General features: G+C 41.6%; 476 protein-coding genes, 20 tRNA genes, 3 rRNA genes, 2 other RNA genes, 7 pseudogenes and 1 other annotated feature (1 of these 509 only partly in view). Of the genes and pseudogenes, 301 read left to right on the top strand and 207 right to left on the bottom strand.

Going from position 1 to position 461,373, the window contains the following annotated elements:
• Positions 1 to 615, top strand: the end of a protein-coding gene (gene sbcB / locus Q4A21_02540; GenBank protein MDO4902412.1) for an exodeoxyribonuclease I. 840 nt of this gene lie to the left of the window's left edge; the window shows 615 of its 1,455 coding nt (coding positions 841–1,455); its start codon lies off the left edge, out of view; its stop codon occupies positions 613 to 615.
• 43 nt (positions 616 to 658) lie between these two features.
• Here the strand turns inward: sbcB and Q4A21_02535 are convergent, their stop codons facing one another.
• Positions 659 to 1,918 carry a replication-associated recombination protein A gene (locus Q4A21_02535; GenBank protein MDO4902411.1) on the bottom strand — a complete coding sequence of 420 codons (1,260 nt, stop codon included), beginning with the start codon at positions 1,916 to 1,918 and terminating at the stop codon, positions 659 to 661.
• Between the two features lie 63 nt (positions 1,919 to 1,981).
• On the opposite strand from Q4A21_02535, the gene hisS reads away from it, so the two are divergent.
• From hisS to leuS, 9 genes are all read left to right on the top strand, one after another.
• Positions 1,982 to 3,289 carry a histidine--tRNA ligase gene (hisS, locus tag Q4A21_02530; GenBank protein ID MDO4902410.1) on the top strand — a complete coding sequence of 436 codons (1,308 nt, stop codon included), beginning with the start codon at positions 1,982 to 1,984 and terminating at the stop codon, positions 3,287 to 3,289.
• 39 nt (positions 3,290 to 3,328) lie between these two features.
• Positions 3,329 to 3,402, top strand: a tRNA-Cys gene (locus Q4A21_02525).
• Positions 3,403 to 3,426: 24 nt separating this feature from the next.
• Positions 3,427 to 3,750: a hypothetical protein gene (locus Q4A21_02520; protein ID MDO4902409.1), complete on the top strand. Its 324-nt coding sequence runs from the start codon at positions 3,427 to 3,429 to the stop codon at positions 3,748 to 3,750.
• Between the two features lie 55 nt (positions 3,751 to 3,805).
• A tRNA-Leu gene (locus Q4A21_02515) sits at positions 3,806 to 3,893 on the top strand.
• Between the two features lie 25 nt (positions 3,894 to 3,918).
• Positions 3,919 to 4,482, top strand: a complete 564-nt coding sequence (locus Q4A21_02510; protein ID MDO4902408.1) for a LemA family protein — start codon at positions 3,919 to 3,921, stop codon at positions 4,480 to 4,482.
• Positions 4,483 to 4,509: 27 nt separating this feature from the next.
• A complete protein-coding gene (locus tag Q4A21_02505; protein ID MDO4902407.1) occupies positions 4,510 to 5,379 on the top strand; it encodes a M48 family metalloprotease in 870 nt (289 codons plus the stop codon).
• On the top strand, positions 5,379 to 6,455 hold the full coding sequence (locus tag Q4A21_02500; GenBank protein ID MDO4902406.1) for a hypothetical protein: 1,077 nt from the start codon (positions 5,379 to 5,381) through the stop codon (positions 6,453 to 6,455). The genes Q4A21_02505 and Q4A21_02500 overlap by 1 nt, the downstream gene beginning before the upstream one ends.
• Positions 6,439 to 8,919: an NAD-dependent DNA ligase LigA gene (ligA, locus tag Q4A21_02495; protein ID MDO4902405.1), complete on the top strand. Its 2,481-nt coding sequence runs from the start codon at positions 6,439 to 6,441 to the stop codon at positions 8,917 to 8,919. The genes Q4A21_02500 and ligA overlap by 17 nt, the downstream gene beginning before the upstream one ends.
• A gap of 52 nt (positions 8,920 to 8,971) precedes the next feature.
• A complete protein-coding gene (gene leuS / locus Q4A21_02490) occupies positions 8,972 to 11,407 on the top strand; it encodes a leucine--tRNA ligase (GenBank protein ID MDO4902404.1) in 2,436 nt (811 codons plus the stop codon).
• 47 nt (positions 11,408 to 11,454) lie between these two features.
• Here leuS and Q4A21_02485 read toward each other — a convergent pair whose 3' ends face one another.
• Positions 11,455 to 12,129: a hypothetical protein gene (locus Q4A21_02485; protein MDO4902403.1), complete on the bottom strand. Its 675-nt coding sequence runs from the start codon at positions 12,127 to 12,129 to the stop codon at positions 11,455 to 11,457.
• Between the two features lie 155 nt (positions 12,130 to 12,284).
• Between Q4A21_02485 and Q4A21_02480 the strand changes: the two genes are divergently transcribed.
• The 4 genes from Q4A21_02480 (at position 12,285) to rnc (ending at position 14,180) form a co-directional block, all read left to right on the top strand.
• Positions 12,285 to 12,464 carry a hypothetical protein gene (locus Q4A21_02480; protein MDO4902402.1) on the top strand — a complete coding sequence of 60 codons (180 nt, stop codon included), beginning with the start codon at positions 12,285 to 12,287 and terminating at the stop codon, positions 12,462 to 12,464.
• 69 nt (positions 12,465 to 12,533) lie between these two features.
• Positions 12,534 to 12,998, top strand: a complete 465-nt coding sequence (gene nusB / locus Q4A21_02475) for a transcription antitermination factor NusB (protein MDO4902401.1) — start codon at positions 12,534 to 12,536, stop codon at positions 12,996 to 12,998.
• The gene (locus Q4A21_02470; protein ID MDO4902400.1) at positions 12,970 to 13,467 is read left to right on the top strand and encodes an NUDIX domain-containing protein; all 498 of its coding nucleotides are present in this window, start codon (positions 12,970 to 12,972) and stop codon (positions 13,465 to 13,467) included. Before nusB ends, Q4A21_02470 begins: the two co-directional genes overlap by 29 nt.
• Positions 13,467 to 14,180 (top strand): ribonuclease III, encoded by a 714-nt coding sequence (rnc, locus tag Q4A21_02465; GenBank protein ID MDO4902399.1) that lies wholly within the window; start codon positions 13,467 to 13,469, stop codon positions 14,178 to 14,180. The genes Q4A21_02470 and rnc overlap by 1 nt, the downstream gene beginning before the upstream one ends.
• A 93-nt stretch (positions 14,181 to 14,273) precedes the next feature.
• Here the strand turns inward: rnc and Q4A21_02460 are convergent, their stop codons facing one another.
• Positions 14,274 to 14,537, bottom strand: coding sequence for a hypothetical protein (locus Q4A21_02460; GenBank protein MDO4902398.1), 264 nt, complete (start codon positions 14,535 to 14,537; stop codon positions 14,274 to 14,276).
• 132 nt (positions 14,538 to 14,669) lie between these two features.
• Here Q4A21_02460 and rpsP point away from each other — a divergent pair, with 132 nt between their 5' ends.
• A complete protein-coding gene (rpsP, locus tag Q4A21_02455) occupies positions 14,670 to 15,017 on the top strand; it encodes a 30S ribosomal protein S16 (protein ID MDO4902397.1) in 348 nt (115 codons plus the stop codon).
• Positions 15,018 to 15,088: 71 nt separating this feature from the next.
• The gene (locus tag Q4A21_02450) at positions 15,089 to 15,277 is read left to right on the top strand and encodes a hypothetical protein (protein MDO4902396.1); all 189 of its coding nucleotides are present in this window, start codon (positions 15,089 to 15,091) and stop codon (positions 15,275 to 15,277) included.
• 39 nt (positions 15,278 to 15,316) lie between these two features.
• Here Q4A21_02450 and Q4A21_02445 read toward each other — a convergent pair whose 3' ends face one another.
• Positions 15,317 to 17,266, bottom strand: coding sequence for an LTA synthase family protein (locus Q4A21_02445; protein MDO4902395.1), 1,950 nt, complete (start codon positions 17,264 to 17,266; stop codon positions 15,317 to 15,319).
• 109 nt (positions 17,267 to 17,375) lie between these two features.
• On the opposite strand from Q4A21_02445, the gene Q4A21_02440 reads away from it, so the two are divergent.
• On the top strand, positions 17,376 to 17,825 hold the full coding sequence (locus Q4A21_02440) for a GreA/GreB family elongation factor (protein ID MDO4902394.1): 450 nt from the start codon (positions 17,376 to 17,378) through the stop codon (positions 17,823 to 17,825).
• Between the two features lie 109 nt (positions 17,826 to 17,934).
• Complete coding sequence (locus Q4A21_02435; protein MDO4902393.1) at positions 17,935 to 19,062, top strand: DNA recombination protein RmuC; 1,128 nt, start codon at positions 17,935 to 17,937, stop codon at positions 19,060 to 19,062.
• 307 nt (positions 19,063 to 19,369) lie between these two features.
• Here the strand turns inward: Q4A21_02435 and Q4A21_02430 are convergent, their stop codons facing one another.
• A complete protein-coding gene (locus Q4A21_02430) occupies positions 19,370 to 20,215 on the bottom strand; it encodes an aquaporin (GenBank protein ID MDO4902392.1) in 846 nt (281 codons plus the stop codon).
• Positions 20,216 to 20,290: 75 nt separating this feature from the next.
• Here Q4A21_02430 and Q4A21_02425 point away from each other — a divergent pair, with 75 nt between their 5' ends.
• The 11 genes from Q4A21_02425 to Q4A21_02375 all read left to right on the top strand — a co-directional run bounded on the left by Q4A21_02425 (position 20,291) and on the right by Q4A21_02375 (position 30,843).
• Positions 20,291 to 20,527 (top strand): hypothetical protein, encoded by a 237-nt coding sequence (locus Q4A21_02425; protein ID MDO4902391.1) that lies wholly within the window; start codon positions 20,291 to 20,293, stop codon positions 20,525 to 20,527.
• 30 nt (positions 20,528 to 20,557) lie between these two features.
• Complete coding sequence (locus Q4A21_02420; GenBank protein MDO4902390.1) at positions 20,558 to 21,577, top strand: phenylalanine--tRNA ligase subunit alpha; 1,020 nt, start codon at positions 20,558 to 20,560, stop codon at positions 21,575 to 21,577.
• A gap of 1 nt (position 21,578) precedes the next feature.
• Positions 21,579 to 24,068, top strand: a complete 2,490-nt coding sequence (gene pheT, locus Q4A21_02415; GenBank protein MDO4902389.1) for a phenylalanine--tRNA ligase subunit beta — start codon at positions 21,579 to 21,581, stop codon at positions 24,066 to 24,068.
• A 19-nt stretch (positions 24,069 to 24,087) separates the two neighbouring features.
• Positions 24,088 to 24,792: an FKBP-type peptidyl-prolyl cis-trans isomerase gene (locus tag Q4A21_02410; GenBank protein MDO4902388.1), complete on the top strand. Its 705-nt coding sequence runs from the start codon at positions 24,088 to 24,090 to the stop codon at positions 24,790 to 24,792.
• Entirely contained in the window at positions 24,792 to 25,742 is a 951-nt protein-coding gene (locus Q4A21_02405; protein MDO4902387.1) for an FAD-dependent oxidoreductase, read from the top strand. The genes Q4A21_02410 and Q4A21_02405 overlap by 1 nt, the downstream gene beginning before the upstream one ends.
• A gap of 29 nt (positions 25,743 to 25,771) precedes the next feature.
• Positions 25,772 to 26,323, top strand: coding sequence for a ribosome recycling factor (gene frr, locus Q4A21_02400; GenBank protein ID MDO4902386.1), 552 nt, complete (start codon positions 25,772 to 25,774; stop codon positions 26,321 to 26,323).
• A gap of 9 nt (positions 26,324 to 26,332) precedes the next feature.
• Positions 26,333 to 27,043 carry a polyprenyl diphosphate synthase gene (gene uppS, locus Q4A21_02395; protein ID MDO4902385.1) on the top strand — a complete coding sequence of 237 codons (711 nt, stop codon included), beginning with the start codon at positions 26,333 to 26,335 and terminating at the stop codon, positions 27,041 to 27,043.
• Positions 27,040 to 28,209 carry a M50 family metallopeptidase gene (locus Q4A21_02390; protein MDO4902384.1) on the top strand — a complete coding sequence of 390 codons (1,170 nt, stop codon included), beginning with the start codon at positions 27,040 to 27,042 and terminating at the stop codon, positions 28,207 to 28,209. Before uppS ends, Q4A21_02390 begins: the two co-directional genes overlap by 4 nt.
• A 1-nt stretch (position 28,210) precedes the next feature.
• Positions 28,211 to 28,993, top strand: coding sequence for a type II CAAX endopeptidase family protein (locus Q4A21_02385; protein ID MDO4902383.1), 783 nt, complete (start codon positions 28,211 to 28,213; stop codon positions 28,991 to 28,993).
• A gap of 56 nt (positions 28,994 to 29,049) precedes the next feature.
• The gene (greA, locus tag Q4A21_02380; GenBank protein MDO4902382.1) at positions 29,050 to 29,511 is read left to right on the top strand and encodes a transcription elongation factor GreA; all 462 of its coding nucleotides are present in this window, start codon (positions 29,050 to 29,052) and stop codon (positions 29,509 to 29,511) included.
• 81 nt (positions 29,512 to 29,592) lie between these two features.
• Entirely contained in the window at positions 29,593 to 30,843 is a 1,251-nt protein-coding gene (locus tag Q4A21_02375) for a His/Gly/Thr/Pro-type tRNA ligase C-terminal domain-containing protein (protein MDO4902381.1), read from the top strand.
• Positions 30,844 to 30,888: 45 nt separating this feature from the next.
• Here Q4A21_02375 and Q4A21_02370 read toward each other — a convergent pair whose 3' ends face one another.
• A complete protein-coding gene (locus Q4A21_02370; protein MDO4902380.1) occupies positions 30,889 to 31,041 on the bottom strand; it encodes a hypothetical protein in 153 nt (50 codons plus the stop codon).
• A gap of 11 nt (positions 31,042 to 31,052) precedes the next feature.
• Positions 31,053 to 31,346 carry a hypothetical protein gene (locus Q4A21_02365; protein MDO4902379.1) on the bottom strand — a complete coding sequence of 98 codons (294 nt, stop codon included), beginning with the start codon at positions 31,344 to 31,346 and terminating at the stop codon, positions 31,053 to 31,055.
• Between the two features lie 121 nt (positions 31,347 to 31,467).
• Here Q4A21_02365 and Q4A21_02360 point away from each other — a divergent pair, with 121 nt between their 5' ends.
• The 5 genes from Q4A21_02360 to gltX all read left to right on the top strand — a co-directional run bounded on the left by Q4A21_02360 (position 31,468) and on the right by gltX (position 37,746).
• Positions 31,468 to 32,979 carry an amino acid--tRNA ligase-related protein gene (locus tag Q4A21_02360; protein MDO4902378.1) on the top strand — a complete coding sequence of 504 codons (1,512 nt, stop codon included), beginning with the start codon at positions 31,468 to 31,470 and terminating at the stop codon, positions 32,977 to 32,979.
• Positions 32,980 to 32,988: 9 nt separating this feature from the next.
• Entirely contained in the window at positions 32,989 to 33,333 is a 345-nt protein-coding gene (locus Q4A21_02355; GenBank protein ID MDO4902377.1) for a hypothetical protein, read from the top strand.
• 95 nt (positions 33,334 to 33,428) lie between these two features.
• Positions 33,429 to 34,418 carry an NAD(P)-dependent oxidoreductase gene (locus Q4A21_02350; protein ID MDO4902376.1) on the top strand — a complete coding sequence of 330 codons (990 nt, stop codon included), beginning with the start codon at positions 33,429 to 33,431 and terminating at the stop codon, positions 34,416 to 34,418.
• Positions 34,402 to 36,228 carry a DUF2207 domain-containing protein gene (locus Q4A21_02345; protein ID MDO4902375.1) on the top strand — a complete coding sequence of 609 codons (1,827 nt, stop codon included), beginning with the start codon at positions 34,402 to 34,404 and terminating at the stop codon, positions 36,226 to 36,228. The genes Q4A21_02350 and Q4A21_02345 overlap by 17 nt, the downstream gene beginning before the upstream one ends.
• Before the next feature lie 51 nt (positions 36,229 to 36,279).
• On the top strand, positions 36,280 to 37,746 hold the full coding sequence (gltX, locus tag Q4A21_02340) for a glutamate--tRNA ligase (protein ID MDO4902374.1): 1,467 nt from the start codon (positions 36,280 to 36,282) through the stop codon (positions 37,744 to 37,746).
• Positions 37,747 to 37,796: 50 nt separating this feature from the next.
• Here gltX and Q4A21_02335 read toward each other — a convergent pair whose 3' ends face one another.
• Positions 37,797 to 38,615, bottom strand: a complete 819-nt coding sequence (locus Q4A21_02335) for an alpha/beta hydrolase (GenBank protein ID MDO4902373.1) — start codon at positions 38,613 to 38,615, stop codon at positions 37,797 to 37,799.
• A gap of 107 nt (positions 38,616 to 38,722) precedes the next feature.
• On the opposite strand from Q4A21_02335, the gene Q4A21_02330 reads away from it, so the two are divergent.
• The 4 genes from Q4A21_02330 (at position 38,723) to Q4A21_02315 (ending at position 41,733) form a co-directional block, all read left to right on the top strand.
• Positions 38,723 to 39,541, top strand: coding sequence for a histidine phosphatase family protein (locus Q4A21_02330; GenBank protein MDO4902372.1), 819 nt, complete (start codon positions 38,723 to 38,725; stop codon positions 39,539 to 39,541).
• A gap of 331 nt (positions 39,542 to 39,872) precedes the next feature.
• Positions 39,873 to 41,180, top strand: a complete 1,308-nt coding sequence (gene murF / locus Q4A21_02325; protein MDO4902371.1) for a UDP-N-acetylmuramoyl-tripeptide--D-alanyl-D-alanine ligase — start codon at positions 39,873 to 39,875, stop codon at positions 41,178 to 41,180.
• A gap of 3 nt (positions 41,181 to 41,183) precedes the next feature.
• Positions 41,184 to 41,396, top strand: coding sequence for a hypothetical protein (locus tag Q4A21_02320; protein MDO4902370.1), 213 nt, complete (start codon positions 41,184 to 41,186; stop codon positions 41,394 to 41,396).
• Complete coding sequence (locus Q4A21_02315; protein ID MDO4902369.1) at positions 41,371 to 41,733, top strand: NUDIX hydrolase; 363 nt, start codon at positions 41,371 to 41,373, stop codon at positions 41,731 to 41,733. Before Q4A21_02320 ends, Q4A21_02315 begins: the two co-directional genes overlap by 26 nt.
• 26 nt (positions 41,734 to 41,759) lie before the next feature.
• Here the strand turns inward: Q4A21_02315 and Q4A21_02310 are convergent, their stop codons facing one another.
• Entirely contained in the window at positions 41,760 to 42,293 is a 534-nt protein-coding gene (locus tag Q4A21_02310) for a TrmH family RNA methyltransferase (protein MDO4902368.1), read from the bottom strand.
• Between the two features lie 97 nt (positions 42,294 to 42,390).
• On the opposite strand from Q4A21_02310, the gene Q4A21_02305 reads away from it, so the two are divergent.
• The 3 genes and pseudogenes from Q4A21_02305 (at position 42,391) to Q4A21_02295 (ending at position 44,985) form a co-directional block, all read left to right on the top strand.
• The gene (locus Q4A21_02305) at positions 42,391 to 44,019 is read left to right on the top strand and encodes a GspE/PulE family protein (GenBank protein ID MDO4902367.1); all 1,629 of its coding nucleotides are present in this window, start codon (positions 42,391 to 42,393) and stop codon (positions 44,017 to 44,019) included.
• 73 nt (positions 44,020 to 44,092) lie between these two features.
• A pseudogene (gene rplS, locus Q4A21_02300) lies at positions 44,093 to 44,431 on the top strand (50S ribosomal protein L19).
• Between the two features lie 131 nt (positions 44,432 to 44,562).
• Positions 44,563 to 44,985: a hypothetical protein gene (locus Q4A21_02295; GenBank protein ID MDO4902366.1), complete on the top strand. Its 423-nt coding sequence runs from the start codon at positions 44,563 to 44,565 to the stop codon at positions 44,983 to 44,985.
• Here Q4A21_02295 and Q4A21_02290 read toward each other — a convergent pair.
• The gene (locus Q4A21_02290; protein MDO4902365.1) at positions 44,933 to 45,907 is read right to left on the bottom strand and encodes a ribonuclease HII; all 975 of its coding nucleotides are present in this window, start codon (positions 45,905 to 45,907) and stop codon (positions 44,933 to 44,935) included. The genes Q4A21_02295 and Q4A21_02290 overlap by 53 nt on opposite strands.
• A 2-nt stretch (positions 45,908 to 45,909) precedes the next feature.
• Positions 45,910 to 46,524 (bottom strand): annotated as a pseudogene (locus tag Q4A21_02285) (HNH endonuclease family protein).
• Between the two features lie 155 nt (positions 46,525 to 46,679).
• Here Q4A21_02285 and Q4A21_02280 point away from each other — a divergent pair.
• From Q4A21_02280 to Q4A21_02150, 27 genes are all read left to right on the top strand, one after another.
• A tRNA-Gly gene (locus Q4A21_02280) sits at positions 46,680 to 46,755 on the top strand.
• A gap of 340 nt (positions 46,756 to 47,095) precedes the next feature.
• Positions 47,096 to 47,395: a hypothetical protein gene (locus Q4A21_02275; GenBank protein ID MDO4902364.1), complete on the top strand. Its 300-nt coding sequence runs from the start codon at positions 47,096 to 47,098 to the stop codon at positions 47,393 to 47,395.
• Between the two features lie 107 nt (positions 47,396 to 47,502).
• Positions 47,503 to 47,820 (top strand): transglycosylase SLT domain-containing protein, encoded by a 318-nt coding sequence (locus Q4A21_02270; GenBank protein MDO4902363.1) that lies wholly within the window; start codon positions 47,503 to 47,505, stop codon positions 47,818 to 47,820.
• A 14-nt stretch (positions 47,821 to 47,834) separates the two neighbouring features.
• Positions 47,835 to 48,047, top strand: coding sequence for a hypothetical protein (locus Q4A21_02265; protein MDO4902362.1), 213 nt, complete (start codon positions 47,835 to 47,837; stop codon positions 48,045 to 48,047).
• A gap of 111 nt (positions 48,048 to 48,158) precedes the next feature.
• Complete coding sequence (locus tag Q4A21_02260; protein ID MDO4902361.1) at positions 48,159 to 48,803, top strand: ERF family protein; 645 nt, start codon at positions 48,159 to 48,161, stop codon at positions 48,801 to 48,803.
• A complete protein-coding gene (locus Q4A21_02255) occupies positions 48,803 to 49,630 on the top strand; it encodes a hypothetical protein (GenBank protein ID MDO4902360.1) in 828 nt (275 codons plus the stop codon). The genes Q4A21_02260 and Q4A21_02255 overlap by 1 nt, the downstream gene beginning before the upstream one ends.
• Positions 49,631 to 49,639: 9 nt before the next feature.
• Entirely contained in the window at positions 49,640 to 50,044 is a 405-nt protein-coding gene (gene ssb / locus Q4A21_02250; protein ID MDO4902359.1) for a single-stranded DNA-binding protein, read from the top strand.
• Between the two features lie 56 nt (positions 50,045 to 50,100).
• On the top strand, positions 50,101 to 50,298 hold the full coding sequence (locus Q4A21_02245; protein MDO4902358.1) for a hypothetical protein: 198 nt from the start codon (positions 50,101 to 50,103) through the stop codon (positions 50,296 to 50,298).
• The gene (locus tag Q4A21_02240) at positions 50,285 to 50,530 is read left to right on the top strand and encodes a hypothetical protein (GenBank protein MDO4902357.1); all 246 of its coding nucleotides are present in this window, start codon (positions 50,285 to 50,287) and stop codon (positions 50,528 to 50,530) included. Before Q4A21_02245 ends, Q4A21_02240 begins: the two co-directional genes overlap by 14 nt.
• A gap of 1 nt (position 50,531) precedes the next feature.
• Positions 50,532 to 50,936 carry a hypothetical protein gene (locus Q4A21_02235; GenBank protein ID MDO4902356.1) on the top strand — a complete coding sequence of 135 codons (405 nt, stop codon included), beginning with the start codon at positions 50,532 to 50,534 and terminating at the stop codon, positions 50,934 to 50,936.
• 160 nt (positions 50,937 to 51,096) lie between these two features.
• A complete protein-coding gene (locus tag Q4A21_02230; protein ID MDO4902355.1) occupies positions 51,097 to 51,426 on the top strand; it encodes a hypothetical protein in 330 nt (109 codons plus the stop codon).
• A gap of 2 nt (positions 51,427 to 51,428) precedes the next feature.
• Entirely contained in the window at positions 51,429 to 51,623 is a 195-nt protein-coding gene (locus Q4A21_02225) for a hypothetical protein (protein MDO4902354.1), read from the top strand.
• Entirely contained in the window at positions 51,620 to 51,784 is a 165-nt protein-coding gene (locus Q4A21_02220) for a hypothetical protein (protein MDO4902353.1), read from the top strand. Before Q4A21_02225 ends, Q4A21_02220 begins: the two co-directional genes overlap by 4 nt.
• Positions 51,781 to 52,236, top strand: a complete 456-nt coding sequence (locus Q4A21_02215) for a hypothetical protein (GenBank protein MDO4902352.1) — start codon at positions 51,781 to 51,783, stop codon at positions 52,234 to 52,236. Before Q4A21_02220 ends, Q4A21_02215 begins: the two co-directional genes overlap by 4 nt.
• Positions 52,237 to 52,275: 39 nt before the next feature.
• Complete coding sequence (locus Q4A21_02210; protein MDO4902351.1) at positions 52,276 to 52,530, top strand: hypothetical protein; 255 nt, start codon at positions 52,276 to 52,278, stop codon at positions 52,528 to 52,530.
• The gene (locus tag Q4A21_02205; protein MDO4902350.1) at positions 52,530 to 52,901 is read left to right on the top strand and encodes a hypothetical protein; all 372 of its coding nucleotides are present in this window, start codon (positions 52,530 to 52,532) and stop codon (positions 52,899 to 52,901) included. The genes Q4A21_02210 and Q4A21_02205 overlap by 1 nt, the downstream gene beginning before the upstream one ends.
• 158 nt (positions 52,902 to 53,059) lie before the next feature.
• Positions 53,060 to 53,530: a terminase small subunit gene (locus Q4A21_02200; GenBank protein ID MDO4902349.1), complete on the top strand. Its 471-nt coding sequence runs from the start codon at positions 53,060 to 53,062 to the stop codon at positions 53,528 to 53,530.
• Positions 53,523 to 54,818 carry a PBSX family phage terminase large subunit gene (locus Q4A21_02195; GenBank protein MDO4902348.1) on the top strand — a complete coding sequence of 432 codons (1,296 nt, stop codon included), beginning with the start codon at positions 53,523 to 53,525 and terminating at the stop codon, positions 54,816 to 54,818. The genes Q4A21_02200 and Q4A21_02195 overlap by 8 nt, the downstream gene beginning before the upstream one ends.
• 13 nt (positions 54,819 to 54,831) lie before the next feature.
• The gene (locus Q4A21_02190; protein ID MDO4902347.1) at positions 54,832 to 55,140 is read left to right on the top strand and encodes a hypothetical protein; all 309 of its coding nucleotides are present in this window, start codon (positions 54,832 to 54,834) and stop codon (positions 55,138 to 55,140) included.
• Positions 55,141 to 55,406: 266 nt separating this feature from the next.
• Positions 55,407 to 55,865 carry a DUF3761 domain-containing protein gene (locus Q4A21_02185; GenBank protein MDO4902346.1) on the top strand — a complete coding sequence of 153 codons (459 nt, stop codon included), beginning with the start codon at positions 55,407 to 55,409 and terminating at the stop codon, positions 55,863 to 55,865.
• 41 nt (positions 55,866 to 55,906) lie between these two features.
• The gene (locus Q4A21_02180; protein ID MDO4902345.1) at positions 55,907 to 56,491 is read left to right on the top strand and encodes a CAP domain-containing protein; all 585 of its coding nucleotides are present in this window, start codon (positions 55,907 to 55,909) and stop codon (positions 56,489 to 56,491) included.
• A gap of 52 nt (positions 56,492 to 56,543) precedes the next feature.
• On the top strand, positions 56,544 to 57,575 hold the full coding sequence (locus tag Q4A21_02175; protein MDO4902344.1) for a hypothetical protein: 1,032 nt from the start codon (positions 56,544 to 56,546) through the stop codon (positions 57,573 to 57,575).
• 123 nt (positions 57,576 to 57,698) lie between these two features.
• A complete protein-coding gene (locus tag Q4A21_02170; protein ID MDO4902343.1) occupies positions 57,699 to 58,688 on the top strand; it encodes a hypothetical protein in 990 nt (329 codons plus the stop codon).
• A gap of 30 nt (positions 58,689 to 58,718) precedes the next feature.
• Positions 58,719 to 60,071: a DNA repair protein RadA gene (radA, locus tag Q4A21_02165; protein MDO4902342.1), complete on the top strand. Its 1,353-nt coding sequence runs from the start codon at positions 58,719 to 58,721 to the stop codon at positions 60,069 to 60,071.
• A gap of 28 nt (positions 60,072 to 60,099) precedes the next feature.
• Positions 60,100 to 61,023 carry a hypothetical protein gene (locus Q4A21_02160; GenBank protein MDO4902341.1) on the top strand — a complete coding sequence of 308 codons (924 nt, stop codon included), beginning with the start codon at positions 60,100 to 60,102 and terminating at the stop codon, positions 61,021 to 61,023.
• Positions 61,024 to 61,029: 6 nt separating this feature from the next.
• Positions 61,030 to 62,745: an ABC transporter ATP-binding protein gene (locus Q4A21_02155; protein ID MDO4902340.1), complete on the top strand. Its 1,716-nt coding sequence runs from the start codon at positions 61,030 to 61,032 to the stop codon at positions 62,743 to 62,745.
• A 74-nt stretch (positions 62,746 to 62,819) separates the two neighbouring features.
• Positions 62,820 to 63,350, top strand: coding sequence for an inorganic diphosphatase (locus Q4A21_02150; GenBank protein ID MDO4902339.1), 531 nt, complete (start codon positions 62,820 to 62,822; stop codon positions 63,348 to 63,350).
• Between the two features lie 177 nt (positions 63,351 to 63,527).
• On the opposite strand, the gene Q4A21_02145 is transcribed toward Q4A21_02150, so the two are convergent.
• On the bottom strand, positions 63,528 to 64,205 hold the full coding sequence (locus Q4A21_02145; protein ID MDO4902338.1) for a hypothetical protein: 678 nt from the start codon (positions 64,203 to 64,205) through the stop codon (positions 63,528 to 63,530).
• Between the two features lie 123 nt (positions 64,206 to 64,328).
• Positions 64,329 to 65,903 carry a hypothetical protein gene (locus Q4A21_02140; GenBank protein ID MDO4902337.1) on the bottom strand — a complete coding sequence of 525 codons (1,575 nt, stop codon included), beginning with the start codon at positions 65,901 to 65,903 and terminating at the stop codon, positions 64,329 to 64,331.
• A 151-nt stretch (positions 65,904 to 66,054) separates the two neighbouring features.
• On the opposite strand from Q4A21_02140, the gene Q4A21_02135 reads away from it, so the two are divergent.
• The 22 genes from Q4A21_02135 to Q4A21_02030 all read left to right on the top strand — a co-directional run bounded on the left by Q4A21_02135 (position 66,055) and on the right by Q4A21_02030 (position 84,048).
• The gene (locus tag Q4A21_02135) at positions 66,055 to 67,638 is read left to right on the top strand and encodes a RelA/SpoT family protein (GenBank protein ID MDO4902336.1); all 1,584 of its coding nucleotides are present in this window, start codon (positions 66,055 to 66,057) and stop codon (positions 67,636 to 67,638) included.
• A 97-nt stretch (positions 67,639 to 67,735) separates the two neighbouring features.
• Positions 67,736 to 68,743 carry a type I glyceraldehyde-3-phosphate dehydrogenase gene (gene gap / locus Q4A21_02130; GenBank protein ID MDO4902335.1) on the top strand — a complete coding sequence of 336 codons (1,008 nt, stop codon included), beginning with the start codon at positions 67,736 to 67,738 and terminating at the stop codon, positions 68,741 to 68,743.
• 11 nt (positions 68,744 to 68,754) lie between these two features.
• Entirely contained in the window at positions 68,755 to 69,210 is a 456-nt protein-coding gene (locus Q4A21_02125) for an RpiB/LacA/LacB family sugar-phosphate isomerase (protein ID MDO4902334.1), read from the top strand.
• Entirely contained in the window at positions 69,211 to 69,858 is a 648-nt protein-coding gene (locus tag Q4A21_02120; GenBank protein MDO4902333.1) for a hypothetical protein, read from the top strand.
• A complete protein-coding gene (locus Q4A21_02115; protein MDO4902332.1) occupies positions 69,858 to 70,844 on the top strand; it encodes a carbohydrate kinase family protein in 987 nt (328 codons plus the stop codon). The genes Q4A21_02120 and Q4A21_02115 overlap by 1 nt, the downstream gene beginning before the upstream one ends.
• Positions 70,837 to 71,307 (top strand): hypothetical protein, encoded by a 471-nt coding sequence (locus tag Q4A21_02110; GenBank protein MDO4902331.1) that lies wholly within the window; start codon positions 70,837 to 70,839, stop codon positions 71,305 to 71,307. Before Q4A21_02115 ends, Q4A21_02110 begins: the two co-directional genes overlap by 8 nt.
• Positions 71,304 to 71,912 carry a hypothetical protein gene (locus Q4A21_02105; protein ID MDO4902330.1) on the top strand — a complete coding sequence of 203 codons (609 nt, stop codon included), beginning with the start codon at positions 71,304 to 71,306 and terminating at the stop codon, positions 71,910 to 71,912. Before Q4A21_02110 ends, Q4A21_02105 begins: the two co-directional genes overlap by 4 nt.
• 63 nt (positions 71,913 to 71,975) lie before the next feature.
• On the top strand, positions 71,976 to 72,428 hold the full coding sequence (locus tag Q4A21_02100; protein ID MDO4902329.1) for a hypothetical protein: 453 nt from the start codon (positions 71,976 to 71,978) through the stop codon (positions 72,426 to 72,428).
• Positions 72,429 to 72,466: 38 nt separating this feature from the next.
• The gene (locus Q4A21_02095) at positions 72,467 to 73,912 is read left to right on the top strand and encodes a ComEC/Rec2 family competence protein (protein ID MDO4902328.1); all 1,446 of its coding nucleotides are present in this window, start codon (positions 72,467 to 72,469) and stop codon (positions 73,910 to 73,912) included.
• A 37-nt stretch (positions 73,913 to 73,949) separates the two neighbouring features.
• Positions 73,950 to 74,375, top strand: a complete 426-nt coding sequence (gene tsaE / locus Q4A21_02090) for a tRNA (adenosine(37)-N6)-threonylcarbamoyltransferase complex ATPase subunit type 1 TsaE (GenBank protein ID MDO4902327.1) — start codon at positions 73,950 to 73,952, stop codon at positions 74,373 to 74,375.
• A complete protein-coding gene (gene tsaB / locus Q4A21_02085) occupies positions 74,372 to 74,797 on the top strand; it encodes a tRNA (adenosine(37)-N6)-threonylcarbamoyltransferase complex dimerization subunit type 1 TsaB (GenBank protein MDO4902326.1) in 426 nt (141 codons plus the stop codon). The genes tsaE and tsaB overlap by 4 nt, the downstream gene beginning before the upstream one ends.
• Positions 74,798 to 74,809: 12 nt before the next feature.
• Complete coding sequence (locus Q4A21_02080; protein MDO4902325.1) at positions 74,810 to 76,096, top strand: DUF1727 domain-containing protein; 1,287 nt, start codon at positions 74,810 to 74,812, stop codon at positions 76,094 to 76,096.
• Positions 76,093 to 76,833, top strand: coding sequence for a glutamine amidotransferase (locus tag Q4A21_02075; GenBank protein ID MDO4902324.1), 741 nt, complete (start codon positions 76,093 to 76,095; stop codon positions 76,831 to 76,833). The genes Q4A21_02080 and Q4A21_02075 overlap by 4 nt, the downstream gene beginning before the upstream one ends.
• A 67-nt stretch (positions 76,834 to 76,900) precedes the next feature.
• Positions 76,901 to 78,880: an excinuclease ABC subunit UvrB gene (gene uvrB / locus Q4A21_02070; protein MDO4902323.1), complete on the top strand. Its 1,980-nt coding sequence runs from the start codon at positions 76,901 to 76,903 to the stop codon at positions 78,878 to 78,880.
• 27 nt (positions 78,881 to 78,907) lie between these two features.
• On the top strand, positions 78,908 to 79,474 hold the full coding sequence (locus tag Q4A21_02065) for a YdcF family protein (protein MDO4902322.1): 567 nt from the start codon (positions 78,908 to 78,910) through the stop codon (positions 79,472 to 79,474).
• Between the two features lie 54 nt (positions 79,475 to 79,528).
• Positions 79,529 to 79,613 (top strand) — tRNA-Leu (locus Q4A21_02060).
• Positions 79,614 to 79,683: 70 nt separating this feature from the next.
• The gene (gene gatC, locus Q4A21_02055; protein MDO4902321.1) at positions 79,684 to 79,974 is read left to right on the top strand and encodes an Asp-tRNA(Asn)/Glu-tRNA(Gln) amidotransferase subunit GatC; all 291 of its coding nucleotides are present in this window, start codon (positions 79,684 to 79,686) and stop codon (positions 79,972 to 79,974) included.
• Between the two features lie 7 nt (positions 79,975 to 79,981).
• Positions 79,982 to 81,382: an Asp-tRNA(Asn)/Glu-tRNA(Gln) amidotransferase subunit GatA gene (gene gatA, locus Q4A21_02050; GenBank protein MDO4902320.1), complete on the top strand. Its 1,401-nt coding sequence runs from the start codon at positions 79,982 to 79,984 to the stop codon at positions 81,380 to 81,382.
• Complete coding sequence (locus tag Q4A21_02045) at positions 81,382 to 81,795, top strand: hypothetical protein (GenBank protein ID MDO4902319.1); 414 nt, start codon at positions 81,382 to 81,384, stop codon at positions 81,793 to 81,795. Before gatA ends, Q4A21_02045 begins: the two co-directional genes overlap by 1 nt.
• Complete coding sequence (gene gatB / locus Q4A21_02040) at positions 81,795 to 83,309, top strand: Asp-tRNA(Asn)/Glu-tRNA(Gln) amidotransferase subunit GatB (GenBank protein ID MDO4902318.1); 1,515 nt, start codon at positions 81,795 to 81,797, stop codon at positions 83,307 to 83,309. The genes Q4A21_02045 and gatB overlap by 1 nt, the downstream gene beginning before the upstream one ends.
• Positions 83,310 to 83,450: 141 nt before the next feature.
• Positions 83,451 to 83,711, top strand: coding sequence for a hypothetical protein (locus Q4A21_02035; protein MDO4902317.1), 261 nt, complete (start codon positions 83,451 to 83,453; stop codon positions 83,709 to 83,711).
• Positions 83,704 to 84,048, top strand: coding sequence for a YtxH domain-containing protein (locus Q4A21_02030; GenBank protein ID MDO4902316.1), 345 nt, complete (start codon positions 83,704 to 83,706; stop codon positions 84,046 to 84,048). The genes Q4A21_02035 and Q4A21_02030 overlap by 8 nt, the downstream gene beginning before the upstream one ends.
• 42 nt (positions 84,049 to 84,090) lie before the next feature.
• Here Q4A21_02030 and Q4A21_02025 read toward each other — a convergent pair whose 3' ends face one another.
• On the bottom strand, positions 84,091 to 84,312 hold the full coding sequence (locus tag Q4A21_02025; protein ID MDO4902315.1) for a hypothetical protein: 222 nt from the start codon (positions 84,310 to 84,312) through the stop codon (positions 84,091 to 84,093).
• Positions 84,313 to 84,321: 9 nt separating this feature from the next.
• The gene (gene tyrS, locus Q4A21_02020; protein ID MDO4902314.1) at positions 84,322 to 85,533 is read right to left on the bottom strand and encodes a tyrosine--tRNA ligase; all 1,212 of its coding nucleotides are present in this window, start codon (positions 85,531 to 85,533) and stop codon (positions 84,322 to 84,324) included.
• A 110-nt stretch (positions 85,534 to 85,643) separates the two neighbouring features.
• On the opposite strand from tyrS, the gene Q4A21_02015 reads away from it, so the two are divergent.
• Positions 85,644 to 88,361 carry a transglycosylase domain-containing protein gene (locus Q4A21_02015; protein ID MDO4902313.1) on the top strand — a complete coding sequence of 906 codons (2,718 nt, stop codon included), beginning with the start codon at positions 85,644 to 85,646 and terminating at the stop codon, positions 88,359 to 88,361.
• A 26-nt stretch (positions 88,362 to 88,387) separates the two neighbouring features.
• Here Q4A21_02015 and Q4A21_02010 read toward each other — a convergent pair whose 3' ends face one another.
• Positions 88,388 to 88,675: a DUF5665 domain-containing protein gene (locus Q4A21_02010; GenBank protein MDO4902312.1), complete on the bottom strand. Its 288-nt coding sequence runs from the start codon at positions 88,673 to 88,675 to the stop codon at positions 88,388 to 88,390.
• Between the two features lie 86 nt (positions 88,676 to 88,761).
• Here Q4A21_02010 and Q4A21_02005 point away from each other — a divergent pair, with 86 nt between their 5' ends.
• On the top strand, positions 88,762 to 91,284 hold the full coding sequence (locus tag Q4A21_02005) for a M1 family metallopeptidase (protein MDO4902311.1): 2,523 nt from the start codon (positions 88,762 to 88,764) through the stop codon (positions 91,282 to 91,284).
• 29 nt (positions 91,285 to 91,313) lie between these two features.
• On the opposite strand, the gene Q4A21_02000 is transcribed toward Q4A21_02005, so the two are convergent.
• On the bottom strand, positions 91,314 to 92,423 hold the full coding sequence (locus Q4A21_02000) for a GTP-binding protein (GenBank protein ID MDO4902310.1): 1,110 nt from the start codon (positions 92,421 to 92,423) through the stop codon (positions 91,314 to 91,316).
• Positions 92,424 to 92,519: 96 nt separating this feature from the next.
• Here Q4A21_02000 and Q4A21_01995 point away from each other — a divergent pair, with 96 nt between their 5' ends.
• From Q4A21_01995 to Q4A21_01980, 4 genes are all read left to right on the top strand, one after another.
• Entirely contained in the window at positions 92,520 to 93,407 is an 888-nt protein-coding gene (locus Q4A21_01995; GenBank protein ID MDO4902309.1) for a hypothetical protein, read from the top strand.
• A 37-nt stretch (positions 93,408 to 93,444) separates the two neighbouring features.
• Positions 93,445 to 95,526 (top strand): ribonuclease J, encoded by a 2,082-nt coding sequence (locus Q4A21_01990; GenBank protein ID MDO4902308.1) that lies wholly within the window; start codon positions 93,445 to 93,447, stop codon positions 95,524 to 95,526.
• A 137-nt stretch (positions 95,527 to 95,663) separates the two neighbouring features.
• Positions 95,664 to 96,881: a transcription termination factor NusA gene (nusA, locus tag Q4A21_01985; protein MDO4902307.1), complete on the top strand. Its 1,218-nt coding sequence runs from the start codon at positions 95,664 to 95,666 to the stop codon at positions 96,879 to 96,881.
• Positions 96,882 to 96,991: 110 nt separating this feature from the next.
• Entirely contained in the window at positions 96,992 to 97,909 is a 918-nt protein-coding gene (locus Q4A21_01980) for a sugar phosphate nucleotidyltransferase (protein MDO4902306.1), read from the top strand.
• A gap of 52 nt (positions 97,910 to 97,961) precedes the next feature.
• Here the strand turns inward: Q4A21_01980 and Q4A21_01975 are convergent, their stop codons facing one another.
• Positions 97,962 to 98,465 (bottom strand): methylated-DNA--[protein]-cysteine S-methyltransferase, encoded by a 504-nt coding sequence (locus tag Q4A21_01975; GenBank protein MDO4902305.1) that lies wholly within the window; start codon positions 98,463 to 98,465, stop codon positions 97,962 to 97,964.
• A 151-nt stretch (positions 98,466 to 98,616) separates the two neighbouring features.
• Here Q4A21_01975 and recG point away from each other — a divergent pair, with 151 nt between their 5' ends.
• The gene (gene recG, locus Q4A21_01970) at positions 98,617 to 100,668 is read left to right on the top strand and encodes an ATP-dependent DNA helicase RecG (GenBank protein MDO4902304.1); all 2,052 of its coding nucleotides are present in this window, start codon (positions 98,617 to 98,619) and stop codon (positions 100,666 to 100,668) included.
• 33 nt (positions 100,669 to 100,701) lie between these two features.
• Here the strand turns inward: recG and Q4A21_01965 are convergent, their stop codons facing one another.
• Positions 100,702 to 101,388, bottom strand: coding sequence for a hypothetical protein (locus Q4A21_01965; protein MDO4902303.1), 687 nt, complete (start codon positions 101,386 to 101,388; stop codon positions 100,702 to 100,704).
• 110 nt (positions 101,389 to 101,498) lie between these two features.
• Between Q4A21_01965 and Q4A21_01960 the strand changes: the two genes are divergently transcribed.
• Genes Q4A21_01960 through cysS form a run of 5 tightly spaced genes read left to right on the top strand, consistent with a single transcriptional unit; the run spans position 101,499 to position 106,183 of the window.
• Entirely contained in the window at positions 101,499 to 102,221 is a 723-nt protein-coding gene (locus Q4A21_01960; protein ID MDO4902302.1) for a HAMP domain-containing sensor histidine kinase, read from the top strand.
• On the top strand, positions 102,218 to 102,628 hold the full coding sequence (locus Q4A21_01955; GenBank protein MDO4902301.1) for a response regulator: 411 nt from the start codon (positions 102,218 to 102,220) through the stop codon (positions 102,626 to 102,628). The genes Q4A21_01960 and Q4A21_01955 overlap by 4 nt, the downstream gene beginning before the upstream one ends.
• Positions 102,615 to 103,286: a DNA repair protein RecO gene (gene recO / locus Q4A21_01950; protein ID MDO4902300.1), complete on the top strand. Its 672-nt coding sequence runs from the start codon at positions 102,615 to 102,617 to the stop codon at positions 103,284 to 103,286. Before Q4A21_01955 ends, recO begins: the two co-directional genes overlap by 14 nt.
• Before the next feature lie 27 nt (positions 103,287 to 103,313).
• On the top strand, positions 103,314 to 104,783 hold the full coding sequence (locus tag Q4A21_01945) for a hypothetical protein (GenBank protein MDO4902299.1): 1,470 nt from the start codon (positions 103,314 to 103,316) through the stop codon (positions 104,781 to 104,783).
• A 2-nt stretch (positions 104,784 to 104,785) separates the two neighbouring features.
• Positions 104,786 to 106,183 carry a cysteine--tRNA ligase gene (gene cysS / locus Q4A21_01940; GenBank protein ID MDO4902298.1) on the top strand — a complete coding sequence of 466 codons (1,398 nt, stop codon included), beginning with the start codon at positions 104,786 to 104,788 and terminating at the stop codon, positions 106,181 to 106,183.
• A gap of 70 nt (positions 106,184 to 106,253) precedes the next feature.
• Here the strand turns inward: cysS and Q4A21_01935 are convergent, their stop codons facing one another.
• Positions 106,254 to 106,973, bottom strand: coding sequence for a hypothetical protein (locus Q4A21_01935; GenBank protein MDO4902297.1), 720 nt, complete (start codon positions 106,971 to 106,973; stop codon positions 106,254 to 106,256).
• Between the two features lie 75 nt (positions 106,974 to 107,048).
• Between Q4A21_01935 and Q4A21_01930 the strand changes: the two genes are divergently transcribed.
• Positions 107,049 to 107,282, top strand: a complete 234-nt coding sequence (locus tag Q4A21_01930) for a DUF167 domain-containing protein (protein ID MDO4902296.1) — start codon at positions 107,049 to 107,051, stop codon at positions 107,280 to 107,282.
• A 2-nt stretch (positions 107,283 to 107,284) separates the two neighbouring features.
• Here the strand turns inward: Q4A21_01930 and Q4A21_01925 are convergent, their stop codons facing one another.
• The gene (locus Q4A21_01925) at positions 107,285 to 107,581 is read right to left on the bottom strand and encodes a DUF4298 domain-containing protein (protein MDO4902295.1); all 297 of its coding nucleotides are present in this window, start codon (positions 107,579 to 107,581) and stop codon (positions 107,285 to 107,287) included.
• 63 nt (positions 107,582 to 107,644) lie between these two features.
• On the opposite strand from Q4A21_01925, the gene Q4A21_01920 reads away from it, so the two are divergent.
• From Q4A21_01920 to Q4A21_01900, 5 genes are all read left to right on the top strand, one after another.
• The gene (locus Q4A21_01920; protein ID MDO4902294.1) at positions 107,645 to 108,544 is read left to right on the top strand and encodes a hypothetical protein; all 900 of its coding nucleotides are present in this window, start codon (positions 107,645 to 107,647) and stop codon (positions 108,542 to 108,544) included.
• 207 nt (positions 108,545 to 108,751) lie between these two features.
• A complete protein-coding gene (gene rpsL / locus Q4A21_01915; protein MDO4902293.1) occupies positions 108,752 to 109,162 on the top strand; it encodes a 30S ribosomal protein S12 in 411 nt (136 codons plus the stop codon).
• A gap of 3 nt (positions 109,163 to 109,165) precedes the next feature.
• Positions 109,166 to 109,645 carry a 30S ribosomal protein S7 gene (rpsG, locus tag Q4A21_01910; GenBank protein MDO4902292.1) on the top strand — a complete coding sequence of 160 codons (480 nt, stop codon included), beginning with the start codon at positions 109,166 to 109,168 and terminating at the stop codon, positions 109,643 to 109,645.
• Between the two features lie 120 nt (positions 109,646 to 109,765).
• On the top strand, positions 109,766 to 110,404 hold the full coding sequence (locus Q4A21_01905) for a TMEM175 family protein (protein ID MDO4902291.1): 639 nt from the start codon (positions 109,766 to 109,768) through the stop codon (positions 110,402 to 110,404).
• 100 nt (positions 110,405 to 110,504) lie between these two features.
• Positions 110,505 to 110,801 (top strand): hypothetical protein, encoded by a 297-nt coding sequence (locus Q4A21_01900; protein ID MDO4902290.1) that lies wholly within the window; start codon positions 110,505 to 110,507, stop codon positions 110,799 to 110,801.
• Positions 110,802 to 110,822: 21 nt separating this feature from the next.
• On the opposite strand, the gene rsmD is transcribed toward Q4A21_01900, so the two are convergent.
• Entirely contained in the window at positions 110,823 to 111,401 is a 579-nt protein-coding gene (gene rsmD / locus Q4A21_01895) for a 16S rRNA (guanine(966)-N(2))-methyltransferase RsmD (protein MDO4902289.1), read from the bottom strand.
• Positions 111,398 to 112,249 (bottom strand): zinc dependent phospholipase C family protein, encoded by an 852-nt coding sequence (locus tag Q4A21_01890; GenBank protein MDO4902288.1) that lies wholly within the window; start codon positions 112,247 to 112,249, stop codon positions 111,398 to 111,400. Before Q4A21_01890 ends, rsmD begins: the two co-directional genes overlap by 4 nt.
• Positions 112,250 to 112,331: 82 nt before the next feature.
• Between Q4A21_01890 and Q4A21_01885 the strand changes: the two genes are divergently transcribed.
• The 7 genes from Q4A21_01885 to Q4A21_01855 all read left to right on the top strand — a co-directional run bounded on the left by Q4A21_01885 (position 112,332) and on the right by Q4A21_01855 (position 118,610).
• Positions 112,332 to 113,930: an FAD-binding oxidoreductase gene (locus Q4A21_01885; protein ID MDO4902287.1), complete on the top strand. Its 1,599-nt coding sequence runs from the start codon at positions 112,332 to 112,334 to the stop codon at positions 113,928 to 113,930.
• Entirely contained in the window at positions 113,911 to 114,471 is a 561-nt protein-coding gene (locus Q4A21_01880; protein MDO4902286.1) for a TrmH family RNA methyltransferase, read from the top strand. Before Q4A21_01885 ends, Q4A21_01880 begins: the two co-directional genes overlap by 20 nt.
• Before the next feature lie 92 nt (positions 114,472 to 114,563).
• Positions 114,564 to 114,845 (top strand): hypothetical protein, encoded by a 282-nt coding sequence (locus Q4A21_01875; protein ID MDO4902285.1) that lies wholly within the window; start codon positions 114,564 to 114,566, stop codon positions 114,843 to 114,845.
• A gap of 91 nt (positions 114,846 to 114,936) precedes the next feature.
• Positions 114,937 to 116,220, top strand: a complete 1,284-nt coding sequence (gene tig / locus Q4A21_01870; protein ID MDO4902284.1) for a trigger factor — start codon at positions 114,937 to 114,939, stop codon at positions 116,218 to 116,220.
• Between the two features lie 142 nt (positions 116,221 to 116,362).
• Positions 116,363 to 116,845, top strand: a complete 483-nt coding sequence (locus tag Q4A21_01865) for a hypothetical protein (GenBank protein MDO4902283.1) — start codon at positions 116,363 to 116,365, stop codon at positions 116,843 to 116,845.
• A 4-nt stretch (positions 116,846 to 116,849) separates the two neighbouring features.
• On the top strand, positions 116,850 to 117,740 hold the full coding sequence (locus Q4A21_01860) for a hypothetical protein (protein ID MDO4902282.1): 891 nt from the start codon (positions 116,850 to 116,852) through the stop codon (positions 117,738 to 117,740).
• A gap of 117 nt (positions 117,741 to 117,857) precedes the next feature.
• On the top strand, positions 117,858 to 118,610 hold the full coding sequence (locus tag Q4A21_01855; GenBank protein MDO4902281.1) for a hypothetical protein: 753 nt from the start codon (positions 117,858 to 117,860) through the stop codon (positions 118,608 to 118,610).
• Positions 118,611 to 118,689: 79 nt separating this feature from the next.
• Here the strand turns inward: Q4A21_01855 and Q4A21_01850 are convergent, their stop codons facing one another.
• Positions 118,690 to 119,379, bottom strand: coding sequence for a hypothetical protein (locus Q4A21_01850; GenBank protein ID MDO4902280.1), 690 nt, complete (start codon positions 119,377 to 119,379; stop codon positions 118,690 to 118,692).
• Between the two features lie 359 nt (positions 119,380 to 119,738).
• Between Q4A21_01850 and Q4A21_01845 the strand changes: the two genes are divergently transcribed.
• The 13 genes and pseudogenes from Q4A21_01845 to Q4A21_01785 all read left to right on the top strand — a co-directional run bounded on the left by Q4A21_01845 (position 119,739) and on the right by Q4A21_01785 (position 137,210).
• Positions 119,739 to 123,083 (top strand): DNA-directed RNA polymerase subunit beta, encoded by a 3,345-nt coding sequence (locus Q4A21_01845; protein MDO4902279.1) that lies wholly within the window; start codon positions 119,739 to 119,741, stop codon positions 123,081 to 123,083.
• A complete protein-coding gene (gene rpoC, locus Q4A21_01840) occupies positions 123,084 to 126,941 on the top strand; it encodes a DNA-directed RNA polymerase subunit beta' (protein ID MDO4902278.1) in 3,858 nt (1,285 codons plus the stop codon).
• Between the two features lie 119 nt (positions 126,942 to 127,060).
• Entirely contained in the window at positions 127,061 to 127,870 is an 810-nt protein-coding gene (locus Q4A21_01835; GenBank protein MDO4902277.1) for a DUF3592 domain-containing protein, read from the top strand.
• A complete protein-coding gene (locus Q4A21_01830; protein ID MDO4902276.1) occupies positions 127,857 to 128,597 on the top strand; it encodes a DUF3592 domain-containing protein in 741 nt (246 codons plus the stop codon). The genes Q4A21_01835 and Q4A21_01830 overlap by 14 nt, the downstream gene beginning before the upstream one ends.
• Positions 128,590 to 129,225 (top strand): annotated as a pseudogene (locus tag Q4A21_01825) (superoxide dismutase). The gene Q4A21_01830 and the pseudogene Q4A21_01825 overlap by 8 nt, the downstream one beginning before the upstream one ends.
• Positions 129,226 to 129,249: 24 nt before the next feature.
• Entirely contained in the window at positions 129,250 to 129,822 is a 573-nt protein-coding gene (locus Q4A21_01820) for a ribonuclease H (protein ID MDO4902275.1), read from the top strand.
• Between the two features lie 147 nt (positions 129,823 to 129,969).
• Positions 129,970 to 132,060, top strand: coding sequence for an elongation factor G (fusA, locus tag Q4A21_01815; GenBank protein ID MDO4902274.1), 2,091 nt, complete (start codon positions 129,970 to 129,972; stop codon positions 132,058 to 132,060).
• Between the two features lie 130 nt (positions 132,061 to 132,190).
• Complete coding sequence (locus Q4A21_01810; GenBank protein MDO4902273.1) at positions 132,191 to 132,724, top strand: hypothetical protein; 534 nt, start codon at positions 132,191 to 132,193, stop codon at positions 132,722 to 132,724.
• Positions 132,725 to 132,845: 121 nt separating this feature from the next.
• Positions 132,846 to 133,061: a hypothetical protein gene (locus tag Q4A21_01805; GenBank protein MDO4902272.1), complete on the top strand. Its 216-nt coding sequence runs from the start codon at positions 132,846 to 132,848 to the stop codon at positions 133,059 to 133,061.
• Between the two features lie 81 nt (positions 133,062 to 133,142).
• Positions 133,143 to 134,288, top strand: a complete 1,146-nt coding sequence (locus tag Q4A21_01800; GenBank protein MDO4902271.1) for an aminotransferase class V-fold PLP-dependent enzyme — start codon at positions 133,143 to 133,145, stop codon at positions 134,286 to 134,288.
• A complete protein-coding gene (locus Q4A21_01795; GenBank protein MDO4902270.1) occupies positions 134,285 to 135,376 on the top strand; it encodes a hypothetical protein in 1,092 nt (363 codons plus the stop codon). The genes Q4A21_01800 and Q4A21_01795 overlap by 4 nt, the downstream gene beginning before the upstream one ends.
• A gap of 127 nt (positions 135,377 to 135,503) precedes the next feature.
• Complete coding sequence (tuf, locus tag Q4A21_01790) at positions 135,504 to 136,688, top strand: elongation factor Tu (GenBank protein ID MDO4902269.1); 1,185 nt, start codon at positions 135,504 to 135,506, stop codon at positions 136,686 to 136,688.
• A gap of 129 nt (positions 136,689 to 136,817) precedes the next feature.
• On the top strand, positions 136,818 to 137,210 hold the full coding sequence (locus tag Q4A21_01785; protein MDO4902268.1) for a hypothetical protein: 393 nt from the start codon (positions 136,818 to 136,820) through the stop codon (positions 137,208 to 137,210).
• Positions 137,211 to 137,263: 53 nt separating this feature from the next.
• Here Q4A21_01785 and Q4A21_01780 read toward each other — a convergent pair whose 3' ends face one another.
• Positions 137,264 to 137,956, bottom strand: a complete 693-nt coding sequence (locus Q4A21_01780) for a phosphoglycerate mutase (GenBank protein ID MDO4902267.1) — start codon at positions 137,954 to 137,956, stop codon at positions 137,264 to 137,266.
• Between the two features lie 195 nt (positions 137,957 to 138,151).
• Between Q4A21_01780 and rpsJ the strand changes: the two genes are divergently transcribed.
• The 19 genes and pseudogenes from rpsJ (at position 138,152) to Q4A21_01685 (ending at position 150,065) form a co-directional block, all read left to right on the top strand.
• Entirely contained in the window at positions 138,152 to 138,463 is a 312-nt protein-coding gene (gene rpsJ, locus Q4A21_01775; protein MDO4902266.1) for a 30S ribosomal protein S10, read from the top strand.
• 62 nt (positions 138,464 to 138,525) lie between these two features.
• Entirely contained in the window at positions 138,526 to 139,071 is a 546-nt protein-coding gene (locus Q4A21_01770; protein MDO4902265.1) for a hypothetical protein, read from the top strand.
• 215 nt (positions 139,072 to 139,286) lie between these two features.
• A pseudogene (gene nrdD / locus Q4A21_01765) lies at positions 139,287 to 141,059 on the top strand (anaerobic ribonucleoside-triphosphate reductase).
• A gap of 278 nt (positions 141,060 to 141,337) precedes the next feature.
• On the top strand, positions 141,338 to 141,727 hold the full coding sequence (locus Q4A21_01760; protein MDO4902264.1) for an HU family DNA-binding protein: 390 nt from the start codon (positions 141,338 to 141,340) through the stop codon (positions 141,725 to 141,727).
• Positions 141,728 to 141,943: 216 nt separating this feature from the next.
• A complete protein-coding gene (gene rplC / locus Q4A21_01755) occupies positions 141,944 to 142,558 on the top strand; it encodes a 50S ribosomal protein L3 (protein ID MDO4902263.1) in 615 nt (204 codons plus the stop codon).
• Positions 142,558 to 143,145, top strand: coding sequence for a 50S ribosomal protein L4 (rplD, locus tag Q4A21_01750; protein MDO4902262.1), 588 nt, complete (start codon positions 142,558 to 142,560; stop codon positions 143,143 to 143,145). Before rplC ends, rplD begins: the two co-directional genes overlap by 1 nt.
• Complete coding sequence (locus Q4A21_01745; GenBank protein MDO4902261.1) at positions 143,145 to 143,477, top strand: 50S ribosomal protein L23; 333 nt, start codon at positions 143,145 to 143,147, stop codon at positions 143,475 to 143,477. Before rplD ends, Q4A21_01745 begins: the two co-directional genes overlap by 1 nt.
• Positions 143,477 to 144,319 (top strand): 50S ribosomal protein L2, encoded by an 843-nt coding sequence (gene rplB, locus Q4A21_01740; GenBank protein ID MDO4902260.1) that lies wholly within the window; start codon positions 143,477 to 143,479, stop codon positions 144,317 to 144,319. Before Q4A21_01745 ends, rplB begins: the two co-directional genes overlap by 1 nt.
• A complete protein-coding gene (rpsS, locus tag Q4A21_01735) occupies positions 144,320 to 144,586 on the top strand; it encodes a 30S ribosomal protein S19 (GenBank protein ID MDO4902259.1) in 267 nt (88 codons plus the stop codon).
• Positions 144,586 to 145,005, top strand: coding sequence for a 50S ribosomal protein L22 (gene rplV, locus Q4A21_01730; GenBank protein ID MDO4902258.1), 420 nt, complete (start codon positions 144,586 to 144,588; stop codon positions 145,003 to 145,005). Before rpsS ends, rplV begins: the two co-directional genes overlap by 1 nt.
• Positions 145,005 to 145,640: a 30S ribosomal protein S3 gene (gene rpsC, locus Q4A21_01725; GenBank protein MDO4902257.1), complete on the top strand. Its 636-nt coding sequence runs from the start codon at positions 145,005 to 145,007 to the stop codon at positions 145,638 to 145,640. The genes rplV and rpsC overlap by 1 nt, the downstream gene beginning before the upstream one ends.
• Before the next feature lie 5 nt (positions 145,641 to 145,645).
• Positions 145,646 to 146,059: a 50S ribosomal protein L16 gene (rplP, locus tag Q4A21_01720; GenBank protein MDO4902256.1), complete on the top strand. Its 414-nt coding sequence runs from the start codon at positions 145,646 to 145,648 to the stop codon at positions 146,057 to 146,059.
• 1 nt (position 146,060) lies between these two features.
• A complete protein-coding gene (gene rpsQ, locus Q4A21_01715) occupies positions 146,061 to 146,333 on the top strand; it encodes a 30S ribosomal protein S17 (protein MDO4902255.1) in 273 nt (90 codons plus the stop codon).
• Positions 146,333 to 146,701 (top strand): 50S ribosomal protein L14, encoded by a 369-nt coding sequence (rplN, locus tag Q4A21_01710; GenBank protein ID MDO4902254.1) that lies wholly within the window; start codon positions 146,333 to 146,335, stop codon positions 146,699 to 146,701. The genes rpsQ and rplN overlap by 1 nt, the downstream gene beginning before the upstream one ends.
• Before the next feature lies 1 nt (position 146,702).
• A complete protein-coding gene (rplX, locus tag Q4A21_01705) occupies positions 146,703 to 146,966 on the top strand; it encodes a 50S ribosomal protein L24 (GenBank protein MDO4902253.1) in 264 nt (87 codons plus the stop codon).
• A complete protein-coding gene (gene rplE / locus Q4A21_01700) occupies positions 146,966 to 147,544 on the top strand; it encodes a 50S ribosomal protein L5 (protein ID MDO4902252.1) in 579 nt (192 codons plus the stop codon). The genes rplX and rplE overlap by 1 nt, the downstream gene beginning before the upstream one ends.
• Positions 147,544 to 147,813, top strand: coding sequence for a 30S ribosomal protein S14 (rpsN, locus tag Q4A21_01695; protein ID MDO4902251.1), 270 nt, complete (start codon positions 147,544 to 147,546; stop codon positions 147,811 to 147,813). Before rplE ends, rpsN begins: the two co-directional genes overlap by 1 nt.
• A gap of 17 nt (positions 147,814 to 147,830) precedes the next feature.
• A complete protein-coding gene (rpsH, locus tag Q4A21_01690; GenBank protein ID MDO4902250.1) occupies positions 147,831 to 148,232 on the top strand; it encodes a 30S ribosomal protein S8 in 402 nt (133 codons plus the stop codon).
• 84 nt (positions 148,233 to 148,316) lie between these two features.
• Entirely contained in the window at positions 148,317 to 150,065 is a 1,749-nt protein-coding gene (locus tag Q4A21_01685; GenBank protein MDO4902249.1) for a glycerophosphodiester phosphodiesterase, read from the top strand.
• A 29-nt stretch (positions 150,066 to 150,094) separates the two neighbouring features.
• Here Q4A21_01685 and Q4A21_01680 read toward each other — a convergent pair whose 3' ends face one another.
• A complete protein-coding gene (locus Q4A21_01680; protein MDO4902248.1) occupies positions 150,095 to 151,345 on the bottom strand; it encodes a hypothetical protein in 1,251 nt (416 codons plus the stop codon).
• Between the two features lie 291 nt (positions 151,346 to 151,636).
• On the opposite strand from Q4A21_01680, the gene rplF reads away from it, so the two are divergent.
• From rplF to Q4A21_01575, 21 genes are all read left to right on the top strand, one after another.
• Positions 151,637 to 152,173 carry a 50S ribosomal protein L6 gene (gene rplF, locus Q4A21_01675; protein MDO4902247.1) on the top strand — a complete coding sequence of 179 codons (537 nt, stop codon included), beginning with the start codon at positions 151,637 to 151,639 and terminating at the stop codon, positions 152,171 to 152,173.
• Complete coding sequence (gene rplR, locus Q4A21_01670) at positions 152,173 to 152,529, top strand: 50S ribosomal protein L18 (protein MDO4902246.1); 357 nt, start codon at positions 152,173 to 152,175, stop codon at positions 152,527 to 152,529. Before rplF ends, rplR begins: the two co-directional genes overlap by 1 nt.
• Before the next feature lie 3 nt (positions 152,530 to 152,532).
• Positions 152,533 to 153,105, top strand: a complete 573-nt coding sequence (gene rpsE / locus Q4A21_01665) for a 30S ribosomal protein S5 (GenBank protein MDO4902245.1) — start codon at positions 152,533 to 152,535, stop codon at positions 153,103 to 153,105.
• Positions 153,105 to 153,569 (top strand): 50S ribosomal protein L15, encoded by a 465-nt coding sequence (rplO, locus tag Q4A21_01660; GenBank protein MDO4902244.1) that lies wholly within the window; start codon positions 153,105 to 153,107, stop codon positions 153,567 to 153,569. Before rpsE ends, rplO begins: the two co-directional genes overlap by 1 nt.
• A 65-nt stretch (positions 153,570 to 153,634) precedes the next feature.
• Positions 153,635 to 154,462 carry an undecaprenyl-diphosphate phosphatase gene (locus Q4A21_01655; GenBank protein ID MDO4902243.1) on the top strand — a complete coding sequence of 276 codons (828 nt, stop codon included), beginning with the start codon at positions 153,635 to 153,637 and terminating at the stop codon, positions 154,460 to 154,462.
• Positions 154,463 to 154,508: 46 nt separating this feature from the next.
• A complete protein-coding gene (secY, locus tag Q4A21_01650) occupies positions 154,509 to 155,918 on the top strand; it encodes a preprotein translocase subunit SecY (protein ID MDO4902242.1) in 1,410 nt (469 codons plus the stop codon).
• 3 nt (positions 155,919 to 155,921) lie between these two features.
• Positions 155,922 to 156,626, top strand: a complete 705-nt coding sequence (locus Q4A21_01645) for a class F sortase (GenBank protein ID MDO4902241.1) — start codon at positions 155,922 to 155,924, stop codon at positions 156,624 to 156,626.
• Between the two features lie 117 nt (positions 156,627 to 156,743).
• The gene (locus tag Q4A21_01640; GenBank protein ID MDO4902240.1) at positions 156,744 to 157,688 is read left to right on the top strand and encodes an HAD-IB family phosphatase; all 945 of its coding nucleotides are present in this window, start codon (positions 156,744 to 156,746) and stop codon (positions 157,686 to 157,688) included.
• A gap of 161 nt (positions 157,689 to 157,849) precedes the next feature.
• Positions 157,850 to 158,110 (top strand): translation initiation factor IF-1, encoded by a 261-nt coding sequence (infA, locus tag Q4A21_01635; GenBank protein ID MDO4902239.1) that lies wholly within the window; start codon positions 157,850 to 157,852, stop codon positions 158,108 to 158,110.
• A 97-nt stretch (positions 158,111 to 158,207) separates the two neighbouring features.
• A complete protein-coding gene (gene rpmJ, locus Q4A21_01630) occupies positions 158,208 to 158,324 on the top strand; it encodes a 50S ribosomal protein L36 (GenBank protein ID MDO4902238.1) in 117 nt (38 codons plus the stop codon).
• Between the two features lie 2 nt (positions 158,325 to 158,326).
• On the top strand, positions 158,327 to 158,713 hold the full coding sequence (gene rpsM, locus Q4A21_01625; protein MDO4902237.1) for a 30S ribosomal protein S13: 387 nt from the start codon (positions 158,327 to 158,329) through the stop codon (positions 158,711 to 158,713).
• A 21-nt stretch (positions 158,714 to 158,734) separates the two neighbouring features.
• On the top strand, positions 158,735 to 159,121 hold the full coding sequence (gene rpsK / locus Q4A21_01620; GenBank protein ID MDO4902236.1) for a 30S ribosomal protein S11: 387 nt from the start codon (positions 158,735 to 158,737) through the stop codon (positions 159,119 to 159,121).
• A 3-nt stretch (positions 159,122 to 159,124) separates the two neighbouring features.
• On the top strand, positions 159,125 to 159,742 hold the full coding sequence (rpsD, locus tag Q4A21_01615; GenBank protein ID MDO4902235.1) for a 30S ribosomal protein S4: 618 nt from the start codon (positions 159,125 to 159,127) through the stop codon (positions 159,740 to 159,742).
• A 26-nt stretch (positions 159,743 to 159,768) separates the two neighbouring features.
• Complete coding sequence (locus tag Q4A21_01610) at positions 159,769 to 160,692, top strand: DNA-directed RNA polymerase subunit alpha (protein ID MDO4902234.1); 924 nt, start codon at positions 159,769 to 159,771, stop codon at positions 160,690 to 160,692.
• A gap of 1 nt (position 160,693) precedes the next feature.
• Positions 160,694 to 161,077, top strand: a complete 384-nt coding sequence (gene rplQ, locus Q4A21_01605) for a 50S ribosomal protein L17 (GenBank protein ID MDO4902233.1) — start codon at positions 160,694 to 160,696, stop codon at positions 161,075 to 161,077.
• Entirely contained in the window at positions 161,077 to 161,523 is a 447-nt protein-coding gene (gene rplM / locus Q4A21_01600) for a 50S ribosomal protein L13 (protein ID MDO4902232.1), read from the top strand. Before rplQ ends, rplM begins: the two co-directional genes overlap by 1 nt.
• Before the next feature lie 2 nt (positions 161,524 to 161,525).
• Positions 161,526 to 161,924: a 30S ribosomal protein S9 gene (gene rpsI / locus Q4A21_01595; GenBank protein ID MDO4902231.1), complete on the top strand. Its 399-nt coding sequence runs from the start codon at positions 161,526 to 161,528 to the stop codon at positions 161,922 to 161,924.
• A gap of 74 nt (positions 161,925 to 161,998) precedes the next feature.
• Entirely contained in the window at positions 161,999 to 162,814 is an 816-nt protein-coding gene (locus Q4A21_01590; GenBank protein MDO4902230.1) for an alpha/beta hydrolase, read from the top strand.
• The gene (gene trpS / locus Q4A21_01585; GenBank protein ID MDO4902229.1) at positions 162,807 to 163,850 is read left to right on the top strand and encodes a tryptophan--tRNA ligase; all 1,044 of its coding nucleotides are present in this window, start codon (positions 162,807 to 162,809) and stop codon (positions 163,848 to 163,850) included. Before Q4A21_01590 ends, trpS begins: the two co-directional genes overlap by 8 nt.
• The gene (locus Q4A21_01580) at positions 163,851 to 165,047 is read left to right on the top strand and encodes an RluA family pseudouridine synthase (GenBank protein MDO4902228.1); all 1,197 of its coding nucleotides are present in this window, start codon (positions 163,851 to 163,853) and stop codon (positions 165,045 to 165,047) included. It abuts the gene before it with no gap.
• A 14-nt stretch (positions 165,048 to 165,061) separates the two neighbouring features.
• Positions 165,062 to 165,865 (top strand): hypothetical protein, encoded by an 804-nt coding sequence (locus Q4A21_01575; protein MDO4902227.1) that lies wholly within the window; start codon positions 165,062 to 165,064, stop codon positions 165,863 to 165,865.
• 87 nt (positions 165,866 to 165,952) lie between these two features.
• On the opposite strand, the gene rpmG is transcribed toward Q4A21_01575, so the two are convergent.
• A complete protein-coding gene (gene rpmG, locus Q4A21_01570) occupies positions 165,953 to 166,159 on the bottom strand; it encodes a 50S ribosomal protein L33 (protein MDO4902226.1) in 207 nt (68 codons plus the stop codon).
• Between the two features lie 433 nt (positions 166,160 to 166,592).
• Here rpmG and Q4A21_01565 point away from each other — a divergent pair, with 433 nt between their 5' ends.
• A complete protein-coding gene (locus tag Q4A21_01565; protein ID MDO4902225.1) occupies positions 166,593 to 167,255 on the top strand; it encodes a tetratricopeptide repeat protein in 663 nt (220 codons plus the stop codon).
• Positions 167,256 to 167,714: 459 nt separating this feature from the next.
• Positions 167,715 to 167,789, top strand: a tRNA-Glu gene (locus Q4A21_01560).
• 135 nt (positions 167,790 to 167,924) lie between these two features.
• Here the strand turns inward: Q4A21_01560 and Q4A21_01555 are convergent.
• Positions 167,925 to 168,011 (bottom strand) — tRNA-Leu (locus tag Q4A21_01555).
• Between the two features lie 75 nt (positions 168,012 to 168,086).
• Here Q4A21_01555 and Q4A21_01550 point away from each other — a divergent pair.
• Both Q4A21_01550 and Q4A21_01545 read left to right on the top strand, forming a co-directional pair.
• Positions 168,087 to 169,382 carry a sortase gene (locus tag Q4A21_01550; GenBank protein ID MDO4902224.1) on the top strand — a complete coding sequence of 432 codons (1,296 nt, stop codon included), beginning with the start codon at positions 168,087 to 168,089 and terminating at the stop codon, positions 169,380 to 169,382.
• Between the two features lie 3 nt (positions 169,383 to 169,385).
• On the top strand, positions 169,386 to 170,081 hold the full coding sequence (locus Q4A21_01545) for a SprT family zinc-dependent metalloprotease (GenBank protein MDO4902223.1): 696 nt from the start codon (positions 169,386 to 169,388) through the stop codon (positions 170,079 to 170,081).
• A gap of 46 nt (positions 170,082 to 170,127) precedes the next feature.
• On the opposite strand, the gene Q4A21_01540 is transcribed toward Q4A21_01545, so the two are convergent.
• Positions 170,128 to 170,203 (bottom strand) — tRNA-Thr (locus Q4A21_01540).
• Between the two features lie 106 nt (positions 170,204 to 170,309).
• Between Q4A21_01540 and Q4A21_01535 the strand changes: the two genes are divergently transcribed.
• From Q4A21_01535 to Q4A21_01510, 6 genes are all read left to right on the top strand, one after another.
• Positions 170,310 to 170,567 (top strand): hypothetical protein, encoded by a 258-nt coding sequence (locus Q4A21_01535; protein MDO4902222.1) that lies wholly within the window; start codon positions 170,310 to 170,312, stop codon positions 170,565 to 170,567.
• Positions 170,568 to 170,724: 157 nt separating this feature from the next.
• Positions 170,725 to 171,648 (top strand): tRNA-dihydrouridine synthase, encoded by a 924-nt coding sequence (locus Q4A21_01530; GenBank protein MDO4902221.1) that lies wholly within the window; start codon positions 170,725 to 170,727, stop codon positions 171,646 to 171,648.
• Positions 171,632 to 171,835 (top strand): hypothetical protein, encoded by a 204-nt coding sequence (locus Q4A21_01525; protein MDO4902220.1) that lies wholly within the window; start codon positions 171,632 to 171,634, stop codon positions 171,833 to 171,835. The genes Q4A21_01530 and Q4A21_01525 overlap by 17 nt, the downstream gene beginning before the upstream one ends.
• Positions 171,836 to 171,873: 38 nt before the next feature.
• Entirely contained in the window at positions 171,874 to 172,125 is a 252-nt protein-coding gene (locus tag Q4A21_01520) for a glutaredoxin family protein (protein MDO4902219.1), read from the top strand.
• Positions 172,126 to 172,134: 9 nt separating this feature from the next.
• Complete coding sequence (locus tag Q4A21_01515; protein MDO4902218.1) at positions 172,135 to 172,638, top strand: DUF2798 domain-containing protein; 504 nt, start codon at positions 172,135 to 172,137, stop codon at positions 172,636 to 172,638.
• Positions 172,639 to 172,777: 139 nt separating this feature from the next.
• Entirely contained in the window at positions 172,778 to 172,936 is a 159-nt protein-coding gene (locus Q4A21_01510) for a hypothetical protein (protein ID MDO4902217.1), read from the top strand.
• A gap of 39 nt (positions 172,937 to 172,975) precedes the next feature.
• Here Q4A21_01510 and Q4A21_01505 read toward each other — a convergent pair whose 3' ends face one another.
• Entirely contained in the window at positions 172,976 to 174,658 is a 1,683-nt protein-coding gene (locus tag Q4A21_01505) for an ABC-F family ATP-binding cassette domain-containing protein (GenBank protein MDO4902216.1), read from the bottom strand.
• On the bottom strand, positions 174,655 to 175,968 hold the full coding sequence (locus Q4A21_01500) for a glycosyltransferase (GenBank protein ID MDO4902215.1): 1,314 nt from the start codon (positions 175,966 to 175,968) through the stop codon (positions 174,655 to 174,657). The genes Q4A21_01505 and Q4A21_01500 overlap by 4 nt, the downstream gene beginning before the upstream one ends.
• A gap of 125 nt (positions 175,969 to 176,093) precedes the next feature.
• On the opposite strand from Q4A21_01500, the gene Q4A21_01495 reads away from it, so the two are divergent.
• The 10 genes from Q4A21_01495 (at position 176,094) to Q4A21_01450 (ending at position 189,178) form a co-directional block, all read left to right on the top strand.
• Positions 176,094 to 176,342 (top strand): hypothetical protein, encoded by a 249-nt coding sequence (locus Q4A21_01495; protein ID MDO4902214.1) that lies wholly within the window; start codon positions 176,094 to 176,096, stop codon positions 176,340 to 176,342.
• Between the two features lie 112 nt (positions 176,343 to 176,454).
• Positions 176,455 to 178,824, top strand: a complete 2,370-nt coding sequence (gene topA / locus Q4A21_01490) for a type I DNA topoisomerase (protein MDO4902213.1) — start codon at positions 176,455 to 176,457, stop codon at positions 178,822 to 178,824.
• Between the two features lie 253 nt (positions 178,825 to 179,077).
• On the top strand, positions 179,078 to 180,103 hold the full coding sequence (locus Q4A21_01485) for a sigma factor-like helix-turn-helix DNA-binding protein (protein MDO4902212.1): 1,026 nt from the start codon (positions 179,078 to 179,080) through the stop codon (positions 180,101 to 180,103).
• Positions 180,104 to 180,187: 84 nt separating this feature from the next.
• Positions 180,188 to 182,947 carry a type IV secretion system DNA-binding domain-containing protein gene (locus Q4A21_01480; GenBank protein MDO4902211.1) on the top strand — a complete coding sequence of 920 codons (2,760 nt, stop codon included), beginning with the start codon at positions 180,188 to 180,190 and terminating at the stop codon, positions 182,945 to 182,947.
• Between the two features lie 21 nt (positions 182,948 to 182,968).
• Positions 182,969 to 183,652 carry an ABC transporter ATP-binding protein gene (locus Q4A21_01475; GenBank protein MDO4902210.1) on the top strand — a complete coding sequence of 228 codons (684 nt, stop codon included), beginning with the start codon at positions 182,969 to 182,971 and terminating at the stop codon, positions 183,650 to 183,652.
• Positions 183,652 to 184,935 (top strand): FtsX-like permease family protein, encoded by a 1,284-nt coding sequence (locus tag Q4A21_01470; GenBank protein ID MDO4902209.1) that lies wholly within the window; start codon positions 183,652 to 183,654, stop codon positions 184,933 to 184,935. The genes Q4A21_01475 and Q4A21_01470 overlap by 1 nt, the downstream gene beginning before the upstream one ends.
• Positions 184,936 to 185,673, top strand: a complete 738-nt coding sequence (locus tag Q4A21_01465; protein MDO4902208.1) for an rRNA adenine N(6)-methyltransferase family protein — start codon at positions 184,936 to 184,938, stop codon at positions 185,671 to 185,673.
• A 5-nt stretch (positions 185,674 to 185,678) separates the two neighbouring features.
• Positions 185,679 to 186,995 carry a hypothetical protein gene (locus Q4A21_01460; protein MDO4902207.1) on the top strand — a complete coding sequence of 439 codons (1,317 nt, stop codon included), beginning with the start codon at positions 185,679 to 185,681 and terminating at the stop codon, positions 186,993 to 186,995.
• A gap of 32 nt (positions 186,996 to 187,027) precedes the next feature.
• On the top strand, positions 187,028 to 188,464 hold the full coding sequence (locus tag Q4A21_01455) for a PEGA domain-containing protein (GenBank protein MDO4902206.1): 1,437 nt from the start codon (positions 187,028 to 187,030) through the stop codon (positions 188,462 to 188,464).
• 39 nt (positions 188,465 to 188,503) lie between these two features.
• Positions 188,504 to 189,178 carry a hypothetical protein gene (locus Q4A21_01450; protein ID MDO4902205.1) on the top strand — a complete coding sequence of 225 codons (675 nt, stop codon included), beginning with the start codon at positions 188,504 to 188,506 and terminating at the stop codon, positions 189,176 to 189,178.
• Between the two features lie 21 nt (positions 189,179 to 189,199).
• On the opposite strand, the gene Q4A21_01445 is transcribed toward Q4A21_01450, so the two are convergent.
• Positions 189,200 to 189,397: an exodeoxyribonuclease VII small subunit gene (locus tag Q4A21_01445; GenBank protein MDO4902204.1), complete on the bottom strand. Its 198-nt coding sequence runs from the start codon at positions 189,395 to 189,397 to the stop codon at positions 189,200 to 189,202.
• Entirely contained in the window at positions 189,381 to 190,532 is a 1,152-nt protein-coding gene (xseA, locus tag Q4A21_01440) for an exodeoxyribonuclease VII large subunit (protein MDO4902203.1), read from the bottom strand. The genes Q4A21_01445 and xseA overlap by 17 nt, the downstream gene beginning before the upstream one ends.
• Before the next feature lie 56 nt (positions 190,533 to 190,588).
• On the opposite strand from xseA, the gene Q4A21_01435 reads away from it, so the two are divergent.
• Genes Q4A21_01435 through Q4A21_01420 form a run of 4 tightly spaced genes read left to right on the top strand, consistent with a single transcriptional unit; the run spans position 190,589 to position 194,494 of the window.
• Positions 190,589 to 191,068, top strand: coding sequence for a hypothetical protein (locus Q4A21_01435; GenBank protein MDO4902202.1), 480 nt, complete (start codon positions 190,589 to 190,591; stop codon positions 191,066 to 191,068).
• Positions 191,069 to 191,075: 7 nt separating this feature from the next.
• Entirely contained in the window at positions 191,076 to 192,320 is a 1,245-nt protein-coding gene (gene tgt, locus Q4A21_01430) for a tRNA guanosine(34) transglycosylase Tgt (protein ID MDO4902201.1), read from the top strand.
• A 49-nt stretch (positions 192,321 to 192,369) separates the two neighbouring features.
• Positions 192,370 to 193,290 carry an ATP-binding cassette domain-containing protein gene (locus Q4A21_01425; protein ID MDO4902200.1) on the top strand — a complete coding sequence of 307 codons (921 nt, stop codon included), beginning with the start codon at positions 192,370 to 192,372 and terminating at the stop codon, positions 193,288 to 193,290.
• Positions 193,283 to 194,494 carry an ABC transporter permease gene (locus tag Q4A21_01420; protein ID MDO4902199.1) on the top strand — a complete coding sequence of 404 codons (1,212 nt, stop codon included), beginning with the start codon at positions 193,283 to 193,285 and terminating at the stop codon, positions 194,492 to 194,494. Before Q4A21_01425 ends, Q4A21_01420 begins: the two co-directional genes overlap by 8 nt.
• Positions 194,495 to 194,609: 115 nt before the next feature.
• On the opposite strand, the gene Q4A21_01415 is transcribed toward Q4A21_01420, so the two are convergent.
• A complete protein-coding gene (locus tag Q4A21_01415) occupies positions 194,610 to 194,738 on the bottom strand; it encodes a hypothetical protein (protein MDO4902198.1) in 129 nt (42 codons plus the stop codon).
• Between the two features lie 229 nt (positions 194,739 to 194,967).
• Between Q4A21_01415 and Q4A21_01410 the strand changes: the two genes are divergently transcribed.
• The 3 genes from Q4A21_01410 to Q4A21_01400 all read left to right on the top strand — a co-directional run bounded on the left by Q4A21_01410 (position 194,968) and on the right by Q4A21_01400 (position 198,474).
• Positions 194,968 to 195,387, top strand: a complete 420-nt coding sequence (locus tag Q4A21_01410) for a hypothetical protein (GenBank protein MDO4902197.1) — start codon at positions 194,968 to 194,970, stop codon at positions 195,385 to 195,387.
• A gap of 65 nt (positions 195,388 to 195,452) precedes the next feature.
• A complete protein-coding gene (locus Q4A21_01405; GenBank protein MDO4902196.1) occupies positions 195,453 to 197,975 on the top strand; it encodes a cation-transporting P-type ATPase in 2,523 nt (840 codons plus the stop codon).
• A gap of 103 nt (positions 197,976 to 198,078) precedes the next feature.
• The gene (locus Q4A21_01400) at positions 198,079 to 198,474 is read left to right on the top strand and encodes a hypothetical protein (protein MDO4902195.1); all 396 of its coding nucleotides are present in this window, start codon (positions 198,079 to 198,081) and stop codon (positions 198,472 to 198,474) included.
• A gap of 40 nt (positions 198,475 to 198,514) precedes the next feature.
• Here the strand turns inward: Q4A21_01400 and Q4A21_01395 are convergent, their stop codons facing one another.
• On the bottom strand, positions 198,515 to 200,932 hold the full coding sequence (locus Q4A21_01395) for an HAD-IC family P-type ATPase (protein MDO4902194.1): 2,418 nt from the start codon (positions 200,930 to 200,932) through the stop codon (positions 198,515 to 198,517).
• An 85-nt stretch (positions 200,933 to 201,017) separates the two neighbouring features.
• Between Q4A21_01395 and Q4A21_01390 the strand changes: the two genes are divergently transcribed.
• Positions 201,018 to 202,148 carry a M20/M25/M40 family metallo-hydrolase gene (locus Q4A21_01390; protein ID MDO4902193.1) on the top strand — a complete coding sequence of 377 codons (1,131 nt, stop codon included), beginning with the start codon at positions 201,018 to 201,020 and terminating at the stop codon, positions 202,146 to 202,148.
• Positions 202,149 to 202,205: 57 nt separating this feature from the next.
• Here the strand turns inward: Q4A21_01390 and Q4A21_01385 are convergent, their stop codons facing one another.
• Together Q4A21_01385 and Q4A21_01380 are read right to left on the bottom strand one after the other, a co-directional pair.
• Entirely contained in the window at positions 202,206 to 203,039 is an 834-nt protein-coding gene (locus Q4A21_01385) for a GNAT family N-acetyltransferase (GenBank protein MDO4902192.1), read from the bottom strand.
• A 141-nt stretch (positions 203,040 to 203,180) separates the two neighbouring features.
• Positions 203,181 to 203,306, bottom strand: a complete 126-nt coding sequence (locus Q4A21_01380) for a hypothetical protein (GenBank protein ID MDO4902191.1) — start codon at positions 203,304 to 203,306, stop codon at positions 203,181 to 203,183.
• A 118-nt stretch (positions 203,307 to 203,424) separates the two neighbouring features.
• Here Q4A21_01380 and Q4A21_01375 point away from each other — a divergent pair.
• The 4 genes from Q4A21_01375 (at position 203,425) to Q4A21_01360 (ending at position 207,082) form a co-directional block, all read left to right on the top strand.
• Positions 203,425 to 203,498: transfer RNA gene (locus Q4A21_01375), tRNA-Gln, on the top strand.
• 93 nt (positions 203,499 to 203,591) lie between these two features.
• Entirely contained in the window at positions 203,592 to 205,208 is a 1,617-nt protein-coding gene (locus tag Q4A21_01370; GenBank protein MDO4902190.1) for an ATP-binding protein, read from the top strand.
• 50 nt (positions 205,209 to 205,258) lie between these two features.
• A complete protein-coding gene (locus tag Q4A21_01365; GenBank protein ID MDO4902189.1) occupies positions 205,259 to 206,401 on the top strand; it encodes a response regulator in 1,143 nt (380 codons plus the stop codon).
• On the top strand, positions 206,402 to 207,082 hold the full coding sequence (locus Q4A21_01360; GenBank protein MDO4902188.1) for a pseudouridine synthase: 681 nt from the start codon (positions 206,402 to 206,404) through the stop codon (positions 207,080 to 207,082).
• 34 nt (positions 207,083 to 207,116) lie between these two features.
• Here the strand turns inward: Q4A21_01360 and Q4A21_01355 are convergent, their stop codons facing one another.
• On the bottom strand, positions 207,117 to 207,668 hold the full coding sequence (locus tag Q4A21_01355) for a hypothetical protein (protein MDO4902187.1): 552 nt from the start codon (positions 207,666 to 207,668) through the stop codon (positions 207,117 to 207,119).
• 102 nt (positions 207,669 to 207,770) lie between these two features.
• On the opposite strand from Q4A21_01355, the gene der reads away from it, so the two are divergent.
• Both der and pth read left to right on the top strand, forming a co-directional pair.
• Positions 207,771 to 209,249, top strand: a complete 1,479-nt coding sequence (gene der / locus Q4A21_01350; protein ID MDO4902186.1) for a ribosome biogenesis GTPase Der — start codon at positions 207,771 to 207,773, stop codon at positions 209,247 to 209,249.
• A 243-nt stretch (positions 209,250 to 209,492) separates the two neighbouring features.
• On the top strand, positions 209,493 to 210,059 hold the full coding sequence (gene pth / locus Q4A21_01345) for an aminoacyl-tRNA hydrolase (protein ID MDO4902185.1): 567 nt from the start codon (positions 209,493 to 209,495) through the stop codon (positions 210,057 to 210,059).
• Positions 210,060 to 210,097: 38 nt separating this feature from the next.
• Here the strand turns inward: pth and dprA are convergent, their stop codons facing one another.
• Positions 210,098 to 210,958, bottom strand: a complete 861-nt coding sequence (gene dprA, locus Q4A21_01340; protein ID MDO4902184.1) for a DNA-processing protein DprA — start codon at positions 210,956 to 210,958, stop codon at positions 210,098 to 210,100.
• A 456-nt stretch (positions 210,959 to 211,414) separates the two neighbouring features.
• Here dprA and Q4A21_01335 point away from each other — a divergent pair, with 456 nt between their 5' ends.
• The 4 genes from Q4A21_01335 to Q4A21_01320 all read left to right on the top strand — a co-directional run bounded on the left by Q4A21_01335 (position 211,415) and on the right by Q4A21_01320 (position 215,952).
• Positions 211,415 to 212,533 (top strand): AI-2E family transporter, encoded by a 1,119-nt coding sequence (locus Q4A21_01335; GenBank protein ID MDO4902183.1) that lies wholly within the window; start codon positions 211,415 to 211,417, stop codon positions 212,531 to 212,533.
• A gap of 235 nt (positions 212,534 to 212,768) precedes the next feature.
• Positions 212,769 to 213,134, top strand: coding sequence for a hypothetical protein (locus Q4A21_01330; GenBank protein ID MDO4902182.1), 366 nt, complete (start codon positions 212,769 to 212,771; stop codon positions 213,132 to 213,134).
• 153 nt (positions 213,135 to 213,287) lie between these two features.
• The gene (locus tag Q4A21_01325) at positions 213,288 to 215,474 is read left to right on the top strand and encodes a UvrD-helicase domain-containing protein (protein ID MDO4902181.1); all 2,187 of its coding nucleotides are present in this window, start codon (positions 213,288 to 213,290) and stop codon (positions 215,472 to 215,474) included.
• Positions 215,467 to 215,952: a hypothetical protein gene (locus Q4A21_01320; GenBank protein ID MDO4902180.1), complete on the top strand. Its 486-nt coding sequence runs from the start codon at positions 215,467 to 215,469 to the stop codon at positions 215,950 to 215,952. The genes Q4A21_01325 and Q4A21_01320 overlap by 8 nt, the downstream gene beginning before the upstream one ends.
• Positions 215,953 to 216,054: 102 nt before the next feature.
• Here the strand turns inward: Q4A21_01320 and Q4A21_01315 are convergent, their stop codons facing one another.
• Positions 216,055 to 216,549, bottom strand: coding sequence for a hypothetical protein (locus Q4A21_01315; protein ID MDO4902179.1), 495 nt, complete (start codon positions 216,547 to 216,549; stop codon positions 216,055 to 216,057).
• 112 nt (positions 216,550 to 216,661) lie between these two features.
• Here Q4A21_01315 and Q4A21_01310 point away from each other — a divergent pair, with 112 nt between their 5' ends.
• The 16 genes from Q4A21_01310 (at position 216,662) to Q4A21_01235 (ending at position 233,212) form a co-directional block, all read left to right on the top strand.
• Positions 216,662 to 217,867 (top strand): G5 domain-containing protein, encoded by a 1,206-nt coding sequence (locus tag Q4A21_01310; protein MDO4902178.1) that lies wholly within the window; start codon positions 216,662 to 216,664, stop codon positions 217,865 to 217,867.
• A complete protein-coding gene (gene rsmA, locus Q4A21_01305; protein MDO4902177.1) occupies positions 217,867 to 218,826 on the top strand; it encodes a 16S rRNA (adenine(1518)-N(6)/adenine(1519)-N(6))-dimethyltransferase RsmA in 960 nt (319 codons plus the stop codon). The genes Q4A21_01310 and rsmA overlap by 1 nt, the downstream gene beginning before the upstream one ends.
• Positions 218,827 to 218,886: 60 nt before the next feature.
• Positions 218,887 to 220,371, top strand: a complete 1,485-nt coding sequence (gene metG, locus Q4A21_01300) for a methionine--tRNA ligase (protein MDO4902176.1) — start codon at positions 218,887 to 218,889, stop codon at positions 220,369 to 220,371.
• 3 nt (positions 220,372 to 220,374) lie between these two features.
• Entirely contained in the window at positions 220,375 to 221,178 is an 804-nt protein-coding gene (locus Q4A21_01295; GenBank protein ID MDO4902175.1) for a TatD family hydrolase, read from the top strand.
• Between the two features lie 53 nt (positions 221,179 to 221,231).
• On the top strand, positions 221,232 to 221,714 hold the full coding sequence (locus Q4A21_01290) for a hypothetical protein (GenBank protein ID MDO4902174.1): 483 nt from the start codon (positions 221,232 to 221,234) through the stop codon (positions 221,712 to 221,714).
• A 109-nt stretch (positions 221,715 to 221,823) separates the two neighbouring features.
• A complete protein-coding gene (locus tag Q4A21_01285; protein ID MDO4902173.1) occupies positions 221,824 to 222,051 on the top strand; it encodes a hypothetical protein in 228 nt (75 codons plus the stop codon).
• The gene (locus Q4A21_01280) at positions 222,051 to 222,449 is read left to right on the top strand and encodes a hypothetical protein (GenBank protein MDO4902172.1); all 399 of its coding nucleotides are present in this window, start codon (positions 222,051 to 222,053) and stop codon (positions 222,447 to 222,449) included. The genes Q4A21_01285 and Q4A21_01280 overlap by 1 nt, the downstream gene beginning before the upstream one ends.
• A 38-nt stretch (positions 222,450 to 222,487) precedes the next feature.
• Positions 222,488 to 223,663, top strand: coding sequence for a cysteine desulfurase family protein (locus tag Q4A21_01275; protein MDO4902171.1), 1,176 nt, complete (start codon positions 222,488 to 222,490; stop codon positions 223,661 to 223,663).
• 3 nt (positions 223,664 to 223,666) lie between these two features.
• Positions 223,667 to 224,263, top strand: coding sequence for a YdcF family protein (locus Q4A21_01270; GenBank protein MDO4902170.1), 597 nt, complete (start codon positions 223,667 to 223,669; stop codon positions 224,261 to 224,263).
• 2 nt (positions 224,264 to 224,265) lie between these two features.
• Positions 224,266 to 225,366 carry a tRNA 2-thiouridine(34) synthase MnmA gene (gene mnmA / locus Q4A21_01265; protein ID MDO4902169.1) on the top strand — a complete coding sequence of 367 codons (1,101 nt, stop codon included), beginning with the start codon at positions 224,266 to 224,268 and terminating at the stop codon, positions 225,364 to 225,366.
• A 3-nt stretch (positions 225,367 to 225,369) separates the two neighbouring features.
• A complete protein-coding gene (locus tag Q4A21_01260) occupies positions 225,370 to 226,287 on the top strand; it encodes a PIN domain-containing protein (GenBank protein ID MDO4902168.1) in 918 nt (305 codons plus the stop codon).
• A 12-nt stretch (positions 226,288 to 226,299) separates the two neighbouring features.
• Positions 226,300 to 229,764, top strand: coding sequence for an ATP-dependent DNA helicase (locus tag Q4A21_01255; GenBank protein MDO4902167.1), 3,465 nt, complete (start codon positions 226,300 to 226,302; stop codon positions 229,762 to 229,764).
• A 58-nt stretch (positions 229,765 to 229,822) separates the two neighbouring features.
• Complete coding sequence (locus Q4A21_01250) at positions 229,823 to 231,256, top strand: glycosyltransferase family 39 protein (protein MDO4902166.1); 1,434 nt, start codon at positions 229,823 to 229,825, stop codon at positions 231,254 to 231,256.
• A gap of 46 nt (positions 231,257 to 231,302) precedes the next feature.
• Positions 231,303 to 231,599 (top strand): YbaB/EbfC family nucleoid-associated protein, encoded by a 297-nt coding sequence (locus tag Q4A21_01245; protein MDO4902165.1) that lies wholly within the window; start codon positions 231,303 to 231,305, stop codon positions 231,597 to 231,599.
• 21 nt (positions 231,600 to 231,620) lie between these two features.
• The gene (gene recR / locus Q4A21_01240; protein ID MDO4902164.1) at positions 231,621 to 232,238 is read left to right on the top strand and encodes a recombination mediator RecR; all 618 of its coding nucleotides are present in this window, start codon (positions 231,621 to 231,623) and stop codon (positions 232,236 to 232,238) included.
• A complete protein-coding gene (locus Q4A21_01235) occupies positions 232,238 to 233,212 on the top strand; it encodes a DHH family phosphoesterase (GenBank protein ID MDO4902163.1) in 975 nt (324 codons plus the stop codon). Before recR ends, Q4A21_01235 begins: the two co-directional genes overlap by 1 nt.
• A 65-nt stretch (positions 233,213 to 233,277) precedes the next feature.
• Here Q4A21_01235 and Q4A21_01230 read toward each other — a convergent pair.
• A tRNA-Leu gene (locus Q4A21_01230) sits at positions 233,278 to 233,362 on the bottom strand.
• A gap of 107 nt (positions 233,363 to 233,469) precedes the next feature.
• On the opposite strand from Q4A21_01230, the gene Q4A21_01225 reads away from it, so the two are divergent.
• The 6 genes from Q4A21_01225 (at position 233,470) to nusG (ending at position 238,977) form a co-directional block, all read left to right on the top strand.
• Positions 233,470 to 234,402, top strand: coding sequence for a DUF2797 domain-containing protein (locus Q4A21_01225; protein MDO4902162.1), 933 nt, complete (start codon positions 233,470 to 233,472; stop codon positions 234,400 to 234,402).
• Positions 234,403 to 234,528: 126 nt separating this feature from the next.
• Positions 234,529 to 234,840, top strand: coding sequence for a hypothetical protein (locus Q4A21_01220; protein ID MDO4902161.1), 312 nt, complete (start codon positions 234,529 to 234,531; stop codon positions 234,838 to 234,840).
• Positions 234,841 to 234,900: 60 nt separating this feature from the next.
• Positions 234,901 to 236,415 carry a DNA polymerase III subunit gamma/tau gene (gene dnaX / locus Q4A21_01215; protein ID MDO4902160.1) on the top strand — a complete coding sequence of 505 codons (1,515 nt, stop codon included), beginning with the start codon at positions 234,901 to 234,903 and terminating at the stop codon, positions 236,413 to 236,415.
• A complete protein-coding gene (gene dnaB / locus Q4A21_01210; protein MDO4902159.1) occupies positions 236,408 to 237,745 on the top strand; it encodes a replicative DNA helicase in 1,338 nt (445 codons plus the stop codon). Before dnaX ends, dnaB begins: the two co-directional genes overlap by 8 nt.
• A gap of 237 nt (positions 237,746 to 237,982) precedes the next feature.
• Positions 237,983 to 238,420 (top strand): preprotein translocase subunit SecE, encoded by a 438-nt coding sequence (gene secE, locus Q4A21_01205; GenBank protein ID MDO4902158.1) that lies wholly within the window; start codon positions 237,983 to 237,985, stop codon positions 238,418 to 238,420.
• A gap of 8 nt (positions 238,421 to 238,428) precedes the next feature.
• The gene (nusG, locus tag Q4A21_01200; GenBank protein MDO4902157.1) at positions 238,429 to 238,977 is read left to right on the top strand and encodes a transcription termination/antitermination protein NusG; all 549 of its coding nucleotides are present in this window, start codon (positions 238,429 to 238,431) and stop codon (positions 238,975 to 238,977) included.
• A gap of 77 nt (positions 238,978 to 239,054) precedes the next feature.
• On the opposite strand, the gene Q4A21_01195 is transcribed toward nusG, so the two are convergent.
• Positions 239,055 to 239,279, bottom strand: a complete 225-nt coding sequence (locus Q4A21_01195) for a hypothetical protein (protein MDO4902156.1) — start codon at positions 239,277 to 239,279, stop codon at positions 239,055 to 239,057.
• A 126-nt stretch (positions 239,280 to 239,405) separates the two neighbouring features.
• On the opposite strand from Q4A21_01195, the gene rplK reads away from it, so the two are divergent.
• Entirely contained in the window at positions 239,406 to 239,831 is a 426-nt protein-coding gene (gene rplK / locus Q4A21_01190) for a 50S ribosomal protein L11 (protein ID MDO4902155.1), read from the top strand.
• Between the two features lie 150 nt (positions 239,832 to 239,981).
• On the opposite strand, the gene Q4A21_01185 is transcribed toward rplK, so the two are convergent.
• Positions 239,982 to 240,215 (bottom strand): hypothetical protein, encoded by a 234-nt coding sequence (locus Q4A21_01185; protein MDO4902154.1) that lies wholly within the window; start codon positions 240,213 to 240,215, stop codon positions 239,982 to 239,984.
• A gap of 102 nt (positions 240,216 to 240,317) precedes the next feature.
• On the opposite strand from Q4A21_01185, the gene Q4A21_01180 reads away from it, so the two are divergent.
• Positions 240,318 to 241,277 carry a diacylglycerol kinase family protein gene (locus tag Q4A21_01180; protein MDO4902153.1) on the top strand — a complete coding sequence of 320 codons (960 nt, stop codon included), beginning with the start codon at positions 240,318 to 240,320 and terminating at the stop codon, positions 241,275 to 241,277.
• Positions 241,278 to 241,313: 36 nt separating this feature from the next.
• Here the strand turns inward: Q4A21_01180 and Q4A21_01175 are convergent, their stop codons facing one another.
• Complete coding sequence (locus tag Q4A21_01175; protein ID MDO4902152.1) at positions 241,314 to 241,712, bottom strand: hypothetical protein; 399 nt, start codon at positions 241,710 to 241,712, stop codon at positions 241,314 to 241,316.
• 536 nt (positions 241,713 to 242,248) lie between these two features.
• Between Q4A21_01175 and rplA the strand changes: the two are divergent.
• From rplA to rplL, 7 genes and pseudogenes are all read left to right on the top strand, one after another.
• Positions 242,249 to 242,938, top strand: a pseudogene (gene rplA / locus Q4A21_01170) (50S ribosomal protein L1).
• Positions 242,939 to 243,176: 238 nt separating this feature from the next.
• Entirely contained in the window at positions 243,177 to 243,509 is a 333-nt protein-coding gene (locus Q4A21_01165) for a hypothetical protein (protein ID MDO4902151.1), read from the top strand.
• 70 nt (positions 243,510 to 243,579) lie between these two features.
• Positions 243,580 to 243,978: a hypothetical protein gene (locus Q4A21_01160; GenBank protein MDO4902150.1), complete on the top strand. Its 399-nt coding sequence runs from the start codon at positions 243,580 to 243,582 to the stop codon at positions 243,976 to 243,978.
• 153 nt (positions 243,979 to 244,131) lie between these two features.
• Positions 244,132 to 244,362, top strand: coding sequence for a hypothetical protein (locus tag Q4A21_01155; protein ID MDO4902149.1), 231 nt, complete (start codon positions 244,132 to 244,134; stop codon positions 244,360 to 244,362).
• A gap of 246 nt (positions 244,363 to 244,608) precedes the next feature.
• A complete protein-coding gene (locus tag Q4A21_01150) occupies positions 244,609 to 244,764 on the top strand; it encodes a hypothetical protein (GenBank protein MDO4902148.1) in 156 nt (51 codons plus the stop codon).
• 82 nt (positions 244,765 to 244,846) lie between these two features.
• Positions 244,847 to 245,016 (top strand) — a sequence feature (ribosomal protein L10 leader region).
• On the top strand, positions 245,007 to 245,513 hold the full coding sequence (rplJ, locus tag Q4A21_01145; protein MDO4902147.1) for a 50S ribosomal protein L10: 507 nt from the start codon (positions 245,007 to 245,009) through the stop codon (positions 245,511 to 245,513). (Overlaps the previous feature by 10 nt.)
• Before the next feature lie 45 nt (positions 245,514 to 245,558).
• Complete coding sequence (gene rplL, locus Q4A21_01140) at positions 245,559 to 245,924, top strand: 50S ribosomal protein L7/L12 (protein MDO4902146.1); 366 nt, start codon at positions 245,559 to 245,561, stop codon at positions 245,922 to 245,924.
• Positions 245,925 to 246,102: 178 nt separating this feature from the next.
• Here rplL and Q4A21_01135 read toward each other — a convergent pair whose 3' ends face one another.
• Entirely contained in the window at positions 246,103 to 246,360 is a 258-nt protein-coding gene (locus Q4A21_01135; GenBank protein MDO4902145.1) for a hypothetical protein, read from the bottom strand.
• Between the two features lie 292 nt (positions 246,361 to 246,652).
• On the opposite strand from Q4A21_01135, the gene Q4A21_01130 reads away from it, so the two are divergent.
• The 13 genes from Q4A21_01130 to Q4A21_01070 all read left to right on the top strand — a co-directional run bounded on the left by Q4A21_01130 (position 246,653) and on the right by Q4A21_01070 (position 261,307).
• Positions 246,653 to 247,171, top strand: coding sequence for a hypothetical protein (locus Q4A21_01130; protein MDO4902144.1), 519 nt, complete (start codon positions 246,653 to 246,655; stop codon positions 247,169 to 247,171).
• A 117-nt stretch (positions 247,172 to 247,288) separates the two neighbouring features.
• A complete protein-coding gene (locus tag Q4A21_01125) occupies positions 247,289 to 248,854 on the top strand; it encodes a type I restriction-modification system subunit M (GenBank protein ID MDO4902143.1) in 1,566 nt (521 codons plus the stop codon).
• Positions 248,847 to 249,692, top strand: a complete 846-nt coding sequence (locus tag Q4A21_01120; protein MDO4902142.1) for a BRO family protein — start codon at positions 248,847 to 248,849, stop codon at positions 249,690 to 249,692. Before Q4A21_01125 ends, Q4A21_01120 begins: the two co-directional genes overlap by 8 nt.
• Positions 249,689 to 250,858 (top strand): restriction endonuclease subunit S, encoded by a 1,170-nt coding sequence (locus tag Q4A21_01115; protein MDO4902141.1) that lies wholly within the window; start codon positions 249,689 to 249,691, stop codon positions 250,856 to 250,858. The genes Q4A21_01120 and Q4A21_01115 overlap by 4 nt, the downstream gene beginning before the upstream one ends.
• Before the next feature lie 30 nt (positions 250,859 to 250,888).
• Positions 250,889 to 253,954, top strand: a complete 3,066-nt coding sequence (locus tag Q4A21_01110) for a type I restriction endonuclease subunit R (protein MDO4902140.1) — start codon at positions 250,889 to 250,891, stop codon at positions 253,952 to 253,954.
• Positions 253,955 to 253,982: 28 nt separating this feature from the next.
• Complete coding sequence (locus Q4A21_01105) at positions 253,983 to 256,148, top strand: hypothetical protein (protein ID MDO4902139.1); 2,166 nt, start codon at positions 253,983 to 253,985, stop codon at positions 256,146 to 256,148.
• Positions 256,149 to 256,155: 7 nt separating this feature from the next.
• Positions 256,156 to 257,250 (top strand): tRNA preQ1(34) S-adenosylmethionine ribosyltransferase-isomerase QueA, encoded by a 1,095-nt coding sequence (gene queA / locus Q4A21_01100; GenBank protein ID MDO4902138.1) that lies wholly within the window; start codon positions 256,156 to 256,158, stop codon positions 257,248 to 257,250.
• Between the two features lie 343 nt (positions 257,251 to 257,593).
• Positions 257,594 to 257,905 carry a hypothetical protein gene (locus Q4A21_01095; GenBank protein ID MDO4902137.1) on the top strand — a complete coding sequence of 104 codons (312 nt, stop codon included), beginning with the start codon at positions 257,594 to 257,596 and terminating at the stop codon, positions 257,903 to 257,905.
• Positions 257,902 to 258,492: a hypothetical protein gene (locus tag Q4A21_01090; GenBank protein ID MDO4902136.1), complete on the top strand. Its 591-nt coding sequence runs from the start codon at positions 257,902 to 257,904 to the stop codon at positions 258,490 to 258,492. The genes Q4A21_01095 and Q4A21_01090 overlap by 4 nt, the downstream gene beginning before the upstream one ends.
• A 39-nt stretch (positions 258,493 to 258,531) precedes the next feature.
• Positions 258,532 to 259,008, top strand: coding sequence for an SsrA-binding protein (smpB, locus tag Q4A21_01085; GenBank protein MDO4902135.1), 477 nt, complete (start codon positions 258,532 to 258,534; stop codon positions 259,006 to 259,008).
• Position 259,009: 1 nt separating this feature from the next.
• On the top strand, positions 259,010 to 259,918 hold the full coding sequence (locus Q4A21_01080) for an exodeoxyribonuclease III (protein ID MDO4902134.1): 909 nt from the start codon (positions 259,010 to 259,012) through the stop codon (positions 259,916 to 259,918).
• Positions 259,911 to 260,720, top strand: coding sequence for a hypothetical protein (locus tag Q4A21_01075; protein ID MDO4902133.1), 810 nt, complete (start codon positions 259,911 to 259,913; stop codon positions 260,718 to 260,720). Before Q4A21_01080 ends, Q4A21_01075 begins: the two co-directional genes overlap by 8 nt.
• Before the next feature lie 77 nt (positions 260,721 to 260,797).
• Complete coding sequence (locus Q4A21_01070) at positions 260,798 to 261,307, top strand: GNAT family N-acetyltransferase (GenBank protein ID MDO4902132.1); 510 nt, start codon at positions 260,798 to 260,800, stop codon at positions 261,305 to 261,307.
• A gap of 93 nt (positions 261,308 to 261,400) precedes the next feature.
• Here Q4A21_01070 and Q4A21_01065 read toward each other — a convergent pair whose 3' ends face one another.
• Both Q4A21_01065 and Q4A21_01060 read right to left on the bottom strand, forming a co-directional pair.
• Positions 261,401 to 261,586 (bottom strand): hypothetical protein, encoded by a 186-nt coding sequence (locus Q4A21_01065; GenBank protein MDO4902131.1) that lies wholly within the window; start codon positions 261,584 to 261,586, stop codon positions 261,401 to 261,403.
• 79 nt (positions 261,587 to 261,665) lie between these two features.
• Complete coding sequence (locus Q4A21_01060) at positions 261,666 to 261,905, bottom strand: hypothetical protein (GenBank protein MDO4902130.1); 240 nt, start codon at positions 261,903 to 261,905, stop codon at positions 261,666 to 261,668.
• 177 nt (positions 261,906 to 262,082) lie between these two features.
• Here Q4A21_01060 and Q4A21_01055 point away from each other — a divergent pair, with 177 nt between their 5' ends.
• The 8 genes from Q4A21_01055 to Q4A21_01020 all read left to right on the top strand — a co-directional run bounded on the left by Q4A21_01055 (position 262,083) and on the right by Q4A21_01020 (position 266,955).
• On the top strand, positions 262,083 to 262,310 hold the full coding sequence (locus tag Q4A21_01055) for a hypothetical protein (GenBank protein MDO4902129.1): 228 nt from the start codon (positions 262,083 to 262,085) through the stop codon (positions 262,308 to 262,310).
• A gap of 85 nt (positions 262,311 to 262,395) precedes the next feature.
• Entirely contained in the window at positions 262,396 to 262,560 is a 165-nt protein-coding gene (locus tag Q4A21_01050) for a hypothetical protein (GenBank protein ID MDO4902128.1), read from the top strand.
• Between the two features lie 363 nt (positions 262,561 to 262,923).
• Positions 262,924 to 264,123 carry a hypothetical protein gene (locus Q4A21_01045; GenBank protein ID MDO4902127.1) on the top strand — a complete coding sequence of 400 codons (1,200 nt, stop codon included), beginning with the start codon at positions 262,924 to 262,926 and terminating at the stop codon, positions 264,121 to 264,123.
• Positions 264,123 to 264,419, top strand: coding sequence for a hypothetical protein (locus Q4A21_01040; protein MDO4902126.1), 297 nt, complete (start codon positions 264,123 to 264,125; stop codon positions 264,417 to 264,419). Before Q4A21_01045 ends, Q4A21_01040 begins: the two co-directional genes overlap by 1 nt.
• Positions 264,420 to 264,427: 8 nt before the next feature.
• Positions 264,428 to 265,171 (top strand): ATP-binding protein, encoded by a 744-nt coding sequence (locus Q4A21_01035; protein MDO4902125.1) that lies wholly within the window; start codon positions 264,428 to 264,430, stop codon positions 265,169 to 265,171.
• 46 nt (positions 265,172 to 265,217) lie between these two features.
• Entirely contained in the window at positions 265,218 to 265,508 is a 291-nt protein-coding gene (locus tag Q4A21_01030; GenBank protein MDO4902124.1) for a hypothetical protein, read from the top strand.
• Between the two features lie 73 nt (positions 265,509 to 265,581).
• Positions 265,582 to 266,532, top strand: coding sequence for a hypothetical protein (locus tag Q4A21_01025; GenBank protein MDO4902123.1), 951 nt, complete (start codon positions 265,582 to 265,584; stop codon positions 266,530 to 266,532).
• A gap of 99 nt (positions 266,533 to 266,631) precedes the next feature.
• On the top strand, positions 266,632 to 266,955 hold the full coding sequence (locus tag Q4A21_01020; protein MDO4902122.1) for a hypothetical protein: 324 nt from the start codon (positions 266,632 to 266,634) through the stop codon (positions 266,953 to 266,955).
• Between the two features lie 443 nt (positions 266,956 to 267,398).
• Here Q4A21_01020 and Q4A21_01015 read toward each other — a convergent pair whose 3' ends face one another.
• From Q4A21_01015 to Q4A21_00895, 25 genes are all read right to left on the bottom strand, one after another.
• A complete protein-coding gene (locus Q4A21_01015; protein ID MDO4902121.1) occupies positions 267,399 to 268,271 on the bottom strand; it encodes a hypothetical protein in 873 nt (290 codons plus the stop codon).
• Positions 268,272 to 268,279: 8 nt separating this feature from the next.
• Positions 268,280 to 269,461: a UDP-N-acetylglucosamine--N-acetylmuramyl-(pentapeptide) pyrophosphoryl-undecaprenol N-acetylglucosamine transferase gene (locus Q4A21_01010; GenBank protein ID MDO4902120.1), complete on the bottom strand. Its 1,182-nt coding sequence runs from the start codon at positions 269,459 to 269,461 to the stop codon at positions 268,280 to 268,282.
• The gene (locus Q4A21_01005; GenBank protein MDO4902119.1) at positions 269,397 to 270,962 is read right to left on the bottom strand and encodes an FtsW/RodA/SpoVE family cell cycle protein; all 1,566 of its coding nucleotides are present in this window, start codon (positions 270,960 to 270,962) and stop codon (positions 269,397 to 269,399) included. Before Q4A21_01005 ends, Q4A21_01010 begins: the two co-directional genes overlap by 65 nt.
• The gene (gene mraY / locus Q4A21_01000; GenBank protein MDO4902118.1) at positions 270,962 to 271,993 is read right to left on the bottom strand and encodes a phospho-N-acetylmuramoyl-pentapeptide-transferase; all 1,032 of its coding nucleotides are present in this window, start codon (positions 271,991 to 271,993) and stop codon (positions 270,962 to 270,964) included. The genes Q4A21_01005 and mraY overlap by 1 nt, the downstream gene beginning before the upstream one ends.
• Before the next feature lie 6 nt (positions 271,994 to 271,999).
• A complete protein-coding gene (locus Q4A21_00995; protein MDO4902117.1) occupies positions 272,000 to 273,724 on the bottom strand; it encodes a penicillin-binding protein 2 in 1,725 nt (574 codons plus the stop codon).
• Positions 273,725 to 273,763: 39 nt separating this feature from the next.
• A complete protein-coding gene (locus Q4A21_00990) occupies positions 273,764 to 274,129 on the bottom strand; it encodes a hypothetical protein (protein ID MDO4902116.1) in 366 nt (121 codons plus the stop codon).
• 285 nt (positions 274,130 to 274,414) lie between these two features.
• Positions 274,415 to 275,302 (bottom strand): 16S rRNA (cytosine(1402)-N(4))-methyltransferase RsmH, encoded by an 888-nt coding sequence (gene rsmH / locus Q4A21_00985; GenBank protein ID MDO4902115.1) that lies wholly within the window; start codon positions 275,300 to 275,302, stop codon positions 274,415 to 274,417.
• Between the two features lie 485 nt (positions 275,303 to 275,787).
• The gene (locus Q4A21_00980) at positions 275,788 to 276,048 is read right to left on the bottom strand and encodes a hypothetical protein (protein MDO4902114.1); all 261 of its coding nucleotides are present in this window, start codon (positions 276,046 to 276,048) and stop codon (positions 275,788 to 275,790) included.
• Positions 276,049 to 276,524: 476 nt separating this feature from the next.
• On the bottom strand, positions 276,525 to 278,069 hold the full coding sequence (locus Q4A21_00975; GenBank protein MDO4902113.1) for an AAA family ATPase: 1,545 nt from the start codon (positions 278,067 to 278,069) through the stop codon (positions 276,525 to 276,527).
• A 10-nt stretch (positions 278,070 to 278,079) separates the two neighbouring features.
• Positions 278,080 to 279,162 carry a DUF4868 domain-containing protein gene (locus tag Q4A21_00970; GenBank protein MDO4902112.1) on the bottom strand — a complete coding sequence of 361 codons (1,083 nt, stop codon included), beginning with the start codon at positions 279,160 to 279,162 and terminating at the stop codon, positions 278,080 to 278,082.
• The gene (locus Q4A21_00965; GenBank protein ID MDO4902111.1) at positions 279,137 to 280,408 is read right to left on the bottom strand and encodes a GDSL-type esterase/lipase family protein; all 1,272 of its coding nucleotides are present in this window, start codon (positions 280,406 to 280,408) and stop codon (positions 279,137 to 279,139) included. Before Q4A21_00965 ends, Q4A21_00970 begins: the two co-directional genes overlap by 26 nt.
• Entirely contained in the window at positions 280,401 to 281,327 is a 927-nt protein-coding gene (locus Q4A21_00960) for a glycosyltransferase family 52 (GenBank protein ID MDO4902110.1), read from the bottom strand. The genes Q4A21_00965 and Q4A21_00960 overlap by 8 nt, the downstream gene beginning before the upstream one ends.
• Positions 281,324 to 282,496: a S41 family peptidase gene (locus Q4A21_00955; protein ID MDO4902109.1), complete on the bottom strand. Its 1,173-nt coding sequence runs from the start codon at positions 282,494 to 282,496 to the stop codon at positions 281,324 to 281,326. Before Q4A21_00955 ends, Q4A21_00960 begins: the two co-directional genes overlap by 4 nt.
• Before the next feature lie 81 nt (positions 282,497 to 282,577).
• Positions 282,578 to 283,756 carry a CHAP domain-containing protein gene (locus Q4A21_00950; GenBank protein ID MDO4902108.1) on the bottom strand — a complete coding sequence of 393 codons (1,179 nt, stop codon included), beginning with the start codon at positions 283,754 to 283,756 and terminating at the stop codon, positions 282,578 to 282,580.
• Between the two features lie 63 nt (positions 283,757 to 283,819).
• Positions 283,820 to 284,800, bottom strand: a complete 981-nt coding sequence (locus Q4A21_00945) for a permease-like cell division protein FtsX (protein ID MDO4902107.1) — start codon at positions 284,798 to 284,800, stop codon at positions 283,820 to 283,822.
• A complete protein-coding gene (gene ftsE / locus Q4A21_00940; GenBank protein MDO4902106.1) occupies positions 284,800 to 285,483 on the bottom strand; it encodes a cell division ATP-binding protein FtsE in 684 nt (227 codons plus the stop codon). The genes Q4A21_00945 and ftsE overlap by 1 nt, the downstream gene beginning before the upstream one ends.
• 52 nt (positions 285,484 to 285,535) lie before the next feature.
• Positions 285,536 to 286,612 carry a peptide chain release factor 2 gene (gene prfB / locus Q4A21_00935; protein ID MDO4902105.1) on the bottom strand — a complete coding sequence of 359 codons (1,077 nt, stop codon included), beginning with the start codon at positions 286,610 to 286,612 and terminating at the stop codon, positions 285,536 to 285,538.
• A gap of 3 nt (positions 286,613 to 286,615) precedes the next feature.
• Complete coding sequence (locus Q4A21_00930; protein ID MDO4902104.1) at positions 286,616 to 286,975, bottom strand: MscL family protein; 360 nt, start codon at positions 286,973 to 286,975, stop codon at positions 286,616 to 286,618.
• Between the two features lie 40 nt (positions 286,976 to 287,015).
• Positions 287,016 to 288,371 carry a UDP-N-acetylmuramoyl-L-alanine--D-glutamate ligase gene (murD, locus tag Q4A21_00925; protein MDO4902103.1) on the bottom strand — a complete coding sequence of 452 codons (1,356 nt, stop codon included), beginning with the start codon at positions 288,369 to 288,371 and terminating at the stop codon, positions 287,016 to 287,018.
• 86 nt (positions 288,372 to 288,457) lie between these two features.
• Positions 288,458 to 291,463, bottom strand: coding sequence for a SpaA isopeptide-forming pilin-related protein (locus Q4A21_00920; GenBank protein ID MDO4902102.1), 3,006 nt, complete (start codon positions 291,461 to 291,463; stop codon positions 288,458 to 288,460).
• A gap of 236 nt (positions 291,464 to 291,699) precedes the next feature.
• Entirely contained in the window at positions 291,700 to 292,254 is a 555-nt protein-coding gene (locus tag Q4A21_00915) for a CYTH domain-containing protein (GenBank protein ID MDO4902101.1), read from the bottom strand.
• Positions 292,255 to 292,304: 50 nt separating this feature from the next.
• Entirely contained in the window at positions 292,305 to 293,090 is a 786-nt protein-coding gene (locus tag Q4A21_00910; GenBank protein MDO4902100.1) for an RNA methyltransferase, read from the bottom strand.
• Positions 293,091 to 294,440, bottom strand: coding sequence for a glycine--tRNA ligase (locus tag Q4A21_00905; protein ID MDO4902099.1), 1,350 nt, complete (start codon positions 294,438 to 294,440; stop codon positions 293,091 to 293,093).
• 97 nt (positions 294,441 to 294,537) lie between these two features.
• Positions 294,538 to 294,771, bottom strand: a complete 234-nt coding sequence (locus Q4A21_00900; protein MDO4902098.1) for a hypothetical protein — start codon at positions 294,769 to 294,771, stop codon at positions 294,538 to 294,540.
• 8 nt (positions 294,772 to 294,779) lie between these two features.
• Entirely contained in the window at positions 294,780 to 295,187 is a 408-nt protein-coding gene (locus Q4A21_00895; GenBank protein ID MDO4902097.1) for a hypothetical protein, read from the bottom strand.
• 121 nt (positions 295,188 to 295,308) lie between these two features.
• Between Q4A21_00895 and Q4A21_00890 the strand changes: the two genes are divergently transcribed.
• Together Q4A21_00890 and Q4A21_00885 are read left to right on the top strand one after the other, a co-directional pair.
• On the top strand, positions 295,309 to 296,538 hold the full coding sequence (locus tag Q4A21_00890) for a hypothetical protein (protein MDO4902096.1): 1,230 nt from the start codon (positions 295,309 to 295,311) through the stop codon (positions 296,536 to 296,538).
• Entirely contained in the window at positions 296,525 to 296,803 is a 279-nt protein-coding gene (locus Q4A21_00885) for a 50S ribosomal protein L27 (GenBank protein MDO4902095.1), read from the top strand. The genes Q4A21_00890 and Q4A21_00885 overlap by 14 nt, the downstream gene beginning before the upstream one ends.
• A gap of 42 nt (positions 296,804 to 296,845) precedes the next feature.
• Here Q4A21_00885 and Q4A21_00880 read toward each other — a convergent pair whose 3' ends face one another.
• The 11 genes from Q4A21_00880 to Q4A21_00830 form a co-directional block, all read right to left on the bottom strand.
• Positions 296,846 to 298,141 (bottom strand): pitrilysin family protein, encoded by a 1,296-nt coding sequence (locus Q4A21_00880; GenBank protein MDO4902094.1) that lies wholly within the window; start codon positions 298,139 to 298,141, stop codon positions 296,846 to 296,848.
• Positions 298,141 to 300,816: a preprotein translocase subunit SecA gene (gene secA, locus Q4A21_00875; GenBank protein MDO4902093.1), complete on the bottom strand. Its 2,676-nt coding sequence runs from the start codon at positions 300,814 to 300,816 to the stop codon at positions 298,141 to 298,143. The genes Q4A21_00880 and secA overlap by 1 nt, the downstream gene beginning before the upstream one ends.
• A gap of 81 nt (positions 300,817 to 300,897) precedes the next feature.
• A complete protein-coding gene (locus Q4A21_00870) occupies positions 300,898 to 301,305 on the bottom strand; it encodes a hypothetical protein (protein MDO4902092.1) in 408 nt (135 codons plus the stop codon).
• 99 nt (positions 301,306 to 301,404) lie between these two features.
• Positions 301,405 to 301,773, bottom strand: coding sequence for a ribosome-associated translation inhibitor RaiA (gene raiA / locus Q4A21_00865; GenBank protein MDO4902091.1), 369 nt, complete (start codon positions 301,771 to 301,773; stop codon positions 301,405 to 301,407).
• Between the two features lie 94 nt (positions 301,774 to 301,867).
• On the bottom strand, positions 301,868 to 302,167 hold the full coding sequence (locus tag Q4A21_00860) for a glutaredoxin family protein (GenBank protein ID MDO4902090.1): 300 nt from the start codon (positions 302,165 to 302,167) through the stop codon (positions 301,868 to 301,870).
• Between the two features lie 164 nt (positions 302,168 to 302,331).
• Positions 302,332 to 303,609 carry a serine--tRNA ligase gene (gene serS, locus Q4A21_00855; protein MDO4902089.1) on the bottom strand — a complete coding sequence of 426 codons (1,278 nt, stop codon included), beginning with the start codon at positions 303,607 to 303,609 and terminating at the stop codon, positions 302,332 to 302,334.
• Positions 303,610 to 303,638: 29 nt separating this feature from the next.
• On the bottom strand, positions 303,639 to 306,362 hold the full coding sequence (locus Q4A21_00850) for a hypothetical protein (GenBank protein ID MDO4902088.1): 2,724 nt from the start codon (positions 306,360 to 306,362) through the stop codon (positions 303,639 to 303,641).
• 88 nt (positions 306,363 to 306,450) lie between these two features.
• The gene (locus Q4A21_00845) at positions 306,451 to 307,734 is read right to left on the bottom strand and encodes an ABC transporter permease (GenBank protein ID MDO4902087.1); all 1,284 of its coding nucleotides are present in this window, start codon (positions 307,732 to 307,734) and stop codon (positions 306,451 to 306,453) included.
• Positions 307,727 to 308,410, bottom strand: coding sequence for an ABC transporter ATP-binding protein (locus Q4A21_00840; GenBank protein MDO4902086.1), 684 nt, complete (start codon positions 308,408 to 308,410; stop codon positions 307,727 to 307,729). The genes Q4A21_00845 and Q4A21_00840 overlap by 8 nt, the downstream gene beginning before the upstream one ends.
• Positions 308,407 to 309,408: a PspC domain-containing protein gene (locus Q4A21_00835; GenBank protein ID MDO4902085.1), complete on the bottom strand. Its 1,002-nt coding sequence runs from the start codon at positions 309,406 to 309,408 to the stop codon at positions 308,407 to 308,409. The genes Q4A21_00840 and Q4A21_00835 overlap by 4 nt, the downstream gene beginning before the upstream one ends.
• An 8-nt stretch (positions 309,409 to 309,416) precedes the next feature.
• Positions 309,417 to 309,758 carry a PadR family transcriptional regulator gene (locus tag Q4A21_00830; GenBank protein MDO4902084.1) on the bottom strand — a complete coding sequence of 114 codons (342 nt, stop codon included), beginning with the start codon at positions 309,756 to 309,758 and terminating at the stop codon, positions 309,417 to 309,419.
• 140 nt (positions 309,759 to 309,898) lie between these two features.
• Between Q4A21_00830 and Q4A21_00825 the strand changes: the two genes are divergently transcribed.
• The gene (locus Q4A21_00825; protein MDO4902083.1) at positions 309,899 to 310,219 is read left to right on the top strand and encodes a hypothetical protein; all 321 of its coding nucleotides are present in this window, start codon (positions 309,899 to 309,901) and stop codon (positions 310,217 to 310,219) included.
• Between the two features lie 50 nt (positions 310,220 to 310,269).
• Here the strand turns inward: Q4A21_00825 and Q4A21_00820 are convergent, their stop codons facing one another.
• From Q4A21_00820 to rpsB, 3 genes are all read right to left on the bottom strand, one after another.
• A complete protein-coding gene (locus Q4A21_00820) occupies positions 310,270 to 313,968 on the bottom strand; it encodes a hypothetical protein (GenBank protein MDO4902082.1) in 3,699 nt (1,232 codons plus the stop codon).
• A gap of 233 nt (positions 313,969 to 314,201) precedes the next feature.
• Positions 314,202 to 314,798 carry a translation elongation factor Ts gene (gene tsf, locus Q4A21_00815; GenBank protein ID MDO4902081.1) on the bottom strand — a complete coding sequence of 199 codons (597 nt, stop codon included), beginning with the start codon at positions 314,796 to 314,798 and terminating at the stop codon, positions 314,202 to 314,204.
• A 22-nt stretch (positions 314,799 to 314,820) separates the two neighbouring features.
• Complete coding sequence (rpsB, locus tag Q4A21_00810) at positions 314,821 to 315,513, bottom strand: 30S ribosomal protein S2 (GenBank protein ID MDO4902080.1); 693 nt, start codon at positions 315,511 to 315,513, stop codon at positions 314,821 to 314,823.
• A gap of 183 nt (positions 315,514 to 315,696) precedes the next feature.
• On the opposite strand from rpsB, the gene Q4A21_00805 reads away from it, so the two are divergent.
• Entirely contained in the window at positions 315,697 to 316,017 is a 321-nt protein-coding gene (locus tag Q4A21_00805; GenBank protein MDO4902079.1) for a type B 50S ribosomal protein L31, read from the top strand.
• Between the two features lie 55 nt (positions 316,018 to 316,072).
• On the opposite strand, the gene Q4A21_00800 is transcribed toward Q4A21_00805, so the two are convergent.
• A complete protein-coding gene (locus tag Q4A21_00800) occupies positions 316,073 to 316,732 on the bottom strand; it encodes a uracil-DNA glycosylase (protein MDO4902078.1) in 660 nt (219 codons plus the stop codon).
• 75 nt (positions 316,733 to 316,807) lie between these two features.
• Here Q4A21_00800 and prfA point away from each other — a divergent pair, with 75 nt between their 5' ends.
• A complete protein-coding gene (gene prfA / locus Q4A21_00795) occupies positions 316,808 to 317,881 on the top strand; it encodes a peptide chain release factor 1 (protein ID MDO4902077.1) in 1,074 nt (357 codons plus the stop codon).
• A gap of 3 nt (positions 317,882 to 317,884) precedes the next feature.
• Complete coding sequence (locus Q4A21_00790) at positions 317,885 to 318,739, top strand: HemK/PrmC family methyltransferase (protein MDO4902076.1); 855 nt, start codon at positions 317,885 to 317,887, stop codon at positions 318,737 to 318,739.
• 20 nt (positions 318,740 to 318,759) lie between these two features.
• Here the strand turns inward: Q4A21_00790 and Q4A21_00785 are convergent, their stop codons facing one another.
• Together Q4A21_00785 and Q4A21_00780 are read right to left on the bottom strand one after the other, a co-directional pair.
• Positions 318,760 to 319,887 (bottom strand): trypsin-like peptidase domain-containing protein, encoded by a 1,128-nt coding sequence (locus Q4A21_00785; GenBank protein ID MDO4902075.1) that lies wholly within the window; start codon positions 319,885 to 319,887, stop codon positions 318,760 to 318,762.
• Positions 319,888 to 319,905: 18 nt separating this feature from the next.
• On the bottom strand, positions 319,906 to 320,682 hold the full coding sequence (locus Q4A21_00780) for a hypothetical protein (protein MDO4902074.1): 777 nt from the start codon (positions 320,680 to 320,682) through the stop codon (positions 319,906 to 319,908).
• A 75-nt stretch (positions 320,683 to 320,757) separates the two neighbouring features.
• Here Q4A21_00780 and lepB point away from each other — a divergent pair, with 75 nt between their 5' ends.
• A complete protein-coding gene (lepB, locus tag Q4A21_00775) occupies positions 320,758 to 321,375 on the top strand; it encodes a signal peptidase I (protein ID MDO4902073.1) in 618 nt (205 codons plus the stop codon).
• 32 nt (positions 321,376 to 321,407) lie between these two features.
• On the opposite strand, the gene Q4A21_00770 is transcribed toward lepB, so the two are convergent.
• A complete protein-coding gene (locus Q4A21_00770; protein ID MDO4902072.1) occupies positions 321,408 to 322,295 on the bottom strand; it encodes a ParB/RepB/Spo0J family partition protein in 888 nt (295 codons plus the stop codon).
• A complete protein-coding gene (locus tag Q4A21_00765) occupies positions 322,295 to 323,065 on the bottom strand; it encodes a ParA family protein (GenBank protein ID MDO4902071.1) in 771 nt (256 codons plus the stop codon). The genes Q4A21_00770 and Q4A21_00765 overlap by 1 nt, the downstream gene beginning before the upstream one ends.
• A 106-nt stretch (positions 323,066 to 323,171) precedes the next feature.
• Between Q4A21_00765 and rplU the strand changes: the two genes are divergently transcribed.
• A complete protein-coding gene (gene rplU / locus Q4A21_00760; protein MDO4902070.1) occupies positions 323,172 to 323,480 on the top strand; it encodes a 50S ribosomal protein L21 in 309 nt (102 codons plus the stop codon).
• A 144-nt stretch (positions 323,481 to 323,624) separates the two neighbouring features.
• Here the strand turns inward: rplU and Q4A21_00755 are convergent, their stop codons facing one another.
• The 24 genes from Q4A21_00755 to Q4A21_00640 all read right to left on the bottom strand — a co-directional run bounded on the left by Q4A21_00755 (position 323,625) and on the right by Q4A21_00640 (position 344,330).
• Positions 323,625 to 325,238 (bottom strand): hypothetical protein, encoded by a 1,614-nt coding sequence (locus Q4A21_00755; GenBank protein MDO4902069.1) that lies wholly within the window; start codon positions 325,236 to 325,238, stop codon positions 323,625 to 323,627.
• 16 nt (positions 325,239 to 325,254) lie between these two features.
• Positions 325,255 to 327,723 carry a hypothetical protein gene (locus Q4A21_00750; GenBank protein ID MDO4902068.1) on the bottom strand — a complete coding sequence of 823 codons (2,469 nt, stop codon included), beginning with the start codon at positions 327,721 to 327,723 and terminating at the stop codon, positions 325,255 to 325,257.
• 100 nt (positions 327,724 to 327,823) lie between these two features.
• Positions 327,824 to 328,312 carry a hypothetical protein gene (locus Q4A21_00745; protein MDO4902067.1) on the bottom strand — a complete coding sequence of 163 codons (489 nt, stop codon included), beginning with the start codon at positions 328,310 to 328,312 and terminating at the stop codon, positions 327,824 to 327,826.
• A gap of 129 nt (positions 328,313 to 328,441) precedes the next feature.
• Positions 328,442 to 331,381, bottom strand: coding sequence for an isoleucine--tRNA ligase (gene ileS, locus Q4A21_00740; protein ID MDO4902066.1), 2,940 nt, complete (start codon positions 331,379 to 331,381; stop codon positions 328,442 to 328,444).
• Positions 331,382 to 331,396: 15 nt separating this feature from the next.
• Positions 331,397 to 331,681 carry a hypothetical protein gene (locus Q4A21_00735; protein MDO4902065.1) on the bottom strand — a complete coding sequence of 95 codons (285 nt, stop codon included), beginning with the start codon at positions 331,679 to 331,681 and terminating at the stop codon, positions 331,397 to 331,399.
• 243 nt (positions 331,682 to 331,924) lie between these two features.
• The gene (locus Q4A21_00730) at positions 331,925 to 332,185 is read right to left on the bottom strand and encodes a hypothetical protein (GenBank protein MDO4902064.1); all 261 of its coding nucleotides are present in this window, start codon (positions 332,183 to 332,185) and stop codon (positions 331,925 to 331,927) included.
• On the bottom strand, positions 332,182 to 332,616 hold the full coding sequence (locus Q4A21_00725) for an ATP cone domain-containing protein (GenBank protein MDO4902063.1): 435 nt from the start codon (positions 332,614 to 332,616) through the stop codon (positions 332,182 to 332,184). Before Q4A21_00725 ends, Q4A21_00730 begins: the two co-directional genes overlap by 4 nt.
• A gap of 20 nt (positions 332,617 to 332,636) precedes the next feature.
• A complete protein-coding gene (ftsZ, locus tag Q4A21_00720; GenBank protein MDO4902062.1) occupies positions 332,637 to 333,848 on the bottom strand; it encodes a cell division protein FtsZ in 1,212 nt (403 codons plus the stop codon).
• 33 nt (positions 333,849 to 333,881) lie between these two features.
• Positions 333,882 to 335,099, bottom strand: a complete 1,218-nt coding sequence (gene ftsA, locus Q4A21_00715; protein MDO4902061.1) for a cell division protein FtsA — start codon at positions 335,097 to 335,099, stop codon at positions 333,882 to 333,884.
• An 84-nt stretch (positions 335,100 to 335,183) separates the two neighbouring features.
• Positions 335,184 to 335,268: transfer RNA gene (locus Q4A21_00710), tRNA-Tyr, on the bottom strand.
• An 18-nt stretch (positions 335,269 to 335,286) separates the two neighbouring features.
• Positions 335,287 to 335,363 (bottom strand) — tRNA-Thr (locus tag Q4A21_00705).
• Between the two features lie 126 nt (positions 335,364 to 335,489).
• Positions 335,490 to 335,565, bottom strand: a tRNA-Phe gene (locus tag Q4A21_00700).
• 42 nt (positions 335,566 to 335,607) lie between these two features.
• A complete protein-coding gene (locus tag Q4A21_00695; GenBank protein ID MDO4902060.1) occupies positions 335,608 to 336,462 on the bottom strand; it encodes a cation diffusion facilitator family transporter in 855 nt (284 codons plus the stop codon).
• Between the two features lie 67 nt (positions 336,463 to 336,529).
• Positions 336,530 to 337,408 (bottom strand): hypothetical protein, encoded by an 879-nt coding sequence (locus Q4A21_00690; protein MDO4902059.1) that lies wholly within the window; start codon positions 337,406 to 337,408, stop codon positions 336,530 to 336,532.
• Between the two features lie 127 nt (positions 337,409 to 337,535).
• A complete protein-coding gene (gene map, locus Q4A21_00685) occupies positions 337,536 to 338,306 on the bottom strand; it encodes a type I methionyl aminopeptidase (protein MDO4902058.1) in 771 nt (256 codons plus the stop codon).
• The gene (locus tag Q4A21_00680; protein ID MDO4902057.1) at positions 338,294 to 338,839 is read right to left on the bottom strand and encodes a nucleoside monophosphate kinase; all 546 of its coding nucleotides are present in this window, start codon (positions 338,837 to 338,839) and stop codon (positions 338,294 to 338,296) included. The genes map and Q4A21_00680 overlap by 13 nt, the downstream gene beginning before the upstream one ends.
• An 87-nt stretch (positions 338,840 to 338,926) precedes the next feature.
• Positions 338,927 to 339,418, bottom strand: a complete 492-nt coding sequence (locus Q4A21_00675; GenBank protein ID MDO4902056.1) for a hypothetical protein — start codon at positions 339,416 to 339,418, stop codon at positions 338,927 to 338,929.
• A 2-nt stretch (positions 339,419 to 339,420) separates the two neighbouring features.
• Positions 339,421 to 339,861, bottom strand: a complete 441-nt coding sequence (locus tag Q4A21_00670) for a hypothetical protein (GenBank protein ID MDO4902055.1) — start codon at positions 339,859 to 339,861, stop codon at positions 339,421 to 339,423.
• Between the two features lie 93 nt (positions 339,862 to 339,954).
• Positions 339,955 to 340,503: a type II secretion system protein gene (locus Q4A21_00665; GenBank protein MDO4902054.1), complete on the bottom strand. Its 549-nt coding sequence runs from the start codon at positions 340,501 to 340,503 to the stop codon at positions 339,955 to 339,957.
• 77 nt (positions 340,504 to 340,580) lie between these two features.
• Entirely contained in the window at positions 340,581 to 341,018 is a 438-nt protein-coding gene (locus Q4A21_00660) for a GatB/YqeY domain-containing protein (GenBank protein MDO4902053.1), read from the bottom strand.
• Positions 341,019 to 341,096: 78 nt separating this feature from the next.
• Positions 341,097 to 341,315, bottom strand: coding sequence for a 30S ribosomal protein S21 (locus Q4A21_00655; GenBank protein MDO4902052.1), 219 nt, complete (start codon positions 341,313 to 341,315; stop codon positions 341,097 to 341,099).
• 43 nt (positions 341,316 to 341,358) lie between these two features.
• Positions 341,359 to 342,360: a glycosyltransferase family 4 protein gene (locus tag Q4A21_00650; protein ID MDO4902051.1), complete on the bottom strand. Its 1,002-nt coding sequence runs from the start codon at positions 342,358 to 342,360 to the stop codon at positions 341,359 to 341,361.
• Entirely contained in the window at positions 342,357 to 344,009 is a 1,653-nt protein-coding gene (gene recJ, locus Q4A21_00645) for a single-stranded-DNA-specific exonuclease RecJ (GenBank protein ID MDO4902050.1), read from the bottom strand. Before recJ ends, Q4A21_00650 begins: the two co-directional genes overlap by 4 nt.
• 9 nt (positions 344,010 to 344,018) lie before the next feature.
• The gene (locus Q4A21_00640; protein ID MDO4902049.1) at positions 344,019 to 344,330 is read right to left on the bottom strand and encodes an ArsR family transcriptional regulator; all 312 of its coding nucleotides are present in this window, start codon (positions 344,328 to 344,330) and stop codon (positions 344,019 to 344,021) included.
• 92 nt (positions 344,331 to 344,422) lie between these two features.
• On the opposite strand from Q4A21_00640, the gene priA reads away from it, so the two are divergent.
• Genes priA through fmt form a run of 3 tightly spaced genes read left to right on the top strand, consistent with a single transcriptional unit; the run spans position 344,423 to position 347,893 of the window.
• On the top strand, positions 344,423 to 346,384 hold the full coding sequence (priA, locus tag Q4A21_00635) for a primosomal protein N' (protein MDO4902048.1): 1,962 nt from the start codon (positions 344,423 to 344,425) through the stop codon (positions 346,382 to 346,384).
• A gap of 38 nt (positions 346,385 to 346,422) precedes the next feature.
• Positions 346,423 to 347,013, top strand: a complete 591-nt coding sequence (def, locus tag Q4A21_00630; protein ID MDO4902047.1) for a peptide deformylase — start codon at positions 346,423 to 346,425, stop codon at positions 347,011 to 347,013.
• Complete coding sequence (gene fmt / locus Q4A21_00625; protein ID MDO4902046.1) at positions 347,003 to 347,893, top strand: methionyl-tRNA formyltransferase; 891 nt, start codon at positions 347,003 to 347,005, stop codon at positions 347,891 to 347,893. Before def ends, fmt begins: the two co-directional genes overlap by 11 nt.
• Positions 347,894 to 347,928: 35 nt before the next feature.
• On the opposite strand, the gene Q4A21_00620 is transcribed toward fmt, so the two are convergent.
• From Q4A21_00620 to Q4A21_00605, 4 genes are all read right to left on the bottom strand, one after another.
• Complete coding sequence (locus tag Q4A21_00620) at positions 347,929 to 348,342, bottom strand: DUF5663 domain-containing protein (protein ID MDO4902045.1); 414 nt, start codon at positions 348,340 to 348,342, stop codon at positions 347,929 to 347,931.
• 81 nt (positions 348,343 to 348,423) lie between these two features.
• On the bottom strand, positions 348,424 to 349,137 hold the full coding sequence (locus Q4A21_00615) for a hypothetical protein (protein MDO4902044.1): 714 nt from the start codon (positions 349,135 to 349,137) through the stop codon (positions 348,424 to 348,426).
• Positions 349,138 to 349,290: 153 nt separating this feature from the next.
• Entirely contained in the window at positions 349,291 to 351,078 is a 1,788-nt protein-coding gene (gene infB / locus Q4A21_00610) for a translation initiation factor IF-2 (protein MDO4902043.1), read from the bottom strand.
• Positions 351,079 to 351,183: 105 nt separating this feature from the next.
• Complete coding sequence (locus Q4A21_00605; GenBank protein ID MDO4902042.1) at positions 351,184 to 352,245, bottom strand: S1 RNA-binding domain-containing protein; 1,062 nt, start codon at positions 352,243 to 352,245, stop codon at positions 351,184 to 351,186.
• Between the two features lie 141 nt (positions 352,246 to 352,386).
• On the opposite strand from Q4A21_00605, the gene Q4A21_00600 reads away from it, so the two are divergent.
• Positions 352,387 to 352,833, top strand: coding sequence for a hypothetical protein (locus Q4A21_00600; protein ID MDO4902041.1), 447 nt, complete (start codon positions 352,387 to 352,389; stop codon positions 352,831 to 352,833).
• A 38-nt stretch (positions 352,834 to 352,871) separates the two neighbouring features.
• Here Q4A21_00600 and Q4A21_00595 read toward each other — a convergent pair whose 3' ends face one another.
• Positions 352,872 to 353,126 (bottom strand): KGG domain-containing protein, encoded by a 255-nt coding sequence (locus Q4A21_00595; protein ID MDO4902040.1) that lies wholly within the window; start codon positions 353,124 to 353,126, stop codon positions 352,872 to 352,874.
• A 152-nt stretch (positions 353,127 to 353,278) separates the two neighbouring features.
• On the opposite strand from Q4A21_00595, the gene Q4A21_00590 reads away from it, so the two are divergent.
• On the top strand, positions 353,279 to 354,133 hold the full coding sequence (locus Q4A21_00590; GenBank protein ID MDO4902039.1) for a hypothetical protein: 855 nt from the start codon (positions 353,279 to 353,281) through the stop codon (positions 354,131 to 354,133).
• A 43-nt stretch (positions 354,134 to 354,176) separates the two neighbouring features.
• On the opposite strand, the gene rrf is transcribed toward Q4A21_00590, so the two are convergent.
• The 14 genes from rrf to ssrA form a co-directional block, all read right to left on the bottom strand.
• Positions 354,177 to 354,285, bottom strand: a 5S ribosomal RNA gene (gene rrf, locus Q4A21_00585).
• A 185-nt stretch (positions 354,286 to 354,470) separates the two neighbouring features.
• A 23S ribosomal RNA gene (locus Q4A21_00580) occupies positions 354,471 to 357,618 on the bottom strand.
• Positions 357,619 to 357,960: 342 nt separating this feature from the next.
• Positions 357,961 to 358,935: a hypothetical protein gene (locus Q4A21_00575; protein ID MDO4902038.1), complete on the bottom strand. Its 975-nt coding sequence runs from the start codon at positions 358,933 to 358,935 to the stop codon at positions 357,961 to 357,963.
• 16 nt (positions 358,936 to 358,951) lie between these two features.
• Positions 358,952 to 360,226, bottom strand: coding sequence for a hypothetical protein (locus tag Q4A21_00570; protein ID MDO4902037.1), 1,275 nt, complete (start codon positions 360,224 to 360,226; stop codon positions 358,952 to 358,954).
• 81 nt (positions 360,227 to 360,307) lie between these two features.
• A tRNA-Ile gene (locus Q4A21_00565) sits at positions 360,308 to 360,384 on the bottom strand.
• An 88-nt stretch (positions 360,385 to 360,472) separates the two neighbouring features.
• Positions 360,473 to 360,549 (bottom strand) — tRNA-Ala (locus Q4A21_00560).
• 275 nt (positions 360,550 to 360,824) lie between these two features.
• Positions 360,825 to 362,353 (bottom strand): 16S ribosomal RNA (locus Q4A21_00555).
• A gap of 267 nt (positions 362,354 to 362,620) precedes the next feature.
• On the bottom strand, positions 362,621 to 363,043 hold the full coding sequence (locus Q4A21_00550) for a divergent PAP2 family protein (GenBank protein MDO4902036.1): 423 nt from the start codon (positions 363,041 to 363,043) through the stop codon (positions 362,621 to 362,623).
• Positions 363,043 to 365,544, bottom strand: a complete 2,502-nt coding sequence (gyrA, locus tag Q4A21_00545; GenBank protein ID MDO4902035.1) for a DNA gyrase subunit A — start codon at positions 365,542 to 365,544, stop codon at positions 363,043 to 363,045. The genes Q4A21_00550 and gyrA overlap by 1 nt, the downstream gene beginning before the upstream one ends.
• Positions 365,545 to 365,546: 2 nt before the next feature.
• Positions 365,547 to 367,526 (bottom strand): DNA topoisomerase (ATP-hydrolyzing) subunit B, encoded by a 1,980-nt coding sequence (gyrB, locus tag Q4A21_00540; protein ID MDO4902034.1) that lies wholly within the window; start codon positions 367,524 to 367,526, stop codon positions 365,547 to 365,549.
• Between the two features lie 109 nt (positions 367,527 to 367,635).
• Entirely contained in the window at positions 367,636 to 370,551 is a 2,916-nt protein-coding gene (locus tag Q4A21_00535) for an ATP-binding protein (GenBank protein MDO4902033.1), read from the bottom strand.
• Positions 370,551 to 370,985 carry a hypothetical protein gene (locus tag Q4A21_00530; GenBank protein ID MDO4902032.1) on the bottom strand — a complete coding sequence of 145 codons (435 nt, stop codon included), beginning with the start codon at positions 370,983 to 370,985 and terminating at the stop codon, positions 370,551 to 370,553. Before Q4A21_00530 ends, Q4A21_00535 begins: the two co-directional genes overlap by 1 nt.
• A gap of 22 nt (positions 370,986 to 371,007) precedes the next feature.
• Positions 371,008 to 371,388: a hypothetical protein gene (locus Q4A21_00525; protein ID MDO4902031.1), complete on the bottom strand. Its 381-nt coding sequence runs from the start codon at positions 371,386 to 371,388 to the stop codon at positions 371,008 to 371,010.
• Positions 371,389 to 372,140: 752 nt separating this feature from the next.
• Positions 372,141 to 372,522, bottom strand: a transfer-messenger RNA (tmRNA) gene (ssrA, locus tag Q4A21_00520).
• 62 nt (positions 372,523 to 372,584) lie between these two features.
• Between ssrA and Q4A21_00515 the strand changes: the two genes are divergently transcribed.
• From Q4A21_00515 to rplT, 4 genes are all read left to right on the top strand, one after another.
• Positions 372,585 to 374,084, top strand: coding sequence for a YifB family Mg chelatase-like AAA ATPase (locus tag Q4A21_00515; protein ID MDO4902030.1), 1,500 nt, complete (start codon positions 372,585 to 372,587; stop codon positions 374,082 to 374,084).
• Positions 374,085 to 374,192: 108 nt separating this feature from the next.
• Positions 374,193 to 374,681 (top strand): translation initiation factor IF-3, encoded by a 489-nt coding sequence (gene infC, locus Q4A21_00510; GenBank protein MDO4902029.1) that lies wholly within the window; start codon positions 374,193 to 374,195, stop codon positions 374,679 to 374,681.
• The gene (gene rpmI / locus Q4A21_00505; GenBank protein ID MDO4902028.1) at positions 374,681 to 374,878 is read left to right on the top strand and encodes a 50S ribosomal protein L35; all 198 of its coding nucleotides are present in this window, start codon (positions 374,681 to 374,683) and stop codon (positions 374,876 to 374,878) included. The genes infC and rpmI overlap by 1 nt, the downstream gene beginning before the upstream one ends.
• Positions 374,875 to 375,219, top strand: a complete 345-nt coding sequence (gene rplT / locus Q4A21_00500; protein ID MDO4902027.1) for a 50S ribosomal protein L20 — start codon at positions 374,875 to 374,877, stop codon at positions 375,217 to 375,219. The genes rpmI and rplT overlap by 4 nt, the downstream gene beginning before the upstream one ends.
• 98 nt (positions 375,220 to 375,317) lie before the next feature.
• On the opposite strand, the gene rnpB is transcribed toward rplT, so the two are convergent.
• From rnpB to Q4A21_00485, 3 genes are all read right to left on the bottom strand, one after another.
• An RNA gene (gene rnpB, locus Q4A21_00495) (RNase P RNA component class A) lies at positions 375,318 to 375,648 on the bottom strand.
• A gap of 14 nt (positions 375,649 to 375,662) precedes the next feature.
• Positions 375,663 to 379,445 (bottom strand): DNA polymerase III subunit alpha, encoded by a 3,783-nt coding sequence (locus Q4A21_00490; GenBank protein ID MDO4902026.1) that lies wholly within the window; start codon positions 379,443 to 379,445, stop codon positions 375,663 to 375,665.
• 222 nt (positions 379,446 to 379,667) lie between these two features.
• On the bottom strand, positions 379,668 to 380,288 hold the full coding sequence (locus Q4A21_00485) for a site-2 protease family protein (GenBank protein MDO4902025.1): 621 nt from the start codon (positions 380,286 to 380,288) through the stop codon (positions 379,668 to 379,670).
• Between the two features lie 84 nt (positions 380,289 to 380,372).
• Here Q4A21_00485 and rpmB point away from each other — a divergent pair, with 84 nt between their 5' ends.
• Positions 380,373 to 380,561, top strand: coding sequence for a 50S ribosomal protein L28 (gene rpmB, locus Q4A21_00480; GenBank protein MDO4902024.1), 189 nt, complete (start codon positions 380,373 to 380,375; stop codon positions 380,559 to 380,561).
• Positions 380,562 to 380,622: 61 nt separating this feature from the next.
• Here the strand turns inward: rpmB and Q4A21_00475 are convergent, their stop codons facing one another.
• The 4 genes from Q4A21_00475 to thrS are packed head-to-tail and all read right to left on the bottom strand — an operon-like array spanning position 380,623 to position 384,603.
• Positions 380,623 to 381,255, bottom strand: coding sequence for an MBL fold metallo-hydrolase (locus tag Q4A21_00475; GenBank protein ID MDO4902023.1), 633 nt, complete (start codon positions 381,253 to 381,255; stop codon positions 380,623 to 380,625).
• An 8-nt stretch (positions 381,256 to 381,263) separates the two neighbouring features.
• Positions 381,264 to 381,869 carry a transcriptional regulator gene (locus Q4A21_00470; protein ID MDO4902022.1) on the bottom strand — a complete coding sequence of 202 codons (606 nt, stop codon included), beginning with the start codon at positions 381,867 to 381,869 and terminating at the stop codon, positions 381,264 to 381,266.
• 38 nt (positions 381,870 to 381,907) lie between these two features.
• Positions 381,908 to 382,783, bottom strand: coding sequence for a tRNA (adenosine(37)-N6)-dimethylallyltransferase MiaA (gene miaA / locus Q4A21_00465; GenBank protein MDO4902021.1), 876 nt, complete (start codon positions 382,781 to 382,783; stop codon positions 381,908 to 381,910).
• On the bottom strand, positions 382,783 to 384,603 hold the full coding sequence (thrS, locus tag Q4A21_00460) for a threonine--tRNA ligase (GenBank protein ID MDO4902020.1): 1,821 nt from the start codon (positions 384,601 to 384,603) through the stop codon (positions 382,783 to 382,785). The genes miaA and thrS overlap by 1 nt, the downstream gene beginning before the upstream one ends.
• 90 nt (positions 384,604 to 384,693) lie before the next feature.
• On the opposite strand from thrS, the gene Q4A21_00455 reads away from it, so the two are divergent.
• Positions 384,694 to 384,770 (top strand) — tRNA-Val (locus Q4A21_00455).
• 41 nt (positions 384,771 to 384,811) lie between these two features.
• Here Q4A21_00455 and Q4A21_00450 read toward each other — a convergent pair.
• The 11 genes and pseudogenes from Q4A21_00450 to Q4A21_00400 all read right to left on the bottom strand — a co-directional run bounded on the left by Q4A21_00450 (position 384,812) and on the right by Q4A21_00400 (position 391,973).
• Positions 384,812 to 385,870, bottom strand: a pseudogene (locus tag Q4A21_00450) (DUF262 domain-containing protein).
• On the bottom strand, positions 385,870 to 386,172 hold the full coding sequence (locus tag Q4A21_00445) for an adenine-specific methyltransferase EcoRI family protein (protein ID MDO4902019.1): 303 nt from the start codon (positions 386,170 to 386,172) through the stop codon (positions 385,870 to 385,872). Before Q4A21_00445 ends, Q4A21_00450 begins: the two are co-directional and overlap by 1 nt.
• Positions 386,067 to 386,894: an adenine-specific methyltransferase EcoRI family protein gene (locus Q4A21_00440; protein MDO4902018.1), complete on the bottom strand. Its 828-nt coding sequence runs from the start codon at positions 386,892 to 386,894 to the stop codon at positions 386,067 to 386,069. The genes Q4A21_00445 and Q4A21_00440 overlap by 106 nt, the downstream gene beginning before the upstream one ends.
• 481 nt (positions 386,895 to 387,375) lie before the next feature.
• Positions 387,376 to 389,055 (bottom strand): glycosyltransferase family 2 protein, encoded by a 1,680-nt coding sequence (locus Q4A21_00435; protein MDO4902017.1) that lies wholly within the window; start codon positions 389,053 to 389,055, stop codon positions 387,376 to 387,378.
• Positions 389,055 to 389,435, bottom strand: coding sequence for a hypothetical protein (locus tag Q4A21_00430; GenBank protein ID MDO4902016.1), 381 nt, complete (start codon positions 389,433 to 389,435; stop codon positions 389,055 to 389,057). Before Q4A21_00430 ends, Q4A21_00435 begins: the two co-directional genes overlap by 1 nt.
• Before the next feature lie 11 nt (positions 389,436 to 389,446).
• Positions 389,447 to 389,522: transfer RNA gene (locus Q4A21_00425), tRNA-Thr, on the bottom strand.
• Positions 389,523 to 389,610: 88 nt separating this feature from the next.
• Positions 389,611 to 389,688, bottom strand: a tRNA-Asp gene (locus Q4A21_00420).
• Between the two features lie 72 nt (positions 389,689 to 389,760).
• Positions 389,761 to 390,804 carry a peptidylprolyl isomerase gene (locus Q4A21_00415; GenBank protein MDO4902015.1) on the bottom strand — a complete coding sequence of 348 codons (1,044 nt, stop codon included), beginning with the start codon at positions 390,802 to 390,804 and terminating at the stop codon, positions 389,761 to 389,763.
• Positions 390,794 to 391,303: a PH domain-containing protein gene (locus Q4A21_00410; GenBank protein ID MDO4902014.1), complete on the bottom strand. Its 510-nt coding sequence runs from the start codon at positions 391,301 to 391,303 to the stop codon at positions 390,794 to 390,796. The genes Q4A21_00415 and Q4A21_00410 overlap by 11 nt, the downstream gene beginning before the upstream one ends.
• A gap of 6 nt (positions 391,304 to 391,309) precedes the next feature.
• Positions 391,310 to 391,386: transfer RNA gene (locus Q4A21_00405), tRNA-Arg, on the bottom strand.
• A gap of 77 nt (positions 391,387 to 391,463) precedes the next feature.
• On the bottom strand, positions 391,464 to 391,973 hold the full coding sequence (locus Q4A21_00400; GenBank protein ID MDO4902013.1) for a nucleoside-diphosphate kinase: 510 nt from the start codon (positions 391,971 to 391,973) through the stop codon (positions 391,464 to 391,466).
• A 64-nt stretch (positions 391,974 to 392,037) separates the two neighbouring features.
• Here Q4A21_00400 and Q4A21_00395 point away from each other — a divergent pair, with 64 nt between their 5' ends.
• Both Q4A21_00395 and Q4A21_00390 read left to right on the top strand, forming a co-directional pair.
• Positions 392,038 to 392,331 (top strand): hypothetical protein, encoded by a 294-nt coding sequence (locus Q4A21_00395; protein ID MDO4902012.1) that lies wholly within the window; start codon positions 392,038 to 392,040, stop codon positions 392,329 to 392,331.
• On the top strand, positions 392,331 to 393,248 hold the full coding sequence (locus Q4A21_00390; protein ID MDO4902011.1) for a tyrosine-type recombinase/integrase: 918 nt from the start codon (positions 392,331 to 392,333) through the stop codon (positions 393,246 to 393,248). Before Q4A21_00395 ends, Q4A21_00390 begins: the two co-directional genes overlap by 1 nt.
• Before the next feature lie 29 nt (positions 393,249 to 393,277).
• On the opposite strand, the gene Q4A21_00385 is transcribed toward Q4A21_00390, so the two are convergent.
• Genes Q4A21_00385 through pilM form a run of 11 tightly spaced genes read right to left on the bottom strand, consistent with a single transcriptional unit; the run spans position 393,278 to position 403,442 of the window.
• Positions 393,278 to 393,964, bottom strand: a complete 687-nt coding sequence (locus Q4A21_00385; protein MDO4902010.1) for a prepilin-type N-terminal cleavage/methylation domain-containing protein — start codon at positions 393,962 to 393,964, stop codon at positions 393,278 to 393,280.
• The gene (locus tag Q4A21_00380) at positions 393,954 to 394,535 is read right to left on the bottom strand and encodes a hypothetical protein (protein ID MDO4902009.1); all 582 of its coding nucleotides are present in this window, start codon (positions 394,533 to 394,535) and stop codon (positions 393,954 to 393,956) included. The genes Q4A21_00385 and Q4A21_00380 overlap by 11 nt, the downstream gene beginning before the upstream one ends.
• Before the next feature lie 7 nt (positions 394,536 to 394,542).
• Positions 394,543 to 395,529 (bottom strand): type II secretion system protein, encoded by a 987-nt coding sequence (locus Q4A21_00375; protein MDO4902008.1) that lies wholly within the window; start codon positions 395,527 to 395,529, stop codon positions 394,543 to 394,545.
• 29 nt (positions 395,530 to 395,558) lie between these two features.
• On the bottom strand, positions 395,559 to 396,431 hold the full coding sequence (locus Q4A21_00370) for a prepilin peptidase (GenBank protein ID MDO4902007.1): 873 nt from the start codon (positions 396,429 to 396,431) through the stop codon (positions 395,559 to 395,561).
• Positions 396,432 to 396,439: 8 nt separating this feature from the next.
• Positions 396,440 to 397,645 (bottom strand): type II secretion system F family protein, encoded by a 1,206-nt coding sequence (locus Q4A21_00365; GenBank protein ID MDO4902006.1) that lies wholly within the window; start codon positions 397,643 to 397,645, stop codon positions 396,440 to 396,442.
• A 1-nt stretch (position 397,646) separates the two neighbouring features.
• Entirely contained in the window at positions 397,647 to 398,714 is a 1,068-nt protein-coding gene (locus Q4A21_00360) for a type IV pilus twitching motility protein PilT (GenBank protein ID MDO4902005.1), read from the bottom strand.
• A gap of 14 nt (positions 398,715 to 398,728) precedes the next feature.
• Positions 398,729 to 400,498: an ATPase, T2SS/T4P/T4SS family gene (locus Q4A21_00355; protein MDO4902004.1), complete on the bottom strand. Its 1,770-nt coding sequence runs from the start codon at positions 400,496 to 400,498 to the stop codon at positions 398,729 to 398,731.
• 23 nt (positions 400,499 to 400,521) lie between these two features.
• The gene (locus tag Q4A21_00350) at positions 400,522 to 400,773 is read right to left on the bottom strand and encodes a hypothetical protein (protein ID MDO4902003.1); all 252 of its coding nucleotides are present in this window, start codon (positions 400,771 to 400,773) and stop codon (positions 400,522 to 400,524) included.
• Positions 400,773 to 401,624, bottom strand: a complete 852-nt coding sequence (locus Q4A21_00345) for a hypothetical protein (GenBank protein MDO4902002.1) — start codon at positions 401,622 to 401,624, stop codon at positions 400,773 to 400,775. The genes Q4A21_00350 and Q4A21_00345 overlap by 1 nt, the downstream gene beginning before the upstream one ends.
• A complete protein-coding gene (locus Q4A21_00340) occupies positions 401,614 to 402,399 on the bottom strand; it encodes a hypothetical protein (protein ID MDO4902001.1) in 786 nt (261 codons plus the stop codon). Before Q4A21_00340 ends, Q4A21_00345 begins: the two co-directional genes overlap by 11 nt.
• Positions 402,399 to 403,442: a type IV pilus assembly protein PilM gene (pilM, locus tag Q4A21_00335; protein MDO4902000.1), complete on the bottom strand. Its 1,044-nt coding sequence runs from the start codon at positions 403,440 to 403,442 to the stop codon at positions 402,399 to 402,401. The genes Q4A21_00340 and pilM overlap by 1 nt, the downstream gene beginning before the upstream one ends.
• Positions 403,443 to 403,535: 93 nt before the next feature.
• Here pilM and ychF point away from each other — a divergent pair, with 93 nt between their 5' ends.
• Positions 403,536 to 404,615: a redox-regulated ATPase YchF gene (gene ychF / locus Q4A21_00330; GenBank protein ID MDO4901999.1), complete on the top strand. Its 1,080-nt coding sequence runs from the start codon at positions 403,536 to 403,538 to the stop codon at positions 404,613 to 404,615.
• Positions 404,616 to 404,662: 47 nt separating this feature from the next.
• On the opposite strand, the gene Q4A21_00325 is transcribed toward ychF, so the two are convergent.
• From Q4A21_00325 to Q4A21_00210, 24 genes are all read right to left on the bottom strand, one after another.
• Entirely contained in the window at positions 404,663 to 405,580 is a 918-nt protein-coding gene (locus Q4A21_00325) for a hypothetical protein (protein MDO4901998.1), read from the bottom strand.
• 39 nt (positions 405,581 to 405,619) lie between these two features.
• Positions 405,620 to 406,342, bottom strand: coding sequence for a TlyA family RNA methyltransferase (locus Q4A21_00320; protein MDO4901997.1), 723 nt, complete (start codon positions 406,340 to 406,342; stop codon positions 405,620 to 405,622).
• Between the two features lie 13 nt (positions 406,343 to 406,355).
• Positions 406,356 to 408,077: a serine hydrolase gene (locus Q4A21_00315; GenBank protein MDO4901996.1), complete on the bottom strand. Its 1,722-nt coding sequence runs from the start codon at positions 408,075 to 408,077 to the stop codon at positions 406,356 to 406,358.
• 69 nt (positions 408,078 to 408,146) lie between these two features.
• Positions 408,147 to 408,707 carry an elongation factor P gene (gene efp / locus Q4A21_00310; GenBank protein MDO4901995.1) on the bottom strand — a complete coding sequence of 187 codons (561 nt, stop codon included), beginning with the start codon at positions 408,705 to 408,707 and terminating at the stop codon, positions 408,147 to 408,149.
• Between the two features lie 80 nt (positions 408,708 to 408,787).
• Positions 408,788 to 408,988: a 30S ribosomal protein S18 gene (rpsR, locus tag Q4A21_00305; protein ID MDO4901994.1), complete on the bottom strand. Its 201-nt coding sequence runs from the start codon at positions 408,986 to 408,988 to the stop codon at positions 408,788 to 408,790.
• A 12-nt stretch (positions 408,989 to 409,000) separates the two neighbouring features.
• Entirely contained in the window at positions 409,001 to 409,429 is a 429-nt protein-coding gene (ssb, locus tag Q4A21_00300; GenBank protein ID MDO4901993.1) for a single-stranded DNA-binding protein, read from the bottom strand.
• Between the two features lie 27 nt (positions 409,430 to 409,456).
• Positions 409,457 to 409,771 carry a 30S ribosomal protein S6 gene (gene rpsF, locus Q4A21_00295; protein MDO4901992.1) on the bottom strand — a complete coding sequence of 105 codons (315 nt, stop codon included), beginning with the start codon at positions 409,769 to 409,771 and terminating at the stop codon, positions 409,457 to 409,459.
• Positions 409,772 to 409,875: 104 nt separating this feature from the next.
• Positions 409,876 to 410,259, bottom strand: coding sequence for a DNA-binding protein (locus Q4A21_00290; protein ID MDO4901991.1), 384 nt, complete (start codon positions 410,257 to 410,259; stop codon positions 409,876 to 409,878).
• A 105-nt stretch (positions 410,260 to 410,364) separates the two neighbouring features.
• Positions 410,365 to 410,889, bottom strand: coding sequence for a hypothetical protein (locus tag Q4A21_00285; GenBank protein MDO4901990.1), 525 nt, complete (start codon positions 410,887 to 410,889; stop codon positions 410,365 to 410,367).
• An 87-nt stretch (positions 410,890 to 410,976) separates the two neighbouring features.
• The gene (locus tag Q4A21_00280) at positions 410,977 to 413,202 is read right to left on the bottom strand and encodes a DNA translocase FtsK 4TM domain-containing protein (GenBank protein MDO4901989.1); all 2,226 of its coding nucleotides are present in this window, start codon (positions 413,200 to 413,202) and stop codon (positions 410,977 to 410,979) included.
• A gap of 42 nt (positions 413,203 to 413,244) precedes the next feature.
• Positions 413,245 to 414,201, bottom strand: a complete 957-nt coding sequence (holA, locus tag Q4A21_00275) for a DNA polymerase III subunit delta (protein MDO4901988.1) — start codon at positions 414,199 to 414,201, stop codon at positions 413,245 to 413,247.
• The gene (gene mutM, locus Q4A21_00270; GenBank protein ID MDO4901987.1) at positions 414,201 to 415,079 is read right to left on the bottom strand and encodes a DNA-formamidopyrimidine glycosylase; all 879 of its coding nucleotides are present in this window, start codon (positions 415,077 to 415,079) and stop codon (positions 414,201 to 414,203) included. The genes holA and mutM overlap by 1 nt, the downstream gene beginning before the upstream one ends.
• Positions 415,058 to 415,564 carry an HAD-IA family hydrolase gene (locus Q4A21_00265; protein ID MDO4901986.1) on the bottom strand — a complete coding sequence of 169 codons (507 nt, stop codon included), beginning with the start codon at positions 415,562 to 415,564 and terminating at the stop codon, positions 415,058 to 415,060. Before Q4A21_00265 ends, mutM begins: the two co-directional genes overlap by 22 nt.
• Positions 415,565 to 415,579: 15 nt before the next feature.
• Positions 415,580 to 416,227: a hypothetical protein gene (locus Q4A21_00260; protein ID MDO4901985.1), complete on the bottom strand. Its 648-nt coding sequence runs from the start codon at positions 416,225 to 416,227 to the stop codon at positions 415,580 to 415,582.
• A gap of 24 nt (positions 416,228 to 416,251) precedes the next feature.
• Positions 416,252 to 417,226, bottom strand: coding sequence for an RNA polymerase sigma factor RpoD (gene rpoD, locus Q4A21_00255; protein MDO4901984.1), 975 nt, complete (start codon positions 417,224 to 417,226; stop codon positions 416,252 to 416,254).
• A gap of 13 nt (positions 417,227 to 417,239) precedes the next feature.
• A complete protein-coding gene (gene dnaG, locus Q4A21_00250; GenBank protein MDO4901983.1) occupies positions 417,240 to 418,982 on the bottom strand; it encodes a DNA primase in 1,743 nt (580 codons plus the stop codon).
• 80 nt (positions 418,983 to 419,062) lie between these two features.
• Positions 419,063 to 420,034 carry a hypothetical protein gene (locus Q4A21_00245; GenBank protein ID MDO4901982.1) on the bottom strand — a complete coding sequence of 324 codons (972 nt, stop codon included), beginning with the start codon at positions 420,032 to 420,034 and terminating at the stop codon, positions 419,063 to 419,065.
• Positions 420,035 to 420,343: 309 nt separating this feature from the next.
• Positions 420,344 to 420,835: a hypothetical protein gene (locus Q4A21_00240; protein MDO4901981.1), complete on the bottom strand. Its 492-nt coding sequence runs from the start codon at positions 420,833 to 420,835 to the stop codon at positions 420,344 to 420,346.
• Between the two features lie 90 nt (positions 420,836 to 420,925).
• Positions 420,926 to 421,366, bottom strand: a complete 441-nt coding sequence (locus Q4A21_00235; protein MDO4901980.1) for a hypothetical protein — start codon at positions 421,364 to 421,366, stop codon at positions 420,926 to 420,928.
• The gene (orn, locus tag Q4A21_00230) at positions 421,363 to 421,911 is read right to left on the bottom strand and encodes an oligoribonuclease (protein MDO4901979.1); all 549 of its coding nucleotides are present in this window, start codon (positions 421,909 to 421,911) and stop codon (positions 421,363 to 421,365) included. The genes Q4A21_00235 and orn overlap by 4 nt, the downstream gene beginning before the upstream one ends.
• A gap of 62 nt (positions 421,912 to 421,973) precedes the next feature.
• Complete coding sequence (locus Q4A21_00225; GenBank protein ID MDO4901978.1) at positions 421,974 to 422,276, bottom strand: hypothetical protein; 303 nt, start codon at positions 422,274 to 422,276, stop codon at positions 421,974 to 421,976.
• 84 nt (positions 422,277 to 422,360) lie between these two features.
• Positions 422,361 to 422,795: a dUTP diphosphatase gene (dut, locus tag Q4A21_00220; protein MDO4901977.1), complete on the bottom strand. Its 435-nt coding sequence runs from the start codon at positions 422,793 to 422,795 to the stop codon at positions 422,361 to 422,363.
• Positions 422,796 to 423,980, bottom strand: a complete 1,185-nt coding sequence (locus Q4A21_00215; GenBank protein ID MDO4901976.1) for a hypothetical protein — start codon at positions 423,978 to 423,980, stop codon at positions 422,796 to 422,798. It lies immediately after the preceding gene.
• Positions 423,980 to 426,487, bottom strand: coding sequence for a DNA polymerase I (locus tag Q4A21_00210; GenBank protein MDO4901975.1), 2,508 nt, complete (start codon positions 426,485 to 426,487; stop codon positions 423,980 to 423,982). The genes Q4A21_00215 and Q4A21_00210 overlap by 1 nt, the downstream gene beginning before the upstream one ends.
• A 96-nt stretch (positions 426,488 to 426,583) precedes the next feature.
• Between Q4A21_00210 and Q4A21_00205 the strand changes: the two genes are divergently transcribed.
• Together Q4A21_00205 and Q4A21_00200 are read left to right on the top strand one after the other, a co-directional pair.
• Positions 426,584 to 427,072, top strand: a complete 489-nt coding sequence (locus Q4A21_00205; GenBank protein ID MDO4901974.1) for a hypothetical protein — start codon at positions 426,584 to 426,586, stop codon at positions 427,070 to 427,072.
• Positions 427,073 to 427,128: 56 nt separating this feature from the next.
• Positions 427,129 to 427,728, top strand: a complete 600-nt coding sequence (locus tag Q4A21_00200) for an AAA family ATPase (GenBank protein ID MDO4901973.1) — start codon at positions 427,129 to 427,131, stop codon at positions 427,726 to 427,728.
• Between the two features lie 61 nt (positions 427,729 to 427,789).
• On the opposite strand, the gene Q4A21_00195 is transcribed toward Q4A21_00200, so the two are convergent.
• The 6 genes from Q4A21_00195 to Q4A21_00170 form a co-directional block, all read right to left on the bottom strand.
• Positions 427,790 to 428,236 (bottom strand): hypothetical protein, encoded by a 447-nt coding sequence (locus tag Q4A21_00195; GenBank protein ID MDO4901972.1) that lies wholly within the window; start codon positions 428,234 to 428,236, stop codon positions 427,790 to 427,792.
• Positions 428,237 to 428,350: 114 nt separating this feature from the next.
• A complete protein-coding gene (argS, locus tag Q4A21_00190) occupies positions 428,351 to 430,024 on the bottom strand; it encodes an arginine--tRNA ligase (protein MDO4901971.1) in 1,674 nt (557 codons plus the stop codon).
• Between the two features lie 97 nt (positions 430,025 to 430,121).
• Positions 430,122 to 430,388, bottom strand: a complete 267-nt coding sequence (gene rpsO / locus Q4A21_00185) for a 30S ribosomal protein S15 (GenBank protein MDO4901970.1) — start codon at positions 430,386 to 430,388, stop codon at positions 430,122 to 430,124.
• Between the two features lie 89 nt (positions 430,389 to 430,477).
• Positions 430,478 to 431,284: an LPXTG cell wall anchor domain-containing protein gene (locus tag Q4A21_00180; protein ID MDO4901969.1), complete on the bottom strand. Its 807-nt coding sequence runs from the start codon at positions 431,282 to 431,284 to the stop codon at positions 430,478 to 430,480.
• A 130-nt stretch (positions 431,285 to 431,414) separates the two neighbouring features.
• Entirely contained in the window at positions 431,415 to 432,104 is a 690-nt protein-coding gene (truB, locus tag Q4A21_00175; GenBank protein ID MDO4901968.1) for a tRNA pseudouridine(55) synthase TruB, read from the bottom strand.
• Position 432,105: 1 nt separating this feature from the next.
• On the bottom strand, positions 432,106 to 433,950 hold the full coding sequence (locus Q4A21_00170; GenBank protein MDO4901967.1) for a hypothetical protein: 1,845 nt from the start codon (positions 433,948 to 433,950) through the stop codon (positions 432,106 to 432,108).
• Between the two features lie 163 nt (positions 433,951 to 434,113).
• Between Q4A21_00170 and rpsT the strand changes: the two genes are divergently transcribed.
• Entirely contained in the window at positions 434,114 to 434,368 is a 255-nt protein-coding gene (rpsT, locus tag Q4A21_00165) for a 30S ribosomal protein S20 (protein MDO4901966.1), read from the top strand.
• A 60-nt stretch (positions 434,369 to 434,428) separates the two neighbouring features.
• Here the strand turns inward: rpsT and Q4A21_00160 are convergent, their stop codons facing one another.
• Both Q4A21_00160 and Q4A21_00155 read right to left on the bottom strand, forming a co-directional pair.
• A complete protein-coding gene (locus tag Q4A21_00160; GenBank protein ID MDO4901965.1) occupies positions 434,429 to 434,869 on the bottom strand; it encodes a hypothetical protein in 441 nt (146 codons plus the stop codon).
• A 57-nt stretch (positions 434,870 to 434,926) separates the two neighbouring features.
• Entirely contained in the window at positions 434,927 to 435,259 is a 333-nt protein-coding gene (locus tag Q4A21_00155) for a hypothetical protein (GenBank protein MDO4901964.1), read from the bottom strand.
• A 274-nt stretch (positions 435,260 to 435,533) separates the two neighbouring features.
• On the opposite strand from Q4A21_00155, the gene tsaD reads away from it, so the two are divergent.
• A complete protein-coding gene (tsaD, locus tag Q4A21_00150) occupies positions 435,534 to 436,634 on the top strand; it encodes a tRNA (adenosine(37)-N6)-threonylcarbamoyltransferase complex transferase subunit TsaD (protein ID MDO4901963.1) in 1,101 nt (366 codons plus the stop codon).
• Between the two features lie 67 nt (positions 436,635 to 436,701).
• Here tsaD and Q4A21_00145 read toward each other — a convergent pair whose 3' ends face one another.
• Positions 436,702 to 436,836, bottom strand: coding sequence for a hypothetical protein (locus Q4A21_00145; protein MDO4901962.1), 135 nt, complete (start codon positions 436,834 to 436,836; stop codon positions 436,702 to 436,704).
• 41 nt (positions 436,837 to 436,877) lie between these two features.
• On the opposite strand from Q4A21_00145, the gene Q4A21_00140 reads away from it, so the two are divergent.
• Positions 436,878 to 437,390, top strand: coding sequence for a hypothetical protein (locus tag Q4A21_00140; GenBank protein ID MDO4901961.1), 513 nt, complete (start codon positions 436,878 to 436,880; stop codon positions 437,388 to 437,390).
• A gap of 48 nt (positions 437,391 to 437,438) precedes the next feature.
• Here Q4A21_00140 and Q4A21_00135 read toward each other — a convergent pair whose 3' ends face one another.
• The gene (locus Q4A21_00135) at positions 437,439 to 438,461 is read right to left on the bottom strand and encodes a peptidoglycan bridge formation glycyltransferase FemA/FemB family protein (protein MDO4901960.1); all 1,023 of its coding nucleotides are present in this window, start codon (positions 438,459 to 438,461) and stop codon (positions 437,439 to 437,441) included.
• 465 nt (positions 438,462 to 438,926) lie between these two features.
• Between Q4A21_00135 and Q4A21_00130 the strand changes: the two genes are divergently transcribed.
• The 6 genes from Q4A21_00130 to Q4A21_00105 all read left to right on the top strand — a co-directional run bounded on the left by Q4A21_00130 (position 438,927) and on the right by Q4A21_00105 (position 445,290).
• Positions 438,927 to 441,491: a valine--tRNA ligase gene (locus Q4A21_00130; GenBank protein MDO4901959.1), complete on the top strand. Its 2,565-nt coding sequence runs from the start codon at positions 438,927 to 438,929 to the stop codon at positions 441,489 to 441,491.
• Between the two features lie 123 nt (positions 441,492 to 441,614).
• Complete coding sequence (locus tag Q4A21_00125) at positions 441,615 to 442,178, top strand: hypothetical protein (GenBank protein ID MDO4901958.1); 564 nt, start codon at positions 441,615 to 441,617, stop codon at positions 442,176 to 442,178.
• 94 nt (positions 442,179 to 442,272) lie between these two features.
• Positions 442,273 to 442,362: transfer RNA gene (locus Q4A21_00120), tRNA-Ser, on the top strand.
• Between the two features lie 193 nt (positions 442,363 to 442,555).
• Positions 442,556 to 443,272, top strand: a complete 717-nt coding sequence (locus Q4A21_00115; GenBank protein MDO4901957.1) for a B3/4 domain-containing protein — start codon at positions 442,556 to 442,558, stop codon at positions 443,270 to 443,272.
• Positions 443,273 to 443,395: 123 nt separating this feature from the next.
• Positions 443,396 to 443,872 (top strand): hypothetical protein, encoded by a 477-nt coding sequence (locus Q4A21_00110; GenBank protein ID MDO4901956.1) that lies wholly within the window; start codon positions 443,396 to 443,398, stop codon positions 443,870 to 443,872.
• Between the two features lie 119 nt (positions 443,873 to 443,991).
• The gene (locus tag Q4A21_00105; GenBank protein MDO4901955.1) at positions 443,992 to 445,290 is read left to right on the top strand and encodes a UDP-N-acetylmuramoyl-L-alanyl-D-glutamate--2,6-diaminopimelate ligase; all 1,299 of its coding nucleotides are present in this window, start codon (positions 443,992 to 443,994) and stop codon (positions 445,288 to 445,290) included.
• 35 nt (positions 445,291 to 445,325) lie between these two features.
• Here the strand turns inward: Q4A21_00105 and Q4A21_00100 are convergent.
• The 4 genes from Q4A21_00100 to Q4A21_00085 form a co-directional block, all read right to left on the bottom strand.
• Positions 445,326 to 445,418, bottom strand: a tRNA-Ser gene (locus Q4A21_00100).
• 95 nt (positions 445,419 to 445,513) lie between these two features.
• Positions 445,514 to 445,978, bottom strand: coding sequence for a hypothetical protein (locus tag Q4A21_00095; protein ID MDO4901954.1), 465 nt, complete (start codon positions 445,976 to 445,978; stop codon positions 445,514 to 445,516).
• 72 nt (positions 445,979 to 446,050) lie between these two features.
• Positions 446,051 to 447,274 carry an ABC transporter permease gene (locus tag Q4A21_00090; protein MDO4901953.1) on the bottom strand — a complete coding sequence of 408 codons (1,224 nt, stop codon included), beginning with the start codon at positions 447,272 to 447,274 and terminating at the stop codon, positions 446,051 to 446,053.
• A gap of 2 nt (positions 447,275 to 447,276) precedes the next feature.
• The gene (locus tag Q4A21_00085) at positions 447,277 to 448,089 is read right to left on the bottom strand and encodes an ABC transporter ATP-binding protein (GenBank protein ID MDO4901952.1); all 813 of its coding nucleotides are present in this window, start codon (positions 448,087 to 448,089) and stop codon (positions 447,277 to 447,279) included.
• A gap of 354 nt (positions 448,090 to 448,443) precedes the next feature.
• Here Q4A21_00085 and Q4A21_00080 point away from each other — a divergent pair, with 354 nt between their 5' ends.
• Positions 448,444 to 448,725: a hypothetical protein gene (locus Q4A21_00080; protein ID MDO4901951.1), complete on the top strand. Its 282-nt coding sequence runs from the start codon at positions 448,444 to 448,446 to the stop codon at positions 448,723 to 448,725.
• Between the two features lie 72 nt (positions 448,726 to 448,797).
• Here Q4A21_00080 and Q4A21_00075 read toward each other — a convergent pair whose 3' ends face one another.
• Entirely contained in the window at positions 448,798 to 450,339 is a 1,542-nt protein-coding gene (locus Q4A21_00075) for a MucBP domain-containing protein (protein MDO4901950.1), read from the bottom strand.
• 181 nt (positions 450,340 to 450,520) lie between these two features.
• Complete coding sequence (locus Q4A21_00070; protein ID MDO4901949.1) at positions 450,521 to 450,976, bottom strand: 23S rRNA (pseudouridine(1915)-N(3))-methyltransferase RlmH; 456 nt, start codon at positions 450,974 to 450,976, stop codon at positions 450,521 to 450,523.
• 55 nt (positions 450,977 to 451,031) lie between these two features.
• Here Q4A21_00070 and Q4A21_00065 point away from each other — a divergent pair, with 55 nt between their 5' ends.
• Both Q4A21_00065 and Q4A21_00060 read left to right on the top strand, forming a co-directional pair.
• Positions 451,032 to 451,511: a hypothetical protein gene (locus tag Q4A21_00065; protein MDO4901948.1), complete on the top strand. Its 480-nt coding sequence runs from the start codon at positions 451,032 to 451,034 to the stop codon at positions 451,509 to 451,511.
• A gap of 95 nt (positions 451,512 to 451,606) precedes the next feature.
• The gene (locus Q4A21_00060; GenBank protein MDO4901947.1) at positions 451,607 to 451,897 is read left to right on the top strand and encodes a hypothetical protein; all 291 of its coding nucleotides are present in this window, start codon (positions 451,607 to 451,609) and stop codon (positions 451,895 to 451,897) included.
• Positions 451,898 to 452,011: 114 nt separating this feature from the next.
• On the opposite strand, the gene Q4A21_00055 is transcribed toward Q4A21_00060, so the two are convergent.
• On the bottom strand, positions 452,012 to 452,416 hold the full coding sequence (locus tag Q4A21_00055; GenBank protein ID MDO4901946.1) for an HIT family protein: 405 nt from the start codon (positions 452,414 to 452,416) through the stop codon (positions 452,012 to 452,014).
• A 213-nt stretch (positions 452,417 to 452,629) separates the two neighbouring features.
• Between Q4A21_00055 and Q4A21_00050 the strand changes: the two genes are divergently transcribed.
• From Q4A21_00050 to Q4A21_00025, 6 genes and pseudogenes are all read left to right on the top strand, one after another.
• Positions 452,630 to 452,989, top strand: a complete 360-nt coding sequence (locus Q4A21_00050) for a hypothetical protein (protein MDO4901945.1) — start codon at positions 452,630 to 452,632, stop codon at positions 452,987 to 452,989.
• 532 nt (positions 452,990 to 453,521) lie between these two features.
• On the top strand, positions 453,522 to 453,890 hold the full coding sequence (locus Q4A21_00045; GenBank protein MDO4901944.1) for a hypothetical protein: 369 nt from the start codon (positions 453,522 to 453,524) through the stop codon (positions 453,888 to 453,890).
• Between the two features lie 315 nt (positions 453,891 to 454,205).
• A pseudogene (locus tag Q4A21_00040) lies at positions 454,206 to 454,817 on the top strand (recombinase family protein).
• A 209-nt stretch (positions 454,818 to 455,026) separates the two neighbouring features.
• Positions 455,027 to 455,413: a hypothetical protein gene (locus Q4A21_00035; protein ID MDO4901943.1), complete on the top strand. Its 387-nt coding sequence runs from the start codon at positions 455,027 to 455,029 to the stop codon at positions 455,411 to 455,413.
• A 543-nt stretch (positions 455,414 to 455,956) separates the two neighbouring features.
• Positions 455,957 to 457,657: a CFI-box-CTERM domain-containing protein gene (locus tag Q4A21_00030; protein MDO4901942.1), complete on the top strand. Its 1,701-nt coding sequence runs from the start codon at positions 455,957 to 455,959 to the stop codon at positions 457,655 to 457,657.
• A gap of 19 nt (positions 457,658 to 457,676) precedes the next feature.
• Entirely contained in the window at positions 457,677 to 457,814 is a 138-nt protein-coding gene (locus Q4A21_00025) for a hypothetical protein (GenBank protein MDO4901941.1), read from the top strand.
• 106 nt (positions 457,815 to 457,920) lie between these two features.
• Here the strand turns inward: Q4A21_00025 and Q4A21_00020 are convergent, their stop codons facing one another.
• Complete coding sequence (locus tag Q4A21_00020; GenBank protein MDO4901940.1) at positions 457,921 to 458,238, bottom strand: hypothetical protein; 318 nt, start codon at positions 458,236 to 458,238, stop codon at positions 457,921 to 457,923.
• 381 nt (positions 458,239 to 458,619) lie between these two features.
• Here Q4A21_00020 and Q4A21_00015 point away from each other — a divergent pair, with 381 nt between their 5' ends.
• Complete coding sequence (locus Q4A21_00015) at positions 458,620 to 459,510, top strand: Rpn family recombination-promoting nuclease/putative transposase (protein ID MDO4901939.1); 891 nt, start codon at positions 458,620 to 458,622, stop codon at positions 459,508 to 459,510.
• Positions 459,511 to 459,735: 225 nt separating this feature from the next.
• Here Q4A21_00015 and Q4A21_00010 read toward each other — a convergent pair whose 3' ends face one another.
• Together Q4A21_00010 and Q4A21_00005 are read right to left on the bottom strand one after the other, a co-directional pair.
• A complete protein-coding gene (locus tag Q4A21_00010) occupies positions 459,736 to 460,113 on the bottom strand; it encodes a hypothetical protein (protein MDO4901938.1) in 378 nt (125 codons plus the stop codon).
• A gap of 415 nt (positions 460,114 to 460,528) precedes the next feature.
• Positions 460,529 to 461,373: hypothetical protein (locus Q4A21_00005; GenBank protein ID MDO4901937.1), on the bottom strand; the 845-nt coding region annotated here is incomplete at its 5' end.

Genomic DNA, 461,373 nt, shown 5'->3' with positions numbered 1-461,373 from the left:
AGTTCTTGGTCCGAGCGAGATAATACGGATTTTTTGCCAATTCCTGCTAAAATTCTCCAATATAATCGCTGTCCGGCGGTCGCGCCATTTGGTGTTTTAACGGAAGAAAATTTCGAAAGGCTTAAAATCGACAAGGCTGAAATCTTGAAGAACTCTGAAATTTTGAAGCAGAATCCAGTTTTTTGCGAAAATCTTCGTTCTGCTTTCGAGAAACGCAGTCAAAATTACAGCGATTCTGAAGAAAATATTGAAAAACAGCCAGAGGAAATGCTATATGACGGATTTTTGCCGGACATCGATAAGAAAAAAGTTGAGGCTGTCCGCAATGCTAATGCGCGTCAACTTGCCGATTTTAACCCTGATTTTACAGATGAGCGACTTCCAAAATTGCTACTTCATTACAAGGCTCGAATTTTTCCTAAATCACTGACCTTGGATGAAAAATCCGCGTGGGAAAAATATCGCGCTGAAAATATCCAAAAAATGCTGCCGCAATTCTTGAAAGAAATGGAAGAGGTTTCCGCGCAATCAGATCTCTCCAAAGCGCAAGAAAATGTTTTGGAGGACTTGAAACTTTGGCTAGAAAATGTTCTCCCAGAAAATAATTCTGAATAAAATTAAGTTCAAAACAACCTTTCCAAATCACTGCAAGGCTGTTTTATGTTTTTGAATTTTGGATTAAATCCTCGGTTTGATGAGTCCATACGCCGTGGCCGAGATCTTTGTTGTGCGCGGAGTTATTCTTGTAGGCGCGGACTTCTGGTGGAAGATAGTCCTTTTCATGCTTAAAGCCGGCGGTCCACTCGTATCCTTCAGTATAGCCGAGTTCTTCTGTGATTTTAGAGGTAGAATTTCGAAGGTGGAGCGGGACTCTTGCGTGCGGGAATTTTTCTGCTAGATCGTAGGACTGGTACATCACTCCAGTTGTCTCGCGTGATTTCTTACTTTTAGCCAGTGCTACTGCGCAGTGAAACAGATTGTAGCCCGCCTGTGGCATACCGATGCGTTCCACTGCGTCAAACGCCGAAACAGCCAGACTTAGCGCACCATTGCCGGCAAGTCCGATGTCCTCGCTGGCAAAAATCACCATTCTGCGCGCAATATATCTGGGATCCTCGCCTGCTTTTAGCATCTTTGCGAGATAAAATCCTGTAGCGTCCACATCGCCCGCCCGCATTGACTTGATAAATGCTGAAATTGTGTTATAATGCTCTTCGCCGGATTTATCGTAAGTTATTGAAGAATCCTGTGCGAATTTTTCGACAGATTTGCGCGTGATTTTCTTTTTTTCGAAAGTGAGAATTATTTCCAGATGACCGAGTGTACTTCGAGCATCGCCTCCAGATATCCGCGCAAGAAGTTGAAGCGCATCGCCGTCAATTTGAGTTTTGGGCGAAACTTTAGAGATCGCTCGCGAGATAATTTCGATAATGTTGAACTCGCTGAGCGGATTGAGGGTAAGGACGCGGCTGCGCGAGATAAGCGGCGCAATAATTTCGAAGGCGGGATTCTCTGTTGTGGCGCCGATAAGAGAGATCAAGCCACTTTCGATGTGGGGCAAAAACGCGTCTTGCTGAGACTTGTTGAAGCGATGAATTTCGTCGACAAACAACACGGTTCTAATCTGTAAATTCCAATTCTGTCGGGCTCTCTCGATAACTTTTTCAATATCTTTTTTACCAGAAATAACGGCTGAAATTTCAATAAAATCTGCATTCATCTCTCGCGCGATAATCCTTGAAAGTGTAGTTTTGCCCGTTCCGGCCGGCCCCCAAAAAATCAGGCTAACGGGCTCCTTTTTTTCTACAATTTGGCGCAAAATTCCGTCTCCACCCAAAAGATGCTCTTGGCCGATGACTTCGTCAAGAGTTTGGGGGCGGAGTTTTTCTGCTAAGGGGATTTTGAGGGCGGTTTTCATTCTTCAATTATAGCATAAAAATTTGAAAATTTCTTGTAAAAATGGTATGATAAGATTATGAAAATGAACACAAAACCATTGCCCGGAATGATGGAACTTTTGCCCGAGTGGCAGATTGAATTTGATCGGATTTTAGAGATTATCAAGAAAAATCACGCGCGTTTTGGTTATTCGCCAATTGACACGCCGGTGATTGAGCGCACGGAGACGCTCCTAGCCAAGGCTGGCGGCGAAACTGAGAAGCAGATCTATCGCTTTAATAAGGGCGATAATGATTTGAGTTTGCGGTTTGATTTGACCGTGCCAACGGCGCGATATGTGGCAGAGAATTTTGGTCAACTTCAATTTCCGTTTAAGCGGAGTCAAATTGGCAAAGTTTATCGTGGAGAAAGGTCTCAACGCGGGCGATTTCGAGAGTTTTATCAGTGTGACATCGATGTTGTGGGTCGCGACAAACTTAGTGTTAATTATGATGCTGAAGTGATTGCGGTGATTTATTCAATCTTTCGAGAACTTGATTTCGGCAAGTTTACGCTTCGAATTTCTAACAGAAAATTGTCCAGTGGATTGATTTCTGCGCTTAATTTGAAGGAAAGATCAGCGGAAATTCTGGCGCTAATCGATCGCGCGGAGAAGATTTCGCAAAAAGAATTTTCAGCCAAATTAACAGAACTTGATTTGGGCGAAGGAGAAGATTTGATCAAAAAGTTTATCCAAATTTCTGGTGATAATTCTCGAGTTTTGACAGAACTTCGAGCGATTTCTGGTTTACTTGTTGATAAAAATAATGAGTTCGAAGAAGGAATTGCAGAACTCGAAAATGTCGCAAATCTGCTTCAAAAAATGGGCGTCGGCGAAGAATTCTTCAAACTTGATATGTCGATTGTACGAGGTCTTGACTACTACACTGGGACGGTTTTTGAGACCAACTTGAACGAATTCCGCGAGATTGGGTCGATAGCGAGTGGTGGTCGCTACGATAATTTGAGCGAGTATTATTCTAAAGAAAAACTTCCTGGTGTTGGCGCCTCAATCGGGCTAACTCGATTGTTTTGGACGCTTCAGAATCTCGAAATTGTGCGTGAACAGAAGCGCACCACGGCTGAAGTTCTTATAATACCAATGAGCCAAAACGAAATGGAAAAATCGCTCGAAATCGCGCAAAAACTTCGAGAAAATGGCAAAAATGTTGAAACTCTTCTCGAAATTTCTTCTATTAAAAAGGCATTCAAGTTTGCCGATAAGCGCGGTGTTGAATTTGTGCTGGTTGTAGGTGAAAAAGAAGTCGCGGAAAATTCCTTCTCGCTAAAAAATATGAAAACCGGCGAAGTTTTGCCTTTCGAAAATTTCATAAATAATCTGAAAAACTAATGTTTATTTTTCTGTCAAAGTGTGCTATAATCGGGTTATGGCGCCTTGGCGGAGGGGTTACGCAGCGGTCTGCAAAACCGCGTACACGAGTTCGATTCTCGTAGGTGCCTCCAAAATTATTTAATATAAGGAATAGTATGGAAGAAAATACACAAAAAGTAGTAGAAATCCGAAAGGGTGAAAACGATCGGGTAATTGGCGGACAGGGTGTTTCTCAGCCGGTTTTCGCAACGGTTGAGCGCAAGAAATATAGCCAAACAGTTAAGACTATTCGCCAAACGGTAATTTGGTTTAATATTTTTACGGCAACTATTTGTGCAATAGTGAGTCTTGTGAATATTTGGCTAGATAACTCACTTGAGAGTATTATGGGCAAGTCTTGGGCAACCTTCCTTGTGCTTGGTGCTTTTTCTGTTGTGATTATGCTTATTGCGCCGCTTCTTGATAAAGATTCCAACTAATTTTATACGGTCACGCCTTGATTTTTGCGGTCAGGGCGTGATAAAATATCTATATGCGCGGATGGCGGAATTGGTAGACGCGAGGGACTTAAAATCCCTTGACCTAAAAAGTCGTGCGGGTTCGATTCCCGCTCTGCGCACCATCATTTTAAGATAAGAAAGGATAGTATGGAAATTGTATTAATTGTAATTGCTGTTTTGGCGGTAGTTGTAGGTCTCTACATCTGGGCACAATATAATGGTCTCGTAAAATTGAATGAGCGGGTCGAAGAAGCATGGAGTGATATTGCTGTTCAGTTGAAGTACCGTGCGGATTTGATTCCGAATGTAGTTTCAACTGTAAAAGGCTATGCTGCTCACGAAAGTAAAGTTTTTGAAGATGTATCTGACGCGCGAAGTCGCCTAATGGGCGCAGGCAACAATGTCGCTGAGGCTTCTAAAGCGGAAAGTGAATTATCTGGCGCGCTCTCTCGCTTGATGATGATCTCTGAGAGTTATCCAGAATTGAAGGCTAACTCAAATTTCCTTCAACTTCAAAGCCAACTTCAAGAAATTGAAGACAAAATTCAAGGCGCTCGCCGATTTTATAATGCTGGCGTTCGAGATTTGAATATCAAAATCAAAGTTTTTCCAACTAATATTTTTGCTAAAAAACTTGGCTTTGAAAAGCGAGAATTTTTCGAAGTTGCTGATCGCTCTACTGTCGAAAATGCGCCCGAAGTTCAATTTTAGTCTATAAATTGAAAGGATTTTTGCAAAATGTATAGTTCGATCTCTAAAAATAAACGAATGACTGTTGTGATTTTTACAATGTTTATTGCGATTATTTCAGGAATCGGACTATTTTTTGCGCTTGCTTCAAAAAACATGTCCGTATTTTGGTGGGCATTGATCGGGTCGCTTATTTATGCCGGCGTGGAATATGCTTTTTCAAGCAAAATTGCGCTTGCTATGACGGGAGCGCAAGAGGTTACACACAGCCAAGCCCCCCAACTTTACGCTGCAGTTGAAACTATTTCTATCACCGCTGGGCTTCCTATGCCTAAGGTCTATATTATCGATGATCCTGCGCCCAATGCTTTTGCTGCTGGAACTAAGCCAGAAAATTCTTTAGTTTGTGTAACGACTGGTCTTCTTGATATTATGGATAAAAGTGAACTCGAGGCGGTCATCGCCCACGAGATTGGCCATATTAAAAATTATGATGTTCGTCTATCTATGGCGGCTGTGGCTTTGACTGCATCGATTGGATTCTTGGCTGATATTGCGATCAGGATTGTCTTTAGGGACGATAAAGATTCTAAGAACGCTGTAATGATGATTGTTGGTCTTATTTTTGCGATTATTTCACCAATTTTGGCGGCGATTGTAAGGATGGCGATTTCGCGAGAGCGTGAGTATTTGGCGGATGCTACGGCTGTTATGTTGACTCGTTATCCAGAAGGGATGATTGGGGCACTCGAAAAGTTGCGAGATTATTCTCGCCCAATGGCGCGTCAATCAAGCACTGTTTCTGGCCTGTTTATTTCTAATACGCTTGAAAAAGGCTTTTTTTCTAACTTGTTCTCAACTCACCCACCCCTTGAAAAACGCATTATGCGACTTAAACAAAATGCAGGAAGATTTTAATGAAGAAGAAAAATTTGAGTTCTGGAGAAGAGCAAATTTCGATTATTTATTTTTGGTGGGTAAGTCTTAGGATTTGGCTTCGAAAAAATATTGTTGAGCGCTTTAGGAAATATCGTGCGCGTAGGCCACATCGCAGTTTTAGGCTGACTCGGCGGCGAGATTATATTCGACCACTCGAAATTGGCGGATATTGGAAAAACACTGGTGACACGTTGCGCTTTATCAGAGAAAATAAGCGTGTTTTTAGAAATCTTGTCTTGACGATTATGGGATTTTCTTTCCTTTTAATTGGCTTACTGGACGGGAATTTTTTGTCGAGCCTACAGTCGATTTTGGACGAGTCTAATAAGAATCATGGCAATCTTTTTGGTGAAGTTGGTAAGGCTGGTCTCCTTGTTTTGACCACATTTACCACTGGTGGATTGGTGCGTAGCCCAAATGATACTCAGAGGGTAGCAATTGCATTTATTGTGATTTTTGTGTGGCTGGCGGTAGTTCAGATTTGTAGAAATATTTTGGCCGGCAATAAAAAAAATAGCCTGCGTGATGCGCTTTATTCTTGTGGTGGACCAATAATTCCGATGATTGTTATTGTTGGTGTGATTTTTGTGCAGTTGATTCCGGCATTTATTGCGACAATTCTATTCTCGGCTTCTCGCTTAACTAACTTTATGACCGAAGGTATTGAAAATGCGTTATTCATGTCAGGGGCATTATTGCTGATTTCGATATCTGTTTATTGGGTGATGGGGTCGCTATTTGCGATGATCTTAACGACTATTCCTGGAACATACCCGTTTCAGGCATTGAAAATTTCTGGAGATATTATGTCGCAAAGGCGCCTAAAAATCTTTAAGCGAATCGTATGGCTAGTACTTTTAATTGTTGCTTTTTGGATGATAGTATTGGTTCCGTTGATTTTGCTTGTCAATCTTTTAGCAGGAAGCCTCGAGATTGTTAAAAATATACCTTTTATACAGATTGCAATGCTCGGCGTGACGAGTGTTTCGCTAGTTTTTGCGGCTGTTTATATTTATTTGCTTTACAGGAAGATTGTTGATGCATACCGCCGATAAAACTCGATATGCGGATTTGGTAAGATTGCTCAATCAATATTCTTTCGAGTATCATACTTTGGATGCGCCGAGTGTTTCTGACGCAGTTTATGATTCTCTTTTTTCTGAATTGAAAAAGATTGAAGCGGAAAGTCCGGAGTTAATTTCGCCAAATTCGCCTTCGCAAAGAGTTGGAAATGCGGTGAAGGGCGGTTTCGAAAAAGTTACCCATTCTACTCGAATGCTCAGTCTTAACGATGTTTTTTCGAAAGAAGAAGTCTCGGCGTGGTTTGAGCGCATTAAAAAACTCGATCCTTCGCTCGAAGAAGATTTTTTTGCTGATATCAAGATGGACGGTCTCGCCTGTTCGCTGATTTACGAAAATGGCGAATTTTCCCGCGCCGTGACTCGTGGCGATAGTTTTGTTGGCGAGGACGTTTCCGGTAATGTTAGAACTATTAAGAACGTGCCGATGTTTTTGCCAGAAGTCGAGAGTTTTAATGTTGGCAGGACGGAAATCCGTGGCGAGATTGTTATTTTGAAGGATGATTTTGAGAATCTCAATCAGTTCAGGCGGCGCAGTGGCGAGCCGGAATTTGCCAATCCGCGCAACTTGGCGGCTGGGACGATTCGTCAACTTGACCCAAAGATTGCGTCTCTCCGTCCGCTAAAATTTATCGCATACGATATTTTGCGAGAAAGTCAAGATGATATTTTGACCAATTCACAGGCGTATGAGATTTTAACTAAACTCGGCTTTTCTCGAAATTCACAAGCAGAAAAGATCTTTGGCGTTAAAAATTTATTCGAATTTATCTCGAAATGGGAAAATGAAAGAGAAACTTTGCCATTCAACACTGATGGCTTGGTGATTAAAATCAACGACCGCCAGAAATTCGCTTCTCTTGGAATTGTTGGAAAGCAGCCTCGTGGTGCGGTGGCATTCAAATATGCCGCGGAAGAGGCCGTGGCTGTGGTTGAAGACATTGTGATTTCAGTTGGTCGGACTGGTGCGGCTACACCTGTTGCGGTTTTTGAGCCGGTTCAACTCGCTGGGACGACTGTTAAGCATGCCAGCCTCCATAATGCGGATGAAATTGCGCGCCTTGATGTTCGTATCGGCGATACGGTTGTGGTTTTTAAGGCAGGGGATATTATTCCCAAAGTTTCTCGTGTATTGACAGAACTTCGAAAAGATGGTGCCGTTAAGTTTAATTTCGAAAATGCTCTCGCAGAACAATTTCCTGACGCGGAGTTTTATCGACCTGAAGGTGAGGTTGTTTACAGATTAAAGGGCGCCAATTCTGATCTAATTTTGAAGAAAAACTTGGCTTTTTACGCATCTAAGCAGGGGCTTGACATTGAAAATCTAGGTGAGAAAAATGTGAATCTCCTTGTTGAAAATGGTCTAATTTCCAGCCTTGCCGATATTTACGCGCTACAAAAAGCACAACTTCTCGCGCTTGATCGATTTGCTGAGGTCTCGGCGGGCAAATTGATTGAGGCAATTTCGAAGAGCAAAAATCCGCCGCTTGAAAAATTCATCGCCGCGCTCGGAATTCGCCATATTGGCGGCGAAACTGCCAAACTCCTCGCGGAAAAATTCCAGAATTTTGAAGCACTCAAAGAGGCGAGTTTCGATAATTTTATTAGCGTTGATGGAATCGGGGCTAAGGCGGCTGAGAGTATTTTGGCGTGGTTTTTGAACGAAGAAAATTTGACAATGCTCGAAAAAATGTTTTCGCTGGGTGTTAAAGTTCAAGAATTTTCGACCAAAAAGGGAGGAGTTTTAAGCGGTAAAAACTTTGTGATTACGGGAACTTTGGATGGAATTTCTCGCGAAGAAATGGCAAAAAAGATTGAAGATTTGGGCGGAAGATTCCAAAAATCCATTACACGCGATACGGATTTCTTGCTGGTGGGCGCAAAAGTTGGCGCCTCAAAACTTGCAAAGGCAGAAAAACTAGGAGTGGAGATTTTGGCGCAAGAGCTATTTAATAAAATGATTGATAAGGAGAATAGTAGTATGTCTATAACTAGAAATGCGAATAAGCTTGCTGTAATTTTTTATAATTTTTATTATAGGAAGGGATTTATCTCGGAAGAAGCATTTATCATAAGTTCTGAAGGTAGGGTAGAACAGTCTGACGAAGGGTTGAAAGTTGTCATTGATGAAGTATTTGGTATGAATCATGTGGGATTTCAAACAGCCTTTAGATATTTAATGAATAAGGGTTTGATATTGTTCGCGAATAGTCAAAAGACTCTGGACGGAAGTATGGCATTTGTGGGCCTTGAGCTGTCTCCAAGGGCTATTGATATTATAGAGAATGCCATAGAAAAGAACGGCGATCCTAATTTTAGAGAGGAATATGGAAGAGTTTTTGGTGTGAATATTGAAAGCTTGCTTAAAATTGATAATATAGAATCCGTCTTTAAGGGGGAGTTCGACATATCTTTGTTTAAATCTATGTTTGGTATATAGAAGGAATGTCTGTTTTTGATTTTTTTCCCAAAATCTGCTATAATTTTAAGATATGAAACGATACAATCCAAGCCAAATCGAGCCAAAATGGCAAAAAATCTGGGATGACGCCAAGATCTACCAAGTTGAGGCTGACCCATCAAAAGAAAAAATGTATATTTCTGGAATGTTTCCGTATCCGAGTGGTGCGGGACTTCATACAGGGCATGCACGTAGTTACACTATCGTTGATTCTATCGCGCGATTCTATCGTCAGAATGGTAAAAATGTCTTAAATCCTATCGGTTGGGATACTTTTGGTTTACCAGCAGAAAATTATGCGATTAAAACTGGAATTTCGCCTCAGCAAGCAACTAAAGAGAATATCGCTAATTTCAAAAAACAATTCAAGCGCTTGGGGATTTCTATCGATTGGAATCGCGAGATCAACACTTCTGACCCAGAATATTACCGTTGGACGCAGTGGATTTTTAGAGAAATGTACAAAAAAGGCTTGGCGTATCGAAAAAACTCCTATCAATGGTGGTGCGAAACGGATAAGACTGTGCTCGCTAATGAGCAGGTTGAAAGTGGAAAGTGCTGGCGTTGCGGTAATGAAGTTTCAAAAAAGGAAATGACACAATGGTTTTTCAAAATTACTGAATATGCGGACGAACTTCTTGCAGACATCGACAATCTCGATTGGCCAGAAAAAATTAAAACTATGCAGCGCAACTGGATTGGTAAGTCTGAAGGTGCCGAGATTGAGTTTGAGATTGCTGGTGGCAACAAAAAGGGTGAAAAAATCAAGGTTTTCACCACGCGTCCAGATACGGTTTTTGGTGCAACTTTTTTGACATTGGCTCCAGAACATGGTCTTTTAGAAGTTATTTCTGCGCCAGATAATTTATCGGAAGTCAAAAAATACAAGGACGCTGCTCTTAAAAAATCAGAGATTGAGCGCCAAGAAAACAAGCAAAAGACAGGTTTATTTACCGGAAATTATGCCATAAATCCAGCAAATGGCAAGCATATACCGATCTGGACTAGTGATTATGTTCTTGGCGGCTACGGCGAAGGCGCAGTTATGGGCGTTCCTGCTCACGATGAGCGAGATTTTGAATTTGCTGAAAAATTCAACTTGGAACTTGTTGAAGTTATCGAAAAGTCTTCCGATTTTACTGAAAAATGCTACGGTGGTGAGGGAAAGTTGATAAATTCTGGGCAATTCAACGGGCAAGATTCTGTTGAGGCTTCTTCGAAAATAATTTCTTGGCTCGAAGAAAAGGGCGTTGCCCGCGCTAAAACAACCTACAAAATGCGAGACTGGCTGATTTCTCGTCAGCGATATTGGGGATGCCCAATTCCGATTGCTTATGATGAGGATGGCAACGAGTATCTGATTCCAGAAGAAGATTTGCCAGTTGTCTTGCCGAATTTAACAGATTTCAAACCAGATGACTCTGGAAAATCTGCCCTCGCCAAGTCGCCAGAATTTATGAATGTTGAAGTTAACGGCAAAAAACTTCGTCGCGAAACTGACACTATGGACGGCTATGCTTGCTCGAGTTGGTATCTTTTACGCTACGCCGACCCAGCCAATTATGGCAAGGCTTGGGATCCGGAAAAAGTCAATTATTGGGCCCCAGTCGATTATTATGTTGGCGGTGACCACGCAGTTGCTCACCTCTTGTATGTGCGATTCTGGACGCATGTTTTCCGCGATTTAGGCTTGACAGATTTTGCGGAACCGGTTAAAAAATTGCTCTACCATGGCTATATTAACGCTGAAGACGGCTCCAAGATGTCCAAGAGTAAGGGTAATACTATCGACCCACTCGAAATCATCGACCAAGGCTACGGCGCTGACGCACTTAGAACTTACGAGATGTTTATCGCACCTTATGAACTCGATGCCGCTTGGGATCCGCGAGGTATCGCAGGCGTCTATCGATTCTTGAATCGTGTTTGGGTGTTAAATCAAGAATTTTTGAATGAAGAAGATTTGCCGGAAACTTCATCCAATTTCGATCAAGTTCAAAAAATTCAGCACAAATTCATTAAGAAAATCACGGAAGATTTTCGTCGAGAGAGTCTCAACACGGCGGTTGCTGGCTTGATGGAGTTGACTAATGAACTCTATAAGTTGAAGTTGGCTGGATTTTCCAAGGAGTGGAAAGAGGTTCTCGAAAGCCTTCTCAAGATGCTTGCGCCATTTGCGCCGCATATTTCGAGCGAACTCTGGGAGCAACTTGGCAACCCTGACTTTATCGAGCATTCTGGCTGGCCAACTTGGAATGAAGATTTGTTGAAGGCTGATAAGATCCAGATTATTGTTCAAGTTAACGGAAAACTTCGTGGGAAGATTGAAGTTTCTCCACAAATTTCAAAAGAAGAAATTCTAACGCTCGCAAAAGCAGAAGAAAATGTAGCCAAACATTTGGCGGAAAAGACAATCGTTAAAGAAATTTTTGTTCCTAACAAACTTATAAACTTGGTTGTAAAATAAATACCCTAAGCAAAATCTCGCCCTTCGAGATATAGGCGAGATTTTAGTTATTCTTCATCTTCTGGCAGGTCTACGAATACCCATCCGTCTTTATCGGCGTCCATCTTCAACCCCGTATATTTACCGTCTGCTGTTTTCTCGAAGTTTTCTATTCGAAGGCCGATCCTGTTTCTTGAGTCGGTCTTGAGTGCGTGTCCCTGAGTGATGTTGAAATTTAGGTCTTCTTCGGCAATAAGCATACTTGTGTGTGTTGGTGAATCGGGGCGGGCTTCAAAATAGCTCTGGTTGGCTTTGGCGTAAGTCCAGTCGTTTGAGCGGATAACACCCTCCTTTTTGAGGGTGATTGTTGAAGGGGCTTCAGTGGCTCGGTTGTCGATATCTTCTTGACTGAGCATCTCGTTATCAAGGCGCTTGAGACCAGAATCATCAGCTTTTATTTGTGATATTCTATCGTTGATGGTTGTTCCGGGGTCAATGATGTGTTCGTTGAATTTATCCATACCAAAAGCCAGCGCGGAAGACACAACCGCTAATTTCGCTAAGCCCTTAAGTGTTTTATTATTCGGCTTTTTTGACTTTTCCTGCTTAGATTGTTTGTGCTCTAAGGTCTCTGCCGACGACATACGCTCTATCTCTTGCCGTCGGACCCTCTCAGCGTAAAGCATCTGAGATTCCCAGTTTGCGTTATTGTTTGTTTGATATCCATTAAAATTGTTTGACATACTTTTCTTTTTGTTTTAATTTAGTATTATGTCAAGCATTATATCATAAAATAATTCTTATGTCAATAGTTTGAAGAAAATTTGTCTTGATTTATCTTGAAAAGTGGTGTATAATTGTGGGTGAATCTAAATAATAACCTAAGGAGAAACTTAAAATGGCACAGCCAAAGAAACAGAGTAGCCCACGAAAGACCGGCCTTCGACGAAGCCACCTTCGCTTGGACTTGGCTCGACGAGTGAATAAAAAATCCCCAGTGAAAGTTTTTACAACCAAAAAACAATCTGGAAAAGCTTTGAATAAGCAACTCGAAGATAATAAAACGCTAGCGGCTTAGTTTGCTGGCGTTTTATTTGTATTTGACAATTTTAATAAATATTTAATAATAAAGGAACCTTACTCAAAAATGGCATCAAATAGACATTTAGGACGAATTGTTGTTCTTCAAACACTTTACGAATATGAATTTCGAACAGGGTCCGAGGATAAAAATGTAAATCTCGGCGAGATCGCGCTTCGAAATCTGTCTCGCTATGAGGATACTATTGGAGATAAACAATTTGTTCAAGATTTATTGAACGGGATTATTGAAAAGCAGGTAGAACTTGACTCCAAGTTGCAGCCAATGGCACCAGAATGGCCGATTTCTCAGATTGCGCGGATTGATCGCAATGTGCTTAGGATTGGTCTTTTTGAACTACTCTACATGAGACAGAGTGTTCCGCCAAAGGTGGCGATTAACGAGGCGGTTGAACTTGCAAAGGCGTTTGGTTCTGATAATTCAAGTAAGTTTATTAACGGCGTTTTGGGAACCGCGTATAAACTTTTTGTGGAGGAACAAAATGGCGAAGAAGCAGGTCGAACACTTTAAAAAGTATTTTAACCGCGCCAAACGCGTTTCGATAAATGAAATTGTCCGCGAGCCAACTGCTGGCGGGGTGATTTTTCGTCGAAATGAAAAAAATGAGGTTGAGATTCTTCTGATTCAAGATGCCAAAGATCGCTGGACGATCCCTAAAGGCCACATAGAAGAGGGCGAAACCGCGCAAGAGACCGCCAAGCGGGAAATCGCCGAAGAAGCCGGCCTTAAAGAAACAGAAGTTCTTGGCTGGCTTGGTAAAATTAACTTTCGATATCGTCGCGTTGATAAACTTGTCCTAATGACGACGCAGGTGTTTTTGGTGCGAGCGCTTGGCGATACTAATGCGATCCAGAAAGAAGATTGGATGAACGGCATCAAATGGTTTTCTTTTGTCGAAGCGTTGGACGCGATTGAGTATGAAGATATCGGCAAACTTATTTTGCTTGCAATGAAAAAAATTAGACAGGAAAAATTATAATGAGTGGAATTTTACTAACACCTTATCACGATTGGGCTAAAGAAAAACTTGGCTATGATTTTAACGATATTCAGTTGTTGGTGACGGCCCTAACGCACCGCAGTTATCTCAATGAACACAAGAAATCTGCCAGCGAGCACAATGAGCGTCTTGAGTTCTTAGGTGACGCCGTGCTTGAACTCGTGGTAACGGATTATCTTTTTTCTAATTATAAAGAGCCAGAAGGAATCTTGACCGCTTGGCGGAGTGCTTTAGTGAGGACGGAGAGCATTTCTGCGGCCGGTGAGCGCTTGGGCTATGAAAAACTTATAAGAATGTCGCGCGGTGAAAAGCAAGGCTCCGTAAGGGCTCGTGCGGCGATTCTCGCCAACGCTTTTGAGGCTACAACTGGCGCAATCTACCTTGATCAAGGCTACACAGCAGCCAAAAAATACATTGAAGACAACATTCTTTCAACATTGCCGCAGATCTTGGAAGAAGAATCTTGGCGCGATCCTAAATCTTATCTCCAGGAGATCTCCCAAGGTAGGGATGGTTTTACGCCCGTCTATCGAGTTTTGGGTGAAGTTGGCCCAGACCACGAGAAGATTTTTACAGTCGGTGCGTTTGTTGGGGATAAGAAAATGGGCGAGGGTGAGGGTCCAAGCAAGCAGATTGCTCAGCAAGAAGCGGCTCGCGCAGCAATAAAATCTTATAAAAACCGCTCAAAATAATTTCAAGAATAAAATTCCGCCAGATTATTGCTTCTGGCGGTTTTTGAATGTGACCACGACTTCGATAGTGTTTTGCGATTTCTCTATCGAAACCTAGTCGATGTTAGGGAGATTTAGTCCACGGATTTTTCGCTGCAAACTCTTGGCATCGCCTTCTCGTGAGTCCCAATCAAACGGCATCCAGTCCTTAATTTCAATCCTTGAAACACCGTCACTGCGGAGATTTTCGAGAATGAGCGACTTGGTCTGTGCTTGGCTTGCTTTGTTGGCAGAAATTATCGGCGGTATGATAAACGCCAGCATAACAGCCAAAAGTAGAACTACGAGTATAAAATCAACAAAAGAAAATCGTCTCATCTCTCCATCTCCTTTCTAATGTGCTAATATTATTTTATCACAAAACTCGGTAATGTCAAATATTTTGTTCTTGATTTTTTGCCCAAAATTTGTTAAAATTAAAAAGATAATAATTTTAAGAGGAAATCAAGAATGCTAGCAATCAGATTACAGCGACTTGGTCGCAAAGGTTATCCTGTTTATCGCATCGCGGTTCAGGAAGCGCATCGGCATCCGTCGAGTGGGCGCGTAGTTAGTTACGTTGGTTCTTACAATCCGCACACTAAAGAAGCGCGAATTGAAAAAGAATTGGCTGAAAAATATCTTTACAACGGCGCTCAGCCAACCCCACGAGTTGTAAAATTGCTCGAAGAGGCTGGTATCGAAATGCCAAAATGGGTTAAAAAACCTGCTGCAGACAAGAAAAAGTCAATTCGAAATCCAGAAAAACTTCGCCGCAATCAACCAAAAGAAGAAGCGGTCGAAGAAGCAGAAGCCTAAGGCTTCACACAAAATCACCTCTAATCGTCAAAGGGGTGATTTTTTTATATAATATCAAGGAAAGGAATTTTATGAATAAAGAAAAGATCAGTACAACCTTTAATATTTTTTCAATTACTTTTGTGTCGATTTTTATAATGTCGCTGGTGGCACAATCGTTTTCAATCATTGGGATTTTGCTTAGAGCGCTTGCGATTGCTTTACCGTCAGCGATTTTTGTTTCGATCGGATTTCATTTTTGGGGTGGCAAGAAGAAGTAGTCTGAAAAATAAAATAAGCCCTTTTACGAGGGGCTTATTTTACTCTATCTCAAAGAATTTCCCTGCGCTCCACTTTGATCCTGCTAAGATATCGTATTGAATAAGTTCATACTCTTGAAGTGCTGGATTATTTTCTGCCACCTCTTTGGTGGTGAGTTTGGGGTTGGATTTTTTAAGTTCTTCGAGCAGATAGTGAAATGGCGATTTTTTGGCGCCAGCCAGATTGAGAACCTCGTTTTGGAGATAATTTAGACTCATCTGACTTAAAGGCTTTTGTTCTGCCTTAAAATTGGAGTAGATAAACAGCGGAGTATGCTTGGTTGTTTCGCTGTCAATTTTACTGGCGATTCCTGGCCAGTGATCTCCCCAGAACGCAACAATAGTTTTTTCTTCAAAGTTATTCAACTTTTCGATGAAATTTTTGAGTGCTTCATCAGATCGTTTAACACCTTGGAGATAGTTGGTCCATTCCTTGGCATCTGGGTCGGAAGCGTCAGTTTTGTTTTTAACTTCAAAATCAAGAGAGTTGTAGATATTCCCGCCGTAGGGCATATGGTTTTGCATTGTGACAAGATGTATAAAATCGGCGGAACTGCTATTTTTTAGCGTCTCAAAAACCTCGTTAAAGGCACTCTCGTCAGAAATATATTGAGAATTGTCAAGTTTGGCTGTGTGCTTCATCTTGCTTTCATCAATGAAATTCTTGATGTCGAGATTTGGATAAACGGTATTTCGGCGATACATTGTGCCTTTATAGGGGTGAATGGCGGTTGTTTGGTAGTTTTGCTCATTTAGAATTTTAGCCAAAGATGGAGATGATTTTTCTTTGTTCAAGATTGAACTATAGGGAATGGCGTTGATGAACTTTTTCGAAAGTCCAGTCAGCGCTTCGAACTCAACATTGGCTGTGCCACCGCCATATTCTGCCGTGGTGGTTTCACCAGAAGTGTGAGAATTTATAAGCGATCGGGTAAATGGCATCGGGTCGCCTTCGAAGTGATAAACATCGCGGATTCTTTCAGGGTCGACAAAACTCTCACTCATAATGTAGATGATATTGATTTTTTCATCCTTGAGTGACTTTTTGAGCGGATTTTGTTGCTCTGCTTGGAGAGAGTATTTTTTAACGATTCTATTGATTGTCTCTTTGTTGTAGTTGGCGGGCTTGTTGATTGTATTGGCTTGGAGCGTCGAAATCGTCCCCACAACAAAGCCGTTAGAATGAAAATTGAATGCAGAATTAGTGAAGTCAATCATAGATTTGAGCCAATCAACATCAACTGTTGTCTTGCCGAGTCGAGCGACCTCTGTGCGTAGGAATTGCGTATGTTTGAGGAGAAGATGTCCACTGACGAGCAAAATTATCGCGCGGAACACTATCTTTTGTTTCCAGTTGAACTTATATCGAGGGAGTTTTTTGCTGAATTTCCTAATTAAAGCCACCGCCAAGAGAACTATCGCTACCTCAAAAACTGCTCGCCAAAGATTTTCCCAATTAACCATATCAAGAAGCGAGCCGGCTTCACTCGACATCGCCAAATCTTCAATCAAAAACGGCGTATTGCGTGAGCGCATTTTTTCTGTATTGACAAACATAATAATTATAGCAAATATATAATAAAGTCCAACCGCCCAAGTGGCACTTCCGACGATCGCCCAGATAAAAAACCCAAGTATTGTCAGGATTAGAGTGCTGTATCCCGTTATTTCTGGGTGGGACTTCATAAATTCAGCTGCTTCGTTCACGCCAAATTGCCTTTCGAAGATAAATTGCGCCATCATCTGTCCAGCGATCAGCACCACCAAGGGCTTCAAGAGCAGAATGAGATTTTTAAGATTGAAAACCTTTCGAAAAACCATCCAAGCGCGCGGAAATTTGCGAGAAATTGGACTCGATAATTTTGAAGCCCGCCCCTGTAAATTCTTCTTGAAATCTTGTATCAAGCGTGAAGATTTTTGCTTGAAATTACTAATAAGTTTATGTTTCATAATCTATATTATACCAAACTCTGCCCGAAAAATAAATTTTAAGCAAAATTAAAGAAACTTATGGCATAATCATAATGTAGTCAGGAAAATCTGACTCAAAAGGAGGAAAATGACACTTTATTTAAGCAAACAAGGAATGAAAAACTTGAAAAAGAAAATTTCGAAGTTGGAGCGAGAAGAGAAGAAATTGGAAATGGAACTTCGAAATAGCGATGTTAAAGAGGATGAAATTAGGCAGGCGGAAGTTCTTGCGAGAATGGACGCGGTGCGGGATGAAATTTGGGAGAAGAAATCTCAGCTGGCAAGCGCCAAGATTCTCCATAGAGAAAAACACAGTGTTAAGGTTATGATTGGCTCGGTTGTGGAACTTTTTGATCGGGCGAGCGGAAAAGTCTTCAAGTTTCAACTGGTAGATAGTCTTGAGACCAACCCTACTCGTGGTAAAATCTCCAGTCAAAGTCCGCTGGGCAAAAGTCTGATCGGCCGCAAAGTTGATGAGATTATTGAGTTCACCGCAGGGCTAGCCAATCGTCAGATGGTTTTGGTGTCAATCGGCTAAGATTTTAATTTGAAATTCCCACCACTTCAAAATAAAAAGGCAATTCTTGGACGAGTTGCCTTTTTTCTTGTGCTTAAATGCGGTATAATTTAATAAAAGAAAGGAAAATATGGAACAATTTATTTTAATTTTAATCTTGATAGCGGTGATTGCTCTTGGGCTACTCGCAATTTTGGCGTTTCGAAGTATCCAAAATTCTGTCAAGAGTAGCCGTGAGCGCGAGAATTTGGAGCAGATTTCGACAATAAATATGCTCAAAACTGACCTTATCGAAATGAATAACGCTCTCAATAATATGCGTGAAAAGTTGGGCGAAAATCTCAATTCTTTGAGTGAAAAGATGAATGATAAATTGGAGAGAAATAATTTTCAACTTCAGAATTCGGTTCAAAAGCAATTGAGTGAGAGCACCAAGATTGTGGATGAAGTCTCCAAGCGCCTGACCAAGTTAGACGAAACCAACAATCGCGTCATCACTGTCGCTGATGAACTTAAAACACTTCAAAATGTGCTTCAAAATCCAAAACAAAGAGGAGTTTTTGGAGAGTTTTATTTGGCGCAAGTGCTTGAAAACATCTTGCCGCCCAACGCATTTTCTCTACAATACAAGTTCAAAAATGGAGAAATCGTCGATGCTGCTATCTTTTTGGACAAGCAAAAGATCCTGCCGGTTGACTCTAAGTTTAGTCTTGAGAATTACAACCGTATGATTGCGAGTGAGGGTGAAGAGCGCAGGCGCTTCGAAAAGTTGGTTCGTGATGATCTTAAAAAGCGAATTGACGAGACCGCCAAGTATATTCGCCCAACGGAAGGGACGATGGACTTTGCTTTTATGTTCATCCCGAGCGAAAGCCTTTATTATGATATGCTGGTTGGGCAAGTCGGGTCGGGCAGTAGTCAGCGCGATCTGATTGAATACGCCTTTGGTGAGAAGCGAGTCATTGTAGTGAGCCCGACGAGTTTTATGGCGTATCTTCAAACTGTCCTTCAGGGATTAAAATCGCTCCAAATAGAAGAGCAGAGCAAGGAGATACAGAAGCGAGTTGGTCAATTAAGTCAACATATCAATAAGTATGAAGAACTTATGAACAGGCTCGGTAAGTCTCTCGGTACTACTGTTAATCACTACAACTCAGCGCATAAAGAACTTGGTAAAATCGACAAGGATGTTGTGCGAATTGCTGGTGAGAGTGCGGGTGTCGAGCCTCAGCTAATTGATAAACCGCAAATTGATTAAATCCGACAGAAAAAGGCGCTCTGGCAAGGTCGCCTTTTTGTTTTGGATAGGTTATTTACAGGGGTCAGAAAAATCGACGGTTTGATTTTCCCTAATCAAAGGTTTGATTTATTCCGATCGACGGTTTGATTTTAACAAATCGCCAGCACGAATTGCTCAAATCATCAAGGCGATTTTATAAAATCGTGAAGACGAATTGGCGCAATCAACAAGGCGATATAAACGGGGCGTTATGAGCGCTGGTGTTCTTTAATAAAAAAATCCCAGATCTGATCAAGGGAATCTGGGATTTTGGTGAGTGTGTGGGCTATTTTTTGTTGTATCGAGATAACACAGTCTCAAGCCCGAAGCCGAACACGCCACCAAGTAGGGCTGCGCCAACATAAGTAGCAATTGCCCAAGCTGTATTGGTGCCTTCAATAGTAAATGCTTGAAGTGCTACGGCAATCGCTGGGTTGAAGATTGAACTCGCGCCAAGGATTGCAGAAGTTGAACCAGCAATCAAGAGCGCTACAAAAAGCGATCCGCCCACACCGAAGGCAACAGCTGAGTCAGCCTTCTTTTTGGCTACGGCAGAAACACCAAATGCGAAGATGCTCATACCAATGAATTCTGCCCACATCACAAGCATCTCTTTACCTTCTGGAATTGGGCTTGCGGTGAATAGCTTAGGTGCTTGCTGACCAAACTGCGCAGCTTGCTCGCTAACTGAAGGGGCAGCATTTATAAACGCAGAGATCAACACGAATGAAAGCATCGCACCAAGAACTTGCGCCACAATATAACCGACAGCTGGGATAGTTTTGATTTTCTTAGTTGCCCAAGCGCCGAGTGTAATTGCTGGGTTGATATGCGCGCCACTCAAAGCGCCAACCATCAATACTACCGCGGTGATACCAAAGAATACTCCGATTGGCTGACCTTGTGTTGCGATAACAACTGACGCAAGCAAGAATGTACCGATGAGTTCTGCTACGAGGCGCACAATGTATTGTGGCTGAGCAACTTCTTTAATAACTTTGTCGAAAAGGTCGCTTGAAACTGATTTGTTTGAAGCGACAACTTTTGCCTTTTTAACCTCAGGCGTGGTAACTTTTTCTTCAGTCGCTTTTTTAACTGAAGTTTTGGCTTTTGTAGATTTTTTCTTAGCCATTTTTCCTCCTTAAATTTTATATATTTTATTTTATCACAAAGTGCTTATTTTTTCAAAGTGTGATATACTTGTTTTATGAGTTTACATATTAAGCAAGAGAATAATCAAACTGAGTTACAGAAGCGGATTGCGGCAGATTTAAGAGAGAAGTCCATCAGGAAGTCGCTCGATACCGACTTCGAAAAGCCTCAACTTGATAATTCTAAGTATTTTGAAGGCACTAAACAGACGACAAGTCTTGCTGGTGTTTGGCTTTTGCTTCTTATTGCGGTGGGGATAGCGATTTATTTCTTTATAATTTTTGCTAAATAGTTATTGAATGTGGTAAAATAAGATATAATTATGGAACAAATTGAGCAAATTAGAATTGAGCTTTTGGAAGAGCTTGAGTCGTTGGTTAATCCAGCGGAAATCTTGAAGTCGCCCAAGATAAAAGAACTTTATAAAATCATACCTACCCTGATTGCAGAAGAAAAGGCTGCTTTTGGTGCGCAAGTCAATGAATTGAAGAAAGAAATTGAAGCACGAGTTGAGCAAATTTTGGCGGAAAAAGAGCAGGCGGAGATTGAACCTCTTGATATAACTGCGCCTTTTGCGCCTTCAACTCTGGAGAAGATTTCGAAAAAGCCAACGCTTTTGCTAGTGGAAAATGGCTCGATTCATCCACTCCAAAAAGAGTTGGAGCGAGTTGTGGAGATTTATACGCGCATGGGCTTTGAGGCGCTAGAGTCTCGCCAGATTGATAATGATTGGAATATGTTTGGCGCGCTTAATTTCCCTGAGAATCACCCAGCGCGTGACGGCTACGACACTTTTAGGACGGAGGAGAGTTTTATCCCGCCAGCCCACACTTCAACGATGCAAAATCGCGTTTTGAAGCACGGTCGTAAAGATTTGGAAGAGAAGGGTCAGATCGCGCATGTGTCTTATGGTCGGGTTTTCCGAAACGAGGACCTCGATGCCACGCACGAGCATACTTTTTATCAGTGCGAAGGTGTTTTTGTGAGCGAAACAGCAAATTTGTCGCAAATGCTCGGCACACTCCACGCCTTTTTTGAAGAATATTATGGTCAAAAGTTGGAAATTCGAACTCAGCCGGGATATTTTCCATTTACTGAGCCAAGCCTCGAATTTTTGATCGAAAAACCAGCCAGACTTGGTGGCAAAAAGGGCGAATGGCTTGAAATGCTCGGTTGCGGGATGATTCACCCAAATGTTCTTGAGGCGGCCGGCATCGACTCGAAAAAATATCGCGGATTTGCTTGGGGCGGCGGAATCGAGCGACTTGTGATGTTAAAATATGGAATTTCGGATATTCGTTATTTTGAAAGTGGAAAATTGGAATTTTTGAGGGAGTTTTAGGATGATAATTTCAGTAAATTGGCTTAAAAAATTTGTACCAAATTTGCCAGAGATTGGTGAACTTTCGCGCTTGATTGGCGCGCGCCTTGTCGAAATTGAAGGCGTAGAAAATTTGGGCGAAAAATACAAAGATGTAATTATCGCGCGTGTAGTTTCGGCGGAAAAAGTCGAAGGTAGCGACCATCTCAATCTCTGTAAAATTGACGACGGCGGCGTTCGAAGCGGCGTCAATCGTGATCAAGATGGCCTGATTCAAGTTGTTTGCGGCGCACCAAATGTTCGCGCGGGGATTTTTGTGGCGTGGCTTCCGCCAGAGTCGATCGTGCCGGAAACTTTTGGTAATGACAACTTCAAACTTGGCGCTCGTAAACTGATGGGCAATATGAGCAATGGTATGATTGCGAGTCTGCGCGAGTTGGCGCTTGGCGACGAGCACGACGGAATTCTCGAGATTTTGCCAGAAGTTTTTGGTGGCGATTTGAGTGCCGGTGATAGTTTTGCGGAGAAGTTTGAACTTAATGATTTTTTGCTCGAAGTTGAAAATAAATCCTTGACACATCGCCCAGATTGTTTTGGAATTATTGGTTTTGCGCGTGAAGTTGCAGGAATTTTGGGTCGAGAATTTCAAAATCCGGATTTCTTTAAATCCTCAAGTTTTGAGGCGGATAATTCACAAAATATATCTATTGAAATCCAAAATCCAGAACTTTGCAAGCGCTACACTGCCACTACTTTTGATGTTTCTGAGATTGTCGAAAATCCAGATTTTACGCTCGAGAAAACTTATCTTCTGCGTTCTGGAATGCGGCCAATTGATACGATAACAGATTTAGCCAATTTATCAATGTTAGAGACTGGCCAGCCGCTTCATACTTTTGACTTCGAAAAACTCCAAAAGTTGAATGGCGGTGAAAGCGTTAAAATGGTAGTTCGAGGCGCCTTCGAAAATGAAAAACTTGAACTCCTCGATGGCAAAATTATCGAAATGGCGCCAAGCGATATCGTGATTGCTACTGGTAAAAATGGTGAAATTGCTGTGGCTTTGGCTGGCGCGATGGGCGGTGCTTCTACTAAAATTGATGAAAATACTCGTCAGATTTTACTGGAGAGCGCGACTTTTAACCTCTATAATTTGCGTAATACCCAGATGCGCCACGGGATTTTTTCTGAAGCGATTACACGCTTTACCAAAGGTGTTCCAGAGATGATGACGAGAAAGTCGCTCGATTTCTTCGGTGAGAATTTGATTGCGCTTGGAGGAAGATCTATCGGCTGGGTGGCGGATTCTGGCGTAAATTCTGAAAATTCGAAAGGCGAAATTTCTGTTTCTGACGACAAGATTAACGCCGTTCTTGGTGCGGAATTTTCGAGCGAAGAGATTCGAAAAACTCTTGCTAATGTTGGGATTGTGGCAAAATCTGATAGTGAAAATATCTTCGAAATTCCATTTTGGCGCAACGATCTTAAGATTGAAGAAGACTTGATCGAAGAGGTTGGGCGACTTAACGGATATGATAATATTGGGCTGACTTTGCCAAAGCGTGATTTTCGTGCGGTTGAGAGTGAAGATTTTGATAAATTACAGACAAAAATTCGACAAATTTTGAGTTCGGCGGGCGCAAACGAGGTATTGACATATTCATTTATTCATGGTGATTTATTGGAAAAATTCGGCCAAAATAAGTCTGAAAGTTATAGGATTATCAATTCAATTTCGCCAGATCTTCAGTACTATCGCCAGACCTTAACTCCATCGTTGCTTTCCAAAATTTCTCAAAACATCAGGGGTGGATATGACGAATTTGCTATTTTCGAGATAAATAAATTGACGCTCAAGCCGCTCGGATTGGACGCGGAAGGAGTGCCAAATGAGATTAAGAACCTTGCGTTTGCCTACACCGCCAAAAAGGGAGAGCATGCGTTTTATCAGGCAAAATATTTCTTGAATTTCTTGCTTGAGAAATTAGGCCTAAAGTTGGCAGTAAAACAATTTGATAGCCCGCTGGCGCTTCATGGCGGCTGGGAGCCTAAGCGCTCGGCGTTTGTTGGCATAAAACAAAATGGTCAATTTGTCAATCTTGGAGTTCTGGGTGAATTTAAAAAATCCGTCCAAAAAGGCTTCAAATTGCCAGAAGCGACGGCTGGTTTTGAGGTTAACCTCGAGAAATTGCTCGAAGTCACTCTTGGCAGCGAGAAAAAACTTAAAAACTTCTCTAAATTTCAGAGCGTTGAGCGTGATTTAAGTGTAAGATTTACTGAAAAAATTGATTTTGCGCAAGTTCAGAGTGCTTTCGAATCAAAAAAATCGGCTTTCGAAAATACAGAAATTGAAATTTCTCCGCTGGATATTTTTGAAAAGAGCGGTGAAATAACTTTTTCTTTCAGATTTAAGATTACGCCATTCGAAAAAACTTTGACGAGTGAAGAAATTAACAATATTATGGAAGTTCTGTCAAATCAAGGTAAAAAACTTGGTGGCGAGATAGTTTAACGGAATTTAAGGAGGGAAAATGGCTAATAAAAAACTTCAAACAGGAACGACTAAAGGTCAAAGGGTTGCTATTTGGGCGATTTTGATATTGACAATTGGATCAACCATTGCGTTGTATTTTTCAATGTTTTTGGGGCAGAAAAATCAGATTGCCGAGCATAAAGCATATCAAGAGAATCAAAAAAAGTATCAGGATGACTACAAAAAATATCAAGACAAACTTGACCAGCAGGCTAAAAAGTTGTCTGATATATATTATGCGGAATTCTCTCAGTATAAAAATCGAGTCGCCGCCTTTAACTCAACCGATGCTGAAAAGGCCGGCGTAAAAACAGAAGATTTGAAGGTTGGTAGTGGCGCTGAGATCAACTATTCTTCAATTAAATACACTGCTTATTATATCGGCTGGAAGCCGGATGGTACAGTTTTTGATGGCAGTATTGATGGTGAAAAATTAAAGAACCCGCTTTTTGTCGAAAAGCAGGGCGACAAATGGCAAATGATTGAAGGTTGGACTGAAGGTGTCAAAGGTATGAAAGTCGGCGGAATTCGAGAGATTTCTATTCCGTCTGCCAAGGCCTACGGGCAAGCCGGCTCACCCAACCAAACTGACCCGGCCAAGTCTATCGCCCCTAGTGAGTCGATCAGGTTTGTTGTGATGATAATTCCTGACACAGAAGCAATTACGCCGCCAAATCCTGCCGATTACGGATTGGGGGCTTAATGCTTGATCTTGCGATTATCGGCTCGGGACCGGCGGGACTCTCGGCTGCAATTTACGCTGCGCGCGACGGTCATAAAGTCCAAGTTTTTGAAAAAACTGCCTTTGGCGGCCTCGTTGCGAGCAGTGAATTTATAGAAAATTATCCAGGCTTCGAAGATGGAATCTCTGGTCTGGAGTTATCCAAGAAAATGCGCGCTCAGGCGGAAAAATTCGGCGCCAAGATTGTTTATGGCGAAGTTTCCAACATCGAAGAGTCTGAAAATGCTGTAAAATTCACAGCAGATGGTCAAAATTTTGAAGCCAAAACGATGCTTCTTGCTGTCGGAAACTCTTATCGCAAACTCGACCTACCTCGAGAAGACGAGTTCTATGGCCGCGGGATTCACTCCTGTGCCACTTGCGATGGCCCCATCTATGCCGGCCAAACTATCATTGCGGTTGGCGGTGGTAATTCTGCCGTGACAGAAGCGCTATTTTTGAGCAAATTCTCAAAGGTAAAATTATTAGTTCGAAGTGAAATTCGCGCAGAAAAAGTTCTTCAAGAACGGCTGAAAAAGGCTATCCAAGAAGGTAAAATCGAGATTTTTCTTGGTGCGGAGGTTGAAGAATTTTTATTCGAAGAACAAGGAAATTTTGAGAAAATTCGCGGTGCGCGCATCAATCAAAAGCGTGAAAATGGCCAAATCGAAACTTTTGATATCGAGGCGGCTGCCATCTTCGAATTTATCGGACTAACACCAAACACCGATTTTTTGAAGGATTCTCCAGTAAAACTCAATGATTTTGGTGAGATAGCGGTAGACTCTCATCTTAAAACTTCCGGCTCTAGAATTTGGGCTGCTGGAGATGCGATCGAGAACGCCACCAAACAGATCGCTGTTGCGAGTGGAAATGGCGTTCGGGCGGCGCTGGAAATTTCAAAATTTATAGAAAATCTGGCCGAAATTTGATACAATGGTAAAAAGTAAACGAGGATTTTATGGATACTAAGAAATTTGAAGAAAAGATAAATCTAGCAATTGCGCATTACGAAGCAGAACTTAAGAAAGTTAGGACCGGTCGCGCTCATCCAAGTATGCTTGAGGGCGTTCAGGTTGAGGCTTACGGTGCTAAAATGCCGCTCAATCAGGTGGCAAATATCACGGCCCCTGAAGCGTCGATGATTCTGGTGACACCTTTTGATATCAATAATATTGCGGCGATTTCTAATGCGATTCGGGCTGACCAAACTCTTGGCTTTAATCCGAGCGATGATGGTCGAGTTGTGCGTGTGCCGGTGCCTCCTTTGACTGAAGAACGACGCAAGCAGATTGTTAAGCAGACCTCTGAAAAGGTTGAAGATGCTAAAATTGCGCTTCGAAACATTCGTCAAGATGCGTTCAAAGAGGCCAAGCATTTGAAGGACGACAAAGAAATCACCGAAGACGAGCAAAAGCGCTTCGAAAAAGATTTTGATGAAAACATGAAGAAAATGAACGCTAAAATTGACGAGATTTTCAAAAATAAAGAAAAGGAAATTCTCACGATTTAAGGTGTGAAAATGGAAATCCCATCGCATATAGGCTACATCGTTGACGGGAATCGTCGCTGGGCGCGGGCGAGAAATTTGCCCACGCTTCAAGGCCATAAGCAAGGTTTTGAGGTGCTGAAAAGTATTGTTGAAGTTACATTCTCTCGCGGGGTGAAATTTGTTAGCGCCTATATTTTTTCTACAGAGAACTGGAATCGCTCTGCGGAAGAGGTTAAATATTTGATGAATTTGTTTGAAAATTATTTTTCGAAAGAGATAAAAACGCTACACGAAAAGAACATTAAAGTTGTATTTTCAGGCAGTCGGGTAGAGAAAGTTTCGAAGAAATTGGTTAAAATTATCGAGCGAGCCGAAGAATTGACTCGTGCCAACACTGGCGGAACGCTGTGTCTTTGTTTTAATTATGGCGGACAGATGGAGATTTTGGATGCGGTGAAATCTTTGGCCGAGAAGATTGAAAAGGGTGAAATTACGGCTGGGGAAATTTCTAAGGAAAATTTCGAGCAGAATCTATACAATCCAGAAATTCCGCCCATCGATTTGATGGTTCGCACTTCTGGCGAGCAACGAATTTCTAATTTTCAGTTGTGGCGAATGGCTTACGCGGAAATGATTTTTCTTGATAAGTCTTGGCCCGAAATGACTGAGCAAGATGTGGATTTTTGCATTGAGAATTATAATAAACGAGATAGAAGAATGGGAGGGGATAGTAAGAAATGAATTTGATTTTGGGGATTTTAGTTGGACTTTTGGTTCTGACAATTTTGGTAGCACTACATGAACTTGGCCACGCTTATGCTGCGATCAAAAATGGCGTTGTTGTTGAAGAATATGGAATAGGATTTCCGCCAGCCGCAATTAAATTTAAGAAAAAGACAGATTGGATTTTACCAAAAGGTACACTTGTGTCAATCAACTGGTTACCTTTGGGTGGGTTTGTGAAACTTCAAGGCGAGCACGATTCGGACTCTGGTAAGGGCGATTATGGTGCGGCGAGTTTTTGGGGCAAAACGCAGATTTTGTTGGCTGGCGTGGCGGTCAACTGGGCGGTTGCGGCTATTTTATTCTCTATTTTGGCTATTTTTGGCTTACCAAAGATTCTACCTAACCAGTTTATGATTGCATCTGATGCACGAGTTACGGGTGGCGAAGTTGAGATTACGGAAATCGTTAAAGATATGCCTGCTGAAGTTGCCGGCTTGAAAACAGGCGATGTTATTCAAAGAATTGCTGGCGAAAAAATTTCTTCAACCGAAGATGTCGCGAGATTATCCAAGTCTAACACCGGTAAAACAACAGCCTTCGAGATTACTCGAAATGGCCGCGTAGAAGTAAAAAATGTTCAACTTCGCGCAGAAAATAAAGATAAGAAAGGTTTTGCTGGGGTCGGGACTTTCAAGAAGGATGAGCAAATTCACGCAACTTGGAGCGCGCCAATTGTTGGCGTTGGGACAACTGTACAGTTAACGGCTGAAACCTTTTCTGGCGTGGGCAAGATGGCTGGTAACTTTTTCTCTGGGCTTTTCGAAAAGATAATTCCAAGTGAATCTGCGCAAAAATCCGCCAATGCTAAATTGGATGAGGCTGGCAAGGGCGTGGCGGGCCCGATCTCAATTATGGGTGTGCTGTTTCCTAACGCTACGGCAATGGGTATTAAAATGGTCTTGTTTTTGGCGGCGGTGATCTCTCTCAGCCTCGCGGTGATGAATACTTTGCCGATACCAGCACTGGACGGCGGTCGTTGGCTTTCAACATTTATTTTTCGAAAGGTTCTTAAAAAGCCTCTCTCTGCTGAAACGGAAGAGAAGATCAACCTTGCCGGCTTTGCTTTTGTGATGGGACTTTCTCTTTTGGTGATAATTTCTGATTTTTTCAAGGTGTTTTAAGATGAAAAAGTTGGTCAAAAACGAATGGTTACGGCTTTTGTTTTGGATAATTTTTCCGCTTCTGGCTTATCAGATCGCTAAAATTTCAATATCGGCAATTTTTGGATTTCTAGCAAAGGATATTCTCAAAAATCCAGAAATTATTAAAGAAACTTTATTCTTAGGAATTTTTAATCTGGCATTTTTTTGTGTTATGCTAGGGCTTATTTTGTGGGTTCCAGCCAAAATCTTTGGTCAAAAAATCTCCAAAAAAACTCTCGGAACAGACAAACCTTTTGATTGGGCGGATTACGGCTGGGGTATTTTGGGCTTTGTCGTTTCGATTTTGCTGGCGGGAATCTTGAATCAACTTGCACAGAATTATTTGCCTGGATTCAGTGTGGGCGAAAAACAAGATGTTGGCTTTTCGCAAGTGGCACGACCGCTGGATATGCTGATTGCGTTCTTCTGCTTGACAATTTTGCCGGCTTTTGTAGAAGAGATTATATTTCGTGGGGCGATTTATGGGTCGCTTCGAGAGATTAAAATTTCAAAAAACCTCGGCAAAGTTAAAATCAAAATTGGTGGCTGGATCCTGGCGATGATTATTGCGAGCGTGCTGTTTGGCTATGCTCACGGTCAACTCAATGTGGCGTTGACGACCTTTGCTATGAGTGTGGTGATGTGCGTGATCCGCGAGAAGTTGACCGACTCGATTTGGGCCGGCGTAGTGCTTCATTTTTTGAAAAATTCAATCGCGTTTTTCTTGCTCTATGGATTGCCGATTTTACAATTGATGCGTTGACATTACGGGGTGGATTTGATATAATTTCGTGAACGAAACAAGGAGGATTTTATTTTATGAAACAGGTTTTTAATATTACAAAAATTGGAAAAGCAGAGTTGGAGGCTGAACTCGCAGAGTTGATTTCGCAAAGGAAGCAGATTTCGGAAGAGGTTGCGACTGCGCGTGAATTTGGTGATTTGCGTGAAAATAGTGAGTATGATGCCGCGCGCAAGAAGCAAGGCTGGGCAGAGTCTCGCATTCAAGAGATTGAGAATATTCTGCAGAACGCTGAGATTATTGGTGGCGGAGAAAAGGGTAAAATTGGCCTTGGTAACACTGTAAGTCTCAAAAATCTTGAGAACGGTAAGACTGTCAAATATTCGATCGTCGGTGCGGTTGAAGCCAACCCGCTTGAGGGTAAGATCTCCAACGAGTCGCCAATCGGTATTCAATTAATGGGCAAAAAACTCAGTGAAGAAGTTGAGATCTCCACACCAAAAGGCGCAATTAAATATCAAATTGAAGGTATTGCTTAATTTATGTAAATCTCTTTGAATTTTCGAAGAGATTTTGTTTTAAAAATTGAATTTCTCCCTAAAATCTGTTAAAATAAAGCAATGAGACTATCCAAACTTTTTACCAAAACTAGCAAAACTTCACCATCTGACGAGGTGGCAAAAAACGCCCAACTTTTAATCAAGGCTGGATTTATCCACAAGGAGATGGCGGGTGTTTATGCCTACACTCCGCTTGGGCTTAGTGTTTTGGAAAAAATAAAAAACATCATTCGTGAAGAAATGCTCAAAATCGGCAGTCAAGAGGTGATGATGACGACGCTTCAGCCTCGCGAAATCTGGGAAAAAACTGATCGCTGGGACGATCAAAAAGTCGATAACTGGTTCAAAACTCGCCTAAATGGTGGTGCAGAACTCGGTGTTGGTCTCACTCATGAGGAGCCAATTGTGGATATGGTTGGGCAATACATTAATTCTTACAAAGATTTGCCAATTTCGGTTTTTCAGATCGGAAATAAATTTCGAAATGAACTTCGCGCCAAGTCGGGTCTAATGCGTGGTCGAGAATTTTTAATGAAAGACATGTATACTTTTGCTCGAAACGAGGAGGAGCATCTCGCACTTTACGAGCAGGCGGTTGAGGCTTACCATCGGGTTTATATTCGGCTTGGCTTGGGTGACACGACTTTCCGCACCTATGCTGACGGTGGAATTTTCACCTCCAAGTTTTCGGACGAATTTCAAACTTTGAGCCCAGTTGGCGAGGATAAAATCTTTGTGGATTTTGACAAAAAAATCGCAATCAACGAAGAAATTATGACGGACGAAAATCTTCAAAAACTCGGCTTGAAGCGCGAAGATTTGGTTGAGCAAACTTCGATCGAAGTCGGCAATACTTTCCATCTCGAAAGCAAATATACCGACGCTTTAGATGTTTATTTTACAGATGAAAATGGCGAGAGAAAGTCTGTGATTATGGGTTGTTACGGGATTGGCGTGTCTCGATTGATGGGCGCGATTGCGGAGAATTTTGCGGATGATAAAGGTCTTGTCTGGCCAGAAAATATCGCTCCGGCGCAAGTTTATCTTGTTCAAATTGGTGAAAAATCTCGCGATTTGGCGGAAGAGGTTTACTCCGAACTTTTACAAAGTGACGCCGAAGTTATCTTCGATGATCGTGATGCTCGTCCTGGGCAAAAATTCGCCGATGCGGAACTTATGGGTATTCCATACCGCGTGACGATTTCTGATCGTTTGCTTGATGATGGCAGGTTCGAAGTTGTTTCTCGCGCGAATGGTAATCTTGAAATGCTCTCAAAAGCAGAAATTTTAGAAAAATTCTCCAAGAAATAAAAACCACCCGCTCGAATTGAGCGGGTTTTTGTTTGATTTGCGCCACTATTCCGCTGGTTTGTGAATTAGTGGAAGCCTGTTTTCTGGTATGGTGAAATTACCCTTCCAGAAATCTGGGTGCGTTCCTGCCGGCGAAGTGTCGGCGGGTTTTTTCTGGTGGAGTGTGGCGTAGCCTACGCCTTTTTGGATGTTTGCCATAAGCTTTCCCCCTATGTGCCGTAGCGACTCTTGCGAATCTCTCGCAACGCGCTAAAGTAAAGTTCGTGAATTGGCTTTTCAGCCCCAGAGATTAGCAAGATCTCTGAAATTGGTTTCGAAATCTGTTGATCCCAGTTTGCAAATTTTGGCCCAAACAAGCCAAGGTCGCTATTCCAGACCATAATTTTCGAAATCAGCACCGTGCCGTTTTCGAAGTGCTTTTCAACTTCGCCAACGGTGAATTTTTCGTTGTCGATTTCAATAATTTGGACGATGTCGCCAGATCTGAACCTTTTTTTCTTCACTCAAAGAACCTCCAATTTAAAGTCTCTCGACTGTGGAATAAAATTTATTTTAACATATTTTGAATTAAAAAGCAAGTTTTTCTGGAAATTTTCTCCAAAATGTGCTAAAATTGAAATAATTATGGCTACAATGAAAGAATTACGCGATGAGCGACTCAGAAAATTAGAAGAAATCCAAGCGCTGGGGCTTAATCCATTCCCAGCCGAAACTCACCGCACGGCGATGGCGGGCGAGATTATTGATAATTTCGAAAAAATGGAAGGGCAAACCGTATCTGTTGCGGGGCGAATTGCTGGTATCCGCAAGTTTGGTAAATTGGCTTTTATCGTGCTTCGAGATTTTTCGGGCAAGATTCAGCTTTTCATCACGGCGCAAAGTTTGGCGGAAACTTCTGTTGAGGGGAATCTTCTCGGCATTAAAAATTTGAATTTGCTGGACGCGGGCGATTTTGTTCAGGCGACGGGCGAAGTGATTCGTTCAAAAACTGGCGAAATTTCCGTGGCGACGAGTGAACTCAAACTTCTTTCGAAGTCGCTTCGACCAATGCCAACAGAGCAGGATGGATTTACTAATAAAGATGAGCGCTTCCGCCGTCGATATGTTGATATGAATGCCAATCTGGAAGTTCGCGACCGTTTTGTTCGTCGCTCCAAGTTTTGGCAGGCGACGCGTGATTTTTTGAATCAGCGTGGATTTTTCGAAATTAACATTCCCGTGCTCGAGCATACCACTGGTGGCGCCGATGCCAATCCGTTTGTAACGCATATGGATGCGCTTGACGATGCGCAATTTTACCTTCGAATTTCGCACGAATTGCCGCTCAAACGGCTCCTCGGTGCTGGCTTCGAAAAAGTTTATGACCTCGGTCCACGTTTTCGAAATGAGAATTACTCGGACGAGCATTTGCCAGAGCATATCGCGATGGAATGGTACGCTGCTTACTGGGACTGGCGCGACGGGATGGCTTTTCAAGAAGAAATGTTCAAGTATGTTTTGAGCGAAACTTTTGGTACTCTTCAGTTCCGCTTGGGAGAGTTTGATGTTGACCTTTCCAAAAAGTGGGAAGAATGGGACTACGCCGAGACGATCGAAAAGCGCTACGGCTTGAATCCTTACACTTGCTCGCTCGAAGAAGTTCAGGCGGCGCTTAAAGCCAACAATCTCGAAGTTGAAAAATCCGACAATAAATCTCGCGGAATCGACAAATTGTGGAAGAATATTCGAAAAGATGTGGCAGGGCCGATTTGGCTTATCAACACGCCGACGTTTATTTCGCCACTAGCTAAAACTCACACCGACCGCCCAGAAATGACGCAGCGTGCGCAAGTTGTGATCGCGGGATCTGAGCTCTGTAATTTGTTTAGTGAGTTGAATGACCCGATCGACCAATTGAATCGCTTTGTCGAGCAGCAAAATATGCGCGACGCAGGTGATGATGAGGCGATGATGCTCGATATTGATTTTGTCGAAATGCTCGAATACGGCATGCCACCAGCCTGCGGAATGGGCTATAGTGAGCGTGTTTTCTGGATTTTTGAAGGTGTGACTGCGCGCGAGGGCGTGCCTTTCCCGCAACTCAAGCATGAGGTTTCCGCCACGACCCGTGAGATTTATCCAGATTTGAAGTTTTAGGTATTTTGTATGATTCTTACAAAGAAATTAGTTAGAAATTTACTCACCGCTGTGGCGATTTTAACCATTTCTGCCACTGCTTTGATGATTTTTAGCGAGAAAAATCTTCATAACACAATTATTGATATAGTTGTGCTTCTGACTGGCTCGATTGCTCTGGTGATGGCGGTATTAACTGAGGCGGAACTTGAAAGAAATGCACGCCGGACGCAAAAACTTCACTCAGAGATTTCAGAGATGCTGATAGAAATCTGTGACATCAACCACGATAATGAAATTTTGAAGAAAAAACTTCAGCAGGAACTCAAAATCGACCAAGAAATTTCGAAGAAGATCGACCAACTTTCGAAATAAAAAATACTGCTCGAACTAACTTTCGGGCGGTGTTGTTTTTATAGAATAAACATAATCGCCTTGAATTTTCGGCTAAAATCAGTTAAAATATAATTATGAAAATTATTGCTTTTAGTGTTCGAAAAGATGAATTGCCATATTTTGAAAAATTTGCGGCGGATTTTGATATAACTTACGCCACAACAGAAAAAGAACTAACGGCTGAGACGGCGCATCTGGCAGAGGGCTTTGATGCGGTTAGCGTTTACACTTCTTCGCCCGAAGTTAATGACGCTTGGCCAATATTAAAAGAGTTGGGCATTGGATTTTTAACCGTGAGGACTTGTGGCTACGACGGATTAGATTTGGAATTGGCCAAAGAACACGGCGTAAAGGTTGCTAATGTGCCACGATATTCTCCGTCTGCGATTGCGGAATTTGCCGTGGCGCTGACACTATCTGTTGTGCGCAAATTGCCTCTTGCTCTCAGGCGCTCACGCGTTCAGGACTTCTCTGTTGGGGGACTGTTGGGACGCGAAATCAACACGATGACAATCGGAATCGTCGGCACTGGCAATATTGGTCGGGCGGCGGCACGAGTTTTTAAGGCTTTTGGTGCACGAGTGATTGCGTATGATCTATTCGAGAATGATGAAGCAAGGGAGATTGTTGAGTATGTTTCTCTCGAAGAACTCTTCTCCAGAAGTGATGTAATTTCGATTCACGCGCCCTTGACTGACGATAATTATCACTTCATCAACGACCAAACCATCGCCCAAATGAAAGACGGCGTAGTGATTATTAACACTGGTCGCGGTGGTCATATCGACTCGAGTGCGCTCCGAGATGGGCTTGTTTCTGGCAAAATTGCGGCGGCTGGACTTGATGTCTACGAATTTGAGAAGCAGTGGCTCAAAAAAGATATGAGCGGTCAGGTGATTCAGGATGCGATATTTCGAGATCTCAAGAATTTGCCCAATGTGATTATGACGCCGCATATTGCATTCAATACTGATGTAGCGGTTAAGAATATGGTGAAAATTTCGACGGAAAATTTGATAAGCTTCAAGAATGCGGGAGTGTGCGACAATGAAATTACTAAATAAAATATTTTCGAAGAAGAGTTGGGCGAATGCTTTCGCTCTTTTCTTGATCTTGTCGGTTGTTTTTCTGCCGCTTTCGGCTCATGCGCGTCGCTCGAAGGAGCAAGCCGATCCTCGCGTGAATGATTTTATTTTTTCTAAGTTTGATGGCGATTATGTGCTTAAGCGTGACGATAAGGGTAACTCTTATCTGGAGGTTACAGAGAATTTAACGGCGATTTTTCAATATGAAAATGTCAATCGAGGTATCGAGCGGGCTATTCCGCGTAAATTTGATGGTCGGATAATCTTTGATAATCAAGTTGAAGCGTTTCGAAATGGTAAGCCCGAGCGGATTGAGTTGAATCGTCGAGAGGGTGATTATAGTGTTTTCAGAATTGGAAATCCAGATATTTATGTTGCTCCTGGACCACAGGAATATACTTTAAAATATAAACTATACAATGTTTTTGCAAAAAATTCAAATAAATTGATCTTGAATACTAATGGTGCTCAGTGGAAACAGCCATTCGTGTCGGTTCAGGCTAAACTTACGGTTGATGATTCTGCTAAAAGTTTTTTGGCTGATGGGTTTGATTGTTATCAAGGTCGCGAAGGGTCGACTGAAAAGTGCTTAACCTCAAACAAGATATCTGATAATCAGTTTGTTTTTAATCAATTTAATCTTTTGGCTGGTCAGAATTTAACTTTTTCTGTCAATTTCAAAGACGGGGCATTCCCTCAACCAACACTGTCTACATGGGATTTTATTGAATCGATGATTGTAGTTTTAGCGGTTGCTTTGGTTGTAGGTCTATTGGCCGTATTGATTGCATCAATTATCTGGCGAATAAAAAAGAGCCGTGAAAATAGAATAAATAAATCTGTCGCGCCTCAATATCTGCCGCCAAAAATTGAAGAAATTGACATTCTCGATGCGGGTAATTTGATGAAATCTTCCAAAAAGCTCACCGCAGCGATCCTTTTCTTGGCTGTTAATGGCAATCTTAAAATTGTTGAAAATGAGAAGAAAGGTGTTTTTGGCCGTAGGGTTTTGACTTTTGAGAAGTTGAATGAAGATAATCTCAATAGAGATATACTTTCTCTTTTGAACAAGATTTTCATTGGCGGAAGCGAGACGGCCGACATTTCAAAATTGTCGCAAGGTAGGGCTCTGCAAATTCAGAGCGCTGTCGAGAATGCTGGATTTTACAGCACCAAATATTATGCCAAGATAGCCAAAGAAAAGCCATTTAAGATTTTTATGGGAGCGTTCTCAGGATTTATGGTGCTGAGTTTTGTGGCGTTTTTTACTGGCCTAATGTTCGAACACATCATTAATGCTTCCGTTTTTATACTTTTCGCAATTGTTTGTTTTACGATGTCGACTCTCGGCCAAATAGTTATAAATTCTAAGCAGAAGTCAAAACTCGGTTTTGAGATGGAAAACTATCTCAAGGGACTTAAAATGTATATAAGATTGAGCGAGGTGGAGCGACTAAAATTTAATCAGAGTTTTGAGAATTCTGAGAGATTTAAGGAAGAATTTGGCGGCTCTCGTGTTAAACTGTATGAAAAATTATTACCTTGGGCTGCGCTCTTCGGGCTTGAAAAATCTTGGTCTAAATTTCTTGAGAAAGAGTTTGCCACTGAGAACTACTCTCCAGTTTGGATTGGCGCGATGAATGGATTTTATATCGGAAATATAGCCAGTTCAATCAACTCAATTTCTTCGACTGTTAATAGTTACTCTTCTTCGATTTCGAGTTCAAGCGGTGGCGGCGGAGGATTTTCTGGCGGCGGCGCTGGCGGTGGTGGAGGTGGAGGTTGGTAAAACCTTTGTCCCAAGATTGAAATTTTCTTCGAAATTTGCTAAAATTAAGAAATGAAAGCAAGAACTCGATTTGCGCCAAGCCCAACGGGCTACATCCATGTTGGGAATGTTAGGAGCGCACTTTACCCATATCTTATCGCCAAGCAGACTGGTGGTGATTTTATCCTTAGAATTGAAGACACAGATCAAGCGAGATTTGTTGAAGGCGCCGAGGATTTGGTTCTAGAAACTCTAAAATGGCTCAGGCTTGACTGGGATGAGGGTCCGATTTTGGGTGAAAATTCTCTTGAGAACGGAGAATTTGGTCCTTATCATCAGACTGAGCGTCGTGAAATTTATCTTAAATGGGCTCAAAAATTGATAGAAAAAGGTTTGGCCTACGCTGATCCATATTCTCCAGAGGAAGTTGAAGAATTTCGCAATCAGGCTAAGGCGGATAAGCGCGCCTTTCTGTTTCGTGATCATCGCCCAGAAAATCCACCTCAGTGGCAACTCGGAATGCCTCTTAGGTTTAAAACGCCAGAAATTAAGCGCTACACTTGGCGTGACGCCGTTATGGGCGAACTTTCTGCTGGTCCGGAGGCTTTGGATGACTTTATCTTGATTAAGGCGGATGGTCTGCCAACTTATAACTTCGCTCATATTATTGATGACTTCGAGATGAGGGTTACGCACGTTATCCGCGGGTCGGAGTATGTTGCATCTACGCCTAAGTATCTCTCTCTTTATGAAGCGCTTGAGATCACTCCACCGGTTCTTGCGCATGTTCCGCATATTCTTGCGCCTGCAGGCAACAAAAAACTTGGCAAAAGAGACGGAGCTAAAAGTGTGAGTGAGTATCGTGATGAAGGAATCTTGCCCGAAGCAATGCTTAATTTCTTGGCGCAACTTGGTTGGAATGATGGAACTGAAGAGGAGATTTTCTCGCTTGACGACTTGGTAGAAAAATTCTCGCTCGATCGTGTGCAGAAATCTGGAGCAAGATTTGACGAACAGCGACTTTTATGGCTTAATGGGCAGTGGATTCGAAAGATCTCATTGGATGATTTGTTTGAGCGAGTTAGAGAATTTTGGGGTCAAGAAGCCATGAAGTCGACAGAAGATTTCAGGAAGAAAGTTCTCAGTCTTGTGTTTGACAGGCTTAAAACTCTTCGTGACTTGCCGGCTGCGAGTGAGTATTTTTTCACCGAGCAGAAGCCAAATCTTGAGATGATCTCAGGTAATAAGCAACTTAAAAAAATTGAAAAATCGCAGATTGTGGATATTCTGTCATCTGTTATTGAAAATTTCCAAGCGATTTCAGCCGATGATTGGACGGCAGAAAATCTCCAAAAATCCCTCAATCATCTGCTTGAAGAATTGAGTCAAAAGCCAGGGATTTTATTCCAGATTGTGCGGATTTGTTTGACTTGGGCGCCATTCTCGCCAGCGCTTAATGATACTTTGGCGGTTATTGGCCGAGATGAGAGTATCAAGCGTCTCGAAAATTCTCTTCAAGAAATAGAGAAAAATTTATAAAATAAAATCGCCTTTTGTCAAATATAAGACAAGGGCGATTTTAATTGATTCTATTGATGAGTTTTGAGATTGTCTCGGATTTCTCGTGCGATAATTTCTGGTATCTCTATTGGGGCTAAATGTCCTGTGTCGAGGCTGATAATTTTGGTTTGCGGGAAGTATTTTGCTTTATTCTGCTTGGAGAGAGGCAATGTTAATTTGTCGCGGCTCCCGTGGAAAATCATTGAGACGGCAGAATATTCGCCAGAAAAGAACGGCTCGCTCAGCGGAATCTGAGCCATTTTGGCTTGTCGGGCAAATTTTAATGGTGAAGCAAAACTAAAAATCATGTTTTCGAACACATTTTTAACAGATTGAGCGCGCCAAATTTTAATCAAGAATAGCGCTTTAATTGGTGAAAATATCGGTAGATTGGTTAAGGCCCCGATTGCTGATATAGAATTTATTTTCACGCCCAGAATTGCCTTTGATGGGGTCTGAAAAACTGGATTGATGAGTGCGGTTGGGATTCTTTCGGAAAAGTCTTTTGAAGGAGAAAAGCATCCCATTGAATGGCACACGATCAGAGAGATTGCCCCAAATCGTTGCTCTATCTTCTCCATTATTTCTCTGTTCCAGTTTCTTAAATCTTCCGCTTTTTTTATTGATAGAAAATCGCTTTTACCGTGATTGGGCATTTCGAGAAGCAGAATCCTGAAATCTCGCGCCAATTCTCGCCCCAAAAAACTCATTCCGTAAGCATTTCCGCCAAAACCGTGTATCAAAACGGCGAGCGGCTTATTGTCTTTTTTGGAAATATAAAAAGAAGTCTTCAATCCATTCTTATCTGTCAAAAATCCGTGCTTTAAGGAAGTGGAAAATTCATTCATAAAACTATTTTACACTCTTTGGATAAAAAATCAAGTTGTTGAAAATATGGCAGGATTATGATATAATGCGGTTATGTTTACAGGTGGGCAAAACCAAGGAGATACGCGTGGCTAATCCGTTGAGGCTTGTTTTGGTGCGTCATGGCGAGAGTGAGGCCAACACAGTGCAGAATGCACAAAAGCGGGGTGAAGTATCGCCGATTGAAGACGCTCTCTCCACGCGCGCAGATTGGAAGCAGCGCCTAAGTCCTAAAGGTCGAGAGCAGGCTCGAATTGCTGGCAAGAAGTTGCGAGAGATTTATGGCGATTTGGAATTTTTTGATGCGCATTATGTTTCTCCATTCATTAGGACGCGTGAAACTGCTGTTTTGATTTCTGGTCAAAAACAAGTTAAGTGGCGGATTGACGATAGACTGTCTGAGAGAATTTGGGGTATCTATGGCGCTGTTTCTCGTGCGGAGCAGAGGTCGCATTTTCCGCTGACCGCTAAACTTGCCAATGACGATCCGTGGTATATCAGATACGATGGCGGTGAGAGTCTTTTTGATGTTTACAATCGGTTCAAAGCCTTTCAGTCTAAATTATGGCGTGAAAATTCTCGTCAAAATGTCTTGATTGTTGCGCATAAACAGTTAATCCAGACGGCTTGCTACGATATTGAAAAATTATTGCCTGAAGATTGGGATAAGATTTGGGAAAATAAAAAATACGACATTCCTAATTGTGGCGCGGTGGAATTTTCTCGAGTGAATCCGCTCGATTCGCGTGATATTAGAGAAAACTTCTCTTGGCGAAGGTTTCTTGATTTGGGCGGTGGCAAAATTCCTTCAGAATTTCAAAACTGGGAAGAAATCGGCGGGGATAAGGCATTTTTGACGGATGAATTATCCTCGCAAATCATAAATTATCGTCCATTTATGGATTAAAATTAGATTTTTGAACTTTTTTCAGAAAAAGTGTTGACACTGTGAAATGCTTATGCTATACTCTTAAATATAAGTTGATGTGCTAATCAAGGGCGATTGTTATATTTTCATCTCCTAAATAGCACTTATACAAAACAAAATTAAAAAAATAAAAACAAACGCCCCTGGGTGGGCGCACATCAGCAAAAAGAAAATCTCGCGGTTTGTTGTTAGGTCGTGAGATTTTCATTTTTTTTTTTTTTTTTTTTTTTTGTGACAGATTTTGAATTTCGAAATTAAAATCTCTTTATATTTTGAAACGCAAGCGTTTTGTGCTATAATATCGGAGATTATGTTTAAGCAAAGAATCACAAAAAGACTCGAAAAATATGTTAAAAAATACCTCATCAAGCACCCTGACATTAAGTTGATTGTGGTGGCTGGATCTGTTGGTAAGACAAGCTCTAAGTTGGCTATTGCTACGCTTTTGAGTGAAAAATATCGCGTGCGACTTCACGAGGGCAATCACAATACGCATCTGAGTGCCCCTTTGGCGATTTTGGGGATTGATTTTCCGGGAAATCCAAGGAATTTTTGGCAGTGGCACAAAGTTTTTAAGGCGGCGAGACAAAGAATCAGGGCGCAAAGCGCGACTGAGCCAGAAATTATTATACAAGAACTTGGTACGGATAGACCTGGAGACATTGAGAAGTTTGGGCAATATTTGAGTCCTGATTTGGCTGTGATTACTGCGGTAAGCCCTGAGCATATGGAGTTTTTTGGGTCGCTGGATGCGGTGGCACAGGAAGAACTTTTTGCTGCTAATTTTTCTAAAATTGCTCTAATAAATCGTGATAGCGTGGCGGCGGAATTTTCTAAATATTTGACGAATTCCAATTTTAGCACTTATGGTGCGTTGGTGTCAGCGGAGTACAACTTCGAAATTGATGATTTTAATCTGGTTGATGGCTATGTCGGAAAGGTAAACTCGCCAGAATTTGGGCAATTTCCAGCCAAGGTTAAGGTCTTTGGCGATCATTCGCTTTTGCCGGTGACTTCTGCTGTGGCTGTGGCGGTAAAGATGGGGCTTTCTCCGGATGAGATCGTATCGGGACTTGGTAAAATTCAACCTGTTCCTGGTCGGATGAATTTCTTGCGCGGGGTGGAAAATTCTCTGTTGATAGATGACACATATAATTCTAGTCCAGCGGCTGCTGAAGCGGCGCTTCGAGCACTTTACAGTCTAAATGTTCCATCCAGGATTGCGATTTTAGGCAGCATGAATGAACTCGGCGTTTCCAGTGCGCAGGAGCATCAAAAACTCGGCGCTCTGTGTAACGGTGCGATGCTTTCTTGGGTTTTGACTGTTGGAGATGAAGCGGAGAAGTTTTTGGCACCGGCGGCTCGGGCCAACGGTTGTCAGGTTAGAAGTTTCCGCACGGCGATTGAAGCGGCGACTTTTGCACATAAAGTCCTTGAAAAGGGATCGGCGGTACTTCTAAAAGGCTCGCAGGGTGGGATTTTTCTCGAAGAAGCCACCAAGGTTTTACTTCACAATCAAGAAGACGCGCGATTTCTTGTGCGCCAAGATAAAAAATGGCTCGAAGAAAAACGAGCGTTTTTCGAGAGTTTTTCTCAGTTTGAAGAGGACGAAGTTTAATTTATGCCAGAAATTATAGCAATTGTCAATGAGCAAGATGAGGTCATTGACTCGGTTGATAAGGATAAATTTGATAAGAGTACTGGTCAAATTTACCGAACGGTCGGCTTATTTTTAATCAATAAAGATGGTAAAATTTTGATCCAGCAGCGATCGTTGAGTAAAAAAAACTTACGCTGGGGAATGGGATATTACTGGTGCTGCGGGTCATGTTGACTTTGGTGAAAATTATGTTGAAGCAGTTATTCGTGAGGCGGAAGAAGAGGTCGGCTTGAGGCTCGAGAATGTAACTTTTTTGAGTAAAACTTTTGGCGAATATCCTGGAAATCGTCGCCGATTTACCGCGATTTTTATGGCTGTGGTTGATTTTGAAGTTGAAGATTTGACGATTTCTAAAGATGAGGTTGAGCAAGTCAGACTTGTGAGTTTTTCTGAGCTCGGGCGTATGATAAAGTCTAGCGAGATGAATTTTACAAAATATTCATTAAGTAATTTGGCGGAGAATCAAGAAAAGATTGTTGAATTTTTATCGACAAATAAAATCGAAGCGTAAAATCTTGCTTCGATTTTTAGGGGGAATTATTCACACGCGATTTTATAAAGCGCGATGCCTGCGGCGACAGAGACGTTGAAGCTTTCTTTATGGCCGAACATCGGAATTTCGAGGATTTGATCGCATTTTTGTATCAACTGTGGCGTGATGCCATGGACTTCTTCGCCCAAAAGCAGGGCGATTTTTTCTGTTGACTTAAAATCTTTGAGTGGAGTTGAGCGCTCATTTTGCTCAAGCGCTACCACTGTAAATCCTTGTAATTTTAACTCTGAAATCGTTTCGAAAATATCATGCGATACTTCGAAAGGGGCCAGATCTTCTGCGCCGAGGGCGGTTTTGGCGATTTGTTTAGTTAGTTTTTCAGCGATAAATGGTAGGCGCTGAGTCCTGGAAAAATCTTCATTTGGCAAGGTAGGAAAGGGCGTATATCCGCTAAAAATAATCTTAGAAATGCCAAAACCCTCGCTGGTGCGAAAAATCGCGCCAACATTATGCGTGGAGCGAATATTGTGCGCAAGGACAACAATTTCGCGCGCGGGCTTTTGAAAAGTTTTCTTCATTATTGATATTTTAACAGATTTTGAAGGAGAAAAAAAGAGTCTCTTGGCCCGCTAGAAAAATTTGAAAAAGTAAATTGCTTGTGGTAAAATAGTGATGATGAATGAGCAAGAAGTTCAACAGCGTCGACGCGAGCAGGAAGAGCAGGCGACCGCCAAGCGAGCGGATATTTTGGGGCTGAATTATCTTGATACGAGAGATTTTGAGGATACTTTTCAACTTCAAAAAGATCTTTTTACTAAAGAGCAGATGTATGCTGGATTTTTGGCGGGGCTTCAGACTGGGTCGGTTGAGCCGCATGTGCCTTGGCGAGTTATGATCACTTCTCAGACACCACGCAATATTATCTCTAAATTAACTAAAAAATACGCTGATATTGGCGGGACGATTGAATTTTATTTGATTTCCGAATTTGCCTGGAAGAAAATCATGCGGCGCTACGACCCGCCAAAAGAGGTGATTTATGATGATATCGAGATCGCGAAAGAAGGCGATAGCGTTACTTTGGCGGCTGTTTCCCAAACGCTTAATAATGTGGCGAGCGATAAGATTTTTGATTATCTAATCGATCAGGCGGATAGGCTTGGCGCGAGCGACATCCATATCGAGAACCAACGACATTCGATCCGGATTCGAATGCGTGTTGATGGCGCGCTTCACCCTGTGGCGGAACTTTCTCGAGATCGTTATCGCGTGATTATGGGTGAGTTGTCGAGTCGCGCTGGCGTTTCGATCGCTTCGAGTAAGTCTCAATCAGGGCATATCCAGAAAGATATTTTTCGAGATGGTTCTTCTCACCTCTTAAATTTGCGTGTCGAAACCGTCCCAACGATGTACGGCATGGACGCGGTGCTTCGACTTTTCAACTTTGACGAAAGCATGCTTCAACTTGATCTTCTCGGCATCGATCCGGCGCAAAGGGCGGAAATTGATGAAGTTATCTCGCACCCGCGTGGAATGGTGCTGATGGTTGGGCCAACTGGATCTGGTAAATCGACGACGCTTTATTCTATGTTGAACGCGCTCAATACTTTGGATAAAAAAATAATCACGCTTGAAGACCCGATTGAATACGGCATCGGCGGGATTTCACAGATTCCGATTGATACCACTAAAGGTGCGGTTTTTGCGGATGGCTTGCGATCGGTGCTTCGACTTGACCCAGATGTAGTGATGGTTGGCGAGATCCGCGACGTGGATACGGCGCGCACGGCGATTCAGGCTTCTATTACGGGTCACTTGGTGCTATCAAGTTTTCACGCAAACTCTACTGCTGCCGCGTTTTCTCGAATGATTGATATGATTGGCCACAATCCGATTTTTTCAAGCGCGATTAGGCTTTTGATTGCGCAGAGACTTGTTCGAAAATTAGACAATAATAAACAAGCCTATCAGCCAGATGAAGTAACCAAATCTTGGGTTAGAAAGGTGATGGCTGGCGTTTCAATAGATAAGTTGCCGCAAGATATCTCTGGTGATTTTACTCTTTGGAAGCCTGTGGTGAGTGAAGAAAGTCCTTTTGGCTACAAAGGGCGCGCAGTAGTAATGGAACAAATGGTGGTTAATGAAAATATCGCGGCCTTTCTTCGTGGAGAGCGCGGAATCATCTCAACTGAAGCGATTGAGGCTCAAGCGCGCGAGGATGGAATGCTTACGCTTCTTCAGCAGGGCGTGGTGATGGCACTGCGTGGCGAGACGACTTTAGAAGAAGTTAATCGCGTGATTTAGCCCTTTACTTTTCTCCAAAAGTTTGATATAATAAACCTTGAATTGTAAATATTAAAGTTAAAAGTGAGTAAATATGAGTTTTGAGTTAATCAAAAAAGTTAATGACGCACAGAAAAAGCCAGCAGTTTTGGACGTAAAATCTGGCGACACTGTTCGCGTTCACCAAAAAATTAAAGAAGGTAACAAAGAGCGAATCCAGATTTTCGAGGGTGTTGTGATACGTACAGATCGCAAACAATCCCACACTGCTCGAATCACCGTTCGAAAAATCGCCAGCGGTGTTGGCGTGGAAAAATCTTTCCTTCTTCACAGCCCATTGGTTGAAAAGATTGAAATCGTTCGCCGAAGTAAAGTTCGCCGAAATTACCTTTCATTCTTGCGTAATCGAAGCGGTAAATCTGCTCGCCTCAAACCAGTTGCGTTTGATCGTGAGGCTGTAAACACTTTGCCTGAAGCGCCAAAGGCTGAAGAAGTAAAAGAAGAAGTTGCTGAAGAAAAAGCGGAAGCCTAATCTTATAAAATCCACTCGCTAGGGGTGGATTTTTGATTGAAAAAGTATTGCGGTTATGGTATAATTTAATCATTATGATACTTGCCATTGATGCTATATTTAGATTTGATAGTCCCGTGTATGCGTTTATATTTATAGTAATTGATATTTTTGCTATTTCTGTAATTGCAACTTTGCTGTCAATTACTAAAAGATTATCTGAGTTTAGCGCTCTGAGAGCAATGTCTAAATTCTTATTTTTTGAGGTGTGTGCTGTTGTGGCGTTGTCGGTATTTGACGTTTTGGCTTTTATTCTTTTACTTTTTATTTCTCCTGGAGGGATTTGGTACTGTTTAATTTTCAATCTGGATGTTTTTCTAGTATTCTATATCGTCGAGCGGGTTTTTGCGGAACCTAAACGTGCTAATAAATCTCAAAAAGATCTCGAATCTCAAAACCGTCCCCCTCAACAATAGCGCCGAGAAGTTGCATTTCGGCATTCTTTATTGAATTTTGATGGGCGTATAATTCTGCAGAAAAGCGCATTTGCTCGATTTTTTTCTTGGAAATAGCCGCCTCGCCCCCGCCAAAATCCGCATTTTTGCGATATTTTACTTCTGTAAAATAATAAGTTTGGCCCAATTTGGAAACGATGTCGATCTCGCAAAATTTAGTGCGCCAATTTCTTGCTAAAATCTCGTGGCCCTGCATGCGCAAAAAATCCGCGACCTTTTCTTCCGCCTTATCGCCGAGTTGCTTGGTGGTGATTTTGGTTTGTTGTTTTTGCTCTTGTGGTGGTGAAAATTGTTTAGGAATTTCCGCCACAGGCTTAAAACTCTGTCGATGTTGAGAACTCGCGCCGTACTTAATCAGCGCTGAGCGATGCTTGGCGGTGCCGTAGCCGGCGTGATTTTCAAATCCATAATGAGTAAATTCAGGATTTTTGGCGAGATCGCTCATTAGATTATCGCGATAAACTTTGGCGTAAATTGCTGCGGCTGAAACGCTCGAAATCAGAAGATCCGCCTTTTTGAGCGTTGAAGTGTGGGCTTCGAGTGGGGTGCTGGCGAGAAAATTGATAGTCCCGTCGATGATGATTTTGTCGAATTTAACGTCTTTTTCTCGACATTGGATTTGGATTTTTTCGACAGCGCGGCGAGTGGCGAGTCGTAGGCTTTTGGCGAGACCAATTTGGTCGATTTCGGCAGAGGAGACTTCACCCAGCGCAACAATTGCGGGCGAATTTTTGATTTTTTTCGCCAGAACTTCTCTTTGTTTTTTAGTTATAGCCTTGCTGTCGGTAAGGCCGTCAATTTCTGCGCCGTTCAAAACGCACGCACCGACCACCAGCGGACCAGCCCATGCGCCACGGCCAACTTCGTCAATGCCAAGAATCACGCGCAAGTCTCCAGCACGGATGATAGGGCGGATTTTTCCGACAAGGTCACCCAGAGAGAATATTTTTTCTTAACTGAAATTTGTCGCTTAACATATTGGCAACGGAAATTCTTGTTGGGCGGAAGCCAAGTTGCGGCATCGCTGTCTCCCTTTTTCTGGTTGGCATCACCTTCTGAGGCCAAAAGGTTGAGTGGGTCGTTGGCAAGTTCAATTCTTCTCGAAAATTCCAGATTTTGTGCGCCTTTTTGCCAGGCATCGCTGAGCGCCACGACGTGGTCGATTTGGACCGCTGCTGCGTTTTTATTTCTTTCAAAATGAATTTCTTGGCCGGTGTAGGGGTCATTGAGGATACCTGTTAAGATTTGGCACTTTGAGTTTTCGGTTGTGTTTTTTAGATCGCGTTTTAAGATTCGATTGCGTGTGTCGCAGCCGCTCGCGTCTTTTTGCCAGCCGTCGCCAAATTGCTTGCGTGAATAGCCAGTCTTGGGTGCGCGACCTTTAACTTCGAGACTTTCTAAGTCTGTTTTGACTGAAGAAATTTCTTTCGAAGCGGCAGAATTAGGCTCGGTCTTTACTTTATTTTGGTAGAAATTTTCGTTAAAAACAATCCCGGCAATTGCCACAATTCCAGCGACAATAAGCGAAACTAATCTGCGCCTTCGAAAAACTTTATCCATAAGCCTTATTATACAGGATTTTTGGCGAGATTTCGAGAGGATTTTTAAAAAAATGCTTGACGCGCAAGGAATAATTTGATAGAATAAAAACATACGCGGGTTTAGCTCAGTTGTTAGAGCGCTTCCTTGCCATGGAAGAGGCCAGGAGTTAGAGTCTCCTAACCCGCACCACATGTAGAATTAAACAAGCCATCTACAAGGATTTACCTTGCAGGTGGCTTTTTCTTTTATACAAAATACGGCACGCGCTGCAAGGCGTGTCGTATTTTGTTTATCCAACTGAGGTGAGTATTTTGTAGATAGTCGCCCCTGCGGATAAGTGAAACCAAAGAAAACACACACCTTAACAATCAGGCATTATATCAAACCAAGCAACCTTCCCAAAGTCGCCTAATCAGTAATTTATAAGAGGTCAGACAGATAAGAAGATTGCTTCAATCGAGGGGTTCATTTCGGTCGGTAGTTGTCCACCCGCTATCGGTCGAAATGAGCCTCTCGAAAAGGAAATTTTATGAAGAAAATATCAGAAGACGACTTCGAACTAAAGTTTGAAGAAATCAAAAATGAGAAAATCGAAATCGTCGAACCAATTAAAACACAAAAAGGAGAAAATATGAAAACACCAAAAACTATCAATAAGATTAAAAATTTTGACTTTAACCGATTCTTTGGCAATCTCGCAATGATCATTATCGCAATTGCCGCAATTCTCGCCCTCGGCTTCTACCTTGGCGCAGAGCATCAGAAGAGAATCAACCAAGATTTTAACCAAAAAGTCTCGGAGCAAGTTCGAAATTTAAGTCAAAAGTAAGCCCAAAGGTTGCGGATTCCACGCCAAAACCTTCGCCTAAAATCGAAACTGCGCCCCAACCCCAAGCGCCGGCTCTAACGGAGAAAAAGCCTGCGCCCTCGCCCCAAATCTCGCGAGTTCACAGGAGTTACGGGCGGTGTGAAGAGTTTCGATCTGAAGTCGAAAAATACCCGTGGGATACGCCAACAATGCTCGCCATTATGCGCGCCGAATCCGGCTGTAACCCGCTCGCCGACAACACCGGCCTCAACCGAGATGGCACCGTTGACCGCGGATTATTCCAGATCAACAGCATTCACAGCTACCCCGCCCAAATGCTTTTCAACCCTGCGCAAAACATCCAGATCGCCTACAAAATCTGGCGAAGTCAAGGATACCGCGCGTGGAGCGCATACAACTCAGGGGCTTACTTAAAATTTAGATAATCAAGGAGTCAGAAATGGAACAACAAATACTCACCAATTTTTGTAAATTTATGTTTGATGAAGGCCTTGCCACGATTCAGTTTGAAGATGGCGAATACTTCGTAAATTTTGATGAAGACGCCGTCAGTGGATTTCTCAACGAATACGCCGACAGCAGCGGACTTTTCGACCAAGAAGAACCTGCCAGCATTGAAGCATATCACGAATATTGGAGCAAAGGATTTTAATATGAAAATTCAAGTTAAATACATACCAAGTGAAATAATTTTTCGAACTAATATTTTTACAGGCAAATTTGAAGAAGTGCCGTTTTAATTTTAAGAAACAAGGAGTCAGATATGGAACCAAAAATTAGTAAAGATTTAAGTCAAAAACTCAGCCAAATTATTTCGAAATTGAAAGCACCAAAAAACCAACGCAACAAATTCGGTAGCTACAATTACCGCTCGTGTGAAGATATTTTGGAAGCAGTCAAACCGCTACTGGTTGAAAACAATTTAACCTTGACCATCAGTGATGAAATTATTGTGTTGGGCAGTGGCGCAAGTTCAAAGACCGGAGGTGATGAGGTTTTTGGCGAAAGGTTTTATGTTAAAGCCACCGCCAAGTTAACGGATGGCGAACATACAATCGAAGCTTCGGCTTTTGCTCGCGAAGAATTTAACAAAAAAGGTATGGACGCGAGCCAGATCACCGGCTCGGCCTCATCTTATGCGCGAAAATACGCCTTGAATGGTCTCTTTTTGATCGATGACACCAAGGACGCCGACGCCACCAATACTCACGAGAAAAAAGCCGCAAAACCTGCGCCAGCCCCAAAGCCCACCAAATTCCAAATAAACCCAGAAGATCGCCAAAAAATTGCGGATTTCTTGCTGGACAAAGGAATTTCGCCGGGCAAAATCCAAATCCGTCTCGACAAAATTAAATCTCAGGCGGAAGTGGATGAAATAATTCTACAAATTGAAAAAGGAGCCAACTAATGGATAATCAAATCACCAAACCGTTCGAAACTGAGGCGGAACTCAGACTAACTTCGAAAAACCTCAAAGATAACGCCCAAGCCCTCACCATCGAGGGCGAGGCTGGCGTAAAAGAAGCCAAGGCATTAAAGAAGCAAATCGCCGCTTACACCAAAGATGTCGCTGGCAAGCGTCTCGACTTCACCCGCCAACTCGACCAAATCAAAAAACAAGCAATGGATTTGGAGCGAGAAATCGTGGCGGACGCCAAAGACGCGGATGAAATTGTTCGAAGCAAAATGCTTACTTATGAGCAAGAACTCGAAGAAAAACGAAAAGCCGAAGAAGCCCGCCTCAACCAAATCGCCAAAGATTGGGAAGCGGCAACCGTGGCTCTGGCGCCAAAAATTATCGACGAAGAAACTTTGGAAGAAGCCAAAACTCTCGCCATTGCCCACTTTGACGGCATTGCGCCAGCAGATCAAAAAACGCCAATTTTGCTTGCGGCCAAGGCTCGCCTGCTTGCCAACTTCGAAGAGCAACTGCTCACCATTCAGCGAATTATGAAAACCGAAGCAGAACGCGTTCAACTGGAGATCAAGCAAAAAGAAGAGCAGATCGCCCGCGCGCTTGAACTTGAAAAAGCCCAAAAAGTCGCCGCAAAAACCAACGCCGCACCAAGATTTGGCGCCCGCACAAAATTGGTCATCGAAATCACCAACCCAGACCTCGTGCCACGAATTTTCTGCACGCCAGACATCGCCAAGATTCGCGATTTTGCCAAGAATAAAAACATCGCCGAACTCGAAATCCCCGGCGTAAAATTAACCGAAGAACGAACAATTTAAGGAGAAAAAATGTCATTCAGTAAAGTTATTCTGCTCGGAAATCTCACCCGCGACCCAGAACTCAAAACTACGCCAAACGGCGCAAATCTTGCCAATTTCACGGTGGCAGTCAATCGAAACTACACCGCTCAATCTGGCGAAAAACAGACCGAAACCGCCTTTATCGACTGCGTGGCGTGGGGTAAAACTGGCGAAACAATCAGCAAATATTTTACCAAAGGTCGGCAAATTCTGGTCAGCGGTCGCCTCAATCAGCGAATTTGGCAGGACAAAGACACCGGCAAAAATCGCTCCGCGCTGGACATTGTGGTTGAAGAATTTAGTTTTGTGGCTGATGGCCACAAAGCCGAACCTAAAAACGATAATTCACCAATTTCAGGCGATTCGATCGACCTAAGCGACATTCCATTCTAATGAAACGCAAGATTTCTAAACGAGAAAAAGCAATTTTAAGGAGAAAGTTAAGCAAGATGTCGCTCAAAAACACTCAAGTCGCCATTTATTGGGTTAGCCCAAACGGCGTTAAATACAGTAAGATTTATAAAAATTTAGACCAAGCAGAGCAAGCCCGCTCGTGGCTAATAAAGCAAAATATCGACCCTGCCAACATTGAACTGGCGGTGGTGATGATAGATAACACAGTAAAGGAGGAAAATGGCAGGAGCTAAAGCAGGTGGCCTAAAAGCCGCCGCAACTAATAAAGCAATTCATGGCGAAGATTTTTACGCCAGAATTGGCCGCATCGGTGGCAAAAATGGCATCACTGGCGGATTTGCCGCCAACCGAGAGTTGGCCGTTGTCGCTGGTAGAATTGGCGGACAAAAATCACGCCGCGGCCCAGCCAAAATCAAGATTGAAGAAACTTCGAACAGCCAAAACATCGAAGTTAAAGTAAATTAAAATGAAAAAACCAGAAGAAATTTTACACCTACGGATTTGCGATTATCTGCGCCGGAATTACCCCGACGTTATCTTTCGCACCGACTTTTCAAGCGGTATGAAGATGACGCCCGGGCAAGCCGCCAAGCACAAGAAATTTCAGAGTTCGCGGGCTTATCCGGATTTGTTTATCGCAGAACCAAAGCGTAGCAAGAGCGGGCTTTTTCTCGAAATCAAAGCCACCAATATTTATCGAAAAGATGGCGTGACGCTTTTGAAAAATGAGCATATCGAAGAGCAAGCAAAAATGCTGGAAAAACTTCGAAATAAAGGCTATAGCGCGAGTTTTGCGTGCGGATTTGATGAGGCTATTATGCTAATTCACGCTTATCTTGGCGAGCCGAAGGAAAAGAAAGTTGAATTTTAATAATCCAACCCCACAAGGGGCGAGAAGCCCCCGAATCTCAAAAAATCTCGAGGGGAGGACCAACAATAATTAACTAATAATATATTTAAGCGTGGTGGCTTAATAATAGGAAAAGTTGGTCGTCCCTTGTGGGGTTGGATTATTGAGAAAGGGAGAAACTGTGAAAAGATATAAGTTATTAAAAGACCTACCTTTTGCCCAAGCAGGCGACATTTTCAAAATGATGGACGATGATGGTCGTGAAGTTTTAGCCCCAGAAGAGTGGTTGGGCTACCGCCACAAAATAGTTATAGAAAAATTAGAGAACCTCGACGATTGGTTTGAAGAAACTAAAGAATTAAAAAAATATTGGTTCGTTGATGGTTTCGGCGGCATTAATATAGGGATAATTGGTGAATACTTAAATACAGAGAGGAAACTAAAAGATAGGCTCGCTAAACTTGAAGAGAAGATTAAGGAAAGAGTTGTATCTAATATCAAGGATAAATAAAGATGATTAAAAAAGCATATGAAATTCCGAACGGCGATTATCTGATTATAGATAACTTAAAATTTCAGAAGAGCAATAACGACAGTCGTTTTGTAAATATTAAACCACTCTTCCCGACAATGTTCCCAGAAGGTGGATTGATATACGCATTAGATAAGTTTGAACAGATTGATGAACATATATGGAGGAGATTATGAGCAATATAGAATGTCTTAACTCTAACTATGCTTACATCGTAGTCGAATACGAAAATGGTATTGTTAAAAATAAATATCAGTTTTCGACAAAGAATTTGGCTAAAACATTTGTTAAAACAATGGGCAAAGACTTTAGATATAAAGGACAGAAGAAAAAATGAAATACATAATTTTTGACATTGACGGAGTATTAGCAGACTGCTCACACCGCCTCAAATATATACAGGGTGACAAGAAAGACTATGATAAGTTTTATTCTTACGATGAGGTTTGGAAAGATGAGGTTATAGAAAAAGGCTATCGCATTTTTAGTGATTTAGAAGAAGTTAGTGAGGAAATCATCTTCATTACTGGGAGAAACGAGAGCTGCTATCACGCCACCAGAAAATGGTTAGACGAGAAGTTGCTTGCTAGATATTGCAAACTGTTTATGCGACCCTCGAACGACTGGAGACCAGCTCACGAAGTCAAAGAAGACCTCATCAAAAAGTATATAGGTTTTAAAAACATTCTCTTCGCTTTTGACGATGACGACAAAATCAATGAGATGTATGCCAAGCATGGGGTGATGTGTTATAAGCCAAATATCATCAATCATAAACACAATAAATAATATAGACAAGGCAGTGCCAATAGTGTATAATTATTATATATGGCGATTAAGAAAATTAGCGAAGAAAAGAATAATAATGATGTTTTAGGTAGAACCATTTTGATTGAGAACGGCGACCTAGACGCATTAAAAGCAATTGTAGAGTCTTACGGATTTAAGGATGAGGAGTCCGCTCTAAGATTTTCTCTAGCACTACTTACCACGGCATCGAATAAATCTATTGTTGTTGAAGATGGGGCGGATAAGCAGTATATCAAACCGTCAAATTCGCTACTCAAGGAGAAGTCTAAATAATGCCGGCTAATCCTACTAGAAAGTCAGACTTTAATCCTCAGGATTTAATTCAGACACAAACCGATCTTGAAGGTAGGGTTGCTGAAATTGAGGAAAAAATTTCTACTAATGAAAAATTTGTGGAATTTTTTACTAAATCCATCTCCGATTCAAAAAAGATAGAAAAAACCTTTAAGGATGCTTTTGTGGATATAATAAAAAAGGATGATAAGGTTCGAAAGAGTATTAAAAGCTTAATACAGGAAAGCGATCGGCACGATATAAAAATGACTTTAAAGAAAATATCGGGATTTATTGGATGGATTGTATCTCTTGTAATTACTGCGATAATAACTGCAGTTATAACATCGCTACTCACTAATAATAAATAAAAACACCCCGTGCTAGAGAGTGTTTTTCTGGTTCTATCGTACTATTGACTTTTTAACATGCTCGTGCTATAATAAAATCATTGTGGGCGGCTACCGGCTTTAAGTTAAATTAAAGTTGTTGTAGCGCCTTTTTCTTTTGGCGCGGAAAGGGTGAAGAATTGTCAGAAAAAGCCAAGAAACCAAAACCTAAAGCCAAGGCTAAGATTTCTAATAAATCAAAAAGTGGATTGACTCCCAAGCAGGAGTTATTTTGCCAAATTTACGCCAGCGATCGAGAGATCTTCGGCAACGGCACGCAGAGTTATATTGAGGCCTATAATGTGGATTTGAGCAAGCGAGGCGCTTACTTGACCGCCAGAGTTGAGGCTTCAAAATTATTAACAAAACCTAACATCTTGAAGAGAATTGATGAAATTTTTGAAGAGAGTGGATTGAATGATCAGTATGTTGACAAACAGCTCGCAAAATTGATCATTCAAGATGCGGATTTTAAAACGAAACTCGGGGCGATCAAGGAATACAACACCCTTAAACAGCGAATCGCTGAACGCCAAAAGAAACTTGACCTCTCTATTGAAGGGCAAAAATTAACCGTCAGTTTAACTGGCTTTGTGGGGCGAGATGAATAAAGTGTCTGTCAATCTTCACTATAAATTTGAGCATTTATTTGAAGAGAAGTGGCGAAATATCGTTTATTACGGCGGTCGTGGTGGGGGAAAGAGTTTTGCTGTGGGCTGGTCGCTATTAAATCGGGCAAGAAGCAAGAAACTTCGAATTTTGTGTACACGCGAAATACAGGGTTCTATTAAAGATTCTGTCCATAAATTGCTGAGTGATATTATTAGGAAGTATAATTTCTCCGAATACGAAATAACTCGCGACTCTATTAGAAATAAGTTGACTGGATCAGAATTTTTATTTGTTGGACTTCGAGACAATGTCAGCAAAATTAAATCTTTCGAAGGTGTAGATATTTGCTGGGTTGAAGAGGCTCATAGCGTAAGTCTTGAGAGTATTCAAATTCTTGTACCAACAATACGTAAAGAAGGCTCTCAATTGATCTGGACTTTTAACCCAGAAACGCCGAAAGACGCTGTCTGGACTGAAATTGTGGAACGAAAGACCGATCGTGATGTTATAGCCAAGATTGACAGTCATGATCTCGAGAGAATTGGCCAACTCCCAGGTCCACTTAAAGATGAAAGAGAAAAGATGAAACAAGCCGACTATGAGGCTTATCGGCATATTTGGTTAGGAGAATTTAAGACAAGCAAAGATGGTGCGATTTATGCTAAGAAATTATCCGAAATCGAGAGGGGAGATCAGGTGGGGATTATTCCACACGACGAAAGCCGTAAAGTCTACACTGCGTGGGATTTGGGCAGGCAAGACACTACGGCTATTTGGTTTTACCAGATTAAAGGCGGACAAACCTACTTTATTGATTACTACGAAATGAGCCAAGAAACGCCAGCGCATTACGCAAAGATCATCAAAGAGAAGCCTTATAACTATGGCGCGCATTTCTTGCCTCATGATGGCGGGACGCAAACTTGGGGCGAAGAGGCGACTCGGGCGGATCTGCTCAGGAAATTAGGGCTGAATAATATTGTAATTTTGAAGCGCAATCGAATTGCCGACGGTATCTCCGAGGCAAGAATGAAGTTGTCGTCATGTTTCTTTGATAAAAATAAATGTGAAAGAGGACTAAAATGTTTGTGGTCATATCGCTACAAATATGATGAGAAAAATCAAATATTTTCGCTCAAACCGCTCCACGATTGGGCGAGCAACGGTGCGGACGCATTTAGATACGCTATCCAGAGTTTAACGCTGGCTATCGGTTACGAAGGTTATAGTGTGACAGATGAGGATTATGATTATTCTGAAGATTTATTCAATGATGGATATTATTAAAAGGAGGTGAGAGATGTTTGAAAATATGCCAGGGTTTCTATCTAAATTAGTTAACGCAGAAACTGAAACGAGTCGCGGAAAGGTGGGTGTTGAGATCGTAAAGAACAATGGAGAGATTGTAGGAGTTAACCTTAAGCGACAGACAATTATTAATTTTCCACAAGAAGATAATCAGCAAGTATTATTGGCGATTACGCAAAAAATACTTGATCTCAACAAATCTGCCAGAGAGAAAGAAACGATCAATATTAGGCTCGAATCTAAAAGCGGTAGAATCACTAGAATGTTTGTTACGAACGAACACCAAGAAAATATTTCATAGATATTGAATAATTATCGCATTTATGCTAAAATATTAACATAAACGAGGTTACGCAGAGTCATAAAGCCTGCCAGACCGTGATAATATTAAGGTTTTTTAATATTGTCGCTTTCTGGTAAGGCTTCTTTTTTATATCTCCCGGGAGGCGACGGGAGGTTTTTATGTGAGAAAAAATTGAAAGTAGGGTGGAAATAATGAAGTAAATTAACAATTTGGAGATGATGTTTGGGGTTGATTTTTAGATGGGGTAGGTCTATAATTAAAGAATGAAAAAATTCTTGATGCGGTTATTCTTGGTGGTAGTCTTTTCGATGCCCGTATGGCCCATCGTTGATTATCTGTTTGTTGAGAACTGTGAAAATGAATCAATCATATTAACAGACGCAACGGAAATAAAAGCCGGAGAAAAAGATACTACAAATAGAGATGAAGACGGCAAGATTTATCGAGAACTAGTGAAAGATGGCAAGTCTGGGGAAAGTCGAGTATGTAGAAGAGGCTCGTCTAAAATATCAGAAACGATTATAGAGAAAGCTGAGCCACCCGTATATAATGTCTACACATATAGATACAAAAGCCCCGTATCACCGCCATCTTCATCAGGCTTATACTATAGTGGGCAATTCGAGGATGAACCTACCGCCATTTGCGCAGACGGAACATACTCATACTCAACGGGGCGAGGCACCTGCTCTGGACACGGCGGTGTTGATGAATGGCTGTAGCGATTGATTTCTTGGCAGATTTATGTTAAAATAGGGTTATTATGAAGAAGATAGTTACTATAATTGTCGTTCTTACTTTGCTTGGGGGTGGGGCTATTGGTTTTGTAAGTCTGAATAGTTATATTAAAGAGCTTAATTCTGAAATCTCAAAACTAAACAGAGAAAAAGAGTTCTTAGAGGAGTTCAGGAATAGGTCAATAGCAATAAGGCCAACCCCCGAAGAGGTCCTCAAAGAGGTTAATGCGCTTATTAGGGTAGACGCAGGAGTTGATTCGGTAATTCTGGACGATAAACTAAACGCTAGTGCGCTGCTTAAAGCACAAGATATGGTTCAGTATAATTACTATGATCATGTAAATCCAAAGACTAAAAAACACGGTTACGAATATATTACATATCTGTCGCCCAATGAGTGTGTGTATATTGGTGAAAATATAGCACGAGGGTCAGTAAGTGTTAGTGCTAAGGATAGAGTTGATAGTTGGAGGAATTCTAAATCTCATTATGAAGCAATGATAGACCCCCGATACTCAAAAATAGGATTCGCTGAGATTTTTGATCAGGGTCCAAGCAGAAAAAATGACCCCTCCACTATAGCCGTACTTCACTTCTGTCAGTCTAAATAAAATATTAAATATCCAAACATCATCTCCTTTAACTCATAAAGGAGATTTTTATATGTCAATAAATTTTGGTAAGGTTGGGTCTGATGGTAGAAAAGGAGTCTATTGGATTGGTCAAAATGGTAATCTATATATAAAAGGTAATGATGCACCAACGCAAGATTTGGGCAAATTTAATCATCAAGACGGGGTGGGTCTATATGCAGAAAAGGGTGGAATAAATAGCAAATTTTATAGAAGAGTTGATGATTGGAATAAGAATGATGCAGCAAAAGTATCTCAACCACCAAGCTCAACTGGCTTACATTATAGTGGCGGCGCCTCAAGCGGTCCATCCGCAGAAGACCTTCGTCAGCAGAAATTCTATCAGGGGCTTCTTGATAGCCTACCTGGCAGAAAGGCTGCTACAAAATCACTCATCGACGAGAAATACAACAACTCATTCAACAAATTAACAAATCAACGCGACAATGCGTTCAGGAACCTTGACAGCGAACAATCCAAATTGGATCGACAACGCTCGCGTGCGTATGGGCAAATCCAGAACGACAGTCAAAATATGCTCCAAGGCCTCAATACTCAAATTGGTATGTATGGCGCAGGCAACTCAAGTGCGGCGCAAATGGGTGCGATTGCCACAGCGGATCTTGCTAATAAACAAAGTTCTGAGATTACAGACGACTACAATGATCAAGTGTCTAATATCTCTTCTGCTCGCGCTAACTTGCGTAAAGAGTATGAGGATGAAAACAACGAACTCAACACTTGGAAGAAAGAACAGCATCAGGCGGCGGACGAGAAATTCCAAAATGAAGAGAACAACTATCGAAGCAAGATTGGCGGTCAAGCCAATTTGGACGCGGTGGTCAACTCCTTCAAGAATATGAAAACCCCTGACATAAAACTCGATAAACTCCCAGAATATAAGGCTGATGGCCTCTCTAAAGTCGATCTCGCAAGCCAAGCGGCGCAGAATCAAGGCCCAAGCCTAACTGCTCAGCAGGCTCAAAAATACTTTGCTAATACTTCAAGCGTAAATTCTCGCAAGAAGAGCGAAGATGATGACGATAAGCCGGTGATGTTTTAATTATTTGAAAGGAGAGAGATGAGTTTCTTTGACGATATGATAAAACTCTTCATAGGGTTCGTTTAATTTATGGGTTTTTCGAAAATATTGTAAAAATAAGCACAATGCGATATAATTATTATAGTGAAAAGATTGAATTTTGGGAAGATTGTTAGCGGGATTTTGTTGCTAGTGATAATCGGTGGCGGGTTTTTGGCTATTGTTTTTAGGCAGAAAATCTCAGATTTTGTCAAGGCGAATAATTTTGTGCCAAGTAATGAAATGCGTGAGTTGATTGCGAGCATAAAATTTCAGCCAGAATCGGAAATTATAGTAAAAGCAACTTCACCAACACTTTTAAATAGGCAAAATTTCAATCAGAAATGTAAAAATAATTTTGAGGGTGGATCGGTTTTGGGATGCTATAAGGCGGATGAGATTTTTATTTTTGATATTGACAATTCTGAACTTGATGGTATAAAACAAACAACTCTCGCGCACGAGGCGCTTCATGCGGTATGGTCTAGAACGCCCGAAGCGGAAAAATCTCGGCTAAAAAATTTGCTTAACGCGGACTACGAACGAATTAAAACGCCAAAACTTGAAAAAACAATGTCCGCCTACGCCGTGACGCAGCCTGGTGAACACGAGAACGAACTTCACTCAATTCTTGGTACGGAATTTTTTGACCTTTCGCCCGAATTGGAGGCGCATTATTCGCAGATTTTTCATAATCGTCGCGCGGTGGTGGAATTCCACAAAAAATATAGTGAAAAATTCGAAAAGTTGGAGCAGGATTATGATCGGCTGAAAACAGAGGTCGAGATTTCTAAAAAAGAAATTGAAGCCGCCCAGCAGGACTACTCGGCTAAAATCGAGGCGGTTAATAGCCAAATTGTGGATTTTAATCAGAAAGCCAAGAATGGCGATTTTTCCTCGCAGTGGGAATTCGGCGCAGAGCGGTCAAAACTTCTTCAAAAAACGAGATTTTTGGATGACTATCGTGAACAAATCAACTCGCAAATCGCCAATTTTAACGCTAAAATTAAAGAGTTAAACAATATTTCTATTAAAAGTCAAGAACTTCATCAAGCGATGGATTCCAATCTGCCGGAATCTTCTCCCAGCCTTTAATTTTGCGCCAGAATATGCTAAAATGGTTTTGTGGCAAAGTTAAAAACTAAATTTATCTGTCAAAATTGCGGTGCTTCGTTCCCAAAATGGACGGGCAAGTGCGAGAATTGCGGAAACTGGAATACTTTGGTCGAAGAAATTGTCGAAACTTCGGCTAAAAATGTGGTAGCGCAGAGCGCTGGCAAGGGCAAAAAACTCCAAACGCAAAATCTTGATGACATTATTTCTGAAAAGAAGCAACCGCGGATTTCTAGCGGGATTGCGGATTTGGACGCGGTTTTGGGCGGTGGATTTTTGCCTGCGGGCGTTGTTTTGATTGCTGGACAGCCCGGAATTGGAAAATCAACACTTTTAATGCAACTTTCTGGTGCGATTGGCGAAACTCGAAATGTGCTGTATGTTTCTGGTGAGGAATCTGCCGAGCAGGTCGCGATGCGCGCCAAGCGACTTGGGGCGAGTGGCGCGAAGAATCTGAAGTTTGCAGCATCAGTTTCTGCTGACGATATTGCTTCGACAATCGGCGCGGGTGACTTCGAAATGGTGATCATCGACTCGATTCAGACGCTGGCGATGGCGGAGATTTCGAGTGCGGCAGGGAGCGTTTCGCAGATTACCAATTCTTCAAACTTGATAATTCAGGCTGCCAAGAATTCTGGCACCGCTGTGGTTTTGGTTGGGCATATCACTAAAGAAGGCTCGATTGCCGGCCCTAAAACGCTCGAGCATATGGTTGATGTAGTTTTGAATTTTGAAGGTGATCGATATGGCGGTTTTAAGGTTGTGCGCGCGGTAAAAAATCGTTATGGGTCGACAAGTGAGGCGGCGATCTTCGAAATGGATGAGGCAGGGCTTAAAATTGTTGAAAATCCTTCGGCGGCGCTTTTGGCTGAACGTCAAAATACGGATGGCTCGGTGATTTTGGCGACGCTTGAGGGCACGCGTCCAATTTTGGTTGAAATTCAGGCGCTGGTTTCTAAAAGTAATTTTGGTTACCCAAAGCGCGCGGCGAGCGGCTTCGATCTAAATCGCCTCAATCTTTTAGTGGCGGTGATTCAGCAGCGCACCAAACTCGACCTTAGCGACAAAGATATTTTTATCAATGTTGTTGGCGGGCTGAAGTTGAACGATCAGGCGGCGGATTTGGCGGTGGCGATGGCAATTGCTTCGGCCGCGGCTGGAAGAAAATTGAATGACGGCGTGGCTGTTTTTGGCGAAATTGGCTTGGGTGGTGAAATTCGCACCGCGCAACAATTCGATCGTCGCGTATCGGAAGCCAAAAAATTGGGCTTCAACGAGATTATTACGCCACAAAATTCAAGCAAAAGCAAATTTATTCGCCCAGTTAAAAATTTGCGCGATGCTTTGATTCAATATTTACAATAGTTAAAATAAAATTATTTTAAGGAGAAAAATGACAGAGATTTTATTATTTTTAATTTTGGGATTGTCGTTGATGACATTCGTCGAAGTCGTGTCGAAAGGTCCAAAATCGCCAATTATTTCAAAAAGTAAGGGGCAAATCCTTGTCGATACTTCGATTTTGATCGACGGGCGATTCTTGGCTGTGGCGAAGACCGGTTTTATCAACTTTGATATTCTTATCCCTCGAAGCGTTGTTGGGGAACTTCAAATCCTCGCTGATGGTGGCGATGACGAAAAACGCGCTCGCGCTCGCTACGGCCTTGATGTGATTTCGCGCCTTCAAGAAGTTGCTGGGCTTAATGTTTCGATCCTCGCTGACGGTAATTCCGCCGCCGAAGGTGTCGACAATCGCCTACTTTCTTTGGCTAAAAAAATGAGCGCGCGTATCTTGACTGCTGACTATAATCTCAACAAAGTTGCCAAGGTTGAAGGCATCGAAGTACTCAATATTAATGAACTCGTCCAATCTGTCCGCGCTGATTTCTTACCAGGAGAAAAATTGATGCTGGAGATTTCTTCAAAAGGTAGTGAAAAGAAGCAGGGTGTCGGGCATTTGCCTGATGGAACAATGGTGGTTGTCGAGAACTCCGAGAGTCTTGTTGGTGCCACGATCGAGGTTGAATTTATCCGCTCGCTCCAGACGGCCGCTGGCAAGATGATGTTTGCGCGTCCTGTTCAGCACGGCAAACACCAAGGAGCGGTCAAAGGTCGCGCGCCAGTTTCGACGACTCCTTCTTCGAAAAATGAAGCAAAAAATCTAGCTGAAAATTCGAAAAAATCTGCACAAAAACCAGCGAAAGATTCTTCAAAAAATCAAAAAAACTCGCCAAAAAACCAACCAAAATCGCCAAAACGCCGTCGCACGCAAAAATCAGCAGAAGCGAGCTTGGTGGAGTTGGCGAATCGGGAGTAGAATTTCGTGAAAAATAGACAATTTTTGAAGTTTTTGTTGGTTTTGTATAAGCCTGTTCGATTTTTGGCGGCGACTATGGCGATTTCGATGATTTTGATGCAGGTTTTTTCGGCATCGAAACAGTTTGTGGTAAAAGCCATTATTGATCTGCCTAATAGCGCTGGTGGATTTTCGGTGGAGAAACTATATGGACTTATTTTTTGGCTGATTTTAATAACGGTTGTCGGTCTTGCGTTTTTCTATTTGTCGAATATTTTGCGAGCGGTGGTGATTCGAAAAATTCAAGAACCGTATATTGCGAATTTGCTTTTTACGGATCTGAGTAGAAGAAATCATAGTTTTTTCTTGGATAATCATTCTGGTAAAATAGCTTCTTCGATTGACGAAATTTCGAGCGAGGTAACTCGGTTGAACGCGACTTTTTCGAATTCGGCGGGCTTTGTTTCTTATCTCGCGATGATGATAACGAACCTGATGCTGATTTATTCGGTCGATTTTATGGCTTTTATTGTTGCGACGGTGGTTTTTTCATTAATAATTATCATTCGAATTATTTATTTTCAAAAAAGATATTTGCCACTTTCGAAAGAGGCGAATAATTTTAGTCGAGAATATGTTGGTATTTTGAACGATTCTGTGATGAATTTCAGTTCAATTCGAATTTATAGCGCGATTGAAGATTTTGCGAAAAAACTCAAAAATCGAAAATTCGAATCTGTTAAACTCAATGTTCGCGCATCTGTTCGCGAGGTTTCTTTTGGATTTTATGCGAATGTGATTTATACTATAATCTTCGTAATTATGATTTTTGTTATGGTTGGAAAAATTCAATCTGGGGAGGTCACTCTTGGCGGCTTGGTTATTTTTCTTAATGCAATGTCCAGCATAAAAAATGATACCACGCTTTTTGCTTGGTCATATCTTGAAATGGCTGATAAATTGGTTCGCTTAAAGAGCTGTTTCGAGCTACTTTACTCGGGTGATATTTCTGACGATTTCTCCAAAAAAGACATAAAAATCAAGAATGGTCAAATTGAATTTAAGGATTTGAATTTTGGTTTTGAGGGCAATGAGATTTTTCGAGATTTTAATTTAGTTATCGAAAATAAGCAAAAAATTGGAATTATAGGCGAGAGCGGAAGTGGAAAATCGACTCTGATGAGTTTGTTGTTGAAGCTTTATTCGCCTAATGACGGCAAAATATTGATTGACGGAAAAGATATTTCTTGTCATAATTCGAGTTCGCTTTATAGAGAGATTGCTTATGTTTCTCAAGAGACTATTTTGCTTCACGATACGATCTTAGAGAATATTAAAATCGCCAAACTAAATGCTACCGATGAAGAAATTTTTGAGGCGACCAAAAAAGCTCAACTTCACGATTTTATTATTTCGCTCGAAAATGGCTATGGAACTATTGTTGGTGAGCGTGGAATGAGGCTTTCGGGCGGTCAGCGACAGCGAATTTCTTTGGCGAGGACTTTTTTGCGAAATTCGAAAATTGTGGTTTTCGACGAGGCGACCAGTGCTTTGGATAACAAAACCGAGGCGCTCATTCAAGAAAATATCGATAAAAATTTCGAGAATCAAACGATAATTTGCGTCGCTCACAGATTATCAACTTTACAAAATATGGATAAAATCTTAGTCTTGAAAAAGGGTAAAATTGTCGATTTTGGCGAGCCGAAAGATATAATTACTAAATACGACAAAAGACGCTAAGTGGATCTGTTGAGTTATGCTTAAACTTGAAAAGATGTTGTTTTTTTGCTAAAATTAAAGAAGAAAGGAAATTTATGGCAGACTTTAATAAAATTTTGAATGCGGGTGATTATAAAAACGGAATTATCAATGTTGTGGTCGAGATTCCAACAGGTTCGACTCACAAAATCGAATGGAATCGCGAACTTGCGGTGATGCAACTTGATCGCGTTGAGCCAAAGGCTTTTGCTAAGCCTACAAACTACGGTTTTATCCCACAAACTTTGGATGAAGATGGCGACGAGCTTGACGTTCTTCTCATCACAAATGATCCGTTGACGACTGGTGTTTTCTTGGAAGCACGAATCATTGGCGTTATGAAATTTGTTGACGATGGTGAAGTTGATGATAAGATCATTGCTGTACCTGCGGACGATCGCGATACCGGCAACGCGTATAACAGCCTCAGCGATTTGCCAGAGCAGCTCATTAAACAGATCGAGTTCCACTTCAATCACTACAAAGACTTGAAGAAACCCGGCACAACAAAGGTTGAAAAATTCGCTGGCGTTGAGGAGGCGATTGAAGTTATCGAAGAATCCATCAAACGCTGGAACGAGCAATAATTCAATTAGTATAAGCCAAAGCCCAGTTTACTGTAGAGTAAGCTGGGTTTTAGTATATAGCAAAAAAGTTTTTAGTGGTGGTCATTTTGAGCTTTACTGGGCAGGAAATCGAGGATTACAGGGCAGTAAAAATCCCTCTACTGGTGGGTAGAGGGAAGTTTGGAGGTGCTTCGGCCTTTATTTGCCTTGGCGGCTGGCGTGTTTTGCTTGGCGAATGGAGCGAGCAGCTAGCTTGCGCAGGAGATTTACTGCGTTGATTTTTTCTCCTTGGATGAAGCGTAGCTTCCTTTTGGCGCGGAAGAAAATTTCTTCTTCCATCAGTGAAGCGATAGTTGATGCTTTACCGATGAAAATCGTATGACTAAACTCATCCGACACTGCGTCTACGCGTAACGCGCTCAGGCATTCTTGACTGTCAAAGATACTGACGCTGCAGTTGCTGGTCTGTGCCGCCGAGATGAGTTTGGCGGCTGCCTTCTTACGCCGAGCCAGCACTTTTGTATCTTCTCCTTGCTCGATGAAGATTTTGAGCACAATGCCGTTAAGCTCATCCAGCTCTTGGGGTGAAAACGCATACGATAGGCGGAGAATTTCTGCCTCGTCCAGCCCCGATTGGTCAAGGAATTTCCAGATGGGGTTGGAGCTAAGCTTTATTTCAGCCTCTGCGCGGGCAAGTTTTTGCCGAAGGGAATGGTTTTCTATAACCAGCCCAACCGCTTTTATAGTCGGTCCCGCGAGTTGCGCCTCCGTTTCTTTTAGTCCTTGCTGAAGAGTTATATTATCAAGAATGGCAGTAGGGCACATTCTGATAGGAGTGGTGGGAAGAGTGTTGCGGTTAAGTTTCTTTGCGCTCATTAAAAACGCTCCTTTATTGATATATTTCGCCAAATTTTCAAAGGACGATTTACATATCATAACATATAAAATACTTTAAGTCAATATAAGACCCCGCTTTTATGGCGGGGCGAGGGGTCGGTTTTAGCTTCTATCAAGCATGATGCGGGCGGCGTCGTAGCGATTATTGACGGAATAGTTGGTATAATCAATCAGTCGAGGGTTATCGAATGAGCTGATTTGTGCGCTGTGCTTGCTGTGACTGCGGTTTCTGCTTAGCAATACAAAGTCGAATTTTCCCGACTCGATAGTCTGACTTATGTTATTGCCGTCGTATTCGTTGACGCTAAAAAACTCCGATTGCGAGTTAAGCATTTGCCAGAATGAAGAGTATTCTCCTCTATCCAGACTTTCATTACCAAAGAAAGCCACCTTAAAATATTGAAGTTTCTGAATGTCGCTTTCTGAAAAGCCTTTGTCGAGAAGAGATTGTTTAAGTGTGTCCATCTTGTTGATGGCGGCATCACTGACCTCTTGCTTGGCAATTTGTGGGGCTGACACCCGAGAAATGAAGCTTTGCTGGCCTTTAACGGTGTCTTCAAGCTTGGTGATCCGCTGGTTGAAGTTGGCGATATCGTCTGTGGCCTTGATATTGATGCGCTTAGCCACATCGCTGACTATGGCATCATAGAACATCATCTGTGGTGAAGTCTCCATTTGCTTAATCTTGGCCTCCAATTCGGAAACTTGCGCTTGGAGGGTGAGATTTTTGCTGGAAACATCTTTATACATCTCATTGAGCTTTTTATATTCCTCGTGGTCAAAGATGTTAATTTTGGCCTGCGGGGCTTCTTTTAGTTGCTTCCTGAGAGATTCTGCTTCGGATGATTTCTCGGATATCCTCTTATTGAAATCAACTCGCTCATTGTGTGCGATGATTTTGTCTCCCTCAAGCTCCGCGATAGTGGCGTTTAGCTGGGCGATTTGCGCAAGCAACTTTTCTTCTTTCTGATGAAAAGAATCTTCTTGCTGTTGGAGCGTTGCTTTAAATTCCCGGCGTTCTTGTTCAAATTTAGCATTAAGAGTATCGAATTTCTTCTGTAACTTTTTGAAAGTTTTATTACCTTCAATCGACTCTTGCTTGTTGTCTTTTTGAGATTGCTGCTCAGCGTGTTCTGCTTTGTGCTGCTTTATCCGTTCCAGATACTGCGGATCGTCGTAAAACATATCGCATGCGAGATTGTGTATCTCGTCCCAACGATCAAGTGTGAAGCTGTTGCGGATTCTTTTACCTGTCAGCATTTTGTGGAATAGATCGGGTAGCTCTTCGTCCAGAAAGAGCCTTTTGCCGTTTTTCTCCACAAAAGTCGCTGCAAACATATACTGCACAAGCTTGTATTTACTGCTAAACTTGGCCGCATTCTCAACTTCGACATCGAGACCTTTCTGTAGGGTTGATTCTTCTTCTGAATAAACTTTGAAGAGTTTGCGGATTTCGCGCATTTCAGACTCACTAAAAAGCGGTTGATTGGGCGTGAAAATTGTAGACTCAGCAGGCACGGTTAGACTTTTTGCGAAGTCAATAAAATCTGGTTGCTTACTGAGAGGGATTACGATGTGAAGCGGGATTGGATTGTTGTGCTTGGCGCCTTTGCGCATTTTGCGTTTTGCTCTGTCCAGTTTACTTGAACTCATTTTTCTTATTGCTCTTTTTGTCATTTTTAGAGCCTCCTTGAAAAGATTTTTGTCAGCACAATAAAAACTAAAACTAATTTTGAAAGTGCTATAACAACACAATTTTAGCAAATTTCAAGTTAAAAATCAAGGCTAAGCGCTTTACTAAGTGGAGAAATTCTGCTATACTTTATAAATGGAAAAAGGCGAACTTATTAAACTGGCGAATAAATTTTATACAGAAGAAGAAGTCGCGCGTCTTGAAGCGGCGGTTGATTTTGCGAGTGAGAAGCACGAGGGTCAACTCAGAAAGTCTGGCGAGCCGTATATCACTCATCCGTTGAAGGTAGCGGGGATTTTGATTGAATGGGGGATGGACGCAGACACGATTATTGCGGGCGTGCTTCATGATGTGGTTGAAGATACTGAGACGCCGCTCGATGAGATTGAGGCGACTTTTGGTGAAGATATCGCATTTCTTGTTGATGGTGTGACTAAAGTTGGTAAAGCCCGCAGTGGTATGAATAATCTTGAAACTTACCTGCCGCAGACTAAAGATAATCTTTCTAAACTCTTGATTGCGGTTGGCCAAGATGTTCGTGTAGTCATTATCAAACTCGCCGATCGCCTTCATAATGTCCAAACGCTTGAACATATGTCGCCCGAGAAACAGAAAAAAATCGCCCGTGAAACGCTGGATGTTTTTGCGCGGATTGCCGACCGTCTTGGAATGGGTCGTGTGCGTATGACTATGGAAGAAACCGCCTTTTCTTATCTTAATCCAAGTGAATACAAGCGACTTTCTAACGAAATCCGCAAGCGTCTCGGTAAGTCGACTCGCAAACTTGGTCGTGTTCGAGAAGAGGTTGAGAGTGAACTCAAAAAGGCTGGGATTGACTTCGAAATTTCTGGTCGAGTGAAGAGCGTTTATTCGCTTCATAAAAAATTAAAAAAGACTAAAGGTGATATTGATCGCGTTTATGACTTGATGGCTCTAAGAATTATCGTCAAAAATAAGGATGATTGCTATCGTGTGCTGGGGATTTTACACTCGATCTACAAGCCGATGATTGAGCGGATCAAAGATTATATCTCTATGCCCAAACCTAACGGCTACCAGAGCCTTCATACTACTGTTATTACACCTTCTAAGTTGATTGCGGAATTTCAGATTAGGACAGAAGAAATGCACGAATTTGCCGAGCGCGGTCTTGCGGCGAGTTTTCATTATCACGAGCAGAAGTCGAGCGGTGCGTATCTGAGCGGGGCGACTTCGCGCGAGCGGATTCCGCAGGCTGGTCGTCCAGAGACCAAAGGCAACGGCGGACTTTCTAATGAGCTCCAATGGATTGTTCAACTCCAAGATGTGGCGCAAAGACTTCGAGATGGCGAGGAGATTGACCCAGAGCAACTTCAGATTGATATTTTTGGTGATAGGATTTTTGTTTATTCGCCAAAAGGTGATATTTATAATTTGCCAGAGGGAGCGTTGCCTTTAGATTTTGCCTATATGGTCCATAGCGATGTAGGTAAGCACGCTTACGCCTTCCGTGTGAATGAAAAAATCCACGCTTTCGATAAACCGCTCGAAGAGGGTGATGTGGTTGAAGTCATCACGCGCAAGACTTCTTTGCCTAAAGTCGATTGGCTTGATCTGGTGAAAACTTCACACGCGCGGGTGAAATTGCGTGCGCAACTTCGAAACGCGGGGCTTTTGGGGCGAATTTCCAATACGGCTGCGGCGCAGGCTCAGCGACTTCGAGATAAGTTTGGTAAATAAATCTATTTTCCGCTCAAATTATGGGCGGATTTTTTGCTTTTTCAAAACGCTTATGATATAATAGGAATGAAAATTTTAGAAATTAAAAGGAGACAAAATGTCTAAAAAAATTGCAATTAATGGCTTTGGTAGAATTGGTCGAAACGCCTTCAAACTATTTTTCGAAAGAGACGATGTCGAGGTTGTGGCGATTAACGATTTGACTGACACCAAAACTTTGGCGTATTTATTAAAACACGATACTGTTTACGGAAATTATCATCATGAAGTTTCTTCGACTGATAACTCTTTAATTGTAAATGGTAAAGAGATTAGGATTTTAGCTGAAAAAGATCCAGCTAATTTGCCTTGGGCTGAGATGAAGATTGATGTTGTAGTTGAATCTACAGGCTTGTTTACTGAAGTAGAGAAGGCTCGCGCACATATCACTGCTGGCGCCAAAAAAGTCGTGATTTCTGCTCCATCCAAGGGCGAGAATGCAAAGATGGTTGTTCTTGGCGTTAATGAGGATACTCTAACTCGCGAAGACGATATTGTTTCTAATGCAAGCTGTACAACCAACAGTGTCGCCCCTGTAATGTCAATTCTTGATCGAGAATTTGGTATTGAAAAATCAATGATGACAACAATTCATTCTTACACTGCAAGTCAGCGTTTGGTTGATGCTCCTTCGAAGGATCTTCGGGAAGCGCGAGGCGCCGCCGAGAATATCGTCCCTACAACTACTGGGGCGGCGATTGCTACGGGTAAAGTTATTCCAGCTTTAGAAGGTAAATTTGACGGTTTGAGTGTTAGGGTTCCAACTCCGACTGTTTCGCTTAGTGATATTACAGCAGTATTGAAGCGAGATGTAACAAAAGAAGAGATTAACGAAGTATTTAGAAGGGCTTCCAAGATGCCATTCTATCAAGGAATTTTAGCCGTAAGTGAAGATCCTCTTGTTTCGAGTGATTTCAAAGGAAATTCACATTCTACAATTATCGACTTGGCTCTTACAAATGTCGTAGCGGGTAATTTGATTAAAGTTGTAGCTTGGTATGACAATGAGTGGGGCTACTCCAACCGTCTAGTTGAATTAACTGCTGACATTGCGGCAAATATTTAAGGAATTTGAAAATGAAGATTTATCTTGGAGCGGATCACAGGGGATTTTATCTTAAAGATAAGGTTTATGATTATCTGAAGTCGCGAGGCTATGACGTTGAAAAAATCGGCGGATCGGACTATGATCCAGACGATGACTTTCCGGTTTTTGCTAAACAGGCTGTGGCGAAAATTTATTCAAGCGAAGATGCGGACCCGCGGGCAATTTTAATATGTGGCGGCGCTCAAGGAATGGGAATGGCCGCCAATCGGTATAAGGGCATTCGCGCCTCTGTTGTGTGGGATGCGGAGGAAGCCAAATGGACACGCAATGATAATGACAGTAATGTGCTTTGTCTTCCTGCGCGGATTTTCGATCAAGAGACGGCTGAGAATGAACTTCACGACACGCTTGATACTTGGCTCGAAACGCCTTACGCTAACGCCCCAAGATTTAATAGAAGAAATAAACAGATTGATGAGGTTTAGATGTCGGTGATTTGTCCAACAATTTTAGCAACAGATTTAGATGATTACAACTATCAGGTTGGTCGGCTTCAGCCTTTTGCTGAGCGAGTTCAGATTGATATTACTGACGGTGTTTTTGCGCAAAATCAGACGGTTGGGCTTGGCCAAATTTGGTGGCCCGAGCATTGGAAGGTGGATCTACATTTAATGGTCTCTAATCCGAGCGAATATATCGATCAGGTCATAAAAATGAAGCCCAACATGGTGATTTTTCACTCAGAGACAGAAGAAGACCTCGTGCCAATTTTTGAAAAGTTAAAGAAAGAGACTCTGATCAAGCCTGCGGTTGCACTACTTCGATCAACTGTTCCTGAAACAGTGGCTGACGCAATTAATGCTGCTGAGCATGTGTTAATTTTCTCTGGAAATTTGGGACAGATGGGCGGCAAGGCTAGCATGATGCAACTTGAAAAAATCCGTCTCGTAAAAGCGATCAACCAAAATGTCGAAATTGGTTGGGACGGCGGCGCCAATCTTGCTAATGTTTTTGCACTAACTCAAGGAGGCGTTGATGTGGTTAATGTCGGCTCGGCGATCGCAGGTGCGGCTGAGCCTGAGCAAGTTTATCACACAATGGCTAATGAAATTACTCGAAAGGGCGCAATTTAATGGCTCAATCGGGTGGGGCAGTTAAGATTTTATCAGTTGGATCAGCAACGCAAGATGTTTTTTTGCGAAATTCTAATGTTCGTGAAAAAATCTCTATTGATGGGTCGACCGATGCTTCTGCTCTTAAAATGGGCTCCAAGATTGACCTTAATCGTGTATATTTTTCAGTTGGCGGAAGTGCTGTTAATACGGCTACTGCTTTTGCGCGAAACGGCATAGAGTCCTCGATAATGTGCTCTATTGGACAGGATTTTGCTGGTCAAAATGTCTTGAAGGCGCTTGATTCGGAGCATATTGATACCTCTAGAGTTGCGATTTCGCCAATTTATAACACAGATTACACCACATTTTTATTAGATGGTCAAGAGCGAGCAATGCTTGCCTATCGAGGTGCTTCCGGTCGGTTGAATTGCGACAACTTGGATTTTTCTCAAGAAGAATTTGACTGGATTTATGTCTCCAATCTGTCTGGTCATCTTGATCTGGCTGAAAAAATTTTTCAAAAGGCTAAAGATAAAAATATCAAAATCTTCTGGAATCCTGGTAAAAAAGAATTCGAAAAACCAGAAGTTGTCCGCGCGCTGACCGAAATGGTTGATATTTTTCAACTTAACAAAAACGAGGCTTCGAGCCTAGTAATTGGAGACACGGCCGAAGAATTGTTAACGCGATGCGCAGGATTTGCAAAAATCTTAATTTTAACAGATGCAGAAAATGGAATTTGGGCCACTGATCGGCGGAAGATCTTGCGCGCCGGACTGTATGAAGATGCGCCGGTGCGAGATAAAACTGGGGCTGGTGATGCATTTGGTGCTGGGTTTTTGGCCCAATGGTCGCGCGGTGCGGATTTGACTCAGAGCGTGATTTATGGCAGTGCTAATGCGAGTTCTGTGATTCAATATTTTGGATCGATTAAAGGGATTTTGAGCGAAACAACAACTCTTCACTCTATGCCAATGGCAGAAAAGGACTTTTACTATGCTTAATCTGGCTGATCTATTGGGCTTGCGTGGCTCTGATCGGAAGAAATTTATTTTCGAAATTGAGAATCTAGAGAAAAAAGTCCCTAGCGGAAGAAGCGTTTCGGCAAAAATATTGGGCAAGATTTACTTGGACTCGGCAGAAATTGTGCGGATTTTAGGATTTTCAGATATGGATGTACTAAAAAACGAGGCCGTGTCTGCTCTAAAGAATAAGTTTCTTGGCGAAAAAGTTTTGGCTAAGGAAGACGATTTTTGGAAAAAATATTCTCGCTCGGCCGTTGTGGTAAAAGATGGAATCGTTTCAGCCAATAAAGAGGACATACAGAAGTCGTTATCCGACGATAGGGATTGTCTAAGTGGATTTCAAAAATTGCTTCAAGAAGAGATTTGTGAAAGATTTGCTAAAGAAATTCCAAACCTTACATTTGACAAAGTTAATAAAATATTATTTAAGGAGAAAAAATGAGATATCAAATTTGTGTTTCTGGAGCGGCGAGCGGAGAAAGTGTGGCTGCTTCTAAAAATTTAGCGTTTCGGCTTGGCGCGGAGATTGTTCGACAAGGTAAAATTTTGACTACTGGTGCGACGGTTGGATTGCCACATTTTGCTGCACTCGGTGCAGTTAGTGTCAAAGGTCGTACTGGCTTAAGTGTTGGATTTTCGCCTGCTTCGAGTTTTCGTCAGCATGTAAACACCTATAAATTGCCGTTTGTACCTTTTGATTATATCAATTTTACGGGTATGAGTTATGTTGGGCGTGATACACATTTAGTGCTTTCTAGTGATGCGGTGATTACTGTTGGTGGGCGAATGGGCTCGCTACATGAACTTGCTACAGCGCTTGAGTCTAAAAAAGTCTGTGGTGTTCTGCTTGGCAGCCGCGCTTTGGCAGATTATGTGCCAACTTTGCTCGAAAACATCGAGAGTCCTGGCACCAAGGAGATAATTTACGATACGGATCCTGAGCGTTTAGTGAAAAAAGTCATTGCTGCATTAGATGAGAAGAATAAAGATTTCAATCCGCCTCGCAATGACGAGCATTTATCGATTAAGCGTTCTGGCAACGGTTAAAATTTTTCAACCCTGAGAAAATACAGGGTTGATTTTTTATTAAAATATTATATAATTTAGGATATGAGTAATAAAATTCCAGCAAGAAATCTTATTAAATTTTCAAGCGGGCTTTTACCGGGTGAGATAATTTTACTTTGGCGTATAAATTTTGGAACTTTCAATAATAGATCGCATTTTCCAAAATATTTTAGCCAGACTTACGGAATTGACGCACCTGTGAGTCTGAATAGGATGGTTGAAGATGGATTTGTTGGCGTTGATGATGTTTATGATTCGCTCGAAGAATTTGCGACAGTTGATTTTATGCGTCGAGCTTTGCGCGACCATCGAAATATTTCTGGTCTTTCAAAGGAGGGGCGAAATGGTCTTCTTGATTTAATGGAAGTTGAATTTTCGGAAAAAGATTTAGAAAGTTTGTTCGAAATTCGTGGCTATTCTTTGACTGAGAAGGGCCAAGAGGCTCTTCTTGAAGGCCAAGAGGCTGTTGACCGCCACCCTAAGAAGAAGTTCTAAATCTTGATAATTATGAAAATAAAAAGTAAAATATAGATATGAGATTATTCCAAAAAATCCATCGGCATTATATCGCTTTTGCGTTTTCTGTTGTGGGGTTTTTGGGGTTTTTAGCGTCTGGATTGCTCGAGATTAAGGGTCTTAATGGGCAAATTTGGCCCGTTCTGGCGAGCGTATTGTTGATTTGTTTTATTGCTATTTCAAGAAAATATTGCTTAATAATAGTATCTTTGTCTGCTATACTATTCTCATTCTGGCGAATGTCTGGATTTTGGGATAATTTTGATTTTGTTTCTAAATTCGAAAAACAAGAAGTTTTTATTTCTGGCATTTTAGCCGAAGATCCAGATATTACAGAGAAGGGTGAGCAGCGTATATCTGTAAATTTAGAAAAAATTGGGGGTAAGGATGCTGGCGGTAGGTTATTTGCTATCGTGAAAAATAAGGTAAAACTGCGTCGTAGTGATAGAGTCTTCTTGCGCGGCAAATTATCTAAAGGCTCTCGAGGGACTGTAGGTGTGATATTTAGGGCGCAATTTGTCAAGTTGGAAAAGCGAACAGACTTGGTGCGCGACATCAGGGATAGTTTTGCTGGAGGGATTAAGCAATTCATCTCTTCTCCTGAGGTAGATTTAGGACTCGGCTATCTTTTGGGGCAGAAAAATTCTTTACCAGAAACGCTTGAGACGGCGCTAAAAATTACGGCATTAACTCATATTGTAGTGGCGAGCGGATATAATTTGACGGTATTGGCTAATTTTTCGCGACGAATTTTTCAAAATATATCCAGAAAATTAACGCTACTCTTGATGATTTTGCTTGTCGGTGGGTTTGTCTTGGTGGTTGGTTTTACGCCAAGTATGGTGCGCGCCGGCATTGTTGCTATACTTTCTGCTATATTTTGGTATTTTGGCAAGCGAACAAATCCCTACTTTTTACTGATTTTTGTTGCAACAATGACGCTGTTTATCCGTCCAGAAAATATTTTTGGTCTTGGATGGCAATTATCTTTTGCGTCATTCTTTGGAGTGATGATTTTGTCTCCAAAACTGAAAGAGTTCTTATTCCGCGAGCCTGAAAAATTACCCGCTCTAATATCGACATTCTTTGAGACATTTTCTGCTCAAATCTTGACACTACCACTTATAGTTTCTGCTTTTGGGGTATTTTCTACTGTGTCTATGTTGTCTAACTTTTTTGTCCTACCGCTGGTTCCGCCGGCAATGTTAATGGTATTTTTAACGGGATTTTTTGCGCAAGTATTTACACCTTTGGCGCAGGTTTTTGGATGGGTATCTGAGATGATTTTGAAGATTTCGATTGATATAATTGACTTTTTTGCTGGAATTCCTGGTGCTCAAATGGAAATAAAAATGCCCGATTTTGTTCCCTTGATTTTTTATGTCGTTTTGGCTTTGTTTGTTCTATTTTTAGAAAAATCAACTCGTAAAACTAAAATTATGCTAGAAAATCCGGCTGAATAGTGGAGATTTTATGCGTAATTTGGTAAAATAATTGAAGATGCTAGAAAAAATCATAAAATCCGAGTCTGAAATGAAACTCTTTGGCCAGGAGATTGCCAAGTGTCTTGAAGGCGGCGAGGTTATTGAATTGATCGGCGATGTAGGCGCTGGAAAAACTACCTTCACTAAAGGTTTGGCGTTGGGTCTTGGCGTGTCTGAAACGGTTTCTAGTCCAAGTTTTACTATTTCGCGAGTATATGATGGTCGTGATTTTACGCTTTCGCACTACGATTTTTATCGTTTGGCTGATGCGGGTATTCTCTCGCTTGAAATTGCCGATGCACTTGAAAACCCTTACAATATAACAGTAGTAGAATGGGCAGAGAGTGTGTCAGAAATTTTACCAGAAAATCGAATAAAGATCGAAATCTCTAAAACTCCCGAAGATTTTCGAAAAGTAAAAATTGAAGGAGTTGAATTATGATTTTTTTGATCGAGACTTCAACTGAGTTTTTACGAATGTGGATTTTTGACGGCGAAACGGAAAAACACAGCGCTGAAATTGCGCTTGGAAGGCAGATGAGCGAGCAAATTTTGGCCGAAATATCGAATTTTTTGACACAAAATAATCTTACTTGGCGTGACCTAACCGCGATTGGCACCTTTGCAGGGCCGGGAAGTTTCACCGGTCTAAGGATTGGTGTTACTGTTGCTAACACCTTGGCTGACGCATTGAAAATCCCAATCGTTGGGGTCTCCAATTCTGACTTTTCAAAAATTGGTGAAGAAAATTTACGCCAGGATTGGCGAGAACTAGCAATTGGTAAATTGAAAAACGGCGAAGATCATAAAATAGTAGAAATTTTTTATGGAAAATCCGCCAATATCACTAAGCAAAAGAAATAAGGAAATAAAATTATGAAATTATCAATATTTTTAGGAAAAATCATTCAAAAAATCGCCCGACTTCGTGGAGGTGGATCTGCCCTGCCGGGGCTTTTTATGGAGAGATTCAACCCTAAATTTCTTGCTCGGACTCTTGAAAGTCTGCCATACGGCGTGGTTGTGATTTCTGGAACTAATGGAAAAACTACCACCACCAAGATGGTAGTTGAACTTCTCGAAAGCCAGAATTTGCGAGTTTTTACCAATAAGACTGGTTCCAATTTTGTCCGCGGTGTGGCCGCCGCCGCATTAGAAAGTGTTAACTTGCGCGGGATTTTGCCTGCGGACATCGCCGTTCTTGAACTGGACGAGGCGCACGCAGTTCACTTTGTGGAGCAAATCCACCCGCGATATTCACTCCTGCTCAATGTGATGCGCGACCAACTTGACCGCTTTGGCGAGATCGATTTCACGGCCGGCCTTCTTCAAAAGATTGGTGAAAATACTCGCAATTTAGTTTTCTTGAACGGCGGCGACAATCTTCTTTCTCGAAAAGATTTTTCGAAGGGCTTTGTAAAGGTTGTGAAGTTTGGCGCCAGCGAGAAGTTGGCGGAATTCTTCCCGAATGATGAAGAGATTCATGGCGATAATTCTTCAGACTTGCGTTCAAAACATCCGCAGGATATCGACTATTTGCTTGAAGATTTTTCCAAAACATCAGCGCAAATAATTCACCAAGAAACTCGCAAGAACTTCAATTTACAGATTAGTGGAATCCACAATATTCTCAATCTGACCGCTGCCTATGGTCTGGTGAGAGAAATTCTGAAATCGGAAAAAATAAAAATTCTTGAGGAGGATCTTGAAGAGACTATTTCAGAGATTAAGCCTGCGTTTGGTCGTGGCGAGATTATTAAGATTGGCGAAAAAGAAGTTGAAATTATGTTGGTAAAAAATCCTGCTGGCTTTCGCTCCAATCTGAAAAGTGCCGATTTGACAAATGCGCAAATTATGATTGCGATTAACGACAACTATGCTGATGGGCGAGATATGAGTTGGCTGTGGGATGTCGAATTTTCCAAAATGCTTGACGGCTCTGTTGCTAAAATCTCAGGAATTCGCGCTTATGATATGGCGCTGAGATTGTTTCATGATGAAATTCCATTCGAAAATACTGATATAAATACGGATATCCGCTCAGCGGTAGAAGAGTTTTTGAGTCAAGATGGCGATAAGAAAAAGATTTTTGCCACCTATACGGCAATGCTTGAGATTCGCAAAGAAATTTCTAAATTAACAGAGGTGGAGAAAATTTTATGAAGTTAAAAATTGTGTGGCTCTATGCCAAGAATATGAACATTTACGGTGATTATGGCAATATCTTGGCGCTAAAAAAACAGGCTGAAATGCGCGGAATTAAGCCTGAGATTGTCCAGTATAACGAGGGTGATGAATTTCCACTGGATGCGGATATTGTGATTGGCGGTGGCGGTCAGGATAGCGGGCAGGGCAAAATTCAGGACGACCTTCTTAAGATTGCGCCAATCTTGCGAGATTTGGCGAAGAAGGGTGTTCCGATGTTGATGATTTGTGGGCTTTATCAACTTTTTGGCGAGTATTTTGAGACTTCTATGGGCGAAAAAATCAGCGGAATTTGCCTTTTTCAAGGTGTGAAAACCGTTGCTGGTGAAACTAGAATGATTGGTAATATTGTTGAAGATTCTGCCGAGTTTGGCGAAATTATCGGCTATGAAAACCACAGCGGACAGACTTTCATTTCGAAAAACACTGAAGTTCTTGCTCGAGTTTCGAGCGGAGATGGCAACAATCCCGAGAACCATACCGAGGGCGCGCGTTATAAAAATGTGATCGGAACATATCTTCACGGATCAATTTTGCCCAAAAATCCTGCGATTACCGAATTTTTCTTGCGAGAAGCGTGTAAAAATAAGGGTGAGAGCTTGCTTGAAGTTCTGCCGGAATTTCGAGACGACTTCGAAAAACTTCAACAAATTACAGATATGGCTCGCCAAATCGCCAAATCCCGCCCGCGTTAATAATTTTATTGTTATATATTTTAAACGCGGTTTTGATTTTTTACGCAAAATATTGTAAAATAAAATAATGATAGCCAAGCGGAAGTTTAAGTTAAGGTCAAAATATAGGCCAACCGGTGATCAGCCTACAGCGATCGCTCAACTTGTTGCTGGTCTTGAGAGGGGCGAACGAGAGCAGACTCTCCTTGGCGTGACTGGCTCTGGTAAGACTTTTACGATGGCGAATATCATCGAAAAAACCCAAAAACCGACGCTGATTCTCGCTCACAACAAAACGCTCGCGGCGCAACTTTATTCTGAATTTAAGGAGTTCTTCCCTGAAAATGAGGTTCACTACTTTGTCTCGTATTTTGATTATTATCAGCCTGAAGCATATATCGCCAGCACAGATACTTATATCGAAAAGGACTCGCGCATAAATGAAGAAATCGAGCGTCTCCGTCACGCCGCCACCGAGGCGCTCCTGACTCGGCGCGACACGATTATTGTTTCGAGCGTGAGTTGTATTTATGGCATCGGTAGCCCTGCGAGTTATCAGGAAATGGCGCTTCATCTTAAAGTTGGCGATCGTTATAAGCAAGAAAAGTTGCTTAGACATCTTAAAGATATTCAATATGATCGAAATGATGTGGATTTTGCGCGCGGGACTTTTCGTGTGCGAGGTGACACGGTTGATGTGATGACGGCGAGTTCTGACTTGGCTGTGCGGATTGAGTTTTTTGGCGATGTGATCGATCGGCTTGTTTTGATCAATCCTTTGACTGGCGAAATTTTAGAAAAGCCGGCGCATTTTGATATTTTTCCTAATTCTCACTACGCAACACCGCGAGAAATTATTGAGCGTGCTATTCCGCAGATTGAAGAAGAGTTTTACGCGCGCCACGAGTATTTCGAAAAAAATGAGAAATTTCTCGAAGCCCAGCGTCTTGCTCAGCGCACCAAATATGACCTTGAAATGCTCCGTGAGACTGGTTTTGTTAAAGGTATTGAAAATTACACGCGCTATCTGACTGAGCGCAATGTGGGCGAGCAGCCGGCGACGCTTCTGGATTATTTTCCGGATGATTTTTTACTTCTTGTTGATGAGAGTCACATGACCTTACCGCAGGTTCGTGGGATGTTTAGAGGTGATCGCTCGCGGAAAACTGTGCTGGTTGATAACGGTTTTCGTCTGCCGTCAGCGCTTGATAACCGACCTTTGACTTTTGATGAATTTTATGGTCATATAAATCAAGCGATTTATGTTTCGGCGACGCCGGGCGATTTCGAAATTGAACATTCGCCGGCGCCCGCTCAGCAGGTAATTCGCCCAACTGGACTGCTCGATCCTGTGATTGAGGTGCGACCGATTGAGGGTCAGATTGATGATTTGATGGAGGAAATTCGTCAAAGAGTGGCTAAAAACCAGCGTGTTTTGGTGACTACTTTGACCAAAAGGATGGCTGAGGATTTGAGCGGATTTTTGGAAGAAAACGGCGTTAAAACGGCATATATTCATAGTGAAATTGATACTTTGGAGCGGGGTGATATTTTGCGCGACCTTCGAAATGGAACTTACGATGTGTTGGTCGGCATCAATCTTCTTCGAGAGGGCTTGGATTTGCCTGAAGTGTCTTTGGTGGCGATTATTGATGCGGATAAAGAAGGATTTTTGCGAAGTGAAAGTGCGCTAATCCAGACAATCGGTCGTGCGGCGCGCCACGAGGAGGGAAAAGTTTTGATGTATGCCGACAAAATCACGCGTTCAATGCGGGCGGCTTTGGACGAAACTTCTCGGCGTCGCGAGATTCAGCAAAAATATAATCAAGAAAATGGCATCACGCCTCGAAGTGTCGCCAGTGAAATCAAAGAGGGATTGCGAGCGATTCTGCCGGCTAAAGACAAGAAGCGGAAACTCGATCTTAAGCGTATTCCGCGCGATGAGTGGCAGAATTTAGTGGTGGATTTGACCTCGCAGATGAATGCGGCTTCGGCAAGCCTTGAATTTGAATTGGCGGCAGATCTTCGCGATCAGATTGCTGAAATTCGAAAGAAGATGTTGAAATAAGCCTCGAAAAGATGTAAAATTTTACATATGAACACGATTGAATCTATCACGAATTTTATTTTCATCCCAGAAACTAAGCGAGAAGATCTGCCCAATATCGATGCGATGATTGTTCTTGGAAATGATCATGTCGAAACAATGGTCGATGTTTTCGAAGTCTGGAAATCTGACAAGATTAAAAAGATAATCCTGTCTGGGCATAGCAAAAATTCAGATAAAAAGCCAGAAGCTTTGAGGTTTTTTGAGCGTGGTCTGGAACTTGGGGTTCCGCGTGAAGCGATGATTTTAGAACCTAATTCGACAAATACAAAAGAGAATTTTGAAAATGTCGCCAAAATTTTTGCCGAAAATAAAGATTTTTCGAATTTACAAAATGTTATGATTGTGTGCCTGAATTTTCATACGCGCCGATCTTTGATGACTGCTAAAAATTTCTTGCCAGAAAATATCAACTACTATTTTCTTCCGACTATTGACGAGCGAAATATTCGACCAGAAGATTGGTGGAATGGTGAAATTTCGAAAAATCGCGTCCTTGAAGAGGTTGGGCGAATTAGTCAGTATTCGATCAAGGGTGATTTATCTTTGAAATAGAATTCATAAAAATCTTGACTTCTTTTAAAAAATTTGATAAACTAGAGAAGTTAAGCACGAGTGGTGGAATTGGTAGACACGCTAGTCTTAGGAACTAGTGCCAATTGGCGTGAAGGTTCAAGTCCTTTCTCGTGTACCAAAGAGAAGCGATCAGATAAAACTGGTCGTTTTTCTTTATTTTTCTTCCGAATTTTGGTATAATTTAAGATATGAATATCACCACAGAAGAAGTTAAGCATTTGGCGCGGCTTTCGAATATTTCTTTGAGCGAAGAAGAAATTTCCAATCTCCGCGGCGATCTTGAAAATATCGTAAATTACATCAAGCAACTTGACAAACTCGACACCGAGAATGTTGAGCCAACTTATCAAGTCTCGGAAAATCAAAACATTTGGCGCAATGACGAAATCGACAATTACGGCGTTGAAAAGCAAGAACTTTTGGCGCTCTCTGGCGAGAATGTTGCGAGCGATCAAATTAAAGTTCCAAAGGTGTTGTAGGAGAATTATGACGAATATTTTTGAAATTAGAGAGATGATTTTGAGTGGTAAAACTTCCGCTCGAAAAGAAGTTGAAAAGGCACTCGAAAAGGCTAAAACTTTGGCTGACTTTAACGCACTCACGAGTTTAACAGAAGAGCGCGCGCTTAAAAGGGCGGATGAAATTGACGCTAAAATTTCCGCTGGCGAAACAATTGGACGACTTGCGGGCGTTCCGTTTATCGCTAAAGATAACTTCTTGGCATTTGGCGCGCCTTCGACTGCCTCGAGCAAAATGTTGGGCGACTTCGAAACGCCAATTCAAGCCACGGCGATGGAGAAATTGGAGGCGGAAGGTGCTATTTGTATCGGTAAGGCTAATTTGGACGCTTTTGCTCACGGTGGCTCAACAGAAAACTCTGCTTTTGGTGTGACTAAAAATGCGCTCGACCAAACTCGCGTTGCGGGCGGCTCATCTGGTGGTTCTGCTGTTGCGGCGGCGCTTGATATTGTGCCTTTTACGCTTGGTACGGACACTGGTGGGTCGATTCGGCAGCCGGCAAGTTTCAACGGTGTTTATGGTGTTAAGCCGACTTATGGTACGGTATCACGATTTGGCGTGGTGGCGATGGCATCTTCAACCGATACGATTGGTGTATTTACTAAGACCGCTAAAGAGGCTGATCTTGTGATGGAAATTATGAGTGGTCTTGACCAGAAAGATATGATGACTTTGCCGGATTTTTGGCAGACTGCTCAAGCGCCAAAGAATGCCAAAATTGGTGTCGTTAAAGAATTTATGGGCGAAGGTGTCGATGAGGAAGTTCGAAAATTGACAGAAGATTACATCGAAAGGCTTCGAAGCGCTGGTCATACGGTTGAAGAAGTAAGTTTGCCGATGAGCAAATATGCATTGGCAATTTATTACATCGTTATTCCGGCGGAAGTTTCTTCTAACTTGGCGCGATATGATGGCGTGCGTTATGGACTTCGCTCAAAAACCGCCAAATCTTTGGACGAAGTTTATGGTCTTTCTCGTGATGAGGGCTTTGAAGCAGAAAACAAACGCCGAATTATGATAGGGAGTTATGTTCTTTCGAGCGGATTTTATGACGCATATTATCTTAAAGCGCAAAAAGCGCGCACTCTCCTCATTCAAGAATTTAACAAACTTTTTGAAAATTATGACTTTTTGATTAGTCCGGTCGCGCCAACGCCTGCCTTCAAAATTGGCGAAAACGCGCACGATCCGCTCAAAATGTATCTGGCGGATATTATGAGTGTGCCAGCGTCGATGGCGGGCTTGCCTGCGGTGAGTGTGCCGGCGGGCAAAACTTCTGACGGCTTGCCAGTTGGTGTCCAGATTATTGGTAAAATGAAATCAGATGCTTCAATTTTGGCTTTGGCTGATAGTTTGGAGGAAAAATAATGGATGTTTTATTGCTTGGTGTTGCGATTTTGATCTGTGGGGCGCTGCTTTTCTTTGTGCTAAATATCACCAAGCCAGAGACGATTCGCTTAAATAAAGAAAAATACCAGACCAATTGGCTTAAGATTGAAAATTCGATCCAAAAAGATAACGCCGCGAGTTGGCATTTGGCGATAATTAATGCGGATAAATTGGTTGATACGACGCTTAGGGAGTTGAATTTTGACGGTCAAACAATGGCGGAGCGCTTGAAATCTGCCCGCGAGAAATTTTCTTCGCCCAACTCTTTGTGGCATGCACACAAACTGCGCAACGTTATCGCGCACGAGGCTGATGCGGAGATCAACTACGATCAAACGCGTCGCGCACTGGCGAGTTTTAAGCAAGCATTGAAGGATTTAGGAGCGATTTAATGGAAGAAATTTTGAAAAACTACGAAATAACTATCGGCATCGAATGCCACGTTCAGTTAAAAACCAAGACTAAATTATTTTCTGGAAGTGATAATGATGCGAGAGAGAAGACGCCCAATGAGGCGACTTCGCCAATTGATTTTGGCTTGCCAGGAATGTTGCCAGTTTTGAACAAAGAGGCGGTTAGACTTGCGGTTCGAGCTGGCAAGGCTTTGAATGCCAAAATTTCGAACGTTAGCCGATTTGATCGAAAGCACTATTTTTACCCAGATTTGCCAAAGGGTTATCAGACTTCACAGTTGTATCAGCCAATTATCGGTGAAGGAAAAATAACACCGGTTTTGCCGAATGGGGAGACTTTTGATGTTAGGATTGAGCACGCTCATCTTGAAGAAGATGCCGGAAAACTCACGCACCACGGCGATTATTCACTGGTTGACCTCAACCGCGCCGGTACGCCGCTGATCGAAATTGTCTCAATGCCGGATATTCATTCCGCCGAGCAAGCGCGCGCTTATGCTGAAGAACTTCACAAACGAATGGTCTTTGCCGAAGTCACCGACGGCGATCTTTATCAGGGCAATATGCGTTTCGACGTTAATATTTCTGCTCGAAAATTGGGCGAAGAAAAACTCGGCACACGCACAGAAATCAAGAATCTCAACAGTTTCCGAAGTGTTGAGCGAGCGGCGCAATATGAATTCGAGCGCCAAGTCAAACTTCTTGAAAAGGGAGAAAAAATCAAGCAAGAAACGCGTGGCTGGCTGGACGACGAGCAAAAAACGGTTTCTCAGCGTAGCAAGGAAGAGGCGCAGGATTATCGCTATATGCCCGATCCGGATATTCCGCCGATTATTTTGACTGATGAAGAAATCGCCAAAATGCAACTTACCTTCCCTAAAATGCCGGATGAATTCAGGGAATACTTCTCGGAGTTTAATCTTGACAAATCGGTGATTGATTATATTTTGTCCGATTATCGTCTAGCAGAGTTGATGCTTGCCACTTGGGGCAAGGGCTGGGCGAGTTCGCAAGAAGAAATCATTAAATCTTACGAAATCAAAGATTATTCGCTCGAAAATCACCATGAAAATATGAAGAAAATCTTCAACCTTTTTGCTTCGACTCCGATTGAAGAAATTGATCTCGACAAGGTTTATCAGGGCTACGTGGGTCCAAAGCGACTTTCGCAATTGGCGGAATTGTCACGCGCGGGCAAGATTTCTTCTAACGCGATGAAAGAGATTTTTATGGCGCTTTTCGAAAATGAAAACTTGGGTAAAATGCCAGAAGATATCGCCAAGGAGAAGAATTTGATTCAAGTTTCTGACGAGGGCGCAATCGCCAAAATCGTCGATGAAGTCCTCGCTGATCCGGCTTCACAGAAAGCGGTCAAAGACATTCGCGCGGGCAACGATAAAGCGATCGGCTTCCTTGTTGGTCAAATCATGAAAAAATCTCAAGGAAAAGCTAATCCGGCTCTTGCGCAGAAGTTGATTCGAGAGAGGTTGTAGAGTCTTAAAATCGCTCAAAATATATGGGCGATTTTATTTTTAGCCTAAAACCTATTGACATAAGAATTATTTTGTGCTATAATGCAGTTATTGATTTGCAAAAATCAAAATAAAAACTATAAAATAAATTAAAGGAGAAAGATGAGTTCGGCTGCGGAGATCTTAGTCGTAATTCTATCTATTTTTCTGGCGATCTTTATCGCGCTTGGCATCGTTACTTTTATCCTGATTATCAGGGTAAGCAAACAAATTGGCGATGTTGCGGAAAACTTTCGAAATATTTCCAACGGCGTGGATAATGTGGTCCAGAATATAGCACAGATTTCATCGCCCATAATTATTGGAAAAGCGATGATCGACATTTTCAAAAATTTAAAGAAAAAAGGAGAAAAAAATGAGTAAAAAAGGTAAATTTGGTCTTGGATTAGTGCTTGGTGCGGCTGTCGGCGCAATTGCGGGAATTTTAACAGCGCCAAAATCCGGTAAAGAAACCCGACAAGATTTGAAAAAGAAGGGTAAAGAATTTGCTGACGACGCCAAGGTAAAATTGGACGAAGCAGGAAAAAATGTTGAAAAATTCGGCGCAGAAGCAAAAGAAAAATTCAATGTTTTCAAAAAAGACGCAGATAAAAAAGTTGGCGAAGTCACAGAAAAGGCTAAACTTGAGGGCGAAAAACTTCAAAAACGCGCTCTAAACACTGTCGAAAACCTCAAGAAAAAAGTCGAAAAGAAAGACTAATTCTCGAAATGAAAATCTCCCGTCGGAATACGGGAGATTTTGTTATTTTTGCTTGTTTTTGAGCGTGGCTGGCAAAGTTATACCATAGATTACGAAAATCATAAACCAGATTAGATTTGGCTTGCCGTTAATTACGCTAAAAATGTACGCAAGAAGTGCGCAAATTGCTGTAATTCCGTAGAGGATTTTTGCGGCTTTGTTTTGTTCGGCGTTATTTTTTGGGTTTTTCTCGCTGCCCTTGATGATTTTCTCGTTTTTCCTCATAATCTCTCCTTAAATTTTTACCAAAACAAAAGTGTTTTTACCTTTTTTGATGAGTGAGGTCGTTGCGATTTGCTGATCTTCGGTGATTTTGATGCCATTAACTGATATGGCGTTGCCGGAAATCAATCGGCGAGCCTCGCCTGCTGATTTTGCTGTATTTGTTGAAGTTAGTGCCGAAATTACGGATTGTGTGTCACTTGCGACTGGAATTTCTTGCGTCAAGATTTCGATAACTTCTGGCGAAATCTGTTCAAAATCGCCCCGACCAAACAATATTTCGGTGGCTTTTTCGACCTCCAGAGCACGGTCGGCGCCGTGAATGAGCGTGGTGACTTCGTGCGCAAGAGTTTTTTGGGCGATCCTGAGGTGTGGTTCGGCTGTATGGCGGGCTTGGATGTCTTCAATTTCTTCTTTTGAAAGTGTTGTGAAGAGTTTTAGGTAGTCGATTGCGCCGGCGTCGTCTGAGTTAAGCCAGAACTGGTAGAACTTATAAGCGCTGGTTTTGGACTCGTCGAGCCAAACGGCGCCACCCTCGGATTTGCCAAATTTTCGGCCAGTGGATTTATTGACCACGAGTGGGGCGGTCATCGCGTAGACTTCTTTTCCGTCAGATTTGCGTATGAGTTCTACACCAGAAAGCAAGTTGCCCCATTGATCGCTACCGCCAATCTGAAGATTAACGCCAAGATTTCGATTAAGGTGAAGAAAATCATAGCCTTGAAGTAGCGTGTAAGAAAATTCCGCAAAACTCAAACCACCACCATTTTTAATGCGTGATTTGAAGAAATCGCGAGAGGTAAGTTCCGCCATATTAAACTTCTTGCCTACATCGCGAAGGAAAGGTAAAAGTTGGAGATCTTTTAGCCAGTCGTGGTTATTTACGAGCGTAAAATCTTTGCTGGAGAATAATTTTGAAACTTGATTGGAGAGCGCCAATGTGTTCTTCGAAATTTCTTCGAGCGCCAATAATTCACGCTCTTCGGTGTCGCGCATATCACCAATTACGCCGGTACCGCCACCGACGAGCAGAACGACTTTATGACCCCGATCGAGGAATCTTCGAACCATCATATAGACTGCCAAATGCCCAACATGAAGGCTGTCCGCACTAGGATCAGTGCCGAGATAAAGTGTAAAATTGGTATTGTCTATAACGCTCTCATCTGTAAAAGTGGTTTGATTCCAAAATCCACGCCATTTTAGTTCTTCTGATAGTTTCATTTTTTCTCCTTTTATTAAGACTATTTTACCATATTTTACTTGAATTTTTAAGCATAATTTGTTCGAATTTCTTGAAATTTTTTTCGAAATAAATTATAATTATAAGCAGTATGACGGAAAAGTTGAAGAAAACCAAGGAGAAGTTAAACTCGAAGTTGAAAAAACCGCTTCGAAGTAATAAAAAATCAGATAGCAACCTTAGTTTGTATGCTAATCTTGCACACCAAAGGCGTTCTAAAAAAGACGCTGCGGCGAGAAAGCGTGCGGAGTATTTGGCGAGTTTGCCTAAAAATCCGGTGAAGAGATTTTTTTATCGGCTTCATCCTAAGCGAGTTTTTAAGTTTATCTTTTCGAAAAGGGGGCTGTTTTTCTTCTTGAAATTTGCGGCTATTTCTGTGATTTTGTTGGTTCTTCTTGTTGGTGGACTTTTCTTGTATTATCAAAAGGATCTCAATCAGATCCGTCCGTCTGAACTTTCAAAGCGCGTTCAAACTACCGTTTCTAAATACTACGACAGAAATGGCGAACTCCTTTGGGAAGATAAAGGTACTGGTGATTATAAGTTGGTTGTTGAGGGATCCGAGATTTCTGACTGGGCAAAGAAGGCCACAGTGGCGATTGAGGATCGCGAGTTTTACAAGCATAAAGGTATTGATTTGACGGCGATTTTGCGTGCAACTATTAATAACTTTAAGGGTGGCGCAACTCAGGGTGGATCAACTTTGACTCAACAGTTGGTTAAGCAAGTTTTCTTCGCTGATGAAGCAGCAGAGCGAGGCTTGAAGGGTATTCCTCGAAAAATTAAAGAGATGATTCTCGCGATTGAGGTTGAGCGAATGTATAGCAAAGACCAGATTATCGCACTTTATCTTAACGAGTCTCCATACGGCGGACGCAGAAACGGTATTGAATCTGGTGCTCAGACCTATTTCAAGAAGTCTGCTAAAGATTTGACTTTGGCGGAGGCTGCGCTTCTTGCTGCTATCCCTAATAATCCAGCCGTCTATAACCCATACAACACTCAATTTAATAAATCTTTGATTGAGCGTCAGCATAAAGTTTTGGATGATATGGTTGATATGGGGTATGCTACCCGTGCTCAGGCTGACGAGGCTAAAAAGGTGGCGATCTTGGATTCCATTCAGCCAGAAACAGACCAGTATAAAGATATCAAGGCGCCACATTTTGTCTTAGAAGTTAAGAAGAAACTCGAAGAAGAATTCGGTGTTAAGGTGATTCGTGCGGGAGGTTTAACGGTTAAGACCACTCTTGATTCGAAAGCCCAGAGTTTTGCCGAATCTGCCGTGGCTAGTGGTGCTGGTACTTTGTATTTGACGGGCGCTGATAATATTGCGTTGACCTCAGTTGATCTTGCGACTGGTCAGGTTATTGCTCAAGTTGGATCAGTAGACTATCATAAAGCAGGATATGGTCAGACTAATGCGGCAACTTCTACTCTCGACCCAGGATCGAGTATTAAGCCTATAGTTGACTATGCGCCTCTTTTCAACAAGCAAGATGCAGTTTACACACCAGGAACTATTCTTCGTGATGAAAACATTGACAGACTTTATTGTGGCGGAAACTCTAGTCAATGTCAACTGCGTAACTTTACGGGAAGGTTCTATGGAGATGTCACTATTAGGCAAAGTCTTGGTAACTCGCTCAATATTGCTGCCGTAAAATCTTTGGCAATTGTTGGACCTAAGGAAGGTATTGCTACCGCAAGAGAACTTGGTGATGTTTCCTACTGTGCAGGAAATGCTGAAGCCGGTCTTTCTGCGGCGATTGGTGGTGGATGTTCCGTCAGGCAAGATGAGCACACTAATGCGTTTGCGTCTTTGGGGCGAGGAGGAGTTTATAAACCTGTAAGTTATATTCTTGAGGTTAAAAATTCATCTGGAGAAAAACTAAAAGAATGGAAAGACTCTCCTAAACAGGCAATCGATCCGCAAGCCGCTTATATGGTGAGTGATATTTTATCAGACGCTAATGCTCGCTCGATGGTTTTTGGCGCTCAGGCTCGAAGTTTTGGCTTCGCTATACCTAATGTATGGACAGCGGCTAAAACCGGAACTACCGACGACAGTAAAGGGCGTGCTAAAGATTCTTGGATGATGAGTTACTCTTCTGCTGTGGCGACCGGTGTATGGAGTGGAAATCATGATGGGTCTGCGCTTCGAACATCGAGAAATGACACCGTGCGAAGAGTTATGCATGACTATATGACGGCAGTTCACCATAATCTTTACGCTGCTAACGGAAAGTGGAAGGCTGGGGATAAAGTGGTTCGCCCTAGTGGAATTCAAAATTGCTCGATTGGTGGCAGAAATGACATTTGTCCATCTTGGTGGAGTAAGGCTAAATCAAACTATAATTCTATCGAAATGGAATTTGACAGCGTTTCTAAGAAGAAAGCAACAGAATGTACTCCAGAATCGACCCGAGTTAAGATAACTGTTGCGGAAATTACAGATCCTCTAACTAAGAAAAAGACACTTTCTGCGCCGGATGGTTACGATCCTAATGCGGAAGATGATGTACATTCTTGCTCCGATTCTAAACCGCAAGTTTCGAGCGTAAGTTACAGTAGGCACGGATCAAGCAATTCTTATAGGATATCTGGTCAAGTTATTAGGGGTAAGTCTAACATTAAAACAATTACGATAAAAGTTGACGGATCTGTTGTAGCAACACCAAGTTCTTCAGAATTTTCGGTTGATTTCAATTTTTCTTCATCTTCTCAAAAAGTATTAATTGAAGTTACTGATGAGTTAGGGTATACTGAATCTAAAACTTATCCTGGTCCAGCAGATGTTACACCATAAAAATAAATAGCGACATATATCGCTATTTATTTTACTCTTGAGTTCATTGCATTGATTACGGCTTGGACAAAATCCCCTATACCACCAGGAATGTTGACGAATAGGTTTAAGAGCCAAATTGCCGCAAACACCAGAACTGTTGCACCAATTGCTGAACCAAATCCGAATGATATCCCGCGGAAAAAGTTTACTTTATATATTTCCCATCGGTTGGGATAAAGATCAAAGAAAAGTTCTTCGATCATACTGATCTGCGCGCCTTTGGCGTTGTCGTCGGCGAGTTTTTTGCCGACTTTTTTTGCTACTTTTTTCATTGAGAATATTATAGCATTTTCTGCAGATAAACGCAAGGATTTTGATTTTTGGGCTGAAATTTGTTAAAATATAAAAAAGGAGAAAGATGAGCGTAAACAGATTATTTGAGAATTTTAATCCAGAAAATTATAAGATTTTTTTGGACTTGACAAAGGGAAAAAAAAGGATTTTTGACGGAGAAGTTGAAGTTTCTGGGCGGGCCAAAAACGATCGTGAGATTGTACTCCACGCTAAAGATTTGGACGTTTTGAGTGTTGAATTTGAGGGTGAGAATCTTAAATTCGAATTTCGAGAAAATGATGAATTGGCGATTCTGGCTGGCGATAAGACTTTCTCTCTAGAAGAGACTTTGAGAATAAAAATTAAATTCAGCGGTAAGATCACAGATGCGATGCATGGTCTTTACCCTTGTTATTATAAGGAAAATGGCGAGAAAAAAGAACTCTTCGCTACGCAATTTGAGAGTCATCATGCTCGTGAGGTCTTTCCTTGTATTGACGAGCCTGAGGCTAAGGCAACGTTTGATTTAACGCTAAAGACTCCGCGTGGAGTTGAAGTTCTTGCTAACACTTCAGAAATTTATCGGGTAGAAGACGACAATTGCAAAACGTTGACTTTTGAAAAAACTCCAAAAATGAGCACTTATCTTTTGGCGTTTGCGATTGGCGATCTTCAAAAAAAGTCTGCTCGGACTAAATCTGGCGTTCAGGTTAATGTCTGGGCGACGCGTGCTCAGAGTCCGGAACTTCTTGATTTTCCGCTAGAGATTGCCACTAAAGTTCTTGAATTTTACGAAGAATATTTTGACGAGAAATTCCCGCTTTCAAAGTGTGACCATATTGCTTTGCCGGATTTTAGCAGTGGTGCAATGGAGAACTGGGGACTGATTACTTATCGTGAAACAGCGATGTTAGCGGGGAAAAATTCTTCAATTTCAAGCAAAAAATATGTGGCATTAGTTATCGCTCATGAAACTGCCCATCAGTGGTTCGGCAATCTCGTTACTATGAAATGGTGGGACGAACTTTGGCTCAATGAGAGTTTTGCGACGATGATGGAATATTTTGCGGTCGACAATATCAAGCCTGAGTGGAGTATCTGGGAAGAATTTGCCGTAAATGAGGCAATTCTTTCCTTGCGGCGCGATGCGATTGACGGCGTTCAGGCGGTTCATGTTCCAGTTCATCAGCCAGATGAGATCTCAACAATTTTTGATGGAGCGATTGTGTATGCCAAGGGTGCTCGATTGATGAATATGCTCAGAAATTTTGTTGGCGACAAGGCGTTTCGAGATGGACTTCGAAGTTATTTTAAGAATTTTAAGTACCAAAATACGGTTGGCCAAAATCTTTGGGATTGTTTGAGCGAAAGTTCTGGTAAAAATGTGGCGGAATTTATGAACGCGTGGATTCTCAGGAGCGGTTATCCGAGCATTTTAGCGGAGGAAAAGGGCGAAAAATTGTGCCTTCATCAAAAGCAGTTTTTTGTGGGTGAAGGTCAAGATACGGGCAAAATTTGGCCAATTCTTCTGCGCTCTAATCAGGATAATTTGCCCGAAATTATGGATACCGAGAAATTGGAGTCTGAATTTAGCGGTGATTTTGTTCAACTTAATGAGGGGAATATCTCGCATTTTATTTCCAATTACTCTTCAGAACTCTTCGAAAAATTGCTCACTCAGATTAAAAACCTCGATACGATTTCGCGCCTTCAGATTCTCCAAGAGCGGTCGCTTTTGGCTCGCGGTGGTGCGGTTTCGAGTGCTGATTTGCTCAAAACTTTGCGATTTTACCGAGATGAAACTTCGCTTAATGTGTGGGATATGATGACGATTTTACTCGGGGATATCAGGATTTTCTTGGATGAAGGCTCGCCTGCTGAGGCTAAAATGAAGCAATTTTGCGAAGAACTGGCGCGCGGACTTTTCAAAATTTTAGGCTTTGAAAAGAAAGAAAACGAGACAGAAGAACAGACGGAACTTCGCCCGACGATTTTGGGGCAGATGATCTATGCGGAAAATGCGGATGCTCTGGCTCGAGCTGATCAGATTTTTGATGAAAACGCGACTAATATTAGTAAAATTGATGCTGAGATTCGACCGATAATTATTTCTGCCAAAGTGCGCTATTGGGAAACTCCAGAATTGATTTCGAACCTACTAAATCTCTATAAAAATACAGCAGATGTAGATTTTCGAAATGATATTTTGGCTGGAATTACTTCAACCAAGAACCCTAAAACGGTTGAAATTTTGCTTAAAAATTTGACCAATCCACAAGTTGTGCGACCACAGGATATTGTGGGATGGTTTGTTCAACTCTTGCGCAACCAGACTTCGCGCGAGCAGACTTGGGCTTGGATGCGTGAAAATTGGGCGCAATTGTGCCAGATTTTTGACGGTGACAAGAGTTATTCTGACTTTCCGCGTTATGCTGGGGCAATTTTGCGTACCGAGAAGCATCTGGCGGAGTTTGTGGAATTTTTCAAAGATAAAAAATCCGATCCAAGTCTGAAGCGTTCAATCGAAATGGGCGAGCGGGAGATTGCTGGGCGAATTGACCTTATCGCTAGAGAAAAGCAGGGCGTTGAAGCCGAGCTCTTGCGGTAGGGCCTTACAAAAACAAAAAATCGAACCTATTATTGGTTCGATTTTTTTTGGAAAAACCTCTCGAAATTCATCATATTCTCGGGGCTGATATCTTCTGGTGTAGTGTCGATTAGGTTTTGGATAGTGTTTTGAACTTCCTCTTCTCGCATCCCGGCACCAATTAGGACGAGCTCAGTTTTTGGCGTTTCTTCACCCCATTCTTCCGCGCCGATATTTATAGTTTTACCCACAATTTGAAGTGTATATTTTTGCTCGTAACCCTTCATGCCAAAATACAAAAAGCCTTTCATTCTGAACAGATTTTGCGGTAAATTATCTAAAAATTGGATGAATTTTTGCGGATCGAGCGGTGCGGCATTTTCAAAAGAGATCGAAGAAAAATCGTGGTGAATATGGTGATGATGGGTACAACTTTCATCGCAATGGTGACGATGATCGGTGTGAAGATTTTTATGAAATGGCGCAAAAATAATCCGCCAATCGATCCGCGCCTCTGATGTCTCGAAGATCGGTGCGCGATTATTTAATTCTCTCGCAAATTGATGAATTTCCGACACCTTTTCTGGATTTGTCAATCCTATTTTATTGATGACAAGAATATCCGCAGTTTGGAGGCATTTTTTGAAATGAGATGGAAAGTCTTGTCTCGCCAAGTCAAAATTAACGGCGTCGATCAGGTAAATATTACCGCCAAAAAAAGTAAAATTATTGCCAGAATATCTCAGTGTGTTCATCAGATCATACGGCTCGGCGATACCACTTGCCTCGATAACGATCGCGTCCAGTTCTGAGGTTTCATTGGCTAAAATATTGAGCGGTTCCGCCAATCCATTGTCGCCAATCATACAGCAGACACAACCGTTGGTGAGTTCGATTTGCGTCTCATTAAACGCACCGGAAACTAGTCGATTGTCGATGTTGATTTGCCCAAAATCGTTGACAATTACACCAATTTTTAGATCTTGATTTTCTCGCAAGATATTGTTTAAGAAAGTGGTTTTGCCAGCGCCCAGAAAACCAGAAAGCATAATGACTGGGATTTTTTTCTCGCTCGAAGAATTGTCGCGAGTAGCGAGATTCTTGGTGAAATCATCAAAGATATCGCCGTTGATTTCTGGAATTTCGAAGTCTGGATTCATAATAGTATTTTATCAGAAAAAATCTAAGCTTTCAACTTTACACATATCTTAAAATATGTTATAATTCTGACAGTACATTTAGAAAGAGGTGATTTTATGAAAGTTTTTGCGACTTTCGAGCTGGCTGATCGATGGATTAATCGTCGTAGAAATTTATGGAGAATTATTTTTCATATAATTGATGTTTTTCTGCCGGCGATCATTAATGCTGGTCTGTATCTTGCTTTTGGCTTAAAAATGACGCTTTGGGGAGTTATTTTGACATTTTTTGGAGTTAAAATCTTCACGGGATATTTTTGGAAAAAATGCTTCCCAAGTTCTCAGGATGCTGAATATCACGTAGAAAGTTTTGACGAAGAGAGCAATACCGCGAAGATTATGCTGAGTACTAATCAAGATGTTCCGATTTGTTGGATCGATAATTATCCCGCTCGTCTTGTTGGAAAGGATGATGACTTTGGAATTTGTAATGTTGAAATTATTGCTTATGGCGAAAATCAGGATTTCGAAGTTGACTTCTACGATAATTCGATCAACGGCGTAATGAATTTTTACTATAGAGAAAATTATTATTCTGCGATTAAGCTTTCAAATTTCTTCGAGATGCTTATCAAGATAGCTTTTCCGGTGATTGTCATTGTTAATTATGCGACATGGGGATTTACTGCCTGGACCTTATTGATGTTTATTGCGTCGATATTTTTTAGGGCTAAGTTTTCTTTTGAAGAAATTTTTGCTCGCATCGATAAGATGTTTGCTCTGGAATTTCAGATTGATCAGGATGTGTCCAGTGTGGTTGATTTTGAGAGTCTTAAATTCGGTTGTCGCATCAAGGCTGTTCGGATGTTTCGTGTAGTAGGCTTCAATCTCGATATGCCATATTTTCGAAAGAGGGCTTTTTTATTGACAAAAAATCTTAAGTTCGATATAATAGAAACATTAAATATCAACTCTTGTTCTGAATTCGAAAGTCTGTTTTATTGACCGAAGTTTTTTCGAAAGAGCATTTCACAAGGAGATTATGAATAATAATTTTAATGAAAAAGCCGCGCGCTCTCGGCAAAATTTACAAAAAAAGGCGCAAGATTTAATGAAAAATCGCGAAAAATATGTCCCAAACGCTGACGCTCGAAAGGCGGAGAAGGCTAAAAAAGAGGCTAAAATTTCCAAGATGAAAGAAAAGGCTTCCAAGCAAAATTCCAAGAAATCTGACGCGCAAAAAGTTAATTTGCCAACAACCACTCGTCGTGGCGCGGTTGTGCGTGCGCAACGGATGGTTAGCAACGATATCAATCTTCGCGCGACTCAGCACATCGTGAATATACCTGTCAATAAATCGCTTTTCAACGGATTTAACGGTGAGCAATTGACGCCTTCGATTCTTAAAAAATTGAAGCCGGCCGAAGACAGCGTTAAGGTGATTCCGCTTGGCGGTCTTGGCGAATTTGGCATCGGTAAAAATATGTTTGCCATTGAGTATAAGGATGAAATCCTCGTTATCGATATGGGCTCAATTTTCCCTAATGAAGACTATCCTGGTGTGAATTTCATGACGCCCGACATCACGTATCTCAAAGATAATATGCACAAAGTTAAGGCTGTTGCGTTTACCCACGCCCACCTTGACCACATCGGTGCGGTGCGGCAACTTCTGCCAGAATTTGGCAATAATATTCCGATTTATGCGACTGATTTCACGATCGGTATGATTAAGCGCCAGATGGAAGAGGCTGTCGCGGAAGTCAGCCCGAATTATCAAGTTGTTGATCCATTTAAGCACGAAGAAATTAAAATTTCAGAGCATCTAACAATGGAATTTGTCCATGTTCTTCACTCGATTCCTGGTTGCGTGGCGATGATTATTCGAACACCAAACGGAAATATTGTTCATATGGGCGACTGGCGCTTCGAAAATGATCCAGTCGACACACAGTTTGATATGCCTCGCCTCGCCGAAGTTGCGCAAAAAGAAGGCATCGATCTTTTGATGAATGAATCCACCAACATCGACACCCCTGGTACGCACCCACACAGTGAGTATGCTATTGGTGAATCTGTTGGCGAAGTTATGGACGCTTATCCGCACTCGCGCCTGATTTTCTCGTGCTTTTCGAGCCAGATTTATCGCCTTCAATTGATTCTCGAAGAAGCCGCCAAGCATAATCGAAAGGTTGCCTTTGCTGGATTTTCAATGATTAATGCGATCGAAGTTGCTCTTCGTGCGCGCAAAATTAAAGTTCCAAAAGATGTCATTATGAAAATGGAAGATATCGTCAAATTGGATGATGAAAAGGTGACGGTAGTTTGTACCGGCTCGCAAGGAGAACTTAACGCTGTTCTTAACAGAATGGCTACGGGCGCACACCGCTTCATTAAGATTAAAGCGACTGATGTTGTAGTATTTTCTTCGAGTCCAATCCCTGGAAACGAGCCTCGAGTGGCTTCGACCGTTGACGGCTTGATTCGAGAAGGCTCTGGCGTGATTCAGCACGGACGCGGACATTATCACGGTATTGGACCACTTCACCTATCTGGTCATGCGTACTACGACGATCATGTTAAACTTGTCGAAACGCTTCGACCAAATAATTACTTACCAGTTCACGGAGAATTCTATATGCTCCAACACAACGCAGAAATGGCGCAAAAGGTCCTCGGCCTACCTCGCAAGAATATCTTGGTAGCGGACTCTGGCGATATTGTTGAGTTAACTAAGGATCGCTCTATCCGCAAAGGTGGTCGCGTTCAAATTGGCTCAATCCTTTACGATAATACGGGCAATACCGTTCATGACGCAGTCGTTAAGGATCGTCTCCATATCTCAACAGAGGGAATCTTTATCATTGTTCTCACTATAAGTAAGAAGACAGGTAGATTGCTCAAGACTCCAGATGTGATCTCGCGCGGTTTTGTTTATCTCAAAGATAGCGAGGAATTGATCGGCAAGATCCGCCACTACTTGCGCGTTAAAACTGAGAAAGAAACCGACCGTAAGATTGAAATCGCTGATCTCAAGCAGGAAATCAAGGACGATGTTTCGCACTTACTCTTTGATAGCACAGGGCATACGCCGATTGTGATTCCGGTGGTGAATAAGGTTTAAGCATTTAGAAGAAGTCTCCTTCGGGCGGCTTCTTTTATTTACGCAAAAACGCTTGATTTTGTAAAAAATTCGTGCTAAAATAAAAACATAAGTCGGCCAGCGGGTCGGCATTTTTAGTAAAGAAGAGAAAGGAATTTATGGAAGATCTAAATATCAAACATATGCTTCTCGCAGCGCGAACTATCGCTGAAGAAAAAAACCTCCCAGAAGAGAAAGTTCTTCAAGTTATTGAGATGGCGATTGCTGCTGCTTGGCGACGCGAGCACGGTGAGCGCGGTCAAAATGTGCGCGGTGTGCTTGATATTAACACTGGTGAAGCGGAAGTTTTCGTCCAGTATGAAGTTGTCGACGGCGAAGAAGCCTACAACCCAGTGAGCGAAATCGCCCTCGAAGATGCCCGCGTCAAGCAAGCCGACATCGAAATTGGTGAATTTATTGAAGAAGGCCCATTCAAGGTGGAGACTTTTGGTCGCGTGGCTGCGCAAACTGCCAAGCAGGTTGTTCTTCAACGCCTTCGTGAGGCTGAGCGCGAGATCGTGTTGGAAGAATTTGAAGACAAAATTGGCACAATCGTCAGCGGAACTGTTTCTAAGGTTGATCGCCTACCAGCGCGTGGCAATCGCCCTGAATCTACAATTGTCAAGATTGACCTCGGTAAAGCAACTGGTGTAATGCCTCCACGCGAGCAGATTATGGGTGAATACTTCTCTGTTGGTCAGCGTGTTAAGGTATTGATTAAGGATATCGAGCGCGAAGGTCGTGCGCCAGAATTGATCGTTTCTAGAGCAGATGCTAACTTTGTTAAAGTTCTATTCGAACAAGAAGTTCCAGAACTCGAAACCGGCATGGTTGAAATCGTGGCGATTGCTCGTGAGGCTGGTCGTCGCACCAAGATGGCTGTTCGATCACTGATGAATGGCGTTGATCCTGTCGGAACCTTTGTTGGTGGTCGCGGTATGCGCGTTAATTCCGTGATGAACGAAATCGGCGAGCGCGAGAAGATCGACATCGTTGTTTGGAGCGAGAATAATAGCGAATTTATCCGAGAAGCAATTAGCCCAGCGGAAGTTGTTTCAGTCGAGATTGTTGAGGGTAAAAACCGCGCCAAGATTTTTGTTACAGAAGATCAGCAAAGTATTGCAATTGGTCGTGGCGGTCAGAATGTGCGACTCGCCTCTCGCTTGACTGGCTTTGAACTTGATGTTGAAACTGCTAAAGTTGAAGAGAAAAAGCCTCGGGGCAATATCGAGGACGGTCTCTTTGACGCGCTAAACGAAGCCTCTGAAACAGAAGTCGTTGCAGAACTTGATGGCGATGAGCCAGATCGAGAAAAATTCGGCGGAGAAAATCAATAATACTTAATTAAAATCGCTCTTTCAAAAGGGCGATTTTTATGTTATAATATAGTTGTTAGGCCTTGGGTGGATCTCTGCCTTGGCACTTTATAAAAAAGGAGGACGATTATATGTCAATTAGTACTGCGACGAGGTTTGATTTTTCTGTCAAACGCCCTGCGTCAGTTGGCTTGCGGTCTGAAATTGTTATGGTAATTCCGTGTGCGGGTAATGGCACACGCCAGAGTTCTTGGAGTTCACGGATCGCTAAGGAGTTAATTCCTGTACCATCCAATGGTTTTACTAAAGCGGCTGTTCACGATTTGATCGATAAAGCGCTCAAAGCGGGGATCATTTTAGAGAATATATTTTTGGTGATATCTGATGAAAAGGATGATATTAAGAATTATTTCCAAAAAGATACTCGAAGGTTGGAAGCGGAGCTTCGCGATAAAGGCAAAGAAAAATTCGCCCAAAGTGTTGAAGAAATTCCGTTTATCCCAGATGAGCAATTTATTTTACAATCTGGCCCTTACGGTAATGCCACACCGCTTGATTCTGCGGCGAAAAAAATCGGCACCGCTCGTTGGATCTTATATATGTTTCCAGATGATTTGTTCTTGACTGATGGCAAAAATGATATCGAACAAATGATCGAGGCTCACGAAAAAACTGGCGGATCGATTTTTGCGACTAAGCGAGTTATTATGGATAAAGAGTATGATCAATACGGAATCGTTGATGGCCGTGCTGTTGAGGGCACAGGTGGAAAATTGGTTGAAGTTTCAACCATAATCGAAAAGCCGGGCAAGGCCGCCGCGCCTAGTGATTTGGCGAGTGTTTCTGGCTTTATCTTTGACCCGATTATGTGGCAGATTGTCGAAGAGGAGACGAGCCGATTCAATAGCGCGGAAGAAAATATGATTCAGCCGATGATCCAGCAAGCAATTGATCACGGTTGGCCGTTTTTCGCCGTTAAGATTGATGGAAACTACCACGACACAGGCAATCACGCTGATTACGCAAAGTTGTGGGCAGAAGTCGCCTAATAAAAACCGCTCGAAATGCTTCGGGCGGTATTTTTTTGAAAAAGATTTGAGTTTAGAAAATTTCGTGCTGGAGAAGCCAGTTTTTGCGATTTTCACCACTGTTATAGCCACCGATCTCCATATCTTTAGTCAAAACACGATGGCACGGCACGATGATTGAGAGTTTGTTGGCGTTGATGGCGTTGCCGACAGCGCGTGCGGCATTGGGATTGTCTAGTTTTTCCGCCAACTCTGAGTATGAAGTTATATTTCCAGATTGAATATTCCTTAGTTCCGCCCAAACTGACTTTTGAAAGTCGGTTCCAATCATCTCAACTGGCGTAGTAAAATTGGTTGTCGGATGCTTAAAATAATCCTCGATTTCTGCAGAAATTTGTTTCAAAATCAGATTCTCGCCTTCTTCGATTTTTGTTTGGAAGAATTCTTCCACTTGCGAAATATCCTTTTCTATGTTTTCGTTATCTGTAAATTCCAGCAAAACCAGCGCTTCATCATGCGAAACCGCGAGCATTTCACCGAGAGGAGTTTGGATTTTTGTTGATTTTAGACTATACATTTCGAATAAAATTATATCGCAAAATTTATTGAAAGTCAAATTTGACCGACTGGCGGATTGATGGAATATTTTCGAATTTTCCGCAAGGCTCTGCCGAGGACTTTTCGAAAATATTTTACAATCCAGCCAGTCTTTGTTAAAATATAAACATATGAATCTCGACTCTTCTCTTGAAAAAGTCCGCGGCGTCGGTCCCAAAACGCTTGAAAAATTGGCGGCCGCTAATTTGCGCACAGTTGGTGATATTTTGGCGTTTTTTCCACGCAAGCATGAAGATTTTGCGAGTCTAACTAATCTTAGCGAGATTCGACCTGGTAAAGTTTTGTTCAGGGCGCGCGCCGAGAAGGTGTCGAGTCGTCGCGTGAGGCGCGGGATGGTTGTTGTTGAGGCGGTGCTTGCGGACGGAAAAGACAAGATTAAGGCTGTGTGGTTTAACCAAGCCTATCGCGTGGCGCAACTTAAATCTGGCGATGAATTTTATTTTTCGGGCGAATTTTCTTTCTCCTATAATCGTTATCAACTCACAAATCCGCGCGTAATGAAGCGCGAAGAATTGCCTTCGAGCCAGAATTTTGAGGGCGAGGCGGGTGAGATTGTTCCGATTTATCGACAAATTAAGGGATTGAAAACAGAGGTCGTTCGAAAAATACTGCTTGAACTCAAACCGATGATGAAGATTTTACCAGAAACTCTGCCAGCGCTAATCGTGTCGCGCGAAAACTTGATTTCTCGTGCCGAAGCGATCGAGTGGGCGCATTTTCCGCCGAGCGGCGAACATTTTGAGAAAGCGCTTGCGAGATTGTCCTTTGAGGAGATTTTTGAGATTATCTTTGCTTCGAAATTGAATAAAATGGACAACGAGAAGTTGGAGGGTTGGCAGATTCCGTTTGATTTGGAAGCGGTCAAGAAGTTCACAGATTTGCTTAAATTCGATTTGACAAATTCTCAAAGAATGGCATCGTGGGAGATTATCCAAGATATGAAATTGGGCACGCCGATGAACCGGCTTCTCCAAGGCGATGTTGGGTCGGGCAAGACGATGGTGGCGATCCTCGCGGCGCTCAATGCGGCTCGTGCGGGCTTTCAAGTGGCAGTTCTTGCGCCTACTGAGATCTTGGCTTCGCAGTTGGCAGAGAATTTTGCCAATAATCTGCTTGGCCAAAATTTACGTGTGGCTTTTCTTTCTTCTTCCATAAAAGGCGTCTCAAAAAAGCAACTTTATGCTGATTTGGAAGCGGGAAAAATCAACATTTTGGTTGGGACGCACGCCATAATTCAAGAAAAAGTCAAGTTCAAAAAATTAGGTCTTGTTGTGATTGATGAACAGCATCGTTTTGGCGTCAGTCAGCGCCAGAAATTGCTTGAAAAGTCTCGTCAAAAAATGCCACATCTCCTTGCGATGACTGCTACGCCGATTCCGCGATCGCTTCAATTGACGCTTTTTGGCGATCTGTCTGTATCTGTTTTGCGCGAAAAACCAAAGGGTAGAAAGCCGATTTTGACCGAGATAATTTCTCCCGTTTCGCGCACACCTATGGTCGCTAAAATTAAGGATGAGATCTCTAAAGGTCGCCAAGCGTTTGTGATCGTGCCGGCGATCAGGGAGTCTTCGAATGATGAAATTAAAAGTATTGAGACTGAATTTCGAAGATTGAAAAAAGAATTCTCGGGGTTGAGAATCGCCCAACTTCATGGCAAAATGCCCGCAGAAGAAAAGGACGCAGTGATGGCTGATTTTCTCGCAAAAAAATCAGATATTCTACTTTCTACTACTGTTATTGAGGTTGGTGTAGATGTTCCTAACGCTAGCGTGATGGTGATTGAAAATGCCGACAGATTTGGCTTGAGTCAACTTCATCAGTTGCGCGGTCGAGTGGGGCGTGGCGGAGCGGACGCGTTTTGTTATCTTGTGATGAGCGGGACGAGCAAGCCACCTGAGCGTCTGTTGGAGATTGAAAAGACTGATGATGGCTTTGCTTTGGCAGAAAAAGATCTCGCGTTAAGGGGCCCGGGCGAAATTTACGGTAAAGCGCAAAGTGGTGAATTGCGACTAGAGTTTGCTAGCCTTGGTGATACCGAGACAATTTCTCGCGCGCAATCAGCGGTGGATTTGTTGGCGGAAAATTCAACCGAATTCGAAAAGTATTTACACACAAGACAATCTTCGCTCAAAAAATATCAGAGATTGACTGTTTTGAATTAGTTTATGAAAAGAAAATCTCTCAAAAGTGAGAGATTAAGCGGCGCTGGAGAATTTTTCCCAGCGCTTCATCCAGAAATAGTCTTTAGAGACGACTTTTAGATTTTGTCTGAGAATCTCCAGCATTTCTGGTGATATTTTTTGGTCTGGAAGAGACTTTTTGAGTCGGATAATTTTGATAATATCTAGCGCAATTTGGATTTTCCAGGCGTTAATTTTTTCGCCAGAAACTAAGTTGAGATTATCCCAGCATTGAAATGCGATTTCCAGTGCGCGATCAAAATAATGTAGGCGCAAAAGATTTTGAGTAAAGGCCTCCATCATAGACACAGAATTTACTACAAAAATCTCCAGATTTTCTGAAAAAACATTTTCTGCGCTGGACAGCATTCGATTATACCAGATAAGATTGAGCAATTTTAACGCAATTTCTGCTTGCGGAATCTGATTCTCTGTGAAATTTTCAACCAATTTGAAGATCTCTTCAATTAATCGATTTTGTGTCCAGATTTCCGGGTGGATCTCTGGGTTATTTTTGGCCTGACTGGCGATCTGAGCAAAATTAAAACTGTCAATTTTGCCCATTTGGCAATAATTTTGAAAAGTTTGCTTTTCATTTTCTCTCAAAGAATCAAACCAATCGGCGATCCTTAGCAGATTTTGATCTGTAAAAGCACGATTAAAACTAATCACCATTTGCTGAGCGGTAAAGGACTTTCTCATAATTTCCTCCTTGAGAATTTTTCAAAATAATTTTAACATATTTTGATGATTTTAGCAAATTTTATAAAGTGAATTTTGAGATTTTGGCGGACTTGTGATAAAATTAAGTTATGGAATGGAGTGGAGAAATTGCTGAAAATTGGGGTGCGAGAGACGCCAATTTTTTGGTTGCAGCCCACGAAATGAAGGCACCGCTCTCGATCGTGAGGCAACTCAGTCTGGCGCTGGGCGATGACGCACTGGAATTTTCTCCCGAGCAAAAGCGGCGGATGATTGCGCAGATTTCAAGCACAAGTGAACGTGCGCTCCGTCTTGTTTCTGACTTGACCAAAATTTCTCGGCTTGAAGATGCGCTTTTTGAGATGGAGCCGATAAATTGTAGTAAAGTTTGCGATGATATTTTGCGCGAAGTTGACGGAGTTTTCAGGATTTCTGGGAGAAAAATTGCTTTTAAGCGCCCCAAAAAGTCAGATTTAATCTTGGCGAATTACGACCTACTTCGATCGATTTTGCTCAATTTTACGGATAATGCGCTTGTGGCTTCGAACAAAAAATCGACTACCGAGATCTCAGTTTCCGCAAAAGAAAACCGCATTCGAATTGCGGTGCGTGATTACGGGCAAGTTTTGCCGAAAGAAGTTTGGCGTGCGGTAAAATCAGGCTCAGCAGAGGTCGCTCGCGCTGGATCTAGCCCGCAAAGTAGCGGTCTTGGTATCTATATCTCTAAAAATTTTGCTAAAAAAATGGGCGCTAAAGTGGGTGTAATTAAACATCGTGATGGTAGCACATTTTATGTTGATCTCTTAAAATCGGAGCAATTGAGTTTATTGTGAGTTTGAGATTTAGCAAGTTTTCGAATAATGTTTCTCGACCAAAAGTACTGGTTGTGGAAGATAATGAGATATTGGCGGAGTATTTTGCTGATGTGTTCTCGCGTGATTTTGATGTTAGGAGTGCTTTTTCTGCCGAGCAGGCAATTGTGAAGGTGGGTGACTTTGCGCCTGATTTAATTTGGCTTGATATTTTGCTTGGCGAGCACTCGGCGTTTGCTTTTTTGAACGAACTCAGAACTTACGCGGACACTTTGCGCACGCCCGTTATGATCTGCTCAGATATGACAGAAAATTTAGGAGAAGAACTTTTGCGAGAATACGGCGTTGTGCGGATCTTTGACAAAAGTAAAATGAGGCCGGGTGAAATTTTGCGGACGGCGAAGGAAATTTTGAATGAAACAAATTAAAACTTTAGCGATAGTTTTGCGTCGGACAGATTATGGCGAGGCTGATAAAATCGTCAATTTTTTGACGCCAAAAGGGCGTATCGCGGCCTTGGTAAAAGGCGTTAGAAAGCAAAAGTCTAAAATGGCTGGCGGAATTGAAGTTTTTAGCGTGAACGAAATTGTGGTAATGGACGGAAAAAGCGACCTAAAAACGCTGATTTCCGCGCGGAGTAAGGAGTTTTTTTCTCAAATTGTGCGTGACTATGATCGGACGGAGACTGCTTATTGGGCAATAAAGCAGGTTGGGAGAGCGAGCGAAATGGTTGATTCGGTGGAGTTTTTTGAAATTTTGCGGACAGTTTTCGTGGCACTGGACGACTTTGAAATTGATGAGAGCCTGATTTGTGCTTGGGTCTCTCTCAATCTGGCGGTGGCGCGTGGCGAGAGTTTAAATTTTGAGAGCGATGTGATGGGTGAGCGCCTTCGAGCGGATGCGCGATATGATTTTGATAATTTCGAAAAGGCTTTTGTGGAGCGTCAACAGGGGCGATATGATGCTTCGCATATTAAATTCTTACGACTTTTAGTTTCGAGCGAGCCAAGGATTCTCTCCAAAATTGTCGGCAGGCAAAAAATCCTGTCCGAAATCGGCGAAATTGTGAGAATTTTGGGGGAATAAATTTTAATTTCATGGTATACTTATTATATGAAATCTGTTACGAATCTACACACCTCTAGTATGAAGCCTATAGTTATATTCTTTTTTGTGGTTTTTGGTTTCTTTTTTGTGTTTTTTACTCAAATTAGTCCGCTTTCTGTTTTCGAAATGGATGAATGGACCCATAATAATGTGACTAGAGGTCTGTATCCTGAATTTGGCAAATGGAATCCTTCTAGAGTTCTTCCTGAGGTTGCTAACTCTTTTGTTGCTGATTTATCTAATTGGGCGCTAAAGCCATTTATTGGAGATTATCTCGACTCTTTAGTTGTTGGTCATAGTATAGTTATTTCTCTCTTTATTGCCGCATTTTCTACATTTATTTATAGATTTCTGGTGAAGCGTTTTTCATTAAAAATATTAGAAGCGGGATTTCTTGCTACTATTTTAACTATATTGAATTTATTGATTTTTAAAACGAGTGCCACCAATAATCTTTCAGTTTTTGCACTCGATAATCATATATTGTTTTATTTTTACACACTACCGGCGATGCTCGATATAGTTATAGTGCTGATGATTTACGAAAGAAATGACTTATCGAAGGCCAATAAATATTGGGGATGGCTAATATTGTTGGTATATCTTGGAGTATTCTCTAATTTATTTACTAGTGTTATACTTTTGGGCTGGGCTGTTTTAAGTTTGTTTATCGATATCATCAAAAGAAAAAAACAAACGTATATAGAAGTAATCAAACACAATTGGATCAATTTGGCTATTATATTTTTATTTGTTGTTTCGTTAATTTTCGAATCTTCTGGAGGCAGGGCTGGAGACTTTAATAATATAAATTTATTAACAGAGATAAAGCGATCTATAAAGATTCTCGCTGGTGTTTTCTCTGGGGTTAATCTGTTGGCTGGACTATTCTTACTGATGGGTATATTGTTTTCTATTAAATCTATAATGGAAAAACGCAACCCCAATAGGTTACTTATGGTTAAGTTGCTTTTTAATTCAATTTTGATTATATTATTTGAGATTATACTATGCGCTAGAGTTGGCTCTGGTAAAATTGGAAATACGCAAGTTACGGGAATTATATTCTTAAATATATTCATCGTTGCAATTTTTGGTTGGGCTGAAATTATACACGAGCACAGAGCGATCGTTAATATCCTTCCGATTATTGTTATGGTTATGTTTTTTGAGTCTAAACCGTTGAGTTCGACTACATTTAGACCAGTAAATCCAGCGAGAGTAAACGGAAGAGTCGCTCAGCAAATTAGTCGAGACTGGCTGAATGATTTACTTGAGAAATACAATAGGGGAGATAGAAGTATCACAGTCAATGTTCCTAAATTTAACGGCCCAGACAATTATCCGTTGTCGGTTCGTACTACTCAGCATATCGCGCAATTACTGCTGAGACATAATGTGATAAGTGAGCCTATCAGCCTTGAATTTCATCCAGACATTAATCTTAATAGCAAATACGGTATCCACAAGGAATAAAGATGATAAAATTCTACAACACTCCAACCAAACAAATAGAAACTTTCATTCCGCAGGATCCGCAGAATATTAAGATTTACACTTGCGGACCTACGGTTTACGCTACGCCCCATATTGGCAACTGGGTGGCTTATATTTACTGGGATATCTTGGTTAGGACTCTTGTCACCAATGGTTTGACAGTCAATAGAACTATGAATATTACAGATGTGGGTCATCTTGTTTCTGACGAAGATGATGGCGAAGATAAACTAGAGAAAGGCGCCCGCCGTGAAGGCAAAACTGCTTGGCAAGTAGCAGAATTTTATACCAATGAATTTATCGAAGGGATGCGTGCACTTAATTTGATTCAGCCCCAAAATTTGTCCAAAGCGACAGATTTTATCTCTCAGCAAATTGCGATCGTAGATGACCTGACTGCTAAAGGCTTTACTTATCAGACTTCTGACGGAATTTACTTTGATACTTCAAAATTTCCGCGTTACGCCGATTTTGCTGGGCTCGACCTTGAAAATCTCAAGGCTGGCGCGCGCGTTAACTTTAATCCAGAAAAGCGCAATTTGGCGGATTTTGCTCTTTGGAAATGGTCGCCGAAAGACGCTCGGCGTGATATGGAGTGGGATTACTTGGGTCGAAAGGGTTTTCCTGGCTGGCACCTTGAGTGCTCCGCTATTGCGCTCAATACTCTCGGCGGCACGCTAGATATACATACTGGCGGTATCGATCATATTCCTGTTCACCACACTGATGAGATCGCTCAGAGTGAGGCACATACTGGAGAGAGATTCGCCAATTTCTGGCTTCACTGTAACCATATGATGGTTGAAGGTAAGAAAATCAGTAAAAGTCTTGGTAATGGCTATTCTTTGGTCGATTTAGCGGAACGAGGTTTTAGCCCGCTCGATTTTAAGATGCTTGTTCTGCAAAGTCACTACCAGACTAGTGGAGATTTCAATTTCGAAAGTCTTCAGGCTGCCCAAAATCGCTTGGAAAATTGGCAAAATATTGCTCGACTGCGCCATCAAATAAAAGGTAAGAATGGTGAACTTCCATCACTTGCCGCTAAAAATTTCATTCTTGAAATCTTGAACAACAATCTTGATACGCCCAAGGCACTGTCGGAGATAGATAAGATTTTTGCTGAAATTTCAAAAGCACCTTTAGAAAAACTATCGCACCATAATTTGCTCGAATTTCTTGATTTTTTGGATGAAGTTTTGGGCTTGGACCTGCTTAAAACTACACAAGATATTACGGAAGAAGTCAAGAGATTAATTATCGCAAGAAATTCTGCTCGAAGTGAAAAAAACTGGACAGAATCCGACCGCCTTAGAGAAGAGATATCTGCTTATGGAGTTGCGATTCGAGACACGCCAAGCGGCACAATCTGGGAAAAATAACTTTGATCAGAATCCTCCAAAAATAAAATCGCCCGATAAAACATCGAGCGATTTTTGTTAGAATAAAGTGTTATTTGGACTTCTTTTCGAGAACACGAGGAGCGACAGAGACAAGCAAAACAATCGCCATAATTATCGCAAAACCACACATAATTGATGGAATACCCTCAATAGTTTGTGGATCGATGATATTAACATAGGTCGTCGGCAGAATAAACGCCAGATATCCAAACATCAAATATTTGAGCGCAGAAATTCTGTTTGTTGGCAAATTCCACTCTTGATTTTTATTTGATTTTATTGCATTGAATCCGATAAAAATTGCAGCAATCATCCAGCCGTAATAGTATAAACCATAAATCCAAGATGCGATTTGCGGAACATTAAACACTGAGTAGTTGGCGCGACAATGGTCGAGTGCAACGCCATTAGTTACGAAGATATAATATACAATAAACGCAATCATTGTAAAATAGGCGAATGGCACCAATTTTTTAGATTCTCGTCCAGCGATTTTGTGGGTTAGATGCAACCCGAGCGGAGGCAAGAGGGTGATTGCCGCGTAACCAAATCGCGCCCACTCAACACCAGTCCAGCCAAATCCACCACAGACCATAAATTCTGCAGCCTGAAATCCCGCCAGCGCAAGCAAGATATACACGATCAGCCGTCTAGTCTCTGAATTTTTATATCGAAAAAGTGCAACCCCAGCCGCAAAAACTTCAAACAAAAAAGTCACAAGCATTACGCCGGGCGAAAAACAGTATAACTTATTGGAATATTTTTTCATAACAGTTAAATTATAGCATACATCATCCCTAAAATAAAATTTTAATATTAATTTTTTAGGTGTTATAATTGAAGAATGAAAATTCGTGTTCGAGTTAAACCCAACTCTAAAAAGGGCCCGATGGTTGCTAAAAGTTCTGATGAAATTGGTGAAATTTTGGAGATTTTTACGCGCGAGCCGGCGGTTGATGGACGGGCAAATTTGGCCGTACAAGAGATTTTAGCGGAGTTCTGTGGCGTTTCGAAGAGCAAAATCTCGCTTCGAAAGGGCAAGAAATCTAAGATTAAGATTTTTGAAGTTGAAGATTGATTTTATCTTTTGTATGAAATTTGCTTCATCTTGTCTAAAATCTCATCGCGGATCGCCAATGCGTTCCAGATTTCGTCCTCGCTCAAAACCCCGCGAGGTAAATCGTGCGGAAATTCTCCTCTCTCGTCCGCCTCGAAGTCATTTTGCCAATCTTTACTTTTATAATATTTTTCTAAAATATCAAATTCGCTCTTGATTTTTTCAAATTCGTCCAAATCTGCTTCCAGCCTACTCAAAATATCGACTATTTTATTGAGGCGATTTTCCATTTCGATGATTTTTTGCGGTGATGATTTCATAAAAATAGTATAGCAAATTTTGCCCGCCCGTGCTATAATTAAACCATAAAAAGAAAGGAATTTATGGAAATTTTACCAATTTTATTAATGATTTTAATTTCGATCGTTGGCATTGCGTTTTTTATAACCTCAATTGTCTTCTTGATCAAATTTTCAAGCCAAAACCCAAAAACTCTAAAAACGGCTAAAAGGGCGGCGTTTTTCGCTCCTATTGGGCTTGGCTGGATTGGTGTTTTACTATACTTTATTACAATTAAGCCTGCCGTAAAGAACGACCAAGATGCCTCTGGTAAAGTCAAGAAAAGCTTTATCTGGGGAATTGTAACGATGCTTCTATATATTGTGCTTGTTTCTATTTTTACTGTTGTCGGATTATTTATATCAAGTAAAAATTCTGAGATTGGTTCAAGTGTGAAGAATCGCGACCATAGCCAACACCAAGAATCTCCTTCATTCGAAGATAACTTTTATTCTGGTAAAAAATATTATAAATATGCCAATAATGAAGGATCGTTCACAGTAGAATTGCCCTGCGTTTCTCCTCTTAAACAGGATATAGATAATGGTATAGCTCAACTTGAGGGCTATGCGTTAATTTGTGCTTCTGCTGGATCTGCGACTACCGTATTCGAGGCGGAAAGTCCAGTATTTGGATCATTGGATGAAGCTGGTCTTAGTCAAGCATTGGACGAGGGGATTAAAAACATAGGTTCCAGTTCACCACAATTTGCCAAGATGAAGATAATCTCGCAAAATTCTGATAAATTCCGCGGAAATGTGTCTCGCGAGTTGATTTTCGAGAGTGAAGATTTTAAGCAAAAAGCATTTTATCGAGCATTCTTTATCGATACGGCGGGTGGCAGGAAAATGATTCAATTCATTACTCTTGCGCAAAATCCAGAGTCTCACAATGCGATCAACCAAGATTACACCAGACTCGGGAAGAGTTTTCAAGTTAAATAAGCAAAATACTTGATTTTATGGAGGAAATTTGCTAAAATATCTAGTGAGTTTCCTCTTTTTGGTTCGAGATTTCGTGTGTGGATATTTCGAAAGCAAAAAGGTAAAGACATTTCTTCGAAAATGCTGTTTTGAAGAAATATGAGGCGAAGTTGAAGGAATTTATCACTCTGGCGACTTCGAAATAATAAATTTAATAAGGGAGAATTGATGCCAACAATCAATCAGTTAGTGCGAAAGCCTCGTAAGGTTGCTGCGAAAAAATCAAAATCGCCAGCCTTGGGACGAATTCACAACGCACTAAAAACCAAATATTACGCACAAAATGCCCCACTTAAGCGCGGTGTTTGTGTCAAAGTTACAACTAAAACACCTAAAAAGCCTAACTCAGCGCTTCGAAAAGTTGCTCGTGTGCGTCTAACTAACGGTCACGAAGTTTGGGCTTACATCGGTGGTGAAGGTCACAACCTTCAAGAGCACGCAGTTGTGCTTGTCCGCGGTGGACGTGTGCCTGACCTTCCAGGTGTTCGTTACCACATCGTTCGTGGTGCTTTGGACCTTCAAGGTGTAAATGGTCGAAAACAAGGTCGCTCGAAATACGGTGCGAAGAGGGAGAAATAATCTATGCCACGCAAAGTAACCAAAAAACTACAACGAGAATTGAACCCAGACCGAAAATACCAATCAATCTTGGTTCAACGACTTATCAACAAATCTATGCTTGACGGTAAGAAATTGGTAGCAGAAAAGGCTGTTTACAAAGCCTTGGAAGAAGCTGCTCGCCGACTTGAAAGCGAAAATCCTTTGGAAGTTTTTGAAAAAGCATTGAAGAATGTTTCACCTTCTTTCGAAGTTAAATCTCGCCGAGTTGGTGGTGCTAACTACCAGATTCCATTCCCAGTTGCTGGTCACCGACAACTTCATTACGCATTCTCTTGGCTTGTACAATCTGCTCGCGCACGCTCAGGTATGCCTTACAGCCAACGACTTGCTTTGGAGATCGTTGACGCTTACAACGAAACCGGTGCTGCTTTCAAGAAGAAAGAAGATACTCACCGAATGGCAGAAGCCAACCGCGCATTTGCGCACTTTGCTCGAGGCTAATCTCGAAGCAACCAAGAAACGCCTTCGATTTATATCGAGGGTGTTTTCTTTTTTGAAAGATTGATTTTTGCGTCAAATTTTGCTAAAATATTGAGCATAAGCATTAATTTTAGGAGAAAAATGAAGAAGAAGTTGACTGCGCCGTTGGGGCGAATTCATGAAATTTACAGAGGTGGAAAAATTTCCAAAGATCGTCTTGTTGGACTTTCGGATGGATTTATTGCGATTATTATTACGCTGATGGTGCTGGAGATTCCCGTACCAAAATCTATGAGCAATACGGCCGAAATCGCCACTTTTGGGCTTTCTATTTTGATTTATTTTGCCAGTTTTATTGTTGTGGGGTTGCAATGGAATCGCCACCATCATATTTTGGAGCGAGTTGAAAAAGTAAGCAACTCTTTCATCTGGAAGAATATGATTTATCTGTTTTCGCTATCGCTAATTCCTCTTTTGATGAAGTGGATTATTAGTTTTCCGGGAGAAATCTTGCCAGCATTTTGCTACGCCTTATCTTATATCTTTAATGATTTTTGCCTTCGCTGGATTTATCTTTCCTCTCGCGAGGATGGCTCGGGGCTGTTTCATAATCTTCACAAAAGTTATGGTCGTAGGCGTCAAGCGCTCAGAATGCTATTGACTTTTATATGGATTGTGTTGATATTAGTAATTTCTGTGATTGCTCCGCAAGTTGAGATTTTCTTTCTGATTATTTTGCCGGTGATGATTTCTCTCCAAAATCTTTTCGAGAAAGAATAAAGATAAATTGACAAAAGCGTTCTAATATGTTATATTTTCTATTAGCACATTCCAAAATTAGATTCTGGTTTGCTTAAAAAATACAGAAGGAGGTCTTTTTATGAAAGACTTTGAAGAAATCTACGGAAAATGTAGTTGGATTACACGGTGGCTACTGCTCAATTCGTTCATTAGATATATTTGGGTTAAAGCCGCTATAGTTATTACTTGGGAGCTGCTCTCGGAGAAGTTCACTAAGACTGATTTTCTTGTAGCGACGATGATTGCCTTGATGGTTTCATTTTTTACTGAAATTATGATTCGCGATATGCTTGCTACTAAGATCATGTTTAGGCAAGCCGAAATTAGTGATTTGAAATCTCAGATTAAATATATGAAGCGTCAATCTGGGGAGTAATTTCCGCCCCAATTGGGGCTTTTATTTTTTCTCGAAAATGATAATTTTGGCGCCGGCGTAGGTTTTTTGGCTTAAGATTTGTAGATTTGGTGCGGAGAAATCTTCCAGTTCTTTGGGCTGAGAAAGAATGAGAATTCCGCCATTTCGAAGTCGCTCGGCGAGGCGCTCGATAGTTGGAAATTGGGGGTCGTAATAAGGTGGATCAGTAAAAATGATATCGAAGGTTGGAATTTCTGTGACTTCACCAATTTCGAACTGGCTTTGGGTAGAATTGAGCCAGCCAGAAACGCCCGCGCGGATGAGTTTTGCGGAGCCTGCTTCAACATTTTTGTCAAGAATTGTCAAGTTTTCTGCTAAAATCTTTTGCGCGAGACGGTTTTTTTCGATAAAAGTGGCGGATTTTGCCCCGCGAGAAATTGCCTCAAGCCCCAGCGCTCCTGTTCCTGCAAAAGCGTCCAAGACTTCTGCCTCTGGAATCTGGTGCTGGATTGAGTTGAAAATCGCATTTCGCACGCGCTCGCTCATCGGGTGGGTTTGCCGAGAATTTGGTGCAGTGATTTTGTGATTTTTGAAAATTCCAGAAATTAAGCGAATATTCATAATTTTTCCTTTTTGGTGTTAAGTTTGGCTTCCGCGAGGCGTATACCTTCAAGCCAAGCAAGCGCGACGACGGATGAGATCTCTGGCAAAAGCACGGTTTTGGTTTCGCGGGCAAGGCGAGAATTCCAGCCTTTTTTGATAAAACGCTGATAATGGCGCTGGTCTGCGACAAATTTGATTTTCTCTTCAAAAAGTGTTATAAAATTGCCGTCAATCAAGCGCTGAATTTCTTCTTCTGGAGGTGTTTTTGAGAATCTTTTGGGAGCGATTGAGGTAATGAGAACTGCCACGCCCATCTCGTAAAGCATATGTGAGGACATCACGCCTTTAGGCCCGAGATATTTCCAGTTGTTGGTGAGGCGACGACGGATGGTTTCTCCCGGAAGGAACATTTTTTGATTGAGTTTAACGCGCTCGCTGGGGTGTTTGCCAGAAATCTCGATGATTTTGTCCTCCATTGGATACTGGTGAGCAGGGGTTAGCGCATCAGTAATTGCGTGCGCCATCCAGCCCGCCTCAAAACTTGCTCGAACATAATTTTTTTCAACGAGAGCATTTGACAAATTTTCCAAATGGTTTTTAACATAATTTTTCATTTGCGAATTGTCGCCGTAAGGGTCGACAAAATGCCAAGGCTCATCTTTGCCCGGCAACTTGGTTTTTATACCGTCTGGACCGCCGGAGCCCTCGAATCGTAAAATTTCTTCAATACTCGGAAAGTGGATTTTGGACTGAGGCAATGTCTGCTTGCGTAATTTTCTCAATGTTAAAAATGCGGCGCGGTCGATTTTTTGATGCGTGCCGATGATTTTGTCAAAGCCCTCCAAAGGCGTTGCTCGAGAATACATGACTCTATTTTATCATAAATTGGGTTTTGCGCAAAATAAAACGCTCTTGTTTTTTGATTGCGCTTGTGATAAAATGGTGGCAATGAGTAAAATTGCGAAATATCTAAATGGACATATTTTGGGCGAAGTTTCTGCGCGCGAATCGCGATTGCGGAATTTTTCGACAGACAGAAGCATCTTGAAAATCCAGCCAAATCTGGTTGTCTTTCCGAGAATCGCGGATGATATTCGCAAAATCATGCGTTTCTCTTGGCAGTTAGCAGAAAAGGGGCATAACATACCCGTGACTGCACGCGGTTTTGGCGGAAGCACTGATGGCTCGTCGATTACCAATGGTATCGTGTTGGATATCTCTCGCCATATGGATAATGTTAAAGAACTCGATATCAGAACGAGAAGCGTTAAAGTTCAGGCTGGGGCTAATTTTTCTAAGTTAAATTTGGCGATTGCATCTCAGGCGATGAGTATTCTGTCGAGCCCCGCTGGCGAGCGCTTAACTGTTGGCGGTGCGATCGCGATGAATCTTCCGAGCGAGAAATTCAATCACGGGACACTTTTAGATGTTACCAGAAGCCTTGAAGTTATTCTGAGTGATGGCTCGGTCATTAAAACGGGCAGAATTAGTAAAAAGGAACTTGGTGAAAAGTTGGCGCAGCAAGATTTTGAAGGAGAAGTTTACCGCAAACTCGATGCTTTGATTGAAGAAAGCCAAAGTGCTATCAGCAAAATTGATGCCGATGCTAGTTATGGCTATAACGGTCTTACTAAGGTTAAATTACCTGATGGAAGTTTTGACCTTACTCCGCTATTTTTTGGCTCTCTCGGAACGCTTGGCGTGATTACAGAGGCGGATTTCCGTGCTGAATATATCGTTGATGAGACTAAATTTATGGTTGTGGCGTTTTCTAATAGGGATGATGCGCGCGATTTTATTGATCTAAGTAAAAAATTCCAGCCCAATATTATTGAACTTTTCGATGGAAAAATGTTTGAAGCGGCTGTGGCGAGCGGGAAAAAATACGACTTCTATCTTGACCGCGTTTCGAAAAAGTTGGCTACTAAACTTGTGCTGGTGGTTGGAATTTCTGATAAAACTTCGAAAAAGATTAAGCAGACCTTTAAGAAAATTGAGGGTCTGGCGGAGCGATTTGATGGGGCGACAACTTGGGCTCCTGATGATAGCGAGGCTGAAAAGGCGGAACTTGAAACTATCCGTGATGTGCGAGAGATTTTGCGCAGTCGTGCAGGCGTTATTAAAGAGGAGATTTATCCGATTCAAGGTGTTTATGTGCCTCTTGAGCGATTTGAGCAATTTTATCTTGGGCTTCAGAAATTGGCGCTTAAGCATAGCATTCCGGCGCCCGTTCAAGGCTCTGCTTTGACTAATGTGTTTGAGATTTTGGCAGAATTTGACTTTTCCAAGGTGAGCGATAGGCGTAAGGCTCTCCAATTTATCACAGATCTCAACGCGCTTCTTGCGACTGTCGATGGGGAATTCGGCTTTGGTGCGGGTGAGGGCAGGATTTACGGAAGTTTTGTGGCGCGATATTTGGATGACGATGTGCTTAAAGTTTTTGACGAAGTTCGAGAAATTTTTGACCCTAATAACATCTTGAACAAAGGCGTCAAAGGCTTGGTTAACGCCAAAGAGTTGGTCAAGAATGTCCGAAGCGGAAAATAACTTAACTCCACAAAATGATACACGCAATCTTATTGATAAATTTAAGGGGTTGAGTGTGGAAGAGGTTAAATCTCGCCTTGACAAATCAAGGAATTGTTTTCATGTTGCAATAGAAAATTTCCAGCATGACTTTAATATTGGTACGATTGCTCGCAACGCCAATGCTTTTAATGCTGGCGGAATTCATATCATTGGGCGTCGACATTGGAATCGCCGCGGCGCGATGAAAACAGAGGCTTATATGGATGTTTTTCATCATAAGACGGTCGAGGATTTTGTTTCTTGGGCGAAGAATTCTGGCTTAAAAATGATAGCCATTGATAATCAGAATGGCGCCGAGAATCTTTCTGAGACGGAATTGCCAGAAAATTCTGTCCTTATATTCGGCAATGAAAGCGATGGTTTGTCAAGAGAGATGATTGACTCTTGTGAAAAGATGGTGGCGATCGAGCAATTTGGCTCAACTCGCAGTGTTAATGTTGGCGTGGCGAGCGGGATCGTGATGTATGAATTTGTCCGTCGCCATAATTTGACAAAATAGCAATAATCTGATAAAATTATTTTCGAAATCATAATTCAAAATTTGAAGTTCTCAATATTCAGAACTTCGAAAATAAAATTTGGAGGTGGGTTATGGGTTTAGTTCTTTCATTTTTTGGCGGATTGGTTGTTTCTATTATGCTTATAGGCATTATGTTTGGATTTTCGCATTTAATTGGCGATAAGCTTATTGATCATCTCGGTAAAGTTATAGCATTTTTTACTATTTTGTGGTTTTTTACTCCCATCGTTTTGATGATGCTTTTGTCAATCTCTGGTTGGAATTTAGTATTTTTATGGGTTGGCTATTATTTTATCTTTGCGCTGATTGTTTTGTATATTTTTAAATCTGACAATATAGAGAATTATGACTGATCCATCTTCGCTCGGAGTTTAATACTTCGGGCTTTTTTTATTTTGTTCGAATTTTGCTAAAAAATCTTTTTCGTGATAAAATAGAAAGCATATGAAGACACAAGTTGAGAAAATTTCAGATGTAAAAGTTCGCTTGACGATTTCTCTTGGAGAAGAAGAAATTGCCGCAGCGGAGCAAGTTGCTTTGACAAAACTTGCTAAAGATGTTAAAGTAAGTGGGTTTCGAAAGGGCAAGGCGCCTCTTGAAGCGGTTGCGAAAAATATCGATCCTGCCACTTTGACTAATGAAACTATGGAAAATGCGATTTCGAAGGCTGTCGCTGAGGCATTCTTGAAGGAGGAAATCCGCGCACTTAATCGACCAGAGGTTGAAATCACCAAGTTTGTGCCTGGTCAAGAGATTGAATTCACGGCGGAAGCAGAAATTTTGCCAGAAGTTAAGCTCGGAAATTACAAAAAACTAAAGACTAAGAAAGACAAGGTCGAAGTTTCCGAAAAGAAAATCAAAGAAACTCTTGAAATGATCAAGAAAAACTTTGCCAAAAAAGAAAAAGTTGATCGTGCTGCCAAGAACGGCGATGAGGTTTTGATTGACTTTTTGGGCAAAAAAGACGGCGTGGCGTTTGATGGCGGAAAAGCGGAAAAATTCCCGCTCGAACTTGGCTCCAACTCCTTTATCCCTGGCTTCGAAGATGGTCTTGTAGGTAAAAAAGCCGGCGAAGAACTCGCGCTTGACCTCGAATTTCCGAAAGATTATCACTCAAAAGATCTCGCTGGCGCGAAAGTTGTTTTTGAAGTAAAAATCCACGAAGTTAGAGAGAGTGTCGTCCCAGAACTTGACGCGGAACTTCTCAAGAAATTGGGAGATTTCAAGACCGCAGAAGACTTCGAAAAACAGATTGAGTCTGATCTTCTCGAACGCAAAAATCACGAAGCGGATGAGAAATTTAAGGACGCTCTCGTGGCGGAACTTGCTGAGATCTCAACTGTTCCAGTTCCAGAAATTCTGCTCGAAGACCAAAAGCGCTCGATCGAACTTGATATGAACCAAAATTTGCTCTACTCTGGACTTTCGCTTGAGCAGTATCTTGAAAGAATGGGCAAGACTCGTGACGAATGGCTAGAAACAGATGTAAAACAGGTGGCAGAAACTCGTGTTAAGGCCGGTCTTGCTTTGGCGGAACTCTCCAAAGCGGAAAAGATCGAGGCTTCCTTGGAAGAAGTTGATGCTCGTATTGCGCAACTCAAACTTCAATACGGCAAGAACAAAGACGCGCTCAAACAACTCGAAAGCGATGCCGTTCGAAGCGATCTCGCTAACCAAATCCTGACCGAAAAGGCTGTCGACCGCCTTGTCGAACTCAACTCGAAGTAATAAAATAATAGCTTTGAACCATCGCATATATAAAATCAACTCGTTGAACGGCGGGTTGATTTTGTTGATTATTTGAGAAAAGTGTGGTAAGATATGCGCATATTATTTCGAAATTTCGAAAGCACTTTAAGGAGGAAGTTGTATGGAGCCAATCAGAGATGAAATTGCGAAGGGCTCGCACGATTACTCGCCGATTCAGCGGCAGATTATAGGAGTGATCCATAAAAAATTTGGCGCTCGAGTGCGGATTTCCGCCGTACCGAAGAGTCTTCGCGAGATGGATTTGAGCGTTTATTTTGTCGATATGCGGGAAACCGTGAGTTTTTTAGTTTATGGAGGTGAAGTTGAGCCGGATAGAGAGGACGACTGTTCGCTTGAAATTAAAGCGATGATTGAAGAAGTTCTTGGTGAAAACCCATTTCCGCCGCTAAAAAAGGTTAAAATCGGCGCGATTTATCGTCATATGAAGACGGGCGAAAGGTATCGCTTGCTGTTTGAGAGTAAAATCGATGCCACAGGATCAATTTTTCTGAACTACCAGTGTGTTGATAAAACCGACGACACTATCTGGGCGCGCCCCAAGGATGAATTTATGGACGGGCGTTTTCAATTAGAAAAGGGGTGAAATTATGAGCGAAAAAGTTCAGGAGGTTCTGCTAAAAATGGAGCGGGACTTGGATAGCAATAAAATCAACGCTGTCAAGCAAGGGATTGTAAATCTGATCAAACTCGCCAATTATAGAGATATCGAGGAGCTTTTTCGCACTTTGGAAATTCTGGAGGAGATTGAGCGAGGAGAGGGCGTTTATTTTGGTGATCATTGTGAGATTTTAGCGACATATATCCATGATTTATCAAGCCAAGATCCGCGCAATTTAGATGAGTTTGAATTACTAAATGGGAGAATTGCGATCCTTCGAGCTAAAAGTTGGGCTAAAAATCCTGATAATTCTGTCGAATTTGGCGGTAGATTGACCGAGATTGCAGATGATCTGAGCGCTTGGACGGAGTTTTTTGAGAGTCAAGAGCTATGGGATGAGGCTTTAGAGTCGGAACTTTGCGCTAGCGCGTTAAAGTGTCGATTTACGGAGATCTTTGAGATGTCGCTCGAGAGCTGTTTTGTCAATTTTTGTGAAGTTGTCAATTATTCTAAATTTTGCGCGGCGCAAGTTGATGCTAAGATTGAGCGGATTATGATGGCGGAAGAAGATTACGATGATGAAGATCAGGGTGTCGCCGAGATTATTGATGAAGAATTTGATAAATTCAGCCAGCAGCAGGAGCGCCTTGAAGATATTGAGCTGAAGCTCCGCACGATTCAGGTTGTGTTGGCATCACGCGTTAATCTCAAAGATTTTGCGTTTTTGGAGGCTGAGCAACTTTTGTCGGAGTATGATTTTGATGAAAATCGTGGCGATAAGGTGATGAAGGGGATTCTAAAATCCATCGCCAAAAACCGCGGAACCCTCAAAAAGAAAAACTTCCCCAAACTCTTCAAGAGAAGAGTTGTAGCGAAGTAATAAGGCGACTTGAAGTCGTCTTTTATTTTGCTTAATCTTGACTTTATTGCGATAAAATGTTAAAATTTGACTGAACGATGGCTCGCGCGAGCTGTTAGTAAATTTAGGAGGTGCTTTATGGCACAAATCAATCTCTCTCGCTCTCTTCAGATTGGCTTTGATGCAGAAATGCGCAAGCTTGAAGAATTCTCTAATGTTGGCAGTATTATTGCTGCGAGAATTCGGGACTTTGTCGAAAATGAACTTCAGACCGAATTTCCTGAGATTAGCGAATATCTTGAAAAAGATCTCTTCGAGCTGAAAGAAGAACAATACCAGATTGAAATTTTCTTGGCGCTTATCGGTTATAATAAAACTTTATTTCTGGCGGAAAAGCCAATCGATCAACAAAAGGCCAAGTATCTGGTCGAATTCCGCAATATCTTTGATGAGCGGACGCGGTATGAGCTTATCTATGACAGCTCAATTACTGCTGAGGAGGTCCTGATGCTTGCGAGGAATGGTTTTTCTAACGATTTCTATCAGTTACTTCTTATTTCGAAAGGCAAAAATGTTCGACTTGAAGAGCTGATTGGTGAAATCAAGAAGAATATTGCCAAAATCAATCGCAAGGAGGCTAATTCTTTACAGAAGAGCAAGCTGAAGGAGCTTGCGATTCTCTTGTCGGTTTCTAACGATCGGGAGTTTGAAAAAATTCTTACCTTATTCAAAAAGTTGGATCAATTCTTCCTTGGGCGGATCATTGTTGTGGCAAGAGACTTGCTATTTAGTAGGATTGATGAAGATGAATTTAAGGAGATCTTAAATTCTTGCCGAGAATCTTCCGATAAAATTATTCCTATGCGCAACAAAATGATTGCGATAGAATAAAATCTCGACGCTCACTTTGGTGGGCGTTTTTTATAAAATAAAAATCCCCATCTCTGTCGAAATGGGGTTGGTGTGAGCACTACTTCTGATATAGCGCTTTAAACTCCGTACCTTCGGCTGACTTTTTGAGAGCCTTGAAAGTTTCTTTCGAAACTGGCACGGGGCGGACGATTTTCACACCTTCAAACTCAAGTTCTGCCCAAACATAGTAGGCGCTATCCTTGAAAATGTCGAAGGAGTGAAAAATCCGCGAGCGAATTTTTCGTGGGCTGGTGATTCTTAAAAATCGATGCGTCGCGTTAACTTCATCAAAAACATCTTCGAAGGTGAAACTCTCGAGACGAGAGCCATCTTGCCGAGTGAAGTAAATCTCTGGGCGGCGGACAGTTTTATTCTCCGCTGCGACAAAGATCTGCTCGGTGATTTTATCGCCATTTTGGTCGAAGAACGCAAATCCTTCCGCCGGCACGCTTGAAATGCCTTTGGCGTCGGAGTAGGTCTTGATCCACTCCTTGCTTTCGCTAAAAGTATCAGCGGCGCGCTCCTTCCACTCGGGGAATTTTTCGCGTGCCTTGTCACGGATTTCGGACCATTTTTCTTTGCCTTTTTCCGTCCAAGATTCGACTTGCTCCGGCTGGACAAGCGGCGTATCCTTGAAGATATCGTTCAACTGATTTCGAAGTTCATCAGTGTTAGCATGAACGACATTTCCGCCGATCGACAACATAACAATCGCTCCGAGAGCGAGTTTTTTAAGTAAATTCTTCATAAGATTTTCCTCCTTAAAACACGCTCTCAATAATCTTAAAAATGAAAGGTGCTAAATATACTCTAATTATAGAATAAACGGTGAGAAAAGTCAATTTCAGCGTTTGGTGAATGAGTTATTTTTCGAAAAGTCCTCGGCGAGCCTGCGGAAAATCCGAAAAATAACCCACTCGTAAAATCTGTGGAAATTCATAAATTTTCCGCAATTTTTCTCTTGAAAATATTGATTTTTTGTGATAAAATGGGCGATAAGAAGTAGTGTGTCTGCGAGGAGATTTTCGAAAACGATGGCAAGATTTCGAAAAACGCAGGCGGAGAATCTTCGGGCCGATTCTAATAACACTTAAAGCGAGGAGAAAAATGGCGCAAAAGCGAACAAACGCCGCGGGTCGAGTGTTTTTTAACAAGCACGACGATATTTTGGCGACCCCAGATTTGATTGCTCACCAAAAAGAATCTTGGAAAGATATGCTTGATTCTGGTTTGAGCGAGATTTTTAGTGAATTGAATCCAATCGCTGACTACACCGGTCAAAAGTTGGAACTTCGATTCAAAAAATATGAATTTCAAGATCCTAAAACTACCAAGGATTTTGCAAAAGAAAACAATATCACTTTTGAGGCTCCGCTTCATGTTCAGGTTGAATTGACCAACCGAGTTACTGGCGAGATCAAGGAACAAGAGATTTACCTTGGTGATTACCCTTGGATGACAGATCAGGGAACATTTATCATTAACGGAACGGAACGCGTAGTTGTTTCTCAGTTGATTCGATCAGAAGGTGTTTATTTTAACGCAGAAACTGGCGTTGATGGTAAAAATTATTATGGCGCAAAGGTGATCCCTATTCGTGGCGCTTGGCTTGAATTTGAAACCGACCCAAAGACGGGTGTGATTTATGTTAAGATTGATCGCCGTCGTAAGTTGCCTGCTACAACTCTTATCCGTGCTTTGGCTCGAATTGGTAACGGCGAAATCCGCAATATCTTCAAGGACACAGATAATGGCGAGACTAAATTTATTGAAGCCACTCTTGAAAAAGATAACTCGATGGGTCCAAATGAGGCTTTGATTGAAGTTTACCGCCGACTTCGTCCAGGTGATTTGGCTACAATCGACAACGCCCGCTCGATGATTGAGCGAATGTTCTTCGATTTTAAGCGCTATGACTATGGTCGAGTTGGTCGTTACAAGATCAATAAGCGACTCAATCTTGAGACTTCCAACACTCCTGAAAATCGAACTTTCCAGATGGAAGACCTTTACGCAATTTTGAAAGAAATTATCCGTCTCAACAATACTCAGGGTGAAGTTGATGACATCGACAGTCTTGACAATCGCCGTGTTAAATTGGTTGGCGAACTCGTTGCGCGTCAATTCCGTGTTGGTATGCTCAGGATGCAACGAAACGCGATGGACCGTATGTCTTTGACCGACATTGAGAGCGTGACCCCTGGACAACTTGTTAATGCGCGCCCAGTTGTTGCTGCAGTTCGAGAATTCTTTGCTGGATCTCAGTTGGCGCAGGTTATGGATGAAACTAACCCGCTTTCTGAACTTTCTCACAAACGCCGACTTTCTTCAATGGGTCCTGGTGGTGTTACTCGCGACCGCGCAGGTCTTGAAGTTCGCGACAGCCACCCAACTCACTACGGTCGAATTTGTCTTGTTGAAACACCAGAAGGTGCCAACGTGGGTCTTGTGACCAACCTTGCAACCTTTGCTCGAATTAACGAATATGGCTTTATTGAAGCGCCATATCTCCGTGTTAAAAATGGTAAAGTTACAGATGAAGTTGTCTATCTCGACGCTGCAACTGAGGCTAAAGAAATCATTGCTGACGCAGGCTCCAAGTTGAATGATGATGGCTCCTTTGTCGAAGAACAAGTTTCTGCCCGAAAAAACCTTGTTCCTTCTCAGGTTGAAGCCAGCGAAGTTACTTTGATGGACGCCGTTCACCGCCAAGTTCTTGGTGCGGCTGCGTCGCTTATTCCTTTCCTCGAGCGCGACCGTATCGACCGCGCGCTAACTGGTTCTTCGATGCAGAAGCAGGCTGTGCCACTTCTTTGGTCTGAAGCGCCAACTGTCGGAACTGGTGTTGAGGCTGACATTGCCCGCAACCTTTCGCAAATTATTTTGGCTGAAGAAGACGGTGAAGTTGCTAAAGCCGACGCCAATACTATTACTGTAAAATACAAATCTGGCGAGAAATCTTACGAACTCAAGCACTTCGAAAAAACCGCGGATGATCGTTGCTACAACCAAAAAGTTGTTGTTTCTCGTGGCCAAAAGGTTAAGAAGGGCGACATCTTGGCGGAAGGCGCATCAATCAAAGATGGCGAACTCGCGCTTGGTCGTGACCTTCGTGTGGCGTTTATGTCTTGGGGCGGATTCAACATGGACGACGCCGTTATCATCTCTGACCGGCTTGTTAAAAACGACGCTTTGACCAATATCAACATTAAAGACTATATGGTTGAAGTTCGAGAAACCAAACTCGGCCCAGAAGTTATCACTCGCGATATTCCTAACGCCAGCGAATATGCACTTCGACATTTGGACGAAGATGGAATTGTCCAAGTTGGATCAGAGGTCAAGCCTGGTGATGTGCTTGTTGGAAAAATCACTCCAAAGGGTGAGCAAGAACTTTCAAGCGAAGAGCGACTCCTTCGAGCAATCTTCGGTGAGAAAGCAAAAGATGTCCGCGACACTTCAACTCGAATGAAGAACACAGGAAGCGGAAAAGTCATCGGCGTGAAGATTTTCTCTCGAGAGAACGGTCACGAAATGCGATCTGGCGTTCTTAAGCAGATTCAGATCTTCGTTGCTGAGGCTCGCAAGATTATGGTTGGTGACAAGATGGCCGGTCGTCACGGTAACAAGGGTGTTGTTGCGAAGGTTCTTCCAGAGGCTGATATGCCATTTATGGAAGACGGAACTCCAATTGATGTGATTTTGTCACCTCTCGGTGTCCCATCTCGTATGAACCTTGGTCAGTTGTTCGAAGTTCACCTTGGTATGGCTGCCAAAACTCAAGGCTACAAAGTTGCAACTCCAACTTATGACGGTGTTGATGCAGAAACTCTCGGTGATGAACTTGAAGCCGCAGGAATTTCCCGCGATGGTAAAGTTCAACTCTATGACGGTCAAACTGGTGAGCCATTCGAGCAGAAAACAACAGTTGGCTTTATGCATATGATTAAACTTCACCACCTTGTTGCGGACAAGATTCACGCCCGCTCAACTGGTCCTTACACTATGGTGACTCAACAGCCGCTCGGTGGTAAGGCACAAAACGGTGGTCAGCGCTTTGGAGAAATGGAAGTTTGGGCGCTTGAGGCTTACGGTGCTGCCAATATGCTTCAAGAGATGCTCACAATCAAGTCTGACGATGTTATCGGCCGCTCCAAGGCTTATGAAAGTATTATTAAGAATAACGAAATCGTTGGTCCTAAGTTGCCTGAGTCCTTCAATGTCTTGGTTAAAGAACTCCAAGGTCTTGGACTTCGCGTAGATCTCCTTGATCAAGGTGCGCAAGTTGACGCAGAAGAGTTGATCTCTGTTCGAAATAAGGATGAAAATTCTGTCAAACTCGAAGAAGACGACTCTGTGGAAACTATTCTCGATGAAGCCGATGGCGTTTTCGAAGATGATATGAATATTCAAGATATTGATGAAATTGATGAAATTAAGGAGGAGGCGTAAATGGCCAAGGTTGTTAACACCAATCAGATTTCTGATTTTGATGCTGTGCGTCTTGCTGTGGCCAGTCCAGAAGATATTCTGAACTGGTCTCACGGTGAGGTGACCAAACCAGAAACTATCAACTACCGAACGCAAAAACCTGAGCGTGATGGTTTGTTCTGCGAAAAAATCTTTGGACCAAGCAAAGATATCAATCCGTACGACAACAAACTCAAAGGTGTCCGAAGCCGTGAAGTTGCTGTCGACAAAAATGGTGAGATTGTTACTAAATCTATCGTTCGTCGTGAGCGAATGGGCCACATTGCTCTTGCTGCTCCAGTTGCTCACATCTGGTTTATGAAGGGCGCCCCAAGTGCGATGAGCCTACTTCTTGGTATGACTGTTCGAAATATCGAGCGCGTAGTCTACTTTGCAAGTTATGTTGTTCTTTCTGTTGATGAAGAAAAACGCTCGCAGTTTTTGGCCGATCTTGAGGCTGAAGATTCTGCTGCAAGAATGGCGATTAAACTTCGCTATGAAAACGCCGTTCAAGAGCCTGGTGCTGACATCAAGGCTTTGGCGGAAGAGCAAACTCGAGAAATTGAAGATTTGAACATCAAATATCAAGAGAAAAAATCTCAACTCGACAGCCTCGTTAAAGGCTCTCTAATGAGTGAAACTGACTATCGAGAACTTCCAGAAGAATACGATGAAATCATCGAAGTTGGTATGGGTGGTGAAGCCATCAAGCGACTTCTCGATGAGATTGATATCAATGAACTCGTGGATTCTTTGAAAGAAGAAGCAGAAAAGGCCAAAGGTCAACGCGAGAAGAAAATCTTGAAGCGTCTCAAAACTATCGAAGGTATGCAATCTGCAGGCATCAAGCCTTCAAGCCTCTGCTTGACTGTTCTCCCTGTGATTCCACCGGACCTTCGTCCAATGGTTCAACTTACTGGTGGTCGTTTTGCGACATCTGATCTCAATGATCTTTATCGCCGAGTTATCAACCGCAACAACCGCTTGAAGAAGTTGATTGAACTTAACGCCCCAATGGTAATCAAGCGCAACGAAATGCGAATGCTCCAAGAGGCCGTTGACTCACTCATCGACAACAATGCTTCTCGAAGCGGTCGAAGCGCCAACACAACTGGCGGTCGACGCAAACTCAAGTCACTCAGCGATATGCTCAAAGGTAAGCAGGGTCGCTTCCGTCAGAACCTTCTTGGTAAGCGCGTTGACTACTCTGGTCGTTCTGTGATCGTTGTCGGTCCAACCCTTAAGGCTCATCAATGCGGTCTTCCAAAGCAAATGGCGCTTGAACTCTTTAAGCCGTTCATTATTTCTTGGTTGATTGAAAAAGACTACGCGCATAACATTCGAAGCGCAACTCGTTTGATTGACGCTGGTGCTGCTGAAGTTTGGGACGCTTTGGATGAAGTTATCGTGGATAAATATGTCCTCTTAAACCGCGCTCCATCACTTCACCGCCTAAGTATTCAGGCCTTCCAGCCAAAACTCGTTGACGGTAAAGCGATCCAACTTCACCCGCTCGTGGCTAACGGATTTAACGCCGACTATGACGGTGACCAGATGGCTGTTCACTTGCCGCTTTCTGACGCCGCTCAGGCTGAAGCTCGCGATTTGATGAGCATTTCGCACAACTTGTTGAAGCCAGCCGATGGTCAGCCAGTTCTTTCTGTCGACCAGGACGTCGTTTACGGAAACTACTACTTGACTTACGAAAAGCAAAGTGAAGCTTCGAAAGAAGTTAAGCCTTTCGCCTCAGTTTATGAAGCCGAAATGGCCTACGACGCTGGCAAGATTGCGCTTCAAACTCCAATCCGTGTTTATGCTAAGGGTGAGATCCGCAACACAACACTCGGTCGAGTTTTCTTCAATGAGCTCTTGCCAAGCGATTACCCATACAATAACAATCCGCAAACCAAGAAAGAAATCAACAAGGTTCTCGCTGATATGTTTGCGATTTACGGCCCAGAAATGACCGTTAAAATCGCCGACAAAATTAAGGGATTGTCATTCCGTTTTGTTACAAAATCTGGTCTTTCTATCGGTAAAGAGGATTATACAGTTTATGAATCTGAAAAGATCCCAGAAATCATCAAAGAGGGTGACGATAAGACTACTTTGATCCAAGAGCAATATGACCAAGGTCTTTTGACTGATCAAGAGCGATACAACTTGATCATCGACAACTGGCATCAAGCAATTGATAAGGTTGACGCTGAAATTAAAAACCGCGTCGCAACTGAAGGTGCTGACAGTCCAGTTGGTTTGATGGCAGTTTCTGGATCTCGTGGTAATGCAACCAATATTCGTCTTGCATCTGGTCTAACCGGAATTATGGTGGACGCAACCAACCGAGAAATCGAGTTGCCTATCCGCTCAAATTACACACACGGTATGTCATCGCTTGAAGCCTTTGTGGCGACTCGTGGTGCTCGTCAAGGTCTTATCTCGACGGCTCTCAAGACTGCCGACTCTGGTTATTTGACTCGTCGTCTTGTTGACGTGGCTCAGGATGTCTTCTCTGTTGCTGATGAAGAAGGTGATGACGAAGGCTTCGCAATTTACCGTAATGAAACCAAAGAGACTATGATCGAATTCGGTGACCGCCTCTACGGACGCTTCACTGCTGAAGCAGTTCCAGGTCACATTGAAGCCGATCAACTCATCACACGAGAGATTGCTAATGCCATCGAGAAGGATGACAAAATCCAAAGTGTTAAAATCCAAAGCGTTCTTTCAACATCTAACCTTTCAGGAATCCCGCAGAAGTCTTACGGTATCGATATGGCGACTGGCCTTCTCGTTAAAAACGCAGAACCAGTTGGTGTGATTGCCGCCCAATCTGTTGGTGAGCCTGGAACGCAGTTGACACTCAACACATTCCACTCATCTGGTGTTGCTGGATCTGGTGCGATTTCGCAGGGTCTTCCTCGTGTTGAAGAGTTGCTCGAAGCCCGCACTCCAAAGGGTCAAGCCTACATTACAGAAGTTGCTGGTGTTGTGGATATTTGGGAAGACGGACAATTTAACATCATCCAAATCACTCCTCAAACTGGCCGAAAAGAGAAAATCTCTCTCGATGGTCGAAATGTCGTTGTCAAAGCCGGCGCTCTCGTGAAAACTGGCGACATCATCGCTCACAAGAATGGCGTGAAGTCTATCATTGCTCCATTTGATGGTAATGTTGAAGTTAATGGCGATACGTTGATTTTGACCGCCGCAGAATCATCTGCTGTCAAATATCAAATTCCAAATACAGCCGCTCTCACAGTTTCGAAAAACGATTTTGTCGAAGCTGGCGATCGCCTCACAATCGGTTCGCTCAATCTTCATGATTTGATGCGACTCAAAGGTATCGAAGCAACTCAGCGCTACATTATGAACGAAATTTTGCGAATTTACGCAGCCCAAGGTCAAGACATTGCGTCTAAGCACCTCGAGATCATCGTTCGACAAATGTTTAGCCGAGTTCAGATCGAAGATGCTGGCGATTCTGACTTTGTAACTGGTGATATCGTATCCAAGGCTGCTGCTGTTGAAGCCAACAAGCAACTTGCCGCAGAGGGTAAAGAACTTGTTTCATTCAAACAACAACTTCTTGGTATCACTAAAGTTTCGATTTACAGTGACAGTTTCTTGTCTGCTGCATCGTTCCAGAACACAACCAGCGTTCTTATCGGCGCGGCTGTATCTGGTCGAGTTGACAAACTTCACGGTCTCAAAGAAAACGTCATCATCGGACGCAAGATCCCTGTGGGAACTGGCGCTCGAAATGCGGAAGCGCAAGATGAGGCTTTCGAAGAAGAAAATGAAGTTTCTTCCGACTTCGCTGAAAATGCAGAACTATAATCTGCTTAAATCCAATAAAACGCTAGCTTTGGCTGGCGTTTTATTTGGTTGCTTCAATAGTGTAATTATGGTAAAATTAAAGCATAAAGATTAAAATTTGAGGAGATAAGATTTGTAATATGATTGGCCAAATGGGTATGATTGCTGGAAAGCCTAGAAAGAAAAAAATGGGAATCACAAGCATTTTGTTAGGGTTGACTCCTATGGTTATTGCTTTTTATATATTTTCTTCTACCGCTGAATATAAGTCTATTATTGGATGGAAGAAAACAAACGCTAAGGTAGTGAATATTGACGCCCAACAAAATACCGATAAAAAAGGCAGGAGATATACCACAACTTATCCAGTTTTTCAGATCTTTGTTGATGGTATAGAATATCGAAATAACGGTGCGTACATAATTGGTCAAGAATATCACATTGGCGAGACTAAGGAAATAGTCTATAACCCCAAGAATCCAAATAATATGAGGGAGCATTCAACAACGGTGCTGATAATTTCTGGTGGATTGTTTGCTCTTGGTATGTTGGGGGTTGCGATAATTGCGACTTCGATTATTAAGCAGAAGAATAAAGAAAAAGCCATCAAAAATGCTCGTAGTTCTGGCGATATCCTAAATGGTGAGATCGTTAGGCTTGAGGATACCGGTGTTAGGATTAATAATGTGGAAAATATCAATGTTGTCATCGGATTTGAATATCAAGGGCAGTATATGGAAACAAAGTGCGTTATGACTCGGATTACGGAGGCTAATTTGCACGATTATTTTAAGAGTCCAACTCCGATTCCGGTTTATTTCGATCGGCGCAATCCGACAAAATTTTATGTTGAAGAAGAGTCAATTATAGCGGTTTCTAATAGCGCACTTGATTTCGTTAAACAAATGGCGATGTCGCAAAGTGAAGGGTCTAAAGATGAAGTCTTATAATAGTCTTATTCTGGGTGCGATATTGCTGATTTTAGGTGGAATTATGGTTGCGCCCAATCTGGATATCTTTATTAAGTCTAATATTCTTGGCTGGCAAAAGATTCAAGCAGAGATTACTGCTTTTGAAAAGCATTTGAACGGCGAAAAAATCGAGTATGAGCCAATAATAAATTTCGAAATCGGCTCGAATGTCTTCCAGCGCACTTTAGAAAAAACTGATAAACTTCCGCAGATCGGTGAAAAGGTTCCGGTTATTTTTGAAAATTCTAATCCGGAAAATGCCGTTGTTCAGCGGTTTGATTTTTGGCGCAATATAGGATTTGTGCTGATTCTGGCTGGAGCGGTTTTGTTGCTTGCTGTTGTCAAAAAAATAATAAAAAAGCCCCAAATTTCATTTGAGAATGATGGCGAAAACGAGCAGCGAGTGGCCATTCTCAAGCGGACTGGTGTGCAGATTTGGGGTGAGATTGTCGATATTGAAGTGATTGATGGCGATCGCGCTAAGGCGATGATTAGGGCTAAGACATTTGGCGGAATTGAGAAGATCCACCGCAGTGATACTATCGATGGGCTGACTCACGGCGCGTTGGTGGCATATTTGGCCAATCCTACACCAATTGCAATTTTTGTCAATCCTGATAATATAGAAGATTATTTTGTCAACTCGGAAGATGTCGAGCGGGCGATTGCTGAAAAAGTTAATTTTATGGAAGGAAAAAATGTTTAATTTACCAGAATTAAGATACGAGTATGATGCGTTGGAACCATTTATAGACGCAAAAACGATGGAAATTCACTACACCAAGCATCATCAGGCATATATTGACAACTTGAACGCTGCGTGGTCTGAATTGGAAAAGAATTTCCCAGAAATAGCCAAAATGTCGCTTGAAAATGTGCTTAAAATGAGAAGTAGTTCCATGTTTGAAAGAAAAACGCTCGAATTTGGCGCAGATTTCCACGCGCTTCTTGCTAAAATTGAGAATAATGGTGGCGGTCATCTTAATCACTCTCTGTTTTGGCGAATTCTACGACCTGCCAGCGACGGCCAAAATCTTCCATCGAGCAAGTTCTTATCGATTATTGAAAAGAATTTTGGCACTTTTTCTGAGTTTCAGGCGCAATTCAAGCAGGCCGCTTTGGGCCGGTTTGGCTCGGGCTGGGCGTGGCTTGTTGCGGATATTGACGGAAATCTGACGATCGATTCTTCACCAAATCAAGATTATCGGGCGGGTGCGATTCTTGGGCTTGACGTCTGGGAACACGCGTATTATTTGAATTATCAAAATCGTCGCGCCGATTATGTGGACGCATTTTGGAATATCGTCGATTGGGCGGAAGTTGAGAAAAATTATTTCGAAATCGTCAATGGTGGCGATATGGAGTATGAAGAAGGCCGGTGTGAAATTTGCCTGGACGATAAAACTTCTCTTAGATTAGCCGAAGGAACCTTTAACGAAGAAGAGTTGGCGGATGCGGAGTTTTTGTTGGAAGAATTCGAGAAGGAGCAAAAGTCTTTTCAAAAATCAGTTGAAAAGCGAGTGCTTTATACCGATGGCTCAGCCAGCCCTAATCCTGGACCAGGAGGGTTCGCGGTGATTGAAAACGGCACGCCGATTTTTCTTGGCGGCGAGGAAAATTCTACTAATATCAGAATGGAAGGTTTGGCGCTTAAGTCCGCTCTTGAGATATTGAGCAGACAGGAGGCGGAGATCTGGACGGATAGCGAGTTTTGGCTCAATGTTTTGACAAAATGGGCGCCCGCTTGGCAAAAATCTGGCTGGAAAAAGAAATCAGGTGAGATCAAAAACTTGGATATCGTCAAGCCTCTCTTTGAACTTTATCAAAATTCTCACGCAGAGATCAAGTGGTTAAGAGGCCATGCTGGGCATGAATTCAACGAGATGGCGGATGAATGGGCGAATCGTGCGCGCGAGGGTGAGCGGGTTTAGGATGCTTAATTTTGTCTTTACTTTAATCTCGAAATATGCTAAAATTAAAGGCGAAGCGTTGTTTTTGTGTCGGTTTGAATTTCGAAATTCGAAACAATAAATTGACGCCCAGAACAACTATTAAATAATAAATTTAAGAGGAATCAAATGAATAAAAATACTCCATTGGAAAAATTCCGAAACGTTGGTATCATCGCGCACATCGACGCTGGTAAGACCACCACAACTGAAGGTATCCTTTACCGAACAGGTTTGACACATAAAATTGGTGTTGTTCGTGGTGAAGGTGACGGTGCGACAACCGACTGGATGGAACAAGAAAAAGAACGCGGTATTACAATTACGTCTGCTGCGGTGACTTGTTTCTGGAAAGACCATAAAATCAACATCATCGACACCCCAGGTCACATCGACTTTACGGCGGAAGTTGAGCGCTCACTTCGCGTTCTTGACGGTGCTGTGACTGTTTTCGACGGTAAAATGGGTGTGGAAGCGCAGTCCGAAACTGTTTGGCGACAGGCTGACAAATACGGCGTGCCTCGTGTTTGCTTTATCAACAAAATTAACCAAACTGGTGGTGACTTCTACAAGTCTATTCAATCTATCCACGAGCGATTGAGCCGACAGGCGTTCCCAATTCACCTTCCAATTGGCTTCGAGCAAGAAATCAACGGTGTCGTTGATCTTATCGATATGAAGGCTTACACCTACGACAACTACGCTGACCACGAATTGAAGGTTGGTGAAATCCCAGCAGATATGCTTGAGAAGGCTAAAAATGCTCGTTCGCTTCTTGTTGAAAACGCTGTTGAGGCTGATGATGAGTTGATGATGCGATTCTTTGATGAAGGTGAAGAAAGCATTACTACCGAAGAACTTAAAGCCGCGCTACGCAAGCGGGTTTTGGCGGGTGACTTCTTCCTTGTAACTGGTGGTGACGGCCGCGGTGTGATCGTGGAAAAGGTTCTTGACCTTATTACTGATTACCTACCAAGCCCACTTGATGTTTCTGCCATTCAAGGAACTGATCCTAAGACTGGTGACGCTATCGAGCGTAAGCCATCTATAACTGAGCCAACTTCTGCTTTGGCATTTAAGATTGCTACTGACCCATTCGTTGGTAAACTTGTCTTTATCCGTGTTTATAGTGGTAAAATTACGGCTGGATCATATGTTCTCAACACTATGACTGGCAAAAAAGAACGCGTTGGACGACTTGTTCGAATGCATGCTGACAAGCGTGAGGATATCACAGAAATCGGCGCTGGTGACATTGCGGCTGTTGTGGGTCTTAAGGATGTTACAACTGGTGCGACACTTTGTGATCTCAACCACGGTATCATTCTCGAAGGTATCGAATTTGCCGAGCCTCCAGTTTCGATCGCCGTTGAGCCAAAAACCAAGGCTGACCAAGAAAAGATGGGTATCGCACTTCAACGACTTGCTGAAGAAGATCCAACTTTCCGCGTTCATACTGATGAAGAAACCGGCCAAACAATTATGTCTGGTATGGGTGAACTTCACCTTGACATCTTAATCGACCGAATGAAGCGTGAGTTTAACGTTGAAGCCAACATTGGTGAACCTCAAGTTGCTTTCCGTGAAACTATCCGCGGTATTGCTCAAGCGCAAGGTAAGCATGCTAAGCAGTCTGGTGGTCGTGGTCAATACGGTGACGTTTGGATTAAGTTTGAACCAAATGAAGCCGGAAAAGGCTTTGAATTTATTGATGAAATCAAAGGTGGTGTTGTTCCTCAAGAGTACCGCAAGCCTGTTGAGCAAGGTATTAAAGAAACTCTCGAAGGCGGTGTTATCGCTGGATATCCAGTAGTTGATGTTAAAGCAACTCTTTATGATGGTTCTTACCACGATGTCGACTCAAGCGAACTTGCCTTTAAGTTGGCTGGTGCTCTCGCAACTCGTGCAGGTATTAAGGATGCTAAGCCAGTTCTTCTTGAGCCTGTAATGAAGGTAGAAATCACCACTCCAGAAGAGTTCATGGGTGACGTGATCGGAGACCTTAACTCTCGCCGTGGTCGAATCGACTCAATGGATGACCTCATGGGTGGCTCAAAGTTGGTTCGTGGCTTCGTGCCTCTTGCCAATATGTTTGGCTACACCTCTGACCTTCGTTCAATGAGTAAGGGTCGTGCGGCTTCTACAATGGAACTCGCTCAGTATGAAGAAGTTCCACCTAATGTCGCGCAAGAAATCATCGAAAAGCGCAATGCTAAATAATTCGTTTTTTCGAACAAATCGCCTCTCGTAAAAGGGGCGATTTTTGTTGACTTTTTTCTGATAAAGTGTTAAAATATAGAAGATAGAATTTCGAAAGAAGTTCTAAATTTATTCATGGAGGTGCTTTTTTATGAAAAAGCAAGCAGAATTTGAAGCCCTTGTCCGCGATCAGCTTGGCGAATTGTATGATTATGCGTACAACACCCCAGAAACTCCAGCCAACAGTACGGATTTAGCTGTGGCGCAGTCTTATTATGAAGATTTGAGAGCAGAGCTTTATGAAGAGTGGCATAAAAATTCTAGAAAAGTTGGCCGTCGCAGTTCAAAAATGCGCGGAAGGGCTCAATCTATTTTTCGATCCGCTAAAGAATCTATCTCAAAATTTGGCGGTAGGTCGATTATCCTCAGTATCGAGAAAGCAAAAGATTCCCTTGATGGCGAGCTTATGTATCTTGGCGGAATGAGACTTGATGCGGTCCAAGCCAAAATTGGCCGTCGTGATGGTGCCCGTAAGAAAGGGCTGATCAATCGGGACCGCCAAAACAAGTTCGCTAAAGGCGCGGTGAATTTTATCGATCGGGAGATTAATCGCTTCGAGAGGAACTATGATCGTCGAAGCAAGGAAGCCGACCGCCTCAGTATCCGCTCTAAGCGGGTCTCATAAAACCTCCAGTTTAATGCCAGCCTTGTGCTGGCTTTTTCATAAATATTTGTCAAAAAACAAAAGATGTGTTAAAATCAGACTGAGGTTTTACCTTGAAAATTTCAGAAAGGAGGGCTGAGTTATGAAAAACCAAGCCCTTATTGATATAAAACGAAGTTCTGAGCGTCGCTATTCCAATGCGGATTTGAAAGATAAAAATGTCGCTTATCGCTTAATGCGAACTTGCGGTTTGGCGGTTTGTGATTTTGAAAAATTATTCCCAGGAGAAAGTTATTTTGAAATTAAAAATTTACGCCGCAATCGCGCCAAACTTCGTGCCAAAATTAACGCCAGTTAGCACATTTCCGCTCGAAATTTCGGGCGGTTTCTTTACGCTTATGAAAATTTGTGATAAAATGGTGAGAGTTAAGGAGGAATTTTGAACGATTTTGATTATTTAGGCGAGAATCATCACTATTTTGACGGGGCTTGCCAAACTTTGCGCCCGCGAGTTGTTATGGATGTCATGAATGAATATTTTACGCAGTACAACTCTTGTGGCGAGCGCGTGAAATACGCTTGGGGTCGCAAAGTTGACGAAAAGGTTGCGGAGAGTCGAGAGGCTGTTATTGACCTTTTGAAATTAAGAAAGCGCGATTATTTTGTAAGTTTTACGCTCAATACGACTTATGGATTGAATCTGCTTCTGAGCCAACTCGAACTACCGATTTCTCGCATTATTACGACTGAGATTGAGCACAACTCTGTTTTTTTGTCGACTATCGCTTTTGCTAAGAGAACGGGTGTGGAGAGAATTATTTTGCCAAGAGAGATCGACGGATCTATTTCTCTTGAAAATAATTTTTCGGACAGTTTGGTTGTTGTTAACGCTGTCTCCAATATCGATGGAAGGCGTCTTGAAAATGTGGCTAAGTTGGTGAAGCAGATTAAAAAACAGGGTGGATTTGTTATTTTGGATGCAGCGCAAGCAATTGGCTCTAATTTTGAACTTCTTCAAAAAGTTCCTGCCGATGCGATTGTGTTTTCTGCGCATAAAGCATATTCTGCCAGCCTTGGCGTTATGATTGTGCGTCGTGATTTGACCAGATTTATCAAAACTAGTTTTGTTGGCGGTGGAATGGTTTCGGGCGTAACTGCTGATGATTTCGAGATGTTGGACGGCGATCATATCCACGCGATTTTTGAGCCGGGACTACAGGCGTGGGCGGAGATTATTGCACTTAAGCCGGCACTCGAGTGGCTAAAAAAAGCCAAAAAATCCTCCCGAATCACAGAATTTTCGCAAGAAATTTTTGACTTTCTAAAAGAGCAAAAAGATGTTGTGGTATTGAATGAGAAATCTTCTCCGGTGATTAGTTTTTACCATAAAGATCTGGATGCGCATTTAATCGCTCAAGCGCTTTCTCAAGAAGGAATTATGGTTCGAAGCGGATATTTTTGCTGTCACTACTATCTCAAAGAAGTTAAGAACTATCCCCATTTAGTGAGGATTTCGCTTGGTCTTCACAACACAAAAGAAGATATTGTCAAATTAAGACAGGTTTTGGAAAGGATACTCGGATGATTTGTATTGCGGCATTTGTTATATTTTTAATAATTTGGCTATTTACGCCATTCTTGCGTCTTGTTGGTCAAAAAAAGTTGGCTGACTCTATTTCTAAATTATTCAAAAAATCTCTCCATTGTTTCACTCGGCGAGCAACTTTTAAGGCATGTGATAGTAATTTTGGTGATGAAATCAAGAATTCGATTCTCTCCAAAATCATCGTTAAGCATAAGAATTGGGTCAAGCCCGTCTCTGTTGCGATTGAGGGTGCTTCGTTGGTGATTATTATCGTATCGGTCTGGTCACTTTTGACTTTGGTTAAATCGGGGCTTGCATTATGGACCTTTGGCACCTGTGATGTGCGTAAGCCAGATGCCTGTGCTTTGTCGTCGGCTGAGGCTTGCTCTATTGATGATGTTTCTGGTGGAAATCCTGTTTCTAATTGGTTTGAAGAGTGGGGTGAGATTTTTAATGCTATTCCGACTAAATTTATGACTTTTAAGGCAAAAGATTTTATGGTCGAAAATTCCCACTTTTACGGTCAATTTAGCGAAAAATCAGAAAACTCCAATGGTGCAGCAGTTGATTTCTTCGACCCTGGCTGTATAGTTTGTAGAAATTCTTTTGCTTCTCAAAAATCGAGCGGATTCTTTGAAAAATATAAAACTCATTTGGTTCCTTACGTGATTCGTGGAGGAAATGGTGATAAGTTCGCCAATTCAGACCTTTTGGCGCGATATATTGAAGCCGTGCGAGATTTTCAGCCGGAAAATGGACCAAAATTGGCCGCAGAATGGTTTTTGGTTGAAAAGATCTTCACGGGAAAAGACGCACAAGGTGTTGTGTGGCAGGAGAATTTTAATGGCAAGACGCTTAAAGCGATGACTTCCGATAAGGTTGAAGAGAAACTAAGTGATTGGTTGGGTGAGGCTGGATTTTCTTCTGGGCAGATTGAAGATATTTCGAAGTCTGCCAAGTCTGAAAAAACAACCAGTAAACTCGAGCGCAACCGCCAAATTGTTGAAGAAAAGGTCAAGACTAAGCGGATTCCGACTTCGATTTATGACGGCAAGCGCCACGAAGGCTTGTATAAACCGCAAAATTAAGCGTTTTTCACTCTTTACATTTTGAAAAAAATCGAGTATAATTAAGGTAGCGTCGCATCGTGCGTTTTGGAAAAGCCGAGCCGTGCGATGCGAGATAATAATAAATAATATAAAGGAGAAATTCTAAATGGCAGAATTTGACCGCTCAAAGCCACACGTAAACGTTGGTACTATGGGACACGTTGACCACGGTAAAACAACTCTTACTGCGGCTATCACAGCAGTTCTTGCAAAAAAACTTCCATCAGAAGTTAACAAACCAGTTGCGTACGATCAAATCGACAACGCACCAGAAGAAAAAGCTCGTGGTATCACCATCGCTTCTTCTCACCAAGAATACGAATCAGAAAACCGACACTACGCTCACGTTGACATGCCTGGTCACGCCGACTACGTTAAAAACATGATCACTGGTGCTGCGCAGGTTGACGGTGCGGTTCTTGTTATCGCTGCAACTGACGGCCCAATGCCACAGACTCGCGAGCACGTTCTTCTTGCTAAGCAGGTTGGTGTGCCTAAGATCGTTGTCTTCTTGAACAAGATGGACATGGCTGATGAAGAACTCGTTGAATTGATCGAAATGGATGTTCGTGAGCTTCTTTCAAACAACGGCTTCGATGGCGACAACGCACCAGTTATTAAGGGTTCTGCATTGAAGGCACTTGAAGGTGATGCTAAATACGAAGACGCTATTATGGAATTGGTTGCTGCGATGGATTCTTACATCGAAGAGCCAGCACGAGACATGGACAAACCATTCTTGATGCCTATCGAAGACGTCTTCTCAATCAAAGGTCGTGGTACTGTTGCGACTGGTCGTATTGAGCAAGGTATCGTTAAACTTAACGACGAAGTTGAAATTGTTGGTCTTAAAGAATCACAAAAGACTGTCGTTACTGGTATCGAAGCCTTCAAAAAATCTCTTGACCAAGGTCAAGCAGGTGACAACGCTGGTCTTCTTCTCCGAGGTATTGACCGCGAACAAATCGAGCGTGGACAAGTTATCGCTGCTCCTGGCACAATTACTCCACACACAGAGTTCGAGGCTCAAGTTTACATCTTGAAAAAAGAAGAAGGTGGACGACACACTCCATTCTCAAAGGGTTACAAACCACAATTCTACTTCCGAACAACTGACGTTACTGGTGAAGTTGAACTTCCAGCGGACAAAGAAATGGTTATGCCTGGCGATGATGTAACCTTCAAGGTTAAACTTCAAGCGCCTATCGCTATGGAGCAGGGTTTGAACTTTGCTATCCGCGAAGGTGGCCGAACTGTTGGTGCTGGTGTTGTTACATCAATCATCAAATAATAGTTTTCAAGAGATTTCTTAAAACTAAAAATCGCTCTCGTTTATACGAGGGCGGTTTTATTTTGATTGATTTTTCTGCCTTAAAATGTTATAATAAAATTCATATTAAAGAAATGGGGTCGTACATTTATGAAAGATTTTTTTAAGGAATTTACAGATTGGGATGTCCAAAAGGTTATAAATACCGACAATCCTGAATCTGTGAAAGTTTCAGTCGCAAAATCACATTCTGGGAAAGTTTATAAAATATATGATTCCGTAGAAGACAAGATTTCTATCGGTGTCCATTTAAATCCTGGGCAGAATCGAGAACTTTTAATCATCTTCTGCGATGAAAATTCTCACAGAGAGAATTCTGAGTTTTATTCTTTGACGGTAAGTGTAGGTGGCGATGAGGTCATTGGTTATGTGTATAATGATCGAAAAATCGTTGCGCTTGGCGAGGAGAGATTTTGTAAAGTTATCGATATAGAAGATAGGTTTGTGGAACTTCTTGGGTTAAAACTCAGGAGCGCGTTGTAACTCCAAAATAAAACGAGCAGAAAATCGCTCGTTTATTTATTTTATCTTAAATTTTACTCACCCAAGAAATATTCGTTCAAAATATTGAGATCTTCGTCCAGTTCAAAGACAAGAGGAGGGAAGTTAGGGATTTCTACATCCATAATCTCTTCATCGGAAAGACCTTTAATATGCTTGACAAGCGCGCGGATTGAGTTGCCGTGAGCGCCGACAAAAACATTTTTGCCAGACTTGAGGGCCGGCGCAATTTTGTCTTCCCAGAAAGGTAGGGCGCGCTCGAAAGTAACCTTAAGATTTTCTGCATCTGGAATTACGCTTGAATCTAGCGATTTGTAACGGCGGTCGTTGTGCGCCGAGTGCTCGTCACCTTTATCCATTGCTGGAGGTAAAACATCATAACTTCGGCGCCAAATGTGAACTTGCTCATTGCCAAATTCTGCGGCTGCCTCAGCCTTATTCTTACCAGTCAAACCGCCATAGTGGCGCTCGTTGAGGCGCCAAGATTTTTCGACCGGAACCCAAAGTTGGTCTGATGCTTCGAGGGCAAGGTTGGTGGTTTTGATGGCGCGCTTTAGTACAGAAGTAAAGGCTAAGCCGAACTCGATCCCCGCCTCTTTTATCAATTTACCCGCATCAACTGCTTGCTGAACGCCTTTTTCGCTTAAATCTACATCAGCCCAACCCGTGAAGAGATTGGCTTTATTCCATTCGCTCTCACCGTGTCGCGCAAAAACTAATTTTACCATCTTTATCCTTTCTCTGATTTATTAAAACTATACCTCTATTTTATATCTTTTTTAATAAAAAATCCATATTGAAAGCGCTTGAAATCAACCACGGAATATGCTAAAATATAAAAGTAATATAAAATTATCTGAGAATTCGCCCAAGATTATCTTAAGGTCTCGGGAGAAGTTACGGATGTAGAATAAGGAGTAAAAATGTCAGAAGGATTGACAATTCGCATTCGCCTAAAAGCGTATGATCACAAAGTTATTGACCAAAGCGCAAAGCAAATCGTTGATACAGCCATCAGGACTGGCGCAACTGTTGCTGGACCGGTTCCGCTTCCAACTCGAAAGAGCACTTTCACCGTTGTGAAGTCTCCACACGTTTACAAGCCAGGTGGTGAAGCCTATGAAATGCGCGTTCATAAACGCCTTATCGATATCACCAACGCAACACCAAAGACTATCGATTCTCTTCAGAACCTAAGTCTTCCAGCCGGTGTTGATGCTGAAATCAAGATGTAATTATAACTCGAAGTTTTCGAATAAAGCCGCCCCTATCTAAAGAGGGCGGTTTATTGACTTTTATGAATAAAAATGTTATAGTAGGACTATATTTAAGAAAGGAGGAATCTAAAATGGGATTCCTTAGTAGCTTTACAAGTATGTTTTCAAATCAAACCGTTCAATTATCGCTTTTGTCTGCAGGAATAGGTCTTTTGCTTTTCTTCAAAGATAGGAAGCTTGACATAATAGACTCTATTTTGTTGCTGATGAGCCTGATTGGGATGATTCTCTGGGTGCTTGAAATTAACGGCATTAGGGGATACTTCAATTTTGGATTTAGCTCAGAAGGCGAGAGTGCTATTATCTCTATTGCTAACACAGCAATCTATCTGCTAACGATGACTGTTCTGTCGGTTTTACCAATCGTTCTGATAAGAGACAAAAGAAGCGGTGATAAAAAGAAAGAGCCTCTGTCGACAATCACTCTGCTGATTTTGATGTCGGTTGTGGTATTCTCCGTGATTCCGCAATTTGCTGCGCAGGTGTCAGATGGTGGTTTTTTGGTTAAGGCGGTTATGTTCTTGGTGTATCTTATAATAATTTACGCTGTCAGCACGCCTGAGTGAAAACATACTTCAACCCTCTATTAAAGAGGGTCTTTTTTATTTTTGAAAAACTACATATAGCGTTTGTTGTAAAAATAACTACCATATTTAGCGTTTTTGGTATTGATTTTTATATACACAAGCGCTATAATTATAAATAACTATTGGTCGCACATTAAAATTGAAAGGAAGTGATAAAAATGAAAATCACACCAAATCCAATCAAAATCGAGAAACATGAAAACGCCAACAAAGATTCACGGCAGTTTCATACTCGCCGCGACCTTACTGCTGGTGCGGTTGCCAAGGAACACGGTCTCCAAATGCTCCCAACGGAGGTCGCTCAAGCGCATCTTGACGGGCAAATTCATTTTCACGATTTAGACTACCACCCTTACTCTCCGATGACAAACTGTTGTTTAATAGATGTCAAAGGTATGCTAAAAAATGGCTTCACTATCGGTAATGCTGATGTTGAGAGTCCGCGCTCTATCAACACGGCTACGGCACAAATTGCGCAAATCGTAGCCAATGTTACGGGTCAACAATATGGCGGTTGTACAATCAATCGTGCGGACAAAATTCTAGGCGAGTATGCCAAGATTAACTTCGAAAAGCATTTAAATGATGCTGAGGAATTTGAAATTCCTAACCCGCAGAACTATGCTTGGAGAAAGACGCAAAAAGACATCTACGATGCAATTCAGTCCCTTGAGTATGAGGTAAATACACTCTTCAACTCTAATGGTCAGACGCCTTTTGTGAGTGTTGGCTTTGGCCTTGGCACGGATCGCTTTGAGCGGGAAATCCAGAAGGCGATTCTCCGCGTCCGTATCAATGGTATGGGTAGAGAGAAACGTACGGCAATTTTTCCGAAGTTGATCTTTACGCTTAAAAAAGGCCTGAATCTCGAGCCTCAAGATCCTAATTACGACATCAAGCAATTGGCGTTGGAATGCTCCACTAAGCGGATGTATCCAGATGTTTTGATGTATGAAAAAATCATCGAAATCACGGGGAGTTTTAAGGCTCCGATGGGTTGTCGGTCGTTTCTTCAGGGCTGGAAAGATGAAAACGGGGTTGAAGTCAATGATGGGCGGATGAATTTGGGCGTAATTACGCTTAATTTACCGCGAATTGCTATCGAATCTGGCGGAAACTTCGATAAGTTTTGGCGGATTTTGGATACACGTCTTGAAATTTGTCGTAAAGGCTTGGCGTTTCGAGCAGAAAGATGTCTCGAGGCTCAGCCCGACAACGCGCCAATTCTCTATAAGCACGGAGTTTTTGGTAAGCGATTGAAGACAGGCGAAGAGGTGAAAACTCTTTTCGAAAATCGTCGCGCCACGATTTCTTTAGGCTATATTGGGCTTTATGAAGTTGCTACCGTGTTCTATGGCAACGCTTGGGAGGATAATCGCGAGGCTAAGGATTTTACGCTTGAAATATTGCGCAAAATGAAGGCTAAGGCGGATGAATGGAGTGATATTTACGGCTATCACTTTAGTCTTTACTCCACGCCGAGCGAGAGTTTAACGGATAGATTTTGTCGTCTTGATACGGAAAAATTCGGGCTGATTGATGACATTACGGACAAGGGTTACTATACCAATTCTTTCCATTATGATGTCAGAAAATCGCCTACGCCTTTCGAGAAAGTTCTCTTCGAGAGCGATTATCCGCAATTTTGTAGTGGCGGTTTTATCCATTACTGTGAGTATCCACCTCTGGTAAATAACCCTAAAGCGCTTGAGGCAGTCTGGGATTTTGCCTATGACAAAGTTGGCTATCTCGGCACTAACACAGCGATTGACCACTGTTATGAGTGCGATTTTACTGGTGATTTTGAGCCAACAGCGCGTGGATTTCGTTGTCCGAGTTGCGGTAATAAAAATCCGCAGACTTGTGATGTAGTTAAGCGAACTTGCGGTTATCTTGGCAACCCTCAGGCTCGACCAATGGTTGAGGGCCGCCACAAAGAAATTTCTGCCCGCAAGAAGCACCTTTAAGCAAAAAGCCTCCAAGTTTATGGGGGCTTTTATTATTTTTTGCCTCCCTGAGACTCTTGACTCCCGCCCCGCGCTTATGCTAAAATAAAACCATAAATTTAAGTTCTTTTCGCTTATAATTTAAGGCAAGAAAGGAGCTTCTCGACTTCAAATATAGTTCAAATCAAATTCAATGCTAGTTAAAATCTTTTTCAAAGGGCATTGAAATTAAATTGAAAGGGCATTAAAAAACTTTTCAAAGGGCATTCAATTAAAATTTTAGCGTTTAAGGAGTAAAAATGGCTATTGAATATAAACCAATTGAACTAAAAAATCCAACCAAATTGTCCGAGCCTGCCAAATGGTACGCCAAGGCGTCGATGACTCGAAGTGTTGACCTTGAAGAAATTGCCAAGGCGATTAGCAAGCAATCCACTACTGTGAGCCACATTGATGTCTATGCCGTGCTGTTGGCGCTTACAGATGAAATTGGCGATAGGTTGGTGAATGGCGAGAATATTCATTTGGGAAAGCTTGGTTATTTCCGCACAACCCTGAAAAGCAAGGGTGTCGAAACCAAAGATAAGGTGAACTCTTCAATTATCGAAGAAGCGAAAGTGCGTTTTGTTGCCGGTAAAGCGCTGGAAGAAAAAATCAAAGCGGCAGAATTTGTTGCGGCGAAGAAATAATTCATTCAAGAAAAACTAAAAAGCGAGGCTTAAACCCCTTGCTTTTTCTTTGTTTTTATGCTACAATTGACCTTGAACTTTATTTGCGTAAATATTAAAACTTGGCAATGTGAAGGTTGCAACAGAGAATGCTCGACCGCAAAACCGCACGACAGCCAAGCTTTAAGAGTGTAAATGGAGTATTATAAATATTAACCTAATGGGAGCATAAGTGAAATGAAAACACTTCTCGGTACCAAGATTGGTATGACCCAAATCATCGGCGAAGATGGCGTTGCAACACCAATTACGCTAATTCAAGCCGGCCCTGTGACTGTGACTCAGGTCAAGACTGTCGAAACTGACGGTTACAACGCAGTCCAAGTGGCTTTTGGTGAGGGTAAGAACCTGAGCAAGGCCGTGGCTGGACATGTAAAACCAGCAGAGGTAACTCCGAAGCATATTCGTGAGTTCCGCGTTGACGAGATTTCTTCAGAAATCAAAGTCGGCTCAAAAATCAATGTTGAAGCGTTTGCGCTCGGCGACATCGTAGATGTTACTGGCACAAGCAAAGGTAAAGGTTTTGCAGGAACCGTTAAACGCCACAACTTCAACACAAGTAAAAGTTCTCACGGTGGCAACGGCAACGTTCGACGCGTGGGTTCAATCGGTTCAATGTATCCACAAAAAGTCTTCAAAGGTAAGCGAATGCCTGGCCGAATGGGTCACGACCGCGTAACTGTGAAGAATCTTGTTGTTGCGTACATTGACGCAGAAAACAACCTTATTGGTCTAAAAGGCGCTGTGCCAGGACCTAAGAAGGGTCTCGTAAGTATTGGAGGTAAAGCATAATGGCTGAAAAAACAACTCTACCAAAGAGCGTTTTTGCGGTTGAAGTTCGCAATCATGAACTTTTGAAACTTGCCTACGACGCTTACTTGGCAAATAATCGACTTGCTTCGGCAACAACCAAACAGCGTGGTGAAGTCCGCGGTGGTGGTAAAAAGCCTTGGCGCCAAAAGGGAACTGGTCGAGCACGATTTGGCTCAATCCGTAACCCAATCTGGCGAGGCGGTGGTATCGTTTTTGGACCACGCGGTAACGAAAACTACACCAAGAAAATTTCAAAAACTTCTAAGCGAGTTGCGCTTCGACAGGCGTTGACTGTTAAGGCCGACAAAGTGCTTGTTTCTGAAATCAAGACCACTGGTAAAACTGCTGAAGTTGCTAAATTCTTGGCAGACAACAAACTCAACCGACGAATCTTGATCGTTGCAGAAAAAACCGATGAGTTGATTCGCGCAACCAGCAACCTTTCTGAAGTTTTGCTTGTTTCGCCAATGTATCTAAATGTTTTCGACATTCTTAACGCTGACCACATTGTCATTGCGCCACAAGCAGTCGAAATCATTGAAAACTGGTTAGGAGGAGAAAAATAATGGCTATCAAACCTATTACTCCACGAGCAACCGAGAAAACTTATGCTCTTTCTGTAGAAAAAAATGTTTACGCATTTAATGTACCGCTTTCTTTGAACAAAAATCAAATCAAAGAAGCGATTGAAAAAGAATTCGGCGTAACCGTAACTGGTGTTCGAACCGTAATTCAATCTGGAAAAGTTAAGCGAATCAACAAATCTCGCAATCCAAAGCGATATGTTGCTGGCTCAACTACCCAGAAAGATATCAAAAAAGCCTATGTTTCTGTAAAAGAAGGCGACAAAATCGCAATCTTTGAAACTGAGGCCGCTCAAACTGAGGAGAAGAAGTAATGGCTATCAAAAAGTATAACCCAACGACTCCTGCTCGACGAGGTATGACCACTGAGGATTATAGCGAAATCACAACCAAGAAACCGCTAAAATCTCTCTTGAAGGCAAAAAAGCAAAATGCTGGTCGCAACAACTCTGGTCGAATTACTGTTCGACACCGAGGTGGTGGTGTAAAGAGGCATTACCGCATCTTGACCCACAAATTGCCACTTGGCTTGACTTTGACCGTTCGTGAAATCGAATACGATCCAAACCGATCCGCTCGAATCGCCCGCGTTCAAGATCAAAATGGCAAATTCTACTACGTTTTGGCTGACACTTCTATGTTCCAAGGCAAAACTTTCCAAACTGGTTCACAGATTGAAATCGAAGAGTCTAACCGCCTTCCACTTTCAGACATTCCAGTTGGTGCGCAAATTTACGCAATTGAAATCACTCCAGGCAAAGGTGCCCAAATGGTTCGTTCGGCTGGCGCAAAAGCACAGTTGATGGCTAAAGAAGGTGACTATGCTCAGGTGAAATTGCCATCTGGTGAAGTTCGAAAATTCCGCTTGGAATCTCACGCTTCTCTCGGAACAGTTGGTAATATTCAGCACCAAAACGTAAAAATTGGTTCTGCTGGACGCAATCGCCGCAAAGGTATTCGCCCAACAGTTCGTGGTGTTGTTATGAACGCTGTAGATCACCCACACGGTGGTGGTGACGGTGGTCGTCACGGTATCGGCCGCGCGACTCCACGCACACCTTGGGGTCAACCAACTCTCGGCTACAAAACTCGTCGCCGCAAGAGCACTAATAAATTTATCGTGAAGAGTCGTCACGAAGCGAAGAGGAGAAAATAAATGAGTCGTTCATTGAAAAAAGGTCCGTTTATCGACTTCAAACTTGCTAAAAAGGTAGCAGCGCTTGGTGCCGATGACCGAACGGTAATCAAAACTTGGGCTCGCGCTTGTACAATCACTCCAGAAATGGTTGGTCGAACAATCGCTGTCCACAACGGTCGCCTTCATGTTCCTGTTTACATCACAGAAAACATGGTTGGCCACAAACTTGGTGAATTTTCACCAACACGCAAATTCCGCAAACACGGTGGAAAGGATAAAAAATAATGGCTACTAAAACAACACGTGCTTACATCAAAGGTGTCGCTCAGACTCCACGAAAAGTTTCGATCGTTGCTTCGCTTGTTCGAGGCCGAACTGTTGCTGATGCCCTTGTTATCCTTGATCACACTCCACGCCGAAGTGCGTTGGCAGTGAAAAAGGCTATCCAATCTGCTGCGGCAAATGCTAAAAACAACGACAACGTAGATCCAAAAACTTTGGTTTTGACTACTGTTTCTGTAACTGCTGGCGCTCGCCTCAAGCGATTCAAGCCTCATATGCGAGGTATGGCGCTTCCATTCCAGAAGAAATCTTCTAACATTTTGATCGAAGTTTCTGGCGTGGTTAAAGAGAAAAAGGCTCCAGCCAAAAAAGCCGAAGTTAAGAAAACCCCTGCTAAAAAAGCAGAGAAAGAGAGCAAATAATGGGACAGAAAGTAAATCCAATCAGTTTCCGTCTTCAGGCTCACAAAAACTGGGATTCTCGATGGTTCGCATCTAAAAAAGATTTTGCAAAGAACTTGGTAGAAGACGACAAGATCCGCAAGCACATTGAAAAGCGCTTCGAATCTCGCCCAACTATCGATCGCATCGAAATCGAACGAACTGAAAACCTAATCACCATCACAATTCACACTGCTAAGGCTGGTGTTGTGATCGGTCGAGGCGGTGCTGGCGTTCAAGAGTTGAAACTTCAACTTGAGAAACTCGTTAGCCTTCCAGTTCGAATCAATATCGAAGAAGTTCGACGCCCAGAACTTTCAGCAAAACTTGTTGCTGAAAACGTCGCTCATCAACTTGAACGCCGAATTAACTTCCGCCGTGCGGTAAAAATGGCGCTTCAAAATGTGATGAACGCTGGCGCAAAAGGTGTTCGAATCGAGGTGGCTGGTCGTCTCAACGGCGCTGAAATGAGCCGCCGTGAGAAATTCTCAGAAGGCTCTGTGCCACTTCATACAATTCGCGCTGACATCAATTATCACGGTGCTCGCGCCCAAACTCCTGCTGGTATTATCGGCGTGAAAGTTTGGATTAACAAAGGTGAAAGGAACGATAAGTAATGGCTATTTTATTACCAAAGAAGACCGCTCACCGAAAAGTTCGAAAAGGCAAAAACCCAGGCCGAGCAACTCGTGGAAACACTGTTGCCTTCGGTGATTATGGTTTGATGAGTCTTGAAAATGAGCGAATCAACTCACGACAGATTGAATCAGCCCGAACCGCGATGACTCGCTACATCAAACGTGGTGGTCAGGTTTGGATCCGAATCTTCCCTCACACTCCAGTTACCCGCAAACCACAAGATGTGAAAATGGGTAGCGGTAAGGGAAACCCAGAATTCTTTGTGGCAAAGGTTAAAGCAGGAACAATTATGTTCGAAATGAACGGTGTTTCTGAAGAAGTTGCTCGCGAGGCGATGCGACTTGCTGGCCACAAACTTCCAGTAAAAGTTAAATTCGTAAAGAAAGGTGAAATCTAATATGGCGACTACTATGACTGGTATCGTTTCAAGCGCGAAAGCCAACAAAACCATTACCGTTTCTGTAACTAGCCGTGAAACACACCCAATTTACGGCAAGCAATACACTGTTACTCGAAAATACGCTGCTCATGATGAAATGAATGAAGCCGGTGAAGGCGACAAAGTTATCATCAAAGAAGTTCGACCAATCTCAAAAACCAAATCTTTTGCTTTGGTTGAAGTGGTTGAAAAGGCTCGCGGAACAATCGAGCTGAAAGAAGAGGAGGCCTAATGATTCAGCAGGAATCCCGACTAAAAGTTGCTGACAACAGCGGTGCGAAGGAAATCCTTTGTATCCGCGTTCTCGGTGGCTCAAAGAGGCGCTACGCACGAGTTGGCGATGTTATCGTTGCAACCGTAAAAGACGCCAACCCAACTGGTAATATCAAGAAAAAATCTGTTGTTAAAGCAGTTGTGGTACGAACTCGCGATCAAATTCGCCGAAAAGATGGTTCAACTATCTGCTTCGACGAGAATGCCGCAGTTATCATTGGTGAGGACAAAACACCAAAAGCAACCCGCGTATTTGGTCCAGTTCCGCGAGAACTTCGTGACCTTGGTTATAACAAAATTATCAGCTTAGCACCGGAGGTTCTATAATATGGCAGTCAACGGAATTGTAAAAGGTGATACAGTTGTAATCATCAGCGGAAAAGATAAAGGCGCAACTGGTGAAGTTGTAAAAGTTCTGCCTAAAAAGAACGCATTTTTGGTTGAAGGTATCGGTAAAAAACACCGACACATTAAGCCAAATCAATTCAATCCTCGTGGAGGTGTAAAGGACATTCATGTCCCAACTCCTGCTCACAAGGTTAAAAAAGTAGAGGCTAAAAGCGCTAAATCAAGCAAAAAAGGAGATAAATAATGGCTAAAACTACTGTTTATGTTCCACGCTTGAAAACTCTTTACAAAGAGCAATTTGTTAAAGAACTCCAAAGCGAACTAGAGCTAACAAATATTCACCAAGTTCCAAAACTTGAAAAAATCGTTGTTAGCGTTGGAACTGGTAAGAAAAAAGATGACAAGCGTTTCCAAGATTTAGTAAAAAACACTATTACTAAAGTTACTGGCCAAACTCCAGTTGAACGCTTGGCAAAGAAATCTATCGCGACTTTCAAGATTCGTGGTGGAATGGGTGCGCCAATCGGTTACAGCGTAACACTTCGCGGTGACAGAATGTACGAATTCCTCGATCGCCTAACCAATGTGGCATTGCCTCGCGTGCGAGACTTCCACGGTGTTGGCGCAAAAGGCTTCGACAAGGGCGGAAATTACAATCTCGGTATTCTCGAGCAATCGATTTTCCCAGAGTTGAATTTCGAAGAAACCCAAATTCTTCACGGTCTACAAGTCACTTTTGTGATTAAAAACCAAGATGCGGCTCATTCTCGAGCACTTCTTGAAAAATTCGGTATTCCATTTGAGAAGAAAGGAAAAGCGTAATGGCTAAGAAATCAATGATTGCAAAAGATCTAAAACGCAAGAAAATGATCGAAAAATACGCCGCAAAGCGCGCCGAATTGAAGGCTGCTGGCGACCAAGAAGGTCTTCAGAAATTGCCTCGCAACTCATCACCAACTCGCCACAAAAACCGAGACAACTTCGATGGTCGTCCACGCGGTTATATGCGACGCTTTGGTATGAGCCGTATCACATTTCGAATTAAAGCCTCAAAGGGTGAAATCCCTGGCGTAACAAAGAGTAGTTGGTAGGAAAGGAGAACAGAATAATGTCATTACAATCAACTGACCCAATTGCTGACCTTCTTACCCGCATTCGAAACGCGGCTTTGGTCGGAAAAAATGAAATTCGAGTTCCAAGTTCAAAATTGAAAAAAGTTGTCGCTGAAGAACTCGCAAAGGCGAACTACATTGAATCAGTTTCTGTTGAATCCGCAAAACCTCGTGATATCTTGGTTGTAAAAATCAACAAAGATGGCGAAGTTGCTCGCTTCAACGAATTGACTCGAATGAGCAAGCCTGGACGCCGAATGTATGTTGGCGTAGAAGAAATCCCACGCATCAAATCTGGTCGCGGAATGGTTCTACTTTCAACTTCAAAAGGTGTTATGAACGGTTTCGAAGCCAAGAAACAACGACTTGGTGGCGAACTCCTCTTGAAGGTTTGGTAATTTACCAAATTTCAGCAAAAATCACTCGCAGAAATGTGGGTGATTTTTGATTTTTGGCGTAAAATATGCTAAAATTATTTAATAATGTTAAAGACTTTAATAGCCAATTCTTGGCAAAATATCTATCGTAATAAGTATGGTTTCTTGATTGGCGGGTCGCTACTCCATTTTTTTATGACGGTTGCGGGAGTGGGGCTTTTGTCTGTTATGTTCCGTGGGATTTTGCTTGTTTCTGGGCAACCCAATTTAACTAAAGATAACCTTGGCGCATTTTTGTCCAGCCCTTTAAGCATTTTAGCGTGGATTTTTTACCTGATAGCAGTAGCGTTTTTGACTTTTGTGGAATTTTCTTTTTTGATAACTTTGATAGAATCTCGCCGTACGGGCAGTGGATTTTCATTCAAAAAGGTCTTTTCTCAAACGCTCAAGAATATGAAGTCGCTGGTTTTGGGTGGGCAAATTCCATTTTTCTTGGCGTATTTTGTGATTATGATCCCGTTTGGTAATCTAGGACTAAATTCAGTTCTGCTGAACCAAATTAAAATACCTGATTTTATTATTGGTGAACTCTTCAAGAGCGAGTCGGGGGCGCTTATGTCGGTTTTGCTGTTTGCAGGTGTGTTTTATCTTAATCTGCGACTGATTTTTACTTTGCCTTTGTCGATTCTTAGTAAAAAATCTCTTGTTTCTAACATTAAAAAATCGTGGCAAATTACACGCCGCAACAAACTTAAAATTATTCTGGCGATTGGATTTTTCAATGTTATTCTGGCATTTGTAGCGCTTGGCATTATGGCTATTGTAGGTATTACTCTTGAGAAATTCGCGCAGAATCTTGATTTTTGGCTTTCTAAGACGATTTTTTATACAACTTTAGATGCGGTCAGTTTTGGATTTTTAATGATGAGCAAAATCACTATCGTGGTGGTGCTTTTGAATTATCTGAATGCTTCGACTCTCATAAAAGAAACTCACAAAGAAAGAAAAAAGCGATCAAAGTTATTGGTGATAACGGTTTTGATCTTATTTATTGGATCAATTGTGAGTAATGCGGTGAAAATTTATTACGCTCGCCCCAATAAAAACATCTTGAATATTGCTCATCGTGGTGATATTTACGGTGGAGTGGAGAATTCTCTCGAAGCGCTAGAGTCCGCCAAAAGCAAAGGCGCTCATCTGGTGGAGATGGATATTCAATTGACGCGCGATGGCCATTTTGTGGTAGTTCATGATACTAACCTCAAGCGTTTGACGGGGCAAGATCTGCGGGTCGGTGATTTGACTTTGGAGCAGATTCAAGCACTTAGAATTTCTGATGGTAATTTTGAGAGTAGAATTCCTACCTTTGAAGAATTTGTTGCTCGCGCTAAGAGCCTGAAGATCGGTCTTTTGATTGAGATCAAAACGCACGGGCAGGAGCCTGAAAATCTGCCACAACTCTTCATTAAAAAAGTTCGAGATCTGGGAATTTCTAAAACAGAGAGAGTTATGTCGATTGATCTTGGCCTGATTTCTAAGATTGAGCGCTTGGCACCAGAGATCAAGACTGGTGGCGTGATTCCGCTGATTTTTGGTGATTTTGGTCGGCTGAATTTGGATTTTTATGCTGTTGAGGATTTTTCTTTTAGACCAAAATTTATAAAGAGATCAAAGAACAAAAAACTAGAGATTTTTGTGTGGACAATTAATGATCGTGAGCGGATTTCTCGCTATATTCAATCTGAAGTTGATGGCATTATAACAGACAGGCTTGATTTGGCTGAACAAATTCAGCATGAATTTTCTAGGGATAAATTTGGTGATTTTGTGAGATTTTTAGAATTTAGGCGATAAAAAACCCGCTTACTGAAGCGGGCTAGGAATCAGCGGACGGTTTCTCGATTAATATACTTTGCCTGAACTTCAAACAGATCGTAAAATCTAGCAGACAGCGCATAAATCTCACGCACTTGGTCGTTTTGAACATCCTCGATCGATGGCTCTGTGGCCGAGCAAATTTCAGCAAAAGTTCTTCTTAGACTCAAAAAGTTAAGATACGGAATTTCGAAATTTTCTCGATAGGCCTTGATTGCATCAATCAGATCTGGCGTTAAAATCGGGAACCCATATCTGTCGCCAAAATTTTCTAATTCAATATTCATCCGCGCGTGAGATTTTTTCAATATGCGGATTTTATTGAATGCTTTGCCGCGATACGCCTTGGTAATACCGTGGGTGTATCTGTTGGATGGGAAGAATAGGTGATGAATATTGCTTTCACCATCTCGATTTGACTGAAATCCTTTGGGGAAATTCTGAATTTCTCGAGTCAGATTAGCAATTTCCTCTTGCCAGTTATAATCTCTGGACAGTGCGCCCATCTTAGCGTTGAGGCCCTTGCTAATTGCCACGATTCTGCGTCGTTCTTTGCGTAACTCTTCCAGAACTCGAAATCTCGGATTATCGTCACGGATACCTTCGAATTCGATTAACTTTTCAAAAAATCTCGCCGCGGGATTTTTCAGAATTCCACGCTCTTTGAGCCAGATCCACTTCCAAAATTCAATCCTAAAAAGATGCTTAAGGCTTGAATACATCGGATAATAATGGAGTAAAATATCGTTTTCCAGAAAATCCATAAAACTCTCTTCGATATTATCGATTCCAATTTTATCTAGGAAATATTCATAAAAACTTGGCTTATTTATACGATTCTTTAATATCATAGAGTCTATAAACTCGCGCAAAAGTTCTTCTGGTAAAACTCCAGTAATAAGAAGGCTGACGACCTCATTTAGCCCTTCTTGAGTAAAAATATTGAGCGACACAGCCAGAATCTCAAGGGTTTCTGTGTCTAATGAGCAGAGTGCTTCATTGCTACGCCAGCCTAATTTTTTGTTAGGGTCATAGATGTCGCGCCTAGCAGAAAGAGATAGAATTGTTGAAATCTTGCTTATCTCTTCATCAGTGGTCGGTCTCGGCAAAGATAAAAGTATGTCTTTTACTGATTCATCGACTTCTGCGCTCAGAAATTTTTCTACATTAAACGCGGAACTATAAAGTCTTCCTCGTTTGACAACTTCGCAAACAGGCTCCAAGAGCGCTGGATGCTGATACGCCATTATTAGTTTCATAAGAAACCTCCTCTTTAAATGTTCTTGCCGAAGCAAATTTAATATAATTTTACAATATTTTCACTAAAATTACAAGCGAACAAAGCCGATCGGTTATTATTTGAAAAAATTTACTCAGATTGTGAAATAAAGTTTTTTAAAAGCCAGTAAAAACTATTGATTTTTTAGTAGTATTATGATAAACTGGAAAAGTTAATAATAATGCGAGTGAAATTTGGGAGATTTTGCGCCTCGAAGCAATTCGAAAGCACAACAAAACAAAAATCACTCTTTAATGAAAGGAAAAGTTCAATGAGTCGAATCGGAAAACTGCCTATTGAGGTACCAGCCGGCGTGACAATCACGATTGACGAGAACGAGATTTCAGTTAAAGGCGCTAAGGGCGAATTGACTGTGCCTCATCTCTCAGATGTCGAGGTTTCTCTCGAAGAGGCTACTCTCAAGGTTGTTCGAAAAAATGACGAACGCGTAGCCCGAGCACAACACGGTCTACAACGAGCCCTTTTGAATAACGCCGTTACTGGCGTAACTAAAGGTTTCGAAAAGAAATTGGAAGTTAACGGAGTTGGTTTCCGCGTCCAAACTAACAACCCACAGGAACTTGAGATGCAACTTGGCTTCTCTCACCCTGTAATCTACAAAGCAAAAGATGGTATTACTTTGTCTAATGACAAAATGATTATCACTGTTGCCGGAATTGACAAACAAGCCGTTGGTCAAACCGCTGCAGAAATTCGTGCTTTGAAGAAGCCTGAACCATACAAGGGTAAAGGTATTAAATATGTTGACGAAGTAATCTTGCGCAAAGCAGGAAAGGCAGGTAAATAATGTCTAAGGCTTTAGTAAAGAAGAATTTGAATAAATCTCTTCGAAAGAACCGCGTTCGCGCAAAAATTTCAGGAACTGCTGAACGACCACGCCTAACCGTGACTATCAGCAACCTTCACGTTCAAGCCCAAATCATCGATGATGTTGCGCAAAAAACTCTTGTTTCTGCGACAACTGTTGGTTCAAAATTGAAGGGTTCGAAGACTGAACTTTGCGCTAAAATTGGTGAAGAAATCGCCAAAAAAGCAAAGAAGGCTAAAATTAATTCAGTAGTGTTCGACCGAAATGGTCGCCAATACGCAGGTCGACTTTCCGCACTTGCTGACGCTGCTCGAAAAGAAGGATTGGAGTTTTAATTTATGGAAAACCAAAAAACTCAAAACCGAGCACCACGCGCTAACAATCGCGGCGGTAAAAACAATGAACGCCGAGGCCGACGCAATGAGCAGCCTCGCGAAGAAAAACAATTTGAAGAATTGGTTATCAATATCGACCGCGTTTCTCGCGTGGTAAAAGGTGGTCGCCGATTCCGCTTTAAGGCTCTTGTTGTTGTGGGTGACCGCAAAAACAAAGTTGGCGTTGGTGTAGCCAAAGGTCAAGATGTGACTGCGGCTATCGCAAAAGCAACCAATGTCGCAAAGAAGAATATGGTTGAAATCGCTCTCGAAGGCGACACGATCCCACACGAAGTTGAGAAAAAAGTTACTGGTGCGCACGTTCTTTTGAAGCCTGCCGCTCCTGGTACTGGTATTATCGCTGGTGGTGTTGTTCGACAAATTATCGGCGTAACTGGCGTTCGAAATATGCTTTCAAAATCGCTTGGTTCAACCAATAAAGTGAACATCGCTTACGCAACTGTTGATGCTTTGGCGAGCCTTGTTCCTAAAAATCAGTGGCTAAATGCCCCAAAAGCAAAAAAGGAGACTAAGTAATGAAATACAATGAACTCCAAGTAGAAGCCAACAAAAAGCGAATCCGCGTTGGTCGCGGTATCTCGGCTGGTCGCGGTAAAACTGCCGGCCGTGGCACAAAAGGTCAGGGTGCTCGAACTGGTAAAAAACTTCGCCCAACCTTCCAAGGTGGACAGAACTCAATCGTTAAGGCTACCCCAAAGATCAAAGGTTTCAAATCTTTGGCAAAACCTGCGCAAGTTGTTTACCTTGACCACTTGAATGATTTGGCTGGTGATGTTGACAACTTCCGATTGTTTGAAGAAGGCTACATTGCAACACCTTTCCATAAGGTTAAAGTCATCGCTCGTGGTGAGTTGAACGAGAAGGTTAACTTGAAGGTTCAAGCCGCTTCGAAATCTGTTATCGCAGCAATTGAAAAGGCTGGTGGTAAATTCGAAAAGGTTCCTACACCTCTTAAAACCAAAGCAGCCGACGTTGAATAATTAGAATAAAGCAGTCCTCAAAAGGGGCTGTTTTATTTTTACCGAAAATAATGTATAATAGGCTTATGGATATTTTTGAATTGCTAAAAATTGTGACGGTGAGCGTGATCGAGGGCGTGACTGAATGGTTGCCTGTTTCTAGCACTGGACATATGATTTTATTTGATGAACTCGTGAAATTCCGTTTTACGGATGATTTTAAGAGCCTGTTTTTGGTCGTGATCCAACTTGGAGCAATCTTAGCAGTTGTGTATCTTTATTTTGAAAAATTAAATCCATTTTCTAGCCTTAAAACTCGATATGAGAAACATAAAACTTGGACTTTATGGCAAAAAGTTCTCGTGGCAAGCATCCCGGCGGCGATACTTGGCTTTTTGCTTGATGATTTTATTGATGCAAAATTGATGAACGCATGGGTTGTGGCTGGGGCACTGATTGTTTATGGTGTGTTGTTCATTGTTATCGAAAGAATCTATAAGGTCAAAAAAATCCAACCTAAGACTAAAGATTTGGGTGAGATTTCTTATCTCGATGCGCTCAAAGTTGGTGGGTTCCAATTGCTTGCTCTGATTCCTGGAACTTCTCGGTCTGGTTCGACTATTTTAGGGTCAAGAATTCTTGGTCTTTCTCGAGAAACTGCTGCGGAATTTTCGTTCTTTATGGGTATTCCTGTGATTTTCGGCGCGAGTTTTTTGAAGATTGTTAAATTCGGATTTAATTTTACGCTGAATGAAATTTCTTATCTGATTTTTGCTACAACTTTGACTTTTTGGGTTTCGATTTTTGTTATAAAATTCTTGATGAAATTTATCAAAAAGCACGACTTTCAGGCTTTTGGATGGTATCGAATCGCTTTGGGTGTGATTGTGCTTATATTTTTCTTGATGAAATAGCGTTTTTGTCTTTTTTTCAAGAGAAGAATGTGGTAAAATAGTTGTTATGAAATGGAAGACTATATTTAAATCACTTAAAAACAAGGATATGCAAAAGCGCGTATTCGGCGTGATTGGTATAATTGTTATTTACCGATTTTTGTCACATATACCTGTGCCTTTGGCAGAACCTACCCAACTTAAAGATGTTGTTTCTAAAGCAATCAACTCTACTGATCTTGGTGGAATCTTAAACTTACTGTCCGGCGGGGCGTTAACGCAATTTTCTATTATGCTTGTTGGTCTTTCACCATTTATTACAGCATCAATCATCTCGCAACTTATGACTAAGGCTATTCCTGCGTTGGAGGAAATGAGTAATAACGGTGAGTCTGGCCGTCAGAAAATTAATCAATGGACTCGAATTATTGCCGTGCCGTTAGCGATTGTTCAGTCTATCGCATATATTTTCATTCTTCAAAGTACCGTCCTTCAAAACAATACAACTGTATTTGAGGGTATGTCGCAACTCGACTGGATTGTGGCGGTCGCCTCGATGAGCGCTGGATCGATTCTTTTGATGTGGCTTGGTGAACTTATCACTGAAAAAGGTGTCGGTAATGGTATCTCTTTGATTATTTTTGCTGGTATTGTGGCGCAACTTCCTGCAACTCTTGGAACTTTTGTTGCTTCACTTGGAGATACTTCTACTTATGGAAAAATGAGCATCTTTAACTGGTTTAGCCTGCCTGTAAATCCTGTGGCGTTCTGGATTATGGTAGTTATGCTTGCTGTCGGTATAATTTTGCTATATATTCTTGTTAAAATTAACGAAGCGCAACGCGTGGTAACTATTAATTACGCCAAGCGTGTTCACGGCAACTCAACCTATGGTGGTATTAAGAGTATTTTGCCAATTAAAATGATTGTGGCGGGTGTCGTTCCGGTTATCTTTGCCGTGTCGTTCCTTAGTCTTCCTGCCTTTATTGGGCAAGTTATGAAGTCTTCCAATACTAATACGCAATTGGCCGACAAACTTATAACTTGGTTCCAAGCACCAAACCCAGGATCTTTCACTGGTCAAACTTGGGAAGCGTTTATATATCCAGTCGTTTACTTTATTTTGATTGTGGCATTTACATATTTCTACACTTCTATTGTATTTAATTCTAATGAAATTGCTGAAAATCTCCAGAAACAAGGTGGATTTATTGAGGGTGTGCGACCAGGTGTTAAGACTGCGCATTTTTTGAATGGAATAGTTAATCGACTCAACCTATTTGGCGCTTTGGCGCTTGGCTTGATCTCGATTATGCCGTTTGTAGCGGATTATCTGCTTTATCACTGGGCGCAAGTCCAAAATAGTAACTTATCAATTGGTGGAACAGGGTTGTTGATTGTAGTCACTGTTGCGCTTGAGACACTTCGAAGTCTTGGCTCTCGCGCAATGATGGTTACTTACGATGACTATAAATAAGAGATGATTGTTCGAAGAAAAAAATCAAAAGTTAAAATTATATCTTGGATAATTTTAGCGATTGCGTGGGTTGGTCTGATTGTTTATTCTGTGAAATATTTCATAGATCAAGGTAATAAGACGCCCACAGTAAATAATCCAACCAATTCTTTAGTTGCTGAAGGTGATAATACTCGTGTTGACGAAACTCCAATCACCGAAGAGAAGAAGGTTGAATGGACGGTCCCTGCGACCCACCCAAGATATATCTCAGTGCCAGAACTTGGCATAAATAAAGCAAGAATTGTCCCACTGAATGTCGTCAAATCAACTAATCAATTAGATGCGCCAGTTTCAATTTATGATGCTGGATGGTATGTTGGCAGTGCTAAGCCAGAAAACAACGGCACGGGTGCTTTGTTGTTGGATGGGCACAACGGCGGACCTAACTTTGATGGCATTTTCAAGAAGTTAGGTAAACTAAAAAATGGTGGAAGAATTATCATCGAGCGAGGCGACGGGCAAATTTTTACATATGAAGTCAAAGATAGCCGAGAAATGTTAGTCTCAGACATAAACGATCCCAAAAATCCATACGGAATGTCCACGATGCTTAACTCTCACGAGCAGGGAAAGCAAGGACTCAACGTTATTACTTGCGTTGGTCAATGGAATGAACGTGAGCAGACTTACAACAGTAGAGTTATGCTACGAGCGGTTCAAGTTTAGTTGATAAACATAAAACTCTTTCGAAAATTAAGCGAAAGAGTTTTTATTTTAATTCTTAATCTGATAAAATAGTGACAGAGCCTTGCTCGAAATTTTACAAATAGGGAGGATTTTCTAATGGGGAATCTGGATAAAACAAAAATTGCTTTCTTTGATATTGATGGAACAGTATCGAAGCGACCACTACCTGAGCAGGCGCTAAAGGTTCTTGACGGGCTAAAAAGACATTTTAGTGAGATTAAAGATGATTACGATCTTCGCTTAAAGCAAGATATGCTCGGTAACCATCTCGAAGCCGCCAAGAAAAAATATCGAGAAACCAATGACGATGCGGATTTTGGCGAATATAGCCATCAGCTTGTAGGGTACCTGATGAGCTCGCTTAATCGCTACTCTCTCGATGAGCTTCGCGATGTGGCTCAAAAAGCGGTTGATCGTGCGCTTTATTACGACTTCTCGGTTGAGCTTATCGAAGTTCTTAGGAGTGAAGGATATAAACTGATTGCGATTTCTGGTTCTCCGCAATTTTTAGTTGATGCCTTTGTTGAAAAATTTAATTTTGACGGAGGCGTCGGGCAAATATTTATTCAGGATCCTCAAGATCTAAGATATAAGCCGGTCGGTCCAGAAACTTATCACAACAAAGATAAGATTATCCGTGATTTTTTGCGCGAAAACTACGATCTTTTAAGTGGGCATTATCGCTCTAAATGTTGGGATGATTTTAAGATTGTTGCAGTTGGCGATACTGCTGGCGATTTTGAAATGCTAAAATTGGCAGAAATCGCCTTCGCGATCAATCCATCTAGTGGCTTACTCGACAAAATCTCGCAATCTTGGGATAGCCAAAAGCGGTTTTATTCAGTTCAAGTTGCCAAAAACTCGGCTTTTGCGGCTAATCTTACAGATACACACAGAGTATTTTCTGTTCAGGGTTCGGTTCTGTCTGTGTCACAAACTAATATCCTTCATAAGAAGGCTGATTATGCCAACTTTACATCTGATGTTCTTCGAAAAACTGAAGAGGATATAGATATTGATAGAATGATTCGTGGGGATTAAGTCGACATTCTTAAGAATCGCAGTAGAACATTGCAGAAAATCCTTTAATCTAAATTTTCGCTCAGAGACATTCTGGGCGTTTTTTATTTTTCTAAAAACCAAAATATTGTAAAAATTACTCTTGACTTTTACTTTAAAATAAGATAAAATGGGAAAGATTTATGGCTCAAAAAGAAGTAATTAAATTGGAAGGAAAAATCGTGGAGGCTTTACCTAACACGCAATTTAAGGTTGAACTTCAAAATGGGCATACAATCATCGCTCACATCAGCGGAAAAATGCGCAAGCACTACATCCGTTTGGTTCCGGGCGACAGAGTGGAAGTAGAGTTGACCCCTTATGATCTCACGAAGGGCAGAATCAGCTTCCGACTCCGAGACGAAAAGCAATCGGCTACCAATCCGACTGCTCGCAAGCGATAAATTCGAAATTATATTTCGCCATTTTATAAATGGCTTTATATTGTTTTGGAGGCTTGCAGATAATATTAACTAAAGGATAAGGAGTTTTGAAACACTTATGAAAGTTCGTGCAAGTGTTAAAAAAATCAGTCCTGATGACAAAATTGTTCGCCGTAAAGGTCGACTATACGTCATCAACAAGAAAAAACCTAAGAATAAGCAAAGGCAGGGTTAAATATGGCTCGAATCGCAGGTGTAACAATCCCAGCGGAAAAGCAAGTTTGGATCGCTTTGACATATATTTATGGCATTGGGCGAACAACTGCTAAGACCATCCTTGCGGCGGCTGACATTGAGCCGACCACTCGGGTGAAAGATCTCACCGAGGCTGAAGAACAGAAACTACGTGAAATCATCGACAATGATTACACTGTAGAAGGTGATCTGCAACGCCTCGTAGCAAACAATATCAAACGTCTAAAAGACATTAACAATTACAAAGGTATGCGACACAAAGCAGGCTTGCCTGTGAACGGTCAGCGAACACGAACGAACGCACGAACTCGTAAGGGTCGCGCAATCGCCGTTGGTGGCGCTCAACCTAAAGCAGCAAGTAAGACCTAAGATTAAGGAAGGAATAGGAAAATGGCAGAAAAAGTTAGTCGTAAAAAACAGCGCCGATCTGTTCCGTCAGGTCAAATGCACATTCAGGCAACCTTCAACAATACCATTATCACTTTCACTGATAAAAAAGGTAACGCGTTGGCGGCTTCAAGTGCAGGTGCTTGTGGCTTTCGAGGAAGCAAAAAAGGTACTGCTTATGCAGCCCAAGTTGCTACCGAAAAAGCAGCAGAATCAGCAAAGACTCTTTACGGTCTTGGCTCAGTAGATGTTTTCGTGAAAGGTGTTGGACTCGGTCGTGACTCAGCGATCCGTTCACTTTCAAACTTGAACATCAATGTAGATAGTATTAAAGATGTGACTGGCGTTCCACATGGTGGCGTTCGTCCAAAGAAAGCAAGGAGGGCTTAATTTATGGCTCGAGATAGGTCTCCGATTGTTAAACAATCACGCCGAGAAGGCTATGCCCTTCATCCAAAGGCAGCCAAAATTATGGCGCGAAAAAGCGGAATTCCTGGTCAGCACTCTGGCGCTCGACAAGGAAAACCAAGCCTTTACGCAATCCAATTGCGTGAAAAGCAAAAAGTTCGCCGATTGTATGGTCTTTTGGAAAAACAATTCGCGCGTCTAATGAAAGAAGCATCTCGTCGAGAAGGTTTGGCTGGTGAAAACTTGCTTCAACTTCTTGAACTTCGACTTGACAACGCAGTTTACCGAGCAGGTTTCGCAACTTCACGCCGACAGGCTCGACAGTTGGTAAGCCACGGTCACTTTATGTTGAATGGTCGCCGAGTTGATATTCCATCAATTCGCGTAAAAGTTGACGACGAAATCGTTGTTCGACCAAAAAGCCAAAAATCTGGCTATTTCGCAAATCTTGAAAATGTTGTTGCTGATGCTGACGCTCAACCAAAGAGTTGGCTCAAGGCTGACAGCAAAAAAATGACAGTTAAAATCACTGGTCTTCCAAAACGAGAAGAAGCAGAAACTGGCATCAACGAACAGTTAATCGTCGAGTACTACTCACGATAAAAAAGGGTAAGGAGCTAAAAGTTTATATGTCAAAATTAATTCATAATCCAGCGCTTGCTGAGATTCAGGATATCAACGAAACTTCTGCAACTTTTGTTGTGAAGCCTCTTGAGCCTGGATACGGCAATACGCTCGGAAACAGTTTGCGACGCGTTTTGCTCTCAAGCATTAACGGCGCTGCAATTACTGCTTTTAAGATTGAAGGTGTGAGCCACGAGTTCACTTCTATTGATGGCGTCAAAGAAGATGTTGTTGATATTATGCTCAATCTTAAGAATATCAAATTTAAGGCTCATACTGACAGCCCGGTTGAACTTCGATTGGAAAAATCTGGCGCTGGCGTAATCACTGCTGGTGATATTACTGCCAATGCTGATATGGAAGTTGTAAATCCAGATCAAATCATCGCAACTATTGATGATGCGAAAACCAAAATCGTTATGGATTTTGTTGTTGAATCTGGCCACGGCTATAAAACTATCGAGGAATCAAGCGAAGATCGAATTCACAGCGATATGATTGCTTTGGATGCGATTTTTAGCCCAGTTCTTCGAGTTCGATACAAAGTTGACAACACTCGCGTTGGGCAAAATTCCAACCTTGACCGTCTCGACATCACAGTCGAAACTGACGGCTCAATTACTCCACGCGACGCTTTCGAGCAGGCTGCTGCGATTTTAGTAAACCAATATTCTGCACTCGCCGGCTCAACAACTATGGAGGCTGCGCCTGCTCTTGGTGATGAAAAATCTGACGAAGCAAGCGAACTTTTCACTCCAATTGAAGACTTAAACTTGACGGCTCGAACAACAAATGCGCTTGTTAATAACAACATTCGCAATGTTCACGATTTGATTAACCTTACCGAACAAGATTTGCGTGAACTCAAAGGCTTTGGAAGCAAGGCACTTGATGAAGTTAAAGATAAAATAGCGGAGTTAAATTTATAATATGCACCGACATGGATATAAAGGGCGAAAATTTGGTCGTGAACGCGATCAACGCCGCGCACTCCTCAAAGGCTTGGCTACCTCGTTAGTGATTCACGGCAAAATCGAAACAACTTTGCCAAAAGCCAAAGAGACATTGCGCTACACAGAAAAATTGATCACCAAGGCTAAAAAAGGTGATCTTCACAACCGCCGACAGATTATTGCTAAACTTGGCAACATCGACGCAGCCAACAAGTTGGTTGATGTGATCGCGCCACAGTTGACTTCTCGAAATAGCGGACACCTTCGAATTGAGAGAACTCGAATTCGCCGCGGTGACGCTGCTGAGATGGCGACAATTGAATTTGTTGACGAAATTAAACACAACAAGGAGGATAAGTAATGGCTGTTAATGCAAAAACTTATTCACAAAAACCGACAGAAGTCAGCCGAAACTGGCTTTTGATCGACGCCGCTGAAGCGCCAACTCTTGGTCGCCTAAGCGCATTTATTGCCAAGGCTTTGATGGGCAAAAATAAAGCGACTTACACACCGCACACTGATGGTGGAGATTTCGTTGTAGTTATCAATGCTGAAAAAGTTAAAGTAACAGGCAATAAAGAAGAAGATAAAATGTACTACCGCCACAGCGGTTTCCCAGGTGGTTTGAGCGAGGCTTCTCTTAAAGAACTTCGAGCCAAAACCCCTGAAATGATCATCGAAAAGGCTGTTTATGGAATGCTTCCAACAAACAAACTTCGAGATGACCGAATGAAACGGTTGAAGGTTTATGCAGGTAACGAGCACAATCATGCTGCGCAAAAACCACAGAAAGTTGAGGTTAAATAATTATGGCTGAAGCAAAATATTTCTACGGTCTTGGACGACGCAAATCCGCAACGGCACGCGCTCGACTTTTTGCGGGTAAAGGTAACATTACAATCAATGATAAGCCTGCTGCGGAATATTTCAGCAATAACAAATCTCAATTGGCTGAAATTACCGACCCACTTGCGCTCGTAGCCAAACAAAACGACTACGATATCACAATCAAAGTGAATGGCGGTGGTCTTGCTGGACAAGTTGACGCAATTAAATTGGCTATCTCGAAAGCCCTAACAGTTGCGCACGCCGACCTTCGACCAGTTTTGAAGAAGGCAGAACTCTTGAAACGCGACCCTCGCGAAAAAGAACGCAAGAAATATGGACTTCGATCTGCTCGAAAGAAAGAGCAATTCTCGAAGCGTTAATCCACGGAAAGCAATCATCGAAAGGTGGTTGTTTTCTTTTGCGTTTAATTAGAAAAAGTGGTATAATTTAAGATATGTTTGATAAATTTCTTCATAAAAATCTTGGCTTGGCTTATCGCCTGAATCTGGAAGTTTTGCGACTTCAAGAAGATAGTCTGGCGACGGTGGTTTTTGTTCATGGAATCGCAAGTTCTACTGAAATGTGGAGCGAAGCAGAAGAGCGAATCGACGGAAATTTTGACCTTTATGCGGTGGATTTGCTTGGTCACGGAAATTCACCCAAACCAATTTGGGGCGGAGTTCAGAATTTAGAAAATCAAGCCAAGTCGCTCAAAAAAACACTTTCAAAAATCAAAAAAGCAGGAAAACCACTTTTTATTGTTGGTCACTCGATGGGCGCGTTAGTGACTGCAGAATTGGCTAATAATTGGCCTGATTTTGCGGATGGAATCTTCTTGCTCTCACCACCAATTTACCTACCTGAAGAGATTAAGAGCGGCATTCAAGAAAGAATCTTGAAGAGTGGCTATAATAGAATTTACACCGAGCCAGATCAGAGTATAAACTTTATTAATAGCGTGATCGACCGAGGCATCGTGGCGGTGAACAGGTTTGATAGTCAAGAGGACTTTCGCCCGATCAGAAAATCGCTTCGAGATGCAATTATAAAGCAAGACACTTTCAATAAACTTCTCGAAATTTCAACTCCGACCAAAATAGTTTATGGCATTCTTGACCCTGTTGTGATTGGGGCTAATATCAGAAGACTTGGTCGGCAGAACAAAATGATCTCAACCAAGCGAGTTTTGGCGAGTCACGACCCGACTATCGTGATGATGAAAGAAGTTTCAAGCGGAATTAATAAGATTTTGAAGGAGAAAGATGAGTAAAAAGATTATTTTGACAGGCGATAGACCGACTGGACGACTCCATATCGGGCATTTTGTAGGGAGTCTAAAAAACCGTGTAGAATTACAAAATTCTGGCGAATTCGATGAAATATTTGTGATGATTGCCGACGCACAGGCACTTACTGATAACGCCGACAATCCAGAAAAAGTCCGCAATAATATTCTCGAGGTGGCGCTTGACTACCTTGCGGTTGGATTGGACCCGCAAAAAACAACAATTTTCATCCAGAGCCAAATACCTCAACTACCAGAATTGGCGCTCTACTACTCCAATCTCGTATCTATCGCACGACTTGAGCGCAACCCAACAGTAAAGACTGAAATCAAGCAAAAAAACTTCGGCGAAGGCGTGCCGGCAGGCTTTGTCTATTATCCGATTTCTCAAGCAGCAGATATCACGGCGTTCAAGGCTACAACCGTTCCAGTTGGCGAAGATCAAGCCCCAATGATTGAACTTACTCGCGAGATTGCCCGTTCTTTCAATCAAACATATAACACCGAAACACTTGTCGAGCCAGAGATGTTCTTGTCTGCGGAAGGCGCTTCTCGTCGTCTTCCTGGCATCGATGGAGTCAACTCCAAGATGAGCAAGAGCCTCAATAACGGCATTTATCTGGCTGACTCTTTCGAAGAAATGAGCGCCAAAGTGATGAAAATGTATACAGACCCTGACCATATTCGTGTCCAAGATCCCGGCAAAATCGAGGGCAATGTCGTATTTGCTTACCTCGATGTTTTTGCCAAAGATAAAGAAAAGGTTGCTGAAATGAAAGCGCACTATCAGCGTGGCGGACTTGGCGATGTGGCTGTCAAGCGATATTTGATCGAAGTTTTGGATGAATTTCTCCGCCCGATTCGCGAGCGCCGAGAAGAACTCGCCAAAAATCCAGAGGCAGTTATGGAAATTTTGCGTGCGGGTACTCTTAGGGCTGAAAAGTTCGCCGCTCAAACTTTGCGCGAGGTCAAAGATGCTATGAAGATTAACTATTTCAACAAGGAAAGGCGAGAAAACTAGATGGCAAAGTTCAACTCTTGCGATATTTTGCGCATTTTGCGAAAGTTCGGCGAAGCGGGTGAAGAAAATGTCCCTCGCCATATTGAAGATGTCAAGAAAAAAATAGTTGACGAGTTTTCAGAACTTTTCACCTTTAAATTTAACGGGCAAAAATATTTTCTGATTAATGACGGTACGGCGGAAGACGACGAATTTTACATTCACGAGCTTCTTCGCAAAAATTTTGGCGAAATCGAGGGTGAACTTCTCGCCAGCCCGATCGACGATTTTGGCGGCTTTGCGTTGCCATTTGAGGGCAAGGATATCTATCTTTTCAAAAATATTCCGAGCAAAATTCGCCTCGACGTGGTTCTTGCTGAAAAAAATCCAGAACTTTCGCGCGCCACAATTCAAAAATATATCAAAAACGGCTACGCCAAAATCAATGGCAAAATTGCCGAAAAACCTCGAATTTTGGTCGGAAAATTCGATCAAGTTGAACTTGAAATTCCGGAAAATTCTAAAAAATCTGAGACTTTCGAAATTATTTTCGAAGATGAAAATATCATCGCGATCAACAAACCGCGCGGAATTTTGACACACTCCAAAGGTGTTTTGAACGACGAATTTACTGTGGCAGACTTTTTCGCTGAGAAGGGCGCGCAATTCGCCCGTGAGACTAACCGCGCCGGAATCGTCCATCGCCTCGACCGCGAAACTTCGGGCGTGATTGCTGGCGCCAAAACCGATGCTGCGGCCAAAAAACTTCAAAAGCAATTTTCTGAACGTACCGCCAAAAAGACTTATTTTGCCATCGTAAAGGGTAAATTGAAGCAAAAAAAGGCTCTCATCGACCTACCGATCGCGCGCAATAACTCCGCGCCAAGCACTTTTTTGGTTAATATCAAGGGTAAGCCGGCGCAAACCGCGTATGAAGTTCTCGCCGAAAACGACAAATTCTCGCTTATCAAATTGATACCAAAAACCGGCCGCACCCACCAACTCCGCGTTCACCTCGCATATCTGGGAAGTCCGATTCTCGGCGACCGCGTTTATGATAAAACCATTTCCAAAAAAGAGCTCGAGGATCGAATGTTCCTCCATGCGGCGAGCCTCGAAGTTTCGATTCCGCCAAAAAATGAGGGCGAAAATTCTCAGCGCGTAGTTTTTGAAGCGCAACTGCCTCCAGAATTTGACACCAAAATATCAGAAAATTAAGTCGAAGGAGAAAGATGACTTCAAAAAACCATTTTTTGAACCAAATCGTAGCCCAAGCCCACGCCGTAATCGTCGAAATTCCGCGTGGCTACGGCTTTGATTTCGCTAAAAAACAGATTGAGTTTCCGGCAGAGTCAAACATTTTGGATTTCTACCCGACAATTCATGACAAGCAAAAAACCGAGATAATCAATACCGACGATATTGAAACTTTACGCACAAAACTACGCGGCAAGAGTCAAAAAAGACAATTCGTGATACTTCACGAGGTAGAAAAAATGAACGAAGCCGCGCAAAATAAATTCCTGAAATTGCTGGAAGAGCCAAGAGGTAATCTTAACTTCATACTATTAACAACACTTAGCGACAATCTTCTCCCCACGGTCAAGTCACGCGCTCAAATTGTCAAAATACCTCCAACGAGTCGAGAAAATTCAGAAGAAATTCTAAATAAATTAAAGATTGACGACACCAAGCGGCGGCAGATTTTGTTTTTAGCAGAAGGCTTACCTGAAGAAATTGAACGGCTTGCTACAGATAAAAAATATTTTACCGCCACTCTCAAAAATATAGAAACCGCCAAGCAGTGGTTGAGCGGTAATGATTTTGACCGTTTGGTGATGGCGGCGAAGATAAAATCTGATCGCGAAGCAGCGCTGAATATGCTCGAAAGCCTAATTAAGATATCATGCGCCACGATCAATGAAAGCACAGCGGCGCGTACAGCAAGACAGTTGCGCAAAATTCTGCAAGCCTACAATAGAATATCAAAAAACGGTAGTGTTAGGGCAGAACTTTTGAGGCTAATCTTGTCTTAGCCGCGCTGACTAAATGCTCTATTGTAAGTATAAAAACGCTCAGCGATTTACAAAAACACCCCGACTTGATAGAAGGGGTGTTTTGTTTTAGCCTTTACGAGGTTTAACTTCGTTTCGACCAAGGTTTTTCTTAGTTTCTTCAAAGATTTCGTGCTTGCGAGTCTTTGGGTTGTATTTTCGCAAAGATAATTTTTCAGGAGTGTTCTGAGTGTTTTTGCGAGTGTAGTAAATTCGGAGGCCGGATTCTTTGCCGACAAGACCGATAATCTTTCGTTTCGTATTCTTTTTAGCCATAATCTCTCTTAAATTTATTATTTACAATTCTTAACTATTTTATCACAAACAAACGATAAAAGCAAGCCACTTTTTATATATTGACTAAACTATAATATTATGATAAAATAACTACATGAATACTTTATTAAAATCACTAAAGGTCTATCTATCAACAGATAACGACAGAATTTTTCTTCAAAGAACTTATTTAATATTAAGCATTTTTTGTTTTATGTTGTCAAGTTTTGTTTCTATCTTTAACAATGATTTTGGGCGGAATATTTTACTGTTTTCCGTAAGTTCTGCTGTGATTTTCCTACTCAACGCTATCATTTCCGTTCTTTCGAAAGCAATGTTCGAGTTTTACTTTAATAATCCAAACAATAAAAACGCTTCTTCAAAAAAGAAAAAATAATTTGCTCAAAATAAATAAGCGTGATATAATTGAAGAATGATTGTTTTGGTTTTTTTGACGGCTTTAGTCATCTATATAACATTAAAAACACCTTTGGATGATACTGCACGCAATTTGTTGCCCGATAATATTTCGCTCAAAATTGATCGAATGTGGAAGATGGCACAAGAGGCGATTATCGATAAAAAATATCTGCGCGCGGAGAAGATTTTGCTTACAATATTGCGTTTTGACGAGAAAAATGCAACCGCCTATAACAGACTTGGAATTATCTACGCAGGGCAAAAAAATTATGAAGAAGCGATTGAATGCTTTGAGATTGCGCAAAGTCTTGAGAGTTCACCGTCAAGCCTTCATAATGTAGGATTGATTTATTTGGAGACCGGAGACTTTACTAAGGCGGCTCTGGCGTTCGAGCAGGCAATCAAGATGGAGGACAACTTACCAACTCGCTATATTGCTTATTCTCGCGCGCTTCAAGGGCTAGAGAAGGACAAAGCAGCAATCGCCGCCATGGAGAAGGCAGTAGAACTTGACGGCCGCCCGCAAAATCTTCGCCAACTTGGACAATTATATCTTAAAGCCGAGCAAACCGACAAGGCTCAAGAAATCAAAGAGCGCTTGGATCAAATCACTCAAACACGCCAAAAACTTCAGCAAAAGCTAACAGAAAACTCCAGCGCTAAAATCATTAATTAAATCTCCTCCGGGGGTTTAATTTTTTGCTAAAAAAAGAAAAAGCAGACTCTGGAAAATCTGCTTGAGAGAGGTATCTTCGAAATAGTTGATAGATGGCATGTTTCGAAGAGAAGAAAGATACTAGTAACTGTCAAATTCAGACAGGATATAACCCATATCCGATGATTGCTGTTTGATGTCACCATCGTAAACGAGTTGATACTCGCCGTAAGACGTTTCCACGACTTCGAGTAGTCTACCATAAGCCATACGGCTTTTGATTATTGCCATATTTTCACCCCATTTCTTGGCAATTTAGAGATATAAATCCTGTTATTTTATATCTCTCGCCGACTTTATAGAAACTCATTCCAGTGAGCTTTTATAAAATCTTATCTTTCGACTTTTATAATATATCATGATTTTACTAAAAAGTCAAGAGTTGACTCATACTTAGGTTTTTGATAAAATAAAGGCATTGGCCTCATCGTCTAACGGTTAGGACATCAGGTTCTCATCCTGGCAATCGGGGTTCGATTCCCCGTGAGGTCACCAAACTGGATCAGTATCACTGTTTTGCAAACCAAAGCAGTGATTTTTATTGCTTTTAGGTCGCATCTCTGGACGGGTGCGACTTTTTATTTTAACAAAAAAGAGATGATAACTTGATTTGTCATCATCTACTTTTTGTGGTACCGCGAGCCGGACTTGAACCGGCACGAACTATTGTTCACCAGATTTTGAGTCTAGCGTGTCTACCAATTCCACCATCGCGGCAAAGTGGTAATGTTTTGTTATTTACTCAAAACTATTTCTATTGTATAATAGAGTAAAGGAAAAATCAAGTATTTTATGGACAATAATTCAAATTCTAATCAAAAACCTCTCACTGCTCCACCTAGGCAACAGTCTAGCAATCTTAGCGAGCGCCAAAGGCAGGCGCTTCTCAATCTTCAGCGCGAAAAGTTGGAACAAATTTATAGTGGAAGGAGCCGGTTCTCTACACCACAAACAACACCAGTCTCTCGCACGGAGACGGTTGTTTCGAGCGCAAAATCCAACTTGGCGGAGCAATTCAGAAATAATACTCCAACCGCTCCAGCACAAGTTCAAAATAATCAGACACAAAATCAGCAAAATACCTATATCAAGCAAAACTCACAGACACCAAGAAATTCTCATCAACCGCAACAATTTCAAGCACACGGCGAGGCTTGGAAAAAATATCACGCCGCTTGGCAGAATTATTACCAAAAATATTATGAAAAGTACTATTCTGCAGCATTAGAATATCATAAAAAATCCACACCAGCCATCCAACCAGAAGTGGCTGAAGAATTGACCGAAGAACAAAAAAAGCAAAGGGCTCTCGCACAACTTAAAAAAGACATTGCCGACAGAGCCCGCAAACAGACGGAAAGAGTTAGAAAATCCCGCCATTTTGTGCCTATTACTACAGCTTTTGTAGTAGTTGCTACATTCTTGTTCTTACAATATAATCGCTTAATCTTTGCTAGCGTTGAAGCATATATCAAGCCCAATAACCCTTCCGAGCGCCAAACTATCCAAACGCCAAACGCCAAGATTGAAGTTTCCGCAGACCCAAAGATTATTATCCCTAAAATCAATGTTGACGCACCTGTGGCGTATGGTATTGGCAACGACGCAAAATCTCAGTTAGACGCAATGAACAACGGACTTGCGCACTTTGCAATCCCTGGCGCCAATAGCGTTCCGGGCCAAATTGGCAACACGGTGATTTCCGGACACTCTTCTAACGACCTTTTTGATGGCGGTGATTATAAATTTATTTTTGCCCAACTGGAAAAGTTAAAAGAAGGCGATATAATTTACGCCAACTATCAGGGTAAGCAGTATTCTTACGCCGTGAGAGAATTTAAAGTTGTTATGCCAAATGAGGTGAGTTCCGTCATCAGAAACGACGGTAAACCTTGGCTCACACTTATCACCTGTACGCCGCTTGGAACTGCGCAAAAGCGACTTTTGGTGTTTGCCGAGCAGATTTCACCAGATCCAGCCGCCGCAGCGCCAGCAGAGCAGAGTTCTGCCAATTTGAGTGAGCCGGCTGAAATTCCCCGCAACTCAAAAACCTTTTTCGAAAGGCTCTTCTCTTGGGATTGGAGTTAAGTTTTGGCGATTTTTGACCCAGAATTTGGCGAAATTAAAGTCAGGCGCTCCAAATTGGCCCGCAAATTCAAGATATACGTAGGCGTTGATGGTATTTTGCGGGCTTCGATTCCGTATTATTCGCCAGAATTTTCAATTTCGAGGCTTATTCGACATAATCGAGAAGAGATTAGAAGACTAATGAGCGACCACGCTGGGCGCAATCTTTATCGTGACGGTCAGCAGATTGGGCAAAACCACTGGCTGGTTTTTAGGCAAAGAGTTGATTTTTCTGCCGAACAAAAAGTAAAAATTGATATTTCCGCAAATCAAATTATAGTTTTTGCGCCAGAATTCGACAGTATTCAAACTCAGGCCGAAATTAGAAAGAACATCAGTAAAATACTCCGCAAAGAAGCAAAAACTTACCTAACCAGAAGAGTTGAGGTGCTCGCCAAGAACGGCGGGTTTATTTTCGAAAAATTAAGATTTTCTCATACCGCAACACGCTGGGGGAGTTGCTCCTCACGCGGGACGATTTCTCTCAACATTGCGCTAATGAATTTACCCCTACACCTGATAGACTATATGATTATCCATGAACTATGCCACCTCCGACAGATGAACCACTCGCCTGCTTTTTGGGCGGAAGTTGAAAAATATTGCCCCGACTACAAAAAATGCGTTCAGGAAATGAAGCAATTTTCACCAATGATTTAATTTATAAAATAAAAACGCTCCAAGGCGCTTCGCAAAAATAATACCGTGGAGCCACGAACGGGGCTTGAACCCGTGACCTCATCCTTACCATGGATGCGCTCTACCAACTGAGCTATCGCGGCACTTTTTAGAGTATAACATATAGCGCAAAAAAAGTCCATAGGTTGAAGCTTGGAGCATAAAATGATAAAATAGGGATACACAGTCGAGTATCTTGACATTTCGAATATGCGAAAAATTATCTTCAGGACAGGAGTAACTAGATATAATAGACTATCCAGAAAGATCACAGTCGAGATCAATGAAGTTGGACTCAACAATCCAATGGAAAATGATTATAATTCAACGCTGATTTATCTTATCAATCTATGCCATTACTCCAACATTCCGTACGACAGTTTCGAAATTTCTCCCAAGAATAATCCAGAGAAGTTCAGGCAAGAAAAAGACAGGATTGTCGCTGAACTCAGAAAACTCGTCGAATAACATAATTTCGTCAGCTGAATGCTGGCGATTTTTATTTGTGTTTTATAGCTTTTTATGTTAAAATTAAACAATGAAACACGACTTTTGGCAAGAAATTATCTCAAAAACTGGAACTTTTGCGGACGGGCGATGCAAGCCGTTTTTCTCGCTCGCACCGATGGAAGCGGTCACAGATGTGATATTTCGACACGTAGTGGCTGAGGCAGCGCGCCCAGATGTTTTTTATACGGAATTCACTAACTCGGCGAGTTATTGCAGTGAAAAGGGCGAGCATTCAACGCGCGGGCGACTTCACTTTACCAAGGACGAACAACCAATCGTGGCGCAAATTTGGGGATCCAAGCCAGAGAACTTCTCTCAAATGGCAAAAGGCTTGGCTGAAATGGGCTATAAAGCCATCGACATAAATATGGGCTGCCCCGACAAGGCGGTAATTAAGAGCGGGGGAGGAAGTGATTTGATCAGAAATCCAGATCTCGCGGCAGAAATTATTCAAGCAACCAAGAAGGGCGGGCTACCTGTTTCCGTTAAGACACGCTTGGGTTTCTCTAAAACTGACGAGTGGCGCGATTGGCTGGCCCATCTGCTCAATCAAGATATTGCCGTGCTGACAATTCATCTCAGAACTAAAAAAGAAATGAGTAAAGTCGAGGCTCATTTTGAGATTATTCCTGAAATCTTGGCGCTTCGCGATGAAATCGCACCTAACACCCTCATCCAGATTAACGGTGATATTTTGAGCATCGAACAAGGGCTTAAACTCGCAGAAAAACATCCCGGCATCGACGGAATTATGATCGGTCGTGGCGTTTTTCACAATCCATTCGTTTTCGAAAAAGAAGCAAAAAATCATTCCAAGGACGAACTTCTCGGTCTGCTCAAACTTCATCTTGATATTTTTGACGAATATGCGACCCGATTCGAGATTCGAAAATTCGAGCCGCTTAAACGATTCTTCAAAATTTATATCAGAGAATTTGACGGAGCAAGCGACCTTCGCGCAAGGCTGATGGAAAGTAAATCAACAGCAGAAGTGCGCCAAATTTTAGTGGAATTCGAGCAAAATGCCGCGCAAGAATAACAAATCCCGCCCAAAGTTCCAGCGCTTCGAGATGAATGCGCCACGCAGTAATAAAAAGCGCTACCCCAATCAGCGAGAAGCACAAAAAGCCGTCGAATACTTGTCTTTAACTCGTGGCGTGGAGTTGGAAATTTACCAAGATATCGACGGCGGTTGGTATTTGACCAGCAAGAATAAGCAATTTTAGCGTGGAAAATATAATCCCAATATGTTATAATAATACCTATGGAAAAGAAAATAACAATCTACACAACACCTTGGTGCGGATACTGCTCCGCTGAAAAAGAATGGCTCGACTTCAATAAAATCCCTTACGAAGCCAAAGATGTCGAGGCTGATCCAGAGGCATTTGCAGAACTTCAAGCCAAAATGGGCGGACAGTTCCGTGGCGTGCCAGTGACCGACATTGACGGACAATTGGTTCTTGGCTTTGATCGAAATAAACTTCGAGAATTGTTGGGAATTTCTCAATTCTAAGGAAATTTTATGCCAAAAAATAGACAAGAAGGAATAGTCTTTGGATTTTTGATGTGCTTTTTTATGGTGCTAGGAATGAGCATCTATGTGATGCTCTGGCAGCATGGATGGACTCCACAAGTAATCACAGAAGCCTGGCTCGGACTACCGCTTTCATTCATAGTTGCATTTACGCTAGATGAACTCGTGGTCAATAAGCCAGCAAAAGTCTTTGCTCATAAATTCTTAATGAAAGATTCAACACCTCACTGGAGAAAGATTCTCGCTATGACGCTTTCAATGGTCGTGCCGATGGTGATTTTAATGTCGTTATATGGGTCAATTATCGCTGTCACTCACGGTGCTCCTATTGATGCGATTTTACCAATCTGGGGATTGAATATTTTACGAAATTTCCCCGCTGCGATGGTCGTAAACTTGGCTTTTGCTGGCCCAATAGCGCGCACAATCTTTGGATGGATCTTTAGAAAAGAGCAAAAAGACCTAGAAAAATTAGCCGAAGAAGAAGCCTAAAACCAAAAAATAACCGCCATTGAAAGGCGGCTTATTTTTATATAGTAAAATTCAAATAAAGTCTTGACAAAAGCGGTTTTCAGCGTTAAAATTGTTATTACTAAAATCGGCAAAAATAAAATCAAAGGAGGGCAAAAAAATGCCATTCTTCGAACCTTTAGACACAACTTTCACTACGAGAGATCAACGAGAAGTTGAATCTCTCCCAGATTGGGTGATGGCTGATGCGAGAATAATAGGCTCGCAAGCAATCGGGGTCAGAAGCGACCTTATCCATCACTGCGCAGTGAGAGTTTGAGTTTTGGGAGCATTTGGCTCCCTTTTTTTATTTTTGACGTTATTCCGCTCCGATTTGGACAATCTCACCGCCAATCTTCTTGCGAAAATAATCATCGTGGCTGACATAGATGATGGCGCCGGAGAATTTAAGCAGTGCCGCCTCCAACTCCTCTATGCTTGGCAGGTCAAGGTGTGAAGTTGGCTCGTCCAAAATCAAAATCTGCGGATCATTACTCAACATCTTTATAAGTTGAAAACGTGCCTTCTGACCACCGGACAATCTGCCGACAGGCGTATCAAAATCTTCTTCCATGAAAAGATACTGCGCCAGAAGTTGGCGGATTTTAGTCTCGGTGATGGACAAATTTTGATCCAGATAAACTCGCTCCACCGCCAATTTGAGTGGCATTTCCAAAAAATCGGCAGAAATCTCCTGCTCATAAACGCCGATTTTGATATTTTCGTCACGAAAAATCTCGCCGTCATAAAACTCCAAACCCCTATAATGCTCACCGAAGAGAATCGCCGAAATGAGCGACGATTTACCAGCACCATTGCGACCGCGAAGTTCCAACTTTTCGCCAAAACGCAAATCAAAATTGATGCTTTCAAACAAAATCTTGGCGTTGTTAACGCCTTCAAGCGCGTCTTCGAGCGAGCCGTAGCCAAGCGCCAAATTTTCCGCCCGAATCAAACTTCGCCGAGATTTTTCTTCCTCGGACTTCATTGAGATTTTAACATTGCGCGCCTTGAATTTGTGGTAAGACTCAGCCGCCTTAAAATTAAGCCCCTCAACATTTTCTTCATCAATCCAAAAAGTCGGGCGATCGATGGCTTCGAGTTGCGCCAAATTATCGCGAGCCCTAGATTCAAGCCTCTTAAACCGCTGAATTGTGCCAGGGTCGCGCGCGCGTTCCTTCATCCGCTGATATTCTCTCACCTTTTCACGCAAATTGGCGATAGTTTTGACTGTGTTTTCGTAATCTTGGATTTTATTGGTTGTCGAAAATGCGTTCTGCTTCAAATAATCATCATAATTTCCCTTAAAAATCAAACTTTGCCCATCGCGAATTTCAATGATTTTATCGACATTCGCCAAAACATCTCGGTCGTGAGTAATGACCAGAACTGCGTCTTGTGTAGTTTTCATCCAGTCGAGAAACTTTTTCTTAGCGGCAAAATCCATAAAGTTGGTCGGCTCATCAACCAGCGCAATATCGGCTTGAGAATGAATAATTTTAATAGTATCGACAAGGCGTTTTTGCCCACCAGATAAAGACTGAAGCGGAGCATTCTCTAGTCCGCTCAAGCCAAAGTCGGAGAGTTCAGCGCGGATTTTGTCTTCAATATAATGAAATCCTTTCTGATGAAAGGCATCGAGCGCGGCGGAATATTTTTCAATCAAGTTGAGATTATCCCCCATCTTTTCTGGCAAAGTTTTGACCAAATGAGAAAGGCGCGCGTAATCTGGCAGATCATTGAGCACAAAATCCATCACAGTTTGGCCATCGATATCGGTGTATTCTTGCCGGGTAGAGGCCGTCACAGCCCCACGACGAAGAATCACCTCGCCAGAGAAGTCTTTATCCGTGCCTTTGATAATGCTAAACAGCGTCGATTTACCGATACCATTTCGACCAATAAGACCAACTTTCTCGCCTTTATCGACGGCAAATTTCACGCCCGTCAGCAAGACTTTGTCGCCAAAACTTTTCTCGCTAATATCTACACTGAGTATCATTTTTTGTTGAATTTGGCAGAAATCTTGGCTCGAAATCCGCGAGGTTCTTTCTTTTTCTTTTCAATAACGAAATTATAAATCTCTTCAAACTTCTCAATCGTATAATTGAGATCGTGCTTCTTAATAATCTGTAGAGAATTCTTAGAAAATTCTTCTCTTAAAACTTTATCGCTTAAAATTTTATGAATGCTGTCGGCGATTTGCTCAACATTATCGGTCTCGCAAAGAAAACCGTTCACGCCGTCTTGACAAATCTCCTTAACCGCACCAACATCAACACCGATCACAGGTTTACCACAAGCCGCGGCTTCGAGATAGACAATTCCTTGCGTTTCAGTCGGACTAGCGCTCACAAAAACATCCGCCGCACGATGAAATTCGACCAAATCATCACCAAGTTGCGTACCCATAAAATGAACATGGTCGTGAATTCCGAGTTGATAGACTAGATTTTCCAGATTTACGCGATCCGTACCATCGCCAACGATAACCAATTGCGCATCTTTGACCTTTTGAAGAACTTCATTAAACGCCAAAATCAGCGTAGAAATATGTTTTTCCGCGTCAACTCGGCCAATATTCATAACAATCGGGCGCTTAGGGTCAAGCCCGAACTTTTCGAAGAAGTATTTCGAAGGTTTTTCTGGCGTAAAACGGCTCAAATCAATACCGTTGGACACCGCTTCGATCGGCATTTTTTGATTGTGTTTTTCACCAAAAAATCGCTCAATCGCAAGCCGCGTCGGCATCGTGGCATAATCCGCCTGAATATTAAAGCGCTTGGTGTAAAGAATTGTCGCGCGGTTAATAACTGGCGAAAAGGGCGCAAGAAGTTTAAGATTGTCGAATAAATTCTCTGGGCTTGAATGATTGGTGGAAACAATCGGAATGTGATTCTTTCTAGCAAAGTTAATCATATTTTGTCCAACCATCAACTGAAGTTGAATATGAACAACATCAGGCATAAAATCATAAGATTTACAAAACTTCTTAATCTCGCCGTAAGGCGCGAGACAAAAGCGATAGCCGTCGTTGAGATAAAGACGAGGAACTTTGATTTTTCCGCCAGCAAGAGTTTTGGGTGGGTCAAGTGGCTTAGTTTGACTTGGATAAAATGGAAAATTATAAGAAGTCAGCCTCACTACACGAAAACCGTCGGCTTCTTCTACATAAAAATCCCCGTTTTGGCTTGGCGCAAAAACGACAACTTCATGACCGCGCGCGGACATTTTTTCAGCCAAATTTTTAGTAAAAACCGATATTCCGTTAATCATCGGCCAATATAAATCAGATGCGATTGCGATTTTCATAATGGTTATAATTATATCAAAAATAAACTAGTTTTTCAACGATGTTGATATTTTCCGAGATTTGATATATAATTCAAAGCAAGATACAAGGCAAAAGCCTTAGTAACTTTAGGAAGAGGAAGAAAATGTATAAAAACTTCATAAACCTATCAAAGGGGGATATTCACACCCTGCTTATCAAGATAGCTGAAACAACCTTCTCTATCAAGAAAAAAAGGTTCTCCCTAGAAGAAGTAGCAGGGCCATTATACGAAGAATATAAAGACAATATAATAGATAAATCTTCTTTCTTTAAGTTTGTAAACTTAAAGATGAATATTCTTTGCGAAATGGGTCTAATAGGAAGAACAAGAATATTATTCTTCCATCTTTAACTAACCGCGTCAGCAACAGCTGGCGTTTTTTATTTTTTCGTGATAAAATGAAAACATTAGCACAATTTCTATTGAAATTTAAGAGGGAATTTGTTTTAATATATAAATATTTATGAAAAATCTAGTCATCGTTGAGAGCCCCGCAAAGGCTAAAACTATCGAAAAATACCTCGGAAAAGACTTCACTGTGATGTCGAGCGTGGGGCATATTCGTGCTATTGCCAAGAAAAACAAGGCCGGTGCGGACGCTATTGAAACTGAAAATGGCTACAAAACTACTTACGAAGTTGACTCAGCCAAGAAAAAAACTGTGGCGGAACTTCGAAAAGCTGTAAAATCGGCAGAAGAAGTCTGGCTCGCAACCGACGAAGACCGCGAGGGGGAAGCAATCGCTTGGCATCTCACGGAGGTTTTGAAGTTGCCGATCGCCAAAACCAAGCGTATTGTCTTTCATGAAATTACCAAAAGCGCCATCCTTGAAGCCATCCAAAACCCTCGCACCATCGATATGAAGATGGTTCAGGCGCAACAGGCCCGCCAAATTCTCGATCGCCTCGTTGGGTTTGAACTTTCTCCTGTTGTCTGGAAAAAGGTCCCCGGCGGAAAGTCTGCTGGACGCGTCCAAAGCCCTGCGGTCAAACTTCTGGTTGAGCGAGAGAGAGAAATTGACGCTTTCAACGGCAAATCTTCTTTCAAAATCACTGGCGAATTCGCTTCAAACTCTGGCGAAACTATAAAGGCAGAACTCAACCAAAAATTCGACACGGAGGAGAAAGCGCAAGATTTTCTTGCGCAGATTAAAGATGCTCATTTTACCGTTTCTAGCGTCTCAAAAAGCCCAGCCAGTCGCAATCCGAGCGCGCCTTTCACGACTTCAACACTTCAGCAGGAGGCCAACGCTCGACTTGGCTTCTCCGCCAAAACCACAATGAGCGCGGCGCAAAAACTCTACCAAAGCGGTCAAATCACATACATGCGAACCGACAGCGTCAATTTAAGCGCGCAGGCTTTGGCGGCGAGCGCGGCATTTATTAAAGAAACTTTTGGTGAAAATTATCACCATTTTAGAACTTATAAAACAAAATCCGCCGGAGCGCAAGAGGCTCACGAAGCCATCCGCCCAACAAATATAGCCAAAGAAGTCGCAACGGGCGACCAATACGCCAAGAAACTTTATGGCCTGATTCGCGCACGCACTCTCGCAAGCCAGATGGCGCCAGCACAACTCGAAAAAACAGTAGTCAGCGTGGATATTTCTGGACAAAATTATCTTTTTGAAGCCAAGGGTGAAGTTGCGATCTTTGATGGATTTTTGAAAGTTTATGCTTCGAGCAAGAAAGATGAATTCTTGCCAACTTTAAATAGCGGAGAAGCATTGACATTTCAAGAAATTATCGCAAAAGAAGTTTTTCAACGGCCACCAGCACGCTATACAGAAGGTTCGCTTGTCAAAAAACTCGAGGATCTTGGCATTGGACGGCCGTCAACTTACGCTACAATTATCGACACAATTCAAGTGCGCGGATATGCTGAAAAGGGCGAGAGTGAAGGTCAGCCCCGCGATGCGATTCAACTAAAAATCACACCAGATAACGACGAAATTTCAAAAGAAATTCTCCAAGAAAAGTCAGGTTCAACCAAAGGTAAGTTAGTCCCAACGCACATCGGCGGCGTAATGAGCGATTTTTTGAATGAGCACTTCAATCAGGTTGTTGACTACGGCTGGACGGCGAATCTCGAAAACGACTTCGACAAAATTGCCACCGGTGAAGAAGAGCGTAATACTGTCTTGGATGAGTTCTATAAGCCGTTCCATAAGTTGATCCTTGAGAGTGGCGGAATTGACCGAAGTCAAGTTTCTCAAGCGCGAGAACTTGGTGTAGACCCCAAGACCGGCAAAAAAGTCTTTGCGCGATTTGGTCGCTTCGGTCCAATGATTCAGTTGGGCGATAATAAGATCGAGGGCGAGGAAGTCAAATTCGCGCCAATGCCCGCGGGGCTAAAAATTGAAACCGTCTCGCTCCAAGAAGCACTCAAAATGTTCCAGTTGCCTCGTACAGTCGGCACAACTTCTACCGGAGAAGAAATCAAAGCAAATATCGGTCGCTTCGGCCCCTACATTCAAGTTGGCAAACTTTTTGTAAGCATCAAGCCACTTTCTCCTTTCGAAATTACAGAAGAAGAGGCGAGAATGCTTTACGAAGAAAAATTAAAGGCAGAAGCCAACAAAAATATCGCTGATTTTGGCGACGGAATCAAGATTATCAATGGTCGTTTTGGCCCATATATTACCGATGGCACTAAAAATGTAAAAATACCAAAAGACCAAACGCCAAGCGAGATCACTCACGAGCAAGCGCGCGCGCTTTTGACAGCCGCGCCAGACAAAAAATCTCGCACAACAACCAAGAAGACAACGGCAAAAAAATCCACAGCAAAGAAAACCTCAACCAAGAAAAAGTCAACCGCTTCAAAAAAATAATTGTAAATCGCTCTCATTTCGAGGGCGGTTTTTGTTGATTTTTGCTTAAATTCCTCCCAACATTTTAACCAGAAGCACAATCATCAAACCACAATTTCGAAAAAAATAAATTTTAATCACATTTTTTGTTGTTTTCGACAATTTTGTGGTATAATAATTAAGAAAGAGAGACAAAAAGATATTGACAAAGGGGTTGTATTATTATAAAATAATACAAATTTAGAATAATAATTTAACAAATTTGAGGAAGAAAATGGAGAAAAAATCGCAACTCATCAAAAATGTTTTGAAAGTCGCGCTGGAAGTAGTGGACAATCCGCGCGAGCAAGAAATTATTTCGAGCCGATTTGGTTTGAATGGCAAAAAAGAAACTCTCGAACAGATCGGCGAGCGACTAAATATCACTCGTGAGCGCGTTCGACAGTTGGAGAAAGCGGCACTAATCAGGCTCAAAATCGCAGCAGAAAAGGGAGTTATTGAAGGTCTAGCAGAAATCGAAAAAGCGATTATTCGAATTTTGGCAGAAAACGGCCGAATCATCAAAGTTAAGCAACTAACAGATATATTCTTCGAAAATGAAAAAGCAGATAGCGCAGTTTTGATTTTCTTGAGCGAAGTCAGCGCCAAACTAATCTTTGTTCCAGAAAACGACAAATATCACGCAGCAATCGCCAATGCAGATTACGGTGATGAGCGCAAAATTAAAGCATCTATAGATGAAATTGTCAATATCATTAAAAAACAAAAAAGTCCAATCACTTTGGATGACCTGGATAGCAAACTCGCCTATGAGCACCCAAGCCAGATAAACGCAATGGCTTCAATCAGTAAACTTCTTGCAACTTTGGGCGGAAAATGGGGTCTTGAAAAGTGGCCAGAAGTCAACCCAAAAAATATCCGTGACAAGATTTTTGTAGTTTTGGGCGAGGAAAAGAAGCCTATGCACTTCTCAGAAATTGCTGAAAAAATCCAGGCAAGCAACTTCTCCAGGAAAGAAGTCACCACTCAAGCCATCCACAATGAACTCATCAAAGACAAGCGCTTTGTCTTAATCGGCCGCGGGATTTACGCACTTGATATCTGGGGATTCAAAAAGGGAACTGTCGCCGATATAATTGAGGCTGTTCTCCAAGAAGCAGGCGAGCCGCTCTTCCGTGATGAAATCGTAAAACGCGTTCTCGAAAAGCGTAAAGTTAAAGAAACAACTGTTCTTCTCAACCTTCAAAGCAAAAAACAATTCAAGCGAGTCGCTAAAGCCACTTATCAACTCGCCAAATAACTTCCAAAAATCAGCCCAAAAACGGCTGATTTTCTTTCTCCAATCTTGACTTTTTATTGCGTTTATGCTACACTTAAAATACTTATGTCGGCATTTTTTACTTTTTTATTCAACCCTTTAGTTTGGCTACCAATTGTGCTTGTTTTGGCATATTTAACGCGCCAAAATTATAAAAAAATCGATAAAATCCAAGCGCTCAATACAGAGGCGGTTCTTCTTGCGCTAGAAATCCCTAAAACCAACGACAAATCAGAACTCTCAGCGGAGCAACTCTTCGCCAGCCTTCATGGAATATTGCGCGACGCTCAAGAGCTAAAAAACAACGGGGGCGTCCAAGAACACTTGAGTTTTGAGTTGGTTTCAACTAATGGCGCAATCAGGTTTTATGTATGGGTGCCGAAAATTCTTCAGAATTTTGTCGAAGGGCAGATTTATGCGCAGTATCCAACTGTTCAAATTTATGAGTCTAAAGATGATTACGCTGCAGCCACCAATCTTAAGCCAGTAGTTTATTCTGCAGAGTTAGAGTTGACAGATGATGAGGCCTTACCGATCAAGACTTTTGACGGCTTTGAAGTCGACCCGCTGGCAGGAATTACAGGGACTTTGGCCAAACTAGATGGCACTAACGACCAGATCTGGACACAAGTTTTGATTCGCCCAATTGCAGATGATTGGCATAAAAAATCAGACGAATGGATCAAAAAAGTCAAAGACGGCAAAAAGGGCTTCAAACTAGACTGGAAATGGCTAGTGCAGGCTTTTGGTGCGCTAATCAAACCGCCAGAATCAGGCGAGAAGAAGGACGAGAAGAAAGAACTTTCCGAGCGCGACAAAACTCGTGTTTCTAAAGCGGAAGAAAAGGCTACTAAACTTGGCTATAGGGTTAAAATACGATTGGCGTATCTCGGCGATGAAGAGACTACTGCTCGTCTCCAAATCCAAGCCTTAACAGGAACATTTAAGCAGTTCAATAGCACCAACCTTAACGGCTTCAAGATGGTTAGGGCAACTTTTGATCGCTCCAATCTCGACAACTTCGAGAATCGTGAGTTTTTTGACGGCGGATTCATTCTGAACATAAAAGAACTCGCCAGCGTTTGGCACTTACCGCACACCAATGTCGAGACACCCAACATCGTCTGGGCTTCAAGCAAGACTGCTGAACCACCTTCAAAGTTACCAATTCTCACAGGTGACCATACCGTTGACGAGAATATATCTGCTTTTGGATTAACCAATTTCCGCGGAATCAATCACCAATTTGGAATGCTTCGTCGAGATCGCTCGCGCCATCTCTATATTATAGGTCAGACAGGAACTGGTAAATCTGGTGCTCTCGAACTTTTGGCATTATCTGATATTTTTCATAATGAAGGTTATGCAATTATTGATCCGCACGGCGATTTTGCACAAAACAACTTGCGCTTCATCCCAGAGCATCGCTTAAAGGATGTCGTGTATTTCAACCCAAGCGACACAGAGTTTCCTCTCGGGTTTAACCCGCTAGAAGTCCACGATCCTGCGCGCAAAACCAATATCTCATCAGAGGTGATTGGTGTTTTGAAGCGTATGTTTGGCGACTCTTGGGGTCCACGCCTCGAGTATATTTTGCGCTGGTGTCTTTTGACTTTGCTCGAACGCCCAGATACGACAATGCTTGATATTTCGCGCTTATTAACAGATACGGAATTTCGAAAGGAAACCATCGATAAATATGTCGAGGATAAGGCCATAATTAAATTCTGGCGGGACGAATTTGGCCAATGGAGTGAAAAGCAAATCAATGAGGCGATTGCGCCAATCTTAAACAAGGTTGGAGCATTCACCACCAACCCGATCATACGTAATATTATTGGCCAACCAAAGTCCACTTTCAATATTCGACAAATTATGGATGAAGGCAAAATTTTGGTAGTAAACTTATCTAAGGGTTTGATTGGTGAGGACAATGCGGCAATCCTGGGGTCCTTCCTTGTTACCAAGATTCAATTGGCGGCACAATCCCGCGCAGATATCGAGAGGATTGAAGATCGTCGTCCGTTCCATCTCTACGTGGACGAGTTCCAAAACTTTGCGACGGATTCATTCGCTGTGATTTTATCCGAAATCCGTAAATACGGTTTAACTTTGACTGTCGCCAATCAGTATGTGTCCCAGATGACGGACAGCGTTCGAAATGCCGTCTTCGGGAATGTCGGCTCGATGATATCTTTCCGAGTTTCAGTTGAAGATGCGCCAATTTTGGCGGAGCAATTCAAGCCTCAATTCGACTCTTCCGACTTGATGAGTCTCAACAACCGACACTTTGTAATGACAATGATCATCAACGGCGAGAAATCTTCACCATTTTCTGCTACAACTTTGACTCTACCAAAGCCTTTCAATGATCAAACATTCAAAATTGTCGAAAATACTCGGCAAACTTACGCCGTTCCTCGCGCTGAAGCCGAAAAGATCGTTGAAGCAGCCGTGGCAATACCGCAAAATATGATCAATAAAAAAATGGCTGAGGCTCGTGGTTGGGATTGGAGCAAACCAGAATCTTACCGCCAAGAAACTCAAAAGCCCGCAAACAGGCCAAACCTTCGACCAAGTAAGGCGGAAATTAAACCAATTACGCCTGCATTTTCTGGCGGAAAAGTCGATTTTTCTTCTAACTTAAACCCTAAAAAAATCAGCCCCAACACGGCTGAGCAAAAAGAGCCGAACAATGGTCTTAAAGATATTTCTAAACTGCTCGAAGAAAAAGGCATAAATATTTCCAAGAAGAAAAAACCACGCCATAAAAGGAATGTTAGTGGTCAAGAAGAGCCTTCCAACGAATTAAAAATTTCGAGATAAGATTATAAATTAAGGAGAACTATGAATCTAATTGAAGTCAAAAATTTAACCAAAGTTTATCGCGACGGCAACAACTTTTTTAAGGCGCTGGATAATATTTCTCTCTCAATAAAAGAGGGCGAAAGCGTAGCCATCGTCGGAAAATCCGGCTCAGGAAAATCAACATTGATGCACCTGCTTGCCACGCTAGACAAGCCAACCGAGGGTGAAATCCTAATCGACGGACAAAACACAACCAAACTAAAAAAGCGCGCACTCAACAAACTACGCAACCACACCTTTGGCTTTGTTTTTCAGCAATTTTTTATGAATCCTAAAGATACGGTTCTCTCAAATGTGATTTTACCGTTAAAAATCGCAGGTGTGCCTTTTAGCAAAAGAAAAGACATCGCAATGCACGCGCTTGAAGCGGTTGATCTTGCCGACAAGGCTAAGAACAAAGCCAACAATTTGTCCGGCGGACAAAAGCAGCGCGTTTGTATTGCTCGCGCAATCGCCAACTCACCTAAGGTTTTATTCGCAGATGAGCCAACAGGCAATCTCGATTCCAATACGGGTGAGCGAGTTGAAAAATTGCTCTTTGACCTTAACAAAAATCAAGGAATCACACTAATCATCGTCACACACGACGAGGCTTTGGCGGAAAAATGCGATCGCCAAATACACATTCGCGACGGAAAGATCATTTCGAAAGGAGAAAAATAATGAATTTCATCGACATATTGAAAACTTCGAGCGTTAACCTTTGGCGAAATAAAGGCCGAACATTTTTGACCGTGATTGCGATTTTTGTCGGCGCTTTTACAATTGCCCTGACTTCAAGCGTAAATACCGGTGTTAATTCTTATATCAATAAACAATTGGCAGTTTTTGGCAATAGTCGCGCCATAACAATCAACAAAAAGCAAGAAGGATCCGCTCTCGTATCGACAGGGGTTCAAGAGTTCAAAGAAGACGCCAGCCCAAGCGATGGCAATTTTAAGTTGCTGAGCAAAGACGACTTAGCTAAGATTGAAGATATGTCAGAAGTCAAAAAAGACAGCATCCAGCCAACTATCCAGTCAACGATAGATTATATTCAGATTGGCGACGGCAAAAAGTTCAAAACTGGCGGACTAGTTTTTGGTGATGATTTTGCGCCAGATATCAAAACAGGTCGACTTCCACAAAACAACAGAGAAGTTATGTTAACGCAAGACTACCTCGAAGCGTTTGATATTTCGGCCGAAAATATTATCAATAAGACACTTAAACTTCGAATCTCAGATCAAATAACTAAAGAAAATAAAATTCTCGAAGTTAAAATCGTTGGAATTTTGAATAAAAATATAATCCAATCCAATTCGGTGCTTCTTCCTACAGATTTAGCCCAAGAGATTTATGACTTCAACACCAAGACCTTGCCAGCAGAAACTCGCGAGCAATATTTTGGCGCGTATTTTTACTTCAATGATGAAACTTTGGCGACTGATGATGAAAAATTCGACAATATTAAAAAAGAATTTGCAAAGCGTGGCTACTCGATTGCGCGACTTCAGGATAGAATTCAATCTGTTAGAGATATCGTCAACGGGATTACTGGCGCGCTAACCGTATTTGGCGCGATTGCGCTGATTGCAGCAAGTTTTGGCATCATCAATACTCTTTATATGAGCGTGCGCGAGAGGACTCGCGAGATCGGCTTAATGAAAGCGATGGGGCTTTCTGGCGGGAAGATTTTTGCGCTGTTTAGTTTTGAAGCGATACTAATTGGTGTACTTGGATCAATCTTGGGGATTTTGGCGGCTATTGGAGCAGGAAATTCGCTCAACAAATTTGCCGCGGAGAACTTCTTGAAAGGTCTTGAAGGCTTTAACTTAACTGAATTTTCTCTTCAAAGTTCAATTCAAATCACTATAATCGTGATGATTATTGCCTTTTTGGCGGGAAGTCTTCCAGCCCGATCAGCAAGCAAAAAAGACCCAATCGAGGCGTTGAGATACGAGTAAATGGCTCGAAATCACCGCATATCGCAAAACTTCCTGCGTTCACCCAAAATTGCGCTAATGCTCGTTGGCCACACCAACATCAGAAAGCGTGACTTTACTCTTGACATTGGCGCAGGAAGTGGTGTTATAACTTATGCTTTGAGCAAGAAATCGGCTCAAGTTTTAGCGATTGAATTCGACCGCTCAACATTCCAAAAATTAAAGCAAAACACTCGAGATTTAAAAAATGTAGAAATCCTAAATGCTGATTTTCTACACTTCAATCTCAACAAATTACCAAAGGATTATAAGGTTTGTGCCAACATTCCGTTCCATTTGAGTTCGGAAATTATTCAAAAGTTAGTCTTTTCTGGCAATCCGCCCAAATCGGCTTATTTAATTCTTCAAAAGCAATTTGCTAAAAAACTAATTTCAAGCAACCAGCATTTTACTTCTGCGCTGGGCGCCAAGATTTTTCCATTCTTTGAGGCAAAAATCAAAAAGCCGCTTCGAAAAACTGATTTTACACCGCCGCCTGCAGTCGAAACAGTGTTTTTTGAGATGAAAAGGCGAGAAGTTCCGCTGATCGCAAGGCAAGAAATTGGCGATTTTTGTGATTTCATTGACCGAATGTTTGCCAACAAGAACTTTTATCTCAACAACTGCGGCAGAAAGTTCCGCACGCGCACGCCAAGCCAACTCGTGGGTGAAGAGTGGCTAGAAATCTGGAAAAATCAGCAGAAAAATGGTAAAATATAGAAATTATGGCGAGAAAAATTAAATTCGAAACTGCAAAATTCGACAAAATCACCCCTGGTGGTCAAGCGCTTGGCACGCTTGACAGCGGTAAAAAGATATTTGCGTGGGGCGTTTTACCGGGAGAAACGGCTAAAATTCAAATCACCAAAAATAAATCGTCATTCTGCGAGGGCTTTGCGGTTGAAATCTTAGAAAGTTCGCCCCAGAGGATTACTCCGCGCGATCCAGAAAGTTATCTTTCGACCAGTCCGTGGCAGATTTTCGACTTTGATTTTGAGCAAAAAACTAAGCAAGAATTGATTTTGGAGAGTTTTCGACAAGAGAAAATCGATCTCTCCAACTTGGATCAATTTTATTCAGACGGCAAGATTTTTGAGTATCGCAACAAGGTAGAATTTTCTTTTTGGTTCGAAAAATACGAAGACAGTGATGACGGCGAGTTAAATCTGGCATTTTTCAAGCGTGGAAGCAAAGGCAAAATTCCAGTGTTCGGTACAAGTCTTACGCAACCAGAAATCAACGAAGCAGGGCAAAAAGTCCTTGAAATCTTACGCGCGCGGAAGACTTCGAGCCGAGATCTAAAAACACTACTTATTCGAGCCAATCAGCACAATCAAATTGCTGCGCAACTTTATGTAAAACAAGAGGATTTTCCGATTTTTACAGATGAAGAACTACTAAAATTAAATTTCAAATCCTTTGAAATAATTTTCTCCAATCCAAAATCTCCAGCCAGCGTCATTACCAAAATCCTCCAAGCTAGTGGCGAAAAAAATCTTACCGACAGCGTTCTGGGCGTTGATTTTAATTATGCAACCGAGAGTTTTTTCCAGATAAATCTACCAGTTTACGAGCAGAGTCTACGCGATATGGAGCGATTTCTTGATAGCAAAAAACCAACCGTCGATCTCTATTCTGGGGTTGGCTCAATCGGGCTAACTATCGGCAAAAATGCACTCACAATGGTAGAAATCAATCAATCAGCTGTGGCAGAAATGCGCAGAAACATCGCAGTTTTAGGGCGAGAAACTTCCGCCCAAGCGATCCTGGCTCCAAGCGAGAATGCGCTCGACTTTATCCAAACTGGCGCTAATCTAATCGTTGATCCTCCGCGCGCAGGTATGGACAAAAAAGTCTGCGCCAAAATTCTCCAAACACAGCCAGAGAGAGTCATCTATCTCAGTTGCAACCCGACGACTCAAGCCCGCGATGTGGCAATTTTAAGCGAAAAATACGAGATCATTTATGCTCGTGGCTACAACTTCTTCCCACGCACACCACACATCGAGAATTTAATCGTTCTCCAACTGAAATCCGCTTGATTTTTTCAATAAAAAGGGTTATAATTATGTCAATGATTTTTGAAAATAAACGCCGTCAAGCGGTGATAAATATTTCTAAAAATATCTTGGCGATCATCTTCGTCTTATCTGTTGTTTTTGTTGCTGTATTTTTAACACAAGGTTGGACAATAACACCCAAAGGCAATCCTCATCAGACGGGGCTAGTTCAATTTATTTCCACACCAAATAACGCTAATGTCAAGATAAATGGCACGCAAATCAATGACACAACTAACACCAAGCGTCAACTCGACCCTAATGTCTACAATTTCGAAATATCAAAGAAAGACTATACCACATGGAGGAGAACTGCACAGGTTGACGCTGGTAAGATTTTATGGCTTAACTACGCGAGACTTCTGCCAGAAAAACTAACTTCAAAAAAATTCTTCAACTTTGAAAAAATTCAAGATATTATATTTTCCGCAGACAAAAAATGGAGCATCATTGTCGCCCAAAATGGCGGATCGTTTAAGATATACAAAATAAATTTGGAAGAAGAAAACCAACAATTAACTGAAATTATCTTGCCCGATTCTATCTTTAATATAGAAGACAATCCGGAAATCGAGACTCAAAAGCAACAAGTTATTTCAACAATATCTTTCAAAAAAATCAGCGAAAATGGCTCACGAATCTTAGCTCAATGGAAAAAGGGTAAAGAAACACAAAATCTCATCATAGACACACAAAATCCAGAAAAATCAACCAATCTAACAGAGATTTTTCATCTTAACTTCGAAAATATCACACCAGCAAATCGAGATTTTACAAGGCTTTATTCAACTATTTCTGGCGACCTTCGAGAAATAAACCTCGATAATTCTACAGTATCAGCCAACATAACAACTGGCGTTCTTGATCTTAAAATCCACAATAACGATTCAATTTTAGTTTCGAGAAAAATAAAAGATGGTGATTTTACAGTCGAAGTCCTTGATAAAAATGGCAAAAAAACTACTATCAAGAAATCAATTACTCATACGCCCAAAATAGAAATGGGGCGCTATTACAATGAAAATTACGTCCATATCTTAACTGACAATATACTAACAATCTATAAGGGAAGTGACTGGCGAGGCGCGTATTCGCCAAAAATTTACAAGACTTTTACTTTAAAATTCACACCCAGCAATATAGAACTCAATCAGGAAAATCGAATGATTCTTCTTTCATCTCCTGAAAAAAATCAGATCATCGATCTCGAAACCATAAAATCTTACAATCTAACAAGCAGTAAAAAATACTGGGTGGACAACTTTATACTTTATAGCATCGAAAACGGAAAAATAATCTGGGAAGACTTTGATGGGTCAAACAAAAGAGTGGTTGTGGAATCGGAGAACTTCAAATCCTCAATATCCGCCAATGATAAGTTTTTGTTTTCAGTTGCTAAAAATTCAAACGGAACATTTTCACTAAACAAATCTCGAATAATCTTGGACTAAAGTCTTGAAATTTTAGATAAACACAAGTATAATAGGCTTATGAAAAAGAATTTTAAGAACGGTGCCGTAGAGGGCTCCACGATTGTAATTATCTTATTAACTGTCGCACTTGTTGGTATGGGTGCGTTTGGCGTTTGGTCATACTTGCAGTACTCTCAAGAGAAGAATGGCGTAGATAATAAGGTTGCACTAGAAGTTGCTAAGGCTAAAAAGGAAGAGGGTGAACTTCAAGAGAAAAAATACGCTGAGCGAGAAAAAGAGCCAAATACCGAGTTTAACGCGCCAGAGGATTTGGGTAAAGTCCGTTTTATGTTCCCAAAAACTTGGAGCGCATATGTTGACACAGATGGAGCTGGCGGAAAGCATTACACAGCCTATCTTCATCCAAAAGTAGTCCCATTCGTACCCCGAGACTCAAAGACTCAACAGCGATTTGCACTCCGTGTGGCAATCTATAATCTTCCACTAGACAAAGTCTTAGAGGAATATCAAAAGACCATCGAAAAGGGCGAATTGTCATCAACCAACACAATCGCTAATGGCCAAAACGCAACCAAACTTGAAGGATTATTCCCACACTCCAACAAAGATGATCGGATTCGTGGTGTCGCATACTTCTTCAAGGTCAACGATAAGACCTTGATGATGCGAACAGACGCAGACATATTCCGCGCAGACTTTGATAAACTTATCCAGACAGTCAAATATAATTAAAAATCGCCCTGCGGGGCGATTTTATTTTGAAAAGTCTTGCGTGAGGACTTCAATCTCATTCTCTATCTTAGATAGTTCATTCTCAATTTTGGAGAATTTTTCCAGAGCCTCGCGATACTTACCACTCACATCGCTCAAAGATATCTCGCCATTTTCAATCTGGCGCAAAATCTCATCGATCTCCGCAATTTGATTTTCTATATTATTTTTCTCTGACATTTTTTACCTCCGCTTTAATTATTTTTTGAAACAACTCAATCTCAATTTCTTGTTTTTCTGATAAAACGCCTCTCACTATCGCATAGCCTTTTTTCAAAACTGATTCTGGATTGAGATTTTCCAGCAATCGCCTCTTGGAAGAAATTTCCGCTCGCACATCTGCGATACTTTCCGAAATCACAGTCATTAAACTCTCGCGCTTTTCTGCAATATTGGAAATTTCCAAGCCAATTTTCGAAACGATAGAATCACCAGCTCGGATAATTCGAGAACGAATAATCTCAATCTCAGCCATCCTATCTGGAGTAAGAATTTGCGCCACATGACTCGGAGTAGCAGCCGCCAAATCAGCCGCCAAGTCAGCCAAACTATCATCAATCTCGTGACCAATACCAGTAATTATCGGAATCTTGGAATTAAAAATCGCGTGCACCAGAACTTCTTCATTAAAACTCGCCAAATCTTCCGCCGATCCACCGCCACGAATTACCGCAATAACTTCAGGCTTATCATCAAGATTGTTAAAATACTCAATAGCGCTGGCGATCTGGTTAGCGGCGCTCGCTCCTTGAACTTGCGTATGAGCAACTCGCACGCGCGCTCCTCCCCAACGCTGATTCAAAATTTTAATAAAATCAGCATATCCAGCCGCCTGTGTGCTTGAAATCACGGCGATATTTTTAGACCCAACAGGGATAGACTGTTTTTTGCTTTGATCAAAAAGGCCCTCTGCTTCAAGTTTCTTCTTCAAAATCTCAAAACTCTTCTTGAGTTCACCTTCTCCTTGCGGCTTGATCTCAACAACGGTCAGACTGAATTTGCCCCAATCAGTAATCTTGGGGCGAACCGTCGCAACCACACGCATACCATCTTCAAGCGGCAATCTCATCTGATAAAGCATCATAAAACAGGGCAGCGTTGATTTTTTATCTTTAAGGTCAAAGAAAACATATTTACCTTGATTAATCTTGAAACTCGAAACTTCACCCTCAATCATCACCAAAGGTGCGGCCGTTTCGAAAATCTGATTAGCCGTTTCAACAAATCCGGAAACCGTAAAAAGTGGCACGAGATTTTCTACCTTCTCGCTCGGCTGGTCCAAGAGGTCGGCAAATTCATCAAAGTCAAAACTCATATAAATATTATAACACGCGTGTTTATTTTTTGCCCAATTTGTGGTAAAATAATTTCATGAAATCAACCTACTCAGATAAAAATCTTGAAGAATTTATCCAAAAACACTTCGAAGTTAAGTTAAAATTCGATGAAGTCTTGGCGCGCGATATGGCAGTAAGTTATTCTGCTGAAGCGACTATTTTTCGCGCAGAAAAAGGCAAACTTTATGCATTTATCTCTGGCGAATCTCGGCTGACGCTCGGCGATATTCAAAAATTCTTATCCAAAATGAACATAAAATCTGCCAAAATCTTTCCGCCAAATGGTCAAAAAAAGTATTTTTCCGAGCGGGCAAGACTTCAATTTTTAGAGATTTTCCCATCGCGACATCATATTTCTGATGAGGAACTTCGATATTACAAAACGCGCGTCCCATACAACCCAGCATTGGTCGAAATCGCAGAAATTAAAGATGGCGAATTGCGCTGTTTTAACGCCGATAGCGTGGGCACTTGGCGGACTTTTAAGCGAATTTCTTACAAAAAAATCATCTGAGGACAAAATGAAAGCAATCAACTTCGAAATTAAAACTCGCCTTGACGGAACCCTCGCAAGAACCGGAATCATCAAAACTCCACACGGCGAGATAAAAACACCCGCTTACATCGCAGGCGGAACCAACGCTACTGTCAAGGCGCTCACTCCTGAACAGATCAGAAGCACGGGCGCGCAGGCAGTTTTGGCTAATACATATCATTTGATGCTTCGACCAGGAGCGGATATTTTGGCACGAGCCGGCGGAATCCATAAATTTATGAATTGGCCGGCACCGACTTTTACGGACAGCGGTGGATTTCAGGTGTTTTCACTGGGAATGGCCTACAAAAAAGGCATCGACGCAACTTCGCATACAGAAAAGGGCTCTTCGAAATTGGCTAAGCATTCTGCCGAGCAATTGGCCAAAGTTGGCGAAGATGGCGTTTGGTTCAAGTCACACATTTCTGGCGAGAAGATTTTTATGTCGCCCGAAATCTCGATGGAACTTCAACACAAAATTGGCGCCGACATCCATATGGCGTTTGATGAGTTGACCTCACCTCTTGCGGGGCGAGAGCAGATCAAATCCGCATTAGACAAAACTCACGCTTGGGCGGAGCGATGCTTAACGCGGCACGATCAACTTAACCGCGAGCATCTGAAAAAAGGCGAGCCGCTTCAGGCGCTTTTTGCCGTAGTTCAGGGTGCGCGAGAAGAAGATTTTCGAAAAGAATCAGCAGAATTTTTGGGGTCGAAAGACTTTGAGGGCTATGGTATTGGCGGAATTTTTCAACCAGAAGAAATTCCAGAAGTTTTAACTTGGGTCAATACAACTTTGCCAGAGAATAAACCACGACACCTACTCGGGATGGGCGCGCAACCTGCGGATTTATTTTTGGGCGTTGAGTATGGTATCGATACTTTTGATTGCGTAGCACCAACTCGTCAGGCCCGAAACGGCGCTCTCTTTACTTATAGTGGGAGGATTAACATTTCTAACGCCAAGTTCAAAGAGGACTTTACGCCGATTGACGCGGATTGCGGATGCTATACTTGCCAGAACTTCACCAAGGCTTACATCAACCATCTTTTCCGTGCCGATGAAATTCTGGCAAGCACTTTGGCTTCGATTCACAATGAGTATTTTGTAATCAATACTGTCGATAAAATCCGAGAAAGTCTTGAAAACGGTAACTTCTTTGAGTATAAAAAAGATTTTCTCGAAAAATATTATGACCGAGAGCGGGCGGCGGATTTTATTACAAAATAAGCAAAATCGTTTTTTTTTTTTTTTTGAGATTTCGTGATAAAATGGAGTTATGAAAGAAAATATCATTGAGATCAGAGATTTTAATCTGTCTTTTGGTTCAAAAAAGATCATCGATGGATTGAATTTTGAAGTAAAAAAGGGCGAGATCTTTGGCTTCTTAGGCTCTAACGGAAGCGGAAAGACCACCACAATTCGCGCATTGCTCGGAATCTACACACCCGACAGCGGACAACTTCTATTAAACGGCGAGAAGTTTAGCCCAGAAAAATCGCACAAAATTGGCTATTTGCCAGAGGAGCGAGGGCTCTATAAAAAAGAAAAAGTCATCGATGTGATGGTTTATTTTGCTCGATTAAAAGGACTTTCTAAAAAAGAAGCGCTGGAATTTTCTCATAAATTCTTGGAGCGTGTAGGCCTTTTAGATAAAAAAGATCTCAAAATTGAAAAACTCTCTGGCGGTCAACAGCAAAAAATCCAACTCGGAATCACTATTATTGGCGAGCCTGATTTGCTGATTCTTGATGAGCCAACAAAAGGCTTTGACCCTGTCAACCGTGAACTCTTGATGGAAATTATCAAGGAAGAAAACGCCCGTGGCGCTACTGTCGTGATGGTCACTCACCAGATGGAAGAAGTTGAAAAACTTTGCCAGCGAGCGATTTTGCTCAAAAACGGCAAAGCCGAAGCTTACGGCACGATCGACCAGATCCGCGACAAATACGGCGAAAATCGCATAATCTTGGAATTCTCTGGCGATCTTCCAGAATCCAAACTCTTCGAAATTATCAAAAAAGAAGCAAATTACGCTGAAATTAAGCCAGTGGCAAGCCCACGCGAAATTCTACAGGAACTCGCAAACTTCGAAAATTTGACAATTACCAATTTTAATGTCCAAAAATCAACTTTGAATGAGATTTTCTTGAAGATTTATGGCGATCAGAATTCTGAAACGGAGGCAAAAAATGTTTAATCTCGGCACAGTCATCAAGTTTGAAGTTGGTCGCACGCTCAAAAAACCAACTTTTTGGCTAGGAATTTTGATGATTCCAGCGTTTTATGGCGTATTTTTCTGGCTAGGCAATATATCCGGCAAGCAAGCCGCAGAGTCCGCCGAGAAACTCGCTAAAGAAAAATTCTCCTTCGAAATCCGTGATGAAAGTTCAATCTTGGCGCCACAAGTTATCGAGAGCGTTGGCGGAAAAATCTCTCAAGATAAAAATTCTTCCATCGAAAAGGTCAAAAAGGGCGATTTGGACGCGTTTTACTTCGTGCCTAAAAATTTGGGCGAAGAAAAAGTCCAAGTTTACGGAAAATATAAAAATTTCAACGAGAACGGAAAATATTCTGCTGTAATTAAATCGCTTTTGAAAAATTCTTCAATCGAGACAATCGACAAGAATAAACTCGCAGCCGTAAATGATGCAATCTCGGTAGAAGACAAACTTTTCCGTGATGGCGAAGAATACAATCCACTCCGCGAAATGGTCGCGCCAGCAATATTCTTGGTGGTGTTCTACTTCATAGTGGTATTTTTGTCTAACAGAATGCTCACAAGCGTCACCGAAGAAAAAGAAAACCGAGTAACAGAGATGATCTTGACAAGCATCTCCGCTAGAACATTGATTTTGGGAAAAATTATCTCAATCGCAATCTTGGGCGTAATACAGATTTTGACACTACTCGTACCAATCCTGATCGCGCTCAACTTCCGTGAGGTGCTGGGACTCCCTGATGTGGGCGGAATTTTCAGCAATGTCAATTTTGACACTTGGACGATCTTCAAGAGTGCGCTGATTCTGATTTTCGGACTTGCGATGACTATTGGATTTGTTATTGCGCTCGGCGCTGCAATGCCAACCGCACAAGAAGCCTCCAATTATTTTGGCTTTATCGTTCTGCTTTTGATGGCACCGTTCTTTGTGATGCCGATGTTCTTCAGCGCAGAAAAAACAATTGTAGTTGATGCGTTGACTTACTTCCCGCCAACTTCGCCAATAGCGCTTCTCCTCAGAAATACGCTCGGTACTTTACCCGAAAGCGAAGCAATGATTGGAATTGGGCTTCTGGTGGTTTTTGGCGCGTTAGCAATCTGGCTGGCGGTCAAAATTTTCCAGCACGGCACACTCTCATACGGCAAAATCGTCAATCCAAAATCACTTTTTGTTAAAAAATAGTTCAAAATTCCTTTCGAAAATCAAAATCCCGCTTGAAAATGGCGGGGTTGATTTTTTATTGCACCATTGCTATAATAAGATACTGAAAAATATTTTTGGAGGTGATCTCGATGAGTCAATATTCTCGTCGCTCTCGCGCAGAAAAAGATCCTGCGCCACTCTTGTTCTTCGCAACATTTACTGTACAATCTTTGCTTTTGTATTTTACATACAGAGTAATGCCGTTCTGGAATCTATATGCCATAATTTTTCTATATATTAGTCTATTTTGTGCTATATATTCCGGCAACATCTTATTTAAAAATATACAAAAAAGCATAGTTATAGAATCAATATTTTTCATAATCGGAGTTTTGATTATTGAATTATTATTGAATTGTTGATTTAAAATACCTCGCTCAAAAAGGGCAGGGTTGACTTTTTACCGAAAAAATGATATAATGTATTTATCTTAAAAGAAAGAAGGACCTTATATGGATAAGAGTTTCACATTTTCACTTTCGCTTTCATTTTCCGAAAACCTAGCAAGGGAGCTAGCTAAGGATTTAATAGCCGGAGGGTCTGCCATCGAGGAGTCGCAGGATGACGAAAATACAATATCATTCTATCACCCTGACGGGGGATTTTTCGGAATTCGAATGTATTTCGATAAAACCACTTCGAAAATCAAACTTTACGCAATGCACGATACCAGCGGCGGAGGCACTGTTATTGCAGGAATAACATTCGAGTTGATCGATAATTCGCTTGCTGTCGAATACGATGAACCCTTATACAGTAAGTACAGATACATAAATGAATCTATTTCAGATCGCGCCAAAAGATTTATAGAAGTGAAGGTCGAGAAGGCTATGACCTCATTCCATTCGGGAAACGAGGAGGCTGAACTCTAACCCAAAACCACCCACCCGGGTGGCTTCTTTTTGCCAAAAATTCTCGCTTATGTTAAAATATAGATATGGATTTTTATAATTTTTCCGTAGAAGAAACGCTTAAAAAACTTAACTCCAGCGAGCAGGGGCTTTCGAAAAAGGAAGTTCAATCTCGACAAAAGCAATTTGGATTGAATGAAATTAAAGTCGCCGGCAAGCCAATCTGGAAGAAGATTCTCGAGCCGCTTCTCGACATTTTTATGTTGGTGTTGATTTTTGCCGGCGTGGTTTCTGTCTTTCACGGCGACACGCTGGACGCAATCATTATCTTTGCGATTGTTGGCGTTAATGCGGCAATTTCTTACATTCAAGAATATTCCACAGAAAAAATCCTGCGTGAACTTAGAAAAACCAGCGAGCAAATTGTCGAAGTTGTCCGCGACGGAAAAGTCATACAAATCAGCCAGACAGAACTCGTGCCAGGCGACATTTTGAACCTAAAAGAAGGAGACAAAGTCCCCGCCGATGCGCGGATTTTGAGCGCCAACTCCGTGCGTGTCAACGAGAGTTTGCTCACGGGCGAATCTTTGCCAATCTCCAAAACCGCCGACGCCTTGGACAGCAAAAATCTTGAGGCCTACCAGCAAATCAATATGTTGTTTTCTGGCGCGTTTGTGATTTCTGGCAACTTGGTGGCAGTCGTGACGGCGACTGGCGAGAGGACAGAATTCGGTAAACTCGCCAAACTTTCTTCAGAAATCTCCAGCGAAAGCCCCGTTCAAAAAAAGGTCAACAACTTGGTCAAAAAAATTATTCTTGCCACGATCGCTATGGCGGTTTTCGCATTTTGGCTTAGCCTTTACCGCGGGATGGATTTACTCGAAAGCCTAAAATTTGTGATGAGTCTCAGCGTTTCGGTTGTACCAGAAGGCTTACCAATCGCAATTTCCATTATTCTCGCACTTGGAATGCGACGAATGGCGCGCCAAAAAGCGCTCGTTCGCAATCTCCGCGCAATTGAAACCGTCGGCGTTATCACTACAATCGCCACTGACAAAACTGGAACTTTGACAGAGAATAAACTCACAATTCAGCAGTTCTTCACCTTCGAAGACGAGCAAAATTTCTTCGAAAATATCTTCCGTTCCAAGAATAATTCCGCCAAAACCCACGATCCGCTCGACACGGCGATGGAAGAATTTTCGCGCCTTAAAGGTGTTAGTCTGGCGGAAACCAAGCCACTCCACGCTTTTGGATTCAACCAAGATTTAGCATTGAGTGGCAATCTGTTTCACACAGGGAAAGACTTTACGCTTTATGCTAAAGGCGCGCCAGAAAAACTGCTTGAAAATTCTAATTTGCCAACAAAAGACAAAAAAATCGTGCTTGAAAAAATCGCACACTTCACCTCTAACGGGTTTCGAGTTCTCGCCATTGTTAAGAAAGATTTTTCGAAAGAAATCACCGATCTGAGCGAAGTTTCTCCAAGCGAAAAGTGGGAATTTTCTGGGATAATCGCCGTGGCTGATATTTTGCGAAAAACCAGCGCAGCCGCCATCAAGCAAGCGCGGGCGGCGGGCGTATCCGTGCGGATGATCACCGGCGACCACCCAGAAACAGCCTTCCATATTGCCACCAAATTAGGCTTAGCCGACAGCCGTGAACAAATTTTTGATGCAAGCCGTATAAATAATTTGAACGATAAAGAACTTAAATCAGCAGTAGAAAAATCTCTAGTCTTTGCTCGAATCACCCCAGAAACTAAACTCAAGATTCTTAAAGTGCTTGAAGAATCCCAAATCACCGCAATGACAGGTGACGGCGTAAATGATGTTCCTGCGCTGGCCGGCGCTAATGTCGGCTTCGCTATGGGCTCAGGTAGTGAGATCGCCAAAGATGCGGGCGATATTGTACTTCTTGATGATAACTTTAAGTCAATCGTCACCGCGATGAAAGAGGGCAGGATAATTGTTTCCAATATTTCAAAAATGCTCTTCTATGCTCTCGCCACCAACGCCGGCGAGGCTTTGACAATGATCGGCGCACTGATTTTGGGTATTCCACTACCGCTTGTGCCGGTTCAGATTTTGTGGATCAACTTAGTCACTGACTCCGCCTTGATCATCCCTATCGGACTTGAGCCTGCTACGGGAGATATTATGAAGCAAAAACCATCCGCTCCTGACGCGCCAATTCTTAAAAAATCTCACGCATTGCGGATGATCTGGGTTGCGATATTAATGGCTATAATGGCGATTTCGACCTACAATTACTATGCTCAGACCTCTGGGGTAGATACTGCTCGCACACTTACATTTACACTTTTGGTTGTTATGCAGTGGGCCAACGCAATCAATGCGCGCAACTTAGATAAGTCAATCTTTACCAAAGGGTCTCGCGCCTTCAATCCCGCATTTTGGGTTGGAATGGCTGTCGCGATCATCCTTCAACTTCTTGCGATTTTCACTCCGCTCGCGCAATTTCTCCACGTTTCACCGGTTAAGATTGAAGATTTACTTAGCGTGAGCCTACTGGCATTTATTGCTCCAATAATATTGGTCGAAGTTCACAAATTCTTTTCGAATAAGATAAAGAAGTTCGAAAAGTAGTTCGAAGAAAAAATCAAAAACCTCGCTCGAAAAAGGGCGGGGTTGATTTTTGTTCGGAAAAGTGGTAAAATATATTTATTCTAAAAGAAAGAAGGACTTTTATATGATAGAGTATGTCTTCATACTATCACTTAACGCAGTGCGAAGGTTAGCTAAATATCTAATAAGCGAAAATATTACTGAGCAATATTCTGAAAATAAAATTGTGTTTTATGGCTCCGGTAAAAAAGATACAGATTTTACAATAACATACACTCTCGGATCTCGCGGAGTTGAAGTTAATTTACGAGAGAAAAAGCGTTTCGGAATATATCTCTTAGCAAATATATATTTCGAAATACATTCATACGCAATAAGAACATCATATGATGAAGATAGCTACAATTACGCCCCGATTTTACATGATGAGCTAATTTATAAAGTAGAGAATTTTCTTAAAGAAGAGGTCGATAGAGCCAAGAAAAAATATTACTCAAAGACTAAGCTCATTGAACTTTAACAAAAACCACCCACTCGGGTGGCTTTTTTATTCTTCGAAATTACTTATCACGCTTACGGCGCATCAAGCGTATTTGAATAATGGACGCTAAAATTATCACGCCAAGAACGAACCAGATTTTTTTACCGCTCGGCAAGTTAAATTCGAAAAAATCTCGAAGGAACCGATTGCCAAAAATCGCACCAGTAAACACAATCGTTCCCGCGAGATACAACAATCGACGGATACGAGTATTGCGAACAGTGCGCGAGTGAAGCATTTTTTCACCCAAAATCGCCACAAGAAAACCAAAATACGCCGTAGAAATCACAACAGTGGCCAAAATTCCACGAAGTTCAAAATTACTCTTGGGCAAAATCTCAATCAAAGGCGCGTCGAAGTATTCAACCAAGCCGCGGAAAGTTTCAAAATTAATAAAATCAGCATTAAACGGCAAAATCAGCCCAACATAGATCACGGAAATATCCACGCCCGTCAGCACGGCAATCGGCGCAACATTCCCAAGAGTATCTCGCCAAAAATCCTTGGGGCTAATCTTGCGCGTTGGGAGCGGAGGAAACAGTGTCACAAGAATCGTTGGCATCGTCACAAGAATAAAATTCATATAAGTGATATGTCGCGGCAAAAATGGATAGTTCAAACCCAAAATCATCGTAATGAATAAAATCGTCGTGCCAAAAATAATTTTATGGAAGAACAAAATCGCTATCATTTCGATGGAAAGCATAATCCGATTACCAATTTTAACCCCGCTCGGCAAGGAAGTAAAACTATTGTCCATCAACACAAGATCCGCCACGCGCCGAGTCGCTGGAGCCGCGTCAAACATAGAAATCCCGAGATCAGCCTTCTTGATCGCCAACGCATCATTAACACCGTCACCAATCATACCGGTATAAAGTTGATTTTTTTGAAATATGCCGATGATTTTTTCTTTTTGATCTGGAAGTACGCGCGCAAAAATCGAATTTTCAAGAACCGCTGCTTCAAAATCCTGCTCAGAAAATTCCGCAAGTTCCGCGCCGGTGATGAATTTTTCCGCGTTTTTGACGCCAGCTTCCGCCGCAATATGGCTCACGGTCAGCGGATTATCGCCCGAAATCACACGGATACTTACACCACGATTTTGAAGAAAGTCAACCGTCTCGCGGACGTTTTCGCGCAAGGAATTTTTGAGCGTCACGATTGCCAGTGGGCGGAACTTTGCGCCAGAATCGATCAGATTCTCCAACTTTTTGTTCGAGGGTTTTTCGGCAAATTCAGCGAGAAGAAGTACGCGCAACCCCTTGGACGCGAGCGTTTCGATGCGCTTCGAAGTCTGCTCGGCGAGTTTCGAATCGGCAAAATTTCGCAAAATAAATTCTGGCGCGCCAAAAACGACGCTTTGAGATTTTTTGTTTATAGTTAAAGTGGCAGCGCTCAATTTTCGAGATGAAGAAAAGGGCACAAAATCAGAAATTTTGACCTGAGAAGATTTTTTCGAATCTTCAGAAAACTGCTTCAAAATCGCTCGCGCAGTGGCATTTTTATCCTTACTTTGCGAGTTTAGCGCGGTCAAAATCGCACCAAGGCTCGCCTCATCGAGATCTTTATCCAAAATTTCAAAATCATTAAACTCAATCTCAGGTGAAGTCAGTGTGCCGGTCTTGTCGGTAGCCAAGACTTCGAGAAGCGCCATATCTTCGATAGCGGAAATTTTTTGCGGCAAGACTTTGGCTTGAAGAAGTTTAAGAGAACCATACGCAAAGAAGAGCGAACTGGCAAGAAGCAATCCCTCCGGCACCAATACGACAACGGCAGAAGTGATAGTTTTTAAGATTACAACATCTGTCTGACCCAAGAATTTATAGCGAAAAATCACAACAATCGCCAAAAAAATCGCAAAATAAGTAAGATAAGTGATCAGACGCTGGATGTTTTTTTGGATTGGAGTAAGTTGTGGCTTGTATGACTTGAGACGAGCGGTCATTTGGCCGGATTCAGTAGCATCACCGACAGCCAAGACTTCCGCAACGGCATCACCAGCAACTACTATCGCGGAAGCAAGAACTTTTTCGCCAGCAGACTTGGTGATTGGAATCGACTCTCCAGTAAGCATAGACTCGTTAATCTCAAGACCATTAGAGGTGATAATTTTCGCATCGGCAGGGACTTCATCACCATTTTGGAGCAGGATTTTGTCGCCAGATTTTAAGTTGGAAAATAAGATCTCTTCACTCGAGCCATCTTCTTTCAAAAGTCTCGCTCGCGGCTGGCTCATCAGTTCAATTTTTTTCAAAGTTAAATATGCGCGGATTTCTTGGATTGACCCAATTGCGGAATTTATTAAAATTACAACAGATATAAACCACGCATCACGGTCTTCGCCAAGAGCCAAAAGTCCTATCGCCAGCAAAAATATTGCGATTGATATTGGTGAAATAAAATTGCGAATGATAATTGAACGGATCTGCTTCATACTAAAATTATACTTTATTTAGTGCGGAATTTCCAGATTTTTGGGCGGATTTTGAATTTCGAAAATAAAAGCGTATAATATAATTATGGAAAATTCACTTGATCTCACTAAAAAATTGATAGAAATCCCCAGCGTATCTGGCAACGAAGCGCAAATTTTGGAATTTTTGGAGCGATTTTTGAGTAAAAACGGAGCAGAAGTTAAGCGGACGGCAGATTTTGTGGCTGGTGTGTTTCGAAATGAAAAATCTAAAAGTTCGAAGCGCGCGGTGATCTTGACTGGTCATATCGATACAGTTGCGAGTGGTGATCTCTCAGGCTGGCAAAATTCTCCTTGGCAAGCAATAGAAACAGATGAAAAAATAATTGGACTTGGCGCAAGCGATATGAAAGCAGGAATCGCAGCGAGTTTCTGCTCGGATATTGACTTTTGGGCAGGAAATGGCGAAAGAGCGGATTTCGACCTTTGGCTTGTGGCTGTTTCGAACGAAGAAATCGATGGCTCGGGAAGTGCCAAATTTGCTGAGTGGCTCAAAAAATCAGGCCGAAATTATGAAGAAATCTATGGTCTTATCAGTGAGCCAACAGGTAACCAACAGATTGAAGTCGGACATCGCGGAAATCGCTTTGTCGAATTTAATTTTTTGGGAATAAGCGGACACGCAAGTCAGCAGGACAACTTTGAAAAATCAGCCTTGGCAAAAGCATCAAAATTCACAAAAAATTTAGACAATATTTACCAAAAACTTCAAGAGAAATATTCAAATCAAATTCTCGGCGCGCCGAGTATCGTCGCAACAAGTCTGAGCGCAGGTGATTCGACCAGCCCTAACAAAACTGCGGGCGAAGCGACTCTGATTTGCGACATAAGGACTACGCCGGAACTCGACGCCGACTTCGAGAATTTTATCAACTCGCTCGCAAAAGAGTTTGATTTTTCATGGAAATATCACAGCGAGCCTGCACCATCTTGCTTGATTTCGAGCGATTCCAAGGTGGTAAAAACCCTAACGAAAGTCGCAAATCTTGGCGATAATTCCGCCGTCGTCAGCCCCGGCGCAACCGATCAGGCGTTCTTCGTCAATGGTTTGGGCGCAGAAATCGTCGTCTTTGGGCCGGGCGAATTTTCAGAGGCACACCACCAAAACGAGTTCATCTATAAACAAAAAATTACCGATTTCTACCAAATTTGTAAGGATTTTTTGCGCGAGATTTAGTCTCAAAACAACCAAAAATTCAGAAAATAAAAATCGCTCCAAAATCGGAGCGAAATGTTAGAAAATCTTACCAACAACCAAATTGCAGCAAAGCAATCGATTGAAGGAATTTTCGCTATAAATCGCCATATGTCGGCGAGATATAGAATCAGACCCGAGCAGGATATGCCATTGCTTCTCGGAGCGATCGCCATTGTACCACTCTTCGAAATATTTTTGGCTAATTTCTGAAAATTTATTCAAAAATTCTTGCTCTCGATCTTTGAAATAGGCGAGGATTTTTTCTTCCATTTCAGGATCTGGATCCATACCCGCCTCAACTTTATCTCTATAAAGAAGAAGTTCATTCTTACAGATTGTTCGACAAAGATCTTCCGCCTGATGAGGCAAGAAATCCGCCACGAGAACTTCATCATCAGTAAAGCCATTTTTCATCATAGCGGAGTATCCACAAAGCACAAACGGCATATCAGATTTTCCGTTCAGGAATGCGTAAGTGCCGTCAATATCCTCTGATCGTGCGGCTTCTTCGTCAATCTTATGGACGAGATAAGTCGCAAAGCCTTGCTTTTGATACTCTGGCAGGGTAAACATCGTGCCAACCTCACCAAGACGCATACCGAGTTCATTTTCGAATGGCGCCATAAGCGTCACAAAAGCCACCAATTTTTCTTCATCAAAGAGAAGAGCAACCAGACGCTTTTCGAGAACATCGTCTGGCTCAACATCCAGAACCGTGTCATCAGTCTTGGACATCTCAGAGATTAGATTACAGATTTCGCCAATCTGATCAAGACCAAGATCATGAAGAAAGCAAAAATATAACTCGCCCGCATCAACGCGCGCCTGAATATTTTCAATGATTTCCTTAAAATTAACAAGTGCTTCCATCTTTCACCTCCAAAATTTATTTTGAAATCCTATTTCAGACTTCAAGAAAAGATAGATTTGATTATTTTATCATAAAAATGAACAAATGTCAAAAATCACCCCGAAGTTCGAAGTGATTCTATTATCGAAATAAATTTCGAATTATTTTGCTGCTAAGGCTGCGGCGATTCGCTCACGGCGTTTTGCTTCGCGGCGCTTGGCGATTTTTTCAAGCATTTTGCGCTTTCTTTTGATGTCTGCGCCGTGCCAACTTTTATGTTTAGCCATTTTATTCCTTTCGGTTAAACTTAATAAAACAATTCTCTCTGATTATATCACATCTTGAGCAGAAAATCAAAAGAATTTCTTGATTTTGGGCGGAAAGTTTGCTAAAATGGTAGAGCAATGGGAATTAGCCAAGCGGTAAGGCAGTGGGTTCTGGTCCCATGATCGGGGGTTCGAATCCCTCATTCCCAGCCAAGAAAAAGCTTCGAAATATCGAGGCTTTTTCTTTTTTAGATATATTGAAAATGATTGAAGCTTATGCTAAAATTGTAGCATAAAGGTTGGGCAATGTTCGGATTTAAGAAGAAAAACACTCCAAAGATTAAAACCAGTCTATCAAGTGATAGTCAATCTATTTTGAACGCTATTGACGATGGCGTGATTGCGATCGGACAAAATGGCGACATTGAAACAATTAACCCCGCCGCCCAAAATATGACTGGGTGGTCACAGGCGGATGCCTTTGGGCTGACTTTTGAGTCTGTAATTAAACTCACCAACAGCGAGGGTAGAGAACTTCTTCCTCAAGAAAATCCGATCAAAAAATTCATCGCCAATCCAACTCCACTCACCTCTCGAGAATATTTTATAAAAACACAGGGCGGTAAAAACATACCGATTTTTCTTCATATTAACCCGATTGATGCGCAGAACTCTCGCTTTGTGGTAGTATTTCGCAATATCGCAAAAGAAATTCAAGAAAATCGCGAGCAAACTGAATTTATTTCTACAGCCAGCCACGAGATGCGCACCCCTGTTGCGAGCATCGAGGGCTATCTTGGCTTGGCGCTTAATCCTGCTACTGCTACAATCGACGCCCGCGCCAAATCTTATCTGGAAAAAGCCCACGAGAATGTCAAGCATTTGGGGCAACTTTTTCAAGATCTACTAGATATAACTAAGGCAGAAGATGGGCGGCTAAAAAACGAGCCGGTAGTTTTGGACGCGGTAGAGTTTTCACGCGAGGTCTGGGATGGGCTTCGGGCTAAGGCTGAGAGCAAAGGACTTCGATACATCTTCGACCTAGACGAGAACAAATCCGGCGTCAACACAATTTCTCCGGTTTTCTATATTCATTCAGACAGGGATCATTTGCGCGAAATTCTTAACAATCTGTTCGAAAACGCAATAAAATACACCCCAGCAGGCGATGTGGTTGTTGGCGTGACTGGCGAGAGAGATTTTGTTGAAATTTCCGTCAAAGACAGCGGTATCGGCATTCCAAGAGAAGATATTCCACATTTATTCCAAAAATTCTACCGCGTGGATAATTCTGCCACCAGAGAAATCGGCGGCACCGGGCTTGGGCTTTATTTGTCGAGAAAATTAGCAGAGAGCCTTGGCGGAACTTTGCGCGTTGAGAGCGAGTGGCAAAAGGGCAGTGTTTTTATCTTGAGGCTACCAAGAATTACTCGCGAACAGGCAGAAAATTTTAGAGCAAGAGAAATACAAAAAACCGAGTTTCAGGAGAAGGCTAAAAACCTCGGCGAAGGTTTTGATTTAGTCAATTCTACCGCCGAAATCAATATTGAAAGTAGAGAATTTAAGGATCAGAATCTGAATTTCGAAGAGACACCGATTACACAGCAAGCCCCAACACAGCCCGTAACTCAACACAATCAGATGCTGGCGGCTCAGCAAGTACAGCTATCTCAGCAATATCAAGCTGTGCAGCCGCAGATAGTTCAACAAAATTACCCACCGGCGCAGCACCAAAACCTTCAACAAAATTATCAATATCAGCCGACACAACAACAGATTCAGGCGCCACCACAGCCAGCAGTCACAAGCCAGTATCAAGCCGCCCGACCGATGCCAACTCTAGCGGAGATCGAGGCGTCACGCCAAGCCTACCTTCAACAGATGGAAATTTTGCGTCAACAGCAGCAAAATCGGCAGAATTAAGCATAAAAACTATGGATTTTCGACAAAAATAATTATATAATAGGAGTAATATGACAAAGATTTTATTGGTAGAAGATGACAAAAGTTTGCGCGAAATCTACGGCGTGCGATTATTAGCGGAGGGTTACGACATCGTTTCCGCTGGAGATGGTGAAGAAGCCTTGGCTATGGCGATCAAAGAGCGACCAAATCTAATCATTAGCGATGTGATGATGCCTAAAATATCCGGCTTTGATATGTTAGATATTTTGCGATCGACTACGGAAACTCGCGGAATCAAAGTGATTATGATGACAGCGCTTTCTAGCGAAGAACAACGCCAGCGAGGCGAAGCGCTTGGTGCAGACAGATATCTCGTCAAGTCTCAAGTTGGCATTGAAGATGTCGTGAAGACTGTTCATGACGTGCTTGAAGACGGACACTTAACTCCTGAGCAACGCACCGCCAATAAACAATACCCTACAGCAGAAACTCCTATTGAAACGCCTATGGCAGATTTTAGCGCACCTCAAAATTTCGAAATGCCTAATATCGCACCCAATCCTGCAGCAAATATTCAGCCTATACAGGCTCCGCAACCTGCGCCAATTCCTCAACCTCAACCAGCACCAGCTTTCGAAAATTTAGCGCAAAATGTTCCTAACGGGCAACAACTTCCACAACCACCAAAAGCAGAAATTCAGCAACAGCCAGAGCCAGTATTTCGTCCGACACCTCAGCCAGAAATTCCAAGAAGCAATGAGGCTGCAAGTCCAATCAGGACTTCCGCGCCGAACTTAAGTAGCGAGCGACCAGCAGTACAACAACCGCAAATTCAGCCAAGAGAGACAGAAATTCAATCGCAGCTCCAACCTCATCAAACATCAATCCCTCAGCCAAATCCTGCGCCAGCACCTCAACCACGAGGTCAACACTTTGAGTTTATTAATCCTGTTCAAACCACGCAGAATCCACAGCCCTTGAGTGATCCACGGACTCCCCAACCTGCGCCAATTGCGCCGCCAGCTAATCTTCAGCCCAACCCAGCGTATTTTCAGGATGTGACGCCAAGGGCAAGATTTGCACAAGAGGAGCCCGAGCAACAATCTGGAGAAAGAGTAATTTCACCTCTACCCAATAATAACCGAGAGCAAGAAGCAGCATTAAATAGCGACCTTGAAAGAATGCTCGGCGGACTCGATTTTGAGGCGTAAATGAGCGATCGCCTTAACAAATTTCTTGCGCTCCAGCTTGGAATTTCTCGTCGACAAGCAGATGAGTTAATTTCCGATGGAAAAATTTACATCAACTCCAAAAAAGCAGAACTTGGCGCCCGAGTCGAAGAAACGGATGAAGTGCGAGTTGGCGACAAAATAATCTCTAACTCCACGGCTAAAATTTACCTTCTATTCAATAAGCCACGTGGCTACGTTTGCTCTCGCAAAAAGCAGGGCGACAATGAGACGATCTACGCAATTTTACCAAAAAAGTACCATTCACTTAAGCCAGTTGGGCGCCTTGATAAAGATTCAAGCGGCCTTTTATTGCTTTCTAACGATGGCGATTTTACCTTCAAGATGACGCATCCGAAGTTCAAAAAACTTAAAGAGTATCTTATAAGAATCGACGCACCGCTCGAACCACTTCACCAACAGATGATTGCAGATTTCGGCATTAATCTACCCGATGGGCGCTCACAGCTTGGACTCGAGCGGCTCGACGACTCTCGAAATCACTGGCGCGTCTCAATGAGCGAAGGGCGCAATCGTCAGATCAGGCGCACATTCTCCGCTGTCGGCTACGAAGTAAAAGAGCTTCATCGCGTGAAGTTTGGTAATTATTTCTTACCAGAAGATCTGAAAAGTGGAGATTTCTTCGAAACTAAAAAAGCCTAAAGAAAATAGCCTCGACTCTCGAGACTATTTATTTTTATATGAAAGTTGACCGTTCGATATTTGAGAGCACTATACCCTCAATTTCGAAATTTTTATCTCTAAGAATGCGGGCGAGAAATCTACTCATCACAACAATAAGTTCAACCATATTGTCGCCAACATTATCGCTAAGAAATAGTAGCCGCTCCGCATACAGAGCGAATCCGCCTGACGAATACCGATAAATCTCACCCTCATCGCGCAATCGACTCTCCTGATAGCCAGCTTCGAGCATAATATTTTGAAGCGTCCGGCGAAATTCAGCAGATTTGTCCAAGAAGCGCCTCCGCTCAATCTCGGAGTTAGTTTTAAAACTCTTAGATTCCAAGCACCAACTAAGCGCATCGAGCAACCCGCGATACATCTCAATATCTTCGTTGAATATTTTGCGAGTTTCCCTGATCGGCAGATAAGTGTCTTCGTCTTGCTTGATTAGCATAATCGTTAGCATCTCAATCCTATCCGCCAATTCTCGCCTAAACGCAAGATCGTTACCTTTCTTTTTGCCAAAAACGTGCTTCAAATAAGCCAAAATCCCAATTGCCATAGCAATCACCTCTTTCTAATTTGATTTATATATTTTAACACATTAACACTGATATTTCAAACTAAAATTGATTTTCTGCCCAAAATATGTTAAAATCTTGTTATGTCTAAAAATCTTCCTAAAGTTGCGATTGTCGGGCAGGCGAATGTCGGAAAGTCTTCGCTTTTTAATCGTATGCTAAAAACCCAGCAGGCCGTTGTGGCTCGCGAGGCCGGAACGACGCGCGACAGCGTTCTTGGCAAAGTAACTTATCGAAAACAGAATTTCTGGCTGATTGACACGGCAGGACTTAAAGACCCAAATGATGAGTTCGAGGCGACAATTCAGGAGCAGATCCAAGATGCGGTCGATGCTTCGGACTTGATTCTCGTGGTTCTTGATAGCACCAAGCCGTTTTCTAACGAAGATCGCCTCATCGCCAAAAAAGCCCTCAAATCTCGCAAGCCCGTAATTTTAGTCTTGAACAAAACCGACCTCAAAGGTAATCTACCGAACGAAGAATTCCAGCGCCTTGGCATCAAGACGATCATTCGAACTTCCGCCGAACATAACGCGGGCGTGGAAGATTTGCTTTTCGAAATTTCAGAAAACATCCCCAAAGTTAAAGAAGAAAAATCCGACGAAGATGTCATCAAAGTCGCACTCGTCGGTCGCCCAAATGCCGGCAAATCTTACCTCTTTAACACTTTGGCCGGTAAACAGCAGGCAATCGTTGCCAATGTAGCAGGCACAACGCGCGATGTTAACCGCACGGAGATTCGCTTCAATAATCAAAAAATCGAAATTATCGATACCGCAGGTATGCGAAAGCCCGGCAAGCAGGAAGTTGGCATTGAGAAATTCTCCGTTCTCCGCACTCTCGCGGCTATCGACGAGGCTGATATTTGTCTTCTCTTAATGGACGCCAACGAACTCAACACCCAACTCGACCAGCGCATCGCCGGCCTAATTAACGACGCCGGCAAGGGCATTATTATCGTGGTCAGCAAATGGGACAGCGTTGAGGGTAAAGATGCCTACACCCGCGACGCGCTCGCGCCAAGAATTGCGTATTATTTCAAATTTACACCTTGGGCACCACTAATCTTTACTTCAAGCAAAACTGGTCAAAATGTCACCAAGATCTTTGATCTCATCTTAAAGGTTAATCGCAACCGCAAGCGAACTGCGCGCACCGCCACTCTCAACCAACTGCTTCAGCAAGCCTCACAAAAGCACCCGCCAGCAGGTCTCAAAAACACGCACCCTAAGCTCCGCTACATTTCGCAATCAGACAACAATCCGCCTTGGTTCATAATCCACGGCTCCAACCTTAAATTTGTCCACTGGTCTTATAAGCGCTATTTGGAGCGATTGATACGAGAGAATTTTGATTTTTCAGGCACGCCGATCAAGTTTTCTTTTAGGGACGAAAAGCAAATCAAAGAGAACAAAAAGCGCCTCGCCGAGGGCAAAGAAGCCATCAATAAGAATCGTGGCGCGCTCAAAAAGGCACTCGACACCACCAACAAGCGCGAACGCAAGCGTGACGAACGGCTCGAAAAGCGTGGGATTGACATCTCCAAAAGACGAAGGCGATAGAGCAAGGCGATGTTCGACTTTTGGTTTTATAAAGGTGTAGCGCAAGGCGTGGCAAAATCACTATTATGCTGAAAGCGAGAAACGAAAAGCGAACTTCGCCGAAGCTATAAGCGAAAACTTTTTTCCTTATAAGCCCAGTCTGCTGAGATTATAGGCGCAATTCATTGAGATTATAAGCGCAAAGATTTGAGATACTAATCTCAGCCAATTGCGCAACTATGTAGAAATTTTTAGAGCTATTTTATGAAAATTATTCTCCTTCAAGGCAATTTCCCGCCCAAGTATCACGGGACGCGCCATAATGTGGCGTGGGCTTTTGGTGATTTTTGGGCAAACAAGTGGGGCGCCAATTTTAAGCCTGTGCCCAAGTTCTCAGCCGAGATTACTGAAATTTCAACAAATGGCGAAAAAGTGTTGCTAGTCAAGCCAACAACCTTCTACAACGAAACAGGGAGATCAGCACGCGCAATTGTGGATTTTTATAAAATTGATTTTTCACGGGATTTTTTGGCGGTTTGCGACGATGTTGATTTAGAGTTTGGCGTAGTGCGAGCGCGTCTGAGTGGCTCCGCGGGCGGAAACAATGGGCTCAAGAGTCTGATTGGGACATTTGGGCAGGATTTTGCGCGGGTGAGGATTGGCGTATCTAATGAACTTCGCGCAAGAATGGACACGGCAGACTTTGTGCTTGGGAAATTCTCTAAACCAGAGGTGGAAGCCCTGCCAGAGATCTTTGAAATCGCGGAAGAATTAACGCAAAACTTCATCCAAAATCACCTCCAAAATGAGAAAAAATCCGCCAGATTTTAGAAGGGGGCGGATTTTGAGCGTTTTGGAGAGTTGGAGGTTTAACTCAAACCCCACTTATTGCTGCCGAGAGATTTGACTGTGCCTTTAATCTCGAGCATTGTTATCGCTTGGCTGAATTCTTGCGCCGAGAGGGCAGATTTTTTAATAATCGCATCGCCGTCGCGCTCGCCACTCTGGATGATCTGAAGGATTGTTTCTTCAACTTTATTTTCTGCCGAAAAAAGCGAGGCCTGCCTATCTTTAACCCCATCTGGAAACAAAAAGTCCAACACATCCTGCGCAGAGAGCAGGGGTGTAGCGCCCATTTTAAGCAACTTATTACAACCTTCTGAAAGTGGCGAGGTTATATTCCCGGGAACAGCAAAAACTTCCTTGCCCTGATCGAGAGCGTGGTTAGCAGTGCTGAGCGTGCCACTGCGGGCGGCGGCCTCAACAACCACAACCGCATCGGCAAGCCCCGACACAATCCTATTGCGCTCAAGAAAGGTGAATTTTTGCGGAGCCGAGCCAATTTCATACTCGCTCAAGATCGCTCCGCCACTATTTATGATTTTTTCAGCCAAGCCTTTGTGTGAAGCAGGGTAAATCTTATCGAGTCCGCCAGCCAGCACAGCAATAGTTGTTCCGCCCGCATCCAGACACGCCTTATGCGCCTCACTATCAATGCCGTAAGCCAACCCCGAGATCACAACCACACCGTGGCGAGCCAACGCGGAAGCAAGATTTTGAGCAACTTCACGACCATAAGCAGTCGGCTTACGCGCGCCAACAATCGCTACAGACTTCAATCTTTTTTCTGGCAATCTACCTCTGATAAAAAGCCTTTCTGGGGGCTGATAAATATGCTCAAGTTGCCGAGAATATTCATACTTTAGCGGGTCGATCGTCTCAATATCCATAAAATCTCCAAAATAAGTGTTGACTTTATTATAAATATATGCTATTATAAACACAGTTGATAAAATAAATTGCTATTTTGTCAAAAGAACATACTATTCGTTACAGTGTATAATATTTTCTTCTTTTATCCTTTCATCTCCCTCCTTATACTTTTAGAGAAGATAATATTATGCGCGATAACCCCTTTGACCGGCGTCCCCTTGTGTATTTTGGTGGGTAGACGCTTCGAATTTCGAGCCTACACTTGGGTGCGTCGAAGGGATAAAAATCCATCCGAGCGATGCCCACCCGTGCTCGGGTGGATTTTTATTTTACTAAAAATATGTTTTAATTTAGAAATATAATTATAATTTGTCAATGAACTTATGTTTATTTAATATAGATATATTTTAACATAATTATATCGGATGCAGAATATGTTTATTTTATTATAACTCTATGATATAATTACAGATATGAAAACTACAATCGAAATCGAAACCAAGACTTTTATCCGATTTTGGACCGTTTCAATCGGATTTGGCTTGGCTGGCCTTATGCTTTGGCTATCAAAAGATGCGTTAATTTTGCTTGGTGTTGCAGCGTTTTTGGCTCTCGCACTCAACCATCCCGTTTCTAAAATCACCAAAATTCTCCCTGGATCAAAGAAGAACCGAGTTGGAGCAACAGCCGTAGCGTACCTGATTTTGGTGATAATATTGAGTCTATTTATGCTATTTGTGGTGCCTGTTATTGTGGAGCAGACGAGCAAATTTATTGGCACATTGCCAGATTTAATTAATAGTGTTACGGCAGAAAACTCCGTCATGCGACAATTTATAGAAAAACACGGAATGACAGGGCTCGTCAAAGAAGCCACCGAGAATTTGACCAACTTCGCAGGAGAATTAACCAAGAATATTGGCCGAATCTTCTTTGGCGGGGTTAACACTGTGGCTAATATGATTTTTTCCGGCGTGATGGTGTTAACGATGGCATTCTTTATGCTTGTTGAAGGTCCAAAATGGCTCGCCGATCTCTGGAAATTATACGATGATAAAGCCAAAATGAAACGCCATAAACGCATCGCCAGCAAAATGTACTCAGCCGTAAGTGGATTCGTTAACGGACAATTAACAGTTTCTGCTATTGGTGCGGTGGCAACCTCACTCGGAGCATTGATTTTAGCATTAACAATGGGGATACCAATGAGTCTGGTTGTACCTGTGGGCGTGATTTTGCTCTTCCTTAATATGATACCGATGTTCGGCGTGATGATTGGCGTGGCTATCTCTACAATCCTCGTGGCAATGAATTCGATTCCAGCAGGTATTGTTTTCTTGATTTATTGCATGATATACCAACAGATTGAAGGCAATGTTATCTCGCCGATGATTCAAGGCAAAAACAATAGCCTTTCTCCAGCGGTAGTGCTTGCTGCCGTTTTGGTCGGAGTTTATGTGCTTGGTCTACTTGGCGCGCTCATTTCGATACCGATTGCGGCTTGCGTTAAGATTTTGATCGACGAATATTTCCTTTCAAAGAGAGAAGTATCGCAAAAATCAGACATTTCTGATGTGGTCAAAAAATTATAGAAATTTAGCGCGAAATACTTGACAAATCTACCTCCCTTATGCTAATATCTAACTAAGCATAACTGCTTAAATAAAAATAGTAATAATAACAATAATGTTCTATAAGAAAGGTGGAAATTTCAATATGAACACTATCAAAAACCAAACTAAAAAAGGATTCACAATCATCGAAGTTGTCCTCGTGCTTGCGATCGCCGGACTTATCTTCTTGATGGTCTTCTTAGCACTTCCAGCATTGCAGAGGAGTCAGAGGGATACAACTCGAAAGAACGACGCTAGCCGACTACTAGCAGCAGTTAATGATTCTCGGGCAGCTAACCGCGGACAATTACCAGCGGCAGGCGCTAACGTCAATACCCAGATTGTAGACCGGTATGTTACTGTAGGTGGAAGTACTTTTGTCGATCCAGCTTCCGGAAACCCATACACTACCGGCACCATCCTCAACGGAGCTCAAGCTGGAAATATTGGCGCAGGAACAATGCAGGTTATTCGAAATGCTCAGTGTGGAGACAACGGAACTGCAGTTGCAGGTAATGGAGTTGTCATCCGAGCTGGCGTAGAAAGTTCACCAAATGTTGCATACTGTCTACAAGGATAATTTCTAATTAAGCACATCAAAAATAAACCCCTCAGGGGTTTATTTTATATTAGCTTTAATATAAATTAAATCTATATTGGCCCGCAGGATTCAACTCTCAAATTTCATCCTAAGGATTAGGGGCGATCGATAATATATGATATAATAGTGTTTATGGATTTATTAAAAGGTCTTAATATTAAACAAAAGCAAGCCGTAGAAACACTTGACGGCGCGATGTTGATTCTAGCGGGGGCGGGGAGCGGCAAAACCAAAACGCTCACTCATCGCATCGCTAATATTATTGCGCACGGCACGCCAAGTGAGCGGATTTTGGCGGTAACTTTCACCAATAAAGCGGCCCGAGAGATGCGAGAGCGATTGGCGGAACTTCTTGGTGCTGATGCTAGCGACAGATTTTTTATGCCGTGGATGGGGACATTTCACGGAATTTGCGTGCGGATTTTGCGGCTCAAAGGTGAACATATTGGTATTGCGCCCAACTTTGTGATTTATGATGAAACCGACCGACAAAACCTCATCAAGCGGATTTGCTCCGACCTGAATTTTGACAGTAAAACATTGAAGCCATCCAGTGTCTCGAGCGTGATTTCTAATGCTAAGAATGAACTTCAAACGGCGGAAGATTTTGCCGATAGCGCCCATTGGGGATTCGAGCAGAAGTGTGCAGAAGTCTTCCTTAGATATGAAAAGGAGCGCAGGAAAGCCAACGCCCTCGACTTTGACGATCTTCTTAGTGAGACCGTCCGCCTCTTAAAAACTGCGCCAGAAGTGCGAGACTTCTTCCGGGAAAAATTCGAGCATATTTTGATCGACGAGTATCAGGACACCAACTCAGCGCAATATCAGATTGTAAAAATGCTAGTCAATGATCAAGAAAATATCTGCGTTGTGGGCGACGACTGGCAGAGCATCTACTCTTGGCGTGGGGCGGATTTTACCAACATTTTGAATTTCGAAAAAGACTTTCCGCGCGCCAAAATCATAAAATTGGAGCAAAATTATCGCTCGACAGAAAATATTTTGAACGCAGCCCATGCGGTGATTTCAAAAAATGAAGTCAGAAGTGATAAAAAACTCTTTACCAAAATCGGCAAGGGCGAAGAAGTCCGCCTCTGGCAAACGCATGACGAGCAAGAAGAAGCCAGTCGGATTACCTCGAAAATCTTCAGCGAGAAAAGTGTTGGACTTCGAAAATATCAAGATTTTGCCATTCTTTACCGCACCAACGCACAATCTCGCTCGCTCGAAGAAGCCCTGCGTCACGCTGGGATCGAGTATAAAATCTTTGGCGGAATGCGATTTTATGACCGTAAGGTGATCAAAGATTTGTTGGCGTATTTGCGTGTGATCTACAATCCTCTGGACCAAGTGGCTTTTGAGCGAATTGCCAATGTACCAGCGCGCGGTTTGGGTAAAGTTTCTTTGGAAAAATTCTTGAATTGGCAAAGCGAAAACGGCTTGGATTTGATTTCTAGCCTTTTGGCGGTGGATGGACTCTCAACGATGCAGACGCGCGCGAGAAATTCTCTTAAGAATCTGGGAGAAATCTTGCGGTTGGGGCAAATTTTGAACCAAGACGGCACCAGTCCAGCGGAAATTTTAGAAAAAATTATCGACAAAACCAATTATAAATACTTCGAAAAGTTGAGCGAAGTCGAACAAAAAGATAAAGAAGAAAACATCGGCGAGTTGATTTCTGACGCCAAAATTTATGCAGATCTCGCTGGATTTTTAGAAAACGCCGCCCTGATGTCGAGCGCAGACAGCGAGAGCGATGACCAAGTTTCTCTGATGACCATTCACGCTGCCAAAGGTTTGGAATTTCCTGTGGTGTTTTTGGCAGGAATGGAAGAGGGGGTTTTTCCGCACAGCCGAGTTTTTGACAGCGATAAGTCCGAGTTGGAAGAAGAACGCCGGCTCTGCTACGTGGGAATGACACGAGCGCGAGAAGAGTTGATTTTGACTTGCGCGGGAAGTCGAGCAGTTTTTGGACAGAGAAATTACAGCAGTCCGAGCCGATTCATTACAGAAGCAGGGTTGGAAATTGCTTCTAAATACGATGAAATTTATGGCGCGAGTTCCAATAAATTTAGTGACGATTTCGATCAAGGCTCAAGCCAATTTGATGGTTTTGACGAAGAAATATCTTACGAAGAATTTAATGATTTTTATGACGAAGGGCAATATTTACAGATTGGCGACCGTGTAAAATCGCCTGTCTTCGGCGCAGGAACAGTGCGCGGAATTGACGGCTCGGCTGTCGAAATCGAATTTTCAGGCGGAAAAATACGCAAACTCAACGCAGAGTTCGCAAGATTGGAGAAAATTAGTGACTAAAATTATTGCAGCCTATCCATGTCTGGGCAAAACAACGATCGGAAATCTAAACCGAGATTTCATCTTCGACCGAGAATTTAACGAAAGTCGCTCTATTCGCGGAATGAGCAGATCAAACAAAGAAAAGTTCTTTAAGCTTTGCGCGGATATTATAAATTTACAGATAGAATCTGGATTTTATAAATATATTTTCGTGACAGATGATTTTGAAATTCTTAAAAATATATCTCTAAATCCGTCAAAAATTACTGTAATTTTCCCAGATGCGAGCGACGGGGAGGCTATGCGTGAGTATAAAAATCGTGTCATATCTCGCTCCGGCGAGGATTGGTTTAATAGAGTATTAAGAGAAGAGGTGAAAACTCTCCAGCAAACAATTGAAAAATATCGGAAATTTGGCTTTGACGTCCAGCTGATTAAATCCGGTCAATACATCGGCGATGTCTTCGAATTTTCAGAAGAAATAAGCCTGCCATAAAATAATAGCAATCCAAAAAATGATCTTCAAGCAGGAAAATACGCAAATTCAACGCAGAGTTTGCTCAACTCAAAAAATCTAAAATAGGTCAAAATGACCTATTTATTCTTTGGAGGCTAGATAATCATTAACCAATACTGGGGTAGCGTCACGCTCAGGGTAAACAATAATCCAAGTTAAGCCATCTTCGCCGTATTTTTCCTTAGCCCAATCTAGCAATTCATTGCCGACTATCTCTTTTTGAACAACAAAAGAATTTCCACTGAAATTATCCCAGATGAGCAAAAATTTATCGTCGGTGTGTTGATTTTTACTAGCAAAATCTGGAATGCCATAAAACTCTCCCAGATCACTAGAATCAACCATTTCAAGCAGACCTTCGCGAGAATTTGAAACTAACAATCGACCACCGAGCCGATGCCACTTTGTTAAAAAATTCGTCGAAGGCAGCTCAAGAATGGCATTAGTTTCTCGAATCCACTCTTCATCACCGATAAGTCTTTGTTCCGCAAAATCCCAATCTTCGAAATTCAGCCTCACATCAAATCCTTTTCGACGACCAAGCATAAAAGCTTCGCGCGGTAAAATCCTATCCATAATATCCTCCTCAAGGTGCTATTTTCTTAATTATAAAGCATATAAAGCACGAAGTCAATTCAATAATAAAAGTTTGAAATTTCCACCCAAATTTGATAAAATAGGTTAAGCAATGTTGAATTTTCAGACTAAATATCCGTTCAAAAATCACAAAAAATCTCTAGCGATTGGCATTTTTGCTGGATTTTTAGTAATTCTGGGTGGAATTTTGATTATAAACTCTCTCCAGCCAGCGCGCGCCAAAGATGGCGATGATAAAATAATCACCGTTTTTGAGGGCGAAACTAGAAAATCTTTCATCTCAAAGGCTAAAACAGTTGGTGAAGCGCTAAAACTGGAAGGTATCGAGATCGCGCCAGAGGATAATGTTGAGCCAGAATTGAACGAAAAACTCACCGGGGCTGATTATAATATCAATATTTTCCGCGCTAAGCCGTATCTAATTCAGGATGGCGAGAAAAAAATCCGTGTCTTGACTGCCAATAAAGTGCCGAGTAAAATTGCTGCGACGGCTGGCGTTCAAATTTTAGAAAACGACTTGGTTCAATTTTCTCACTCAAAGACTCTTCTCGAAGACGGCACGACCGGCATCCTTCAGGTTATTCGGGCGAAGGAAATTCGCGTAAAAATCTTTGGTCAAGAAAAAACTTTCCGAACGCAAAGCGCGCGTATAGCAGACTTTTTGAAAGAGAAAAAAATCAAGCAAGACAGAGATTTGTGGGTTTCCAAGGACTTGAAGTCGCAGATCACAAACGGAGATTATTTTGAAATCGCTCGCAACGGCGTCCAGACTATTTCACAAGACGAGATAGTGGCATTTCCGATCGAAAAAATCCAAGATGGCGAAAAACCAGTGGGATACAAAGAAATCAAAGAAGCGGGCGAAAACGGCTCCAAAACTGTTGTTTATGAGATAGATTTCCAAAATGGGAAAGAAGTTTCGCACAAAAAAATCTCGGAAGTTGAAACTAAAAAGGCTAAAAAACAGGTTGAGGTTGTTGGTGTAAAAGGTTCAACTCCTATCCCAACTGCGGAACAATCCGGACTTTTGAGCGCCGCCGGCATACCTGCATCCGAACACGGCAATGCAACCTATCTCGTCAATAAAGAATCTCGCTGGAACCCAAGCGCCACCAACCGCTCAAGCGGAGCATACGGATTACCTCAAGCCCTCCCAGGATCAAAGATGGCATCAGCAGGGGCAGACTGGCAAACCAACCCCGTAACACAATTGCGCTGGATGAACGGCTACGTTTTGGGTAGATACGGAAGTTGGGCTAACGCCGTAGCACACAGTCGAGCGAAGGGCTGGTATTAATGAGTCTCAATTTCAAACAAAAATCTGGCGCCGCCCGCAGAATCGCAATGAAGAATGCTGATTTTTATCGCGCCCAAAAACTTCGAAATAAGAAAAACTCTCGCCAAAATTCTTACAAAAACTCACCACGCAAACAATCCGAAGACAACCTCCAAAACAACAAATCGCTCGGCCAGCACTGGCTCCGCGACCGCGAGATTTTGGACGCTATCGTTTTTGAAGCGGAAATCACGGATGGCGACTTTGTTCTCGAGATTGGTCCTGGTCTCGGCACCCTGACATCTTCTATATTGCGAGCAGTCGCAACAAGCGGACAGGTTTTAGCGATAGAATTCGACCCTAAACTCGCCCAAAATCTCCCCAAATCTTTCCCCGGCAAAAATCTCGAGGTTCTCAACGCCGATTTCTTGGACTTTGATCTCGACAAATTACCTTCAGGCTATAAAGTCGCCGCCAATGTGCCATATTATATCACTTCCAAAATTGTCGAAAAATTGCTCACCGCGCACAATAAACCAAGCGTGGCCGCGCTTCTTGTCCAAAAAGAAGTGGCTGAGAGAATGGCCGCCCAATCTGGAAATTTGAGCGTTTTAGGCGTCGCAACCCAGATTTATGCGGAGACAGAACTCGGAAGCCTTGTTCCGCGAGAGTTCTTCACGCCGCCGCCAAAAGTTGATTCGCAAGTGATAATTCTCAAAATTCGCCAACAAAATCTTCTCGAAAGATTCAATCGAGAGACTCCAAGCCAAATTTCTGAAGAAGAATTCTTCCGCGTAGTCAAGGCGGGATTTTCCTCCAAGCGTAAAAAAATCGCCAAAAGCCTCTCGGCCAACTTCGCAATCCCAAGAGAAAAGGTTGAAGAAATTCTCGAAAGAGCAGAAATCTCACCAGATTTACGCGCGCAAGATTTGTCAATTCAAGATTGGCTCACGCTCGCCAAAATTTGGCAAGAAAAATAAACCCCTCCCACACCGGAGGGCTTTTTTCTTCGCTTAAAATATGTTATAATTATAAGCAATATGAAGAACAAACTTTACATCACAACTGCAATTCCTTACGCAAACGGTGCGCCACACATCGGCAACGCACTCGACTATTTGCTCGCCGATATTTGGGCTCGACACCAGAGGTCGAAGGGTCTCGAAGTCCGCTTCCAAGTCGGCACTGACGAGCATGGCAACAAAATCGCCGAGAAGGCGCTTCAACAAAATCTAACACCACAAGCATATGTTGATGGCACGGTTGAAAATTTCCGCGCGTTAATGGACAAGATGAAGACCACTTATACCGACTTTGTCCGCACAACTGACAGCCATCATATTGGCGCGTCGCAGTATATTTGGACGCAATTGGGCAATTTTATCTATAAAAATTCTTACGAAGGTTGGTATTGTAAGGGCTGTGAATCTTTTTATACAGAAAAAGAAGTTGCCGAGCAGGGCGGAGTTTGTCGCGATCACCAAATTCCTTTTGAAAGATTGAGCGAAGAAAATTATTATCTCAGGATCTCAGAATTTGCGCCCAAAATTATCGAAGCAATAGAATCAGACAAGATGAAAATCGTTCCAGAATATCGCAAGAAAGAATTCTTAAATTTCTTGCGCGGCGGATTGGAAGATGTCTCAATTTCTCGCCCAAAGAAAAACTTAACTTGGGGCGTGCCAGTCCCAAGCGATCCAGATCAGGTGATGTATGTTTGGATCGATGCGCTCGCCAACTATCTCAGCGTAATTGGCTATCCAGATAGACTCGAATGGCAAGAATTTTGGCCGGCCAATGTTCAAGTTATCGGAAAAGACATCTTGCGCTTCCACGCCGGAATCTGGCCTGCAATGCTTTTGGGGCTTGGCTTACCTCTGCCTAAAACTTTACTCGTCCATGGACATATTTCCAGCGGTGGCGTCAAGATGAGCAAATCTATCGGCAATGTCGTCAGCCCTAACGAAATCATCGACAACTACGGTCTCGACGCCTTTCGATATTATTTCTCGCGCCACATTCCAACGCTCGACGATGGCGATTTTACTTGGGAAAAATTCGAAAAAAGTTACAACAACGAACTCGGCAATGATCTTGGCAACCTCGTTTCGCGCGTGGCCAATATGATCAAACGCTATCAATCTGGCGTGATCGGAGAGATCAAAGGCGATGAATTCGACCTTCACAATTACGAGAAACATATGAAAGATCTCGAATTCAACAAGGCTATGGATGAAGTCTGGACACTTGTTCGCGCTCACAATCAATACATTGAAAACGTCAAACCGTGGGAGATTGCTAAACTCGCGCGTGATAGCAAGGATGAAGAAAATCACCTCGCGGAAGTTCTCGCGCACTCGGCAGGCGGAATTCTTCAAATCGGGCGAATGCTCGCGCCATTTATGCCCGACACAGCCGAGAAAATCGAGACAATGTTTGCTTCTGGCGTGATCCGCGATGAGGAGATCGGTATTCTTTTCCCTAAAATTTATATTAAAACCGAGGACCCACGAGTTAAAAAATAATTTATGATAATCGATAGCCATTGCCACATCCACGATCAAGATTTTCCTTTTTCGAAAGAAGAAGTTTTTGAAAATATGCGCGAGATGGGCGTCTGCGCGGCTCTGTGTATTGGTGTTAATGTCGAGAATTCTGCGCGAGCGGTGGAATTTTGTAAAGAAAATTCGAACGAAGAAATCCAACTCTTCGCCGCCGTAGGAATTCATCCGCACGAGGCAGAAAGCGTTGATATTGAGCGAGATATGCCGATTTTACGCAACTTGACAAAAAACCAAAATGTTGTAGCCGTTGGCGAAATTGGCCTCGATTATTTTTATGAAAATTCTCCACGCGAAGCACAAGAAAAAGTTCTTTGGGAGCAACTCAAAATCGCTTTTGAGGCAGATTTGCCGGTAAGTTTTCATGTTCGAAATGCGTTTGACGACTTTTGGCAAATATTGGATAATTTTGAAGAAGAATACGGCCAAATTCGTGGTGTTTTACATAGTTTTACAGATTCAGAAGAGAATCTCTCACGCGCATTGGAGCGAGGATTTTATATTGGCGTAAACGGAATTTCAACTTTTGTCAAGGAAAAAGAACTGCTTAAAATGTTCGAAAAAGCCCCTCTCGACCGAATCCTTCTCGAAACCGACGCACCATATCTCGCGCCGCAAGGCAAGCGGGGTAAGAAAAATCAACCAGCCTGGACGGCGCTTGTGGCGCAAGATTTAGCCACAAAACGAGCGGTAAATCAAGAGGAAATCGCCAAAATCACCACGCAAAACACTCTAAAATTATTTAGTATTGACAAAAACGCACTCTTATGATATAATCTAATTATGCTTCGGCATAAAATTTTATAGAAAAGAGGTGTCAAAAAATGGCACAACCCAAAGAACATTCCTTTACAGACCAAGAATTTAGAGTTCTTACCGAAAACGTCTCTCAGGAGGGCTTAAAATCCGCCACAGTCAAACTGAGGCAATTGTTTTGCGATGGCTTTGTTGGAACAGTGTCTCGCAGGGCTGAAGACAACCTAAGTGACGTACACTCATTTATAGACACAGTTGCAAGACCCGACATAAACGAGAACTTCGATAAAGACATGTCCTTTTCCGCGAAACTCTGCGAAGAAGCGCTCGATAAAATCAACATAGATTACATCAGCGTAGATAACGCAATCATAATCTCCTCTAAAGAGTGCAAAGCCGTTATCTTTATTGCGAGCTTCGGAATCTTTGAATCTTCGGACGTAGGAAGGATAGGCATAGGTTCACCTGAAGTAATGGCCGAAAAAATGATGGTAAAAGAACTGTCTTCAGTTTTCATTAAAGAAATGAACGGCAGACGAGCGGATGCGTAGTAGACAGAGGAGAACCTTCTCCTCTTTTTTCTTTATCCAAAAACCATTTCCGCATTGACTTTTTTCCAATTTTGTGCTAAAATAAAATCATTGCTAAGCGGAGGAAATTATGAATATTTCAGATAAAAGTCTTTTTCAAATTCCAAATTTCGAACAGTATCAGAAAAAGGAAGAAAAGGTCGAAATTTCGACAAGTCTTTTTGACGCACCACAAACTTCTGCCCAAAAATTCGAAAGAACTCCGCAAGAAAATCATATTCTACAAGATATTTTGAAGAAAAGTCAAGAAATAATCCAAGCCCGCCAAGAGGCAGAAGCGTTTCTCAGAGGTCGATAGTGCCCCACGGCGAGGATTTTTACTACAAAAATTATTTTCAAAATCGCAAAAAGCGACGATTTTTTAATTCACTAGAAAAACAGTCCAACGAAACACTGTTGGACCTTGAAAGCAAAGTCGGCTCAAAAATCTTTGGCCAAGCGCCAAACGGCGTGCGACGAGAATTCTTCAACCTAAATGAGAACAGTTGGATCTGGCACGAAGAATGGACTGACGGGCACGGGCGACTTCAACAGATCACAACTCGCTATGAAATCCGCAACGATAAAGTGGTAAAAATCCAACCTGGTCCACGATATTTTGAGGTAAAAGGGCAAGAACTTGCCAATTTTCACGCTGCGGTTAACGCTTACCACAGGGCGGTTTTGAGCCAAATTTATCGCAAGCACAACCATTAGATTTGAATTTTCAACCCAAAAATGCTATACTGTTTAAGATGAAATCAGACTTTATTTATCTTGACCACGCCGCTACAACACCCGTGAGCGACAAGGTTCTTGCGGCGATGATGCCGTATATGAGCGAAAAATTCTTCAACCCAAGTGCGCCATATCTGCCCGCGCTACAAGTTAGACGCGACTACGAGGACGCTAAGAGCCAAATCGCGCGCACAATCGGCGGTAAATCGGACGAACTTATAATTACAGCTGGCGCAACAGAGAGCGTCAATCTGGCATTTTCTTGCTCGTCAAAGGAAGATGAAATTTTGGTGGCGGAGTTTGAGCATCACGCTGTGCTTCGAGCGAGTGAAAATTCTGGAATTTCGAAAAAAATCAAGATTTTGAAGAATGGCGTCGTAGATCTTGACGACCTTCGAAGTAAAATTTCAAGCAAAACAAAAATTGTCAGCGTAATGCTCGCCAACAACGAGACGGGCGTTATTCAACCGATCGCAAAAATCGCTGAGATTGTCCGAGCGGAGCGCAATCGTCGGCTTCAATCTGGTGAAACTCGCCCAATTTGGCTCCACACCGACGCGAGTCAGGGCGTTGGACAACTCGACATCAGCGTTTCGCGCTTGGGCGTGGATATGCTAACCTTAAACGCGGGCAAAATCTACGGCCCCAAGCAAATTGGCGCACTCTGGGCAAACAGAGAAGTCTCATTAGAAGCACAAATCGTAGGCGGCGGACAAGAGCGAGGACTACGCTCCGGCACAGAAAATGTCGCCGGCACAATTGGCTTTGCGATGGCGATGATTTTGGCAGAAAAATCCCGAAAATCAGAAGTAGAAAGACTTCGAAATTTAAAGGCGATTTTCGAAAATTCCTTCCGCCAAAACTTCCGCGAGAATGAAGATTTCTTCTTTTTAGGCAACCCCAAGAAGCAACTCGCCAGCCATATTTCGGTCAGTTTTCCAGGTATTGACGCTGAGCGGATTGTATTTTCGGCAGAAATGAACGGCGTCTTGATTGCCACCGGCTCGGCTTGTGCCGCCAACAAAGGCACGCGATCACACACTTTGACGGCGATGGGACTCACGCCAGAAGAGGCGGACGGCAGTTTGCGTATCACTCTCGGCAAACTTTCGACAGAAGAAAATTCAAGGCGCGCGGCAGAAATTTTGTGCAAAATCATCAAGGATGAATTTATTCGAACAGGTAAAAAATAATAAATGAGAAATTTTTTAATGATTTTAGGAATTTTGGCGCTGATTTTCGTGATGGCGATTGCCGGAATTACAATTTTTATTCGCCAGCCGAGCGATTTTGCTGAATTTTGCGGCGTCGAGAATCCGTGCGACGCGGTTGTGGCGATTTCTGGCGGAAATACAGAGGTGCGCGCCAATTATGCCGGACAAATTGTATCCCAAGGCGTAGCAAAAAACTTGTTATTTTCTGGCGCCAACGCCGACCCCAATGTCATTAGCGATGCGCTAACAATGAGAAGCGCCGCCAAGAAAATGGGGATTTCTGACCAAAAAATCACGCTCGAAGAAAACGCCCGCAACACCGAAGAAAACGCCAGATTTTCTGCGCAAATCATCAAAGAAAAGGGCTGGAAAAGCATCATTTTGGTCACAAGCCCGTATCATCAACGCCGAGCGTTTTTAGAATTCAAGCGTGCTTTGGAAGGGCTTGACATCGAAATTCACAACGCACCAGCCAAAATCGACCCAGATTGGCGAGGGCGAACTTGGTTTTTGAGCCCACGCGGTTGGTATTTGACAATGTCAGAATTTGTTGGTATAATTAGATTTTATTTGAGGTAAATATGAGTTCGAAAAAAGATTTGACAGTTTATGTTGGAATGAGCGGCGGGGTGGATTCTTCGCTCACGGCGGCACTTCTCAAAGAGGAGGGCTATAATGTTGTTGGCGTTTATATGAAAAACTGGACGCAGGATTTACCAGGGATGAAATGCCCTTGGGCAGAAGACCTCGCAGACGCCAAGCGCGTGGCGGTTCAATTGGGAATTGATTTTAAGGTTTTTGACTTCGAAAAAGACTATCGCGAAAAAGTCGTCCAATATATGATCGACGAATACCGCGCCGGCCGCACGCCCAACCCTGATATTATGTGTAACCAAGAGGTCAAATTCAAACTTTTCCTCGAAGCAGCACTTGAAGACGGAGCGGATTTTATTGCGACTGGGCATTACGCCGGCGTTCGAAATGGTGAATTGATCCGCGCCAAGGATGAAAACAAAGACCAAACTTACTTCCTTTACCGAGTTTCGGGCGAGGCAATGCGGCGGACAATGTTGCCGCTGGGCAAATTCACCAAGCCCGAGGTGCGCAAAATGGCGGAAGAGCGAGGGCTTTTCACCGCGACCAAAAAGGATTCACAAGGGATTTGCTTTGTTGGCAAAATCGGCATTCGCGACTTCTTGAAGCAATTTATCCCAGAGCAAAAACCAGGCAAAATCATCAACCGCGAGACCGGTGAGGTTCTCGGATGGCACGACGGCGCGATTTTTTATACGCTTGGGCAAAGGCACGGGCTTAATATTGGCGGCGGTCTGCCGTTTTATGTCTGTGGCAAAAATATGGACACCAACGAGGTTTTTGTCAGCACTGACATTAACGCACAGGAGTTATGGACTGATCAAATTAGCGTTTCGGCGCTACATTGGATTAACGACCCGGCCAAAGATGGCGAAGAGATCGAGATCCGCATCCGTCACCGCGCGCCTCTTGTAAAAGCCAAGATTTCTTTTGAAGATACTCCCCAAGGTGCTTCTACGCACAAAATCCTGCGCTCGGCGGGCTCAGCAAAACTTACTTTGAGCGAAGAACAGCGCGCCGTTACCGCAGGCCAAAGCGTAGTGTTTTATCGAGGCAATGTATGCTTGGGTGGGGGAATCGTCGTTTAAATTATGAAGAACTATATCTTTATAGACACCAATATACTATTAAATATGTATTCAGTGGACGTAAACCTGGATCATTACGATATAATCCTAAGCTTAGTAGAGATAGGTTATATAGAAGTATTTATAAACCAGCAGATATTCGAAGAGTTTATACGAAATCAAAATATACTAAAAGAAAATTTAATCAACTGCTATCGTATAGATGCAAGTAAGGTTAAGTTAATCCTAGGGGAAAAACCGAAAGAACTAGCTGAAATAAATAGAAAAATAGGTGATGCCTTATCGGAAAAAATATCAAGAATAGATAATATATTCAGTAAACTATCCTATGGGCGGACCAAATTAACCACTACATCTATAGAGAAGGCTAAAACAAGACACATACTAGGAAATCCTCCAGGTAAAAGTAATCACACTATTGGAGATGAGGTGAACTGGGAGTCTTTTTTGGAGTTTATAGAAGCGAGAGAATGCAAGGGCTGCTTCTATATATTAACCAATGACAACGATTATATAAAAAATCAAGAATTCCTTAGGAGAGAATGCTACGCACTACCAAACCTAGATATATTAAGCTTCAAAATCGCATTCAATAAAAGTGCCAAGGATTTTATAGATGAACTCTTAAAGAGCAGTCAAAAAGAGCTTAAAGAAATAGCAATTAGAAATTTGGCAACCAGTGGGTCATTTTACGAAACAGACAGACTTTTCTTTTTGCTAAGTAGAATAGACTCTATATCCTATAGCGACATGGAGAATATAGCTAAATACACTATAAGTAATAGTCAGGTATGGGGGGCTGTAATTAATTGGCCGAGGCTAGAAACCTTAAATTTCCTCATAAACAATAAACCGGAAAGCGATCTATCAGAAAATCTAAAAACCATATATGAACGTATAGAGAATAATCTTCAAAAATGATAAAATAGACCTATGAACGACTTCGAAACCAACTTCCAAAAAGCCTACAATATGCTCAACCCAGAACAGCGCCAAGCCGTTGACCAGATTGATGGTCCGCTCCTCGTAATTGCTGGCCCGGGGACAGGTAAGACGCAACTCCTCTCAACTCGTATTGCCAAGATTTTACGCGACACTGATGCTTCGGCTGACAACATTTTGGCGATGACCTTTACAGATGCGGGCGCGAGAAATATGCGCGAGCGCCTCGCCACTTTTATCGGCGCGGATTCTCATAAGGTCAATGTTTTCACCTACCACGCCTTCGCCAACGAAATCATCCAAAATTACCGCGAATTCTTCATAAATCGTAACCTCGACAATCTGGTCGACGATATTTCGCTCCACCAAATTTTGTCCGAGATTCACGAGCAAATCCCGCAAGATTCTCCTTTTAAGCGCGTCGAAATTGGCGAAATCTCCCGCGCTATTTCCGAACTAAAACAAGCGCTCATTACACCGGCCGAACTTAAAAAAATCGCCGAGCAAAACTCGCGGCTTGATTTGGAGTTGCTCAAAAATCTCCGCGAGATCGACTTCGAATCAATTAAAAATAAGCGCAAAGAAGATATAATCAAGCCATTTTATGAAAAAGTCTTACTAGCGATTGGACAAGCATTGAGCGGCGAAATGGCGGTTTCAGAAAAAATCAAACCCAATCTTTTTTATGCGTTCGAAGATCTCCGCGCCGTGCTTGAAGACGAGCCAGAGAAGTTTTCAACCAAGCCTTTCACTGCGTGGAAAAACGCCTACCTCGGCAGAATTGGAGCCGACGGAAAAGCCCAGCCAACGGATTTTGTCAAAAACAAAAAACTGGTCGAACTTGCCGATTTCTATCAAAAATACGAGGACACTCTGCGCCAAAATTCTGCCTTCGACTATAATGATATGATTCTCGAAACCATCCGCGCGATGGAGAACTTCGCCGAACTTCGCCTAATGCTCCAAGAAAAATATCAGTATATTTTGCTTGATGAATATCAGGACACCAACGGCGCGCAAAGTCGCTTGATTGAACTTCTAACAGATAACGAAATCTTCAACGGGCGGCCAAATGTGATGGCGGTGGGTGACGATGATCAGGCAATTATGGCGTTTCAGGGCGCGAGAAGTTCTAATATGCTGGATTTTTTCAACCGCTATCGCGACACGGGGTTGGTGAATCTCCGCGTCAATTATCGCTCGCATAGCAAGATCCTCGAGAGCGCTGGGGCGATTGCGGAGCAGATTTCTGATCGCCTGACGCAGAATTTGCCTATCAAAATCAAGAAAGACATCGTGGCGTTTAATGATGGCAATTTCGAGGCGCCGCAGATTTTGCGAAAAGACTTTTTGAGCCAAGCGGCAGAGTTCGACTGGACGGCGGGAGAGATTTCTAAATTGATCCAAAGTGGCGTCGAGCCCAATGAAATCGCCGTTCTTTCACCCAAGCACGCGGTGCTTCAGGACTTTGCTCCACATCTTAAATATCGAGATGTGGCCGTCAATTACGAGAAGCGCGATAATATTTTTGAAGATAAAACGATCCGTGCGCTGGTCAAAATCTCGCAACTGACCACGGCAATCAAGTATGAAAATTGGGACAAAATCAATGAGATTTTTCCTGAAGTTTTGAGTTTTGACTTCTGGAAATTGAGTGCGCTCGAAATCTGGAAATTAAGTTGGCGGGCAGAGCACAATCCGCGATTTTGGCTTGGAGAGATTTTCGAAACCCCTAAATCTACTTCTACAGATCCAACTGAAGTGCCTGACACAGAGGAACTCGAGAGTGTCCGCGCGGTCGCGCAATTCTTAGTTCAAGTTGCCATCAAAATGGATGATTTTTCGCTGGAACAAATGATCGACATCATTCTCGGCACTGCTAAATTTGACGATTCTGATTTTGTCAGCCCGATTCGCGCCTACCTTTCGCAAATTTCTGAAGAAGAATATTACGATACTTTACTCAATCTGACGGTTTTGCGTGAGCATTTGCGTGAATTTTTGAAAGAAAAATCCAGTTCTCTGCGAGATTTGGCAGAATTTGCCGCAATTTATGAAATGGCGGAACTCAGGATTGTCAACACCAACCCGCACAAAGTCAGTGATGACGCCGTCCAACTGATGACCGCTTATAAGTCCAAAGGTCTGGAATTCTCGCACGTGTTCATGCTTGGGGTCAACAACTCCGGCTGGAATAGCGATCGCAAGGGCAAGGATGGCATCAGTCTACCTAAAAATCTCGAGTTTGTCCGCATTAAAGACGGTGGAGAAAACACCCGCAAGCGACTATTTTTCGTGGCATTGACGCGCGCCAAAACGCATCTTTATCTCACCAATCCGCTCAAAAATTTCTCCGGCAACAATAATTCTCGGCTGGAATTTTTGAATGAAGTCGAAGAAAAGGTGGGCGAAGAAAAATTCTTCATCGCCAAAAATCTCCCAACAGAATTCCAAAAAGTCGAAATGACCGAAAACGACAAACTCTCGCTTCAAGCGATTGAAAACAACTGGCACGGCTTCTACCAAGTTAAAAACGAAAAAATGCGAGATTTGCTCCGCGCAAGACTTGACAATTATAGGATTAGTGCTTCTCATATCAATTCATTCACGCAAGTCAAATACGGCGGCCCACAAAGTTTCTTCGAAAATACCATTCTGCGTTTTCCATCTGGAGAAAATGTTAATAGCGCAACTGGATCGATCGTTCACGCGCTTGTTTCGAGGGCGCAAAATGAACTTCGAGCGAGCGGAAACTTCGACAGCGAAAAAATAATTGCGCGAGCAAGTCAAGAGGCGAAAAAATACAACTTTGGCGAAAAAGACACGACTGAAATTGTGAAAACGGCACAGGATTCGCTTCGATTTATTTTCGAAAATCGCCGAGAAATCTTCTCTCCAGACAATCTCGCGGAAGAAAATTTCCGCGCGGCTGGCGTGGTGGTAGGCGAGGCGATCCTAACCGGTAATATCGACTATCTTCAGATTGATAAAACTGCCAAAAAGATTACTGTCATCGACTGGAAAACAGGGCATATTCCGCTCGATCGCAATGACGAGACTAAAATTCAGACCAGCGCGCCCAAAACCTACAATTATGAAAATCAGTTGTATGTTTACAAAATCCTGGTCGAGAATTCACCAAAATTCGCTGGCTACACCGTGACGGATGGCGTTGTTGAGTTCATCGAGCCGGTCGACGGGCGAGGATTTTCGCACCGCATAAAGTTCAATGACTTACGAGAAGATTTCGTCAAATTACTGATTAGAGCGGTTTACGATAAAGTAAAGAATTTTGAGTTCGAAGATGATATTTCTGGCTTTAGCGACGATCTTAAAGGAATTCGGCAGTATCAAAATCAATTGGTGCGAGAATTTGCTAAAAAAATCGGACTATCCGAAGCGCCACTTTGGATTTTTGAAAGGACAAAGACCTATCTTGCGATGATCGAGATTTAAGCGAGTTTTTGGCTCGGATTTTTGGATTTTACCATAAAATCTGATATAATTGAGATATATGATTAAACAAAAAATCGCCAATTTTTGGCTTTACAAACAGAGGTATCGCCTCGCATACGGATTTTTGATTTTAAGTTTTATTTCGATTTTAGCGTTTTCGATTTTTGTGGCTCCAAGAGGCTTAACGGAAGCGGAAATTTCTTTCAGCGTAGCCAGTCACAATCTTGAAATTGAAAATCTTTTTAGTAGCAATATAATCAACTTGCCGTTCAAAATTCTTCAAAAATTAAGCATCGGGATTTTTGGTTTGAGTGAAATTTCTGTCAAATTGCCAGCGATTTTGCTGTCATTCTTGGCGATTTTCTTGATTGTAAAATTATCACACGCGTGGTTTGGCCGAGGCATTGCCACGATTACGGCAATTTTAGCCACTGCTTCAGGGCAATTTTTCTTCATCTCACAAAGTGGTACGGCTGAGATTTTACAAGTGATTTATCCGCTGGCGCTGATTTTGCTTGGATTTGACTTTGTTAGAAAAAGGTCGCGCGCGACGCTTTTGGCGATTGCTGCGATTTTGGGCTTAATGATTTATTCACCTCTGGGGATTTTTATGCTCGTGGCCACAACTTTGGCGCTTTTTGCGCATCCTGGACTTCGATTAACTCTTAGAAAGATAGCCAGAAAGGACAAAATTCTGACTGGCGCTGTTTTCTTAATCGTTATTACACCGACCTTGATCTCAATCTGGAGAGATGGCTCGACTTTGGGCGCAATTTTTGGATGGGCAGAAAATTTCAACTTCTCGAAGAACTTTCAACTATTATTCTCAAGGCTGTTTAGTTTCGAAAACGCCATTTCTGGCGGAGTGATTTTGCCAATCGTGAGCCTGCCAACGCTGATTTTGATCGCGATCGGGATTTTCTTCACACTACAATCTCGACACACGCCAAAATCTTATCTGCTTTATATTTGGCTGATGATTTTGCTCGTGGCGTGTATGATCAACCCTGATTTTACAGTGATTTTATTCGTGCCGATCTTACTATTGACGAGCACTGGCATTTATAGTTTGATACAAACTTGGTATACAATTTTCCCTAAGAATCCTTACGCACGAGTGTTTGGATTGATACCAATTTCTGTATTTTTGGGCGGATTTTTGCTGGCCAATCTCGACAACTTCCGCCTGAATTACCTTCATTCCCCAGAAGTTAGCGCTAAATTCAATCAAGATTTGCATATCTTACAAGAAAATCTTGGCGACAGAAAATCCGTCAATTTGATGATTTCTGCGCAAGAAAAGCCTTTTTATAAGATTTTGGAGAAGCAAAATAAAGCCAAAATCGTTGACAATTTCCGTGAAAATGAGATTTTTGTTTCCAACAAAGCCCTCAAAACGACCGATACACCAAAAGGCTATCAGATTTCAAGAATTTTAACTTCGAGCAAAATCTCTGATGCGGCCAGATTTTATATCTTGAAAAAACTGTAGGATTTTGATAAAATAAAGAAAGATTTTATAATTTTAAGGAGGAAAAATGGCTGGTATTAAAGACCAAATGAAAATGGTGCGTGAACTTCAAAAAGCGCAAAAAGAACTCAAAAAAGAAATCATCGAAGTTGAAGCCGGCGAGGGCGCTGTCGTGATTCAATTTTCTGGAGAACTTAAAGTAAAAAGCGTTAAACTCAACCCAGAATTGGTCGACTTTGAAGATATCGAAGAACTCGAACACTGGATCCAAATCGCCATCCGCGATGGTCTCGAAGAAGCGCAAAAAGTCGCTGCTGAAAAAATGCAACCGCTTATGGGCGGACTCGGCAATCTCGGGCTTTAATAGAGGCGGAGACTAATACAAGTGGCGCAAATTCTTCCGCAGGCGCTTTTAGACGCCATTGAAAATCTGGGCAAATTGCCCGGCGTTGGCTCTCGCACAGCCGAGCGCTACGCTTATTATTTACTAAAAAATCCTTCCGCAATTAGCCAAAATATCGCGGAGAGTTTGCTTTTACTTCATAAAAATGTCAAAAGTTGCCCGCGCACTTTTGCGCTGATTTCTGACACGGAAGAAATTTCGCCACTCTACACCGACCCAACGCGCGACAAAAAACTCGTCGCCGTCGTAGAAGAACCTCTCGATATTATCGCCCTAGAAAAAACCAAGCAATTTAACGGAACTTACCACGTTCTCGGCGGAAGGATCAGCCCAATCGATGGCATCACGCCAGATAAACTTCACATTAAAGAACTCGCATCGCGCATCCAAGAAGATGGCGTCCGAGAGATAATTATCGCTACCAATGCCAGCGTCGAGGGCGAAAGCACGGCGCTCTATATCCAGCGATTTTTACGAGAAAAGGGCTTTGACGATCTAATAATCTCACGCCTTGCGCGCGGAATTCCTGTTGGTGTTGACCTTGAATACGCCGACCAAATCACTCTCAGCCACGCTTTGGAAGGAAGGAGAAAAATTTAATGTTCGAAAAAGCAAAAAATCTGATCGAAAATTCGCAAAAAATCACCATCATTCAGGCGGAAAATCCAGATGGCGACAGCATCGGCTCGGCGCTCGCGCTCGAAGAAATTCTCGGCGACCTCGGCAAGGAGGTTCAACTTTTTTGCCCCGTAGATATTCCCAAATATTTGCGATATTTTGAGGGCTGGGATCGAGTTTCTGACAACCTTTGGCCGAGCGATCTATACATCATCGTTGATACGGCGAGTCAAGTTTTGCTTTCTAAAATTTCTGATAGTCCGCTGAACCGCAATCTTTTCAGTAAAACACCCGTTTTGGTCATCGACCATCATACTGATGCCACGCCAGATCTGGAGTTTGAAAATTCTCTGATTCTGCTCGAAAAGCCCAGTTGCGCAGAAGTTATTTTCGAAATGGCGCAAGACTTAGACTTCCCAATAAACGAAAGGGCGGCAAATCATCTGATGGGCGCAATTTTGAGCGACACGCTCGGATTTTCAACACAGAATGTTCAGCCAAGAACATTCGAAATCGCCAGCCAACTCACCAAACTCGGTGCAAGCACATCCAAGATTGAAGACGCACGGCGAGAACTTTCAAAAAAAGCACCAGAAATCCTCGAATATAAAGGAGAACTCATCCGCAGAATCGAGTATTTTTTGGACGGCAAACTCGCGCTCGTTCATATACCGTGGGAAGAAATCAAAAAATATTCTGACAAATACAACCCCAGCGTCTTAGTTCTGGATGAAATGCGGCTCGTCGAAGGCGTCGAAGTTTGCGTCGCCATCAAAACTTATCCAGACGGTAAATTGACCGGCAAAATCCGCACCAACTCACCAATTGCGGCAGATATCGCGGGCTATTTTGGTGGAGGCGGACACGCTTATGCAGCGGGCTTCCGGGTTTATGAGCAGTATGAGTGGATTTTGAGAGATTTAGTTTCCGCAACAGATAAAATAATTAGAAAATAATTTCATCTTCATCGAATTATAATAATAAGAAAAGAGCAACTATCATTCAGTTGCTCTTTTCATTTTGGTACACGAGAAAGGACTTGAACCTTCACGCCAATTGGCACTAGTTCCTAAGACTAGCGTGTCTACCAATTCCACCACTCGTGCTTAACTTCTTCATTTTATCGTATTTTGAGCGGTAAGTCGAGCATTTTTTTAAAAATATCCATATCAGTAAATTTGACCAATAAATAGACTTATGCTAAAATCATAAAATGAACACTGAAATCTTTGACAAAACTCTCCTTTTAACCCGCGTTGACTTCGACAAAAATCAAAATCCTCGACTTAAACTTGGTGAAGCAGAAACGGGTAAAATCCACAACTTTACACCACAATTTGGCACGGATTTAACGCTAAAAATCGACACTTCTGAGCGGTTTTGTATCGGCTGGCACGATTTAAACACTGGCGAGGACTTCCTCTGTCCAGAAAATTCTACTGTTGACAAAAAATATGAACAATGTTCTAAATGCAAAAAACGGACAGGATTTGATCCAGCATTCTACAACGCATCGCAAGGCGAGATTTCCGCTCAACAAGAGACAAGAAACGCCCAGCCACACTTGGTGTATCTGGCATATTTTTCAGATGAAGTTATCAAAGTTGGTATAAGTTTTGCTGGGCGCGGGATAGCGAGATTATTGGAGCAGGGCGCACGAGCGGCATTGATTTTGGGCGAATTTCCGACTGCCAATATTGCTAGAAATTACGAAGAAAAAATCTCTCGAATGCCAGATTTTGTTGAAAATGTCAAGGCTAATATGAAGTTAAAACTTCTCGAAAAGCCTTTTAACTTCGATCAAGCCTCAAAAAACTTGCTCGAAGCACGAGACAAAATAGAATCCGCCTTAAACACCAACTTCGACCAAAATATTCCACAAGACCTCAGTCAATTTTACGCGCCCAATGGCCAAATTCCGAGCGGCGAAATCATCCCGATAAGCGATTGTGCGCAAAATTCTCCAGATGAAATTATATTTTCTGGGCGTATGCTCGCGCAAGTTGGCTACATTTGGCTGGCAGAAAATCAAGGTGAGATTGTCGCCATACCGCTAAGAAAATTCACCGGCTACAAGGTTGAAATTTCTCCCCAAATCCAGCCAATTTGCTTACCTGAGCGCCAAGCGTCGCTGTTCGACTTTTAATCTCCAATAGTTAAACATTGATTTTTATCGTAAAATATGGTAGAATATGTTTTATTAAATTATAAGGGGTAGAACATTACGGCTAACCAACAATACACTAAGATCAACGCTAGCAACTTCCAGTCTTTGGCAGCAGAATACGGCACTGGCGTCTTACGCAAAGTCATTGATGACTGCGAGTATTACATCTCAACGCCACAATCACACTGGTATGGTCTGGAAATTCAATATAGGCCAAAAGAAAATAGCGTCGAAGTCTACGCCAACCATCCAGAGACGGACGAATTTTTGTTCAGGAGAGAGAAATTGATCTCCATAAAAGCTCACGATGACGTCATTGAGGGAATGGTATCCAAAACCGCTTCTGTATCCAAAACAGAGATTGACGATATTTACGACAAGATTGTCAATATGTTTCGGATAGAAGCATTCTCATAGCCCTAAGCCCTTTCGAGGGGCTTTTTTCTTTTGTTGAAATTTGTTATAATTATATCAATTATGAGCAAAGCGTTTTATAGAAAGTATCGCAGCAAATCTCTTGCGGAGGTTGTAGGGCAAGATCATATCACCGAGGTGCTTGAGCGCGCCATTAATCAGGGCAAAATCGCCCACGCATATCTCTTCACGGGTCCACGAGGTGTGGGCAAAACTTCAATCGCAAGGATTTTGGCGCACGAGATCAACGCTCTGCCTTATGAAGAAGAAACCAACCATCCCGACATCATCGAGATTGACGCCGCTTCCAATAATAGTGTCGAGGACATAAGAGAACTGCGTGAGCGGATTGAGGTTGCGCCGTTTTCTGCCCAATATCGCGTCTATATCATCGACGAAGTCCATATGCTTTCCAAATCCGCCTTTAATGCACTCCTTAAAACTCTCGAGGAGCCGCCCAAGCACGCCGTGTTTATTCTTGCCACGACTGACGCTCACAAGTTGCCCGCAACTATTATCTCGCGCACACAGCAATTTGTTTTTCATCTGATAGAAGAAGATAAAATCATTGAGCATCTGCGTTTTATTTCAAACCAAGAAGGTATTAAAATCTCCGACCAAGCGCTTCAATTGATTGCCGAGAAGGGTGGTGGGAGTTTTCGTGATAGCATTAGTCTACTGGATCAAATATCAAGCATTAGCAATGAAGAGATTTCTGCGGAAAAAATTGAGCAGATCTTGGGTTTGGCGCCCAAGAAAACAATCTCCGACTTGATTGAATTTTACGAAGCTCAAAATATTGGCGAGATCCTGCGAGTAGTGGAGAATCTGCGGATGAGCGGGGCGGATTTGCGCGGATTTGTGGAGCAATTTTTGAGTGAAACCAAAAGGCTTCTTTCGGCCAAGCCTCATCTTATTCGACTGATCTCGCCTTTGATGAAAATTAAAAATTCGCCGTTTTTAGAAACAGAACTGTTGACGATCTTGATTGATCTGCCAGAAAACTTCGTTATAGCGCCAGCAATTATTTCTGCGCCTCAGCAAAATAACTTCAACACGCATTCAACGCCGAATGAAAGGGCATTGAACGAAATTTCAAAGGGCATTGAAAACAAAACAGATACAGCAGAAAACAAAATCCCACCCGTGTCAATGCCTGACCAGACGCCAGAAACGGCGCCCCTCCCCCAAGCAAAAAAGGCTGACGACCCCGATAAACAGCCCGAGGCGGAACCTTCAACAAAGCCAAACGCCAGCAAGCAATCGGATGGAAGCCTTGACTGGACAGCGTTCATCCGCAAGGTCAAAGAAAAGGGCGCGGGCGCGGGCGCAATCCTAAGCAGAAGCGAGCATAAAATTGAGGGCGGTATTTTGAAAATTTACACTGGCGCCAAAATTAAAAAAGCCCAACTCGAAAAGGCACAAAATCGGTCTCTTATGAGCGAAGCCTTAGCGGAAATTGGCGCGGAGCATTGGCAGATGGAAATCTTCGCCGAGAATAAACCATTCGACGATCCAACTTTGGCGGCCGTATCAGCAATAATGGGTGGAGGAGTAGAGGTAAATCCAAATGAATAACGACAACAAAAGCGGTAAAATCCCGCCACAAAATATCGACGCCGAGATGTCGCTTCTTGGCGCAATCTTGATTGACGAAGAAGTCTTGATTGATGTTGCCGAGATTGTAAAGCCGATTGACTTTTATGACAAGCGACACGCCAGCATTTACGCGGGGATTATTAGATTGTTCGAGAAGCATTCACCAGTGGATCTGCTTACCCTCACGGACGAACTCAAGAAAAAGGGCGATCTGGACGCGGTTGGCGGCTCAACTTACCTTTCAGAACTCACCAACTATGTACCTACAGCAGCACACGCCAAATCTTACGCTGAAATTGTCTCGCAGGCGGCAGTGAGGCGACGACTGATTAAAGCCAGCGCTGACATCTCTACTTTGGCATTCAATGAAGAATTAACCGTTCCGCAACTCTTGGGTCAAAGTGAAGCGGAGTTGTTTAGCGTGTCTGATTCGAGCCTGTCCAATGATTTGACTTCACTGGAAGAAATTCTCGACAACTCCTTCGAAAGGCTCGATGAACTCTTTCGAAATAAAGGCAAACTCCGTGGAATCCGCACGGGCTACCGCGATCTCGACAATATGACGGCTGGACTTCAACGCTCCAACCTGATTATTCTCGCTGCTCGCCCAGCGATGGGTAAGACAACACTCGTGACCAATCTCGCTTACAATATTGCCACGATCGAGAAGAAGCCGGTGTTATTTTTCTCCTTAGAGATGAGTAAAGAGCAGTTGGTTGACCGTATGCTTGCCGATGCGGCTGGCGTTGACTCCTGGAATATCCAGACCGGAAATTTGAGCGAAGAAGACTTCGCCAAACTTTCTGACGCAATGGGTGAAATGGCAGAAGCACCAATTTATATCGACGACACGCCAGGAATCACCGCGCTTGAACTTCGTACCAAAGCACGACGCCTTGCCCACGAGGGAGAACTCGGTCTCATCGTAATCGACTACCTTCAACTTCTTGAGCCAACCACCAAAACAGGCAACCGCGTTCAAGAAGTCTCCGAAATTTCACGCTCACTCAAACTCATCGCGCGAGAACTCAATGTGCCAGTTATCGCGCTCTCGCAGTTGTCTCGTCAGGTTGAAAACCGTGACGACAAGCGACCGCAACTTGCCGACCTTCGTGAGTCTGGATCTATTGAGCAGGACGCTGACATCGTGATGTTTATCTTCCGCGAGGCGTATTACAACCCTGAAACCGAGCGGCAAAATATTACCGATCTAATCCTTGCCAAACACCGCCAAGGCGCCACAGGCACAGTTGAACTATACTTCCACCCAGAGCGTTTGCGCTTTATGTCGCTGGATAAGAAGCATTAAGTCTGTTAGGTTTTCAATTAGCGAAGGCTCCGCAAAGATAACGATACTTGCGGCGAGAAAAGATTTCACCCATAACGATGGGATGAAATGCTTTTCGTACTTCGAGAATTGAAATTCTAATAGGCTTTGTTAAAACTGTAAACTTTTCTACACAGTTATTGATTTACTTTCAGAAATCTGCTATACTTGACATAGAGCCACAAGGCTTTTTAATTTTGGAATAATTTAAGGAGAAAAATGGCAAAAGAGACCAAAGTCAGGCGAGTCAAAGCCAAAGACGACGCCGCTAAAACTTCGAGTTCAGCCCCTCAAAAAACAGAAACTTCGAAGCCAAAAATCAGCAAATATCGCGCCAAAGTTGAAGGCGTAGAACTTTCTAAAAAGAAAAAGAGCGGCAAAAAATTGCCAAAATGGCTTGCTGTGATACTCGCGCCATTTATCTTTGTTCTAAGAATCGTCGGCAAAGTTTTAGGCTTTATACTTCGTCCGCTCGCGCCACTGGGGCGATACTTCCGCGATTCTTGGCGCGAACTCAAACTCGTCCGCTGGCCAACCCGCCGCGAAACCTGGAAAATGACCGGCTCAGTGATCGCATTTTCTGTGATTTTTGCTGGAGTTATTTTGGCGCTGGATGGAATTTTTAGCTGGATTTTTAAGACAATTTTAGGAAATTAAGGAGAAATATGGCAAAACAACAACGATACGCAGACGATTCTCGCCAGTGGTACGCAGTAACTACTTACGCGGGATACGAGGATAAAGTGGCGGAGAGCCTTCGCCAAAAAATCGAGAGCGTGGATATGGCGAATAAAATCTTCGGTACGCTCGTCCCTAAAGAAAAGCAAATTGAAGTCAAAAACGGCAAGCGCAAAGTTGTCGAGCGCAAAATCCTTCAATCTTATGTCTTGGTTGAAATGAGATTAACAGACGAGACTTGGTTCGCCGTTCGAAATACGCCGGGCGTAACCGGATTTGTCGGCTCAGATCAGCCAACACCAGTTAGCGAAAAAGAAATGCGCGAAATCAAAAAACGAATGGGCGCAGAAGAGCCAAAATACGACATTTCCTTCTCCGAAGGTGAAATCATCAGCATTATCGATGGACCATTCAAAGGTTTCGAAGGCGCCGTCAGTGAAATCGACGCCATCAAAGGCAAACTTAAAGTTATGGTGTCAATGTTCGGCCGTGAAACACCAGTCGAACTCGACGCGCTTCAGGTTAAGAAAATTTAATTTCGAACAAAAAATCACTCTTTCAGAAGGGTGATTTTATTTTTCAAAAAAACGCCCGAATTTCGAGCGTAAAAATTTCATCGAATTTGCCCAAGCGCATACTTATTGACAGCAAGCGCTTTTTGTGTCATAAATTCGAGATTAAGAATATTTTGATGAATTAGCTGGAGCGCCTGCGTCCGAGAATACTCCTGAAACGCCTTGGTCGAAAGAATCATACCATCATCAACACAAATCGCTACTTGATAAATATAGACCCTGCCATACTTCATCAAAATATCAAGAACTTCACGATTCTTCATTGTTCCACCTCTTTCTTCGTGATATAAGTATTTTACATAAAATCTTGCTTTTTCATAAACTTTGTGCTAAAATTAAATCGTTACGCACTTGAATTATCAAGTAAATTTATTGTAAAAGGGAAGAAAATGGCAAAAAAAGTTATTGGAAATTTGAAACTTCGAGTTCCAGCGGGTCGTGCTACAGCAGGTCCTCCAGTTGGCTCAACTCTTGGTCAATGGGGCCTCAATATGATGGACTTCATCAACCCATTCAACGACGCAACTAAAGATATGATGGGCAAGGACGTTATCGTTCACCTACAAGTTTTTGAAGATCGAACTTTCGCTTGGAAGTCACTTGGTCAGCCAGTTGACGATATGATCCGTGAACGCGCAGGCATCCAAAAGGGCGCAGGTAACTCCAAGACTGACAAAGTTGGTAAAATTACCAAAGCGCAACTTCAAGAAATTGCAGAAGCCAAGATGGAACACCTCAACGCCGTCTCAATCGAGGGCGCAATGAAGACTATCGCAGGTTCTGCTCGCTCAATGGGCGTTGAAATCGTAGAATAATTTCAAACAAAATCGCTTTTCGAATTTCGAAGGGCGGTTTTTGTTTTTATAGTATTCGCCAAAAGCAAATTTTCGAAAAGTCCTCGCCAAGCCTGCGGAAAATTCGAAACCTTGCTTCTAGCAAAAAAAATAAACCCGCCAATCGGCGAGTTATAAATCTTGAGGCTTTTTAGTGGAGAATTCACAGCGTTCGCTAGTTTCTTCTTCAACATAGTCGAAAAAATCCAAAATCCCATTCTTTTTATTTGGGATTTGAGTCTTTTCAATTGCCTTCAATTTTTTATTAGTTAGCCATTTTCCAGATAAAAACAGCAGAAAAGCAACAAAAATCAAGATAAAAAAGCCAAAGTAAATCGCTGGCTCCCAGTTTTCGATTTTGTTCATAGCAAGGTCCTCTTTTCGATTTTGATTAAATAATTTTAACATATTTCGTGGATAAAATCAAGTAAATTTGACCAAATCCCCAAAATCTGATATAATCACTCTATGAATTCGCGAATTTTCTTGGTTATCAATCCCCGTTCCAGTGGTTTTGATCTGGTGGAAAACAAAATCCTCAAGCCGCTTTACGCTTCGAGCCTAAAAGATCGCGAGATTTTCACTTTTGAGATTCAGCCAACTTCACCGCTTGAAAACGCTAAGGAAATCGCCAAAACTCTGCGCGACGGCGACACAATTTTGGTTGCCGGCGGTGATGGAACGGCGCATATCGCAACCAACGGCGCAACGCTTTCTGGCAAAAATCACATTAAAATTAAATATACCGGCTTTGGCAATTTCAACGATTATGCACATAGTTTTTCTAAAAATTCCGGCAAAGCGATGGTTGAAGCGGTCAAAACCGGCAAAGTCAAAGCCACAATCCGCCCGCTCGAAATCCGCGTCAACGGCAAGTTTTTAACCCACGCACCACTTTACGCAACCGTCGGCATAACGGCAGAAATGGCAGAGATTTTCGAGGGCAAGCGCCTGCGCAAAACGCTCAAAAAGGTCAAGGGGCGCAATTCGCGGCTTGCGCTTTCACTTCTTGCCGCTACCAGATTTTATTTCAACAATCGCCACAAACATATCTTGAAGATTAGCAAAATTGAAGTTAAAGAAGAGAATGAAGATACTTCGAAAAACTTCACAGTTCCGCCCAAAACAACCGATTTGGTTTTTTTGAACGGGCCTCGAATGGCGCGAATCATGCGCTCACGCATCAATCTTGCGGACGCTGAGAACTTTGGCTTCACGGCGATGAATGCGGGCGACTTTCGAAGCAATTTGCCGTTTCTTGTGCGAGGATTTTTGGGCAAAATTCCGCTCAAAAGGGTAAAATCTGCCAAAATCTCTTTCGAAAAGCCCACAAAACTCACAATCCAAATCGAGGGCGAGGCGCAAGTTCTTCAAAATGTAGAAACGCTCGAAGTTTCAATTTCGAACCAAAAAATCGAAGTTTTATAGCAAAAGAAAAAGTCGGAAATTTATCCGACTTTATTTTTAGGGTTTTTCTGTGCTGGAAGTCGACGCTTCTTCTTTCGAAGAGGACTTTTCGTCTTCTTTTTCGAAAACATCGGTAGCGAGTTCAAGATCGACCGCATTTTCACCGGAGAGCGTTACAATCACGTAAACCTGATCATTGTCAATAACCTTAATAGCGTTTTTGACATAATTAGCACCCACGATATCGGCGATATACTTATTCGCCTGACTTTCGCTATCCATAGGAATAACTACATCTTGAGCCGGCAAATGATCATAAAGGGCAAGAACAGCATTAACCTCACCATTCATCATAAGCCCCGTATCATAATTACCCGATTTCTTACCGCAAGCAACGAGACCAATCATACAAAAACCCAAAAGGGCGACCTTTATCAATTGATTTTTCTTTTTCATAGAAAAACCTCTCTTTCTAAAAATATATTCTTATTATATCATACTTCGTGATATTTTCAATAGTTCAAATAACCTTGTTTTTATTCGATAATATTTTATAAAAAGCGAACACGCAATATTTTTGACTTTTCAATTTTTTTATGCTAAAATATCAGGGTATATTAATCAATGTTGGGAGGTCGCAAGACCGCTATCACCACAGAAAGGAATTTATGGCAAAAAAGAAAGCCGACCTTATTGAAGAAGCACGAGCATTAGGACTCGAAGTTTCTGAAAAAATGACCATCGCTCAAATTAACGAAGCGATCGAAAACGCTGACGCTCTAAAAGTTGAAGCAGAAGTTGAAACTGCGGAAGTCGCAGAAGAAGTTGCGGAAGAAAAATTCGCAAAATCTGGTAAACGCAGCAAAAAACACGCTGAAGAAGTGGCAGAAAAACTTGAAAAAGAAGCAAGAAAAGCCGCTGGCGATACTTCTGCTCAGGGCGAAAACGAAGCCGTTGTCGCAAAAGGTCCAAAACCTGTAACTCGACCACGCCTCGAACGCCGCGGTAAAAAATACCAAGCAGCCTTCGCTAAAGTTGAAAAAGACAAAGTTTACGCTTTGAACGACGCTCTCGCGCTCGCAACTGAGACAAATCCAAGCAAATTCGACGCTTCTGTTGAAATCCACGTTAAACTTGGCGTTGACCCACGACAAGCAGACCAAAACATCCGCACCACCGTGGTTCTTCCAAACGGAACTGGTAAAGATGTTAAAGTTGCCGTCTTTGCTCCAGAATCTGAGCATTCAGCAGCCAAAACCGCTGGCGCCAACATCATCGGTGATGAAGAATTCTTGAAGCAACTCGACAAAGGCACAATCGACTTCGACGTGCTTATTGCCACACCTGCTTACATGCCAAAACTTGGTAAATACGCTCGCCTTCTTGGGCCACGAGGCTTGATGCCAAATCCAAAGGCTGGTACCGTTGCCGCAGATGTTGCTAAGGCTGTATCTGAAGCCAAGGCTGGTAAAGTTGAATACCGCGTTGACAAGCAAGGAATTGTTCACCTTTCTGTCGGAAAAGTTTCCTTCGGCGGTGAAAAATTGGCTGAAAACGCCAAGGCGTTCTTCGATAGCCTTGCTGCGCAAAAGCCATCTTCGCTCAAAGGCGCTTACGTGAAATCTGTTGCTGTAGCAACTTCACAAGGTCCAAGCATCAAGGTCGAAAACCCAATCGCTTAATTTCGAAAATCTTCGAACTCAAAATCTCCGCTCTCGCGTAAAGCAGGGCGGGATTTTATTTCTGGCGAAAGTTTTATAATTTTGAATTTTCTGCAGAGTTCACGCAAGGACTTTTCGAAATTCGAAAAGTCCTTGAAGTCCTCTTGACAAATTATAACATTTCTGCTAAAATATAAAACATTGGCTCATCAAATCTGGCAAATTCCAGACTTGAAAATTTACAGCCACGGAGGAAAATATGCCTTTTAATAACTTTACAGCTCGTCCACTCGACTCTTTCGAAAAAGCCTTACAAAGTAAACTCGCCACAATCATCGGCGGAAACTCTACGGCGACGCTCAGAGTGATTGACGCGGATGGCTTCGGGTCAATCTCGAAACAGACTATCGATGAGATCGCCAGAAACGCTCAGATGCTGAGTCGCGACAGAAAATACTCAAAGAAAAATCTCGGAACTTCCGTAATCCACACTTTCTATCTGGGGCAAAATTTCTGGACGATTGACGAATGCTCAAAAACGGGAGTTGTCTTCATCCAGAAAGAATTGGTAAAAGCTCAAAAGGCATCGTAAATTTCTACACTCGCTTCAATAGCGGGTGTTTTTATTTGCTTTTATTTTGAAAATATGGTAAAATCAAGTTATGAGTAAAGAGAGATTTTTTAGGTTTATAGCAATTATTTTGGTGATTTTCACCTTTATTTTCATTGGATGGGCACTTTGGACACACTTTTTTGGCAACAATACTAAACCACAAAACAACCAAAGCACAAGCGATATAAAAATTGAAGATGAGGACAAATCTTCACAAAAATCAGAAAATCCTTCAAGCCAAAATTCTAGCAAAAAATCAGAAGAAGCCAAGAGCGAGTCGACAAATAACTCAACCGACACCAAAAACGGCGAGAAAAGCCAAACAGAGAGCGGAGTAAATTCCGCCAACTCAAGCACAACAAACCAATCGCAATCCACGGGCAACACCAACCAAACCACGCCCGTTCCAGCGGAGCTTCCTAAAACCGGCGTTGATTTCGAATTTTAACCATAGAAAATCGAGAACCGCTTCAATTCGAAGCGGTTTTCTTGACTCTTGACGCATATTATGCTAAAATATAAAAAGCATTCAAGATGTCGAACCTTCCCAAAAAGGCTAAATATCTTGTCTTAAATTCTACTTTTATAAGGAGGTGCCCAGATGGCACTTTTGACAATTTCGCAATTCGAAGAAAGATTCAACGATCTTCTCAACAGTCACCCAGAGCTCAACGAGAAGCAGGTGAAACTTTTGAGGGCTTACCTCGAAGGCTCAAACCACTTCGAAAGAATAATAACTTCAGCGAATAGCTTCAGGGTCAATAAAGTACCCAGATGGCTATTTAACGGGGGAGAGTCCTGCGCATTCAAAGATGTAGCCGAGCCTCGCTGACTGGCCATCGAGTTTTTTGGCGAAGAGATTCAGTTCGAGACAATAAAGAATGATCCTCGCAGAAAAACTTGGGACACGGAGGAAGAAATCATCCAAACGCTGGCCGAGTGGATAATTAAAAGATTTGAACTGACGGGTGAAGAGACGTTCCCAACATCAAGCCATCTTAAAATCAACGACAACCTGCCGAGCCCTGAGAGGATCCGCAAAGCTACAGGTTGCGGACTGATAGAGATTTTTGATAGAATGTATAAGGATAGGTTGATCCCGTTCAAATACATCGACAAGAGAAACCCGATCTCGATCACTCCACGCCGAGAGGACTTTCGAATTACCGGCAACGAAAGTTTCTGGAAGGAAAAGGAGAAGCGGGACGGGAGAGTATATCGCACCGCCCGATAAAAGAAGGTAAGCCTTTGCCAGACCCGCCAATCGTGCGGGTTTTCTTTTATATCAAAATCCTTGCTTTTAGCGGTGTTTTATGATAAAATAGAAGCAGTTGCCAAAGACAGTAGCGATTTCGAAAGAAATTTAATCATGCTACCGAGGAAATACATCTTGTTTTGGCGGCGTTTTGCGGGAGGATTTTCGCAAAAAAGAAACTTAAAAATTAGGTCAAAATATTAACCAAAAAAGGAGTTTTTATGGCATTATCACGCGATAAAAAGAACCAATTGGTTGCTGAATTAAGCGACGCTTTGAAAAACGCCAAGATGACCGCTTTTGCCGAATATCAAGGCTTGACGGTTAAAGATCTTCAAGAACTTCGAAAAGAGGCTCGCGAGGCTGGCGTTCAAATCAAGGTTGTTAAAAACCGCCTTGTCCGAGTTGCGATGAGCGGAATCGACTCTTTGAAAGACGCTGACACTTCTGCTCTTAAAGGTCAGTTGGTCTATGCGATTTCAACAGAGGACGAGATCGCCGCAGCGCAAGTTCTTGGTAAATTTGCCAAGAATCATCCAGAATTAAAACTCGTTGGCGCCTTCGCAGATGGCGCTGCAATGGACACTGAGACTGTTCTAACTCTCTCAGAACTCCCAGGAAAAGACCAACTCATCGGTCAAATCGTGGACACATTGCTTTCCCCGGTCAATGCAATTGCTGGCGGACTTACCAACGAGGATTTGGAATTTCGAAAAGCAACCAATTAATTTATAATTTTTAATACTAACCAATAATTTTTGAAGGAGTCAAATATGGCTGACATTAAAAAATTGGCTGAAGAATTGGTAAAATTGACCATTTTGGAAGCAAATGAACTCAAAAAACATCTTAAAGATGAATACGGAATCGAGCCTGCTGCCGTAGCCGTTGCTGCTGCTGGTCCTGCTGCCGATGCCGCTGATGAAAAATCAGAATTCACAGTTACCCTTAAAGACGCAGGTGCGCAAAAAGTTGCTGTCATCAAAGCTGTTAAAGAAATCACTGGCCTTGGTCTTGGTGAAGCAAAAGCTATCGTTGACGGCGCTCCAGCACCAGTCAAAGAAAAAGTTTCTAAAGACGAAGCTGAAGAAGCTAAAAAGAAACTTGAAGAAGCCGGCGCTACTGTCGAACTTGCTTAATTTTAAACAATATAAATTTAATTTTGACCTAATTTTAAGTAAAAAATCGCCTTTTCGAAAGAAAGGGCGATTTTATTTTGCGCGAAAATTTCGAAAGAAAAAAGAAAGGGCGATTTTATTTTGCGCGAAAATTTCGAAAGAAAAAAGAAAAGCCGAGAAAATCTCGACTTGTTGAATATTAACCATTAAGACGATTAATAAGGACAAGAGCAACAATCCTGAGAAATAACCAAACCAACACTTTTAGAGCCAAATAGGAGAATCTATCATCTGCATCCCTGATATCTTCTATTTTGTCATCATTCATCATAATTTCAAACAGAAACGATATAACAAACAGTAATCCAGATTCCCTCAAAGATAAATATTTGATCATAAATCCTGCCATCACTACAGAATCAAATATCATATGAAGCCAAAAATTGATTTTTTTCATCTCTTGTATAGTTCTCTTCAAAGTACTCACCTCCAAAAATTTTTAGTCCTTTCGAACTATTTAGAATTATAGCACATTTCGACCAAAAAGTCAATAGAGCGCCTTTTCGAGAACTTTAAACATAAGCATTTTTGTAAAAATTACAACATTTCAACCTCGAACAGATTGAAACTTGTGGAAAACTATTTTCGAACAAGATTTTGTGGGAATTTTATTGACTTTTCGATCAAAATTTGCTAAAATCAAGAGGATTATTAAAAATAGCAAACAGACAAAAGAAATGCGAGGAAAAATGTCTGAATTATCAGAAAAACAAATCAAGCGCCTCAAGAGCCTGATTCAGGAAGCGGAGACAAATCTTGCGGCAGCTAAAGAATTGCTCATCAGTATCAGCGGAGAAAACGATACTGTTGTAGCGCCGACAACTTCGATCATCGAAACGCCACAAGGCAAAATCATCGAAGGTGTTTTCGACGGTCAAACAATGATTGGCCCAGATGGCAAGAATTACCCAGTTCCAGCCAATTACGCTTCAAAATCAAAGCTTGTGGAGGGCGATATTTTGAAGTTGACAATCAACGATGACGGCGGATTTATCTACAAGCAGATCGGCCCAGTCCCACGTCGCCAAATCATTGGTCAACTTATTAACCACGATGGCTCATACTTTGTGGAAGCAGGCGGCAACGAGTATAAAATCCTACTCGCCAGCGTGACCTACTTCCGGCTCAAAGTCGGCGACCAAGTGACAATCATCATCCCAGAAGACAACAGCGACACCACTTGGGCGGCTGTTGAAGCTTCACTATAAAAACTTTGAGAGGTTTATATTAGTCAAAAATCGTGCGAAACTATTGCGAGGTCGCACGATTTTTGATTTTGGTCGCAAAATCTGCTATAATAAAGCCATAATTTAACAAGGAGAACGATGAATAATAAAGAGATTGAGCGCGCGGAATTACACCGCACAATTTGGCGAATCGCCGAGGACTTGCGCGGCAGCGTCGACGGTTGGGATTTTAAAAATTATATTTTAGGTTTTCTTTTTTACCGATTTATTTCGGAAAATATCACCAGCTACATCAATAAACTTCAGCACGAGGCAGGAGCGACGGACTTCGATTATCGATTTTTTGATGACGAAAAATCACTCACGCAAAAAGACTTTGTTGTAAAAGCAAAAGGCTTCTTTATCAAGCCAAGCGATCTTTTCGATAATGTCCGCGAGCGAGCCAAGCATGACGAAGACCTAAACATCACAATCGCCAATGTCTTCAAAAATATCGAAAATTCCGCCAACGGGACAGAGTTTGAGGATGACATTAAAGGGCTTTTCGACGATGTTGATACAAATTCGAACAAGCTCGGCGCGACGGTCGAAAAACGCAACCAAACGCTCCAAAAAATCATGAACGCCATCGGAGAGATGAAGCTCGGAAACTACCAAGACAACACAATAGACGTCTTTGGTGATGCGTATGAATTTTTGATGGGTATGTATGCCGCCAACGCAGGAAAATCTGGTGGAGAATATTACACTCCGCAAGAAATCTCCGAGTTGCTCGCTCTCCTTGCCGCCGACGGCAAAAAATCCGTCAACAAGGTTTATGACCCAGCAGCAGGCTCAGGCTCGCTTCTCCTTAAGTTTGCTAAAATCTTAGGCAAAGAAAATGTTAAGAACGGATTTTTCGGGCAAGAAATCAACATCACAACATATAACTTGGCGCGCATCAATATGTTTCTGCACGACATCAATCCGAGCGACTTTGACATCGCACTCGGCGATACTTTGATCGAGCCAAAACATTGGGGCGATGAGCCTTTCGAGGCGATCGTTTCCAATCCGCCGTATTCAATCAAATGGGACGGTAAAAATAACCCACTCCTCATTAACGACCCACGATTTGCGCCGGCGGGCGTCTTGGCGCCAACGTCCAAGGCGGATCTCGCGTTCACGATGCATATTTTGAGCTGGCTCGCAACCAACGGAACGGCGGCAATTGTCGAGTTTCCAGGCGTGCTTTACCGTGGCGGAGCGGAGCAAAAGATCCGCCAATATTTGATCGAGAACAACTACATCGACTCGATCATTCAACTTCCGAGCAACCTGTTCTTTGGCACAAGCATCGCCACCTGTATTATCACTCTCAAAAAGAACAAGTCCGACGATAAAACTCTCTTTGTCGACGCTTCAAATGAGTTCGTATCCGTGACCAACTCCAACAAGCTCACTCAGGCAAATATCGAAAAAATCTACCAAACCGTTCTGAATCGCACCGAGACCACCCATTTCTCGCGCCTCGTCGATAGCCAAGAAATTGCCGAGAATGACTTTAATTTGAGCGTTTCCAACTATGTAGAACAAGAGGATAAAACCGAAAAAATCGACATCACCCAACTCAACGCCGAGATCTCACAAATTGTCGCCAACCAAAGCCAACTCCGCTCAGAGATCGACGCGATCGTGGCAGAAATTGAGGCGCGCAATGAATAGCGATATTCAAGTTTTTGAAGAAAAAAACGTTCGACGCATTTGGGATGAACAGCAAGAAGAGTGGTTTTTTTCTATTGTTGACGTCGTAGCGGTCCTATCCGAAAGCACTAATCCTACGGACTATCTTCGAAAACTGCGAAAACGCGACGCAGAACTTGCAACCTACCTTGGGACAAATTGTCCCCAGAAACCAATGCGCAACATTAACGGAATTAAGCGTAATGTTCTCGCCGGTACAACCCGCGACATTCTCCGTCTAATCCAATCAATTCCATCCAAAAAAGCTGAACCTTTTAAGATTTGGCTTGCAGAAGTCGGTAGTACCTTCCTCAATGAAACCCAAGACCCAGAACTTGCAATTCAGCGAGCAATGGAAAACTACCAAAACCTCGGCTACAGCGAGGAATGGATCAATACCCGTCTACAATCAATCCAATTCAGAAAAGAATACACCGACGAGCTTAAACGTACAGGCGTCACCAAAAACGGTCAATTTGCCGCGCTTACAAATGAACTACTCAAAGGCTGGAGCGGAAAAACAGCCAAAGAATATAGAGCATTTAAAGGCCTAAAAAAGCAAAGCCTACGCGACAATATGACAAGCCTCGAACTCGCCCTTAACACCCTCGCAGAAACCTCCGCCACCGAGATCTCCCGCCGACAAAATCCACACGGATATCAAGCGCAAAAGAAGATCGCTCAAAGCGGCGGAGAAATCGCACGGCAGGCTCGCGAAAATATCGAAGATCAAACAGGCACAAGCGTAATAAGCCCGCTCAACGCCAACCAAATCGCTGGCAGAAAATCCAAAAGCTTAAAGAAAGGAGGCGCGCAATGACTAAACTCGAAAATCTAATCGCCCAGCTTTGTCCGGAGGGGGTGGAGTTTAAAAGTGTTGGCGAATTATGTGAAAGAGTATTCGCGGGCGGAACGCCGTCCACTTCGAGAAAAGATTTCTACGATGGAGAAATTCCTTGGCTTCGTTCTGGTGAAGTAAATTTTAATAAAATATCTTCAACGGAAAGAAAAATAACAGAAGCAGGACTTCAAGGTTCGTCCGCAAAAATGATAAGACCAAAAAGCGTCCTGCTCGCAATGACTGGCGCAACCGTCGCTCGCTCCGCAGTTAATATGATCGAGCTATCAGCGAATCAATCGGTCTGCGCGATGGAAACAAACGAGGGTATAATAAATTACAAGTTTTTGTATTACTACCTGTCACATAATTACGTTCGAATCAAAAACATGGGTCAAGGAGCTTTAACCAGCCTGAACGTATCGACAATTAAATCACTCCAAATCCCCGTCCCACCACTTGAAGTACAAGAGGAGATTGTTCGAATTCTCGATAAATTCACATCTCTGGAAGCGGAGCTGGAAGCGGAGCTGGAAGCTCGCAAAAAGCAGTACGAGCACTATCGCAACCAGCTCCTAACCTTTAACACCAGTCCGCAGGGGGTACGGTGGACGACGCTGGGGGAGATTCTTAAATACCAGCAGCCCACAAAATACATCGTGAAATCAAAGGAGTTCAACAATTCTTTTACAACCCCAGTATTAACAGCAGGAAAAACATTCATCCTAGGGAAGACTAACGAAATTAGCGGAATTTTTCCAGCAAGCAAAGAAAATCCCGTAATAATCTTTGACGATTTCACAACGTCAAACCATTGGGTAGACTTCCTGTTTAAGATAAAATCTTCAGCAATGAAAATATTACAACCAAATACGGATGACTTATCGTTTCGGTTCGTGTACTACATGATGCAGACAGTGAAGTTTGACGTGGGCGCAGAACATTCTCGACAGTGGATTTCGAAATATTCGAAAATCAAAATCCCCCTCCCACCCCTCGAAAAACAACGTGAGATTGTGGAGATTTTGGATAAATTCGAGGCGCTGACTTCAAGCATTTCGACAGGACTCCCAGCCGAGATTACCGCGCGCCGCAAGCAATACGAGTATTATCGCGCTAAGCTCCTCGACTTCAAGCCACGCGCGTGATAAAATATTATTAATCATTTAAGAGGTAAAATGAAAGATCTAAAAAATTTAGTCGAAGCACAAAAATACACCGTAGCTGAAGAGCGGGAATTCAACTTTCCGCCGATTTTGGACTATCAGAGTGAGGTGGCGCTTGAAAACGCACTTATCGCGCAGCTGATCGGGCAGGGCTACCAACGCGCCAATTTTAAGAGTGAGTCGGAACTGATTGAAAATTTACGCCAGCAAATCGAGCAACTCAATGATTATCGCTTTTCTGATAGCGACTGGCGCAGATTCTTTGAAAAAGAAATCGCCAACAAATCTCAAGGCATCGTCGAAAAAACCACCACAATTCAAGAAGACCACAAAAAAGCCTTTATTGACGAAACAGGCAAGTATCTCAACATTTACCTCATTGATAAAAACAACATTCATCGCAACAAAGTCCAAGTGATGAATCAATATTCTGCTGAAGGAGCGAGCGTCGTAGGCGAGTCGCGTAAACATCGATATGACGTGACGATCCTTATCAACGGTTTGCCGCTAGTTCATATCGAGCTAAAGCGGCGAGGCGTAAACATCAAAGAAGCATTCAACCAAATTGAGCGTTACCAGCGCGAGAGCTTTTGGAGCGAAAGCGGGCTTTTTGAATTTATTCAAATTTTTGTGATTAGTAACGGTACGACAACCAAATATTACTCCAACACTACACGCGTGGGACATCTGCGCGAGAACGATAGTAAAATCGGCAAAAAGCGAACTTCCAACTCGTTTGAATTTACCAGCTTTTGGGCGTATTCATCCAATAAGCGGATCGAGGAACTTAGAGAGTTTACCGCTACATTTTTGAGCAAGCACACGCTTTTGAACATTTTGACTAAATACTGTATTTTTACAACAGATCGAATGCTGATGGTGATGCGACCGTATCAAATTGCGGCGACCGAAAAAATCCTCGAGAGAATCAATATGTCGCTTGGGCAAAAACTCCAAGGCACCGTGCGAGGCGGAGGATACATTTGGCATACGACTGGATCTGGCAAAACTTTAACCTCTTTCAAAACCGCCAAACTCGCCTCCAAAATCCCAGAAATCGACAAAGTGATGTTTGTCGTCGACCGTCAAGATCTCGACTATCAAACGATGAAAGAATACGACAAGTTTGAAAAAGACTCCGTCGATGGTTCGAAAAATACGCGCGAGCTTGAGCGCAATATTAGAGACTCCTCGAAGCGGATTCTCGTGACAACAATACAAAAACTCTCGAAATTTATCACCCGAAACGACAAAAGTGAAATATACAATCAAAATGTCGTGCTGATTTTTGACGAGTGTCACCGCTCACAATTCGGCGAAATGCACACCGCCATCACCAAAAAATTCAAAAAATATCTGATGTTTGGCTTTACGGGAACGCCGATTTTTGCCGCCAACGCCAACGCTTCGAGCAAAAATCCCAACCTTAAAACCACCGAGCAGGCCTTTGGCGATAAACTTCACACATACACCGTTTTGGATGCGATTCGCGATCAGAATGTTTTGAAATTTAAGGTTGATTTTGTAAATACCGTCCACCAAAAAGATCAAATTCAGGACGAAAAAATCCCCGCAATCGACGCCGAGCGAGCGCTCAATCACCCTGAGCGGATTTCAAAAATCGTCGAATACATTCTTCAAAATTTTGACGCAAAAACACTTCGAAATGACAGCGGAAGCTACACTCTTAAAGAAAAACGCGTCCGAGGCTTCAACTCAATGTTTGCGGTGAGCTCCATCCCTGTTTTGAAAGAATATTACAAAGAATTTCAGCGACAAATGTCGGGGCTGCCGAGCGACAAGCGGCTTAAAATTGCCACTATTTTTAGCTTTGGACAAAATGACGCGGTCGAGGGCGATGTACTGCCAGATGAAAACTTTGAGACAGATGGGCTAAACTTAAGCGATCGGGATTTTTTGGCGACGGCAATTCAGGATTACAACCAGATGTTTGGCACAAATTACGACACTTCGAGCGAAAAATTTCAAAATTATTACCGCGATTTAAGCCAACGAATCAAAAACCGTGAGCTTGATCTGGTGATCGTGGTCAACATGTTCCTAACCGGATTTGATGCAACAACGCTCAACACGCTTTGGGTTGACAAAAATCTACGAATGCATGGACTAATTCAGGCGTTTTCTCGGACGAATCGAATCTTGAACGCAGTTAAAGCTTTTGGCAATATCGTCTGTTTTCGAAATCTCGAAGAAGAAACCAACGAGGCGATTAGCTTGTTTGGCGACGGCGAGCAACGCGGAACGGTGCTTCTTCGACCTTTTGACGATTATTATTTTGGATATAAAGAAGATGATAAAGAAAATCTCGGCTATACGCAAATCGTTGAGCAAATCGAACATAATTTTCCGCTACCGATAAATTCTCAAAATTACGGCGAGGAAGAAAAGCGTGAATTCGTTAAACTCTTTGGCGCATTTTTGCGGCTTAAAAATATTTTGCGGACTTTTGACGATTTTGAAGGACGACAGATTTTGAGTGATGGGCAAATTCAGGACTATCAGAGTTTTTATCTCACGATTCGCGACGAATTCGTCAATCAGAGACCGGAAAAAAGTGACATCGCCAACGATCTCGTCTTTGAGATGGATCTTGTGCGCTCAATCGAAATTAACATCGACTACATTTTGATTCTGATTGAAGAACTTCACAGCAAAAATATTGAAAACAAAGAAATCCTCGCACGGATCGATTCTGCGATTTTGTCCAGTCCAAACTTGAGGAGCAAGAAAGATTTGATCGACAACTTCGTAAATCAGATAAATGCAAGCGACAAAACCGATCAGTTGGCGGGAAAATGGCGTGAATTTGTCTTAAAAAATCGAGAAAAAGAGCTCACTAAAATCATTGAAGAGGAGAAGCTTCAAGATGAAAAAGCACGGAAGTTCGTCAAGCGGGCATTTTCGAATGGCGAAATCAAAGAAACTGGCACCGAAATCATCGACATCTTACCACCAACACCACTCTTTGCTTTAGAAAATCAAGAATCTACCAGTGACAAAAAAGAACGAGTACTAGAGCGACTGCGAGCGTTTTTCGAGAGATTTTTCGGGATTTAATACTATTAAAAATAAAAGGAGTACCAGCATGAAATTAGAAATAAATTTAAAAAACTGTTTTGGAATCGAAAACATGAATCAATCATTTGACTTCAAAGACGACTCCAAGGCTATCGCCATATACGCTAAAAATGGTACGATGAAAACATCTTTCGCTAAAACTTTTGAATATATACAAAAAGGCGAACGCGAAAATATTAAAGATATAATATTTGATGTTTCCGGGGAGGCCGATATATTGGTCGATGAAAACCCTATTGAATCGAGTCAAATATTTGTAATCAAAAGCTTAGTACAGAAATATGAATCCGCAAAGCTAACCCAACTTTTAGTTAGTGACGAGATACGAAATTTAACATCCCAACTATTAGCCAAAAAACAATCCATACTGAAAACGCTATCGGGCTTATCAGGTACTAAAATAGACTCCATAGAACAAAATATACTGTCAGACTTTAGTACAGAAGGAGCAAAACTAACAAGCCTAACAAAAGACTTCAAAAAAATCCCAAAGCACTCGTCACTCAATCTAAAGATTAAATATGCCGATATTTTTGAGCCCCAGTTGGAAAAATTCATAACTGGTGATGATTTCCAGAAGCACATTCGCACCTACATAAAAGCACGCAAAGAGGTGTATCGTGAATTTGAATTCTTAAAAGAGGAAAGCTTCGACCTACTTAAATTCAGAAAATTAGCCGAGCTCCTAGAGTCATCTGACTATTTCCTGCCTAAAAATAAAATCAACCTAAACACACGACAAGAAATAGTGGATACGGATGGCCTACAGGACCTAATAAATGAAATCAACACTAAATTAAAGCTCACCACCCCTTTTAAAAATATAGAAAAAGCTTTGGATAAGTCAGCTAAATCCAGAAATCTTCACGAAATAATAAAAACATATCCAGAAATCATAGAAATGCTGCAAAATGATAATATCAAACAATTCAAGAAAAACATCTGGTCGTCTTATTTTAAAGACATCAAAGATACTATCGAAGAATTTCAAGAAATATCAGATAAAACCCTCAAAGCAATTCAAGAACGCAAAAAAGAAGGTTCGAAATGGGAGGAAGTTTTCGAAAACTTCGAATCTAGATTTAAAGTCCCTTTTAAAATGAAAATCGAGAACATCGATGAGATATTGCTCGGTGAAACTCTCCCTGAAGTAAAATTCCAGTTCGAAAAAGATGGTCGTAGCAATAAATTAGTAACCAGAGACCTGACAGAATCTGTGCTTAATCAGGGCGAAAAACGAGCCCTATATATTCTTAACATCCTCTTCGACATAGAATCAATAAAACCAAAGACTGATGCACCGACACTATTGGTTATTGATGATATAGCAGACTCCTTTGATTATCAAAATAAATACGCAATAGTCGAATATCTAGCCGAACTATGCAAAGAAAAAAATCTATATCTTCTAATACTTTCTCATAATTTTGATTTTTACAGAACTATTACGGGTAGACTAGGTCTAAAGAAGGGGTATAAATTTCACGCAAATTCAATAAATAACACTATCTTACTGGAGGACGGACCATCAAACAACCCTCTAAAAGACTGGACTAAACTCGAAAACGAATATCAGATCATCTCATTAATACCGCTCGTTCGAAACATTTCGGAATTTTTGAGCATACCTAATGACAAATCACCTGCAAATTATTCTTACGAAAAAACAACCGCAATATTACACACAAAAAACAATTCCAGCACCATAAAATTAGCCGACCTAAAAGACATTTTTGAACCTTGCATTAAAATTAAAAATAACAATGCATTAAAGACTTTCCCAAACCCAGAGCAAAGCGTAAGAGAATATATATTCAATGCTGCAGATAAAATTACCCAATCGGGAAACCTCACAAGTCTAGAGCATAAGATAACTCTAGCTATTGCGAGCAGATTGAAAGCTGAAGAATACATGATAAACACTCTACCCGAGGAGAACGAAAAAATATTCGAAAAAATAGATAAACCCAATCAGTTCCGAATACTATTCAATGTGTTCAAGTTAAATTTTTTAAATTCAGAACATATAAAAACTCTATCCAGAGTGAATCTCATAACACCAGAACACATTCATCTAAATTCATTCATGTATGAACCTATGATAGATACGGATATCGGCGATTTAATTGATATATATAAGAGCGTTTCCGATTTGCAGCAAAAAATGATATAATACGGTAATGAAACTCGAAGATTACACCTACAACATACCAGAAGACCTCATCGCGGCACACCCACCACAAGTGCGAGGCGCTTCGAGGTTGCTCGCCCTTAACCGCCATACGGGCGAGATCCGCGATAGTTTTTATCGCAATGTGGCGGAGTTTTTCAAAAAGGGAGATCTTTTAATCTTGAACGACACCCGCGTCATCAAGGCTCGGCTTTTTGTTGAGAAGGAGAGCGGGGCAGAGCGAGAGTTGGTCGTCTTGGAGCGCCACGCTGGCGACAATGATTGGCATTCACACAAGGTGATGTACCGCGGCAAAATTAAGGCGGGCGATATTTTGACGGTGAAAAATTCAAGCGAAAAAATCCGCGTCCGCGAAGTCCTTGGCGACGGCCTCGCCATCGTTGAGAGCGACACTGATCTGCGAGATTTGTGCGAGCAACACGGCACTGTGCCTTTACCACCATATATGCGGCGAGACGCGACCGCGCTGGACATCGAGCGCTACCAGACTGTTTTTGCGGACGAAAAAGGCTCTGTCGCGGCGCCGACCGCCAGCCTTAATATGACGGAAGAAATTTTGAAAAGCCTAAAAGAAAAGGGCGTCTCGATCTGCTATCTCACTCTCCATGTGGGCTTGGGGACTTTTATGCCGATCCGCGTTGACGATCTCGAAAAGCACAAAATGCATCAAGAATATTTCGAAATTCCGCTCAAAACAGTTGAGAAAATCCGAGAAACAAAGGCAAACGGCGGGCGAGTTTTTGCGCTCGGCACAACCGTTGCGCGCACGCTGGAATACGCACATAATGCAATCTTCGAAAAGAGTTTGGATGGAAATTCTGGTGCCAATTCTTCGATAGAAATTTCAAAAATATCAAAAAACGAAAATGGCAATCTCCGGGGCGAGGCGGATATTTTCATCTATCCCGGCTATGACTTTAAGACAATCGACGGACTGATGACCAATTTTCACGCACCAAAATCGACCGTTTTAATGCTGGCAAGCGCCTTTGCTGGCTGGGAGAATCTTTCTAAAGCCTACGCCCACGCCACCGAAAAAGAATACAAATTTTTGAGCTACGGCGACTCGATGATAATTTTCTAAAATCCGCTTTTGTGATACAATATAAGCATGAACAAACTTCATCATGAAAGCGCAAAGATCCTTTTAGATGGCGGAGGCATTAACGCCGTCTCCAAGCTAATCATTACCCCCCTGCGTGGACCACGGAATAGCCTTTGACTATTACGGAGACCTCTATAAAAAATATACACCGCTAGGCAAGCTTATACACGAAATAAAATATGAGCCCCTAAGTCAAGCTCAATATAATCACAAATTACAAACTATCTTTAATAGCATAGAGAATAAATTGCTTTCTTTCAAATTCTTAAAAAATGAAGAAGACCTTATTGTGTGCCCTATGGCTCCAACACATAGAGCCAAGATGAGACAACCAGTCTTTGATCTCGCCAAAATGATAGCAGAAGCATTAAATAGGCCATATGAGCAAGATTTGATAATCAAAAATATCAACAAAAAGGCAAAAAATATGCCCATTAATGAATTCTTCAAAGAAAGTGATTTTATAATCAATCCGCCACACTATAAAACATCAATTCTTATAATAGATGACACCTATGGCCAAGGCAAAACACTTAAAGCCGTCTCAGAACTACTCAGAAAGCATCAAAACATAGAAAAAATATATTTTATTAGTATGGTTAAGAATTTAGGAAAAGGACTATTAGGCAGATGAAAAAATATTTTATTTCAGGGTCAAGAAGCATAAAAACTTTACCCAGTCAAATTACAGATATTCTCAATAAAATAGTGGATGAAAATGGCTCAATTTTAGTTAGCGACGCAAAAGGCGTCGATTTAAGCATCCAAAAATTCTTCCTAGAAAAATCATATCCTAAAAATAAAATCTCCATATATACTTCTGAGCAGGGTGGAGCAAGGCATAACGAAGGCTATTCGCTAGGTTGGCCTACCGTAAAAATAACGCCACCATCTCACGAAAAGGACAAATTCAAAATACAAAGATATAAAGACACTCAAATGGCAGAAGATTGCACGGAAGCCATCATGCTGTGGGAGCCCACTTATATGATGACTCGCTTCAAAAAACAAGCTTTAAGCAAGGGCACATTATACAACGCAATAGAAGTTCTTAAAAGGCAAAAGAAAGTTACGATTTTCTTCTCACCTAATGAAAAATTATATAATTTTAGCGATTTAAAGGCTTTTGAGGTCTTCTTAAAAGATGTAGTCAAAAACGAGAGAGCTCTAAAAATTCTCACAGAAGAAGTATCGAATCTTCCTCAACAAAGCCTCTTCTAGCGTTTGCGGGATTCTCAAATCTATGCTAAAATAAATTATATGAAAAAGCCCCAAACTCTTAAAAATATCGAAAATCGCCGAGCGCGGTTCGATTATGATTTGGGTGAAGAAATCGTAGCAGGAATGAGCCTGCGTGGTGTTGAGGTGCGAGCTGTGCGCGACGGTCGCGTTAGTCTCAAGGGCGCTTTTATTACTCTGCGAGCAGGCAAAAAGGGCATGGAACTCTGGCTCAACAACGCTAGTTTTTCACTCAAAAATCAGGGCGAAGGAATCTCCAAATCAGACTCTATTGACACAACGCCTAAAAAATTGCTTGCTACGCGCAAACAAATCGACAATTTGGCCATTTCTAAAAAGGATGGCTTTACGATCGTTCCACTCAAAATTCTAGCAGGCGGTCGCTTTATCAAGATCGTCATATCTGTTGGTAAGGGCAAAAAGCAATACGACAAACGAGAAACTCTCAAGCGTAAGCAGGCCGCAAGAGAGAGCGCACGAATGATCAAGAGGTTTTAGTATGAAAATATTTTCATGGAATGTCAATGGTTTGCGGTCGGTTGAAAAAAAGGGCGCACTTCGAGAATTTTTCGAAAAAGAAAATCCAGATATCGTGTGTTTTCAAGAGATTAAGATTCAAGCCAACCAGATTTCAAAAGAAAACTTCGCCGAGAATTATGCGGATTTTGAGCAATTTTGGAGTTTTGCTGAGCGCAAAGGCTATTCCGGTACCGCAATCTGGAGCAAAATCAAGCCTTTGAGAGTGCTTCATAATTTCCCTGAGGAATTTCTGAAAGATGATCTTCTCCGCGACAATTACGGCGACGCCACCGGGGAAGGGCGGATCTGCGCGGCGGAATTCGAGCAGTTCTGGCTGGTTACGGTTTATACTCCCAACGCCAAAAATAAGTTAGAACGAATGGATTTGCGACAAAAATGGGACGCAGAATTTTTGAAATTTGCGACCAAATTGGAGCAAGGAGTGCTTTCGAATAGTGATTTTTCATCAGAGAATGTCGAGATTTTGGCGGAAAATTTGAGTGAGGATTTCGATAAAAAGCCTGTGATTTTTTGCGGAGATCTCAATGTGGCCCACCAAGAAATCGACCTCGCTAGGCCCAAGCAGAATCGACGTAGCGCCGGCTTTACAGATGAAGAACGAGCGGGGATCTCCAATATTTTGAATACGAATTTTGTTGATACTTTTCGAAATTTTTATCCTGAAAGGGCGGAATTTTATACCTGGTGGAGCAATTTTGGCAAAGCGCGCGAGCGAAATGTCGGCTGGCGGATTGATTATTTTGTGGCGAGCGCTCAATTTTTCAAAAATCAAAAAGGGAAAAATCTCCAGATAATTGACGCTGGAATTCACGACGATATTTTTGGCAGCGACCACTGCCCAGTTTCAATCGAGGTAAAAAATGTTTGATTTCTGGAAGGTCCAATCTGATAAATTGCTTTTTCCAGAGATTGCGTGGGCGCGACCAGAGCAAAAATCTCGCGCAGGAAAAATTTTAATTGTGGGAGGCGGGAGTGGATCATTTCGAAGCCTCGCATTGGCATACGACACAGCGCAAAAAACAGGCGCGGGCGAAGTCAAAATCTTGGCGCCCGATTCGCTTAATAAATTTTTGAAAATCGATGAATTAACAGATGTAGTTTTTGCCAAAAGCAACCATTCTGGCGGGTTTTCAGCGGAAGCGTGGGATGACTTTCGTGCGGCCGAGGCTTGGGCGGACGCAATTTTATTCATTGGTGACACCAATAAGAATTCAGAAACCGCCGTCTTGTTTGAAAAATTCATCCTTTTTACAGATAAGCCCATAACAATTACGCGCGACGCGGTCGATATTTTAATCAATTCTTCGCACGAAATCTTACAAAAGCCCAATCTTACGATTATTGCGAGTTTTGCACAACTTCAGAAGATTTTTTCGAGCGTTTTTTACCCAAAAGTGCTGACATTTTCACTCCAACTGGCCAATTTTGTGGAGATTATACATAAATTTACACTAACTTACCCCTGTTTAGTGGCGGTTTTTCACGCAGAAAATCTGATTTTTGCTCAAAACGGCGAGGTGGTTTCGAGTCCCGCGTCGAGCAAAATCGCCAAATTCTCGCCGCTCTCACTCTGGTCTGGACAAACACCAACAGAGGTCGCAGTATGGCAAATGTGGAGCGCTTCAAAAAAACTCGAAGCCAGCATCACCGCTGTCGGGCGAGATTTATAGACCATATTCGCGCTCTATTGACATTTTTATTTAATTATGTTAAAATATGGCCAAGTACTTTAGAAAGAGGTGGCGATATGCCAGATTTAATTTTGCGAAAACCTGTTCTCGAGGATGGCGAGCAGGTATGTGTGTTGGTCAAAGAGATGACAGAAATTGACGCCGAAAATTGTGGAGGCTTTCCGCTAAAATACACCGCAATGGAGAATTTTGACGATTGGATGAATGCGATTGAAGAATGCCGAAGAAGAACTTTCGACGATCATCAGAAATTCGAAATATTTTTCAGCTTCAGGGGTGAAGAGCTCGTTGGATTTATCATAATCTTTACCGAGCCACGCAAGATCTGCCCATTCTTCGACTTTGGCGTCGTCAATTATTATATTCGACCAAAATTTCGAAGAAAAGGCCTTGGCGCAGAACAGCTAAAATTAGCCTTGAGGATAATGCCAGATCTCGGATTCTCTGATTTTTTGATCATGACGAAAGAAGATAACTGTGCTAGCAGAAGCCTCCTCGAAAATTGCGGAGGAAAATTCAAGAACAAAACCGTAAAAGATTTGGTTTTGTATAAGTTTTCCGTATAACTTAAACCTCCTATATGGAGGTTTTATTGCGAAAATTTAAGTTAATATCGAAAAGTGGAAGAGCAGTTTAACGACTTGCTCGGGTCGTGAGGCTTAAGCCTTAACTTTCGAGAACTTCTTGAGAAGTTTGAAAGCCAAACCAACACCAAGAGTGAAGCCGAGAAGGGCAATGATAATTGGCATATTTGAACCAATAACGCCAGTCAAGCCTTCAATCAACTTAGTTGCGGTGTCGCTTGGGAAAATTGATTGAGCAGATGAACCAAAAGTTTCCAACATAAATCTTTAATCCTTTTTGTTAGTTTAGTAATTTTTGTTCGCTTTTTGTTTGCGTTTGTTTGGGAAGATTTCGACCGTGCTACATAGTGCTATCTTCCTCGTTTAGCCAGTTTTTATTTTCAGACGCAAGAATCAAAAGTTTCATATTTGATTTTTTAGAAAGATTGAAAGCGATAGTCTGAATTTCGCCATCAAGTTTAAGACCAAGTTCAAGAACCGAGTATTGAACAACCTGATTCGTTTCTGGATTCGTAAATTCTTTATCTGCGATTGTAGCAGTGTGAATTTTAGGCATTACGTTGATAGGGTGGTTTTTCATTATTAAATTCCTTTCGAATTGTTATTATTTTTTATTACAATTCGATATTAGCATATGTGAAAAAGAAAAACAAGATATGTCGCACAATATATCTTTTGCGACATATATTGATTTTATAAATCTTATATGCTAATATCTAACCATAAAACAACTAAATATAATTATAAGGAGATTTCAATGAAAAATCTAACAAACGACAACATTATATCAACACTTGCTCGACTTTCAGTTCGAACTGGAACTTCGCAAAAAACTAACACTGAATTTCACATTTTAACTTTACATTTCAAAAATGGTCTTAAAATTGACTATTTCGTAGATAAAAAAGATGTCTTCGGTCTTGCTCACGCAATCAAACACACAAACAAAGAAAAAATTGACTTGGAGGAAGAATTTGATATGTAAAGGTCGGCCTATTCTTCCCCAATCGCAAAAACAAACAAAAAGCGAACAAAAAAATTATTAACTTAACAAAAAGGATTAAATAGTTATGTCAGCAATTACTATTCCAGAAGGTCTCGCCACTCAACTTGTTTCGGCGATCACAACCAACTTCACCGCCGGTTTGACTTTCGTTGCTCCAATCTTGGTAACCGTTGTAGGTATCAACATTGTCCGAAAGGTCATCAACCGCGGAAAGAGCGGTCGCGTTTAACCGCACGGTGGGGCGTTCCACCGCCCCACCCTTTTCAATATCAACTCAACAAAAAGGATTAAATTATGGTTCAAAATGTCACATCATCAGAAGTTATTTCAACCCTGCTCGATCTATTCAGTAAAGGTTTTATTTTCCTGCTTCCAATCATTGGAGTTTTGGCAGGCGTTCACCTTTTCTTCTCAATGCTTATGAACATTCTTTTTAGAGATAGGTTGTAGATATGAACGATGTTTATTATTTTACGCCACTTCACAATAAATTCGTTAAGTTCGATGACATAACTTGGCTCGCTATAATTCTTATAACCATTATTTCCTTTTATATAATTTCAAAATTTAACGCAAGGTCAAAGAGGTAAAGATGTGGAAATTCAGCAAATCTTCGGCAACATTTTCGGTATTATTTTCATTCTTGCTTGTACTGTTCTCATCTTCGACTTCATTCGCTCACGAGGTCGGAAGTTTTAAGGGTCTTTCAGAAAAAGAAAGACAATCTTTCGCCCGTGCTTTTATCCAAAGCGAAGACCACAACCCAACAGTTCATTATTTGATTTATAACACAAAAGAGTATTCACAGAGAAACACTCTCAATGTTTACGCTTATTCTTGCGACTATCTTGATTACGAAAGCTACAATCCAGAAACCGGAAAATATCCAATCAAATCTCAACCAGATTGTGGCTCTTACCTGTCCTACAACAAACATACTGGAAGATATACAATTAAAATAAAGGCTCGATATTATACTCAATCAACCTATAATAAAGAACGCGGTTTTTTGGAGGGTAACGGCTCTTTTTACGCAAACCAACCCTCTGCCCCATCTTACGAAGCAGAGATAACCTCAACAGACGACCCTGATTATTTTGTTATCTATTCAGACACCAACAACAAGCTTAACCAATTCAATATAAAGCCAGCAACTTCCGTACCAGACAGCTCAAACAATAGCGGAAATTCAAGCAACAATCAAGATGCCGGATTTTTTGGTGGTATACTTCAAGGCATTAAAGATTTCTTCGCCCCTATGTTTGACAGTATGTCGGTTTTTGCTTCTTGGACGGGTTCATTTTTCGAAAATCTTAAAAATGGTATATCATCAATTTTTTCTGGGCTTTTCGAAGGTGTAGCTAAAATTGTTGATTTTATAGTCAACTTTTTCATCGAACTCGGTAAGTTCATAATTGATATAGTAAAGAAAATATTTATACCAGAACAAGCAGAACTTCAAGCAAAATTTAATTCAATGTCAAATCAAGCTAAAAATTCACTCGGTGAATTGACTCGATATATTGAATTTAATTTCTTTACTGGCGTCAGTGCTCAATCTTCCTGTCGCTATGATTCACAATTCGCAATTTCAAGCTCTTCTTGGGATAGCTTTAAGCAGATTTTGAAATTTGATGCTTGTAGTGTTCCTGAACCTCTTATATTCCTCGCTCGCAATCTTCTATGGTTCGCTTTTGGATTTTGGGCGATAAATCGTATTCTTCAAGTAATTCCTATTCTTTTTGGTTCTTATTATGTCTGGGAGCGATGGGCTCATAAGGAGGATAAATAATGATAATTCTTTGGATTTTAGATTTAGTCAATTTCATGCTTTCAATTACAATTTTTCCTGTATTTTCAACATTTTCAGGTATTTTATCTGGTGGGTTTAACCTACTCGCCTCTTTCGGTTGGATTATTTCAATTATTCAGCCCGCTATTCGCTTCTTTTCATACATTCTTGGATCAAATGAGGCGATGTCGTTTATACTTACACTTTCGTTCGTCTTAATGCCTGTTGAAATTCTGGCTTCTCTTGCTTGGTGGATTTTAGGAAAGCTTCCATTTATAAATATTCAGAAAAAATAAGGAGAAAAATGTCATACCTCAATCAACTCAAAAAAGAATTTCGCTTTCATCTTGATAGCTATAAAGCAAACCGCTTGATGGCGAAAGATAAAGAACTATTCAAAGAAACAGGTCTTTTTATGTATTGTGGATTTCAAGGTTCAGGAAAAACATTGTCAGCCGTCAAGCATGTTCACAATCTTATACTAAAATATCCCAAAGCGATTTTAGTAACCAACCTTGAAATTAAACCACCACCAGACCTTAAAAACAAAATCATAACCTTTTCAGAGTTCGAAGAACTTCACAAACTTCTCGTTTCGGTCAATAACGATAAATTCGGCGTGATTTACTTAATTGATGAAATTCACACATACTTCAACGCTCTCGAAAGCAAGAACATTCCGCTCTATATCTTCACGGAAATTTCACAGCAACGCAAGCAAAGAAAATGTATTATAGGGACTTCTCAATTGTTCTTGCGTATGGCAAAGCCCTTCCGTGAACAATCAGACTACCTGATTATGTGTAACACGATCTCTAACATTTTTACAATCAACAAAGTATACAACGCCAAAAAACTCACAACCGATTATTCTGGCGAACTGGTGGGCAAACCTGTTAAATATGGCTGGTTCTTTCATTCCGAACGCTTACGCAATATGTACGACACACTTCAAAAAGTCGTTTCCGGTCAAGCACAGTTCGAAGAACATAACGCCATACAGATAGATAAGAAAGCAATTAAAAAAGGAAAGATTTTGTCGCGATAGGCGACCGCCCCGCGACAAAATCACCCCAAACCCACGAAAGGAAAATATGTTCACAATACAACTACAACGAATTTATAAATATTCATATATAATTACTCGCAATCGTCGCGAAATCGCCCGATTTAATACCAAAAAAGAGGCAAAAGACGCCCTCTTTCAAATCTTCAATGATTATAGAATTATGGCCAAAGATAACCAATTTTTCGACTTCGCCCCTGCTCTTCTAACGGGTGGAAACTCAATGGTAGTTTACTCATCATCAAAGCGAACTCTCACTAATAATAAAGGTGATGAATTCAGAGATTACTTCCATATCTCTCGCATCAATAATTATTAAAAAGTGGTCGGGTTCCGCCACGCGGAACCCCCTTGTCATAGACCACACTTAACTGACAAAAGGAGTAAATTAAATGAACGATTTAAGAAAGCAATCATCTAACATAACTGAACGCATTCTTAATAAAACCGGAAAAAAATATAAAACAATTTATAATTATGCTAAAATTTACCCTAACTTCATTAAAATAATTCGCTACAAACGCCCACTCGTTGTTCAAAACTTCGGTGTAGAAAATCAAGGTATCGCCAATGAAGAAAACTCTAGCGAAATTGACACTCTTCAAAAATCGATCAATCGCACAAAAACTAAAATATCAGATTATGTGCTATCAAATAACTTTTCCCACTTCGCGACTTTCACTTTCGACGCCAAAAACCCAAAAATCAAAACCGAACAAAACCGCCACAACTTCGCAAAAATGTCCGCCCTGCTTCAACAATGGCTCAACACCGAACAAGTAAATCATCAGCGAACTCACGGCTCAAAATTCAAATACCTCATCGTTCCAGAACGCCACAAAAACGGAGCGTGGCATTTTCACGCCTTACTCGAAAATTATCTCAACCCCACAGACAACTTCCATTCACGCAAAAACCCTTATGCTACAATTTCAGAAATCAAAAACCCAAAACCAAACACAAAAAGAAAATTCATCAATCGATACAATCTCGGTCGATCTGAAATCGCCCCAATTCGTGACACCTCAAAAATGGCAAGTTATATTAAAAAATATATCACCAAAGAACTAATAACAGAACCGAACGCCAAGCGTTACTGGTCTTCACGCAATCTCAACAAGCCCGAACTTTTTCCAAACATCGTTTCAGAACGCTCACCTATACCACAAGAATTCAAAACTCGTGACTACGATTATCACGAAATCTTCGAAATCCCTCAAAACGCTCCGTTTTTCTCCTTTTTACTCACAATCAAAAAAATTCACATTTCAGATGAATTCTTTCGAATTCGCACAAATCCCGACTACTTCGCAAATCGAGCACGCCGTGGGGCTAACTCTTAAAAGCCCAAACGAGCGTGCGGTCGATTTACAATTTTCTAAAAATAAACCCCAAACATAAACACAATTGAAAAACAAACCCTAAAATGCTAAAATAATAACATGAACGAAAGAATTATCGAACCACTTAACAGCAACATTGAAGCGGAAAAGCAAGCACCTTTTGCTAACCCACAAGCCCAACAACTTGCCAAAATCGCCAACACCCCAAATACTGGATTTTTGGAAAAAGAAAAATCTTCAAATCACGCAGAATATGTAAAGCTTAAAATTCTATTTTTCTTTTTCAGATTTGCTATGTACCAGCTCATTTTTTCTTTCTTTATTTTGTCGATTTTTATTGTAGGTATCCCCCTGCTCATTGTCACCCTTTCATTTTATCGTGATATTAAAAAGCACTATAAAATCGCAATTTCGCAATTATAAAATAACCGTGTTGTAAATTTTACAACACATTTTTTTGCCTTAAAATATGTTATAATATACACTGCCCTTATCTGTTATGCTTATGTTATTATAACATATTTTTGCCTTTTGTAAATATATCTTTTACGACATAAACATATATTCTAATCCATGATTAAGTATTCATAACAGATTATTTTTAAATAATTAATATACGGTAGAACTTCATTTTTATATGTCGCACAAATTATATTGTAAATTTACGATCGAAATTTCAGATGTATTTTTGGACATATCTGTATTTATAAATCTCCAGCCTTATTCCAGCAACAACGATAGCCCTAATAAGGGAATATCAAGATCTATATGATAATTGGCAAACATTCCCTAAAGGAGTATAAGCCCTTTTCATTGCTCTTTACTGTAAGAACAAAAAGCGAACAAAGAGCAGACTGTAATACTCTCTACTTGTAATACGCCTTGCCCTCAACACGCAAGTCGAGGTATTGCGGCGTTTGACCGTGAGCAGAGAAATAGTTAATCGAACGCTTAAGGTTTGCAATTTGCCCTTCTGCCGACTCAACACTAGAAAATCTTACCGGATAAGATAGCCCCTCAAAAGAGACTTCAACTTGACGCAAAGTGTTGGCAGGTATTTTTATGCTAGAAATTTTTAAGCCTGCACCCCCAGCAAATGAAATCAGTCTACCAATAAATCGCATAAATCCGCTACTCGCCACTGCAACTCCGCCACCGGCATTTTGAATACCCTCATCGGTAATTTTCAAGGCGGGCTCTTCCGCAAAATTGTTCTCAAAAGCAACGCCATTTTCATCAACGAATAGTTTTTTACCGCCAATCCCCCAAACTGCCACGGCTTGTCGCATTTTTAACTCGAATTTATAGCGACCAAAACTCTGGAATTTTATATCCGAAATGTCCAAGATCTCAGAAAAATCTCTCTGAACAGACACAAGCAAGTCTTGCTTCTTAAGTTGAGAAATCACCCTTTCGAAAGGCTGCCTTTGATAATATTTTTCTATCGATTGGGCGTATTTTTTATCCAGACTCCGCCCTTTACTATCTACAACCGATATATCGGCTACCAATTGCCATAAAAGCACCAAAATAAAAATTGAAGCCCCCAACAGCCAAAAGAAAAATCCACCAATCTTACGACGACGCAAAATCAACTTGCGATTCTCTGCTCGAGCGAGAGGTTTTTCTGGGCGAGAAAGAGTTTTCCCACGCGAAAATTCAGCCGCCCCACCCTGCGACTCCAAAATCTGCGCCCTTCTCTCTCGCCGCGAAAGCGGTCTTTCTTCGCCCTGTTTCATCTTAAATATTATACCACAAGCGTTTTATTTTTACGAATTTTGCGCGCAGAAATCACAATCTCCGCTACATCTTTGGCCGAATCAGGCTTGGCGAATCGAGCAAAATTCTCTGAAAGTTCAAGCATTTTCTCATTATCAGACAAAACTTCAAGGATTTTCTTTGAAAGAATTTGCGGAGAATCTTCAATCTCGTCATCAGAAATAATTTCAACTGCCCCACTTTTAGCATAAACTTGGGCGTTTTTAACTTGATGGCCGCCCGTTAGGCGAGCGTTAGGTACAAGAATCGTAGGCTTGGCAAGTGCAGCAAGTTCAAGATTAGAAGTTGCGCCAGCACGAGCCACCACCAAATCAGCGGCAGCCAGAAACTTCCACATATCCTTAGCCACGAAGTCCTTTAGGATAAAATCTTGCGATAAACTTCTAGTTTTTGGAAGTAGATCCTGATACTGTCCAACACCAGAAATCAACATAACTTGCGCTTCTCGGGTTAAAACAGCGCCTTGATCGACGATAGCATTATTTATTCTCGCAGCACCCAAGCCTCCGCCCGTAACCACAACCAACTTTTTATTTTGATCAAAGCCTAATTCTTGCTTGAATTTTGCACACTCTTCTTCCGTATACTTCTTGAACTCTGGTAAAACCGGAATACCAACATATTGCGAAATCTCAGGCGGATAGTTATAAAATTCTAAAGGAGCACCTGTTGCAATTTTTTTAGCAAATTTAGATAAGATCCTATTAGCCAGACCAGCATGAGCGTCAGAATCGTGGATTACAATCGGTATTCGCAAAATCCAAGCTGCAATCCCAGCCGGAACGCAGACAAATCCGCCTTTACAAAAAACCACATCAGGTCTGCTCAAAATCAACTTTAAAATTGCCTGAACTAGGCCAAATAAATTCTTAAAAATATCAAAAAAATTACCAAAAACAATCCCAGGTATCATCAAGTGCTGGAGCAATGTTAAATGAGTATACCTTCGAAATTTACCGCTAGAGATTTTAGAAATTTTAACACTCTCGCCAAATTCTCCGCGCATAATTTTAGATGCCTGAGGATAGAATTTTTTATCGCACCAAAACTCTAATTTTACATGTGGGTTCTTTTTCAAAATTTCCTTAAAAACTGCCACGACGGGAATCACGTGACCGCCTGACCCGCCGCCGACTGCCAAGATTTTCATCTTCTGCCTCCTTATAAATCTTTTTCGAAAATGTGGTGTAGCCAGATGCATTAAACGCAAGGCCTAAAATACTCGAAATCACAACAATACTAGTACCACCGTAAGAAATCAGTGGGATAGTTATACCGGTCAACGGAATAATACCGATAATCGCAGCAATATTCATTAAAGTGTGAACCGCAAACCATCCCGCTATGCCAGCGGACAGGATTCTGGTGGCAGGATTTTCCATAAAATTAGAAATTCGAAGTATCCTGTATATCAATCCAAGATAAATTGCCAGCACCGCCAAAAGACCGACAAATCCAACAATCTCACCCATGGCAGCAAAAATCGAGTCGTTAATCATTTCTGGTAAGTATCCAGCCGTTGAGACACTGCGACCAATACCAAGCCCAAGCAGTCCACCAGAGCCAGCCGCAATTTTAGCACGACAGATTTGATACTCTTCACGCTTTTCACTACTTTCCAGATTGGAGCAGTCTTCTTGTTTACTGAAGGTTGAAATTCGCTCTAAGCGGTGAGGCGCCATCACAATAAATCCAACAACGCCAATTAAAGCAAGCACTCCAAAAATTGAAATATTACGCTTATTTATACCTGCCACAAAGAACTGAAAAGCCACAATCGCCAACGCTGACATTGCCGTACCAAGATCCTTTTGGGGCGGAAACGCAATCAGAGCCACCATCACTGCAACCAAAAATACGCTAGGCAGAATTGATTCCTTCCAGTTATTGACACGCTTTTCTTTAATTTTTATACCTAAAAATACTGATAGCGCAATCAGAACACCAAATTTAATAAGTTCCGCAGGCTGGATACTAATCCCGGCTTCAAGCCAACGACAAGCACCCTTCTCGCACTTAGCAAGCGGAATATTCTGCTTGGAAATTATCTCCATAAATCCAAGCCCAAACAAAATTAAACAAGCCGCAATACCAACCGCCAAAAATTTACCCGAATGTTTATAGAAAAATCCAAGCGAAGTCCGAGCAAAAAACCCAAAGGCAAGAATCCCAACCCCATACATCAAAATCTGACGGTTAAAAAAGTGATACTCGCCAAATTCATGACCATAAGATTGATTCTGAAACTTAGCCCACTGCGGACTGAGAGAATACATCAAAACAAGCCCAATAATCATCAAAAGCCCAGCAAGAAGTGGAATCATATAATCTGGACGGTGTTTACGAACATTCTGAAAACCATCAATGTTGAGGCGCTTAGAATTTTCTTTTCGAAGTTCTTCACGTAATTTTTCAAAAGGCTGAACCACGAGATTACGCCAAAATATCAAAGCCAAAACGCCAAGTCCCCGCAAAAATCCATTTTTCCTAAAATTATCTTGAAAAATCTGAATTGCCGCAAAGATAACGCCGTGCTTTTTCATATCCGTTTCAAAACCAGCCAAGAGACGAAGCGCCTCAGATTCAACTCCACTAGAATTCTTCAATCCCAGCGAACCACTTCGACAATAGTCGCGGCGATTTCGTTCCATTATTTGCCAAACCTACTTTCCGCCAAGGCCAAAACAATACCGATAAACGCCAATGCTGCCGCCAAAACCCAAAATCGCATCGTAATCTTGGTCTCTTCCCAGCCCTTTGCCTCGAGATGATGATGAAATGGCGCCGCAATGAAAACTTTTTTGCCATTTCTGAGTTTTTTCGAAAGAATCTGAATTGCCGAAGAAGCACCTTCAATCACAAAAATCGCACCAATCACAGGAAGAAGTAGAAGCGAATTAGTCAACATCGCTACCACACCAAGCGTCGTACCCCAAGCAAAACTCCCCACGTCACCCATAAAGAACCTTGCAGGAAAAACATTAAACCAGATATACGCCAGCAAAGCACCCGTAGCAGTAAAGCAAAAAACCGCTAAATTATATTGACCCTGAATCATCGCAATCACACCAAAGGCAGAAAAAGAAGCCATCAAAAGTCCGCCAGCCAGACCATCCAATCCATCAGAAATATTAACCGCATTAGATGTTGCTACCACGGCAAATGCGAATAGCGGAATCATTAGCCACTTTATATCAATATTGCCCATAAACGGAATATGAAGCGATGTGAAGCCCAACTTGGAATGAAAAAACCATCCCAAAATCACGCCAACACCAATAATCATCACAAATTTTATCGGCGCACGAAGCCCCGCATTCTTACGATCCGCGCCCCAAACATTGAGAATGTCGTCAATCAAACCAATACCAGCACCACCCACAAGTCCAGCCAAAGGAAGCCAAGTTTGACCCCTATCAAGATTAAAAATAAACGTCAAAATTATCACCGCCACAACACCAATGATGCCTGCCATCGTCGGGATATTGCGTGCGATTTTTTTGGCGTGAAGTTTTGACACAACTTTTAATTTTTCACCTGTAACAGAAGCCGTTTTTTGCTTTTTCCAGAATTTATATTTATACGCAAAATATGTGTAAACTGGCGTCAAAAGCATCGCCAAAACAAATCCACTGAGTGAAAATATTGCTGAAGTTATGAGTGCGTGAGTGATTCTTTCCATGATTAATTATCCTTTCGGGTTGATTTTTAAGTAGTGAAGCATCCAGTTGGAAATTTCTGTAAAAATTGGTTGTGCGTCAGCGTGACCTTGGAGATTTTGGCCTTCGCCCCACACTGCTACCATTATAACAAATTTTGCCTGAGAATTTCCACCAAATCCTAAATAACTTCCGATTGTCTGATTCTGTGCGTATTTTCCGTTAATTAATGTTTCGGAAGTTCCTGTTTTGCCACCCACTCTATATTCTGGTAGATCTGCTCCATGAGCGCTCCTTCTGGCATTGATTAAGATATCTTTAATTTGCTCGCTTGATCCCTTCGAAATCACATCTTTACTTCGAATTTCTGCCTCTTTTTTGATGAACTCATCATCTTTAATCTCACCCGCAATAACACTTGATTTATAAAGCGTCCCACCATTAACAAGTGCAGAAAATCCTGTAGCCGCCTGAATCATCGTAGTATCCATACCCTGCCCAAAGGTCATATTGGAGTATCGAACAGCGTTTCCTTCTACTTTATCAGGTGAAATAATCGTTCCGGCGTTTTCAACAATTTCAATACCTGTTTTTTTCCCTAAGCCAAATTTATTATGGAAATAATCATAAATCTTATCCCTTGACGCACGAGTAATCCGCCCGCCGCCCATTCTATTAGCAATCTCAACCATACCAGTGTTAAGCGAATAATTCATTGCGGTCTGAAAAGTAATACTTCCAGTATAACCCTTAACTGCGTTGGAGATCGTACGGTCTTCAACCTGAACTTTATCCACATTGTAATATCTGGCTTCAGCACTCGCAACGCCTTCATTGAGCCCCATCGCCATCGTAAAAGACTTGATGACAGAACCGTTCTCATATGGCATAGTTAAGGTGTTATTATTAAATAATTTAGCGTCCTTAACTTTAGAAAATTCCGCTGGATGATAAGTTGGAAAATTAGCCATCGCCATAACTTTGCCGTTTTCTGGATTCATAACAATAACGGAGCCATTTTTAATTCCCTTTTCTTCCATTTGCTTTTTGAGAATTTTTTCCGACTGAGATTGAACATTTCTATCGATTGATAGCACTAAGTTTTTGCCATTTTGAGCAGGAACGCTCACGTCTTCTTTTCTTATTCCGAGCCGACCGCCGTAAACATCAGTGGTGGTTTTCAACATTCCATTTTTTCCAGAGAGTTCTTGATTGAAAATCTCTTCAATGCCGTATTTTCCGCCTTCAAAATTAACAAATCCCAAGACTTGCGCCGCCAAATTACCCTCAGGATAAACTCGCCTACTCTCCGGCACTACACCAACTCCGTAAAATGCTCGCTTTTTTACGGCTTCAGCCTGCTGACGATTGAGGTTTTTGGCGATAACTTTGTAGCGGCTTTGTTTTTCTTCAAAAAGATTCTCGAAGTTATCTATCAGATTGCCGCCAGCGATTTTTTTCATTTCTGAAATAATTTCTGGCCGTTTTTTGTCATCGATAATTTGCGGGTCGATAAACAAAGAATATACGGTCTCATTCATTACAAATTTAATTGGGTTTTTGCCATCCATAACATAAATAACCCCACGCTCTGCCGGTAGATTAAACTGTCGCATCTGCGATTCGTTGGCGAGCGTGCGATATTTTTTACCATCAATAATTTGCAAGAAAAAAAGTCGGACGACTATGATGACAAACGCGCTCAAAATGAGCATTGTCAAAATATCCGTTCGACTTTTTTTAGATGAATTCATATCTTAAATTATACCACACTTTTTCAAAAAACATAAACTTTATTCGGCATAATTGACCGAGGCAGGCTTAACCATTTTTTGAGCAACTTGGCTATTTTCAATAGAATTCAAAGAGGTGAGTCGCGCATTTTCAACTTCGAGGTCAGACTTAATCCGCTCACTCTCAGCGATTCTTTCATCAATCTCTTGAATTTCCGCACCGTAAACATTGGGCTTGTTCATATTTTGAAGATACATCAAACCAAGCGAAGCAAAAACTCCAACAATCAACAAAATACTCATCACCGGCCCAAGTTTAACGCTCGGCTGAAATCCTGCTATGTTGCTGTTGCGTCCATAATTCCGCGCGGGCGCTGACCCTTGTCGGCGACGACTAGTGTAAACTGTATTTCTGTTTTGGTACATTTTTCTTTTGGTTAGGTTGATATTTTGGCTGGGCAGACTACTTATTCTTCATCCACCCAGATCTTCTTTTTATTTTCGAATTATGACGAAAAATTCTTCTCTTGTCGAAAACTCAGCGGCCAGTATAATTTTTCCGCGCCTAAAAATCGAAAGAAAATCACTTCCGTCAAAAAATCTCGAAGCCACAAAGGCTCAAAATTATCGAATTCGAACTTTTACGCCCGCTTTTCGTCCAGCGTAATTCACTTTGATTGATTTTGGCATTTCGCCTCCTTCTTTTTGTTTTTATTTCTTAATGCTTACACGAAGTTTCGCGCTCCGTGCTCGCGGATTGTGAGCGTCTTCAATGCTACCATCAAGTGGTTTTTTGGTAAGAATTTGAAAACTCGCCTCCAAGCCCTTTTTGACATCTTGAGCAAAATATTGCTTAACAAGTTTATCTTCAAGGCTATGGAAAGTGATAATTCCAACCCTGCCGCCTGTGTTGAGTAATTTTGGTAAAAGCTTCAGAGTTTCTTCAACTTGCCAAAGTTCCTCATTCACGGCAATTCTAACCGCCTGAAAGGTGCGTGTCGCTGGATGCGTTTTCTGCCATCCACCCTTATGAACACTTAAAATCAAATCAGCCAACTGCTTAGTGGTTGTGAGCGGAGTTTTTTTGCGAGTTTTGATAATCTCATCGACAATTCGCTCGGCAAAACCGCGCTTTTCTTCGCCAAATTCCAGCAAAATTCTCATCAATTCTTTTTTCGAATATGAATTTATGATTTTCGAAGCCGTTTTTTCTTGGCTCGGATTCATTCTCATATCGAGCGGGCCGTCTTTTTGGAACGAAAATCCCCTTTCCGCAATATCAAGTTGCGGAGAAGAAACGCCCAAGTCGGCCAGAATTAAATCAAATTTTCTACCCTGCTTTATCAGATGACGCGCAGCAGATAGAAAATCCATATGGAGAATTTCGACGCCATTTTCTTTAAATCTCGAAAGGGTCAAAATCGCATTTTCATCTCTATCCACCAGAACGGAATTTTCGAAATTACCCGTAATACGCAAAAACTCGCCAGCATGCCCGCCATAACCCGCGGTCAAATCGAGATAAGATTCGCCCTTCTTGGGACGCATTTCTCGCAAACTGGCTTCTAATAAAACTGGTATGTGAACTGATTCTTTCATTGTAATTTCCTTAAAGTCTAATAACTGATGGCTAAACTTTTTGTTTTTGTAAGTTTTTGTTTTTGATTTTACATTATAAGTTCGGTATTTGCTCGGCGTATAGCCAACCATATTTACCGTTTGAGAGACTTATATATGAGGTGGAGTTTTATTTTGGGAGGTTTTTTAGAATGTACTCCAGCATTTATTTTATACTGGTTACTGGATTTTGTCCAGTTGTTTAACCACCAGATATTCGACTTTAAGTTTAACTACAATTTTTTAATGTGCTCTTTTTATTTTTAGCAGTGGTTTTTGTTTCAGTCGCTTTCTGCTTGTTCCACTGAACTTATTTTACCGCTTATTTTTATTTTACGCAAGACCTATTTTTGACTTTTTGTAAAATTTGTGTTGAGCAAATTATAGTTTTTCCACAAAAACTGTGGAAAAGCAAGCCCTATAACAGATTGGGCTTGCTTTTCAAAGTTGTTGAAAATTTGTGGATTTTAGCGCTGAAGAAGCGCTTGAATAAGTGCAGTATCGTATTTAGTTGTGATATTTAAGATCAGCCAAGTTAAAAATACGACCATATTTACTGCTACCGACAAGATGATTACTGAACTTCTGAAATCTTGAGTCATCTGGTCAACTACCACTTCTCCGCTCTCTGCAACAGAAATTCCATTCTTAAGAAGAAGTGATTTTGCCTTAGAGATTTCTAATTCTTTTTTTGAAATCTTCTCAGTTTTAGTTTGTGATTTTTTCATTTTATTCCTTTTTTGTTTTATTTGATTTATTTAATCTTAATTGTTTTGTATGTTTTTATATTATCACAAAATAACGCTTATGTCAATAGTTTTTATAAAATATTTTACAAAAACCCGCCAGCCCTTTTGTTCGCTTGACAAAAAAATAAAATATTTTTGAATATTACTTGAGTTCTTCTGTGTTTTATGGTAAAATAACTTTATATCTTGTTATAGAAAAGAGGTCGAACCTTATGAAAATCAAAAGAACCCTTCATTTAGCGACAGGTATTTTGAACTTATTCTTCATGTTGAAGATCACAATATCCTACGCGACAACGATCAACCCTTCATCAAAGCTAACACTCTCATATTATGCGTCAGTGGCAGCCCTGTCACTTATCGCCGCACATTCTATACATAGCTACATTTCCAAAGAGGAGGAATAAAAAAACAACCACCCAATCGGGTGGCTTTCTTTTTATCTAATTTCGAAATTATACAGCATCGTCGCCGTAAAGTTTTTTGACGCGGGCGATAATTGAGCCTTTGTGACGACCTAATTTTTGACTAAGTTCGGCTACCAAATCTTCATCCAATCTGCCTTTTTGAAAAATAACCTCTTGAAGCACGGCATCGTCGGCGTATTTCCACGGGCGATAGGCGTTGGGATATTCTTCTCGCATCCGAGCAAGTTTTTCTGCCCAAGAGTTGGATTTTGGAGATGATTTTTCTGCTTTTTCAAGTTGATTTTTGGCACGCTTCTCGGCAACTTCGAGTAAATCAGAGAATGTTCTCTCCGCTTCAAGCGACCTTTTTCGAAATTCTTCATCCAAAATAAGTGCTTCTTCACTCACCTTCAATGCAGTCTTGTTAATTCCAAGCAAAAACAAATTTTCCAAATCGCGCACACGAGATAGCGCCACATAGCCCATGCCCTCAGCGAACGCCTTGCTTAGATCAATCCGCGCCGCGTCTAAAGTCATCCCCTGAGATTTATGAACAGTGATCGCATAAGCAAGACGAAGCGGAATCTGCGTAATTGAAGCCCGCTTTTTATCGCCATCGCGCATCTCCCAAGAGTCGGGCACAACTAAAACTGTCCGCCCGTTCTGGAATTCAACCAACGGATAGTCCGTCATCGGCTCAAAGTCAATCACTCGCCCAATCGATCCATTGACATATTGTCGATTTTGCGCATTTTTCACAGCCATCACAAGAGCACCCTTTTTGAGCCTCAATAGATCTGGCGCAAGAACTGATCGCTGGAGTGTCTGGACATAATTTTGCGCTCCAGTAGAAGTCTGTGCGAAAGTCTTTTCTTCACCCTCAAGATTAAAAAGTTTTTCATCGTTAATAATATCGACATCGATGTTGGTAGTATGAAGTTCTGTTAGATTTTCAAGATCATCCGGCACAACATTAAGTCGCTCGAGCAAAGCCTCGGCGTGACGCCTACGCACATCACCAGAGCGCATAGCATTGAGAATTTCCGTCAAATTTTCATCCGATTGACGGTGATTTTCTTCCAAGTAACAGATTGAAAATTCCGCCTCATGCCAAGCGTTAGAATGAACCACAAAGCCGCCCTCTTTACTTCCCGCGCGATTAATTGGAGGTAACTGGAAGAAATCTCCGCACAAAATAACCTGAATCCCACCAAACGGTGCTTCGAAATTCTGTCGAACTGTCCGACAAATCTCGTCAACCATATCAAGCCGAAAATCATGAAGCATCGAAATCTCATCGATAATCAAAATATCTGTTGATTTAATGATGTCGGCGCGCGATTTGGAGAGTTTTTCAGCAAAATTTTTGTACAAAAAATCATTGACGCCCATACCACTCCACGCGTGAATGGTATTACCACCAAGATGCGTGGCAGCTAACCCAGTTGTCGCCGTCACGCTCACCTTCTTGCCTGAATTTTTAGCAAGTTTAATAAACTGGTTGAGCGTAAAAGTCTTACCAGACCCAGCCGCCCCAGTCAAAAAAACATTTTGGCCAGAAAGCATTATTTCGAGAGCGAGATTTTGTTTCATTTTCTAGATTCTACTCACCCACCATCCTTGGCGGTTCACCTTCTGGCTCATCAAGGAGTTTTTTACTCTTAATCTCATATCGCCTGCCAGTAATTTCACTTACAATATAGTCCTCATTTATTAGGTTAACAAACATATCGAGGTCACTCGCATCCATAATAATTATCGATCCATCATCGTCGGTCATAAGTTCAAGTTGCATCTCATCGGCATATTCAACCACTTTTTCTTGAGAGATTTCACCAATATTTTCCATCTTTTCGAGTTTCGAAGCGATCTTTCGCTTTTCTCGAACCATCGTTTGAAGATCCAAGCCGTCCGGAAAACTCAATTTGTAAGATTTTTCAATTTCGACAACTTTTTTATCAGCGATCACTTGTTTTTTATAATCGTAATTGAAAAGTTTTTCGAACTTAGAAGGATTGAAAGCAAAAATATCTCCGCCAACAATTAGCACTTGATTGTCGGGCTGGATTTTTAGGCCAAATTCTGGCTCGAAAGCAGCAAATTTGCCGTCTCGAAATTCCCACGCCGTAGCGCCAGCCAAAACTTGGGCCTGCGCAATCTGCTTAGCCACATAAAATTTCTCACCATTTCGTCCGGTAAAACGCGCTACAATCCCCTTCATCCGCTTAAATCCGTGCTCGTTCTCTGAAAATTCAACAATATCAGGGTATTGCGTTTCGATAATATTGAGCAAAATATCTGCGTTTCGGACTTTCTCGACCTCTGTTCGAAGTAAGACATCCTTGGAACTTCCGCCATCCATCTCGTAATCACGCACGCTAAGCCCAGTACCAGCGCCCATATTAACAAAATTTATCATATCGAACAAGAAAAGAGGCTTAATCTGTGAATTCAATTCGCTTGAAAAGCGCGTTGTGAAAGGTGTAAAATTCTTATTGAAGAGGAAAAATTCCACATCGAGATCATTTTTAACGCCGTCAGTCAAATTGGCCCACTGGAAAATATCTGTCTTTTCCTCTTGATTATCTGCAGAATCTTTCATCTCGGCAGACTCCATATTTTCTTCCACTGTTTCTATATTTTGTTCTTCTTTCGAATTTTCAACATTTTCTGTAATTTCTGTCATACTTCTCCTTAAAATTATTTTTTATCACTTTTTTATCACTGAATAAATCTTGAATTATTCGACGACCATCTTTATTGAGCATAAGCCCATCTTCTGTAAAACAAACACTCAATTCACCATCTTCGAAGATACTCTCAGGAGTTTCAGTATACTCCGCGCCCAATTCTTGACACAGGTCGCGGAGTTTCTGGTTATAGACATCTATAGTTTCATTCTTTATTTCCGCCCTAAACAGAACCGGCAAAATTGGGATAACTACAATTTTTGAACTCTCTCCAGAAATCTTATCTAATATGCTTTTATAATTTTGAGCAAATTTGTCCGAGTCAACCCCTCTGATTAAATCATTAATGCCAAGCGCAACCACGACCTTATCATATACTGAAACTTGTTTTGGCAAAGTCTCTAAAATCTCCTCCGTAGTCAAATCGCCACAAAATATTTTCCTAAAACCGCTCAGCCGCAAAAAATCATTTCTCTCGTCACAAATCACCAAATTGGCGGCATCGTGGACTTTAGAAACGATCGGCCTCAAGAGCCTACTTCTATGATTTTTCTCATTCAAAAAATCAAAATCTAACATCCCTATCGCTTTTCGAAAATCATCAATATTATCAATATCAACAGAGTTCTGTGGTGGCGTAATCAGTGCGCGCGTTTCTCCATAAAAGAAGGTTTTCTCTCTCAAATAATCTTTTTTGTTAGTTAAATAAATACTGCCATTTGGTATATAAACAACCTCTTTGTCTTGCCTACGGTAATTGCCTTGGCTTCCAATCAAATCTACAGGACGACCTTGTTTGTCTAGTTTAGTATAAAAATCCAAACCCTTATCAAAAGCAGAAAAACTAACCACCGCTCCAGCACCTTCTTCGAGCATTTTAAAAGCATTCTTGATGTCATCTGCTGCTCTTAACGGAGAGGTGGGCTGAAGAAGCAAAAATATCTGATCATCTTCAAAACCTGCCAAAAAATCCTCAAGGACCTCGAAAGAAGTCGTTGTGTCTAATGCCAGTTCAGGTTTTCTGATAACAACCTTAACCCCTGGTCTTAGAGCCTCGATAATCTTCTTGTATTTTTCGGAATCAGTTGAAACATAAATATTTTCAGCATCAAAAAACCCAGAGCCTATAGCGGCATCTATAGAGTGAACCAGTAGCGGTTTTCCAGCAAAAAATAGCATATTTTTATGCGGCAACCCTTTAGATCCAGATCTTGCGGTAATAATACAAATTGGTTTAGACATTTTTTAAATCCTCCAAAATTATTTTCTCATCAATAAAGTCAGCAAAATCCATGGCGGTAGATGAATGTGTAATTCCTTTTTTGAATCTAAAATTTTCGTTCAGTAGCGCCATAACTTCGAGCGGAATATTCTTGGGTAATAAATAAACTCGCTTCATATGAGGGTAATCTATATTATCTCTTGGATGAGGCTTAAAATAAACCGATTTGAAAAATTTAGAGTTTTCTTTACATAATTTATAAAAATATTGCTTCTGCTCCTCTTCTGTTTTCATTATTCCATCCATAAAAAGAGGTTGAGTCAATATCAATGTAGAATTATTTTTTATGCGTACCCTATCAAAAGGAAAGACAGTAGATAAAATATTTAATTTCTCATTATCTATTCGTGAAAAAATTTCCGCCTGTGGTACTTCAACCATTTTTTCGTAACGATCGTCTTTTTCCACCCCATCAAAACTATTAATTTCTATCCTATCGCAAGTCTCGCTATGACCTCTCACTAGTGAATATTTATAATTAGGTCGTTGTCTGCTCCACCAGTTATAATGCGACAGATAATCAAAAGGAAACTGAAAGTAATTGTAACCATCTTCAAAAAGAGTATATCTTAGCCCTTGCTGATATAAGAAGTGAGAAATATACGTATCATCATTATACACACCAATTTTATCAAATTTTTTGAAAAAATCAGAGTTTTTAGTCTTAAAATCTTCAGGATATTCACCATCAATATCAAAATCTGCCGCACGCAAAACCCTAATAAACTCGAAATATTCTGTCCGCTCCAGCCTCTTAGCAAATTCTTCCGCATCGGCTATAGTATCAACAAGACAGACAGAATTGCGGTCGACCCTGTTCATTCTTGCGATAGTCATCATTAGATGATAGACCGTGTGGCATATATATAAAAATCTCATTTTTTAGCCTCTTCCATCTGTGTATCACGACCAGAATCTCTATCTTCTTCAGATATTTTAACCTCTTTATCAGGTTGAATGCCTTGCTTGTCGATATTCTTATCATCTGGAGTGAACCACTTAGCGATCGTGATCTTTACAACACCTCTAGATGTCTTAAATGTTGACTGAACACTCCCTTTTCCATAAGTTTTTACACCTATAAATCTGGCTTTTTTATGAGATTTTAGCGCACCAATCACGATCTCGCTAGCGCTAGCACTCCCCTCATCTCCAAGCACAACAGTCTCAATTCCATCCAATATATTTCCGCCCGTAGCCCTAGTCTCATCCGTTATTTTATCACCAGTTTTTTGCTTAACTATCACAGAATTTTGCGGCAACCACAAACTCGCCACCGCCTGAGCAGCACTCACATATCCGCCACCATTCCCACGAAGATCCAAAATTACTCTAGAAGAACCCTTCTCTTTAATTTCTTGTGCGAATTTCTTCGCCAAAGAACCCGTTTCACTATCAAATCGAGAGATAGTCAAAATTGCATTGGACCCATCAAAATCCAACTCCACACTTGGATTATTTATTTTTTGACGAATAATCGAGAATTCTTTCTCTTCTCCGCCTCTAATAACTTTAATCTTAACGGTGGTTCCATCCTCGCCCTTAATCTTGGTTGTGATTTCTTTAATAGACTTATCTAAAATTTTCTCACCGTTGACTTCCGTAATTATATCCCCAGCACGAATGCCCGCAGCAATCGCAGGATTACCTCTCAGCGCTCTGATTACAGTAGGAACTTTATTTCGAAGCCCCAATTCAACACCAATTCCAACACCAACATCCCCAGAGAGATGCTTTTCGAACTCATCATACTCTTGATGTGTCATAAAATCTGTGTGTTCATCACCTAAAGCCTCAACAAGCCCTTTGGAGGCGCCATCAATCAATTTATCACGGTCAATCTTACCATCAAAATTAGCAAAAATCTGATTGTAGGTTTCTTGAACAGAACTAAGATTAAGTGGCTTTTTGTCTACCTTTCTACCAAAAACTGAAGCCGCTAACTGCAGAATCTCAAACCTATAAATACCTATGAAAATCCCGACAACCATCGCCGCAATAACTACAGCCAAATTGAAGGAATTTTTCTCTCTCCCATCTCTTATCATGTATATAATTATAGCATAAATCGCTCAAGGTTTGTAGATTTTAGAAAAAAATAATCGCCATTTCTGACGATTATTTCAAAATTAGTCGAAGTAGATATACTCTTGAAATGCAGACGCCGAAACAGTCATCGTACTATACATGCCCCATCTTCCGTTAACTGGATAATTGTACTGGCTGATATTAACTGTTCCATTAGGGTTTACACTATCTACCCATACAACGTGGCCATAGTAGCCGATATATTGCACTCCAACAGAGTTAGCCTTTGGTGTTGTTCCTGTCCTAAATCCACGAGATCGAGCACTTGCCGGCCACATATTAGCATTTCCCCACCAAAGGGCTTTAACGCCATGCACTTGAAGAGCCTTAAACGCTGTATAACTCACACATTGCCTACAACCGTATCCGAGTGGATCTACACCACCATTTGGCCCGTTGCTGGAGAGGTCATTTCCGACCCAACAGCCATCACCCCAAGTATAGCCACCGCCAGAGTCCGAGCCGCTAAGGCTAAAACTTCCACCAGTCGCCTGACGTGCACGCCTTTGAGCCTCTTCAAATGCTCGCCTTTGCTCTTCTTGGAGTTTAACCTTTTGCGAATTTTTCTCCGCAGCATATTTATTATATTCTGCTTCTTCACCTTGCGTAATCTGGATTAAGCGGTTTTGCTCAGCGATTTTGGACTGAAGTTCTCGCTCAAATTTCTGTTGATCTTCAAGAGTTTTCTTGACCTGATCTCGTTTTTCTTCGAGGGTCTTTTTCTGCTTCTTAATCAGTTTAACGCGCTCTGTAAGTTTGGTCTTGGCAGAACTTTGATACTCAAAATTATCAAGTGCGCTAGAGATATTGTCACTACCCGCTATACGTTCAATCGGAGACAGATCATCTTCTATTGACATTTTAGCGAGAAGAGAGCCAAGAGTTTTGCGGTTCTTCTCGATATTTTCTTCTGTTTCTTTAATTTCAAGAAGAAGTTTCTCGTACTGCGCTTTAGTTACCTTAATTTGACCTTCAAGAGCCGTTCTCTGAGATGCGACACTGTCAAGTTCTGCTTTGAGGCCATCAGATTTAGAACGAAGTTCACTCGCATGCTTTTGGGCCTGATCTATTTGGGTTTGAATCTGCTGAATCTCTGCGCCAATCTCCTCTGCTGTCCTTGCGGTAGCAGGCTTATTGATTTGAACCGCGATTGCAACAACACTGGCAACCGCCATCGCAACAGAAATTCCGCTGTTTATTAAAATTTTATTCTTTGTCATTTTTGTTTTTCCTTTTTTACATAACCATTTTACCATATCCACCCTCCTTTGACAATAGTTTTGTTAAATTTTCAGGTATTTTCTTGTAGCAAATATCGAAGAAAGCACTCCAATCACCGCACCAATAAGCATCAAAATAGGCAAGACTACCAATAGATAGAAGCCAATTTGACCAAAATCTGCCGAAATTGCAATACCGTATGTCTCTAGTTTTGGACGAGCAAGATTTACGATAGCATAACCAAGCCCTGTCGCAAAAATCGAAGCCAAAATTCCACAAATTACAGACTCTACCAAAAACGGACCACTGATAAAACTGCGATTTGCCCCGATGAGTTTCATCATATAGATCTCTTCTCTACGGTTAAAAATAGCCATCCTAATAGTGTTAAAGATTATAAGACCAGAAATTACAGTAAAGATTACAGCAGCAACAAGGCCTACCTTTTCAACAAAATTAAAACTGTTAGAGAGATTGTCTATAACCTCTTTTCTCTTGCTTGCGTATGTTGGAGGGTGATTTGGATTAAGATTACTCTTGATTGTTTTGTCGCTCTCTACAAAATTCTTGAGTTCTGATGTGTTACCAATATCAACCATCTTAACATTGAATCTGCCGAAGAATTCATTGCCAGACTCAGAAAGGGCCTCTGTAAAACCCTCAATATCCGCATTGTCTACCGCCAATTTTTCTTTGGCTTGTTCTGCTGAAACATAAGAAACTTCCTTAACGGTAGTTAATTTTTTTAGGGAAGCCTCTATTTTTTTGACATCTTCATCTTTAGCGCCCTTTTTAAGGTAAATAGACATGTCAACCTTATCCCTGAAACCATCAACTGTGTTCTTCAAGACGGAACCCGCAAAATAAGAACTAAAAACAATAAGCAATGTAATTGTCATCACGGCAGTTGCCGCTACAGATAGCCAAGCGTTTCTTAAAAAACTGTTGCCTCCGTATTTCAGAATACGCCCAAAGGTTAAAACCGCCCGCCTGCGTCGTTTTTGTTCCATTATAACTTTTGAATTTTGCTTTTTCTGAGCCATTATTGTTTATAACTCCCTTCTGATTGGTCATGCGTCACCTTACCCCCGTTAAGAGTAATCACGCGTCGCTTCAATTTGTTAACAATTTCGACATTGTGTGTAGTTAGAAGAACCGTAGTTCCGTAAGAATTGATTTTTTCAAGAAGTCGAATAATATCCCAACTGTGCTTAGGGTCGAGGTTTCCTGTTGGCTCATCGGCAATCAAAATCTTGGGCTGACGAACAAGCGCACGCGCAATTGCCACCCGCTGACGCTCTCCACCACTCAATTGATGCGGAAAATTACCCTCTTTGCCACTCAGTCCAACCAATTTTATCACCTTGGGTACAGTCGCCTTAATCTCCTGATTGGTCATTCCGGCAATTTCAAGCGCAAAAGCCACATTCTCAAAAACTGTCCTATTGGGCAAAAGTTTGAAATCCTGAAAAATCACACCAATTCTACGGCGCAAAAGTGGAATATCTTTATCGTTTAATTTCTCGTAATCTATACCACCAACAACGATTTTGCCGCTGGTCGGTTTTTCTTCTCTAGTTAGAAGTTTAAGCAAAGTTGACTTACCAGCACCAGAAGTACCGACCAAAATCACAAATTCTTTAGGCTTAATATGAAGACTCACCCTATTCACCGCAGGGTGTGAAGATTTTCCATAAACTTTAGTTACACGATCCAATAAAATCATAATCACTTTCAATTATAACAGAATTTTTGTTCGTGTTCAAGTTTTTCGAAAATTACTTTTCTGAAATTTCAAGATATGCAAAAATAAACCCGTCAATATCACCATTCAAGACCTTATCGACATCCTTCTCTTCATACTTTGTCCGCGTATCTTTTACCATTTTGTACGGATTCAAAACATAATTTCTTATCTGCGCGCCCCACTCCGCTGACTTACCGGCTTGAAGTTCACTTATAGTTTTAGCATGTTGCTCAAGTTGAAGTTGAGCCAATTTACCTCGCAAAATCTTCATGGCTGTCTCACGATTCTGGATTTGCGAGCGCTCATTTTGAATAGCCACCACAATTCCTGTCGGAATGTGCATCATGCGAACAGCGGAATCTGTAGTATTAACAGATTGTCCGCCCTTTCCGCCACTTCGAAAAACATCAATTTTAATATCTTTATCAAGAATCTCAACCTCTTCTGGGGTATCAATTTTGGGCAAGACTTCAACTAGAGCAAAAGAAGTTTCACGACTTCCACCACTATTGAATGGCGAAATTCGAACAAGCCGATGAACGCCATTCTCGCTCCTAAGACGACCAAAAATATTATTGCCAGAGATCTCAAAAACAGTAGTTTTTATGCCAGCCTCTTCACCAACACTCCGCTCGATTTGTGTAGTTTTGAAATCATTTTTTTCTGCCCAACGAAGATACATCCGTTCAAGCATTTCAGCAAAATCTTGCGCATCCAAACCACCAACGCCAGAGGTAATTCTAACAATCGCGTCGCACGAATCGAACTCCCCATCAAAAAGTAAATTCTTCTTCAATTGATCGAGTTCAGCCTCGAAAGCAGAAATCTGTTCTTCAAATTCTTCCGCTAAATCGTCACCAAACTCCATCAATTCAATCAAGTCCTGCGCCTGAACACGCAAGGTCTCCCAAGGTCGCAGAGACTTTTGAAAATCCGCAAGCGCACGCAATTTATCTTGCGCAACTTGCGGATTATTCCAAATTTCTGGTTGCGAAGTTTCTTCTTCTAATTTCGAAATTTCGCTCTTGATATTATCAAAATTCAACTTCGAGTCGGCTTTTTCGACTTCAACTAAAATCTGCTTAGCACGAACTCGAAGTTTGTCCATCGACTATTTTTTCTCTTCGCCACCAAAGAATTTAGCCAAAGCACTAGCGATAAAGTAAACAACCGCCGCAATGATCAAAAAGTTGATAAGATCGTTCAAAAATAGACCGTATTTCAACTCTGCGATTTGTCCAGAAGCGGTTTTACCCATTTTCCAAGTCAAGCCTTTGAGGCCATCAGCAGAACCAAGCAAAAAGCCAAGTGGCGGCATAATTACGTTGTCGATCAATGATTTAACCAAAGTTGCTGAAGCACCACCGATCACGAGACCGATAGCCATACCAACCAAACCTTGATCTTTAATAAAGTTTTTGAAGCCTTCCATTTGAGCCTTCAATTGTTTTGTAGATAGTTTTTTACTCATGCTAAAATTTTACCACAGATATGCCAAAATTACAACGATTTTACTGATTTTCGTGCGCTAATTTTTCGACAATTTTTACGAATTTTTCACCACGGTCGGCATAACTCGAAAACATATCAAAACTTGCATGCGCTGGACTTAAGATCACCGACTCGCCACTTTCCGCTGCTTCAAAAGCACTTTTGACGACTTCTTCAAAGTCCGGCTTTTCTCCAAAATTTTGGAAATTATCATAGTTGCGCTTTCTAAATTCTTCCGCCAATTTGCCACTTTGCGCACCATAAATCACAACTTTTTTAATCGAGTCTGAACTCAAAATCTCATCAAAAAGTTTACTCAAATCAGCACCCTTATCACTTCCGCCAAGGAGTAGGATTTTATTTTCAGAAAAAGCCTTAATCGCAGCAATCGCACTGCCTGGCGTAGTAGAAATACTATCATCATAGAATTTAACGCCACGGACTTCTCGAACAAACTTCAAACGATGAGGCAATCCTGTAAAATCCGCCAAGCCCTTTTCTATAATCTCACCAGAGATATTTTTGTCAAAGCATTTAGCCGCCAAAATTGCAGCACAGGCGTTATCAAGATTGTGCGTGCCAGGCAATTTTACGGCATCAGTTGAACAAATTTTTTGCTCACTACCATCTTCGTTTCGAAGTATAAATTCATTATTTCGAACAAAAATTTTACCCTCTTCATCTCCATACCCGAACGAATTTTTAAGATTTTTGGCTGTATCAAGTAAGCCTATCTGCTTTGAAAATTGATTTTTGTTGTTGAAAATACAATAATCTTGCGAGTTTTGATGCGCGCGAATCTGCGCTTTGGCCGTCAAATATTCTTCAAAATCAGCGTGGACATCTAAGTGGTCTGGCTCGATCATCAAAATTACAGCCACCTGCGGTGAGGTCTTAAGATCCCATAACTGAAAACTGCTCATCTCGTAGACAACCGTATCTTCGGGAGAGATTTCCGCCAAAATATCCAGTGCAGCCAATCCGATATTTCCCACGAGATGAACTTTTCTGCCAGAAGCACGCAAAATCGAAGCAATCAGGCTCGAAGTCGTCCCTTTGCCTTTGGTGCCAGTCACGCCAATGATTGGTGCTGAGCAATTTTCAAAAAATAGATTGGTAACAGATGTAACTTCTACATCGTGCGGCAGTCTATCCGGCCTTACGGCTGGCGTACGAACGATTAAATCCGCCCAAACCTCAGAAAAATCGGTCACTCCACCATAAAAGTTGACACCTTCCGGCAGTTCAACTTTTGTAGTTTTATTTTGGTCGTATATATCAAATATGGCGTCTGGATTTTTATTTTTTAAGAATTCGTAAGCACTTTTTGCCTCCAATCCAAAGCCAATAAGAGCAATTTTCTTCAAACTTTTCATAAGATAATTATATCACGTAGCGAATAAAAAAGCCACCCTCTTAATGAGGGCGACTTATAAGAATGGAGATATTAGAAAGTTAGTATTTATGCTCGCCGTTTAATGAGGAAAGCTGTTCCCGCAAAGAGAATTGAGCCAACACTTACCAAAATTGGCAAGATTCCTCCGTTTTCGGCACCAGTATTTGGCGCTTCAACTTTATTGTTAACGACTTTCATTCTTTCGTAAGTTCCATCTTTTTTAAGTTGAAGGACATAGGTATTTTCATCCTTAATATATCCTTCTGGAGCAGATTTTTCTTTAATTTCATAGTCTGCCCAAATACCTTTGAATTTTGCTACACCATTTTCATCAGTAGTTGCAGTCAAAATTTCGCCAGTTAATTTATTTTTAGCTTCGAATACAACACCACGAACCTTATTTCCCTTGTTGTCGACTTTATCTATCTCGAATTCATATTCTTCACGCTCGTCAGTCATAACCGTTGAACCGAGAATTGTCCCATCTTCCAAAACTTCAAAGAAGTGAGGGTTTGGATTGATCTTGTAGCCGATTGTGGCGTGAGTTTCGATAAATTTATATTTACCTGGCTTCAACTTCAATCCAGGAAGTTTTCCGTCTTTATTGGTGATATTTTCGTAAATCTTAGTTCGGTTATTTTCATCACTTGCATCATAAATTGTCAAAGTCACACCTTCAATTGGATCAGCAGACGACAAATCACTCTTCGAAAGCTCGACATCTCGCTCAACAAAATCATTGACGAATGTCACGGTCGGAGTTGTATTTGGTGCGAGGGTAATTTCTTTAATTTCTTTCGAAAGAACCAAGTGTGAAGGTACAGATTTTTCTCGAATGTAAAGAACTTTTGTTAGCTGAGTTGTCGGGTATGTTTTATTCACCAAACCCTGAGCGTTAGTTGTAACTGTGTCGAAAATTCGAGCAAAGTCGCGAGTTTCCGAAAGTTCAAATACAACGCCAGCGATGTTTTTACCCTTTTCGTCAGTTTTTCGAATAGTTATAGGCGCCTGATTGAACTGGTTTACGAACTCAAAATCTACAGCTCCATCAATTACAAGTGGTTTGCTTTGAACTCGATTATCAACTACGAGGTAGCTCGGAGCAGACACTTCTCGGACATAGATAGTCGGAGGAGTTACGGTTGTGATCTGGAAGCTCTTGGAGATTTCACCATTTACACCAGTAGTCAAAGTTTCTGAATTGGTGAATTGCGGATTTGTTGCAATCTCGAATCGAACACCTTGAATAGCTCGATTGCTGGCATCTTTCTTGACAATTTTCGCCAGAGCGCCTTTGAACTGGTTCACAAATTCAACAGATGAAGTTTCACCAGCACGAAGAGTTACAGTTTTAACTTCATTCGATTTAATTAGGTGTGCAAGGGTTGATTTTTCTCGAACATAAACAGTTGGGAATTGTTGAAGGCCGGCTACTGTAAATGTTTTAGAAATTTCACCTTGTGCATTAGTTGTAAATTCTTCGGCATCAGTAAATTGTTGGTTAGTAGCTATTTCAAATACAACACCTTGAATAAGTGAACCAGATGCATCTTTTTTGATGATTTTAGCTATAGAGTTAGAAGTCTTGAACTGGTTCACGAATTCAACAACTCCAGTCTGGCCTGCTTCTATTCGAACACTTTTAACTTCTGTCGAAAGAACAAGATGATCAGGAACAGACTCTTCGCGAACATAGAGAGTCTTTCTGTCTGTATTATATGGAAGATCCACAGAAGCTTCACCATTTCCTCGAGTAATAATAGATATAGTACCCTTGGAGAAATCCGAAAACTCAGAGACTATAAATCTAACATTTGGAACAACTTGGCCAGACTCATCTTTTTTGACAATTTTTAGAGTGATGGGCTTATATTGATTTTCATAAGAAATCTCAGAAACACTCTCCTGGTTTCGATTGAGAACAATTCTTTTGACCTCGTCACTTTTAGTCATACCCGTCGGTGCGGCTTTTTCTCGAACATATAGCGTAATTGATCTTAACGCAGCTGATCGCGGAGATTCAGGAAAAGTATATTCTTGAACCGGAGTATATCCATCATCCCTAGAAGTTAGTGTTTTAATAATTTGAGTGAAGTTTTCATCTGTTGCTACTTCAAAAATAGCACCCTGCTTAGCAACGCCATTAACATCAGTCTTCTTAATCCTATAAGAAACTTCAGATGCATATGCAACCCCGTCAAAATTTATATTAGTAGATGCTGTGTTTGCTGAGGAATTAACCATTCCGCCACTTGAAATTAAATTCTGAACAGCACCATTCCCACTAGTCCATACAACTGGCGTAAAGTTTTTTCCAGCAGGACCAGTTATAGTAGCGACAACATTTCCACTAAAATCTTTCGGCAGAGAAACAGTAAATGATGTCGGCGAAATGTTATCTTGTCGAGCCTGGCCATTATCTCCAGAATAAGTAATTTGCACGTTTCCATGATTTAATCCATCTCCAAGACTTATAATATCCGAAACTTGCCTGTCTCCATCAACTCGAGTAGACACATTTTGAGTTACACTCACAGGAGTAGCAGTGTTACCATTATAGGTCTTACCAATAAGCTCATTTATATAGTTATCGATCTGAACATTACCAGTATTAATATCCGGGCTAATACCTTGATTTCCAGGGATACTTCCAGTTCGTCGGCCATACTTCCAGATAGCCAACTGGGTAGCCAACCGAGCATCGTGTGCTCCAAGTCCATGTTTTTGCATTAATTCATTATGGCCAGCGCCTGCATATCCATAATAAAGGATACCCTTCACCTCTGGAGAATTATAGACATCTGATCCGTCCACTCCGTTAAAATTCTGCCCAGTCGGAAAAAGCAACGCATGGTTTAAGCAATAAGCAACAGACCCATCAGCTCCAGTGATATAAGGTATTGTATAACCGCCAAAATAGTGACCAATACCAGAACTGAAAGTCGTAGATGCCGCACTACTCTTAAGTTTCGTCACAGCAGCATTAAGCAGAAAGCTTCCCGCCACCAAAAAAATTGCAATAGCAGAAAAAATCCGGAAGATTTTCTTCTTAGAAATTTGTTTAATTTTCATTTGTTATTTCCCTTTTATTTTGTTCAGAAGTTTTAGCACTTATACATTTTATTTAAAAATTCAAAACAAAATTTATTTTATATTGTTATATTTATGATTTAAAACGTGGAGTTATTATAATATATGTTTAATTTCTACCTTTTTCCTTTCTGATATCTCCTAAAATACCTGATTATCTAATTTTATCATAAGCATTTTAGTTGGTCAATAGTTTTTTTAAAAAAAATAACGGTAATTTATCGACCGCTATTTCTCTTAACTAATTGAGAGGTATAGGTGTTAGGCTCATTAGCATCCTCATCAATACCTAAAACTCTAAGCACATCCCAGAGTTCTTGACGGACAGTCTCAGTATTGTCGCCCTTTTTAACTTCTCGCTCGAGCTTGATATATGTGCCCAATCCCTCAACTTCATCAAGGTAAAAAATAGTGTCTTCAACCTGAAGTTTCTGGCGATTGCGCATAACCTCAGCCTGAAGTTCAAAGCCAAGTTGTTGGACAATATGTGCCGTTTCTGAGTAGTTCAAAATTGGTGTCATATGGATCAAATCGACATTTTCAGCCGCAATATGGCGCTTTTGGATAAGTTGAAACCACGGCTTTCGCTTAGGGTCAACCATCTCTGTACGCACAATCATTTTAGGAAAATTCTCATTCAATTGACGATTTCTCGGCAAAAAAATCCGATCATTTTGAAATATGGGCTGGCCAAAATCATGTCCTGCAGCCTGGATATTCTTCATAAACTCAATCTTATTTTTAACTTTTGCCTTAACGATAACAGTTTTCATAACTCTATTTTATCATAAGCAAAATGTTTTAGCAAATTGCAGCCATAAATTTACTTAGCATCTTTCTGTCGCCAAGCCTCGCTCAAACACACACTTGCCGCCATCGCCACATTCAAACTCTCCACCTTTGGATCGTGCGGAATAATTACTTTTTTATCCGCCAAATCAAGAATCTCTTTCGAAACACCCTTGCCCTCGTTACCAAAAATCCATGCCTTACTACCGCTTAAATCTTCTTCGAAAATACTTTTCTTGGCTTCAAGGCTAGTGGCAAAAATTGGAACATCTATAAGTTGAATATCTTGAGCCAAGTCGCGATCTTCAAAAATCTGCAGGCTAAAATGCGCGCCCATCCCTGCTCTAAGCACCTTGGGCGACCACGCAGAAACAGCCCCACGCGAACAAATAATTTGTTCAACACCAAACGCAGCCGCACTGCGCAAAATCGTTCCGAGATTGCCAGGATCTTGGATATTTTCCAAGATTAAGGTTTCTTTTTGAGTTTCAATCGGACCTTGACTTTGTGGTGTTTTAGCCACAAAAACTATGCCAACGCCATCAATAACTGGTGAGATTTTTCGAAAAAGACTTTGCGTAATCTCAACTGTTTTTACACCAGCAGAACGACATTTTTCAATAATCTCAGATACTTCTTGACTCTTGGAATTTTCCGCTACGACACAAATTTCTGGAACGCCAATCTTAGAAAAATACTCACTGCAAAGATGCACCCCATCTAAAATTGTCAAACCTTCACGACTTCTAAAACTCTGCTTTTCATTCAGTCGAACAAGTTTTTTGATCAATGGATTTTGCGCAGAAGTGATTTTCTCCATCTAAATCTCTTCCAATTCCACACGAATCTGGCTCGCATCATCGCGATTCCTGACACTCACAAGCCCGTCGCCCTCAATCGTATCAAAGTCAATCACCACCACGCGCGGCACACCAATCTCGTCCGCTTTGGCATAAACTTTACCAACCTTTCCGCTGAGGTCAAGTTCAACATTGCCGTATTTTTTCTTCAAAATCGCATAAACTCGGCGAGCCTCTTCAACCAGATTCTCCTTATTTTTAAGGAGTGGCGCGACGATGATTTTAACTGGCGCCAAGTTTTCAGGCAAAGCCAAAAATGTGCGAATTTTGCCATCAGTTTCAATCTCGCGATAACTTTCCGTCAAGACAGCCATCAGTAATCGTTCAACGCCAAAACTCGGCTCAATCACATGCGGAATAAATTTCTCCTTAGAATTTTTATCAACATACGCCATATTCTTACCGCTCGCTCGCTCAATATTGCCAAGATCAAAATCCGTACGGTAAGCAATTCCCATCAACTCTTCCTTGCCGATCGGATAATTATACTCAAGATCAACCGTTCGCTTGGAGTAGTGTGCGCGGTCTTCTTCTGGAACTTCGAGAAGATGAAGATTTTCTTTCTTAAGCCCCATCTTTTCAGTCAAAAATTCGAGCGTGTCGGCGAGCAGACCTTCAAAATTCTCTTCCCACTTTTCTGGATGGACAAAATATTCGATCTCCATTTGCTCAAACTCACGGCTCCTGAAGACAAAATCACGCGGAGAAATCTCGTTTCGAAACGCCTTGCCCTGTTGCGCCAAGCCAAATGGCAGATCTGGATAAAACGCGTCAACCACATTTTTGTAATTGGTGAAAATACCTTGGGCTGTTTCAGGACGAAGAAACGCCACAGAGTTGTCATTAACAACGGCACCAACATTGGTCTGGAACATCATATTAAAACTGCGGACCTCGCTAAGATCGTTGCCTTTGGGCGATTTCAAGCCTTTTTCACGGATGATTTCGGTGATTTTTTCGTTAGAAAGGCCTTCCGCATCAATCCCATTATCTTTAAGGAGGTGGTCTGCGCGGTATCGCTCACCAGTCTTGAGATCTTCAACCAAAGGATCGGCAAAAGTCGCCGCGTGACCACTGGCGTGCCAAGTTTTAGGGTTCATAATAATCGCCGCATCAACACCGTACATATCACTGCGATTATCAACAAAAAACTGCCACCATTCATTCATAATTTTACGCTTGAGAGACAATCCAAGCGGACCATAGTCCCAAGTTCCGCGCATTCCGCCATAAACCTCGCTACCCTGCCAGATAAAGCCTCGACGCTTAGCCAGGCTGACGATTTTTTCCAAAGTTACATTTTTATCCATATTTTCCTCTTAAATTCTTTTCTCTATTTTAGCAAATTTTATAAGAAAAGTAAAACGCCCAAGACAAAAAATCTCGAGCGTTTTGGGCGTGCTACAGTTATTTTTTAATAAAGATAGCCAATAGAATTGCCAAACTTAGACCGATTAAACCAATTCCAGTAATTTGATTTGCTGAAAAGCCAGTGTCTGGCGCGCCCAAAATATTTTCCACTACGGTCTTAATAGCTTCAACGGGAGCGTCTTTAGCTTCTGGGGGTTTCTCTTTACAAACCAGAGTCTTGAGTTTTAATTCTTTGAAAAGTTGTTCATTAGTTTTTACTTGATCATTCATATAAACTCCTACTGGGGAAGGTTGGATTCATTAAGCTCTATTTTGGAGGGCAAAACGGTGTAAACTTGATACTCGTCACACTCCTCCGGCTGTTTTATTTCAGATTTTTCATCAAAGAAAAAGTTTTCAACCCCAAAATAATAAATCTTTTGCTCTTTAATCATTTCTTCAATCTTGGCCAGATCTTCTTTTCTGTTACCTCGACTCTTAAATACCTTTGTCTCGAAGTCAATTACACCCTTCTCAACCCATTCAGACTTTTCATCATCCCATTGGCGAGCAACTCGAGCAAACCGAACAAGGACATCACATTCCTCACCATCTGGAACCCTATCTGCGAAAGCAGAGGCTGAAAACGCGCCGACCATACCAAAAAGCGATATCATAGCCAGTATCGGCAAAAATATTTTTTTCATTTCATCTCCTTTTCATATTTTTATAAAATACTTGTGCTTTTATTTTACCATACCCCCCCCCTAAACGTCAAGGGTTTTTATAAAATTTGTTAAAACTATCTGTGCGTGATATAATTTAAGAATGAAAATTGCAATCTTGGGGCGACAGCCCGCCATCGGAATCGCGGAACTTGAAAGTGTTTTTGGAGGAGAAAACATCCGCATTCTCGGTACGCACGCCGCCTTGGTAGATGCGGAAAAACTCAACATTTCTCATTTTGGCTCAATCTTAAAGAGCGGCGAGGTCGCCTTTGAGGTCAACTCTACAGACTGGCGAGAAATCTCAAAAAAAATCGTAAGTGCCTTTGAGCGAGATTTTGCCAACACAACAGGTAAAATTACTCTCGGGATCTCCGCCTACGGCTTATTAGCGCGAGGGGCGGACATAGCCAAAACTGGCACAATTATCAAATCTAAACTTCGAGAAAAAGGCGTCAGTGTGCGAGTGATTTCGAGTAAGGATTCAGCACTTTCGACGGCAGTTTCGCACAACAACAAGCTCGGTTTGAGCGATAAAAAAATCGAAATTCTCGCCGTCCGTGGCGGGCAAAAAACAGTAGTAGCACTCAGTGAAGGCGCGCAAAATATAACCGCCTACGCTCGTCGAGATCAAAATCGCCCCAAGCGAGATGCCTTTGTCGGAATGCTTCCGCCAAAACTCGCTCAGACGATGCTCAATCTTGCTCTCGGCGACAGCCAACCGCAGATAATTCTTTCGAAAAATCAAAAAATTGAAGGCAAGAACTTCGAGATCTTGGATCCTTTCTGTGGAACCGGCACAGTTCTTCAAGAGGCGGCGCTAAAAGGCTTGACCGCACATGGTACAGACTTGAGTGAAAAAATGGTAGAATTTTCGAAAGAGAATTCGCGCTGGGTTGAAGAAACTTTTCGACCATACGGCCAAATCGGCGATATTTTCACCGCAGACGCAACCGAGCAAAAATGGGACTTTGCGCCCAATCTCACTAGTGTAATTTGCGAAACTTATCTTGGCCAGCCCTTCTCGGCACCACCTTCGCCTAAAAAATTAACTGAGGTGCGCGAGAACTGTAACCGCATAATTTCCAACTTTTTGAAAAATCTCGCCAGCCAAATCCCAGAAGGCACACAGATCTGTATCGCCGTCCCCGCCTGGAAAACGCAAAATGGTGAATTTTCTCACCTTCCACTTGTTGACTTTTTACCTCAACTCGGGTATAATAGAAAAGAATTTCTGCGCGTTAAACCGCAAGACTTGATTTATTATCGCGAAAATCAAGTGGTGGCGCGTGAATTATTAGTACTAATAAGGAGTAAAAATGTCAAAAGTTAAAGCAGGTGGTTCAAGTAAGAACACTCGAAACAATGCCGGCGCACGCCTTGGCGTGAAACGATTTGGCGGCCAAAAAGTCAACGCGGGAGAAGTCCTCGTCCGACAAACTGGCGCAACCAAATTGGCTGGCAACGGTACTTACATGAGCCAGAATTTTACAATCCACGCTGAACAAGCAGGCGTTGTTCAATTCAAGCAAGTTAAGAAAAAACTTTTCACTGGCAAGACAGTTCGTCGAACAGTTGTAGAAGTTGTAGCAGCGTAATAAAATCGAGCCTTTCGTAATGATTGGCTCGATTTTGTTTTGCTAACGGTTATTTTCTAGTAAAACTTCAATTTTACGAGATAGGATTTCTATCTGTCTCTGATCACCACCACTCACAGCGCCTAGAACGAACAAACCCTCGCGCAAGAATTCTCGCGCCAATTCAATCATTTTGTCACCAGAGATTTTCTTAATCAATTCTGCTTGCGCTGAGTGATTTTTAATCGTGCCATCCCAGTAGTAGCGCCCAGCATAGAATCCGCCCGTTGCGCCAACCGTCTGACCACTCATCTGGAAACTACCAAGCGCATAAGACTTCATCGCATCAACTTCTTCTTGCGTTATGTCACCCTCAATCACTTTCTGAAGTTCTTGGACAATTAGATCAAAAAGCGGCTCAGCGGTATCAAAGTTGGCCTGCCCTTCAAAATCCCAAGAGGTTGATCGCATTCCCCGCGACACGCCACTGTAAGTGCCATAAGTCAGGCCGCCCTTTCGTGCCTTACCAAAAATCCTTGAATGCATCGTCCCTGTCAAGATATGGTTAAGCGCCTGAAACGCGTCCATTTCTTCAGTTGAAAATTGTCTCGGCAAGACAATAGAAAACCCAAAACTGATATTCTTCAAATCACTTCTCGGGATGAAGATCGGCTCACTCGGATTAAGTAAATCGTTTTCCACAATCTCAAAGCGCTCACCTCTCGGAAGTGGTAAACTCTCGAGCCTGTCAATGATCTTTTGTCGACGCTCGGGCGTAATTTTACCAGAAATCACAAATCGCAAATTATCAGTAGTATGCGTGCGTTGATGATGCTCAATAATATCTTCAAGCCTGATATTAGAAATCGTCTCCAAGCGTTCTTCGTAAGTCTTCACACTTTCACCGAATGCCTGCTGGATCTTAGGCCAAAGAAGCCTTGCGTTATTGTTGAGGTAGCCAGTTAGTTCATTTCTAACATTTCCTTTTTCGGATTCGAACTCAACTTCATTAAATCGAGGTTCACTGATAGATAAAACTTGAAGGTCGAAAATCCTCTCCCATTCAAAATCAGCACAATCCGCCACATAAGTCATACCCGTATCAGAGGTAGAAGCGTTGTGGTAGGCGCCGTTTTTGGTGAATTCTAACTCAAAATCGTGCTCAGAATCAAATCGTGCGTTGGCGCCAAAAGCCATATGTTCCATAATGTGTGCGGTTTCGTAAATTTCTGGGCTCTTAACATAAAGATTGCCAGCCCTAAAATTAAAACTAAAACTCATCACGGTCGCATCTGGAACATCAACAAGAAGCCCGCGTCCGCCGTTTTTCAGACGGACTTCGCTGACTTGATGACGCATTATCTGCGACCCTTTTTCTTGTTTTGGCGCTGAGCCTTTTTGGCTTTTTTGGCTGAATTTTTCTTGGCATTTTTGGCGTTTTTGCTATCTGATTTCTTCACATTTGAAGTAGAAAAATCATCATCGTGGAAACTATCACCCTTTTGGATTTCATTGACGCCCTTTTCAACGGCAGTCTCCGCGAGTCGAGTGAGTTCAGTCTCGTGGCCTTCCTCGCTTCGAACAAGCACATCAGTCTTTCGAACATTCAAAATCACACGAATAACTTCATCTCGAAGCGTATTTTGAAGACCCTCGAACAATTTTTGTGATTCTTCACGATACTCAACAAGCGGATCGCGCTGACCAACACTGCGCCAGTGGATGCCCTCACGAAGGTGACCCATATTTTCAAGGTGATTCATCCAAAGCGTATCAAGAACTTGAAGATAAACTTCTCGTTCAACTTTTTGGAGATCTTCTTCACCAATCTCAGCCCTTTTGTCGAGATAAATGTCTTCAACGATCTGGTTGGCAATTTCAAGACGCTTTTTGTCGTTTTTAATCGAGCCGAGTGCTTCCGCTGTGTCTTCTTCAACGGGGAAAGTCTGGATAAAGTTTTTGACAAAATCTGGATTGTTTTTTGAAGGAAGTTCAACCAATTCTTGGACTTTTTCGTTCAATAATTGTTTGATTTGTGGTGTGATATCCTCGCCTTCAAGGATTTTGCGGCGCATAGTGTAAACAACCTTGCGGTGACGGTTAATGACATTGTCGTATTGAACAACATTCTTACGAGTGTCGAAATTAAAGCCTTCAACCATTTTTTGTGAATTTTCAAGCATTTTCGAAACAGATTTATGCTGAATTGGCTGATCTTCTGGCACGCCAAGACGATCCATCAAAACGGCGATCTTCTCTCCTTGGAAAATTCGCATCAGATCATCTTCAGTAGATACAAAGAATTGTGTTTCACCTGGGTCACCCTGACGACCACCACGACCACGGAACTGATTGTCAATTCGACGACTCTCGTGGCGCTCTGAGCCAAGAACAACAAGACCGCCGAGTTCTTTAACCCCTTTACCGAGTTTAATGTCGGTACCACGACCGGCAATGTTGGTTGCGAGCGTGATCGCACCCTTTTCACCAGCCTTAGCTACGATCGAAGCCTCATGCTCGTTATTTTTGGCATTGAGAAGGTTGTATTTTATACCTTCTTTATCCAAATATTTGGCGATTTGCTCGTTCTTTTCGATCGTTGCGGAACCAACCAAAACTGGACGGCCAGCCTTATGATGTTTTTTAATTTCTTCTGCAACAGCCTTCAACTTGGCTTTTTCAGTTTTGAAGATAAGATCTTCTTTGTCATCACGAATCACAGGCTTATTGGGTGGAATTTGAACTACATCCAAAGCATAAATCTGCTGAAATTCTTCAGCCTCAGTAAACGCTGTTCCGGTCATACCGCTCAATTTATTATAAAGGCGGAAGAAATTCTGGAACGAAATCGTCGCTAGAGTCTGCGATTCATTGAGAACTGGCACTTTTTCTTTGGCTTCGATCGCTTGGTGAAGACCCTCATTATAACGACGACCATTCATCAAACGACCAGTATGCTCGTCAACAATGATAACTTCGCCGTCGTTAGAAACAACATAATCCCGATCGCGCTTGAAGAGAGTTTCCGCGCGAAGAGCCTGCTCTATATGGTACACCGCACGAGTATGCTCTGGAGTGTAGAGATTCTTCATTCCGAGAAGTTTTTCAACCTTGTCGATACCCTCATCTGTGAGCGCAACGCTTCGGCGTTTTTCGTCCAAGTCGTAATCTTCCGGAACGAGTTGCGCGGCGATTTTAGCAAATTGAATATAAGCATCTGGATTATCAGCGGCAGGCGCAGAGATAATGAGCGGAGTTCGAGCCTCGTCGATCAAGATTGAGTCGACTTCGTCAACAATTGCAAAATTCAATTCGCGCTGTCGAAGAAGATCCGTCTCGTTAACCATGTTGTCGCGAAGATAGTCGAAGCCAAACTCATTATTAGTTCCATAAGTGATATCCGCCGCGTAAGCGTCCTTTCGAGTTGCTGGGCGAAGTTTTCGCATATCTTCGTTTTCGTGCGCTTCATTGTCGAAGTTTTTATCAAAAATAAACGAAGCCTCATTAATAATCGCACCAACAGATAGCCCTAGAAAATCATAAATCGCGCCCATTTCGCTGGCGTCACGCTGAGCAAGGTAGTCGTTAACAGTCACAACATGAACGCCGCGACCTTCCATCGAGTTGAGAACAACTGGCAAAGTCGCCACAAGAGTCTTACCTTCACCAGTTTTCATTTCGGCAACTTTACCTTGGTGAAGCACCATACCACCAATCAACTGAACATCAAAATGGCGCATGCCGAGCGTCCTGACCGACACTTCTCGAACGATCGCAAAAACTTCAACCAAAACTTCGTCGAGCGTCTTTTTCTCACTTCGAACTTGCTTGGTCAATTTTTCAAATTTTGCGCGAATTTCTTCATCGCTCAACTTCTTGATTTTATCTTCGAGCGCGTTGATTTCGTCAACTTTTTTTTGCAAATCCTTCAAAATCTTTTTCTGAGGATCACCAAAAACTTTGGTCAAAAACTTCTCCACCTTGTTTTCTTCAACCAAAACATTCTTCTTTTTCTTATCAGTTTTCTTAGACATTTCTCCCTTTCCTTCAAAAACAGTATAAATTCTGCTACCATTTTAACATAATCAAGGCCGAAAAAAAACCCCTTGATGGGGTTATTTTTTGAAAAATTTGATCCGCTTCCGAGGCAAAAGTCGAGTAAAAAGTTGAATCGCTTGATTTTCCGCGTTTCGAAACTCATCGCTTCCAGCCTCGGAATGCAATATTTTGCTGCACGCCGAGCAAATCTGCCCAATCACGCGATTTTTCGGCTTATCTTCAGCCAGATTAAGGACCTCAAAGTGAGCGTAATTTTCTAAGATCACCTCAAAATCCTCAATCTCGAGATCTTGACCCCATATCGGCAAAGCAGAGTTCCGGGTAATTGTAGCCTTGATATTCTTGATAATCGGCGGCTCATTTTTAACTGCGCAAATCTCAAAAAAGTCGAAAAAGCCAGACTCGCCAATCTCAACGATCGCAAAACGACGGCCAAATTTTTCAAAAAGTTCTTGCGTATTCATCTGAACCACCTCCCTTTTTTACGCATTTTGAAAATTATAACATTTTTTGAAATAAAAAGCAAATCGCCCGAAACTCGAGCGATTTTTACTTCTTAAAAATTATCCGCGCTTGAACGACCGCTTAAATCGCGCCATCAATCCAGACTTGCCGAGACGAGGATTCTTCTCTGTTTTGTATCGGCGGATTTGGCCGTCCAATTTGGCCTGAACGATATCTATCGCAGCCAAAACATTAGAAGATTGGTCTTTTGCGACTAAAGTCTTGTCCGGCACGGTCAAGATTGCTTCGACTTCATACTTATTGTCGTGCGCGCCGTTAATTTCTTCGATCACAACCTTAGCTGAAGCAGATTTTTTAGCGTGACGTGGCAAATATTTATCAAGTTTTCCAATGTGTTTTTCAGCATATTTGCGGGTATTTTCGTCAATTTCGTATTTATTTCCTGTAATGTCAATCTGTGAAATCATATTTTTCCTTTTATTAACTTATAGTTCAATATTAGCATAAACTTTTTGATTTGTCAAGAGGAAGAAAAACCACTTTCGAAAAAGTGGTTAAAAATTATGATACTTGAAGGGATTTTTTATAATCCGCAACGACCTGTGCAAGCTTGCCTGGAGCAAAACCAGCAAAATGAAGCAAGCCTTCTTTAAGAATTGCCTCAGTTCCATCAATATCAACCGTGTCACCAAAAATAGTAACGGGTGCAGCGGAGTAGCCAAGAGACTTAACTTCATCAATATTACCCCGTTCTTCAAGGGAACGAATCTCGAAGTCGGCCCCATTTTCTGTGAGATATTTTTTAGTCATATCACACTGACGACAATTCTCTTTAACGAAAAGAACAATTTTTTTAGCCATTTTGAATTCCTCCTTTATAATTTATTTTCGAAAATTGCCGATAATTGTGACACTATTTTCGAATTTTGGATTCTCAATGAACTTATCTTTATTTTAGCACAAGCATAATAAAAATACAACACATTTAGTGTTGTATTTTTTACAATAACGCTATATATAGTGTTTTAGATTTCTGTTCGGCCACCCATGAATGGCTGAAGAACTGTTGGAATCTCCAGGTTTTCACCCTTTTGGAAATTCTCAAGAATCGCCACTAAACATCGTGCGAGCGACACAGCCGTACCGTTGAGCGTGTGAACAACCTGAAGCGAGCCATCTGCGCGACGCACGCGGATATTGAGATTTCTCGCCTGATAGTCGGTACAGTTGGAGCAAGAAGTAATCTCGCGGTATATTCCGTCAACTGGACTCCAATATTCGATATCATATTTTTTAGAAGCAGGAGCGCCAAGATCACCGCTGGCGATATTGATTACACGGTAAGGCAAGCCTAATTCTTGATAAATTTCTTCTTCAACTTGAAGAATTTTCTCGTGCGCCTGAACAGATTGCTCCGGCAAAGTATAGGCATACATCTCAAGTTTATTGAATTGGTGAACTCGGAAAAGACCCCTGGTGTGCTTACCACTTGCGCCGGCCTCTTTGCGATAGCACGGAGAATACCCAGCATAGAAAAGCGGAAGGTCTTCTTCGTTCAGAATTTCATTGGCGTGATAACCAGTGAGCGACATTTCTGCCGTAGCAATCAAACTTAGGTCTTCATTCTCGATAAAATACTCATCAGACTGATCGCTGGATCGCGGAGCAAAACCAGTTCCAGTAGCAACCTTGCCGTTAACCATATGCGGAACAGTCATAAATTTGAAGTCTTTGGCAATAAGTTTATTGAGAGCGTATTGATAAATTGCGTTTTCGAGAAGTGCCAAATCACCCTTCAAGAAGTAAAACTTACTTCCCGCAACCTTGGCCCCACGGTCAAAGTCCACCCAATCTTTTTTAACGGCAAAATCTAGATGGTCTTCTGCGCCCGTGCGACTTTCACCAAATTTAGAAATAGCGAGATCCTCGCCCCAAACGCGGACAACCTCATCATCGCCCTCTTCGCCAATCGGCACATCTGATTGAAGAATATTTGGAATACCGGCGAGTTTTTGTGAAATTTCTTCTTCAAACTCGCGAAGTTTGCTCTCCATTTGAGAGAGGCCTTCTTTAATTTTTTTGCCTTCTTCGATAAGTTCTGGCGCAGGCTTGTCAGCGGACTTTTTCATAGTATCGGCAATTTGGTTGCGACGAGTTCTAAGTTCATCAATCTGTTGATTTAAGCGCTTTCTTTCTTCATCCAAAGACAAAACACCATCAACATCAGCCATTTTGTAGCCCTTTTTAAGTGAGTCACCTTTGACTTTTTTAATATTTTCACGAATGAATTTGATATCTAACATATAACTATTTTACCACAACTTCTCTTGGATTATCGAAAATTATTCTGATTCCAATAATCTCTAGACTCTTGCGCCTTTTGGGCTACTTCTTGGTAGTCCTTGGCTTCTTGGAGATTGCCTTGATTTTGGGCTTGTCGAGAGATGTCTTCGGCATCAGATTGCTCTTTTCTAGCATCTTGATATAGACGCATTTCTGCTGCTTGGTTGGCGAGTTTTTGCGCAGTATAAACCCTTTGATTGTATTCCTCATCGGTCATTCTTCCAGCGGAAACTTCAGCTTTAAGATTGGTTTTAAGTTTTTGCATTTCAGCTTCTTGCTTCAAATATTCCTGCTCCATAGATATTGAAGAAGATACTGTCATCCCAGCAACTTTCTGCAAGTGCTCTATGTTCTCGCCAGTCATACTTTGAAGAAGCTTATCATCAGCTAAAATCTGATTGGCGCGCGCGACTTCTTTAGCTCGTTGAGCTTCTGGCAAGTCATTGGCATTTTTAGCCCAAGTTTCAAGGCTAAACTGCTTAGACAGATCAACATTGGACATATTGCTATAAACTTCTTGATTTAGCTTAGCGGCAAAGTTTTCCCTTTCTTGAAGAGTTTGGACATTAGCCTCTTGAGCTGAATAAGAGTCTTGACCTTGGATAAGGTTAGATAGCGACTTTCCCTGAACAGCATCGGCCTCTTTAATCTTGCCACCAAATTCCGACTGAGCAAACTTCAAAAGATCACCCATATTTCCGTTAATTGAATTAGAATTAAGGTTGTCAATCATAGCTTGGTTGACTTCTTTTCTTAATTTTCCGCCAACATTAGGATCGGTATGTGCGGCTTGGAGTATTTGCTTAGCTAATTCAGAATTACCAGACTGAATGGCGTTTGTAAGCATGTTAGTATATTCTTTAACATCAGAAATATTAGACTTAATCCTTTCAGCTCCATCTGTAGTTTCTTGAGCTTTGCGCTTACGGCGTTCAGTCATAAGACGAGAGTAATTTCTTCTTTCAGAGTCAGTGAGTTTTTCAACGCCTTTACGCTCATAGCTGGCAATTTCTTGATCTTGCTTATAAATTTTTTGATCAGCTTCGTAAGCTTGTTGTTTAAGGCGAGCTGTGGTCCCCATGTTGTATAGTCGACCCAAAGTTTTCCTCCTAATACCGAATCCAGTAACACTCTTGCCATTAACAAACTTATCAAGACCTTTGCGTGCATTAAGACCAATTCTTCCGCCAAGATTTTTATTCATATTCACCAACCGATTATCCTTAGCGATACCCATACCGCCCTTCTCGATATTCTTGAGCGCGCCCGAAAGAGTACCAGTTCCGCCAGTAATTTTGTCGATTAGAGAAAGAGTCCCCTTGATAACGGAATATGTAGCAAATAGTCCAATCATTGGGAGAAGTCCATAAATAACCTGAAAAGCTACATTTTTATCCTGTGCGGCCATCTCATATAAAATATCAGAAGTCAAGATTAGGCCTCCAATCATAAGAGAACAAATAGGATAAATCATGAGCATAGACTTGAGGAAACTCTTCCACTTATTGAAGAATCCATCGGTATTTGGCAATATCGCAGATGCAAAAGCAATAGGAGATACAACCAAGAGCATAATAACTACCGCCTGGCGTCCAGTCAAAATCACAAACATCAAGAACAGAGCAACCATCGCGATTAGAATCATCGCCAGAAGAGCCCCAGAAAGAGCAGTAACAAGCCCGACTCCAGCAACAAGAACTCCTGTAGCAAACTCACCCCCCATAGAGGCCTTACCTCTAAGCAGTGAATCAACGTCGCTACCAAGCGTATTGTGTGCATTCCACCCATCCACTCCAGAAAGTGAACTGAACGACCAGTAGCCTATAATGTTAGAAAGATCAACTAAGCCAGCAACAAGCCAAAAAGAAATGTTAATTATCACCGCAAAGATTATTAAACGCGGTAGCATCTTTTTAATCCCATAGTTAGAAATCCCCAGATTAGTTGACTGAGAAAATACAATAACTGCAACAATTATAGCAAGCAAGACGTTAGCAATATCTCTGAAGATAATCCAATAGGTAAAAGCACCACCACTAGTATTAAAAATCTCAGCGGATTTAATCTCTAAAAGATTTTTAGCCATAGCGCTGTAAATACCAATCACAACAGATGTGCCTATTCGAGCGCCAGGGCATATTATCCAACCGAAATATTGGACGGCGCATTCAGTATCATTCTTGCTGTCTCCATTTTCCGCAGAGTCAATAGTTAGAGATGAGTTTTTTTCGCATTGAGATTTGAGATCTTTTAAATTTTCGTCAATTTGTTTATTATTAGCTATAAAACTTCTATCTGTTAGACTACTGATATCCGACTTGAGTCTACCCTCGCTGCTTGATGGTATATTTTTAGAGGAAAGATAATTGCTAAGATTGCGCCGCATACATTCCTGTATCGGCTTGTTCTTCTTCAATATTTCATTAATCTTGTTGTTGGCGTCTTGATCCTGTTTATTTTTTTGAATTTTGAGTTGTTCGCATTTAGGATCTTTTGGAGTATTTTGACATAAAATAGTCAAATCTTCAGACGAGTTATTTCCTCCATTCCCCTGATTATTATTTCCTTGGTTATTGTTTTGAGGCTTATTGGGGTCGATAATATAGCTATTCCCAGGCCCGGTAGTAGCCAAAGCGCTTATACTATTAATACCAATTAGAGCAAAAGCAATAGCGCCAACAAGAATTTTTCCAAAATTTCCACCAAACTTCATAATGCTTATATTTAATCACACTTTGCGCCAAAAGTAAAGAAAACCCCGCCAAAATGCGAGATTTTCTTTTATAAAATTTTCGAAGATTTTACTCAACACGGAGAGCATCAATTGGGTTGAGTCGTGCGGCCTTTCGGGCGGGGAAAAATCCAGAAACTACCGCCACAAGCATCAAGCCAGCCACCAAAATTGCTGATCCAATCAGATCAATTTGAAGCAAATTAACGCCGTTGGTCCTAAACATATTACTAATCATTGGATTGAAAATTGTCGCCAAAATCGCCGCAATCGCCACGCCAATAACGCCACCGAGAAAGCCAATCAGTGCTGCCTCATATCGGAAAAGTTTAGCGATATCAGACTTTTTAGCACCGAGAGATTTCATCAATCCTATCTGAGAAGTTCTCTCCAAAACGCTAATATATTGTGTATTTACGATGCCAAAGACGCTCGCCAAAATCGCCAACCCACCAAACGCCGCCAACCCTGCAGCCGCAACATTAACTGAATTCATAATGCTTGCGCGTTCTTCTTCAAAAGTGCTAACATTGTAGCGATCACCGAGCGCGAGGATTCGATTTTTGACTTCCGCAGGCTTTTCGCCCTTCTTGGTTTGAACAAAAATCACTCCATATATAGCAACCTTTCCGCCATTAGAAATACCCGCAATTTCAGTAGCGTCTTCGCTGGAAATCAAAAACTCATTCTGGTAGGAAAAACGAAGATCGTCGTCGGTTCCGTTGTCGACCGCTGAGATCTTAAAGGTCTTTTCGAAAGTAGATTGATCTCTTTTTGAAAATTTAATCCGAACAGTTTTGCCAAGAATATCGCTCGGTTTTTGGCCGCCAAGAAGTTGAACATAACTCTTGGGCGCCACGATTTCGCCAGTGCCAACGAGATTGTTTTTGAGTTCACCAGCAGACAATTGAAGCGACTTTTTGTCGTATTTTACTTTTACCGTCGCTTCATACTCTTCGCCATCGACGGTCAAAGATTTGGCTTGAATATCAACTTGCGGATTGGCGCGCTCAACACCTTGAACGGCGGAGATTTTCTTAAGATCTTCATCGTTCAAAGTATAACTTTCTTCAGATAATTGTTGAGTTATCTCTGCTTCAACCTGACTTAATTTTTTAGGGCCTGAAGATTTTTCTTTTTCTACAGTCTCAACTTTTCTCGAAACACTAATCGAGTCCATATCACCTACGCGACTTGCCATTCCGTCGATGTACGCCCGACCGCCACGCCCAGCCGCCAAAGCCATAGTAATAGTCGTGCCGCCAACAGCAATTGCCAGCGCAGTCAAAATCGTCCTAACTTTGGCGAGTTTTAAGTTTTTTCCTGCCCTCTTGGCGATGTCGATTCTACGCATTTTTCTCCTCCATTTTGGCTATTTGGCCATCTTTAATATAAATTTTAATATCGCATTTTTCCGCCAGATCTTCGTCGTGAGTAATGATAAAAATCGTCGTGCCGTTGTTTTTATTGTGCGAAAACAAAAGTTGCTCAATCTTCTCTCCAGTAGTAGAGTCGAGATTTCCCGTCGGCTCATCAGCAAAGATTATCGAAGGCGCATTGACGATCGCCCGCGCAATCGCCAGCCGTTGCTTTTGCCCACCAGATAGATCGCGCGCTCTGGTATGGATTTTGTCGCTCAATTCGACCGCCTTAAGCGCAGATTCGACAAGATATTTTCTTTTCGAAATTGGCACTTCCGCGATTTCGAGAGGCAGGCTGACATTTTCGAAGCAAGTTTCATTACCCTGAACAAAGAAACTCTGAAAAATAAATCCCATTTTCTCCGCCCGAAATGTGTCGATCTTCTTCTGGCTCATCGAGATTATATCCACGCCATCAACATAAACCTCACCGCTGTTGGGCTTATCGAGACCGCTCATTGCGTGGATCAGCGTGGATTTTCCTGAACCGGATTTACCGACAATTGCCACGATCTTGCCTTCCGGAATTTCGAAATTGACATTCTTAAGCGCGGTAAATTGATTATTCTTTTTGCCATAAATTTTGGACAAATTTTTAACTTTTATCATAAATTTCCTCCTTTATACTCTTGAACTTCGATATTATGCTTGACGTGCTTGTCATAATCGCGTTGGACAAAATTCATTCCAACCATCAGGCCAAAAATTGATGAAAATCCTATCAAAATCGAAGCAATCAGCGCGGCCAAATTCTTCTTCGAAAATTTATTAGAGAAGCCGGCAACCGCCAAGTTGGCCCAAAACGCCACAAATGCTATTCCTGCGAGGTTAGAAAATGCGAAAATCACAACCTTACTGGACTCAGCAAAATACGCCGTCCGCTCATTAAATCCAGCAATCAAAATGTTGTTTCCATAAAACAGCAAGAAAATTCCGCCAAGTGCGCCAAGAAGCGCCACAGTTCCGCCAATTATTCCGCCGGCGCGAGTTATTTTTTTATTTCGAAGTTCTAACTTCTCAAAGTCGTATTCTTGATTGACGGATTGGAGATTTTTGGCGGTTAATTTTTCTCCCCTTAATTGCAAAATGTCAGAGGCCGATCGAGCCTGCGGAATAATGACACTGAGCAGAATATAAATCATCAGCGAAGTGCCAAATGTCGGTATCGCCAAGATGACAAAGGCTATGCGCAACCAAGTCGCCTCTACGCCAAAATACTCACCCAATCCAGAAAAAACACCTGCCAAAACCGCATTCTTGGGATCCCTGTATAACTTTTTTGTTCGAAATGTACTGCGAATCGCTTGGTCAACTTCTTCTTGCTCGAGATCTTCAGACTTAGCGGAAGCAGCAAAATCCTCGCCCAAGAACACTTCTGGCTCTCCAATTTGTGCGCGAATTTTGGTGATTTCCGCCTCTGTAATTATTCCGCCAGCCGTAACGCCATTTTCCGCCAAAATCTCGACAATCCTGATCTCAACATCGCTCAAAATTTCTTCATTCGAACACTTTTTTAGTTCAAGAAAATATTTTTCGAATTGCTTTTTGGCTTCAATTTCAATCTCGAAAGGCACTTTGGCGAGATGAATTCTGGTAATTTCTTTCATAAAATCTCCTATAATTTCTCCATAGTTTGGTTGAGTTGAGCAATTTCTTGCCCCACGACACGGACAATTTCTTGTCCAAAGTCTGTAATTTGATAGTATTTGCGTGGAGGGCCTTGCTCGCTCTCTTGCCACTCGTGGCTCAAAAGTCCATCCTTTTGAAGCCGAGAAAGCAACGGATAAATCGTCCCCTCGACCACCACCAACTCAGCGTCCTTCAACTCCTTGATGATGTCGCTGGTATAGATTGGCTTCTTAGCGCAGACCTTCAGCACGCAAAACGCCACAAAGCCCTTTCTCATCTGAGTGGACATTTGTGCCGCATATTTTTGGACTTCTTCCTTGTTATTCATACTTCTATGTTATACCAAGTAGTTGGCTTTGTCAAGGGTTTTTAAGAAAAATCTTTTTGATGGCGGTCAGATATTGACTTTTTAGGCTTTTTGTGTTAATATATAATTAGTTTTTAAGAAAAATAAACAAAAGGAATCAAATGAAAAACAAAAAATCAGTAAAAATTATCAATTTTAAAGATCCAATTTTAGAGCAAACTTACAAAATCCGCATCGAAAAAATTGGTCGCACCGCCCTACGCGTGGCTCTGCCAGTCGAAAAAAGTTTCTTTCGTGGAGTAGAATTCGAAGAGAAAGTCGAGTTAAAACGCGACGCCAAAGGTGGCTGGAAGAAGCACTTGCGGGCAAAATTCGGTCAAGGCGCAGAAGAACTCTTCGGTCTGACAAGCCTTGATGAAGACAGCGATCTCGAGGCACGCGATATCCGCATTATCGCGGCGGTAGAAAAAGCAGTTCTATAAATTAAAAGAACTCTCATATCTAGAGAGTTCTTTTTTAATGAGGGGAGTTTTTAGAATTTTACTTTTCGAAATTTACTTTTAGCAAAAATCGTCCCACTTATTCCGATTCCGCCAATAATTGCTAAGATTGGCGCAAAATCGAATCCGTCATCTTGTCTTTGGTGGCCTGTGTTTGGAATAGAAAGTTGTTTTTCTGCGTTTTTCTTTTCCGCCTCCTCTGCCAAACGACGAGCATCTTCTTCTCGACGCCTCTTTAGCTCTTCTTGAAGCTTATTTTCAGCTTGGACTCGCTTGTCCTCTTCAATTTTCAGACGCTTGTCTTCGATAGCTTTTTCAATTTGTTTGAGTTGTTCTTCCAATTCAGATTTTTTGTTTGAATCTTGAACGGCCTCAATCGCATTTTTGAGTTTTTCAACATCAACAGCAGGAAGCTCATCTTTGTTTTTAAGGTTGTTTTCGATTTCAGTTTTGGCGCCTTCGATTAACTTCTTGGCATCTTCTTGGCGTGAATTTTCACTTCGAATTTGTTTATTGATTGCGTCGATAAGCGCTCGTGTCTTCTCTTCGACATCTTCGACGGATGGATTATCTTGCGAGCTAACGGCCTTAGCGGCTTGGAGCGCTTTTTTAGCTTCATCCGAATTCTTAACATATTCTGGCTGTGAGTCGAACTTAACTATCGCATCGATAAGGTCAGCTTTGTCGGTTTTAAGACCAGAAAGAGCGTTATTGAGATTTTGTATAGAAATCTCGAAAGCATCAATCGTCGAAGAACGGTCTACGTAATCCAGCTCTGCAACCTCAAGAGCTTCTTTTAAGGCGTTGACGGACGCAGATGTCTTGCCTTCTGTTGAAATATTTTTAGCTTTCTCGATCAATTTACCCAGCTCCTCTCGAGTCTTATTGTATTTTTCGAAGAAGGCTTTGCGCTCATCAAGGGCCGATTGTAGTTCTTGCTTAACTTTAGGGTCTTTGACGACATTGATTAAATTCTGCGCCGAATCAGTGTCTGTAGGCCGGTCAGAAGCCTCAATGTATTGAAGCGCCTGCTTTGCCTTTTGCTGGCGATTGCTCTCTGATTGAAGAGAGTTTCTGACGACCTCTTCAAGTTTATTTTTGGCAACAGAAACTTCACTTACGCTCGGATTGGTACTCTGCTCAACAGACTTAGCATCATTTAGAGCAGAATCGATCTCCGATTTGACGTACCCTGGCTGATTTATCGCATTTCGAATAGCCTCTTTCAGCTGAGTCTTATCAGCTCTAAGATTATTTACGGCAGACTCGATAGAGTTTTTAGATTCTTCGATCGTTCGAATATCAGACGCAGATCCAACAATATTTTCAGCGGAAGAAATTGCTTGTTTTAACTTGTCAGAAGATTCTTGAGTCATTCCGTCGACAGAGGTTGCTTTAGCTCTCGCAATAGCCTCACGAAGAGATTTGACAGTCTCATCTCGGCGAGACTTTACGGAGTCAAGCTCAGATTGGAACTTGGCTTTTGCTTCTGGGTTATTGACCTGATTGACGGCCTCTTGAGCTTGGTTGATTTTCGCGAGATCTCCAGACGTGGCAGCATCGACAGCTTCTTTTGCTTTTTGCTGACGAGCTTTTTCTTCAGCCTCAGCAATGGCATTCCTTAAAGCATTGTCAAGGTTATTTTTAGCATCGCTAACTTGTTTGACTGTTGGATTCGGATTTGAATCAATGGATTTAGCCGCATCGAGGGCCTGTTTGACTGAATTTTTTATTTGATCAGGCTGAGATTCAGCATTTTGTATAGATGCCTGGAGAGCGGATTTATCTACTTTTAGTCCAGAAATCGCACTCTTTACGGAGTCGATCTGAGACTGAATTTGGTCTTGCGGAATCGTCTTATCTGACAATTTGGCTTTAGCTTCTTTAATAGCATTAACCAGAGCCTCACTGCTTTGTGGCGTCATTCCGATAGTCGAAGCGGATTCCGCGCGAGAAATTTCAGCTTGAAGCTCATTTCTTTTATTTAGGAGAGATTCAACTTGTTGAATTTTAGCGTTAAGTTCATTTTTGATATTCTCAGTTTTTACCGCAGAAACTTTATCCTTCGCAGACTGAATATCCGCAGGAAGAAGAGTCTGAGTTGCTTTTTCGACAGCCTGACGAGCTTGATCTTGGCGATTCTGCTCAGCTTGTCGCTCACGCTCAGCAGCCTCTTCTTGCGCACGGATTCTTTCTTTAGCTGAAGTTATGGCATTATTCAAGTCGTCATACCAACTAGCAACCATTGGGTCAGTGCCACCGCCATCATGACTAGGACCCCTCGATTGCCGTTCGACAAACATATTTGCAATATTTAAAGCCCCGACCACAGATGGATCCTGCCTTACGGCTTGACTTTCCTTTTCTAAAGATTCAATAAGCTCTTGAAATTTAATAAAACCAACAAACCTTTTATAAATCAAGCCCTCAGTTAGGTTTTCCACAGCTTGATCAATTCCTGATTGGGACGACTCATTATTATCCAAGATTTTTTGGGCTTCATCAACTATAGACTTAAAAGTATCATGGAAAACACCCAGCTTCTTATTCTTAGCTAGAAGCTTCTTAGACTCCTCAATCCTAGACTGAAGATTGTCCGCATCAGTTATTTCAACTTGCCTTTCTAAAGTAGATATTAAGCCCTCTCCATTTTTAGCCGTATAAACCAAGTTATAGTTGCCTACAGCAGGATTCACAGTATTGAGATTTATGGCGCGAGAGTTATTGCTAAATTGAACAATCGTAGTTTCTGGATCTTCAGCTCTCAAATCGTCAATAGATATAGCCCTGCCCTTTCTGGATATAATTGGATGCGGGAAAGCCTCGCTAAATACTGGAGCAGTGGTATCAACAGCCCTCTCAATGCGAGCAGAAACAGTATAATCTCTATAAAAAGTTCCGCCATCACCAACACGAGAAACTCGCACAACGCCCTGATGATATCCGAGATATTGTTTCTCTATTGGATTACCATACCATTCAAGCTTAAGACCCCCTCTTTTAATCAATTCCTTATCAAAGAACTCTTCAGGTTTAACTTCTCCATTATCTGTAATGTAGGACTGTATTATGGCATTCTCGGTGCCGTTAAGTGAAACCTGATTGGGTCTAACATTATCCAAACCCTTAACGGTGAGCTGAACAGCCTTTCTTTCATTAAGGTTAACTCTACTTACGGAAACATTAATATCTCCGCTATTAAATCCAGGATTGCTTGAATCATCGATTATTTTAATCTTGGAAAGGTCACCAGTAAGACTGTGTTCAAAGATTGCTGGCTCTGTGGGACCACAAGCCGTATTGCCGCTACATAAATAATTTATGTCGGACAATTGAGATTTCAGGTGATTAATATCAATGTATACCTTCTTTTCCGTGATTATCACCGATCTACTATTGTCGAAAGTAAAATACTTATATCCAACTGAAGATCTTATTCCGGTACCGCTGGATATACTAAAAAGACTCTTTATTACCGCTTGATTTTGCGGAGACATGTCAAATTTATAGCGAGTTCCAACAAGTGATATTTCGAGAGCTTTCTCACCATAATTACCGCTCATGATTTCGCCTAAATCAGCATAAATCGACCCCACATTAGCGACCGAGGCTTTTGCGCTCTCGTCATTATTTTTAGCAAAATTATTACGCAAAGCTAAGCCAGCCGCAACACCAAAGCATATAACACCAACAGCCACAAAAGACTTTAGTCTAGCTCTTTTAACTTTCATTAAAAATTTTATCTCCCTAAAGTAGAATTTCGAAAGAAAACTCTACAAAAATTAAACAATATTAATAGCACTTAATTTATTTGAATTTATTTTTGTATTGTTTTCTCTCGCAGTATTATAATTTTAGCATAAGCTTTTAATAAAGTCAACAAAATTTTATAATTTTTTACAAAAATAAAATCAACCGCATTTTAGCGATTGATTTCAGTATTTATATAAATCCCTTATGGATTTTATTCATTAACGCCAAGTTCAATTCTTGAGAATTGTCGCACAACGATGTTTTCACCAAGTTTTGCGATAGTTTCTTTCAAGAATTGCTCAACAGTTTTGCTATCATCCATAATGTAAGATTGGGACAACAAAACTTTTTCAGCGAAGTATTTTTTAACCTGACCGTCAACGATTTTTTCAGCGATGTCGGCTGGCTTACCTTCTTTAGTAACTCGCTCTTCTGCTTCCGCTCGGACACGAGCAACTTCTTCTGCAGGAATGTCGGATTCGTTGGCGTAAGTTGGCGCCATTGCAGCGATTTGCATTGCGATTTGGTGCGCAAAGTTTTTGAAGTCGTCAGTTCGCGCAACAAAGTCGGTTTCACAGTTAACTTCAACGATTACGCCGATTCGGCCACCGTGAACGTATGATTCAACTAAACCTTCTCGCGCTTCGCGGTCACCCTTCTTTTCAGCCTTGGTCAAACCCTTCTTTCGAAGCGCCTCAAGAGCCTTGTCGAAGTCACCATCTGCATCAACCAAAGCGGCTTTAGCGTCGGTAAGACCAAGACCTGTCAATTCTTTGAGTTTTTTGATTTCTTCAATAGAAACAGCCATTTTTTCTCCTTAAATTCGAAAATTATTTTTCAGTCTTTGCAGATTTTACTGCTTCAACAACATAATCAACAAGCAATTTTACGCCCTTGATTGCGTCATCGTTAGCAGGTATTACGAAATCGATACCATCTGGGTTGACATTGGTATCAACAAGCGCAACTACTGGAATACCAAGAACTTTAGCCTCGCGGATTGCGTTAGCGTCGGCGATCGCATCAGTTACAAAAACAATTCCAGGCTTGCCCATCAAATCTTTGATACCGCCATAGCGAGTGTTCAAAACTTCGATTTCTTCAGCGTAGCGTTGAACCTCCAACTTGGAGTAGCGCTTTGCGAGTTCACCGGATTCCATTCGCTTTTCAAGAGTTTTTAGTTTCTTGATTTGCTGGTTGATTGTGCCGGCGTTGGTGAGCATACCGCCAACCCATCGCTCAACAACAAAAGGTTGATTTACAGATTGAGCCGCTTCACGAACAGTATCTTTAACTTGCTTTTTAGTTCCAACAAAGAGAACTTTTTTGCCAGATTCGACAGTCTTAGTGATAACTGGAAGAGCCTTTTCGAGCGCTTCGACAGTTTTTGTCAAATCAATAATGTGGCTATCTTGGCGCTTGCTGTGGATGTAAGGCGCCATTTTTGGGTGCCATCGGTGTGTTTTGTGACCGAAGTGAACACCTGCTTCAAGCAATTGCTTGATGTCAACTTCTACAGACATTGTAACTCCTTTGTCTTTATTTTTGGGAGATTTTCGAAATAGATTTCGCACTTTTCGAAAGGAATTTTCCCAAAAATTGTTTCATTAGTTTATATTACTTGAATATTTTAGCAAATTTTGGAGAAAAAAGCAAGAAATTTAGGGCTTTTATTTCTTCAAAAAATATGCTAAAATAGAAAAGTTATGAAAAAGAATTTACATCCAACCGAATATCGCCCTGTCGTATTTAGCGACGAGGTGGCTGGATTTGCTTTCTTGACTCGCTCAACAGCAGATTCAAAAGAAACTATCAAATGGGAAGACGGCCAAGAATATCCTTTGGTAAAAATCCATATTTCTAGCGCATCCCACCCATTCTTCACCGGTGAAGAAAAAATCATCGACACCGAAGGTCGCGTGGACCGATTCAAACGCGCACAAGAAATGGCTCAGGCTCGAAAAGAAGCATTGGCAAACAAAGCCAAAAAAGCAGCCGCTCAAGCAGCCAAAAAAGCAGAGCGATAGCGATAAGAACAAAAATCTCGTCCAATTCGGGCGAGATTTTTGTTCTGTCGTATTCTTAGTATTTTATCCGCCAATCGATTTCTTCCAGATTATTTTTTCGAAGAAAATCATTCGTCTTCGAAAACGGCCTTGAACCGAAAAATCCGCGACTGGCTGAAAACGGCGACGGGTGGGTGCTCTCAATCTTAAGATGTTGCGGGTTGGCAATCCGCGCACCAACTTTTTGCGCGTGTGCTCCCCAAAGAATAAACACCAACGGCCGCTCAAACTCATTCAAAAAATCAAGAATATTCTCCGTAAATTCCATCCAGTCAAGATTGGCGTGACTGGCAGGCTTACCCTTTTCAACGCTGAAAGCCGTATTCAAAAGCAGCACGCCCTGCTCTGCCCACGCCTCAAGGTTACCGTGCGGCGGAATCTCGCACCCCAAATCATCACGCAACTCTTTGAAAATATTTTGAAGAGAAGGCGGAATCTTAACACCCTTTTTAACAGAAAAACTCATTCCATGCGCTTGCCCCACTCCGTGATACGGATCTTGACCGATAATCACAACTTTTGTTTTTTCGAGCGGACAGGCTCGGAAGCAAGAAAACATTTCTTCGCGCGAAGGAAAAATTTCTTTAGTTTCGCGCTCCATATCGACTCTTCTGATCAGCCTTCGAAAATAATACTTCTCAGCCTCTGCTTCAATGAATTCTCGCCACGTTTTCATACTAAAATCATACCAAAACCACAACCGTTTTTCAACTCTTTAATTTTCTGCTCAAATCTGCTATAATTACTCTATATGCCAAAAATTGAACTAAATCTTGATAAACTTCGAGCGGAATACGCGGAAATTCGCGACTTTTTGAGTATGCCAACCGCATATTCTAGTCCAGATTTTACCGCCAAAAATAAGCGCTTTTCTGAACTTGAAAAAATCATTGAAAAGGGAGAACTGCGAGAAACTCTCGAAAAAAACATCCAAGAAGCCCGAGAACTCGCCTCTCTCGAAACCGGTGAACTTGCCGAACTTGCCAAACTAGAAATCATTGATAGCGAAGAAAAACTCGAAGCACTCGAGCAAGAACTCTTCGTGATGCTAACCCCTAAAGACCCCAACGACGACAAAAACGTCATTGTCGAAATCCGCGCAGGTGCAGGCGGCGACGAGGCTTCACTTTTTGCGGCGGAACTTTATCGTATGTATCTGCGATATTGCGAGCAAAATTCTCTCAAGACCGAACTATTGAACGAATCCGCCAACGACGCGGGCGGTTATAAAGAAGTTGTCTTTAGCGTTAAAGGCGATGCGCCCTACTCTAAAATGAAGTTCGAAAGTGGCGTTCACCGAGTCCAGCGCATCCCTGCAACAGAATCTCAAGGTCGCATTCATACTTCAACCGTTACTGTGGCCGTTCTACCAGAGGCTGAAGAGGCTGAAATCGAAATCGCACCCAACGACATTCGCGTTGATGTATTTAGAAGTGGCGGTCACGGCGGACAGTCTGTCAACACTACCGACTCCGCTGTTCGAATCACCCACATTCCAACAGGCATGGTCGTAACCAATCAAGATGAAAAATCCCAGATCAAAAACCGAGAAAAGGCAATGGGTATTTTGCGTGCGCGTCTTCTTCAGGCTAAAATCGACGAAGAAAATGCCAAACTCACCGCAGAGCGCCGTAACCTCATTGGATCTGGCGACCGCTCGGAGAAAATTCGAACTTACAACTTCCCACAAGATCGCATAACAGATCACCGCATTGGCTACTCTCGAAGCAACATCCCGGCAGCGATGAACGGTCAAATTGGTGATATCTTCGAGCATCTCCATGCTTACGAACTTGAACTTCTCGCGGAAGGCGCAAAGAATTAGCAGATGAAAAACACCATTCAAGAATGGCTCATTCGCGCGAACAAAAAACTTACTCAAGCGCAAATTCCATCCGCCAATCTGGATGCCGAGTTAATCTTGTCTAAAGTTCTTAGTCGTGAGCGCACTTATCTTCACGCCAAGCCCGACAAAAAACTCACCAAGCAACAAATCTTTCATGCCAATAATTGGCTCAATCTACGGGCAAAACGCGTTCCACTTGCTTATATTTTTCAGGAAAAAGAATTCTACGGCAGAAATTTCTTTGTAAATAATAGTGTACTCGTTCCGCGCCCAGAAACTGAAACTCTGATCGACTGTATAAAAAATTTATACATCGAAGGAGATATTATATTGGATGTCGGTACCGGCTCAGGTATTATCCCTATTTCAATCTTGGCAGAATTCCATAAAAATTTTGGAGATAACAAAAATCTCGAAGTATTCGCAAGCGATATTTCTCTGTCCGCTCTTGCTGTCGCCAATCTAAACGCCAAAAAAATACTCAATCAAGAAATTCCGCTTTTCGAGAGTGATCTATTAGAGAAAATCCCTCAAGGCATTCTCCAAAAAATTACAATCCTAACTGCCAATTTACCTTATGTAGACCAAAACTGGATCGACTTTTCTGAAGAAAATGAACTTAATCATGAACCACAAATTGCTCTCTACGCAGAAGATGGCGGCCTGGACCTGTATAAAAAATTGTTTCAGCAAGCACAAAACTTGCCAAGTATAAAATTTTTACTCATCGAAGCCGACCCGGATCAATTCCAAGATTTGGAAGATGTAGCAAAAAATCACCAATTCCGGCTGGTCCAAAAACAAAATTACACTCTAGTTTTTGAAAAAATAAAATAGCAAGCGAGAACTTGCTATTTTTAGTTGCTGTACGCCTCCAGAGTTAATGACTTCTCGAGTCGCTCCCGACCGCGATAGATTGTCAATTTGATAGTTTCGCCAACACTGTACTCAGATACAAGACTTAGGAGTGTCCCAGATTCGCCAATCTTTTCTCCGTTGATTTCTGTGATTATGTCACCGCTCTTCAAGCCTGCCTTCTCTGCCGGACTGCCAGACGCTACTACACGCTGACCATCTTGACTATAAAGATAAGCACCGTAGTTTATAGGCAAGTTTTGAGATTTAGCAATAGTTGGGGTTAACGCATGATAACTCACACCCAAAACCGCCCTGTCTGCTCTACCTTTTTCTACTAAAGATTTAAGCATGCCTTTAATTGAAGAAATAGGGATCGCAAATCCAATACCATCTCCATCTGTAGCCTTGGCCGTGTTTATTCCGATAACTTGGCCACGAGAATTCACCAAAGGCCCACCAGAATTGCCAGAATTGATCGCCGCATCGGTCTGGATCATACCAGATAGCGACTCCGCATCGCCACTGCCATCGGATGCTTCAACATTTCTATTCATTCCAGAGATAATTCCAGAAGTGATAGTATTTTGGTATTGGCCCAAAGCATTCCCAACAGCCACAACCTGCTGACCGACTTTTAATTTCTTACTGTCACCAAGTTCTGCTGGAGTCAAATTGTCTACACCGTCGATCTTCAAGAATGCTAAATCATTTAGTGGATCTTTGGCGACAATTTTAATATTTTCATAGATATCACCATTGCTCATAACTACAGAAATTGAGTTCTTACCCTCAATAACGTGCTTATTGGTAACAATATAGCCATTTTTAGATACTACGACACCTGTTCCAGCACTCTGCGTCGCTCGAACACCAAAGATAGAGCTACGAGAGCCAGTCCCCACAATAGACACAACGCTTGGCGAAATTTTTTGCGCCACTTCTTCAACTGAATGATTAGTTTTTGAAAATTCAGAATTTTCTACTGTCTGAAACGAAGAGTTTGAATTTTGCACCAACTCTCTCTTTAGGATCTTATTCGAAACAACAACTCCAGTTAGCACCAACCCAAATCCGCCCGCCAGTAAAATCCCGATAATAAAACTTTTGTCCTTTTTAACTTTTTTCATATCCACCTTTCTTATTGATTAAATCCCACTTGCGCTTCCAGAGAAAAACACCACCAAAATAAAGCAAAGCAAAAACATCATACCAATCGGCAACAATAAATCTTTTTTGGATTTTTCTGGATTTTTGAAATTAAGGATAAATTCGAAAACCGCAAAACTTAGCGTAGTCACCACAATCGAAACTTGTGGAACTATAAAGTTCTTCATCCCAAAGAGCGCATAGCCAGTAGTCCAAAAACTAAATAGCCAAAACATTTCTGCAACAATAACACCCCAGAACAGACTAAAAATCTCGATGTTCTTCTCCCCATCAACCGATAAAATATGTCGAAGGCTCGCATATCCAATCAAGAATCCCATCAAAACGACCACTTCTTGATTCCAAGCATAAGAGATTGACACTAACGCCATCGATCCAATAAGAACAGCCAAAATTGCTTGAAATTTCATATAAATTTCCGTGCTTTGAGGCTTCAAAAAGGTCAGCCAAATCACATAAAGACCCACCAAGATTGCCGTAGACAACAGATACTCCGCGCCATTGTGCCACATCAAAAGGACGATACCAATCGAGAATATCAAATCTACCAAGTTAGACTTAACATTTACAATCCAATATCGTGGCCGTACAGCAAAAGTACGCCATTTTGAAACCAACACAAGACCAATCGCAATAAACGGAAATTTGGTAATATAAATTGAAAGCCAAACCGCCCCAACTAATAAAATATTAAGCAAGGTGTGAGAAATACTACTCGCCAACGAATGTTTTTTTGAAAGATTTATAAACTCCATATTTTATAATTATATCACACTTATAAAATTTTAACCATAATTGAAAAAGTTTTTTGCTTGTGTTAAAATAGAATAATGAAGAGTAATTTTTGGCAGCGTCATCCGCTTTTATCCGATGTTTTAGGTATTTTTAGTTTTGTTTTTGCGGTTAGCGTAGGAACGATTTTGATAAATTCATTTCTTTTTCAAACCTATACTGTGGTCGGCGGAAGTATGGAAAACACGCTCCATGATGGCGATCGCGTGATTGTAAGCAGGATCCCTGCAACTTGGGCCAATTTAACCAATTCCAATTATAAACCCAACCGAGGAGATGTAATTGTTTTCAAAAATCCGCACTTTACCACTGGACAAAAAGATCAATATATAATTAAACGAGTTATCGCTTTTGCCGGAGAAAAAGTCAAGGTAGAAAACGGCAAGATGACTGTTTATAACAAAGAACATCCGGATGGCTTTGACGTTGACAAAAACTTTAATAATGAGCCCAAAAAATACACCTCTCACGATGGAGAATGGACAGTGCCTGAAGACGAGATCTTTGTCTCCGGAGATAATAGAGAGGGATCGGGATCGTATGACTCCCGTAGCGGACTTGGCACAATCCCACTATATCAGATAGTCGGCCCAGTTGCTTTGCGGATCTTCCCCTTCAATGGAATCAGGAATTTTACGTATTCTCAAGATTACTAATCTAAACCCTCTCATTCTCGAGAGGGTTTAGATTACTTAGAAAGAATTTCCTCGAGCCTCTTAAGCTCTTCTTCGCTCTTAAATTTAATGATGATCTGTCCAGACCCACGAGCGGAAGCCTTGATATTTACATCAGTTTTAAGCCATTTCGAGATGCGCCTTGTGGTGCTTTCGAAAGGCATCTTAACGATCTCTTTAGGCTTTTTATCTCCAGATTTCTCGGACTCTTTTTTATATTGAACCAAAAATTGCTCTAATTTACGCGCAGTCCAGCCCTCTTCGATGATTTTTGGCAAAATTTTTAGCACAGTTTCTTCATCTATTTTCAGGAGAGGCCTAACCTGACCCTCCTTCAACTCGCCAGAATAAACGTGTTTTTTAACCTCGTCCGGCAAATTAAGAAGTCGAAGTGTGTTGAGCACCGCACTCTCACTCCGCCCACCAACACGCTCGCCAATCTGCTTGGCGGTCATATTGAATTGCTCACGGAGTTTGAGATATGCGGTCGCCGTTTCAAGAACGTTGAGATCAGAACGCTGGAGGTTCTCAATAAGAGAGAGTTCGAGGCGGTTCTGGTCGGAAAGTTCTCTGATGATAGCAGGGATTTTTTCAAGTCCTGCTAATTTAGACGCGCGAAAACGCCTTTCGCCAGCGACAATCTCAAATTTATCACCCTTTTTAATCACTACAATTGGCTGAAGAACACCATGAACCTTGATAGAGTTAGCCAGATCTGCCAATGCTTCTTCATCAAAATGTCGGCGGGGCTGATCTGGGTCGGCAGAAATTTTGGCAAGAGGAATTTCCATCAACTTTGAGATTTCGACATCAACCCCTAATGTGGGATCGAATTGATCGTCAATTAGCAGATCTGTAGGTATAAGCGAAGAAAACCCACGCCCCAAACCTTTTTTAGCCATTATTTTTCTCCTTTCACGCGTTGAATAATTTCTTTAGTTACGGCCTTATACGCCCTTGCGCCTTTGGAAAATCTATCATAAACACCAACCGGCACACCATGACTTGGCGCCTCAGCAAGACGAATATTGCGCGGAATTGGCGTGTTAAATACCTTACCAGGGAAAAATCGCTTGATTTCTTCATAAACTTGGCCGCTCAAAGTGGTCCGAGAATCAACCATTGTTGGTAAAACCCCCAAGAGTTCAAGATCGGGATTCATACCTTTTTTCACTAGTTTCATACTCTCAAGCAATTGCCCTAGCCCCTCCATAGCGTAAAATTCCGCTTGAACTGGCAAAATCAAAAAATCACTGGCAATAAATCCATTCACAGTCAAAAGAGAAAGGCTCGGCGGGCTGTCGATAATCACAAAATCAAAACTCTCATTAACGCTCGCAAGAGCCGCCTTCAACTTAGAGAATCGCCCTTTTTCATTGGCAAGTTCTACTTCTGTATTGGCGAGAACTGGCGTCGCTGGAGCAATCTTCAAATTATCCCACTCGGTATCCAAAATCACATCTTTCAAAAATTTCTCGCCGGAGATAACATCGCTCATCGTTCCGCTTAAAGTATTTTTATCTACACCAAGCCCACTAGTGGCATTTCCCTGAGGATCAAAATCAAGTAAAAGCGTCCTGAATCCCATTTTAGCCAAATAAAAAGCAATATTAATAGAACTCGTGGTTTTGCCCACGCCTCCCTTTTGATTCGTAATCGAAATCACCTTCATACGCCCATTATATCATAAAACGCTCGTGCTTGCCAATATTTTTAGTCTTGATTTTTTAGCCAAAATTTGTTAAAATTGTATAGATATTAACTTTAATGAGGATTTTATGAAAAAAGCAGTCGTAAAAGTTGGCGGTAAGCAATTTATCGTTAGCGAAAAAGAGACCCTTCTGGTGGACCTCCTCCCGCAAGGAACAAAAGAACTCGAACTCGACGCTTTGATGCTTATTGATGGCGACAAAGTGGAAGTTGGAACACCTTTTGTGAAAGGCGTGAAGGTTTCCGCAAAAGTTGTTGACGAACTTGTTAAGGGCGAAAAAATCCGTGTGATCCGCTACAAAGCCAAAAAGCGTGTTCACAAAGAAAACGGACATCGTCAAAAATACACTAAAATCGAAATTACTTCGATTAAATAATATTAAGGCGGCCAGCCATTTTAAAAATCTCCCCTACTCAGGGAGATTTTTATTATTGTGCGACATAAGCATTTTACTCAAAAAATGAACAAAACCCCGCATGCGAGCGCGGAGTTTTGCTAAATTTAGGACTTATGGAAAAGATTATTTATCTTTCTTTGGCGTAATTTCTGGAGTCTTGATTTCCTTCTTTGCACCAAGGTTAGTAATCTTTTTCATTTCTTCCCGACTGCGGAACCAGTATGCTACTGCACCACTGAGCGCCGTCATTGCGATAATCATCATAGCGGCTTCCATTGGACCAGTTTTTGGAAGTTCTGCAGGAGTTTCACCACAGAGAGGATCTGTAGATTTGAGATTTTCTTTACCCTTGATTTGGCAAGGCTCTGAGCAATTTGGATCAGTAGATTTCAAATTCTCTTTACCTTTAATTTCGCAAGGCTGGTAACAATTTGGATCGTTAGCCTTGAGATGCTCCTTGCCCTTTACTGGACACGGATCATTGCATTTAGGATCATCTTTTTTGAGATGTTCTTTACCCTTAACAATACAATGTTCGAAACATTTTGGATCGTCTTTTTTCAAATGCTCTTTGCCCTTGATTTGGCAAGGCTCGAAACATTTAGGGTCATTTTTCTTGAGATGGGTTTTGCCGATAACTTGGCAGAAGTCTTTTTGTGGCGGTGTACATTTTTTACTAATATTGACCGTCGCAGTATCATTCTTATTGCCATTATTTGTTCGAATATGCGCTGTATTAGTTAGCGTATTAACTCCACAAATCAAATCTTTTTCTTCGGCGACCTTAGCCTTAAAGATTATATAGCCTTCTGCGCCTGTTCTATAATCACCAATATTTACGCCATTAGCAGTAACGACCGCATCATTCAAGACTTTTCCGTTAGGTAAAAGATTATTAAACAATTTAGTCGAACCCGCAACATATGTCATACCTTTTGGAAGAACATCCATAATATTAACATTGTTTTGCGTCGTAGTTCCAGTATTTTTATAGTGAATCTTGAAATCAACTATAGATCCAGCATTAACATCTTGGGATTTTTGGAAACTATTAGCATTTGTTTTGGATACGGTTTTCGAAATGTTGAAATCTGCATAGTCTGCCACAAATTTAAATTTAACGGATCCAGAATATTGATAACATCCAGGCAAAACGCCATTTAATGCAGAATATCCAATCAGATGACCTTCGCCAAAGAGGCGATTGGCGTCCAAAGCCATTCCGTTAATTGCACCATTTGAGGTGATATTAGCGCTACCCATAATATATCGAAGCGCCACATCTCTCTGTGGGGAATTTATAGTCGCATGATCGAACACTCTATTTGGTCGAGCATTCGAAGAAAGAATCTCCCCAGATACATCAACTTTCGATCCCTTTTTTACAACACTCGGCAGGGTTGCTTTAATTTTTGAATTTAGAGCCGCACCCCTACCTTGAGCATTGAGATCGCTTCGGGCGTTATTGTGATAGTAGATTTGAACTTCATATTCTTTACCTGGAACGATATCGACACTATCAACAAATTTAGGCGCTCCAACTTCCCTTATCCTGACAAAATTTCTCTCGTCACCAATATGAGGATCATTGGTTATAGAGTTAAATGTTGGGTAAGTTGCAGGGTTCTCCACTGTAAAAGTGGATCGTTCCGGACCCCAGGCCGATGCGGCGACCGTAGAGATCACCGCAATAGAGAACGAAATTCCAATTGATGAAAGTATTTTTGAAATTTTCATTTTTTACCTTTTATTTTTAATTTCCATTATACGGAACTACACTTCCGTCAGGCAAGTAGACATTGCCCTGTTGGTCAATCTTTATTCCACCGCCAATATCGGTAAGTTGTGTGTTCTCGCCGACCTCGGCATTATTCTCTCCCTGTCTCTGTAGATCTTCTCCTTGTTTGTTTTGAAGATCTTGCTGACGCGATTCGTCACTCTCGACAGCTTGATTAGCCCCCTGATCCTCTTCTTTGTCTACATCAACGCGAGGAGAATTATCTATATTGCCAGCGTCAATGTCTTTACTTTCAGTTCCGGGAGAAACATCTGGGGTTTGGTCCTTGTAACCATCCTGGTCATGAGCAACATCATTCTTTTGCTCCCCTGCGTCAAGTACGGTTGAGCTATCCTTTATATCCTGAGGTTTTAAGTTTGGATTTTTTGGGGTTTCCGGAGGTGTGTTTGGTGGGGTTGGAGTCGGTGCTGGTATCTCCTTAATATATGGTGGAATCTCAACAATAGTTCCATCACTTAATCTGAAGACAATTTGCCCACCACACTGATCTCGAAGCTCTTTGGTGTACTTAACTCCACCTATTTCAACGGACATAATCCTTGTCGTTCCGCCGAGGTTTAGATCGCTTGCGTAGGCAAAGTTAAGATCAGAGCCATCACCATTAACATCTTTTAGGTATACAGAGTTGAAGGCCTCTCCATCAAGACTGCCAGTACCTTCTTGCGTAAATGTTTCAGCGAAAACCTTCCTAATTTCGGCAACCTTGTTAAACGCATCTTCATCTTCTCTTCGATAATCATCAAAGAGCTTCTCTGCGCTTTCCGCAGTTAGGCCAAATGCCTCAAGCATAGCAGGTTCGGTCATCAAAAATTCTTGTATGATCGCAGGATTATCCTCGCTAAGAGCGTACTCCTTAAATTCCTCTGGTGTCATGTTTTGCGTATTAAGACCAAGAGATTCACGGCTTTCTTTTATCTCGTCGGAATCAAATAAGCCATTAATTCCTGGATGTTGTGCAAAATACGGATCAGCCTCTTCGTCGTAATGATTATTGCCAGAGAGCTTCTCCCGCTTTTCTTGGTTGCTTTCATTTATATTTAGGTTGAAACCGCCATCTACATTCTCATTCTCATTCACCTCTTCTGCTTGAGTCTTAGTGACGAGTTCGGTGCGTGGAGCGCTATCATCAGATTTCGGTTCAGAACTATTTGACCGCATAGCCCCAAATAAAACTGCACCAAGCATAGCAATTCCACCCCATTTCATTATCCTACTTCTCCAAGACTGCTTTTCTTTAGGATCTTCTTTCTCTTTACTTTCTAACGGATCGGCTTTGATCTCAGCCGGTAGGTTTTGGCCGAAGTTTTTTAGATCTGGATCTTTATCTTGCGCTAATAATTTATCTCGAAGTTTATTCTCCAAGTCAAACATATCTGAAGAAGCATCCTTGAAAGGCTTAAATTTATCCTCATCCAAACGACCATTTACGGTAGACCTAAAAATTCCATCCTTCCTAAAAGTGTTTCGAAGTTTAATAAGACGATCAATATCTTCTTCCGAAAAAGAATCTTTCTCTAAAATTCTATCGTAAGCTTTCTGCCATTCTTCTTGAAATCCAGACAAAAACTTTTTAGATTCTTTAGAGTTTTCTGGATTTTTAATCTCATCATAAGAGATTTCTCCATTTTTGGAAAGATTGTTGTTGGAGAATTTTTTATATTCATCCATAAAAGCACCAAATTGTGCCTGAGCATATCCACTCTCGACCTCTCCATTTTGAATAGCATTATACGCCATCTCATGGTAATCATCATACATCTTTTTGACGCTTTCAAAATCTTTCAATTCACCAGATTTTTTAGCTTGAAGGAATTCTTTGAATTTTGCATCAAGCATATCTTGAGCGGTAGGTGTGTCTTTTTTAGTTTCTGGATCTACTTCAATATCCTTACCTGATTCAGGAGCGACTTCTTTGTTGTCAGGCTCAATATCTTTATCTGCATTATCCGCCTTATTAGACACCACCCTGCCTTCAATTATATCGTTAAGATGATCTCGAAGTATATCAACCCTACCTTTGGCGGCACCACCAAGAGATTCTATTTTAGATAATTTCTCGTCAATAACTCGCCTCATAATATTGGCCTTTTCTGCTAATGCGCTTGCGTGCTCAGCAATCAATTTATCTTGACCTGGAGTCTTATTAGACATTACAGCCTTGCCAAGATTATCTATGCTTATCTCTAGCCATCTAAGCTTATGAGCATATGATTCAAGAGCTCTCGATCCGTCAATACTATTAAATACCGACTCTAAAGCATCTTGCCTTTGCGACTCCATATAGTCATCATATCGAGCCTGATCTTCTTGCCGACGAGCAATTTCTTCATTGATGAGCTGTTGCTTTTCAACTTCAGCATCAAAATCCCAATCGCTTGGAGGCGAATGCTCTTGACTAGATTGATTTAATCTGTTGAGATTCATTTTAGTCCTTTTTATTTTATATTTTATTTACTATCGTATTTTAACATAAACAAAATAAAAAAGTCAAGCATTTTGCTCAACTTTTTTCAAGATTTTATTTTTAAGCAACTTTTCCGATTATCGCGTGGCCCAAATTGGACATTTTTTGAGAGAAGTCGACGCTTCGGACTTCACTTTTGACTTGCGAAATCTCTCTCGACAAACTCTCGTGATCCATTCCTCGGTTCTGATTGCGTGCGATAAATTTTTCACGGCCGGCGTACTCAGCAAATCCCGCACTATAATCTTGCCAATACTCAACTGGCTCGCTGTCAAATCCATCGCTAAATAAATTAGAAGTTTCTCGCCCACGCTCCGTATTTCTCTGAAAAATATCTTTTCGCGCTTCGCTTTCATTCTCGCGGTCAGATTTCTCGAAGATGCTTTCGAGATTTTGACGAATTTGATCCGCCGACTTCTCCCGCTCACTCAATGACTCAACAGCGGTTTCATTCAGATATTCCAAAGAGAAACTCTGAAACTCATCCGCAGAAATCTCCCACGGATTTGAACTAATTTCTTGCTCAATATTCTTATTAAAATTTTCCATAATCTTATCTTTTTTGTTTTTATTTTTGCTTGATTATGCTTGTATTATAGCATAAGTTTTTTGAAATGTCAATAAAAATAAGCCCGAAATTTCTATCGAGCTTATTTTTGGTTTTTCGAAAAATGAAAATTACGCTTTTTTGAGCTTAATCTCAGTTTCGAAGCCTTCGATTTTGACACTTTGCGAGAATTCTGACTCGAAGTCACCCTCACTTGCCAAAGTTTCGCGCAAAATTTCTTGAACAAATTTTTTATACGCAGTTAGAATTTCTTGATTTTCAGATTGGATTTGAAGCAGAATTCTATCATCCACATTTAGTCCAGCCTTCTTGCGAGAAGCCTGAATGTGGCGAATAATCTCGCGCGACAATCCCTCATCACGAAGTTCTGGCGTAATTTCCCAGTCAAAATCGACTTCCGTAGCGTTTTTATGGCTCAAAATTTCGCCATTATCGCCCTTTTCAAACACGACATACTGAACACTTTTAACATTAAGTTCTTCTTGTAGAATTTCAACAAACCACTTAATTTCGCTCGAAGTCTGCGGAATTATTATGCTACTTAAAGGCTGGCGAATCTTAACACCATTTTTTGCTCGAAGCGCCAACGCTTCATTAACAAAACCACGGAGTTCCGCCATCTCAGCGATGACTTTCTCGTTGATCTCGCCTGCCTCTGGCCAATCTTGAAGATGAACCGAAGTCTCCCCATCAACCATCTTAGACCAAAGTTCTTCTGCGAGGAACGGCACAAACGGAGCCAAAATCAGAGACAGATAACCGAGAACATAGTGAAGCGTCTGATACGCCTGCGTTTTGTCACTATCGTCCTCGCTCTTCCAGAAACGGCGGCGCGAACGGCGGACAAACCAGTTCGAAGCATCGTCGAGGAACGGCAGAACACCTTCCAAAGCGCGCGGAATGTTGTAGGCGTCCATGTTCTCCGTGATTTCATTTCGAAGTTGATGAACGCGGCTCACAATCCAAATATCGAGCGGATTCTCAAGGTTTTTCGAAGGGTCGCGCAATTCGCCCTTAAATTCCCAACCGTCGACGCTGGCGTACATCGTGAAGAAATCATACATATTCCAGATCATTGAGAGTTTTCGTGCCACATCCGAAACATCTTTGTCGTGAAGCGCAAAATCTTCACCGTTAAGGAGCGGGCTCGAAAGCAACAAAAAGCGCAAACTGTCCGCAGAATAATTATCCATCAACTCGTTCGGATCCGTGTAATTGCCGAGAGACTTGGACATCTTTCGCCCGTCATTGCCAGCGACAACACCTGTCGTGATGACATTTTTGAATGCATTTTTGCCAAAGAGCGCCGTATTAACTGCGTGAACATAATAGAACCACGCACGGACTTGACCGACATATTCGACGATGAAGTCACCGGGGAAATTCTTTTCGAATTTTTCTTTATTTTCGAAAGGATAGTGGAACTGCGCAAACGGCATAGATCCACTTTCAAACCAACAATCAAGGACTTTGTCGATGCGGGTGTAGATCTCTCCATCTATCTCGAAGGTGATGTCATCAACCCACGGACGATGATAATCCTCGAGCTCAACGCCGGAGAGTTCTTTAAGTTCTGCGTACGATCCAATAACGCGGATTTTGCCACTTTCAGACTTCCAAACTGGCATCGCAGTAGCCCAGAAGCGGTCACGGGACAAATTCCAATCTGGTGCGGCTTCGATATTTTTAGCAAAACGACCGCGTTTTAAGTGAGATGGAAACCAGTTGATATTTTCATTCTGTTCGATCATAAGATCTTTTTGACCCTGAATATCGAAGAACCAACTTGGGTGAGCACGATACATCAAGCGATGACCAGTGCGAGGATTGTGCGGATAATCGTGACGGATATAATCAATCTTCCAGACAATTCCGCGCTCTTTCAATATTTTAGCGAGAGGTTTATTAAATTCCCAGACATCGTTACCGGCAAATTCGCCCGTGAGATATTTTCCATACTCATCCAAAGTGTGATAAACCGGCACGCCATACTTCTTACTAAATTCGAAGTCTTCCTCTCCATAAGCCGGCGCAGAGTGAACAATTCCCGTTCCAGATTCGGTCGAAACATAATCGGCAGGCCACACCTTGTAAGCGTTCTCGGCGCCCTTACCTTCAAATTTATACTCTGGCAAGATCGGATCGTACTCAAGCCCAATCAGATCGTTTCCGTCAACTAGCGCCAAAAGTTCATAATCGAGGGGATTTTTCTTTTCATCGACTAAGACCTTTTCAAGCAAATCTTTTGCTAAAATGAAACACTCATCACCCAATTTTACCTTGGCATAAGTAATTTCTGGATTGATGAAAAGACCCATATTGGCAGGCAAAGTCCAAGGCGTGGTCGTCCAAGCAAGAAGCGCAACCTTATCTTTGCCACCAGTAGAATCCTCAAAATTCTTAAGCCAGAATTTAACAAAAACACTCGGATCGGTCACCACCCGGTAAGCATCATTGTCCATCGTCATTTCATTCTTGGAAAGTGGTGTCGCCCAAGCGGTGTCATACATCAAGACACGCTCACCCTCATAGATCTTACCCTTCTCGTAAAGAGTTTTGAATGCCCACCAGACGGATTCCATAAATTCTTTGTCCATTGTCTTATAAGCATTTTTGAACTCAACCCAACGGCCAACTCGATCAATGGTACTCTCCCAGAGAGCGGCGTTAGAAACCATACTCTCTCGAGCCGTAGTTATGTATTCTTCGAGCGAAATTTTGGAGCCAACTTCGTGACGGGTCTTGATGCCTAGTTTCTTCTCTACAAAGTTTTCCGCTGGAAGACCGTGCGTATCCCATCCCCAACGACGCTCAACACGACGCCCGAGCATTGTCTGGTAGCGAGGCACAGCATCTTTGACGATACTCGAAAGGAGCGTTCCGTGGTGAGGCACGCCCGTGATGAATGGAGGACCATCATAAAAGACAAAGGCGTTGTCCTCGCTCCGATTTTCTACTGATTTTTCGAAGGTTTTTTCCGCCTTCCACTTTTTGACGATGCCTGCCTCATACTCTTTAGCCCGTCGTCTTGAATTTGCTTGAAATTTCATTATTCCTCCTTGAAATTAAAAAATTATATTAAATATTGAAATTACCGAAACTACAGCCCAAACAATATTTACCGTTGCGGTCTGCTTTACACCATGCCTTAGAGATATCATCACTGCGATGGCCGCCCCGATCAAATTCATAATTTGATATTCTATCGATTCTACTTTCATAATTTTAAGACTGGCAAGAGAGTAACTTAGGAGAAAAAGCACCGCTCCACACCAACCTATAAATTCCATCTTAGAAAGCCCCATCTTCTTTTGAGTCTTTTTCGCAACTCTTTTAATAGTCTTTTTCATAAGATTCCTTTCAAAAAATTAAAAATCACCTCTTTTAACTTCGAGAACCCGCTTTCGCTGGCGTTACCATCTCGATTCCAAAAGAAGTGATTTCACTTTTTCAGCCCTTAATTTTGGCTTTTTCGGAGCCTGCCCGTTGGGTTCTAATAAGTTCTTAGCAAACCGTTCTTCCCAATGCTCGCGGGTGATAGCCGCTCAAACGCTTTAATCTATTTTAACAAAAAAGAGCCAGAAAATCCAGCCCTATTTTGCGTAAAAACTAACCTCATCTATAGTAGGCAGAGGTCGCCCTTTCCACATATTTTGCAACATTCCATCATCAGAGATCGCCAGTATTGTCGGATACTCCACAATATCATATCCGCGCAAGAAGAACTCATTATCTCGGTCTTCTGGGTCGCGGACTTCAATTTCTCGACCGGTTCTTTTTTCGAAGTCGCGCAAAAAACTCTCAACTTCTCGCCCGTGATCACTAAATTCTTTATAAACGGCAATTATTTTCACTTTTCGCTCCTGATTTTTTCTAAAATTTCTTCGAAGTCATCGATTGTTCCAAACCCATTGAAAACGCTCGCAAATCGAATATAAGCAACCTTGTCAATATCAAAAAGCGCTAACAAAACTTCTTCCCCGATAGTTCTTGAAGGTATTTTGCCACCGCGCGCAATCAAAGAATTCTCCACACGATTGATGATTTCTTCAATTTGAATTTCCGAAATGAATTTTCCAACAGATCTAACAATAGAAGTTTTGAGTTTGTCTCGATCGAAATGCTCTCGCCCACCGTGAGACTTGAGAACGGTGATGCTTGGCTTTTCAATCCGCTCATAAGTCGTAAAGCGCACGCCGTCAGCAGAAACTCGGCGGCGGCGAATTGATTGCCCATCCGCCGAAACTCGGCTTTCCAAAACTTTAGTTTCGTCCAGATTGAACATTTTCGAAACTCCTTGAAAGATTATTTCTCTCGATTTTTCTTGCGGCGGCGAAGGAACGCTGGAATGTCACTCTCGTCATCATCTTCTGCTTCAGTCCAGATATTACCGCCCTGAATATCAGAGGTAAAGTCTGCTGCAGGAGAATCTTCTTCCTTGTCAAGTTCCATATCAATCGCCTGAGAGATGGCTTCATCAATTTTTTCTGGTTTATCTTCTTTGAGATCAAAAGTCTTCGACACAGCGTCATCAAGGCTCGAAGTCGTATGATTATTATACTCACGGTCAAAGCCAGTTGCCACAACAGTAATCACGATCTCATCTTCAAGTTCTGGCTTGAGAGTTGTACCAAAGATAATATTGGCATCTGGAGAGACCGCTCCGGTGATGATTTCAGCCGCTTCCTGAATTTCAGCCATAGACATATCATAGCCACCAGCAATATTAAAGAGAACTCCGCGTGCGCCATCGATAGAAACTTCAATCATTGGACTTTCTATCGCCTGCTCAGCAGCCTTGGTAGCACGACCCTCACCACTTGCGCGGCCAATTCCCATAAGCGCAGATCCAGCGTTACTCATAACAGATTTAACGTCTGCAAAGTCAAGGTTGATCATACCGTGCTCAGTGATAAGTTCAGAAATACCCTGAACACCTTGGCGAAGAACATCATCAGCAATCTTGAATGTCTCGAGAAGGGGCATATTTCTATCTATAGTCTGAAGAAGACGATCATTAGGGATTGTGATCAATGTGTCGACCATTGCGGCAAGTTTTTCAATCGCCCAGTCTGCGTTCTTCTTGCGCTTTTGGCCTTCAAAAGCAAAAGGACGAGTTGCGACTCCGACAACCAAAATTCCCATTTCTCGAGCGATTTCCGCCACGATATGACCAGCACCAGAGCCTGTTCCACCACCCGCGCCAATAGTAATAAAAATCATATCCGCGCCCTGAAGAGCCTCACGGATTTCTTCACGAGATTCAGTTGCAGCACCCTCTCCTACAAGCGGATCAGCACCCGCACCAAGACCGTTGGTAGTTTCTCGGCCCAAGTGGATCTTTTTGTCCGCCTTAGAATTATACAATGCCTGTGCGTCAGTATTCATAGCGATGAATTCGATGTTGTTCAAGCCAACATCTTTCATCCTGTTAACTGCGCTTCCTCCAGCACCACCGATTCCGACAACTTTAATTTTTGCGAATGTTTCTACTTCATTTGGTTTAATCTCTGGCATAAAACTCCTTTACTTCTCTCAATTATAACATTTTTATCGCTTTTTTCCGAATATTTTAGCGAAAATTCCGCCAAAACCGCTTACTTCTGCTCGCTCGCGACGATTTTCCGTCGGCAAATCTCGCATATCCTCGAGCATCAACCCCACGGCAGCCGCATATTCTGGTTTTTTGAATTCATCAGAAACAGTACTTTCAAGGTGGATTTCACCAACTTGTGATGCAAGTTCTAGCATAGACTTTGAGTATTCTGCAATATTTTTCATATTAGCGCCACCACCAACGAGTACTACGCCACTTGGCAACTGTTTATCAAATCCTGCTCGCTTAAATTCTTTTCTAACTTCTTCAAAAATTTCTTCGAGACGTGCCTGAATAATTTCATCAATTTCAGAAGTATTGAAACTATAATGCTCACGACCTTTTTTAACCATAATATCTTCATCTTGTTCACGGTTTCCAGCAATCGCATGTCGAAGTTTAATTTCTTCAGCAATCTCGGGCGTAATCTTAAGACAAATCGCAAGATCGTTAGTGATATTAACGCCACCAATCGGAATCACGCGGAGATACTGAAGATCACCATCTTCATAAATTGCAATTCCTGTAGTTGTGGCACCAAGATCAATAACAGCAACGCCACTTTCTCTTTGTTTTTCAGTTAAAACAGCGCGTCCAGCAGCCATGACGCTAGGAATGATCCTGTTAACTTCTAAATCAGCAAGGTCAGCAATTTGTTCAATATTACTCTGGTGAGGTATCATAGAAGACACAACATTAGCACGGACTTCAAGCCGAGATCCAGACATATCCAACGGATTAGATATTCCACCTTGTCCGTCTAAAATATAAGAATAAGGAATGAAATCAATTGTTTCTCGATTAGCAGGGATTTTACCTATAGTAGAAACTTCTCGAAGTCGCTCAATGTCGCTCTCTAGCACTCGATTCTCACTCGAAGCAAGCGCAATCATGCCCTCAACTTTATTACTTAAAAGGTGTGATCCATTTATACTAAAACTTGCTCGGCCGATCTGATAACCGCTGATATTTTCAAGTTCAATCAATGATTCATCAACCGCCTTGGCTGGACCCTCAAGATGAGAGATAATACCCTTCTTCATTCCTGTGTTTTCATACTGACTAATGCCCACAATTGTCGGCTGATTATGTGAATCCAAACTCGCCACAATACTTCTCACAGTAGTCGTACCGATATCCACACCTGCTATATATCGAGAATGCTCATTCATACAACTATTATACCGCTAATGGCAAAAATTTTCAAGAACAAAATAACACTACCCTCAAATTTAAGCGTAGTGTTGAAATAATTTTGGTGCTGGAAGTAGGACTCGAACCTACGAAGCCGAAAGGCGGGAGATTTACAGTCTCCTGTGATTGCCGCTACACGATTCCAGCAGATATAAAAAATGTATTTGGAGCCACCTTTCGGATTCGAACCGAAGGCCTGCTGTTTACAAAACAGCTGCTCTAACCAGCTGAGCTAAGGTGGCATAGCCAAATACTTTTTTATTATATCGTAAAATTTTATAAAACGCAAGCCCTTTTTATTATTTCAGGAAAATATTTTTATAAAATAAAAATCGCCCTCTTCCGAAAAGCGACCTATAAAATAATTTTGGTGGCTCCTCCCAGACTTGAACTGGGGACACAAGGCTCTTCAGGCCTCTGCTCTACCAACTGAGCTAAAGAGCCACGCCTTTTTATTATACCGCACTTTCTTTCAAAACGCAAGGATTATTTTTCGAAGAATTCTATAGTAGAATCAACCACACCAAATCCAGCCAAAATCTTGGAGATTTCTGTTCGAGACTTCGATTTTTTTACGCCCTTTTCGATAAAAATTGTCGCTGTATAAATATTTTGTTCGCCATCCAAAGTCCAGAAATGAGAATTTTCAATCTGTAAAATTCCTTCAATCCGCAGAATTTCTTCATCTATTTTTGTAAAATCTTTGACGCTTGGCGCAGAATTTAGAAGCACTTTTACACTCTTAACCATAACCTCAATAGCATTCCAGCCAACCATAAGCAAAATCACCAAAGACATCACGCGATCAATCTGATGAAACCCAGTGAACCAAATCAAAATAGATGACAAAAACGCCATAATCCAACCCATCAGGTCTTCAAGCATATGAGTAAAAATTGCCTTATCGAGTAGACTCTTGGAGCCGTGGAGTTTTTTAGCAGACCAGAGATTCACCACGACACCTATAGCAGACACAGCCATCAAACCCGGTACGTTAACATATGGGTGATAGTGAGGACGGGCAAATTCATAATAAACATACCGAGCAACCTGATATGAGCCGAGTAGAATCAGCCCAGAAGTAACGACAGCACCAACAACACTCAATCTTCGAAATCCATAGTTATACTTTCGAGTGGGCTTTTTCTTGCTGAAAAAATCCACCAAAAACATCGATGCCAAAACACCAGCGTCTCCAGCATCATGAATTGCGTCCGCCAAAATCATTTTAGAATTAAAGATCAGCCCAAAAATAAACTCAAAAATCGAAAATCCAAGATTAAGCAAAATCGCAATCTTAAGATTGTCTTTTCGAATTTTGTGTAAGTGATTGTGCGACATAACCTTAACTATTTTAGCATATTAAATAGAAAAAAGCGACCTTCCTTAGAAAGTCGCCATATAGCATCTATAATACATCTACGCCATTAACATTATGACCCACATGCCTCCTGCCAGTATCTGGATCTAATTCAAGAACGCTATCACCCATCGATATGTCGAATTTAACCGGAATCATAGTCAGTCTCTCAACTACACCAACTTCACTAACTCCACCATCATATGCGTTTGTATATTTATAAATATTATACTTACGCTTTTGCTCTTCGGTTATATTCCTTAAAGACCCTAATGACATCCATTGAGTCTGCGCGTAGTAAGCTTGAGGCCTATCATCGCTTTTTAAATAATCAGATGGACTACTCAACTCAACAAGCTTACCAGTATCTTCATCTACAGTGCAGAAAAACCTCTTCTTAGGAAGTTTATCGCCAACACCACCCTTGGCTGCACTACTAACAGTATCGATAGCCTCCCATGATTTCATATCAATAGACTCAGGTTGTCCAGAATATTTAAACTTTGCCCCTTCGAAATCTGTAAAAACCGTAAATTTAAAAGGCTCATGCTCACCATACTGCTCATCCCCCTCAAGCCTCTTGAACCGCTTAAAGCTTCCGTCTGGTTGCTTTTCGTAAATAGAATCCTGAGAAGAATCACCAACTCCGCTGTCAGTAGTAAATCTCTTGACACTTTCAATTTTTATATTTTTATTTACAGCAAAATTACCATTCGAATCGAAAAAATCGGAAATATTCTTGCCAGAATTGATAGCTTCCATCTTTTCATCCTGAGATAGACCACTTTGATAGAATCTATCAATCATATCATCATTAGCACCATCATAAAAACGCTCCTTATTATCTTCGAAACTACGCCAGTTGTCAGCTGGCCCCCAAGAGTCTTGATTTGAAGTATTCGAAGAAGGCTTATTGAAATTTTTCATTTTCGAAAAATCCTTTCTTTTTATTTTTGTTTTTTCGATTTAACACTCGCATTATACCATACCCCCCCCCCATTATGTCAAGAGGAAAGTAAAATACCGCCCTTTCGAGCGGAGATTTGAGAGAAAATTATTCAAGTGTGAGGATTTCGACGCCGTCTTCTGTCACGAGAACTGTATGCTCGAAGTGCGCCGACAGCGAGCCGTCACGAGTAAATATATCCCATTCATTGCCGTCACGATTAAACTCAACATCTGATTTTCCGAGAGTTGTCATTGGCTCGATACAAAAAGTGTCGCCGGCCTGAAAACTCACACCTTTACCAGCCTTACCTTGATTAGGCACACTTGGCTCCATATGGATTTTTACGCCAATTCCGTGCCCTGTAAGTTCATACACATTACCAAGTTTGGCTTTTTTTAGTGATTTTTCAACCGCAGCGCCAATGTCACCAGTTTTTACACCTGGCTTCACGACAGAAATTCCCGCCGAAAGCGCTTTTTTAGTTTCATTCAAAAGCATTTTTACCGCGCCTTTAGGCTCTTCACCAATCACAGTAGTCACGGCAGAATCAACCATCATTCCGTCCTTAACAATAACCATATCGAATTTAACCACATCGCCCTTTTCGAAAGGTATAGAATTTGGCACGCCATGAACTACGCAATCGTTGACAGAAATACACACTACACCCGGGAAATTAATATCTGGCGTAAGATAAGCGGACTTAACCCCGTATTGCTGGATTTTTTTGCGAGCAAAGGCGTCAACTTCGAGACCAGTGGTGCCAACTTGAGCAAATTCACAAAGTTCTCGCAAGATCTTTGCCAAGATTTTACCACCCTGCCGCATTGCTTCAATTTGCGCTTCTGTCTTGTTGCCGGTGATTAGATTTCGCACGACTCAATCTCCTCCATTATGCGATCATGCACTTGCCCAACCGAGCCGGTGCCATCAATATGAGCGATTCGCACACCCTTTTCATTAAAATAATTGAGAACAGGATACATCTCTTGACGATAAATCCTTAGGCGCTCATCAATAATCTCAGGCGTATCGTCCATTCGGCCACGGATTTCGAGGCGGCGAAGGAGTTCGCTCCTAGGAACTTCCAAGACGACCACAAGTTCAATATTTCTGCCATGGTGATCTTTATTTTCAAAAAGCCACTCCGCCTGCGCAAGTTGGCGTGGATAGCCGTCCAAAATGACTTTTCTAACCTTATCATTAGCACGAGAAAGCGCCTCGCCCATAATGCGATTAACGATTTCCGGCTCAACCAATTTACCTGTAGACATTCTTTTAAGAAGTTCTGGATCTTTGCTATCGCGGAGAAGTTGCCCCGCACCAAGCCAACGCCAGTCATTGCGCGCGGCCAGAAGATTGCCCTGAACACTTTTTCCAGCACCTGCCGGACCAAAAAATACAATCATTAAATTCCTTTTGTTTTGTTAAATTTTATCAAAACCATTTTAGCATATTTTGCGCAAAATTAAAACTCCCGGAGGAGTTTTAACTGCTTAAACAAAGTAAAGAGCTTCTTCATCACGTATAAAAATTTGCCCCGGATATTTACCATCATTTACAGGCTTGAACTCTTCCTTATTAAGAAGATCATTTAACAAATCCTTTCGATAATTAAATCCATAATCCAGCCTCTCAGCATGGGTCAATCCACTAATTGAGATATTTTTATAGTCCTGCCTAATTATAGCACTCCAGACAGGAAGCTCCGCCAACCTCTCAAATGTCCTAACCTCCATAGGAATATTATATCTCTCAAAAATTTCACGAGGAGTATGAAAAGAGTACGGCATAACTTCATTTCTATCAAACATCATCCTATCATAGCCAGTGGTGCTATCCCGCATATTTCTACGCACCTCATCCTCATTATTGATCAGATAATCCTTAGCATCGATAAAATTTCTCGAGTCACCATAGTCGTCTATATGGACCCTATATTTAGGATAATTGTTATTATTGCCACCAAAAGGACCCCCTCTATCCACCTCTATGGTAGCAAAAACATATCGTACGGACCATATTGTCCACACCGCAAATCATCTTGAGCAAAAACTCTACCAATACCACTAAAAGACATAAAGACCGCCATAAATCCAGCCAGTACGAAATTAAATATTTTACTCGACTTCTTACTAAATTTTACCAAATAAACAGTAACAATAGCCAAGATTGCAACAACAATCAGCAAGATCGCCATCTCACTGCCTGACCCAAAGCCTGTATTGGGCGATTTTATATCATTAGCATTATGTCTAGCAGAAACTTGCGTCTGAGTAGATCCCGTTCCAGCAACAGCAAGCTCATTATCGGCGCACTCTCGCTTCTTAAAATTATTGTCTTCCAGCAACTGGGTCAGTGCGTCAACTGCTTCTTCTCTGGTCTTGAAAGATTTATCGTTAAGAGAAGAAAAATCAATCTCTTTATCCATATTACATCTCCTTTTTATATTAAAACACTTATGGTTATTTTAACATATTACAGTATACTGGGTCAACAAAAATCAAGCCCAAGGCTCGATTTTTTAATAAAATTCCTCGCAGTACCAATCTCCACCCTCAAGATGTATGGCAACAATTGAAGTATTTCTGCTATCCCTTGAGGGATAAAACGCCTCCCCGTGAGCGGAAGAAATATCGCAAGATCCACGCAAGACTATTTGGAGCCTACCAACAAATTCATCATATACAGATCGCCTTGGGTGGCGCACAAAAGGAGGAGCCGAGCCTCTAGTAAAAATAGAAACACGCTCAATCTCTGCCGGGAAATTCTGACCATCGAGATAGCTCTCGATGCCTGCGTAATCTTGACCGTTGGTAAACCACCCACCATCTCTTCTTGTAAAAATATAGCTGTCGTGAGCTGAACCGTATCTTAACTCTCTACCACCATTAGACCGATATGCTTGAATCATTGATATAGTTTTTGCTACTGCATCCTTTCTGGCCTGATCGCGCAGGCTTCTCTGAATAGCAGGCAAAGCCAAGAATACAGCCAAAAATATCAGACCAGCAATAGCTAAAACAAGAACTACCTCTATAATAGTAAAGCCATTATTATGCTTATGTTCCATAGCTAAATAATATCATTATCAGGGTAGCACTGTCAATAAATAAAGAAAATCGAGCCATAAAAGACCCGATTTTTGTATTATTTCGAAAGCAATTCCTTAACAATTTGCGAAAGAAGCGCGCCGTCGGCTGAATTTCCAAATTTCGCCTTAGCGGCACCCATTACCGCACCCATTTGCTTCATCGATTTTTCTTCCAATTTGGCAATTTCTGCTTCGACGAAACTTCGGATTTCTTCTTCGCTCGCCATTTCTGGCAAATATTTTGCGAGAATCTCCGCCTCACGCAACTCATTTTCTGCGCGCTCGGCATCCAAAAGTGCCGCAGCCTCTTTGCGCTTTTTAACTTCTCGCGCTACAACCGCTTCAATCTCAGAGTCGGTCAAACCTTCTTCGCGCTTGTTTTTGGCCACTTCTTCGTTTAAAATTGCTGCTTTCAGTCCCTTTATTGTGTCAGCGGTAAAACTATCGCGCGCCAACATCGCGGTTTTCAAATCTGCGTTGATCTGATCTTTCATTTTTCTCCTTTCAAAATTAAATTATCGAGAATCTCTCCCAAAAAAACAAAATCCAGCCTCTCGACTGGAATTTGTGATTTAGCGAATACCAAGTCGCATTTTCATTGTTTTTTCAGCACGACGCTCGTTACGGATGATCGCTTTTTTACGGCGCTCAGACTTGCTGATTGGCTTAGAAAATCGCATAGACGCCTTAGCCTCGCTCAAAACTCCACTTTGTAGAACTTTGCGATTGAATCGGCGAATAATATTCTCGTTCGCTTCCTTCTGGTCTTTTCTTGTTACACTAATACTCATACTGACACCATTTTATCACCTTTTTTTCGAAAAATCAACTGTTTTATTTTGACAAAAGTTCAGAGTAAATTTGTCGAAGCTGTTCGCCGATTTTCTCCAAACTTCGCTCTTTGGCAACTTCGAAGCCTTTTTCTTTCGTCGAATCAAACAATCCGTCAAAATAAAGTCGAATTTTTTCCGTAAATTCTGCGTTATTTTCACCCATAAAACAGTTCTTGTTTTTAACAAGCCAACCGTCATAAACGCCAATATCTCTGACCAAAACCTGACATTTTGAAGCAAGCGCCTCAAGAACCACAATCCCCTCAGTTTCTTCGTAGCTCGGGAAGAAAAACAAATCCGCACTCGAAAACGCGCCCTGAATAATTTCGCCGTCAATGTAGCCGGGCAAAATCACATTTTCTGGCTTGTTTTTGATGGCTTTTTTTACGTTTTCAGTGAGGAGCGCCGGCACAGTATAGCCAAACCAAATAAATTTTACCTCTGGAAATTGCCGTGCGACTTCGCAAAAATCTGGCAAACCCTTTCTTTCAAAATAATGTCCAACCGAAATCACAACTTTTTGGTTTTTCGAAAGGTTGAAATATTTTCGAAACTTGGCGATTTTTTTATCATCTGGCGCAAATTTCTCCAAATCAATACCGTTCGAAATCGGCACAATCGGCGGCCGAAGATTGTATTTTTCGAGCAAACTCTTTGAATAAGGCGTCGGCGTTGGCAAAATATCCGCCGTGTTGTAGCATTTTTTGAGCCACTTCTTGAAAATCGGCGCAAGCAGATTAGAGAACGCAAAAGAATTTCGAAAATCCTCCTCTGTTGAGTGCGCGTGAAAAACAACTTTTTTGCCCATTTTTCGAGCTTTTTTTGCCAAAAAATAAGATTGCGGATTGATTGTGTTGAGATGAACAATGTCGAAATCGGCATTTTTATCAAAAGTAAAATCAACGCCAGCCAGTTCAAGCGCGCGCTCTTGATGCTTCATTGCGCGTCCAACGCCACTTTTGGCGAAAGTTTTTTCATCATCTCTGAATAATAAAATTTTCATAATTTCTCCCTTTCTAAAAATAAAATTTGTCCTTCAACCGATTTTCTGCCTTGCCATTCATTCAGGCTAAGGCTGAATTGAACACGTAACTTTTCACCAATCTCTGCCTTGAACTCATCTGGCGCATTGAATTTTATCATTCTCATCTCGTTCTCGCCATCAGTTAAAGTCAATTTTATGTGTTGCTTTTTATCGCCCATATCTTGTCGAGCCACAACTCGGGCGTTACGAATTTCGAAAATCGGCTCTTCATTACCTTTGCCAAACGGCTCCAACTTTGAAATTTCATCATAAAGTTCAAGATTAATTGGTGAGAAATCTTCAATTTCGATATCGGTTTGCGGCAAGATTGAGGCAATTTCTTCTTCCCTATTTAGCCCAAGTTGATCATAAAAATCGTTGGCTAATTTTCGAAATTCATCAATTTTGTTGGTCGAAAGTGTCACTCCAGCCGCCGCATCGTGACCGCCACCCTTGATGATCAGACCATCGACTTCGCGCGCCTTATCAATCAATTTCGAAGCAGAAAATTGGCCAAAACTTCGCGCCGATCCTTTGGCGACTTCACCTTCAATCGAGATTACAAAAACCGGCCGCTTGAACTTTTCAACAAGTCCGCTCGCAACAATGCCAATGATGCCGTCGTTGAAATTCTCATCCGCCACAACCAGAACTTTGTCGTTCTCCATTTTCGAAGCCTTTTCTATGGCAATTTCGAGCGCATCAGATTGAAATTTACGGCGGCGCTTATTGAGTTCATCGAGATTTTTGGCTTTTTCGAGTGCAAGAAACGGATCTTTTTCAGTCAAAAGGTCGAGAGCGATTTCAGCAGAGTCAAGCCGACCAGCGGAGTTGATCCTGGGCCCAATCACAAAGCCGAGCGTAGAAGAAGAAATTTTGGAAATTCCAGCGTAGGCCAGAAGCGATTTTAGACCCGCACGGCGAGTTTTTTCAAGAACTTTTAGACCAAAAAACGTATTTTGGCGATTTTCGATAGTTTGCTCCATAATATCACAGACGGTGCCAAGAGCAACAAGATCAAGAAGCCATTTCTCTTGGCCACTATCGAGCCCAGAAAGCCGAGTTTGAAGAGCCTGAACCAGCTTGAAAGCCACGCCCACTCCAGCAAACTTCTCCGCGCCAGCATATCTGTTTTCCGCCCTTCGAGGATTGACTACGGCGATGGCATTTGGTTGGACTTGGGCGATATTGTGGTGATCTGTTACGATTGTGTCTATACCGAATTGTTGTGCAATGTCAATCTCTGCGTGATTAAGAGAGCCACAGTCGACTGTCAAAATTAACTTAGTTCCGCGCTCAGCCAACTCTCTCACGCCTCGCTCATTCATTCCATAACCATCTCTGAATCTATCTGGCAAGAAAAAATCCACATTCTCAAAACCAAATTTTTCAAAAGCATCCAAAATCAGCGCAGAAGCACTCACGCCATCGACATCGTAATCGCCGTAAATCGTAATTTTTTCTTGCTTTTCTCTCGCCCGAACAAGCCTATCGACTGCTTTCTCCATATCTGGTAAAAGAAACGGGTCGCTCTGATTTTCGTAATCTGGATTTAAAAAAGCGTCAAGATTCTCTTGAGAAATTCCACGACGAGATAAGATTTTTTCGACAATCTCTTTCGAAGTCATTCCGATCTTCTACTCCGATTTTTGCGCGGTCAATTTGGCTGCATTTTTATGCTGTGTTCTGACCTTAACTACAATAGATTGGAGTTCTGAAAAGAACAAAAAATCAGTTTTAACTGAAAACACAAAAGTATTTTTCTTTTTTTCTTTAGTTAAAAAGCCAGCCTTTTCCAACTTCAAAAGTTCACGTTGAACATTACCGGCATCTTCTTTCAAAAGTTTAGCAAGCCCCCGCGAGTGCATTTTTATGGCAGGATACGATACAAAAAACACAACCAACTTGCGTTTAACTCGTGATGTGATAAAAATATCCAAATCTACCATAATTCCCTCTTTTCATCTATTTTACTTGATTTTGGATTGAATTTCAAGGCTGGTTTTTGTCAAAATTTAATCCAAAGTGTTATAATAGAAAAATGAAATATTGGGAAATCGCACCAATCAAAATTGTCCGTGACGGAGCGGAATTTTTTACTTATTTTTCTTGCGAAGAAGTTTCTCGTGGCGATATTGTCGAAATTCCTGTTGGCTCAAAAAAGATGATAGGCGTGGTTTGGCGCGAAGTCGAAAAGCCCGATTTCGAAACAAAAGAAATCTCAAGAATAATCTCAAAAAATCTCCCAGAACATATTTTGAGATCTGCCGAGTGGATGAGAGATTTTTACGCTACACCCTTACCACAGATTTTGAGCGGAATTTTACCGACCGGAATATCAAAAAACCGCCGAATTTCAAAAAAGTCTGAACAAAAAATTTCTTCAATCGACAACAGTCCTTGTATAAATTTTTTATACAACCAAGAACAGATTGAAGCCATTGAAAAACTCGACAAAATCTCGAGCGGAACGACACTCATTCACGGCATCACGGGCTCTGGAAAAACTGAAATTTACATAAATCAAGCCAAAAAAATGCTTTTCGAAAAGCAAAAATCAGCCATAATTTTAGTTCCAGAAATCGCTCTAACTTCGCAACTCGTCGCCAATTTTTCGCGAGAATTTTCGAACATAAAAATAATCCATTCGCGCTTAACTGAAGCCGAACGGCACAAAATTTGGCTTTCAATTCTCAACGATGCCGAGCCTCAACTTATCATTGGAGCGCGTTCGGCGATTTTTTCGCCAGTTAAAAATCTTGGCTTAATTGTGATTGATGAGTGTCACGAGCCGACTTTCAGGCAAGATCAAACGCCCAAATATTCTGCGCTTCGAGCGGCGAGTTTTTTGGCGAAACAGTTCCAAATTAAAGCGATTTTTGGCTCAGCAACGCCATCAGTCGAAGATTATTTTCTCGCGGATATTGCCGAAAAAAATGGTGGCAATCCAATAATTCGACTTAAAAATCTCGCCAAATCAACCGCCCAGCCACCCGATATCCACCTTATAGATATTTCAAAAAAGGAAAATTTGAAGCACCGATTTTTTTCAAACAAACTTCTCGAAGAGATGAAAAAAACTCTTAAAGAAGGTAAGCAGGTCCTGATTTATCACAACCGTCGCGGATCGGCGAGCATTACAATGTGTCATAATTGCGGCTGGCAAGCGCTATGCAAGAATTGCTTTCTACCGATGACGCTTCATCATGATAAGCATATTTTGGCGAGCCATATTTGCGGCCATAGAGAGAAAGTTCCCCTAGTCTGCCCAGATTGTGGCGAGCCAGAAATCATACACAAAGGCATTGGCACCAAAATGATTGAAGAAGAGATACGCAAGATTTTTCCTGATAAAAAAATCGCACGCTTTGACGCGGATTCAGGCAAAGAAGAAACCGTCGAAAAACTCTACGTAGAAATTCGAAGTGGCGAAATCGACATCATCATCGGCACGCAAGTCATCGCCAAAGGACTTGATTTGCCATTACTTAAGACCGTAGTTGTCGTTCAGGCTGATGCTGGATTGAGTTTGCCTGATTTTAATTCGAGCGAACGAAATTTTCAACTTCTATCACAAGTTGTTGGGAGAGTTGGGCGTCATGACGACGACACCAATGCGGTGATTCAGACTTACCAGCCCGATGCGCCTTCGATAAAATTGGGCATAAATCAAGATTACGATGGTTTCTATAATTTCGAAATTAAAAATCGTGAAGCCCAAAATTACCCGCCCTTCGTTCATATGCTAAGATTGACCTGTGTTTATAAAACTGAAAAATCCGCCGTAGCAAATGCGCAAAAAGCGGCGAAGAAAATTCGAGAGGAATTTAGCGGAAAGGTCCAGATTTTTGGCCCAACACCTGCATTTTATGAGCGAGTTGGCGACACTTATCGCTGGCAAATTGTAATCAAAAGCAAAAAACGCGCACACCTCACACAGATCGCACGGCAATTTCAGACTAAAGCCCACTGGCGGGCAGATTTGGATGGCGGGCTGATTTAATTACACTTTTAAACCAAAATATGCTATAATTTAACATAATGAAAGCAGAAAATATTATCACCCTACCCAATCCAAATCTCAGAAAAAAGGCGGAGAGAGTTCATTTTATAAATGATGAAATCAGGCAAATTATTCAAGATATGATCGATGCAAGCCTCGACTGGGAAAAGCACCACCCGCATGAGATATCGGCGGCGCTAGCGGCCCCACAGATCGATCAACTTTACAAAATCGTGATCGTTCGTGCGGATCTTGATGATAAGTCCAACCAAGAATTTGTCGCACTCATCAACCCAGAAATTGTCAAATTTGAAGGTAAAATTGTCGAAGATTTTGAGGGCTGTCTCTCGATCAAAGGAATTTACGGAAAAGTCCCCCGCCACAGCAAAATCCGCGTTAAGGCGCTAGATATCAATGGCGAGGAGATTCGTATCAAGGCGCAAGACTTCCTTGCGAGAGTTCTTCAGCATGAGATTGACCATACCAATGGTGTGCTATTTATCGATCATATCAGGGACAAAAAGCACGCATTTTATCAACTCAACGACCGCGGAGAACTTCAGCCATTAAATTACGAGAAAGACATCAAGAACAATCAAGATTTGTGGGAGGATTTGGATGAAGAATAGCCGTCCGATCGTCTTTTTCGGTACGGAAGATTTTTCTGCAGCCAGTCTTGAGGCACTTATTTCGAAAGGCTTTGAAGTAGCAGCGGTTGTCACTAAACCCGATTCAAAAAAAGGTCGTGGACAAAAACTCACCCCGCCAAAAGTCAAAATAATCGCTGAAAAACACCAAATACGCGTCCTACAGCCCTCAAAAATGGCAGAAATCGTCCCATTTGTAGAAAGCCTTCCAATACGCCCAATCGGTGTTCTGGTGAGTTTTGGCCGGATTATTCCGCAATCAATCATTGACCTTTTCGACGGCGGAATTATCAATGTTCATCCTTCACTTTTGCCAAAATATCGAGGTCCAAGCCCAATAGAAAGCGCGATTCTCAATGGAGATGATACAACTGGTATCTCAATAATGGGCCTAACCAAAGACATGGATGCGGGACCAATCTACATCCAATCGGAGTTTCCAATTTCTAGCCAAGTAACCGCCAAGACTCTTTACGAAATGTGCGAGTCCAAAGGTGCAACTCTTCTATCTCAGTCGCTTGAGCAAATCATGCGCGGCGACATTCTACCATCTGAGCAAAATCACAAACAGGCCACCTACTGCTCTCTTTTGTCCAAAAATGACGCTCTGCTCGATCCTTCCAGATTAACTGCCGATCAAGCAGAAAGGCAAATCCGCGCCTTCGAGATTTTCCCCAAAAGTAAGATAGAAATTGGAGAAAATACAGTGATTGTTAATTCCGCTGAAGTTTGCGATATTTCAAGCAGTTCACCTCTTGAAATCAAATTCAAGGACGGCAAATTCTTAAAAATCCTAACTCTAACCGCTCCAAGTGGTAAAAAAATATCGGCAGAAGAATTTGCTCGTGGATACTTGAGATAATCTCAAAAATCGCCCCAATACTGGAGCGATTTTATTTAACCAATAATTTTAGAGATATTTTCTCGAAGTTCCGTCTTCATCTCTGAAGTCACATCTTGAACAATTTGCGCAAAATCTGGACGATTAAGTTGGAGCCACTTCATGCCGGCATATTCTGTTATAACATTAACGCCTTCCGCGCCACCATTTTGACGTACAAACGCCTGATAAATCTCGTCATCACGATAGTTTGGTGCATTGCCAAAAATCCAACTCTGCACAAAATCCGCATTTCCGTCAATAATCATCTCGAATTCTTCAAGTTTTTCCATTGGCATACCGTCAGAAATTCTCTCTCCAACGCGCACTTCAACCTCTTCTTGAATGTGCGATTTGAACGCAGAGCGCTCCGACTCAGGCATTTGATTTACGCCAATTTCTTCAAAAAATTTCTCATCTAATTCAAACATATTTACCTCGTTTCTTCTTCCATTTTAGCATAAGCGGGAAGTTTTAGCAAATAAAATCCGCCCTTTTGGAGCGGATTTATACTATTTTTGATTCTTTTTCCGGTTTCGACGGATAGACTTCTTAACGGCAAGATAGTCACTTGTATTTTCGATAGTAAAATCTGGACGCATTCGTCTGTTATTATTTATACGAGCCTCATCAATAACCCATTCATTTAGTTCGGAAATATCCCTATTAGCCTGCTCTTCTATTCTATCTATACTTTCATTAAAGCCAGTTATTATATTTTTAGAGACTTCGTCGCTATACTCTTGATTCAAGTAGTCATCATACTTTTTATAGTATTTATCTGCAACCTTAGACGCACTAAATCCAGAGGTTATAAAATCCCAACCTTTCTGAAAAATACTTCGCCTAGATAGATTATATTCAGCTTCGCTTTTTAGTTTTTGAAGGGTGGAAGTCTTTTCTCTTTGATCTATTTCCCTATGAAAATCCTGGCGTTGCTTAAATTCCTTAGTCCAATATTCCCGACGATCTTCAATATCTTTCTCTCTAGACCAGAAATTGACCTGCTCTCTTGCCCTATCAAGCCTATCCTTAGATGTTTCGCCAGCATTAATAGACTCGTGAAGTCCGATCTTTTCTGTTCGGTTAAACCTTCCTGAGACTTTCACCTCGGCTAGTTCTCGTCGGCTTTGCTCTTCTTTCATTTCTGCAATCTCCGCAGGTGTCATTTCCCACTGAGAAGCAGAAGAATCATTAGACTGCTCCATTTTGTTGAAATCTTTCATTTTTGAAAAATCCTTTCTTTTTGTTTTTATTTTTATAATTTACGCTTTGATTATACCATACCCCCCCCCCCCCCATCTTGTCAAGAGTTTTTGCGGACAAAATAAAATCCCCCGATGCTTCGAGAGATTTTATAGGATTTTTGAAAAGTGTTTTTAGCCTTTGAGCTTTCGAGCTACAACTTCTCGAGTGAAGAATTCTAGGCGATCGCCGATTTCTAGTTGGATTTTCTTCTGAGTTTTTAGAGAAAGACCACACATTTCTCCTTCGATAACGTCTTTAGCTTCTTGCTGTTGGCGCTGAACGCTAGAAAGTTCAACTTCTGCAAGAATCTCTTTCTTGCGGATAACTCGCGCAAGCAGACCAGCATAAACTTTACCAGATTTTACCTCGCCACCAGCAATGATCTCTTCTTTCATTGTGCGGAAAACACCCTTAACCTCAAGTGAGCCAATTTCCATTTCGACAACTTCGGGCGCAAGAAGTTTTTCTATTTCTTGACGCGCATCATCAAGAAGTTCATAAATAACTTTATAAATTCGAACTTCGACACGATCGCGAGTAGCGATTTTTTTAATAGCAGGCGGAAGTTCAACGTTAAATCCGTAAATAATTGTATTTTCACCTGCGGCAGCGAGATGGATATCGTTTTCAGTAATATTACCAATACCTGATCCGACTACGCTAAGATTAACCTCTCCACCAGTATCGATGAGCCTGAGACTGTCAGAAACAGAGGTCAGAGAACCCTGAACATCCGCTTTAATAACAATATTAAAATCTTCCGCATCGCGCTTTTGTGTCATCATCTTTAAGAGATCAGCAGAGGTAGTGTTGGCGGTAGCGGCATTCTGGGCGGCTTCAATCTTGGCGGCTTGAGCCAAATTTCGCGCTTCTTTTTCATTTTTTACAATCTTGAAAATATCGCCAAATTGTGGAAGTTCCTTGAATCCAGTAACCGTAACTGGAGTGGAAGGTCCAGCCTTTTTCATATTCTCACCTTTGAAATCAAGAAGAGTTCTAACTTTTCCGTAAGTTGTGCCAGCGATAAGAAAATCACCCTGCTTGATATCGCCCTGCTCCACAAGAAGAGAAACAACCGAGCCTTTACCAACTTCCATATGAGATTCGATCACAAGCCCTTCAGCAGGAATACCAGTGTCGGCGCGGAGTTCTTCCATATCAGCAGTCAAAAGCACCATATCGAGAAGATTATCAATTCCATCACCCTTGAGAGCAGAAATTGGCACCATAATAGTATCTCCACCCCACTCTTCTGGCATTAAGCCACGCTCGGCAAGTTGACCTTTAACAAGATCTGGATTGGCAGTATCTTTATCCATTTTATTGATAGCAACGACAATCTTGGCGTTGGCGTTTTGCGCAAAGCGAATCGCCTCAATTGTCTGGGGCTTAACACCATCATCTGCAGCCACAACAATTACCACTACATCAGTTAGAGTTGCTCCGTGCTGTCTAAGCGCCGCAAAAGCCTCGTGCCCAGGAGTATCAAGAAGAGTGATAGGACGACCGTTTCGAACAGTCTGATAAGCGGAAATGTGCTGGGTAATTCCACCCGCCTCACCGCTAACAGTTTTTGTGCTGAGAATTGTGTCAAGAAGCGTCGTCTTACCGTGGTCAACGTGGCCCATTACCGCAACAATCGGCGGACGAGGCTCGGCATTTTCAGATATTTCTCGCTTTCTTTCTAACTTCGAAGAAACAGCCGAAGCCTTTTCTTTCTTCTGAAGTTCAACATCTCCAAGCCCGAGTTCCTCGACAATGATTGTGGCTGTCTCGAAATCGATCCGTTGGTTAATTGTAGCAACAATGCCGTTTTTGAAAAGTTCACCAATCAGAGTGGTTACAGGTAAATTCAACGCACCCGCAAGTTCATCAACTGTAATTGAATCTGTAATATTGACGATTTTCTTTTGATTCATATAACCTCCTCTGGTTTTAATTTTCATACGCTGAAGTCTCGAAACCAACTTCGAAAGCCGATTTCGAGCATTTCAACGCAAGAATTTAATTTTCTTTTGTCGAAATTATTTAGCCAAAGACAATGAAATCTTTCGGCCGTCTTTGTCGATGTCGATAACGACAAAGTCTTTTCGCTCGTTAAGAGTGAAAATGTTCTCTGGGTTGACATCGTTGCCTTTGCCAAGTTCAGAAACATGAACAAGCGCTTCAATCGCTGGAGAAATCTGAACGAACGCACCAAAAGGTGTGATTCGAGTTACAGTTCCTTCAACTTTTGAGCCTTTTTTGAATTGCTCAACTTCTGTAAGCCAAGGATCTTCTGTTAGTTGCTTCATCGAAAGGCTGAGACGATCCTTGTCGATAGCAATAATTTTAGCCTTGATGCTGTCGCCGATCTTGACGTAGTCTTTTGGATTATTTACACGTTCCCAAGAAATTTCTGAGATGTGGACAAGACCTTCGATACCTTCGATATTGACGAAAACTCCAAAGTCTACAACGCCAGTTACGACGCCTTCAACTTCATCGCCGATTTTGAGGCTTTCGAATCGCTCGTTGAGGCCATCTTTGATGGCTTCTTTTTCGCTGAAGATCAACTTGTTGGTCTTTCGGTCAGCATCGAGAATTCGAACAGCGATAGACTTGTTGATGAGCGCGTTAAGACGGCTCAAAATCTCATCCTTGTCGCTTGCGCCAACTCGTGGGTAATGCTCAGCAGACAATTGAGAAACTGGCAAGAATCCGCGGATTCCTTCGTATTCTACAAGTAGTCCACCTCGATTTGCATCGAAAGGCACAACTTCGATGATTTCGCCGCTTTCGAGTTTAGCGAGAACTTCTTCCCAACCGCGATCTTTTGCGGCTTTGCGGAGAGAAAGCAATACCAAGCCGTTGTCCATCTCTGAGTCAACTACGCTGGCGGTAACTTCTTCACCTTCTGTTAAATTGCGAGAGAATCCTGCTTCTCGGCGTGGGACCATACCTACGCCTCGCGCACCCAAATCCACCAAAATTTCATGCTTTTTGACGGAAAGGATAACACCTTCAACGATCTCTCCCTGAGTTAGTTGGTTGATTTCTGCGGACGCCAACAATTCGTCCATAGTTAGTTTTTTGGCTGTTGCCATAAGTCTTTTAAGACTCCTTCCTTCATTGTATTTCTTTGAACAAATCTAAAAAATCTGCTCATAAGATTATTTCCATTATACCTTTTATCAGAATAAAAATCAAGGTTTTTATTTTATATCAAACAGTGGTAAAATGGAAATATGAGAGAAAAGTTTTTGGAGCGACTGCGGGCGGATTTTACTCAGTTTGAATTTGTGTGCGACCATTCATTTCATTGGAATTTAGAAAAAAATTCAATTTTTTACACCGAAGACCAAGACTTCGAAGCCAAAATCCTCCATGAACTCGGTCACGCACTTTGCGGTCATCGTAATTTCGAGAAAGACATCGATCTCTTAAAAATGGAACTCGAAGCGTGGGAGCAGGCCAAAATAGTAGCGCAACACTACGGAGTGAAGATTCCGCAAGATTTAATAGAAGACCATCTCGATACATACCGCGATTGGCTACACAAACGAAGCCTCTGCCCAAATTGTCAAATCAATGGCTTCCAGATGAAAAATGGCGATTATAAATGCGTAAATTGCCAGCAAATTTGGCACAACAACGACGCCAAATTTACAGAACTACGCCGGTATAAAAAATAGACCTCTTTCGAAGTCTATTTTTTATTATTCGAATTTTATTACTCGCCAATTCGAACGGCGATGTTTGTGGTTTCAGAAATTTCATTCGCCACGATTGATTTCTTTGCTGGTCCGCGACGAGAGATTCGACCGCCCTTTCTACCAGCCTCACGAGCGAGTTCGCGGTTGGCAGCAAAGCCACCAGTCGTTCCGTTTTTACCACCCTTTCGCCCAATCATTGCGTAAAAATCTTTACCATATTTTGCTTTATTTGTTGCAGCAGCCTTTGCGCCACCTGCTTTTGTTCCAGCCATTTGATCTCCTTTGTTCTTAAATTATTAATCTTTTTTGCTGATTATGTTTTTAGTATATCACACCTTATGCTTTTTGTCAATATTTACACAAGCATATTTTTATGTTTTTATATGTTTATATTTTCCCATCTGTAGTATGTTATAATATAATAATGAAAATACGCATAAATAATGCCTTCAACAGACAATTATTACCGCAAATTGGTATATTTTTTCTGCCCAAAAATATACAAACAAAGAAGCAAAATAAGGCCATTTCAGCGTTGGTTTTAGAGAATATGGATAAACTCCCATTTTTTACAGAAAAAGAGATTTTAGACTATAAAAACAGCGCCAAAACCATAAAATTCTGGCACGGAACAGGTGAATTCGAATATCGCAATAGAGAAATTAAGCCTATCTTCAAAAATATATTAAAGCATGGCCTAAAAGTTCAGCAAGATGATTATCTTGTGATTTATTCCGAAAAACTCCGGATGAAGTCAATATCTTTCGTAGAGGACCGAACTATCGCTCGATGCTATGCAGACATACATAACTACGGAAAGCCTGATTTTCGTTTCGGAGATAGCATTTTCTGGATTGTGCGACATTACACAAAAATGTATATTTTGGCTTATACTACACATTCATTAAGGAGTCTTTTCAATATAATGAAGTGGAGAAGATTGAATAACATAGGCTCAGATAAGTCGTGGAGCGGAAAAGTAAATAAAGCAGCAAGAAACACTTGGGAGTCTTTTGAAAAATATTCTGATATCGAGGGTAATTTTCCGGTGATTTTAGGCGTAAAAAGACTCGAGAGGACTGCAAGACTGCCTAAAATCTTTAGCGATACAGAAACTCGTTCTCTCGAAAATGTATCCTTCAAGGACATTAGCCATATCGAAATTCCCTTAAATCTAATGAAAGATCTTTCTCCAAAAATCAAAAAGGCAAATCCTGATATCAAAATATTTCCTATTGAACTTGGCGAATTGGTTTTATTCCAGAAACATAAACAATAATTATATACGAAAAAATCTCCCCTATTCGGAGAGATTTTTTATAATTGAGCACCGTGCTAGTTTCCCGCTTTCGCAGTATAATCGCCGCTACTGGGCTTGACTTCTGTGTTCGGAATGAGAACAGGTATTTCCCCAGCGCCATGGGCACCCAAAAAAGGTTTTGAGCTTCAACTCGCTACAAATTCCTAAGCAGTGAGCCAAAACCTCATTTGGATGTCCTTGACTAGTGTCAAGATTGTTAAGATTGACTAGCGATTATCATTTGATAATCACCAATTACTAGTTAAGTCTACCACATCCGCGTCAATAATGCAAGATTATTTGAGCGGATGTAGACATAAAAAGGTCAATGGACTATTAGTACGCTTTGGCTAGCCTGTTACCAGGTTTACACCTTGCGCCTATCAAACAGATCATCTTTCTGTGTCCTAGGATTCCTAATCTTGGAGTCAGTTTCGCGCTTAATATGCTTTCAGCGCTTATCTTAACCGAACATAGCTACTCGACACTGCGGCAGGTGGCCACAATCGATACACCAGAGGTTCGTCCATCTCGGTCCTCTCGTACTAGAGACAGATCTCCTCAAGAATCAACGTCCATGCCGGATATAAACCGAACTGTCTCACGACGTTCTGAACCCAGCTCGCGTACCACTTTAATCGGCGAACAGCCGAACCCTTGGAAGGTGCTCCCCCTCCAGGATGTGATGAGCCGACATCGAGGTGCCAAACCGCGCCGTCTATGTGAACTATTGGGCGCGATAAGCCTGTTATCCCCAGGGTAACTTTTATCCGTGTGCGCTGTCGATCCCACATTCAATGAACAATGTTCTTACAGCGGGTCACTTGCTCCGTGTTTCCACTCTGGTCGAATTGTAATTCTCGCAGTCAAGCTGGCTTATGCGCATGCACTATCACTTCGATTTCCATCCGAAGTTAGCCAACCTTTGAACGCCTCCGCTACTCTTTAGGAGGCAACCGCCCCAGTTAAACTACCCACCATACACGGTCCTTGTACCGGATAACGGCACAAGTGAGATAAAGATCACAACAAGGGTGGTATTTCACATTGTGACTCCATAAATACTGGCGTATCTACTTCAAAGTCTCCCACCTATTCTACACATGTTGTAACCCGTATCAATGTAAAGCTGTAGTGAAGCTCCATGGGGTCTTCTCGTCCTGGCATGGACAGACGGCATCTTTACCGCCAATGCACTTTCACCGAGTCCTTCGCCGAGACAGTGCCCACATGATTACTCCATTCGTGCGGGTCAGAACTTACCTGACAAGGAATTTCGCTACCTTAGGACGGTTATAGTTACCGCCGCCGTTCACTGGGGCTTCAGTTCGCACCGTAAAGCACTCCCCTTAACCTTCCAGCACTGGGCAGGAGTCAGCCCCTATACATCCACTTTCGTGTTCGCAGAGACCTGTGTTTTTGGTAAACAGTTCCGTGGGCTCTTTTGCTGCGGCCTCCGCATCGTTAGATACGAGTTAACCGCGTTCCAAGCTAAGCCTTTTAGACTATGTTCTATCTCGGTAAAGAAGTTATTAAAATTAATAAACTAAATGAATTTAAGATACTCATTAAAACCATTTTAATCTTAACCTAATGCTTGAAACACGACTCGCATCAAATGATGCGGAGGCAGACCTTATCCCGAAGTTACGGTCGCTGTTTTGCCGAGTTCCTTAGCGAAGGGTCTCTCGTAAGCCTGAGTCTACTCGACTCGAGCACCTGTGTTGGTTTGCGGTACGGGCGGCTATAACCACGCGTATATCTGCTTTTCTAGCCAGTGCTTTCACCAGAATCATCATTCCGTAGAATAACTTTCACTCCTTTGGCATTCCTGCTAAGTTGGACGGGTGTATACCAATAACCCGCTCTGATTATCTCACCGTACACAGTATACAAATTATAACCGGTTCAGGAATATTAACCTGATGTCCATCGCCTACGCTGCTACGCCTCGGCTTAGGCCCGACTAACCCAGGGATTATTACAGTAGCCCTGGAAACCTCGCTCTTACGGCCGAAAGGATTCTCACCTTTCTTATGGTTACTCATTCCAGCATTCTCACTTCCTAACGCTCCACCCAACCTTACGGTTGAACTTCACAGCCGATAGGAACGCTCCTCTACCACTCCGTTAAACCCGTAGGAATAACGAAATCCATATCTTCGGTATGACATTTTAGCCCCGTTACATTTTCCACGCAAAACCTCTTGACGAGTGAGCTGTTACGCACTCTTTAAATGAATGGCTGCTTCTAAGCCAACATCCTCGCTGTTTAAGAAGTTTCACCTTGTTTCCCACTTAATGTCAATTTAGGGACCTTAGATGATGGTCTGGGCTGTTTCCCTTTTGAGCACCGAGCTTAGCCCCGATGTTCTAACTGCCATGGTACCACCAACGGTATTCGTAGTTTGTTAACGGTGGGTACAGTTGCCCGCCCCAGTCGTTTACAGAGCTCTACCCCCGTTGGCTATTTTACATGACGCTAGCCCTAAAGCTATTTCGAGGAGAACCAGCTATCTCCGAGTTCGATTGGCATTTCACCGCTAACCACAAGTCATCCAAACACTTTACTGCGTGAACTGGTTCGGCCCTTCACTGCGTGTTACCGCAGCTTCAGCCTGCTCATGGTTAGGTCACCCGGTTTCGGGTCTAATCCCATACACTTTGTCGCCCTATTCAGGCTCGCTTTCACTGTGGCTCCGTCATTTGACTTAACCTTGCGCATGAAATTAACTCGCTGGATCGTTCTACAAAAAGCACGCCGTCACAGTATAAATACTGCTCCGACTCCTTGTAGGCACACAATTTCAGGTTCTATTTCACTCCCCTCCCGGGGTTCTTTTCACCTTTCCATCGCTGTACTAGTTCACTATCGATCGTATATTATATTTAGCCTTGGCTGGTGGTCCAGCCGGATTCAGACAGGGTTTCTCGTGCCCCGCCCTACTCGAAAAAACATATATAAGGTCTGCGTCGTTTTCGCGTACACGGCTTTCACGTTCTTTGGCTAGTCATTCAAACTATTCTGCTAACCACGCAAATTTCTTACCTTACTATGAATTGATAGCTTCATATCGCAAGTCAGACTACTCAATAAAATTAAGTATTCTGACTTGGTCTTATGTTATTTCACAACCCCTTATTAAGTATTCGCCTATCAGCTTATCTACAAAGTAGAAACTTAAAAGGTTTGGGCTCTTCCAGTTTCGCTCGCCACTACTCCCAGAATCATTATTTATTTTCTCTTCCTCACCCTACTAAGATGTTTCAGTTCAGGTGGTTCCCACTACACAACCTATGTATTCAGTTGAGAGCAACACGACATGACTCGTGCTGGGTTTCCCCATTCGGAAATCTCCGGATCAAAGCTTGTTGACAGCTACCCGAAGCTTATCGCAGTCTTCCACGTCCTTCATCGGTAATATACGTCTAGGCATCCATTGTGTGCCCTTGAGTACCTTTTTATGCATTGACTTAACTAGTAATTGGTAACAACCAATACTTGCCGTCAATCTTAAATTCTTATCTTCTTTATCCAAATTGTTAAATTTCTCGCTCCCTTGAGAGCAAATTTATAGGCTCGAAGAATCGAACTTATTGATTTGCTCACAACAGCTTTCTTATTTTATATTATTTGGGATTTTTTGTCAACAGTTTTTTCGAAGTTTTTATTTATTTTTCCGCAAAACTTAACTAAACTGCCGACAATATTATCTTCCCGCCAGAGGTTCACATTGGAACATTCGCTTAACTGTTTACCATAATACACCATTCAAAAATAAAAGTCAACAACTTTTTATAGATTTTTACATTTTCATATTACCGCGAAACTTTCCACCGCCTTCAACCATTTTTTCTATATACTCGTATTTAGAAAATTGCTCCTCGAATATCCTGTCATTAGCCTCATTAAAATAGAATTCGCCAGCGGAATTTCTGAAATCAAAAGGAATGCTCAATATATACTCATTTAAGTCAGTCATTATATCAAACAAGTCCCTAATTTCACCAGATTCATTCAATATAAATTCTTTAATACTTTCAGACTCAACAAACATAGAACTATCTATAAGATTCTTCAAAAATCTAGTAGGAGTATCCTGACCATAATCAAATGCTTTCTGTATAGCAAGCGCCAATTGAAATCCATTATATGAAGAGTCATAGAACTCATTAATTTCAAACCTACTATTCAATATCTTTTGTGACCCATCCGGAAACTTATCATTAATTTTTATATCTTCAACATATTCTTCCATAACTGTTTTTTGAAGAACTATCTTTAATGCCAATCTTATACTTATATCTTCCGCATCGTCATAATACCAATCACCTCTATCTTCGCAGGGATTAATGATGCCATGATATATATCACGAATTGCCTTTCTCGACACAAATAACTTACCATCTTTATATAAAACTTGGTTCATAGTTAAATCACGAGAATCCATATACTCATCAATATCCTCTATGGGCTGGGCGCCGTGCCCATGAGTATAGTCGTCCGGAGAAAATTGTTCAGCCCAACCATCTGCATCATCTTGATCGATTTCATCAATAAAATAAGCAACATCAATATCCCTGATTGGAATAGGTGACTTTAGATCTCTATTTATTAAAGAAAACGCCAAACTCCTTGCCGCTCCACCAATAACAGCACATCCATTAGGTAATTTGTCTATTTGTTGATATTCTAAGAACTGTGCCTTAACCTCTTCCGGCACAGATATTTTAATAGCATCTAGCCTCTCTTTTGGTTTCTCTTTTTCGAAATTTTCCATAATTTAAATATTACACCTAAAAAGTTCTACTGCGTTTAACAATCAATAACGCAGAAACAATCACGACAGCAACAACTAAGAATACCAATATACCAACAAGCGGCACAACCCAGCCATCATTATTAGTTTTTTTATTCTCTTCATTATTTTTATTGTTCGAGTGTCCAGACTTAAAGTCGTTGTTTTTGATCTTTATTTCAGTGTCGACTGTTTTTTCAAATTCTATATTATCGCCGTTTTTGACTATATATTTGATTTTGGCCTTGTGATTTTTAGAATTAAAGAAACTGTTTTTATCTATAGGCTCAAATTTAACGCCACTCAATCCAGTGATCACGCCCTTCCCATTAGACTGACTTAAAATTTCGAATTCTATAAATTTATCAGAAATCTTAGCAATCTTAAATTCGCTCTTGCCCTTAATATTATTACCAATAAGTCCATTGGCGCTAACAGGATTAGAATCTCCATAAACAAAACTATCTTCCAGAATTAATTTTCCACCCTCTGAATTACCATCTATGCCGGTAAATATATAAGGATAGTCTTTCTCGATCTCCATTCGAAGGATCTTGCCCGACATATCGCCCTGCCAGTTAATTATAGAAGTAAGATTTGACTTAAAATTATCAATAACACCATCGACGCTCATTTCGTACACACCAAAATCTTTTGTATATACATACTTACTCCATGCACCAATTTTTGCTACATCCGTAAATATTTCTTGATTATTTATTTTAACAAAAATCGGCACTTGGTATTCTTTGGAAGAAACAGCAAAGCCTTGATATTGATTTTCAAAAGAAATCTCAAAATTTATATTATCAATCTTCTCTGCTTCTTCATCAAAAATAACCTGAAACTTCCTCCAATCACCAGACTGCTCAGGCTTTATAGTCTCGAAAAGTTGATGGCTAGTTTCGAACTGGATGTTTCGAGCGTTTATATTTTCTTCTGTCTTAAAAATCTTGCCAACTCGGGTCTTATATTTATCGTTAGCCCTAATATCTAATTTATCAAAATTTGAAGACGGGATGCCGCGCATCTCAATATTGAAATAGTCCCCTTTTTTGACCTTTTGAGGCATCTTCACCTTCATACTAAAATAGCTAAAAGTGCTATCGACTCCAGTATTTTTATTATTATTTTCCTTATTGAGGGAGGCCTCAATTTCAACCTTAGGAGAAATCTCCCTTAGTCCGGTGTAGTTACTCGCATTAGCCTCATAAGCACCAAAGATAGATACAAGTGCAACAGCGACTAATATTCTCGAAACACAATTCTTCATATGCTTATATTTTATCAATGTTTTTATGAAAAATCCATAATAAAAACAAACCTCCGTTAAAGGTTTGCTTGAAATAATTTCTGGTGGGCGATGAGGGACTTGAACCTCCGACCTCGTCATTATCAGTGACGCGCTCTAACCAGCTGAGCTAATCGCCCTTGTTGGTGGAACGCCCAAGACCGAAGCCTTGTTCGCCCCATAACTGGATAAACCAGAGAAAACCTTCGAATTTTCGAAAACTTTCTCTGGTGGAGACACAGGGACTCGAACCCTGGACCCCCTGCTTGCAAAGCAGGTGCTCTAGCCAACTGAGCTATGTCCCCAGACTATTCTATTAAAGAACAATTATTATTTTACACCATTCGAAATAAAAAATCAAGAGGTTTTTAGTTTTTTCTTATATATTTTATAATAAAAACAGCCCTTATAGGCTGAAATTTATTTTTAACAATTTAGTTGTGCAATTTATCTCAATCTGTGGTAAATTTTAGTCTTACCTCGAAAGGTTGAATCTGAAAATAAAATCTACGAAATTTTCAGAAAGACCGACCTAGCTTCAAAGGTCGATTTCTCGAACCTTTGGCATAACTCTCCCTAGAAAGGAGGTAATCCATCCGCACCTTCCGGTACGGATACCTTGTTACGACTTAACCCCAATCATCCCTCCCACCTTAGGCCGACGAATCGGACTTCGGGTGTTAGTGACTTTCATGGTTTGACGGGCGGTGTGTACAAGACCCGGGAACGTATTCACCGCAGCATGCTGATCTGCGATTACTAGCGATTCCGACTTCATGCAGGCGAGTTTCAGCCTACAATCCGAACTGGGACTAGCTTTGATGCGATTTGCTTCACCTCGCGGCTTCGCTGCGCATTGTACTAGCCATTGTATCACGTTTCTAGCCCAGGACGTAAGGGAAATACTGACCTGACGTCATCCCCTCCTTCCTCCCCGTTACCGGGGCAGTCTGAATAGAAAAATACAACTATTCACAAGGGTTGCGCTCGTTGATGGACTTAACCAAACATCTCACGACACGAGCTGACGACGGCCATGCATCACCTGTCACTTGGTTCTCAAAAAAGCACTTCTTCCTTTCGGAAGAATTCCAAGGATGTCAAGACCTGGTAAGGTTTATCGGTTATCATCGAATTAAAGAACATGATCCACCGCTTGTGCGGGTCCCCGTCAATTCCTTTATGTTTTAATCTTGCGATCGTACTCCACAGGCGGGATACTTAACGCGTTAGCTTCGCTACTCAGGGGGTCGATACCCCAAACAGCTAGTATCCATCGTTTACGGCGTGGACTACCCGGGTATCTAATCCGGTTCGCTCCCCACGCTTTCGTGCCTCAGTGTCAGAAACAGCCCAGTAGCCTGCCTACGCCATCGGTGTTCCTTCTAATATCTACGGATTTCACTCCTACACTAGAAATTCCAGCTACCTCTTCTGCTCTCGAGTCCAACAGTTCGAATAATAGTCTGAATGGTTGAGCCACCAGATTTCACTATTCGCTTATTAGACCACCTACGCAACTCTTTACGCCCAGTCACTCCGGATAACGCTCGGATCCTACGTATGACCGCGGCTGCTGGCACGTAGTTAGCCGATCCTTATTCATAAGTTACTGTCATATTCCTCACTTATAAAAGCAGTTTACAACCCGAAGGCCTTCATCCTGCACGCGGCGTTGCTCCATCAGGCTTTCGCCCATTGTGGAAGATTCCTCACTGCTGCCTCCCGTAGGAGTCTGGACCGTGTCTCAGTTCCAGTCTGACTGATCATCCTCTCAAACCAGTTAAAGATCGTCGACTTGGTGAGCCATTACCTCACCAACTATCTAATCTTACGCAGGCTGTTCCCAAAGCGCCCGAAGGCTTTAATCCGAAGATCATATGCGGTATTAGCACACCTTTCGATGCGTTATCCCTCACTTTGGGGTACATTCCCACGCGTTACTCAGCCGTCCGCCGCTCGCCGACATTTTACACAAAATCCTCGAATGATTCTACTCTCTAAACCAGTAGCCTCAAGAATTCAGTGTAAAACTCGCTGCCGCTCGACTTGCATGTGTTAGGCACGCCGCCAGCGTTAATCCTGAGCCAGGATCAAACTCTCCATAAAAAGAATATCAAAGTTTTGATATCTATAAAATAGACTGACGATAAATTTGCACAACTAAATTGTTAAAGGTCATTTATAAGTTCAACTCCACATTTGCGTCGCTCATTTAGAGTTTCGCGCGCTGAACTGTTTATAAGTATATCGAATTTCAAAAATAAAGTCAACACTTTTTTTGAACTTTTTTTACTTTTTTCAAAAAATAGCCAAGAAACTCTTTTAATTTAATAAAAATGGGCAGGTTTCTCGTAAAACCTGCTTCATAATTATCTATCTCATAAAGATGAACGCCAAATATCCAATCAGAAGACCTATGGCAGTACCCGCCGCAACTTCAAGTGGAGTATGACCGCGAACGATTCTCACGACAGGGACTTTAACCTGAGAAGCCTCAATAATATTATTTATAGCTTCAGCCTGCTTGCCATTGGAATATCGGACCTTCATAGAATCATAGATCACAATCATCGCAAAAATAAACGAAAGACCAAACACTGCCGAATGTATACCCTCAGAGAATCCAATAAAGGTTGAAATCGCAACAACTACCGCACTGTGCGAACTTGGCATCCCGCCGCTCTCAGAGATAACACGGCGGAATTTTACATTTTTATCTTTATGAAGTTCGAGAAAAAACTTAGATCCTTGCGCAATCACCCATGCGACAATAAAGATTATCAAAATCTTTGGCATTATTCTTCTTCCTCCTTAGTTTCTTCCATCAGTCCAACACTAGCAACGGTATCATCCTCAGACATCTTCATGATTCGAACGCCCTGAGTTGTGCGTCCCAAAGTTGGAATATCTTTAATCGCCACGCGTATAGTCTGACCATTAGTTGAAATCATCAGCGCATCGCTCACATCCTTTGGAAGAGTCTGAACGGATACAATTGGACCGGTCTTTGCGGTCACAACAGCCGCCTTAACGCCAATTCCTCCGCGATGCTTAATTTCGAAGTTAGAAACTTTAGTTGCCTTTCCGTAGCCGTTAGCCGAAATCACGAGAAGTTTCTGGTCAGATTCGGTAGCCACATCCATTCCAACAACAACATCATTTGGTCGAAGTCGAACACCTCGCACACCGCGAGCCGCTCGACCCATCGCACGAACGTCCTTCTCTGTAAAGCGGACAGCCTGACCTGCCGATGTAGAGATAATGATGTCGTTATAGCCATTAGTCTTCTGAATCCAGCGGAGTTCATCTCCTTCATCCAGATTAATTGCGTTCAAGCCGTTAGTTCGAATATTAGCAAAATCACTCAAAGATGTCTTTTTAACCGTTCCTTTGGTTGTAGCCATAAATAGGTAGTCATCAGAACTGCTTGTTTGCTCCAATTTGATAATCGAAGTAATTTTTTCTTCTGGCTGAAGTTGAAGAAGATTGACCGCCGCGACACCTTTAGCCTGAAGGCTGGCTGCCGGAACTTCATAAGCCTTAAGTCGGAAAACCCGACCACGGTTGGTGAAGAACAAGAGCCAATCGTGTGTGCTTGCAGGAACAAGATGACTTATAATATCTTGCTCTTTAGTCGACATTCCACGCTTGCCCTTACCACCACGATTTTGACGGCGATAGTCAGTTAAAAGTGTTCTCTTGATGTAATTTTCTGTTGTAAGAAGCACAACACTTTCTTCTTCTGGAATTAATTCTTCATCTGAGAACTTACCAAGTTCGTGATTGATAATCTTAGACTTTCGCTCATCGCCGTATTTTTCTTTCATTTCGAGAAGTTCTTCTTTAATAATTCGCAAGATTTCATTCTCGTCCGCCAAAATAGCCTCAAGTTCACCAATTAATTTGAGAAGCGCGCGAAGTTCTTCCTCGATAGCCTCACGCTCAAGACCTGTAAGGCGGCGAAGTTGCATCGCAAGAATTGCTTTAGCCTGAATTTCACTCAGCGCAAATTTCTCCATCAAAGCCTTTTCGGCGATTTCTGTAGTTTTAGAACCTCGAATCGTAGCGATAACTTCATCGATGTGATCAAGCGCAATCTTCAAGCCCTCCAAGATGTGAGCACGCGCCTTGGCTTTTTTGAGTTCAAATTCCGTCCTACGACGAACAACAATCTGGCGATGCTTAACAAACTCTTCCAAGATTTCCTTCAAGCCAAGCACTCGAGGCTGAATTCCACCATTAACAAGCGCAAGCATATTGTAGTGAAAATTACTTTGTAGAGGCGTTAATTTATAAAGTTGATTGAGAACTTTCTTTGGATATGCGTCTTTTTTAAGGTCAATAACCACACGAACATTTCCACGAGCAGATTCATCCCTGAGATCGGCGATAGAAGTTATCTTTTTCTCTTTAACAAGATCAGCGATCTTTTCAATCATAGAGGCCTTATTAACTCCATAAGGAATCTCACTCACGACAATCTGATGACGGCCACGCTTAGTTTCAACAATTTCTGCTACGGCGCGCATAGTAACGCTTCCGCGACCAGTCTTATAAGCCTGAATCATCGGCGCACCGCCATAAACTATAGCACCTGTTGGAAAATCAGGTCCCTTAAGGTGCTTCATCAAATCTTCGAGTTTAGCCTCTGGATTGTCGATAAGTTCAATTGTAGAATCAACGACTTCACCCAAATTGTGAGTTGGGATGCTCGTCGCCATACCAACGGCGATACCCATTTGTCCGTTGAGGAGCAAGTTAGGTAGTTTGGCTGGAAGAACGCTCGGCTCAGTTTCACTCCCGTCATAGTTAGGTCTAAAATCAACCGTATCTTTATCAAGGTCTGCAAGCATAACATCTCCAGCACGACCAAGTCGAGCCTCGGTATAACGCATAGCAGCGGCAGGATCACCATCCATCGAGCCAAAGTTACCCTGACCGTCAACGAGAACATAGCGCATATTCCAATCTTGCGCCAACCGCACCATAGCATCATAAATTGAAGAATCGCCGTGTGGATGGTATTTACCCATCACGTCACCAACGATACGAGCGGACTTTTTGAACGCAGAGCCCGGCCGAACACCCATTTCACCCATTGTATAAAGAATTCTTCGGTGAACAGGCTTCATTCCATCGCGAACATCAGGCAAAGCGCGATCGATAATCACAGACATCGAGTATCGCAAGAATGAATCTTCCATCACATCTTCAACTGTTCGAAATTCAACGGTTTTAGAGTGAGTCTGCTCTTGAATAATTTCACCTTCAACTGGCATCTTTTTTTCTTCTTCCATAATTAAATATCCAATTCCTCAAGATTAACATACTTTGCATTAGTCTGGATGAAACTCTTTCGAAGAGCCACTTCCGAGCCCATAAGTTTAGTAAAGATAGAATCAGCCTTTTCTGCGTCTTCAAGTTTAAGTTGGACAAGAACGCGGTTGGCTGGATCCATTGTGGTTTCCCAGAGTTGTGTTGCGTCCATTTCACCGAGACCCTTATAACGCTGAATTCCAGTGAGGCCAGCCTGCCTGATCATATCGTCTTCTGGATTGATCTGTGTTCCGCGTGCTCGGCGTTCTTCGATAAGTTCTTTCAACTTGCGATCACGATCTTCTTCGGAGTAAACATAATACTTCTTGTTGCCATTACCCTTTAGAAGAAATAGTGGTGGCTTAGCAAGGTAAATGTGGCCGCCTTCAACCACTTCTCGCATATAGCGGAAGAAGAAAGTCATAAGAAGTGTCGCGATGTGGCTTCCGTCAACATCGGCATCGGTCATAATAATAATCCTATTGTATCGAAGACCCTTGATGTCGAATTGATCTCCGATCCCTACACCCATACCTTTAATCAAAGAAACAATCTCATTATTGGCAAGCATTTTGTCAAGACGTGCTCGCTCGGTGTTAAGCACCTTACCTCGTAGTGGCAAAATCGCCTGAGTCTTGCTATCACGACCAGATTTAGCCGAGCCACCCGCAGAGTCACCCTCAACTATATAAAGTTCACACTCTTCTGGATTCTTAGAAGAACAGTCAGCGAGTTTTCCAGGAAGATTCAATCCATCCAAAACACCCTTTCGGATCACATTTTCACGAGCCGCACGAGCAGCCTTTCGAGCGCGAGCCGCAAGAAGCGCCTTATTCACGATCTTCTTTGCGACGGCTGGGTTTTCTTCAAGATAATAGCCGAAGTATTCGTTCATAACCTGTTCAACATAGCGTCGAACTTCTGGATTGCCAAGTTTGTTTTTTGTCTGACCTTCAAATTGTGGATCTGGGAGTTTTACAAGAACGATTGCCGTCAAACCCTCTCGAATATCATCACCAGTTAAATTATCTTCTTTCTCCTTAAGAAGATTATTTTTACGAGCGTAATCGTTGATGGTTCGGGTCAAAGCAGTTCGAAATCCAACAATGTGTGTTCCGCCGTCTGGATTAAGAACGTTGTTAGCAAAGGCCTGAACATTCTCGGAGTAAGTATCGTTATATTGAATAGCGATTTCAACCATGGAGTCTTCGACTTGCTTTTCTACATAAAAAGGGGTGTCGACAAGGACTTCTTTGCCGATATTAAGGTGTTTTACGTAACTTTGGATTCCGCCCTCAAAATAAAACGCCTTGCGATCGCCAGTTCGCTCATCATCAACCTGAACATAAATACCCTTAGTGAGATATGCTTGGTGACGAAGATAATTTACGACCCACTTGTAGTCAAAAGTGACAGTTTCTTTAAAAATCGTTGGATCTGGATAAAAAGTAATACTTGTTCCACGGAAGCGGTCAGTCTTGCCAAGATTTTGAAGTTCTGTTTGAGGCACGCCCCGCTCGAACTCTATTCGGTAAAGTTTACTGTCTTTCACAACCTCTGCGATCATCTTGGTGGAAAGCGCGTTCACAACTGAAGAACCAACGCCGTGAAGTCCGGACGAAACTTTATAGCCACCACCACCAAACTTACCACCAGCGTGAAGAACTGTGAGAACTGTTTCTAGTGTAGATTTTCCAGTCTTTGGATGAACATCAACTGGAATACCGCGACCATCATCGGTAATAGCAACCCCACCATCTGCTAAGATTTTAACCAAAACTTTGGTGCCATAACCTGCTATAGCCTCGTCAATAGAGTTATCTGCGATTTCTTTAATTAAGTGATGAACTCCGTCATACCCGGTAGAACCGATATACATTCCGGGGCGTTTTCGAACAGGCTCTAGACCTTCCAGAACTTGGATTTGCGAGCCATCATAATTGCTTGCTTTTTGTTTAGACATCAACTCCCTCTTTCAGCCTTATCTGTAATTGATTTATTTAACTTCTCCATTATACATCATTTTTTATTTTTGAGCAAATTTTACAATAAAATAAACCCTTATATCGGGCTTATCTTATCTTAAATACGACTTCATTATGCTCCGGCTCTTCCCTTACGGAAAGTTTGTTTGGCTGAGAAGGAGTAATTTCCTGGCGAGTAGATTGTTGGTTCTGTATGAGCTGCGGATTTAATCGCGTAGGAGTCGCTATATTAATTTGTATTAAATCATTATCTTTAGTATCTTGAGGTTGCTGCTGATATTGATTTGTAGCACTGCCTATCGACGAATTCCTGATATCTTCTCGCTTCTTTAGCCATTCATCAAGAAAAGATCCGTTGTTTGAAAATTGTTGTGAATTCGACTTCGTTTGATCTGTTACGCTTATGTTATTATTTAGGTTTGTAGTATTTTTTACATCATTATTTTGAGTGTAGTTTTGCGTAGTTGGCGCACCAATTTGTTGAGCAAAATTTTGTTGAGAAGACTGAACAAAATTATTATTCAAACTTTGTGCCTGAACGACATTCACAGACGGACCGGTCTGTATCTTTTTAGCCGTCAATCTATCACGAATCTCACGCGCGACAACTTCTCTTGGTCGGCCATATTTTTGTGCGGAATACTGCTTGATAGCCTCACGAAGTTCTGGATTAGACTTGCCAAGAGGCGGCAATAATTTTACATTAAATGGTGATGACGGAAAGCCGTTTACAAGCACAGTAGAAACTGCATTGTAGTTAGGTGTTTTAATCAAATCTTCCGCAGTAAAAGTTGGTTGAAAGGCCTTCTGGAGGATTTCGGCGTCATCAATACCAATCCGTCCAACAAGTTTAGTTGGAACGTTTCCCATCACGGCGCCTTTAATTTTATCAGTCAACTGCGTCATAAACTGGTTGGCAAGAACGAGATTAAGGCGGAACTTTCGGGCTTCAGACAGAATACTCTCAAAAGACTCTGTCGCAAAGTTCTGAAACTCATCAACATACAGACAAAAGTCCTTTCGTTGATCTTCTGGTGTGTCCACACGCGACATAGCAGCCGCCTGAAACTTCATCACAAAGACCATACCAAGCAATTTAGCAGCCCCCTCTCCCATCTTACCTTTGGAGAGATTAACGAGAAGAATTTTTTGTTCATCCATAATCTGACGAATATTGAACGATGATTTGGTTTGACCGAGAATGTTGTTAAGTAATTCATTTTCGAAAGGAGCCCATTTTGAAACTACCCAAGAAACAAGTTCACCTGCATCATTAGATTTTTGAGAGGCGGGCCATTCTTTAGTCCAAAAATCAATTGCGCGCTGGTTTCTGAGATATTTAATTTTGGGCTTGGTGAATTCTGGATCAATCAAAACCTTTGGAATATCCATAAAAGTTCCGCCCTCAGGGTCGCTCATAAGAAGAAGCGCGGCATTTCTAACGATATTTTCCATTCGAGGACCAACAACACCAGTGTTGCCTGGGTCATACAATGATTTTAACATTGAGTTAGTTTCACCAATAATGAAATCCATTTCCGAGTCAGTTTTGGCCTCAAACATATTAAAGCCAAGTGGATTATCCGTATCGCCAGGATTAAAATAGATCACATCATCAATGCGCTCTCTGGGGATCATGCCAAGCAATTCCTCAACAGAATCACCGTGTGGGTCAATAAAAGCAAACCCCCGGCCGTCCATGATATCCTGAAACGCCAAATTCTCAAGTAATTTAGACTTACCCATACCCGTCTGACCAATAATATATGTGTGTCGACGACGATCGTTTTGACTTAAGCGAATCTGCTTCTCAACACCACGATATTCATTAACACCAAGAAGGAGACCTTCATCCATGACCTCTGTCGGACCATCAACCTGTTTAATTCTTTGACGCTGAACCTTTTCTGTGGGGATAGAATTTCTGTTGGGTAGGTGGAAAATTGTTGCAAGTTCGATACTATTTAAGATCATATTGCGATTTTTTTGCGGAAAGAATCTAAAAATAAACGCAGTAATCAAATCATCAATATTTTGCGCCATATTAAATTTAAATCCATTAAATCTCGGCGAATCAAATAGTGAAAAGGCAGAAATTACACCTTGCAAAATCGCCTGACTCTTGGCAGCAGTTGGCGTAGAGACAACTGCACGCACCAAAACTTCGTAGCCGGCATATTTTATTTTATTCTCGATAGCGTCAATTTCTTCATTTTCAAGAGAGGACAACTGCTTGTTTTCGCTGCCTTCTTTAACTCCATATGTAGGCGGCTTCCACAAAGCCTCAAGCAGTCCGGCGGCAGTTGCGGACCCGCCAGATTTCTTACCAGCGCCCTTTTCTCTAATCTCATTGGCTCTTTTTGAAGATTGTTCTGACCACTTTTCGAAAGCCGGCCTAATCATAATCTGTACTGCAGCACCATCACCGCGAGACACTGCAGTTAAAGCATCTAGAAGCGACCGCATAGCATCTCTTCGAGAGTCTTGATAGGTGGCAATCGGATAAAAGAAATCTTTTTTAAGAGAAAACTCACCCCCAATAACACCAGCAGTTTTTCCCTGCTGAGAAAAAATATTCTCCATCTCGACCTCTTCTAGGCGCGCAGTCGGATATGCTGCAGTTATGGCCTGCTTGATTGTCTCCGTTATAACCGCCGGAACAACAGCATAATAATGAATAAGCCCGTCACTCGCCACAATCTCAAAAGAAATATGTCTTTGGCCATAAAGTTTAGTCTTAAAACCTTTAGTGGCTGTCGAAGCGATAATATTATACATTGTCTGCGCTTCAGATAAAACCTCTTCAATGACATCTCGCTCATCACGACCACCAACCTCAATATCATCACTTGGAGGCGGTAAATGAATCTTCATTGGTACCATTTTCAGGCCACGCTCATAATTTTTAGCCTCCCGAATGGTTTTTTGATACTGATCATATATCAAAAAACTCGCCACACTGATAACAACAAATATAGCCAAAACTGTAAACCAAAATCCCATTATTTACCACCATTTATTATTCTGTTATATCGTTTTTTAAGATAGTCGACCTGCATTTCTTTAAATCTAACTTGCCGGATAAATGGCTCGCCCTTAGTCTCGACGATCATTTTTTTCAAATCTTTAACCCATTCATCTTCCATCAAATCAATATCTTTTGCTACAGAAGGGGTCGAGATTATTACTTGCTGGGCATCTGCTTGCTGGACTTGCGGCAGAACTGGCGGGATTTGAGTTTGAGCAGTTGCTTGAAGATTTTCAAAATTGGACTGGAATTTCTCCACAGCAGAAAAAGCCCTTTCGTGGGCGTTAAAAACATTGTGAATTTGCTCCGCCGATGGCTGAATTTCATTCACAGGAACTACTGTTTCGAATCCTTCGCTCGAAAAGTTCCCACCAACCTTCGGAAGTTCTCTGTTTATCTGCGGCTCCATATCTAATATTATACCACAAACATTAGCGTTTTGAAACAATTATAAAAGATAAAATTTGAAAAATCGCCAATAAAATAATGTCAAAAATTCCTACACCACCAGAAGACTGTTGCGCAATTAAGATTATAGGTATAAACGCTAAAATAAAAGAATACTGCAAGAAAAAGCGATAATTTCGCGATTTTATAGAGACTCTGTCCCCGAAACTAGACGATACCATTTGGATCGCCCTAAAACCGCCGTATGCCACAAAAGATATAATCCCTACAAAAAAGAGATACGTCAGAATAAATAGCCCAAGAACTCCAACTGGACCAAGTGATGATGGGGTCGTAGCATTCAAAATCCATGCGATTGAACCAAGAGATAAAATTGTTACTATAAAAATTATTTTTGAAATCATACTAAATTACCATTTTTAGACAGCCCAAGGGCAAGCAAAGCGAAGTAAAACCAAACGGAACAAATAAATTACTAAAATCCGTGGCTCGCGGCCTGCCCTCTTTTGGGCTAATTGACCGCTCCTCTTATAGAGGGGCATACTTGTTTGACGGCTTCCACTGATTCTTCCTTTGAAAAATCCTGTACTTTCCCTCAAAACTATGTTTCGCCTTTCGAAACTTTTTGGCAACTTAAATTTCAAGTTAGAAAATCAATGACATTTTCAGAAACCTTGATATTTCAATTGCCGTTCAAGTTCGAAAGGTCAACGGTCAATATTTCAAAAACCAAATAATGTGCTATGGTGGAAATGTGCTTATACTGTTTTTATTTTTGCTTTTTATTTTTCTAAAAGCCTAATTAAATACTATCAGAGTTTTCATAAAATGTCAATATGCTTGTGTTATTTTCTACAGAAATCATTATGTCTTATCTGTTATTTTTATTGAATAAAAAAATTGTTCAAAAAAGTCAAAAAACTATTGACTTTATGCTTATTTCGCGATATTATAGGGGTAGATTATGAATAAATAATTTATACATAATCCAAAAATAAAAATGATTTTAAAAAATTTGATGACAATTCTCCGCAGTTCATCAAGCAAAAATTACAAATAATTAAAACTCCACTTTATAAAAATGAGCGTTCCTCGCAGTCGCTCATTTTTATTTTTTTCATAAAAAACTGCCCTTTCGAGCGTTCTTTTTTTGATTTGGTGGAGCCGCCGAGAACTGCCCTCGGGTCCAAAAGGTAGCCTATTGATTTTCTACAAGTTTAGTTTTTCTTAAATACTTATATTTCGTTAAAGAAAAACAAAAATCGAAACATAAGTTGCAAATAAAATTTCATTTGGAGTTCTTTGCTTAAACTCAAAACTATCAGTGTAAAAATATAACACCGACTAGCCTCGCACTGCCAAGACTAGAACGATGATTGCCAATAAATTAAGCGGCAATTGGCGCAAAAGCAGGAGTTGCAAAGAACTCTTTAACTTTCGCTACAAAATTAGATTTTGCAATTATTCAATGCTTTACGTCGCAAACGACTTGCCAACCAATCTGCTAAATTCCTTCTGTCTAGCACTAAATCGGCCCCAGAATAATTTTATTATATCATACTGCGTTGATTTTTGATAATTTTTATGGTTAAATTTTATTATGATTAGTAAGGTTGTTTCGGCTGCGCCGATTGGCTACGAGGCAGAAATTATTGAAGTTGAAGGAGATTCTTTAAAAGGACTGCCATCTCTTCAAATCGTAGGTATGGGCAATAAAGCAATAGATGAGGCTAAAGATCGCGTAAGAAGTGCTATAAAAAACTCAGATCTAGATTTTCCAACTAAAAAAATTACAATTAATCTCGCTCCAGCAGAACTTCCTAAAGATGGAACCTACTTTGATCTTCCTATCGCTATATCAATACTTATTTTAGCCGGACAAATAAAACAAATTGAAGTAAAAAATACTGCATTTGTGGGGGAACTCTCTCTAAGCGGAGAACTGAGACCCATAAAAGGAATCTTAAATATAGTCGAAAAATTAAAAATTAAAGGAATTAAAACTGTTTTTATACCGGAAGATAATCTACCCCAAGCAAGTCTAATAACCGGCATAGATATTATTGGCGCCAAGAATATTAAAGATATTTTCTTGCATATAAAAAATGAAAAACTTATTAAAAATATTGTAAATCCCAATCATAAAAGCATTGTAAAAAATACACCAATACTAGATGAAATTATTGGACAGGCCCAAGCAAAAAGAGCGTTAACTATCGCCATTGCTGGAAGACACAACATTCTGATGAGTGGGCCTCCGGGCACCGGAAAAACTATGCTGGCCAAAACAGCCCTAGGACTTCTCCCACCGCTATCACCAGAGGAGACACTGGAAGTATCAAAAATACACAGTCTCGGTGATGACTTTACAGAAACACTAACAGAAAGACCCTTTAGAGCCCCACATCATACAGCCAGCAAAATATCATTGACTGGCGGAGGCAAAAAATCATCCCCTGGAGAGATAAGTCTAGCGCATCTGGGTATTCTTTTTCTGGATGAGATACCAGAATATCAAAAATCCGTCTTGGAGTCATTAAGACAGCCGCTAGAAGACAGGAAGATCACAATAACCCGCGCTAATTATCGAACAACTTATCCTGCCAACTTCATGCTGATAGCGACAATGAACCCATGCCCTTGTGGCTTTCTTGGAGATGAAACCAAAGAATGTACCTGTACACAATCTCAAATTCAAAACTATCAAAGAAAACTATCAGGGCCACTACTGGACAGAATAGACATGACAATAATAGTCAATAGAATATCCAATAAACATCTCTTAACAGATAAAACAATGTCAAAAAAACAACATACTTATGCTTATTCTCAAATACAAAGTGCGTTAAAATTACAACAGAATCGTTATAATAGTTGTAATAAATACAACAATGAAGCAAGTTTATCCGATGCCAAAGAATTATTCAAAACTTCTCAAGAAGCAAAACAATTACTTGATTTAGCCGCAGAAAAAATGGACTTATCGGCCCGAGCATATCTCAAAACCTTAAAAGTATCTCGTACTATAGCAGATTTAGATAATTCAGAAGTTATCTTACCTACACACGTAAGCGAAGCACTTCAATACCGATTCAAATAAAAAGGTTAAAAAGACTTGATTTTTATCTTAAGATTTGATAAAATTATATGCGAGTAATTTGCTAAAATAGCAACTCGAAAGGAAGGAAATATTAGCAAGAAAATTCGAATCAATGAAGAAATCCGAGCAAAGGAACTTCGCGTAATCGGTCAAAGTGGAGAACAATTAGGTATTATGCCTGCCAAAGATGCGCTCAAAATCGCAAAAAAGGCTGGAGTTGACCTAGTAGAAATATCGCCAAATGCCGAGCCCCCAGTAGCCAAAATTATTGACTGGGGAAAATACCAGTACCAAAAAATGAAGGAACAGCAAAAGAATAAGCGCAACGCCAAAACAGTTGAACTTAAACAGATGCGTTTCGGACTAAAGATTGGTTCTGGAGATCTAGAGATCAAGATTCGAAAGATTAAAAAATTCTTAGCCGACGGAAATAAGGTGCGGATTCAAATCGTCTTCAAGGGTCGAGAGATGGCGCACAAAGAAATTGGCTTCGAAATGGCTGATAAAATCATTGCCCTTCTAGAAGATGATGCTATCTTAGAACAAAAACCTCAGATGGCTGGCCGCAATCTGAGTTTAGTAGTAAGGAGTAAATAATGCCTAAAATGAAGACCCATAAAGGCACGGCTAAGCGAGTTAAACTCACTAAAACTGGCAAGATCCTTCGCCAGCGAGCCTTTAAAAACCACATGCTTTCAAAGAAAAGCAAAAGTCGAAAACGACGAATCAACACCAGCGCATCAGTTAATGGTTCAATGGTAAAAAATATTAAAAGAGCACTAGGAGTTAAATAATGCGAGTAAAACGAGGCGTTACAGCACGAGCAAAGCACAAAAAAATCCTAAAAGCCGCTAAAGGAATGCAACACGCACGCACCCGATCTTTCCGATTGGCTAAACAAGGCGTGATCCGCTCCCTTCAATACGCTTACCGCGACCGACGAAATCGCAAGCGTGATCTCCGCGGACTTTGGATTACTCGAATCAACATTGCCGCACGAGAAAATGGTTTGACTTACGGAAAACTAATCGCCGGCCTTAAGGCTAAAAATATCGAAGTTGACCGAAAAATCTTGGCAGAACTCGCAGTTAGCGAGCTAAAAGCCTTTGCAACAATTGTTGACATGGTAAAATAATTTCGAATTCTCTTTTCGAAAGTAAAGAATCGTTCCAGAAATGGGCGATTTTTTATTATAAAAAGAAAACCTCCGTAAAGAGATTTTCTTAAAATTATTCCAACAGCCCATCTGTAAGCCGGGTTCTGTCTAGAATGATCATCTATCTCGCTCTTGGATTGCTCCAAAAATCAAGCGGTTATCGAGTTTCGACGGGTAGCCGAGCCTTTCAGCAAAACTCTCCTTGCAGCCGACAGGGTTTACCTCTTGCGTCGCGTCGCCGCGGGCAACTGTGGGCTCTTACCCCACTCCTTTCACCCTTACCTCAAAGAGGCGGTATCGTTTCTGTGGCACTTTCCCTAGGATTTCTCCCGGTTGTCGTTAACAACTGTCGTACCCTACACTGCCCGGACTTTCCTCTGAAAAATCAGCGATCATTCAATGGGCTGTTTTAATTATAGCATTTATTTTAGCGCTACACAACCTTCGCCCAAAGCCTCAACCAATTTTTTGAGCGCTTCTTGGCTAGGGTCAACCCGAAATGGCATCCTAATGGCCGATTTTTTTTCTTCGCCAAGCACCAAAATTACCTCAGATGCGCCATTATATGCGCCGCAAATCTGCTTTACAGACAGAAGACTCTGATGGTCATTGGGGTTTTTGATATGTAAGTATAGTTTCTGGATTGGCGCCGCCTTGTAATTGTCGGCTGATCGCGAAGGATCTGATTTTACCTGAGGTTGCGACTTTAGCCCTTTAGCCGCAGTGGATGGCGTACTAGTTTTAGTTACCCCTTGAGGCGAAAATTGCGCCGGCTTAGCCTGAGTTCTTTGAGGCATCTCTTTCTTTTGAGGTTGAGATTTAGCCTTTAGACCTTGCGCACGCACGCCTGTTGATTCGTACCTTTCGAGTTCCTCATCGGTAATAATAGAAACAGTTTCCGCAATTAATTGAGCATCAGGCTTGAGGTTGCCCTCTCGGTCGCGAGCAGAAACTTTGCCTTCAATTTTAAGTACTGCATCGATTTTAATCTTATCTTCAATTTCAGCATAAAGATTAGGGAAAATAATAACTTCGCTATCACCAGTCTTATCTTCCATCTTAACAAAACACATTTTAGTACCATTTTTGGTTAAGATTGTTCTCGCATCCAGAACAATTCCGCCAATAGTAGCCCTTTGACCATCAGTATTGGGCTTTATTTGGCTCATTGGAATAGTCTGTTCCTCGAAATAAGTAACAAATCTGTCCAGCGGATGAGCAGAAACATATAGGCCGAGAAGATCCCGCTCCCACATCAGTTTCTCCTTTTCTGGATGCTGAATTGGCGCAGGCGGTAATTCGATATCCGGCGTCAAACTCTCCTGCTCTTCTTGCCCAAGAAGCGCAAAAAGATCAGACTGACCAGAAGCAACCTCCTTTTGTATTTTAGAACCATAACCTTGGATTTTCTCTAAATTATGAAGAAGGTCCGAACGCGTCCCAAACTCATCGAAAGCACCGGTCATAATCAAAGAATCCCAGGCCCGCTTATTGAATGCTCGAGCATTAACCCTTTTAGCAAAGTCCAAGACGGATTTAAATCGTCCGCCATCTTTGCGGGCATCAAGCACAGCATCCACCGCGCCACCGCCAACAGCCTTCACAGCCAAAAGACCAAAGCGAATCTTGTTCTCTCCTGGAACAATCGCAAAATTTCGATATGATTCATTTACATCTGGGCCAAGAACTTCAATACCCATTTCTCGACACTCAGCAATTTCAATAGAAAGACGGTCGGTATCATCAGCATCAGATGTCATAAGCGCCGCCATAAAGGCATCAGGAAAGTGAGCCTTAATATAAGCAGTCCAGTAAGCGATCAAAGCATAACACGCTGCGTGCGACTTGTTGAAACAGTAGTTAGCGAATTCCTCTAGATGATCCCAGAATTTAGTCACCTTTTCCCTGTCGGCGTTAGAATGCTTGACCGCGCCTTCAATAAACTCATCCTTCATCTTCTTCATGAGGTCAATCTGCTTTTTACCTACCGCCTTTCGAAGTGTGTCAGCCTGACCACCTGTAAATCCACAAACCTCCTTAGAGATCTGCATGAACTGCTCCTGATAAACAAGGATACCATAGGTATTTTCAAGAGCAGGCGCCATATGATCTTCATAAAAAGTAATTTCTTCAAGTCCATGCTTGCGTGCGATAAATTTAGGAATTTCACTCATCGGACCAGGACGATATAAAGCCACCATCGCAATGATGTCTTCAAACTTAGTTGGCTTTAACTCCTTAAGATATCGCTTCATACCGGCAGACTCTAACTGAAAAATACCTGTTGAGTTTCCATCCGCCAAGAGTTTGTAGGCCTTTTCGTCGGTCAAAGGCAATGCTGCAAGATCAATATCAACACCATAAGATCCCTTGATAATTTTTTGCGCAGTAGCGATGATAGACAAGTTTTTTAGCCCCAAGAAATCCATCTTGAGCAGACCAAGATCTTCAACCTGGCCCATTGGAACCTGAGTCGCAACAACACCCTTTTGGGCCATTTCGAGCGGTAGGTAATTAATCAAATCATCTGGCGCAATCACAACGCCACAAGCGTGGACACCGTGATTCCTAATTGTACCCTCAAGTTGCATCGCAAAGTCAAATACAGTCTTGGCAGTAGGGTTAGTTTCATATTCTTTTTTCAGATCGAGATCTTTCTCAAGAGAAACCTTAAGCGGCTGATGACGACCCTGAATTGGGTCCGGCACAAGTTTAGCAATCCTGTCCGCCTCAGAATATGGCACCTCCAAAACTCGCGCCACATCTCGTACGGCGTTCTTGGCCATCATTTTACCAAAAGTTGCAATATTAGCCACACGATCCTTGCCATATTTATCAACACAATACTGAATCACCTCATTACGTCGAGTATCCTGGATATCAACATCAATATCCGGCATAGAGATACGATCAGGATTCAAAAATCGCTCAAAAAGAAGATCGTACTCAAGCGGGTCAAGATCGGTAATATGAAGAGCATAAGCAATAATAGATCCAGCCGCCGAACCTCGCCCTGGCCCAAAGACAATCCCTTGATTTTTACCCCAGTTAATAAAGTCTTGGACGATCAAGAAATAACCATTGTATCCCATCGCATCCAAAACACCCAATTCCATATCGACACGATTTATCTGATCCTCAGACAACTTTTCTCTAATTTCTGGAATTGACATTTTTTCGGCTTCTTCAGGAGAAACATCAGCATATCGTTCTGCCATGCCACGGAAAACAAGTTTATCTAGAAACTCCTTTTCTGAAGTCTCCCCTTCTGACAATGGGAACTTAGGAATTAAGATTTTTCCAAATTCAAAATCAAAATTAACCTTCTCAGCCACGCGCTTGGTGTTCAAGATAATCTCAGGGTCAATCTTGCCCCAACGATCAATGATATCCCGTGGATTAGTCACAAAAAGGTCAAATTCCTTCAAGGACATTCGCTTTTCGTCATTCAAATATGATCCTGTACCTATACATAGCAAAATCTCGTGAGCATCTTGATTCTCGTGTGTCAAGTAATGAGAGTCACAAGAAACAATCAGCGGGATCCCGAGTTCTTTATTGAGTTTGAATAGCCCATCATTGATTTTGGCCTGAACCTCCCAGTGATTTGGGCAGTCTGGGTGTCCATGATCTTGTAATTCAAGGTAAAAATCTTCACCATAAACAGATACGTACCACTTGGCCAATTCTTTAGCCTTTTCATAGTCGTCGTTGGTTATCGCCTCAGAAATTTCCGATCCAGCACATCCACTCAAACATATAATCCCCTCAGAATGCTCCGCCATAATATCGTGATCAATACGAGGTTTATAATAATAACCATCAATCCACGCTTTGGAAGTCAGAGCGCAGAGGTTTTGCCAGCCCTTTTCATTCTTAGCAAGCAAGATTAAGTGGTAACGAGGCTTATCCTTGGCTGGATCTCTGTCGAAGCGGCTTCGAGCGGCAACATAAGTTTCCATTCCGATAATTGGCTTAATGCCCTGTTTTTTGGCCTCTTTATAAAACTCAATCGAGCCAGACATTGTTCCGTGATCAGTGATAGCCACTGCTTCCATACCATTTTCTTTAACAGTAGAAATCAAATCATCAATCTTGGTTAGTCCGTCCAACAAAGAGTGATAGGTGTGTGTATGAAGGTGAACAAAGTCACTCGGAACTAGCTCTTCATAAGTTTTTGTTTTTATCTCGTTCCCATTTTCCATAAAACTATTTTATCAAATTTCGAAGATTTTTTCCACTTTTTCGAAAATAATTTCAAACAAAAAAGCCTCATACTGGATTAGATATTTTCCCCGCGTAAAACACAAGGTGGATACCTCCGCAATCTACGGCCACGACCGCAAATCATCATTAGGAGTTCCTATATCTATGATTATTCAGGAAAAATCATACCAGCACAAGGCTACTTTTATTATATCACTTTTTTATTTAAAAATCAAAGTAAAAAATTCTAAAATCCAACTCGAGGCCACGCCAATAACATTCGAAATCTGATTAGAAAATAGCAGAATAATCACAAAAATAACAAGCGGATCGCGCTCCAATCTTCTGATAAAGTTCTGGATAAATTCTGGCGCCAAAGGGAAGATAATCTTGGATCCGTCTAGAGGAGGAATTGGCAACAAGTTAAATAGCATTAGGCTTAAATTCATTCGAATAAAAATAACTAAAAAATTAGCCCAAAATCCAGCATTTACATTAAAGATCATCAAAATCCCAAATCCGAGAAACGCCAAAATCAGATTAGAAAGCGGACCCGCAAATGCAACTAGAGCCATACCCCAATCTTCATTTTTGAACTTTCGTGGATTAACCGGAACAGGTTTGGCGCCACCAATCACCGGCGCACCAGTCACAATACAGATAAATGGCAATATAAAACTCATAAATGGCTCGAAATGGGCCACAGGATTGAGTGTTAACCTACCTTCAACTTTGGCAGTATTATCACCAAGCCAATAAGCCACTGCAGCATGAGCAATCTCATGAATAGTTAAACTCACTAGCAAAATAACAAACGCCATCAAAATCATCATCAAATCCATATTTCTATTATACACCACTTGACCTTTTTTTGAAAATGCGATATAATAAAACAGATTGTAAATATTAAAGTAAAGAGAGTTAAAATGGCAGTATGTGATTTAACAGGAAAAGGAAAGCAGCACGGACATAATGTGAGCTTTTCTCTCCGCCGAACAAAACGAGTTTTCAAACCAAATATCCAAAAGAAAACCGTTATCATCGACGGTAAGAAAGTTCGCTTGAATCTTAGCACTCATGCTATCCGAACTTTGAAGAAAAAAGGTATTCTATAATATTATGCTTCAAAAATAAAACCGCCCTTTCGAAAGATTGTGGCGGTTTTATTTTGTCAAACTATTTAGTGCGCTCGATTAATACAACTGTTGTTTTTTCTGGCAGGCTTGAAGCATTTTTAACTTTGAATTTTGATGTTTTCTCAACATCCGCACCAAGTTCTTTGATAAATGTATCTACACTATCTTGCGGAACTTCATACTTAATTCCATCTTCTTGATAATGGACAGGTATTACAACCTTAGCGTCAGAATTACGCACAATTTTAGCGGCAGAAGTAGCATCAAGGGTAAAACCATTTCCTCCAACAGGCAAGATCAAAATATCAATAATTCCAAGATTTTCCATTTGATCATCAGAAATTTCAGGGCCAACATTGCCAAGAAGGCCAATCTTTACGCCCAAGACATCGATATTATAAATAACCCCACTCAAGCTTTCTTCATCAATATGTCTCTTTTCGGCAAAACCATTTATAGAAAAATCTGACACTTCATAACTTCCAGGGTAGCTTAAAGATAGTTGAAAATCATGATTGTTAGTTAGAAAACGCTCTTCTGTCGCAAGTTCAATGGCGTCTTTGATAATAATATCCTTTTCACCCTCAACAGAAAGTTTAGGATCCGTGACTAGGGTTGATTTTTTTGTTGTAATTACAACAGCATTTCCACCTTTATATTCAATTTCAAACATATCTCTCCTTAATCTTTCAGAATTTCATCAGTATCAACAATAACTTTATGTTTATGATCAAAAATTTGATTTATGAACATATCCTTAGTGCTATATCTATAAAAGAAATCGCTCATCGTCAAAATTACATAATTTAATTCACGACCAATTTCCTTTTCATAGGCAGAAGCCCAGCCTGAAAGTTTATTTTTTGAATTATCGCCCACCAAAAGCATATCTATCTCGCTGTCAGAGCCGTCTATAAGAGCACCGGAAATAACAAGTACTTCTAGATCTTTTTCTATAGACGAAATCCTCTCTCGCCATTTATCAGAATCGGTTTTAGCCCCGCTCTCATCTACAGAAAGCTCAATTCCAGCAAAAATCACCCTAAGCGGCAGATAGTATTTATGCCTCTGATTAACTTTATAAAAAACTTTTCTATCTTCTGTTGTATTTTTTACAATTTTAGCATCTTGAAGATTAGAAAGTTCTCTTCTAACAGAGTTGACCTGCTCATCGATCATTCGAGTAATTTCTCTAACGTAGAATTTTTTATCTGGATTAGTAAAAAACAAGTTAAGTAGTTTAACCCTAGTTTTTGACCCAAATAGAGCGTCTATGCTTTTATCCATAAATCTATTGTATCACATTTATTGAAAAGTGTATAGTTTTAATCAAAATTTTTACTCAATTTTGTAGAAATAAATTGTTCAGCATCGATTAGCGACATCCAACTTATTTGTTCGTTGCGCTTCATAAAGGTTATTTGGCGCTTGGCAAGTCGCCAATCTCGGACGGACATTTTTTCAATCAACTCTTCTCGGGATAATTCTCCATCAATGTATTTTCTAATTAAAGGGTAGGCATTGGCAGTCATAGCCTCACTGCCCCATCCGTATTTACTCCCAAGCAAAATCGCTTCTTCGATAATACCTGAGCCAAAAAAGTGCTCATTTCGAGAAAAAATACGCTCTCGAAGTTCTTCCCTTGGAGTTGTAATTCCCACAACGATATAATCAAAAGTGTTGTTATTTTTACAATTGTTTCTCTTTTGACTCATGCTTTTTTCTATAGTGCGAACAAGGTAACGTTTATTTTTCGAATTTTCTGGCATCACCAAATTTCGAAGTTTAATTTCTTGTTGCAATTCTTTAGTAGACTTTCTGAAAAGAGAATTTCTAACAGATTCATCGACTTCACCGCCGAAATCATAGTCATTCAAAATAGAGTCGATATAAAGTCCAGTCCCGCCAACTAGGAATGGAATTTTGCCACGAGAGATTATTTCTTCAAACTTTTTATAAGCATATTTTTGGAAATCAGCAGCCGTAAACCGCTCGCCAATTTCAACTAAATCAAATCCCCAATGAGGCACACCATCACGCTCTTCAATTGAGGGCTTGGCAGAAGCAATATCAATCCCCTTAAAAATCGCCCGCGAGTCCGCCGAAACAATCTCGCCACCAAACTTTTTAGAAAGACGAATAGCCAGCGATGTTTTGCCACTGGCAGTTGGACCCGTAATAACGACTACCGTTTTTTTCATTATTGAGCGAGATTTTCAATGTATTCTGCAAGATCCGCGAGCGCGACCTTTTCTTCGACAAATTCTGCACCCCTTCGAAGTCGGATGCTAACTTCGCCAACCTCGGCATCTTTTGGTCCGACAATCAATTGTACTGGGATTTTCATCGAAGTTGCTTCACGGATTTTTTTACCAAGAGACTCGTTTCGGTTATCGGTCGAAAACCGGAGTTCATTAAACTTGACCGGAGAGTCAAGCACGACTTTTCGCAAAATTTCTTCGACGCGAGAAACATATTGACTCAAAGTATCATTAACAGTCAAAATCCGGACCTGCTCTGGAGCCGCCCAGAAATCAAACCAGCCAGCCTTATGCTCAATATACACGCTCATGAATCGCTCAACTGAGCCAAGCAAAGCACAGTGGATCATCACCGGAGTCTCATCCGTACCCTCAGAATTTTTATAAGTTAGTTCGAAGCGCTGCGGCTGAACAAAATCCAATTGTACAGTTGCCACCTGATGCTCGCGACCGATCGCATCAGTTGCCATAAAATCAATCTTAGGTCCATAAAACGCCGCTTCGCCTTCTTGCTCAAAATAATCAAGATTATTAGCAATTACAGCATTCTTCAACTGATTTTGCGCCTTTTCCCAGAGAAAAACATCTCCGAGATAACTTTCAGAACCATCGCGATAACTTAGGCGAACTCGCAATTTCATACCAATTTTAGAATAAAGTTCGTCCGCGGCAGAAAGAAGATTCTGGATTTCGGCCTCAATTTGATCTGGGCGACAGAAAATATGGCTGTCATCTTGCGTTAGAGATCGCACACGATTCAATCCACCAAGTTCACCAGTTTTTTCATCGCGATAATCTGTTGTAGTTTCAATATAGCGCACCGGCAAATCACGATAACTTCTAGGTTGAGAAGCATAAATCTGCGTATGGTGCGGACAGTTCATTGGCTTCAAAGCAAAATCATCACTCGTCTCCTGGCTTTGAACAAGAAAAAGTTCATCACCAAACTTGGCCCAGTGGCCGGATTTTTCATACAGATCTTTTTTAGTGATGTGCGGAGTCCAAACCTTTTGGAAGCCGTATTTTTGGCGCAACTGGTTAGAATAATTTGCCAAAACATCACGTAAAACCGTCCCACGAGGAGTAAATAAAGGCAACCCAACACCGACTAGTGGAGAAACGGTGTAGAGATCGAGTTCTCGGCCCAATTTGCGATGATCTCGAAGTTTGGCCTGCTCAAGCCGCTCGAGATATCTGTCCAATTCTTCTTGAGTCTCAAAAGCCACGCCATATAATCGCTGAACTTGCGGATTTTTTTCATCGCCCCGCCAATAGGCACCAGCCACGCGCATAAGTTTGAAAGCGCCAACTTCACCGGTGCTAGAAAGGTGTGGTCCACGGCATAAATCTTGATATTTTCCATTAGTGTAAAAACTCACCGTCTCGGCGCCACTACCGAGTTCAAAATCACCCTCAGCCAAGAGTTTGGCATCAGTAGTACCCTTTTCTTTTAGATCTTGGAGCAACTCAAGTTTATATGGCTGATTATTTTCTTTAGCCCATTTGATGGCATCTTCAATTTTAACTTCAGTTCTAATAAAATCTTGTTTCTCGGCGATAATTCGGCGCATGACCTTTTCAATTTTGCCAAAGTTTTTTTCAGAAATTTTAACTTCGCCCAAGTCTATATCATAATAAAATCCGTCGTCGATTGCTGGGCCTACGCCGAACTTGACATCTGGATATAGACGCTGAATCGCCGCCGCCATAATGTGTGCAAGACTGTGGCGCATTCGAAATAATTTTTCTTGTTTTTCCACTTATTTTTCACCTTTCGAAAATAAAATTTATCTGATTTTATTTTATCATCTCTGGACTTTTTTTTCAATATTTGATAAAATGTGATTATCGGGCGATTAGCTCAGTTGGCTAGAGCGCATCCTTGACGTGGATGAGGTCAGAGGTTCGAGTCCTCTATCGCCCACCAAATTTGGAAAAACCGCAAGTTTTATGGCTTGCGGTTTTTTGCTATTTATTAGATTTCCGACGATTGCATTCTTTGCACAACATTTGACAGTTGTCGGAAGTAGTCTTTCCACCTTGAGACCAAGGGGTTATATGGTCTGCTTCCATTTCATCAATCTCGAAATGACCTCCGCATATAGGACATATTCCACCTTGTCTCTCATAAGCCTCACGTTTTTGATTGGCAGTAAAAGAACGTAAATTTAGCCATCTTTCATCGCTAGTCATAATATACTTATAAATTCCGCTCTTTTTAGTGACCTCATCATCTTGAAGAAGCCTAACTGTCATTTCTTCGATTTTCGAAGTATCAAATTTTTCATCCTTAAACTCGTTGTAAAGTTCACCCCAATTTACCCCTTTCATCTCCTTTCGGTAGGTCGTAAAGGTCATTTTAACCCAGGAAATAACGTTTTGAGATGAGTTGACATATATTCTTCTATATTGTTATGAGAAATCCAGGATAAGGCAGTTTCAAGATAATCTTGTCTTATTGGCACTCCACTAATATAGTCTTTTGCTAAGTTCCACGCGACACAATTACTCTTGCTAAATATTGACTTTGCGTGAGTGAGCCACTCTCCAGTATAAACAGCATTTCTAAGTTCTTGTGGAGCTAACTTTTCGCCGGCGATATTGATAATCTTAAACCAATCCAATTTTTCTTTGTCGTTACCTTCGCAAAAATAAATCATCAATTCATAATTTTCAATCTGTTGCTTTTCAAAGTCTGTAAGATTGAAAAACTTCCGACGATTACCCTCATCCAATACTGAAAACATATTGTTGAGATATTCGCAAATAGAAATCGTTCTCTGTTGTCCATCCAGCACTTCAAAAGTTCCATCGCCGTTATCCACCCAATACATCCACATTGAGTGAAAATCCACGACGCACGGTATCGATCACCGCATCGCGTTTTTTATCGTCATAGACAAATTCTCGCTGATACTTAGGGCGAATATTCAACTTACCACCATAGCCAACGACGCCATTCTCAAAGTCGTTTTTATAGCCTTCAAAAATCTCTTTAATTTTAATTTGTCGAAGTTCAATTTTCATTATTTACTCACTTTCTTGTTTTTTATTAAAATTCTTGAGTACATCTTTTCTAGCATCCCATTTTTCAGCAAAACACCACTAGCATTCAAATCATATTGACCAATTTTCTTGAATTTATTAAAATAAGCCTCTTTCTTTTCTTCATTAGTATATACACGAGTTTTAAGGTTATACAGATCCTCGTTTTCACACACTCCTAGAATCTCGAACTGCTCAGGATTGAATTTATCAAGAAAAGTAATAGGAACACCCATGACCCCGTCATAATCTCTTGGAATATCAACAACTTTCGAAACTTCAATCGCATCATAATTATCGTATTTTGGAAATTCTTCGGGCGTGTATTTCTATATAAAATCAATTCTTGGTGGCGTTTTTCTGTTTCGAGATTAGTAAACCAAGAAATCGCAGGCACTTTGCCATATTTTACGCCATTTTCAATCCGGCTCCATTTTTCATATTTATCACTCAATACGAATTCCATTGTTTTATTCACTCCATATCCGAGCCATATTTTATTGTTTTTTATCAACTTAAGCACTTCTTTTGCCGCAACGGAATTATTATTACCCATAATCAAAAACTTTTTATCAAACTCAACAAGTTGAGCAACATACTCCCTAAAAAGCGAAAATGGTGGATTAGTTATAACAATATCCGCCTCTTTAAGTAGTTCTATACTTTCTTGATTGCGAAAATCGCCGTTACCTTTAAGCGGAGTTTTGACAATATCTCGACTATCCACAAAGCCATCATCGTTAATATCTTTATATAACTCCAACTTGTATGTTGGTTTGTCTGCGTCGTAGTGAGTAGTGATAAGTTTTTTAATGCCAAAGAAATTAAAATTATTAGCAAAATACAAGAAAAAATTACTGCTCTCGGGATCGTCGCAATTACAGTAAATTACTTTATCATAAAATTGGTCTCGATATCTCTCGCATTCTTTCTCTATATCATCATATTGCGTGTAGAATTCATCATTCTTAACCTTTTTTGCCCGTGTGAGATTTTGATTCGCCACGAAAATCCTTTCTTCTCGATAAGCGAAAGACCGTATGAGAATTAAAATAGGACACCCTTTGCGAGGTGTCTCAAAAATTCTCATACATTTCGAGTCTAAACCCTAAATATTCAAATTTAATCTCGCGCAGGGCGCCCTATTCTAAAGGCTCAGCACCACGCGAAAAAACGCTTTTCGAAATGTATTAAATTTATTTTTGAGACATTTTTATTTTACCACAAAACCCTAACTTTTTCCATCGTTTTCGACAAGATTTCCACAATCTTTTTCGATTTTGATTTATACTTTTACCCGCTCCGTGATATATTTTGTGTGAAACGGTTTATTTTTGTTCTCTTGACAAAACTGATGTTTTATTTTTTAGATTTTTAGCCAAAAACGAACAAATTTTCAATAACTAACTTATAGCCTTCGACACGCTAAAGAATGCTAAATAAAAACAAAACCAGCCCTGATGGCTGGTAAATAGAGTATGCCTTGGCTATTTTCTTTGCTTTTTTCGCCTCTTACTCAACTTGGCTCGCTCAATATCCGCGATTGTGCCTTTTTGCGTAACATCAAATTTGTCGAGATAGCGCCCGCTCGCCAAGCGCCACTGAGAATACGCCGCCGCCGCAGAGCCGTAAAACAACGACGTAAAAGGCATCAGTAACCATTGCAAGACCATAAACAGTGTTCTTCTTCTCTTATATCTCTCCGGCTTGGGTGGCAACATTTTAAGACTAACAAAAATAGTAATGAAAAGACCAAAAACCGCGATCTGCTGGATATAACTAATAATATTGGGCAACTGGTGCGCAACAAGACTCCTCGAAGCAGAAGTGTTTATTAAAAGCGGAATCCAACCACCAAAAGCGGTAAGCGGTGCCTGATACACCATAGAAACATGCCCCTCCAGCAAGCGCCAAAATTTAGCCAGAGCGTCCCAAAACGGAACTTTTCTATCTTTAGTAAAAAGATGAGAAGCCACATATGGTACATCGCTCGCACCATACATCCATCGCCTAAGTTGGACAAATTGCGCCTTCAAAGTCTTGGGTAAAGTCTCACTCAAAACAGCATCCTGATAAATTGGAATCATTATTGGAACCACTGCATATTTGCCTTCAAAATGAAAGTAACTTCGCCAAAACTGATGTCCATCTTCAACAATTGTTCTAGTACTCCAAAAATTCATTTCTACCAGAGCGTCGAGAGGCTGGGAGTGTGATGCAAAATTTCTGAGTAGGTGTGGGCGCATCGCCACAATAATATTCCAGAAAGAGTTACCTGTCGCCAAAACACGCATCGGTGCAGGAGCGTCCCAGATATTATTCAAGAATAGAGAAACCGGCTGATATGATAAGTGCTTTCGTTCACGATTAACAATAAATTCATAAGTTGCAGCAGAAAAATACTCCGCGTGTGGCTTATTATCGCTGTCAAGCGTAGTTACGAGAACATTTTCAAACGGAATTTCGTGTTTTTTACAATATTCCGCTAGTTTTTTGCCAGCGTAAGTGATATTTCCGCCCTTTCCCACAACTTCATTCGGCAAATCTCGCGGGTGCTTTACAATTTCAAAATCTTTGAATTTATCACCAAACTCTTTTTTGAGTCGGTGGGCGGTTTTTTCGATTTCCGCACCGCCTCTTTCTTCGTAAGCCAAAAAAACAACCAAACTATCATTAGAGTAAGTTGTCCTCAAAACAGATTGAATTGTTGGCTCAATCACCTCGTAAGGCTCGTTGTAGGCAGCGATGATTACGGCGTTAATAATCTCGGAAGGCTTAGGAAATTCGTTTTCGTGAGCGGCAATTCTGCAGAGATTCTGGCGATGTTTATCAATCTCGAACTCCGTTTTAAGAGAAAAATCCTCGTTTCGAAGTTCTTCATAAGATTTTTTAGGATTCTCAAGAGAAAGTAGGCGCACATTCCAGTCTACATTTATCGCTTTTACCAATTTTTTATAGCCAAAAAGTGTCCTATATCCAATCCCAAAGGCCTTAACCAAGAGCGTAGAAATTATCAAAAGTAAATAAATGCTCGCCCAAAGTGGAGAAAAAATAGACAAAACCACCATTAAAATCACAGCAGAATAACTCAAAAAAGCCGGCAAAATCTCAAAAAATCTATAGAACTTAGTTCTCTTACCCTGCGGGATTTCAATATCTGATTTCATTAATTAGGGATACCTTTAATCGCAATATTTACAATTATTAAGCCCAAAACTACCACTATTAGGCTAAAAATTGACGCAAGGATTGCCATTCTTCTACCAGAAGTTTTGTAAAATTTAGCGATAATAATTGGGTGGAAAATTGCGATAAATAAGCCTAAGCAAGCCACAGCCACTCGATAAAACCAAGCGTCTTTATAAAATCGCTCGCCACCAAAAATCGTAAATCGAGAATATATCAGTCTTTCATAAACTTGAACTTGACTCAAAATATTAAAGAAGAAGATAATTCCAGCGACAAAAACCGCCAAAACTATCAAAAACATCAAACGATCTTTAATTAACGCCTTAAAATTTTGTTTAATTTCATCAAATAATTTCATAATCTACCTCTTGGAGCCGATGAGCGGGATTGAACCGCTGACCTACGCGTTACGAATGCGTTGCTCTACCAACTGAGCTACATCGGCATAGTTAAAATTATAACATATGGAGCAAAAAATTTCAATTTTCAAAATAAAATCGCCACAATTTCTTGTAAGCGATTATCTATCTATTTGGCGCGCCCGACCGGATTCGAACCGGCGATCTCCTCCGTGACAGGGAGGCGTACTAGGCCAACTATACCACGAGCGCATAACTATTTAATTTTACCAAATATCGTTTAACAATTCAAGACCTTTTTTCGAAAATATAATAGAAGAGCAATTATCGCCCTTCTATTTTAATAAATTCTTGAATTTTGCCGTCATTTTTTAGTGCTGTAAATTTATTTTCAAAAGCAGAAAATGGTATTTTAGCATATTCATAACTTACTTCTGTATCTGTTTTAGAAATAAGTTTCACGACATAATAGCCATCGCCAGATTTAGAGATAAATGGCTTTGAAGTTTCACCAACCTTGAGATCGAGTGCAGTGCGAGTGCGACCACCATCAATGTTAGAGTGACGGACATTGCCGCTTTTGCCAACTTCGATTTTATTAACGAAATTAGCAGCCAACTTTTCGAAAGAATTTTCATTCTTAGAAAGGAATTCTGTAACTTGATTTTTTAATGCTTCGGCATCTTTATCTAAAAAGGCCGAGACTTTACTTCTATAAAGTGGAAGTTCAACAAACATCCGTCGATACTCTTGAGGCGAGAGTCCGTAATTGGCAGCGATGCTTGCATAGAAATCCTTCTCTGAAATCTCTCGAGTGGAGGACTTTCTCTGCTCGGCAATCCGCTCTGCAATCTCCTGATCGGAAACCTTGATATTATTTTCTCGGGCAATTTTGAGGGCAAGAGCATTTTTAAGAGAGTTATCCATTGCACTTTTCTTGAAGCGATTACTGCGAGATTTGAAGTCAGAATCGACCTCCAAAGCACCCTTTTTAGTATCAGTCAAGGTCATATTGGCGCGATATTCCATCAGATAATCTGAGTAGCGGACATTTTCGCCATCAATTTGCGCAACCGAATAAAAAGGTAAAAATTTAGAAATTCGATAAATAAAAGTCCCAGTATCTTGTGCCGCGTAGAGCCGCAAAGTAACAAAGGCCAATCCAGCCAACCCAAGTATAAAAGAAATAATCAAGGTGTTAATAACCAATTTATGCTTGCTATACTGAACTGGATATTTGAATTTTTGCGCATTTTTTAGCACTTCTTTGCGTTCAGTTTCGAGCGTTCTGTTGGTAACTGGTGAAACCTTTTTCTCAGAAACGGGCTTTTTAACAATTTTACTCTTAATTTTATTCTTAAACTCCATAATCCTCCTGTTTTACCTCTCCCAAAATGTCTTGAATTTTATTGTAAATTTCCGCTGGATGATCTACATTTTCGATAGTCAGATCACCCACAATTGTCAAAATATTCAAAACTCCAAAGTGAAAAATCTCCGCAAAAAATCCACCAACTTTATAGTTAACACTCTGGATTTTAGAAATCGGCAAGTCCATAACTTCTCGCGAGAACATGCCTTTTTGAGAAATCTGTCGTATTCTCTGATCAGACACAATCCAAATAGAGAAATACCACTTCATAAAATGATAGCCGAAGATTAAAAGTCCTAGCAAAAATCCGCCCAGAGCAATCCAGAGTGCCCACATCTCAAGCAGAATAAAAGTCGGCAAGCAAGAAATGGCAAAAATACAAAAAAACAAATAAAAGCCCTTTCGCATCGAAATTATATGCTTTCGAAAAATAAAGAGAAGTTCTTCTCCATCTCTTTGGCCTTCGAAAAGTTGTTTATCAGTTGTTGCTTTCATAAAAAATGGTACCCCAGACAGGAATCGAACCTATAACCTTCTCCTTAGGACGGAGCCGCTCTATCCAATTGAGCTACTGAGGCATAAGATAATTATATCAAATTTTCGCCAAAATGTGAAGAAAATCGCCCGTATTTATGGGCGAATCCCGTAGCAAATCCTATCTCAAAAATTTCTCACTCGCGCGCGTATAATCGTATAGTTCACCATCTTTGAACCAATGAGCAATTTCGGCTTCAGCCTCTTCAATACAACCAGAAGCGTGGATCAAATTTGGCACACCCTTGCCCGCAGTGTCTGCATAGCCAAAACTCATATGCGAATAATCACCTCTAATAGTTCCCGGCATAGCAGATTTTGGCTCAGTTCCGCCAACCAACTTTCTGACGAGTTCAACCGCTTCGACACCTTCAAAAACCATCGCAATCACCGGCCCTTGCGTCATAAATTCAAGCGTCATATCAAACGCCTTCTCTCCGCGACGCGTGATCATTTTACCAATTTCTTCGTAGTGCTTATGGTAGTGATTCTTATCTGGAAAAATCATCTTAGTGCCAATAATTTTAAGCCCCACTCTCTCAAATCGAGTCAAAATTTCACCCACAATTCCGCGCTGAACCGCATCAGGCTTAAACAAAATTAGCGTCCGCTGAATATGCTCCTTCGACATAAATCTCCTTTACTTTTATGCTTAAATTATAGCACGAAATCGCAAAATTTGGTATAATAAAACCATGATTGATAAATTTTCTCTATTTCTAAAAAATAAATTAGGCGAAAAATATGGCAAAATTGTCGAAAATTCAACAGGTATTTTAGGATTTCTCGCGCTTTTCAAATTTTTCGCACTCGTCACCGACCCCCAAGGGATCGATCGAGCGGTTTCTCGACGTCAAGCACTCTACAACACGTCGAATCTTCTTGATTCTGTTCAAATTTTTGGATTCGGACTTCTCGATATTTTAATTTTTGTATGCATTGGTGTTATTATTTGGGCAATTTACAAAGGATTAAATTCAAAAAAATAATGTATCTCTCAGAATTAATGGAAGAATTTCTGGAAAGTCTCGAGGTAGAAAGCGGACGCTCGCTTAAAACGATCGAAAATTACCGTCTTTACATCGAGCGCTTTGCTGAGTTTGCCGATGATATTCCTGTCGAAAAAATCACCAGCGACCTTGTCCGCAAGTATCGCCTTTGGCTCAACCGCTACGAGAATTTCGAAGGTAAAACTCTCAGTCGATCTACGCAAGCATATCATCTTATCGCACTTCGAAGATTTCTTACATATCTTGCGCGCCGCGATATCAAAAGCCTCGAGCCTAGCAAAATTGAATTGCCTAAAGTTATCAAGCCTCAGGTTTCTTTTCTTCACTATGAAGAAGTCACTCGGCTTATTGAGGCCATTCCGTTAGAAACTGAAAGTGATTTTCGAGACAGAGCAATTATCGAGCTTTTGTTTTCAAGTGGTCTGCGTGTTTCGGAACTCGTAAATCTTAATCGAGATCATATCAACACTTCTCGCCGAGAATTTATGGTGCGAGGAAAAGGCTCCAAGGATCGCCCGATTTTCATTTCTAAATCCGCCGCCGACCACATCGACAACTATCTCGAAAAACGCAATGATAGCTTGGTTCCGCTTTTTATCTCTTATTCGAAGCGCCACAAAAAACCTTCAACTGATGGAAATTACCGTAGAATCACCGCGCGAACTGTCCAGCGCCTGATCGAAAAATACTCTCGCCTCGCAGGAATAACCAAAAAAGTCTCGCCACACACGATGCGCCACTCTTTTGCAACGGATCTATTGATTAACGGTGCGGATTTGCGATCAGTTCAGGGAATGCTGGGTCACGCCAACATCGCAACCACCCAGATTTATACTCACATCACAGATCAACACCTTAAAGAAATCCACGAAAAATTTCACTCAGAGACAGAATAAAACTCCCGATATTCTCGAGAGTTTTATTTTTATCTTCCGAGCGTACGTACAACTAATTCGAATTTATTTATCGCACAGTAGTCTCGTAGCTGGTTGGCAGGGTTGCAGTTAGGCTGGTTAATCTCTCCGTCGTGTGCTGTTCTTAAAACATAAGAAATCTTAATTATACTCTGGTTAGATAGATTATCTTGTGCTAATCTCGAGAACATAATATCGTATACGCGTAGATCAACTTCACCTTGTCCAATCAACTCCTTGGCATCATTTCTATTGACACTCTCAAGATGCGACATAGCTCCACCAGTTGAAGCTGGTCGGCAATAGATCTTTGCAGGATCAGATATTCTTATAAGTTTTACCCTATCACTTGAGTCACTATATCTCACAACATCACCATCTCGTCTATTCCAGATATAACTATCTTTTCCCGTACAAAAAGCGCCCCAAGTATTAGTATTTACATATACCGAATTAGAAGACTCGATATTATCAGATGCTCCGCCGTTCCAGCCATCTATATTGTTCAAAGAGTTAAAAGTGCGCGTAAAGTCATCATTTATAGTTCTACCAGCAGAGTTTAGTTCCCTAAAAGTATTCCCCTTGGTCATAATAGACATCATCTGCATAACCATCATTGCAATGGCAAGCATTAGCATAGAAACCATTGTCATAGCGAGCATCAGTTCTATTATAGTAAAACCTTTTTTAGTTTGCATTATATAACCTCACAATTGTACCTAAAGTAGTTGGTGCGTTCTGGCCTGGTGCGTTCCAACAAGCTCTAATATGAAAATCTATAAAATTATCTGAGTTATTAGCTCGTACAGCTTCTATCCATAAACCTCGAGAACCAACAATGTCGCCACCAGATATATCATTAGTGTCGGCTACATTATATTCTAGCCTCGGATATGTGTCCGCGGGACGGAGTCTATTGTTGTTGCCCGCAGTATTTCTCAATATAGTCATATTTGCCATATTGACAACAAAACCATTAATCTCACTAATATTCTGCGGACAAAAGTTAAGTGCTGAAGGAGTACTCCTTATGGGTATATTAGACCATTCAGGCAAAGAGACGCCAACAGACTGCCTAGCAAGATTTAGAGAGTTGAGATATCGTAAACTTTCCGCTTGCCCATCCATAGCATTGCGTGCCATTGTTAGCTGTAGGGATGCTTGAGCGCGAGCCATAGCATTATTCATAAGCCAAAGTCCACCCATCATCGCGGCAGAAAACACTGAAAATGCCAAAATCACCTCAATAATAGTATCACCTTTTTTCATACAATATTCAACCCTCCCTGCTAACATCATCGAATCCTATACCATTTCCACAAGAAACTGATCCCGGTCCATCCAAAGGTGCAATCTCGACAGCCGCAGCAGATCCGCCTATCCTAATAACTTTATTCCTACCAAATATTGCCTCCCCAGCTACAAACCTTGAAGCTCCAGAATTCCTAACACATACATCAAATTTTCGCGAGACGTTAAGAGTTAAGTTATGGTCAAGGACAAGTCGACGTATAATGGATACTCTAGATGTATTGTCGAGGAAGCTTTCGGTTATAGTATTTCCCGGCAAAGCAAAAGAAATAACTGTATTGTCGATAGGTGATCTTAAGATTAGAATATTAGCAACCGACCCAGTAGAATTTTGACCAAAACCCTGCCAGTCATTTGAAGATCTAAATAAACGGTTACCACCACCCGTGTCTCTGTTGTCGGTTATCAGCTTATAGGTGCCAGACCACTGAAGGTTAATAACCTTAGGGTTCGAAACCCGCTCAGCCCCATAATCAAAAACAAACTTGGTAGCCCTAAGAGCATCTATATGGTTGTTACACGGTCCGCCACATGCGTTAGACGAATCTATGTCTAAACCAACAACGTCAACAACATTAATAATGTCCTGTGAGTATTGACCCAATGGGCTTCCTCCAATACTACCGGAAGTACCGTCCCCAAAAATGACGAGCTTACCAAGAAGTATACAGCGAGAAGTTCCCCTCGAAGACAAACTACCAGTAGTCCGAAGACCTACATTTTCACCATTATCTAAACAAGATATGTCACCCCTACTATTAGTCGGATTCTCTACTTCATTAAAGATACCTTGGATATCAGATTTAAGCGTATTAACCGTATCATTATACCTCTGTCGCTCAATGTTGATATTCCACCCCACCATCATACCGACGGCAAAAAGCGAAGAAATCGATAACACAAGTACCACCTCTATAATTGTAAAAGCCCGTTTCATTTGCCCATCTTTCATAATTCAATTATACCATAAGCCTTTTATTTTTACATCAAAAATCTAAAAATTGCCTCTAAATTATTCCAAAATATAAACAAAATAAACCACGCTAAAATCATCGATGGGCCAAAAGGAATTTGCGCGCCTTTCTTTAGCGAAGTCTTCTTCAGAATCGCCATAGAGATAGCCAAAATTAACGCAATCATATTGGACGCGAACATCATCAAGACACCATTTATTGGTGCATTCGGCAGCAACATCACCAGTCCTAACGCCAAAACCCAATCGCCACCGCCAACCAACTTCTCTTTCGAAAATGTTGCGAGCGCCCAATATATAATCGGGAAAGCAACAACAGAAACTACTAGGTTAAACCAAATGCCAATCGAAGCTAATCCCGAGAAATTAGAAACCAAGAAGAAAACACCGCTCAAAATTAGAAAAACCCACAATAGCTTACTTGGCAGGAGCGACCATTTAGCATCATAAATGAATAGTATTACTAGTGGCAATATCGCTAAAATTAGCGCGAAGATAACGCCAAAATTCCAGCCCTTTGATATTCCAGAAAAGACCAAAATAGCAAAAGCCAGCGCAGTGAAAATTTCTGCTAAAAATTCAAGCCAGCCAATTTTGGTGCGGCAATTTCTGCACCTTCCGCGCAAAAAGGCCCACGAGAAAATCGGAACCAGATCCCAGATCTTAAGTTGATACCCGCAATTTAGACACTGCGAGCGATCGTTTTTGAATGATTTTTGAGTCAGTTTTTTTAATCTCAAAAATTCATTTTTATTAAAATCTGGATCAGACTTTTTTATTGAAGAAAGTTGGCCGGCACGCAATCGCCAAACTTGCGCAACAGAAAAACTCCCCCAAATTGCGCCAAAAATTCCAGCCAATACAATCGCCAAAATCTCCATTTTTCTCCTTAAATTCCTTGAACCAAACTATAGATTGGGAACAAAATCGCACCAATCATACCGCCGGCCATAACCGCCATCACCACCATCAAAATAGGCTCAATCATCGTCGAAATCGCCTTAATTTGCTCATCCAATTCATCTTCATAAACTTGCGCAGTTTTACCCATCATTTCATCAATTTTACCAGATTTTTCACCGATAGAAATCATTTGCGGCACAAGTGGCAAAATATAATCCTTGTCTTTGAGCGCATCAGAGAGGTTTTTACCGCCAGCAACCTTTTTCGAAGCATCGTCGATTCTTTCTTTAATCACGACATTATTGACCGCATCAGAAGTAATCCCGAGCATATCAACCATAGAAATTCCAGTCGAAAGCAACAATTGACCAGTCCTACAAAATCGCGCCATATATAATTTTCTGAAGAGCGGATTAAAAATCGGCACATTTAACTTAAACTTAGCTGAAAATCGAATACCCATATCCGTCTTGAGCCAGTTAGCAAATAGAACACCGAGCCCGATAATAATTATCAAGATTAACCACCAGAAACTCATCAAGAAATTAGCAGTTCCAACCATAACTTGCGTCAAAAATGGCAATTCTTTTTTCATGTCTTTATAGAGTTGCTCAACCTGCGGCACGACTGTAAACATCAAGAAGCCCATCACCAGACCGATCACCACCAAAACAATAAGCGGATAAGTCAGCGCTCCGCGAATCTTAGACATCATTGCGGCATCCTTTTCTTGCTGAAGAGCAATTCGGCGAAGAGATTCATCTAGCGTTCCAGAAAGTTCACCCGCCGCAATCAAGGCTAGATATACTTTGTCAAAGACCTCTGGATGCTTAGAAAATGAATCCGACAAACTCGAGCCACCCTCAACTCGAGCCGTAATTTCTTCGACCACGGAACGCATTTTTTTATTTTCTGTCTGCTCTGCAACAGTTCGGAGCGCTTGAGCCAAAGGCAAACCTGCACCAATCAATGTCGCAAACTGACGAGTGAAGACAATTTTGTCTTTGGAAGTAATTCGAGTGGTAAGTCTCTCTAAGGTCGAGCCTTGACCTGCTTCTTTCAGGTCCTTAATAGGCACAAGACCGCGCTCAAGGAGCAATCGTCCTGCCGCCATCTCTGTTTCTGCTTGGATCTCAGCCTTTTCGATTTTTCCAGTAGCCTTATCTCTGGCTTCGTAAGAAAATTTCTTCATTTTAACCTCTCATTAATCTTTCAAATTCTATTAGATCAACTGCATATTCTCGCGCATCATCGTATGTAATTACACCAGATTGAACAAGTTTCACCAAAGTCCTATCCATCGTCTGCATACCCTGATCTGCTCCAGTCTGAATAACCGCATCCAACTGATGAGTTTTACCCTCTCGAATAATATTTCGAACAGCCGGGTTGGCGACCAAAACTTCCGCAGCCACAACTCGACCACCGCCAATTGCTGGGACGAGCCTTTGGGCGCAAATTCCTTGGATGATATTAGCCAACTGTGAGCGAACTTGAGGCTGCTGATGCGGTGGAAAGACGTCAATAATACGATCAATAGATTGTGCCGCCGAGTTGGTGTGAAGTGTTCCGAAAACCAAGTGGCCAGTTTCTGCGATTGTAATCGCTGCAGAAATCGTCTCAAGGTCACGCATCTCACCAATTAAAACCACATCCGGATCTTGACGAAGAGAACTTCTTAGCGCCGCAGAAAAAGAATAGGTATCATAATGAACCTCACGCTGGACAATGGCCGAGCGCTTGGATTTGTGCGTAAATTCAATCGGATCTTCAATAGTGATTATATGTTTGGCCTTCTCGCTATTGATTTTATCAACTAAAGCCGCAAGGGTTGTAGACTTACCGCTACCCGTTGGGCCAGTTACAAGAACAAGACCGCGCGGAAATTCAGCAAAGGAAGAAACCACTGGCGGCATTCCGAGTTCGTGAATAGATTTAATATTATTAGGGATTAGTCGAAGAGAAGCGGCCATATTTCCCCGCTCATGAAACGCGTTAACGCGGAAACGACCAAGATCACCAAACGCAAACGAGAAGTCAAACTCTTTATCTTTAAGCAAAATTTTCTTTTGGTCTTCATCTAAAATCGCAAAAACCAATTTTTCGACCGCCTGCGGATTAAGCGGTGGATAGTTAGAAAACGGCACCAAGGCACCATCAAGGCGCATCATTGGTGGCAGCCCCACTTGAAGATGAAGATCGCTAGCATTCTTGCGAACGATTTCTTCGAGCAAAATTTCGATTCTGAGTTCTTGATTCATATTTCTCCCTTTTATTATGCGACGTCCGAGGCGACGCGATTAACTTCTTCAATTGTCGTAATTCCAGTTAGCGCTTTGAGATAACCATCTTGGCGCATCGTGATCATGCCTTCCGCCATAGCAACCTTCTGAACTTCATGAGCTGGTGCGCGTTTAATGATTAAGTTCTTGATATTTTCACTCACATCCATGACTTCATATATTCCAGCGCGCCCCAGATAGCCATTTGGTGTTTGAGGCGTATCTCTACCTTTGACCAAAGTGTAAGACTCCTGACCTGCGAGAGGCAGATTTTTATACCCAAGGTCTGCGGAAACTTTTTCCACTTCTTCTGGAGTTTTAGGTAGAAGATGACCAACTGTTTCCATAATACTTTGCGTTTCCATTGGACTCGACTGATAGGTGTTGCGCTGTGGCGCCACCCTTCTCACAAGACGCTGACCGATGATAGTGTTAACGGTTGAAGCAATCAAAAACGGCTCAATCCCCATATCAATGAGGCGAGGCAAAATTCCCGCCGCCGAGTTGGTGTGAAGCGTCGAGAACACAAGGTGACCGGTAAGTGCGGCCTGAACGCCAAGATTGGCGGTTTCGCCGTCACGAATTTCTCCGACCATCACCACATCTGGGTCAAGACGCAAGATCGAGCGGAGCCCAGCAGAAAAAGTTAGCCCAACTTCTGCATTAACCTGAATCTGATTAACACCATCCATCTTATACTCAACTGGATCTTCAAGCGTAATAATATTGATGCTATCGTCCTTAATCTCTTTAATCAAAGCATAAAGCGAAGTCGACTTACCGCTACCTGTTGGACCAGATGTCAAAACCATTCCGTTAGGCGCAGCAATGCCCTTTCTAATAGAGCGAAGCGCGCGACCTGCATAGCCCATCTCCTCTAAGTCAAAAGAGTTACCAGTCTTGTCCAAAAGACGAATCACCACTTGCTCACCCCAGACTACTGGAGAAATCGCAATACGAAGGTCGACTTCTTTATTCGAAACCGCAACAGCAAATTGACCATCTTGAGGCACGCGGTGTTCGTCAATTTTGAGATTGGACAAAATCTTGATTCGAGAGACAAGAGCCGGCTCGATAGACTTAGGCAAATTCATAATTTCTCGAAGGACGCCATCAATACGACAACGAATTTTGAGCGATTTCTCTAATGGTTCGATATGAATATCGGAAGCCTTTGCGCGAACTGCATATTCCAAAATAGTGTTAAGAGCCTTGGAAATCGGGCTATCTTCAACAATTGTCTGAACGCTTCTTTTAGCCTGCTCCGCTACAGATTCCTGCTGATCAATCTTATCCGCAATCTGGTCAACACCAGAGAGGTCTGTTTTGTATTGCCCTAAAATATGACGAATAGAATTTTCACTCGCCATAAAGACTTTCAGCGACCTGCCAACAAGCGTAGTCAAATAATCAACAGCCTGAATATTGGTAGCATCAAGCATCGCCACCGCAAGACGCCCTTGAACTTCAGCGATCGGCACTGCCATATTTCGCTCAGCGACCTCCAAAGTCACCAAATCTAAAATATCTTGTGGGATAGTCGTATTTTCGAGATTAACATAAGGAATTCCAGAAACATAAGAAATTGCATGAACAATAACCTCATTGTCAAGAATTTTATTTTCAAGAAGATAAGCTATAAAAGTTTTTTCTAGTTGGCGCGACTTTTCCAACGATTCAGTTACAACCTCAGCGCGAAGCAGCCCCTCTTCAACAAGGAGCTTAGATAATCTTTCCTGTATATCGTTAGTAATTAAAGTCATAATACTCTTTAGATTAATTTATTCTATTTTTTCTCGTTACCGTAGGTTATTTTACCTTCGCCTTCGCCAATAACAACCTGGACAGTAGGATTGATTGAGTTTTTATTAAAGATTTCCGAGCTCGGCTCTGCAAAATTATCAGAAATCTCTTCCATCACCTGTATATCTTTGGTTTTTTCAGATGGATTACCCCAAAGAGTGTTCACCAAAAAGAATGAAGCCACTCCACTAATAAATACAATAAGGATAATTGTTGCTATCTCACTACTTTTCATTATTTTTTTACTCCCGTAGTTGAATTTTGATTGTTTTTAGCAGGCTTACCGTCATCAGATTTAATAGTCTTTTTATTCAATTTAAGATCGTATGCAGGCAAATAATAAGTTTGACCGCTCACAGACAAGGTTGAGCTTTCCTTTCCATATTCCATCTTGTAAGAGTTAACTCGAAAAGCCTTAATAGATCGCTCCATACGTTGCAGGATTTCCGTGAGCTTGTCGAGGTTACTTTTTTCAACCTCTTCGCCCTTTTCATTCTTCTCTTTATTTTTCTTTACGGAAACCGTGAAAGAAAAATTGATAGGCTTAACTCTTTGCGAAACTTTATCCTCCTTATTAGGATCATTCTCAAGTTCTCGCTTTTGGGCATCTGTTAGAGGTGTGGGTTCCGCCTGAGGCTCGGTACTCGCCACAACTGGATCAACTTTGATATTCTCAACTTTAACATCAACACCCTCAAATATATGCTTTTCGATACCAGATTGAACAGCCGCAGGATTTGGCTCCGATGGCAAAGAATCTATGATTAGGCGCAAAACACTACCCTCTTTACCAGCAATAAGATTGAGCATATCCGTGTTTGATTCCATTTTTGCTTTTAGAGAACGAGCCTTCTCTTCAACACCATCTTTCTTAGTGATATTATTATAGCTATTTTTAATACCATCAATACTCTTGCCCTGTTCAGATATAACTTTACCGTTAAAAATTACGTTCTGCATGATGAAATATATAGAAACCCCAGCTACCGCCGCAATAAAAGCCGCGACAGCAACCGCAATAAAAACGGTCTGCTTAGCTTTTGCGATAGCAGAATATTTGGAGACTGCTACTTGATTACTGTCCATTTTTTGCCCCCTCTTCATCTTTGGCTTTAAAAATATTATCAGGAATCTGCGTCCTTGAGTCGGTTACATCACCGTTCGATGGCGATTTGATTCCTAAGTTTTTTGTCGAGAATCGCAAAACTTTAGGGTTGAGCGTCATGGTGATCTTATACCGAGCAACCGTCTTACCCTCGTCATTTTCTCCGGAAGAAAGCTCAATTAGGTCTGCGTCAGTTCCATCTGCTATCAAACTTTCTTTATAGCATCCTGTTTCAGGATTTTCAGCATCCGCCTCTGAACAAGTTTTTTCTTCAGCTTTATTATTGTATAGAATTACTGTTCCTCTGATAGTTTTTTGGAGAGCTTCAACAGCCTTAGCGCCATTAAGAGTCTGGCCTTCGACAGACATCAATCGAGTTTCTGGATCATAGTTGACAGATGAAAACTCAACCTCATTCCCTTCACCAGAAGGAGAGATCGCAACGATTATTTGATTAAGTATTCTCGAAACATTAGGAGAGGCTTTGCGTAAAGCTTCTATTTCGCTTAATTGGTTCTGAAGAGTAGTTGTTTTGTCGACGTCTTCGATATTCTGAATTTTTTGAAATTCAGTTTTTATAGAATTATCATTATTCATAATGATCAAAGACTGACCGCCCATTATTCCAAGAACTAAAACAACAAGACCGACAGCCCCAGCGCTAATAGCTAGAGAAACAAAAACAATAAAGCTACGCCAAGCTTGCGCGCGTAATAATTCTCTTTTTACATCTGGAATCAAATTTATCTGTATCATTATTTCACGCTCCTTTTAGCAAGACCCATTGCAACAGCAAATTCACTGCCATGGTCTTGAACTAATTGATTGAATTTAGCAGGTATCTTTACATTCTGGAACGGATTGCCAGAGACGGTCTGGACGCCAACTTTAGAAGCAATATATTCACCAAATTGAGGTATCGAACCAGCAAATCCGGACAGAACAATCACACCAATCTGAGATCCTGGATATTTGTTTGAAAAGAATTTAGCAGATTTAGTGATTTCTTGAGCAAAGTTTTCTAAAGTAGTCTCAATCGCACGAAATACCTGACCTTCAAGCTTATCTTTAGCGAGGCCAAATTTCAAAATAAACTGCTCAGCCTGATCTTCTTTAATATTAAGGTTTTGCGTAGCAGATTTAACAAGCGCATGAAGTCCAACCGGAATTGTACGGACGAGGCGTGGGTTTCCTCCAGCAACAATAGAAATATCGGTCGAATTTTCTCCAAAATCAACAATCAACTGAGGAACGGCGTCAGGTAGAGCCAAAGCGCGTGACATAGACAAAGAGTCTGGCTCAGCCGCAATAACGTTGAAACCAAGATTTTCAATAAATTCAAGTCGCTCTTCGCTATAACTTTTAGCAGTTGAGGCAATTAATACCTCCTGAAGACTTTCATCTTTAGGCGATTGCCCCAAGATTGCCCAGTCGAATTTAGCATCATCAACAGACATTGGAATAAACTGATCAATCTGATATTTGACAGTTCTCTCCAATTCTTTAGGGTCCTGATTAGGCATGTCAACAATAGTAGTGAATGTCTTTTGCGAAGATAGCCCAATCGCCACATTTTTAGTTTTAATATCACTTTGTCCAATCATTGTAGAAATAATTGAACCGAGTTTTTTACGGCTTTCTTCCGATTCGCTCAAGATAAGTTGTGGCTCAACATTCACATAGCCAAGACCAACAAGCCCCCAAGTCCCATCTTTGGATTGAGAAAGTTGGACCGCACGAACTGAATTAGTGCCGATATCCAACGAAAAGAAATCGCCCACACCTTTAATACTAATCATAGCACTATTTTAACATAAACGTGATGTATTTTTCAAGTGTTTTATTTTTGAAAAAATATGTTAAAATATTAAAAGAATTTATAAAGGAGAAATATGAGTTTATCTATCGGAATTGTCGGACTACCCAATGTAGGTAAGTCCACCCTGTTCAATGCTTTGACCAACGCTGATATTTTGGCGGCTAATTACCCTTTTGCCACCATCGAGCCAAACACCGGAATTGTGCCAGTGCCAGATCCTAGGCTTAATAAATTGGCAGAAATTTATAGTTCGCAAAAAATAATCCCAGCAACTGTGACCTTTGTAGATATCGCAGGACTTGTAGCTGGCGCTTCGAAAGGAGAAGGCTTAGGAAATAAATTCTTGGCTAATATTCGCCAGTGTGATGCGATAGTGCATATTGTCCGTGCTTTTGAAAACTCAGAAATATTGCGTCACGACGGTGGCGCCGTTAACCCAAAAAACGACATCGAGATTATCAATACAGAGTTAATACTAGCAGACATACAGACCATAGAAAACCGACTCCCACGACTTCAAAAAGAAGCCAAAGCCAACCCCAAAGTCCGCGACAGTCTTGAGTATTTGAACAAATTATTTACTCAACTTCAATCGGGCAAACCTCTTTTTGAAATCGAAGACCTCGATCTCGAGGCAATCGCAGATCTGCATCTTCTTACTGCAAAGCCGGTAATTTACGCCTTCAATGTTGATGAAGACACTCTCTCTAACGAAGAGAAAAAAGCAGAACTCTCACAAATGGTTTTGCCGTCTAAATCAATTTTTGTGTGCGCCAAACTAGAGGAAGAGATTAAAAGATTGGATCAGTCTGATGCCCAAGAACTTCTTGAAAGTTACGGAGTTAAAGAAACTGGCCTCGATCAGATGATTCATGCGGCATACAACACTCTAGGACTACAGAGTTATATGACGGCAGGACCAAAAGAGGTTCACGCTTGGACAATCAAAAAAGGCTGGACGGCACCACAGGCCGCGGGAGTCATTCATACAGACTTCGAGAGAGGCTTTATTGCTGCCCAGATCATTAACTACAATGACTTAGTAGAATTCGGCAGCGAGCAAGCAGCAAAGGCAGCAGGCAAAATCCGCACAGAAGGCAAAGACTATGTAATGTCGCCAGACGATGTTGCAGAGTTCCGCTTTAATGTATAAAATTTTTATACATTAAAAACCACCTAAAATTAGGTGGTTTTTACATATTAAAATTTTTCTTTTAACCCGATATCCTTCAAAGACTGTACTATTTTTGAGATACCTTCGCTAGAAACATCTACTGATAATTTTTCGCGATTAGTTTTTGAATCGTTCGATGAAATAACCTCAACCTTCTCAACAACTATCTCACCAATCCCCTCAATCCTATCAGAAAGAACTCTTAAAACAATATGAGACTTATTTTCATTCTTAGATTCTTCTGAATTTCTAGAAGATACATACTCGATAAACTGACCTACAGGATCTTTGCCTTCAATTATGGATTTAGCATTCTGAAATTCACTAAAATCAAAGTTTTTCTTAAATTTAAGATCTTGATATCGTTTAGTTTTGGCATTTTTTGTTCTCTCTCCAATATCAACTTTAGCTAAGATCATTCCACCTATAGCAGAACCTATGACTGTAGACCAGAAAGAGAATATACTCATTATAGGATCATTAATCTCCGTGGATTTCCTGCCTCTGCGAGACGATATACTGACTGTTGTATTCTCATAAATATCTTTAAAATATGTCGAAAAATTAATTTTTTCATTAAATAATTTTTCTGCATTATTCTTATCTTCTTCACTCAATTCACCAACATTTTCTTTAATCTGTGCATAGAATTTACTTTGCGTCTCTTGACGAAACTTCCAATAATCAACCCCCATAGATACAAAGAAAGCTAAGAATCCAGCAATCATAGCAGTTAATATATAAAATTTCCTTATTCTAGCCTTAGATATTCTTCTACCAATAGCCATACCCGAAACTGCCAAGAATCCAAAAAGCATAGCCCCAATAGGAACAATAATAAAAATAGAAAATCCTTTTACACTTGTATTTAGCACTTGATCCAAAAACGAGAATAAGAAAGATGTTCCAATAATCGTAATGATCATCATTATTAATGATATCATAAAACTCCTTTTTAAATTACTATTTGATATACAACTGTATTATAGCAAATTTTTATTTTTTAGTAAATAGAATTTTTCCGTATTACCTTTAGCACCTTTAATCTCACTGTCGCGTTTGGCAATTATGAACAAATTATTTGTTCGACACCAAAATTCAAAGTCTTGCAGAATCTTTCTCCGAAAGGCGTTATTTTTAACAATACCATTAATTGTGCCATTTTTCCCTGCTTCGAATTGCGGTTTAACCATCGCAACAATTTGTGACTTTGGCGCAATTTTTAGCACACTTGGAAGAATCTCTTTAAGCGATATGAAACTCACGTCTATTAATACTGTATCAATTTTTTGTTCAGTGAAGAAATTTCTTATATCTGTTTTTTCGTGAAGTTCAACTTTTTTATTCAAGCGCAATTTTGGATGCATTTGATCAGTTCCAACATCAACAGCAATGACTTTTTCTGCTCCATTTTGAAGCGCAAAATCTGTGAATCCTCCAGTAGAAGAGCCTACATCCAAAACAATTTTACCCCTAAAATTCAACTTCAAGATTTTCGAAACACTCTCCAACTTCATCCCCGCTCGAGAAACATACCTATTCTCTTGTTCTATCTTTAATTCTACTTCTGGAGATACAAAAAACCCCGGCTTATTCTGCGTCTTGCCATTAACTGCAACTTTCCCGAGTCTAATATAATTCTCCGCCTGAGATCTAGTCTCAACCAAGTTTTTCTCAACCAACATATTATCTAAGCGAATTTTCATAAATAATATTATATCACGGATACATGAATTCTTCTAATTCACGCGTTATTTGCGCAATTGTTGCGTAATTAGAGCCTTTTGTCATCACGGCTAAAGCATAAGTTCCGCGTGGATGCTCAATTACGCCAGTATCATGAACATAATCCCACAAGAAACCAACCTTATCATAAACACGACCAACCGCTCCAGATGGGATGCCCTTTCTATGAATCTGCCTTGCCATATGCCGAAGCAAAAAATCACGATATTCTCCACTGGCCATCCTCCCTTCGTAAACGCCAGAGACAACCCGGACCAAGTCTCCTGCCGTTGTTCTTGTGGCATCATAAGAGGTAAATGTAGTCTGATTACTGATTCCGAGACTGTAGATATAGTTATTAATGTTGCTCCTTCCAAATTGACGTATCCACTCTTCAGCGCAAGCGTTGGTAGATATAACGATCATTTGATTGAAGCAATCTCGATAACTCGTGCCTAAAATTTGGCTATCCCAATTAGCACCAGACCTTTTCATCTCATCAAAGAGTTTAAGAGCAACGTAAAGTTTATACGTTGATGCAGACGGGGTGGATTCATTCTCTCGATAGCCGGCACTCCAACCCGAACCATTTAACTGTCTTACGGCAATTCTAACATCATATCTCTTGCCTATATCATTAACTTTTGCCCTTAAACCTTCTTGGGTGTTGGTGTATGAAAATTTCTTATTTTCGCTTGGACTTACGTTTTCGGAATTAAGCAAGATGTAGTTTTCAGCATCTTGATTTTGAAGAAATTTTTCTAAATCAGCCTTAAAATTAACATAAGAAACTCTTTTACCGTCTTTGCCACCCTCTCTAGAAACTTCCCTACCATCAACAATATTCACAGTAGTATCTTGTGCGGGTATTTCAAAATTTTTATTCAATTCATTTATATAATTTTTAGCATTTTCTTCATTAACCGACAATTTGATCTGGTTATCATTATTGGAGATTAGTATAAAAGTCGCTAATTTATTCCTTTGTATAAAATAATAATTTTGATTATAAGAAACTCTAAGTCCTCGCAAAATTTTACTCTCTATTATTTTTTTAATAGATAAAACATCTTCTCCGCCTGTAGATTTTTTATTTTCAAATGGAACATTGAGTAAATTTTTTGTTCGAAGTTTTTTATTCTGTGAAGCAATCACTTTTTTAAGTTCTTGTTTTTTAATCTCTCTTCCATCAACACCCTGAGACGCAACTATATCACCGCTACTTGCTATAGAAATTGAAGCATTTTTTACTTCGATTTTATGTTTATTGGAGTATTGTTCAATAAATTTGTTCAACTCTTTTTCATCAAATTTAAGAGCGAGTTGGTCGATGTTCTTAGAGTGAACTATCGAAAACGGAACGAGCCTATCTATAAATTTATAGTCAAAAATATTTTTTACAACACTACCTTCATCAATCCTTCCACCGATCTGATATAAATCGATTTCTTCACTCTGACCATCCAACTCAAAAATAAATTTAGCATCTTGCGAAACTTTTTGTATCTTATCAGAAATTTCTGCTCGAGAAATAAAACCGATGTTTTGTTCATTGAATTTAATCAATGGGCGGGCTAAATTGGCTGGATAAAAAATTTGAACAAGCACCAAAATAAAAACACCAACAACTGGAACGATCCAAACAAGGTGTTTTCTTCTCAATTTTCTCTTAAAGCGTAAAACTTTTTCTCGTCGCGAGAGTTTGCCTTCAACCATAAGCACATTATAACATTTTGCACAATAAAAGTCCAACAAAAATCGCCCCTTTCGAGGCGATACTGTAGACTACTTTTGGCGCTCGCGGTATTCACCGGTAGCAGTATCGACAGAGATCACGTCACCTTCTTTAATAAAAGCAGGCACCTTAACAGTGATACCAGTTTCGAGTTCAGCATCTTTAAGAACGCTCGACGTGGTGTCACCCTTAACCACATTCTCGGTATAAGTCACGGTGAGCCATACATTCTTTGGAAGTTCAATATTGATAACCTTTCCATCAAAGAATTGAAGATTCAAATCCTCACCTTCTTTCAAAAATCCAGCCGCCTCATCAATAATATCTTTAGAAAGTTCAAACTGCTCGAATGTTTCCGGATCCATAAAATAGAAAGATTCGCCATCATTGTAAAGATATTGAACTTTTTTATGCGAAACATCCGCAGGTTCAACCTTATCTTGGCCCTTAAAAGTCTTTGGTAAAAGTGCACCCGTAATCAAGTTTTTAACTTTAAGGCTGACGATACTTCCGCCGCGGCCGACAACTTTTTGGTTATACTCAACCACCTTGTAAGGCGCGCCATCCATCTGGAAAACCACGCCCTTTTTCAAATCTGTTGGACTATACATTTTTCTCCTTTTTGAAAATAATTTTATTCATTTTATAAAATTCCTCGCCAGAACAAGCCAAGCGAGGAACTTCGAATTTATTAAGCGTTAGCCACAAAAGCAAGTAGCGCCAAATGCCTTGCGCGCTTGATAGCAACAGTCAATTGTCGTTGCTGCTTAGCGCTAAGACCTGTTTTTGTTGCAGGCTCGATCTGGCCGTAGATGTTAACAAATTTTTGAAGAGTTTTAACATCTCGGTAGTCGAAAAACGCTGGAACTTCTTTTTTGAATCGTTTAGCCATTTTTACTCCTTATTAGAATGGGATATCGGATAGATCAATTGGATCGTCGCTGATAGGCTCTACAGTTGGCTCGTTTCCGCCGGTTTGCGGAGCAGATCCGCCGCCACGATTACCATCAGATACGAATGAGAATTCTTCAACAACAACTCGAAGGGTGCTTCGATTTTTGCCGGTGTCTTTGTCCTGCCAAGTATCTTGTCGAAGGCGTCCGCTCACAAGAAGTTGGCGACCTTTTTGGACATATTTAGCGATATTCTCACCAGCCCTTCCCCACGCTTCACAATCAATGAAACTGGTTTCTTCTTGGCGCTCACCTTGAGCATTATTCCAGTTTCGAGTAACTGCTAGAGAGAAACTTGCCACGCTTGAACCGCTCGAAGTTGCTCGAAGTTCAGGGTCGCGAGTCAAATTTCCCATCAAAATTACTTTATTGAATGCCATATTATCTCCCTATCCGTTCCTAAATTATTATTTCTCTTCTGCTGTCTCAACTTCTGGTCGGTCTTCTGCCTTGACCAACAAGTATCGCAAAACTTCGTCAGTAATGTTCAAGGTGTTGCTGATTTTTTGTGGTGCTTGAGCAGGAAGCGCAACTTCCATTGCTACGTACACAGCAAAATCTTCACCCTTGATTTTGTAAGCAAGTTTTTTCTTGCCCCAGTTATCTTCTTTCGAAATCTCACCGCCGTTAGAAGAGATCAAATTTCGAACCTTATCAAGCGCCTTTTCAAGATCGCTCTCGAGGTCAGGGTGAATGAGAACTGTAAGTTCGTAATTCTTCATTTTACTCCTTTGGTTAAAGCCTATTTTTTCAACAGGCTGAGTTAATATTCATTTTCAATTATAGCAAATTTCGAAGAAAAAAGCAAGATTCTCGGGTCCAATAACTAAATCTTTTCAAACTTTGCTGTCTTTAAACTTGCTTCAATATCTCGCCCTGCAACAAACCGCAAATTTGCCTTTTCGATATTTGAAGCTGAAACTTTCTTTTCATCAATTTCGCCCGTACCTTTGAGAGTTATATGAAAATACCCCAAATCACCAAGATGAACAGTTTCACCATCGTGGATCGCCTTGCCCAACTCCTTAGTTAAAGCCATCAAAACCGCATACGTATCAATATCCGAAACTGTGGTAGACTTGCTCGAAATCCTCCCAGCAATCTCCTTCAAGCCAACCATTCCAGAACTTATCGCCCGCGGATAAAATTTATTTCCCACCTCTTTATTTGTTGGATTTGGTAGAGAAACCGCTTTAAATTTTATAGCCATTCAAACACTCCTTCTTAATATATTAAAAATTATTTTCAGTCTTGCTGTACTTTTTTATAGCCTTTTCATAAATAATCCCTTCACTTTTTAAATTTGCAAAATCACCTACTCGTAAAGCCAATAATTAACTCCTCCATGCCAAGAGCAAGCGCCTCTTCCTGTAGCATAGCTATGCCATCCGTCCATACATATAGCACCAACCCTACTTTCTTCTTCGTAGTAATCGGGCTCAACATATTCATATTTTTTGATTTCAACAATTTGATTGACTGGCTCTTGTACGATATGCTCTTCAACCCTTCCGTCATCGCCTTTACATATCTCTTTTTCGCCATCTTCTCCTTCTTGAACGATTTCTCGAGAATGCTCCTCGCCATCAAGAGATTCATCATAGGTTTCTTCGCTATCATAATCATCGGTCTCTTCTGTCTTGAAGTGTATTATTTCTTTATAGCAGTTAAAGCTATTGTTAGTAACTCTATTCGTAGCCGTATCACTATCAAGTTTCCCAGAGCCTCCAGAAATTACAGCTACGACAACAGAAGCAACTCCCAAAAATAAAATAACGATAGGAATTGAGTAAATAGCGCCGATAAATATATTCAGTAAAATATCCTTGACTTTTTTCATATCGAAATTATATCAAAAAAAAAAAAAAACGGTCAAGTCAATAGATAAACAACATTTCATCAAAAAATAAAAGCCATAATCTGACTTTTATTCTATTTCCTCTAAACTCGAAATCAAAACTTCTCGTGGTTTTGAACCGCCTGGGCTTGGACCGACAATTCCACGCTCTTCCATTTGGTCAACAATGGTTGCAGCACGGCCGTAGCCAATTCGCATTTTGCGTTGAAGAAGGCTTGTCGAGATATTACCCTGCCGAATAGCAATCTCAACAGCCTGACGGAAAGTTTCATCCATGGAAGAAGAACCTTCACCCATCACTACTCCGCCGTTATTTATATTAACAGGCTGACTAATAATGTCGTCGTTATAGCGTGGAGGAGATTGAAGCCTGAGATAATTCATCACAGCATTAACTTCTTCATCTTGTAAAAATACTCCTTGCGCACGCTTAGGATCTGGCGCACCGTTAGGGAAATAAAGCATATCACCCTGACCGAGCAATTTTTCCGCACCACCGCGATCAAGAATTGTTCGGGAATCGGAGTTCGATGGCAATTTGAAAGAAATTCGGCTCGGCACGTTTCCTTTAATCAATCCAGTCACAACAGAAACAACTGGCTTCTGTGTTGCAAGCACCAAGTGGATGCCAACCGCCCGCGCCTTTTGGGCAATTCGCACAATCAAAGCCTCGGCGTCCTTACTTGCCACCATCATCAAATCCGCCAACTCATCGATCACGATCACGATGTATGGCATTGATTCTTCGCCAGACTCTTCTCGCTCTTCTTCCGAAATAGCCTTAACGGTTTTATTGTAACTTTCGATATTTCGAATTTTCTTTTCCGCCAAAATAGAATATCGACGCTCCATTTCATTGACCGCCCATTTTAAAGCAGAAACTGTCTTGGTCGGATCCTGAATAACGGGGGTCAAAAGATGAGGAATGTCTTCATACGGCGCCATTTCGACCTGCTTTGGGTCAACAAGAATTAACCGAAGTTGCGCAGGACTATTGCGATAAAGAAGCGACGTTAAAAGAGTATTCATCATCACAGACTTACCAGAACCGGTCGTTCCAGCAATCAAAAGATGCGGCATTTTAGCGAGGTCGCCAACGATAGTTTCGCCCGAAATATCTTTTCCAACAGCAAAAGTTAGCGGTCCGTGAGACTTTTTCCACTCCTTACTTTCTAAGATATTAGCAAGGCGCACAGTTGCAGCCCTTTTATTGGGAACCTCAATACCAACAACGCTCTTACCCGGAACTGGCGCTTCAACACGCACAGTTTCAACAGCCAAAGCCGAGCGAAGATTATCTTCGAAGCCATTAAAGCGGCTCAATTTGACCCCGCGTGGAGGTCGTAAAGTATATTGCGTGATACGCGGACCAACATTGGCGGCTTCCATCTCGACACTGATATCAAATTCAGCAAAAGTCTCGCGGATTTTGCGCGCATTTCCATCAATATCACCAGCGTCGGCCGGACTTTGATCTCGACTTAGCAAACCAATCTCTGGCAGTTTCCAGTTAGAATCATCTATATTCGAAGGCGCTCTCTCTGCGTCCGATTCCTTTTCTCCAATATCTTCTTTTTGCTTTCGCACAATCAAGGCACGCTTTTCTCTTCTCGAAAGCGGTTTTTCGGGCTCACCCAAAATCTCCACGCCCGCATTTAACTTAATCTTCTGACCTTCATCAGAGATTTCATCAACCATATCTTGGTTTTTATCAATTTTAAGCGCTTCCAGAACTTTTTTATTGCCCTTTTCTGACTTTTCAAAATCAGCCGTTTTTAGCATTTCGCCAATTTTTTTAATAGCATCAATCGGCATAATACCAAAAATTGCAAAAATAATTGTAGTTGCCGCAAACAGATAAACAATCCCCGCAACAAACGGATTGACGATCTGGAGAGCAAAATTATTAGTGAACGAGCCAAGCATTCCACCAAAAGCCACTCCACTTCTCCCCTTAAAAAGACCAAAGAAAGACGCGATAAATATCAGCGCAAAGAAGAACGCAACTGCCTTGCCATACGGCAACTTATTTTTCTCATCTCGAAAAATCTCCACGCTCAAAAAAATCAGCACAAACGGCAAAAAGAAAACCGCCCATCCCATAAAAGTCTGGATGCCGCTATGTATCACCGCCATCGCTTGACCGCCAATGCCAAACCACGCCATTACCAGAAACAGGCTAAAAATCCCCAAGAACACAGCAAAAACTTGCTCCCAAAACCCAGCAGGCAACATCGGTGCGCGCGCTGGAGCAGACTTAGATTTAGTTGATTTTTTGGTAGATTTTTTAGCCATAAGTGGTTTTATTATATCATATTTTGCCGTATCTTGAAAGTCTTAAGTCTGATTTTTGGAACCAATCTCCAATAAAGCCCCCTCAATCAAGTCCCAAATATCTGCGCCAGAAGATTTGGAAAGTTGGTCTGCTTCAGCCAGAATCTCTGCGATTTTAGCAAGATCTTCTCTGTTAAATTGGCTGGCGAGTTGTTCCATTTTACCTAAAGCCCAAGCGTTAGCACCGATTTCTTTAGCAATTTGCGCAGTGGTTACGCCAGAACTTCTACCCAATTTTAGCGCCGTTAAATTAAATAATTGCGAAGTCAAAAGTGCTAAAAATTGATACCCAGCATCTGTTCCGCCAGCAATCTTCATCTTGGTGATTTCCGCCAAAACTTGCTCATTCTGGCCCTTTAGACTCATCTCAAAAATAGCAAAAGTATTAGCCTCAAGATTTTGCGGTATGTATTTTTCAATTGCCGAGCGAGAAAAATCGCCCAAAATCGCCAACCGCTCAACCGCCACCTTGATAGCCCACTCATCTGCGCCAACCCATTCTATCAAGAATTTAGCATCAGAAAGAGCCAAATTTCCATCAAGGTTCTTTGCCAATTTCCGAGCAAATTCTGCCAAATCACCAGCAGATTTTTTATCCAATTTTTTAAACTCCAAAAAATCTACAGTTTTGCTAAAATTCTTATAAAAACTACTCCGCTTGTCGATTTTTTCCTCAACCAAACAGAGGTGAACATCGCTCGAAATTTGTGGCAAAATCTTATCCAGCGCGTTCCAAATAGCAACGTTATCACTAAGTCCCCGCACAATAATCAATCGTTTTTCACTAAACAAACTCACGCTCGCAATCCTTGAGACAAAATCAGATGGCGCTAAATCATCAGGGTCAACTTTTTCAGTCTCGAAGCCAGCCTCAACGGCTCGTATACGCATCTCCGCTAATTTTGCGCTTCTTTCAAAAGAGTTCTCACCATAAAGAACGGTGATTTTTCCGCCAAGCATTATTTTTTACCTCTTATAATCTGACAACTCGGGCAAAAATGCGTGCCGCGGCCGCCGACTTTGGTTTTGACGATTATTTCACCGCATCGCTGGCACGGCGTTTTTTCTTTTCGAAACACCGCTGCGCAGTCGAGGTAATTTCCGCGCGAGCCGTCGGCTTTGACATAATTTTTATCGGTCGAACCGCCCTTTTCGATCGATAATTTCATCACAAATCGAATCGCTTCGTAAAGATTTTCAAAATCCTCGCGCGTCAAATCGCCAACTCGCGTTTCGGGATGAATTTTTGCCCGCCACAAACTCTCGTCGGCGTAAATATTTCCGACGCCGGCGATGACTTTTTGATCAAGAATTGTCGGCTTGATTTTGGCATTTTGACGGCGCGCAAATCTTGGCAAAAAATCCTCGAAGGTAAAATCGTCTTCGAGCGGCTCAGGGCCAACGGTTTGGAAAAACGGAATTTCTTCGACCTCTGGGGTTGGCACGAGTTTGAGCCAGCCAAATTTGCGCTGATCGTTGAAGAATAATTTCGAGCCGTCTTCAAAAATAATTTCGACACGCGTAGATTTGTTGGGTAGTTCCGCCAGAAAATCATCATTCGGATGACCCGCGCCCCAGTTTTCTTCGCCACGATAAACCATTTGACCGGTCATTTTAAGGTGGCCGACGAGCGAATAATTGCTGTCAAGATCAATCACAATCACTTTTGCTCGGCGGCGAACACTCAAAATCCGCGCGCCAATCAAAAATTCTTCAACCTCGCGGGCGGAATTTGGAAAACTCTTCGCCCAGTCGTGACTCACGCGAGCAACTTTTTTCTTCAAAATTAAGCGATTCAAACCGCGAACAACTGTTTCTACCTCTGGCAATTCTGGCATAATTCCTCCATTTCTTGTTCAAATTGGTTAAAATTTTGATAAATGATTCCACCCATTCCGAGCCTGCGCGCAACTTCGACATTGGTTGGCGAATCGTCGACAAGGACACAATTTTCTGGAATTTCACTCAATCTTTCAAGGGCGATTTGGAAGATTTTTGGGTTCGGCTTGGAAACTCCCTCATTTCCACTTAAAATAATCTGATCGAATATTCCCTGCTCCAAATCTGTTAATCTGCTCCAAAATTCTTTCTCGAATTGATATTGTGCGACATTTGAAATTATTGCAATTTTGGAGCCATTATGCCTTTTTTGTTTCAAAAATTCAAGCAAATGATGATTGATTTCGAGCGGATTTTGAAAGATTTCAGCAGTGTCCGCAACTTCTCTTTTAGGTATTAAAAGCACACCATAAATATCCACAAGAAAATTTGGCGCGCTCGAAGTGAACTCGCCAATATTTTCGAAATTATCAACACCCTTCAAAGCATCTCCCTTAGATTAAAGGCCAAAAACTCCGCCGCGCTTTTTCTCGACACCGAGATCTTTGACAATTTGAGCGTTATTAGGGATTTGCGAAATAAATAGATTTTGAAGTTGGTCTTTATTGGCCGCAAGCGATCCTTTAGCACCTTCACAAGTTGAAGTCCAGAGATGTTTTTTAACTTCGCCATCCTTCAAAATAGCAAAATCATAAACATGGCCCGTTGCGCAAACACCACGCAGATCATCAGCCTCGCCCACAAATTGCTTGCCCTTCATCATATTGGCTTTATTAAGCGCAAAGATAAACTCATCATAAGCCTTGGCATCATTAGGAAGGTCAAGTTTATCAATAACATCAGTAAATTGATAGCCTTTGTAAGTTTTGAGACTTCGAGCGGAATTGCTGACATCAACTGTATAATATTTTGAGTCTTCTCGTGCAGTGATTGGACCACGAACGGTCATTTTAACACTTCTTCCTTCTTCATTTTTAAGAAGTTGCTCGACACTCTCATCCTTAACTTCGGTCGAAGTTTCTTGCTGAGTCTGCTCGCCATCGCCGCCAAACATCATTCGACCAAGGCTAACAATCAACGCAATCGAGAAAATCGCAATCGCAATAATCAACAAAATTGGCGCAAGTCTGATAATTTTTTCTTTCATAAAATTCCTTCTCCCAACCCTTTATTAATCCAAATATTCGTGTAATTTCTTCGAATCTTTATGCTTGCGAAGTTTGAGCAGAGCCTTGGCCTCGATCTGACGGATACGCTCACGAGTAACCGCAAACTCCAGACCAACTTCTTCTAAAGTGTGAGCCTTAGTGCCATCAAGACCAAAGCGCATTTTAATGATCTTTTGCTCGCGATCGCTGAGGCTAGACAAGATCTCTTTAACTTGATCTTTGAGAAGTTGCATTGTGGCGGATTCTTCTGGAGTAGCGGTGTCTTCATCTTCGATAAAATCACCCAGAGTCGAATCTTCACCCTCTTCTCCATCTTTGCCAATACCAGCATCGAGAGAAGTTATATCTTGCTTAATCTTGAATATATGCTCGATTTTTTCTGGCTCCATATCCATTTCTTTAGCCAACTCCTCAGCTGTCGGCTCGCGATTGAGCTCTTGAGTCAAACGCCTTTGCGCGCGCATCAACTTATTGATGGTTTCAACCATATGAACAGGGATCCTGATTGTTCTTGCCTGATCCGCGATCGCACGAGTGATGGCTTGACGAATCCACCAAGTCGCATAAGTTGAAAACTTGAAGCCCTTGCTTGGGTCAAATTTATCCACCGCACGAAGAAGTCCAGTATTTCCCTCTTGGATCAAATCGAGCAATTCCATACCTCTACCTGAGTAGCGCTTGGCAATCGACACAACAAGGCGCATGTTGGCTTCCGCCATTTTATTTTTAGCCTTTTGGTCACCTTCCATCGCTTTGAGTGCCAACTTTTCTTCTTCATCCTGATCAAGAAGTGGGATTTTACCAATTTCGCGCAAATACATCCGCACAGAGTCGTCAGAAATATCGTCAGTGTAATTTCCACTTAACAAATCTTCATCAGTCAGATCATCTTCTTCATTTTCGAGATCAACAATATCCGGCTCTTCTAGGTCATCAATTCCAACAGTCGCGTCAACTACGCCCGCATCATTCAACACTTCTTCCGGTAAATCATTTTTTGCCACTCTTTAACTCCTTGTTTAATTTGATAATTTCTGCCAAAATCGCCATCTTCGCCGCATCATCTCCTTGAATTTCGGCTTCTTCGAGTTGAGCATCAAGCGATTCTTTGCGTTTTTGTAAATTTTGAGTTTTAACTTTGTCCACCAAACGCTCCATTTCCGAGGCTGCACTTTCTTTAATGCCGCCGAGCCGTTCATCTGCTTTCAATAGTAAAATTTTAACATAATTATCGAAATTTTTCAAATCATCTTGCGAATTTTGCTTTAATATTTGAAGAATCTGATTTTTTTCTTCAGAATGAAGCGATTCATCTGGGATTTCTGCTAATTTAGGTCGGAGTTCCGGCAGAGAAATCGCCAGCGCGAGTAGGTCGTCTTCATACAAGAATTCATCTTTGATCGGGTTTTCAATTTTTGAAATCTTAACGGGGCGCTTTTTAGGCTCAGGTTTGGGCTTTGAAACATCATTTTTTGCCAAAAGTGCTTCTCGAGAAATACCGCTTCGGCGAGAGATTTCATTCAAATAATGCTCTTTTTCCACAGGATCACCCAAGTTTTCCACAAGTTTAAGCGCAATTGTGGAAAACTGCCGCTTACCGGAGGCGGTTGAAATGTCGAGCCTCTTTTCATACTGATCAAAAACCCAGTCCACAGCCGGCTTACTCTTCGAAAGAAGATTTTTCCATTTTTCAGCATCTCTCTGGATCAATTCATCCGGATCTTTAGCGTCAGTCCCAGCATCTGCCAGAGTGATAATAGAGAGTTCAACACCAGCCTCCTGCGCTAAAGTAATCGCGCGCTCAGTAGCCTTAATACCCGCATCATCCGCGTCAAAGCAAAGGCGAATATCACTTGAAAACCGCGCAATCGTCTTGAGATGCCGGACTGTCATCGCCGTCCCAGCAGTCGCGACCACATTCTCTACGCCAGCCTGATGTGAAGCAATCGCATCCATATTACCCTCAACCACCACTGCAAAGCCGGCCTTTCTGATAGCATTTTTAGCATGAGAAATCGCAAAAACATTAGAAGATTTATCATAAAGTAGCGTCTGTGGCGTGTTGAGATATTTAGGAGAGTTAGGCTCATCTTTCAAAATCCGCCCAGTAAATCCAACCGGTGCCCCGCTCAAATCTTGAAGTGAAATCACCATTCTACCCCTAAAAATATCGCCACCAAAGCGGTTGAGTAGCCCCGCCTCGTCAATCTCCTTTTTCGAAAATCCTTTTTTAAGCAAAAAATCAGTCAAAACACGCCCATTCTCTGGAGCATATCCAATCTTAAAACCACGAACAATCTCGCGCGACATCTTACGCTTTTCGAAAACATATTTCATAGCCTCTGGCGTTCGCGCCAAAAAATGCTGATAAAAATTGGCAGCAATATTGAGTATTTCGTAGAGCCTTTGCTTTTTTTCTGCTAAAAGTTTGGCTTTTTGCGCATCATAACTTGGCAATTCCACACCTGTTTTTCGGGCTAAAAATTCTAGCGCTTCACGAAAATTCATCCCTTCAAATTCCATCACGAAACCAAAAATATCACCACCCTTCCCACTGGAAAAATCGTGCCAAATCTGCTTCTCCGGACTGACCACAAAACTAGGCGTCCGCTCATTAGTCCAAGGAGAAAGCGCCTTAAAATTCCGCCCCGCTCGGCGCAGTTCAAGATATTCCGCCGCCAAATCCTCGATATTGAGGCGAGCGCGGATTTCATCCATTGCGGCGTTATTCATAATCTCATTTTATCAAATTTTTAGAGAAAAATCAAAACACTGATCCAATTTTAATTTGGAAATTTCAAGGGAAACTCTTATTACTTCGAATTTTTTAAGAAATTATCAAATTTAGTTATCGCTACATCGAGGTTTTTAATGATTGGCTCGAGTTTTTCGCGACTTTTTTTGCCAACCGATTTAGCGTTTTTTGAAATCAAATCTTTAATCAAGACCAATTGATAACCGAATTCTCGCGAGTAATTCTCATCCATTCTGCCCGCCAAATGGGCATCTTCGATTTTTTTGTCGAGTTCCAAGTATTCTTGTGCGACCTGTTGGGCAACCTGACTCTTTTTCTTTTCGCTCGCCTTAGGCACAGCCATTTTTTTGTCTACCATATATTTTTCAATTGCTTCCTGATCTGATGTCAATGACGAAGAAATTCCAGCATTATCAGCAGAGAGGTCACTATTCTTGATCTTTTGCTGATATTTTTTAGCGATCAATTTTGCTTCTTCTAGATTATAATAAATTCGAAGCGTAGCCGTCTTGTCGTCATCTCCACGACTGCCAAAAATCATAATTCCAAGCGCCAAAATAAGCGCCACGCCAAGAAAGCCAGCCAAAGCCATTTTACACTTGGTCCAGAATGGTGTTTCTTGCTTGGGAGCAATCCGCTCGAGATAGTCGACTGTGTATGGATTTTGAGTCTCGATATTTTGACTTACGGTTGCGCGATATTGCTCAGGAACAACCTCTGGCAGTTTAGTTTCTTGAGGGCTTATTGGCTGAGCGTAAGGTTGTGCCTGCGGCTGATTTTGGATATTAGAAATCTGCTCAAAGCCACCCGCCGGCTTGCTATAATCCTGATAAATAGGTTGATACTGTGGATTTTGGGCCATCGGTTGAACATACGGATTTTGAACTTGTGTGAAACCTTGCGGAACCTGCTGGGCTCCTTGTGGTTGCGCGCCGTAAAATTGCTGCGGAGCAGGCTGAACAGGAGAAAGCGGATTTTGTTCAGTAGGATAAGGATTTTGTGGCTGATTTTGATAATCTTGTGGATTCATATTGCTTATCATTATATCATTTTTGGCATTTTTTTACAAATAAAATCAGCCCGATCATTTCTCGGACTGATTATGCTGTTTGTAATTATTTTCTTTTAATCAAGAAGAATGTTGCCAGCGACAAAACCGTAGAAGCACTGATAATTTCCAAAATAGGATTTTTAACTTCGAAGCCTGTGTTTGGCGCAATTATTGCTGTCTGAGGCGCAGAGATTACAGGACGATCCGCTGTATCTTCTTGAGGAATTGGGGCTGGAATTCCTGCTTAGGCTCATCGCTTTGTGGAGCGGGTTGAGTTTCCTCAGGCTTTTATTCAGGTTTTTCTTCAGGCTTCTCCTCAGATTTGTTCTCATCTTTATTGTTTTGATTTGCCTGCTCTTCTAGAGCCTTTTCTCGAGCCTTTTCTTCTTCTTCGATTTTCTTCTGCTCTTCTTCGAGATCTTTTTTCATATCTTCGATAGCCTTGTCTTCTTCGGCCTTTTTATCTTCACGGCTCTTTTTGATGTGTTCAACAAGATATTTAGCCTTTTCAAGAAGAATATCTACTTCCTCTTCAGTACAACTGTGGTAATAATTGAGCTGAAATAACTCTGTAAGCTTTTCAAGAATCTCCTCGTCGCTCGAATTCTGCTCTATAAACAAGATAAATTCAGCGATTTTCGGATGATCTTCTCCTCGACCACCTTTACAAATATTAGATTCTGCGATTACTTCAGTTGCAGACGCTTTGATTGGCGTAAATGAATTTACGGCCAAAGCAAAACTGGCAACCATAATTGCTGCTGTGATATATTTTTTCATAAAACTCCTATAATTTTTAGTTCAAATAAAATATATCACACTTTAACAAATATGTCAAGTATTATAACGCTTATGTATTATTTTGTCAAATTATTCTTCTGTAGTCAATCTGTAAGAAAGCCTCAAGAGATCATCGACTTCTGTTTCAGAAACTTGCCCAAAGCCGATAATCCTGCTCCACTCGCTCTCGGCCAGAAGTTTTGATGGCACGACACTTTCTTTCTCACGGAGTATTTTGGCAAGAGCCACGCCTGTTTTAACCTCAATACTTACTGGATACTCGCTCAAGTCAAGCACGGCAAAGATCGGCTTGCCTTCATCGGAATTTTCGAATTTATTAAGTCTTTTATTCAAAGTTTCCGCTTCGAAATCGCCCAAATCACCTGCTGGATCCGCCAATCTCACACGAGCAATCTCCGCCAGAACGGCCAAATCCACGCGGAAAACTTCCGCTCTCTGCTCTTCCAGCAACTCGCACTCAACTGCCTCAAACTCGCTTAAAATCCAATTCTTCAACTCTTCTCGTTTCATTTTTTCACTTTCTTTAGATAAAATTTTAATTCTTCAATGCTTCCCCTGATATCATCGAGCGCACGATGAGCCTCAGGCTTGGCGAAAACTCGCCCGAATTTTTCACTAAAAACCAACTTCCAACTCGACACATCAAGCATTCGATAATGGAGCATTTTATTGAGGTTTTTCCACTCATTCCTGATAAAGCGCCGATCTTGATGAATAGAATTTCCGCCCAAGATTATCTTTTCTCCATTTTCCAATGCGGCAGTAAAGTTGGTTTTAATAAATTCAATCAGATTTTCTTCAACTTGCTGAGAATCCAACTCGGCATTAAGATTCTGTTTCTTCAAAGCGTCTCTCACCTCAGAGAAACTATCCCAAAACTCACCGACCATACGGCTTTCAACAATATCGCTCGGTACTTTTACGGCAGACTCAAAAGTGGCAACTTCATTAAAATCCCAATCTGTAGCAATCGCCGCCACCTCCAAAATTCGATCCTCCTCGGGATGAAGTCCGGTCATTTCCAGGTCAATCCATAAGATTTTTGCGTTATTCATATTTTAATTATAACCCTTTTCTGTGAAAAAACAAAATCTGCCCTCTTGGAGCGGAAAAATATTCAAATGTCCTTACGGAATTTAATGAAGATCATAAAATTATTCTCTTCATTCATTCTATTTACGATTTTGAACTCATCAAGATTGCCTTCGTAGCAATTAAATCCTAATTTGTCCATCTTTTCGAACAAATCATCGTAAAAGGACAGAGGTACCTCTTTCTCGAAATAGACATTAATCTCACCAGTTTTGCTGAAAAAATCCTGAAAACTATACAAGATGATAACTTCGAACTTCATTTCATAAATCGCATTTACGATTTTATTGAGTGAAGTTGACGGCAAAGGTTTTTTAAAGACATTCATTTTTAATTTACTCACCCCTCTTAAAAAGATAGAGCGATTATAACATCTTGCGCAGAAAATGTCAATATTTCGAAAATAAACTATCTAAAGTCCAGTCGAGCCAAAGCCGCCCTCGCCACGGGCGGATTGGGTGAGAGTTTCGGTGATTTCGATTTTTGGTGTTTCGAAACGAGCAAAGACCATCTGAGCGATGCGCATTTTGGGGGTGATTTCGAACGGCTCCGTGCCGAGATTAACCAAAAGCACACCGACTTCACCTCGATAATCTGCGTCAATTGTGCCGATGCCGTTGATGAGCGTGATGCCGTGTTTGATGGCGAGACCTGACCGGGCACGGATTTGCGCCTCGAATCCTTCTGGAATTTCCATCGCAAAGCCAAGCGGAATCATCATTCTCTCCATCGGCTCCAAAGTTACTGGCGCATCCAAGCAGGCGCAAAGATCGGCGCCTGCTGCTTCGGCAGTCTTGAATTCTGGGATTTGTGCGCCGGATTTTAGGATTTTGAATTTGATTTTCATTTATAGATGATTCCTTAGATTTTCGCGCATTCTTCCGGATGTGATAGCCCGTTTGCAGACCCTCTTCACTTTGGCGAAATCCTCTTCAGCCATCCGTCCATTTTGATGAAGAATTTTTGAATATATATTATTTTTGACCAATACATGCATAAAAATATCTTTCATTCTCTGCTTTTCTTTATATTTTGGATCTTTTTGAACAATCTTGTAGATTGCTGATGAAGCTCCTTTGTAATATTTATAGAGGTTTTCGATATTTTTTATTGATTCTTCGGATAAATTATGGGAAGTTTCTAGGTTTTCTTTAAATATAGCCTCGCTTATAGAGTCTATAGTAGATTCTTTTAGTTGAAATCCTATAAAAAGCCCTTCCTCAGGAGTAGTGGGTTTATCGATTCCTTGGGTGGTTGTGTCTATAAAGCATTCGGCAACACCTTCATCGGTAAATGTCATAAATCTATTCCACTTATGACCTCTTGTTTTATACTCCTCTGTCATGTCAAAAGGTGTGTAACCGCTGGTTGCTTCACAGAATGTGTTGTTGAGGCGAGAAGTTTCGGGTACTTGGAACTTTTTTATGGATAAAAAAAGAATCTTCGTCATGTCGGTGTAATTGCGACAAACGCCCAAAGGTTGATCTCGATTTTTAGATAAATGATTAAATATATCTAAAGCCGTGAGACTGTCGGCTTTTCTGTGTCTTTGGGTTATTTCGCTGCAGTCGTAATTTCGAAGTTTAATGACAGTGTTGCTACATAAAAGCATGGCTTGGCGAGGAGATAATTCTCGTATATCTTCCCAGCTGTCAATTTCTGATCTTTCTAAGATTCCTTCGCCCAGATCGCTATTTAAGAAATCGTTCAGGAAATTAATATACTCTCTTGGATTTAGATTCTCTATGGATTTTAAATATGTTTCCGAATTCCTATCTTTGTTTATTCGAGCGTCTTCTTCGCTTCGGTATTCGAGATCGTCTTTTAAATTTGCCGGAGAGTGTTTGAACTTTTCCCACTCGGAGATTTTCCTAGCCTCTCCTTTAATCGTCTGAGGATCAAAGTTTGCTCGACCGTAAAAAGCTATTTTTTGTCCACCTAGGCTTAGTTCTAGCGATTTTTTGCCACTTCCAAGGTTGCTCAATTCTAACGACTTTTCAGTTTCATAACTGACTGACTTAAATCTTTCCATTAAATTTCCTCCCAGTTTTGACCCCATTTTACGTCAACCTTAAGCGGAATGTCAAGCTCGGGCGAAACTTTTTCCATCTCGGTTTTGAGAATTTTCGAAACAATTTCGGCATTTTCGGGCGTTGTTTCGACCAAAATTGAGTCGTGAATTTGAAGAATTTGCTGCCCCAAACCCTTTTCTACAATCTCACGATCCACGGCAATCATCGCCCGCTTCATCAGATCCGCTTCCGTACCCTGAATCGGCATATTGGCAGCGGCGCGCTTGGCGGCTTCTCGCACCATAAAGTTGGAAGATTTAACATCTGGCGTTGGGCGACGGCGACCAAATAAAGTCTGGACAAAACCATCCGCTTCAGCCTGCTCAATCGTGTGCGCGATATAATCCGCGATGGGCTTTCTGACTTCGAAGTAATTCTCAATGAAATGCTTAGCCTCGAAAAAAGTCGTGCCGAGTTCCCCCGCCAGCCGATGAGCGCTCATACCATAAAGCACACCAAAGTTGATCGTTTTGGCGGCACGACGCTGGTCAGCGGAGACCTCTTCAAGCGGAATTTTGAACATTTCAGCGGCAGTTTTGGCGTGAATGTCCAGATCAGCGCGAAAATCTTCAATCAAATTCTGGTCGCCAGCCAAAACAGCAGCAAGTCGAAGTTCGAATTGCGAATAGTCAGCCGCCACCAAAATTTTACCCTTTTCAGCCACAAATCCGCGCCTGATCCTTCTGCCCAACTCGGTGCGAATCGGAATATTCTGAAGATTAGGATTGGTCGAACTCAGCCGCCCCGTGCTGGTCACGTCCTGATGAAAAGTTGAGTGAATCCGCCCGCCCGCGTCCGCCAGTTTGGGTAAAGCGTCGATATAAGTGCTTTTGAGTTTTGAAAATTCACGAAATTCCTCGATTTTCTCGATAATCGGATGAAGCCCGCGCAATTTATCCAACTCTTTTTGGCCTGTCGAAAACCCAGTCCGCGATTTTTTGATACCTTTGGTCGGAAGTTCCAGCGTTTCGAAGAGAATTTTTGAAAGTTGAAGTGGGCTGGCTGGATTAAATTCTTGCCCCGCCAATTCAAAGATTTCCGCCTCTGTTTCTGCTACTTTTTTACCAAATTCTTGGCTCGCTTTTTGGAAAAAATCAGGGTCAATTTTTACGCCCGCGCGCTCCATTTTGAAGAGAATTTTGGCGAGCGGAAAGTCAAGATCTTCAGCGATTTGGCGAATTTCTGGCAAATTTTGGAGCCGTTTTTGCTGACTTTCGAAAATAATTTTCATCGCTTTTAGGCGTTGCTGTGGATTTTTTTCGTCGAAGTCAAAATCGCCGTGCGCGCTCAAAATTCCGCTCAAACTTTTGTCGCGAATCAGCGGATTGAGCAAAAATTCCATCTGTTGGATGTCGTAAATTTGGTCAAAATCCGGCTCGAAATTGGCGTTTGCCAGCGCGTGAAAATCATCCTTGGCGCTCCAAAAAATCGTGCGAGATTTTGAAATTTCCGCTAAATCTCGACCCGATTTCGAAAAATCTTCAAAGTCAAAGAACTCGCGCAAATCGCTTTCAGAAAATTCTGGCAAAGGCTGCTTATCAATTGCCCCAATTGCTCCATCAAAAAGCGATGCTTGATTTGGATTTTCGCCGCCCTTCTTCATCTCAGCAGGAATTTTGAGAATAAGGCTGGGCATTTCCAATTTTTTAAGCGTTTCAAGAACGAGCGGATAATTGAAGTTGCGGATGTCTGCCGCTTCCAGGTCAAGTTCTACTGGAGCGTCGAGCCAGATTTCCGCCAATTTTTTACTCATAAACGCCGAGTCGCGACCCGCTTCAAGTTTGGCTCTCCAAGCAGGTTTAATTTTGTCCAAATTTTCGTAAATGCCTTCAAGAGTGAAAAATTCACGCAACAATGCCGTGGCAGTTTTGGGGCCAATGCCAGGAACGCCAGGGATATTGTCGCTGGAATCACCTTGAAGTGCCTTAAGATCCAAGAATTGCGCCTGTTTCAAGCCGTATTTTTGTTCGAAATACTCTAAATCAAACTCTTCAATCTGTGAAAATCCGCGCTTCATCGCAAAAACTTTGGTGTCGTGGTCAATCAATTGAAGCATATCAAGATCGCTTGTGATTAGGCAAGATTCTATGCCTTGCTGGTTGGCTTTTTGCGAGAGCGTGCCAAGAATGTCGTCCGCCTCGTATCCGTCACACTCCAAGAGCGGCCAGCCGAGCGTGGCGAGAAAATCGTGAAGCACGGGAATTTGCTCGTAAAAATCGTCGGGGGATTTTTTTCGCCCCGCCTTATACTCAGGAAAAATCTCCAGCCTGCGAGAAATCGAAGTCCCCTTCTTATCCCAAGCCACCACTACATAATCTGGCTTTAATTTTCTTATCACTTCAAACGCGAGACTGGCAAAGCCATAAACTCCGCCCGTCGGCGTTCCGTCGCTCGTAGACAACCCCGCCATCGCATAATATCCGCGATAAAAAACGCTTTTTCCATCAATAATCACAAGTCTTTTCATTCTTATATTATATCACAGGTTGACTTTTAATGATTTTAGTGGTAAAATATATTTTATCGAAATTATTTCGAAGCAATATTTCAAGAGGTGGAAATTATGACAATTAAAAAACCAAAGTTCAAAAAGCCCCGCCTAACAGATGAATCTAAAGAATTCCTCAAAAGGCAAGGCCTGCCCGTCGTTTCGGCGACTTATTATCGCAAATTGCGCGAGATTTGTCCTGCTTTTGTTGATGGTCAAGGAACGGTGATGAGTTACTCAGACGAAAACGCCGCAGACTTTTCTCGCGTGCCGACTTATTTTTCGTTTTCGCAATTTAGTGAAAATTTCACAAATCCGTTTTACGGCAATGATGAAAATCTGGAAAAAATCATTGGGCGAAAATTCGGAATTAACCCCGAACATCACTTCACTCTTCTAGTGAACGAAAAAGATTCAATCGAATTTTGCTTCTCGCTAGAATTTGACGAAATCATCAACGGCAAAAAAGTTCCAGCATTTCACGGAGTTTTGGTCGCGGTCGGCAATCTCGACGCAGCGCGCGAAGAAAATATCGCCGCCGAAGTTGATTCCGTTCTCACATAACAACCTGCCCTTTTGGCGGGTTTTTTTCTTCTTCAAAAAATGCTATAATAAGGCTTATGAATAGCAAAATCCTTCGCTCAAAAAATAAAAAAGCCAATTCTAGCGTCAAAATCCTTGCCTTTGTTGGACTGGCAGGAAGCGGTAAATCCACAGCCGCCGCCTATCTTAAAGAAAAAGGCTACCCAAGTGTGCATTTTGGCGGTGTGGTGCTTAAGGCGCTTAAAGACGCCGGCCTCGAAATCACCACGGAAAACGAGAAAAAAATGCGTCTTGAACTTCGAGAAAAGTACGGCAAAGATGTCATCGTTAATCGCATTGTCGAGCAAATCCAGCACCTGATCGACGCAGGACAAAAGCGCATCATCGCGGACGGTCTCTATACCTGGACGGAGTATAAAATCCTGAAAAAACATTTTCCGAAGGAGTTGAAGTTGGTAGCGCTGGTGCCTCCCAAATCACTTCGCCATAAGCGAATTGCCTCCCGCCCCAATCGCGGAATGACTTTGGCAGAGGTTAATGATCGCGATCATAATGAGATTGAACTTCTCGAAAAGGGTGGTCCGATCGCCATTGCTGATTATTTTCTCACTAACCAAAGTGGGATGTTGCGCCTCAAAATGAAGATCGACAAAGTCTTGCGCGAAATTGGATTTTAGTTTTATAATTTCGAAATAAAAAACACCCCACGGCAAATGCTGTGAGGTCTGTGTTGTGCGTCTAGCTATATGGGCACACTGGGTTGGAGTTGAGAAGAATGCCCTTATCTTCTTGATTTAGAAAATTAGAGCGACATGCCACTTCATAGTAATCGCGACGGTAGTACCAGTAGTACCGATCCTTCGCGATAGCTTCGCCTGCCGGCAGAAGTTTTACGGCTTTGGTTGTTTCAACTTCACCAATTCCGTATGCCTTCTTACTTGAAACATCGCGGATAAGGCCGGCGTATTTCAATTGCTTCACTGCCTTAATGAAGGCGGAATTTGAAATCTCAACTATAACTTGGGAGTTGCAGTATCGATGGTTCAGTTCCGACCATGATCCGGCTGACAGATTTTTGTGAATATATAGATTAGCCAAGATGAAATCCATAGCTAACCCAATAGAGACACGCTTCTTCTGTTCTTCTGGTGATAGGATTTGATTTTGTGTATGTTCTTTGCTCATAGGTTTATACCTCCTAGTTTTATTTTATCCCTGAGCAAATAGGATAGCTCTATAATACCATATTTATCATAAAAAGTCAATAAAATCCGCCCTTTTACGAGCGGATTATTGAAATTACATTTTTTCTGGCGCGTGGATGCCAAGAAGATTTAGGCCTTGCGCCAAAGTGTCGCGGTAGCGCGCAACCAGCGCCAGTCGAAGCGCCTCGCGATCGGAGCCAATGACGCGATTTCCTTCATAGAAGCGGTTGAATTCTTGCGCCAATTCGTAGAGATATCGACAAATGCCGTGGACCATTTGCTCAGTGGCGGCTTTGTTGATAACACCGCCAAATTCGCTCAATTTTTGGAGAAGTTTACGCTCAGAGTCAGTAGTCTCCAAGTCGGTCGAAGGCGCGGTCGATGACTTGCCAAGAATCGAGCAAGCACGCGCGTGTGCATACTGAATGTAAGTTCCAGAATTTCCTTGAAGGCTGACGGTTTCTTCGACATCAAAAGCAATATCGCCACCCAATCGATAACGCGCAAAGGCAAATTTAATCGCACCGAGCGCAATTTGATTTTGGAGAGTGGTGTCATCTGTTAATTTAGCCGTTCGAAGTTTAATTTCGTCCAAAACATCCACAGCACGAGAAACATTACCAAGTCGAGAAGACATTTTTTTGCCGTCAGAAAATCGCACTGTTCCATTGGTGAGATGGGTCATCTTGGCACCAATGCCCGGCAAGAATGTATCGGCAGCCGCAAAAACCACGCGCATATATTCTTTTTGATCGTTGCCGGTGATGAGAATTCGGTGATCGAAGTCATAATCCGCACGCTCTTTCCAGATGACGCCAATATCCTTAGTCTCGTAAGTCGGTAGGCCGTTGCTGGTCACAAAAACGCGAGTGTGGAGGTGTTTTTCTTCATCACCTTCAAAGATAATTGCGCCATCGGACTTCTTCAAATTGCCCTTTTCGAGTTCTTTTGAAACGACCTCCATACCAGTTGGCGCGGTTGAAGATTCTGGATAGTAGTGCATTTGGTCAACTTCGATCAGATTGTAAAAAGCGTCGAAGTAGTCAAAACTCCACTGGCGAGTTTCCCAGTAGATCTTGGCCATCGGTGAGGTATGGTCATCGTTCTCGTGAAAGGCGTAAATATCTTTGTTGAGTTGAATGATTTCTTCTTTGGCCTGATCGCTTTCCTCGTAAGCCTTGGCGCCGATAACATAAGTTTTACCAATCCATTTGGCGCGCTCAAAGGCGTTATTTTCAATTTCAGAAAGTTGATCGAAGTTTTCTCCGCCGAGTTCCGACCTCATTCCCCAAAGGCACTTGGCCACGTGAAGTCCAACATCGCCACCAAAACTTGTGCGATGAACGCGTGCGCCCACCGCTTCCAAAACGCGCGCCAAAGCGTCGCCATACATCGTCTGATAAAGGTGTCCTGTGTGAAGATCCTTGAACGCGTTGGGGCAAGAATATTCGAGCACATAATCTTGATCCGCAAGAGTCTGCTCGGCGGGAGAATTGGCGAGGCTCCAAAGAAACTTGTCGCTCATTTTAATATTTATGAAGCCCGTGCCGGCGATTTCAACAGATTGGAGTGCTGGGTTTTGAGCGAGTGCGTCTACAATTTCCTTCGCAATTTCACGCGGATTGCGCTTCAACCTTCCCGCAAGTTGCATTGCAATATTGGTAGAAAAATCACCAAATTCTGGCCGTGGCCGGGTCAAAGCAACCTCCACATCAAGGTTAAATTTGGCTTTGACTGTGTCTTTGATAATTATTTCTACATTTTCCATGACATTATTTTAACAGATTATGGGGAGAATTTCAAATCTGATAAATTATAAATCAAAATCGCCCCGACTTGGAGCAATTTTGGCGGTTTCGAAGTGATTATTTTCGAAGACCTAATTTAGCAATAACATCTTTGTAGGCTTCGAAATCTTTTCGTTCAAGATATTTTAGAAGTTTTTTACGGCGTCCAACCATCTGAGTCAAACCGCGACGAGCCATAAAGTCGTGCTTGTTTTCCTTGAGGTGCGCTGTCACTTCTTTGATACGAGCCGTCAAGATTGACACCTGAGCCTGTGGGCTACCGACGTCATTCTTGGAAACCTGAGTCAAAGCGATTGCCTTCTCTTTATTCTCTTTAGTAATCATCTTTTTGATTTTAACAAAATTTTAGAAAAATGTCAAATTTTATTTTCGAAGAAGAAAATCGCCCTCTTGTAAGGGCGATTTGTTTATTACTAAATCTTGATCTTTCGGATAAAGATAAATGTTGCGCTTGCGAGAATGGCGAGCAATCCTGTGATTTGGAGATTAAGATCTTTGCTTTCAAATCCAGTATTTGGAGCTGAAATTGTTAATGTTGTTTTTTGGATTGGTGTTGGTGTTTGAGATTTATTTTCTTCAATTACAGTTGATTCTTCGACAATTTCTCTTCCGGAAGTATAATCTGTTTCTACAAATTCGCTGTCGATTGTCGTATTGTCTTCTACAATCTCTTCACCAGAAGTAAATTCACTCTCTATAAATTCTTCTCCTGAAACTGGAGGAATGTTCTCGAAGTTTAAAGTTACTGTATTTCCGTCGAAATTAGTCTCTTTTTGTATGTAAAGACCTTCCGATAATTTAGCCTCAGTTGCTGCAGTAAGGTGATTCAAAAAATCTGAGTACCTAATTGCGTTAAATTCAGAATTTTGAACTTCAATTCCATTAACTTTTACTATAATTCGAAAATCTTCAGTTCGTCGGCTTTCATTAATTTGATTGATGATTCGATGTGCGCCTTCGATAACTTTAGTCATTTCTTCTTCTGTACATTGATTTTGAAGTTGGAAATTTTGATATTCTATTAGGGTATTCTTAATTTCTTCATCCGTTTGTCTTGCTACCAAACTAATAAGCTCATTAATTCTTGTTGTGCGAATATTCCTATCGACTACTCTATTTTGACAGTACTGCTCATACTCTTGAGCGAAGGTATTTTGGGGTAAAAATGCCATATTACCAGTCGCTACTACCGCAGCAATGGCAAAAATTGATTTTTTCATAAAACTCCTTTAATTTATAATTACGCCAAAATAGTATCATATTTTTAATGATATGTCAATAGTATAATTATGCTTAAGTTTGTCTGTTAGAGTTTATAAAAATGCTATTGATTATTTATTGGAATATTTTTTAATCTTTGATGCCTAAATCTTCTAGCGAAATCGCGTCCTTGATATCGAAATCTGCGATTTTAGTGCGACGAAGATGGCGACAATACGCACCCGTCCCTAAAATCTTACCCAAATCCTCGCCCAATGTGCGGATGTACGTGCCGCTCGAGACGTGCGCACGGATTTGGATCCGCGGAAAATCATACTCTAAAATCTCAAAAGAGAAAATCTCAACTTCTCGAGGCTTGATTTCAGGTTTTTCGCCCTTTCGAGCCAGGTCATAAGCGCGCTTACCGTTGATTTTTATCGCGGAAAAAGCGGGCGGTGTCTGTGATATTTTGCCGGTTAATTTTTTAGAAGCATTCAAAATCTCTTCGAAACTCGGTTTTTTATCAAAATCCACCTTCGAAATCTCCCCTTCTGGATCTCCCGTGGTGGAAACTTCGCCCAAAATAAACTTGGCTTCATACACCTTGTCAAGTTTGGTCAGAGCCATAGCGTTCTTGGTTTCTTTGCCATAAAGCAAAACCAGAAGGCCCGTGGCAAAAGGATCAAGCGTGCCGGTATGTCCAACCTTAACCTTTTTTTGGCCGAGTTTTTGACCTAAAACACGCCGCACGCGCGCAACCACGCCGAAACTCGTCATCTCGGCAGGCTTATCTATGAGAATCCGCCCGCTCGGACTTGGATTATTTAAATCGAAGTCCATTTTACATTCCTGGGATTCTGAATTGCGAAGGGTCTGGGTAGAGGTTTTCAGTCATCACTTGATTTTGTGTGGCTGCAGTGCCCATTGCTAGATTGGCGTCTGGGGCTGGAATAGTTGATATTTCTGACGGCGAAGAATTCATTGGCACACCAAAATCAACTGGTGGCATCGCTGGAAGTTCTGGTAATTGACCAAAGTCAGGAATCTCTGGCAAACTTGGCGGCATCATCTGGCTAAAATCCGGCATTGGCGGAAGTGGTGGCGGGAAAGTCCCCGCGTCGCCTGCTGGTATTTGGTGCGAGAGAGTGTCGGGTTGTGCGGTTAGACTCTGCGCAATCAATTGATTCTGCGCTGGATTATAATATTCGTCATTCAAGTTGAGTGGTTGATTGGCAGAAATTTCAGGCGAACTCAAAGGCAAAATTGTCCTGCTACTGCCCTGTCCGCTTGGGGATGCTTCAGGAATTTGATTCAAAGTTTGGCTTGTAGAAGTTTGAGTTATTGCTTCAGGAGAAACTTCTAATTGCGCGGGAGCCTCAATCGGCGCAATTGGCGCAGGCTCAAAATCTTGCGCTGGGATTGGCGCTTCAGTCAAAAAATCCTCTGAAATTGGCGCGCTTTCTGGAGAAGGCAGTTGATTTTGCTCAAACTTGGCAGGAACTTCAATCTGGAAATTTTCAGGAGAAACTTCTGCTTGCGGTTGTGTTTCAGTTGGCGTAATCGGGGACTCTTCGAAATTCAAATTATCGCTTGAATTTTGACCTACGCCAGTTTCAGTTGTCTCAACTCTTTGCGCGGCAATTTCCGCTGCGCTTGGGAAATTCTCGAGATCTTTGAAAGCATTTGCTTGTGGCTCAGGCGCAAGTTGCGCGAGAGAATCTTCAAGCGACTTCTCGGCATCCGATGTTTCAAGATTCTCAATCTCCGATTCATCATTTTTCTCGATTTTTAGAGAATTTTCAAGATCAGCCAAAGTACTAGTGTGGTCAATTCGAAGTCCGCCGTTCTTAGGGATTTTAGCCACAACTTCTTTCTTTGGCGCTTTTTCTTCATTCTGACTTTTGATATTGACGCGAGTGGCTTTTTCTTCAGCCTCTTTAATTTTGGAGATCACAAGTTGCTGATCCGCTCCGGCCAAGATAAGTTTTGATGCAGTGTTCATCACCTTAGCGGTGGTTTTTTGATTAGAAAATCGCTCAGTTTCTGCCACAATTCCTGTCAAGATGGCTGTTGCGACAGATTGATTGAGGGCTTTTTTGTCAAAAGGCTTTTGCTCAATAAGATCAAGGACTAACTCGCTAAGAGCAGAAGCATTGTTGTCGTGCCAGTTGATTTCGCTCAAAGTTGAAGGCGTATCGCCGACGGTGATAACACCCACGCTAGCATCGTGAAAAATCCTGCCGTGAGCCGCCAATGCTGCGTCCAAGTGATCCTTGTCGCGCACGCCCAGAGCAAGTACAAAATCAACATTAAAATCACCTTGCGAAAATTCCAAATCCTTCTCAGAAATCACACTTTTGTATGGAGTGATGAAGATTTTGACATGGTCGCCAACAAGTTTATATTTTAAGTGATCGGCCTTGTCCTTAGATAAAGCGATAATAAAATCTCGAAGCGAATCAACGCTCGTTTCGAAAGTTTTTTCTGGGTTCAAAAACTCCAGCGCGTCTGGCATTTGACCGCTCGCCACAGCCGTAGCGCGCTTATCTGATTTATTTATAGCCAGCGTCAAAGCAAGCGCTGACGCCAACTCATCAACCGATGGATTATCACTGAGCGCAATCAAAATATTCTCAGATTTTTCAATCTGGGCGATAATCTGCTTTCGGGCATTGTTTTCTGGCATTTTATCTTTAGTCCTTGTTTATTTTTTAATTTCTGCTTCGAGTTTAACATAATCACAATAGAATGTCAAGAGATAGATTGTAATTTTCCTTTTGACTTTTTGAAAAGAATGGTGTATAATTGATTTTGAATTGTAAATAATAACCTAAAATTAGAGGAAATCAATGCCAATTATTAAATCTGCTGTAAAGCGAATGCGACAAACCGCAAAGCGACGCGAGCGAAATGTCGGTATCAAAAAAGACATCAAGACTGCTGTAAAAGCATTTGTAGCGGAACCAACTGCTGCGAGCCTTTCAAAAGCACAGAGCGAACTTGACAAAGCCGTTAAAAAAGGCCTCATCAAGAAGAATACTGCTTCTCGCCGCAAGTCAGCACTCGCTGCTGCCGCTAAAAAAGCCGGCGTAAAACTCGCTTAATCTAAGCGATCTCAAAACTACTCGGGATATATCGGGTGGTTTTATTTTTGTTTCGATTTTTTAATAATTTGATCGAAGAACATCGAGCATCCCGCCCGCTTGCCATAAAAACCCAGAAAAATACGCCAAGAAAAATAAGATCGCCACCAATTTAGCCACAGATTTATTGATCGAGCGACCACCGTAATTTCTCTCAAAGTCGTCACCATAAATCCATGCGCTTCTGATACTATAAGCCATAAGAACCGCACATATCAACCGCCAAAACATATCAGCAAATGAAATCGGAATAAAATTCCCGACCGGCAAGAAAAATAGTAAAAACACCAGCGCCAACATCCAGATTGGAAATTTACTCTCGCGCTCTTTAAGATACGCCCTGCCGGCAAGATAGGCCTTTGTATTGGCTTCTTCGGCGGTTAGAGTATCGCTTTGCTCATTTTTATCTTTGGGATCAGGGTAGATTTTTTGAGCAATTTGTTTGCGTTTTTTGGAATCCATGACAGTATTTTATCATTTTTCGAAAAAATAAAAAAGCTCGCGCAGAGCGAGCAACCATTAGAATTCTTTAATCTTGAAAGAAATAATATCATTCAAGAAAAAATTAGTCGGACGATAATGCGTGATGTTTTTGGTGATTCCATACCGATAATTTCGCCTTTGGACTTCCTCTACAAAAACAAAAAATTTAAGTTGTTTCATTAGATTCTCGAAGGTTTCATTCTCTTTACTTTTAATAAAAACATTCTCAACCGCCAAAAACCTCAGCCAAGCTTTATCGAATTCCTCCTCAATCGTATCCCAGTCCAGAGCTAACTGATCGATATCTCGCCTGATATACATCTTAAGAATCGTGCCGAGCAGAATTTGCTGTTTGGTGGTCTCCAGCATTTTCCCTCAACCTTTAAGTAGCGAAATTTCTTAAAAACCCGCGTAGTCTCGGCCTCCATAATTCGCGCATCGGCGTTTTCATCACTATAAATTAAAGTCAAATTTCTTAATTCTAACATCTTAAGTTACCATCTCCGCTTGGGAGATACCTTTCTAATTTCGTGGGAATATTTTATCATAAATATTCTTTTCAGTCAAATTCCAAGAACTCAAGAAACTTATTGACTTTGGTTAAATTTTTGCCTTTTCTTCAAGAAAATGGTATAATTTAAGAATGAAAATCTTGGGAATTGAATCAACTTGCGATGAAACTGCCGCTGCGGTGGTTGAGTTTACGCCGAGCGAAATTTCTGAAAGTTCTTCGCCCAAGTTGAGGCTTCTCTCCAATGAAGTTGTCTCGCAAATTGACATTCACGCCGAATTTGGCGGTGTCGTGCCAGAGGTGGCAGCGCGTTCGCATATCGAAGTCATCAATCCTGTCGTCTCCCGCGCCCTTTCTCGCGCCAATCTCGACTGGGATCAAATTGACGCGATTGCGGTTAGTTTTGCGCCGGGCCTTAACGGCTCTTTGCTTGTCGGCAATCTTGCCGCGCACACTTACGCAAGCGTTCTCGGCAAGCCACTCTTCCCTGTTCATCACGTTGAAGCACATATTTATGGTGCGTTTTTGGATGAAGAAACCCGACCCGAATTTCCCTTTTTGGCGCTGGTGGTAAGCGGTGGACATTCGCAAATCGTCTTGATGAAAGGTCACGGCGACTTCGAAATCTTGGGTCAAACTCAAGATGACGCAGTTGGCGAGGCGTTCGACAAAGTTGCTAAAATTCTTGGTTTGCCCTATCCTGGTGGTCCGGCGATTTCTAAGGTGGCCGAGAACGGCGATGCTTCGAAATACAAATTGCCAAAAGCAAAATTGGCAGGCGAGTTTGATTTTTCATTCTCTGGACTAAAAACAGCCGTGCTTCGAGCAGTCCAAAAAGAAGTCGGCGTGGATATGAATTTCCCTTCTTTTGAGTTGGCTGGGCTTCTTAATGAAGAACAAAAAGCAGATTTTGCGGCAAGTTTCCAAAAAACCGCCGTTGAAACTTTGGCTGATAAATTAGAAAAAGCGGCAGAAAAATTCGCCATAAAAACAGTGGTTGTGGCTGGTGGCGTGGCCGCCAATCTGGCACTCAGGGATGAGTTGATTCGCCGTCTTGATGAAAAATTATCTGGTGGCGTGAAGTTTGTCCTGCCGGATTTTTGCACTGATAATGCGGCGATGGTGGCAGCGCTTGGAGCCGCGCACTTTTCTCTCAATAAGCCCACCGACGCGCTTAAAACTACTGTAAAACCCAGCCTTTCTATGGAAAATAATCTTTGGCGGAAAATTTAATACGCCTCGATTTTTTATGGAAAATCTGAAAAGTCCTCGGGTTAGCCCTGCGGAAAATTCAGAATTTTCACAAAAATCTACGCCTATTGACTTTTTGCGTAAAATATGCTATAATTAAATTAGTTTTGCACTTTGAGAATGAGATTTCACTCTTTCGAAGTGCTTTTTCTTTTCGAAAAATTTCTTCGAAGGAGTGAAACATTGCGATTCCTTCAAAAATAAAAAATTTAGGAGGAATCTCAAATGATTATTTTAGAGATGGAAAGAAAAAATGGCGAGCACTATGATTTTTTGCTTGCCTTGGAATCTGAGCGCGACCACATATGGGTATCAGACGCCCTTGAAAATGGCGTATGTATGATTGTCGACGACTCTGGACCAATCCAAGTTTGTATCGATGGCCTACTCACTATGGAAAGACTGTTGCTTGGCGTTGTACTGAAGGCGTTCATCGCTTTTGATAACGCAGAAGGTGAAGAAGCCAAAAACATTGTGCCAACGCAGGAATATCTGCTCCGTCAGTTTACGTCTGACGCGCTCAATGTGTTCGCCAGATTTGACGGCGAACAGCCTCGCGAGGATTGCGACCGAGAAGTTGAGGCGATGTGGCCAATTTTCGAGCCGCATTTTATCAATTTACTCGATCGCGAGTGGATTGTTGAGGCGGAAGATGCCAAGTTTCCAGATCAGACATTCTATATTATAAACGAAATGTTGCTGGAAGATATCGTCCGACTCCAGACTCCCCTGCTCTAAAATTTAAGACCTCCATGAGAGGTCTTTTTTCTTTTTTCGAAAGTGAATTTAGTGCGATTTTTTGAGGATTTTGCGGATACTTCGAACGATTTTTTTACCTATTGGTAGGCCGTGCGACCACAAAGGATACCATTTTGACAGAGGTCTGTCGAATGTGCCTGCGAGCAGATTTTCGTGCCGAGCAAAGCGCTTTTTGAAGAGAGAAATGCTATCATTGAGAAGTCCATTGAAGTCATATCGCTCTACGCCCTGCTCCTTCAACTCTTGAATGACCGCCCATTTTATAGCGTAATTAGCCCAAAGATCGCGCCCCTTGTCGTTGCTTCCACCGTAGAGTTCAAAAGCGGTAGTTTTGGTTTTAGCGATCCAAGAAAAGGCTATAAGTTCATCTTCTGAGAAAGCACCCCAGACTGGCGAATTGTCACCCATCAAATCACGGAGATCTTGATAATATTTTTCAGAATGAATCGAAAAGCCTGCCCTTTTAGCCGTCTCGAGGTAGATTTTATAAGCAGTCTCGAATTCTTTAGGTGTGGCGAGCCTTCTAACTGCACAATTTTTAGCCGATTTTTTAACAAGTTGGCGGTTGTTTTTGTGCATTTCCATCAAAATTTCATCTGTAGATTTGGTTAAATCCAAAATAAGTGTCCGAGGAATTAGCACAGTGTTGCGCGCTTTAATCCAACCTTTTTTAAGTAAATTATTTGGAAATTCTTCCCAATCTGGCTCCACGCTTAAGGCCACGGGTCGCGGTTTTATTGCTGTTTTACAGTATTCGGCCACGGCTTGAAGCATTTTTTCTCGCTCGAGTGGCTTGCCCGAAATCGTTAGGATACCACGCGGAATATAAGCGAAATTTTTAAGCGGCCAAGGCATCTTTTGCGTTAGAATTTGCGCAGCGGCCAAGACTTCGCCCTTCTCTGTTTTCTGGTGGACAAAAATCCTGCAAACTCGCCAATTTCCGCGAGACTTTAACTCGCCCCACCCCCAAAGTTGTAGCGGATGTCCGCCGTGATTGTTGATAAAATCATCCCAAATCTGCTGATTTTTCACTTCTGAAATCTTTAACATAATCTTATTTTAGCACATTTTGGATGAAAAATCTTGATTTTTTAATTTCGAAAAGTCCTCGGGTTGTCCCTGCGGAAAATTCGAAATTCAAAATTCTCAAACTTGCCGACTAAAATAAGCATAAGCCTTGTTAAAGTCAAGTAGTTGTGATATAATTAAAAAGTAAACAAAAATGAGAAATTACAGTTTATTTGAGGAGGGATTTCGGCGAGGATTTCGCGTGAAATGTTGTTTTAATTTGCTGTGAAATTTCTCGTGAAATGTTTGCGTAAAATTTGCTTTTTGTTTCTGATTCGAAGAGAAATGAAGGGCGGAATTTGAAAATTTAGCCGAATGATACTTCTGTATTTTCGCCCATCGTTATGGGGAAAATCTTTATTTCTTCAAGAATCGTTATTCTTTGAAGAAGTTTTCGCAAATGAATTTTCTTCCTTCGAGAAAAATTAAGATTAAAAGGGAAATTTGATGAAAATTACTAAAACTTACGAGCCAAATAATTACGAACCCGAGATTTACGCGCTTTGGGAAGCCTCTGATGCGTTTTCTTCAACAGGGGTGGGCGAGCCATATTCGATCGTGATGCCACCACCAAATGCCAACGGGAATCTTCATATCGGCCACGGATTGATGGCTGCGGTTGAGGATATTTTGGTGCGGTATTACAGGATGAAAGGGCGCGATGCGATTTATCTTGCTGGCGCCGACCATGCGGGCTTTGAGACTTGGGTTGTTTATGAGCGCGTTTTGAATGAGCAGGGCAAGAGCCGGTTCGACTTTTCTAGAGATGAACTCTATGATCAGGTTTGGGATTTTGTTGCTAAACAGCGGGGTGGAATGGAACTTCAACTCCGTGCGCTTGGCGTAGGTGCGGATTGGATAAATTCAACATTTACTTTGGATGAAAAAGTCATCAATCGCGTCTACAAAACTTTCAAGAAATTATGGGACGACGGCCTTATTTACAGAGGCGAGCGAATTGTTAATTACTCTACCAAATATCAGACTTCTTATGCCGATATTGAAGTTGATTACAAGGAAGAAAAGGGCAAACTTTGGACAATTGCTTATCCAGTGATTGGTAAATTTGGCGAGCCAGAACAGTTTATGCTCGTTTCAACAACTCGCCCAGAAACAATGCTCGGCGACACGGCACTGGCGGTCAATCCAGAGGACGAGCGCTATCAAAAATTGATCGGTAAAATGGTCAAAATTCCGCTTATTGGACGAGAAATTCCAATAATCGCGGACGAATACGCCGACCCAGCTTTTGGTACGGGTGTGGTTAAGATTACACCTTTCCACGACCCAAATGACTTTGAAGTTGGTCAGCGCAATAATCTATCTAAGATTCAGGTTATCGGCTTTGATGGCAAAATGACAACTGAGGCCGGTGCTGATTTCGAGGGCTTGACCGTTATGGAAGCGCGCAAGAAAATTCTTTCCAAGTTGAAAGAGCAGGGCGCTTTGATGAAAGAAGAAGATTTAACCCACGTGGTTGGCTATGACTACAAATCTGGCGAGCCAATTCAGCCGCTCGTCAAAGAACAGTGGTTTATTTCGACCAAACCTTTGGCAGAAGCAGCACTTATCGCTCTCAACAATAACGAGATTCGTTTCGTGCCAGACAATAAAAAGAATGTTTTGTCAAATTATCTTGAAAATATCCGCGACTGGAACGTTTCACGCCAAATTCCTTGGGGTATTCCAATTCCGATGTTCCAGAATAAGGACGACGCCAGCGACTGGATATTCGATACGCGAGTTCATTTGACAGAAATTGAAAAAGATGGTAAAACATACATTCGTGACGAGGATACGCTTGACACTTGGTTTTCATCTGGCCAATGGCCATTTATCACAACGGATTATCTCGATGGTGGCGACCTCGCTAAATTCTACCCAAACAGCGTGATGGAAACAGGCCACGACTTGATTTTCCCTTGGGTCAGCCGCATGATCATGCTTGGAATTTACTGTACGCAATCTGTTCCGTTCAAAGAAGTTTATCTACACGGAATGGTTTTGGATGAAAAGGGACAGAAAATGTCCAAATCCAAAGGCAATGTTATCAACCCGATGGATGTGATCGCAGAATTTGGTTCCGACGCGTTTCGTCTTGGAATTATCGCCAGTCGCTCGGCAGGGCAGAATCAAGCCTTTGCTAAAAACAAGGTCATCGCAGGTAGAAATTTCTGTAACAAATTGTGGAATGTTTCACGATTCATCACAGAAAAGGTCGGCGAGATGCCTTCCAGTCGTCAGCCTGAAGCGTTATCCAATGCTGACCACTGGGTGGTGCGAGAACTCTCTCAAGCAGTCAAAACTCTCGACGATCATATCGCCAATTATCGCTTCTCCGAGGCGGGCGAGTTGGTCTATCATACCATTTGGACTTCTGTTGCCGACTGGTATGTTGAGGCCTCCAAGGCTCAGCATAACCCCGAACTTCTTCGATGGGTGCTTGAAACTTGTCTCAAACTCGCTCACCCATTTGCGCCATTCGTGACAGAAACAATCTGGCAGACACTTCCTTGGACCAATGGAGTTTTGGCCAAAGAAACTCTCGCGCCGATCTCCATTGAGTTTGACGAGATCCAAGCGATTGGCTTTGAGCGAATCCAAGAACTTGTCAGCGAAGTCCGCGCAGTAATCGCAGAGTTGCCTAATAAAAAACGCTATCCGCTTCTCTTTGCTAATGACGGGCTTATCGCGGAAAATGCCGAGACTATTCGTGCGCTTACTCGCGTACCTGCGGTGGAGGAGACGGATACCCCTCGTGGATTTAGCCTTGCGGCTAGTGGCTTGGGCGCGTGGCTCGATGTCCCGCAAGAGGTTTTGGCGGAGTATCGAGAAGATCTAATCAAGCAAAAAAACCAAATCGAGAGCGAAATCCTTAGCCTTTCTCAGCGCCTTTCGAACGAAAATTACATCGCCAAAGCGCCCGAGCATCTGGTTGAAGAAACCCGCCTCACGCTTTCGGACAAAAAAGCCAAGTTAGAAAAGATCGAGAAGGGTATTGAAAATTTGTAGAACTTGGTAAGCACAAAAGCACTCTGAGAGGGGTGTTTTTTGCTTGACAATTGTTGGTTTTGTTTGATAAGATGGATAAAGATTTAACTTATTATAATATTTTATTAGCAAAGGATATTTAATATGAATAAAAACTTAGGCTGGTTATTATTTATTATGCTCTCGGTGATTGCTTTACCTTTCGGTATAGATGCCTACGAGAACAGAACTGTATGTAGTAATGAGATTGTTAAGTTTCAGACGACAACTTCTGAAGATGAATTTAACACTCACGACCAATCACTTGGTGGAAAAGAAAAATCCAGAAGAACTACAATAACCGGCTCAAACGGACAAGATGAGGTTTGTCGTAATAGCAAAACCAAAAAAGAACTAAGTCGCAAGTCCAAATACAAGCCAACAAACGAGCATATCGTAATAACCAAATACAAATACGTAGCACCACCGCCACCTCCCACTCCAGTACCTGCTCCACAATCTTACAATTACTACGGCGGTGGAGGCGGTGGGGGTTATCGAGGATATAACTACTCTACGACTAGATACAACTATAGTCCAAGATTTAGTTCTCCTCGAGTTTATTCTCCGCCAATTAGAAGTGGCGCGTTCTGTCGCGATGGAAGTATGAGTTCTGCTACGGGCAGGGGTGCTTGTTCAAGGCACGGCGGTGTTTCGTCCTGGTATTGATAAAATTTTCAAGATAATGTATGGTAAAACCGTATTAAGATAATTAAATCCGCGGTTGAAACTTTGCCTAAAATTTGCTAAAATTAAAAAGCGGGGAGAGATGGCCGAGTGGTTTAAGGCGCACGCCTGGAACGCGTGTTGGGTCGAAAGGCTCTCGCAGGTTCGAATCCTGTTCTCTCCGCCAGGAGAAAACCGCTGACTTTTTGTCGGCGGCTTTCTTCTTTTCGAAGAAAATGTATTTGAGCCTGCGAGGCGGGTTCGTTCACAAAGCGGACTTATCCTGTTCTCTCCGCCACAGAAAATCCGTCAGTTTGCGCTGGCGGGTTTTCTTTAATATTTAGCCTAAATCTGTTAAAATAGAGCAAAGGAGGATTAAAATGAAGCAATTTATCTTAGAGCAAGACTTCTTGGAGATTTTTCCAGAGGCTAAAATTGGCGTAATCATCGCTAAAAATGTTAAAAATACACCTGTCGCGGACAATTCTGATTTTGAAAATTTACTAGAACAATCGTCTGAAAGTGCTAAAGTTCACCTAACGGCTGATGAATTTTCAAAAAATCAGGTTGTCGCGAGTTGGCGTGAAGCATTCAAAAAGTTTAAGAGTAAAAAGGGAAATCGCTCATCAATTGAAGCACTTCTCAAAAGAATTGATAACGGCCGTGGTGTTGGATCGATAAGTCCACTGGTAGATGTTTATAATTCTGTATCTTTAGAGTTTGCTGTACCTTGCGGCGGCGAGGATTTGGCCAAAATTGCCGGCAATATGCGCTTAACTCTTGCTAATGGTGACGAAAACTTTATAACTTTGGGCAGTGAAAAGTCCGAGCCACCTCTCGAAAATGAACTCATCTACAAAGATGAAGAGGGTGCTGTCTGTCGTTGCTGGAATTGGCGCGAGGCTGTACGAACAATGCTCACAGATCAAACCACCGACGCTGTCTTTATTATCGAAAACTGGAATGGGCAGAATTTAGAAAATTTCCACACCGCTATCGATGCGCTAAAATCTCGATTGGAAGAATTTATCGGTGGGCAAATTTCTTCTGTTGTCGCCGACAAAGATAATCCTTCAGTAGATCTTGGCGAATTTTAATTCTAGGATCCGATACCCGCCTAGTATTGACATTTCTTGATAATTATGCTAAAATATAGTTAGTTTCTCGTTTCGAGAAAAGTTGAGCATTGTGCTCAAAATTTTAGAAAGAGGTGAAAACTAATGAGAGTTTTCGAAAATATCAATATTAGGGAAATCTTACATTCTGTCAAGGAGGCTATCAAAAAATCCTTTGATGAATTCCTGCGCGACCCCAAAGCTTTTTCCGTTGAAACTGCGGATAAGGCGGGTCAATTGATTCTTAAGGCTATGGATGATGAGATTCCACCTTACGCTACAAGCTATCAGGTGGCTAAGGCGATCAGATTCAACTATCTCGAGTGGATATTTTGGATACAAGAAGACGGCTACGCGGCAAACCCAGAGATTTATCTGGTTTTACCTCACGGAGCTTCCGCTAGGGAATCTATGATTTCATTAGAAAAATTCCTCAAGCGCCGCAAATTCAACATTGAAAGGTGTGGCTTCAACCGCTACAAAATCTCCAACGGCAATATAGAGAGATTTTTAACTCTTTCTACATACTCAGAGGTTAAGGCACTTCGTAAAAATCTCAAAAATTTTTACGAAATTCTTTAGCCGAACAACCTTAAACCCACCAATATATACGGTGGGTTTTGCTACTAATTTTCTTTCGTATTCTGAAACTTCTTTTTTATAAAATTGAATTTTTGCACAAAAGAGAGTATAATTTAACTATGAGCATTAAGAATAAATTGGCAAAGGCCGTTCGAAAATCGCTTCCAGGCGGAACGGTTAATCTCTTGGAAGAAAAATATCGACGAGGGAGAGCAAAGGTTGTTTCGAGCATCAACGGCAATCCTTCGAAAAAGTTGCGGGTAATTGCCGCCACTGGAACCAATGGCAAGACGACCACGATCAACTTTTTGAACGAAATTTTGAAAGAGGCGGGCTATAAAACAGCGATGTTTTCGACCGCAAATATAGAAATCGCAGGAGAAATGCGCGTCAACGACACCAACTCAACCACTGCAACGGTCGGTAGGCTACAGAAATTCTTCCGCGACGCTGTAAACGCGGATGTGGAATTCGCTCTAGTGGAGGCAACTTCTCACGCGCTTGACCAGCATAAATTTACGGGCGTCGACTTTGAAATGGCGATTATGACCAATCTCACACAGGACCATCTTGACTACCACAAAACGATGGATAATTACGCCGCCGCCAAAGCAAAACTTTTTGAAAGCAATCCAAAATTCATTGTGCTAAATACCGATGACAAATACTTCGACTATTTTAATAAATTCGAGGCGGCTGATGCCAAAATCACTTATGGCACTAGCGATATGGCTGACGCTAAAATCCAAAAGGTTAAACTTTACAAAAAGGGTAGCGAAGCAGAAATCACCTTGGACACTACTGTTAAAATTGAAGCGGCGACCAATTTGCCGGGCAAATTCAATGTGTATAATATGACCGCGGCTATTGCTGCTGCGTGGCTCTTGGGCATTCAGCCGGAGGAAATTCAAGAGGGCGTGGCCAATCTCGAAGCCATCTCGGGCAGATTCGAAAGGGCGGTAGAAGGCTTGCCTTTTGATGTGATCGTTGACTACGCTCACACGCCAGACGGCCTTGAAAAGGTCCTCGACACAGCCAAATCTATTTCTAAAAATCGCGTGATTTTGGTTTTTGGTGCCTGTGGTGACCGTGACCGCAAGAAGCGCCCAATTATGGGTGAAATATCCGTCCGACTTGCCGACCGCATCATTCTAACCGATGAAGAAAATTATACCGAAGATGCCGAGCAAATTCGGCGAGAAATTAAAGAGGGAATGGGTAAAAACCTGCCAGCCAAAGTCCAAGAAATCGCCAACCGTCGAGAAGCAATCAAAAAAGCGCTTCAAATCGCCGGCAAAGGTGATATTGTACTTATCACAGGGCTGGGACATGAAGTTTATCGCGTCATCAACGGTGAAAAAGTCGAATGGAACGATACGCAAGTCGTACAGGAAATATCCAAAGAGATTAAATCTTAAATAATAAAAATAGACCGAAAATCGGTCTATTTTTATGGCGGAGGATGGGAGATTCGAACTCCCGCTCCAGGTCTCCCTAGACTAACGATTTAGCAAACCGTCCCCTTCAGCCACTTGGGTAATCCTCCAATGTTTCTATTTTATCAAATTTTCCGCCCAATTTCAACCGCAGATTTTTAAAAAATAAATCCGCCCCAGAGTCATACAACAGGGGCGGATATAATTATGCAGTTTTAGCGTTCAAGTAGTCAATTTCTTTAATCACATCAAGAAGCGCATTGGCTCGCTTAGTCTCATCTTCGATATTTCGAGCAGCCGCATACGCTGGCTCAATCAAAGTTTTATCATCCGAAGAGCGAAGAAGCAACAAGTAAATATTAAACTTCTCCTCTGCAGAAACATCCAATTTCTCCATCAAAGGACGAAGATCTTGAAGCGCATGAACTTTGATTTCATCCAAAGATCCATCTGTCGCAATCACCTGAGCCACATCATCCTGAACAGGGGCAACTACTGGAGCAGCCGCCTCGGTTTCTACCGCTGGAGTAGCCTCAGCCGCTGGTTCAAGACCCTCAAATTGAAGAGACTCTTCGCCACCTTCTTCACCGTTAAGTCCAGCCAAAGCCTTTGCGAGTTCTGGGTCGTCGCTAACTGGCTGTTTTTGAATAGAATCTAAATTAAAATCCATTTTCCCACCTTTTTGAAATTATAAATTATCTAAAAATATTTTATCATAAAGCACAAGCAAAATCAATAGATTTTAATTATAATGTCGAAGCGACTCGATCGGGTCTTTTCGAGAGGCGCGGAATGCAGGGTAAATGCCAAAGATAACACCCACACCAACAGAAATCGCACCAATCATCAGCGCCACAGGCAAAGAGATCGCCGGCTTGAATGGCAAAACAGCGCTCAGCCCAAGAGAGAACATCCAGCCCGCTACAAAGCCAAAAATACCGCCACCGACAGAAATTATCATCGATTCAGTCAAGAATTGAAACAAAATATGCCGATTGTTAGCGCCCAATGCTTTACGGATGCCAATTTCTCGAGTACGCTCGCTCACATTAACCAGCATAATATTCATGATGCCAATTCCACCGACCACTAGAGAGATCCCCGCCACCAGCGCCAAAACAGAAGCACCAGTCTCAAAAATCTTGTGCGAAGGGTGCGAGATATTTTTGCCGCTCATCACCTCAAAGTCCTGCTCACCAGCGTGACTCTTACCAATTTGGGCCGAAATCTTTTTCGAAATACCACCAAGCGCATTGGCACTTTCCGCCTTGGCGTTGATTTGCTGAATCTGAAGATTATTAGAAGTCAAAGTTTTACCGTGCGAAAAACTCACCACAGCCACATTATCAAAATCCACATTGGAGAAATTTATCGCCGATTTTTGCTTTTCGAGAACGCCAATAATCAAGAACTTTTGCCCCTTAATGGTTAAATTCTGCCCAATAACATCTGGTGTTCCAAAAATATTCACCGCCAAATGATGACCAACCACCACATTTTGCGTATTGGATGGCTCAGCAATAAATTGCCCATCTCGAAGTTTGAGAGAAATCGTCTCCTCCAAACTTGGCGTTGTGGCCAAAATATCCGCACGATGAGACTTTCCTTCTGCTGTGATTTCAGCAGTAAAAACTGCGAGCGGGGCGCTGGAGATCACTTTTTCAGTTTTGGATACAATCTCAACATCTTTTTCCGTCAAAGAACTTTTCACAAAATTTTGCGAAGAAGTCAGCGTGGAAAGCAGATTCTTGTTTGTTGCTGACAAGTCCTTAGGCCGCACCACAACCATCGCCCCTTCGCTCTCAACTTGGCTCGAAATCAGACTCGAAACTCCGCCGCTCAAAGAGAAAATCGCCGTAATGCTGGCAATTCCAATCATTACGCCAAGCATCGTCAAAAATGTCCGCATGCGGTTGGCGTTTAGGCTTTCGAGAGCATTTTCGATGTGAGTTTTGAAAATTCGCATAATTAAACTCCTAATTCTTCTTTAATTTCGTCCAGTTTTTCTGTGACTTTTTCAATTTTTTCTAAAGTTCGCTCGGTTTCTTCAACACTTTTCGAAGATTTTTTAGAGTTCTTCTTAGAAGAAATCTGCTCATCAGTGTCGATTTTACCATCAAACATCGTGATAATTCGAGTTGCGTAAGCCACCAGTTCAGGGTTGTGCGTGACCATAATGATGGTGTTGCCTTTTTTGTGAATCTCTGAAAGTTCTTCCATAATAATGTGCGAAGATTTACTGTCCAGATTACCAGTTGGCTCATCGGCGAGAATGATCGAAGGCTCATTAACCAGCGCTCGCGCAATCGCTACACGCTGAGTTTGCCCGCCACTGAGTTGCCAAGGCATATAATATTCTCGCTCATTGAGATGGAAATTCTTCAAAATTCTGCTGGCGGTTTCAAGTCGAGTTGTTTTACCGACACCCTTATAAACAAGCGGCAAAGCCACATTTTCAATCACAGTTAGACGCGGAATAAGATTGAAGTTCTGAAAAATAAAGCCGATTTTATTGCTTCGAATTTGTGAATGCTGCCGACGGCTCATCCGCGCCACATTTCGCCCATCAAGAATATAGTCGCCAGTTGTTGCGCGATCAAGGAGGCCAATGATGTTAAGCAGGGTGGTCTTTCCACAACCACTCGGTCCCATAATAATGATAAATTCGCCTTTTTTAACACTCAAATCAACGCCATTTAGCGCAAAATTCTCCGCATCACCCACGCCAAATCGCTTTTTCAAATTTCTTAATTTCAAGATTTCTTTTTCAGTCTTCGCCATAATTCTATTTTACACGATTTTTGATAGAAATTAAAGATAAAAATGACAAAATCCGCTTAGATCTTGATTTTCGAAAAGTCCTCGGGAGATCCCTGCGGAAAATTCGAAAATCAAATCTTTCACGGATAAATTATTTGACTTTTCAATCAAAATATGCTAAAATAATCTTGGATTTGGTTCGAAAAAATCTTTAATTTCGAACTTGTATTTTTAGAAAAGAGGTTTTGTTTTTATGATAATCTTCATCTTAACTTTTCTCATTGTCTGCGCTTTTGTGGCGCTGATCAAACTCTCCGCTCAAAGCAAAGAAGAGCAAGAGTACGCGCACAGGATTTCAGAATAAGGAGGGCGAAAATGGATACTTTAGGCAAAATTGCCTTGTTTTTCTCTGGCGTGATAGTTTGTAAATTAGTGCAAAAGATCTTCAAGCCAGTAGAGCTTCCCGCCAAAATCTTGGATATTCAGATTGGTTGGGGAAAAGCTACTGTTACTTATAAGTTACCCGATGGTGAAGTATTCACCGCCAAATTCCCCGAGAAATATATTTTAGAAAGAAATATAGAAACTGAGGATATTGCTATATTAAAGATAGGCCCGTTAAGTATACAGATCATCGGAATTTTAAGGGAATTATAACCTCACGCCCCGCATCAAGCGGGGTATTTTTACTAAAATAAACCGCGCGAGGATTATTGCGCGGTTTTGATTTTATCGCTTGCGAACTAATAATGTGGCAGTACCAAGCAAGCTGAGTGTTGAAAGGGCAAGGGCAGAAATTCCACCAGAAAATCCAGTGTTTGGAGCTTGGATTTCTTCAGATTTATTTTCTTCTTTTTGAATGTTAGGCCTACCATAGACAAGAATAACATTTTTAACACCTTCTTCTACAACACCTTTCTGCTCAGAAGAATCTACAGCAAGACGCTTAAAAACATAACCTTCAATCTGTGGAGCTTCAACATGATAAGCAGTCCCCTCCTGAACTCGCTCAAGAATGAGCTTATCAGACTCCAACCCTTCTATTTTATTACCATTCTCGTCAATAATCTGTCGAATAACCGAACCTCGTTTTCGAATTTGGCCATATGATTTCATTTTAGCGCCAGTAATTTGCCCAAAAATATTCCTCTCATCTTTATGGATTTCTTGACCTTCTCGAATAACCCGAGTGACGCCCATTGCTTCAACAAGTTTAGACTCATTATAATTTATAGTTTTAGGTGAAGTGTCAAGTATTTTAGATCTAAGTGTAGAAAGACCCTCGTAAGCATCACCTTCAATTTCAATAATCTGAACCTTAACCCGATGCGGTGAAGCTTCAATGACTTTAGTGATAGTAGGTTTTTGATTGTTACTAATAACACCCTGAGGATTAATTTTATCAAACTCAGAATATGTGTTCATAGGCTCAGAATAGCGAATCTCTCTACCGACTTCTTCATCAAAAGCTACACCAAAGTTACTAGGAATATTATATTCAACAATATCACCTGCACGAAGTCTATTTTCCGGATGTCTATATTGTTGGGTAATATTAACTACAATACCGTTTGTCTTGATCGTTTCACCATCGTCAGTACTCAGCCACACCCGATCAAACGATACATATGGATAACTTGGAGGAGTTGGGATAACCGCCTTAATCTGAATCTTCTTACTTGCAACCAGATTATCTGCGACCACAACCGATTGTATTAGTTCGTAATCTTTAGTAGTTTTAGCCTGCCAAGATAGGAGGTTTTCCGAGGAAATCTCTATATTCCTATCCTTATATTTTGCCATATTTTCATTGAAAACCAGATTATATGTATAGCTCAGAGTACCAGCGCCTAATGGCAAATCATCAAAACCCACACCCCCACCAAGTGCATGACCTCCAGCAAATTTAAGAGAGCCAATTATTTCGTCATTAATTCGAATTTCTCGATTATCGAAAGTCTCACTCGAAGCATTTATATTATTAAACTTAATCTCAATATAATCACCAGCTTGAATATTGGCATCCGCAAGCCTAATCGAGAGATTGAGAGCATCAACATGATGAGACGAAACCTGAATATCTTTACTTTCAATCGTGCCGGTAGCACTATTGATAGCTATTTTACGACCTTCCGCAGCATAGACGCTGATATCCTGATTATTGCTCTGTAGGTAAATATTTTGCATAAAATTTACAGAAGAAGCCGCCCCAAGAGAAACAGTAGCTACGGCAAAAACCGCAACTTTAAAATTGGTATTTTTTACTTTCATTGTTTTCATCTCCTTTTTTAATAATAATTTCTTTTATGATTGCTTTAGGTTTTGTGGAGTTTCGAATTTATTTGTTATTTTTGCACTTATATCTTGTTTCGAATTTCACCTTTTACAATGCTTATGTCTATAATATCACACTTAAATATTTAAAGTCAAGCTTTTTCTTGGGATTTTTATTTTACTCATGGTGATATTTTCCGCCTCTGGAAATTTCTTGCGCGCGGTAGATTTGCTCGGCAAGGACGAGGCGGACAATTTGATGTGGAAAAACCAACTTCGAAAGGCTCCACACCAGATTGGCACGGCTTCGAAAGTTATCAGAAACGCCAAACGCACCACCAATAACAATCTTAACATTTTTCTGCGATAAATTATGAGTTAAAATTTCAGCCAACTCTGGACTTGAAAAATTCCGCCCACGCTCATCTAGCAAAATCACAAAATCATCGTTCGAAAGGAGTTTTTCTAGCCGTTCACTTTCTTCAATGCGCGCTTTTTCTCCTTCAAAAATCGAACTCGTCAAAAACCGCCACTCAAAATTAAACGGCGCACGCAACCGCTTTTCAAAATCCGCAATCGCGCCCGCAAGCAACTTATTATGCTTCTTCCCAACAGATATAACAGTTAGTTTCATAACAATATTTTAGCACAAATTTGCCCGATTTTTATGTTTATGTTAAAATATTTTAATGAAGAAGAAAATTTTTGGGGTTATTTTGATAGCAATTTTTCTGGTTGGTGCGCCGATTTTTTATCTAAATTCGAAGAAAGCCAACTGGGAAAACGATATTTTGGGGCGGATTATCAACTGTCGCGTGGGCGGCGTGACCGAGAAGACTTTTACGCTCAACGCGGACGGAACTTTTAAGATGATGATTCTTCCGTTTGATGTTTGGGGAACTTACGAGCTTGCCAATTTTGACGAAAAATCCGACAAAACAGAGGTGATTTTTACGGCTAAAAATTTGTATTCAAGCAAGGGTAATCGGACGGATTCGCTCAAAGAAAAACCACTCAAATGGCAAATGTCGCTTGATTTTGGCAAGAAAAACGACTACCACGCGTCGATTGACACGGTCAAAATGGCGTTTTCTGAAGACGAAAAATCAGCAATTTACGAAGTAATCTCTGACGAAAAACAAGTTTATCGCGGTTGTTTTGTCGAATAGGGGTTGACTTATTTAAAAAATAATGTCATAATGTAAATATATTCACGCTGATTGGAGCAACTCGAAAATCGAGCCACAGCAAAGAGGTGAATCGTATGAGTCAAATTCGCAACTACCACATCAAACAATCAGAATCTGGTTGGGGCGTATATTACAATTATGGCGGTAAGGAGCGTCGAATCTCTGGCGTATTAGCAAATACCAGGGAAGCCTTGGAGCGCTTCTGCAATCGTTTCAATGAACACATTGAATCGTACACAGAAAGCATCCATTATGAAGGAACTTTTCTCTCATGGTTAATTACAAAAGAAGTGATTAGTTATGGTGAAAGTTACGTCAAATCTTTTATAGCAAAATGGGGTCACAGGAATGTAAAAATCTCCTAACCCCACACCAAACCCTTCGAAATTCGTTTCGAGGGGTTTTCTCTTTTTTCGAAAAACAAAATCCCCGCATTCGAACGGGGATTTCAAGCATTTTTAAAGTATTTAAAATTTACGCTAAATAGTTTTATTTTTCGAGATTGAAAGGGCGATCTCGGCGAGTTGCTCGGGCGATTTGCGGACGGGGTAGCCGTGATGAAGTTGAAGCACGTCGTTGTCGTAAAGCGGAACAAGGTGAAGGTGTGCATGTGGAACACCAAAACCCTCAACAACCAAGCCCACGCGCTTTGGCTCAAAAGTCTGCTGGAGAGTTTTGGATAATTTCTTTGCTACTTCGAACAAATGTGCATAAGTTTCTTCATCCAAATCCCAAAGCAAGTCAACTTGTTTTTTAGGGAAGAGCAAAGTATGCCCGTCCGCCAGCGGATCGATGTCGAGCATCGCAAAGACTACTTCGTCCTCGTAGACTTTATGGCAAGGGATTTCGCCTTTAATGATGCGGGTGAAAATTGAGTCATTCATAGTTTTATTATACCACAACCCGACCAGCAGTCCAAATCACACACCACAAAACCAACACCTATAACCTCTTTAAAATCACGGATACGTCGTGATTTTTTATCTTCAACTAACCGACGCAAAAATTTATCCAAAAATTCCCCACTTTCTCCTTGACTCTTTCGCCTAAGAGAGTTATCCTCTGAGAGCAACAACCTAACTCGAAAGGAGAAATCTATGGAAAAGCAACCAAAACATCAATTTACTGGGCTGAAGAGTTTAGAAAACCTGAAAGATATTTATCATCAAACATACCTCGAACTTGAAGCTGGAGATATTGTAGAGTTGAGTCATTTTCAAAATTTTGACATGGATTGGAACCAATTGATAAACTCAGGCACCTTTGAAGCAACTCATAATCTTGGAGAAGATGGAATGCTGCGTTATACCTGCCAACTCGAAAATTCAACCGAAGCACGAGATTTGTTCAATCAAATCAGCAAACGGACAGATGAAGATTCGTCGCGAATTATCTCAGAACTCTTGAGGCAAACTGCTAAAATCATGGCAGTAGATATATCAAAACAAAATAACTAATCAAACGGTTGAGTAAAATCAGCCGTTTTTGCTTGCTTTTTTGTATTCGCATCGCTATTCGCTTCGAGTGAGATTTGGTTGGCGAAGTGTCGCCGTTTCTGTGATGTTTTGTCAGGCGACTTATTATCTTTCTTTGAGTGTTTTTGGGAGGATTGGCTGATTTTTCCAGATTTTGGGGTAGGTGAGCTTTGTCATCAGTAGATAAAGAGCCAATACACTTTCAGTAGCAACATTCACTCACCCCACCAAAGTTAAAGCTAAAACAAGCATTATCACCTACCAAAATTTACCCCAAAAAATCTCAAAACCTTAAATATTTCAAGAAGCACGCAAAATATACCACCTCCAATAATCCATGCCCGATAAAGCCGTTTCCTGCCCGTATAGCGTATTTTTAGCATTGAGATGCTCTCTCAAGTCTGATTTTGAAAGCTATTTTCAGATTGTAAATATTACATCAAAATAGACTGGACTTCCTTGGCGAAGAGAGTTATCATTGTCCAGTAATAATAGCCTAACAGATAAGGAAAGTATGAACGACTATAAAATAAAACAAGATTTAGCCAAACTCGCCCAAGAAATCCGCCAACAAACTTTTTGGGGATTGATACCAGAAATGCCTAAATGGGAGTTTTACGAAGTTGGGGCGTATTTACCAGTCATCAGCCTTCCAGCGTTTATCGACAGTTTAACCGTTAAAAACGGCGTTATAGGCTACGCAGTAACGAGTTTTAACCAATTTACCAAACACACCGAACTCTACGAAATTAACGCCACAATTGAGGAATTTAAGGCGAAGCTCCAAGCGGTTATCGAAAGTCAAACCAAAAAGGAATTTTGCCAAAATTTGCTAAAAGTCCTACAAACTGAAGTATATTTCGTAAAAGAATGGAAAGAATAACTATATCCCAGCTAAATTAACTGGAGTATTTCGAATAATCTATTAAAGCCACCGTCCATCTTGAAAAAACACTTAGATAATCTTACTCCTTGACACTTTAGTTTCATTAAATTCAAGCCCTGTAAAAGGCACTTTGGGTTGTTTTTCCATCTTTTTCTCCTTTCAAGTTAAGTGACTTGCTCTGACAATAACTCTCTTAGATAAAAAGTCCAGCCTTTCTCAAAAATATTCTACACTTATATTACTCCCACTTTCCTGCTACACTATCAAAGTAAATAAGGAGAACGTTTTGAATATAAGTAAGAAGCTAAAAGCGGCTATGCCCGTGTTAGCTCCACAGACAATCGCCAGCTATTAGGTTTAGAAGTTCAAAAAGAGGCTTTGGCTAACTGTGATATTCTCTTTACAGAGAAAGAATCTGGTGGTCAAGATAACCGCAAGGAGCTACTTCAAATCATAAGACTAGCTAAAAGATTAAGGAGGCAAGGGAAGTCAGTTTCAATCGTGGTATATAGACTAGATAGATTGACTAGAAGAATGTTTACTCTTGTAGATATACTAAGAGATTTTTCTGAGAAAGATATTCAACTGATAAGCATTCAAGAAAATATAGACACAAAGTCGCTTACTGGAAAACTACTGGTCGTATTGTTGGGTTATGTCGCAGAAATGGAACTTGAAGCTATAAAATCACGAACTAAAGATGGCTTAAGAAAAGCTAGAGAGCGTGGCGTTAAGTTGGGGAATCCTGGTATTTCCCGTAAGATTGAGCAGGAAGTCATTCTACTGTATCAAAATGAAGTAAAAGTCAAAAATATTGCTTCAGTCACTGAAATATCTGTCGCAACAGTATATAATGTGCTTCATCGCAACAAAATTCCATTAAAATCAAAAAAAACACAAAATTACTTGCAAATAAAGAGATAAAAGAGTAAAATGTAAGTGTAAATATTCTAAGAAACGAACGTCAAATAGAATACTTAAAAATAAAAAGAAGCACCTAATCGAATTGAATAAAATCAACTGATATAGTGCTTCTAAAAATATTATCTTGAGACTTCTAAAAAACGTTCGTTAGATAGAATATCACTAATCCTGTAGCAGGGATTGAGAGAAAATATTATTAGGAGGTCTGCATGGTTAAAGAGGTCCATACAGAAGTTTCAATTGAAGTAGCTAAGCCTATAAAGCAAGTTACTGATATTTTACGGGCGTTTGCTAGTACTTATAAGGGTAGCATACAAAATCTTCAAGGTGATGTTTTGAGCGCTTTTGATGATAGAGCCGATATTGAGGTTCTGATTGAAGGTCAGCTAGGTATTCTTGGCGGACTAAGGTATTTTAGACATAATTCCCTACATGACGTTTGGGCTTTGCAAGTTTACGTAAAAGATATGGGGAATTTTTGCCGTATCTTAATTATCACTATGGGGCATAAATCTTTCTGGCCTGTTGACGGCTTAGCTAATCCAAGAGCAAGCAAAGATAAAGAAGTACAGCTCATAGAAATGCTTCAAAGCTAGGAAGGAGTTTAATATGGGAAGCCTTAATGAGTGGATTTGTGCCTGCGAAAAAGATAGTTCTCGAAACGGGCAAAAATGCGAGAGCTGTCGTTCGAGTATCTTAAATGATTTTTCGTTTCATATGTGCCCTACTTCTTGGGGCGATTGTCAAAAGAAAAGTGGTTGGTGAAAATCCAACTAAAATAAAAATACAAACATAGAGAAAGGGTTCACTACATCAAGTGAACGAAGGTTTTGATTATGGGAAATCTTAATGAATGGGCTTGTGCTTGCGAAAAAGATTTACGTGGCAATAAATGCGATTCATGTAAAGAAGCGATTTATTACAATCTATCTAGTCACGGATGCACTTCCTTTGGTAGATGTGAAAAGAAATCCGGATGGTGGTAAAATGAAAATTATTATTACAGCAACTATCGAGTGCCCTATTTGCGGTCAGCCAACTAGCGATCGTTCTTCAGAGTGTTGCAACTGCCATAATAGGATTTAATTAATAATCTAAAGTATTATTAAGTCGATATAAAGAATACCGAGGACAAAAAAATGATTTTAGTTACTCATGGCGTCAATTGTTTATCGGATTATATAGGTTTTTCGAATCCTGGCGGAATAAGCAGCAATAAGACAGAGGCTATCAATTTCTTACTCTCCTATCAATCAATTCGCTTTTTTGCCAAAGAATATTTGAGAGCCAATAAAGTGCATTTTGAGCAACTCAATAATTCGAAAGACCTAACTAAAAAATTACAAGAATTGATTCAGTTTATTGAATTAGATTCAGAGCAAAAATCGTACAAGTTTAAAGAACTCAACGATAGCTCAACATCAAAAAAATTTTTCGAAGAACTTCAGCATATTTTCGAAGAACATAATACCCCTAAACTATACTCAGAAACATTAAGAATATATTGCTGTTTTATTAATGATGTATTATCGCCTAAGCATGATAATAATACTTCTGAAAAATATTTCAAAACTTTATATTCAATGTTGTTTGACTGGGCGGATGATGTTGGTTCAATAGCATACTACGACGTCATACCTAGCATTTGGGCTGCATTGGCGGTATATTCTGATTTTGAAGAAAATTATTCCAAAAAAACAAATCGTTCTTTGTTTGATTCGCTTAGAGAAGCGGACAGAGATAGAGTGCTAGAAAGTAGGGACTTAGAACTATACAAAGAAGGTAAGCCAATAGAATTAATAGAAAAAACAGATGAGGAAATAGATGCTATTTATGATGCCTGGATAAAAACCAGAAAAGAAAGAATAGATTTAAATCCCTCATCAAATGGCTTAGCAGCAAAAGAGTTTCTAAAAGATTATCGCAATGAATATGATGCAGTTCTTCATTTAGTATTTGAGCACTATGGAAGCCTAGACTTAGACTATTTTAATGAATATTATTATCGTTTTTTAATACAAGAAGTTTTCCCGGACTATTCGCAACCATATTCATCTTATCTTCATTATTATTCTTCAGAAATTAGCAATGATATGCTGATTAAACTAAAAATTTTCGAAGATATAGTTAAAGCTTCTAATGAATCTCAAGTTATTCAAATAGTGTCTTCATACGGTAGCGAAAGTTCACAAAGAGAGGTATTCTTTGGTGATTTGATACTCTTCTTTGGCGAAAAAATCCATATAGATAATTCAATCTCGAAAGTGGGGCTTACTTTTCAGTTGATAGCATTATTCTGGGACGCTAAGTTATCCTCAGATAATTGGGATAAAACAGAGAAATTAAACATAGAGTTGTTAAAAATACTAGAGCTAGGAGATTCGTTCTGGAAAAATGATTATAGCTCAGAAGAATTTGACCTAATCGTTTCCATCTGGTCTCTCTTGGCTATATATAGTAATTTTGAACTATACTTTAAATTCACCTATCATAAAGATTTGTTCGATTACTACGATGTAGCAATTGACAACACTAGCAAAAATATAAACACTACCAAAATAGAGCCTACCCAAAATAAAGATGGTTGTTATATCGCAACGTCTGTATATGGTTCATATGATTGTCCATCTGTATGGACTTTACGAAGGTTTAGGGATTATTACTTGCGTAAAAGTGTTATAGGCAGATTATTTATTGGGCTTTACTACAAAATAAGTCCTAAAATGGTTGCTCGTTTTGGAGAAAATAAAATATTTAAAAAAATTACAAAAATAATTTTGGATTTTTTTATCGGTCTACTCAAAAAACAAGGCTATTCAGATAGTCCTTATACAAAATAAACATAGAAAGGTTACAAAAATGGCAGAAAGATGTACAAAATGTGGTGATTGGCTGATGGTTCAGCAATATGACGAAGCCAGAGGAAAGGTTATTAAAGCTTGCAATAATCCTAATTGTTCAATGAAAGGTTATTCTATTTCTTTTAGTGAAAGATAAAGTCCCCTCTATGCAAAAACCCACCTTACTTCCAAGGTGGGTTTTTGTATTTAATTTATAACACCAAAATAAAACACCCCTTAATATTTAAAGGAGTGTAATTCTTCTATGCCTCTGCCAGATTAATTATATCCTCTCTAGAGAGACCGTATACTTGTGCTATAGCTTCATATCCATCAAAGTACTCTTCTGTAAACATTCTTGAATCTCTCAGTTGTTTCCGAATTTCCTCTGTAAGATTGGCTATCTTTTTTTCATGCTCGATATAAATGGTGTTATATATCGTTTCAGAACCAAGATATTCTATAATAACAGAATCAGGATATGAGTAGGCTATCATTCTCATAGCAAGCATTTTTTTATCAAAATGGTCGCGAGATATAAAATCTACCAACTTCCTGTATGTTGATATTGGAATAGTCATAGGTTTCCCTCTCTTCAATAAACTAACCCATCTGCTACTAGATAGGTTAAAGTACCTCCCCAGTAGCGGGTTAGTCATTAGACTATCCAATAACATACCCCCACTCCAGCAGTCCAGAAAACCAATAACAATCAACCATAAACTAAACCAACATAACCCACCAAAAGCCCTTGAAATAGGGCTTTTTGAGTCTCGAAAAACTCGCTACTCTTGAAAAAACGCTTACTTTATGCTATAATATAGCCAGATGGATTATTCCGAGTAGATTAACAATACTCAGATAAAAGGCTCTAACCAGCTTAAAAGGTGCTTATCACCTTGGCTGGTTAGGGTCAAGGTGAATTTTCTATATTTATAATTAGAAATGGAGAACTCACCTCAATGAGTCAAAGAAACCAAACCAGTCCAACAGCTGATGTCGTCGCCAAAAAGCTATTTAACGACTCAGAAATCACAAAAGATTTTATCGAGGCATTTTTAGGATTAAAACCTAAAGTTGTTAAAATACTTAACGGCACCTTGAGCGACCTCCGCAAGGAGCGAGCTGAACGAGGTAAGCATTTTAGCACTATGGTTGATGTTTTGGCTGAACTTGATGACAACACGCAAGTTATTATTGAGATTCAAGTTGCCCAGCAAGACGGCTTCATTAAGCGACTTTGGACGTATTCTTGCCAACATTTGGTCAAAGATTTGCCGAATGTTAGAGAAAAAGTTGAGCGAACCCACGATATGTATGACAAGATTCGACCGATTTATAGCATCGCTCTGGTCGAAAGCCAATATTTTGTGGATAGTCGCCCAATTCATTCGTTTGTCATTTCTGATGAGGAAACCAAAGATACTTTAATTTTACCATTTGGCGAAGAAGAGTTACTGAGGGAACCGTTTCGAATGACAATTTTGGAGCTAAAAAAATTCCAAAGTGAAAAATTAACTTCAAAACAACGTTTTTGGTTTGAATTTTTTGCGAATGAGGAGTTTAGCTCTGACCTTCCAGATGTTATCAAAAAGGCCGAGGATTTACTGGATAGGGAAAAATGGTCTGAGGAGGAAAAAGAAATGTTTGAAAACTGGCAAAGACAGGTCTCTGCTCATTTTGGAGAGTTGAAGACAGCCGAAAGACAAGGGGCAAAGAAACAGGCTCTTGAAACTGCTCGAAACCTTATCAAAAACCTTGGGCTTGCTCCAGAAGTTGTTGCAGAAAATACTGGCATAACTTTGGAAGAAGCTCTTGAAATTGAGGAATCTCTCACCTCTTCTGGCGTATAGCCAAAATTGTTGACATTTAGGGTCTAAATCCATCCACCCTAACACTCAAAGCACCTTGAAGTCCCACGAAGTCCGTGGGATTTTTTATATCTCTTGACAGAATATTCAGATAGTGATACAATGAAGACGGTTACAGATGAAAAAACTCCTGATGTGACCGCAAAATAAAAACAGTTCACTAAATTTCTCAGGTTCAGGAACTGTTTCTATATTTTGGTTATAACCTTATATATCAAGGTTATCTTGCTCTTCCTTTTCTGGAGGAGCTTCTTCTTTACCTTCACTTTTTTCCTTTCTTGGTCTTACCATATCTGGCAACACCTTAGTTAACTCAGATAGAAACGGCTTCACAGACTTCAACATCTTTTCTCCTTTGACCTCAACGGATGTTCTTACTGTATCTGTATCCAAAGAGAGCCTAAACTCTTCGCCGTCTGACATTTGTTCGTTTTTATTATCTTTTTTACTTTTGCTAACGAATCGCCAACGAAAGCTATTGTTCACCAATGCAAGTAAGTTTACTATTATTGGTGGGGTTAAATGTGAATAATCAGATTTTTTGCTAAAAAATTCAGCAATTTGCTCCAAAATAGTTTTTTTCATGATTTATTCCTCCATGAATATTCGAGGGAGGTCTAAGCCTCCGAGTTAAAGTTGATGCAGTTGATAGAGCCAACAAAATGCACATCCCTTCTAAATTTGTAAGTTAATCTTTAATGTGTGATTGAATGCTTAACACTCAATATGACGACAGGTCTCTTTACCTCCTCCCTACAAGACCTAAATAACCACTACACGAACTAGCGTTCAGTCAAGATTCAGATGTCTTTTGCGTATATGGATAATACGCCCAATCCACTTGGATTTGATGAATGTTAGTTGTGTAGCGGTTATAACTACAAGATATAAAGTGGAGTTGTTGTGGTAAGGCAGCGCAACCCACTACTTTTAATTAAATAATACCACGAATGAAAGCGTTTGTCAATACAAAAGAGTAAAGAACAAAAATAAACTGAGATTATTTAATTCCCTCCACCCCAAACGCAATCCCCAACCTCTCATGCTGTTGCTGGAAGATTTCCGTCAACTCCAAGAAAAACTGGTCACTGGTCTCAATCGCCAGAATATCCAAGAGCTTCAGCCCAACGCTCGTAAAGCTATAACTTCGATACTGAATATCAAAAGGCTCTTGGTCGGTAGTGAAATAAAAGACTAAGTTGTCGTTTTGAAAGCCTGCTGGCTCGCTATTGACCTCCACCAAGTTCAAAATTCGTGACCCCATATTGATTAGCCCAAATTCTTCCATAAGTAAAAACTCGGCGTTGCCAATCCCAAAATCTTTGTAGAGCTGGATTTCGGCGTCAGAAACGGGGGCGTAAAGGTAATACTCCTCATCTTCATCGTAAATGACCAGCTCTGCCAAGCGTTTGAAGATACCCACTTCTTTCTTGCTCATCTTTTGAACGGTTACCAAAAATTGCGGAGAGAGGGCTTCTTCAAGCATAGCCTCATCAAGCAGACCACCCCAAGCCTCCAAACCCACCAGTTGGGATTGTTCAAAATTGACCTCAAAGCTGACATAGTCGGCTTTTTTATTATGCCAAGATTCCAATGCATAGTAAAAGCACTCCGCCAAAAAGAGGTAGGGTCTGGCGGTGTAGTGTTTGGTATAAGATTGAAGAAGCCCTGCGTAAATCACTTGATTGAGATTTCTGGATTCTTTGAGGAGCTGGTGGGTGGCGTCAAGTAATTTTAGGCAGTTGAAGTGGCTGTTTCTGAAGTTCAAGCTTCGAAGGTCAGCTTCAACAGCTTGAATATAGGCTGAAAAGCCTTGTTCTTCAACTGCTTCTACCATGTCGAGGC

The sequence above is a fragment of the bacterium genome, from assembly GCA_030530825.1.
GTDB lineage: Bacteria > Patescibacteriota > Saccharimonadia > Saccharimonadales > Saccharimonadaceae > Nanogingivalis.
This window is presented reverse-complemented; position numbering and strand designations above follow the sequence as displayed.

Coding starts and splice junctions, on each gene's coding strand:
- Q4A21_02535 (MDO4902411.1), bottom strand. CDS start 1,918: ATGAAAACCGCCCTCAAAATCCCCTTAGCAGAAAAACTCCGCCCCCAA.
- hisS (MDO4902410.1), top strand. CDS start 1,982: ATGAACACAAAACCATTGCCCGGAATGATGGAACTTTTGCCCGAGTGG.
- Q4A21_02520 (MDO4902409.1), top strand. CDS start 3,427: ATGGAAGAAAATACACAAAAAGTAGTAGAAATCCGAAAGGGTGAAAAC.
- Q4A21_02510 (MDO4902408.1), top strand. CDS start 3,919: ATGGAAATTGTATTAATTGTAATTGCTGTTTTGGCGGTAGTTGTAGGT.
- Q4A21_02505 (MDO4902407.1), top strand. CDS start 4,510: ATGTATAGTTCGATCTCTAAAAATAAACGAATGACTGTTGTGATTTTT.
- Q4A21_02500 (MDO4902406.1), top strand. CDS start 5,379: ATGAAGAAGAAAAATTTGAGTTCTGGAGAAGAGCAAATTTCGATTATT.
- ligA (MDO4902405.1), top strand. CDS start 6,439: ATGCATACCGCCGATAAAACTCGATATGCGGATTTGGTAAGATTGCTC.
- leuS (MDO4902404.1), top strand. CDS start 8,972: ATGAAACGATACAATCCAAGCCAAATCGAGCCAAAATGGCAAAAAATC.
- Q4A21_02485 (MDO4902403.1), bottom strand. CDS start 12,129: ATGTCAAACAATTTTAATGGATATCAAACAAACAATAACGCAAACTGG.
- Q4A21_02480 (MDO4902402.1), top strand. CDS start 12,285: ATGGCACAGCCAAAGAAACAGAGTAGCCCACGAAAGACCGGCCTTCGA.
- nusB (MDO4902401.1), top strand. CDS start 12,534: ATGGCATCAAATAGACATTTAGGACGAATTGTTGTTCTTCAAACACTT.
- Q4A21_02470 (MDO4902400.1), top strand. CDS start 12,970: ATGGCGAAGAAGCAGGTCGAACACTTTAAAAAGTATTTTAACCGCGCC.
- rnc (MDO4902399.1), top strand. CDS start 13,467: ATGAGTGGAATTTTACTAACACCTTATCACGATTGGGCTAAAGAAAAA.
- Q4A21_02460 (MDO4902398.1), bottom strand. CDS start 14,537: ATGAGACGATTTTCTTTTGTTGATTTTATACTCGTAGTTCTACTTTTG.
- rpsP (MDO4902397.1), top strand. CDS start 14,670: ATGCTAGCAATCAGATTACAGCGACTTGGTCGCAAAGGTTATCCTGTT.
- Q4A21_02450 (MDO4902396.1), top strand. CDS start 15,089: ATGAATAAAGAAAAGATCAGTACAACCTTTAATATTTTTTCAATTACT.
- Q4A21_02445 (MDO4902395.1), bottom strand. CDS start 17,266: ATGAAACATAAACTTATTAGTAATTTCAAGCAAAAATCTTCACGCTTG.
- Q4A21_02440 (MDO4902394.1), top strand. CDS start 17,376: ATGACACTTTATTTAAGCAAACAAGGAATGAAAAACTTGAAAAAGAAA.
- Q4A21_02435 (MDO4902393.1), top strand. CDS start 17,935: ATGGAACAATTTATTTTAATTTTAATCTTGATAGCGGTGATTGCTCTT.
- Q4A21_02430 (MDO4902392.1), bottom strand. CDS start 20,215: ATGGCTAAGAAAAAATCTACAAAAGCCAAAACTTCAGTTAAAAAAGCG.
- Q4A21_02425 (MDO4902391.1), top strand. CDS start 20,291: ATGAGTTTACATATTAAGCAAGAGAATAATCAAACTGAGTTACAGAAG.
- Q4A21_02420 (MDO4902390.1), top strand. CDS start 20,558: ATGGAACAAATTGAGCAAATTAGAATTGAGCTTTTGGAAGAGCTTGAG.
- pheT (MDO4902389.1), top strand. CDS start 21,579: ATGATAATTTCAGTAAATTGGCTTAAAAAATTTGTACCAAATTTGCCA.
- Q4A21_02410 (MDO4902388.1), top strand. CDS start 24,088: ATGGCTAATAAAAAACTTCAAACAGGAACGACTAAAGGTCAAAGGGTT.
- Q4A21_02405 (MDO4902387.1), top strand. CDS start 24,792: ATGCTTGATCTTGCGATTATCGGCTCGGGACCGGCGGGACTCTCGGCT.
- frr (MDO4902386.1), top strand. CDS start 25,772: ATGGATACTAAGAAATTTGAAGAAAAGATAAATCTAGCAATTGCGCAT.
- uppS (MDO4902385.1), top strand. CDS start 26,333: ATGGAAATCCCATCGCATATAGGCTACATCGTTGACGGGAATCGTCGC.
- Q4A21_02390 (MDO4902384.1), top strand. CDS start 27,040: ATGAATTTGATTTTGGGGATTTTAGTTGGACTTTTGGTTCTGACAATT.
- Q4A21_02385 (MDO4902383.1), top strand. CDS start 28,211: ATGAAAAAGTTGGTCAAAAACGAATGGTTACGGCTTTTGTTTTGGATA.
- greA (MDO4902382.1), top strand. CDS start 29,050: ATGAAACAGGTTTTTAATATTACAAAAATTGGAAAAGCAGAGTTGGAG.
- Q4A21_02375 (MDO4902381.1), top strand. CDS start 29,593: ATGAGACTATCCAAACTTTTTACCAAAACTAGCAAAACTTCACCATCT.
- Q4A21_02370 (MDO4902380.1), bottom strand. CDS start 31,041: ATGGCAAACATCCAAAAAGGCGTAGGCTACGCCACACTCCACCAGAAA.
- Q4A21_02360 (MDO4902378.1), top strand. CDS start 31,468: ATGGCTACAATGAAAGAATTACGCGATGAGCGACTCAGAAAATTAGAA.
- Q4A21_02355 (MDO4902377.1), top strand. CDS start 32,989: ATGATTCTTACAAAGAAATTAGTTAGAAATTTACTCACCGCTGTGGCG.
- Q4A21_02350 (MDO4902376.1), top strand. CDS start 33,429: ATGAAAATTATTGCTTTTAGTGTTCGAAAAGATGAATTGCCATATTTT.
- Q4A21_02345 (MDO4902375.1), top strand. CDS start 34,402: ATGAAATTACTAAATAAAATATTTTCGAAGAAGAGTTGGGCGAATGCT.
- gltX (MDO4902374.1), top strand. CDS start 36,280: ATGAAAGCAAGAACTCGATTTGCGCCAAGCCCAACGGGCTACATCCAT.
- Q4A21_02335 (MDO4902373.1), bottom strand. CDS start 38,615: ATGAATGAATTTTCCACTTCCTTAAAGCACGGATTTTTGACAGATAAG.
- murF (MDO4902371.1), top strand. CDS start 39,873: ATGTTTAAGCAAAGAATCACAAAAAGACTCGAAAAATATGTTAAAAAA.
- Q4A21_02320 (MDO4902370.1), top strand. CDS start 41,184: ATGCCAGAAATTATAGCAATTGTCAATGAGCAAGATGAGGTCATTGAC.
- Q4A21_02310 (MDO4902368.1), bottom strand. CDS start 42,293: ATGAAGAAAACTTTTCAAAAGCCCGCGCGCGAAATTGTTGTCCTTGCG.
- Q4A21_02305 (MDO4902367.1), top strand. CDS start 42,391: ATGAATGAGCAAGAAGTTCAACAGCGTCGACGCGAGCAGGAAGAGCAG.
- Q4A21_02275 (MDO4902364.1), top strand. CDS start 47,096: ATGAAGAAAATATCAGAAGACGACTTCGAACTAAAGTTTGAAGAAATC.
- Q4A21_02265 (MDO4902362.1), top strand. CDS start 47,835: ATGGAACAACAAATACTCACCAATTTTTGTAAATTTATGTTTGATGAA.
- Q4A21_02260 (MDO4902361.1), top strand. CDS start 48,159: ATGGAACCAAAAATTAGTAAAGATTTAAGTCAAAAACTCAGCCAAATT.
- Q4A21_02255 (MDO4902360.1), top strand. CDS start 48,803: ATGGATAATCAAATCACCAAACCGTTCGAAACTGAGGCGGAACTCAGA.
- ssb (MDO4902359.1), top strand. CDS start 49,640: ATGTCATTCAGTAAAGTTATTCTGCTCGGAAATCTCACCCGCGACCCA.
- Q4A21_02245 (MDO4902358.1), top strand. CDS start 50,101: ATGTCGCTCAAAAACACTCAAGTCGCCATTTATTGGGTTAGCCCAAAC.
- Q4A21_02240 (MDO4902357.1), top strand. CDS start 50,285: ATGGCAGGAGCTAAAGCAGGTGGCCTAAAAGCCGCCGCAACTAATAAA.
- Q4A21_02235 (MDO4902356.1), top strand. CDS start 50,532: ATGAAAAAACCAGAAGAAATTTTACACCTACGGATTTGCGATTATCTG.
- Q4A21_02225 (MDO4902354.1), top strand. CDS start 51,429: ATGATTAAAAAAGCATATGAAATTCCGAACGGCGATTATCTGATTATA.
- Q4A21_02220 (MDO4902353.1), top strand. CDS start 51,620: ATGAGCAATATAGAATGTCTTAACTCTAACTATGCTTACATCGTAGTC.
- Q4A21_02215 (MDO4902352.1), top strand. CDS start 51,781: ATGAAATACATAATTTTTGACATTGACGGAGTATTAGCAGACTGCTCA.
- Q4A21_02210 (MDO4902351.1), top strand. CDS start 52,276: ATGGCGATTAAGAAAATTAGCGAAGAAAAGAATAATAATGATGTTTTA.
- Q4A21_02205 (MDO4902350.1), top strand. CDS start 52,530: ATGCCGGCTAATCCTACTAGAAAGTCAGACTTTAATCCTCAGGATTTA.
- Q4A21_02195 (MDO4902348.1), top strand. CDS start 53,523: ATGAATAAAGTGTCTGTCAATCTTCACTATAAATTTGAGCATTTATTT.
- Q4A21_02190 (MDO4902347.1), top strand. CDS start 54,832: ATGTTTGAAAATATGCCAGGGTTTCTATCTAAATTAGTTAACGCAGAA.
- Q4A21_02185 (MDO4902346.1), top strand. CDS start 55,407: ATGAAAAAATTCTTGATGCGGTTATTCTTGGTGGTAGTCTTTTCGATG.
- Q4A21_02180 (MDO4902345.1), top strand. CDS start 55,907: ATGAAGAAGATAGTTACTATAATTGTCGTTCTTACTTTGCTTGGGGGT.
- Q4A21_02175 (MDO4902344.1), top strand. CDS start 56,544: ATGTCAATAAATTTTGGTAAGGTTGGGTCTGATGGTAGAAAAGGAGTC.
- Q4A21_02160 (MDO4902341.1), top strand. CDS start 60,100: ATGACAGAGATTTTATTATTTTTAATTTTGGGATTGTCGTTGATGACA.
- Q4A21_02150 (MDO4902339.1), top strand. CDS start 62,820: ATGGCAGACTTTAATAAAATTTTGAATGCGGGTGATTATAAAAACGGA.
- Q4A21_02145 (MDO4902338.1), bottom strand. CDS start 64,205: ATGAGCGCAAAGAAACTTAACCGCAACACTCTTCCCACCACTCCTATC.
- Q4A21_02140 (MDO4902337.1), bottom strand. CDS start 65,903: ATGACAAAAAGAGCAATAAGAAAAATGAGTTCAAGTAAACTGGACAGA.
- Q4A21_02135 (MDO4902336.1), top strand. CDS start 66,055: ATGGAAAAAGGCGAACTTATTAAACTGGCGAATAAATTTTATACAGAA.
- gap (MDO4902335.1), top strand. CDS start 67,736: ATGTCTAAAAAAATTGCAATTAATGGCTTTGGTAGAATTGGTCGAAAC.
- Q4A21_02125 (MDO4902334.1), top strand. CDS start 68,755: ATGAAGATTTATCTTGGAGCGGATCACAGGGGATTTTATCTTAAAGAT.
- Q4A21_02120 (MDO4902333.1), top strand. CDS start 69,211: ATGTCGGTGATTTGTCCAACAATTTTAGCAACAGATTTAGATGATTAC.
- Q4A21_02115 (MDO4902332.1), top strand. CDS start 69,858: ATGGCTCAATCGGGTGGGGCAGTTAAGATTTTATCAGTTGGATCAGCA.
- Q4A21_02110 (MDO4902331.1), top strand. CDS start 70,837: ATGCTTAATCTGGCTGATCTATTGGGCTTGCGTGGCTCTGATCGGAAG.
- Q4A21_02105 (MDO4902330.1), top strand. CDS start 71,304: ATGAGATATCAAATTTGTGTTTCTGGAGCGGCGAGCGGAGAAAGTGTG.
- Q4A21_02100 (MDO4902329.1), top strand. CDS start 71,976: ATGAGTAATAAAATTCCAGCAAGAAATCTTATTAAATTTTCAAGCGGG.
- Q4A21_02095 (MDO4902328.1), top strand. CDS start 72,467: ATGAGATTATTCCAAAAAATCCATCGGCATTATATCGCTTTTGCGTTT.
- tsaE (MDO4902327.1), top strand. CDS start 73,950: ATGCTAGAAAAAATCATAAAATCCGAGTCTGAAATGAAACTCTTTGGC.
- tsaB (MDO4902326.1), top strand. CDS start 74,372: ATGATTTTTTTGATCGAGACTTCAACTGAGTTTTTACGAATGTGGATT.
- Q4A21_02080 (MDO4902325.1), top strand. CDS start 74,810: ATGAAATTATCAATATTTTTAGGAAAAATCATTCAAAAAATCGCCCGA.
- Q4A21_02075 (MDO4902324.1), top strand. CDS start 76,093: ATGAAGTTAAAAATTGTGTGGCTCTATGCCAAGAATATGAACATTTAC.
- uvrB (MDO4902323.1), top strand. CDS start 76,901: ATGATAGCCAAGCGGAAGTTTAAGTTAAGGTCAAAATATAGGCCAACC.
- Q4A21_02065 (MDO4902322.1), top strand. CDS start 78,908: ATGAACACGATTGAATCTATCACGAATTTTATTTTCATCCCAGAAACT.
- gatC (MDO4902321.1), top strand. CDS start 79,684: ATGAATATCACCACAGAAGAAGTTAAGCATTTGGCGCGGCTTTCGAAT.
- gatA (MDO4902320.1), top strand. CDS start 79,982: ATGACGAATATTTTTGAAATTAGAGAGATGATTTTGAGTGGTAAAACT.
- Q4A21_02045 (MDO4902319.1), top strand. CDS start 81,382: ATGGATGTTTTATTGCTTGGTGTTGCGATTTTGATCTGTGGGGCGCTG.
- gatB (MDO4902318.1), top strand. CDS start 81,795: ATGGAAGAAATTTTGAAAAACTACGAAATAACTATCGGCATCGAATGC.
- Q4A21_02035 (MDO4902317.1), top strand. CDS start 83,451: ATGAGTTCGGCTGCGGAGATCTTAGTCGTAATTCTATCTATTTTTCTG.
- Q4A21_02030 (MDO4902316.1), top strand. CDS start 83,704: ATGAGTAAAAAAGGTAAATTTGGTCTTGGATTAGTGCTTGGTGCGGCT.
- Q4A21_02025 (MDO4902315.1), bottom strand. CDS start 84,312: ATGAGGAAAAACGAGAAAATCATCAAGGGCAGCGAGAAAAACCCAAAA.
- tyrS (MDO4902314.1), bottom strand. CDS start 85,533: ATGAAACTATCAGAAGAACTAAAATGGCGTGGATTTTGGAATCAAACC.
- Q4A21_02015 (MDO4902313.1), top strand. CDS start 85,644: ATGACGGAAAAGTTGAAGAAAACCAAGGAGAAGTTAAACTCGAAGTTG.
- Q4A21_02010 (MDO4902312.1), bottom strand. CDS start 88,675: ATGAAAAAAGTAGCAAAAAAAGTCGGCAAAAAACTCGCCGACGACAAC.
- Q4A21_02005 (MDO4902311.1), top strand. CDS start 88,762: ATGAGCGTAAACAGATTATTTGAGAATTTTAATCCAGAAAATTATAAG.
- Q4A21_02000 (MDO4902310.1), bottom strand. CDS start 92,423: ATGAATCCAGACTTCGAAATTCCAGAAATCAACGGCGATATCTTTGAT.
- Q4A21_01995 (MDO4902309.1), top strand. CDS start 92,520: ATGAAAGTTTTTGCGACTTTCGAGCTGGCTGATCGATGGATTAATCGT.
- Q4A21_01990 (MDO4902308.1), top strand. CDS start 93,445: ATGAATAATAATTTTAATGAAAAAGCCGCGCGCTCTCGGCAAAATTTA.
- nusA (MDO4902307.1), top strand. CDS start 95,664: ATGGAAGATCTAAATATCAAACATATGCTTCTCGCAGCGCGAACTATC.
- Q4A21_01980 (MDO4902306.1), top strand. CDS start 96,992: ATGTCAATTAGTACTGCGACGAGGTTTGATTTTTCTGTCAAACGCCCT.
- Q4A21_01975 (MDO4902305.1), bottom strand. CDS start 98,465: ATGTATAGTCTAAAATCAACAAAAATCCAAACTCCTCTCGGTGAAATG.
- recG (MDO4902304.1), top strand. CDS start 98,617: ATGAATCTCGACTCTTCTCTTGAAAAAGTCCGCGGCGTCGGTCCCAAA.
- Q4A21_01965 (MDO4902303.1), bottom strand. CDS start 101,388: ATGAGAAAGTCCTTTACCGCTCAGCAAATGGTGATTAGTTTTAATCGT.
- Q4A21_01960 (MDO4902302.1), top strand. CDS start 101,499: ATGGAATGGAGTGGAGAAATTGCTGAAAATTGGGGTGCGAGAGACGCC.
- recO (MDO4902300.1), top strand. CDS start 102,615: ATGAAACAAATTAAAACTTTAGCGATAGTTTTGCGTCGGACAGATTAT.
- Q4A21_01945 (MDO4902299.1), top strand. CDS start 103,314: ATGAAATCTGTTACGAATCTACACACCTCTAGTATGAAGCCTATAGTT.
- cysS (MDO4902298.1), top strand. CDS start 104,786: ATGATAAAATTCTACAACACTCCAACCAAACAAATAGAAACTTTCATT.
- Q4A21_01935 (MDO4902297.1), bottom strand. CDS start 106,973: ATGAAAAAATATTCCAATAAGTTATACTGTTTTTCGCCCGGCGTAATG.
- Q4A21_01930 (MDO4902296.1), top strand. CDS start 107,049: ATGAAAATTCGTGTTCGAGTTAAACCCAACTCTAAAAAGGGCCCGATG.
- Q4A21_01925 (MDO4902295.1), bottom strand. CDS start 107,581: ATGAAATCATCACCGCAAAAAATCATCGAAATGGAAAATCGCCTCAAT.
- Q4A21_01920 (MDO4902294.1), top strand. CDS start 107,645: ATGGAAATTTTACCAATTTTATTAATGATTTTAATTTCGATCGTTGGC.
- rpsL (MDO4902293.1), top strand. CDS start 108,752: ATGCCAACAATCAATCAGTTAGTGCGAAAGCCTCGTAAGGTTGCTGCG.
- rpsG (MDO4902292.1), top strand. CDS start 109,166: ATGCCACGCAAAGTAACCAAAAAACTACAACGAGAATTGAACCCAGAC.
- Q4A21_01905 (MDO4902291.1), top strand. CDS start 109,766: ATGAAGAAGAAGTTGACTGCGCCGTTGGGGCGAATTCATGAAATTTAC.
- Q4A21_01900 (MDO4902290.1), top strand. CDS start 110,505: ATGAAAGACTTTGAAGAAATCTACGGAAAATGTAGTTGGATTACACGG.
- rsmD (MDO4902289.1), bottom strand. CDS start 111,401: ATGAATATTCGCTTAATTTCTGGAATTTTCAAAAATCACAAAATCACT.
- Q4A21_01890 (MDO4902288.1), bottom strand. CDS start 112,249: ATGTATTCTCGAGCAACGCCTTTGGAGGGCTTTGACAAAATCATCGGC.
- Q4A21_01885 (MDO4902287.1), top strand. CDS start 112,332: ATGAGTAAAATTGCGAAATATCTAAATGGACATATTTTGGGCGAAGTT.
- Q4A21_01880 (MDO4902286.1), top strand. CDS start 113,911: ATGTCCGAAGCGGAAAATAACTTAACTCCACAAAATGATACACGCAAT.
- Q4A21_01875 (MDO4902285.1), top strand. CDS start 114,564: ATGGGTTTAGTTCTTTCATTTTTTGGCGGATTGGTTGTTTCTATTATG.
- tig (MDO4902284.1), top strand. CDS start 114,937: ATGAAGACACAAGTTGAGAAAATTTCAGATGTAAAAGTTCGCTTGACG.
- Q4A21_01865 (MDO4902283.1), top strand. CDS start 116,363: ATGGAGCCAATCAGAGATGAAATTGCGAAGGGCTCGCACGATTACTCG.
- Q4A21_01860 (MDO4902282.1), top strand. CDS start 116,850: ATGAGCGAAAAAGTTCAGGAGGTTCTGCTAAAAATGGAGCGGGACTTG.
- Q4A21_01855 (MDO4902281.1), top strand. CDS start 117,858: ATGGCACAAATCAATCTCTCTCGCTCTCTTCAGATTGGCTTTGATGCA.
- Q4A21_01850 (MDO4902280.1), bottom strand. CDS start 119,379: ATGAAGAATTTACTTAAAAAACTCGCTCTCGGAGCGATTGTTATGTTG.
- Q4A21_01845 (MDO4902279.1), top strand. CDS start 119,739: ATGGCGCAAAAGCGAACAAACGCCGCGGGTCGAGTGTTTTTTAACAAG.
- rpoC (MDO4902278.1), top strand. CDS start 123,084: ATGGCCAAGGTTGTTAACACCAATCAGATTTCTGATTTTGATGCTGTG.
- Q4A21_01835 (MDO4902277.1), top strand. CDS start 127,061: ATGATTGGCCAAATGGGTATGATTGCTGGAAAGCCTAGAAAGAAAAAA.
- Q4A21_01830 (MDO4902276.1), top strand. CDS start 127,857: ATGAAGTCTTATAATAGTCTTATTCTGGGTGCGATATTGCTGATTTTA.
- Q4A21_01820 (MDO4902275.1), top strand. CDS start 129,250: ATGGAGTATGAAGAAGGCCGGTGTGAAATTTGCCTGGACGATAAAACT.
- fusA (MDO4902274.1), top strand. CDS start 129,970: ATGAATAAAAATACTCCATTGGAAAAATTCCGAAACGTTGGTATCATC.
- Q4A21_01810 (MDO4902273.1), top strand. CDS start 132,191: ATGAAAAAGCAAGCAGAATTTGAAGCCCTTGTCCGCGATCAGCTTGGC.
- Q4A21_01805 (MDO4902272.1), top strand. CDS start 132,846: ATGAAAAACCAAGCCCTTATTGATATAAAACGAAGTTCTGAGCGTCGC.
- Q4A21_01795 (MDO4902270.1), top strand. CDS start 134,285: ATGATTTGTATTGCGGCATTTGTTATATTTTTAATAATTTGGCTATTT.
- tuf (MDO4902269.1), top strand. CDS start 135,504: ATGGCAGAATTTGACCGCTCAAAGCCACACGTAAACGTTGGTACTATG.
- Q4A21_01785 (MDO4902268.1), top strand. CDS start 136,818: ATGAAAGATTTTTTTAAGGAATTTACAGATTGGGATGTCCAAAAGGTT.
- Q4A21_01780 (MDO4902267.1), bottom strand. CDS start 137,956: ATGGTAAAATTAGTTTTTGCGCGACACGGTGAGAGCGAATGGAATAAA.
- rpsJ (MDO4902266.1), top strand. CDS start 138,152: ATGTCAGAAGGATTGACAATTCGCATTCGCCTAAAAGCGTATGATCAC.
- Q4A21_01770 (MDO4902265.1), top strand. CDS start 138,526: ATGAATAAAAATGTTATAGTAGGACTATATTTAAGAAAGGAGGAATCT.
- Q4A21_01760 (MDO4902264.1), top strand. CDS start 141,338: ATGGCTATTGAATATAAACCAATTGAACTAAAAAATCCAACCAAATTG.
- rplC (MDO4902263.1), top strand. CDS start 141,944: ATGAAAACACTTCTCGGTACCAAGATTGGTATGACCCAAATCATCGGC.
- rplD (MDO4902262.1), top strand. CDS start 142,558: ATGGCTGAAAAAACAACTCTACCAAAGAGCGTTTTTGCGGTTGAAGTT.
- Q4A21_01745 (MDO4902261.1), top strand. CDS start 143,145: ATGGCTATCAAACCTATTACTCCACGAGCAACCGAGAAAACTTATGCT.
- rplB (MDO4902260.1), top strand. CDS start 143,477: ATGGCTATCAAAAAGTATAACCCAACGACTCCTGCTCGACGAGGTATG.
- rpsS (MDO4902259.1), top strand. CDS start 144,320: ATGAGTCGTTCATTGAAAAAAGGTCCGTTTATCGACTTCAAACTTGCT.
- rplV (MDO4902258.1), top strand. CDS start 144,586: ATGGCTACTAAAACAACACGTGCTTACATCAAAGGTGTCGCTCAGACT.
- rpsC (MDO4902257.1), top strand. CDS start 145,005: ATGGGACAGAAAGTAAATCCAATCAGTTTCCGTCTTCAGGCTCACAAA.
- rpsQ (MDO4902255.1), top strand. CDS start 146,061: ATGGCGACTACTATGACTGGTATCGTTTCAAGCGCGAAAGCCAACAAA.
- rplN (MDO4902254.1), top strand. CDS start 146,333: ATGATTCAGCAGGAATCCCGACTAAAAGTTGCTGACAACAGCGGTGCG.
- rplX (MDO4902253.1), top strand. CDS start 146,703: ATGGCAGTCAACGGAATTGTAAAAGGTGATACAGTTGTAATCATCAGC.
- rplE (MDO4902252.1), top strand. CDS start 146,966: ATGGCTAAAACTACTGTTTATGTTCCACGCTTGAAAACTCTTTACAAA.
- rpsN (MDO4902251.1), top strand. CDS start 147,544: ATGGCTAAGAAATCAATGATTGCAAAAGATCTAAAACGCAAGAAAATG.
- rpsH (MDO4902250.1), top strand. CDS start 147,831: ATGTCATTACAATCAACTGACCCAATTGCTGACCTTCTTACCCGCATT.
- Q4A21_01685 (MDO4902249.1), top strand. CDS start 148,317: ATGTTAAAGACTTTAATAGCCAATTCTTGGCAAAATATCTATCGTAAT.
- Q4A21_01680 (MDO4902248.1), bottom strand. CDS start 151,345: ATGAAACTAATAATGGCGTATCAGCATCCAGCGCTCTTGGAGCCTGTT.
- rplF (MDO4902247.1), top strand. CDS start 151,637: ATGAGTCGAATCGGAAAACTGCCTATTGAGGTACCAGCCGGCGTGACA.
- rplR (MDO4902246.1), top strand. CDS start 152,173: ATGTCTAAGGCTTTAGTAAAGAAGAATTTGAATAAATCTCTTCGAAAG.
- rpsE (MDO4902245.1), top strand. CDS start 152,533: ATGGAAAACCAAAAAACTCAAAACCGAGCACCACGCGCTAACAATCGC.
- rplO (MDO4902244.1), top strand. CDS start 153,105: ATGAAATACAATGAACTCCAAGTAGAAGCCAACAAAAAGCGAATCCGC.
- Q4A21_01655 (MDO4902243.1), top strand. CDS start 153,635: ATGGATATTTTTGAATTGCTAAAAATTGTGACGGTGAGCGTGATCGAG.
- secY (MDO4902242.1), top strand. CDS start 154,509: ATGAAATGGAAGACTATATTTAAATCACTTAAAAACAAGGATATGCAA.
- Q4A21_01645 (MDO4902241.1), top strand. CDS start 155,922: ATGATTGTTCGAAGAAAAAAATCAAAAGTTAAAATTATATCTTGGATA.
- Q4A21_01640 (MDO4902240.1), top strand. CDS start 156,744: ATGGGGAATCTGGATAAAACAAAAATTGCTTTCTTTGATATTGATGGA.
- infA (MDO4902239.1), top strand. CDS start 157,850: ATGGCTCAAAAAGAAGTAATTAAATTGGAAGGAAAAATCGTGGAGGCT.
- rpmJ (MDO4902238.1), top strand. CDS start 158,208: ATGAAAGTTCGTGCAAGTGTTAAAAAAATCAGTCCTGATGACAAAATT.
- rpsM (MDO4902237.1), top strand. CDS start 158,327: ATGGCTCGAATCGCAGGTGTAACAATCCCAGCGGAAAAGCAAGTTTGG.
- rpsK (MDO4902236.1), top strand. CDS start 158,735: ATGGCAGAAAAAGTTAGTCGTAAAAAACAGCGCCGATCTGTTCCGTCA.
- rpsD (MDO4902235.1), top strand. CDS start 159,125: ATGGCTCGAGATAGGTCTCCGATTGTTAAACAATCACGCCGAGAAGGC.
- Q4A21_01610 (MDO4902234.1), top strand. CDS start 159,769: ATGTCAAAATTAATTCATAATCCAGCGCTTGCTGAGATTCAGGATATC.
- rplQ (MDO4902233.1), top strand. CDS start 160,694: ATGCACCGACATGGATATAAAGGGCGAAAATTTGGTCGTGAACGCGAT.
- rplM (MDO4902232.1), top strand. CDS start 161,077: ATGGCTGTTAATGCAAAAACTTATTCACAAAAACCGACAGAAGTCAGC.
- rpsI (MDO4902231.1), top strand. CDS start 161,526: ATGGCTGAAGCAAAATATTTCTACGGTCTTGGACGACGCAAATCCGCA.
- Q4A21_01590 (MDO4902230.1), top strand. CDS start 161,999: ATGTTTGATAAATTTCTTCATAAAAATCTTGGCTTGGCTTATCGCCTG.
- trpS (MDO4902229.1), top strand. CDS start 162,807: ATGAGTAAAAAGATTATTTTGACAGGCGATAGACCGACTGGACGACTC.
- Q4A21_01580 (MDO4902228.1), top strand. CDS start 163,851: ATGGCAAAGTTCAACTCTTGCGATATTTTGCGCATTTTGCGAAAGTTC.
- Q4A21_01575 (MDO4902227.1), top strand. CDS start 165,062: ATGACTTCAAAAAACCATTTTTTGAACCAAATCGTAGCCCAAGCCCAC.
- rpmG (MDO4902226.1), bottom strand. CDS start 166,159: ATGGCTAAAAAGAATACGAAACGAAAGATTATCGGTCTTGTCGGCAAA.
- Q4A21_01565 (MDO4902225.1), top strand. CDS start 166,593: ATGATTGTTTTGGTTTTTTTGACGGCTTTAGTCATCTATATAACATTA.
- Q4A21_01550 (MDO4902224.1), top strand. CDS start 168,087: ATGGACAATAATTCAAATTCTAATCAAAAACCTCTCACTGCTCCACCT.
- Q4A21_01535 (MDO4902222.1), top strand. CDS start 170,310: ATGCGAAAAATTATCTTCAGGACAGGAGTAACTAGATATAATAGACTA.
- Q4A21_01530 (MDO4902221.1), top strand. CDS start 170,725: ATGGAAGCGGTCACAGATGTGATATTTCGACACGTAGTGGCTGAGGCA.
- Q4A21_01525 (MDO4902220.1), top strand. CDS start 171,632: ATGCCGCGCAAGAATAACAAATCCCGCCCAAAGTTCCAGCGCTTCGAG.
- Q4A21_01520 (MDO4902219.1), top strand. CDS start 171,874: ATGGAAAAGAAAATAACAATCTACACAACACCTTGGTGCGGATACTGC.
- Q4A21_01515 (MDO4902218.1), top strand. CDS start 172,135: ATGCCAAAAAATAGACAAGAAGGAATAGTCTTTGGATTTTTGATGTGC.
- Q4A21_01510 (MDO4902217.1), top strand. CDS start 172,778: ATGCCATTCTTCGAACCTTTAGACACAACTTTCACTACGAGAGATCAA.
- Q4A21_01505 (MDO4902216.1), bottom strand. CDS start 174,658: ATGATACTCAGTGTAGATATTAGCGAGAAAAGTTTTGGCGACAAAGTC.
- Q4A21_01500 (MDO4902215.1), bottom strand. CDS start 175,968: ATGAAAATCGCAATCGCATCTGATTTATATTGGCCGATGATTAACGGA.
- Q4A21_01495 (MDO4902214.1), top strand. CDS start 176,094: ATGTATAAAAACTTCATAAACCTATCAAAGGGGGATATTCACACCCTG.
- topA (MDO4902213.1), top strand. CDS start 176,455: ATGAAAAATCTAGTCATCGTTGAGAGCCCCGCAAAGGCTAAAACTATC.
- Q4A21_01485 (MDO4902212.1), top strand. CDS start 179,078: ATGGAGAAAAAATCGCAACTCATCAAAAATGTTTTGAAAGTCGCGCTG.
- Q4A21_01480 (MDO4902211.1), top strand. CDS start 180,188: ATGTCGGCATTTTTTACTTTTTTATTCAACCCTTTAGTTTGGCTACCA.
- Q4A21_01475 (MDO4902210.1), top strand. CDS start 182,969: ATGAATCTAATTGAAGTCAAAAATTTAACCAAAGTTTATCGCGACGGC.
- Q4A21_01470 (MDO4902209.1), top strand. CDS start 183,652: ATGAATTTCATCGACATATTGAAAACTTCGAGCGTTAACCTTTGGCGA.
- Q4A21_01465 (MDO4902208.1), top strand. CDS start 184,936: ATGGCTCGAAATCACCGCATATCGCAAAACTTCCTGCGTTCACCCAAA.
- Q4A21_01460 (MDO4902207.1), top strand. CDS start 185,679: ATGGCGAGAAAAATTAAATTCGAAACTGCAAAATTCGACAAAATCACC.
- Q4A21_01455 (MDO4902206.1), top strand. CDS start 187,028: ATGATTTTTGAAAATAAACGCCGTCAAGCGGTGATAAATATTTCTAAA.
- Q4A21_01450 (MDO4902205.1), top strand. CDS start 188,504: ATGAAAAAGAATTTTAAGAACGGTGCCGTAGAGGGCTCCACGATTGTA.
- Q4A21_01445 (MDO4902204.1), bottom strand. CDS start 189,397: ATGTCAGAGAAAAATAATATAGAAAATCAAATTGCGGAGATCGATGAG.
- xseA (MDO4902203.1), bottom strand. CDS start 190,532: ATGAGTTTTGACTTTGATGAATTTGCCGACCTCTTGGACCAGCCGAGC.
- Q4A21_01435 (MDO4902202.1), top strand. CDS start 190,589: ATGAAATCAACCTACTCAGATAAAAATCTTGAAGAATTTATCCAAAAA.
- tgt (MDO4902201.1), top strand. CDS start 191,076: ATGAAAGCAATCAACTTCGAAATTAAAACTCGCCTTGACGGAACCCTC.
- Q4A21_01425 (MDO4902200.1), top strand. CDS start 192,370: ATGAAAGAAAATATCATTGAGATCAGAGATTTTAATCTGTCTTTTGGT.
- Q4A21_01420 (MDO4902199.1), top strand. CDS start 193,283: ATGTTTAATCTCGGCACAGTCATCAAGTTTGAAGTTGGTCGCACGCTC.
- Q4A21_01415 (MDO4902198.1), bottom strand. CDS start 194,738: ATGGCATATAGATTCCAGAACGGCATTACTCTGTATGTAAAATACAAA.
- Q4A21_01410 (MDO4902197.1), top strand. CDS start 194,968: ATGGATAAGAGTTTCACATTTTCACTTTCGCTTTCATTTTCCGAAAAC.
- Q4A21_01405 (MDO4902196.1), top strand. CDS start 195,453: ATGGATTTTTATAATTTTTCCGTAGAAGAAACGCTTAAAAAACTTAAC.
- Q4A21_01400 (MDO4902195.1), top strand. CDS start 198,079: ATGATAGAGTATGTCTTCATACTATCACTTAACGCAGTGCGAAGGTTA.
- Q4A21_01395 (MDO4902194.1), bottom strand. CDS start 200,932: ATGAAGCAGATCCGTTCAATTATCATTCGCAATTTTATTTCACCAATA.
- Q4A21_01390 (MDO4902193.1), top strand. CDS start 201,018: ATGGAAAATTCACTTGATCTCACTAAAAAATTGATAGAAATCCCCAGC.
- Q4A21_01385 (MDO4902192.1), bottom strand. CDS start 203,039: ATGGAAGCACTTGTTAATTTTAAGGAAATCATTGAAAATATTCAGGCG.
- Q4A21_01380 (MDO4902191.1), bottom strand. CDS start 203,306: ATGGCTAAACATAAAAGTTGGCACGGCGCAGACATCAAAAGAAAGCGC.
- Q4A21_01370 (MDO4902190.1), top strand. CDS start 203,592: ATGTTCGGATTTAAGAAGAAAAACACTCCAAAGATTAAAACCAGTCTA.
- Q4A21_01365 (MDO4902189.1), top strand. CDS start 205,259: ATGACAAAGATTTTATTGGTAGAAGATGACAAAAGTTTGCGCGAAATC.
- Q4A21_01360 (MDO4902188.1), top strand. CDS start 206,402: ATGAGCGATCGCCTTAACAAATTTCTTGCGCTCCAGCTTGGAATTTCT.
- Q4A21_01355 (MDO4902187.1), bottom strand. CDS start 207,668: ATGGCAATTGGGATTTTGGCTTATTTGAAGCACGTTTTTGGCAAAAAG.
- der (MDO4902186.1), top strand. CDS start 207,771: ATGTCTAAAAATCTTCCTAAAGTTGCGATTGTCGGGCAGGCGAATGTC.
- pth (MDO4902185.1), top strand. CDS start 209,493: ATGAAAATTATTCTCCTTCAAGGCAATTTCCCGCCCAAGTATCACGGG.
- dprA (MDO4902184.1), bottom strand. CDS start 210,958: ATGGATATTGAGACGATCGACCCGCTAAAGTATGAATATTCTCGGCAA.
- Q4A21_01335 (MDO4902183.1), top strand. CDS start 211,415: ATGAAAACTACAATCGAAATCGAAACCAAGACTTTTATCCGATTTTGG.
- Q4A21_01325 (MDO4902181.1), top strand. CDS start 213,288: ATGGATTTATTAAAAGGTCTTAATATTAAACAAAAGCAAGCCGTAGAA.
- Q4A21_01315 (MDO4902179.1), bottom strand. CDS start 216,549: ATGGATAGGATTTTACCGCGCGAAGCTTTTATGCTTGGTCGTCGAAAA.
- Q4A21_01310 (MDO4902178.1), top strand. CDS start 216,662: ATGTTGAATTTTCAGACTAAATATCCGTTCAAAAATCACAAAAAATCT.
- rsmA (MDO4902177.1), top strand. CDS start 217,867: ATGAGTCTCAATTTCAAACAAAAATCTGGCGCCGCCCGCAGAATCGCA.
- metG (MDO4902176.1), top strand. CDS start 218,887: ATGAAGAACAAACTTTACATCACAACTGCAATTCCTTACGCAAACGGT.
- Q4A21_01295 (MDO4902175.1), top strand. CDS start 220,375: ATGATAATCGATAGCCATTGCCACATCCACGATCAAGATTTTCCTTTT.
- Q4A21_01290 (MDO4902174.1), top strand. CDS start 221,232: ATGGCACAACCCAAAGAACATTCCTTTACAGACCAAGAATTTAGAGTT.
- Q4A21_01285 (MDO4902173.1), top strand. CDS start 221,824: ATGAATATTTCAGATAAAAGTCTTTTTCAAATTCCAAATTTCGAACAG.
- Q4A21_01275 (MDO4902171.1), top strand. CDS start 222,488: ATGAAATCAGACTTTATTTATCTTGACCACGCCGCTACAACACCCGTG.
- Q4A21_01270 (MDO4902170.1), top strand. CDS start 223,667: ATGAGAAATTTTTTAATGATTTTAGGAATTTTGGCGCTGATTTTCGTG.
- mnmA (MDO4902169.1), top strand. CDS start 224,266: ATGAGTTCGAAAAAAGATTTGACAGTTTATGTTGGAATGAGCGGCGGG.
- Q4A21_01260 (MDO4902168.1), top strand. CDS start 225,370: ATGAAGAACTATATCTTTATAGACACCAATATACTATTAAATATGTAT.
- Q4A21_01255 (MDO4902167.1), top strand. CDS start 226,300: ATGAACGACTTCGAAACCAACTTCCAAAAAGCCTACAATATGCTCAAC.
- Q4A21_01250 (MDO4902166.1), top strand. CDS start 229,823: ATGATTAAACAAAAAATCGCCAATTTTTGGCTTTACAAACAGAGGTAT.
- Q4A21_01245 (MDO4902165.1), top strand. CDS start 231,303: ATGGCTGGTATTAAAGACCAAATGAAAATGGTGCGTGAACTTCAAAAA.
- Q4A21_01235 (MDO4902163.1), top strand. CDS start 232,238: ATGTTCGAAAAAGCAAAAAATCTGATCGAAAATTCGCAAAAAATCACC.
- Q4A21_01225 (MDO4902162.1), top strand. CDS start 233,470: ATGAACACTGAAATCTTTGACAAAACTCTCCTTTTAACCCGCGTTGAC.
- dnaX (MDO4902160.1), top strand. CDS start 234,901: ATGAGCAAAGCGTTTTATAGAAAGTATCGCAGCAAATCTCTTGCGGAG.
- dnaB (MDO4902159.1), top strand. CDS start 236,408: ATGAATAACGACAACAAAAGCGGTAAAATCCCGCCACAAAATATCGAC.
- secE (MDO4902158.1), top strand. CDS start 237,983: ATGGCAAAAGAGACCAAAGTCAGGCGAGTCAAAGCCAAAGACGACGCC.
- nusG (MDO4902157.1), top strand. CDS start 238,429: ATGGCAAAACAACAACGATACGCAGACGATTCTCGCCAGTGGTACGCA.
- Q4A21_01195 (MDO4902156.1), bottom strand. CDS start 239,279: ATGAAGAATCGTGAAGTTCTTGATATTTTGATGAAGTATGGCAGGGTC.
- rplK (MDO4902155.1), top strand. CDS start 239,406: ATGGCAAAAAAAGTTATTGGAAATTTGAAACTTCGAGTTCCAGCGGGT.
- Q4A21_01185 (MDO4902154.1), bottom strand. CDS start 240,215: ATGAACAAAATCGAAAACTGGGAGCCAGCGATTTACTTTGGCTTTTTT.
- Q4A21_01180 (MDO4902153.1), top strand. CDS start 240,318: ATGAATTCGCGAATTTTCTTGGTTATCAATCCCCGTTCCAGTGGTTTT.
- Q4A21_01175 (MDO4902152.1), bottom strand. CDS start 241,712: ATGAAAAAGAAAAATCAATTGATAAAGGTCGCCCTTTTGGGTTTTTGT.
- Q4A21_01165 (MDO4902151.1), top strand. CDS start 243,177: ATGCCTTTTAATAACTTTACAGCTCGTCCACTCGACTCTTTCGAAAAA.
- Q4A21_01160 (MDO4902150.1), top strand. CDS start 243,580: ATGAGTAAAGAGAGATTTTTTAGGTTTATAGCAATTATTTTGGTGATT.
- Q4A21_01155 (MDO4902149.1), top strand. CDS start 244,132: ATGGCACTTTTGACAATTTCGCAATTCGAAGAAAGATTCAACGATCTT.
- Q4A21_01150 (MDO4902148.1), top strand. CDS start 244,609: ATGTATAAGGATAGGTTGATCCCGTTCAAATACATCGACAAGAGAAAC.
- rplJ (MDO4902147.1), top strand. CDS start 245,007: ATGGCATTATCACGCGATAAAAAGAACCAATTGGTTGCTGAATTAAGC.
- rplL (MDO4902146.1), top strand. CDS start 245,559: ATGGCTGACATTAAAAAATTGGCTGAAGAATTGGTAAAATTGACCATT.
- Q4A21_01135 (MDO4902145.1), bottom strand. CDS start 246,360: ATGAAAAAAATCAATTTTTGGCTTCATATGATATTTGATTCTGTAGTG.
- Q4A21_01130 (MDO4902144.1), top strand. CDS start 246,653: ATGTCTGAATTATCAGAAAAACAAATCAAGCGCCTCAAGAGCCTGATT.
- Q4A21_01125 (MDO4902143.1), top strand. CDS start 247,289: ATGAATAATAAAGAGATTGAGCGCGCGGAATTACACCGCACAATTTGG.
- Q4A21_01120 (MDO4902142.1), top strand. CDS start 248,847: ATGAATAGCGATATTCAAGTTTTTGAAGAAAAAAACGTTCGACGCATT.
- Q4A21_01115 (MDO4902141.1), top strand. CDS start 249,689: ATGACTAAACTCGAAAATCTAATCGCCCAGCTTTGTCCGGAGGGGGTG.
- Q4A21_01110 (MDO4902140.1), top strand. CDS start 250,889: ATGAAAGATCTAAAAAATTTAGTCGAAGCACAAAAATACACCGTAGCT.
- Q4A21_01105 (MDO4902139.1), top strand. CDS start 253,983: ATGAAATTAGAAATAAATTTAAAAAACTGTTTTGGAATCGAAAACATG.
- queA (MDO4902138.1), top strand. CDS start 256,156: ATGAAACTCGAAGATTACACCTACAACATACCAGAAGACCTCATCGCG.
- Q4A21_01095 (MDO4902137.1), top strand. CDS start 257,594: ATGAGACAACCAGTCTTTGATCTCGCCAAAATGATAGCAGAAGCATTA.
- Q4A21_01090 (MDO4902136.1), top strand. CDS start 257,902: ATGAAAAAATATTTTATTTCAGGGTCAAGAAGCATAAAAACTTTACCC.
- smpB (MDO4902135.1), top strand. CDS start 258,532: ATGAAAAAGCCCCAAACTCTTAAAAATATCGAAAATCGCCGAGCGCGG.
- Q4A21_01080 (MDO4902134.1), top strand. CDS start 259,010: ATGAAAATATTTTCATGGAATGTCAATGGTTTGCGGTCGGTTGAAAAA.
- Q4A21_01075 (MDO4902133.1), top strand. CDS start 259,911: ATGTTTGATTTCTGGAAGGTCCAATCTGATAAATTGCTTTTTCCAGAG.
- Q4A21_01070 (MDO4902132.1), top strand. CDS start 260,798: ATGCCAGATTTAATTTTGCGAAAACCTGTTCTCGAGGATGGCGAGCAG.
- Q4A21_01065 (MDO4902131.1), bottom strand. CDS start 261,586: ATGTTGGAAACTTTTGGTTCATCTGCTCAATCAATTTTCCCAAGCGAC.
- Q4A21_01060 (MDO4902130.1), bottom strand. CDS start 261,905: ATGAAAAACCACCCTATCAACGTAATGCCTAAAATTCACACTGCTACA.
- Q4A21_01055 (MDO4902129.1), top strand. CDS start 262,083: ATGAAAAATCTAACAAACGACAACATTATATCAACACTTGCTCGACTT.
- Q4A21_01050 (MDO4902128.1), top strand. CDS start 262,396: ATGTCAGCAATTACTATTCCAGAAGGTCTCGCCACTCAACTTGTTTCG.
- Q4A21_01045 (MDO4902127.1), top strand. CDS start 262,924: ATGTGGAAATTCAGCAAATCTTCGGCAACATTTTCGGTATTATTTTCA.
- Q4A21_01040 (MDO4902126.1), top strand. CDS start 264,123: ATGATAATTCTTTGGATTTTAGATTTAGTCAATTTCATGCTTTCAATT.
- Q4A21_01035 (MDO4902125.1), top strand. CDS start 264,428: ATGTCATACCTCAATCAACTCAAAAAAGAATTTCGCTTTCATCTTGAT.
- Q4A21_01030 (MDO4902124.1), top strand. CDS start 265,218: ATGTTCACAATACAACTACAACGAATTTATAAATATTCATATATAATT.
- Q4A21_01025 (MDO4902123.1), top strand. CDS start 265,582: ATGAACGATTTAAGAAAGCAATCATCTAACATAACTGAACGCATTCTT.
- Q4A21_01020 (MDO4902122.1), top strand. CDS start 266,632: ATGAACGAAAGAATTATCGAACCACTTAACAGCAACATTGAAGCGGAA.
- Q4A21_01015 (MDO4902121.1), bottom strand. CDS start 268,271: ATGAAACAGGGCGAAGAAAGACCGCTTTCGCGGCGAGAGAGAAGGGCG.
- Q4A21_01010 (MDO4902120.1), bottom strand. CDS start 269,461: ATGAAAATCTTGGCAGTCGGCGGCGGGTCAGGCGGTCACGTGATTCCC.
- Q4A21_01005 (MDO4902119.1), bottom strand. CDS start 270,962: ATGGAACGAAATCGCCGCGACTATTGTCGAAGTGGTTCGCTGGGATTG.
- mraY (MDO4902118.1), bottom strand. CDS start 271,993: ATGGAAAGAATCACTCACGCACTCATAACTTCAGCAATATTTTCACTC.
- Q4A21_00995 (MDO4902117.1), bottom strand. CDS start 273,724: ATGAATTCATCTAAAAAAAGTCGAACGGATATTTTGACAATGCTCATT.
- Q4A21_00990 (MDO4902116.1), bottom strand. CDS start 274,129: ATGTACCAAAACAGAAATACAGTTTACACTAGTCGTCGCCGACAAGGG.
- rsmH (MDO4902115.1), bottom strand. CDS start 275,302: ATGAAAGAATCAGTTCACATACCAGTTTTATTAGAAGCCAGTTTGCGA.
- Q4A21_00980 (MDO4902114.1), bottom strand. CDS start 276,048: ATGAAAAAATCACAAACTAAAACTGAGAAGATTTCAAAAAAAGAATTA.
- Q4A21_00975 (MDO4902113.1), bottom strand. CDS start 278,069: ATGAAACAAAATCTCGCTCTCGAAATAATGCTTTCTGGCCAAAATGTT.
- Q4A21_00970 (MDO4902112.1), bottom strand. CDS start 279,162: ATGACAGAAATTACAGAAAATGTTGAAAATTCGAAAGAAGAACAAAAT.
- Q4A21_00965 (MDO4902111.1), bottom strand. CDS start 280,408: ATGTCTAAACCAATTTGTATTATTACCGCAAGATCTGGATCTAAAGGG.
- Q4A21_00960 (MDO4902110.1), bottom strand. CDS start 281,327: ATGAGATTTTTATATATATGCCACACGGTCTATCATCTAATGATGACT.
- Q4A21_00955 (MDO4902109.1), bottom strand. CDS start 282,496: ATGATAAGAGATGGGAGAGAGAAAAATTCCTTCAATTTGGCTGTAGTT.
- Q4A21_00950 (MDO4902108.1), bottom strand. CDS start 283,756: ATGACAAAGAATAAAATTTTAATAAACAGCGGAATTTCTGTTGCGATG.
- Q4A21_00945 (MDO4902107.1), bottom strand. CDS start 284,800: ATGGCTCAGAAAAAGCAAAATTCAAAAGTTATAATGGAACAAAAACGA.
- ftsE (MDO4902106.1), bottom strand. CDS start 285,483: ATGATTTTATTGGATCGTGTAACTAAAGTTTATGGAAAATCTTCACAC.
- prfB (MDO4902105.1), bottom strand. CDS start 286,612: ATGGACAAACTTCGAGTTCGTGCTAAGCAGATTTTAGTTGAAGTCGAA.
- Q4A21_00930 (MDO4902104.1), bottom strand. CDS start 286,975: ATGAGTAAAAAACTATCTACAAAACAATTGAAGGCTCAAATGGAAGGC.
- murD (MDO4902103.1), bottom strand. CDS start 288,371: ATGAAAAGTTTGAAGAAAATTGCTCTTATTGGCTTTGGATTGGAGGCA.
- Q4A21_00920 (MDO4902102.1), bottom strand. CDS start 291,463: ATGAAAATTAAACAAATTTCTAAGAAGAAAATCTTCCGGATTTTTTCT.
- Q4A21_00915 (MDO4902101.1), bottom strand. CDS start 292,254: ATGAAAACTGTTATCGTTAAGGCAAAAGTTAAAAATAAGATTGAGTTT.
- Q4A21_00910 (MDO4902100.1), bottom strand. CDS start 293,090: ATGGAGAAAATCACTTCTGCGCAAAATCCATTGATCAAAAAACTTGTT.
- Q4A21_00905 (MDO4902099.1), bottom strand. CDS start 294,440: ATGGATAAAAATGTAACTTTGGAAAAAATCGTCAGCCTGGCTAAGCGT.
- Q4A21_00900 (MDO4902098.1), bottom strand. CDS start 294,771: ATGAATGATCAAGTAAAAACTAATGAACAACTTTTCAAAGAATTAAAA.
- Q4A21_00895 (MDO4902097.1), bottom strand. CDS start 295,187: ATGAAAAAAATATTTTTGCCGATACTGGCTATGATATCGCTTTTTGGT.
- Q4A21_00890 (MDO4902096.1), top strand. CDS start 295,309: ATGAAAATTGCAATCTTGGGGCGACAGCCCGCCATCGGAATCGCGGAA.
- Q4A21_00885 (MDO4902095.1), top strand. CDS start 296,525: ATGTCAAAAGTTAAAGCAGGTGGTTCAAGTAAGAACACTCGAAACAAT.
- Q4A21_00880 (MDO4902094.1), bottom strand. CDS start 298,141: ATGCGTCATCAAGTCAGCGAAGTCCGTCTGAAAAACGGCGGACGCGGG.
- secA (MDO4902093.1), bottom strand. CDS start 300,816: ATGTCTAAGAAAACTGATAAGAAAAAGAAGAATGTTTTGGTTGAAGAA.
- Q4A21_00870 (MDO4902092.1), bottom strand. CDS start 301,305: ATGAATACGCAAGAACTTTTTGAAAAATTTGGCCGTCGTTTTGCGATC.
- raiA (MDO4902091.1), bottom strand. CDS start 301,773: ATGATTTCACAGATTGACATTACAGGAAATAAATACGAAATTGACGAA.
- Q4A21_00860 (MDO4902090.1), bottom strand. CDS start 302,167: ATGGCTAAAAAAATTGTTCTTTTCGTTAAAGAGAATTGTCGTCAGTGT.
- serS (MDO4902089.1), bottom strand. CDS start 303,609: ATGTTAGATATCAAATTCATTCGTGAAAATATTAAAAAAGTCAAAGGT.
- Q4A21_00850 (MDO4902088.1), bottom strand. CDS start 306,362: ATGAAGTTTGGTGGAAATTTTGGAAAAATTCTTGTTGGCGCTATTGCT.
- Q4A21_00845 (MDO4902087.1), bottom strand. CDS start 307,734: ATGCGTAGAATCGACATCGCCAAGAGGGCAGGAAAAAACTTAAAACTC.
- Q4A21_00840 (MDO4902086.1), bottom strand. CDS start 308,410: ATGATAAAAGTTAAAAATTTGTCCAAAATTTATGGCAAAAAGAATAAT.
- Q4A21_00835 (MDO4902085.1), bottom strand. CDS start 309,408: ATGAAAGAAATTACCAGAATTCATCTCGCCAAAGTGCCTTTCGAGATT.
- Q4A21_00830 (MDO4902084.1), bottom strand. CDS start 309,758: ATGAATAACAAGGAAGAAGTCCAAAAATATGCGGCACAAATGTCCACT.
- Q4A21_00825 (MDO4902083.1), top strand. CDS start 309,899: ATGAAAAACAAAAAATCAGTAAAAATTATCAATTTTAAAGATCCAATT.
- Q4A21_00820 (MDO4902082.1), bottom strand. CDS start 313,968: ATGAAAGTTAAAAGAGCTAGACTAAAGTCTTTTGTGGCTGTTGGTGTT.
- tsf (MDO4902081.1), bottom strand. CDS start 314,798: ATGGCTGTTTCTATTGAAGAAATCAAAAAACTCAAAGAATTGACAGGT.
- rpsB (MDO4902080.1), bottom strand. CDS start 315,513: ATGTCTGTAGAAGTTGACATCAAGCAATTGCTTGAAGCAGGTGTTCAC.
- Q4A21_00805 (MDO4902079.1), top strand. CDS start 315,697: ATGAAAAAGAATTTACATCCAACCGAATATCGCCCTGTCGTATTTAGC.
- Q4A21_00800 (MDO4902078.1), bottom strand. CDS start 316,732: ATGAAAACGTGGCGAGAATTCATTGAAGCAGAGGCTGAGAAGTATTAT.
- prfA (MDO4902077.1), top strand. CDS start 316,808: ATGCCAAAAATTGAACTAAATCTTGATAAACTTCGAGCGGAATACGCG.
- Q4A21_00790 (MDO4902076.1), top strand. CDS start 317,885: ATGAAAAACACCATTCAAGAATGGCTCATTCGCGCGAACAAAAAACTT.
- Q4A21_00785 (MDO4902075.1), bottom strand. CDS start 319,887: ATGAAAAAAGTTAAAAAGGACAAAAGTTTTATTATCGGGATTTTACTG.
- Q4A21_00780 (MDO4902074.1), bottom strand. CDS start 320,682: ATGGAGTTTATAAATCTTTCAAAAAAACATTCGTTGGCGAGTAGTATT.
- lepB (MDO4902073.1), top strand. CDS start 320,758: ATGAAGAGTAATTTTTGGCAGCGTCATCCGCTTTTATCCGATGTTTTA.
- Q4A21_00770 (MDO4902072.1), bottom strand. CDS start 322,295: ATGGCTAAAAAAGGTTTGGGGCGTGGGTTTTCTTCGCTTATACCTACA.
- Q4A21_00765 (MDO4902071.1), bottom strand. CDS start 323,065: ATGAAGGTGATTTCGATTACGAATCAAAAGGGAGGCGTGGGCAAAACC.
- rplU (MDO4902070.1), top strand. CDS start 323,172: ATGAAAAAAGCAGTCGTAAAAGTTGGCGGTAAGCAATTTATCGTTAGC.
- Q4A21_00755 (MDO4902069.1), bottom strand. CDS start 325,238: ATGAAAATTTCAAAAATACTTTCATCAATTGGAATTTCGTTCTCTATT.
- Q4A21_00750 (MDO4902068.1), bottom strand. CDS start 327,723: ATGAATCTCAACAGATTAAATCAATCTAGTCAAGAGCATTCGCCTCCA.
- Q4A21_00745 (MDO4902067.1), bottom strand. CDS start 328,312: ATGGAAAATTTTAATAAGAATATTGAGCAAGAAATTAGTTCAAATCCG.
- ileS (MDO4902066.1), bottom strand. CDS start 331,381: ATGAAATTTCAAGCAAATTCAAGACGACGGGCTAAAGAGTATGAGGCA.
- Q4A21_00735 (MDO4902065.1), bottom strand. CDS start 331,681: ATGAAAAAGACTATTAAAAGAGTTGCGAAAAAGACTCAAAAGAAGATG.
- Q4A21_00725 (MDO4902063.1), bottom strand. CDS start 332,616: ATGTTCAATCTGGACGAAACTAAAGTTTTGGAAAGCCGAGTTTCGGCG.
- ftsZ (MDO4902062.1), bottom strand. CDS start 333,848: ATGCCAGAGATTAAACCAAATGAAGTAGAAACATTCGCAAAAATTAAA.
- ftsA (MDO4902061.1), bottom strand. CDS start 335,099: ATGAATGAGCATTCTCGATATATAGCAGGTGTGGATATCGGTACGACT.
- Q4A21_00695 (MDO4902060.1), bottom strand. CDS start 336,462: ATGTCGCACAATCACTTACACAAAATTCGAAAAGACAATCTTAAGATT.
- Q4A21_00690 (MDO4902059.1), bottom strand. CDS start 337,408: ATGAAAAATTTCAATAAGCCTTCTTCGAATACTTCAAATCAAGACTCT.
- Q4A21_00680 (MDO4902057.1), bottom strand. CDS start 338,839: ATGATTGTATTTTTTGGTCCGGCAGGTGCTGGAAAAAGTGTTCAGGGC.
- Q4A21_00670 (MDO4902055.1), bottom strand. CDS start 339,861: ATGGATAAAGAGATTGATTTTTCTTCTCTTAACGATAAATCTTTCAAG.
- Q4A21_00665 (MDO4902054.1), bottom strand. CDS start 340,503: ATGGAACATAAGCATAATAATGGCTTTACTATTATAGAGGTAGTTCTT.
- Q4A21_00660 (MDO4902053.1), bottom strand. CDS start 341,018: ATGAAAGATCAGATCAACGCAGATTTGAAAACCGCGATGTTGGCGCGC.
- Q4A21_00655 (MDO4902052.1), bottom strand. CDS start 341,315: ATGAGTATTAGTGTAACAAGAAAAGACCAGAAGGAAGCGAACGAGAAT.
- Q4A21_00650 (MDO4902051.1), bottom strand. CDS start 342,360: ATGAAAATTTTATTATTCAGAGATGATGAAAAAACTTTCGCCAAAAGT.
- recJ (MDO4902050.1), bottom strand. CDS start 344,009: ATGACTTCGAAAGAGATTGTCGAAAAAATCTTATCTCGTCGTGGAATT.
- Q4A21_00640 (MDO4902049.1), bottom strand. CDS start 344,330: ATGGTAGATTTGGATATTTTTATCACATCACGAGTTAAACGCAAGTTG.
- priA (MDO4902048.1), top strand. CDS start 344,423: ATGAAATATTGGGAAATCGCACCAATCAAAATTGTCCGTGACGGAGCG.
- def (MDO4902047.1), top strand. CDS start 346,423: ATGAAAGCAGAAAATATTATCACCCTACCCAATCCAAATCTCAGAAAA.
- fmt (MDO4902046.1), top strand. CDS start 347,003: ATGAAGAATAGCCGTCCGATCGTCTTTTTCGGTACGGAAGATTTTTCT.
- Q4A21_00620 (MDO4902045.1), bottom strand. CDS start 348,342: ATGTTTGAATTAGATGAGAAATTTTTTGAAGAAATTGGCGTAAATCAA.
- Q4A21_00615 (MDO4902044.1), bottom strand. CDS start 349,137: ATGAAAGATTTCAACAAAATGGAGCAGTCTAATGATTCTTCTGCTTCT.
- infB (MDO4902043.1), bottom strand. CDS start 351,078: ATGAATCAAAAGAAAATCGTCAATATTACAGATTCAATTACAGTTGAT.
- Q4A21_00605 (MDO4902042.1), bottom strand. CDS start 352,245: ATGGCAACAGCCAAAAAACTAACTATGGACGAATTGTTGGCGTCCGCA.
- Q4A21_00600 (MDO4902041.1), top strand. CDS start 352,387: ATGAGAGAAAAGTTTTTGGAGCGACTGCGGGCGGATTTTACTCAGTTT.
- Q4A21_00595 (MDO4902040.1), bottom strand. CDS start 353,126: ATGGCTGGAACAAAAGCAGGTGGCGCAAAGGCTGCTGCAACAAATAAA.
- Q4A21_00590 (MDO4902039.1), top strand. CDS start 353,279: ATGAAAATACGCATAAATAATGCCTTCAACAGACAATTATTACCGCAA.
- Q4A21_00575 (MDO4902038.1), bottom strand. CDS start 358,935: ATGGAAAATTTCGAAAAAGAGAAACCAAAAGAGAGGCTAGATGCTATT.
- Q4A21_00570 (MDO4902037.1), bottom strand. CDS start 360,226: ATGAAGAATTGTGTTTCGAGAATATTAGTCGCTGTTGCACTTGTATCT.
- Q4A21_00550 (MDO4902036.1), bottom strand. CDS start 363,043: ATGCCAAAGATTTTGATAATCTTTATTGTCGCATGGGTGATTGCGCAA.
- gyrA (MDO4902035.1), bottom strand. CDS start 365,544: ATGGAAGAAGAAAAAAAGATGCCAGTTGAAGGTGAAATTATTCAAGAG.
- gyrB (MDO4902034.1), bottom strand. CDS start 367,526: ATGTCTAAACAAAAAGCAAGCAATTATGATGGCTCGCAAATCCAAGTT.
- Q4A21_00535 (MDO4902033.1), bottom strand. CDS start 370,551: ATGGGATTTTGGTTTACAGTTTTGGCTATATTTGTTGTTATCAGTGTG.
- Q4A21_00530 (MDO4902032.1), bottom strand. CDS start 370,985: ATGGAGCCGCAGATAAACAGAGAACTTCCGAAGGTTGGTGGGAACTTT.
- Q4A21_00525 (MDO4902031.1), bottom strand. CDS start 371,388: ATGATTTCAAAAATAATTTTTATAGTAACAATTTTATCTCTTGGTTCA.
- Q4A21_00515 (MDO4902030.1), top strand. CDS start 372,585: ATGATTAGTAAGGTTGTTTCGGCTGCGCCGATTGGCTACGAGGCAGAA.
- rpmI (MDO4902028.1), top strand. CDS start 374,681: ATGCCTAAAATGAAGACCCATAAAGGCACGGCTAAGCGAGTTAAACTC.
- Q4A21_00490 (MDO4902026.1), bottom strand. CDS start 379,445: ATGGAAAATGGGAACGAGATAAAAACAAAAACTTATGAAGAGCTAGTT.
- Q4A21_00485 (MDO4902025.1), bottom strand. CDS start 380,288: ATGGATTTGATGATGATTTTGATGGCGTTTGTTATTTTGCTAGTGAGT.
- rpmB (MDO4902024.1), top strand. CDS start 380,373: ATGGCAGTATGTGATTTAACAGGAAAAGGAAAGCAGCACGGACATAAT.
- Q4A21_00475 (MDO4902023.1), bottom strand. CDS start 381,255: ATGTTTGAAATTGAATATAAAGGTGGAAATGCTGTTGTAATTACAACA.
- Q4A21_00470 (MDO4902022.1), bottom strand. CDS start 381,869: ATGGATAAAAGCATAGACGCTCTATTTGGGTCAAAAACTAGGGTTAAA.
- miaA (MDO4902021.1), bottom strand. CDS start 382,783: ATGAAAAAAACGGTAGTCGTTATTACGGGTCCAACTGCCAGTGGCAAA.
- Q4A21_00435 (MDO4902017.1), bottom strand. CDS start 389,055: ATGAAATCAGATATTGAAATCCCGCAGGGTAAGAGAACTAAGTTCTAT.
- Q4A21_00430 (MDO4902016.1), bottom strand. CDS start 389,435: ATGAAATTATTTGATGAAATTAAACAAAATTTTAAGGCGTTAATTAAA.
- Q4A21_00415 (MDO4902015.1), bottom strand. CDS start 390,804: ATGGAGTTTAAGAATAAAATTAAGAGTAAAATTGTTAAAAAGCCCGTT.
- Q4A21_00410 (MDO4902014.1), bottom strand. CDS start 391,303: ATGAAAGCAACAACTGATAAACAACTTTTCGAAGGCCAAAGAGATGGA.
- Q4A21_00400 (MDO4902013.1), bottom strand. CDS start 391,973: ATGTCGAAGGAGCATATTCAGCGGACGCTAATTTTGTTTAAGCCTGAT.
- Q4A21_00395 (MDO4902012.1), top strand. CDS start 392,038: ATGATTGATAAATTTTCTCTATTTCTAAAAAATAAATTAGGCGAAAAA.
- Q4A21_00390 (MDO4902011.1), top strand. CDS start 392,331: ATGTATCTCTCAGAATTAATGGAAGAATTTCTGGAAAGTCTCGAGGTA.
- Q4A21_00385 (MDO4902010.1), bottom strand. CDS start 393,964: ATGCAAACTAAAAAAGGTTTTACTATAATAGAACTGATGCTCGCTATG.
- Q4A21_00380 (MDO4902009.1), bottom strand. CDS start 394,535: ATGAAAAAAGGTGATACTATTATTGAGGTGATTTTGGCATTTTCAGTG.
- Q4A21_00375 (MDO4902008.1), bottom strand. CDS start 395,529: ATGAAAGATGGGCAAATGAAACGGGCTTTTACAATTATAGAGGTGGTA.
- Q4A21_00370 (MDO4902007.1), bottom strand. CDS start 396,431: ATGGAGATTTTGGCGATTGTATTGGCTGGAATTTTTGGCGCAATTTGG.
- Q4A21_00365 (MDO4902006.1), bottom strand. CDS start 397,645: ATGAAGAAATTTTCTTACGAAGCCAGAGATAAGGCTACTGGAAAAATC.
- Q4A21_00360 (MDO4902005.1), bottom strand. CDS start 398,714: ATGAATCAAGAACTCAGAATCGAAATTTTGCTCGAAGAAATCGTTCGC.
- Q4A21_00355 (MDO4902004.1), bottom strand. CDS start 400,498: ATGACTTTAATTACTAACGATATACAGGAAAGATTATCTAAGCTCCTT.
- Q4A21_00350 (MDO4902003.1), bottom strand. CDS start 400,773: ATGAAAAGTAGTGAGATAGCAACAATTATCCTTATTGTATTTATTAGT.
- Q4A21_00345 (MDO4902002.1), bottom strand. CDS start 401,624: ATGGACAGTAATCAAGTAGCAGTCTCCAAATATTCTGCTATCGCAAAA.
- Q4A21_00340 (MDO4902001.1), bottom strand. CDS start 402,399: ATGATACAGATAAATTTGATTCCAGATGTAAAAAGAGAATTATTACGC.
- pilM (MDO4902000.1), bottom strand. CDS start 403,442: ATGATTAGTATTAAAGGTGTGGGCGATTTCTTTTCGTTGGATATCGGC.
- ychF (MDO4901999.1), top strand. CDS start 403,536: ATGAGTTTATCTATCGGAATTGTCGGACTACCCAATGTAGGTAAGTCC.
- Q4A21_00325 (MDO4901998.1), bottom strand. CDS start 405,580: ATGATATCATTAATAATGATGATCATTACGATTATTGGAACATCTTTC.
- Q4A21_00320 (MDO4901997.1), bottom strand. CDS start 406,342: ATGAAAATTCGCTTAGATAATATGTTGGTTGAGAAAAACTTGGTTGAG.
- Q4A21_00315 (MDO4901996.1), bottom strand. CDS start 408,077: ATGGTTGAAGGCAAACTCTCGCGACGAGAAAAAGTTTTACGCTTTAAG.
- efp (MDO4901995.1), bottom strand. CDS start 408,707: ATGTATAGTCCAACAGATTTGAAAAAGGGCGTGGTTTTCCAGATGGAT.
- rpsR (MDO4901994.1), bottom strand. CDS start 408,988: ATGGCTAAACGATTCAAAAAAGAAGTTCCAGCGTTTTTCGACTACCGA.
- ssb (MDO4901993.1), bottom strand. CDS start 409,429: ATGGCATTCAATAAAGTAATTTTGATGGGAAATTTGACTCGCGACCCT.
- rpsF (MDO4901992.1), bottom strand. CDS start 409,771: ATGAAGAATTACGAACTTACAGTTCTCATTCACCCTGACCTCGAGAGC.
- Q4A21_00290 (MDO4901991.1), bottom strand. CDS start 410,259: ATGGCTATAAAATTTAAAGCGGTTTCTCTACCAAATCCAACAAATAAA.
- Q4A21_00285 (MDO4901990.1), bottom strand. CDS start 410,889: ATGAAAAAAGTCAAGGATATTTTACTGAATATATTTATCGGCGCTATT.
- Q4A21_00280 (MDO4901989.1), bottom strand. CDS start 413,202: ATGGCTAAAAAATCTACCAAAAAATCAACTAAATCTAAGTCTGCTCCA.
- holA (MDO4901988.1), bottom strand. CDS start 414,201: ATGCTTGGCGGAAAAATCACCGTTCTTTATGGTGAGAACTCTTTTGAA.
- mutM (MDO4901987.1), bottom strand. CDS start 415,079: ATGCCAGAATTGCCAGAGGTAGAAACAGTTGTTCGCGGTTTGAATCGC.
- Q4A21_00260 (MDO4901985.1), bottom strand. CDS start 416,227: ATGAAAGAAAAAATTATCAGACTTGCGCCAATTTTGTTGATTATTGCG.
- dnaG (MDO4901983.1), bottom strand. CDS start 418,982: ATGAATAACGCCGCAATGGATGAAATCCGCGCTCGCCTCAATATCGAG.
- Q4A21_00245 (MDO4901982.1), bottom strand. CDS start 420,034: ATGAATCCACAAGATTATCAAAATCAGCCACAAAATCCTTATCCTACT.
- Q4A21_00240 (MDO4901981.1), bottom strand. CDS start 420,835: ATGAAAAAATATATCACAGCAGCAATTATGGTTGCCAGTTTTGCTTTG.
- Q4A21_00235 (MDO4901980.1), bottom strand. CDS start 421,366: ATGAAACGAGAAGAGTTGAAGAATTGGATTTTAAGCGAGTTTGAGGCA.
- orn (MDO4901979.1), bottom strand. CDS start 421,911: ATGAATAACGCAAAAATCTTATGGATTGACCTGGAAATGACCGGACTT.
- Q4A21_00225 (MDO4901978.1), bottom strand. CDS start 422,276: ATGAATGTCTTTAAAAAACCTTTGCCGTCAACTTCACTCAATAAAATC.
- dut (MDO4901977.1), bottom strand. CDS start 422,795: ATGAAAATCAAATTCAAAATCCTAAAATCCGGCGCACAAATCCCAGAA.
- Q4A21_00215 (MDO4901976.1), bottom strand. CDS start 423,980: ATGGAAAGATTTAAGTCAGTCAGTTATGAAACTGAAAAGTCGTTAGAA.
- Q4A21_00210 (MDO4901975.1), bottom strand. CDS start 426,487: ATGAAAAGACTTGTGATTATTGATGGAAAAAGCGTTTTTTATCGCGGA.
- Q4A21_00205 (MDO4901974.1), top strand. CDS start 426,584: ATGACAATTAAAAAACCAAAGTTCAAAAAGCCCCGCCTAACAGATGAA.
- Q4A21_00200 (MDO4901973.1), top strand. CDS start 427,129: ATGAATAGCAAAATCCTTCGCTCAAAAAATAAAAAAGCCAATTCTAGC.
- Q4A21_00195 (MDO4901972.1), bottom strand. CDS start 428,236: ATGAGCAAAGAACATACACAAAATCAAATCCTATCACCAGAAGAACAG.
- argS (MDO4901971.1), bottom strand. CDS start 430,024: ATGGAAAATGTAGAAATAATTATCAAAGACACAGTCAAAGCCAAATTT.
- rpsO (MDO4901970.1), bottom strand. CDS start 430,388: ATGATTACTAAAGAGAATAAAGAGAAGGCAATCGCTTTGACTCAGGTT.
- Q4A21_00180 (MDO4901969.1), bottom strand. CDS start 431,284: ATGAAAAAATCAATTTTTGCCATTGCTGCGGTAGTAGCGACTGGTAAT.
- truB (MDO4901968.1), bottom strand. CDS start 432,104: ATGGACTTCGATTTAAATAATCCAAGTCCGAGCGGGCGGATTCTCATA.
- Q4A21_00170 (MDO4901967.1), bottom strand. CDS start 433,950: ATGCCAGAAAACAATGCCCGAAAGCAGATTATCGCCCAGATTGAAAAA.
- rpsT (MDO4901966.1), top strand. CDS start 434,114: ATGCCAATTATTAAATCTGCTGTAAAGCGAATGCGACAAACCGCAAAG.
- Q4A21_00160 (MDO4901965.1), bottom strand. CDS start 434,869: ATGGATTCCAAAAAACGCAAACAAATTGCTCAAAAAATCTACCCTGAT.
- Q4A21_00155 (MDO4901964.1), bottom strand. CDS start 435,259: ATGCTGGAGACCACCAAACAGCAAATTCTGCTCGGCACGATTCTTAAG.
- tsaD (MDO4901963.1), top strand. CDS start 435,534: ATGAAAATCTTGGGAATTGAATCAACTTGCGATGAAACTGCCGCTGCG.
- Q4A21_00145 (MDO4901962.1), bottom strand. CDS start 436,836: ATGTTTCACTCCTTCGAAGAAATTTTTCGAAAAGAAAAAGCACTTCGA.
- Q4A21_00140 (MDO4901961.1), top strand. CDS start 436,878: ATGATTATTTTAGAGATGGAAAGAAAAAATGGCGAGCACTATGATTTT.
- Q4A21_00135 (MDO4901960.1), bottom strand. CDS start 438,461: ATGTTAAAGATTTCAGAAGTGAAAAATCAGCAGATTTGGGATGATTTT.
- Q4A21_00130 (MDO4901959.1), top strand. CDS start 438,927: ATGAAAATTACTAAAACTTACGAGCCAAATAATTACGAACCCGAGATT.
- Q4A21_00125 (MDO4901958.1), top strand. CDS start 441,615: ATGAATAAAAACTTAGGCTGGTTATTATTTATTATGCTCTCGGTGATT.
- Q4A21_00115 (MDO4901957.1), top strand. CDS start 442,556: ATGAAGCAATTTATCTTAGAGCAAGACTTCTTGGAGATTTTTCCAGAG.
- Q4A21_00110 (MDO4901956.1), top strand. CDS start 443,396: ATGAGAGTTTTCGAAAATATCAATATTAGGGAAATCTTACATTCTGTC.
- Q4A21_00105 (MDO4901955.1), top strand. CDS start 443,992: ATGAGCATTAAGAATAAATTGGCAAAGGCCGTTCGAAAATCGCTTCCA.
- Q4A21_00095 (MDO4901954.1), bottom strand. CDS start 445,978: ATGGATTTTAATTTAGATTCTATTCAAAAACAGCCAGTTAGCGACGAC.
- Q4A21_00090 (MDO4901953.1), bottom strand. CDS start 447,274: ATGCGAATTTTCAAAACTCACATCGAAAATGCTCTCGAAAGCCTAAAC.
- Q4A21_00085 (MDO4901952.1), bottom strand. CDS start 448,089: ATGGCGAAGACTGAAAAAGAAATCTTGAAATTAAGAAATTTGAAAAAG.
- Q4A21_00080 (MDO4901951.1), top strand. CDS start 448,444: ATGGATACTTTAGGCAAAATTGCCTTGTTTTTCTCTGGCGTGATAGTT.
- Q4A21_00075 (MDO4901950.1), bottom strand. CDS start 450,339: ATGAAAGTAAAAAATACCAATTTTAAAGTTGCGGTTTTTGCCGTAGCT.
- Q4A21_00070 (MDO4901949.1), bottom strand. CDS start 450,976: ATGAAACTAACTGTTATATCTGTTGGGAAGAAGCATAATAAGTTGCTT.
- Q4A21_00065 (MDO4901948.1), top strand. CDS start 451,032: ATGAAGAAGAAAATTTTTGGGGTTATTTTGATAGCAATTTTTCTGGTT.
- Q4A21_00060 (MDO4901947.1), top strand. CDS start 451,607: ATGAGTCAAATTCGCAACTACCACATCAAACAATCAGAATCTGGTTGG.
- Q4A21_00055 (MDO4901946.1), bottom strand. CDS start 452,416: ATGAATGACTCAATTTTCACCCGCATCATTAAAGGCGAAATCCCTTGC.
- Q4A21_00050 (MDO4901945.1), top strand. CDS start 452,630: ATGGAAAAGCAACCAAAACATCAATTTACTGGGCTGAAGAGTTTAGAA.
- Q4A21_00045 (MDO4901944.1), top strand. CDS start 453,522: ATGAACGACTATAAAATAAAACAAGATTTAGCCAAACTCGCCCAAGAA.
- Q4A21_00035 (MDO4901943.1), top strand. CDS start 455,027: ATGGTTAAAGAGGTCCATACAGAAGTTTCAATTGAAGTAGCTAAGCCT.
- Q4A21_00030 (MDO4901942.1), top strand. CDS start 455,957: ATGATTTTAGTTACTCATGGCGTCAATTGTTTATCGGATTATATAGGT.
- Q4A21_00025 (MDO4901941.1), top strand. CDS start 457,677: ATGGCAGAAAGATGTACAAAATGTGGTGATTGGCTGATGGTTCAGCAA.
- Q4A21_00020 (MDO4901940.1), bottom strand. CDS start 458,238: ATGACTATTCCAATATCAACATACAGGAAGTTGGTAGATTTTATATCT.
- Q4A21_00015 (MDO4901939.1), top strand. CDS start 458,620: ATGAGTCAAAGAAACCAAACCAGTCCAACAGCTGATGTCGTCGCCAAA.
- Q4A21_00010 (MDO4901938.1), bottom strand. CDS start 460,113: ATGAAAAAAACTATTTTGGAGCAAATTGCTGAATTTTTTAGCAAAAAA.